We start from the raw sequence: 461,373 nt of genomic DNA on the forward strand, positions 1-461,373 counted from the left end.
CTCGGGCCAGACCGTCGAGGCGTTCTGGAGCTCGATCGAGCACGCGAAGCCGCTGGTCGTGGGGGTCAACTGCTCGCTGGGCGCCGAGGAGATGCGCCCGCACGTCGAGGAACTCTCGCGGATCGCCGACTCCTACGTCGCCTGTCACCCGAACGCCGGCCTCCCGAACGCGTTCGGCGGGTACGACCAGACGCCCGAGGAGACCGCCGGGCTGATCGGCGGCTTCGCCCGCGACGGCCTGGTCAACCTGGTCGGCGGCTGCTGCGGCACCAGCCCGGCCCACATCAAGCAGATCGCCGCCGCGGCGAAGGGCGTCGCCCCGCGCGAGGTCCCCGCGCCGCGCACCCACACCCGGTTCAGCGGGCTCGAGCCGTTCGGCATCAGCGCCGACACCGGGTTCGTGATGATCGGCGAGCGCACCAACGTCACCGGCTCCAAGCGGTTCCGCCGGCTCATCGAGTCCGACGACCACCAGGCCGCCGTCGACGTCGCGCTGGAGCAGGTCCGCGGCGGGGCGAACCTGCTGGACGTCAACATGGACGCCGACCTGCTCGACAGCGAGGAGGCGATGACGACGTTCCTCAACCTCATCGCCACCGAGCCCGAGGTCGCCCGCATCCCGGTGATGGTCGACAGCTCGAAGTGGACCGTGCTCGAAGCCGGTCTGCGCTGCATCCAGGGCAAGGGCGTCGTCAACTCGATCAGCCTGAAGGAGGGCGAGGAGCCGTTCCTCGCCCAGGCCCGGATCATCCGCAACTACGGCGCCGGCGTCGTCGTGATGGCCTTCGACGAGCAGGGCCAGGCCGACACCGCCGACCGCAAGGTCGCCATCTGCGGCCGCGCGTACGACCTGCTCACGCAGAAGGCCGGGTTCGCCGGCGAGGACATCATCTTCGACCCGAACGTGCTGGCCGTCGCCACCGGCATCAGCGAGCACAACGGCTACGCGAAGGCGTTCATCGACGCGCTGCCCCGGATCAAGGAGCGCTGCCCGGGCGTCCACATCAGCGGCGGCATCTCGAACCTGTCGTTCTCCTTCCGCGGCAACGACATCGTCCGCGAGGCGATGCACTCGGCGTTCCTGTTCCACGCCGTCCAGGTCGGCCTGGACATGGGCATCGTCAACGCCGGCCAGCTCGCGGTCTACCAGGACATCCCGCCGGAGCTGCTCGAACTGGTCGAGGACGTGCTCTTCGACCGCCGCGAGGACGCCACCGACCGGCTGGTGACCTTCGCCGAGAACGTCAAGGGCAGCGGCACCAAGCGCGTCGTGGACCTCTCGTGGCGCGAAGGCACGGTCGAGGAGCGGCTGTCGCACGCGCTCGTGCACGGCATCGTCGACTACATCGAGGAAGACACCGAAGAGGCGCGCCAGGTCAAGGCCCGGCCGCTCGAGGTGATCGAAGGCCCGCTGATGGACGGCATGAAGATCGTCGGCGACCTGTTCGGCGCCGGCAAGATGTTCCTGCCGCAGGTGGTCAAGAGCGCGCGCGTGATGAAGCGTTCGGTGGCCTACCTCGAGCCGTTCATGGAGGCCGAGAAGGAAGAGGCCCGGCTGGCCGGCCGTGCCGAGGTGTCCAACGGCCAGGGCAAGGTCGTGCTCGCCACGGTCAAGGGCGACGTCCACGACATCGGCAAGAACATCGTCGGCGTGGTCCTCGGCTGCAACAACTACGAGGTGATCGACCTCGGCGTGATGGTGCCGGCGGCGAAGATCCTCGACATCGCGGTCACCGAGGGCGCCGACGCGGTCGGCCTGTCCGGGCTGATCACGCCGTCGCTCGACGAGATGGTCAACGTCGCCAACGAGATGCAGCGCCGCGGCCTGAAGATGCCGCTGCTGATCGGCGGCGCGACGACGTCCCGCCAGCACACCGCGGTCCGCATCGCGCCCGCCTACGACAACGCGACGGTGCACGTGCTCGACGCGTCGCGCGTGGTCGGCGTGGTGTCCGACCTGCTGGACCCCGACCGCTCGATCGTGCTGGCCGAGAAGAACCGGGCCGACCAGGAGGTGCTGCGCGAGCAGCACGCCAACAAGCAGCGCCGGCCGATGCTCAGCCTCGAGCAGGCCCGCGCGAACCCGGAGAAGGTGTCGTTCGCCGATCTGCCGACGCCGCAGTTCACCGGCGTCCGCGTCGTGGAGCCGAGCATCACCGAGCTGCGCGAGATGATCGACTGGCAGTTCCTGTTCCTGGCCTGGGAGCTCAAGGGCAAGTACCCGGCGATCCTGGACCAGCCGGTCGCCCGCGAGCTGTTCGACGACGCGACCACGCTGCTCGACCAGATCATCGCCGAGGGCAGTTTCCGGGCGAAGGGCGCGTACGCGTACTGGCCGGCGCACACCGAGGGCGACGACATCCTGCTCGACGGCGAGTTCTCGCACATCGGGTTCCCGATGCTGCGGCAGCAGACGTCGAAGCCGATGGACCGCGCGAACCGCTGCCTCGCCGACTACATCGCACCCGAGGGCGACCACCTCGGCGGCTTCGCCGTCGCCATCCACGGGGCCGAAAAGCTCGCGGCCAAGTACGAGGCCGAGCAGGACGACTACCGCGCGATCATGGTCAAGGCGCTGGCCGACCGGCTCGCCGAGGCGTTCGCCGAGTACATCCACCTCAAGGCCCGCCGTGACTGGTTCGAGCCGGACGCCGACCCGAAGCTGGAGGACCTGCACGCGGAGCGCTTCCGCGGCATCCGCCCGGCGCTCGGCTACCCGGCGAGCCCCGACCACAGCCAGAAGCGCGAGCTGTTCGAGCTCCTGGAAGCCGACGAGCTGGGCATGGCCCTGACCGAGTCGTTCGCCATGACGCCGGCGGCGAGCGTGTCCGGGCTGATCTTCGCCCACCCGGACGCGAAGTACTTCACCGTCGGGCGGCTCAACCGCGACCAGATCGAGGACTACGCGCGCCGCAAGGGTGTCGAGGTCGCCGAGGTCGAGCAGTGGCTGCGGCCCAACCTGGCCTACGAGCCCGAGGCGTAGTCCTTCAGCTCGATGCCGGTGGCGAACTTGTCGGTCGCTTTGAGCAGCATGCGGAGCAGGAAGCGGGACTTGAACGTCCAGTCCCGCATCCTGATCCGCAGCCGGGACGGCGGCGCGAGGAACGGGCCCGCGCTGCCGCGCTGCGAGATCCTGGCGTAGCGGCGGAACTGCTCTTCGTAGCGGGCGAAGGCGGCGCGGTGGTCGCCTCCGGCCGCGAGCAGCTCGCCAGCGAGCACGTACGCGCCGACGATCGCGAGGCCGGTCCCGAAGCCGCCGAGGGTGTTGCCGTAGGCGGCGTCGCCGAGCAGCACGACGCGGCCGCGCGAATAGCGGTCGATCGTGACGCGGGCGAGCGAGTCGAGGTAGAACTCGCGAGCCCGCGGCACCTTCGTCAGCAGCTCGGGCACCCGCCAGCCGACGCCGCGGTAGGCGTCGATCAGCAGTTCGCGCTGCCGCTCGGTGTCGATGCGGTCGTAGTCGAGCTCCGGTGAGGCGAAGACGAAGAACGCCGACGCCTTGGGTCCGCCGACCGCGGCCATCCGGCCGGGCTCGTTGTACATCACCGGTTCGCCGTCGCCGATGCCCTCGCCGAGCTCGGCCAGGGCGTAGTAGTGGCCGAGGAACTCGACGTAGTCGCGTTCCGGGCCGAAGGCCAGCCGCCGGACGTTCGAGTGGATGCCGTCCGCGCCGACGACGAGGTCGAAGGTGCGCGGTCCGGCCTTCGCGAAGGTGACGTCGACGCCGTCGGCCGTCTCGGTCAGCGCCGTGATGGTGTCGCCGAACAGGTACTCGCAGCCGGCGGCGGTGTGCTCGTACAGCAGGTCGGCCAGGTCGCCGCGGCGGATCTCGATCTCGCCGCCGGTGAACTCGCCCGGGATCACGGCCCGGGGCTTCCCGGCGGCGTCGACGATGGTCTGGTCCTGCCCGCCGGTCGCGCGCTCGCGGACCTCGTCGAGGATGCCCATCCGCTCCAGCACGGTCCGGTGCGTGGGGCCCTTGAAGTCGACGGCCTGACCGCCGGGCCGCACCGACGGGGCGCGTTCGACGACGGTGACGGTGCAGCCGTAGCGGGCCAGCCAGTACGCGAGGGCCGGACCGGCGATGCTCGCGCCGGAGATCAGGACCTCGAGGTTTTTCAGGGCGTTGTCGTTGAGCGTGTTGTCGTTCGGGGCGTTGTCGGTCATGGCGCAGAGCATCGCGGCGGGGGCTTACCGGTCGCCGGCGAAGTGCTGACGACCACCGTCAGCGCCCGGCGCGTGACTGTCGCGAGTGGACAGCGGGCCGGTCGCGCAGGTGGAAAATCCCCGGCCGCACGCGGGGTTTTCCCGATGGTTTTCGCTTGTTGACCGGGCCAGGCTCCGGGAGGACCATTCTCGCGGGGGAGAGGGGCCGGCAATGCTGGGGATGGAAACGCCGTCGGTGACGACGGAGGTCGGCGAGCTGCTGCGCAGGGGCGAACGCGCGCTCGAAGCGGACGGGGACCTGCGCGCGGGCCGGGAGTGGTTCGACCGCGCCTATCGCGCCGCGGAACAGGAGTGCGACGGTGACGGGATGGCCCGCGCCGCGCTGGGCCTGGCCGGGTTGTGGGTGCACGAACACCGCAGCGCGCCCGCGGCGGCGTTGCTGCAGGCGCGGTTGCGCAGCGCGCGGACCGCCGTCGACCCGGGTTCTTCGCTGGCGTTGCGGCTGAAGGCGCGGCTGGCGGGCGAAGCGGACTACGTGGCGGGGGAGAGCAACGACATCCTGGCCGTACTGGAGGAGATCAAGCGCGCGGGTGACCCGGTCGCCTGGGCCGAGGCCGCGAGCCTGGCCCACCACTGCCTGCTCGGGCCGGACCACGGCGGCCAGCGCCGGGCGCTGGCCCAGGAGCTGATCACCGAAGGCTTCCGGACGTCGCGGCGCAGCGATCTGCTGATGGGCCTGCTGTGGCGGACCGTCGACCTGTTCCTGGACGGCGACCCGCACGCCCAGCGCGGGCTCGCCGACCTGCGGAGCCTGCTGGCCGAGCGGGACCACCTCGCGGTCGGCTTCGTCCTCGACGCGATCGACGTCATGCTCCGCATCCGCGCCGGCCGGTTCGACGAGGCCGAAGAACGGGCCGCCGCCTGTGCCCAGCGCGGTGAGCTGGCCGGCGACGCCGACGCGACCGGCTGGTACACCGCGCAACTCGGTGCCATCCGCTGGTACCAGGGCCGCGTCGCCGAGCTGTTGCCGGTGCTGCGGGAGACGGTGCATTCGCCGACGCTCAGCGCGGTCGACAACGCGCTCGTCGCCGGGCTGGCCGTCGCCGCCGCGTCGGCCGGGGACCAGCGTGAGGCGGCCGGGGCGCTGGCGCGGCTGCGCGGGCGCGATCTGGCCTTGCTGCCGCGGTCGAGCAGCTGGCTGGTGTCGATGTACGGCATCGTCGAGTCGGCGTGCCTGGTCTCGGACGTCGAATCCGCGCTCGCCGCGTACGCGCTGCTGACACCCTTCGCGCGGCTGCCGATGACGGCCAGCCTCGCGGTCGCCTGCTTCGGTTCGGTGCAGCACGCGCTGGGCGTGGCGATGCTGACCGCGGGCGAGCCCGAGCGGGCCGTCACGCACTTCCGGGCGGCGGTGCGCGACAACCTGGCGCTGGCGCACTGGCCGGCTGTCGCGCTCTCGCGGGCCCGGCTCGCGCAGGCGCTGGCGGTGCTGGGCCACGCGGCCGAGGCGTCGGAAGAGCGGGCGGCGGCGACCCGGGAAGCGGCGGACCTCGGCATGGCGTTGCCCGCCGCGCCGGAGCGGCCGGCCGGCCGCGTCACCTGCCGGCGGCAGGGCAAACACTGGCTGTTCGCCCTGGGCGGCCGGTCGGTGCTGGTCGAGCACAGCGTCGGCATGGGCTACCTCGCCACGCTGCTGGACAACCCGGGTTATGAGCTGTCGGCGATCGACCTGGCCGCCGGCCCCGGCGTGACGGCCGCGACGACGTCTTCGCAGCCGGTGCTCGACCCGGCGGCGACCAGCCACTACCGCAAGTGGCTGGCCACCCTGGAAGCCGAGCTCGACGAGCACGAGGCCAACCACGACGACGGCCGCGCCGAGCGGGTGCGGTCCGAGCGCGACTGGCTGGTCGGCGAGCTCTCGGCGGCGGCCGGGCTGGCCGGGCGCGTCCGCGAGTTCACCGGCGTCGAGGAGAAGGCGCGGATCGCCGTCGGCAAGGCGATCCGCCGCGCCCTGACCCGCATCGCGGCGGCGGACGCGGTGATCGGCGACGTCCTGCGCGACGGCGTCCAGACCGGCAACCGCTGCTGCTACCGCCCCTGAAGCGGGCTTTCGCTACTGGACCGCGCCGTTCTGGGTGAGCAGGTTCTCGTACCAGGCGTCGTACGGGTGGTTGGACGCCGGATAGCTCGCCGGCGGTGTCGTCGCTTCGCTCGCCGAGTCGAAGTCCCAGCCGCGCACCAGCTTGCCGGACTGGCGGGCCGCGGTGATGAACGCCGACTCCGTCGCGGGCGCGCCGTAGAACAGCGCGCCGTCCTGCAGCTCGGCGCTGTCGCCCTTCTGGAACTCGTCGAAGGCGACCTGGCGGTAGCGGATCCGGTCACCGGTCACGCCGCTCGTGTCCGCCCGCAGCGTCTGGGCCGGGGTCGGGCCGTCCGCGGCGGTCCGGACCGTCACCGTCCGGCTGCCGCTGGTCGCGGTCGCGATCGGGAACCGGGCGTCGGACGTCTTGGCGTTGCCGGTCCACGCGACCGTCGTGCCGGAGAGCGTGCCGTTCCACGTCCAGTTCTGGCTGTTTCCCTGGCTGCGGTGGATCTCCCGCAGCTGCGTCCCGCCGGGGCTGGTGAACACGACGCCCGGCAGCACGCCGTTGTCGTACTGGTGACTGGCCTGCCAGGTGATCTCGCCGTCCGCGCCCAGCCTGCCGACGCGGTACCAGAGGGTGGTCGCGGTCTGCGACTGGTGGACCTCGACGAGGTCGCCGTTGTCGTTGAGCGCGACGGCCGGGGTCTGGCCGTTGTCGTACTTCCCGTGGCGCAGCCAGGTGATCCGCCCGTCGGCGCCGTACGTGCCGGTCCCGTACCAGAGCCCGCCGCCCCCGGAGTCGTGCACCTCGACGACCTGGCCGCGGCCGTTGAGCGCGACCGCCGGGTGGTAGCCGACGTCGCGTTTGTACTCGGCGCGCGTCCCGGCGTCACCGGAGAGCAGCGGCAGCACGCGGCCGCGTAGCGCGTCCACGGTCGGCTGGCCCGCGGGGTAGTCCTTCGCCTGCAGCAGGCGGCTGCCGAAGACCGACTCCAGCTCCTGGTTCAGCGCGGTCAGGTTGCCCGCCGCGAAGTTCGCGTTGTCGGTCAGGTCGTCCTTCAGGTCGAGCATGACGACGATCGGTGCGGCGGCCGGGTGCGCCGCCGACCAGGTGTTCACCGTGGCCAGCCAGTCGCGCAGGTTGTTCGACGCCGGGTTGCCGCCGCTGTGGTCGACGAGGTTGCCGGGCGAGTCGTGGCCGACACCGTAGTCGTGCGAAGTGGCGTAGCCGTTGTCGTGGACGTCGAGCTCGATGAACCGGACGCCGTGGTCGAGCTGGTAGGCCACCGAGTTCTTGGCGCCGTCGACGTTGCCCGAGTAGCTGTTGTGCGTGGCCCGGAAGACCGAGCCGGTGAACGGCGGGCTCGCGGCCTCGGCGGTCCCGCCGGTCAGGAGCGCGGCGGCCGTCAGTGCGGTGGCGGCCAGGGCGGGCAGACGGGTCATCCTCGGGTCCTCACGTCGGGAACGGGAAGCCGTCCCATCCTGGCGGGCCGGGGTGGGCGTTGTCTCGAACTTCGGGTGGAACTTCGGGCGGAACGTCGTGGAACGGAATGGAACGCCCAGGAGGTGACAGCAGGTTCGGAGAGGGAGGAAACGTCATGACCCAGGCAAACGGACCCCAGTACCCGGAGCCGACCGGGCCGGTGCCGCCGCAGGCCGGGGTGCCCGGCCCGCCGCCGCCCGGCGGTGCGCCCCAGCCCAAGGCGAAGAACCCGAAGCGCCGCCAGAAGATCGTGCTCACCGTCTTCTTGGTCGTGGTCGCCGCGATCCTCGCGCTGGTCTGGGTGGCCACCCGGTCCAACGGCGAGAACGCGCAGGTCGGCAACTGCGTCACCGAGAGCGGCGAGAACTACGTGAAGATCGTCGACTGCGGGGACAGCACCGCGACGCTGAAGGTCGTCGCGCGGGTCGAGGACAAGACCCAGAGCGAGGCGCTGGTCAGCGCGTGCAGCGCCTACCCCGACGCCGACCAGGTGTTCTGGGAGGGCAAGGAGGGCGAGACCGGGGTCGTGCTGTGCCTGGCGAAGACCGGTAAGTAGCGCGATGGCGGCCGGGAGGTTCTCGTTCACCGGTTCCGGCGAACTGCGGGTCTGCAGCGGCGGGCGCACGCTCGCCGCCGCGGGCGACGTGATCGCGATCGGTGACCGGGTCTTCCGGCTGGGCGAGGTCGACCGGGTCGCCTATCACGCGGCGGCCCGGCCGCACCGGGCCAGTTACTCGCTCGGCCTCGCCCGCGGCCCGGTGCGGTGCCGCTTCGGGTTCGACGCGGCGGCCACGGAACTGGACGGCGCGCGCGAGGCCTGGCGGCGGCTGGTCGAACTGGTGGAGTCGGCGGCCTGCACGCGGATCGCGCGGACCCTGGCCGAGGCCATCGCGGCCGGCGGGACGGCCCGCTTCGGGGGCGGCGGGCACCCGCGGATCGACGCCGACGCGGAGGGGCTGCGCGATCACCGGTGGTTCGCGGGGAAGGTGCCGTGGGGGCGGGTGCTCGGCAGTGACCTGCGGGCGGGGCAGGTGCGCGTGTGGACGGGCGGGCCACAGCCCCGGCTCGTCGCCGGGATGGCGGGCTGGAACGCCGTCGTCCTGCCACGGGTCGTCGGGATCATGGTGTGCCGGGAAAAAGAATCACCGGGAAACCATTGATCACGACGTCGGATGAATGATCGGGAAATGCTCACGGAATAGCGGATACGTTGTCCGTTCTGTCGCATTTGCCGGTCCGCTCGGCGATTTATGCGAAATTGCCGCGCGAATCCGGTACTTGGCGGGCCCCGGCGTCGTCATTATCCGGAGAAGAGGTGTGCGCGGACACCGGAAAGCCGTGCCAGGGGTTGGGGAGGCAGCACGCGTGGGCATGGACTGGCCGCTGGTCGGCCGAGAACGGGAGCTGGCGTTCGCACGCCGGGCGCTGGGGGACGCCGAGGTGTGCGGGCTGCTGCTGACCGGGCGGGCCGGCGCCGGGAAGACCCGGCTGGCCAAGGCATTGCTGGCCGAGCTCGAGGCCGGGGGCGCCCGCACGCACTGGGTGCGGGCGATGTCGTCGGCCTCGACGATCCCCTTCGGCGCGTTCGCCCACCTGCTGCCGGGCAGCGCGGACGGCACGGCCGACCGGGCGCACCGGCTCAACCAGGTCGCCGGGCACCTGACTCGCGGCGCGGAAGGCCGCCGGCTGGTGCTCTGCGTCGACGACGCGCACCTGCTCGACGATTTGTCCGCGACCCTGGTGCACCAATTGGCGGCGACGGCGTCGGCATTCGTGATCGTGATCGCGCCGCACGGGGTGAGCGTGCCCGATCCGGTCTTCGCGATGTGGAAGGACCGGGTCGCCGAACGGCTCGACATCGGCGAACTCACCCGCCAGGAAACCCGGGAACTGTTCACCGCGGCGCTGGGCGGGCGGCTCGACGACGGCGCGGAACACCGGCTGTGGCACCTCGCCCTCGGCAACCCGCTGTTCCTGCGCGAGCTCGTGCAGGGCGGCCTGGACAGCGGCTCGCTGTCGGCCGAAGACGGCGTCTGGCGCTGGAGCGGAGCCCTGACGGCCACCCCGCGGCTGGTCGAGCTGATCGAGATCCGCACCGACCGCGTCGACGCCGACGAGCGCCGACTGCTGGAACTGCTGGCCTTCGGCGAATCCCTGGGCAGTGACCCGCTGGTGCGGCTCGGCGCCGGGCGGGTGCTCGCGTCGACCGAGCAGGCCGGCCTGGTCGTGTCCGAACGGACCGGGCGGCGCCTCGACGTCCGCTTGGCGCACCCGCTCTACGCCGAGGTGATCCGGCGGCGGACGTCACCCCTGCGCCAGCGCGACACCTACCGGATCCTCGCGCAGACCCTGGACATGACGGGCGCGCGCCGCGCCGAGGACAAGCCGAGGCTGGTGCGGTGGCGGCTCGCGGCCGGGCTGCCGACCGACCCGCAGCTGGTCCGGGCGGCGGCGGAGACGTTGCTGCGCAAAGACTTCCCGCAGGCGGAACAGCTCGCGAAGGAGGCCGTCCGGCTGGGCGGCGGGTTCGCCGCGAAGTTCCTGCTCGCCCAGGTCCGGATCGCCGGTGGCCGGCACGCCGACGCCGACGTCCTCCTGGCGGAACTGGCCGGCGAGACGGTGTCGGACGTGCAGCACGCCCGCGTCGCCGCGACCCGGGCGCGCAATCTCGCCTTGGGGCTGGGCCGGGCGGAGCAGGCCGAAGCCGTGCTGGACACGGCGGAGACGGCGGTGTCGTCCGGGCTGGACGAGCTGGCGACGGCCCGCGCGGCCCTGCGGGCGGCCGCGGGTGCGGCGGGGGCCGCGCTCGACCTGCTCGGACCGGTGCTGGACCGCAACCGCCGCGGCGACCCGCTCCGGCTCGCGGCACTCGTCGTCGCGGCCGTCGCCCTGGCGGAGAGCGGGCGCGTCGAGGCGTGCCTCGGTGTCGTCGAAGAAGGGCTGGCGATCGCGGCGCGGATCTCCGACGCCGACGCGCCCGGCGCGCGGGCCCGGCTGGAGCACGCGCGGATCGTCGCGCTCTGCGGGGCGGGCCGCGTCGAAGAGGCCGAGGACCTGGCCGGCGACGGCTACCGCGACGCGATCCGCGACCGCTGGGGCCCGGCGCTGGCCGGCGCGTCCGCGTCGCTGGGCACGGTCGCGCTCGCCTACGGCAACCTCCGCGGCGCGATCCGCTGGCTGCGGGAGGCACTCGCGACGGAGGCGCACGACCAGCCGCACGCGTTCCGGCCCGCCGTCGTCGCGGCCCTGGCCCGGGCGACGGCGATGACCGGCCAGGCCGCGGACGCCCCGCAGGCTCCGGGGCCGCTCGGCGCGTGGAGCCGTGCCTGGGGCGCTGCCGCGCGGGGAGAGCTGACGCGGGCCGCCGAGCTCGCTACCTCGGCCGCGGCCTCGGCCCTTTCCGAGGGACGGCTCGCGCTCGCGGCGGAGATGGGACACGACGTCGTCCGCTTCGGCGGCGAGGCACCCTCGCCGGTGGATCCCGGAGGCCGGCTCGCGTCGTTGTACGCCGACCACGCGCGTGCTCGGGACGCCGAGGCACTGGACGAGGTGGCGACCGGCTTCGCCGACGTCGGAGCCCGGCTGCTCGCCGCGGAAGCCGCGGCCGAAGCGGCGCGCGCCCACCGGGCGGAAGGGCGGCTCGGCAGCGCGGGGACGTCGGCGCAGCGGGCCCGGTCGTGGCTGTCGTCCTGTGAGGACGCCGCGACACCGGCGCTGGCGTTGCTGGAGACGCCGTTGGACCTGACGGTCCGCGAGCTGGAGATCGCGCGCCTGGTGGCGACGGGCTTGACGAGCCGCGCGGTCGCCGACCGGCTCGTGGTGTCGGTGCGGACGGTCGACAACGTGCTCCACGGCGTCTACGCGAAGCTGGGTATCTCCGGGCGCCGTGAACTGGCTTCGGTGGTGGGCCGCCCCGAGGTGGGGAGTAGTCCCGCCGACGCCCCATAGGTAGTCCGCCCCGTTCCCGGCCGGGAAGCCGAGTAGGCCGCTACTCATGACCGGCGGCCGGTTCGCCCCAAGACTGGATGACAACGGAGGGGCACGGGCTTCACCGATCCGAATGTCAGGAGTGCACGAGATGACGACTTCGTCGGGCGACGTTTTCCAGAACGAGCAGGGTTCCGGTGGCGGCAACCAGTTCAACGAGCAGGCCTCGGCCGGCGGCTCGGGGAACATCTTCCAGAACGAGCAGGGTTCGGGCGGTTCCGGTGGGGACCAGTTCAACGAGCAGGCGTCGAGTGGTGGCCGTGGGGACATCTTCCAGAACGAGCAGGGCTCGGGTGGCCACGGGGGCGACCAGTTCAACGAGCAGGCCTCGAACGGTGGCCGCGGCGACGTTTTCCAGAACGAGCAGGGCTCGGGCGGGCACGGTGGCAACCAGTTCAACGAGCAGGCCTCCACCGATGGTCGCGGCGGCGACATCTTCCAGAACCAGCAGGGTTCGGGCGGTCACGGTGGCGACCAGTTCAACGAGCAGGCGTCGAGTGGCGGTCGTGGGGACATCTTCCAGAACGAGCAGGGTTCGGGTGGCCACGGGGGCGACCAGTTCAACGAGCAGGCGTCGAGTGGCGGTCGTGGGGATATCTTCCAGAACGAGCAGGGTTCGGGTGGCCACGGGGGCGACCAGTTCAACGAGCAGGCCTCGAACGGTGGCCGTGGGGACATCTTCCAGAACGAGCAAGGCTCCGGGCGCGGCAACCAGTTCAACGAGCAGGCTTCGGCCGGCCACCACAGTGACGTGTTCCAGAACGAGCAGGGCTCGGGCGGGCACGGCGGCGACCAGTTCAACGAGCAGGCCTCCACCGGCGGCGTCGGCGGCGCGATCTTCCAGAACGAGCAGGGTTCCGGTGGCCACGGTGGGAACCAGTTCAACGAGCAGGCCTCCACCGATGTTCGCGGCGGCGACATCTTCCAGAACCAGCAGGGTTCCGGTGGCCACGGTGGCAACCAGTTCAACGAGCAGGCCTCGAACGGTGGCCGCGGCGACATCTTCCAGAACGAGCAGGGTTCCGGCGGGCACGGTGGCAATCAGTTCAACGAGCAGGCCTCCACGGGCGGTCACGGGAGCATCTTCCAGAACGAGCAGGGTTCCGGTGGCCACGGTGGCAACCAGTTCAACGAGCAGGCCTCGACCGGCGGTCACGGGAGCATCTTCCAGAACGAGCAGGGCTCGGGCGGGCACGGTGGCAATCAGTTCAACGAGCAGGCTTCCACGGGCGGTCACGGGAGCATCTTCCAGAACGAGCAGGGTTCCGGTGGCCACGGTGGGAACCAGTTCAACGAGCAGGCTTCCACGGGCGGTCACGGGAGCATCTTCCAGAACGAGCAGGGTTCCGGTGGTCACGGTGGCAATCAGTTCAACGAGCAGGCCTCCACGGGCGGCCGCGGCGATATCTTCCAGAACCAGCAGGGTTCCGGCGGCCACGGTGGCAACCAGTTCAACGAGCAGGCCTCGACCGGCGGCCACGGCAACATCTTCCAGAACGAGCAGGGCTCGGGCGGGCACGGCGGCGACCAGTTCAACGAGCAGGCGGCCACCGAGCACCACAGCCACGAGCAGGAGCACCACCACGCGGCGGAGCACGACCACCACGCCGACCACCACCACGACGTCGACCACCACCACATCTGAGCCCGTCGACAGAACACAGCCAAGACACCGAAGACGCTGAGGAGCGGTCATGCAGGAGCCGAGCGGCGGGGGGCGGATCGCCCTCGACACCCTCGACCTCGCGGTCAAGGGCGCCAAGGCCTACGGGCGGGAAGACCTCGTCCAGCGCCTCACCGACGCCCGGCGCCTGCTGTCCGAGCCCGACATCACCGTCTACGTGGTCGGGGAGTTCAAGCAGGGCAAGAGTTCTCTCATCAACGCCCTGCTCACCGCCAAGATCTGCCCGGTCGACGACGACATCGCGACCGCGGTGCCGACGGTCGTCCGGTTCGCGCCGGAGTCCGGGGCTCTGGCGACCTACGAACCGGCCGATCCGTCGTCGCCGCCGTGGACCGAACAGATCTCGCTCGAAGACCTGCCGTCCCACGTGAGTGAAGCCGGCAACCCCGGCAACCTCCGGAAGCTGCGGTCGGTCACCGCGTCGATCAGCCGCCAGCTGCTCTCCGGCGGGCTGGTGCTGGTCGACACCCCCGGCGTCGGCGGGCTCGGCTCGCTGCACAACGCCGTCACGGTCAGCTCGATCCCGCGGGCGCACGCCGTCCTGTTCCTCTCCGACGCCTCGCAGGAGCTGACCGCCGCCGAGCTGCGGTTCCTCCGGACGGTGAAAGAACTCTGCCCGTCGGTGTTCTTCGTGCTCACCAAAACCGATCTGTACCCGCACTGGCGCCGGATCCTCGAGCTCAACACCGGCCACCTCGACGCCTGCGGCATCACCATCGACACCATCGCGGTGTCCTCGGAGCTGCGCACCGTCGCGGCCCGCTCGGCCGACCAGGAGATGAACGTCGAGTCCGGTTTCCCGCAGCTCGTCAAGCACCTCCAGGGCGTCGTCGGTGACGCCGAACGCTCGGCGCTCAACGCCGTCGGCCTGCACGTCGGGTCCGCCGTCGGCCAGCTGCACGCCGCGCTGCGGTCGCGCCGCACCTCGCTGGCCCACCCCGAGCAGTCCGCCGCGCTCATCGCGGAGCTGACCCGGGTGAACGACCGCGTCGACGCGCTCCGCAGCCAGTCGTCCAGGTGGCAGCAGCTGCTCTTCGACGGTTTCGCCGACATCTCGTCCGATGTGGACTACGACCTGCGCGCCCGCTCACGCGGTGTGCTGCACGAAGCCGAAGAGGCCATCGAAGAGGGCGATCCGGCCAAGAACTGGCCCGAGTTCGAGAAGTGGCTGCGGCAGCGGCTGGCGAACGAGACGCTGGAGAACTACGCGACGTTCGTCAAAGAGGCCCGGATCCTGGCCGGCCGGGTGGCCGAGAACTTCGAGCTCGCCGAGTCGCAGGCCGTGCTGCCGCGCGAGGTGCAGGCGCCGGTCAAGGTGGTCGAGGAGATCGCCATCGACTCGTCGTTCACCGGCGTCAAGACCCGCGGCACCACCGGGATGGCCGCGTTCCAGAAGGCCTACAGCGGGTTCCTGATGTTCTCCATGCTCACGAAGATGGCCGCGCTGGCCATCCCGACGCCGTTCGGCATCGCGGCCGGCCTGCTGATGGGCCGCTCCGGGTTCCTCGACGAGCGCAAGCGGCAGCTGGAGAAACGCCGCACCCTGGCCAAGACCGCCGTCCGCCGGTTCGTCGACGAGTTCAACCTCCAGCTGGGCAAGGACTCCCGCGACGCGATGCGGACCGTCCAGCGGGAACTCCGCGACGCCTACAGCGCGCGCGTCGAAGAACTGCAGCGTTCCCTGACCGAAGCGCTGGCCGCGGCCAAGAAGGCCGTGGTCGAGGACGAGTCGGAGACGGGCGAGCTCAAGCGGCTGGAGGCCGACATCGAAGCCCTCGAAGTTCTCGGCCGGCGCGCCGACGAACTCACCCTGCGCAGTGCCCCCAAGGCAAACGCCGCGCCCCTCCCGGCGGTGACCCGATGACTCCCTTGTACATCCAGGTCCGCGGGCTCGTCGCCCGCGCGTGCGCCGGGTACGCCGGCACCCCCGCCGAGCCGGTGCTGCGGCAGATCGCCGGCCGGCTGGCCGAGCCGCTGCGGGTCGCCATCGCGGGCCGGGTCAAGGCCGGGAAGTCCACGTTGCTCAACGCGCTGGTCGGCCAGGAGCTGGCCGCGACCGACGCGGGGGAGTGCACCCGCGTCGTTACCTGGTACCGCAACGGCCCGACCTACCGGATCATGCTGCACCCGGTCCGCGGGATGCCGCGGCAGCTGCCGTTCGGCCGGCTCAGCGGCACCCTCGGCCTCGAGCTCGGCGTGGCGCCGGACGACGTCGACCGCCTGGTCGTCGACTGGCCGTCCCCGGCGCTGCGGGCGATGACGCTGATCGACACACCCGGGCTGGGTTCGGCGCGGGCGTCGGTCTCCGAGCGCACCGAGGTCGCCCTGGTGCCGGACCGCGACGGGGTCGGCACCGCGGACGCCGTCGTCTACCTGATGCGGCACGTGCACGGCGACGACGTCCGGTTCCTCGAGGCCTTCCACGACGACCCCGCCGAACGCCGCCCGGTCAACACGATCGGCGTGCTGTCCCGGGCCGACGAGGTCGGGCACGCCCGCGGCGACGCGCTGGATTCCGCCGCGAAGGTCGCCGAGCGCTACGCCCGTGACCCGCGCGTCCGCGGGCTCTGCCAGACCGTGGTCCCGGTGGCCGGCCTGCTGGCCAGCTCCGCCGCCTCCCTGAAGGAGGCCGAGTACCGCGCGTTCGGCGTGCTGGCCGCTGCGCCTCGGGACGAGCTGGCGCGGCTGCTGACGTCGGCGGACCGCTTCGCCCGCGCGGAGTCCGCAGTGGACGTCCCGGCGGTGCAGCGCGCGGACCTGCTGAACCGCTACGGCCTGTTCGGTGTCCGGCTGGCCGTCGAGCTGACCGGCGGCGGCCTGGTGACCGGCGCGCGGGCGCTGTCGGGGGAGCTGCTGGCCCGCAGCGGCCTGCACCGCCTCCGATCGCTGCTGACCACCCAGTTCGCCGCGCGGGCCGACGTCCTCAAGGCGCGCTCGGCGCTGCAGGCGATGGAGCTCGTGCTGCGGGCCTACCCGGATCGCACCGGCGGGCTGCTGCACGAATGGGAACGCGTCGTCGCCGGCGCGCACGAGTTCGCCGAGATCCAGCTGATCGACTCGATCCGGCTCGGCGTCGTGCTGTTCACCACGGACGAGGCCCGCGACGCGGAACGGCTGCTCGGCGCGACCGGGGTGGACGTGCCGAGCCGGCTGGGCCTGCCGGCCGACGCCGGCCGCGCGGCGATCCGGCAGGCGCTCGGCGCGCAGCTGCTGAGGTGGCAGCGGCGCGCCGAGCACCCGGCCTCGCCCCGGGACGTCCGCGACGCGGCCCGCGTCCTCGTGCGTACGTGCGAAGGAATGCTGCTCAGCGAAGCCCGGGCGGAGGTCTTGTCGTGAGCGACCATGTGCAGGGGAAAGTCAAGAAAGCGGTCACCGCCGTCGCCGGCGCCACGGTCTCCGAGGTGCTGGGCAACGCGCTCACGCCGGGGTCGCCCAGCGCACCGCCGCCGCCGCAGCAGCAGCCGGAACCGGCCGCGGCCGAGACTCCCCAGGACACCTCGGGTCACGAGTACGTGCCGCACGTGGAGACGACCAGTGTCACCCGCGGCGAGGACGGGTCCGTCGAAGCGCGGACCGGGACGACCTGGCACCCGGAGACCGCCGACGGCACGCCGCTGGCGGACCTGCCGACCGTCGAGGAGTTCGAGCAGATCGACGTCCACGAGGACGCCTTCGGCAACTTCGTCATCGACGCGACGGAACGCTTCGTCGTCCACAACCACGGCCACGACGAGGTCTACGTCGACCACCAGCACCTGGTCGTGCCCGGCGACGGCACCCCCGGCGACACGGACATCGACATCTTCCAGGACGCCGACGTCGTGGTGCACGAGAACCCGGACGGCACGATCAGCGTCGAGCACCGGGGTTCGCTGAGCTTCGAGCTGACGCCGGACGCGCCGGGGCACGGCGACATCGAGGTCTTCCAGGAGGAGACGGTCGTGCTCGACGAGGCCGAGACCGGCCCGCCGGGGATCGAGGTCGGGATCACCGCCGACGAGAAGGCGACCGCCGAAGACCCCTTCGGCGAGCCGGCCGGGCCGACCATCCACCAGACCGAGACGGTCGGCGACCGGGCCCGCGGGACGTCGGTGACCACGTCGGTCACCGCGCCCGCGCCGTCGGTGCCCGGCCCGCCGAGCGCACCGGTCGTCACCTTCAGCCGTCAGCCGTCCACAGTGGACGCACCGGCCGCGGCGCCGGTCGCCGTCGAGACGACGACGCTGGCGACGTCGTCCGCGCTCGCCGACCACCCGGCGGCGAAGCACCTGAGCTTCGCGCCGGAAAAGCCGAGCTTCGCGAACGAGCCCGAGCCGGCGCACCACGACGCCGGGGAAGTGACCGGTTCGCGGCCCGAACCGAAGGAAGAGCACCCGTTCGACCACCCCAAGCCGGAACCGCCCGACGAGCCGCCGCCGGAGCCGCACGACGAGCACGACCAGCACGACCAGCACGACCCGCGTCCGCTGGAGCCACCCGGCCCGCCGGAGCACGAAGAACCGCCGGAAGAGCCGCGGCCGGTCCCGGACACGGCCGAACACGACCACCACTTCGATGATCACCACGCGCACGCGGACGGCGGAGGCTGAAATGGGCTACGGACTGGGTATCGACCTCGGCACGACCTTCACGGCCGCCGCCGTCGACAGTGCCGGCCACGTCGAGATGGTGTCGCTCGGCGACCGCACGGCGGCCATCCCGTCGGTGGTGCTGCTGCGGGCGGACGGCAGCGTGCTGGTCGGGGACGCGGCCAACCGGCGGGCGGCCGTCGAGCCGGACCGGGTGGCGCGGGAGTTCAAGCGGCGCCTCGGCGACCCGACGCCGGTGCTGCTCGGCGGCGCGCCGCACTCGGTGGCGTCGCTGATGGCGCACCTGCTCGGCCACGTCGTGCGGACGGTCGCCGGGCAGCAGGGCGGCCGGCCGGACCGGATCACGCTGACCCACCCGGCGAACTGGGGCCCGTACAAGCGGGAGCTGTTCGAGCAGGTGCCGAAGCTGACCGGGATCGACCGCGTCGGCCTGATCACCGAACCGGAGGCCGCGGCCGCGCACTACGCCGCGCAGGAGCGGCTGGAGGAGGGCGCCGTCGTCGCGGTGTACGACCTCGGCGGCGGCACGTTCGACGCGACCGTGCTGCGCAAGCGCGGCGGCGGGTTCGAGATCCTCGGCTCTCCCGAGGGCATCGAAGGACTCGGTGGCGTCGACTTCGACGAGGCCGTGTTCGGGCACGTCGACCGCGCGCTCGACGGGAAGCTGTCGCAGATCGACCCGGACGACCCCGGCGCGGTCGCCGCGGTGGTGCGGCTGCGCCAGGAGTGCGTGCTGGCCAAGGAAGCCCTGTCCGCGGACACCGAGACGGCCATCCCGGTGCTGCTGCCGTCGGTGCAGACCGAGGTGCGGCTCACGCGCGGCGAGCTCGAGGAGATGATCCGCCCGTCGATCACCGCGACGATCGGTTCGCTGCACCGCGCGCTGCGCTCGGCGAACCTCCGGCCCGCCGACCTCGGCGCGGTGCTGCTGGTCGGCGGCTCGTCGCGGATCCCGCTGGTGTCGCAGCTGGTGTCGGCCGAGCTCGGCCGCCCGACCGCGGTCGACATCCACCCGAAGTACGGCGTCGCGCTCGGCGCCGCGGCGCTGGCTTCCGGCCGGTCCGGGCTGGTGCAGGCGACCCAGGCCCAGCTGCCGGTGCCTCAGGTACCGCAGACGCCGCCGACGGGTGTCGCGGTGCCGCGCACACCGCCGGCGGGAGTGCCGGCGCGTCCCGACGCCCGGCGCGCACCGGCCCCGCGTGAGGAGACGCGCGCGCTGGCCACGCCGGGATTCGGCGCGGGCGCGCCGCCGCCGTCGCTCGGCCGGGGCAAGGCAGACGGGGCGAGCCCGGGACGCCGCGCGTCGCGGCGCGGGGTCGTGATCGGGTTGTGCGCGGTCGCGGTGGTGGCGATCGGCGGCGTCGCGGTGGCGGTCAGCAGCAGTTCCGGCGGTGGCGGCACTTCGGGTGACCCGACGCCGGAGGTGTCGACGAGCGAGGCGCCGACGCTGGTCAGCATCCCGTCGCCGTCCGAGGTGCCGGAAACCACGCACGCGACGGTGGCGGCGCCGCACACGAACCCGCCGGCGACGACGCGCCGCAAGACCCCGCCGCGCACCACGACGCCGACCCGCACCACGACCCCGACGACGACCACCACCCCGACGACCTCGACGAGCGCGAAACCCACACCCTGAGCCGGGGAGTCCGGGAGGAAGGCGCGGGCCGCGCTCCGTCGGGGGAGCGCGGCCCGCGCCTCGCGGTCACGGCCGGCCGCGCGCGGTCCCGTCGCCGGTAGCCTCACGACATGGCTGCTGAGCACGTGATCGTGACGACCACGACCGACTCCGAGGCGGCGGCTCGCGAGCTGGCCGCGCGGGCGATCGAGGCCCGGCTGGGCGCCTGCGCGCAGGTCGTCGGCCCGGTGACCAGCGTCTACCGCTGGGAGGGCAAGGTGCAGACCGATCAGGAGTGGCGCGTCGAGATCAAGACGACCGCCGACCGGGTCGCCGCGCTGACCGAGCGGATCGGGCAGCTGCACAGCTACGACCTGCCCGAGGTGATCGCCACGCCGATCGAGGGCGGCAGCGCGGCGTACCTCGCCTGGCTGACCGCGGAAACGCGTGGCTGAAGCGCCGATCCGCTGATTAGGGTCGGGGAATGGAGCACGAAGATCTCGAGCGGCGTTTCGCGACGCTGACCACCGCCCACCTCGCGGACGCCTGCATCCGCGCCGGGCTGCCCGTGCGCTGCGCCCCGGCGCCGACCCGCGCGGTGGTGCCCGGCAGCAGGCTGCTCGGCCCGGCGGTCCCGGCCCGGCACGTCGGCAGCGTCGACGTCTTCCTGGAGGCGTTCGAGCACGCCGTTCCCGGCGGGGTGCTGGTGGTCGACAACGGCGGCCGCCTCGACGAAAGCTGCGTCGGCGACCTCGTGGTCCTCGAAGCGCGCGCCGCCGGGCTGTCCGGGGTGGTCATCTGGGGCCTGCACCGCGACACCGCCGACATCCGCGAGATCGGCCTGCCCGTGTTCAGCCTCGGCTCGCTCCCGACCGGGCCGCTGAGCCTCGGGCCCCGCGTGGACGGCGGGCTGGCCGAGGCGATCGTCGGCTCGTGGCGGATCGGGCCCTCGGACCTCGTGCTGGGCGACGACGACGGTGTCCTGTTCCTCCCGCGAGACCGCGCGCCGGAGCTGTTCACCCTCGCCGAAGGGATCCGCGACACCGAACGGCGTCAGGCCGACCGGATCCGGGCCGGTGAATCGCTGCGGGACCAGGTCCGGTTCACGGACTTCCTGGCCGCGCGGGAAACGGACCCGGCACTCACCTTCCGCGCGCACCTGCGCGCCGTCGGCGGCGCGATCGAGGAGTGACTCACCGGGCGGCGGCGAGGCTTTCCGCCGGCAGCAAGGCGAACAGCCGGCGGACCGCGCGCGAGTGCTCCGCGTCGATCGTGAGGCGGGCGCCGGCGGCGTCGGCGAGCAGCTGGGCCCGCATGAGCGAGTTCAGCCCGGCGACGGAGAAGAACGTGACGCCGCCGAGGTCGACGACCACCTCGTCGACCGCGCCGTCCACTTGGGACTGCAGGACCTCGTCGAGCCGGCGCGCGGTGCTGAGGTCGATCTCGCCTCTCGCCCGCACGAACACGGTGCGCGGCCGGGGGTGACCGACGTCGATCGACAGCCGGCCGTGGGCGTCCACCCAGGCCGTGGTGAGTTCGTGGCCGGCCGGTCGTGGTTCGGGAACCATCGCGGCACACCTTTCCTCGGGCTGCGGGATCGAGCTGCGGATCACCCGGACGAGGAGCGGGGGACCGGTGCGCAGCCTGCCGACCCCGGCGCGTACGTCCGGCAGCGGCTGACGGCTCAACCGTGAATCCTCATCATACTGCACTCGATCTTCGTGAACCACCGCCGCCAAATTCGGTGGACAGCGCCCGTGCGCACCCGCTGTGATCGGCCGTGCCCGGCGTACTCCGGCCGGGCGTGCCGAAGGGGGGACGTCCTTGGTGGTCACCGGTGATCTCTCCTCGGCCGAAGCGACGATCACGGTCCCCGTGGTCCGCAGCCTCGTCGAGACGCAGTTCCCGCGGTGGGCGGGGCTCGCGATCGAGCCGGCGCCGGCGCAGGGCGTCGACAACGCGACCTACCGCCTGGGGCCGGACATGTCGGTGCGGCTGCCCCGGTTCGCGCGGTGGATCGGGCAGGTGACGCGTGAGCAGGAGTGGTTGCCGCGGCTGGCGCCGCAGCTGCCCTTGCCGGTCCCGGTCCCGCTGGCCGAGGGCGAACCGGGCGCGGGCTACCCGTTCCCGTGGTCGGTCTACCGCTGGCTGCCGGGCGGCCCGGTCGAACCCGGCCGGGTCGAGGGCGTGGCGGCCGCCCTCGCCGGGTTCTTCGCGGCGTTGCACGGCCTGGACGCGACCGGCGGCCCGCCGCCGCAGTGGAGCAACGGCTTCCGCGGCGTCTCGATGACCGACGAGCGCGATTCGGCGATCGCCCCGGCCCGGCTGGCGCCGCGCATCGAGGCCGTGGCCGGCCCGGTCGACCTCGACGCGGTGGCCGCGGTCTGGGAGACCGCCCGTGCGGCACCGCCGTGGGAGGGCCCGCCGGTCTGGATCCACGGGGACCCGGCCCCGGCGAACCTGTTGTCGCGCAACGGCCGCCTCAGCGCGGTCGTCGACTTCGGCACGCTGGCGGTCGGCGACCCGGCCTGCGACCTGATCGCCGCGTGGTCGGTGCTGTCGGCCGAGGGCCGCGCCGAGTACCGCAAGACCCTCGACATCGATGACGCGACGTGGGCCCGCGGGCGCGGCTGGGGCCTGACCGCGGTGCTGCCGTCGCGAGCGGAACTGACCGACCCGGATCCGGCGCGGGTGGCCGCGGCGCGCCGTCGGCTGGACGAGCTGGTGGCCGACCACACGTCGTCCCGCTGAGACACGGCCCCGGGTAGCCGCGGTGCACAGAGGACGGCCGGCAACCGGTCGTCCGATCGCGAACATCGCAGATCACGGGCGGTAACGAAACACACCCCCTGGGCGAGTAACCTCACACGAGGGGGTGGTCGACGAGTGGCCGGGCAACGACACGGCGGGTTCGATCAAGCGGAACTTCCGGAGGCACACCGGATCAGGTGGTGGCTCGCGGCCGTGACGGCGGGTCTCGTCGCGGCCGGTTTCGCGATCGTGCCCTACCTCCCCTTCTTCCAGGAGCTGACCTTCATCCGCGACCCGAAGGTCGCGAGCGTGATCACCTGGACCGTCCTGCAGACGTCGGTGGTCGTCATCTCGGCCGTCCTGACGCTGTACTTCATCGGCAAGGCCCGGCTCGAAGCCGCGGCCTACCGGGCCAACCAGATCGACATCCGCCTCTTCGCCGACGAGCGCCCGGACGCCAGCCACGACCGCGAGATCGACTCCGCCGTCGAACTGACCGCCGCCTTCAAGAGGATCCTGAACGACTCCCGGCTCTACACGCCGACTTCCGTGCCCGGGGTCGGCGGGTCCTACGACTTCATCCAGATCGTCGAGCACGCCGGCGAGTCCGCCGACGGCTGGTGGAAGGCCGCGACCAAACTGATCCGGCTCGCGCAGCCGCCCGCCGCGTTCACCGTCACCGGCACCGTCCGGCCCGGCAACACCACCGGCCGCTACCAGCTGATCCTGGAGCTCGTCCGCTGCCCGCGCTTCGCCGCGAGCCCGCTGGTGATCGAAGACGAGAACTGGCCGCGCGTGCTGCACCGCGCGGCCAACGCCGTCGCCGCGCTCGTCATCCCGCGCAGCGCCTACGTCCGCACGAACATCCACTGGGCCGCCTGGCGCGACGCGAAGATCCCGTACGAACTGTTCGACGCCTACCAGCGTGCCAACCACTTCATCACCTACCGCCGCTACGACGAGGCCCTCGCCGAGTACTACCGCGCGCTCAGCCTCGACCCGTCGAACGTCTACATCAGACTCGAGATCGCCGCGCTGCAGGAGCAGCTCGACCTGCACCTCGACGCGCTCGCCACCTACGACGACGTGATCACCTTGTGCAGCAGGGGGAAACCGGCGCTGGCCCGGTGGTGGATCGGCGAGGACTTCGCCCGCCAGCCGCGCCGCGCCGCCCGCGCCCGCGACGTCGCGCTGCTCATCGCCCGCTACCGGCACGCGCTGGTCCTCGGCCACGGCGACTCGGTGGCCGGCTCGTGGTGGGTCCGCCGGACCACCGCGGGTGTTCCCGGTGACGCCCGGGCGCTGCGCCGCGCGGAACTGCGGGCGGCCCTGGAGCTGCGGTTCCGCCGCTACGTCGAGCTCGACGTCCGGACCCGGCCGTACGCGATCCCGCGGGAGAAGCGCCTGGAGCTGCACCGGCGCGTGATGCGCGTGTCGGTGCCGGAGCTGGTCGTCCAGGACGCGACGCTCGAGCAGCTCGCCGAGTACAACCAGCGCGCTTCCGAGATGCGGTCGTACTTCTGCGCGCTGTCGCAGTACGAGATCGAACGGCTCGTCGAGGACTACCGGAACTTCGGCCGGCGCTGGCGCCGCAGCTGGGAGCAGCTCACCAACCGCGCCCTCGACCTCTCCCTGGTCTGGGCGGTGCTGCGGCGGGCGATGGCGGACGTCGAGCCGATGTCCGGCGCCGTCCCCGAGCCGCGACCGGCCTACCCCGGCAGCCGGGTGAAGCTGGCCGACGTCTGCCCGGACCGCCGCTGGCCACCGGACCCGCAGGCCCTGGACGACACCGTCGAAGCCGCCGGGCCGCGCAAGTCGTGGGAAGAGTGCTACAACGCGGCGAGCGTGTACGCGGTCGCCATGCTCGAAGTCGGCCCGCAGGGCGAGCGCGACCTGCGGGACCGCGCCCGGAACCCCCGCCTGACCGGGGACACCCGGGACGAGGTGGCCCGCCGCGCCGTCCGCGAGCTATACCACGCCGCGACGATCAGCCACAGTGGACGGCTGCCCGAGCGCCGGTCGTGGGTGATGGGGGAGGACCCCGACCTCGCGTCGTTGCGCGGGCACGAGCTGTTCCGCGTCTTCGAGATGGTCACCTTCTCACCGGACCGCGCGGCGCCGCTGCGCCCGCAGCGCGCGCACGTCTGGGAACAGGTCAGCTACGTCCGCCAGCTCGTCTGCGAGATCGCCAGCTGCCGCGCGCACTTCTGGCGGCTGCGGGCCCTGGACCCCGACCCGGTCCGGGACGGCCGGGTGCTCGACCGCTGGCGGTCCACCGACCGCGACGCCTGGCGCCGGCTGGCGGACCTGGCCACCGGGAAGCAGGACTGGTACACGCGTTACCAGGCGATCAGCGCGTTCCGCGAGTGGTCGGCCGACTGCGGCTACCCCGGAGCCATCGCCGGTTTCCCGCTCTACAACGAGGAACGCCTGCACGCCCAGCTGCGCGGCGCGGCGGGCGCGAAGGGACGGACGGGGATGGACCCGAACATCGTCGTCCGCGAGTACGTCCGGTTCTGCGACCTGCGGCTCGACCAGCTCGTGGCCGACATCGCGGAGGTCGAGCACACCCAGGACGACTTCGCGGCCCGCGCGGACCTGTGGGGCGCGCTGTGTTCGTGGTTCGACGACGACATCGCCGACGGCTCGTCGGCCGACGAGCGCCGTGAGCGGTTCCGCAAGCTCGTCAAGCCCTAGCCGCGAAACGCCGGTCCGCAGCGCAGGAAAGCCACCACCGCGGCCACACCGCACCCGGCGGCAACCGACCCTCCCCGGCCTCACGGGTCGGTACACCTGGCCGTCGCACGGGCCGGCGTCCTGGCAGGATGGCGGCATGGAACGTGTACTGGGTATCGGCGGGTACTTCCTGCGAGCCGCGGATCCGGCGGCCCTGAGCGCCTGGTACCGCGACTGCCTGGGCCTCGACGCCGACGAGCACGGCCGGTGGGACCAAGGTGACGGGCCCACGGTGTTCGCGGCCTTCGAGTCCGGCACCGATTACTTCGGGTCCCGCACCCAGCAGACGATGCTCAACTTCCGGGTGCGCGACCTGGACGCGATGCTCGCGCAGCTGCGCGCCCAGGGCGCGGCCGTGGCCGACGAGACGCAGGACATGGCGGGGGTCGGCCGCTTCGGCTGGGTCACCGATCCCGAGGGCAACCGGGTCGAGCTGTGGCAGCCCGCCTGACGACGGGCTTCGCTCAGGACGGCCGCGTGTAGCGGTGCTTCACCCCGACCGGGAAGTACTCGGGGTCGCCCGCCGCGCGTAGTTCCACGTCGGGCAGCTGCCGCTCGGCCGGGACGTAGTGCGCGAACTCGCTGTTGAGCCGCAGCAGCTGCGCGCGTACGGACTCCGCGATCGCGCCCGCGTCCGCCGTCGCGCCCGGCGCCGTTTCGACGGTGATCCGCAACCGCCGGTCGCGGTCCTCGTCCTCGACCGACTCGACGACGAACTTGCCGGTCACCGTGTCGCTGATGCCCGGCTGCTCCAGCCCGACCGTGACGTTCTCCGGGTAGACGTTGGCGCCGAAGAACGACACGGTGAACAGGGACCGGCCGAAGACGTACACGAACGGCAGGTCCGGGCCGGCCGGCGGGGTGAAGCCGTGGCGGGCGCAGTAAGCGAGCAGATCGGCGTGCGGCAGGACCCCGCCGTCGTCGGCGATGTGGTAGCGGATCAGCGGGATCCCGCCGTCCGCGGTGAACACCAGCGTGCCGTCGTGCTCCTCGAAGAACCGGCTCGCCGGGTCGTACTGCACCAGGGTCGGGAGCCGCGCGTCGCCGAAGACTTCGCGCGCCAGCTCGGGCCGGTCCGCGAAGAACCGGCGGATGCCCACCGAGACCGGGGTTTCCGTGCCGAGTACGCCGGCGTCGGCGGTCCCGTACAGCGACGCGATGTCGCGGACCGGGTCGGCCACCCCGGCCCGCTGCGCGACGAGGTCGCGCCACTGCTCGCTGAAGACCTCACCGGCCAGGACGAGCTTGATCGCGTACGCGCGCCAGTCGATGCCTTCGGCGACGCCGGTGTCGACGACGTCCTTGACGAACGGCGGATAACCGAGCAGCACCACCTGCTCGAAGTGCGGCGCCAGTTCGGGCAGCACCCGCAGGATCTCGGCCTTGTTGTTGCCCGGCGCCACGACCGTGATCGGGCAGCCCTTGGCCGCGAGGTGGCGCACGCACGCCGTCGTGAACAGGCCGCCGACCCAGGTGCCGAGCGGGAAGCAGACCACGGCGAGCGTGCCGCGCTCGTCGGCGTGGAAGCCGTCGACCATGACCTGCTCGAACCGGCGGGCCACGTGCAGCTCGTCTTCCAGCGCGCGGGGCCAGATGGTCGGGTGCCCGCTGGATCCGGAGGAGACGGCGATCATGTCGAGGCCGGCGAACGTGCCGTCACGGCACAGCTCGGGCAGCGGGTACTTCCGGTGGTAGCCCGCCTTGTCCACCAGGGGCAGCCGCCGGAAGTCCGCCGGCGTCGTCACCGACTCCGGCGTGATCCCGTGGTCCCGCAGGAACTTCCGGTACGCGGGCACGGTTTCCGCGGTCCGCCGGAACAGGTCGAGGACCTGGTTCGCGGGCGCCGGCCCGGGTGTCCCGAAGAAGGTGTCGAACGCCTGGCGCACGCGGGCCTGCCGACCGTGATCCATGATCGGAGCATAGCCGCCGCGCCGCCTGCCGTGATCGCACCGAAGTGCCATGATGGGCGCGTGAGCACCTCCGCGGAGCAGCACGCCACCGGCGGGCCGTTGACCCTGTACCTGGTCAAGCGGCTGGAACTGGCCATCCGCGCGCTGCTCGACGACGCGCTGAGAGAGCTGGGGCTCACCACGCTGCAGTACACCGCGCTCACCGTGCTGGAGGTGAGCGGCCCGCTGTCCTCGGCGCAGCTCGCGCGCCGGTCGTTCCTGCGGCCGCAGACGATGCACGAAATGGTGCTGGCGCTGGAGAAGCGCGAACTGATCGAGCGGACGCCCAAGGCGGACAACAAGCGTGTCCTGCTGGCCAGCCTCACCGGCACCGGGCGGGCCCTGCTCGCCGACTGCGCGCCCGCGGTGGGGGAGGTCGAGCGGGAACTGCTCGCCGACCTGAGCCCGGGCCAGCGCACGACGTTCCGTGAGGGGTTGCAGCACGGCGTCCTCGCCCTGGGGTCGCTGGCGGAATCCCGGCGACAGGAACCCTGACGGGCCTGCGCCTGACGGAGCGGGCTCGGCCGGTTGGCGGGTTTACCGAGCTTCGCCGACACGAAAGAACTGGGCCGGACGAGTGGAAGCGCCCGGTGGCGCGCAGCTGCCGTGTGGCGGCTCGCCTGGGTGGGTACGTCCAGATCTGCTCCCGCATCTGGAGGTTCGCCGACCGTGACCTGGGCACGCACCGTGGCGCCACCGGGCAACGCCGTACGCCGCGTAGTGGTCGTGGCGCGATGACGGCGTGGTGGCTGTTGTCCTGGCGGGTATCGGGCCACGCCCAGGCGGCTCCGGTGCGGCGCGTGGAGCCGGTTCGCCGGGGTGTGGCCAACTCCGTTTTTGCCGCTGTTTCGCGCCCGGAATCGGTTGTTCCCGGTGGCGCGGGCTCGAATGCGGCGCGTCCGATCGCTTCGGAAACCGTGGACAACCGGGTCAACCACATCTGTGGAAGAGGGACGGACAATGCAACCGAAGGTGTTCGACCTGGGGAAGGTTCGAAGAGACGCGGTGGTCACCGTGCGGCTGGCCGCCATGGCGAACGTCCGGCTCCTGACGGCGGTCAACTTCGAGGCTTACCGGCGCCGGCAGTTCTACCGGATGCACGGCGGGGTGGCGACCGCGCCGATGTTCAAGATCCACATCCCGGCCAACGCGCACTGGTTCCTGGTGCTCGACGTCGAAGGGCTGGAAAGCCTGCCCCTGCACCCGCGGGTGAGCGTCGCGCCCTGAGCGGCCCGCCTCGGGACGCACCGGCACGAGGGCGGCTCGGCGCGGCCCCCGGAGCGGACAGGAACCCGGCCAGACCGGACCGCCCGGGGAGAGCCGTCCGACGGTGACGTCCGGGTGCCCGGCGGCGCGGGCGATCCACGGATCGGCCCACGTCGGCGTACCCGCAGACCGCCTGCCGGCGGCACCGGACCGGTGCGCAGCGTGGTCCGGTCGGCACCCGGCGCAACGGCCCCCGCCGACCATCGGCGGATTTACAACGTTGTACCAACGATGTAAAAGTGTCCCTGCGCTGTTCGTCGCTCCGGTTCGTAAGCCGTAGAAGGGGCCACCGATGTCCTCCCGTGAACGCGATCACCTGACCCGCCGCGACCTCCTGCGGCTCGCCGGCGGGACGGCCGCCGCGGTCGCCGCCGCCCTGTGGCTGCCCGGCACGGCGTCGGCCGCGGGCACCTTCAGCCCGATCCGGCCGCCCGCCACGCCGCTGATCGTCCGCTCGCCGTACCTGTCCACCTGGCAGCCGTCCGACAACCTGCCCGGTACCTGGGCGGGCTTCTGGAACGGGCACACCACCGCGCTGTGCGGCCTCGCCCGCATCGACGGCGTGGCCTACGTCTTCGCCGGCTCGCCCGCCCTGCCGTCCGGGCCCGCGCTGACCCCGATGACGCAGGTGAGCCTGCAGGTCACCGGCACCCGCTCGACCTACGTCCTCGGCGGCGGCGGGGTGAACCTGACCGTCACGTTCTTCTCGCCCGTCGACCCGGCGAACCTGCAACGCCAGTCCGTGCCGTTCGGCTACGTGACCATCCGGGCCACCAGCACCGACGGCCGCGCCCACGCCGTCGACCTGCACTTCGACACCTCGGCCGAGTGGGTGCACGGCAACACCGCGACCCCGGTGACCTGGACGCAGCAGCAGGCCGGCGGCCAGACCCTGCTGAGCTGCGCCCCGGCCGGTCCCGGTGTGCTCCAGGAGAACGGCGAACAGGCCAGCTGGGGCTCCCTGGTGCTCGCGGCGCCGACCGCCGGGACGACGTGGCAGATCGGCCAGGACACCGTCGTGCGCGCCGCCTCGGCCGGGCAAGGCGCCCTGCCCGGTACCAGCGACACCGCGCAGCCGCGCGCGATCAACGACCGCTGGCCGGTGCTGGCGTTCAACAAGAACCTCGGGACGATCGCGGCCGGCGGCACGTCGGCGCCGTTCACGCTCTCGATCGGCCACGTCCGCACGCCGGCGGTGCGGTACCTCGGCGCGGAGCTGAAGCCCTGGTGGACGCACTACTGGGGCAGCTGGCAGGACATGGCCGTGTGGTTCGCGGGCGACTACGCCGCCGCGCTGTCGGCCGCGACCACCATCGACCAGCGCCTGCACGACGACGCCGTGGCCGCGGCCGGCGGCGGGACCGCCGGCGAGCACTACGCCGCGATCTGCGCGCTGGCCCTGCGCCAGGCGTTCGGCGGCACCGAGCTGGTCGACCGCGGCGGCTCGCCGTGGGCGTTCCTCAAGGAGATCTCCTCCAGCGGCAACATGTCCACAGTGGACGTCACCTACCCGGCGTTCCCGGCCTACCTCTACCTGTCCCCGGCCTACCTGCGGCTGATCCTGGAGCCGCTGCTCGACTACCCCGAGCACGGCGGCTGGCCGATGCAGTTCGCCGAGCACGACGTCGGCACCCACTACCCGGACGCGACCGGGCACAACGACGGCAACGAGGAGAGCATGCCGGTCGAGGAGTCGGCCAACATGCTGATCATGGCCGCCGCGCTGATCCAGCGGCTCCCGGCGGCGGAGGCGAGCGCGTTCGCCACCACCCACTACCGGATCCTGCGGCAGTGGGCCGAGTACCTCGTCGGCAACACCCTCGACCCGGGCTTCCAGAACCAGACCGACGACTTCACCGGGTTCATCGCCCACAGCGCCAACCTCGCGCTCAAGGGCATCATCGGCGTCGGCGCGATGGGCGTCATCGCGAGCGTCACCGGCAACACGGCCGACGCCCAGCGGTACCGGTCGGTCTCGCGCAGCTACGTCAGCCAGTGGGTGACGCTCGCGCAGGACACGTCGAACCAGCACCTGAAGCTCGCCTACGATCAGCCCGGCACGTGGAGCCTGAAGTACAACGGCTTCGCCGACCGGGTGCTCGGCCTCGACCTGGTCCCGCTGGGTGTCGCCGCCCAGGAGGCGGCCTGGTACCAGGCCCGCGCGAGTGCCCACGGCGTGCTGCTCGACCCGCGCAACAACTACACCAAGGCCGACTGGGAGCTGTGGACCGCGGCCTGGCTCACCGACCAGCCGAACATCCGGAACACCCTGGTCGAAGGCGTCTACAGCTTCGCGAACACGACACCGCAACGCGTGCCCTTCACCGACTGGTACGTCGTTGCCGACGCGACCCAGCGCGGCTTCCAGGCCCGCCCGGTCGCCGGCGGTTACCTGGCGCTGCTGACCCGGCCCGCCGGGTCCACGACCCTCTGGCGCAAGCTCCAGAACCAGCGGTCGGGCAAGGTCCTCGCGGTGTCGAACATGTCCCTGGCCGACACCGCCGAGGTCACGCAGTGGTCGGACAACGGCAGCGCCGACCACCTGTGGGCGGTGGTCGACAACGGCGACGGCACGGTCCGGATCGTCAACCGCAACAGCGGCAAGATCCTGGCCGTGCACGACCAGAGTCTCGACAACGGCGCGCACGTGCAGCAGTACCAGGACAACGGCACCCCGGACCACAACTGGCGGATCGCCGACGCCGGCGGCGGCTGGTCGAAGATCGTCAACGTCCGCAGCGGCAAGGTCATGGCGGTCGACCAGCAGTCCACGGCCGACGGCGCGCAGGTGACGCAGTGGGACGACAACGGCTCCCCGGACCACCTGTGGCGGTTCGTCTGACACCGTTTGCAAGACTGGCGAGGTGTGCGCCGACTTCACCCGGATCCGCCGGTTCCTCGACGAGCGGGATCCGCCGACCCCGTGCCTCGTCGTCGACACCGACGTCGTCGGGGCCCGGGCGGCGGAGTTCCGCGCGGCGTTCCCCGGCGCGCTGATCCGCTACGCGGTCAAGGCCAACCCGGCCCCGCCGGTGCTCGACGCGCTGGTGGCGGCCGGGATCGGCTTCGACGTCGCCGGGCCCGCCGAGGTCGCGCGGTGCCTCGAGCGCGGCGCCGAGCCGGCCGGCCTCGCCTACGGGAACCCGATCAAGAAACCCCGGGACATCGCCTTCGCCCACGACCGCGGGGTCCGCGAGTTCACCTCGGACGCCGCGACCGACGTCGACCACCTCGGCCGGTACGCGCCGGGCTGCGCGGTGTCGATCCGCGTGGTGCTCGACGCGCCGGACTCGGTGACGCCGTTCGGCCGCAAGTTCGGCTGCGACCCGGCCGAGGCCCTCGACCTGGTGCTGCGCGCCGCCGCGCTGGGGCTGCGGCCCGGGATCGCGTTCCACGTCGGCTCGCAGCAGCCCGCCCTCGGTGCCTGGGAGATCGGGATCGCCACGGCGGCGAAGCTGTTCTCCGAGGCCGCGGCCCAGGGCGTGGGGATGACGCGGCTCAACCTGGGCGGCGGTTTCGCGACGGCCCACCGCACCGGCGTCCCGTCGCTGGCCGCCTACGCCGCGACGATCGAGTCGGCCCTCGGCACACACTTCCCCGACGGCCGGCCGGAGCTGCTGCTCGAACCCGGCCGGGTGCTCGTCGCCGACGCCGGCCTGCTGCGCACCGAGGTCGTCCTGGTCGCGGACCGCGGCGAGCGGCGCTGGGTGTACCTCGACATCGGCCGCTACAACGGCCTCGCCGAGGCCGAGAATGAGGCGATCGCCTACCGGTTCGAGCCGGTCGAGACGCCCGCCGGGCCCGCCGGGCCGGTGGTGCTCGCCGGGCCGACCTGCGACGGCGACGACGTCCTCTACCGGCGGACGCCGTACGAGCTGCCGCTGTCGCTGCGCGCCGGTGACCGCCTCGACCTGCCCGGGACCGGCGCCTACACCGCGTCGTACGCCTCCGTGGAGTTCAACGGGATCGAGCCGCTGCGGACCTACTGCCTGGGGAAGTGGGGAGATGCCTGAAATCGGCCGGTTCTCCGGGTGGCACGTCCTGGCCGAGCTGCACGGCGTCGACCCGGGCCTGCTCGACGACGCCCCGAAGCTGGGGGAGCTGCTCCGCGCCGCGGTGACGGAGGCGGGCGCGACGGTCGTCGACGTCGTCGCCAAGAGCTTCGCGCCGCAGGGCGCCACCGTCATCGCGTTGCTCGCCGAGTCCCACGCGTCCGTGCACACCTACCCCGAACACGGGTCGCTGTTCGCCGACGTGTTCACCTGCGGCGAGCGCGCCGACCCCGAACACGCGGTGCGCCTGCTGGCCAAGTCGCTGGACGCCGCCTCGATCCACCTGACCGTCCTCCGCCGGGGAGAAGCCTGATGACCGCGATCCACGAACCGCTCGGCTCCGGCCTGACCCGCGTCTGGGAGGTCGAAGGCGTCGTGTTCCACGCGCGCACGGCCTACCAGGAGGTGCTGATCGGGCGTACCGCGCAGGGCGTTTCGCTGTTCTGCGACAACGAGCGCCAGAGCACCGAAGCGAGCCAGCTCCTCTACCACGAGGCGCTGATGGTGCCCGCGCTCCTGCTCGCCGACGAGGTGCGCCGGGTGCTCGTGATCGGCTCCAGCGAAGGTGTCGCCTGCGAGCTGGCGCTGGCCGCCGGCGCCGAGGTCGTCGACCACGTCGACATCGACGAGCAGGCCGTCCGCGCCTGCGCCGAGCACCTGCCCTACGGCTACACGACGGCCGCCCTCGCCGACGCCGAACGCGGAGCCGGGCCGGTCCGGCTGTCCTATGAGGACGGCTGGGCGTTCCTGGCCGCCGCGGAAGAGCGTGGTGACACCTACGACGTCGTCGTGATCGACCTGCCGGACGAGAACACCGACCCGGACGCGCAGCACAACCGCTTGTACGGCACGGACTTCCTCAGCCGCTGCGCGCGGCTGCTGGCGCCCGGCGGAGTGGTGACCTGCCAGGCGGGCTGCCCGACGCTGTGGCGCAACGAGACGCTGGTCGCGTCGTGGCGGCGGTTCCGCGAGGTGTTCGGGACCGTGCTGTACTTCGGCTCCGACGAGCACGAGTGGGCCTTCCTGTCCGGGCGGGCGGACCGCGTCGGCGAGCCGGGGGCGCTGGTGGCCCGGCGGTTCGGCGAGCGGGCGAGCACGGCCGTGACACTCGACGCCGAAACGTTGCTCGCGGGCGCGACACCCCCGTATTCGCTCCGGCGGAATACTGGTCCAGTCCAGTAGCGCCATCGATTCTTCGAATAATCAACTATTGCCGGCGAAAGTACGGGAAATCCATTTCCCGTACTTTTCTCGTGGTGTTACTCCGTTCAGTGACCCTCGGGCGGTTTGCGATCGCGCTACGATCCGTTCCGCGAGCGATCATCGTGATCACAAGGCATCGTGGCCCATTTGGAGGAGCGTCATGCTCGGTATGTCGGTCGTCGCCGTAACGATTCTGTCCCTGCTCGCCGCACCCGCCGATTCGTCGGTGAACCCGGTGCCGACCGAAAAGATCACGCTCGACATCAAGACCATCAACGGTTCGGGCTGCCCGGCCGGTACGGCGACCGCGTCGGCGGACGTCGCCTCCGACAACACGTCCTTCTCGGTGCGCTACTCGAACTTCACGGCCAAGGCCGGCGGTGGCGCTCCCGCTCTCGACGCCCGGAAGAACTGCCAGATCAACGTGCTCGTCCATGTGCCGCAAGGATTCACGTACGCGATCGCGGAGGCGGAGTACCGCGGGTTCGCGCACATCGAGAGCGGGGCGAGCGCGCTGGAGCAGGCGAACTACTACTTCGCCGGGACGTCGCCGACCGCGCGGGTGCGCCACACCTTCCCCGGCCCGTTCCACGGCCAGTGGCGCGCGACGGACACCACCGACGTCGCCGCGCTGGTGTTCGCGCCGTGCGGTGAAGACCGCAACCTCAACATCAACGCGGAACTGCGGGCGGACGCCGGAACGTCCTCGGGGGCCAGTTTCATCGAAATGGATTCCGAACACGCGAGCGTCGACACGGTTTACCACTTCGCGTGGAAGAACTGCTGAGCCGGGCGTATTCGGAGTGGCCCGCCCACCGGAACCCCGGGTGCCGGTGAGCGGGCCGTTCGCCCGCTCAGACGTGCGTGACCAGCAAGGTCACCCCCGCCTCACCGCCGCAGTCGACAAAAACGGGCCCGACACCGTTCCCGATCTGTTCGGAAAGCGTGGCCTTGGCCTCGAATTCGTCCGGCCCGGACTTCAGGATCCGGATGTTCTCCAGGACGGGGTGCTCCGGAAAGCCCCCGAGTACGGACTTCAGGCCGGTGCCGCCCCCGCAGTTCCCGGTGATGGTCACCTCTTCGCCGCGCCGGGTGGTCGGGTTCGGGCTCACCTGGACGGTGGCGCGCGCGCCCTTCGGCGGCTGCTGGGCTGTGCTGCTCATGGTTTTCCCCTCCGTGGTGCCGGAATCGGCCGACGCGCCGCCGGCGATCCCGATGCTCGTGGCCGTGATCAGCCCGGCCGCGAGGGCCAGGCCGAGCAGGGTGCGGGTCGGCTTCGTGGTGCCGCGCATGGTGATCTCCTCCCCGGATCCGGTATCGCCGGATCCACCCCGTAAGTCGTGCGGGGAGGGGGCGGAGGTTCTCGGCGCGATGTGGATCACTCGAACGGGTGAATGGCGCGCACGTGAAAGGCCTGGCACTTCCACCGGGAAAGTGCCAGGCCGCAAGGGAAACCGAGGTCAGCTGCCGACCGGTGGTCGTTCGGCTTTCGCGGCGGGCACGAGGGTGCATCGTCGCTCGAACCGCTCCATCAGCACGGTTGCGATCAACAGGGCCACTGGTGTGCTCACCGCGATCCACATGCCTGCTCAGTTACCCAGCCCCGGGTGATCTGAACCCCCCGCCGACAAACCGCCGATCAAAGAGAGCAGCCGCGCGCGGAACGCGTCGTCGTCCCCGAGGCCGCCGAGCAGGGCGGGGTCTTCGCGTTCGGCGCGCACGGCCTGTTCGTGGACGGCGCGCCCGGGCGAGGTCAGCCGCGCGAGGTGGCGGCGGGCGTCGGCCGGGTCCGGTGTGCGCGTGACGAAGCCGGCCTTGGCGAGCCGGTCGAGGGTGCGGCTCATCGTCTGGTCGGTCACCTGGCAGCGCCGGGCCAGGGCTCGCTGGGGGAGCGGCCCCTCGCGCAGGGTGTGCAGCGCGATCAGCCCCGCGTGGGTGAGGCCCAGGCCGTCGAGCACGGCGACCCAGCGCTGCTCGACCAGCCGCGCGGCGACAGCCAGCAGGCGGCCGGTCGGCCACGTGCTCAGGTCCGGTTCGGGGGCTGTGCTCACCGTCACTCCGTGCCGTCGTGCAGAATGTTCAGCCTGCTGAACAATTGGGCGTGTTCGCGCTCGAAAGGACCTTAGCGACCATGAACGAGACCGCTCCACGCCGTCTTCGCTGGCTGATCCCGGCCCTCCTGGTGATCGCCTGGCTCGCGATCGGCGGGTTCGGCGGGCCGTTCGCCGGGAAGCTCAGCGAAGTCGCGAAGAACGACAACGCCGCCTTCCTGCCCGCCTCGGCCGAGGCCACCGAAGTGTCCGGCGAGCAGAAGGCGTTCACCTCGCGCCAGGTGCTGCCCGCCACCGTCGTCGCCGAACGCACGAGCGGCCTGACCGGCGAAGACCGCCGGTTCCTCGAGGCCAAGGCCCAGCAGCTGGGCACCGTCCCCGGTGTCGTCGGGCCGCTGGGGAAGCCCCAGAACGCGCCGCGCGACGACCAGGCCGTGCAGCTGGCCGTGCCGATCCTCGCCGACGGCAACCCCGCCGACGTCGTCAAGGAGGTCCGCGCTCAGCTCACGGGCGCGCCGGACGGCCTGACCGTGCTGGTCACCGGCCCGGCCGGGCAGGTCGCGGACCTGGTCACGGCGTTCGGCGGGATCGACGGCATCCTGCTGCTCGTCGCCGGCGGCGTGGTCGCCTTGATCCTCATCGTCGTCTACCGCAGCCCGCTGCTGCCGTTCCTGGTGCTGCTCTCGGCGGTGTTCGCGCTCGGGCTCGCGAGCCTCGTGGTCTACCTGCTGGCGAAGAACGACGTCCTCGCGCTCAACGGCCAGAGCCAGGGCATCCTCTCGATCCTCGTGTTCGGCGCGGCGACCGACTACGCCCTGCTGACCGTCGCGCGCTTCCGCGAGCAGCTGCGCGACACGCCGAGCCGGTTCGACGCGCTGCGGATCGCGTGGCGCGCCACGCTCGAACCGATCGCCGCGTCGGCGGGCACCGTCGTCCTCGGCGTGCTGTGCCTGCTGTTCAGCGACCTGAACTCCAACAAGGGGCTCGGCCCGGTCGCGGCGATCGGCATCGGCGCCGCGCTGCTGGCGTCGACGACGTTCCTGCCCGCCGTGCTCGCGCTCTGCGGCCGCGGCGCGTTCTGGCCGTTCAAGCCCGCGCTCGGCTCGCCGCACCCGGAGACCGCCGGGATCTGGGGCCGGGTGGCCGGCCTGGTCGGCAAGCGGCCGCGCGCGGTGTGGGTGGTGACGGCGCTCGTGCTCGGCATCGGCGTCGCGTTCCTGCCGCAGCTCAAGGCGTCCGGCACCGCCCAGTCGGACGTCTTCCTCACCCAGGTCGAGTCCGGCACTGGGCAGGACGTCCTCGGCCGGCACTTCCCGGGCGGCCTCGGCGCGCCCGCGATCACCATCGCCGACGCCGGCGCGCTGCCCGCCGTGCTCGCGGCGTCCGAAGTGGACGGTGTGGCGCAGTCGCTGCCGTTGCCCGGCCCCGATGGGAAACCCAAGGTCGTCGGCGGCCGGGTGCAGATCCTGTCCGTGCTGAACGACCCGGCGGACTCCGAAGCCGCGGTCGCGACCGTCGGCCGGCTGCGCGACGCCGTGCACGCGGTACCCGGCGCCGCCGCGAAGGTCGGCGGCCCGACGGCGATCCAGCTCGACACGCAGCAGACGTCGGTGCACGACCGCGAGCTGATCATCCCGATCGTGCTGCTGGTGATCTTCCTCGTGCTGGCCCTGCTGCTGCGCTCCCTGCTCGCGCCGTTGCTGCTGATCGCGACGGTGGTCCTGTCGTTCGCCGCGACGATGGGCGTGTCGGCGCTGGTGTTCAACCACCTCTTCGGCTTCCCGGGGGCGGACCCGGTGGTGCCGTTGTTCGGGTTCGTGTTCCTGGTGGCGCTGGGGATCGACTACAACATCTTCCTGATGACACGCGTCCGCGAGGAGGCACTGGCCCGGGGCACCCGCGCCGGCACCTTACGCGGGTTGTCGCTGACCGGCGGCGTGATCACGTCGGCCGGCGTCGTCCTGGCGGCGACGTTCTCGGCGCTGGCGGTGATCCCGATCCTGTTCCTCGCCCAGATCGCGTTCATCGTCGCGTTCGGCGTCCTGCTGGACACGTTCCTGGTGCGCTCGCTGCTGGTCCCGGCCCTCACCGTGGACGTCGGCCGCCGGATCTGGTGGCCGTCGAAGCTGGCGCGGAAAGCCGATCAGCCGTAGGTAATTCGCTGGCGCGCGTCCCGGTCGGGCGAGGAACATCCCTGCGATGACCGCAGTCGCGCCCCGCCCCGAAGTCCGCACCCCGGCCGGAACCCTGCGCGGCAACAGGGAAGCGGGTCTCGCGGTCTTCCGGGGCATCCCGTTCGCCGAGCCGCCGGTCGGCGCCCTGCGGTTCGCCGCACCACAACCGGTGCGGGCCTGGGACGGGGTACGGGAGGCCGTCTCGTACGGCCCGCCGCCCCCGCAGCCCGGGGCGTTCGGCATGGACGAGCTCGCGAAGGACGCGCCGGGCGAAGACTGGCTCACGGTCAACGTCTGGTCGCCCGAACCCGGTCCCGCCGCCGGGTTGCCGGTCATGGTGTGGATCCAGGGCGGTGCCTACGGGATCGGCACGTCCGGCCTCCCCGAGTACGACGGCGCCCGCCTCGCGCGCGACGGCGGGGTCGTCGTGGTGACCTTCAACTACCGCGTGGGTGTCGAGGGTTTCGCGCAGCTCGACGGGGCGCCGGCCAACCGTGGCCTGCTCGACCAGGTCGCCGCGCTGCGGTGGGTGCACGACACCATTCGCGCCTTCGGCGGCGATCCCGGCCGGGTCACGGTCTTCGGCGAGTCGGCGGGCGGTGGCTCGGTCGCCGCCCTGCTGGCGATGCCGCGGGCGGCCGGGCTCTTCCGGCGGGCCATCGCGCAGAGCGTGCCGGGCACGTTCTTCTCCCCGGAGCTCGCCGCCGACATCGGTGCCGCCTTCGCCGCCGAGCTGGGGCTGCGTCCCACGGTGGCCGACCTGTCCGACGTGGACCCGGCCCTGCTGGCCGCCGCCGGTGACGCGGTCACGGAGGGGATCGGCGGGCGCGCGCACGACTGGGGCCAGGCCGCGCACCGGTCGATCCCGTTCGCGCCCGTCGTCGACGGCGACGTCCTGCCGGGCACGCCGTGGCAGGCTCTCGCCGGCCGGGACGTAGAACTCGTCGTCGGCCACACCCGCGACGAACAGCGGCTGTTCACCGTGATCGAGGGCATCCTCGGCCAGGTGACGCCGGAGCAGGCGGCGACCGCCCTGGAGGTGTTCGCCCCCGGCCCGGACGGTGCGCGCCGGTACCGCGACGGCTTCCCGGACGCGGGCCCGGACGAGCTGTACGAGCTGGTCCACTCGGACTGGCTGTTCCGGATGCCCAGCCTGCACCTCGCCGAGGCGCACGTCGCGGCCGGCGGTCGCGCCCACCTCTACGAGCTGACCTGGCCCGCGCCGGGGATGGGCGGCGCGTTCGGCGCCTGCCACGGCCTCGACGTGCCGCTGGTCTTCGGCAACCTGGACCGGGGCGGGCCCGCCGCGTTGATCGGGCAGGACACCGCCGAAGCGGCGGAGCTCTCGGCCCGGATGCGCGCGGCGTGGACGGCGTTCGCCACCTGCGGCGACCCCGGCTGGCCCGCGTACGACACCGCCCGGCGCCTCACGCAGCTCTTCGACACCACACCGGCGGTCGCCGCCTACCCGGAGGAGGCCTCCCGCCGGATCTGGCAGGACCACAGCTTTCCCGCACTGCCCCTGCTGAACCGCTGAATCGGGTCAGCCGATCGTCACCTTGAAGTCGGGGCAGTCGACCAGCGGCACGTGGTCGCAGTGCGCGGCGTGGCGGAGGCTGTCGCGCATCCGGGTCAGGCGGTCGATCGCGCCGTCGAGTTCGTCCGCCTTCGACGCCATCCGCTCGCGCAGGGCCTCGTCGCTGGGGGTGGCGACCAGGAACCGGGCGATCTCGGCGATCGTGAACCCGGCTCCGCGGGCGCAGGCGACTAGGTCGAGGCGCCGCAGGACGTCGGGGTGGTAGGTGCGCCGCAGGCCGTTGCGGCCGGCCGGCTCGACCAGGCCGCGCTTCTCGTAGAACCGCAGGGCCGACGGCGCCAGCCCGGCGCGTTCGGCGACCTCGGCGATGTCGAGCAGGGCTTCGGTCATCGGGACCTCCCAGGTACTTGACTTGAATCGTAGTTCAAGTCGGAGGCTGTCCCCATGAAGATCCACCACCTCAACTGCGGGTCCGTGCGGCAGATCGAAGCCCCCGGACTCCCGGCCGCCCCGGCCGTCAACCACTGCCTGCTCGTCGAGACCGAGCGCGACGGCCTCGTCCTGGTCGAGACCGGCCTCGGCCTCGACGACGTCCGCGAGCCCGAGACCACCCTGGGCGCCGACTGGGTCGCCATGGCCCAGCCCGCGCTCGCCGAAGACGAGACGGCGATCCGGCAGGTCGCGCGGCTCGGGTTCGACCCGGCCGACGTGCGGCACGTCGTCGTCACCCACCTCGACGTCGACCACTGCGGCGGCCTGCCCGACTTCCCCGGCGCCCGGGTGCACGTGCTCCGCGCGGAGCTCGACGCCGCTATCGCCGAAGCCCCGAGTTTCCGGTACCGGCCCGCGCACTGGGCGCACGGCCCGCAATGGGCGGCCTACGACGTCCCGGCGGGCGACGACTGGTTCGGGTTCGCGTCCGTGCCGCTCACCGGCCTGCCGCCGGAGATCCGGCTGGTGCCGCTCGGCGGGCACACCGCGGGCCACGCCGGGGTCGCCGTGCACGACGGCGCCCGCTGGCTGCTGCACTGCGGCGACGCCTACTACTACCACCGCGAACTCGACGTCACGCCGGAGCCGCACCCCGTCCTCGACGTCGTCCAGATCCGCTCCGAAGTCCACCACGACCTGCGGCTCGGCACACAGGCACGGCTACGGGAACTGGTGCGAGGACACGGCGACGACGTGACGATCTTCAGCGCCCACGACCCGTGGGAGCTGGCCGGGCTGCGGGGCTAGGAGTCGGCGCGAGCGCGGGAGATCGGGGCTTCGCCGGTCAGGTGCGCGAAGGTCCCGGTGAGCGCGAGCAGCCGGTCGAGGGCGGGCCGGCGGTTGTCCAGGTGGAACCGGCGGCCCGCGCCGGTGACGGCGGTGTGCGCCCGCAGCAGCGCCGAGAGGCCGGAAGAGTCGCAGAACGCGATTCCCCCGCAGTCGAGCCGCACGTCCCGGACGTCGGGCGCGCCCGCCAGCCGGTCGGCGATCAGCCGGGACAGCAGCGTGGCCGTCGCGAACTCCAGCTCGCCGACGATCACGACGTGGGCTGTGCCCGGCTCCGGTGACGTCCAAGTGCAGGTCAGCGAGGTACTCATGCGGACAGCTCCGATCCGGCGGCCCGGTCCGCCAAGTGCGTGCGGGCGGTGCCGAGCAGCCCGGTGGCCCGGGGGAAGTCGCGCAGCTCCGCCTCGAGCAGGTCGAGCGCGGGCACCAGCGAGACGGCCGGGACGCCACGTGCGGTGAGGATGTCGGCCGTCCAGGTCAGGAACCCGGTCAGCAGGTCGCTGTCGCCGACGTAGAGGGCGGTCGCGAGGAAGTCGACGATGTGCGCGATGTCCTCGGCCGTGTGCCGGCGCTGCAGGTCGGTGTAGGACCGCATCGCCGGGATCCGCCCCTCCAGCCCGGCGAGCACCGCCTTCACGAGGTTGCCCGAGCTGCGCGTGACCAGGGTGTACTCCTGGTCGGCCAGGTGCGGCAGATCGTCGAACGGCTGGTGCCCGATCTGCGGCCGGGGGAGTGGTTCGGTCAGCCGGTCGGCGGCCGTGCGCGCGTCCGGGGCCCATGCCTCGGCGCCGAGCAGCCGCGCGTACCGGCCGTCCGGCCCGAACGCGGCACCACCGGCGATCACCGGGGTCGCCGCCGCCTGGCACGCCGTGATCGTCGCGTGCGCGGTCGGCAGCCGGGTGGCGATGGAGCTGGACAGGGCGACCGCGTCGGGCCCGGTGCGGTGCAGGTGGGCGACCAGGTGCGGCGCCGGGACCTGCGCGCCCAGGTAGTCGACGTGGAACCCGCGCAGCCGCAAGACCTCGGCGAGCAGCCGGGCGGGCATCGCGTGCCATTCGCCGTCGACGCAGGCGACCGTGACGCGGCCGAGGCGCGGTTCCGGCCGGGGCAGGACGTGACCGAAGGTGGCGATGACGCGATCGTTGATCGCCGTCGCCACGTGCTCCTGCGCGACGCTCAGCCGGTTGGCCGCCCACTCCCGGCCGACCTTCCGCTGCACCGCGCCGATCACGTCGAGCAGCACGCTCTCGGGGTCCAGGCCTTGGTCCAGCGCCCGGACCACGACGTCGCCCGCGGCGTACTCGTCGCCCGTGGTGACGGCTTCCCACAACAGGTCGGCGTGCTCGGCGACCCCGGCGGGACCGGTGCGGGTCGGGACACTCACGCGGTGTACCTCCCGCGGCTGTGCCCGCCGACCGCGGCGAGGTGCTGCCCGCGCGGGGCGGTGATCGCGAGGACCGCCATGTCGTCGTGGTCGCCGCGGCCGATCCACTGCGCGGCCAGCATGTGGATCCGTTCGACGACCGCGTCGGCCGGCATGTTCGCGCACTCGGTGAGCTCCTGCCGGAGCCGGTCTTCCCCGAACCGGGCGTCCCCGAGCGGGCCGCCCTTGGCCTCGACGATGCCGTCGGTGAACAACAGGCAGGTTTCGCCGGGGTTGAGCGTGACGTCGGCGCTCTGCGACTCGATCTCGGGCAGGAAGCCGATCAGGCTGCCGTGGGTTTCGGCTTCCTCGACCCGGCCGTCCGCCCGGACGATCAGGGGCGGCGGGTGCCCGGCGCAGGTGACACACAGCCGGACGGCGTTGCCTTCGCGCTTCGCGGAGGCCAGCACCAGGGTGACGTAGCGGGCGTCGTGGCGGTCGGCGAGCGTGCGGTTCAGCAGGCCGAGCAGCCGGTGGTGATCGCCCGCCATCGGCAGCAGCGCCCGCAGCGTCGTGCGGATCTTGCCGGTCAGAACGGCGGCGTCGAGGCCCTTGCCGCAGACGTCGCCGAGCACGGCCAGCGCCTCTTCGCCCTCGGCCGTACCCGTCGCGTGGACGTCGTAGAAGTCGCCGCCGATCCGCTCGCCGTCGAGCGCCGGGCGGTACCGTCCGGCGAACTCGACCCCGCCGAGCTGCTCGAGATCCGGTGGGAGCAGCTCACGCATCAGCGTGTCGGTGATGGCGGCCTGCAGCGCGAACACCCGCGCCGCGGACATCGCCGCGCCCGCCCGGGCCGCGAAGAGCCGGGCGAAGAGCTCTTCCTGTTCGGTGAACGACTTCAGGTCGCCGCGGCGCAGCAGCACCAGCGCGCCGGCGGGGACACCGTGGCCGGGCAGCGGCGTCACGACGATCGAGCCGACCGGCCCGAACCCGTCCGGCAGCACCCAGTCCGGCGCGTTGTCCGGGGCGAGCCAGCGCGAAGGGACCGGCGGGAAGCCCTGCAGGGCTTCCCCCAGCCCGGGCAGCTCGTCCGGGTCGATCTCCAGCCGTCGGCGGGCCGGCTCGCCGCCGCGAACGCAGCTGACCGCGGGAAAGGTCCCGCTGGTCCTGGGCGCCAGCACCAGCACGGCGTCGGCCAAGTGCTCCGCGGCGAGCCGGGCGGCGACCTCCATGCAGCGTTCCAGGTTGAGCGAGCCGAGCAGCGCGGCGGAGGCTTCGCTGAGGAACGCCGTCCGCTCCTGTTCGCGGGCCAGTGCGTCCCGGGCGGCGCGGAGGTCGGTCTCGTCGATCAGCCACCAGAGCACGGTGCCGTCGTGCGGGACGGGGTGCGCGGCGAAGAACCGCTCGCCGACCGCACCGCGGGCCACCTCGCCGGGGCGCAGCTCGTGCGCCTCGACCAGCCACTGCGCGGTCGTGCCGGTCAGCGGGTGGCCGGGGCCGGCGTCCGGGAAGAGCCGGCGGGCGGCTGCGTTCACGGCCCGGAGGATTCCCGAGCCGTCGGCGACGAGCGCGGCCGTGGGTGCGGCGTCCCAGCCCCGGTCTCCGATGAGCGGAGCCGCGGGGGCGGTGTGGACGCGCTCAGCCATGGGCGCCCGGGTCGGTCGCCAGCTCGGCCCACAGGGTCTTGCCGGCCGGACGGCGGAGCTGGCCCCACGCCGCCGCGCAGCGTTCGACCAGCAGCAGCCCGCGGCCGCCCTGATCGGACGGCGCCCGGCGGCGGGCCGTCTCGGCACTGCCGTCGTCGACCTCGATCCGCACCTTGGCCACGCCGGGCAGCAGGCGCACGTGGTAGGGCGCGTGGCCGTGGCGCAGGGCGTTCGAGGCCAGCTCGTCCACCACCATGACGGCGGTGGTGACCACGCTCGCCGGGAAGCCGCCGAGGACGGACCGCACCCAGCCGCGGACCCTCGCCAGCTCGGAGAGCTCGGCGGAGATGGTGATCTCTTGCCTGGCAAAACGCAGGTTCACGCCCGCCTCCTTCACGGTGCCGGGCCCCGAACGGGTGCCGTCCCCCTCTTCATGCCCGGAACCGGGCTCGCCCACACGGGTGCCGGAGGTCGTCATGCGTCATCACCCCAGGAAGCGCGCGCCGCGGCGACGGTCGGGTGCAGCGGCATGACCTCGCCGAGCCCCAGCAGCTCGATCGGCCGGACGACGGCGGGAACGGTGGTCGCGACGGCGAGCCGGCCGCCCGCGTCGCGCAGCCGGGTGCCCAGCCGCAGCAGGATCTGCAGGCAGCTGGAGTCGCAGTACTCGACCTCGGTCATGTCCAGCACGACCTTCCCCGGGCCGGGGTCCGCCGGCAGCAGGTCCGCGAGTTTCGCCGATACGGCCAGGTCGAACTCGCCGCGCAGGACGTAGACGGTCACATCCCCGGCGGCGTGCTCGGCCAACGACCAGCCTTGCCCCGAAGAGCGCTGCCGGGGCCGCGTCGCGTCGGTGGTCATGGTTGTGCTCCTGGAGGGGACGGGCTTCGTCTGACTGCGGGCTGGCAGCTCAACCCGTCCGGGAAAATCTACCAGCGGCCCCGGGCGCGGGCAGCGCGGTGGGCGTGCCGTCCTTAAAGGACTTCCTTGGTCCGCGCCGGTTCGGGGGCCGGTTCGGGCGGCGTGCTCGCAGGTGAGGGCACGATCGCGACGTTCACGGTGCGGGTCAGCCGTTCGTAGGGTGCACGGTGCTCGTTGTCGAGCAGGACCGCCAGCGGGGTCCACACGAGCACGACGAAGAAGGACGCCGCCAGCGCGAGCGGCAGCAGCAGCTGTTCGGGGTGCTCGCCGAGGTCCCAGCGGTCCAGGTCCAGCAGCATCCAAGTCAGCCACAGGGGGGACAGTAGGACGCCGTTGCGGACCAGCAGCGATATGGGCCCGGCCCGGCGGCCGCTGCGCCGCGCGACCCGCAGCAGCATCGCCCGCTTGCCCGGCGTCGACCCGGTCACCGAGGGCAGGACCACGAACCACACGATCGCGAGGATGACGACCGGCGTGTCGCGGTGGCGCAGGTCCTCGCCGAACAGCGTCAGCAGGCCGAACAGGAACCCCAGCAGCGCGGCGAACCCGAGCAGGTCGGTGGCCAGCGCGAACAGCCGCCGCGTGAAGGTGACCTTCGTGGCGTAGCGGCGGTGGTCGTGGTCCGGCTGCAGCGCGGGCAGCACCCGGCCGAGCGGGCCGGCGATCAGCCAGCCGAGAGCGGCACCGGCGGTGTTCAGGATGAGGTCGTCGACGCTGAACAGGCGGTACGGGCACGGGTAGACGAACCACAGCCCGGTGAGCTGCGTCAGCTCGAACAGGAGGGAGAGGCCGAACCCGGCCAGGATCGTCGGCACGGCGCGCATCCGCTGGGCGTAGCGGAGGAACAGGCCGAGCGGGACCAGCATCGCGACGTTGAGGGCGGTGGTCCAGACGGCGGGGTTGTGCAGGATCGCGCCGGGGCTCCAGTGGCCGCGGGCGCGCTGCGAGACGACTTCGACGAAGTAGAACGGCCGCAGCTGGGGAGAACTGGCGTAGCTGTGTCCCGCGCAGAAGTTCGCGTTGTCGGGCAGCGGCAGGATCGTCTGCGTCGCGATCGCCAGGAGGTAGAACACGAAGGTGTAGAAGACGACCGTCGTCCACCCGCCCGCGCGCCCTCGGCGCCGGTAGCTGACGAACGCCGCCGGCAGCATGACGAGCAGGACGATGAGCGGGAACAGGTAGAGGGCGGTCCGGACGGGGACGAGGTAGGTGGCGACCACGGAGCCGGTGGTACCCAGCCGAGGCGCGGGCGAAGCGTGCTTCGCCCGGACGGCTGGGCAGTCACCGGCGCCCGACTCACTGCGGCGGCGCGTCCTGCTGGCCGCCGCCCTGCTTGTGCAGGAAGTCCTTCACCTTGTCCGAGCCCTGGTCGATCTTGTCGGCGTGCTCGCCGAACCGCCCCTTGGCGGCTTCGGCGGCCTTGTCGATGCCCTGGTCGGCCTTGTCGGGGTTGTTGCCCAGGGCCTCTTTCGCCTTGTCGAAAAGACTCATCGGTAGGACTCCGTTCGGAATAGCGGGGCTTGGGTCTTCACGAGCAAAACACCCGGCCGACCGGCTCGCAACCGAACGGCCGATTTCCTTCCCCTGTAGGGGGTATCAGGGCTCTTTCGTGGGTGAAAGACGGAGATCCGGGTTTGGCCGCGGGGATATCGGGTATTGGCCGATTCCTTTCGGGCCGCCCCTGGCAGGTGCGGGCATCCGGGCCCGGCGTCGGACGCCAACGGGATTTCCGGTCGCCATTTCCCGGACCGAAGCCGCCCGTGACCTCCTCGACGCGGTGAGCGTGACGGCCGACCCGGAAAGTCGCCGCTGTACGAAATGTACGACCGGCGCCGAGCGGCTGATCGTCGGGGAACGGCCGCCTCCGCCCGCCCGTGGCTCGGCGGCGTGAACCGCGCACCGCCCCGAGCCGTATACCGGGTGAGGATCGCCGTCCCCGCCGCACGGGCCCGGCGATCACCCGTGAACTGTGATGTGAGGCCGCGCCATGATGGGAACCACCGGTCTGCCGCGGTCGCGGCGAGCCCGCCGCCGCACCCCGGGCGGAGGTGCGGCGCTGCCCGACTTCGGGCTGCCGCGGGCCGCCCGGCGGCACGCCGTCGCGAGCGTGGTGCTCACCGTCCTGGCCGCGCTGCTGGTGCTGTTCGCGCTCCTCGCGCCGGACGACCTCACCTCGTTCTCGCCGGAAGCCCTGGTCCGGGTTCCGGTGGAAGGCCTGATCATGGCAGCGTTCGTGCTGGTCCTGCCGCCGCGGGCGCGCACGGTGGTCGCGGTGCTGGGCGGCCTGGTGCTGGGCCTGCTCACGATCATGAAGGCGCTCGACACCGGCTTCTACGCGACCCTCGAGAAGCCGTTCGACCCCGTCTACGACTGGAGCTTCTTCACCGCGGGCGTCGAGTTCCTCGCCGGCGAGATCGGCGACGCGGGCGCGTACGCCGTGCTGGCCGGGGCCGTGGTCCTCTCGCTCGCGATCGTCGTCTTCACGGTGCTCGCGATGCTGCGGCTGACCCGGATCGCGGCCGGCCGGCGGACCGGCGCGACGCGGGTGGTCGCCGTGCTCGGCGTGATCTGGATCGTCTGCTCGGTTTTCGGCGTCGAGATCGCGCCGGGCCAGCCGGTCGCGGCCCAGAACGCCGCGGCCCTGGCCTACGACGACCTGCGCCAGGTGAGCACCGACCTGCGGGAACAGCAGCCGTTCAGCGAGCTGGCCGCCGAGGACGCGTTCCGGAACACCTCCGGTGACCAGCTGCTGGCCGGGCTGCGCGGCAAGAACGTGGTGCTCACGTTCGTGGAGAGCTACGGCCGCGTCGCGCTCGACGACCCGGGGTTCGCGCCGAAGATCGGCGCGACGCTCGACGCGGGCACCGCGCAGCTGCGCGCGGCCGGCATCGGCGCGAAGAGCGCGTTCCTCTCGTCCTCGACGTTCGGCGGCGGCAGCTGGCTCGCGCACTCCACCGTCGAGTCCGGCATGTGGATCGACAACCAGCAGCGCTACAACAACCTCCTCGACAGTGATCGGCTGACCCTGGGCGGCGCGTTCCAGAAGGCGGGCTGGAAGACCGTCTGGGACGTGCCCGCGCACACGAAGGACTGGCCGGAGGGGCAGCGCTTCTACCACCCGGACGCCTACTACGACTTCCGGAACATCGGCTACCGGGGCCCGGGGTTCGCCTACGCCACGATGCCGGACCAGTACACGCTCTCCATGCTGCAGCGCAACGAGCTGGCGAAACCGGCCCAAAAGCCGGTGATGGCCGAGGTGGACCTCGTCTCAAGCCACGCGCCGTGGTCGCCGCGGCCCTGGCTGGTCGACTGGAACCAGGTCGGCGACGGCTCGATCTTCGCGCCCCAGCCGGGTGCGGGGGAGGCGCCCGAGTCGGTCTGGAAGGACCCCGCGAAGATCCGCGACGCCTACCGCGACGCCACCGACTACTCGCTCAAGACGCTCATCTCCTTCGTGCAGCGCTACGGCGACGACAACCTGGTGCTGGTGTTCCTCGGCGACCACCAGCCGCCGGTCGTCACCCCGCAGGGCGCGGTCCACGACGTGCCGATCACGATCGTCGCGAAGGACCCGAAGGTGCTGGACCGGATCTCCGGCTGGGGCTGGACGGACGGGCTGCACCCGGCCGCGCAGGCGCCGGTGTGGAAGATGGACTCCTTCCGCGACCGCTTCCTGACCGCGTTCGCCCGCTGACCGTCCGGCCGAGGTTTGTTTCAGCAGCAAGAGAAACGCCCCCGGTCGTCACCCCTCCGCGAGCCGGCCCGGGGCGCGGACTAGCCCGGATGGAGCAGCGTCGTGACTTTCCGCTGCGCGGAGTTCACTTGCCCGATGAATTGCCGGTAATTCTCTCGCAGTTCTAGGCTCGGTTCCGTCGGGGTTCTCCGTGCTGAGGAGTGGTCATGCGAAGGAAATTGGCGGTTCTCGCCGTCGCTGTTTTTTCCCTGTTCGGTCTGACGGTCGGTACCGCGGCCGCGGCCGGCAGTGATTTCGCGCCACCCGGGTGCTTCGGGGAGCGGTACGGCATCCTTTTCGGCCAGGGTGTCTCGGTCAGCTGTTTCCCCGGTGAGGGCTACGGCTACCGGGTGATCGCGCACTGCTCGAACGGCAGCGCGTTCTGGTACGTGGTCGGCGACTTCGTGCCGTACGGCTTCGGCCCGGCGGTCGCGGAATGCACCGGCGCGCTGCTGGTACCGGCCCGGGTGGTCGCCTACCAGGTCGACGAAATCTGATTTCGCGCCTTTTCCGCCCGGTCGCCCTTTCGGGTGGCCGGGCGGACGCGCGTGTTTTTCGGTTCAGGAAACGCGGCGGTCGTCCATCGCGTCGCGATCCCCAGTCGATTCCGAGGCCGGGGGTTTCCGGGGGCACGGTGTGGCCGTTTTCGACGGTCATTTACGTGCGGGTGATCGCCCCGCAGTTGCGGGATGTGCTCGACGTAACGGCCGTTCGGCACCGCCGCGGCGAGGCTCACGTGCGGTTCCATCAGGAAGTGCGGGCAGGCCTCGACGTTGAAGGCTTCGGCCAGGTGGGCCACCTTGAGCCAGGGCGTGATGCCGCCGGCCCGGGCGACGTCGGGCTGCACGATCGAGGCCGCGCCGCGGTGCAGGTGGTCGCGGAACTGCGCGACGAGTAGAGCGACTCTCCGACGGCGATCGGCACGGACGTCGAGGCGGCGAGCCTGGACACGTCGGCAGCGGCTCTTCCAGCCAGAACAGGTCCAGCGGCGGGAACGCGGCGGCCCGCCGCACGGCCTCGGCGGACTATAGGAAATACGATTCCGTCGCGGCGGTGACCGGTCTGTCAGAGAGTGTGAAGGCTTCGATCGCGCCCTCGGGCGGCTCACGCTCCGGGCTGCGGCTTGGAATCCACGCACCGGCTCTCCTCGCTCGGCTCGCGGATTCGGGCTGTGCCCGGGCTCCGTGTTGGCGCTGCGCCGGGCTGCGCCTGGCTCGCCGTCAGAGCGGCGCCTGGGATCCGCGTGCCGGCTAACCGCGCTCAGCTGATTCGGGCTGCGCCTTCGGCTCCGCGCGCCGGGCCTCCGGCTGCGCCGGCACCGCGCCGGGCCTCTGGCTGCGCCCTCGGCTCCGCGCGCGCCTTCGGCTGCGCCGGGCTCGCCGTCCGGGATTCAGGGCTGCGCTCTGCACGCCGGCGCTGTGCCCGGTTCGCGCTGTGCCCCGGATGTCGCAAGGCCGGTGCGCCGCGCCTGGCTCGCCGTCCGAGCGGCGCCCCGGATCCGCCTGCCGGCCGCACCGGGACCGCGCCTCGATCCGCGCGCCAGGCCCGCGGGCTCGGACCGCACCTCGGATCCAGGCCGCGGCGGGGGACTGTCATGCACGTCTGGTGCCCTGCAGTCCCTGGTTTCTGGTTCCCGGCGCCCATGCGTGTTGTACTTGGTTCAGACCTTTTACAACGTTGCAACGGAGGCAGGTACCACGCGGCGCGAACGGCCACCAGCCGGTTCGCGCCTCTCTGGCGCGTGCGGAACATGTTGCAGCGCAACAAAACCATGGCTCCAGTCCGCAGTGGACAGTCGTTCGCCCCTGCGAATTCCGGACAGAAAACCGGACAATTCTGGACCTGCCGCGAACCCGGCCGCACACTCGGCGGACAGTGTGTTTCTTTCCCCCGGCCTCGGAGGAGTTCCCCATGCGTCGAAGAATCGCCCTGGCTCTCGGCGGCGCCGCCGTCCTCACCGCCAGTCTCGCCACCACCGCTCTCGCCCCCGCCGTCGCGCAGGCGTCGCCCGGCCTGATCGCCGCCATGCAACGGGATTTCGGGCTGACCGCCGCCCAAGCCGAAACCCGGCTGGGACAGGAGACGACCGCCTCGCGGGTGCTACCGGACGCGCAGCGCGCCGCCGGTGCGGCCTTCGGCGGGGCCTGGTTCGATCCCGCGCTCGGCAAGCTCGTCGTCGGCGTGACCGACCCGGCCGCGGCCGCCGCCGTCCGGCAGGCGGGCGCCGAGCCGGCGACCGCCGTGATCAGCGCGGCGAAACTGGACGCGGCGAAAGCCGCCATCGACTCGGCGGCCAAGGCGCACCCCGCGCCGGCCGGTGTCAGTGGCTGGCGGACCGACGCGCGCAGCGGCAGTGTCGTCGTCACCCTCCGGCCCGGCGCGCAGGGCGCCGACGTCGACGCTTTTGTCGCGCAGGCCCGGAAAGCCGGCCCCGTCACCGTGACCTCGACGCCGAAGGCCGAGACGTTCGCGGCCGGGACCGTCGGCGGCGACCCGTACTACATCAACGGCAACACCCGCTGCTCGATCGGCTTCTCCGTGAATGGCGGGTTCGTCAGCGCCGGGCACTGCGGCGGCGCCGGCAGCTCGGTCGTCGGCTGGGACGGCTCGGCGATGGGCACGTTCGCCGGTTCTTCCTTCCCCGGCAACGACTATTCGTTCATCCGCACCGGCAACGGCTGGTGGAACGCGCCGGTCGTGCTCGGCTGGGGCACGGTCAGCGACGCGCTCGTGCGCGGCTCCTGGGTCGCGCCCGTCGGCACCTCGGTGTGCCGCTCGGGTTCGACGACGCACTGGCACTGCGGTGTCGTGGAGGGGCTGAACGAAACCGTCAACTACTCCCAGGGCGCCGTCTACCAGGTGACCCGCACCAACGTCTGCGCCGAGCCCGGCGACTCGGGCGGCTCCTTCATCACCGGTGACCAGGCGCAGGGCGTCACCTCCGGTGGCTGGGGCAACTGCAGCTCCGGCGGCGAGACGTGGTTCCAGCCGGTGAACGAGATCCTGCAGACGTTCGGCGTTTCGCTGGTCACGGCCTAGTGCGACCGCGACGCCGGTCGCGGGCACCTAGGCTGGGCCGATGACCTCGCCCCTGCCCGCGATCGGCGTCGTGCGCACCGCCCGGACGGAGCTCGAGCACACCCCCGTCCAGGCCGCCGCGAACCGTGCCGAGGAAGGCACGATCGAACTCGACGCACGCTTCGCCGAGGGACTGGCCGGGCTCGCCGGGTTCGACTACGCGTGGCTGCTCAGCTGGCTGGACCGGCCCGACCGGCCGGGCGGTCTCACGCAGGTGCCGTACCTGCTGCGCCGCGAAGGCCGCCGGATGGGCATCTTCGCCACCCGCGGCCCGCGCCGGCCGAACCCGATCGGGCTCAGCCTCATCCGGCTGCTCGACGTCTCCGGCACCACGATCCGGTTCGCCGGTGTCGATCTCCTCGACGGCACGCCGGTGCTCGACGTGAAGCCGTACGTCACCCGGTTCGACCGGCCGCCCGGCGACCCGGCCTGCGGGTGGTTCGACGCCGTCGACGTGCCCGAAGGCGTCACGCCGGCCCGGCTGGCCGAAGAATCCTAGGCCTTCAGCAGGCTCGCCAGCCAGGCGCCGAGCACCTGCTGGACGTCGGCACGGGTCCGCGCCGGATCGTCCGCGGCGGCGATCATCCGGGCCGCCTCCATCACCGCGCTCAGCACCAGCTGCGCCAGCGCGGGGACCGGCAGCTCGACGATCAGCCCGTCCGCCCGGGCCTGGTCCAGCACGCTGATGATCAGGCCGAGGCCGTACTCCGCCTCGATCTCGCGCCAGACGTCCCAGCCCAGCACGGCGGGCGCGTCGGTGAGGGAGATCCGGCGGACGTCTTCGCGCAGGCAAGCGTCGAGGAACACGCCGAGGCCGAGCGTCATGCCGGTCAGCGGGTCGGCGCCCCGGGCGAACGCGGCGCCGACCTCTTCGGTCAGTTCGCGTTCCAGCTCCTCGACCACCGCGCGGAACAAACCCTGCTTGTCGGCGTAGTGGTGGTACAGCGCGCCGCGGGTGACGCCCGCCGCGCGGGTGATCTCGTCCGCCGGCACGGCCTGGTAGCCGCGGGTGGCGAACAGCTCGCGCGCGGCGGCGACCAGGGCGGCCTTCGTGCCTGTGGAGCGGTCCTGCTGGGTACGTCGCACCCGCCTAATCTGCCATGACGCCCGCGAACTCGATCACGTGCCGCGCCAGCGCGGCGGGCTGGTCCTCCGAGACGAACGTGTAGGAGTCCGCGATCTCGACGAGCTTCGCGTCCGGCAGCAGCGCGGCGAGCCGGTGGGCGAGCGAGATCGGGAACAGCTTGTCCTCGCTCGCCCAGGCGAGCAGCACCGGCCGGTCGAACGTCCGCAGCGCCTCGGCGGCGGCCAAGGTGTGCCTCGGGTGCACGTCACGCAGCAGCTTGCGCAGGTCGCGCCGCACTCCGGCGGACTTCCTCAGCGGCGCGAGGTAGGCCTGCGCGACGTCGTCGGGCAGCGGGCGCTTGACGACCCAGCCGAACAGCATCGGCAGCGGGTACAGCGCGCGGAACCGCAGCAGCTGACCGAGCACGGCCATCGACCCCGGGATCCGTGCGATCGCCGGCAGCGGCTTGAAGATCGGCGGGAAGAAGTACTCGAAGCAGTCGGACGGCGTGAGCACCACCCGCCCGACCCGGTCCGGGCGGCGGCTGAGCATGATCTGCGTCAGCGCGCCGCCGGTGTCGTTCGCGACCAGTGTGACGTCGCGCAGGTCCAGCGCCTCCAGGAAGTCCGCGATGACGTCGGCGGCGCCGGCGGGGGAGAGGTCGGCATCCGCTCGCATCGGGAGGTCGTGCGAGCCCAGCGGCAGATCCGGGGCCACACAACGGAATCCGGCCGCCGCGACGTCCGGCACCACCTTCCGCCACAGCTGCGCGTTCGTCAGCACGCCGTGGACGAACACCACGGGCGCGCCGCTGCCCCGCTCGAAGTACCGCACCTCACCCGCCGGCAGCCGGACCCGGTGCTCCCGACCCAAGGATTCGCTTCTCGTCATGCGAGCTATAGTTACATACATGCACCATGTATGTAAATGACGTCAGCGGCCGTCTGTGTCGACGACCAGCCGGCAGGTGCCGGCCTGGACGCTGGGCTCCGAGAGGGCGGCCGGGCTCAGGTCGGCTTAGCCGACGCCGCTCTCGTCGCGACAGGCGGCCAGTTGTGCGGTGGGGGCCAAGGCGATCGGCCCCAGTCCGCCGTGAAATCCGGGGCGTGGAGCACGGTCAGGCTGCTCGCGCCAAACGCGGTGATGCGCATGGTTACCCTCTCTCGTTTAACTTAGGGCTAAGCAAAATGGCTCAGCGCTGAGTTAACCGAGAGTGAAGGTGGCCGGGTTCGCCCCGATCGTCAAGAATTCACGAGCCGTGCGCCGACCACGGCGGGTCCCGGCGCGGCGCGGCCGGGGTGTTGGCGGATGTTTGGGCGGCCCGTGTCTGCTGCGGGCTTCGTTCGCCGAGTACTCCGGAGGTCTCGATGAGCCCGTTCCGCCCGTCCGCCGGCATCGGCCGCCGCACCCTGCTCAAGGCTGCGGCCGGGACCGGGGTCGCCCTGGCCGGCAGCCTTGCCGCGATGGCGGCGTTCCCCGGGATCGCGGCGGCCTACTCGTGGCCGTCGTCGTTGCGGTCCGGTTCGACCGGCGCGGCCGTGAAGGAACTGCAGATCCGCGTCGCGGGCTGGGCCGCCGACGGCCCGCAGCAGACGTACGTCGCCGTCGACGGTGAATTCGGTCCCGGCACCGAAGCCGCCCTGAAACGGTTCCAGGCCGCGAACCACCTGACGGCCGACGGTGTCGCGGACGCGGACGACTTCGCGGCCCTCAAGGCGCTGGAATCCGCGGACGGCTCGACGTCGCACTTCGAATTCAGCGAATTCACGTCCAATGACGGTACGGATTTCGGTGGTGGCAAGGTCGGTTCGGCGACGGTCAAGGAGAACGTCCGGCGGCTGATGTACAAGCTCGAAGCCCTGCGGACGAAGGGTGGCAACCGGGCGATCACGATCTCGTCGGGCTTTCGCAGCGTCGCGCACAACCAGGCCATCGGTGGCGCGTCGAACAGCATGCACGTCTACGGCACGGCGGCGGACATCTACGTCAGCGGCTTGAGCACACGTCAGGTGTACGTCCTCGCCGAGGCCTGCGGGTTCTCCGGGCTGGAGCGCTACACGCTCTCGGACGCCCACCAGCACGTCGACAGCCGCATCGAGTACGCGTACGGCTCGCAGAGCTGGTGGTGGGAGAGCGGCACCGTGAGTTGAACGCTTGAAGGAAACGCTGTTTGACGCAGTGCTGCGCGGTGATGCCCCGGGCGAGGCTTCGGGGAAAGGTCGGATCCGGGGGCATCACCGCCCGCGGGACAGCTGACACGTTGTCCTGCGGTGGATCAACCCTACGAACCCCGGGGCCGTTCGACCAGAGCCTCGATGCGGTGTCGAAGGTTTGTCGCCCGGTCGGTCGCAAGGCCCACTGAGAGTGGGTCTTTCGGGCTGATCGAGGATCGCTCACGCTCGCTTGACCGTTCGCTGCTTCGCGCCTAGCCTTAAGTTGAAACTTCAACCGATTCGCGCGCGCAGCACGTGCCAGGAGAGCCGATGTCGATCTTTCGCCTGAACCACGCCGTGCTGTACGTCCGGAACGTGGCCGAGAGCGTGGCGTTCTACCGGGACCTCCTGGGGTTCGACTACATCGAGGGCGGCGACGCCCACCGCGGCGCGGCCTTCCTGCGGGCGCCCGGCTCGACCAACGACCACGACCTCGGCCTGTTCGAGCTCGGCGCGCACGCCGAGGACTCCGGCGCCGGGCAGACGTCGGTCGGTCTGTACCACCTCGCGTGGGAGGTCGACACCCTCGGCGACCTGGACCTCATCGCCGGCCGCCTCGAAGCGGCCGGCGCGCTGGTCGGCTCGTCCGACCACGGCACCACGAAGTCGTTGTACGCCAAGGATCCGAGCGGGATCGAGTTCGAGGTCGTCTGGATCATCCCGCGCGAGCTGCTGACCGACGCGGATCGCGACAAGAGCAAGGCCATCGGCCGGCTGGACCTCGCGCGCGAGATGGCGAAGTACGGCCCTGACGTCCGCGGCGGAGTCGGCATCTCGCGCCCGTAGGGGCTCAGGACGCGAGTTCGTCCGCCCGGACATGATCCTGCTCCGGTGCCGAAGTGCGTTGCCGGGTCAGGAGATTGCTCAACGCGAAGCGGCCCGGGCCGATGAACGCGACGGTCAGCAGTGCCCAGCAGAACAGGGTCGCGGCCTCACCGCCGTTCTGGATCGGGAGCAGGCCGGTCGGCAGGTGCACCGTGAAGTAGGCGAACGCCATCGAGCCCGAGCCGAGCACGGCGGCGACCCGGGTACCGAGCCCGACGCAGACCAGCGCGCCGCAGACGAGCTGGATCACCGCGGCCCACCAGCCCGGCCACGCGCCGACGGCGACGGTGGACTTCGCGCCGAAGAGCCCGAACAGCGACTTGGCGCCGTGACAGGCGAACAGGAAGCCGATGACGATGCGGTAGAGCCCGATGACGTGCTCGCGGGCCGGGGCCAAGCGGTGCATGGTTCCTCCGGAGGCGGGGTGCGGGCGGCAGCCGGCCGGCCGGTGCGCGGGGCCGGCCGTGGCGGATGCGGAGCGTTCAGATATACCGGCCGGTCGGGATTCGGCACACCGCCGAAAGTCGGATGGGGATAATTTCCCGGGAAAAACCCGGACTTCTGCCCGAATTGGTCCGCCATACCGCGAGACCACGTTGTCAGGCAAGAGAAAACCTGGAATTCCGGCTATTTGCCCGATCTGGTCCAGACCAGTTAGTGGACTGGTCCACGCCGGGTTTCGGGAATGTTTCGGGTTCTTTTCGGAAATGGCGCGGACTGGTCCTGCCGGATCAGTGCGGCGACCCGTTCGGCGTCCCGGAGACGGCGGTAGCCGGTCCGGTCGCCTCCGGCGGAACTCCGCGCCGGTCGACCGCCGCGTCACGGCCGCGACGCTCGTGACCATCGCTGTGTGCTCGTCGAATCAGCATCACGGCGCGACCGGGCCCTTTGCGCCGTCCCGGGGGAGGACTAGCGTGACGGCCATGGGATCGACGGCGCGATCGCGCCAGCCGGCCGGTGCCCGTGCCTGAGGGCATCGGGATCGAGCTGCGGAACCGGAACGCGAGCGCGTTGGTCTTCGTGACCGGGCGGCTCGACATCACCGGCTACCCCTTCCTGCGTGACGGCCTCCTGAAGATCGCCGCCGATACCCCGCCGGGGCTGATCGCGGACATCGACGGCCTGGTCATGGACCTGCACTCGCCGAGCCTGTTCCCGTTCGTCGCCACCCGGCTCGAGCGCTGGCCGGGCATCCCGTTCTCCCTGGTGACCCGGCAGCCCGCGCACATCGAGGCGTTCGGCTCCTTCGGCCTGGACCGGTTCGTCCCGGTGTACGCCGACGTCGAGGCCGCGGAGGAGGCGTTGCCGCACCCGATCCGCCGCCGCGCGGAGCGGACACTCGCGCGCGGGGAAGCCGGGATCGCGCAGGCGCGCGCGTTCGTCAGTGCGCGGACCGGCGAATGGGGCGTGCCCGCGCTCGAGTACGACGGCACGCTCATCGCGGCGGAGCTCACGGACAACGCTTCCCGGCACACGGCTTCGCTGCCGCGGTTGCGCCTGGAGCTGCGGCGGGACCTGCTGACGATCGCGGTGAGCGACGACGATCCCCGGCCCGCGGTGCTGCTCGACCAGCCCGACCTGCTGGAGCCCGGCCTGGGCCTGCGGATCGTGGCGCAGACCGCCCGGGCGTGGGGGAGCAGCAAGCGGTGGACGGGCGGCAAGGTCGTCTGGGCCGTCCTGGCCACGCCGGAGCGGCGCCGGTCGGGGACCCTCGGTCCCTGATCCCTTCTGGGCAGGCTTCGCGGACGTGATCGGCGTCATACGAACATGTTCGTTCCGAACGTGATCGTAACGAACATGTTCGCTACGGTGGATGTATGGCCGAGAACAGCACATCCGGCTTCGCCGGGAACGTCCGGCGAAGCCGGCGCTGACGCGTCAAGGGATCGTGGCGACGGCGGTCGCCGTCATGCGCGCCGAAGGTGCCGAGCGCGTCACCATGCGCCGGCTGGCCAAGGAGCTCGACACCGGACCCGCCTCGCTCTACGTGTACGTCAAGGACACCGAGGAACTGCACGCCGCGATGCTCGACGAGCTGCTCGCCGAGGTCGACCTCGGCGACGGCGGCACGGGGGAGTGGCGCGACCGGCTCTGGGCGGTGCTGGGCTCCTACCGCTCGGTGCTGTTCGCCCACCCGAGCCTCGCCCGGGTCGCGCTGGTGACCCGGCTGAGCGGGCCGCACTACCTGGCTGTCGTCGAAGCGGTGCTCGCGCTGCTCGACGAAGGCGGGATGCCGCCGGGGCAGGCAGCGTGGGCCGTCGACGTGCTGCTGCTGATCGCCACCGCGACCGCCGTCGAACACGGCAGCCGCCAGGAAAAGCCCGGCGCCGAGCGGGAGCACGACGTGCTCGTCGAGACGCTCGCCGGCCTCTCCGCGCGGACCTATCCGCACATCGCCGCGCTGGGCCCGGATCTCGTGTCCGGACCGGGCCTGTCCCGTGCGCGCTGGGCGTTCGACGTCCTGCTGAACGGCGCGCTGAGCACCACGCGCCCCCGGAACGAGCAGCGATGACGACCACCACCCACGTCACGATCGTCGGGGGCGGACTGGGCGGCCTCACCCTGGCCCGTGTCCTGCACACCCGCGGCATCGCCGCGACCGTCTGCGAACTCGACGCCTCCCCGGCCGCCCGCGACCAGGGCGGCACGTTGGACCTGTGCGAAGAATCGGGGCAGCACGCGCTGGCCGAGGCCGGCTTGACCGAGCGGTTCCACGCGATCGCCCGTGACGAAGGCGAGGCGCTGCGCATCCTGGACAAGCACGGCGTCGTCCGGTTCGAGGAGACCGCCGACGCGAGCGGCGGCACCCGGCCCGAGGTCGACCGCGGCGCGCTCAAACGGATCCTCGTCGAGTCGCTGCCGGACGGAGTTGTCCGCTGGGGCACGAAAGTGACCGCGGTGGCGGCCGGCCGGCTCACCCTGGACACCGGCGAAGTCCTCGAGTCCGACCTGGTCGTCGGCGCGGACGGGCCTGGTCGAAGGTCCGGCCGTTGCTGTCGGACGCCGTCCCGGTCTACTCGGGACTGTCCTTCGTCGAGGCTCATCTGTCCGATGTGGACACCGCGCACCCGGCCGTGGCCGCGCTGGTCGGCGCGGGCTCGATGTTCGCGCCGGCCGACGGGAAAGGCCTGATCGCCCAGCGCAACGGCGGCGGCCGGATCCGCGTCTACGCCGCCCTGCAGGCGCCGGCCGAGACGGTGACCGGGCTGGTCGACCCCACGGACCCGGCCGGGACCCGCGCACGGCTGCTCGAGGTCTTCGCCGACTTCGATGCCGGGCTGCGGGCGCTCATCGCGGACAGCGACGACACCCTGGTGCCCCGGCCGATCCACGCCCTGCCGGTCGGCCACCGGTGGGCGCGCGTGCCGGGGGTGACCCTGCTCGGCGACGCCGCGCACGTGATGTCGCCGTTCGCCGGCGAGGGCGCCAACCTCGCGATGCTCGACGCCGCCGAACTGGCCGTCGCGCTGTCCGGGCACGACGACGTCGAAAGCGCTCTCTCGGCCGACGAGACCGCGCTGTTCCCGCGAGCGGAAGAGGCCGCGCGGGGGTCGGCGGACAACCTCGCCGAGAGCTTCCGGCCGGACGCGCCCGCCGCGATGGTCGACCTGATGCTCTCGCACTGACCTGAACCCCCGCTCCCGAAAGGCGCCACCATGACCGAGAAGATCCTCCGGCCCGGCCCGGAGCTGGAACTGCACCTCACCGACACCGGCGAAGGGGGCCGTCCCGTGCTCGCCTTGCACGGCGGCGCCGGACCGCGCGGCGTCGCGCCGGTCGTCGAGCACTTCGCGCCGGAAAACCGGGTGCTCGCGCCGACCCACCCGGGCTGGGGCGGCACGCCGCGCCCGGAGTGGTTCACCGGCGTCGACAGCCTCGCCGTCACCTACCTCGACCTGCTGGAGGACGAAGACCTCACCGACGTCGTCGTCGTGGCCGGCTCGTTCGGCGGCTGGGTCGCGTCCGAAATGGCCGTGCGCGACCGCGGGCACCGGATCGGCGCGCTCGTCGTGCTCGACGGCATCGGCCCGGAGATCGACGGCCTTCCGGTCCGGATGCCGCGGCCGCAGCCCGGCGCGCCGGGGCCCGCACCCGCCGACCTGGCGACGATGCAGGTCTACACCGGTCCGGGGATGGGCGACCCCAAGCTGCTGCGCCGCCTCGCGCGGGTCCGGATCCCGGCTCTGCTGATCTGGGGCGACGAGGACACGGTCGTCCCGCCGGCGTTCGGCGAGGCCTACGCGGCGGGGTTCGCGGACGCCCGGTTCGAGGTCGTGGCGGGTGCCGGGCATCTGCCCGCGGTGCAGAATCCGGCCGCGACGTTCGAATTGGTCGACGAGTTCCTGGTGAAAGCATGATCGTTCACCTCTAGGGTGGCTCCATGGTGGACGAAGAAACCGTCTCGGAGCGGATCCGGCAGGTCGCCGCCTCGCTGGCCGATCGCGCGGGTGACCTCACCGGCGACCTGGTGCAGCTCTACGCCGCGGAGCTGCCGCAGCTGGTCCACGACGACGAGCGGATGGTCAGCCTGCTGACCGCGAGCGTCTACCAGAACATCGAGACCGGGCTGCAGATCCTCCAGCACAGCATCGACCCGGCCCACGTCGAGGCGCCGGCCGCCGCGCTCGAGTACGCGCGGCGGCTGGCGCAGCGCGGCACGCCGGTCTTCGACCTGATCCGGGCCTACGACGTCGGGCAGGCCGCGATGCTGGACTTCGGGTTCCAGGAGTGCACCCGCCAGGTCGCCGAGGCCGAGCTGCTCGGCGAGATGATGCGCCGGCTGCTGAAGGTCGTCTTCGAGTTCGTCACCCGGGTCACCCGGCAGCTGATCACCGTCTACCAGGACGAACGCGACCGGTGGCTGCTCAATCGGAGCGCGGCGCGGGCGGCCAAGGTGCAGGAGCTGCTGGGGGAGAACCACGGCCCGCTCGACGCCGCGTCCGTCGACGCGGCCGAGGCCGTGATCGGCTACCGGCTGCGCGGCACGCACGCCGGGATGATCCTCTGGCACACCGGAACCGCGGACGACGTGCTGTCGGTGCTGGAGTCGGTCGCGGCCGCGGTGCTCGGCCGCGTCCAGGACCACGGGCGGCCGCTGTTCGTGCCGCGCGACGAGGCGAGCGCGTGGGTGTGGCTGCCGCTCGGCCGCGACGTCACGATCGGCCGCGCCCACCTCGACGAGGTCCTCGCGGCGGCCGAACCCGGCGTCCGGGTGACCGTCGGTGACCCCGCGACCGGCGTCGGCGGCTTCCGCGACACCCACCACCAGGCCCTGCGGGTGCACGCGCTGGCGCTCGCGGCCGGTGAGCACTGCGACCGCGCGCTGACCTTCCGCGAGGTCGGCACGATGGCGCTGCTGACGTCCGACCTCAACGCGGCCCGCCTGTGGATCACGAGCACCCTCGGGCCGCTGGCCGCCGACGACGAGAACTGCGGGCGCCTGCGCGAAACCCTCCACGTCTTCCTCGCCTCCGGCGGCAGCTACACCGCGGCGGCAGCCGAGCTGACGATGCACAAGAACTCCGTGCAGTACCGCGTCCGCAAGGCCCAGGAACTGCTGCCGCGCGAGCTCGGCACGAACCGCCTGGACGTCGAGCTCGCCCTGAGCCTGTGCCACCGGCTCGGCGCCGCGGTGCTCTGAGGCTTTGGTGTCGCAGACCACACCCGCCGAAGATCGTTGGGTCCGGGACACGAAGTCTTCCCGCGGTTTCGAGCCTACCTTTCGATCATGGGTGAAAACGGTGGGATGCTCGCACTGGTGCGGCTACGCCGAGGCGTCGTCGGCGAGAGCAGACGCGTCTGTCACCTGATCCCCGTCCCGGCCCCCGGTGCCGTCCCCGAGTACCTGACGGCCCTGTGCGGCGAGTCGATCTTCCCCGGTGAGGCCGAGGTGCTCGACGGCCTGCGGGGGATGCCGTGCCACGCGTGCCTGATGGCGGACGCGCCGGTGGGCGGCGGCTTCCTGGCGAACGCGGGTTAGCGCCGCCCCGGCGGGTTCTGGATCGATTTCGTGAAAATGCCACTCCGTGCCGTGCGGAAAGTCGATTTCCGCGGCGGGAGTCGGTGAATATCCGACCGGGCGAATAACTTTCCGGCATTGTCGCAGGGAGTAGCCGGCCGGGTGTCCACTGTGGTCGTCAGTGCGACATAGGTCGACGTTCCGGACGCGCCGAGCTGTCGATCACGTGGGAAAACACCACGTCGAGCCCCGGATCGATAGTCCATTCGGACTAACTCTGCGGATTACGTATCCACACGGGACGTCGTGAGCTTTAACCTTGCGTGATTCTTCACCATGAATCGCACTGGGGAGTGAGATGAAGTCGACGTCACCGCTTTGGCTGCCGCGCGCCCAATCACCGTCGGAACGGGCGCTCCTCGAGCGATGACGCAAGCCGGCTGCATCAGACGCTTCGAAGGAATCGCCCGGCAGTCGCCCGACCGGATCGCCGTCGTCGAGCACGACGCGGTGGTGAGCTACGCCCGGCTGGCGGGGCTCGCCGGCGGGCACGCCGCGCGGCTGCTCGACGCGGGCGTCCGGCCCGGCGACCGGGTCGGTCTCGTCACGGGGCACGGCACGCGGGCGATCGCCGCGATCCTGGGCACGCTCGCCGCCGGGTGCGCGTACGTCCCGCTGGACCCGACGTTCCCGCGCGACCGGCTCGAGCACCAGGTCGGCGCCGCCCGTGTGTCGGCCGTGCTGGCCGACGCCGAGCACGTGGAGCTCGCGGAAGCCTTGTGCGACAACGGGTCCGCTCGCGTCGTCCGGACCGGGCCGGAGACCGCGCCGCTGCCGGTCCCCGACCCGGACCCGGACACGACGGCCTACGTGCTGTTCACGTCGGGCTCCACCGGCACGCCCAAGGCCTTCGCGCAGACCCACCGCAACCTGCTGCACGTGGTGGACAACCAGATCGCGAGCCTCGGCGTCACCGCGGCGGACCGGCTGAGCCTGCTGGCCTCCTTCGGCTTCGACGCCGCGATCCCGGACCTGTACCCCGCGCTGCTGACCGGCGCCGCCGTGGTGCCGGTGGACCTGCGCGTCCACGGGGTCGCGCACGCCGCGCGGGAGCTGGCGCGGCACGAGGTGACCGTCTACCACTCGACGCCGACGGTCTACCGCTACCTGCTGGACAGCTTCGACGGCGCGCTGCCGTCGGTGCGGACCGTGCTCCTGGGCGGCGAGCCCGCCACCTACGCCGACGTCCGCCGCGGCCGGTTCGCCGACGGCTGCGTGTTCGTCAACGGCTACGGCGCGACCGAGGTGACCTTCGCCGCGCACCACCGCCTGACCAGCGCCGACGTCGACCCGGACGCCACCGGCCCGCTGCCGATCGGGACCGCGCTCCCAGGTTACGAGCTGACCGTCCTGGACGGTGGTGAGCTGGAGGTCCGGAGCGAGTTCCTGGCCGAGGGCTACCTCGACCGGCCGAGCCCGGCGTTCGGCACGACCGCGGCCGGGCTCCGCACCTACCGCACCGGCGACCTCGGCGAGGTCCTGCCGGACGGGAACCTGGTCTGCCTGGGCCGGCTGGACCGGCAGGTCAAGGTACGCGGCTTCCGCGTCGAGCTGACCGAGATCGAGGCGAAGCTCGCGGAGCACGCCGAGGTGGCCGAAGCGCGGGCCATCGTCCGCGACGGCGAGCTCCTGGCCTACGTCGTCCCTGCTCCGGACGCCGGGCCGGACCCGGTGGCGCTGCGCACCGGGCTCACCGAGGTCCTGCCCGGGTATGCCGTGCCCGCCGCGGTGATCGTCGTGGCGGCGTTCCCGCTGACCGTCACCGGCAAGCTCGACGAAGAAGCACTTCCGGCGCCGCGGCCCTGCGCGCCGGCCGGAATCGCGCCGCTGTCCGAGGCCGAACAGCAGGTCCACGCGATCTGGCACGAAGTACTCGGCCACGCGAACTTCGGCACCTCGGACGCGTTCTTCGACGTCGGCGGGCATTCCCTGCTGCTGGGGCGGGTCCAGCAGCGGCTCGCCGCGGAGTTCGACACGGACGTCCCGCTGCTCGGCCTGCTGGAACACCCCACCGTCGCGGCCCAGGCGGCGTACCTCGACGAGTCCACTTCGGACCGTCCGCGGGGCGCCGAGCCGCCGTCGGACGTGGACGGCAGCGACCTGATCGCCGTCGTCGGCCTGGCTTGCCGCTTCCCGGGCGCCCCGGACGCACCGGCGTTCTGGTGGAACCTGTGCGCCGGGGTCGACGCGATCCACGACCACACCGACGACGAGCTCGCCGCGCTCGGCATCGGGCCCGGCCTGCGCGCCGACCCGGCGCACGTCCGCGCCGGCGGGCGGCTGGACGGCGTCGAGGACTTCGACGCGGAGTTCTTCGGGTTCACCGCCGACGAGGCCGCCCGCACCGACCCGCAGCACCGCCTCTTCCTGGAGACGGCGTGGCGGGCCCTGGAGGACGCGGGCCGCGACCCGGCGCGGGAAACCGGCCCGGTCGGCGTCTTCACCTCCGCCGGGGTGAACCGCTACTTCCTGTTCCACCTGTTCGGGAACCCGGCCGTGACCGGCGACGTCGACCCGGACGACTGGGAGGGCCGGCTGCTCGGCCGCCAGCTCACCGACCACCTGCCCGGCCAGGTCGCCTACCGGCTCGGCCTGACCGGGCCCGCGATCGCCGTCCAAAGCGCCTGCTCCAGCTCGCTCGCCGCGGTCGGGCTCGCGGCGCAGAGCCTCGCCGAATACCGCTGTGACCTGGCGCTCGCCGGGGGCGTGAGCGTCACCTGGCCGCGGTACCGCAGCGGTGGTCTCGCCTCACCGGACGGCCGGTGCCGCGCCTTCGACGTCGCGGCCGAAGGCGCCGGATTCGGCTCCGGTGCCGGGGTCGTCGTGTTGCGGCGGCTGTCCGACGCGCTCGCCGACCACGACCACATCCACGCCGTCCTGCCCGGCTGGGCGATGACCAACGACGGGCCCGACCGCGCCGGGTACGCCGTGCCGGGGCCGGCCGGGCAGGCCGCCGCCGTCGCCGAGGCGCTGGCCGTCGCCGGGGTCGACCCGGCCGAGGTGCGGCTGATCGAGGCCCACGGCAGCGGTACGCCCCTGGGCGACGCGATCGAGGTCGCGGCCCTGAACCGGGTGTACGGCGACCTGCCTCCGGGCACCTGCGCGCTCGGCTCGGTCAAGACGAACATCGGGCACCTCGACGCCGCCGCCGGTGTGGCCGGGCTGATCAAGACCGTGCTGTCCGTCCGCCACGGCGTGATCCCGCCCAACCTGCACTTCACCGCGCCGCACCCGGAGGTCGACCTGGCCGGCGGCCCCTGCTACGTCCCGGTGAAGGCCGCCGACTGGCCGGACGCGGAACGCCGGGTGGCCGGGGTCAGCTCGTTCGGGATGGGCGGCACCAACGTCCACGTCGTCGTCGAAGAGGCCCCGGCCACCGGGCCGCGGGTCACCGCCGACGGTCCGTACGTGCTGCCGGTGTCCGCGCGGGACCCGGAAGCGTTGCGCGAAGCGCTTTCCCGGCTGCGTGACCGGCTCGCCGACGACCCGCCGCCCCTGGCCGACGTCGCCTACACCCTCGCGGTCGGACGCCGGGAGTTCGCGGCCCGTGCCGCCGTGGTCGCGTCGACCGCCGCGGAGGCCGTCGACGCCCTCGACGTCTTGCTGGCCGGCGGCACGGACGTCGCCGGGCCCCCCGGTGCGGCCGGCGAACTGGCCACCCGCTGGGTGCGCGGTGGCGACGTCGACTGGGCCGCGCGGCACGACGGCGCCGAGCCGGGCCGGGTGCCGTTGCCCGGCTACCCCTTCCAGCGCAGCAGATTCTGGATCGACCCGCCGGTCCCGGGTGACCACCTGTGACCAGCACCGGCCCGGCCGCCACCGCGGCCCCGGGCAGCAGACCGACCTGGGGAGTTCACCGTGACCGACACGCTGCCCGTCGCGGGCACGCACGGCCCGCCACTGTCCTATCCGGACACCACCGTGGCCGGACTGGTCCTGGACCAGGCACGCCGGACGCCGGACGCGCTCGCCGTGCGGCAGGGCGCCGAGCGGCTCACCTACGCTGAGCTGGTCGCCGCCGCCTGGGGCGTCGCGGCGCTGCTGCGCGAACGAGGCGCGGGTGTCGAAACCCGGGTCGGCGTGTGCGCCCACCGGCGTCCCGCGCTGATCGCCACCGTCCTCGGTGTCCTGTTGTCCGGCGGCTGTTACGTGCCGCTGGACCCCGGCGGGCCGCGGGCGCGACTGGCCGGGATCGCCGCCGACGCCGAGGTGAAGCTCGTGATCGGCGACGCCGCGGTCGCGGAATTCGGTGCGGTGGACGGGATCGAGGCCCTCGACGTCCCGCCGCCCGGCGAGCCCGGCGTCTGCCCGGCCACCCCGGACAGCACCGCCCACGTGCTCTACACGTCCGGGTCGACCGGGCGGCCGAAAGGCGTGCTCACCACCCACCGCAACGTCGTCGCGTTCGTCACCGGCTTCGCCGCCCGCCTCGGCGTCGGCCCCGGCACCCGCACGCTCGGCATCTCCTCGCTCGGCTTCGACGCGTTCACGATGGACGTCTTCCTGCCCTTGACCCACGGAGGTTCGGTGCAGCTGGCCGGTTCGGCGGACCGGGCCGACCCCGAACGGCTGCGCCGGTTCGTCGTCGAGCACCACGTCGACTGGGGTTTCATCACGCCGACCCTGCTGGCCATGCTGGACCCGGCGGACGTGCCGGACTGGCAGACCGTGGCGTGCGGAGGAGAACCCGTGCCCGCCGAACTCGCCGCCCGATGGCTGCCCGGACGCCGGTTCTTCAGCGCCTACGGCCCGACCGAGACGACTGTCGTCGTGGTCACCGACGAGGTCACCGGTCTGCCGGCCGACCCGCTGCCGCTGGGCACGCCGACGCCGAACCACCGCGCGCACGTCGTCGACGACGACCTGCGGCCGGTCGCGCCGGGTGAGGTCGGCGAGCTGCTGATCGGTGGCCCCGGCGTCGCCGCGGGCTACCTCGGCGGCCCGGAGCAGACCGAGCGGAAATTCGTGGCGGACCCGTTCACGCCGGGGGAGCGGCTCTACCGCACCGGCGACCGGGCGTGGGTGCTTCCCGACGGCCGGCTGGAGTTCGCCGGCCGCGCCGACCGGCAGGTCAAGGTGCGCGGTCAGCGCATCGAGCTGGGCGAGGTCGAGGCGGCCCTGGCCGCGCACCCGGAGGTGGGCGCGGTCGCGGTGGAAGCGGTCCCGGGCCCGGGTGGCACCCGGCTGGTCGCGTTCCTCACGCCGGCATCGGTGCCGCCGAGCGAGGCGGGCGGCGTCGGAGCGAGTGCGGCTCCGGTGCCGCCGGAGGGAGTGGTCGCCGGTTCGGGCGGTGCCCGGGTGAGTGTGGTTTCACTGCCGCCGGGCGTGGACGTCGCCGGTTCGAGCGGTGCCCGAGCGGCTTCGACGCCCTCCGACGAGGGCGCTCCGGGTCCCACGGCCTCGCTGCCGTCCGACGAAGATGTTCAGGCGTACGCGGGCGACCGGCTCACCGAGGCGATGCGGCCGGCCGTCATCCGGCGGCTCGCCGTGCTGCCGGTGAACCCGGTGACCGGCAAGATCGACCGGCCCGCGTTGCGTGCGCTGGCCGAAACCGAAGCCCCGGCCGCCCTCGGCGAACCGGAAACCCCGGTCGCCCGGGCGGTCGCGCGGGTGTGGCGGAAGGTGCTCGGCGCCGGCGCGGGCCCCGACTTCTTCGCCTCCGGTGGTGACTCGATCACGGCGATGCGGCTGGTCGCGGCCTTGCGCGCGGACCTGGCCGCCGACGTCGCCACCGAGGACGTCCTGACCGGGCGGACCCTCGACGGCGTCGCCCGGCGGGTCGCCGCGGCCGTCCCGCTGACCGGGCCGGGCCTGACCACCGGACACGCACCCACCCTGTCGCCGCCGCAACGGCGGCTGTGGTTCCTCGACCAGCTCGCCCCGGACGCGGCGCCGTACAACATCGCGATGGCCTTCCGGCTGTCCGGACGCCTGGACCTCGCCCGGTTGCGCACCGCGTTGCGCGCGGTGGCCGAACGGCACGACGTGCTGCGCTGGCGGATCCGCCCGGTCGACGGCGTCCCGCAGGCCGAATGCCTTCCCGTGGCGGACATTCCGCTGCCGATGACCAGCGTGACCGAGCCGTTCCTCGCCGATCGGCTGGCCGTCGACGCGGCGACCCCGGTGCACCTCGACCGCGAGCCGCCGTGGCGGGTCCGGCTCTACGAACTCGGCCCGGACGAGCACGTGCTCGCCTTCACCCTGCACCACGCCGTGTTCGACGGCTGGTCCCAGGACCTGCTCTGCGCCGACCTCTCCGCGGCCTACGCCGGGGAGTCGCTGCCGCCGACCGCGTCCTATGCGGACTACGCGGCGTGGCGCGCGGACCGCGACAGCCGTCGCGAAGCCGTCGACCTCGCCTGGTGGACCGAACACCTGGCCGGGGCGCCGTCCACAGTGGACCTCCCGCGCGATCGGCCGCGCCCTGCTGTGCAGACCTACCACGGCGCGAGCGTGCACCAGGCGTTCCCGGACGGCGCCGCCGACGCCGTCCGCGATCTCGCCGCACGCACCGGAACCACCCAGGCCGGGGTCCTGCTGGCCGCGTTCGGGCAGCTGCTGCACCGGCTCACCGGTGGCGACGACCACCTCGTCGCCACCGTCGTCGCCGACCGGCAGCTGCCCGAGACCCAGGACGTCGCCGGGTTCTTCGTGGACATCGTGCCGGTGCGGTTGCGCGCCGGCGACGACGCGGACTTCGCCACGCACGCCCGGCGCGGCGGGGCCGAGCTGCTGGCCGCGACCGCGCACCCGGCGGCGTCGATCGAGCAGCTCGTGACCGCCCTCGGCGTCACCCGCGATCCCGCGCGGGCGCCGCTGGTGCAGGTGATGGTGAACGTCCTGAACTTCACCGAGCCGCGCCTGGAGCTGCCCGGCGTGCGGGCCGGCTGGCTGCCGGTCGCCAAGCCGGGGTCGCCGTTCGACCTGACCGTCTACGTCCTCGGCCACGGCGTCGAACTGCTCTACAACCCGGACCTGTTCGACGCCGCCCGGATGACCGCGCTCGCCGCGGACTACGCGGACCTGCTCGCCGGACTGGCCGCGACGCCGGACCGGCCGGTCGGGACGCTCTTGCCCGAAACCCCGCGGCCTTCGGTGCGCACCGCCGCGCCGGGCGCGATGACCCGCGCGCACCCCGCGCCCGCGCCGGTCGTCACCGACGTCGCGGCGCTGGCCGCGACCGAGGCGGTGATCGCGCAGGCCTGGCGGGACGTGCTCGGCGTCGAAAGTGTGGGCGTCACCGACAACTTCTTCGACGTCGGGGGCCACTCGCTCGCCCTGATGCAGGTGCACGCCCAGGTCACCGACCGGCTCGGCCGCCGCATCCCGGTCGTCGAGCTGTTCAGCCACCCCACCGTCCGCGCCCTCGCCGCTCACCTGCAGGCGGCGGCCGGCGCCCAGCCCGACACCGCGCTGGCCCGCGCCGCCGAGCGGGTCGCCGCCCGCCGGGGGCGCACCCCGTCCAGAAGACCCCGCCGCCCGGCCGCCACGAACGGCCACGAACAGGAGCGCCACCAGTGACCCACGACTTCGAAACCGGCCCCGGCGAACCCGGCGCCGAGCCGATCGCGATCGTCGGGATGGCCGCCCGCGTCCCCGGCGCCGGCGACCTCCGCCAGTTCTGGCGCAACCTCGTCGACGGCGTCGAGTCGATCAAGCCCGCCACGCCCGAGGAACTGCTGGCCCGCGGCGCCGACCCGGAAACGCTGGAAGATCCCAGCTGGGTCAACGCCACCACGGTGGTCGACGGCTTCGACGAGTTCGACGCCGAGCTGTTCGGCATGACCAGCCGCGAGGCGGAGATCACCGACCCGCAGCACCGGGTGTTCCTCGAGGCGTGTCACTCGGCGCTGACCGACGGCGGTTACGACCCGGCCCGCTACCGCGGCGCGATCGGCGTCTACGGCGGGTCCGGCCGGACCGGTTACCTGATCGAGAACCTGCTGCGCAACGAGCGGATCATGGCCTCGCAGCACGGCGGCATCGGGATGTCCACGGGCAACCAGCCGAGCTACCTGACGACGTCGGTGTCCTACAAGCTGAACCTGCGCGGCCCGAGCCTGGCGCTGCACACGGCGTGCTCGACGTCGCTGGTCGCCGTGCACCTGGCCTGCGAGGCGCTGCGCAACGGCGAATGCGAGATGGCGCTGGCCGGCGGCGTGAACCTGGAGATGCCGCACGGCATCGGCTACATGGGTGTCGAGGGCTTCACCTCGCCGGACGGGCACGTCCGCGCGTTCGACGCCGAGGCCAACGGCACGGTGTGGAGCAGCGGCGTCGGTGTGGTGCTGGTCAAGCGGCTGGCGCAGGCCATCGAGGACGGCGACCACATCCGCGCGGTGGTGCTCGGCAACGCGATCAACAACGACGGCGCCACCAAGGTCGGCTTCTCGGCGCCGAGCGTCGCCGGGCAGACCGAGGCGATTGCGCAGGCCGTCGGCATGGCCGGGGTCGACCCGCGCACCATCGGTTACGTCGAGGCGCACGGCACCGGCACCGCCCTGGGCGACCCGATCGAGGTCACCTCACTGTCCACTGTGTACGGCCACGGCGTGCCGGATACCGCCTGGTGCGCGATCGGCTCGGTCAAGTCGAACATCGGCCACCTGTCCCAGGCCGCCGGCGTGGTGGCGCTGATCAAGACCGTCCTCGCGATGGAACACGGGCTCATCCCGCCGACCATCAACTACGACGAGCCCAACCCGGGCATCGACTTCCCGGCGAGCCCGTTCTACCCGGCCCGCACGGTGACGAAGTGGGAGGCGGGCGACGCCCCGCGCCGGGCCGGCGTCAGCTCGTTCGGCGTCGGCGGCACCAACGCCCACGTCGTGCTGGAAGAGGCGCCGGTTCCGCAGCGCCGGCACCTGCCACGCCCCGCGCACCTGCTGCGGGTCTCGGCGAACACCGAGGACGCGCTGTCGGCTGCCGTCGAACAGCTCGCGGACCGGCTGGCCGGGGACATCGATCTCGACCTCGCCGACGTCGCGCACACCCTCGCGGCCGGGCGCACCGAGTACGCGCACCGGGCGGCCGTCGTCGCCCGGGACACCGAGGACGCCGTCGACGGCCTTCGCGACGCGCGTCGCCTGGTCACCGCCCGAGCCGGCGAGCTGAAGGTCGCGTTCCTGTTCTCCGGCCAGGGTTCCCAGTACGCGGGGATGGGCGCCGAGCTGTACCGCAGCGAGCCGGTGTTCGCCGCGGCCGTCGACGAGTGCTGCGAGCTGGCCGGGATCGCGGGCCTGAAGGGGCTGATCCTCGAACGCGGCGGCGACGCGAAACTGCGGGAGACGCGGTACACGCAGCCCGCGCTGTTCGTCGTCGAGTACGCCCTGGCGACGCTGTGGCGCAGCTGGGGTGTCCGGCCCGGCGCGATGATCGGCCACTCGATCGGCGAGTACGTCGCCGCGACCGTGGCCGGGGTGTTCACCGTCGCCGACGCGCTGAAGCTGGTCGTCCGGCGCGGTGAGCTGATGCAGTCGATGCCGTCCGGCGCGATGCTGGCGATCCAGCTGGACGAACAGGCCGTGACCCAGCGGCTGCCCGAGGGACTGTCGGTCGCCGGGGTCAACGGGCCGGGGACCTGCGTCGTCGCGGGCCCGGTCGACGTCGTCGCCGACTTCGCCGCGTGGCTCAAGTCCAGCGACGTGCAGTGCCGCGAGCTGGTGACCTCGCACGCGTTCCACTCGCCGATGATGGACCCGATCCTGGCGGAGTTCACCGAAGCCGTCGCCGCGGTGCCGCGCTCGGCGCCGTTGCTGCCGTTCCTGTCCAATCTGACCGGCGGCTGGATCACCGACGCCCAGGCCACCGACCCCGGCTACTGGGCCGCGCACCTGCGCCAGGCCGTCCGCTTCGGCGACTGCGTGCGGACGCTGTTCGCCGGCGGCGAGCGGTGGGCGCTTCTCGAGTGCGGCCCCGGCCACCAGTTGGCCGGGCTCGCCCGCGGCCAGGTGCCGAAGAGCTTGCCCGCGCCGCAGCCGAGCCTGCCCGGCCGCACCGACCGCGAGGGCGACGTCGAGACGCTGTACGCGGCCGCCGGTCTACTGTGGACACACGGCCTGGTTCTGGACGCGGTGACGTCCGGACACCGCGTGCCGCTGCCGGGTTATCCCTACGCGCGCAAGCGGTACTGGGTCGACCCCGACCCGGCGGGCACGGTCACCGAGCCGGTGAAGCCGAGCGGGCCGTTGCCGCTCGAAGAGTGGTTCGCCGTGCCGTCGTGGCGGCAGGCCGGGCCGGAGGTGCGGCGCGAACCGTTCACCTCCTGCCTGGCGTTCGTCGACGACGACGTCCTGCCCGGTCTGCTGCGCGACGCGGGTGTCACGGTCACGGAGGTCCGCCCGGGTGCGCGGTTCGCCGCGGTCGACGGCGGGTTCACCGTCCGGCCGGGGGAGCGCGCCGACTACGACGAGCTGGTCGCCGCGCTCGGCACCCGGCCCGAGCGGGTCGTGCACGCCTGGGCGCTGGGCGGCACCGAGACCGGGATGGCGGCCCAGGACCGTGGCTTCTTCAGCGTGCTCAGCCTGGTCCAGGCGTGGGCCGAGCCGCTGCGGATCGACGTCCTGAGCACCGGTACCGCCGACGTCACCGGCACCGACCTGACCCGCCCCGAACACGCGACGCTCGCCGGGATCGCCCGCGTGCTGCCCCTGGAGCAGCCCGGCACGGTCGTGCGCCGGATCGACGTCGAGGCGCTCTCCGCCGGGGTCGTCGCCGAGTTGTCCGCGCCGGCGGACGCCCACGCCGAGGTCGCGCTGCGCCGCGGCCGCCGCTGGGTCCTGGACCACACGCAGCTCACGCTGCCCGAAGCCGAGACGCCGGTCCTGCGCCCGGAAGGCCGTTACCTGATCACCGGCGGCACGGGCGGGATCGGCATCACCCTCGCCGAGGACTTCGCGCTGCGCGTCCGGGCGAAGCTCATCCTGCTGTCCCGCAACGGCTTGCCGCCGCGCGAGGAATGGGACGCGCACCTCGCCGCGCGGGGTGGCACCGACCGGCTCGGGCGCGCGATGCTCGCCGTCCGGCGGATGGAGGCGGCCGGCGCGGTGGTGCACGTGCTCGCCGCCGACGTCACCGACCCGGCGCGGCTGCGGGAGGTCCGGGAGCTGGCCGAGCGCGAGTTCGGCGGCCTCGACGGCATCGTCCACGCGGCCGGACTGCCCGGCGGCGGCGTCGCCGAGGTCAAGGAGCGGGCGGCCGCCGAGTCGGTGCTCGCCCCGAAGATCGGCGGCACCCTCGCGCTGGCCGAGGCGTTCTCGGACCTGCCGATGGACTTCGTCGCGCTGTGCTCGTCGGTCACCTCAGTTTCGGGGGACTTCGGGCAGGTCGACTACTGCGCCGCCAACAACTTCCTCGACGCCTACGCCCGCGGCGACCACGGCTGGCAGGCCCGGGTCGTCGCGCACGACTGGGGCGGCTGGGACGAGGTCGGCATGGCCGCCGAAGTCGAAGCGCCGTCGCTGATCCGGTCGACGCGTGAGCGCGCCGACGGTCCGGTCGCGCACCCGATCCTGAGCACACGCTCCGCGGGCGGCGTCCACGGGCTCGTCTCGGCGGCCGGGCACTGGCTGCTCGACGAGCACCGGATCGCCGGCGTGCCGGTGGTGCCCGGGACCGGGCACCTGGAGACCGTGCGGGCGGCCGTCGAAGCGGCGCTGCCGAAGCCGGGCGACGGTCATGTCGTCGAACTGCGGGACGTCGCGTTCCTGGAGCCGTTCTCGGTCCCGGAAGGTTCGGTCGCGGAGTACCGCGTCACCTTCGACGGTGACGGGTTCACCGTGACGAGCCGGGTGGCGGGCGTGACCAAGACGCACGTCCGGGGCTCCGCGGGCTGGGTCCCGGCGCCGGAGACGTCCACTGTGGATTTGGGCGCGATCCGCGGCCGGACCGAGGTGCTCGACGACGGCAAGGGCTTCGGCACCGGCCGGACCAGCATGGTCACCTTCGGCCCGCGCTGGGCCGCGCTGCGTACCCACCACCTGGGCGAGCACGAGGAACTGGCGTCGATCGTCGCGCCGGACGCGGCGGCCGGCGACACCGGCTGGGGCCTGCACCCGGCGCTGCTCGACATCGCGACGGCCTTCGGCCGCGGCCGGGGCAGCGGCACCTACCTGCCGATAAGCTACGGCCGGATGGTCGTGCACGGCGTCCTCCCGGCGAGCTTCCACAGCCACCTGCGCTACCGGGATTCCGGCGGTGACCAGGTGATCGCCGCCGACCTGACACTGTGCGCCGACGACGGCCGTGTGGTGGCCGAGATCGAGGACTTCGTGCTGCGCCAGGTCGACGAGAACGCGGTCAGCGGTGGCCTCGCTGCGAAGCCGCCCACTGCAGCGGGGACGTCGGCCGGGATCCGGCCGGTCGACGGCGCCGAGGCGTTCCTGCGGGCCCTGACCCCGGGTCTCGGCGGCCAGGTCGTGATCAGCACCCGCCCGGTGCGGGACCTCTTCGACCGCCGCGTGACCGCCGAGGCGCTGGTGGAGACCGAAGAGACCGTGGAAGCCGCCACGCCGCTGGCGCAGGACGACTACGTCGCCCCGCGCACCGACCTGGAAGCGGAGATCGCCCGGCAGTGGGCCGAAGTCCTCGGCGTCGAGCGCATCGGCGTCCACGACGACTTCTTCGCCCTCGGCGGCAACTCCCTGGTCGCCATCCAGCTCATCGCCCAGGTCCGCAAGACCACCGGCGCCCGGCTGGCGATGAAGACGCTGTTCGAATCCTCCACGGTGGCCACCCTCGTCGAGCGGATCGAGGAGCTGCGGGCCGACGCGGCCCCGGTCCCGGCCGAAGAACCCGCCGCCACCACCATCCCCAAGCTCGAGCGCTGAAGCAGGAGACATGACCGACACGAAGGAATGGACGTTCCCGGCCTCGTTCGGCCAGGAGCGGATCTGGCTGTCGAACCAGCTCGACCCCGCCTCGCCGGTGTACAACCTGCCGTGCCAGGTGCGGCAGGACCTGCCGCTCACCGAGTCCCAGTGGCGCGCGGCGATCGGCGTGGTCGTCGGCCGGCACGAAGCCCTGCGCACCGCGTTCCGGATGGAGGACGGCGCGCTCGTCCAGGTCGTGCACGAGCACGTCCCGATCGAGCCGGAGGTGCACGACCTGCGTGACCTCCCGGCCGCCGATCGCGAACCGCGCGCCGCCGAGCTGGCCCAGGCGATCGCCCGCCGCCCGATCCCCTTGGACGCCGCGCCGCCGTGGCGGGCACAGCTGTGCCGCCTCACCGACACGGACTGGCTGCTCACCTTCGTCGTGCACCACACGGTGTTCGACGCCGGGTCCGTGCCGGTGCTGGGCAGCGAGCTGAACGAAGCCTGCGACGCCGTCGCCGAAGGGCGGCTGCCGAAGCTGCCCGAACTGGCCATCCAGTACCCGGACTACTCGGCGTGGCAGCGTGGCCAGCTGCCGCTGGTGCGCGCCCAGCTGGAGTACTGGCGCGAACGGCTGGCCGGGCTCCCGCCGGTGCACAGCCTGCCCACCGACCGGCCACGCCCGGCGGAGTTCGGGTTCGCCGGCGACCAGGTCGACTTCGACCTGCCCGCAGGCTTGCTCGAGAAGGCCGGCGCGGTCGGCCGGGAGCTGTCGGCGTCACCGTTCATGGTGCTGCTGGCCGGGTACACCGCGCTGCTGTCGCGGCTGTCCGGGCAGGACGACGTCGTCGTCGGGGTGCCGGTCGCCGGGCGCGACCTGCCGGAACTGGCGCCGCTGATCGGGATGTTCGTCAACCAGCTGGCCATCCGCGTCGACCTCGGCGGCGACCCGTCGTTCGGCGACCTGGTCGGCCGGGTCCGCACGGCGGTGCTGGACGCGATCGAGCACGGCCGGGTGCCGTTCCAGCTGGTCGCCGACGCTGTCCGTCCCGAGCGTGACCCGGCGGTGCAGGCGCTCTACCAGATCGGCTTCAACTTCATCCCGGACTCGGGCATCGAGCCGGTCCGCTACGCCACCGCCAAGGACGACGTCGCGATCGACCTGACCGCGGTCGACGGCCGCCTGCTCTACCGCACGGATCTCTTCGACCGGGCCACGGCCGAATCGATGGTGGACCGGTTCTTGGGCCTGCTCGCGGCGGCGGTCGAGAACCCCGCCACGCCGGTGGCGGACCTCCCGCTGCTCTCGGACGCCGAGCGCGCCCAGGTGCTGGAGTGGGGCGAAACGTCCACTTCGGACGCTCCGCTGGTCGTCGCCCGCTTCGAGGAGCAGGTGACGCGGACTCCGGACGCGGTGGCGGTCGACCTCGGCGGCGTGCGGCTCACCTACGCCGAGCTCAACGCGCGGGCCAACCGCGTCGCGCACCGGCTCGGCACCGGTGGTGTGGTCGGCGTGTGCGCGCCGAACTCGGCCGATCTGGTCGTGGGCATCCTGGGGGCGCTCAAGAGCGGCGCCGCCTACGTCCCGCTCGACCCGGCCAACCCGGCGCAGCGGCAAGCCCTGATCCTGGCCGACGCCGGGGCCCGCGTCGTGCTCACCAGCGGCGTCACCCTCGACGCCGAGACCCTGGACTTGAGCGACCCGGCGGTGTGGGCGGAGTCGTCCACGGAGAACCCGCCGGTGCCGGACGGCATCGCCTACGTGATCTACACGTCCGGCTCGACGGGACGTCCCAAGGGAGTGCAGGTCGGGCACCGCGCCCTCGCGACTTACCTGGCCTGGGCGCGCGAGGCGTACCCGAGCCTGAGCGGCCGCGCGTTGCTGCACACGTCGGCGTCGTTCGACCTGACCGTCACGACGCTGCTCGGCCCGCTGACCGCCGGTGGGTCCATTGTGGACTCCGGTCGGCCGGACTTCGTCAAGGCGACGCCGACGCACTTGGCCGTGCTGCCGGAGGAGTCCTATCCCACCGGGGACCTGGTGCTCGGCGGTGAGGCGCTGAGGGGTGAGGTCGTGCGCCCGTTCGCCGCGACCGTCACCAACGAGTACGGCCCGACCGAGGCCACTGTCGGCTGCGTCGCCCACCGGCTCGACGGTCCGGTCGACGGCCCGGTGCCGATCGGCCGTCCGATCCCCGGCACCCGTGTCTACGTCCTCGACGACCGGCTCCGGCCGGTCCCGCCGGGTGTCGCGGGTCAGCTCCACCTGGCCGGCGCGCAGCTCGCCGACGGCTACCTCGGCTTGCCCGAGCTGACCGCGGAACGCTTCCCGGACGGCCCGTTCGGCCGGATGTACACCACCGGCGACCTCGCCCGCTGGCGCCGTGACGGCACCCTCGAGTACCTCGGCCGCACCGACGACCAGGTCAAGCTGCGCGGCTACCGCATCGAGCCCGGCGAGGTCGAAGCCGCGCTCCGGCAACTGCCGGACGTCCGGGACGCGGCCGTCGCCGTCCGCGAGGGCGCCCTCGTCGGGTACGTCGTCGGCACCGCCGAAGGTGCGGCGGAGGCGTTGCGGGCGAGCCTGCCGGAGTACCTGGTGCCCACCCTGTTCGTCACCCTGGACGCCCTGCCGGTCGCGGCCAGCGGCAAGCTCGACCGCGCCGCGCTGCCGGATCCCCAGCTCGGTGCGGAGACGGAGTACGTCGCCCCGAGCACCGCGTCCGAGGAGCTGGTCGCCGAGGTGCTCGGTGAACTCCTGGGCGTGGAGAAGCTCGGCGTGCACGACGACTTCTTCGCCCACGGCGGCAACTCGCTGCTGGCCATCCGCGCGATGGCCCGGATCCGCAAGCAGGTCGGGGTCGAACTTCCGGTCCGCGGCCTGTTCTCGTTCACGACGGTGGCCGGGCTCGCCGCCGAGGTCGAACGGCGGCTGGAAGAAGACCTCGACCAGCTCAGCGACGAAGAGGTCCAGGCCCAGCTGGCCGAAAGCGAGCAGGCGTGACGACGATCGACGAGACCAGCAGCGCCGCCGCGCGCCGGGCCCTGCTGGAACGACGGCTGCGCCGGCGCGCCGAACCGGCCGCGACCATCACCCCGCGCCCGGACGGCGACCCCGTCCCGCTGTCCTACCAGCAGGAACGCGTCTGGTTCATGGAGCAGTTCGCGCCGGGAACCACGTCCTACAACATCCCGATCCCGATCCGCCTCACCGGCCGCCTCGACGTCGTTGCCTTGCAGGCGGCGTTGGACGCCCTTCCGGTGCGGCACGAAGCGCTGCGGATGCGGTTCCCGGCGGGGGAGGACGGGCAGCCGGCCGTTCGCCTCGCCACGGACGTCACCGTGCCGCTGTCCCTGGTGGACGCCTCCGGTGAGGACGTGGCACGAGCGGCGGTCGACGCCGCCGCGGCGGAGCCGTTCGACCTGGTCGACGGCCCGCTGCTGCGCGCCACCCTGGTCCGGATCGGCGACGACGAGCACCTCCTCGCCGTGTGCACGCACCACATCGTCGGCGACGGCTGGTCGGTCGACCTGCTGCTGCGCGACCTCGCCGCCCACTACCACGGCACCGCGGCCGGCCTGCCCGCATTGTCGATCGGCTACGGCGACTTCGCGCACTGGCAACGCCGGACGCTCACCGGCACCGAACTCGACCGGCAGCTGGACCACTGGCAGGAGACCCTCCGCGGCGTCGAACCCCTGGAGCTGCCGACGGACCGGCCGCGCCCGGCGACCCAGACGTTCGACGGCGCCATCCACGAGTTCTTCGTCGAGAAGGACCTCGCCCGGGCGCTCGGCGAGCTGAGCCGCGAACACGGCGTCACGCTCTTCATGACGCTCCTCGCGGCTTACCAGCTGCTGCTGTCGCGGTACTCCGGGCAGGAGGACTTCGCGGTCGGGTCGTCGTCGGCCGGGCGCGGGCTGCCCGAGCTGGAGGGCGTTGTCGGCATGTTCATCAACATGCTGCCGCTGCGCGCCCAGCTGGCCGGCGACCCGAGTTTCACCGAGCTGCTGGACCGCACCCGGCGGCACGTGCTCGACGCGTTCGACCACGCCGACGTCCCCTTCGAACGCTTGGTCAACGCGCTGGGCGTGCCCCGGGACGTCAGCCGTTCGCCGGTGTTCCAGGCGATGTTCGCGCTGCAGAACTACGAGATGGGCCGGATGAACGCGGCGGGCAAGTCCGAAGTGGACTTCCGCTGGCTGCCGATGGACCTGCCCGCCACCCGGTTCGACTTCGAGTTCCACGCCATCGAGATCGAGTCCGGCCTGATCGGCAAGTTCGTCCACAACACGGCGCTGTTCGGCACGGAGACCGTCGCCGGGATGGCCGACCGCCTGGTGACGCTGCTGCGCTCGATCGTCGCCGACCCGACGCGGGCGGTGTCCGAACTGGACCTCCTGGGCGACCAGCGGGACCTGGTGCTGAACCGCTGGAACGACACGGCGGGGGAGATCCCGCCGGGCACGCTTCACGGACTCGTCGAGGCGCAGGTCGCCCGCACACCGGACGCACCCGCGCTGACGTTCCGCGGCGAGTCCCTGTCCTACCGGGAACTGGACGCACGCGCTAACCGCGTCGCGCACCGCCTGCGTGAGCTGGGTGTCGGCCCGGGCACGCTGGTCGGCGTCTTCGCGAACCGGTCGTTCGAGCTGGTCACGGGCCTGCTCGGGGTGCTGAAGGCGGGCGGCGCGTACGTCCCCCTGGATCCGGAGTACCCGGCCGACCGGCTCGCGTTCATGCTGAAAGACGCCGCCGCGCCGGTGGTGCTCACCCAGGCCGCGCTGCGCGACACGCTGCCGCCGGGCGACGCGACCGTCGTCGTCCTCGACGACCTGACCGGACCTGAGTCCACACTGGACACCGCGGCCGGGCCGGACGATCCGGCGTACGTCATCTACACCTCGGGCTCCACCGGGAAGCCGAAGGGCGTACCGAACGGGCACCGCGGCATCGTCAACCGCCTCGATTGGATGCAGCGCGCCTACGGCCTCGACGGCTCGGACGCGGTGCTGCAGAAGACCCCGGCGAGCTTCGACGTCTCGGTGTGGGAGTTCTTCTGGCCGTTGATCACCGGTGCCCGGCTGGTCCTGGCCGAGCCGGGCGGCCACAAGGACGCGGCGTACCTGCGTGACCTGCTGGTTTCCGAGCGCATCACGACTGCGCACTTCGTGCCGTCGATGCTGACGCTGTTCCTCGCGGAACCGGAGATCGACTCGGTGACGTCGTTGCGCCGCGTGGTCTGCAGCGGCGAGGAACTGCCCCTGGTGACGGCCCGGGAGTTCACCACCCGGCTGCCGCACTGCGAACTCCACAACCTCTACGGCCCGACCGAAGCCGCGATCGACGTCACCGCCTGGCACTGCACACCCGAAGCCCTGGCCGAGGTGGCGTCGGTGCCGATCGGCACACCGATCCGCAACCTGCGGATCTACGTCCTGGACCAGCGCGGTAACCCGTGCCCGGTCGGCGTCCCCGGCGAGCTGCACATCGCGGGCGTCGGCCTGGCCCTCGGTTACCACAACCGGCCCGAGCTGACGGCCGAGAAGTTCGTGCCCGATCCGTTCCACGGTGGCCGGATGTACCGCACCGGCGACCTCGCCCACTGGCGGCCGGACGGCACGATCGCCTTCCTCGGCCGCATCGACCACCAGGTCAAGCTCCGCGGCCTGCGCATCGAGCTGGGCGAGATCGAGACGGCGCTGCGCGAGCAGGACGGCGTCCGTGACGCGGTGGTGCTCGTCCGTGAGGACTCGCCGGGGGACAAGCGCCTGGTCGGGTACGTCGTCGGCGACGCGGATGCGGGGGCGCTGCGGACGGCGTTGAAGCTCACCCTGCCGGACTACATGGTCCCGCCGTCGTTCGTCACTCTCGACGAACTTCCGTTGACGCCCAACGGGAAGCTCGACCGCAAGGCGCTGCCCGCACCGGTCGCGAGTCGCGACGCGAGCACGGAGCTCGTCACGCCGTCGACGCCCCTGGAGGTCCTCCTCGCGGACATCTGGCGGGACGTCCTCAAGGTCGACGAACTGGGTGTCGACGACGACTTCTTCGACCTCGGCGGCCACTCGATGCTCGCCACCCAGGTCGTCGCGCGGATCGCGAAAGCCGGGCACCAAGCGGGTGTGATGGACCTGTTCCAGCACCGGACCATCCGCGAGCTGGCGGCGTTCCTCGACGGGGATCGCGACGACTCCGGGCACCTGCTGTACGAGCTGACCAAGCCCCTCAAGCAGCGGACGCTCACCTACGTCTGCTTCCCCTACGGCGGCGGCAGCGCGATCGTCTACCAGCCCCTCGCCGACGCGCTGCCCGCCGGGTATTCGCTGTACTCGGTGGCCATCCCGGGCCACGACGTCGGCCTGACCGAGGAGGCCGTGCCGTTCGACGAACTGGTCGAGCGGCTGGCCGACGAGGTCCTCGAGCGGATCGACGGCCCGCTGGCCATCTACGGTCACTGCGGGGTCGGCAACGCGCTCGCCGTCGGCGTCGCCCGCCGGCTGGAGGAACGCGGCCGCGAGCTGGAAGTCGTCCACATCGGCGCGATCTTCCCGTTCGCGCGGATCAAGGGCGCGGTCGGCACGCTACGCACGAAGCTGGAGAAGCTGCGCAGCAACCGGTACTACGCGGACTGGCTCAAGGGCATGGGCGTCGACACCGAGGAACTCGACCCGGACCAGGCCGACCGGATCATCAGCAACATGCGCGCCGACAGCCGCGCCGCCGAGGAGTACTTCAGCGGCCTGCTCGACGCCCGTGTCGCCAAGCTGCGCGCGCCGATCATCTCGGTCGTCGGCTCGGAGGATCCGGTCACCGACTACTACGCCGAGCGCTACCGCGAATGGGAGTTCCTCACCGACCGCACCGCGCTGGTCGTGCTGGACCAGGCCGGGCACTTCTTCCTCCGCTACCGCGCGGCCGAGCTGGCCGAGATCATCACCCGCGTCCACCCCGCCCTCGACGACCCGGGTGAGCTGCACATCTCGAAGCGGGGCGAGGACGCGGGCTGGGCGGTGCACGACACGCACACAGCCGCTGTGGACGAGAAGCCCGTGGTGCCGCCGAGCATGGCCCGGTTCGTCACGGTCACCATCGGCCAGCTGGTCTCCTCGACCGGCTCGGCGCTGACGTCGTTCGCGGTGCCGATCTGGCTCTACACCCGCACCGGCTCGGTCACCGACCTCGGCCTGCTCTGGGCTCTCGCGCTGATGTGCGGGGTGCTGATCCTGCCGGTGGCCGGCGCCCTGGTCGACCGCGGCGACCGCCGGAAGATCATGATCGCGGCCAGCGCGGTCGCCGGGCTCATCCAGCTCGCGCTCGCGTTGCTGCTGGTCGCGGACAACCTGCAGCTCTGGTTCATCTACGTCCTGATCCCGCTCGGGTCGGTCGCGGGGTCGCTGCAGCGGATCGCCTACCAGTCGTCGGTCGCCCAGCTAGTGCCCAAGCAGTACCTCGGCCACGCGATGGGGCTCGCGCAGCTGTCCAACGGCTTCGCGCAGCTGCTCATGCCGGTGATCGCCGCCGGCCTGCTGGCCGCGATCCAGCTGTCCGGGATCCTGGTCCTCGACATGGTGAGCTACGCCTTCGCCATCGTCAGCCTGCTGTTCGTCCGGTTCCCCGACCTGCTCGGCTGGCGCCCTCGGGAACCGCTGCTGACGGCGATCGCAGGCGGGCTGAAGTACTCGTGGAACCACCGCGGTTTCCGCACCATGCTGCTGTACTTCGCGCTGGCCAACGTCTTCCTGGCGCCCGCGCTGGTGCTCGTCTCGCCGCTGGTGCTCTCGTTCGGCACGGTCACCGACGTCGCCCAGGTCGCGCTGGCCGAGGCGGTCGGAGCCGTGGTCGGCGGCATCGGGATGGCCCTGTGGGGCGGCCCCCGCAAGCGGCGGATGGTCGGCGTGCTCGCGGGCAACGTCGGCATCGCGCTCGGCTGCCTGGTGATGGGCCTGCGGCCGTCGCTGATCGTGGTCGCGGCCGGGGTGTTCCTGCTGGCCGCGGCGATGGCCGTGTCGCAGGGCATCTACGCGACGCTGGTGCAGGTCAAGGTGCCGCAGCGCTACCACGGCCGGGTGTTCGCGATCAACCAGACGATCACCTGGTCCACTCTGCCGATCGGGTTCGCGGTGCTGGCGCCCGTCGCGGTCGGCTGGTTCACGCCGCTGCTGGCTCCGGGCGGCGCCTTGGCCGGATCGGTCGGCTCGGTGCTCGGCACCGGGGAAGGCCGCGGTGTCGGGCTCGTCTACGTCGTCTACGCCCTGATCCTGCTGCTGATCAACATCGGCGGGTTCGCCGTGAAGCTGCTGCGCCGGTTCGACACCGAGGTGCCGGATTCGCTGCCGGACGACCTGGTGGGCGCGCAGGTGCGCGAGCGCAAGCTCGCCGGGAAGGAGGCCGCGTGAGCGTCGTGGTGCTGATCAGGGAGGCACGCGGGCACTGGGTCGGCGAGGTCGCCGCCGCGGTGCACGCGGCCGGCCACCGCGCGGTCCTGTTCGCCCCGCCGGTGGACGCGGCCGAGCGGACGTCGCTCGCCGCGATCGTCGACGAGGTGGTGGCGGTCGACGACGTCTACGACGCCGAAGCCGTCGCCGCGAAGATCCGCGGGATCACCCCGGCACCCGCGGCGGTGATCACCGGCTCCGACGGCGCCATCGAGAGCACCGCCCGGGTCGCCGAGCTGCTCGGCGTGGCGCGCTGCCCGGCGTCGGCGTTCACCCGGGCGGCCAGCAAGTTCGCCGTCCGGGAAGCCCTCGCGGCGGCCGGGCTGCCGGGACCGGGGTTCGCGCTGCTCTCCTCGGCGTCCGATGCCGCCGAGGTCGCCGGGCGCGTGGGACTCCCGGCGATCGTCAAGCCGGTCAACGGCGCGGGCAGCAACCTCGTCCGCACGGTGTCCACAGTGGACGAACTGGCGGCGGCCTACGAGCTGCTGGCGGCCCGGCTGCCCGAGTCCGCCGACCCGCGCTACCACCGCCCGCTGGGAACGCTGGACCCGGCGAAGACGTTCCTCGTCGAAGGCCTGCTGCGCGGCCCGGAGTACGCCGTCGACGTGCTCATCCGCGACGGCGTCCCCGAGCCGGTCGAGATCCTCGACAAACCCCTGATCGACGAGCGCAAGTTCGAGCTGGTCCTGTCCTGCCCGCCCGAGGGGCTCACCGACGAGCGGGCCGCGCTGGTCGGCGAAGCGGCGTCCGCCGCGGTGAAAGCCCTGGGCCTGGACAACACCGTGGCGCACGTCGAGATCATCGACGACGAGCGGCGCGGCCCGACGATCGTCGAGGTCAACGCCGGCCGCCCGGCGGGCTCGATCATGCCGCTGCTGGCCAAGCTGCGGACCGGCATCGACGTCTTCGCCGAACTGACCACGCTGGCCCTCGGCGCGCCGCCACCCGCGCGGGAACCGGCGAAACTGCCGATCCAGCTGGGCATGCTGATCCTCTACGCCACCGGCTCCGGCACGCTGACCGGCATCGGCGGGCTCGACGACATCGCCGCCCTGCCCGAGGTGATCGACGTCGTCACCACCGTCTCGCCCGGCCAGGTACTCACCGACGAGCAGGAGACCTACGCGGTCAACCTGGTCGTCGCCGGGTTCGCCGACCACGACGACCTCGTGTCGCTGCACGCCGAGGCGAGCAAACTGATCCGGCTGGAGGTCTCGTGAAGACCGCGTTCGTCGTCCGCGAGACCCGCGGGCACTGGATCCGGGACGTCGTGGCGGCCGTGCGCCGGGAGGGCTTCCGGGCCGAGCTGGTCACCGAGGCCCTGGACGACGCCGAACGCGCCGAGCTGACGCCGATCGTGGACGGCTTCGTGGTCGTCGACGACGTCCGTGATCCGGAGGCGGTCGCCGACGCGATCCGGGCCCGCGACCCCGAACCCGGGGGAGTGCTCACCGCCGCCGAGGGCATCATCGCGAGCACCGCCCGGGTGGCCGGACTGCTCGGCGTCGCCCGCTGCCCGGCCGACGTCTTCACCGTGACGCACAACAAGTTCGCCGTGCGGCAGGCGCTCGCCGAAGCGGGTCTGCCGGGACCGCGCTGCGCGTTGTTCGCCGACCCGTCGGACGCCGGGAAGATCGCCGCGGAGGTCGGTCTCCCGGCGATCGTCAAACCGGTGAACGGCGCCGCGAGCACCCTCGTCCGCACGGTATCCACAGTGGACGAACTGACCGCGGCCTACGACCTGCTCGCGACCCGGCTCCCGCAGTCACCGGACGCGCGGTACCACCGCACCCTGCCCGGATCGATCGACCCGCTGCGGGTCTTCCTGGTCGAGGGCCTGCTCCAAGGCCCCGAGTACGCGGTGGACGTGCTGATCCGCGACGGCGTCGCGGAGCCGGTCGGGATCGTGGACAAGACGCTGATCGACGACCGCAAGTTCGAGCTGGCGATGGTCTGCCCGCCACTCGACCTGCCCGAAGAGCGTGCGACGGCGATCCGGTCGGCGGTGATCGACGCCGTCCTCGCCCTGGGCCTCGACCACACCTGCGCGCACGTCGAGATCATCGACGACGCGCAGCGCGGCCCGACGATCGTCGAAGTGAACGCCGGCCGCCCGGCCGGGGGCGCGCAGCCCGCCCTGCTCAAGCTGGCCACCGGCATCGACGTCACCGCCGAAGCCGTCTCGCTCGCCCTCGGCACCCCGCCGCCCGCGCGGGGCCGCGGCCTGCCCGTGCCGGTGGGCTACCTGGTCGTCTACGCCGACGGCGCCGGGCGGCTGGTGCGCGTCACCGGGACCGACGACGTCGCCGACCTGCCCGAAGTCCTCGAAGTCGTCACCATCGTCACGCCCGGCCAGGTGCTCACCGGCGACCAGGAGGTCTACGCCGTCAACATCTTCGCCGCCGGGTTCGCCGACGCCGAGGACCTGGCCGCGCTGCACACCGAGGCCACCAAGCTGATCCGCATCGAACTGGAGGAGTCATGACCGCCGATCTCGCGGCGCCGCTGGGGCAGCTCGAAGGCAACGAGCACACCCGCATCGCCGTCCACCAGGTCCCCGACCTCGCGTGGGTCGAGGCGCACCTGCCGGACCTGCAGGCCCACCTGCGCGACCACGGCGCGATCCTGCTGCGCGGCCTGCCGGTCGACCTCGACCTGTTCAACCGGGTCACCGAGACCATCGGCGGCGCGCTGCTCACCTACACGGAGCGCTCGACGCCGCGCTCGGCGGTGGCCGGCAACATCTACACCTCGACGGAGTACCCGCCCGCCGAGTCGATCCCGATGCACAACGAGAACTCCTACTCGGCGCACTGGCCGGCCCGGCTGTTCTTCCTGTGCGACACGGCGGCGGCGACCGGCGGCGCCACGCCGATCGCCGACAGCCGGGCGGTGTTCCGGTTGCTGCCGGAGGACCTGCGTGAACGGTTCGCCGGCGGCGTCACGTACGCGCGGGCGTTCCGCGAAGGCCTCGGGCTCACCTGGCAGGAGGCGTTCCAGACCGACGACCGCGCCGTCGTCGAGGAGTACTGCGCCCGCAACGGCCAGACCCTCGAATGGACCGAGGAGGGCCTGCGCACCCGGCACGTCCGCCCGTCCTTTGTGGACGAACCGGATACCGGCGAGACCGTGTGGTTCAACCAGGCCAACCTCTTCCACGTCTCCAGCCTCGGCGAGGAGGTCAGCGAAGCGCTGCTGGAGCTGTACCCGGAAGCCGACCTGCCGCGCAATGCCTACTTCGCCGACGGCAGCCCGATCCCGGACGCGGACCTGGCGAAGGTCCGCGAGGTCTACGACGAGGTCAGCTACGCCTTCCCGTGGCAGGCCGGCGACGTGATGGTGATCAACAACATGCTGCACGCCCACGGCCGCGAACCGTTCACCGGCAAGCGCCGCATCCTCGTCGCGATGACCGGATGACCGAGGCGTCCGCCCGGCCGGTGGTGGTCCTGCTGGCCCACCCCCGGCCGGGCAGTTTCAACCACGCGCTCGCCGAACGGGTGCGGGCCGCGCTGGCGCAGGCCGGGCGGCCGGTGCGGTTCCACGACCTGTACGCCGAAGGCTTCGACCCGGTGCTCACCGCGGAAGAGGCGTACACCAGCGGCACCCACGCCGAAGATTTCCTCGCCGCCGAGCCGGATCCACTGGTCCGGCGGCACCGCGAGGAGCTGCGTGACGCCGCCGGGCTCGTCGCGATTCACCCGAACTGGTGGGGCAAACCGCCGGCGATCCTCAGCGGCTGGCTCGACCGGATCCCGGTCCCCGGCGTCGCCTACCGGCTCGACGACGCGGGCGGCGCCCCCGAGTCGTTGCTCGCCCTGGAGCACCTGTTCGTCGTCAACACCTCCGACACCCCGGAGGAGCGCGAGCGGACGCTGTTCGGCGACCCGCTCGACGCGATCTGGCGCCGTTGCCTCGCGCCCTACCTCGGCGAGCCGGCCGTGACCCGGCTGGTCCTGCGGGTGGTCGCGGACGCCGGCGCGGACCGCCGCGCGCGGTGGCTGGCCGACGTCGAAGCCGAGGTCACGCGGTTGTTCGGCGGTCGCTGACCGGTTCCGGCCAATTCCGGTGAAGACCTTGAGGCGGTTTCGCGCGGCGTGCGACTCTCGGGCCGTCCGGTAACCGGATTCACCGAGGGAGAACCGTGAGCGAACTCGAGCGCATGGCCGAAGAACGCCGGCTCCGCCGGGAGCACACCCCGGAGGCGCCGGCCGGGCAGCAGTGGGGCACCTGCGTCAGCGTCCAGGCGACCGGCGACCGGCGCCGCCGGTTCGCCCGCGTACTGCTGGCGAGCGGCCTGGTGATCACCGCCTACCTCCCGCTGAACGTCGCCGCGCCCGCCGTCGACGCGCCGGTCCTGGTGCAGACCCGGGCGATCGGCGACAAGGGCGGCGACTCCGTGGCCGTGGTGAACGACCAGAAGCCGCCCGGCGGCGAGATCGTGGCGTCCTGACGGTGGCCGACGTGCGCACCGTCTCGATGATCACCTTGGGCTGCGCGCGCAACGAGGTCGACTCCGACGAGCTGGCCGCGCGCCTGGGCGAATCGGGCTGGCGCCTTGCCGAACCGGGCGCCGAAGCCGACGTCGTCGTGGTGAACACCTGCGGGTTCATCGAAGCCGCGAAGAAGGAGTCCATCGACACCGTCCTGGCCGCGTCCGGCACGGGCGCGAAAGTGGTCGCCGTCGGCTGCATGGCCGAGCGCTACGGCCGTGAACTCGCCGACGCGCTGCCCGAAGCCGCCGCCGTGCTGTCGTTCGACGACTACCCGGAGATCGGCGCCCGCCTCGAAGACGCCTTGACCGGACGCGCGCACCCCGCGCACACCCCGCGGGACCGCCGGATGCTGCTGCCGATCACGCCGGTGCAGCGGCCCGCCGCGGTGACCGCGCCGGTTCCCGGTCACGGCCCGGCCGGCGGCCCGAGGCCGTTGCGGTACCGGCTCGGCGGCGGTCCGGTCGCCCCGCTCAAGCTGGCGTCGGGCTGCGATCGGCGGTGCACGTTCTGCGCCATCCCGAGCTTCCGCGGCGCGTTCGTGTCCCGCCCGCCCGCCGAGATCCTCGCCGAAGCCGAATGGCTGGCCGGCCACGGCGTCCGCGAACTCGTGCTGGTGAGCGAGAACTCGACGTCGTACGGGAAGGACCTGGGCGACCTGCAGGCGCTCGAGAAGCTGCTGCCGCGGCTCACGGCCGTCGTCGACCGGGTGCGAGTGAACTACCTGCAGCCCGCCGAACTGCGCCCGAGCCTGCTCGAGACGATCGCCGGGACACCCGGGGTGGCGCCGTACTTCGACCTGTCGTTCCAGCACGCCAGCGGTGCGGTGCTGCGCCGGATGCGCCGCTTCGGCGACCGGGAACGGTTCCTGCAACTCCTGGAGAAGATCCGCGCGGCGGCCCCGGAAGCGGGGGTGCGGTCGAACTTCATCGCGGGCTTCCCGGGCGAGACCGACGCCGAGTTCGCGGAGGTCAAGCGCTTCCTCGAGGAAGGCAGGCTGGACGTCGCCGGCGTGTTCGGCTATTCGGACGAGGACGGCACGGAAGCCGTCGGGCTGCCCGGCAAAGTGCCTCCGGACGTGCTCGCGCGGCGCGTCGAGGAACTGTCGCTCCTGGCGGAGGAAACCGGCAGCCGGCGCGCGCGGGAGCGGGTCGGCTCGGTCGTGGAGGTGCTGGTCGGGCCGGCCGGGCACGGCTGGGCCGCGCACCAGGGCCCCGAGGTCGACGGCGTCGTCACCTTCACCGGGACGCGGCCCGCGGCGGGCGAACTGGTCCGGGCCGAAGTCACGGGCGCCGACGGTCCGGATCTCGAAGCGCGGCTCCGGCCGGCGTAGGTCAGCCGACGTGGTCGGCGAGCTGGGCGTTGTCGTAGACGGTGACCGTGTCGCAGGCCGGGCTGACCGACGAGGACGAGGCGCCGGTGACGATCAGGGCGATCGGGTAGCTGTCGTACTGCCACACGCAGCTGTAGTGGTCCTTGCCCTGGCTGTCGGTCCACGCGCCGCGGACCGCGGAGCCGATGACCGTGGACGGGTTGTCCTTCAGCGTGAAGTTCTTCCGGTCGGCGCCCGTCGCGGTCCGGGTTTCCCGGAATCAGCCCGGTTCGCCGCGGTCGCGGTGCCGGGCCGAGGTGAGGACCGCCCAGACGACCTTGCCGCCGGACCACCGGTGGCTGCTGCCCCACACCTTCGCCGCGTGGGCGACGATGTAGAGGCCGAGCCCCGGGCTGCGGACGTCCGACCGCTCCAGCAGCACCGCGGGGTGCGGGTCGTCGTCCGCCACGGCCACGGTCAGCAGACCCCGGCGCAGGTCGAGCCGCATCCGCGGGACCGACGACGTGTGCCGGACGGCGTTGTCGGCCAGCTCACCGGCGATCAGGGCGCCGTCGTAGATCAGCTCGGGCACGTCCCACTGCCCGGCCAGTTCGCGGACGAACGACCGGGCCAGCGGCGCCGCGTTGGCCGTGCGGGGCAGGGTCCGGTCCACCCGGTGCCGGACCGGTGTGCTCTGGTGGTGCTCGGCGGTCTCGACGTCCGGGTGCACCGCGACGAAGCGGTCGATCCCGGAGCGGTGGAGCAGCCGCAGGTGCGCGTTCCGGCTGGTGACCAGGGAAAGCGGGATGCCCGGCCAGTCGCCGATGCGCCGCGCGACCAGCGGGAAGACGCTGGCCGGCGCGAGCTCGCCCATCGTGAGGGCGGTGACGTCGGCGACGATCCCCGGCGGCGTGTCCGCCGCGACCTTGAGCAGCCCGTCCCGCAGCGACGCGTACCCGGGGAGGTCCAGCTCCCCGTTGACGGTCACCAGGGCACTGTCGGGCCGGGGTGTCAGGCGCAGCGTCAGTTCCGGAGGCACGAAGTCCTTCAGACCTGCCCCGCGCAACGTTGCCGGGTCGCCACCGCGGAAGGCTCCATGCCGGACCACGCTAGTCGTGATCGCGCGCCGCGGGGTACTCCGTAGTGACGAACTCGCGTTGCGCGCCAGAGGGACCGCGTGGGGTACGACCGGCTCGGCGTTTCTCGTGTCGGGGGCGCGCTCGGCACCGACCTCGCCACAGCGTTGGCGCTGCTGCGCGGCCACGCCCGTCGCACCGGCCGGCGCCTGACCGACGTCGCCCGGGCGGTCGTCACGCGCGCCGAAGACGTGCGGCAGCTCCTCGGCTCCGAGGCCGACCGGGACCGAACTGCCGGCTTGCCCGCGATGCGTTCGGCCCGGTGATGACCGGGACTGTCCACATCGGACCGGAGAGTTGCCGGTTGCCGACGCGGAGTGTGCTCGACTTCGGTCGTCTCGTGCCGGGCCGCGCGTTCGTCAGACCGCGGCGTACCGGATCACCCGGCGCAGCCGGCGGATCGCGCGGAACTGGGCCACCCGCACCGCTTCCGGGCTCGGCATGCCGAGCAGCGCCGCCGTCTCCTCGGCGGAATAGCCGAGCAGCACCCGCAGCGTCACCACCTGGCGGTAGTGCCGCGGCAGCCGGTTCAGCACCCGCCTGACCTGCAGGTGTTCTTCGATCCGCGCGAAGTCGTCGGCCGCGGCCGGGAGACGCCAGGCCGGGTCGGTCGCCGCCTCCGGGTCGGGGAGCGGGGTGAACCGTTCGTGGCTGCGGTGGCGATCCCGGTGCACGTCGGCGGTCTTGTGCGCCGCGATGCCGAACACCCACGAGAGGAACTTGTCGGAGCGGTACCGGTAGCGCGGCAGGGCCACGAGCACCGCGAACAGCACTTCCTGGGTGCAGTCCTCGGCCGTCGTCGTCGCGTTCTCGCGGCCGAGCCGCTTGCGGCAGTAGGCGAGCACGATCGGCCGCAGCAGCCGGAAAAGCCGCTGGATGGCCTCGTGATCACCGCCGATCGCGTCGTGGACGAGCGGGACGTCCGGCGGCGGCGCTGGTCCCACGGTGGTCTCCCGGGTCGGCACCGGGGCGGGAACGCCGCCGGCGCGCTCGGCCATCGGGGTCCGGGACGGCTCGCGTGGTCCCTTTCACCGTAGCGGAAGATCGACCTTCGAGTCCTTTGTGGATGGACGGGACGCCGTCAGCGGAAGCTGTCGAGGGCGAGCTTGGCGGCGGCCGCGATCAGCCGGTCGTCGTACTTCGCGTCCTCCGTCTTCCGGTCCGACATGATCACGAGCACGATCGGCGCCCGCCCGGGCGGCCAGACGACGGCGATGTCGTTGCGCGTCGCGTACGAGCCGGTGCCGGTCTTGTCGGCGACGGCCCAGCCCGCCGGCGCGCCCGCCCGGATCAACGCCCCGCCGGTGGTGTTGGCCCGCATCATGCCGGTCAGCACCGCCCGCTTTTCCGGCGGCAGCGCCGAGCCGAGGGTGAACGCCCGCAGACTGGCGGCCATCGCCCGCGGGGTGCTGGTGTCCCGGATGTCCCCGGGCGCGAGGTCGTTGAGCCCGGGCTCGGTCCGGTCGGCGTGGGTGGTCGTGTCGCCGATCCCGCGCAGCGCGGCGCCGAGCCCGGCCGGTCCGCCGAGCTCGCGGAACAGCAGGTTCGCGGCCGTGTTGTCGCTGTAGCGCAGGGCGGCGTCCATCGCGTCGCGCAGGGAGATGCCGGTGTCGACGTGCTTTTCGGTGATCGGCGAATACTCCTGCAGGTCGGCCCGGGTGTACTTGAGCACCTTGCCGAGCCCGGGCAAGCCGGTGCGCTGGAGCACGGCGCCCGAGGAGAACACCTTGTGCGTCGAGGCGTACCCGAAGCGGTCGTCGGCGTGCCGCGTGACTTCGCGGCCGCTGCCGGTGTCGATCGCGTAGACGCCGAGCCGGGCGTCGAACCGGGTCTCGAGCGGCGCGAAGTCCGGTTGCGCCACGACGGTGGCGGCCGGCTGGGAAGACGACTGGGACGACGGTGTCTGCGCCGGGGGCGCGGCTTCCGGAGCGGCGCAAGCGGTCAGCGTGACGAGCGCCGTCGCGGCGAGCGCGGCCCTCCTGACGTGGGGGAACGACACGGCACTTCCTTTCGGTCTTGATCGGCTCTCGCAGTCTCGCCGCGTCCGCTCATGCTGTCCAAGACGGAAATGAACGGTTCGATGCCACAATCGCATAGAGTGTGGTGGTGGACCTGATCGGCTGCTGCAGGGCGTTCGTGAGCGTGAGCGAGGCCGGAAGCTTCACCGCGGGCGCGGCGGTCGCGCGGATCCCGCAGCCGGTCGCCAGCCGCCGGATCGCCGCGTTGGAACGCCACCTCGGCGAGCGGCTCTTCGACCGGTCGACCCGCCGGGCGACGCTCACCCCGTTCGGCCGCGACATGCTGCCGTCGGCGAAACGCCTCGTGCGGCTGGCCGAGGCGATGGAACACGACGCCCGGCGCGCCCGGCTGCGGCCGATGCGGGTGGCCGTCCCGGACACGTGCGGCGTCCGCGACCTCGCCGAGCTCGCCGCCGAGGCCCGCGTGCTGGAGGTCCACTTGGAGTTCCGCGCGGCGGCGCCGGGGGAACGGGCCGAGCTCGTCCGCACCCAGGAGGTGCGCGCCGCGCTCGTCGCGGTCCCCGCCGAGGAGGGTGCGTGGACCGTGCCGCTGGGCCTGGCCGGTGTGGCGCCGCCGCCGTCGCGGGTCGTGCACCTGGAGACCCTGCGCGTCGGCCGGTCGGGTGGCGCGCGCCGGTGTGTGTGGCTCCAGCCCGAGGACGACGTCCCGCACGTCCGCGACCGGGTCCTGCGGATCCGCGACGCCGTCGGCCTGCAACCCGCCCAAGTCGCCGTGGCCGGGTCGCTGACCTCGGCGGCGGCGGACGTCTTCGGCTCGGCGGACCTGCTGCTGTGCTCCGCCGCGCAGGCCGCCGACCTCGGGCTACAGTGGCGGCCGATCGGGGAGATCGACCTGGCGCGCGGCTTCGACGTCACCGCCGCGCTGGGGGAGGACGCCGACCGGCTGCGCACCGTGTTGTGGGCCCCGGTCGGGCGATGTCTCGGCGCGACCGGGGTTTGAGGGGGCGGGTTGAGCACCGAAACGCTGGTCCGGGAGCTGCGGGCCGAGCTGGCCGACGGCGGGCTCCGCGGCTCGTTCCTGGTCCGCGACCTGGCCTCCGGGCAGGAACTGGGGATCGACCCGGACCGGGTGTTCCCGATCGCGTCGCTGGTCAAGGTCCCGCTCGCGGCGGTGACCCTGGAGCGGATCCGCCGGGGCGAGCTCGACGGCGCGACCCAGGTCGAGATCGAGCCCGCTGGCATCACGACGCCGGGCCCGATCGGGCTGACCCGGTTCCGCCACCCGGCCCGCGTCGCCGTCGACGACCTGGTCTACCTGAGCACCTCCCTGAGCGACGGCGCCGCGGCCGACGTCCTGTTCGAGCTGACCCCGCCGGCCGACGTCACCCGGATGCTGGACGAGTGGGGTGTCCCCGGCATCGCCGTCCGCCACCTGATGCGCGACCTCGTCGACACCCCGGCCGAGCGGTTCGGGTCCGGCGACGTCGACCTGGCCCATTCGCTGGCCATCGGCGCGTCCACGGCCGGCCAGGGCCACCGGCTCGCACAGCTGGACGTCACGCGCGCGAACGCCGCGTCGGCACGGGCGCTGCTCGATCTGCTGCAGGTCCTGTGGACGCCGTCGAAGATCGACCCGGAGGTGGCCGCCGGCGTCCGGGACCTGATGGGACTCAACGTCCTGCGCCACCGCCTGACGCCCGACTTCGCCTCGGACGCCGCGAAGTGGTCGTCGAAGACCGGGACGCTGCTGAACCTGAGGCACGAAGCGGGCGTCGTCGAACACGCCGGAGGCCGCACGTTCGGTGTCGTCGCCCTCACCGAGTCCCGCGTGCCGGCGGTGCTCCAGCCCGAGGCGGAGGTCCTGATGGCCCGGGTCGCCCGGGCGTTGCGGGACCACCTGCGCGCGGCCTGAAAACCGGTTGGGCGCGGCATTTCCGGCGCCTAGGCTCCGCGGGTGACCTTCACGAGACCCGAGCCGCCGTACTACGCCGTGATCGTCAGCAGCAAGCTGGACGCCGGCCACCTCGACGGCTACGCGCCGATGGACCAGCGCATGACCGAACTCGGCCGAGCCCAGCCGGGCTACCTCGGCCGCGAGTCGAAAACCGACGCGGACGGCCGCGAGCTGACGGTCCTGTACTACCGCGACGCCGAGTCGATCGCGGCGTGGAAGCAGCACCCGGAGCACCTCGAGGCGCAACGGCGAGGCCGGGAGCAGTGGTACGCGGACTACCACATCGAGGTCGCCAAGGTGGAGCGCGCGTACGGCTTCAAGCGCTAGCGCCCGGACCGGAACCTCGACCGTTGTGCCGGTTCCGTCGTGAGTGTTGAGGAGGGTTAGAACCGCCCTAACCACTCACGACAAGCCGCGGCAGACCACGTGAGCGGCGGCCGCTGTTTCGGGGCGCCGCACTCGCCGGGCTGAGCTGCTCTGCCCGCCGCGGGCAGGCTGTGCTGGCAGGGTCGCCCGGCAGGTCGAATTGCTCGGCCGGCCGCAGGCCAGGCCGTAGTGGCTGGTGCGGTCGCCGAGCGGCGCCCGCCAGGTCGGAGTCGCGCCGCCCGCGACGGGCAAGTCCGTGTTGGCTGGTGCGGTCGCCGATCGCCGAGCGGCGCAGGCCAGGTCTGCTCGCCGGGGGCAGATCGGGATGGCCCGGGCGCGGGTTGCCGAGCGGCGCAGGCCAGGTCTGCTCGCCGGGAGCAGATCGTGATGGTCGGCGTGGGTTGCTGAGCGGCGCCCGCGAGGTTGGGTTGCGTTGCCCGTGGCGGGCAGGTCCGTGTTGCCGGTCGCCAGTCGCCAGCCGCCGGGTGGCGTAGGGCAGGCCTGCTCGTCGACGTCCAGGCCGTGATGGCCGGCGCGGTCGCCGAGCGGCGCCCGCCAGGTCGCGGTGCTCTGCTCGCGGCCCGCCGTTCCGCGCCGGCCGGCACCGAACGCCCAACCGCGCGTGGCCGAGCCTGCGCGCCGTGGCCGAGCGTGCGCCGTGGCCCACGCGCTCCGGTCAGACCGCCGCTTTCACCCCGAAGTCGACCTCCTCGGTCTTCACCGTGCCCGCCGTCCGCCCCGGCGCCGTCTGGAACTGCCAGTACAGGTTCGTGTGTGCGATGACCTGCCCCGGCGGGGGCGCGCCGTACGCCGAGAGGTCTTCGGTCGTGTGCGCGTCGGCGACCAGGGTCGCGTCGTAGCCGCGGGCGAGCGCGCCGTGCAGGGTGGAGCGGATGCACGCGTCCGTCTGGGCGCCCGCCACCACCAGCCGGCCGATGCCTCGCGCGGCCAGCACGCTCTCGAGGTCGGTGTCCTCGAACGAATCGCCGTAGGCCTTGTGCACCAGCGGTTCCTCGTCGCGGCGGACGAGCTCGGGGATGTACTGCCAGGTTTCGCTGTCGCGCGGCAGCTCGGCGCTGGTGTGCTGCACCCACACGACATCGACGCCCGCCGAGCGCGCTTTGTCCACCAGCGCCCCGATGTTGGCGACGACGGCCTCTCGGTCGTGGGCCTCCCGCATGACGCCGTTCTGCACGTCGACGACGAGCAGCGCGGTCTTCGGACGGTCGGTGAGTGTGGTCATGATCCCTCCCGGTGCGTGGTCGCGCCCACTCTAAGCGGGACCACCGACATTTTCGCGCGCTGCCCGCTCGGTGTGCGAAGTCCGGGGGAGCGGCCACGGTGAGGCCGGCTCGGGTTCCTGCTCCAGGCCGGTCAGCACGGCTCCGATCAGCCGCTCGGCCTGGCGGTCGATCGCGCGCGGGCCGTCGAACCGGACGAGGCCGTCGGCCAGGAGGGTGGCGAGGCCGTGCATCGCCGACCAGACGACGATCTCCGCCCCGGGCCGCGCCGACGCGGGCAAGCCGCCTTCTTCGGCCAGCCGGTCGAGTTCGGCCGCGAAGACGTCGTGCGGGTGCGGCGAAACCGGCTCGCCGGGTTCCGCGCGGTGCGCCGCGAAGATCAGCCCGGCGACCGCGGGGTCCTCGATCGCCCAGCGGACGTAGTCGCGCGCGGCCGCGACGAGCCGGTGCCGCGGGCCACCCCGGGCGCGCGCGGCGGCGCGGGCCATGCGGTCGCCGAGGCGGGCGACCAGCCGGTCCGACAGGGCCCGGACCAGCGCGTCCCGCGACGCGAAGTGGTGGTAGGCCGCACTCGGGCTGACGCCGATCCGCACCGTCGCCTCCCGCAGGCTCCAGCCGTCGGCGCCGCGTTCGCGGACCAGCGCCTCGGCGCCGTCGAGCAGCGCGTCGCGCAGGTCGCCGTGGTGGTACCGCTCACGTGCCATGACGTCGATCTTAACACCGATCAGAATCTGTACTATGTTCAGATCAGGAACTGAACACCGATCAGATAGGAGCCCGGACATGACCGCAGACCTGCCCGATGTGACACAGGCGCCGCCGCCGATCGTGGGCGGCGAGCCGGTCGAGGTGGCCGGCGGCGTCTTCGTCCTGCGCGACAACCGGGTGCCGCTCGTGCCCAACATCGGCTTCGTGGTCGGTGACCGGGCGACGCTGGTCGTCGACACCGGCCTCGGCCGCCGCAACGGCGAATACGTGCTCGCACAAGCGAAGCGGCTCGCGAATGGACGGCCGCTGTACCTGACGACGACGCATTTCCACCCGGAGCACGGCTTCGGCGCGGAGGCGTTCGCCGGCGCGGCGACGATCATCGCCAACCGGAGGCAACGCGACGAACTGGCCGGCAAAGGCGCCGGATACGTCCGGATGTTCAGCGGCCTCGGCGAAGCCATCGCCGCCGAACTGAAGGACGTCACCTTCGTCGATCCGGACGTCGTCTACGAAGGCCGGGCGGAGCTCGACCTCGGCGGTCACCGCGTCGTGCTGCGGGAATGGGGCCCGGCGCACAGCGCGGGCGACCAGACCGTGCTCGTCGACGGCCGCGTGCTGTTCACCGGCGACCTCGCGGAGACCCGGATGTTCCCGATCGCGCCGTACTTCCCGCCGTACGACACCGACTTCGACGGCGCCCGCTGGATCGCCGCGCTGAGCGGGATGGCCGAGCCGGCCCCGGAAGTGGTCGTCCCGGGACACGGCGAAATCGCGGACGTCACGCTGCTCCACGAGATCCGCGGCTACCTGGAGCACGTCCAGGCCGAGGTGACGCGGTTGAAGACCGCCGGCGCGTCCGCGGCGGAGACGGCGGCGAAGCTCGACGAGGACGCGCGGGCCCGGTGGCCGGAGTGGGCCAATCCCGAGTGGATCGGCCTGGCGGCCACCGCGTTCCACGCCGCGGGCTGACCTTCCGGCGAACCGGACCGCGGCTCCGTACGATGTCCACCATGGACTACACGCTGCTGGCCGTCGTCGTGCTGGTCGCGGCCGTCGCCCTGGGGGCCTCGGCCAGCGATCGCCGGATCAACCGCGTCGAGCGCCGCCTCTCGCTGATGGAACAGAAGCTCGACGCCATCGCCGGGCACCTCGGCGTCACCGTGGCGGAGCCGGCGCAGCCGCAGCTCGCGGACCTGCCCGAGGTGCGGAGGTACCTGCAGGAGGGCAAGAAGATCCAGGCGATCAAGGCCTACCGCGAGAGCACCGGCGCGGGCCTCAAGGACGCGAAGGACGCCGTCGAGCGGCTGGCCTAGCCGCCCAGGGCCGGGGCGGCGTGGCGGACGCGCAGGACGTCCGCGATCACCGTGTCGGCCACCAGGCGCTGCTCTTCGTCCAGCGGCTCGCCCGGTGCCGCGATCGCCGAGCCGCCCAACGCCTGCGCGGCCTCCGCGGTGAAGTCCGCCATCGGTGTCGGGCCGCCGCGCAGCAGCAACGCTCCCGCCGACGCCGCGAGTCCGCGCAGACCTTCCGCGGCCGCGTCCAGCGCGGCCTGCTGATCGGGCCCGGGCGCCTTGCTCCCCGGCTCCGGCGCGCGCAGGTCCTGCTGGGCGCGGGCCGCGGCGCGGAACCGGGGAGCCAGGCGCCCGGCCGACTCGCCCCGCAGCACCGCCGCGACGGCGGTGAGCAGCTCACGGGTCGTGTCGACGGCTTCGTCGAACCGCTCGGCCAGCGACGGCTTCCGCACCCCCGGCACGGCGGCGAAGCCGAACAGCAGCGCGATCACGACGGCCAGCACCATCAACAGCACGTACTCCACCAGCAGCGTCCGCGCGTCGAGGTGCTTGGTCGCCGAGTTCATCCCGACGCTCATGAGCACCATGCACCCGTTGAACACCAGCGGCCGGCTCTGCATCAGCGGGAACCCGGCCAGCAGCGCGATCAGCGCGAGCGGCAGCAACGCGCCGGGCGGCAGCAGCCACAGCACCAGCGCCAGCACGACCGCGCCGCCCAGCGCGCCGCCGACCCGCTGCCACGCCTTGCTCAGCGTGTCCCGCCACTCCGGCTGCAGCACCGCGAACGTCGTCATGAGGAACGACACGGTGAGCGGATCGCCCGGCCGGAACCGCGCGACGATCAGGGCGAGCAGCATCCCGAGCGCGCACCGGACCGCGTGCCGCAGCTGAGCGGAACGCCAGGACAGCGCGCCCTCGGCCTCGCGGCGCAACGCCGCCCGCACGGCGGCGCGGGGAACGTCCACAACGGACTCGTCGCGCGTCAGCACGGCGTCGCGGACCGCGTCGACGCCGGACCACAGCTCGTCGACGAGCCGCCGCGTCTCACCGGGAAGGGCGACGCCGGAGCCGGGACGCTCGGCCGCGGGCAGGTCGTCCGGGACGTCCTTGGCGCGGACGGCTTCGGCAAGCCGGCCGAGTTCGGCCTCCGCCGCGTCGAGGATCGTGCGGAGCGCGGCCGACTGGTCCTCGGTGAGCGTCCGCCGCCGGTCGTCGAGGACGGCGGCGGTGGCGCGCGCCCGCATCCCCGCGCCCAGGACTCGGGTCTGCCACTGCCGCGGCCGGTCGGCCAGCCACAGCCGCACTGCGCGTTCGGCGATGTCCTTGCCGCCGCCCGCGAGCGCGTCGGCCAGAGCCTCGCGCGTGGGCTTGCCGGGGTCGCCGATGCCGAGCAGCAGCCGCAGCACGATCGCCACCCCGACGGCGAGCGCGGGCGCGCCGATGATCTGCCCGGCGGTCGCGGTGCCGGTCAGCTGGAAGCCGTAACCGAACACCGACGCCATCCCCAGCCCGAGCCCGACCGTGACGAACCGCGGCCCGAGCGCGGGCAGCAGCGCGGCGGCGAACACGACGACGGTCAGCAGCGCGATCGCGGTGATGTCCGACACCGCGCCCAGCAACCGCGGCCCGGCCACGCCGGCGACCACGACGGGTGCGTAGCCGGCGAGCAGCACGAGGTCGGACCGCAGTGGCCCGCCCGTGGCGGCGATGAAGCAGAACAACGCCGTCAGCCCGGCGAGGATCACCGTGTTCCCGAGGCCGATCGCCACCCCGATACCCGCCGTCGCGCCGATGACGACCACCACGAACCCGAGCATCCCGACGCCTTTGACCAGGCCTTTCACCACATCAGCCCTTCGCCTCGCGTACCGCCGTGATCATCTTGGCGCACCCGGGGCCGAAATGTGGGTTGCACTTGGTTCAAGTCGTCGGAACGGCGTCGTTTCGTCGCTGACGGATCAGCTGCGCCGGGCTCGGTTCCACCTCGGCGACGGCCGCTCGGAGGGCGGCACCCGCGTGCGGTCCGCCGAAACACTGCACCGCGTGCGTGGGCCGACCGTGCCGCTGCGGGCGAGCACGGTTCAACAGGCCGTCGTCCGCCGGGCGCTCGAGCATGGCCTGCAGGGTCAGCGCGGGTACTTCAGCCGCGGCGAAGACGGCGCGGTCACCGGCGTCGACCTCGCGGGACGCCTGGTCACCCGCGTCTGAACGGCAAACCGCCGCACCCCGGGAGCCGGGGTGCGGCGGTCGGAAGAAACGGGTCAGTCCTTGACGCCCTTGACGGCGTCCTTGATCTTCTCGCCGGCCTGCTTCAGGGAGCCCTTGGCCTGCTCGGCCTTGCCCTCGGCCTGCCACTGCTCGTTGCCGGTGGCGTCGCCGACGGCCTCCTTGGCCCGGCCCTTCAGCTCTTCACCCTTGTTCTCGATCTTGTCGTTCACGGGCTGCACCTTTCGTCGGGCGACATTTCCGGATCGGCCTGTCACCACGAGGGCCTCCTTCTCCGGCTACCCGCTGCACGGCGACGTACACCTTTCTCGGTCATCCGGGTGACGTGAGGGCCGTCACGCCACCCGGACGTGCGCCGGGTCCGAACGAGAAAAGAGTGGTTCCCGAGTCCGAGTAGCGTGGACTGGGCAACGCCGAGGAGGCTGTGTGACGACGAACGGGGCCGGACGGCCGACCGCACCCTGCCGGTTCTGCGGCCGGCCGCCGCGACCGCGGGACCACCGCGTGCCCGGCCCGTCCGGCCCGATCTGTGTCGACTGCGTGCAGGCCGGCCTGTGGGTGATCCGGGACGGCGGGGAACGCCCGAACGAAGCCGGCGAAACCCTGGAAGCGGTCAGCTCGCCGCAGGCGCCGGTCTGCGAGTTCTGCAGCCGCCGGGAACGTCGCACGTTCCTCGGCTTCCGCCGCCCCCTGGTCCGCGTGCGCTGCGCGCCCCGCGACGCGGTGATCTGCGGCGACTGCCTCGACCACGCCGGTGACGCGCTGAACCTCGCCCTGCGTCAGTAGCCCGGTCGCGACGTCCCGGTCAGGACCGCGAGCCGGCCGCCGAGCTCCGTGAGGCCGGGATTGCCCGAACCGCGCAGCACGTGGTCTCGGCGGCGTGACACAGGACTGCTGTCCGGCGCGTCGAAGCCGGGCAGGGTCCCCATTCCCGACCCTGACGGGCCGGTGCCGCCGCGGGGAGCAACGGCACCGGCCCGCGGGCTCACGCGGGAGCGGTGAACACGTACGACCCGGCGGGCACGAAGTACGTCCCCGCCGCCGACGGCACCGCCTCGGCCGGCGCGTTCACGGCGCCGGGCTGCGACGTCGGGACCCGGACGGTCGCCGAAGCGCCCGCCGGGACCGTCACCCGCAGGGTGAGTGTGCCGCCGCTGATCGACCAGTCGCTGGCGGCGCCGCCGAACGGCGTCTCGTACGTGGACTTCGCCGACGTCAGGCCACCACCCGGTTGCGGCGCCACGGAGAGCGCCGCGTACCCGGGTGCCGCCGGGGACAGCCCGCCGACCGAGCGGTACAGGAAGTCGCCGACCGAGCCGAGCCCGTAGTGGTTGAACGAGTTCATCCCGGGATCGTTGAACGAACCGTCGGTCTTGATGCCGTCCCAGCGTTCCCAGATCGTCGTCGCGCCGCGGCCGATCATGTAGCCCCAGCCGGGGAACCCGGGCTGCAGCAGCACCTGGTACGCGACGTCGGCGTGCCCGTGGGCGGCCAGCACCGGCAGCAGGTTCTCGACGCCGAGGAAGCCGACGCTGAGGTGACCACCGCTCGCCGCGACCTTCGCCGCGAGCTTGTCCGCCGCGGGCTGCACCCGTGCGGCCGGCAGCAGCCCGAACGCCAGCGCCAGGACGTACCCGGTCTGCGTGTTCGCGCCGACCGTGCCGTCCGCCGCCGAGAACTTGTTCGTGAACGCCGCGGCGATCTGGTCGGCGAGCGTCCCGTACTTCGTGGCTTCCGCGGTGTGCCCGGTGGCCGCCGCCATCCGCGAGACCAGCCGCGACGACCACGCGAAGAACGCCGTCGAGATCAGGTCCTGCGCGGTGTTGTCGTTGACGTTGAGCCAGTCCCCGAACGTCTGGTGGTCGCGGATCAGGTCCGCGCCGGACGTCGAGCGCAGGTACTCGACCCACTTGACCATCGCGGCGAAGTGCTCGTTGATCACGCCGGTGTCGCCGTAGCGCTGCCACAGGGTGTAGGGCACGATGACGCCCGCGTCGCCCCAGCCGGCCGTGCCCGAACCGTCGAGCACACCCGGCGCGACGTCGGTGAACGAACCGTCGGCGTGCTGAGCGTCGGTCAGGTCGTCGCTGAACTTGCCGAGGAAGTTCGCGACGTCCAGGTTGAACGTCGACGTGCCCGCGAAGATCCCGATGTCCCCGGTCCAGCCCAGCCGCTCGTCGCGCTGCGGGCAGTCGCTCGGCACCGACAGCATGTTGGAGCGCTCACCCCAGAGGATGTTGTGCTGCAACTGGTTCACCATCGCATTGGACGAGGTGAACGTGCCGGTCTGCGCGCCGGTCGTCCACATCGCCCGCCCGGTGACCGTGTTCGCGGTCGGCGCGGACGGCAGCCCGGTCAGCTCGACGTACCGGTAGCCGTGCACGGTGAAGCGCGGTTCGTACGTCTCGGCGCCGCCGGTGCCCGCGAGGGTGAACCGGTCGGTCGCCTGCGCGGCCCGGAGGTTGTCGGTGTAGATCGTGCCGTCGGGGTTGAGCACCTCGGCGTGCCGCAGCGTCACCGTGGTCCCCGCCGGTCCGGTCACCGAAAGCCGGTCGACACCGCCGAAGTTCTGGCCCATGTCGGCGACCCACACACCCGGCTTGGGCTGCGTGATGGCGACCGGGTGGAACTCCTGCTGCACGGTGACGCCGTTGTCCACCTGGGACACCAGGTTCGGCTTCGCGTCGGTGCGCACGCCGGCGGCCTGCCACGCGCTGTCGTTGAAGCCGGGCTGGTCCCAGCCGTTGACAGCGAGCCGGGCGTCGTAGTTCTCACCCTGGTAGAGGTCGTCGGCGCGGATCGCGCCGTCGCCGGTCTTCCAGGTGCCGTCGGTGGCGACGGTCGCGGCTGTGCCGTCGGTGAACGTCAGCCGCAGCTGTGCCGAATACCACGGCTTGGTGCCGTAGCGCTGGCTCCCGGCGATACCGAGGCTGCCGGAGTACCAGCCGTTGCCCAGCATCGCGCCGAGCGCGTTCTCACCCTGCCGGATCTGGCCGGTGACGTCGGAAACCCGGTACTGCAGCCGTTTCGTGTAGTCGGTCCAGCCCGGTTCGAGGACCTCGCCGCCGACCTTGGTCCCGTTGAGCCGGGTCTCCTGCAGGCCGAGCGCGGTGGTGAGCAGCCGCGCGCTCGCCACCGGCTTGCTGACCGTGAAGCTCTTGCGCAGCAGGGGAGCGGGTGACGCGACGACGACGTTCGACGCCCACGGCCCGGTGCCGTACGTGGTCAGCGCCCGCGCCGCGGTCCACGCGCTGTCGTCGAACGTGCGCTGCTGCCAGCCGGACGGCCCGGTCTGGTTCGCCTTCCACGTCCCGTCGGTGACGACGGTCGGCCCACCCGTGACAGTCAGCTTGGCGATCATCCCGGCCGGGCTCTGCGTGGTGTTCTCGCTGCTGATCGCGATGACGTTCGCGCCGGTGGTGAGCAGCGAGCCGACGTCGACGACGGCGGCCTGCTTCCACGAGTCGGCGGAGCGCGGGGAGGAACTGACCTGGGTGCCGTTGACCCACACGGTCGCGGTGTCGTCGCCGGTCACGACGAGCGTGGCCTTCGACGGCGCCGCGCTCAGCTGCACGGTCTTGCGGAAGTACCGGGTCGCCGGCGGGATCCCGCCCGCCGGATCGCCTTCGGGGTACCAGACCCAGCTCGCGCCGGCGAGGTCCGGACCGGCGGCCGAGCGCCCGATGAACGCGCCGGTCCACTCGGTGGCCGGGGCGCGCAACGCCGTCTCGAACCGCTGCACCGGGCTCCAGCCGCTCGCGCGGCCCTGGGCGTCCCACACCCGGACGCGCCAGGTGTAGGCCGTCAGCGAGTTCAGCGCGGGACCGCCGTAGGCGACGTCGGCCTGCTGCCCGGACGCGACCTGGCCGCTGTCCCAGACGTCGGATCCGTTGGCGGACACCACGATCTGGTACGCCGACTGCCGCTGCTGCGAGGCCGACGACGTCAGCTTCCAGCCGAACCGCGCCTGCGCCGGGTCGACGCCGATCGGGTTCGCCCGCGTGCCGACCGTCGCGCTCGCGACCGTGAGCGGGGACGCGCCACTGGAATCCGGCGTGGTGACGCCGGCGCCCCACGGCGCGGCGCCGTAGCCGCCGAGATCCGCGGCCGCGGGCCAGGACCCGTCGGCGAAGCCGGGCTGCTCCCAGCCGTCCGGCGCGGTCTGCGCGCTCTTCCAGCCGGCGCCGGTGGTCAGGTCGGTGGTGCCCGACGCGGTCGCGACGTGCAGGCGCCCGAGCAGACCGGCCGGGCCACCGGCGTTGCGGACGGCGACGGCGAGGGTGTTGACGCCGGGGACGAGCGCGGGCCGCAGGTCGACCGGCAGGCCCGTCTTCCAGGAGTCGGTGACGCGGGCCGAGGACGCCAGCGGTTTGCCGTTGAGCCAGACGTCAGCGGTGTCGTCGCCGGTCACGGTGAACCGGGCGTCGCTGACCGCGCCGGAGGCGACGGTGAACGTGGTGCGGAAGTACCGGGTCGCGGCCGGGGCGGACACCCGCGCGTCGCCCTCGGGGTACCAGATCCAGTGCGCTCCGGAGATGTCCGGTGGGGGCGCGGCACCCGCCGGGGGCGCGGCGGCGCCGGAGAGCACCAAGGTCGCGGCGAGGGCGGTGGTGGTGGTCGCGCGCCAGAGCTGGGATCGCGGCATTGCGGCTCCTGGATGACGGGGACGGTGCTGCGGGAGTTTAAACGTTTCAATCCAGTGTGATATGTGACTGTAATCAGAGGATCACGCAACCGCAATACTCCACTGGAGGCAGCGGCGGCCGAAGAGCGCCGGTGGGAGGGGCATTCCTAAATCGTTTTAGGCGACCCGGGAGTGGCCGGCCGCGAATGGGCGCGTTGACGAAACGAGGGATCCGGCGTCATAGTGCTGGCTGGTAACGCTCACATCAATCGGTCCCACCATGGAGGCTTTTGTGTCTCAATGTCGAGACAACAAATGTGTTAGCGCTAACATTCCGGCCCGAAGTCTGCGCACGCTCGCCGTCGTCGCCCTGCTGCTCCTGGCGAGTCTCACGACCGCGTCGACGACCTCGGCGGCTGAGGCTGCCACGTCACTGCCGTGCGACATCTACGGCGCCGCGAACACCCCGTGCGTCGCCGCGCACAGCACCACGCGAGCCCTCTACGCCGCCTACAACGGCCCGCTGTACCAGGTCCAGCGCGCGTCCGACGGCGCGCGGAGCAACGTCGGCGTCCTGGCGGCCGGCGGGTACGCCAACGCGGCGGCCCAGGACTCCTTCTGCGGCGCGACGACCTGCGTCATCACCGAGATCTACGACCAGTCGCCGCGGCACAACGACCTGACGATCGAGGGACCCGGCGGCGCGGGCGGTCAGGACACCGGCGTGCCGGCCGACGCGCTACCGGTCACCGCGGGCGGCCACCAGGTCTACGGCGCCTCGTTCTCCGGCCGGATGGGCTACCGCGACAACACGACGTCCGGTGTCGCTCGCAACGGCCAGCCCGAGGGCATGTACATGATCACCTCCGGCACGCACGTCAACGGTGCCTGCTGCTTCGACTACGGCAACGCCGAGACGAACAACCAGGACACCGGCAACGGCCACATGGACGCGCTCAACTTCGGCACCGAATGCTGGTTCCAGCCCTGCCACGGGGCCGGTCCGTGGGTGCAGGCCGACCTCGAGAACGGGCTCTTCCAGTCCGACTCGGGTGGCAGCAAGAACACCGCGAACACCGGGATCACCAGCCCGTTCGTCACAGCCCTGCTGAAGAACAACGGCCAGAACTTCTTCGCCCTCAAGGACGGCAACGCCCGGTCCGGTGGGCTGCGGACGACCTACTCCGGCCCGGAACCGACGCTCGGCGGGTACGCGCCGATGCACCAGGAGGGCGCGATCGTCCTGGGCACCGGCGGGGACAACAGCAACGGCTCGATCGGCTCGTTCTTCGAAGGCGTGATGACGGCCGGCCTGCCGACCGACGCCGCGGACAACGCGGTCCAGGCGAACGTCGTGTCGGTCGGCTACGGCGGCCCGACCGGCAGCACCGGCACGCTGTCCCCGGCGTCGGAGATCTCGGTGCGGGCCACCACCGCCTGCTGCACCGGCGACTACCTGCGCCACCAGGCGGACAAGGCACTGATCTCACCGGTCGCCTCCGGCAGTTCCGCGCTCGACAAGAGCGACGCGACCTGGATCGTGCGCCGCGGCCTCGCCGACGCGTCGTGCGTGTCGTTCGAGTCGCGGAACTATCCCGGCGACTTCCTGCGGCACTTCAACTTCCAGGTGCTGCGCCAGCCGATGGACGGCAGCGCGGCGTTCCGGTCCGACGCGACGTTCTGCCCGGTCGCCGGGAAGAACGGGCAGGGCACGTCGTTCCGGTCCGCCAACTACCCCGCGAAGTACCTGCGGCACTACAACAACTCCGTCTACATCGCGGACTCCAGCGGTGCGAACGCCTGGGACAGCGCCACTTCCTGGGCCGACGACGTCAGCTGGGCGGTCGCTCAGCCCTGGGCGCCCTGACGCCGTCGCCGGAGCACCACGACCACACCGATGCCCAGGAGGATCAGCACGACCGGCGTGGCCGTGGGCCACCACGGCCACGCCGGGCCGTCGAACACGACGTCGTCGGTGGGCAGCTCCAGGGCTTTCGCCGCCCACCGCGCGGTCGCGACGTCGGTGTCGCGCGCGAGCCCGCTCACCGCGATGTCGTAGGCGAAGCCGGGCCGGTCGTGCACGTACTCGGGTGCCGGCCCGCCCGGCGGCGTCGGCACTCCGCGCGTCGCACCGGGCACGAGGAGCCGGTCCAGATCGGCGTCGGTGACCTTCGCGCGGGGCAGGAAAATCAGCCCGTGCCGGGAGCGGACGGCGCCGCCGTCCGTGCTCACCGCGACGGTCCGCGACGACAGGGACTGGCCCTGGGTGTCGAACACCGACGCCAGCTCGATCTCGCCGGCACCTTCGGGCACCAGCACCCCGATCTCGGCCGGGTTCCAGCGGAAACCGGCGTTGACGATCGCGACCGCGTCCGGCATCGCGGCCGGGGTGGTCACCGGCACGGGCGTGCCGTAGCGCCGCCAGCCGATCGCCTTCGCGGCGTCGGCGGCCACGGCCGGGCCCGCCAGCCGCTCGACCAGGTGCAGCGTCCCGTCGATGCCCGACAGGATACCGGCCGTGGTGACGACGTTCCCGTCGTCGACGTACCGCTTCCCGCGCTGCCAACGCACGGCCGGGTAGTCGTCGGCGTAGGACTCGAGCTTCAGCCAGTGCGCGGTGGCCGGACGGCCGTCGAGCAGACCGGCCGAGGCCAGCACCCCCGCGCCGTTGCAGACGCTCAGCAGCCGCGTGCCGCGAGCGGCTTGCGCACGCAGCCACGTGGTGACCGGTTCGTTCGTGGCCTCACCGGTGTCCGGCATCGCCGGGACGACGACGAGGTCCGGCGTGGCCCCGCCCAGCCGCGCGGCGAGATCGGCGAAACTCAGGTCGGGCACCAGGTCGAGACCGCCGGTCAGCGGCTTCGGCGCCCGGTCCGGGGCGACCGTGTAGACGTTGAACCGGCCGGTGGCGGCGAGGATCTCGTACGGCGCGAGGGTGTCGGAGACGACGGCGCCGGCGTTCCCGACGACGACCACGGCGGTCGGCTTGGCCGGGTCGTGGGGGAGCGGCGGGGTGGCGGGCTCGGCCCGTTGCGGACCGGGGGCGTTGAGGGCGCGGAACGTCGCCAGTGCGGAGACGGTCGCGCCGACTCCGGGGATCAGCAGCACGGCGACCACCGCGGCGAGGACGAACGCGCTGCGGCGCAGAAAGGGTCTCATGTCAGTGCCAGTACTCGGCGCGGCGCCACACCATGACGGCCAGCATCAGCGGGAACATGATCACGTGCCCGGCGATCATCAGGGCGTCCCCGGACAGCACGCCGAGCCAGTACGGCGCCAGCAGCACCACGAACGGCAGGTACATCGCCGCGGACATCTCGGCGATCCGCGGCCAGGAGTGCCGCCGCAGCAGCATCGCGGCGGCCATCGCGACACTCATGTCGGTGGCCATCACGAGCGCGCCGAGGTCGGGGCGGGCCGTCCAGGCGTCCGGCCAGAGCGGGCCGAGCGCGACCATGCCGATGATCATCGCGGCGACCATCTCGACGTAGTGCCCGGTGAACCGGGCGAGTTTGCGGCCGGTGGTCCGGCCGGTTTCGGTGGTGGTCATGGGGTTCCCTCCAGGTTTCTCCTGGACGAGAATCCCGGCCTGCGGGCGTGCTGCCAGGTGCCGGAAGTCATGCCGGGGGTCATGACCCCGTCAGAGGAGCCCCAGGTCCCGGGCGCGCAACGCGGCCTGGGTGCGGTCGCGGGCGCCGAGCTTGCCCAGCACGTTCGTGACGTGGTTCTTCACCGTGCCCTCGGCGAGGAACACCGCGGCGGCGATCTCCCGGTTGCTGCGGCCGTCGGCGACCAGCCGCAGCACTTCCAGCTCCCGCTCCGACAGCGGCACGACCAGCGGCTGCGGCCGGGGAGCGGTCGGCTCGGGCAGCTGCGCGAACCGCGCGACGACCTTCGCCGCGACGGACGGCTGGAGCACCGACTCGCCCCGTGCGGCGGCCAGCACGGCCTCGACCAGCCGCGCCGAGGAGACGTCCTTGAGCAGGTACCCGACCGCGCCCGCGCGCAGGGCCGCGAAGACGTCCTCGTCGTCGTCGAACGTCGTGAGCGCGATGACCTGGACGCCCGGGTGCGCCAAGCGCAGCCGCCGGGTGGCCGCGACGCCGTCGAGGACCGGCATCCGCAGGTCCATCAGGACGACGTCGGGGGTCAGCTCGGCCACCCGCGTCAGCGCTTCGTCGCCGTTGCCCGCTTCGCCGACGACGTCGATGTCGTCGCGGGTGCCCAGCAGGGTCGCGAGGGCCTCGCGGAAGAGGGCCTGGTCGTCGACCAGCAGGACCCGGACCGGGCTCACGCCGGTACCTCCATGCTCAGCGCGCACCCCTGTCCCGGGGCCGATTCGAGCGCCAGCTTCCCACCGAGGCGCGCGGCCCGTTCCCGCAGCCCCAGCAGGCCGAAGCCGGTCGTGGGCGTGCCGTCGGTGCCGGCGCCGTCGTCGCGGACCTCGACGCGGACGGCCGCGTCGGCGTAGTCCACCAGCACCTCGACGCGGCTCGCCCGGGCGTGCTTGCGGACGTTGGTCAGGCCTTCCTGGGCGGCCCGGTAGAGGGCTTCGTTCGCCTCGTCCGGCAGTGGCCGTTCGATCCCGGAGACGGTCAGCGTCGCCGGGACGCCGGTCGCCGACGTCTCCTCGGCGAGCGCCTTCAGCGCTTCCGGCAAGGGCGGCACGGCGCGGGGTTCGCGCAGGGCCCGCACGGACCGCCGTACGTCGGCCAGCGCCGCCTCGGCCTGGTCCTGCGCCTTCGCGAGGACGCCGTCGGCCTTGCCGGGATCGGTCGGCAGGACCGCCCGCGCGGCCTTGACCTGCATCTGGACGACGGTCAGCGCGTGCCCGAGCCCGTCGTGGATGTCCCGGGCGACCCGGTTGCGCTCCTGCGCCGTCGCAAGCCGCTCCGCCTGCGCGGCGTAGTCCCGCAGCTTCGTGTGCGCGTCGGCGAGTTCCCCGCGGGCACGCTTCTCCCGCTGGAGCAGCTCCGTGACGACGGCCGCGAAGACCACGGACACGAGCGTGCCGAGACCTTCCTGCAGCCCGGCGCCCAGCGACATCCCGAGGTGCACGAGCGGCACCACGGCGATCACGACGGCGAGAGCGGGCAGGGGCAGCCTCAGCAGGACACACTGGCTGACCAGCACCACGAGGAAGAGCGTCGCGCCGACACCGGCGTTGATCGTGAAGATCACGAAGGCCAGCGGCAGCTGGACGACGACGTACGCGGCGGCCCAGCCGAGGTGGTCGCGCCGGCGCACCCAGCCGAAGCCGGCGGTGCCGAGCGCGGCGAAGACGGCACCCAGCACAAGCGATGCCACGGGCTCCCCGGACGCGAGGACCCCGAGCACCACGGAGAGGAAGGCGCCGCCGGTCAGCACCGCCAGAGCGCGGTTCACGGTGCCACTCTGCGGGGTCCGGCGGGCCCGGTCAACCGCCCCGCCTCCGGGAAAGCGCTGTCTGTTCGCACGGCGTCTCGGTGACCGGGCCACGTAGGGTGGAGCGGACACCGCAGTCGAGAAACGGGAGTCCGCCATCGATGTCAGTGCTCTGGGGCGTGTCCTTCGACGGAACTCCGCTGTCCGGGGTGGTGGTCGAGTTCCTCAAGACGGCGGGCCGGCTGTCCGCCCGGGGGCACCGCGTCCACCTCGACCTCGGCTACGACATCAAGGCCGACAAGGGCGCGTTCTTCCGGCCCTACCGTGACGAGGCCGCACTGCTGCCGGAATGGGTCGTGCTCGACCGGATCGACGGGGTCGAGCGGGTCCGCGGGTACGACCGGGCGTTCGTCGAGCGGGTGCTCACCGAGGTCGTCCAGCGGGAGGCCGGCGCGGCGCTGCGGCCGGAGATCGACCGGATCGCCGGCGAGCTGGCCGAGCGGATGGTCGAGACGTGGGAACGCCTCGGCGTCACCATGGTGATGGTCGAGAACGGGACCCTGCCGGAGAACCCGACCTACACCGAGGCGCTCTACCGCGCGATCGACCGGTACGGCGCGCGGCACCGGCTCGGCCGGTTCGTGTTCTGGCGCGACCACGACCTGATGTGGCAGAGCGAACCGGGGATCGCCAAGTACGGGCGGTTCCCGTACCGCGAGACGCCGGCGCCGCGGAACTCGCCGCACATCCACTACTTCGCGCTGCACGAACAAGCCCGGGCGCGGACCCTCGAATGGGTGCCGGGCCTGCGTTACCTCGACGTCCTGCCGAACACGTTCCCCATCGACACCGCGAAGATCGACGCGCGCAACGCCGGCTTCAAGCGCGACCACGCGATCCCCGAGGACGTCCCGCTGCTGGCCCGGATCACGCGGATCATCCCGCAGAAGCGCGTCGACCGGGACCTGCACCTGCTGGCGCTGCTACCGGAAGCGTGGCTGTTCGTGGCCGGCGACGTCGAGGAGTCACCCGCGGAGTACGAGAGCCTCACCCGGCTGGCCGAACAGCTCGGGGTGCGCGACCGCGTCGTCTTCGGCGGCTGGCTGACGCCGTACGACACGACCACGCCCGGCCGCTACTCCGTACGCGATCTCCTGGCGCACGCGAGTGTCGTGTCCTTCCTGACCTCCTACGACTACGAGAGCTACGGCAACCCGATCAGCGAGGCGATCGCCTCCGGGACGCCGTACGTGACCAGCGGGTACGAGCTGTATAACGCCGTTTACGGCAGCAAGGGGTTCCGGGCGCCGGTGCTGGACATCCGGGCCCGCGACCTGCCGGACGCGGCGTTCGCCCGCGAGGTGGCCGAACTGATCACCGACGAAGGGAACCGAGCGGAAGTGGTGCGGGCGAACCAGGAACTCGGGCGGGCGCGCTTCGGCACCCAGGTCGTCGACGAACTGGTCGACCGGCTGTACCCGCCGCCGATGGGCGCCGGGACGCGGCTGAGCGTCGTGCTGCCGGTGTACAACGAGGCCGCGAACCTGCGGTCGGTTCTCCGGACGCTGTACGACCAGCGTGGGCTGGACAAGGAAAGCTACGAGGTCGTCCTGGTCGACAACAACTCGACCGACGACACCGTCGCGCTGGCCCGCGAGTTCGCGGCCGGGCACCCGGACCTGGCGGTCCACGTGATCCGCGAACCCGAGCAGGGCGTCTCGTGCGCCCGCCGCGCGGGCATGGACTTCGCCGCCGCCCGTAGCCGGAACCGGCCCCACACCGATCCGGCGCAACGCTTCTACCTCGTGTCCGCCGACGCCGACTGCCGGGTCGACGCGCACTGGCTGGGCGAGCTCCTGGAGGCGATGGAGACGACCAAGGCCGCGATCGGCGTCTGCGACTACTACTACAACGCGGACCACTTCACGCACCGCCCGCGGCTGTGGGACGCGATCCAGCGGACGTTGCGCTGCCGCGCCGTGACGTTCGCGCTGTTCGGCGGCTTCCCCGACGGCAAGGGCTTCGCCGTCGAACGGGACGCCTACGAGCGCGCCGGCGGCATCGAGATCTTCTACCAGCTGCAGGACGGCAAGTTCGTCAACCACCTCTCCGACGACTGGGACTTCGGGATCAAGGTCGCCAGCGGGGGAGACGCCATCACCTACGCGCCGCGCTCGCGCGTCGAGATCAACCCGCGCCGGGTCGACCACGCCATCGACGAGGTCATCACCGGCCGCGCCTACGGCTCCGGCGGCACCATCGTCATGCGCGACATCCGCCCGTCCGCGCCGGTTGCGGAAACCGACCTGACCGAGGCCGAGGCCCTGCAGGCGTGGGAGTTCTCGATCAAGGACTTCACGCCGAAGAACACGATCCTGCCGGTGCTGCTGACCCCGGCCCTGCTGGAGGACGACGCCGTCATCGGGTTCTTCGGCGCGGACCTGGCGGCACGCCTGAGCGAGCGGATCGCCGAGATCCGCGACGAGATGCGCGTCGTCGACTTCACCCCGATCCACGCGTACAAGACGCCGTCGTACCGGCTCTACCTCGAGTTCGCCGACGAGCTGTTCGCGTGCCTGCGCAAGCACGTCGGCGACGACATCGGCTACCCGCCGCCGCTGCCGCCGTGTTTCGCGGACGTCCCGCCGGAGCGGTTCGCGGAGTTCGTCCACTACTACTGCGAGGACCGCGAATCCGGGGAAGCCCACAACTACTTCGGCAACGGAGGGGTGTTCTGATGACGCTGGCCTACGAAGACGCGATCGGCTCACTGCACGGTCTCGACCCCGCGTGGCCGCGGCCCGCGGTGCTCGACGTCCTGGAGGCGCCGGAAAACCGGCACCTGCTCGACTACGTGCAGGAAGACCCGTTCGGCGCGCACGTGTTCCCGGGCAACGTCCCCGGCTACGCGCCGGAGGACTTCCTGCGTGACCTGGACGCGCAACTGGCGTCGAGCGCGCCGATCCACCTGTGGTCCTACATCCCGACGTGCGCCTACCGCTGCCGGTTCTGCCAGTACCCGGTGGTGCTGGTGAAGGGCAAACCCGAGGTCACGTACGAGAAGGCGAAGCACTGGGTCGACCTGAACATCCGTGAGGCCCGGATGTGGCTCGACGCCGTCCCCCACCTGGCGGGCGCGGAGGTCGGCGAGTTCAACGTCTTCGGCGGGACGCCGTCGCTGCTGCCGGAACCGGAGATCCGCCGGTTGCTGGACTTCTACCGGTCCGAGTTCGGGTTCACCGCGGACACGACCATCCGGTTCGAGGGCGACCCCAGCACGTTCACGCCGTCGAAGCTCGAACTGCTGCGGGACCTGGGCTGCACCAAGTTGTCCAGCGGCGTCCAGTCGTTCGACGACCACGTCCTCGAGCTGTGCGGGCGGGAGCACTCGGCGCGGATGTGCGTCGACTTCGTCCGCAACGCCCAGAACCTCGGCTTCGAGTGGGTCAGCATCGACCTGATGTACGGCCTGCTGGACCAGACCCTCGACAGCGTCCGCCGGGACCTCGACGTCGTGCTGGAGAACGAGATCACCGCCGTCGTGTGCACCAAGCTGCACCTGGCGTCCTACAGCGACACCCGCACGGGCGTCACGGGGGAGAAACCCGCCGCGTGGCAGCTGCCGTCCTACCGGGACAAACTGGTGCGCGACGGCCACCGCTGGCCGACGCTCGGGGAGCAGTACCAGATGCGGGAGCTGCTCACCGATGGCCTGCGCGCGGCGAACTACACCGAGCACCCCACGATGTACTTCGCCCGCGACGGCCTCGGGCCGGAGAAGTGGAAGTCCATCATGGTCGACCAGGCCAAGCAGGAGGCCGAGGTCGCGATCGGGCTCGGCGGCAGTTCGAGCTGCCGCGCGTCGGAGGCGATCACCGACGTCAACTCCAAGCGCTACATCGAAACGGTGGAGGCCGGCCGGATCCCCCTGGGTTCGGCGACGCGGTTCACGCCCGAGGCCCAGGAGGCGCGGGCGGTGAAGATGGCGCTGACGACGTTGCAGCCGCTGCGCGACTCGGTGCACGGAGAGCGCTTCCCGGGACGCTCGCTGTTCGCCGAACCCTGGCTCGGGAAGTTCCGCTCCCTGGCCGATCGCGGCCTCGTCCGGCTGGATTCCGAGGCAGGGAAAGTGGAATTGACCCAGACCGGAGAAGTCCTGGTGGAGGCCATCATCACGACCGAGCTCTGAGGACCAAGATCACTCCGACGGGTGACAGAAGTCTCGCGAGGACCGGTACGGGCGTGCAGCATGGGGTCAGCACCGTACGGCCGTACCGAGATCGGAGCCCAGATGAGCCGAACCGTTCCCGGACCCCTGGCGAAGCTGGCCGGGGCGGGCGCGCTGGCGGCGTTCGCGTCGGTGGTCGTCGCGGCGCCGGCCCAGGCCGCTCCCGACTATTCCCACGCCGACACGAACTTCGCGGGCACACAGATCGAAGCGCACGAAGGGATCCACGGAAGCCCGCTCACCTCCCGCGCCGACGTCGCGGACCAGACCCTCGGACACGACGTGAGCGGGCACCAGGGCCCGGTCGACTGGGGCGCCGCGGCCGGCGGCGGCGCGAAGTTCACCTACGTCAAGGCGACCGAGGGCACCGGGTTCGTCAATCCGCAGTACGCCCAGCAGTACGACGGCGCGCACGCCGCGGGCCTCATCCGCGGCGCGTACCACTTCGCCCGCCCGGACGTCTCGAGCGGCGCGGCGCAGGCGGACTACTTCATCGCCAACGGCGGCGGCTGGCGCGGTGACGGCACGACGCTGCCGGGCGCGCTCGACATCGAGTACAACCCGTACGGCGATCCCTGTTACGGCAAGAACCCCGCCGACATGACGGCGTGGATCGCCGATTTCACGCGCACGTACCTCGCGAAGGCCCACCGCAGCGCGCTGATCTACACCAGCACGACCTGGTGGAAGACCTGCACCGGCAACGCGAACGGGTTCGGGAACACGAACCCGCTCTGGCTGGCCCGCTACGGCCCGGAGGTCGGCGAGCTCCCGGCGGGCTGGGACAAGCAGAGCATCTGGCAGTTCGCCCGCGGTGGCGGCCTGCCGGGGGACCAGAACTACTACAACGGCCCGATCGGCCGCGTGCAGGCGCTGGCGAAGGGCCAGGCGGCCCAGGCCGCCTAGCGCGTGTGGTCTAGCGTGACCTGCGGATGACGACGTCCGGCCACGGCGGCTTGCGCAGTACGGCGAGGGTGCCGAGCGTCGCGGCCATCAGGCCGGTCATGGCCCCGATCAGCAGGACGCGGGTCGTGTCCACCGCAGCTTCCCACGTGACCTTGCCATCGTGGATCACGAACACCCCGACCGGGTGACTTACCGGGATCACGGTCGTCCCGTCCGGCGTCTCGTAGGGGTCGCCGAAGACGGTCCCGGCCGGCCTGGCCGCGTCACGCACGGCCCGCAGTTTCGCTGTCATCGGTCCATCGAACCGGAACTCGCGGCGCCGCGCCAGGCCCGGGGCGAACTCCCGTAGGCGCGGGAGAACGCCCGGCTGAAAGCGGCTTCCGAGGCGTAGCCGACGCGGGCCGCGATCCGGCCGATCGGCTCGGCCGTGCCGCGCAGCAGGCGGGCCGCGTGGTCCAGCCGCCGCCGTTGCACGTACGCCCCGGGCGGTTCGCCGACCGACTCGGCGAACCGCGCGGCGAACGCCGAGCGCGAGAGCGACGTGAGCCGGGCCAGCTCGTCGACCGGCCAGTCACGCCCGGGGTCGCGGTGGATCGCGGTGAGCGCGGGCCCGAGCGCCGGGTCCATCGCCGCGGTCAGCCAGCCGGGGTGCGCGTCGTCACCGGATGCCGCCCACGTCCGCAGCGACCGGATGAAGAGCAGGTCGAGCAGCCGCGACACCATCACCCGGGCACCGGGCTCGGGTCGGGTCACCTCGGAGAGGAGCAGATCCCGGCTCAGCGGGAGCCACGCCGCCGTCCGGGAGTCGCCGCGGATCACGATCGCCGCGGGCAGGACCCCGAGCAGGGGTGCGGCGACGACGGTTTCGACCAGGAACTCGCCGGTCACCCAGTCCGCGGCCGGCGCCGGGCGGACGACGTGCGCGTCGCCGCGGGCGACCAGTGCCATGTCGCCGTGGTCCAGCTCGACGGGCGCCTCGCCCTCGACTTCGAGGCGGACCCGCCCCGCTCCGACGAGGTGCAGTGACCGCGTCCCGGCGGGAAAGCGCTCGACGACGTCCGTGTGCCGGCGCACGTCGCCGCCCTGCAGGTGGATCGCCTGCAGGACGTCGGAGAGTGCGTCCTGCTCGCCGTACGTCGGCAGCGGCGGTGAATCGGCAAAGTTTTCCGGTCTCCGGGCCATGGTTCTTGCTCGAACCTCCTCATAGGCTGTGCAGGCAGTATGCGCGAGCGGTGCCGCACGAGCGGAGCCGGCGCGCCCGATCGAGGAGGAATCCCATCATGTCTGCCAAGCCGACGGTGGTGCTGGTCCACGGCTTCTGGGGCGGCGCGGCCCATTGGGCGAAGGTCATCGTGGAGCTGGACAAGCGCGGCTTCGGGGCGCTGCACGCGGTCGAGAACCCGCTGACGTCGCTGGCCGCCGACGCGGCCCGCACGCGGCAGATGGTCCAGCAGGTCGACGGCCCGGTGCTGCTGGTCGGCCACTCGTACGGCGGCGCCGTCATCACCGAGGCCGGCACGCTCCCGAACGTGGCGGGCCTGGTGTACGTCGCGGCGTTCGCGCCCGACGCGGGGGAGAGCCTCGCGACGGTCAGCGAGGGCCACGACGCCCCGGGCGGCGCGAACATCGCGCCGGACTCCGACGGCTACCTGTGGATCGCGCAGGACAAGTTCCACGAGAGCTTCTGCCAGGACCTGCCCGACGACGAGGCCCGCGTCATGGCGGTGACGCAGAAGGCGCCGGTCGGCTCGACGTTCGGCGACCCGGTGACGGACCCGGCGTGGAAGCAGAAGCCGTCCTGGTACCAGGTTTCGGCCCAGGACCGGATGATCGCCCCGGACAACCAGCGCCGCATGGCCGCCCGCATCGGCGCCCGCGAAACGATCGAACTCGAGTCCGGGCACGCGTCGCTGGCGTCCCAGCCCGTCGCGATCGCCGACTTGATCGAGCGCGCCGCCGGCTGACAAGATCGGACAGGACCGCCCCCGCGCTGTTGTCCGCGCGGGGGCGGCTCCTTACTCTCGTTACTGTCACGGTTTTCGTTTCGTCCTTTGTGGACTACGGGGGTGCCTGTGCGCGGCAAGGTGGCGGTTCTGGCTGCGGTTTCGGCCCTGGCCTTCGCGGCGGCGCCGGTCGCCGCGGGAGCCGGGCAGGCGTGGTTCACGTCGTGGGCCCAGTCCCAGGACGGCCGCGCGGACACCCCGTTGAACGGGCAGTCACTCCGGATGATCACCCACCTGAGCGAAGGCGGCGACGCGGTGCGCGTCCGCCTGCAGAACACGTTCGGCACGGGCCCGCTGTCGGTGGGCCACGCGACGGCCGGCGTGAGCGCGGGCGGCGCGGCCGTGACCGCGCCCCGGGACCTCACCTTCGCGGGCGCCCGTGCGGTCACCGTTCCCGCCGGGGGAGAGGTCTGGAGCGACGAGCTGCGCCTGACCACGCGGCCGGACACGAACCTGGCCGTGAGCATGTCGGTACCGGGCTCGGCGGTGGTCGGCCGCCACGGCGCGGCGTTGCGCGACAACTACCTGACCGCTCCCGGTGCCGGGGACCACGCCGGCGACCCCGGCGGCGCGGCGTTCGCCCAGACGGTGGGCTCGACGTACGTGGTGAGCGCGGTGGACGTCCACAACACGGCGGTGAAGGGCACGATCGTCCCGTTCGGCAGTTCGGTGGTGGACGGAATCGGCAGCACGAACTGCGGCCCGGGGTGCACCCAGCTGGGCGCGGACCGCCGCTGGGCGGACGACCTGGCGCGCCGGGTGTCCGGTTCGGGCCTGGCCGTCGCCAACGCCGGCGTCTCGGGCACAACGAGTGCTCCGACCTGCCCCAGCATCCCGCCGGGTGTGGTCGGCCTGGACGCCGCGAGCCGACTGGACCGCGACGTCCTGGCTCTGCACGGCGTCAAGTCGGTGATCTACTACTACGGAACGAACGACCTGGCCTACGGCTGCGACGCGACGGCGGTCCTGGACAGCTACCGAGCGGTCTTCGCCCGCCTGCGCGCGGCGGGGATCGCGGTGTACGTCACCCCGAGCACCCCGCGTCCGGGCTACAGCGACAAGAACAACCTCGACCGGCACGAGATCGCGTTGTTCGTGGAACGCTGGAACAACTGTGGTGGCCTGTGCACGGGAATCCTCGACTTCGACGAGGTCTTGAAGGACCCGCTGAAGCCGAACAGCATCAACCCGGCGTACGACAACGGGGACGGGATCCACGCGAACGCCGCGGGCCAGCAGGCACTGGCGGACTTCATCTCGATCCCGATGCTCACGGCCGGGTCGACTTCCCACACGATGGGGTGACAACGCGCGTCGCAACGGCTTGAGTGTGCCGGTGGCTGCGCAAAGTACGTCGCGTGATGAACAACTCGATGGACGACGCGGGGTGCTGCCTGCTGTCGGTGGCCTGGAACATCGCCCCGCTGCTGGAGCCATCGCCGACATCCCGCCGCTCATCCCTGCGCGCGACGGTCGAGGAGACCTGCCGTGTCACCGGCCTCGGAGCCCGCTCGTGGTCGTTGCACCACGGCACGGGAACGGAAGCGGAGTACCGCCCGTTCCTCCAGCTGGCGGACGTCGCGTACGAGATCGCCACGCTGCTGCTCCTGGTAGGCGACTTCCTGGTCCCGGATCTCGAGCGTGAACACCGCCGCTGGGCGGAAATCGAGGGCTTGATGTCCCGCCTGGAGGAACTGGCGGGCTGGACGTCGTCGTTCCTGGGGTCGCTGACCTTGTCAGGCCACTCCTGACGCGCGTAAGGTCCAGCCTGACAGATTCTCTTCTGGGAGGCTCCATGACAACCGCGATCCTGGCCCACTGTTCGTTCTGCGCCCGCCCGAACACCGAGGTGGAGACCCTGGTGAGCGGCCCCGGAGTCTTCATCTGCGACGGCTGCGTCTCGTTGTGCGCCGCCGTGATCGAGGGCAAGCCGACGTCGATTGCCGCGGTGGCCCCGTGGGACCAGGAGTTGACCCTGGAGGAGGTCCTGTCCCGCCTGGCCCCGGTTGCGTCTTCAGGCGCCCAGGTGCAGCAAAGCCTGACGGCGTGGGTCCGCAAAGCGCGTTCGCTGGGCGGCACGTGGACCCAGATAGGTGCGGCATTAGGAATGACCCGCCAATCGGCATGGGAACGTTTCTCCGGCGACGAGTGACGGAGTTCTGGCCGCCTAATTTATTTGCGTGTCGCGGTAGGCATCCAGGGCGCGGTCGAACTCTTCCGATGTAACCGGGTCGAGAGTGATGGCGAGCGTGAACGTGAGGTTCACGTTTTCGCCCGCGTGCAGGCGTGCTGAAAGACCGTCGAGTTCGGACAGGTACTGCTCCACCAGTGCGCGGACCTGCCGGATGGGCCCGTCCGCGAACCGCGCTTCGACGTTCACGGCGTGACGCAGCGCATCGTTGGCGACGCCGGTTGCGCGAAGATCTGCCGACCAGTCGAGCAGTTCGCCGTAGATGCTGGTCAGCCGCCTGGCGAGATGTTCGATCCGTTCCGGATCACCCTCTTCCCCCGGTTTGCCGAATGCGGCGGTCTGCGCCTCGGGGGAAAGCACGCGTTCCACGTTCGAGATGATCGTGCTGATCGAAGTAAGCTTGGTGCGTAGCAGTGGAAGGCCTTCGCTGTCGTTGATCACCTTACCGTTGTGCGACGCAAACTCGATCACGTGATCCCGGTATTTCTCCTCCAGGGCGGTGATGCCCTGGAGCAGCAGGCCGCCGTAGAGAAGAAATTCCCAGCCCGGCGGGCGTTCGCTCAGCACAGTGGCAATAGCCTCGGTCGTCCGCGGCGCCCGCCCGTCGAACTTCGGCGGTCTGGCCTTGGTCCGATCGCCGAGCTTGCTGAGGATGGCATCCACGATCCCGTCAACCCCGGCGAACTCTGCGTCGATGTACCCGATGGTGGAGTGCAGGCCAGGAAGCTCGGCCTCGTCTATGCGCACCGGAAGGATGTAGGGCGCACTCTGCTGAAACGCCCGGTCCTGTGCGGCCTGTCGTTCGTAGCCGGTCCACTTCTTGCTGACGTAGTGCTGGGAGACGAAGAGAACGGCATAGCGTGCGCGACGCCCGTAGATCGCTTGTAGGAAGTCGACGAGGTTCTCGCCCCACATCTCGGACGTGCTGTCTTCGTCGAAGAAGACCTTGATGTCGTGGTCCTTGAGATGGGTCACGACCGCCCTGACAAGCTCCCGGTCCTCACCGGCGAACGACACGGCGATGTCATAGTCAAAGGTTTCGTCGTTCGTCACCGGTGCTCCCATATCGCGCGAAGCAAGGGATTTTAGTTGACTGGCTCGGCCTGACCGGGAGCGGACGCCCGACCCGCCGGGCTCGACGTGCGGCCTTCGAGGCCCTCGGGCTTCTCAGGCATGAAAAAGGCCACCTCTACCTGCGTAAAGGTGGCCGATCCGGTCGGGCTGACAGGATTCGAACCTGCGACCCCTTGCACTTACTCGCCGGTTCGAGGACCTGCGCAGTCGATCGGATATCGCCGTTGTGCAGGCACGATCTAGGTCGTTGGTCATGATCACTTGTCGTCGCTCGCTGGTGCCATGTGGGCAGAATGTGGGCAGCCCGTCCATCCGCCGCACAGGAAAGATGTGAGTCCTTGACCATGGTCGTTGGTGGTGCTTCACCGGTGTCACACAGGCAGCATATGGGCTGCCGCTGGTGGCCCACACGCTTACCCGTTGTCGAACCGGTGAAATTTGCGGATTTTTTAATAAGTTCCATTAGGAGTTTCAAGCTCATTCTTGATTGCACGCGCAAACTCGACTTGTTCCTTGTTGCATTTATCTAGGTTTGCAATAGTCTCTGCGAGATTGTCGCTTGCGTCTTGCGACTTTATCAAGGCTGTATCAGTTTCACTGACAGACCTGCGGAAGTTTGAAGCTGAGGTTCTAGCATCAATGGACATGATATGCATTTTCAGTGTTGAGTAGAGCTCAGACTTGGCCAGTGCGTCTCTAAGCTCGCCCTCGGCCTCCTTTAGGGCGCTGTAACGTTCCTTCATTTCTGGCTGAACTCCCTTCTTTGCAGCCAATTTCAGAACGGCGACAATGCCGTGTCCGACATAGGTAAATTTCCGCCAATGTACGATTACCTCGGTATATGTAGTTGCGCGAAGTTCAAGCCAGTATCTGTGGTCTTCGCGCTTGATTTCCCGCTCACGGCGAGCCTCTTCGCGCTCGGTTTCACGCTGCCAGCGCGCTTCTTCGCGTTCCAGCTCGCGTTCCCAGCGTCGATCATCGCGACGAGCGGTGATCATCCCGCCTATCAACGCGCCACCTATGGGCCCCATGATTGCGATTATCGCTAGAACCAGTGTTACCCACAAGGGAATCTGAGTTGGCATGCGTCGACGATACCTGACGGCCTGGTGACCGTTGCCTATTTCTGCTAGTGGGTGGCCTTTCGGCATCTCGTCGACCTGGCGTAGCCCGATCATGCCGTGTCAAGGGGGCATTCCGCTTAACCGCCGCCTGCCTGTCCGGCTGCCCCCTTGACACGGCATGATAGCCCTCCGGGAGGTCGTCGAGATGCCGTTTGGCCGCACACGGACGCGACTGCCGCGCTCGACCCGGCCATCTCGGAGACCTGCCCGTCCGGCGAGGACATTCTCTTCTTCTTGAGCTACGGCCCCCGGTGCGGCCGCCGGCCGGTCGCGTGGGTGCCGGAGGCGGGCCCCGCGCGTGCCGGCCGATAGCGGCGCGGCCCCGGAGGGGCCGCCTTGAACAAGAAAAGAAACTCTGAACACAACGTCCGTCGCCGACTACGCGCGAAGGTCGACCGCCGCGATGGCCTTGTCGTCGTGCTGCTTGGCGCGGGGGAGTACGACGGCGTCTGGGTCGACTTCGTCCTCCCAGGACTGGCACTGCTCCAGGATGTCGGCCAGTTGGGCACTGTCCGCTTGAGACACCTTCGGCCAGTCATCGAGACCCAGGTGCGTGATCGTGTCGTAGGCACCATCGGTAGCCAGTACCGCCCATGGAACGCGTTCGACGGCGTACTCGGCTATGACGGCATGGTCGGCCGCGTCCGGGTCGGCTTCCGCAATCCAGTAGCCCCGTGTGGTGTTCCGGCGGGCAGTCTGCTGAGTCTGGAGTTCGCGGAGTAGGGCCTGATGGGTGTCGTCGTAACCGGTTCCCGACGCAAGTCTTTCGCGGTAGGCGCGCCTGGGTTCGAGGTCTAGGTCATCGATACGCGGATCGGTCACGATGCCACCGGGGAGGACTGCGACGCTGTCTCCAAGGGCGAACACGTCGACCTGCTCACCCCGCCGGCGGAGAATCGTCACGGTGCTCGACGGTGAGTCTCCCGGCCGAAGTCCGAGCTTGCTCGTGGTCGCCTCGATCGCGCTGCGCACGGCTGCTCGGAGATCGATGTCCGGGTGTTCGTCCAAGGCCCGGGCAATCCGCTGCCCGAGATCGGCGGCGTAGACGGACGCAGGGACAGGCACCGGTCGGAAGGCTGACGCTCCATCCAGGACGATGACGGCATTGGGCGTGACGAAGATCTTGTCGTCGCTTGCGTCGATGTGGGGGAGCTGCGCGGTGGATACCTGCATGCGACTCACCACCTGAACGGGCCGGCTGCGAGTTCGCTCCCCGTGATCGCGAGTCCGTCGTACGTCGCGCGCACGATGAAAGAGCACTCCCGCTCACGGGTCTCGCTGAACAGTTCGGCGAGGTGGCCAGTCAAGTAGTGCGTGGCGCCCAGTGAGCCGATCCCGTGGATGCCGGCGACGTGCAAGATGGTCCGGCCTCCGATCTGGTGTCGGGCGACGTACGCGATGTCTGCGGACTCGGCCGGGTCGTCGTCAGCGGGGGAGCAGTACCGGTCGCCGGTCTGCTCGTGCTCGATCCACCAACGGCCGGCATCCTTGATCATGCTGAGGACGGGGTCGCGCTCCATGAGATTCGCCGCCACCGGGGCCGACTTCGGTCCGCAGACGACAATGGCATCGCCGTCGGGCAACGCTTCGCGGTCCGGCTCGATCTGGAAGCGGGTCACCGCTAGCGACAGACTCTCGACGAGACGTTCGAGCTGTTCGCCGGTCTGTGCATCTTCGGCAGCGATGAGAGGCCGCTCGCGGTCCGTGGTCTGGTAGCGCCAAGGCACGCCGATCGCGACGGGGCCAACGCCGAAGAATGCGCGCTCGGGTCCGGGGGCGGTTGACCGGATCTGCGTGACTCGGCCCTTCGTGATGCCGAGAGCCGCCGCGATCTCCGTATAGCTCATCCCGCGTAGCCGGTGAGCTTCCTCGATGGCCTCTTTGCGGAGGCGGGCCAGCTCGGTCGCCCGCTGCTGGTACACGACGAGCAGCGCGGATGCCCTTTGCCCGCGACGGATCGGGTCCGGGTCACTGCGGACGCTGTCGAACTCGCTCTCGGCCTCCATGCAGGAAGAGTTTAGACCCCCTTGACACCTGTGGCGAGGGCGGCGTACCTTCGTGTTTAGACCCCCTCAACGATGACTGATAACAGCTTGCTTCTGGTGTTTAGGGGGTCTACACCGGAGGTCTTGACCAGGAGGTTTGGGCATGCAGGACATCCCGTTCGTCAGCTCGGGTTACCGGTTCATGGTCACGGAGGCGCCGATCATGAAGATGCGCGAGGTCAAGGGGGAGATGGTCCCGGCGGTGGACCGCGAGGGGAACCAGGCGTTCGTGGTGATGCTGTTCGCGAAGCCGCGTCAGGTGGAGGGGCGCCGGCCGGGGAAGGGTGAAGAGATCAAGGTGACGCTCGCGGCGGACCCGGGGGAGGGGTTCGAGGAGGGCTCCTACGTCGAGTTGATCGACCCGGTCCTCAACACGTGGCAGACCACCGGGGATGACGGCCGGATCAGCGGCTCGGGTCTGTGGTTCAAGGCCATGGGTCTCAAGCCTGTCGGGGCGGGTGCTGCGCAGCGCGCCGCCTGATCCTGACCTCATGACCGGTGGGTGACCGGTTCGCGCGGCTACCTCCCCGGCTGTCGCGTCTTCACCACCCTGGAGCCCTTCCCAAGTCGGTTGGCTGCCCGTTTTCGAGTCGGGCAAGGGCACTTCTTGTTCTTTGACAAATACAGAGTGGGCCGATCCATGCCTAAATACGCGCTGTTTGTGGTGGCGCGCCTCGATTCCCGGCCGGGCTTGTTCGTCCGGGAGTCCTGGGGTTTCACCACGGATGTTCACGAGTGGAGAGGAGAGGCGAATGGGTGGGATGAACGCGGTTCGGGGTGGGTTGTCGTCGTATGACCCGCACGGCCCGAGGCGGGGTTAGCGATGGCTGATCACGTCTGCTCGGCAAGTTTCTGGCTTTCGCCGACACGGATTGCCACGTGCACCGTGTGCGGCGCTCAGTGGGAGATGTAGGGAGGAAAGGCAGTGTTCACGTACTTGGTGTGGCTCGTGCTGGTCGGGCTGCTGTTGGTCGCGGCCCCGGTGTTCGGGGTGCTTGCGCTGGTCTCGGGGCTGGCGCTGGCGTGGAGGGCCGGACGGTGAGCCGCCCGGTGAAGGTCGGCACGGTGATCCGGATGCTCGCGGCTCGGCTGGAGCGGGAACGGGCCGCCGCGCTCACGGAACCGACCGAGGACATGGGATGGCAGGCCGGTTTCTGCGAGGGCCTGAAGCACGCACAGCACGTGATCCGGAACGGAGACTGACATGCCGGAAATCCAGGCGATCATCACGGCGGCCAACGACGCGTACCGCGCGTTCGTCGCCTCCGAACCTGATCCGGAGATCAAGGTCGCGGTCGGGAACGCGGTGCGCTTCCTGGCAGCGGACCTCACTTCGGCGGCCGGCCTGGTCGCTACGACACGCGAAGGGTAGAGCCGAATGCAGATCGCGGCACTCAACCGGCGGGCGCAGCAGCGTTACGCCACGTTCGTGTCCAACATGGACATGGTCGCCGAAGTCCTCGGCGAGGTCGACAAGCTCATCGACCGCTACGACGACGGCGCGATGACCGAATCCTGGACCATCGCCACGAAGGACGAACTCAAGGCACTGCGCACCAAGGCGTTCGACGAACTGGACCGGATGCGCGTGCTCGGCAAGAAGCACGAGGCCGAGCTGGTCTCGCGGGACTGGAGGTTCTGACATGGCACACCAGGTCGACCGGGTCGTCGATGACCTCGGTTCCACGCTCACCCAGCTCAAGGAGTCGATGCGCGGGATGCCGCTGCACAAGAACGGCTTCAAGGCCGCGCACGACCGCATGGCCCGCGCGATGGGCACGCTCACCACCGAGCTGATCGACGCTCGGACCGCCATCCAGTCCTGATCAACCGCACATGATCCGTTTCGCACGAGACCGGCCCCGCCACCTCCCATCACGGGACGCGGGGCCGGTCTCGTGCTGCACGAGAGGACCACCAACCCATGAACACCCCCAAGTCGTCCCGCAAGATCGGGACCGAAATCAAGGCGCTCAAGTGGCTGCTGCGCCACCCCGGCGCCACCGTAGGACCGGGCGCCATCGTCGGGACCGGGCTCGAGCTCGGCTGGAGCGCCACCGGCGGGATCACGGGTGGAACGGCCGGCGCCCTGCTCTGCTGGTACCGCGCGCACCCGGACACCTTCGACCACTACGCGGCCCCGCGGCTTCGGGCCTGGCGCCGCCGCTGGTCGGCCTACCTCGGGCCGCGCTTCACCCGGGCACTGCGGGCCTGCGACATGTACGTCACCGACCGCAAGACCGGCGAGGACCTGTTCCCGCGCATCACTCGGCTGCGGTCGTTCTCCCCGTCGGTGGACGTCGTCACGCTGGCCCTGGCGCGCGGGCAGGCTCGCCGCTCGATCGAGGAGAACCTCGAACGGCTCGCCGACACGCTGAAGGTGCAGCGGATCGCGTTCGAGCACCCGAAGCCCGGCTACGTCGCGCTGATCATCGAACGGTCCGAGCCGTTCACCGAGACCATCCCGGCCCCGGAGATGCCCGACACGGTGGACGCGGTCGACGTGAACGACATCTACGTCGGCGACACCGAGTACGGCACCGACTGGCGCCTCAAGGTCGCCGGAACGCACGTGTTCGTGGCCGGCGCGACCGGGGCGGGCAAGAACTCGATCGTGATGTCGATGCTGCGAGGCTTGGCGCCGCTGATCCGCGACGGGCTGGTCCGGTTGTGGGTCTGCGACCCGAAGCAACTGGAGTTCCGCAAGTTCGCCGATGGCGGTGTCGCCCACCGCTACGCCGACAACGAGCAGGACTGCGCCGAGCTGGTCGACGACTACGTCAACGATCTCCGCTCCGTGCAGCAGCAGTTCGCCGCGACCGGCACCCGCAAGATCACGATCTCGCGGGAGACGCCGCTCAACCTGCTGATCATCGACGAGATCGGCGCGTTGCTGGCCTACGGCGACGGCTCGATCGCCCGGAACCTGCGCAAGCAGCTCGCCATCGTCGGCTCCCAAGGCCGCGCGACCGGGCACGGGATGACCGCGCTCGTGCAGGAACCGACCAAGGACACGGTCCCGGTCCGGGAGCTGTTTCCCACCCGGATCTGCCTGCGGGTCACCGCACAGTCGCACGTGGACATGGTCCTCGGGGACGGGGCTCGACTGCGGGGCGCGCTGGCGGATGAGATCCCGAACGTCCCGGACACCGCCGGCATCGGCTACGTCGTGCGGCAGCGCACCCGCGTCCCGCAGCGCGTCCGCGCCGCCTACGTCGACGACCGCGAGATCGACGAACTGATCACCTTCATCCGCTCCGGCCGGCCGGTCACCGGACTCTCGGTGGTGGCGTGATGACCGCGATCAACTACCCGGCCGTCGTGCACGCCCCGCACTTCAAGATCCAGAAGTCGACCAACAAAGGCTTGGAGCCGCTGAGCGACCGCCTGTACTCCTCTCGCGAGGATGCCGAGACCTGGGCGTCCGTCCTGCGGGAGCCAGGGGATCTGGTGCTCATCGGTGAGTACAGCGTCGCCTACTACGCCCGCTGCGTCGTGTGCGGCGAGTTCTCCGACCACCAGCGGATGCGCTTCACCGACTGGTCCGACCTCGGGCAGTACCTCACGCAGGAGCCCGGGTGGCGCTGGACCTGCGAACAGCTCGTGTTCTGCCCGAACCACCGACCCGACAAGGAGGAATGACCATGTGGCGTCTCGGATTCTTCGTGTGGCGAGCCTGGATCTACGCCAAGTACGGCGTCCCGGCTGCGCTCACGCTCTGGCTGATCTACCTCGCGCAGGGCTGGTCCCCGCTGTTCTGGATCGTGGCCGTGGTGCTCGGCTGCGTCGGGCTCGGCCTGGTGCTGGGGATCACCGAGTTCCGCAACCGCGAGTTCGGCGACATCGGACGGGAGCGCATCCGATGACGCGGCGCGCCGACCCCGGACAGCTTGGCCTGTTCGGCACCCCCGGCCCCGCGCCGGCACCGACCCCCGGCCGCGCGTGCCCTCCGGCCCGAGGCCGCCGCAAGCCGCTGGGCTCGCCCGGCAACCCGCTGGTCGCCAAGGACGTGCTCGCCGAAGTCCGCGACGGTCGATACGGGCTGCTGGATGACACCGACCGCGTGATGGTCCTCGACGGTGAGGGCCACTGCCGGGCCGCCCAGGACGACGACGTGGTGATGCACCTGGTGTCCATCGGCTACATCGAACGCAGCCCGGCCCGCGAAACGATCTCGTGCCTGCACGGCGTCGTCCGCAAACCCGTCCTGCCGCTGCGGCTCACCCGACGCGGCCGGGACATGCTCCAGCGCTGGTCCAACCTCGCACCCTTCGGAGGCACGCCGTGACCGACACCCACGCGAACATGCGCAAGCTGCACGAGCTGCAGGAGGAGTTCCTCGACACCTGCCGCAAGGGCGAGAACGCCGACGACCACGGCCACACCGCGTTCATGCGGCTGTCCGAACTGGCCGACGAGATCGCCGGCATCCACGAAGAAGAGGCCGCCGAGTTCCGGCGCCTCGCCGGCATCGCGCTCGACTGCGGGATGTTCCCGAAGTCCTAACCGTCCTGAAAGGAGACTCGTCATGTCCACTGCGGACAGTTCGAACAAGACTCGTCGGCTGGTGGACGTCGTCCGGGTCCTGGTCGCCGTGGTCCTCGGGAGCATCGGCGCGGCGGCCGGATTCACCCACACTCACGACTGGGCCGTCCACCACGGACAGGTCGGCTGGATCGCCTGGGCCGACGCCGTGGTGATCGAGGGCATCGTCATCGTGGCCGGGTTCGAGATCCAGCGTGACCACCGTGCCGGCGCAAGCTCCCGCAAGCTCACGTTCCCGCTGGCCGTGTTGGTGGCCGGGTTCGGCGTGCAGATGGCCGCACAGGTCGCGCTCGCCGAACCCACCCCGGCTGGCTGGCTGGTGGCCGCGATGCCGGCACTCGGGTTCCTCGTGGTCGTCAAGCTCCTCATGCGCCGCACCCCAGCCTCCGAGACCCCGGTCACCCCGGAGTCCATTCCGGAACCTGAGCCGGTCACCGTGACCGCTTCACGGACCGACGTTGTCGCGCACCCGGCACCACCCGCCGTGGTCGTTCCGGCCCGGCCTCGGCTCAAGCTCCCGGCCGAGCTGACCAGCCGGATCAACACCGTGGCCGAGACCGCCCGCAGCGAAGGGCGCGAGCTGACCATCGAGGAGATCCGCCGAGTCGTGCGCGTCCCGGAACCGATGGCAGCGCAGATCCTGCACGACCTCACCGCCTGACCCCACCGGAAGGACACACCCGTGACGAAAGCGACGTCCAATCTGGACAGACTCGTCCGCCTGCAGGAGGACTTCGACACCGCGAACAAGTCGGTCATCAACGAGACCGGCGGCCGCAACCGCGAGGCCCTGCTCCGGCTGTCCGAAGTGGCCGGCGAGATGGCCCGCATCCACGAGGAGGAAGCGGCGGAAATGCGGCGCGTGGCCGACGCCGCGTACGACCTGCACATCACCAAGTAGCCCCCTCCGTACACGGCACGCCCGCCCTCGGCGCGGGAGCCCGGCCACCCACCCGGCCCGGCTCTCGCGCCGTTTCTCATGCCCGCCAACCGAAAGGCTCCGACATGCTGACGTTGGAAGACCGCCTCGCCGCCCGCGTGAAGGCCCTGGACTATCACGACTGGCGAGCCAAGGTCCGCGCCGTCAACGGCTGCGCCCGCCCCATCCGCTTGTCCGGGGCGCACCAGCTCCAGGACGCCACCACCGGTGCTGTCCTGCACCACCACGGCGGGGACATCTTCGCGCCGTGCGGCAACCGCCGGTCCGGGGTCTGCCCGGCCTGCTCCGACCGCTACGCTGCCGACGCCTTCCACCTCATCCGGGCCGGGCTTATCGGCGGCGACAAGGGCATCCCCGCCACGGTCGGGGACCGGCCGCGCGCGTTCGTCACCCTCACCGCCCCGTCCTTCGGCCCCGTCCACACCGCCCGCATCACGCGGAATGGGAAGCGTCGGCCGTGCGGGTGCGGGGAGTACCACCACGATGACGACACCCGCATCGGCGCTCCGCTGGACCCGGAGACCTACGACTACGTCGGGTCGGTGATCTGGCAGGCCCACGCCGGCGTGCTGTGGCAGCGCTTCACCACGCGGCTGCGCCGGGAGATCGCCAAACGCGCCGGCCTCAAGGCCCGCGAGTTCACCGAACAGGCCCGGCTCTCCTACGGCAAGGTCGCCGAATACCAGCGGCGCGGGCTCGTGCACTTCCACGCCGTCGTCCGCCTCGACGGCCCCGAGGGCGCGGTGTCACCGGCTCCCCGGTGGGCGCACCCGGATCTGCTGGAAGACGCCGTGTACGCGGCCGCTGGGGCCGTGCTCGTGCCCGCGGCTTACCCGGACGGGACCGAGCTGCCGCTCACCTGGGGCACACAGGTCGACGTCCGTCGCATCGAACCTGCCGCCTCGGCTGAGCTGGAAGACGACAACGGGCAGATCTCCGAAGCCCGGCTCGCCGCCTACATCGCGAAGTACGCCACCAAGGGCACGGGTAAGAGCGAAGCCGCCGACCGGCCGATCCGCTCGCAGCTCGACATCGACCACCTGAAGGTGACCGCGCACCACCGCCGCATCATCCAAACCGCCTGGGACCTCGGGGACCTGCCGGCGTTCGAGGACCTGAAGCTCCGCCGGTGGGCGCACATGCTCGCCTTCCGGGGCCACTTCCTCACCAAGTCGCTGGCGTACTCCACCACGTTCAAGGCCATCCGAGGTGACCGCCGGGCCTTCCGGCTCGCCGAAACCCTCGAACGGCTGGGGCTCGACGACCGCGTCGACTCGATCGCCGTGGTCAACGACTGGGCCTTCGACGGCTCCGGCTACCACGACGACGCGGAACGCGAACTCGCCGCCGGCATCGCCGAACGCATCCGATACGACCGTAAACTCAAGTACAGCAAGGAAAACGACCATGAATGACCGGCTGCTCAGTATTGAAGATCTGTCCTCTTACCTCCAGGTCCCGGTGAACACGCTCTACCAGTGGCGCAAGACCGGCAAAGGCCCGGCAGGTTTCCGCGTCGGCAAGTACGTCCGCTACCGGCCGTCCGACGTCGACACCTGGATCGACGGACAGGCGGCCTGCTGATGGCTCGTGCGTGGGTGTACGACCGACTGAAGAAGGCGGCGCATCGCGAGGCCGTGACGAAAGCGAAGGCGGCTGGGCGACGACCACCGGCCCGCTGGGAGGTCCGCTACTACGACGTGACCGGCAAGCTCCGGTCCGAGACGGCGCCGAACAAGGACAAGGCAGAGGCGCGCCGGACGGAGCTCGAAGACAGCCTTCGTGGTGGGTCCTATGTGGATCCGAAGTCGTCGAAGGTGACCTTTGCCGAGATGGGGGAGAAGTGGCTCGAAAGCCGCCACGACCTGCGCCAGTCGACGTGGTGGAAGTACCGAGGTCTCCTCGACAACCACGTCAACGTCAAATGGGGCGGCCGGCCGCTCAATGCGATCCACCGCGAAGACGTGGCGCTGTGGGTGGCCGACCTGCTGAAGTCGAAGGACAAGGGCGGGAGTGGTCTCGGGCCCTCGCAGGCTCGGCATGCGTACCGCGTGTTTTCGATGGTGCTCGACTGGTGCGTGCCGCGTCGCATCCTGGTCAACCCGGCGCGCGGGGTCAAGCTGCCGGTGCGTCCGGACGCGGAACACGTCTACCTCACTTACGAACAGGTGGAGACGCTCGCTGACTCTGCTGCCGTCCTCCGCACGAAGTATGACCGACCAACGGCGGGCTCCGAGATCAACCGCGCACTCATCTTGCTGCTGGCCTACACCGGCCTTCGGTGGGGTGAGGCGGCATCGCTGCGGGTCGGGCGCTTGGACCTCGCCAAGCGGCGCATCCGGGTCGCCGTGACGTTCTTCGAGGTCGGTGGGGTGCAGCACGAGGGGCCACCGAAGACCGGGAAGAAGAGAACCGTCTCTTTTCCGGCGTCGCTTGTGCCGGTGCTGCGTCCGCTGGTGACCGGCCGGCAGTCCGACGACCTGCTGTTCACGACAGGGCGGGGTCAGTCGCTGCGGGCGAACAACTGGCGCGTCCGGGAGTTCAACGCGGCACTCAAGGCCGCTGACCTCGGTGTCGCCGGGCTCACCCCGCACAAGCTGCGGCACACTGCGGCCTCCCTCGCCATCGCGGCTGGCGCGGACGTGAAGGTCGTTCAGCAGATGCTCGGGCACGCTGACGCGGCCATGACCCTCAACGTGTACGGGCACCTCTTCCCGGACCGCCTCGATGAGGTAGCGGACGTGCTCGACGCTCGACGTACTCAGGCGCTGGCGAGCATGGCGGCGTGATGATCAGCCCCGGGGCATGTGGGCAGAATGTGGGCAGCCCCGGGGCTGAGTCGCGTCCGGAGCTACCTCGGGAATGAAAAAAGCCACGTCCACCTGCGTGAACGTGGCTGATCCGGTCGGGCTGACAGGATTCGAACCTGCGACCCCTTGACCCCCAGTCAAGTGCGCTACCAAACTGCGCCACAGCCCGGACCCGCACTTCTCAGTGCGTGTGAGTACTCTAGCGCGCCCTCGAAACGGCTCTGTAACCAGGGTGCCTTGCCCGCCTGACCTGCGGAAACCCGGGGAAACCCAGCGCGACGGGCCGGGCGGGCAAGGCGCGCGCTCACGCTGGGTTGTTCGCGTGGGTCAGCGTCTGCCACGCCACGAACAACGCGTTCGTGCCCGCCGGGCGCTTGCTCTCCGTCAGGGACTGCGTGTTGGTCATCGCGATGCCCAGGCGGCCGTGGAGGGCGTTGAAGCCCACCTCTGTCACCGGGCCCAGGCCTCGGTTCACGCTTCCGCCGCAGAGCCACGACGGGACCGCTGTGCCCAGCTCGTACTTCGACTGGAAGCCCAGCGCCTGGCGCAGCCGCTCGCCGACGTCCGTTCCGTAGACGTCCTGGCCCTGGATGCGCAGGGTCTCCGCCACGTCCGCGATCGCCGCTATGCCGTAGCCCGTGTGGACGAAGTCGCGGCACGTCTCCTGTGTGAGGCCGTCGACGAAGGTGCTCTGGCCCTGCCAGTAGCCCACGATCTGGTCGCGTGTGGACAGGCCGCTGCCGGGGACCGTCTTCGGCAAGGAGCCGTCAGAAGTCAGGTAGACGTACGCCGCGACGCGGTTGCGGTAGCGGGTTACTGCCTTGTCGTAGTTCGTCTTGTCCTCCAGGAAGACCGAGATGCCTACCGCGGCCTCCATCATGGACAGTTCCCAGTTGCCGTTGCTGTTGCTGCCGTTGATGATTTTGTTCAGGTAGACATTGCGCAGCATCGTGCCGAAACGACCCGAATTCGGCCAGCTCGTGTACGTGTACTTGATGATCTCCGCCGCGCGGGGCCAGGACGAGCCCGCCCAGCCCGTCTGCAGGGGTGCGTTGCTGTTGGTGTGGTTGGTGATCGTCGCCGACCACGCGTCCATCAGGGCTATCGACTTCTGCGCGTAGCGGGCGTCGCCCGAGATGTACCAGATCAGCGCGTCCGTGTACGCCGCGATCGCGTCTTCCCGCTCATCGGTGCAGCCGAGGTTCGGGTCCGAGTACGGGCCGCATTCGACGACCGAACGCGGTTTCGGCGTGCGCGAAAGCGATGCGTACGTACTCGCTTTGGCTTGGTCGTAAGCGGCTTTCCACGGCTGGGCGCCGGCGTTCACCTGCGCTTTCACGAAGTCCAGCTGCGGCCGGCTGACCAGTACGCCGGGGTGCGTGAACGTGGCCGGTGCCGCGGGCGCCGGGGTGGCGATCAGGCCCAGGGCGAGCGGGACGGCGGCAGCGAGCGTGACGGCTTTCCTCCAGCGGGATGCGGACATGGCTCTCCTCGGGACGACGATGTGAGGTGGATCACCAGCGCGCTGTCCCGACAGTTTTATGGTCCAGACCACCGTCAGTCAAGAGCGGGGAATGCCTTTCTTCGTGTCGTGAAGGAAAGAAGTGCCGAAATGTTCAGCCCGCTGAACGGAAGGTGATTTCCGTTCAGCGGGCTGAACAGCCGTTCCGTTAACCGAGACCCGCGCTGACCGCGTTCATCAGCGCCCCGGAGTCACCCGACATCTCCCACGCCATCACGCCGAGCAGGCCGCGCGACTTGAGCCAGGTCGTCTTCGCCGCGATGGACCAGGCGTCGTCGAACGTCCACCACTGGCCGCCGTTGCCCGTGTAGCAGGACGTCGCGACGGCCGCGGTGTCGTGGTAGACGGTGCACCCGGGGACGCTCGCGAGGAGGTTCGAATACCCGCGCGTGCCGGCCTCCTCGGGGAACTGGCCCGGCGCCGCGCCGGTCGCCGACTGCCACTCGCCGTTCTTGCCGCCCGCCGCGACGCCCTGCCAGCCGCGGCCGTAGAACGCCAGGCCGAGCGTCAGCCGCCGTGGATCGACGCCCGCGTTCGTGTACGCGTTGATCGCCGCTTCGGCGCTGAAGTGGAAGTTGTACGGGTCGTCCGCGTCGGCGTACAGGTTGCCCTGGTGGCCGGTGCGGTTCGGCTCCCACGAGTTGTCGCTGCCCGACCCGTGGAAGTCGTACCCCTGCACGTTCGCGACGTCGAGGTAGTCGAACACCTTCGGCAGGTCCCAGCCCGCCGCGACCTTGCCCGGGTCGGCCGGGGTGAACGCGTGCAGCTGGTAGCGCTTGCCGGTGGTCGCGCCGTACGCGTCGAGCTGCGTGCGGAACTCGGCCAGCAGCGCCGTCAGGTTGTTCTTGTCGTTCGGGCTCCAGTGGTTGCCCGGGTGGCCGTCGGCGCTGCCGGGCCACTCCCAGTCGAGGTCGATGCCGTCGAAGATCCCGGCCGCGGTGCCCGGGCCGCCGGCGCCGCCGTAGGTCGCCAGATTGCCCTTGATCCACGTGTCGAGGCACGACGAGACGAACTTCTTGCGCGACGCGTCGGTGGCCGCGACGTCGGAGAAGTACTTCGAGTACGTCCAGCCGCCCAGGGAGACCAGCACCTTCAGGTTCGGGTGCTTCGCCTTGAGCTTCTTGACCTGGTTGAGGTTGCCGCGCAACGCCTCCCAGCCCGTGTCGGCCACGCCGTCGACCGACTGGGCCGCCGCGAACGGACGTGAGTAGTCGGCCTCGGCGTCACCCGCGCCGTCACCCTGGTTCGGGTCCTGCGGGTTCGCCGTGGTGCCCTTCGTGACGCCGGAGAGGCAGGTCAGGTTCACCGGGTCGATGTTCTCGAACGCGTACAGCAGGTGCGTCAGCTTCGCCGCCGCGCCGGTCGTCTCGAGGTTCTTCACGAAGTACTGGCGGCCGTAGATGCCCCACTGCACGAAGTAGCCGACCTTCGCGTAGCCCGAGACGATGTCGCCGGTCTTGGCGGTGACGGCGGCACTCGGCGCCGACACGTTGTCGTAGCCGTCGCGAGCGCGCACGGTGAACGTGTACGAAGTGGACGGTGCCAGGCCGGTCACGACGGCGGCGGTCGTGGTGACCGTCGTCGCCAGGGTCGACCCGCGGTAGACGTCGTAGCTGACGACGCCGGTGTTGTCGGTGGACGCGGTCCACGTGAGCGACACCGAAGTCGCATCCGCCGACGTCGAGCGCGGTCCGCCGGGCGCGGTGGGCGCCTGCGTGTCGTTCGCCGGGTTGTTGGTGGTCACCGGAAGCGCCGCACTGGCCGGTGACGCGGTGCCCTTCGAGTCCTTGGCCTTCACGGTGAACGAGTACGCCGTGTTCGGCGTCAGCCCGCTGATCGTGGCGCTGGTCCCGGTCACCGAGGCGGCCAGGGCCGTGCCCCGGTAGACGTCGTAGCCCGTGACCGGCAGCGAGCCGGCCGTCGACGCGTTCCAGGCCAGGGCGGCCGTGGTCGTCGTCTTCGCGACCAGCCGCAGGTTCGCGGGTGCGGACGGTGGTGTGTCCGGCGACCCGTCGCAGTTGGCGTTGTCGACGCGGCACTGCGTCGGCGTCGCGGCCGCGCTGAGCCGGAACGTCGGGCTGTACGGGTAGGTGGTGCGGCCCGGCGCCAGCGTCGCGATGTAGTAGGCCGGGGTCAGCGTGACCTGGGTGCCGTTCTGCGTCACCGTGGCGTTGTCGCCCGTGCTGGCGGTGACCCCGGCGGGCAGTGTGAAGGTGATCGCCCAGTTGCTCACCGACGCGGTGCCGGAGTTGGTGACGGTGTAGGTGCCGGTCGTGCCGCTCAGGGCGAGCGAGGCGGTCAGTGACCCGGCCGCGGCGGCGGGCGGGGCCAGCGCCGCGACGCCGCCCCCGGCGATCAGGAGGGCGGCGAGCGCGGAGCGTAGTCGTGCGGGAGTGCGTCTCATGGCGGTTCTCCAAGCGACACGGAACAGACGAATGTGGTGGTCTAGACCAAAATCGAATGTAACCCGGTGCTGGGAGATCCGCGCACGCCCGAACGGCGGCAACCGTTGTCCGAACGGACTGTTAACGTCCCGAGAACGTCGCCTTGCCCGGCCCGTCCGCGAGGAACGACTTCACGGCGCCCCGCAGGTCCTCGGTCTCGAACAGCTCGGCCGCGATCGTCGTGATGTGCGCGTTGGCCTCCGGGACGCCGCCCGCGGAGAAGTGGTCCAGGACGCGCTTGGTCGCCGCGTGGGCGCGGGTCGGACCCTCGGCCAGCCGAGCCGTGAACGCCCGGGCCGCGGCGTCGAAACCCTCGTCCGGCAGGACGCGGTTGACGACGTTCCAGCGCTCCATCGTTGCCGCGTCATAGGTGTCGCCGGTCATCACGAACTCCTTGGCGCGCCCCACGCCCGCCCGCGACGCGAGCCGCTGGGTGCCGCCCATGGTCGGCGTCAGGCCGACCACCTTCTCGACCAGCCCGAACTTCGCCCGGGTCGCGGCCAGGATGAGGTCGCAGGCCACCGCGACCTCGAACGCCCAGGTCAGGCACAGGCCGTGCGCGGCGAACACGGTGGGGAAGGGCAGCGCGGCGATCCGGTCCGGCACCGCGAGCATCTCGTCGAACAGCACCTTCGCCTCGGCGGGCGAGCCCTGGGCGTCGAACAGTGAGACGTCCACGCCGCCGCTGACGATCTTGCCCTCGGCGCGGATCAGCAGCGCCCGCGCGGGTGCGTCTTCCAGCGAACTGATGGCCGCGGCGAGATCCGACTGCAGGGACGCCGTGTACAGGTTCAACGGCGGCGCGTCGATGGTCAGGACGGCGAGCCCGCCGTCACGGTCGAGGCGGACCTGCTCAGTCATGCTCACCCTGCTTCTTCGGCTTCTACGATGTCGTCCCAATACTGCTGGGCGTCGGGGCGCCAGTCGACGTGTTTGTGATGGAACAGTTCCCCGGCTTTCGTCCCGCTCCACTTCGCCGGCAGGAGCTCGGCGGGCAGCTGCGGGTCGAGGAACGGGAACCGCCGCCACTCGTGGACGAGCTCGGTCTGCGCCCGCAGCACCGCCCGGCCGCCGGTCGGGTTCAGGCCGGTGAAGCGGTCGATGAAGTCCTCGTAGCGGTCCTTCAGCTCGGTGAGGTCCCAGGAGCGGGCGACCATCGTCTCCTGCTCGCCGACCTCGCCGTAGGTCGAGGTGAACGACATCGCCTGCGCCTCGAGGCCCAGCTCGGTGACGATCTGCTGGGCCTCCCGCTGACGGCTCAGGTCCGGGCTGACCCAGACGCCGGCCACCGGCGAGCCGAAACCCGCCCAGGTCAGCCGGGTGCGCAGCCGGTGGCGCAGGTCGCGCTTGGCCTCGGGCACGGACACGATCAGCATCAGCCACTGCCCGTTCCACGGAGGGGCCTCGAGGCCGAACGCGTAGATCCGGTCGGCGCCCTCGGTCAGCAGGCGGCGGCCCGGTGGCGTCAGCGACCAGCGCACCCGGCGGCCGACGCGCTCGGAGACCACCCAGCCCTCGGCGGCGGAGCGGGCCAGCGCCTGGCGCGCCGACTTCTCCTCGATGTCGAGGATGCCCAGCACCTCGACCAGCATCGACGTCCAGACCGGCTTGTCGCGGGGCAGCGCGTACTCCCCGAGCACGGTCATCAGGAGCGAACGCGCGCTCGCGTGGCTCACCTCGCGACGGCGGCTGACCGTCGGCCGTGGCGCCGACACGCGGCCTTCCCTCGCCTTCGGCCTCCGGCCGAGGGTGACCGGGGAAGCGGGCTCGCCCATTCTGTGTTCACCGACCTCACTGCTGCGGGGTATCGACAACCGAACAGGCTACCCACACTGAGTGATCAAAGCGCCACCGGACACACAGGCGGTCCCATTGACCTTGATCTGACAGTTCACCACGGCCCCGTAGACTCGGCTACCTCATGAGCGCAACTCTCGTCGCGAAGGACCTGGCCGCGGGCCACGGCGATCGCCTCCTCTTCTCCGGTCTGGACCTGGTCGTCGCGCCCGGCGACGTCGTCGGCCTGGTCGGCGTCAACGGCGCCGGCAAGTCGACGCTGCTGCGGACCCTGGCCGGCCTGGCCACCCCGGACGACGGCGAGGTGCGGCTGAACCCGCCGACCGCCACCGTCGGGCACCTGCCGCAGGAACCGGAACGCCGGGAAGGCGAGTCGGTGCGGGCGTTCCTGGCGCGCCGCACCGGCGTCTCCGCGGCGCAGGCGGACCTCGACCGGGCCACCGATGCCCTCACCGCGGGCGAAGACGGCTCGGACGACCAGTACGCGACCGCGCTCGACCGGTGGCTCGCGCTCGGTGGCGCCGACCTCGACGACCGCGCCGGTGAGGTGGCCGCCGACCTCGGCCTGGCCGTCGACCTGGACCAGCTGATGACGTCGCTCTCGGGTGGCCAGGCCGCGCGCGCCGGGCTGGCGTCGCTGCTGCTGAGCCGCTACGACGTCTTCCTGCTCGACGAGCCGACCAACGACCTCGACCTGGACGGCCTCGCCCGGCTGGAGCGGTTCGTCACCGGCCTGCGCTCGGCGACGGTGCTGGTCAGCCACGACCGCGAGTTCCTGGCCCGCACGGTCGACCGCGTCGTCGAGCTGGACCTGGCACAGCAGCAGGTCAACACCTACGGCGGCGGGTACGAGGCGTACCTGGAGGAGCGCGAGGTCGCGCGGCGGCACGCCCGGGAGGACTACGACGAGTTCGCCGGGACGAAGTCCGCGCTCGAGGCCCGCGGCCGGATGCAGCGCGGCTGGATGGAGAAGGGCGTCAAGAACGCCCGCCGCAAGGCACCCGACAACGACAAGATCGGCCGCAAGTTCCGCAGCGAAGCCACCGAGAAGCAGGCGTCGAAGGCGCGCCAGACCGAGCGGATGATCGAGCGCCTCGACGTCGTCGAGGAGCCGCGCAAGGAGTGGGAGCTGCGGATGGAGATCGCCGCGGCCCCGCGGGCGGGCGCCGTGGTCGCGACCCTGCGCGGCGCGGTCGTCCGCCGGGGCGGGTTCACGCTCGGGCCGGTCGACCTGCAGGTGGACTGGGCGGACAAGGTCGCCATCACGGGCGCGAACGGCGCCGGGAAGTCGACGCTGCTGGCGCTGATGCTCGGTCGGCTGTCCCCGGACGACGGCAACGCGGCGCTCGGCTCGGGCGTCGTGGTCGGCGAGGTCGACCAGGCGCGCAAGCTGTTCCTCGACGACGTCCCGCTCGCGGACGCCTTCGCGCGTGAAGTGCCGGAACTGCCCGACGCCGACGTCCGGACGCTGCTGGCGAAGTTCGGACTGAAGGCCGCGCACGTGCTGCGGTCGGCCGCGACGCTGTCGCCGGGGGAGCGCACCCGCGCGGCGCTGGCGCTGCTGCAGGCCCGCGGCGTCAACCTGCTGGTCCTCGACGAGCCGACCAACCACCTGGACCTGCCCGCCATCGAACAGCTCGAGGCGGCACTGGGCCGCTACCCGGGCACGCTGCTGCTGGTGACGCACGACCGCCGGATGCTCGACGCCGTGCACGTCACCCGCCGCTTCGAAGTCGCCGACGGCAAGGTCCGCGAGTTGTGAACCTGCGCGAGGCGACTCGCGACGACGCCGGCTTCCTGGCCGACATGCTCGTCGAGGCGGTGAACTGGTCGCCCGAGTGGAAGCGCAAGAGCCGGCGGCGGGTGCTGCGGGCGCCGAACACCGCGCACTACATCGCCGGGTGGCCGCGGGAAGGTGACCTCGGCGTGGTCGCCGAAGCAGCCGGTGAACCAATCGGCGCGGCTTGGCTGCGGTTCTTTTCGGCGGAGGATCCGGGGTACGGGTTCGTCGCGGCCGACGTCCCGGAGCTGACGATCGGCGTGGTGCCGGCGTGGCGTGGCCGGGGTGTCGGCCGGGCGCTGCTGAGGGGCGTCGAAAGCCGGGCCGCCGAGGCGGGGATCGGACGGATCGGGCTCAGCGTCGAACGGAAGAACTTCGCGCAGCGGCTGTACCTCGCGGAAGGGTACGAGATCGTGGGCGCGGGTTCCGCGGACGCCGACACCATGGTCAAGATCCTCACCTGATCCCGTACGGGCGGCCGATGTAACGGTGCCCAGTACGAAGCCGACCTACCACCCGTTCGGCGAGCGAGCGGATGGGCGGAGACATGGCGGTCGATCGGGGCGGCGTTTCGGACACCGAATCCCTGTGGCATATTTCGGGCAAGCTCGGCCCCCTTTCGATCGGCGTGGGGATCCCTTACCGGCCAGGGCTGATCGCCGACATCATCCGGGCCGAGATCGCGGACCCGCTGACCTTGCTGCTGCAGAAGGTGCTCCACACAACCGACTTCGTCGGCGGTACGCCGTCGTCGGTGCCCCGCCGGGACCGGATGCCCAAAGTGCTGGACGTCGACCAGCTCCGGGCCCGGCTCGGTCCGTCGTCCCGGCCGCCGCGGCACCCGGAACCGGTGCGCGTCACCGGCGTGTTCTCGCCTGCCGTGCTGCTCAACGCCGGCTGGTGGGAACGCGCCGGCGGCGGCTCGGACCCGGTGGGCCGAAACGGCATCCAGCAGTGGACCTACGCGGGGTTCGAGGAGTGGGCGCCGTCGTGGGACTTCACGAGCGAGGACGGGCCGGACCGGTCCCGGTTCTTCCTGGGCCAGCTCGGCCGGGGCGACGGGGCGAACTCGATCCTCGTGGTCGCGGTCGGTGAGAAGGGCCGGGCCATCCGCAGCGGGATCATGCCGATGTTCCGGGAACGCGGGGTCGGCGCGCTCAAGGCCGAGGTCACCGCGCTGCTGTGCCACCGGTCCCACCTGATGACGCGCAACCCGGCTCTGGGCGCCGCGGCCGAGCGGTGGCAGGGCGAGTTCGACTACTGCCTGCTGCTGGACTCCGAGCAGCACCGGCTCGACCCGCTGCGCGAGATCCCGGACTACTACTCCGCCTACGTCTGGCAATGCTGGTGGGCCACCGAGAACGCCCCGGAGGACCAGCCGCCGCGGCTGGGCGACTGCTACCTGCTGTGGGAGCACACGGACCTGACCAACGTAGACGCGATCGGGTACAACCTCGACAGCCTGGCGCACAAGGCCGCGTACGTCGGCGAGCGCCACGGCAAGCTCGAACTGCTGCAGAAGTCCGGTTTCCTCGTGCCCGGGGAACCGGCGCTCGGCTCGCGGGACTTTCAGCGGCTGCTCGGCGCGATCAGCGGAGACAGCCGAGAGTGATCACCTTCCGCGAGCTCACCGGTGCCCCGGACGACCTCTCCGTGCTGGCCGGGTTCCACGGGACTCTTTACGTCAGCCTGTTCCCCGATCCGGACGAACGCGAGTCGCTGGAGAACATGGCCGGTTACCTGCGGCTGAAGGGACACGGCTGGTACGGCGAGAACAACTACCACATCGTCCTCGCCTTCGACGGCGACCTGCTGGCCGGCGCCGTGATCGCCGACTACCTGGCCGAACCCGCCGCGGGGGTGATCGAGTACCTGCTCGTTTCGCCCGACGTGCGCGGCCGCGGCGTCGGCCGGGCCCTGATGGACCACATCGAAGCGGTGCTGGCCGCCGACGCCGCCCGCGGCGGGCGCGAACTCGCCGGCGTGGTGGCCGAAATGAACGATCCCCGGGCGGTGTCGGCACTCGCCGACAACCTCGACCCGGTCGCGCGGGCCCTGATCTGGCACCGGTACGGCTACGCCGGCCTCGACTTCCCCTACCGGCAGCCCGCGCTGTCGCCGGGGCAGGCTCCGGTGACCGGGCTGATCCTGATCGGCAAACCGCTGTCGGCGGCCTGGCGGGACCGCGTCCCGGCCGCCGCGATCACCCTCGTCGTCCGGGAATACCTGCGGCTGGCCATGCGGATCGACCGCCCCGAGGACTCGCCCGAGTACCGGCGCATGGCCGCGCACCTGAGCGCGCGGGACGACGTCGGCCGGCTGCCCCTGGACCGCTACACCGGTCGCGAGGCCGCCCGGCCGCTCGATGTCCACGCGGTGACCGGCCCGGACGACCCGGACTTCGCCCGCACCCTGGCCGCCTACCGGGACGCGTTCCCGCCCGGACCCACCGCCATCGGCGAGGACGGGTTCCGGCACGCGGTCACTGAGCCGGACTACCACCTGTGGGCGTTGCGCGCGGCCCCGACCGACCCGGAGCCGTCGGGGATGGCGTCGTTCCACACGCTGACCGCGGTCGCGCTGCTGGGCTACGTCGCGTTCGCGGCCCCCCTCCGCGGTTCGGGCCGGTTCCCGGCGCTCGTCGCCCGGCTCGAACAGCGGCTGCTCGCCGACCGGCCCGAGATCCGTGGCTGGTACGCCGAAATCGGCCCCGGCACCGACTGCGCCCCGTTCCGCCGCGTCGGCTGCCGCGAACTGGCCGTCGACTACCGGCAGCCCGCCCTCGGGCCGGGCGAGGACGTGCCGTGCCGCCTGTTCTTCAAGCCCCCCGGCCGGATCTACGGCCCGCCGGAGTTGTCCGGGCCGGACTTGCTGACCGACCTCGCCGAGGTGCTGTCGGCCGTGTACGGCGTGGCCGCGCCGCGGGAACACCCGAGCTACCGCCGGATCGCCGGGACGCTGACCGACGGCGTTGTGCCGCTGCGCTAGCCCGTTGTTGCGCCGCCGGTTCCTCGGTCTGCCGCGGCCCTCGTGAGTGTTTAGGGCGGTTAGAACCGCCCTAAACACTCACGACCAGCCGCGGCAGACCGCTCACCGGCGCCTCGCCACGAAGTCGCCGGCAGCGCCACTCGTCTCAGGGCCGGTCGGTGAGGTACCCGCCCATGGTCGTGAAGTAGTCGCCCGCCGCCAACTCGGTGCCGTCCGCGGTGCGGACTCGCTCCACCAGCAGACCGGGGGACCGGCCGCGGCGGGAGGCCGGCCCGGCGACGATCACCACGCCGTCGCCCTCCTTGATGAAGATGCGGCCCGGCGTTCCGCCGTAGTTCCCGCGCGACACCGACGCCTTCGTGATCCGCAGCTCTTCGCCGCGGTGGTAGGCGAACGCGTTCGGGTACGGGTCGGACTGGGCGCGCACCAGGCGCTCGATGTCCTCCACCGGCCACGTCCAGTCGATGAGACTGTCGCGCGCGGCGCGCTTGTGGAAGAAGCTCGCCTTCGAGCGGTCCTGCGGCACCGGCGTGTAGCCGGTCTCGATCAGCTGGATCGCCTCGGCGGTGATCGGCGCGATGAGGTCCACCGTGCGGTGGAACAGGTCCGTCGTCGTGTCGGCCGGGCCGACCGGGATCGCGCGCTGCAGGACGATGTCGCCCGCGTCCAGCTCGCCGTCCATCATGTGGGCGGTGACGCCGACCTCGGGCTCGCCGTTGACCAGTGCCCAGATCAGCGGGGAGAACCCGGCGTAGGACGGCAGCAGCGAGTCGTGGATGTTGAGGGTGCCGTGGCGGGGCAGGTCGAAGATCTCCGGCGGCAGCCACGTGCGCCAGTTGTTCGCCACGATCAGGTCGAGCTCAGCCGTCTTCAGCTCGGCCAGCAGCTCGTCGTCGTCCGGGCGGTTGCGCAGCAGGACGCGGATGCCGTTGGCCTCGGCGAGGTCGGCGACGGAGTCGGCCCAGATCCGCTCGTACGCGTGGTCGCTCTTCGGGTGGGTGACCACGAGCGCGACCTCGTGGCCCGCGTCGATGAGCGCTTGGAGGGTCCGGTGCCCCCAGGTCTGGTAGCCGAACATCGCCACGCGCATTCGAGAATGCCTTTCCGTAGTCGGGGGACGAACATCACCACGAACGTACTAGGCGAGGCTCGCCTAAGTTAGGTTAGGGTTCCCTGAACGTTACCGGAGTGTGCGAGGGAGCGACATGACTGCAGAGGCCGGCGAACAGGTTCCGATCTACGACGTCGTCGGGGTGGGTTTCGGACCTTCGAACCTGGCCCTGGCGATCGCGCTGGCCGAGCACAACGCCGGCTCGGAGGAGCCGGTGACCGCGCACTTCCTGGAGCGCCAGCCCCGCTTCGGCTGGCACCGCGGGATGCTGATCGACACCGCGACGATGCAGGTCTCCTTCCTCAAGGACCTGGTCACCATGCGGAACCCGACCAGCGACTTCAGCTTCCTCAACTACCTGCACGCGTCGGGCCGGCTGGTGGACTTCATCAACCACAAGAACCTGTTCCCGCTGCGGGTCGAGTTCCACGACTACTTCGAGTGGGCGGCCGCGAAGGTCGACGACGTCGTCTCGTACGGCACCGAAGTGGTGTCCGTGAAGCCCGTCTACGACGGCGAAGACGTCGAGTTCTTCGACGTCGGGATCTCCGACGGCACCTCCCTGCGAGCCCGGAACCTGGTCATGGGCACCGGGTTGCGGGCGCAGCTGCCCGAAGGCGTCACCGCGGGCGAGCGGATCTGGCACAACAGCGAGCTGCTCTTCCGCGTCGAACGCCTGCGCGGCACCGAGCCGAAGCGGTTCGTCGTGGTCGGCGCCGGGCAGAGCGCCGCCGAAGTCGCGGCCTTGCTGCACGACGAGTTCCCGCACACCGAGATCTGCGCGGTGTTCGCGCGCTACGGCTACAGCCCGGCCGACGACAGCTCGTTCGCCAACCGGATCTTCGACCCGGAGGCCGTCGACCAGTTCTACGGCGCGGGCGAGCCGGTCAAGGACCGCCTGATGCGCTACCACGGCGCGACGAACTACTCCGCCGTCGACGTCGAGCTGATCGACGAGCTCTACCGCCGCGTCTACCGCGAGAAGGTGCTGGGCGTGGAGCGGCTGCGGCTGTTCAACGTCTCCCGCCCGGTCGAGGTGACCGAGTCCGCCGCGGCCGTCTCGGCGACGGTCGAGTCGCTCACGACGGGCGAGCGCACGGTGCTGGAGGCCGACGCCGTCGTCTACGCGACCGGCTACCGCCCCGCCGACCCGACGCCGCTGCTCGGCGAGCTGGGCCCGCGGTGCGGCCGCGACGAAGAAGGTCGGCTGCGCGTCGAGCGCGACTACCGGATCACGACGGAACCCGCCCTGCGCGGCGGCATCTACCTGCAGGGCGGGACCGAGCACACACACGGCATCACGTCGTCGCTGCTGTCGAACACCGCGGTGCGGGTCGGCGAGATCCTGCAGTCCATTGTGGACCGCCGGGTCGTGCCGGCGCCCGCGGGGGAGTACGCGGTCAGCGCGCGGTGAGCTGCTCGCGGAGGATGTCGCTGTGCCCGGCGTGCCGGGCGAAGTCCTCGATCAGCAGCAGGTAGACGAACCGGAGGTTGACCTCGCCGAGGACGTCGTGCGTCCAGGTGTCGTCGAGTTCGAAGCGGGCCGCGATTTCGCGTGAGCGTGCGCCGGCCCGTTCGAACTCGGCGATCACGTCGTCGAGGGTTTCGCTTTCGGCGACGACGAAACTGGCGTCGCCCGGGGTCGTGGGCCCGTCGCAGTCGGCCTCGTCGAGGCCCAGCAGCAGGAGCTGGAACCAGCGGCGTTCGGCCATCGCGGCGTGCTTGACGAGGCCGATCGGCGTGGTCAGGGACGCGACGAGGCGCGTCCGGACGTCGGTGTCGGACAGGCCGCGCGCGGTGTCGGCGACCGCGCGGCGGGTGCGGTCCATCGTCGCCTCCAGCAGGAGACGTTCGGGACCGGTGGTGATTTCGGGCAGCACGAACATGGCTCTGCTTCCTGGAGGGGAGTGGCCGGACGGTCCTCGGGGACGTGACGTCCGGAACCGAGGAGGGGCCAGAACACGCCGAGGCTAGCGCGCCGGCCGCCGTCCTGTCACCCGGGAATCCCTGAAAGCCGTGAAGGCCTCCTTACCGGCCATAAGAGCCGGGAAGGAGGCCTTCACGGCTTTCAGGAGAGCGGTGCCGGGTGGTGCCGGCTGATCGGGATCACCATCGGCGTGCCGCTGATCGGGTCCGGGGTCACCTGGCAGCGGACGTCGAAGACCTCCTCGACCAGCTCCTCGGTGATCACCTCGACCGGCTTGCCCGCCGCCACGATCCGGCCCGCCTTCATCGCGATCACGTGGTCGGCGTAGCGGCACGCTTGCGGGAGGTCGTGCAGCACCATCACCACCGTCCGGCCCTCGTCGCGGTTGAGGTCGACGACCAGGTCGAGCACGTCGATCTGGTGCGCCAGGTCGAGGTAGGTCGTCGGCTCGTCCAGCAGCAGCACCGGCGTGCCCTGCGCGACGGCCATCGCGATCCACGCGCGCTGGCGCTGCCCGCCGGACAGTTCGTCGACCGGACGGTCGGCGAGGTCGGTCAGCTCGGTCGCCTCGAGCGCGGCCCGCACCGCGCCTTCGTCCGAAGTGGACCACTGCCGCCACCAGCTCTGGTGCGGCGCGCGGCCGCGGCCGACGAGGTCGGCCACCGTCATGCCCTCCGGCGCCACCGGGGACTGCGGGAGGATGCCGAGGCGCTGGGCGACTTCGCGGGTCGGCAGGTCGTGGATCGACCGGCCGTCGAGGTAGACCCCGCCCGCCTTCGGCGTCAGCAGCCGGGCCAGAGTGCGCAGCAGCGTCGACTTCCCGCAGGCGTTGGCGCCGATGATCGCCGTGATCTCACCCGGCGGGATGTCGAGGTCGAGGCCGTCGATGACCACCCGGTCGTCGTAGGCGACCCGGAGCTGCTCCACCCGCAGCGAGGGGGCGTCGGATGTCATGTGTCAGCCTCCGGAACCGGAACGGTTGGCCCTGGCCAGCAGCCAGAGCAGGAGCGGGGCGCCGAGGACGCCGGTGACGATGCCGACCGGCAGCGCCGACGCGGTGATCTCGCGGGCGATGATGTCGCTGCCCAGCACCACGACCGCGCCGGTGAGCGCGGACGCCGTGATCGGCGGCGACGAGAGCCGCGCGAGCCGTTGCGCGATCTGCGGCGCGGTCAGCGCGACGAACGAGATCGGACCCGCCGACGCCGTCGCGAACGCGACCAGCCCGGCGCCGGACAGCAGCAGGCCCAGCCGCACCGGCTGCACCGGCGTGCCGAGCCCGGCCGCCACCTCGTCGCCCAGCAGCAGCGTGCTCATCCACCGCGACAACGCCAGGACCACCGGCAGCAGCACGCACAGCGCGCACAGCAACGGGATGACGTGCTCCCAGCCGCGGTTGGCGAGATTGCCGACCATCCAGCCGATCGCCGCCTGCGCCTCGGTGATCTGCGCCTTGCTGAGCAGGTAGTCGGTCAGGCTGGTGCACATCGCGAAGATCCCGATGCCCACCAGCAGGATCCGGTAGCCGGTGGTGCCGCGCCGCCAGGCGAGCGCGTACACCAGCACCGCAGTGAACAGCCCGCCGAACAGGCCGAGCGTCGTCGTGCCGAGGCCGCCGCCGAAGCCGAACGCGATCCCGGCGACCACGGCGGTGGCCGCGCCCGCGTTGATGCCGATCATGTCCGGGCTGGCCAGCGGGTTGCGCGTGATGGTCTGGAACACCGCGCCGGACGCGCCGAACGCGATCCCGGCCAGCAGTCCGGTGAGCGCCCGGGGCAGCCGCAGTTCCTGGACGATGTAGCCGTTTCCGCTGTCGCTGCCGCCGAAGAGCCCGGACAGGACGTCGGACACGCTCATCGGGACGTCGCCGATCGTCATGCCGACGCAGAACAGCACGAACGTCAGCATGGCGAGGACGAGGCAGACGATCAGCAGCCGGGGCCGGAACCGGCCGGACACCGGCGGTGTCGTGAGCCGGAAGGTGCGTCGCGCCTGGAGCAAGGCCATGTCAGGACTCCACGAGCTTGCGCCGGCGGACGAGGTAGATGAAGAAGGGCGCGCCGAGGAACGCGACGATCACGCCGGCGCGGATCTCGCTGGGCCGCGCCAGGATCCGGCCGAGGATGTCGGCGGCCAGCAGCAGGCTCGGTGCGACCACGGCGGTGTAGGGCAGCAGCCAGCGGTGGTCCGGGCCGATGACGAACCGCACCGCGTGCGGGACGATCAGGCCGAGGAACACGATCGGCCCGGCGACGGCGACGGCCGCGCCGGTCAGCAGGGTGATCGCGAGCGCGCCGCGCAGCCGCAGCGGGCCCAGCTTCCGGCCGAGCGAGATCGCGACGTCGTCACCGAGAGCGAGGCTGTTGAGCGCCGGTCCGCTCGCGATCGCCAGCACCACGCCGATGACGAGGAACGGCAGGACCTGCAGCAGCGCTGAGCTGTCCACCCCGGCGAGCGAGCCCGCCGACCAGAAGCGGTAGCGGTTGAGGGCCACCGGGTCCGACAGCACCATCGCGCTGGTGAACGACGCGAGCAACGCCGTGACGGCGGCCCCGGCGAGGGCGAGTTTGACCGGGCTCGACCCGGCCCGGCCGCGCGTGCCCAGGAAGTAGACGACGGTCGTCGCGGCCAGCGCGCCGGCGAAGGCGAACCAGATGTAGCCGTAGGCGGAGCTGATGCCGAGCACGGTGATCGAGAACACGATGGCGAACGCGGCCCCGGCGCTGACGCCGAGCAGGCCCGGGTCGGCCAGCGGGTTGCGGGTCAGCGCCTGCATCACGCAGCCGGCGAGCCCGAGACCGGCGCCCACCAGCACCGCGAGGAGCGTGCGCGGCATCCGGACACTGTGGATGATCACGGCGTCGGCGGAGCCGTCGTTGTGCCACAGCACCTGCCAGACGGCGCCGAACGAGATCTCCTTCGAACCCAGCCAGACGCTCAGCAGGCACAGCAGGACCAGGACCGCGAGGGCGGCGAGGAAACCGATCGCGCGGCCCGTGTGTGGCGGGCGTCGCGTGAGAGCGATACCTCCGGGGTCTGTTCGCACCGCACCTCCGACTGGTACCAATTTTAGGTAAGGCTAACCGATGGTACAGGAGTGCATCCTCACCCTCGGTTTGTTAGGTTCACCTAAGTTCGCACCCCGTTCGGGGTGCCGTCAGCAGCGGGAGGCTGGTCTACCGGTGAGCAACGGTGACGCTGTGCAGGTCGCGGACCTCGGGTTCTGGCGTGATCGCCTCGCGTCGGCGCCGAAGGAACTGCCGCTGCCGGTCGACCGGCCCCACCCCGCGGAGCCGGCCCCGCCACGGGATCGGCTTACGCGGGAGCTGCCGTTGTCGCTGGGCGACGACGCCGACCTGATCGTGCTGTCGGCCTTCGTCGTCCTGCTGCACCGGTACGCCGGCACGGCCGACGTCGTGCTCGGCATCGGCTCCCTCGTGCCGCTGCGCGTCGACCTGGGCGGCTCACCCGGCTTCGACGACGTCGCCGCGCGCGTGCGGACGGCCCGCGAGGAGGCCTTGGCGCACGAGGTGCCGTTCGACGACCTGGTCCGCGACCTGCAGCCGGAGCGCGGCCGGGGCGGCTCGGTGCTGGTCAACGTCGGCTTCGCCGCCGAGACGACCCTGCCGCTCGACCTGGTGGTCGATCTCGGCGACGGCGTCCTCGAGGCGCGGTACCGCGGTGAGGTGCTCGACGAGTCCACTGTGGACCGGATGCTCGGCCACCTGCACCACCTCCTGGTGGCCGCCCTGGAACGTCCACAGTGGCCGGTCACGCGGCTGGACCTGGTGCCGGAGCCGGAACTGCGCCGGATGCTCGAAGAGTGGAACGACACCGACCTCGAGACGCCGCCGGCGACGCTGCCGGAACTGTTCGCCGCCCGCGTCCGCGAGGCGCCCGGCTCGGTCGCGCTGGTCTTCGAGGACATCGAGATCACCTACGCCGAACTCGACGAACGGGCGAACCGGCTCGCCCACGTCCTGATCGGCCGTGGCGCCGGGCCCGAGCAGGTGGTCGCGCTGGCCGTGCCGCGGTCGGTCGAGATGATTGTGGCGGAACTGGCCGTGCTCAAGGCAGGCGCCGCCTACCTGCCGCTCGACCAGGACTACCCGGCCGAGCGGATCACCTTCATGGTCGCCGACGCCGGTCCGGTGTGCGTCGTGACCACGAGTGAGCTGGCCGACCGGTTCGACGGCGACGTCCTGCTGCTCGACGAGATCTCCCTGGAAGACGCGCCGGCGACCGACCCGGGCGCGGCGATCGCCCCGGCCAACGCGGCCTACGTCATTTACACGTCCGGCTCCACCGGGCGCCCCAAGGGCGTCATCGTGTCCCACGCGGGTGTCGCGAAGCTCGTCGCGACGCAGTCGCAGAGGTTCGGCGTGGGCCCGCAGAGCCGGGTGCTGCAGTTCGCGTCGCCGAGTTTCGACGTCGCGTTCTGGGACCTCTGCCTGGGACTGCTCTCCGGCGGACGGCTGGTGGTCGTCCCGGCCGAACGGCGCGTCCCCGGCCCGGAGCTGGCCGACTACGCGCGCGAGCACGGCGTCGACTTCATGATCCTCCCGCCCGCGCTGCTCGCGGAGTTCCCCGAGGACTGCGACCTGCCGCGCGACAGCGTCCTGCTGGCCGGCACCGAACGCGTGTCGCCGGAGCTGGTGCGACGCTGGGCGCCGGGCCGGCGGATGTTCAACGCCTACGGCCCGACCGAAGCGACCACCAACTCGACGCTCGGGCTCTGCGACCCGGAGAGCACGCCGGCCTCGGCCGTGCCGATCGGCGTCCCGGACCCCGGCACCCGCGCGTACGTGCTCGACGCGTTCCTCGCGCCCGTCCCGGTCGGCGTGGTGGGGGAGCTGTACCTCGCGGGATCCGGCTTGGCGCGTGGCTATCTGGGCCGCGCCGGGCTGACGTCGGAGCGGTTCGTGGCCGACCCGTTCGGTTCCGGCGGGCGGCTCTACCGCACCGGTGACCTGGTGAAGTGGCTGCCGGATGGCCGTCTGGTGTTCCTGGGCCGGGCCGACGACCAGGTCAAGATCCGCGGCTACCGCATCGAACTCGGCGAGATCGAGTCCGTGCTGGCCGAGCACCCGCGCGTCGCCCAGTCCGTCGTCGTCGCGCAGGACGGACACCTATACGCCTACGCCGTGCCGGTCCCGGACCGTGCGGCCGAGCAGGGCCACGTCGCCGAGTGGCACGACGTCCACGAGGAGATGCTCGCCGGCTCCACCGGCATCGAGGAGAACTTCGCCGGCTGGAACTCCAGCTACGACGGCTCCGACCTGCCCCTCGACGAGATGCGCGAGTGGCACGCGGCGACGATCGAGCGCATCCGAGCGCTGCGGCCGAAGCGGGTCCTGGAGATCGGCGTCGGCAGCGGCCTCATCCTCTCCCGGATCGCCCCGGACGCCGAAACCTACTGGGGCGTCGACCTTTCCGAGAGCGCCGTCGAGAACGTGCGGCGCGAGGTCGCCGCGATGCCGGAACTGGCGGGCAAGGTCCACCTCGCCGCACGTCCCGCGCACGACCTCGGCGAACTGCCGGCCGAGCCGTTCGACACGGTGATCGTCAACTCGGTCGCCCAGTACTTCCCGAGCGCGGACTACCTCGCCGAAGTCGTCCGGACCGCCGCCGGGCTCCTCGCCCCGGGTGGCACGATCTTCCTCGGCGACATCCGCAACCTCCGCTCCTTGCGCGCGTTCCGGACGGCCGTCGAGCTGCGGCACGACCGCGGTGACGTCGCCGCCGTGGACCAGGCGATCGCCCGCGAAGGCGAACTCGTCCTCGATCCCGACTTCTTCCCGGCCCTGGCCCGGAGCCTCGACGGCTTCGACGACGTCGACCTGTGGGTCAAGCGCGGCGACGCGCACAACGAGCTGACCCGGCACCGCTACGACGTCGTCCTGCGCAAGGCGCCCCGGCCATCGCCGGTCGAGGAGCAGGTCATCGCGTTCGGCGATCTCGCTGCGGTGGAAGGGTTCCTGACCGCCGAGACGCCGGAGCGGCTGCGCGTCACCGGCGTCCCGGACGCGCGGCTCGCCGGCGAACTCGCCGCGGTTCGCGCCCTCGACGAAGGTGACCCGGCGGCGGTGCGGGTCTTGGACGTGCGTGACGGCGTCGACCCGGAGGACCTGCACCGGCTCGCGGAGCGGGCCGGCTACCGCGTGGCGGTCACCCCCGCTGCGGCCGGGGAGCTGGAGGCCGTCTTCAGCCGGTCGACGCCGGACGCGGCCTACCGGCCGGTGCGGAGCACGGGGGCACCGGCGTCGTACGCCAACAACCCGGCCGCCCGGCGCGAGACCGGCGCGCTGGTGGCGTCGCTGCGGTCGCACGTGCGGGACCGGCTGCCGCAGTACATGGTGCCGACGGCGTTCGTCGTGCTCGACAAGCTGCCGGTGCTGGCCTCGGGCAAGCTCGACCGCAAGGCCCTGCCGGCGCCGGAGCGGTTCACCGCCGGGCCGGGCCGCGCGCCTCGCAACCCCGTCGAGCAGCTGCTGTGCGAGCTGTTCGCGGACGTCCTCGGCGTGCCGCGGGTCGGGCCGGATGACGACTTCTTCGCCCTCGGCGGACACTCCCTGATGGCGACCCGGCTGATCCAGCGCATCCGCGCGGCCGTCGGCGCCGACATCCCGGTGCGCGCGGTATTCGACGCGCCGACCGTGGCCGGCCTCGCCGACCTCCTGTCCGGTGCCGCGTCGGGCACCGAACGGCGGCCGCTCGAACGCGTCGAGGAGCGACCGGAGCGGCTCCCGCTGTCGTTCGCGCAGCAGCGGCTGTGGTTCCTGCACGGCCTCGAAGGCGGCTCGGCGACCTACAACGTCCCGCTTGTCATGCGGTTGTCCGGCGAACTGGACGTCGAGGCGCTGCAGGCTGCCCTGCACGACGTGCTCGGCCGCCACGAGGCCCTGCGGACGGTGTTCCCGGTCGCGGACGACGTGGCCTACCAGCAGGTCCTGCCCACCGTCGAGGTCGAACTGGACGTGCGGACGGTCGCCGAGTCCGCGGTGGACTCCATTGTGGACGCTCTCGTGCGCGAGGTCTTCGAGCTCGGCGCCGGGGTGCCGGTCCGCGCCGAGCTGCTGACGATCGACTCGCGGCGCCACGTCCTGGTGCTCGTCCTCCACCACATCGCCGCCGACGGCTGGTCGCTGTCGCCGCTGTGGCGGGACATCGCCACGGCGTACGGCGCCCGCCGCCAGGGCGAGGCTCCGCAGTGGACGCCGTTGCCGGTCCAGTACGCCGACTACACCCTCTGGCAACGCGAACTCCTCGCCACCGAAGAAGCCGCCCAGCTCGGCTACTGGCGCGCGACCCTCGACGGCCTGCCCGAGCGGATCAGCCTCCCGCTCGACCGGCCGCACCCGGCCGTGTCCGCCTACCGCGGCGGGTTCTTCACCTTCGCCTGGGACGCCGGACTCCAAACCGGACTCGGCGACCTCGCGCGAGCGTGCGGCGCCAGCCCGTTCATGGTCGTCCACGCGGGCCTGACCGCGCTGCTCTCGCGGCTCGGCGGCGGCACCGACATCCCGATCGGCACGCCCATCGCCGGCCGGTCCGACCAGGCCCTCGACGACCTCGTCGGGTTCTTCGTCAACACGCTCGTCCTGCGCGTCGACACCGGCGGCGACCCGACGTTCCGCGACCTCGTCGCGCGGGTCCGGGAGCGCAGCCTCGACGCGTACGCCCATCAAGACGTCCCGTTCGAGCGCCTGGTCGAGGCACTGAACCCGGCACGGTCGCTGGCGCACCACCCGCTGTTCCAGACCATGCTCGCCTGGCAGAACACGCCCGGTTCCGGCGTCGAACTGCCCGGGCTGACGGTGACCGAGCAGCCCGTCGGCACCGGCACCGCGAAGTTCGACCTCTGGTTCTCCCTCACCGAGCACGCCGACGGCATCACCGGCCAGGCCGAGTTCAACGCCGAGGTTTTCGACCGCTCGACCGTGGACGCCATTCTCGCGCGCCTGGAAGTCCTGCTGCGCCAGGTCGTGTCGGCCCCGGACCGCCGGCTCGGATCGCTCGACGTGCTCACCGAGGTCGAGCGGGAAGGACTGGACGCCGTCTGGTCGGGCGCCGTCGAGGACGTCCCCGCGGTCACCGTGCCCGAGCTGTTCGCCGCGCAGGTCGCGCGGACGCCGGACCACCCGGCCCTGGTCTTCGAGGACGACCGGCTCACCTACGCCGAGCTGGACGCGGCGTCGAACCGCCTGGCCCAGGCCCTCGTCGCACGCGGAGCGGGACCCGAGAAGGTGGTCGCGCTCGCACTCCCGCGCTCGACGCACCTGGTCACGGCCATCCTCGCCGTGCTCAAGGCGGGCGCGGCCTACCTGCCGCTCGACCCGGGCTACCCGGCCGAGCGGATCGCGTTCATGCTCGAAGACGCCGAACCCGCGCTGGTGCTGGCCACGACGGAAACCGCGCTCCCCGGCGCACTGCTGCTGGACGAGCCGGTGACGGCGGCCGGGTTCCCGGCCAAGGCCCCGGACGTCGTGCTCCGGCCGGAAAACCCGGCCTACGTCATCTACACCTCCGGCTCGACGGGCCGGCCCAAGGGCGTCGTCGTGCCGCACGCGGGCATCGTCAACCGGCTGCTGTGGATGCAGCACGAATACGGCCTGACCGGCGACGACCGGGTGCTGCAGAAGACGCCGTCCAGCTTCGACGTCTCGGTCTGGGAGTTCCTCTGGCCGCTGCTCACCGGCGCCACCGAGGTCGTGGCCCGGCCCGACGGCCACAAGGACCCGGCCTACCTCGCGCGGCTGATCCGCGAGCACGACGTCACGACCGTCCACTTCGTCCCGTCGATGCTCCAGGTCTTCCTGCAGGAGCCCGCCGCGGCGGAGTGCACGAGCCTGCGCCGGGTCCTGTGCAGTGGTGAGGCGCTGCCGCCCGAGGCCGTCGCGCGGTTCGGTCAGGTCCTGGACGCCGAGCTGCACAACCTCTACGGCCCGACCGAAGCCTCGGTCGACGTGACGTCCTGGCGCACCTCGGCCGACGAGACGACCGTCCCGATCGGACGTCCGGTGTGGAACACCCGCACGTACGTCCTCGACGCGGCACTGCGCCCGGTCCCGCCGGGCACACCCGGTGAGCTGTACCTCGCCGGAGTCCAGCTCGCCCGCGGTTACCTCGGCCGGCCGGGGTTGAGCGCGGAACGGTTCATCGCCGACCCGTACGGCGAGCCGGGTTCCCGGATGTACCGCACCGGTGACGTCGCCCGGTTCCGCGCCGACGGCGTGTGCGAGTTCCTCGGCCGCGGCGACGAGCAGATCAAGATCCGCGGCTTCCGCGTGGAGCCGGGCGAGATCGCCGCGACGCTGGCCGCGCACGACGACGTCGCGCACGCGGTCGTCGTCGCCCGGGAAGATCGCCCCGGGGACGTCCGGCTCGTCGGATACGTCGTGCCCGCCGAGACTCCCGCGTCGGCCACGGACGAGACCGAGCAGGTCGGCGAGTGGCGTGAGCTGTACGACGCGATGTACTCCGGCGCCACCGACGACTTCGAAGGCTGGAACTCCAGCTACACCGGCGAGCCGATTCCCCGCGACGAGATGCGCGAGTGGCGCGACGCCATCGTCACGCGCATCCGCGAGACGCGGCCGCGGCGCGTCCTCGAGCTGGGCGTCGGCACCGGCCTGCTGCTGACCGAGCTGGCCCCGCACTGCGAGTCCTATTGGGGCACGGACTTCTCCGCCGAGGTGATCGCCTCGCTGGGCCGCCGGGTCGCGGCCGATCCGGCGCTCGCGGACCGCGTCGAGCTGCGGACCGGCGACGCCGCCGACGTCGCAGGCCTCCCGGCCGGGTACTTCGACACGATCGTGCTGAACTCGGTCGTCCAGTACTTCCCGAGCGGGACGTACCTCCTCGACGTGCTGCGTAAGGCTGTCGGCCTGCTGGCTCCGGGCGGGACCGTCTTCGTCGGTGACGTCCGCGACCTGCGTCAGGTCCGGGCGTTCCACACCGAGGTTGCCCGGCAGCGCGGGGGAGACGTCGAACAGGCTCTCCTGCGGGAGAAAGAACTTCTCGTCGCACCGGAGTTCTTCGCCGGGCTGGAGGGCGTCACCGCGGACATCCGCGTCAAGCGCGGGCGTGGCGTCAACGAACTCACCCAGTTCCGCTACGACGTCGTCCTCCACACGTCACCGGTCGAGGCACCGGCGGTCAAGACGCTGACGTGGGGCACGGAAGTGTCCTCAGTAGACGACGTCGTGCTCGACGGTGCTGTCCGGATCAACGGCGTGCCGAACGGCCGCGTCACCGACGGCGTCAACCCGCAGGACTGGTACGACCTGGGCGACGCTCACGGCTACACCACGGCCGTCACCTGGTCGGCCGAAGGCGACGGCTCGGTCGACGTCGTGTTCACGACCGGCTCGGTCGCCGGCGCCTTCCGGCCGGGACGCGAACCGCTGCTGTCCTACACCGGCAACCCCGGGCGCTTCCGCCGGATCAGCACAATGTCCGCGGACCTGCGCGCGCTGGCCGCCGAGAACTTGCCGGAGCACATGGTCCCGTCGGCGATCGTCGTGCTCGACGCGCTCCCGGTGACGGCCAACGGCAAGCTCGACCGCCGCGCCCTGCCTTCGCCCGACCCCGTGGCGCCGACGTCGGATCGCGAGCCGCGCACCCCGGTCGAACGGCAGCTGTGCGAGCTGTTCGCCGACGTCCTCGGTCTGCCGCGGGTCGGCCCGGACGACAGCTTCTTCACCCTCGGTGGCCATTCCCTGCTGGCCACCCGGCTCATCGCCCGCATCCGCGCGACCCTGAACGCGGAGCTGGAAGTCCGCTCGGTGTTCGAGACGCCGACGGCGGCGGGCCTGGCCGAGCTGATCTCCGTCGGCAGCGGACCCGCCCGGCCGCCGCTGGTCCCCGTGGAGCGGCCGGCACTGGTCCCGCTGTCGGGCGCCCAGCAGCGGCTGTGGTTCCTGCACCACCTCGAAGGCCCGTCCGCGACCTACAACGTGCCGTTGATCATGCGTCTGGCCGGCGACCTCGACGTCGAGGCGTTGCGGGCCGCACTGTCCGATGTGGTCGCCCGGCACGAAGCCCTGCGGACCCGCTTCCCGCAGCACGACGGCGTCCCGTACCAGGACATCCTCCCGGCCGGCGAAGTCGATCTGCCGGTGCGAGAGGTCGCCGACCTCGACGGCGCCCTGACCGGTCTCGTCCGGGGTTCGTTCGACCTCGAACAGCACGCGCCGATGCGCGCGGAACTACTGCGCCTGGCCGACGGCGAGCACGTGCTGGCCCTCGTGTTCCACCACATCGCCTCCGACGGCTGGTCGATGGCACCGCTGTGGCGCGACATCGCCACCGCCTACACCGCCCGCCGCTCGGGCGAGCGTCCGCAGTGGACGCCGTTGCCGGTGCAGTACGCCGACTACACCCTGTGGCAACAGGATCTGCTCGGCCGCGAGGACGACCCGGACTCCGTCCTCACCGCCCAGCTCGACTACTGGCGCGACACCCTCGACGGCCTGCCCGACCGGATCGAGCTGCCCCTCGACCGGCCGCACCCGATGACCGCGACGTTCCGCGGCGAACTGCACACCTTCACCTGGGACGCCGGTCTCCACGCCGGACTGTCCGCTTTGGCGCGCGAGTGCGGCGCCAGTGTGTTCATGGTCGTGCACGCCGCCCTCGCCGCGCTGCTGACCCGGCTCGGCGCGGGCCCGGACGTCCCGATCGGCTCACCCATCGCCGGCCGCACCGACCAGGCCCTCGACGATCTCGTCGGGTTCTTCGTCAACACCTTGGTGCTGCGCGTCGACACCGGCGGGGAGCCGACGTTCCGCGACCTCGTCGGCCGCGTCCGGGAACGCAACCTCGACGCGTACGCCCACCAGGACGTCCCGTTCGAGCGCTTGGTGGAGGTGCTCAATCCGGCCCGCTCGCTGTCGTACCACCCGCTGTTCCAGGTGATGATCGCCGGGCAGAACAACACCCGCGCCGAGGTCACCCTGCCCGGCCTGACCGTCACCGAGATCCCGGTGACCACCGGGACGTCCAAGTTCGACCTCTCGATCTCGCTCACCGAGCGGGAAGCCGGGATCGCCGGTGTCCTGGAGTTCAACGCGGACGTCTTCGAGCACCCGGGCGCCGACGCCATCCTGCGCCGGCTCGAAGTGCTGCTGCGCGCGGCGCTGGCCGAGCCGGACCGCGCGGTCGGCGCCCTGGACCTCCTGGCGGGCGACGAGCGCGACCTGGTGCTGACCCGCTGGGCGGGCAGCCTCGAACCGGCGGGCACCGAGACGTTCCCCGGGATGTTCGCGCGCCGGGTGGCCGAGGCCCCGGACGCCGTGGCGCTCGTCTTCGAGGACGTCGAGCTGACCTACGCCGAACTCGACGCGCGAGCCAACCAGCTCGCCCACCTGCTGATCGAACGCGGCGCCGGGCTCGAGAAGGTCGTCGCGCTGGCGGTGCCGCGGTCGGTCGAGATGATCGTCGCGGAGCTGGCCGTGCTCAAGGCCGGTGCCGCCTACCTGCCGATCGACGTCGACTACCCGGGCGACCGGATCGCGTTCATGGTCTCCGACGCCGCGCCGGTGTGCGTGGTGACCACCCGCGAGATCGACGGCAAGCTGCCCGCCGACGTCCCGCGCGTGCTCCTGGACGACTTGCCCACGATGTCCACTGTGGACCCGGCCGTGCCGGTCACGCCGGAGAACGCGGCCTACGTCATCTACACGTCCGGCTCATCCGGGCGTCCCAAGGGTGTCGTGCTGCAGCACTCGGGTGTCGCGAAGCTGGTGGCGACCCAGAAGGAGCGGTTCGGGATCGGACCGCACAGCCGGGTTCTGCAGTTCGCGTCGCCGAGCTTCGACGTCGCGTTCTGGGACCTGTGCCTCGGCCTGCTCTCCGGCGGCCGCCTGATCGTCGTCCCGGCCGAGCGCCGGGTCGCCGGGCCCGCGCTGACCGAGTACGCCCATGAGCACGGCGCGGACTTCATGATCCTCCCGCCGGCGTTGCTCGACGCGATGCCGGCGGACTGTGACCTGCCGCGCGACAGCGTCCTGCTCGCGGGCACCGAGCGCGTGTCGCCGGAGCTGGTCCGACGCTGGGCGCCGGGACGGCGGATGTTCAACGCCTACGGCCCGACCGAGGCGACCACCAACTCGACGCTCGGCGAGAGCGACCCGGTCGCACTCGCCGACGCGACGGTCGTGCCCATCGGCATCCCCGACCCCGGGACCCGCACGTACGTCCTCGACGCCGGACTGCGGCCGGTCCCGCCGGGTGTGGTGGGGGAGCTGTACCTCGCCGGCTCGGGCCTGGCCCGTGGCTACCTGGGCCGCGCCGGGCTGACGTCGGAGCGGTTCGTGGCCGACCCGTTCGGTTCCGGCGGGCGGCTCTACCGCACCGGTGACCTGGTGAAGTGGCTGCCGGACGGCCGGCTCGTGTTCCTGGGCCGGGCCGACGACCAGGTCAAGATCCGCGGCTACCGCATCGAACCGGGTGAGATCGAAGCCGTGATCACCGAGCACCCGGCCGTCGCGCAGTCCGTGGTGCTGGCGCAGGACGGGCGGCTCGTCGCCTACGCCGTCCCGGCCGCGAGCCGCGACGAAGAAGCCGAGCTGGACCACGTCGGCGAGTGGCGTGAACTGCACGAGAACGTCTTCGACGACGCCGCGGCCGGGGGTTTCGAAGAGAACTTCACGGGGTGGAACTCCAGCTACGACGGCTCGGAGATCCCCCTCGGCGAGATGCGCGAGTGGCACGCGGCGACGATCGAACGCATCCAGGCGCTGCGGCCGAAGCGCGTGCTCGAGGTCGGCGTCGGGTCCGGCCTGATCCTCTCGCGGATCGCGCCGGACGCCGAGGCGTACTGGGGCGTCGACCTGTCCGAGAAGGCGATCGCCAACCTGCGCCGCGAGCTGGCCGGCCGGCCGGACCTGGCGGGCAAGGTGCACGTCGCGGCCCGGCCGGCGCACGACCTCGGCGAGCTGCCGGACGAGCCGTTCGACACGGTGATCATCAACTCCGTGGCGCAGTACTTCCCCAGCGTCGAGTACCTCGCCGAGGTCATCCGGACCGCCGCCGCGCGCGTCCGGCCCGGCGGCGTGCTCTTCCTGGGCGACATCCGGAACCTGCGCTCGCTGCGGGCGTTCCGCACGGCGACCGAACTTCGGCACGGCCGGCGGACCACCGCCGCGGTCGACCAGGCGATCGCCCGTGACGGCGAACTCGTCCTCGACCCGGACTTCTTCGCGGTTCTTGCTCGGAGCCTGGACGGCTTCGAGGACGTCGACCTGTGGTTCAAGCGCGGCCAGGCACACAACGAGCTGACCCGGCACCGCTACGACGTCGTCCTGCGGAAGGCGCCGAAACCGGCCCCGGTTGACGAGGACGTCGTCACGTTCGAGTCCGTGGCCGAGCTGGAGCGGCTCCTGACCGAGCGCCCCGCGCGGCTGCGCGTCACCGGGGTGCCGAACGCCCGCCTGTCCGGTGAGCTGACCGCCGTCGCCGCGCTGGCTTCGGGGGATGTGGACGCCGCGTTGTCCGCTTTGGACGGTGAGCCGTCCGGAGTGGACCCCGAGACGCTGCAGGCACTGGGTGCGAAGCTGGGCTACCGGGTGTACCCGACCGTCGCCGCGCAGGAAGGTGCGCTGGAGGTCGTGTTCACCACCGGCGACCCGATCCGGATCCACCGCGCCCGACCGGTCCGGGCCGCGCTCGGCACGCTCGGCAACCACCCGGCCGGACAACGCGACACGAGCGCGCTGGTGACGGCGTTGCGGGCGCACGTCCGCGACCGGCTGCCGCAGTACATGGTGCCCTCGGCGTTCGTCGTGCTCGACCGGCTGCCGCTGCTCGCCTCCGGCAAGCTCGACCGCCGCGCCCTCCCGAGCCCGGACAAGCAGGAAGTCACGGCCGGACGCGCCCCGCGCACCCCGGTGGAGGAAGTCCTGTGCGGGCTCTTCGCCGAGGTCCTGGACGCGGCCTCGATCGGCGTCGACGACGACTTCTTCGCCCTCGGCGGGCACTCGCTGATGGCAACCCGTCTCGTCGCCCGGGTGCGCGCGGTGTTCGGCGTCGAGCTGCAGGTGCGGTCGGTGTTCGAGACGCCGACCGTGGCCGGGCTCGCCGCCTTGCTGTCCACCATGGACTCGTCGGTGGCCCGGCCCGCCCTGGTGCGCGCCGACCCGCGGCCGGACGCCCTGCCGTTGTCGTTCGCCCAGCAGCGGCTGTGGTTCCTGCACCGCCTGGAGGGCCCGTCGGCGACGTACAACATGCCGCCCGCGGTCCGGCTCACCGGCGACCTCGACGTCTCGGCGTTGCAGACCGCACTGTCCGATGTGGTCGAACGCCACGAAGCCCTGCGGACCGTGTTCCCGGAGGTCGACGGCGAGGCCCGGCAGCAGGTCCTCGAAGGTGTCACCATCCCGCTGCACACCCGCGAGGTCACCGAAGCCACCCTTGCCGACGCGGTGTCCGAAGTGGCCCGCACCGTGTTCGAGCTGGAATCGGAAGTCCCGCTGCGCGCGGAACTGCTGCGTCTGAGTGCTCGCGAGCACGTCCTGGTGCTGGTGTTCCACCACATCGCCTCGGACGGCTGGTCGACCGCGCCGCTGTGGCGCGACCTCGCCACCGCCTACACCGCCCGCCGCGCCGGCGAGCGTCCCGAGTGGACGCCGTTGCCGGTGCAGTACGCGGACTACACGCTCTGGCAGCGCGACGTCCTCGGCGAGCAGGTGATCGAACCACAGCTGGCCTACTGGCGAGAGGTCCTCGCGGACCTGCCGGAGCGGATCGAGCTGCCGACCGACCGGCCGCACCCGGCGGAAGCCTCCTACCAGGGCGAACAGTTCTCGTTCGGCTGGGACGCCAGCCTCCACAGTGGACTCGTCGAGCTCGCTCGTGCCTGCGGCGCCAGCGTGTTCATGGTCGTGCACGCCGGCCTCACCGCCGTCCTCACGCGACTCGGCGCGGGCACCGACGTCCCGATCGGCACGTCCATCGCCGGCCGCACGGACCAGGCGCTCGACGACCTCGTCGGGTTCTTCGTCAACACCCTGGTGCTGCGCGTCGGCACCGACGGCGACCCGTCGTTCCGCGACCTGGTCGCCCGGGTGCGCGACCGCAGCCTGGACGCCTACGCGCACCAGGACGTCCCGTTCGAACGCCTGGTGGAGGCGCTCAACCCGACCCGTTCGCTGGCGTACGCGCCGCTGTTCCAGACGATGCTCGCTTGGCAGAACAACGCCGTCGCCGACCTCGCCCTGCCCGGCCTGACCGTCGAGGAGGAACCGGTCCGCACCGGCACCGCTCGCGCCGACCTGACGCTTTTTGTCGGCGAGCGGCCCGGCAACCAGACCGGCATCCGCGGTACGGCGGAGTACAACAGCGACGTCTTCGACCGCGCGAGCGTCGAAGCGATCCTGGGGCGGCTCCGCGCGTTGCTGCGCGCGGTCGTCGCCGACCCGGACACCCGGATCGGCTCGATCGACGTGCTCACCGACGCCGAACACGAGCAGCTCGGCCAGGCCGAGATCGACACGCCGCTCCCAGCCGAGACGACGGCCGGGCTGTTCGCCGCCCAGGCCGCCCGGACCCCGGACGCCACGGCACTGATCTTCGGCACGCAACACTTGACCTACGCCGACCTGGACGCCCGGGCGACGGCTTTCGCCTGCGCGCTGCTCTTGCGGGGCGCCGGGCCGGAGCGGGTCGTGGCCGTCGCGCTCCCGCGGTCGGTCGAGCTGGTGACCGCGCTCCTGGCGGTCCTGAAGACCGGCGCCGCCTACCTCCCGCTGGACCTGAATCACCCGGCCGAGCGTGTCGAGCTGATGCTCACCGACGCGGCACCGCACCTGGTTGTCGCGCACGACGGGTTCGGCGACCGGCTGGTGAAGCCGGACGAGATCGCGCCCGAACCGGCCGAGTGGCCGGAGATCAGCCCGGACAACCCGGCGTACGTGATCTTCACGTCCGGCTCGACCGGACGCCCGAAGGCGGTCGCGGGCACCCAGCGGGCCCTGGCCAACCGCCTGCACTGGGGCCGGGATCTCGCCCCGGGCGTGCGCGTGGCGAAGAGCGCATTGACGTTCATCGACGGCTCGACCGAGCTGCTCGGCGGGCTCGTCGCGGGCGACCCGGTGGTCCTCGCCGACGACGTGACGGCCACCGACCCGCACGCCCTCGCCGAACTGGTGCGCAGCAGCGGCGCCCAGGTGCTGACCGTCGTGCCCAGCCTGCTCGACACCTTCGTGGAAGACGTGGAAGACACCGCCGTCGACTCGGTCACGACGTGGATCACCAGTGGCGAACCGCTTTCCGCGGCCCTCGCCGCGAAGGTGGCCCGGCGCTGGGCGTCGGCGAAACTGGTGAACCTGTACGGCTGCTCAGAGGTCGCGGGCGACAGCCTGGCGCAGGTCTGCGGGCCCGTGGCCATCGGACGGCCCGTCGCGAACACCCGCGCGTACGTCCTCGACGCCGCGCTGCGACCGGTGCCGCCGGGCGTGCGCGGCGAGCTGTACCTGGCCGGCGCCGGGCTCGCCCGGGGCTACCTCGGTCGTCCGGCGCTGAGCGCGGAGCGGTTCGTGGCCTCGCCGTTCGAGCCGGGGGAGCGGATGTACCGCACCGGCGACCTGGTCCGGCGACGTCCGGACGGCGCGCTGGAGTTCCTCGGCCGCGCCGATCAGCAGTTCAAGATCCGCGGCTTCCGCGTCGAGCCGGGCGAGGTCGAAGCCGTGCTGACGGCCGACCCGTCAGTCGCTCGCGCGGTCGTCATCGCCCGCGAGAACCGCCTGGTCGCCTACGTCGTGGGCGACCGCCCCGACCCGGTGGCGCTGCGGACGCTGGTCGCCGCGCGGCTGCCGGAGTACCTCGTGCCCTCGGTGATCGTCGTGCTGCCGGAACTGCCGGTGAACGCCCACGGCAAGCTCGACCGCCGCGCGCTTCCGGCACCCGAGGCGCGCGCCACCGGGCGTGCCCCGCGAACCCCGGCGGAGCAGGCGTTGTGCGAGCTGTTCGCCGACGTCCTCGGCGTCGGACCGGTCGGTCCCGACGACGGCTTCTTCACCCTCGGCGGGCACTCGCTGCTGGCGACGCGCCTGGTCAGCCGCATCCGCGCGCTGCTCGGCGTCGAGGTGCCGATCCGCGCGGTGTTCGACGCGCCGACCCCGGCCCGCCTCGCCGAGCTGCTCGATCCCGGCCGCAGCAGCCGTCCGGCGTTGGTGCCGGTTCAGCGGCCGGAGGTCCTGCCGCTGTCGTTCGCCCAGCGGCGGCTGTGGTTCCTCGACCGGCTGGACGGCCTGTCCGCGACCTACAACATCCCGTGGGCGTGGGAACTGACCGGCCCGGTCGACGCCGACGCGCTGCGGACGGCGCTCGGCGACGTCGTGGCCCGTCACGAGATCCTCCGGACGATCCTCGCCGAGGACCACGGCACACCCCACCAGATCGTGCTGAGCCCCGGCGACGAGCGCGCCCGCCCGGTGCTGGTCACCGAGACCGCGACCGACGCGGACCTCGTGGACCGTGTCGCGGAGGCGGCGGGTTACTGCTTCACCCTGGACGCCGAGATCCCGGTGCGGGCCACGCTCGTCTCCGCCGGGCCGGAGCGGCACGTGTTCGTGCTGCTGGTGCACCACATCGCCGGCGACGGCTGGTCGCTCCCGCCGTTGAAGCGGGACCTCGACACCGCGTACGCCGCGCGTCTGCGCGGTGAGCGTCCACAGTGGACGCCGTTGCCGGTGCAGTACGTCGACTACACGCTGTGGCAGCGGGAGATGTTCGGCCACGCCGACGACCCGGACAGCCTGATCGGCCGCCAGGCGGCGTTCTGGCGCGACACCCTGGCCGGCATTCCGGACGAGCTGGCGCTCCCGGCGGACCGGCCCCGCCCGGCACGCTCGACCAACCGCGGCGCGGCGGTGCCGTTCACCGTGCCCGGCGAGGTGCACCGCGGCCTGCGGGACCTCGCCAACGGCAGCGACACCAGCACGTTCATGGTGCTGCAGGCGACGCTCGCCGCGTTGCTGACCCGGCTCGGCGCGGGCACCGACATCCCGCTCGGCACCCCGGTGGCCGGCCGGATGGACCACGCCCTGGAGGATCTGGCCGGGTTCTTCGTCAACACGCTCGTGCTGCGCACCGACACGGGCGGCGACCCGACGTTCCGCCAGCTCCTGGCGCGGGTCCGCGAGGCCGACCTGGCCGCGTACGCCCACCAGGACCTGCCGTTCGAGCACCTTGTCGAGCTGCTCAACCCGGCCCGGTCCCTGGCCCGGCACCCGCTGTTCCAGGTCATGCTCGCCGTTTACCACTCGGGTTCCGAGCCGGAAGAGCTGCTCGGGCTCGACGCGGCCTACCGCGACACCGGGCTGCGGCAGGCGAAGTTCGACCTGTCGTTCGACCTGGTCGAAACGCCTGACGGCATCGAGGGTGACCTCGAGTTCAGCCTCGACCTGTTCGACGAGCCGACCGCCCGGACGCTCACCGAGCGCCTGGTGCGGCTGATGCGCGCGGTCGTCGCCGACCCGGACCGACCGCTGAGCCGCATCGACGTCCTGGAACCTCTTGAGCGGCAACGGATCCTCGGCGAGTGGGGCACCGGCGCGCCGGTGACCACGGCGGCGCCGACCGTCGTCGACCGGCTGGCCGCGCAGGTGGCGGCGACCCCGGACGCGACCGCGCTGAGCGACGCGCACGAGAGCGTCACCTTCCGCGAGTTCGCTGCGCGGACCGACCGGCTGGCTCGCTGGCTGACGTCGCACGGCGCCGGGCCGGAGCAGGTGGTGGCCCTGGTGCTGCCGCGGTCGGCGACGGTCGTCGAGGCGATCTTCGGCGTGTTCAAGTCGGGCGCGGCGTACCTGCCGGTGGACCCGGACCAGCCGGCGGACCGGATCGCGACCGTCCTCGCCGACTCCGGCGCAGCGCTGGTCCTGACCAGCCGTGCGCTCGGGTCTCACGTTCCCGGGGAGCAGGTGTTGTTCGTCGAGGACATTGTGGACAGTGCGGCCCAGCTGATCCCGCCGGCACCGGCGAACCCGGCGTACGTGCTCTACACATCCGGCTCCACAGGTAAGCCCAAGGGCGTCGTCATCCCGCACTCCGGTCTGGTGAACCTGTTCCACAGCCACCGCGAGACGCTCTACCGCCCGGCGGTCGCCGCGGCGGGCGGGCGGCGGCTGCGGGTCGGGCACGCGTGGGCGTTCTTCTTCGACGCGTCCTGGCAGCCGCAGCTGTGGCTGCTGGACGGTCACGAGGTGCACGTCGTCGACGACGACACCCGCCGCGACCCGGACCGGCTGGCCGCGGTGGTGCGCGAGCGCGGGCTCGACTTCCTCGAGCTGACGCCGTCGCACTTCGCGCAGCTGGCCACGGCCGGCGTCGTCGAGGACGGTTCGTGTGCCCTGAGCGTGGTCGGCGTGGGCGGCGAGGCGGTTTCCCAGTCGCTGTGGGAAGAGCTGCGGTCGTTCCCGGGCACCGAGGCGTACAACCTGTACGGCCCGACGGAGGCCACAGTGGACGCTCTGGTCGGCCGGGTCACGGACAGCGAGCGGCCGGTGGTCGGCCGTCCGGTGCACAACGCCCGGGCGTACGTCCTCGACGGCGGGCTCACCCCGGTCCCGGCCGGCGTGCCCGGCGAGCTGTACCTGGCCGGCGCCGGGCTGGCCCGCGGCTACCACGACCGGCCCGCGCTGACCGCGGACCGGTTCGTCGCGGACCCGTTCGGGCCGCCGGGGGCGCGGATGTACCGCACCGGCGACCTGGTGCGCTGGCGGCCGGACGGGCAGCTCGAGTACCTCGGCCGCACCGACGACCAGGTGAAGATCCGCGGCTTCCGGATCGAGCCGGGCGAGATCGAGACGGCTCTCGCACGGCATTCCGGGGTCGACCAGGCGCTCGTGATCGTCCGCGAGGACCGGCCGGGGGACAAGCGGCTGGTCGCGTACACGACACCGGCGTCAGCGGATCCGCGGCGGCTGCGGGAGTTCGTCGCCCGCGCGCTGCCGGAGTACATGGTGCCCGCGGCGATCGTCCCGCTGGACGCGTTCCCCGTGACGCGCAACGGGAAGCTCGACAAGGCGGACCTGCCGGTGCCGGAGCTGGACGCTCGCGGCCGGGCCCCCGAAACGCCGCTGGAGAAGACCCTCTGCGAAGTGTTCGCGGAGGTCCTGGACGTCGACGCCGTGGGCGCCGACGACGACCTGTTCACCCTCGGCGGCCATTCGATGCTGCTCGTGGTCCTGCGCAACCGGATCACCGAGCGGACCGGGACCGAGCTCCCGATCGCCGAGTTCTTCCGTACCCCCACCGCAGCCGGGCTTGCCGCCCTGCTGACCGAAACGCAAGGAAACCGATGCAGCGCACCCTGATGAACGCCAAGATCCACCGCGCCACGGTCACCCAGGCCGACCTGCACTACGTCGGATCCCTGACCATCGACGCCGAGCTGATGGCGGCCGCGGACATCGTCGAGGGCGAGCAGGTCCAGATCGTCGACATCACCAACGGCGCCCGGCTGGAGACCTACGCGATCACCGGCGAACCCGGGACCGGCGTGATCGGGATCAACGGCGCGGCCGCGCACCTGGTGCACCCGGGCGACCTGGTCATCATCATCACCTACGCCCAGGTCGAAGAGGCCGAGCGTGCCGCGCACCGGCCGCGGGTGGTGCACGTCGACGCCGACAACCGGCAGGTCCACCTGGGACACGACCCCGCCGAGCCGGTTCCCGGCGCGCAAGCCCAGCTGTCCGGTCGGAATTGACGCAGGTGGGCGTGGACACAGGTAGGCCACGGCGGTTGCGTTAGACAGGCTCGCCTAAATAAGGTGTGCCTACCCTAAAGTTTTGGCGAGAGGTTCTCATGTCCGTGTTTCAAGGCGGTGCCGGGCTCAGCCGGCGTGGATTCCTGATCGGCACCGGCGGTCTCGCCGCGGCCGCCGCGCTCACCGCGTGCGGCAGCAGTGACGACAAGCCGGCGGCCGCCGCCTCCGGGCCGTGGGAGTTCACCGACGACCGCAACCAGAAGGCGGCGCGCGACCAGCGGCCGTCGCGGGTCGTGGCCTACGCCAGCTCGGCCGCCGCCCTGTGGGACTACGGCGTCCGCCCGATCGGCGTCTTCGGCCCGCAGAAGACCGCCGACGGCGCCAAGGAGATCCAGGCCGGCAACATCGACCTGAACGCCGTCACCTCGATCGGCAACGCGTGGGACGACTTCAGCATGGAGAAGTTCGCCGCGCTGAAACCGGACCTGGTCGTCACCGGGCTCACCGGCACCAAGCCGACCGACCTGTGGGTGCTGAAGGACGACCTCGGCCCCAAGGTCCAGGCGATCGCGCCGATCGTCGCGCTCTCGGAGTACAAGGTCACGCTGCCGAAGGTGATCGAGCGCTACGAGCAGCTCGCCGTCGCCCTCGGCGGTGACGCGAACTCCGACGCGATCAAGAAGGGCAAGGACGACTTCCAGAAGGCGTCCGACGACCTGAAGGCCGCGATCAAGTCCAAGCCCGGCCTGAAGGTGCTCGTGGTGTCCAGCGACAAGGACAACCTCTACGTCTGCAAGCCGGAGTTCTTCGCCGACCTCGCGTACTACCGCGACCTGGGCCTGGACATCATCAACGGCGCCGGCGCGGACGACTACTTCGAGACGCTCAGCTGGGAGCAGGCCGGCAAGTACCCGGCCGACCTGATCCTCAGCGACAGCCGCACCTTCGCGTTGTCGCGCCAGCAGCTGGCCGCGATCCCGACGTGGGCGCAGCTGCCCGCGGTCAAGGCGAACCAGCTCGCCGACTGGTCGACCGAGCCGCGGTTCAACCCGGTGCTCGCGGCCCCGGTCATCCAGAAGCTGGCCGAAGTCGTGAAGGGCGCCCGCACCGACATCACCGCCTGAGGAGGCGCACCATGACCAATCCGTTCGAAGACCCCGAAGGCACGTACCTGGTCCTCGTGAACGCCGAGAACCAGCACAGCCTGTGGCCCGAGTTCGTCGACGTCCCGGCCGGCTGGACGACCGCGTTCGGCCCCGCGGCCCGCCAGGCCTGCCTGGACCACGTGGAAGCGAACTGGACGGACATGCGCCCGAAGTCCCTGGCCGACGCCATGGACGCCTGACCCTTCCCCACCACGACACGCCGGGAGCCGCTGGGCTCCCGGCGTGTCGTCTTCCTGTCAGCGCAGCACGCGGTAGGTCAGGTGCGTGACGGAGCCCGCCGCGCGCACTTCCACCTGCTCGAGGTTCAGCGGCGGGACGCCGTCGAACAGCCGGGTGCCGGCGCCGAGCGTGAACGGCGCGACGTGGATCCGCAGCTCGTCGATCAGGCCCGCGGCGAGGTACTGGTTGACGGTGGTCGCGCCACCGTGGATGGAGATGCTCCCGTCCCCGGCCGCTTCGCGGGCGCGCTCGAACGCGGCGTCGATGCCGTCGGTGACGAAGTGGAAAGTGGTCCCGCCCGCCATCGGCTGTGGATCGCGCGGGTGGTGCGTGAGCACGAAGACCGGGCCGTGGTACGGCGGGTCGTCACCCCACCAGCCCTGCCACGGCCGGTCCCACTCGCCGCGCACCGGGCCGAACATGTTGCGCCCCATGATGAACGCCTTCGCCGTCAGCATCCTGGCGAACTCGGCCGGGTGCGCTTCGGGACCTTCGGAGAACCAGGCGTGCAGCTTGTCGCCCCAGCCGTCGCCGCCGTCGTCGCCGAACGGGCGCTCCTCGGTCTGGTTGAGCCCGGCCGCGAACCCGTCGACCGAGATCGTGAGGTCGCACGTCACCGTGCCGTCCGCTGTGGTCATCGCTCTCTCTTCCGTTGCGTGAACACCAGCATGGGCGAGCGGACGCATGACGTCCAATGCCAAAATGGGACTGGACTCATTGATATCCTTGATGAATGCTCAACCTGGTCCACCTCAGGGTCCTGGCCGCGGTGGCCCGGCACGAGTCGGTCACCGAAGCCGCGCGTGAGCTGCACTATTCGCAGCCATCGGTGAGCCACCACCTGGCCCGGCTGGAGGTGACCACCGGCGTCAAGCTCGTCCAGCGGGTCGGCCGGGGAATCCGGCTGACACCGGAAGGGCGGCTGCTGGCCGACCGGGCCGCTGAGATCGTCGGACGGGTCGAGGCGGCGACCACCGAGCTGGCCGCCCAGGCCGGGCTGCAGGCCGGAAAGGTCCGTCTGGCCGCCAACGCCTCTGCTCTCGGCACGATCGTGCCGGCGGCGGCCGGCTTGCTGGCCCGGGCCCACCCGGGACTCGAGCTGAGCCTGTTCGACCGGCACCCGGTCGAAGCGCGGCAGCTGCTGAGGCACGGCGAGATCGACGTCGCCCTCGTCTTCGGCCACGGCGACGTTCCGGTGCCGGAGGAGGGTTTCCGGCTCCGGCACCTCGCTGACGACACGATCCACCTCGTCAGCCGCCACCCCGGCGACAGTCTCGCGAACCACCGCGACTCCGCCTGGATCGGCGGGTGTGACCAGTGCCGAGCCGAGCTGGACGCCGTGTGCCGCCGGGAGGACTTCACCCCGCTGATCGGCTCGTTCAGCGACGACATGGTCGTCGTGCAGTCCCTGGTCGCCGCCGGGATCGGGGTCGCCATCCTGCCTGGCCTCGCGCTGCGGGCGCACCGCCGGGCGGACGTCCACACGACCGAGCTCACCGGGTTCCGCCGCCGGATCCACGCCGCGACCTACGGCGACCCGCCCGACCCGCCGGCCGTCGCCGCTGTCCTGGACGCGCTGACCGAAGCCGCCGTGACAACCGCCTGACAACCGCCTGACGGGCGTCGTCAGGCGCGCTGGCCGGACCAGGCCGCCCAGAGCTTGGCGTACTGGCCGTCCGCGGCGACCAGCTCGTCGTGGGTGCCCGACTCGACGACCGCGCCCGCGTCCAGGACCACGATCCGGTCGGACGCCGCCGCCTGAGTCAGGCGGTGGGCGACGACCAGCGCGGTACGGCCTTCGAGGGCCGCCGCGGCCGCCGACTCCAGGACGCGGGAGCCCGCGCTGCCCGCCTCCGCCGTGGCCTCGTCGAGGATCGCGATCGGCGGGTCGGCCAGCACCAGGCGGACCAGGGCGAGCTGCTGGGCCTGCGTCACCGTCAGCTGGTGGCCGCCTTCGCCGACGACCGTCGCGAGGCCCTCCGGCAGCGCTTCCGCCCAGGACAGCGCCCCGACCTTGGTCAGCGCGGCCCGCAGGTCGTCGTCGGACGCCGACGGCCGCGCCAGGCGCAGGTCCTCGGCCAGCGGCCCGGCGAAGACGTGGACCTCCTGGCTGATCAGGGCCACTGTGCGGCGCGTGGCCTCCGGGCCCAGCTCGTCCAGGGCGACACCGCCGAGCGTGACCGAGCCGGAGCCCGGCCGGTGGATGCCGGCGATCAGCTTGGCCAGCGTCGTCTTCCCGGCGCCGCTCGCGCCGACCAGCGCCACCCGCTCGCCGGGCGCGACGTCCAGGTCGATCTCCCGCAGCACCGGATGACCGTCCACATAGGAGTATCCGATGTCCGACGTCTTCACCGACGCGTCGACCGGGCGCGCCGGCCGCGCGGGCCGGGCCTCGGGCGGCAGGTCGGCGACGCCGATCAGGCGCGCGAGGCTGGCCGCGGCCGCCTGCGCGTCGTCGACCAGGGCCAGGGCGGTGGTGATCGGCCCGAACAGGCTGTGGAAGTACAGAGCCGCGGCCGTCGCGACGCCGACCGTGACCGCGTCCGCCCCGACCAGCAGGAACCCCATCGCCAGGATCGCCGACAGCCCGACGAACTCGGCGAGGTTGAGCCGCGCGTAGAACCGCGTCACCAGGCGGATCCCGCGCAGCGCCAGCTCGACCGCGCTGTCGGAGCGCTTGCGCACCCGCTCGATGTGCGCGTCGCCCATGCTGAACGCGCGGACCGTCTTCGCGCCGCCGATGGTGTCCAGCAACTGCTGCTGTTGTGCACCGACCGCCTCGCGCTGGCTGGCGTACAACGGCTTCGCGCGCGGCACGTACCAGCGCACGGTCCACAGCTGGATCGGCATGGCGATCAGCGCGGCCAGGAAGAACCGCCAGTCGAGCACGGCCAGCGCGCCGAGGGTGAGCGCCACCGTCAGCACCGAACGGCCCAGCTCGGGCAGCGCTTCCCGGACGCCTTCCGCGACCACCGAGACGTCGTTCGTCACGCGCGCGGTGAGGTCGCCGGACCCGGCGCGCTCCAGCTGTTCGAGCGGCAGCCCGAGGGCCCGCTCGACGAAGCGTTCGCGCAGCTCGGCCAGGATCGTCTCGCCGAGGCGGGACACCATCGACACGCCGAGCGCGGTCGTGACGGCCTGCGCCAGCGCGACGAGCACCAGCGCGACCACCGGCGTCACGATCTCGCTCGCCGGCTGCTTCGACGCGACGAGGTCGACGACCCGGCCGAGCAGGGGAGCGGTGAGCAGGCCGATCGCGGTGGCCACGACCAGGGTGGTGAACGCGGCCGCGGCGCGGCCCTTGGCCCGGCCGAGCAGCTCGCCGACGACGGCGCGGATGCGCGGGCCGTCGGCCACGGGGAGGAGTTCCCGGGTCATGACAGCACCGCCGCCCGGTAGTCGGCCCGGCCGGCCAGCTCGGCATGACTGCCCTGGCAGGCGATGCGCCCGTCGTCGAGCAGCACGACCCGGTCGGTCGCGGCGAGCAGGGCCGGGCTGGTGGTCACGAGGATGGTCGTGCGGCCGCGTCGCAGCTGCGCCAGGCCCGCGGCGATGCGGGCCTCGGTGACGGTGTCGACCGCGGTCGTCGGGTCGTGCAGCACGAGCACGGGCGCGTCGACGGCCAGCGCTCGCGCGAGGGCGACGCGCTGGCGTTGCCCGCCGGACAGTGATCTCCCGCGTTCGCTGACGGCGGTCGCGACGCCGTCGGGCAGCGCGCTGGCCACCTCGTCGACGGCGGCCGCGGACATCGCCTCGGCCACGCGGAGCCCGGGTGCGACGTTCTCGGCGACGGTGCCCGCGAACAGGTCCGCGTCGTGCGCGGCGACCAGCACGACTTCCCGGACCCGGCTCGGGTCCACAGTGGACAGGTCGACCGAGTCGATCGACACCGAGCCGGTGGCCGGGTCGGCGGCGCGGCCGAGGCAGTCGAGCAGGTCGGTCGCGGCGGCCGGGTCGGTGGCGACCACGCCGAGCAGTTCTCCAGGCCGGGCTTCGAAGTCGACGTCGCGCAGCGCGCCCCGGCTCAGCGCGGACAGCCGCACGTGCCCGGGCGCCGGGACCGGCAGCGTCGCGGTGCCTTCGCCGACCGCGGCCGGCGCGTTGAGCACGTCGGCGATCCGCCCGGCCGACGCGCGGCCCTGGGCGAGTTCGCCGTTGACCCACGAGAAGATCGAGAACGGCGTGATCAGGTACTGGGCGAGCCCGACCGCGGCGACCAGGTCGCCGATGGTGATGTCGCCTGCCGCGGCGAGGTTGCCGCCGACCAGCGCGACCAGCGCGATGAAGATGCCGGTGAGCGCGAGCAGCGCGCCGTTGTGCCAGGCCTGGGCGCGGGCCGCCTTGAGTGTCGCCTTCAGCGAGTCCTGGCTGGTCCGGCGGTAGCGGTCGACGGCCGCGCGCTCGGCGCCGACACCCTTGAGCACACGCAGGCCGGCGACGAGGTCCGTCGCGATCCCGGACGCGAACGCGGACCGCTCCTGCTCGGCTTCGCTGCGGCGCTCGAGGGGCTTCCCGATGAGGTGCGCGAGGTAGAGCATCGGCGGCGTGCCGAGCAGGACCAGCAGGCCGAGCGGGATCGACATGGTGAGCAGCACGACGGCGCTGACCAGCAGCCCGGCCAGCCCGGCGACGCCGAAGGGCAGCACGCCGTTGAGCTGGCCGACGCGCTTCGCGTCCGACGTTCCGATGCTCACCAGTTCACCCGCGAGGTTGCCGGCTTCGGCGCCGCCGCCGGGGTGCAGCACCCGGCGGCCGAGGTCGAGGCGCAGTTCGTGGGCGGCGCGTTCGGCGGCGCGCTCGCCGGAGCGGGCACCGAGCCGGTAGCTCGTCGACAGGCCGGCGAAGAGCACGCCCAGCACCGCCAGCCAGAGGAGCAGGGTCCAGACCGAGCCGCCCGCGACGGCCTGGTCGATCACGACGCCGATCACCACCGGGACCAGCGCCTCACCGCCCTGGTGGCATGCGGTCAGCAGCGACGCGAGCGCCACCGACCTGCGTTGCCCGGCGATCGAACGGCGGAGGACTTCCCGTCCGGTCGTGCTCACCCGCGCCTCCCTGTCCTGTCGTGGGATAGGTAAGGCTAGTCTAAGTAAATCACTTGCGGGGAAACGGTCGCGTTCGTCTCAGTTCGCGGCCGCGACGGGGTCGGTGGCCGGTTCGCCGAACCGGGCCAGCGCGAGCGCGGCGGCCACGGCCAGTACGAACCCGGCGATCGCGATCAAAGCAAACCCGGGCCGGGTGCGGTCGCCGAGCGCGAGCACCCCGACCAGTGACGGGAACACCGTCTCGCCGAGCACCATCATCGCGGTCGAGGTCGTGACGCTGCCGCGCTGCAACGCCGTCGCGTAGAACAGCATCGCCATCCCGCCCGCCGCCGCGACGGTGTAGGTCGCCGGGTCGGTGAGCAGGTCGAGCGGCGCGAGGCTGGGGATGATCCGCCCGGCGATCGCGACGACGCCGAAGCACAGCCCGGCGACCAGGCCCAGCGCCGGCGTCCGCACCCGGCGGTTCGCCTTCCCGGCGACGATCCCGGCCCCGGCCAGCACCACGACCGCGCCGATCAGCACCAGCCGGAACCCGAGCCCGACGGGGTCCGAGCCCTCGCTTTCGGCGGCCGCGCCGAGCAGGCCGAGGCCGGCGCACACGACGACGATCGCGCCCCACTCCCGTTTGCCCAGCCGGACGCCGAGGAACCGTGCGGCGACGGCGGTCACGGCGAGGCTGGCGGCGAGCGCGGCCTGCACGACGAACAGCGGCAGCACGTGCAGCGCGACGATCTGCGCGACGAACCCGAGGACGTCCAGCGACAGGCCGACCACGAACTTCCACTGGCCGAGCACGCGGACGAGCAGTTTCGGGTCGACGCCGTCGGCCCCGGTGTCGGTCGCCCGCGCGGCGACCGACTGCATCACCGATGCGACGCCGTACGCGCACGCGGCGCCCAAGGCGCAGAGGAGTCCCCACCACATGTCGCCCACCCTATGACCGCCGCGGCTCGGGGCGCTGTGCGTGGGGTTCGCCGGATCTCATGATCACGAGTCTGGCACGGCCCCCGGAAAATGTCGGACCCTCGCGCTAGGTTGCGGTCATGTCGAACACGAGTTCGAAAACGCGCCGGTCCTGGCCCGCTCGCCTGGCCTGGGACGAACTGCGCCTGCAGCTGGACTTCCTGCAGTTCCTCCGCGCCACGGCGGTGAACAAGGTCGCCGGGCTGACCCGCTTGCAAGCCGCGGCGACACCGCTGCCGACGTCACCGCGGATGAGCGCGCTGGGTGTCCTGAAGCACCTGACAGCGGTCGAGCGCTGGTGGCTGGCCATCGAGGCGGGCGGCGCGGACCTGCCGTCGCTGTGGGCGGGCACCCCGGATCCGAGCTGGGACCTGACCGAGGACGACACACCGGCGTCGGTGGTCGCGGCGTACAAGGCGGAGTGGGGCCGGGTGGAGAAGGCGCTGAGCGGCCTCGGCCCCGACGACCGCACGCGGCGGCGGTCGGAGTTCACGGTGCGGTGGGTACTGGCACACGTCATCCAGGAGACGGCGCGGCACGTGGGACACCTGGACGTCCTGCGCGAACTGGCCGATGGCGAGGTGGGCGAGTGAAAGTCGGGTGACGCGCGGCCTCGAGCGAGGGTGAAGGGGGCGAGTGAAACCCGGGGCGTGGGAGCGGCCGACGAGGGGGAGGTCGGGGGATGAAACCGGCTGATCCGGCGGCGCTGGGCGAGGGTGAAGGGGGCGAGTGGAACCCGGGGCGCGGTAGCGGCCGACGAGGGGGAGGTCGGGGAATGAAACCGGCTGACCCGCCGGCGCTGGGCGATGGTGAAGGGCGAGTGGAACCCGGGGCGCGGGACCGTGCCGAGGAGGGGGTGGGCGAGTGAAAATCGGGTGACACGCGGGTTAGCGTGGGTGAGTGGCCGTCGTCGCGGAGTACCGCCGATTTACCGGCCCCCTGGCCCTTCACCGGTGCCAGTGGGGTTTCGGTGCCACGTCCGCGGTCGGCCGCGCCTGACGGCTCGGCATGATCAGTGCGGCTTGATCCGTGCGGTGTGCTGAGTGGTCACGGTTGATCGCGCTGCTTGAGCGGATCAGTTTGTCCCGTCGCGCCCTTCGGGTGATCGAGGCGAGCTGCGAGCGCGTGGAGGTGTGCCGGCCTCACCGGGTGTCCGGGCCAGGGGGAGCAGCCGCCCCTTGTCGCCCCGCTCATCTCGGAGGTCCCGTCATGCCCACCACTCTCACCCCCGCCCAGCTCGCCCGGGACCTCGCCGTCCGGGATCTGACCGATCCGGCCGCCGGGCCGCACGCGATCCAGCTCGTCGTCGACCGCGCCGTCGACGCGCTTGCCGGAGTGAGCGCCGTCCGGCGGTGGCCGGGCGATCGGGTGGTCACCGTCGCCGACAACTACGACAACCTCGGCTACGCCCCGGCCGACGTCACCCGCGACGCGCGCTACACCCGCTACCTCGACGCGGATCGCATGCTGCGCAGCCACTCCAGCGCGCTGATCCCGGCGGCGTTGCGGGCGTTGGCCGCGAACCCGGCCGGCGACGTCCTGCTCGTCTGCCCGGGTGTCGTCTACCGGCGCGACAGCATCGACCGGCTGCACAGCGGCACGCCGCACCAGCTCGACCTGTGGCGGATCACGCGCCGCCCGATGGGCCGGGCCGACCTCGAAGAACAGGTCGGCGCACTGCTCGGCACGCTCCTCCCGGGCCGCCGGTGGCGGCTGGACGACCGGCGGCATCCGTACACAGTGGACGGTGCGCAGCTCGACGTCGAGCACGACGGCGCCTGGGTGGAGGTCGCCGAATGCGGACTGGCCGCGCCCGCGGTGCTGGCCCGCGCCGGGCTCGGCGACGGCTGGTCGGGGCTCGCCCTCGGACTGGGCCTCGACCGGATGCTGATGCTGCTCAAGGGCATCCCGGACATCCGGCTGCTGCGCTCGGCCGAATCCGCGGTCGCCGCGCAGCTGCTCGACCTCGAGCCGTACCGCCCGGTGTCGCTGCTGCCGCCGGTCCGCCGCGACCTCTCGATCGCCGTCGCGGCGGACGACCTCGCGGAAGACCTCGGCGACCGCGTCCGCGACGCGCTGGGTCCGGACGCGGACGTCGTCGAGTCGGTCGAAATCCTGCGGGCGACGCCGTGCGCGGACCTGCCATCGCAGGCGCTGGCACGCCTGGGTGCCGGCAGAGACCAGAAGAACCTGCTGGTACGGCTGGTACTCCGCCCGATGGGCTCGACGCTTTCGGATGCCGAGGCCAACGTCCTGCGCGACCGCGTTCACGCCGCCCTGCACCGGGGCGGCGTCCACCAGTGGGCCGCGGAGCGACCCCGTAGGGTGGGCCCATGACGGATCGGCTCTACTTCCGGCAGCTCCTGGCCGGCCGCGACTTCGCGGTCGGGGACCCGGTGGCGACGCAGATGGTGAACTTCGCCTACCTGATCGGCGACCGCGAGACCGGCGACGCGGTGATCGTCGACCCGGCCTACGCCGTGCGGGATCTGCTGGACGTGCTCGCGGCGGACGGGATGCGGCTCACCGGGGTGCTCGCCACCCACCACCACCCGGACCACGTCGGCGGCGAGATGATGGGCTTCTCACTGCCCGGGATCGCCGAACTGCTCGCCGTCGAGCAGGTGCCGATCCACGTCAACGGCGCCGAGACCGAGTGGGTGCGGCGGGTCACCGGCGTGTCGGCGACCGACCTGTGCGCGCACGACCACGACGACGTCCTCGAGGTCGGCTCCATCCCGATCCGGCTGCTGCACACGCCCGGGCACACACCGGGCAGCCAGTGCTTCCTCGTCGAGGACAAGCTCGTCTCCGGTGACACGCTGTTCCTCGAAGGCTGCGGTCGCACCGACTTCCCCGGCGGGGACGCCGAGGAGATCTACCGCAGCCTGCAGGCCCTCGCCGGGCTGGCCGGCGACCCGGTCGTCTACCCGGGCCACCAGTACTCGGCCGAAGCGTCGGCCGCGCTTTCGGACGTCAAGCGCACCAACTTCGTCTACCGGCCGCGCTCGCTCGACGAGTGGAAGGTCATGTTCGGCGGCTGATCGCCGTTCCACCCACTGATACGACCGGATTTCACGGACTGGGAGCCGGTGTCCACGGATTGACTTCACCCGTTCGTGGCTCGAAGCTCGGGACCATGCATCACGGCGCACTCCTCGTCGCCCGCCTGCACGTCGACCTCCGACGGCAGGCGAGCGCGGCGTGTCCGCTCGCCTGATTCCGCGCTGAAGCCCGAACACCGAAGTCCCCGGGAGAAATCCGTGTCGATTTCCACCACGGGCGTGCTGGCGCGCGCCGAACCGGCCGTCGAACGGCCACCCCGCAAGATCCGGCGCCGGATCGACCTGCGCCGGTGGATCAGCCCGGTGGTGCTCGTCGCCGTCTGGCAGATCGCCAGCGGCACCGGCCTGCTGCCGCCCGACAAGCTCAGTTCCCCGTGGACGGTCCTGCAGGCCGGCGTGGAAGTGGCGCGCAGCGGCGAACTCGGCGACGCGTTCGTCGTTTCGCTCGGCCGCGTCGGCGCGGGGTTCGCCATCGGCGCGATCGTCGGGGTCGTCCTCGGCATCGTCTCCGGGCTGTCGCGCTGGGGCGAAGCGCTCGTCGACCCGCCGGTGCAGATGCTGCGCACGCTGCCGTTCCTCGGCCTGATCCCGCTGTTCATCCTGTGGTTCGGCATCGGCGAGGAGACGAAGATCGTGCTGGTCGCGCTCGGCGTGGCCTTCCCACTCTACCTGAACGTCCACTCGGGAATCCTCGGCGCGGACCCGAACCTCGTGGAAGCCTCGCGGGCGCTCGGGTTCAGCCGCGCGGAACGGCTCTGGCACGTCGTGCTGCCCGGCGCGCTCCCGCAGGCGCTCGTCGGGCTGCGGCAGTCGCTCGGCCTGGCGTGGCTCGCGCTGATCGTCGGCGAAACCGTCAACGCCGACGCCGGTGTCGGCTACCTCATCAACAACGCGCGGGAGTTCCTGCGCACCGACGTCGTGGTCGTCGGCCTCATCCTCTACGCCCTGCTCGGCCTGGTCACCGACGCGCTGGTCCGGCTGCTGGAACGGAAGGTGCTGCGGTGGCGAACCCGGTAGCGGACGTCGCGAACCTGACCAAGCGGTTCGGTGACCGGACCGTCCTCAATGGACTCGACCTGACCATCGGCCGCGGCGAGTTCGTCGCCCTGCTGGGCCGCAGCGGCTCCGGCAAGTCGACGCTGCTGCGGGTGCTGGCGGGCCTCGATGGTGCCGTCGAAGGGCAGGCCGACGTCCACGGCACCGTCTCGGTCGCCTTCCAGCAGCCGCGGCTGCTGCCGTGGCGGAAGGTCTGGCGCAACGTCGTGCTCGGCCTGCGGCAGGACGGCGTCTCGAAGTCGCGCAACCGCGCGCTGGCCGACAAAGCGCTGGCCGAGGTGCACCTCGGTGAGCACGCCGACGACTGGCCGCTGACCCTCTCCGGTGGCGAGGCCCAGCGCGTGTCGCTGGCCCGTGCCCTGGTGCGCGAGCCGGACCTGCTGCTGCTCGACGAGCCCTTCGGCGCCCTCGACGCGCTCACCCGGATCGCCATGCACCGGCTGGTCGAAGACCTCTGGCGCCGGCACCGGCCGGGGGTGCTGCTGGTGACCCACGACGTCGACGAGGCCCTCCTGCTCGCCGACCGGGTCCTGGTCCTGGACGGCGGCCGCATCGTCGCCGAACACCGGCCGGGCGGCTCCCGGCCACGCAACCCCGCCGACCACATCGACGTCCGCCGCCGCGTGCTGGCGGACCTGGGAGTGACCGAAGATGCGTCTGTATAAGGGAATCGCGGCGATCGCGGCGGCGCTGGCGGTGGCCGGGTGCGGCTCGGCCACCGGTGCGAACCCCGGACCGGCCGCTGTGCCGCCGCCGGTGAGCGCGGCCGACCTGGCGAAGGTGACGCTCAAGGTCGGTGACCAGAAGGGCGGCGTGAAGTCGCTGCTCACCGCCGCGAAAGGGCTCGACAACCTGCCGTACAAGGTCGAGTGGTCGACGTTCACCTCCGGCCCGCCGCTGCTCGAGGCGGCGTCGGCCGGGGCGATCGACATCGGCCGCGTCGGCAACACGCCGCCGATCTTCGCCGCCGCCGCGAAGGCGAAGATCGCCGTCGTGAGCGTCTCGAAGAGCAACGTCGAACGCGAGGCGATCCTGGTCCCGGACGACTCACCGCTGAAGGACGTCGCGTCCCTGAAAGGCAAGACGGTCGGCGTCGCGAAGGGCAGCTCCGCCCACGGTCAGCTGCTGAACACGCTGCACAACGCCGGACTGTCGACCAAGGACATCAAGGTGACGTTCCTGCAGCCGGCCGAGGCCTACGCCGCGTTCACCCAGCACACGATCGACGCGTGGGCGATCTGGGACCCCTACACCGCGCAAGCCCAGATCGAGGCCAAGGCGCGGGTGCTGGCCGACGGCCGGGGCGCCTCCAACGGCCTGAGCTTCCAGACCGCGAGCACCGCGGCGCTGGCCGACCCCGGCAAGAACTCGGCCATCCGGGACTTCGTGGTCCGCGTGGTCAAGGCGCAGAAGTGGGCCGACGCGCACCGTCCGGAGTGGGCGGCGGCGTGGGCCAAGGAGACCGGGCTGAAGCTCGAGGTGGCCCAGAAGGCCGTCGACGCCGGCCGGGACCTGCCGACTCCGCTGGACGACTCGATCGTGCAATCGGAGCAACAGCTCGCGGACGCCTTCACCGACGACAAGACTCTGCCGGGGAAGGTGGACTTCGCCGCGTACGCCGACCGGCGGTTCGGTCCGGACCTGGAGACAGCTAGGAGTATCGGATGAGCATCAGGCTGCACTGGTTCCTGCCCACCAGCGGCGACGGCCGCACGATCGTGGAACGCTTCCACGCCAACCGGTCCGCCGGTCCGGCGGCGCAGCGCGACCCCGATCTCGACTACCTCGCCCAGGTGGCCCGCGCGGCCGAGCGGCAGGGTTTCGAAGGCGTGCTGACGCCGACCGGCACGTGGTGCGAGGACGCCTGGCTCTCCACGGCCGCGCTGATCCGCGAGACGACCAAGCTGAAGTTCCTGGTCGCCTTCCGTCCCGGCGTCATCTCGCCGACGCTCGCCGCGCAGATGGCGGGCACGTTCCAGCGCCTGTCGAACGGCCGGGTGCTGCTGAACATCGTCACCGGCGGCGACGCGGTCGAGCAGCGCCGGTTCGGTGACTGGCACGACCACGACGCCCGGTACGCGCGCACCGACGAGTTCCTGACGATCGTCCGCGGCGTGTGGTCCGGGAAGCCGTTCACCTTCGAAGGTGAGCACCTGAAGGTCGAAGGCGCGACGACACTGGCCGCGCCGGACCCGGTGCCGCCGATCTACTTCGGCGGCTCGTCCCCGGCCGCGCTGCCGGTCGCCGCGAAGCACGCCGACGTCTACCTGACCTGGGGCGAGCCGCCCGCGCAGGTGGCGGAGAAGATCGCCAAGGTGCGCGCGCTGGCGGGTGACCGGGACGTCCGGTTCGGCGTCCGGCTGCACACGATCTCGCGCGACACGTCGGCCGAGGCGTGGGCGGAGGCGCAGAAGCTGCTCGACGCGCTGAGCCCGGAGCAGGTCGCGAAGGCGCAGGCGCAGCTGGCCGCGAGCGAGTCCGTCGGGCAGCAGCGGATGGTCGCGCTGCACGGCGGCCGCACCGACGGTGGTGTCCGCGGCCTGGAGATCCACCCGAACCTGTGGGCCGGCGTCGGCCTGGTCCGCGGCGGCGCGGGCACCGCGCTGGTCGGCAGCCACAGCGAGGTCGCCGACCTGATCGAGGAGTACCACTCGGTCGGCGTCAGCGAGTTCGTGCTGTCCGGCTACCCGCACCTGGAGGAGGCGTACTGGTTCGGCGACGGTGTCCGGCCGGAGCTGGCCCGGCGCGGCCTGCTGGCCGGCGTCCCGGCGCTGCACCGGCCGTCCCACCCCGAACGCAACGTCGCCGCGCTTTAGGCACTACCGGAGCCAGCCCCTAGCTCCAGCTGGTCGAGGCGTAGACGACGATGTTGTCGCGGTAGGAGCGTTTGGCCGCGTCGAAACTGCCGCCGCAGGTGATCAGCCGCAGCGCGCTGCCCGGCGCGGGCCCGTAGACCGCGTCGGTGGGGAAGGCGTTCTTCGGGTAGCGCTGGACGCGGTCCACGACGAACCGCGTCTCCTGGCCGTCGGACCGGGTGACGAACACTTCGTCGCCGCCTTTCAGCTCGCGCAGCCGGAAGAACGGCGCCGGGCCGGCCCGCGAGTCGACGTGCGCGGCGATCACCGCGGGGCCGGGGTCGCCCGGCACCGGGCCGGCGGCGTACCAGCCGACGTCCTCGAACTTCGCGGGCGCCTCGAGCTGGTGGTCGGGGCCGAGCCCGAGCGGGACGAGCGCGGGCGCGTCGACGGCGATCGCCGGGATCTGCAAGTGCACCGGGCGTACTTCGGCCGCCGTCGGCAGCGGCTGCGGCCCGGCCGCGGCCGCCGGGGTGGAGGACGACGTCACCGTCGGCGGCGGGGTGGCCGGGGCCGCCGTCGAGCAGCCCGCGGCCACCAGCACCGCGACGAGCAGTACGCCCAGGTCAGCGCGCACGAGCCGCCCGGCGTCGCCGCAGCACGGGCCACGCCGCGAGCGCGGCCAGGAGTGCCACAGCCGACGCCGCCGGCCAGAACGGCGTGCCGGTCGAGACCGGCGCCGTACCGCCACCGCCGGTCTCGACGCCGAACTTCGGCGGGTCGGGCAGCGAGGCGCCGTCGGAGATCGCGTTCGCCTTGAGCGCCCCGCCGTCCTCGGTGACCAGCAGGGTCGTGGACGTCCCGGCCTTCACGTCGACGTCGGCCGTCGACTTCACCGAGCCGCCGCTCAGCTGCAGCGGCCAGCGTCCCTGCGGGACTTCGACGTAGTTCGACGTCATGCCGTACGCCGCGTCCTTGGCGATCGCCATGCCCTGCGGGCCGTCGACGCTGACCGGCGCGATGGCCGCGGACCCTTCGACGACGCGGACCCGGCCCTGGCCCGGCCCGGGCGGGGTCAGGTCGTCGGTGACGAGCTGGCCGTGCAGCGTGCCGTCCGGGCCGTTCGCGAAGACCAGCAGGGAGTAGGCGTTGCGCTCGGCGACGTCGATGGTGGCCGACAGCGCGGGCGGGGTGGTCGAGGCGGCGTCGGCCGCGCGCATCGAGAGGGTGTACTTGCCGGGGGCGAGCGACGAGTACGGGGTGACCGCGCCGTAGCCGGCCTTGCGGATGACGACCTTCTCGGCCTGCCCGAACGGCGCGAAGTAGATGTCCACGGGCGGCACCTTCGGGGAGAGGTGCCCGACCCGGATCCAGCCGACACCGGGACCCGGCGTGGTCGCGGCGGCCGACGCGGGCAGGGGCGTCAGCGCGCCGGTCAGCAGGGCCGCGGCGATCAGCCCGGCGGGTCTGAGCAGGAGCCTGGTGCGCATGACGGGACCTTTCGGGGGTTCTAGGGAGAGGAGAACGGGACCAGCAGTCCCGAGGGTGCGAACAACGGGTAGGTGACGAGCACACCGTCGCGGGTCCGGGCGACGGATGCGGGGCGGAACAGGTCGCGCTGGCCGGTGTAGAACGCGGCCACGCCGTCCTCGCCGCCGGTGAACTGCACGCGGCGGCGGGGCTGTCCGGCGGATTCTTCGCCGGGTACTTCGGGGAACGCCGTGATCCGCACCGGCTGCAGGGCGGCCAGCGCGGCGATCGTGGCGATCAGCCGGGGGTCGACGCGGCCCGCGCGCAGTACGGCGGCTGCGTCCTGGCTGAGGGCGATCCGGGTGGACGCGGCCAGCGCGGCCCCGGCGTGGGCCCGGGCCGAGTCCTCGGTCGACGCGCCCGGGTCGGCCGGCGGCAGGTCGAGGCGGGAGACCGTCACGCGCTGGTCGCCGGAGCCGAACAACGCGACCGTCCCGGCGTCGGTCAAGGCGCCGTCGAGGGCGGGGTAGCGCTGCCGGAGGCCGGTGGCGTCCCCGGTGAAGACCGCCCACTCGGCGGTCGGGCAGACGGCCGCGCAGGCGGCGGGCGCGGCCATCATGCCGGTGGGCCAGCCCGCGTTCGCGAACTCGGCCCAGGCTGCGTCGTCGACGAGCAGCCGGGCACCGGAAGCGTTGTCCCGCAACCATCCCTGCGCGTCGGTCAGCGGCCCGCTGCGGTCGGGGGACGGCTTCAGCCCGGTGAACCCGTACGCCCAGCCGACGCCGACCACCAGGACGAAGACGGTGCCGGCGACGACGAGCCCGGTCCGGCCGCCGGACCGGGCGTGGTGCGCGGCCCGGCGTTGCCGGGTGAGGACCTGGGCGACCCCGGCCACCAGCAGCGGGGTCACCGGCAGCAGGAGGGCGAGCACCGCCGTGTCGGGCACCCCCGGGACGAGCAGCATCCCGACGAGCAGCAGGCCGGACACGGCGAACGGCCGCAGCGCGGCGACCGCGAGCGCGGCGACGAGCGCGAAGCTCGACAGCACCGCCCACGCCGGGTCCAGGGCCACCCAGTCGGCGACGGTCGGGTGCCCCGCGGCGGCGAGATGGGGCCGCAGCACGGCGGCGGCCGGGCCGAACGCGACGCCCAGCCCGAGGTTGAGCAGCACGGCCACCAGCGCGGCCCGGGTCGGCGACCGGCGCACGAGCAGCCAGCCGGCGGCGGGCAGCAGGAACAGCGCCAGGGGAGAGGTGAGCACGGCCGCCAGCAGGCACACCGCGGCCAGGACGTCGTGGCGGACCTTGGCTTCGGGGGTGGTGATCAGCACGAGCGCGCCCAGTGCCCACACGGCCGCCAGGTGCTCGACGACGACCAGCCGCTGCAGCCCCAGCGCCAGGGGTGACACCGCGACCAGCAGCACCGCCGCGGTGGCGGCCCAGCGCGTCAGGCCGAGGCGGCGGGCCAGGAACCAGAGCAGGATCGTGCCGACGACCGCGGCCACGAGCATCGTCTCGCGGACCGCCGCCAGCGCCGTGGCCGAGCGGCCGAACGCGTCGGAGACCATCGTGTAGGCGGACAGCTGCAGCCCGCCGAACCGGCTGAGCCCGGCGCCACCGGCGTCGGTGAACGGCGTGAGGTGGCCGAGCGCGTAGGCGTGCGCGACGGTCGCCGCTTCGGACGGCAGAGCCGGCGCCGCCGCGGCCAGGTAGAGCACGCGCAGGCCGCCGGCCAGGGCCAGCAACGCGAGCACGATGTCGAGGGACAGCAGGCGGTGCGCGGCCGAGGGGCGCGCGCCGGGCTGCTCGGAGAGGGTCGCGGGGGAGCGGCCCGAGAACGTCGTCCCCCAGCTGTGCTGGGCCATTGGACGGATCGTAGCCGCTGCGGATCACCCGTCCAGCTCGGGAGGGTCACGTCATCCGGACGGCCTAGAGATCGTCTTGATGATCAAAAACCCTTGTGCGGCAGGATTATTTCCGACTGTCCGGAGTGGATCCGGAAAGCGTCCGGGTCAACGCGAGTGCGACCGTGCGGACGGCGGGGGCAACCCGTTCGGTCCGCATCCGGTTGGCCCAGCCCGAAATCGACACGGCCGCCACCGCGACGCCGCGCGCGTCGAGCAGCGGGCTGGCCGCGCACACGACGCCGACCCCCGATTCCTCCCGCTCCAACGCGATCCCGTCTTCGCGGATCCGGGTGAGCTGGCGCCGGAGCAGCCCGGGCGCGGTGATCGTTTTCGGGCTCATCCGGGGTAATCCGGCGTCGATGACCTGACTCACGACGGATTCCGCGGAAAACGCGAGGATCGCCTTGCCGACGCCGGTGGCGTGCGCGGGAAACCGGCCGCCGATGCGCGACGGCAGGGTCGGCGCGTCCGGCCCGCGCAGGACGTCGAGGTAGACGACTTCGGTGCCTTCCAGGATCGCGAGGTGGACGGTGTTGCGCGTCGCCTCGCGCAGATCCGCGAGGTACGGCCGGGCCGCTTCGACGAGTCCTCTGCGGGGTGAAGCCAGTTGGCCGATTTCGAACAGCCGCAGCCCGAGCCGGACGGCGCCGTCTTCGCGCGTCAGCAGGCCGGTCTCGGCGAGGTGGCCGACGAGCCGGTGCACGGTCGTCTTCGCCAGCCCGGTCCGGCGGGCCAGCTCGGACACGCCGAGTGACTCGTCGCCCGGCCGGAAGGCCTCGAGGAGCGCGGCGAGGCGGGCCGCGACGAGACCGTCGCCGCTCGCGCCGTCGTTCCGCCCAGCGGTACGCATGGGTTGAGTGTGCCCGATCTTCGCGGGACTGTCAGCCGGCGGAGGTGAGGCCGGTGGCGTCAGCGGGCCAGGTCGTCGGCGCCGAGCACGAGTTTCACGCAGTGGGCGACGAGCCGCTCGCGCGAGACCTTCAGCGAGCCGTCGAGGTAGGCGATGAAGACGTTGCTCAGCGCGCCCACCAGCCCGACGGCGACCAGCTGCCGTTCGGTTTCGTCGCCGCGGGAGAGCTGTTCGCCGACGACGGCGGCGAACACCGGCAGCAGGTGCAGGCCGCGCCGGGTGAGCGCGGGGTCGGTCAGCGGGGCGAGCAGCAGGATCCGGCCCTTGCGGGGGTCGTCGACGATCAGCTCGACGAACGCGCGCACGGCGTTCTCGGCCCGCAGTGTCGGGTTCGGCGCGTCCCGCACGGCGTCGACGAGGGCTTGGCGCGCCTGTTCACCGACGTGCTCGTAGACCGCCGCGACGAGCTCCTCGCGGTCGGCGAAGCTCTCGTAGAAGTAGCGCTCGGTGAGCTTCGCGTGCCGGCAGACCGCGCGCACGCTGGTGGCGGCCGAGCCTTCGGTGCCCAGCAGCTCGAGGCCCGCGGCGACGAGCTGCTCGCGCCGGAGCGCCTTCCGGTCGTCCAGCGTCGTGCCCGCCCAGGTCCGGCCCGGCATATCCGCTCCTCGGTTGACTACGTGTGTTGTCAGATCCTAGCCTGACAACAGCCGTAGTCAGTTCGAGACTCGACGAGGAGCCGCCGATGCCTAAACGCTTTGAGGGGGTCCGGGTGGCGAAGCCCCCGGCTCGGGGCGGAGCCCCGAATGTCACAGAGCCGCTGGGCCCCGACTCGCTGACCTGGAAGTACTTCGGCGACTGGCGTGGCCTGCTGATCGCGCTGTGGGCCGGGTCGATGCAGAACATGCACCCGGGCCTGGGCGCGGGCGTCGAGCAGCACTCGCGGTTCTTCGAGGAGCGCTGGCAGCGGCTCTTCCGCTCGCTCTACCCGATCGGCGGGGTCGTCTACGACGGCCCGCGCGCGCGGCAAACCGCCCTGGAAGTCCGCGGCTACCACGACCGGATCAAGGGGATCGACGCGCGCGGCCGCCGGTATCACGCGCTCGACCCCGACACCTACTACTGGGCGCACTCGACGTTCTTCGTCAGCACGATCCTCATCGCCGACCACTTCATGGGCGGCATCGGCGAGGCGGAGAAGCGGCGGCTGTTCGACGACCACGTCACCTGGTGGCGGATGTACGACATGAGCATGCGGCCGGTGCCGGAGAGCTGGGAGGACTTCCAGCGCTACTGGAAGCACATGTGCACCGAGGTCCTGGAGGACAACAAGGCCACCCGGGACGTCCTCGACCTCACCGGGATCGCGAAGCCGCCGTTCCTGCCGTGGCTGCCGGACGCGCTCTGGCGGCCGGTGAGCGTGCTGGTCGCGCGCACCTTCGCCTGGCTGACGACCGGGCTGTACGACCGCGAGATCCGCGACCTGCTCGGCCTGCGCTGGTCCGACCGCGACGCGCGCCGCCACCGTCGGGTGGGGAAGCTGATCAACGCCGTGTTCCAGCTCGTCCCGCACGACCGCCGCTACCACCCGCGGGCCCGGGCGGGCTGGCGCCGCGTCCGCGGCGAGGTGGCTCCGGACGCCGCCGTGGTCGAGACTCCACCCAGGAACCTGCCGCCGCTGTCCGAACGCGGCAAACCCGAGCACTACGCGCCGAACATCTAGGAGGATTCGTGAAGCTGGGATTCCACGTCGGGTACTGGGGCAGCGGGCCGACCCCGGGTGCGCTGGAGGCGGTCCTCAAGGCCGAGGAGCTCGGCTTCGACTCGGTGTGGACGGCGGAGGCCTACGGCTCGGACGCGTTCACGCCGCTGGCCTGGTGGGGCTCGTCCACGAGCCGGATCCGGCTCGGCACCAACATCGTCCAGATGGCCGCGCGCACGCCGACCGCGACGGCGATGAGCGCGCTGACCCTGGACCACCTGTCGGGTGGCCGGTTCGTGCTCGGGCTCGGCGCGTCCGGCCCGCAGGTCGTCGAAGGCTGGTACGGCCAGCCGTACCCGAAACCCCTCGCGCGGACCCGGGAGTACGTCGACATCGTGCGGCAGGTGCTGGCCCGCGAGGCGCCGGTGACGCTGGACGGGCAGCACTTCCAGCTCCCGCTGAAGGGCGGGGCCGGGCTGGGCAAGCCGCTCAAGCCGACGGTGCACCCGCTGCGGGCCGACGTCCCCATCCACCTCGCCGCGGAGGGCCCGAAGAACGTCGCGCTCGCCGCCGAGATCTGCGACGGCTGGCTCCCGCTGTTCTTTTCGCCCAAGAGCAACGACTTCTACAAGGCGGCGCTCGAAGAGGGCTTCGCGCGACCGGGCGCGCGGCGCACGCTGGAGACGTTCGAGGTGCCCGCGTCGGTCCCGGTGATCGTCCACGACGACGTCGAGGAGGCGGCGAGCTGGATCAAGCCGTCGCTCGCGCTCTACATCGGCGGCATGGGCGCGAAGAGCGTGAACTTCCACCACGACGTCTTCGCACGGCTGGGCTACGAGGACGTCGCGGACAAGGTCCAGGAGCTGTACCTCGCGGGCCGCAAGGAAGAAGCCGTCGCCGCGATCCCGACGTCGCTCGTCGAGGACACCTCCCTGGTCGGCCCGACGGCGAAGATCCGCGAAGAGCTGAAGGCGTGGGAGGACACCGTGGTCACCCAGCTGCTGCTGCGCGGGGACGCGGCGACCCTGGAGAAGATCGCCGAAGCCCTGGGCTGACCTGCGAATCGACGGCGCCCGGGCGGCTTGACGGCACTTTTGTCGGGTTGCCCGGGTGGCCGGGGTCACGTACGGTCCGCAACTAACGCGAAAGTCGTTCACGTTAGTCGGGAGACCGTATGCGGGTGAGTCGTCGTCACGTCCTGGCCGGAGCCGCCGCCCTGCCCTTCGCCGCCGCCGTGGTCAGACCCGCCGCGGCCGCCGAGACCGCGCTCCGGGTCGGCGTCGGGATCGGCGACGTCACCGGGCCCGCTGCCGAGAACGGCATGATGGGCTACTCCATGCCGCAGCAGCAGACGGCCGGCATCCACCTGCGGACCCGGGCCCGCGCGTACATCGTGGACGACGGGACCAGGCGGATCGTCTTCGTCACCGCCGAACTCGGCGCGTTGTTCCAGTCGGTCCACCAGGGTGTCCTGCGTGAACTCGCACGGAAGTACGGGAACACCTACACCGAGCGGAACGTGCTGCTCAACGCCACCCACACGCACTCGGCGTGCGGCGGCGACTCGCACTACGCCGCCTACGACCTGTCGATCCTCGGGTTCCAGCAGCAGACCTACGACGCCGTCGTCGCCGGGATCGTCGAGGCCGTCGGCCACGCCCACGACAACCTGAAGCCGGGTGAACTCAGTCTCGGCCGCACCGAGCTGACCGAGGCCAGCGCGAACCGCTCGCGCGTCGCCTTCGAGCTCAACCCGGACAAGGGCCACTTCCCGCTCTCGATCGACCCGGCCGTCACCGTGCTGCGGTTCCGCCAAAGCGGCAAGGACGTCGGCGCGATCACCTGGTTCGCCACGCACGGCACGTCGATGAGCAACGGCAACCACCTCATCAGCAGCGACAACAAGGGATACGCCGCCTACACGTGGGAGCACGACCACGCCGGCGTCCGCTACCTCGACGGGCCGCCCGGGTTCGTCGCGGCGTTCGCCCAGACCAACTCCGGCGACATGACGCCGAACCTGAACCTCCAGCCGGGCACGCCCGAGACGGAGTTCCAGAACACCCAGCGCATCGGCGAACTCCAGTTCCAGGCGGCGAAACGCGCGTTCGACGCGGCGAACGAGTCCGTGACCGGCGGCGTCGACCACCGGATGACCTACGTGGACATGTCCGCCGTCGACGTCGACCCGAAGTTCACCCCGGACGGCCGTCCACACCGGACGTGCACCGCGGCCATCGGCGTCTCGATGCTGGCCGGCAGCACCGAAGACGGGCCGGGCCTGCCGCTGCCCGAAGGCGTCAAGAACCCGTTCATCGACTGGCTCGGCGGCATCGACGCGCCGATCCCGCAGGCCCTCGCGGACGCGCAGGCGCCGAAGGTCGTCGCGGTGCCGTTCGGCGCGATGAAGCCGTATCCGTGGGCGCCCGAAGTGCTGCCGCTGCAGATCGTCCGGATCGGGCCGCTGCACCTGGTCGCCGGGCCCGCCGAGTACACGATCGTCGCCGGGCTGCGGATCCGGCAGACCGTCGCCGCGGAACTCGGCGTCCCGCTGGAGAACGTCCTCATGCAGGGCTACTCCAACGCCTACAGCCAATACGTGACGACGCCGGAGGAGTACGACTCACAGCAGTACGAAGGCGCGTCGACCCTCTTCGGCCGCTACACGCTCCCCGCCTACCAGCAGGAGTTCGGCAAGCTCGCCGCCGCGATGAAGGCCGGCGCTCCGGTCCCGCACTGCCCGGTCCCGCGCGACCTGCGCGGTAAGCTGGTCAACTTCCAGCCCGGCGTCGTCTTCGACACCGCGCCGCTGCTGAAGAGCTTCGGCGACATCGTCACCGACGCGAAGAGCAGCTACCGGCGCGGCGAGGAGGTGTCGGTCGCGTTCGTGACCGGCCACCCGAAGAACGACCTGCGCCGCGACGGCACCTTCCTGGAGATCCAGCAGTACCTGGACGGCCGCTGGGTCCGCTACGCCGACGACGGCGACTGGGCCACGAAGTTCCGCTGGACCCGGACGTTCGTGTCCGAGTCACGCGCCGAGGTCACCTGGGACATCCCGGCGAACACGCCGGTCGGGAAGTTCCGCGTCGTCCACTTCGGAGCGTGGAAGCACGGCCTGACCGGCGCCATCGCCCAGCTCAGCGGGACCTCCCGCGCCTTCGTCGTCTCCTGAACCTCCGGAAAGGACCCAGCGTGCGCAGGACCGCCATTCTCGCCGCCGTCGTCACGACCGCACTCGCTCTCCTCACCGCGCCCGCTCACGCCGCGCCCGCGAGCGTGTCCGTCCTGAGCTTCAACCTGTGGCAGCTGCCGTGGATCGCCAACCCGAACACGTCGGACAAACAAGCGCGGGCCGAAGCCGCCGAGCGCGTCATCCGGGCCCGGGCCGCGGACGTCGTCGTGCTCGAAGAGGCCTTCAGCGCCCAGGCCGAAAGCCTGCGCGACCGGCTCGTCGACGCTTATCCGTTCCAGACGCCGCTGGTCGGGCAGTCCTGCTCGACGTCGCCGGGCTGGACGTCGGTGAGCGGCAACTGCTCGAACTCGCCGATCGTCGTCAACGGCGGCGTCACGGTGCTGAGCAGGTACCCGATCACCGAGAAGCACCAGCTCGTCTACCGCAGCTCCTACTCCGGCACCGCCGACTACCTGGCCAACAAGGGCGCGGCGCTGGTCCGGATCTTCGCCCACGGCAAGGCGCTCTGGCTGGCCGGCACGCACCTGCAGGCCGACGAAGCTCCCGACACCCTGCCGAAGGCGCACCAGATCCGGATGGCGCAGCTCGGCGAACTGCGCGACCTCGCCGCCGCACACGCCCCGGCCGCGGACCCGGTGGCCATCGCCGGCGACCTCAACATCGAGTACTGGGCCGGGCAGGGCCGCCGTGACACCCTGGGCCGCTCCCAGTCCGAGCAAGGCGAGGCCGTGCTCGGCGGGACGCTGCGGACGGCCGGCGCGGGGGAGTACAGCTTCGACGCCGTCACCAACCCGGACGCGGCGAAGTCCGTCCCGGCGACCTACCGCGATTCCCTCGACTACGTCGGCTCGCTGCGACGCGCCGAGGTCGGCCCGGTACAGCTGGTGCATTACGACGGTGGCACGATTCCCTCCGACCACTACCCGGTGCTGGCCGAGATCCACTACTGATCGCCTCATCGGATTTCTCTTCGAGGAGGACCATGACGACGCTGTCCGGCCGGACGCGGTTCAGGTATTCGCTCGGCTCGTTCGTCACCGGGTCCTTCGGCACGGTCCCCGGCCTGATCCTGGTCAAGTACCTCACCGACACGATGGCCGTGCCCGCCGCGGCGGCGGGCGTCATCGTGTTCGTCCCGAAGGCCTGGGACGTGCTGTTCAACCCGATCGCCGGGCGGATGTCCGACGCGAACCTGCTGAAGACCGGCAGCCGCCGCCGGTTCCTGCTGATCGGCGGTATCGGCGTCTCGATCCTCTTCGCGCTGATGTTCGCCCACCCGGGCTTCGGTTCGCCGTTGCCGGACGCGCTGTACGTGGCGATCCTGTTCACCGCCTGCGCGACCGCGTACGCGGTGTTCCAGGTGCCGTTCAACGCGCTGCCGGCCGAGCTGACCGAGTCCGCCGACGAGCGGACGAAGCTCACCAGCGTGCGCATCGGCGTCCTGGCCGTGACGATCCTGATCTGCGGTGGCGGCGCCCCGGCGATCACCTCCGGCATCGGCGGGGTCGCCGGCTACCGCGTGATGGCCATCGTGATCGGGCTGATCGTGCTGGCCGCGACGCTGCTGGTGTACTTCGGGCTCAAGGACGCGCCGGTCGGGTCCCTGCGGCCGAACACGGTGAGCTTCAAGGACCTCTCGCGGACCATCGCGCGGTGGCGCCCGTTCCGCTGGCTGCTCGGCACGTACTTCATCCAGGCCCTCGGGATCGGCACGGTCCTGGCGGCCATCCCGTTCTTCGCCCAGCGCATCCTGGGCAGCGAGGGTTACGGCACGGTGATCTTCGTGATCTTCGTCGGCCCGGCGCTGCTGACGATGCCGCTGTGGCCGCGCCTCGGTGCCCGCGTCGGCAAGCTCAACGGCTTCCGCATCGCGACGGCGGCGTTCGCGATCGGCCTGCTGGGCCTGATCCTCGCCCAGTCGCTGCCGCTCGTGATCATCCTCGTGTTCGTCGCGCTCTGCGGCGTCGGCTACGCGGGGATCTCGGTGTTCCCGCTCGCCATCCTGCCGGACCTGATCACCGCCGAGGAGGAACGCACCGGCGAGACCCGCGCGGGGATCGCGGCCGGCGTGTGGACCGCGGGGGAGACGCTCGGCCTCGCACTGGGCGCCGGGCTGTGGAGCGCGATCCTCGCGTTCGGCGGGTACGTGTCGAGCACCGACGCGACGACCGACCAGCCGCACAGCGCGATCGTCGCGATCCTGCTCGGCTCGTCGATCATCCCGGGCGTGCTGATCGCGCTGGCCCTGCCGCTGCTGCGGCGCTCGGTACTGGAGCCGCGTCATGAACCCGCCTGAGGACGTCCTCGCGTCGCTGCGGGAGCTGCGCGCGGGTGACCTCCCGACGCACGGCGGCCGCACGCTGGCCTACGTCTACGACAGCGGTCTGTCCGAAGTGGACTCCCTGGGGGCCGCCGCGCACGCGCTGGCGTCGTCGGCCAACGGCCTCGACCCGACGGCGTTCCCCAGCCTGCTGCGGATGGAGAACGACCTCGTCGCGGCGGCGTCCCGGCTGCTCGGCGACGTCCCGGGGGTCGTCGGCTCGGTGACGTCCGGCGGCACGGAGTCGTGCCTGCTCTCGGTGCTGGCCGCGCGCGACGCGCACCCGGAGATCGCCGCGCCGTCGATCGTCCTGCCGACCACCGCGCACGCGGCGTTCCACAAGGCCGCGCACCTGTTCGGGCTGCGCCGGATCGACGTCCCGGTCGACCCGGTGACGTTCCGCGCGGACCCGGCCGCGATGGCCGCGGCGATCGACGACTCGACGGTCCTGGTGGTGGCGAGCGCGCCGTCGTACGCCCACGGCGTCCTCGACCCGATCCCCGAGATCGCGGCGGCAGCGGCTGCCCGCGGCGTCCGGATGCACGTCGACGCCTGCATCGGCGGCTGGGTGCTGCCGTACTTCGCCCGCCTCGGCGCCGACGTCGCGCCGTTCGACTTCCGCGTCCCCGGGGTCACGAGCATTTCGGTGGACCTGCACAAGTACGCGTACTGCCCGAAGGGGACGTCGGTGCTGCTGCACGCGTCGGCGGAGCTGCGCCGGACGCACTACTTCGCGAGCGCGGGCTGGCCGGGTTACACGATGCTGAACACGACGATCCAGAGCACCCGCTCCGGCGGCCCGCTGGCGGCGGCGTGGGCGGTGGTCCGCCACCTCGGCGAAGACGGCTACCTTCAGCTGGCCGCTTCGACGCGTGAAGCGGTGTCGCGAATCCGGGCCGGGGTTGCCGAAATCGCGGGCTTGCGGATCCTCGGCGATCCGGTGTCGACGCTGATCGCGTTCACCGGCGACGACGGCTTCGACCTGTTCACGGTGGCCGACGAGATGAAGACGCGCGGCTGGTACGTCCAGCCGCAGTTCGCTCATGAGGCGTCCCCGGCGAACCTGCACCTCACGGTCACGGCGGCCAACAACGGCAGCGAGAAGGAGTTCCTCACGGACCTGGCGGCGTCGGTGGACGCGGCCCGCGCGTCGGGCCCGGTGGTGATCGACCCGGCGGTGGCGGAGTTCGTCGCGGCCCTCGACCCGGCAACCCTGACGTCCGACCAGTTCGCGGGCCTCCTGGCCGCGGCCGGCCTAGGCGGCCCTTCCGGCCTCCCGGACCGGATGGCCCCGATCAACGCCCTCCTCGCCACCGCCCCCGCCCCGCTCCGCGAACGCCTCCTGCTGGAGTTCCTGGGCGCCCTCTACACGCCGTGAAAGCCGTGAAGGCCTCCTTCCCGGCCATAAGAGCCGGTAAGGAGGCCTTCACGGCTTTGGGCTACTGGTTGCGGGAGGCCAGGCCGGCGGGGGCCGATTTGACGGCCGCGACGATGGCGTCGGCCAGGGCCAGGGCGTCTTCTTCCGTCAGTTCCAGGGCGACGCGGGCGGACGCGCCCAGGTCCGGGTTGCGGAAGTCGATGTTGACCGTGTGCGCGTACGGCGCGTGGACCGGGTGGTCGACGTAGACCGTGCCCTCGTTCAGGCGGAACCAGCCGCGGGCGCCCTTGCCGCTGCCTTCGAGGGCGAACTTCTCGGTGAGGTAGGTGCACATGGCGGGTCCTCTCAGGCGCTGAGCGTGCGGGCGTAGAAGTCGAGGATGCGTTCCCAGCCGTCCTTCGCGGCTTCCGGCCGGTAGCTCGGGCGGTCGACGGCGAAGAACGCGTGGCCGGCGTCGGCGTACGTGTGGAACTCGTGCTCCTTGCCGAGCTTCTCCAGCTCGGCCGCCAGCACGGCGACCTCGTCCGGGCTCGGGAACTTGTCGTCGGCGCCGAAGATGCCCAGTAGCGGGCAGGACAGCTCCGAAGCCTTGCCCAGCAACGGCTTCATGAACTTCATGGCCTCCGGCGGGTCGTTGACGACGAACGCGCCGTAGCAGTCCACCGCCGCGTCGACGTCGATCGAGCAGCCGACGAGGAACGCCTGCCGCCCGCCGGAGCAGTGCCCGATGACCCCCACCCGACCGTTCGCGTTCTCCAGGGCCTTCAGGTAGTCGGCCGCGCCGGAGACGTCGCCGACGAGGCGGTCGTCCGGGACGCCGCCGGCCGCGCGGACCGTGGCGGCCGCGTCGTCGGGGTCCGCGCCCGGGGCCTCGCGGGCGTAGAGGTTGGGGCAGATCGCGTTGTAGCCCTCGGCGGCGAAGCGGCGCACCATCTCCTTCGTCGATGCGTCGTAGCCGGGCATGTGGTGGATCACCACGACCCCGCCGCGCGTCGCGGCGTCGGTGGGCCTGGCCGCGTAGGCCTCGATCTCGTCGCCGCCGTTCCCGGTGATGGTGACGGTTCCGGCGATGAGTTCGTCGGTCATCGGTTCTCCTTAACTGCATCTGCGGTCGGGTGGAAGTAACGGGCGCCGCGCGACGCCGAGGCGATCGCGGCGACGACGGCCATCACCGCCGCCGCGGTGAACACGATCACGAGGCCGTGGTGGAACGGCCCGGAGATCAGCTGCGGGAAGAAGTCCCCGCCGGTGAGCGTCGCCCGGTCGCCGGGCGCGAGTCCGGCCAGGACGTCCGGGCCGAGCAGGTGCCCCACCGGGTTGCTGCCGAGGAACGCCGCGAAGAGCGTGCTCACCGGCGGCAGCTGGGCGACGCCGTCGGCGACGTTCGCGGCGACGCCGTGGGCCTGCAGGCCGCTGGTGAGCGTCTGCGGCAGCGAGCCGGCGAGGCCGGCGATCATCAGCGAGAAGAACACGCCGATCGACAGCGACGTCCCGGAGTTCTGGAACGTCGCCCGCATGCCGGAGGCGACGCCGCGTTGTTCGGTCGGGACACTGCTCATGATCGCCGAGGTGTTCGGCGCCGAGAACATGCCCTGGCCGATGCCGCTGACCACGAGCAGCGCGGCGAACGCCGGGTACGGGAAGTTCACCGGCAGCGCCAGCAGGCCCAGGAACGCCGCCGCGACCAGCAGCAGGCCGCCGGTGGAGAACAGCCGGGCGCCGAACCGGTCGGACAGGTATCCGGACACCGGGCCGGCCAGGAGGAAGCCGACCGTCAGCGGCAGCATGTAGATGCCCGCCCACAACGGCGTCCGCTCGTAGTCGTAGCCGTGCAGCGGCAACCAGATGCCCTGCAGCCAGATGATGAGCATGAACTGCATGCCGCCGCGTGCCACCGACGTCAGCAACGCGGCGATGTTGCCCGCGGCGAACGCGCGGATCCGGAACAGCCCGAGGTGGAACATCGGCGCGGCGACCCGGGTCTCGATGAGGCCGAACGCCACGAGCAGCAGCACCCCGGCGCCGATGCCGCCCAGCACCAGCGGGTTGCCCCAGCCGGTCGCGGCGCCGCCGTAGGGCTGGATGCCGTACGTGATGGCGGCCAGCAGGAGCGCGGTCCCGGCGGCGAAGGTGATGTTGCCGCCCCAGTCGACCTTCGCGCGCTTCGGCGTGCCGACCTCGCGGAGGCTGCGGATCGACCAGATCGTGCCGAGCAGCCCGAACGGGACGCTCACCCAGAACACCGCGCGCCAGTCGATCTCGGCGAGCAGCCCGCCGACGACCAGGCCGAGGAACTGCCCGGCCAGCGCGGTGATCTGGTTGACACCCAGGGCCATGCCGCGTTGCTCGGTGGGGAAGGCGTCGGTGAGGATGGCCGCGGAGTTGGCCGTCAGCATCGAGCCGCCGACGGCTTGCACCACCCGCCAGCCGATCAGCCACAGCGCGCCGCCGCCGGCGTGGAACGGGTCGAACGACAACGCCACCGAGGCGACGCTGAAGACGACGAAGCCGAGGTTGTACATCTTGACCCGGCCGAACATGTCGCCGAGTCGCCCGAGCGTCACCACCAGCACGGCCTGCACGAGCAGGTAGCCGAGGATCATCCAGAGCAGGTAGCCGATGTTGCCCGGGGCGAGCGGGTCGAGGCCGATGCCGCGGAAGATCGCGGGCAGCGAGATGATCACGATCGAGCCGTCGAGCGCCGACATCAGCACGCCGAGCGTGGTGTTGGAGAGCGCGACCCACTTGTAGCGGTTCGGCGTTCCGGTGCCCGTCACAGGGCGTCCGCCAGCCGCTCGACCAGCGGGATCGCCGCGATCAGCTTGCGCTGCTCGGCCGGGGTGAACCGCTCGGCCAGCGCGGTGGCCATCCGCTCGGTGGTCACCGACCGCCGGTCGGTGAGCAGCTGGACGCCGGCGTCGGTCACCGACATGAGGACCTTGCGGCCGTCGCTGTCGTCCTTGCGGCGCACGACGAGCCCGCGCTCGACCAGCCCGGCGAGCGTCACGCCCATGGCCTGCGGCTTGACCCGTTCGAGGTCGGCGAGGCACCCCGGCGTGGCCGGGCCTTCCCGGTCGAGCCGCGAGAGCACCGAACGTTCGGGCAGGGTCAGTTCGCCGACGACGTACCCCTGGCGCAGCCGCCGGACCAGCCGGCCCAGGGCGACACGCAGGTCGGTGCTCGCCTGGAGCAGCTCCTCGTCCGTCACGTTCGTCAACCTAGACTGATAAACCTGGGTTGATCAACTCGGACCTATCGGGTGAGGTGGGAGCTTTCGCCCGGTCGGCGGGGTCACCCGGTGTTAGCGTCCGAAGTGGACATATGCAGCAGAGCGCATCACCGGAGGAACGCCCGATGACCATCCCGCACGTCGAGCACGCAGGCCACGACCACGTCCACGGCGAAGGCTGCGGCCACGCGGCGGTCCCGCACGGCGACCACGTGGACTACGCGCACGAGGGGCACCTGCACCGCGCGCACGACGGGCACTTCGACGAGTGCGAGATCGCCGGCCACGTCCCGCACGCGGGCCACGACCACACCCACGGCGAAGGCTGCGGCCACGTCGCGGTCCCGCACGGCGAGCACGTCGACTACCTCCACGACGGCCACCGCCACGCGCCGCACGAAGACCACTACGACGACCACTGACGCACCCGCCGCGCCCGTCCCGTCGTGAGTGTTCAGGGCGGTTAGAATCGCCCTAAACACTCACGACAAGCCGCGGCAGACCGGCTCAGTGGCCGTGGAGGGGTTCCCAGTCCGGGAACGGGTCCGGGCCGCTCGCGACGTCACCCAGGCACGCCCGCAGCGCGCCCAGCAGCGCCTCACCCGCCAGGTCGACGCCGATGAACACCAGTTCCTGCCGCGGCTCCTCCGCCGCGCCTTGCGGCTCGAACCGCGCCACCGTCCCGGCCTGGGACCAGAGCCCGGTCACCCCGGGCCGGGACGCCAGCGTGAAGAACCCCTTGGAGCGCAACACCGTCCCGAACTCGCCGGAGTCCAGCCGCCGGGCGACGAAGTCCCACAGCGCCGCCGGGTCGAAGGCCCGGGACGCGCGGAACACGACGCTCGAGATGCCGTACTCCTCGGTCTCCGGCACGTGGTCGCCATTCAGCTCGGCGACCCAGCCCGGCGCCTCCTGTGCGCGCAGGACGTCGTAGCGGCCCGTGCCGAACACCCGCTCCAGCGGCACCTTCCCGAAGCTGCCGGTCACGACGTCGGCCGCCGGGTTGAGCCGCCGGAGCACCGCGACCAGCAGGGCCGCGTCGTCCGGTGAGACGAGGTCGGTCTTGTTCAGCAGCAGCACATCCGCGAACTCGACCTGGTCCATCAGCAGGTCGCTCACCGTCCGCTCGTCCTCCTCGTACTGGTCCAGGCGGCGCTCCACGAGGGAGTCGCCGGCCGCCAGTTCCCGGGCGAAGTTCGCCGCGTCCACCACCGTCACCATGGTGTCCAGGCGGGCGAGGGCGTCCAGGAACGTGAACGTCGCGGCCACCGGCATCGGCTCGGAGATCCCGCTCGACTCGATGAGCACGTGGTCGAACCGGTCGTCCGCGCACAGCGCCGCCACCTCCTCCAGGAGGTCTTCCCGCAGCGTGCAGCAGATGCACCCGTTGGTCAGCTCGACGAGGCGCTCCTGGGAGCGCACGAGCGCGGCGTCGATGTTCACCTCGCTCATGTCGTTGACGATCACCGCGACCCGCAGGCCCTCGCGGTTGGCGAGGATGTGGTTGAGCAACGTCGTCTTGCCCGCTCCCAGGAAGCCCGAGAGCACGGTGACCGGGACGCTCACGAGTGGAAGTGGCGGATCAGCCGGCGGGGGACGAGCTGCGTCTCGCCGTCGACCTTGATCGGCACCAGATCCGGGACCGCGGCCTTCCACTGCGACCGCCGGGCACGGGTGTTGCTGCGCGACTTCCTGCGCTTGGGGACGGCCATCAGCGCGTCCCCCTCTTCCCGTAACGGCGGTGGAACTTCTCGACCTGCCCGGCGCTGTCCATGATCCGCTGGGTGCCGGTCCAGAACGGGTGCGACCACGAGCTGATGTCGACCTGCACCAGCGGGTACGTCCGCCCGTCGGTCCACTCGATCGTGCGGTCCGAGGTGAGGGTGGAGCGGGTCAGGAAGGCGTCGCCGGTGGACGAGTCCTTGAAGACCACGGGGTGGTAGTCGGGGTGGATGCCTGGTTTCACTGGTCTTCCTTTCGGTTCGCCGCGGTCGCGTCGTGCCGCGCCGGGTCGGTTTCGGTGTCTTCGCAGGGTTCTTCGTGCCAGTCGCCGAACGGATCGGGATAGCGCTCCCACGCCTCGGGGCCGGCTCTCAGTTCCTCGTCGGTCAGTAGAGCGCCGCGCAAGGCCGCGTCGATCTCGTCGGGCGTTGTCTGGTCCGTCACCACGACCAGCTCCTGCGCGCGGTCGCCGTGCACGGGGTGCCAGCGCAGGGACGCCAGGGTGCGGCGCTCGGGGGAGACGTCCGTCCACTCCGGACCGTCCGGCGAGGCGAGCCACGGCCCGGCGTGCCCGATGCCGAGCCCGCCGCCGGCCGACTCGATCCAGAACGCGACGTCCGGCTGGCTGGCCACCCAAGCGCGGCCGCGGGTGCGGACGACGCCGTCGAGCAGGACATCGAGCGCGTCGTGCAGCCGCTGCGGGTGGAACGGCCGCTCGGCGGTGAAGGTGACCAGCCCGATGCCGCAATCCGCGTGCAGCGGCGGCTGGCCGCGCAGCAGGGCGCCGTGCATGTCGGTGACCTCGCCGCGCCGCGCGCCGGCCGGCACGGCGTCGAGCACGCTGTGCCCGTCCACCCGGCTCAGCTCGACCCGCGGGATCGACGGCGCGACGCGGTCGAGGACGGCGGACGCCTTGGCCGCGCCCCACGCGTCGGTCGCCGCGCCGGCCAGCACGAGGACGTCGGCGAACTCGACCTGGGAGAGCGCCACCTGGGCGACGGTCCGGTCGTCCTCCGGGCTGGCCTGCAGGTTGCGCTCGGCCAGGGCGTCGTCGCCGGTCGCGTCGGCGAGCCACGTCACGCAGTCGACGACGGTGAGCACAGCCCGCAGGTCGACGTCGTCGTGCACCGGGTGGTCGCCGACCAGGACGTTGCGGATCGCCCAGCTCACCGGCTCGGGCTCCATGGCCTCGTCGAGCCGGACGACGATCCGCCGCACCTGCGGCATCCGGGCGAGGTGCCGCAGCAGCGGGAGCAGGTCCTCGCGCAGGGTGCAGGACACGCAGCCGTGCGCCAGTTCGAGGACGGTCAGCTGGTCGCGCTGCTCGAGGCGCAGGCGGCGGCGGACGACGCCGGAGTGGATGTCGCGCAGGTCGTGGTGGACGACGGCGGTCCCGGGCTCGGCGACGCGCAGCAGCTCGGCGAGCGTGGCGTTCGCGCCCGGGGCGAGGCCGCTGACGAGGACGAGCGGGACGCGGGGATCAGGGGTCACAAGAGCTCCAGGAATACGGGCCGGGTACGGTGCGTAGAGTAGATGAAAACGACAACCACTATCAACTCGGGAGGGTCCGTGTCCGCCGTGTGCCAGGTCACCGGCCGCAAGCCGGGGTACGGCAAGCAGGTCTCGCACTCGCACCGCCGCACGTCCCGGCGCTGGGAACCGAACCTGCAGAGCCGCCGCTACTTCGTGCCCGGCGAGCGCCGCTGGGTGCGGCTGCGCGTCTCCGTCAAGGGGATGAAGACGATCGACAAGCGCGGGATCGAGGCCGTCGTGGCCGAACTGAAGGCGAAAGGGATGAAGTTCTGATGGCGAAGAGCACCGACATCCGGCCGGTCATCAAGCTGCGGTCGACCGCGGGGACCGGCTACACGTACGTCACGAAGAAGAACCGCCGCAACAACCCGGACCGGATGGTCCTGCGCAAGTACGACCCGGTCGCGCGCAAGCACGTCGAGTTCAAGGAAGAGCGCTGATGGCGAAGAAGTCGAAGATCGCGAAGAACGAGCAGCGAAAGGTGATCGCGGCCCGGTACGTCGAACGCCGTCGGGCGCTGAAGGCCGTCATCGCCTCGCCGTCGTCGTCCGCCGAGGACAAGGGAGCGGCGGTCGTCGCGCTGCAGAGGCTGCCGCGCGACGCGAGCCCGACGCGGATCCGCAACCGGGACGCGGCGGACGGCCGCCCGCGCGGGTACCTGCGCAAGTTCGGGCTGTCACGGGTGAAGATGCGCCAGGCCGCGCACCGCGGCGAACTGCCCGGCGTCACGAAGTCGAGCTGGTGAGCCGGATGCCGAAGCCGACCCGGGACCGCCCCGGCAAGCGCAAGGTCAACCTGTTGCACGCCCACCGGATCACGCACGTCGACTGGAAGGACGTCGACCTGCTGCGGAAGTTCATCTCCGACCGCGGCAAGATCCGCGCCCGCCGGGTGACGGGTTTGACGCCGCAGCAACAGAAACAGGTCGCCACGGCGATCAAGAACGCGCGGGAGATGGCCCTGCTGCCCTACCCCGCTTCGGGACGCGCCAGCTGAAAACCAGGTGCGCGCGGCTGGGCGGGCGCGCGATCATGAGCCTGCGAAAGGGGGCGTCGCACCGGATGTCCTGACACCAGGAGGTCCGCACGTGCACGCCCAGCTCACGGTCACGCCCGCCCAGCTGCCCGAAGTCCTGCTCACCGCCGCCGTCGTGCGGCCGGTGTTCCTGTGGGGCGCGCCGGGCATCGGGAAGTCTTCCTTGGTAAGGGAATTCGCGGCGTCGCTCGGCCTCGACTGCGTCTCGCTGCTCGGCACCCAGCTCGCGCCCGAGGACCTGATCGGCGTCCCGCAGATCGTCGACGGCCGCAGCCGGTTCTGCCCGCCGGAGCAGATCGCCCGCGACGAGCCGTACTGCTTGTTCCTGGACGAGCTGAACGCCGCCGCGCCCGACGTCCAGAAGGCGTTCTACTCGCTCATCCTCGACCGCCGGATCGGCTCGTACGAGCTGCCGGCGGGCTCGGTCGTGATCGGCGCCGGCAACCGCGCCACCGACCAGGCCCTCGCGCGCCCGATGGCGTCCGCGCTGGTCAACCGGCTCGTCCACGTGCACCTGCGGGCCTCGCCCGCCGACTGGCTGACCTGGGCGATGAGCCACGACATCCACCCGTCGGTCGTCGAGTACCTGACCCAGCGCCCGGACCACCTGTGGAGCCCGCCGCCGAAGACCGAAGAGCCGTTCTCGACGCCGCGGTCCTGGCACATGCTGTCGGACCTGCTGCACTCGTACGGCGAAGCCGCCGACGACGAGACGATCGCGCTGCTGGCCTACGGCACGCTCACCCCGCAGCACGCCGGCTCGTTCCGCGCGTACCTCAAGGTGGCCCGGCACGCCTTCGACCTCGAAGCCATCGTGAAGGGCGACGCCCGCTGGCCCGGCGAGCCCGGCGACCGGGACCTGCTGTACTTCCTCGCCGAGACGTTCCGCGCGCGGCTGGTCAAGGACCTGCCCGCGGACAAGCGGCACGCGTCGGCCGCCGTGCGCCAGTTCGCGTTCCGCGCGAAGAGCCTGCTCGTCGAGCTGGCCGAGATCTCCCTCGAGATGGCCCAGCTGGTCATCGCCGACGACGAGGCGGGCCACCCGCGGCTGCCGTCGTGGTTCCTCGTCGAGGCCGCCCGCGACCTGCCCCGGCTCGTGGACGCGCGCGCGTGAGCGGCGCGCAGGCCGAGGCCAAGCGCCGCGAACGCCGGGCCAAGGCGATCGACGCCGGCTGGGCCCTGGCCCGCGAGCACACCGTGCTCGACCACCTGACGCGCGGTGCGAGCCTCGACAAGGAGAGCCTGACCGGCGTCGGCGGCTGGGCCGTCGTCAGCGACCACGGGATCATCACAGCCAACCGGGCCCGCGACGCCGAGCCCGCCGAGTGGGCGTGGGTCTTCGCGCACCTGCTGCTGCACCTCGGTCTCGGGCACCTCGACGAAGAGACGCTGACCGACGCCGAGGCCGTCTCGCCCGACCGGGAGATCGACGCGTCGTACGGCGCCGCGTGCTGTGTGGCCGTCCACCGGTTCGCCGAGGCGGTCCACGTCGGCGAACCCATCGTGCTGCTCCCGGAACTCCCGGGTGGCGACGAGTTCTCCTTGACCTGCGCGTGGCGCGAAACCGGCGTCCCCGGGCCGTTCACGGGGCTCGGCACCGGCGGCGCGCGGCCGTGCCTGCGGCTCGGACCACCGCCGAGCCGCTGGCACCTCCGATACAACGGGAAGCCCGAGCCGTGGACCGAGCGGTTCGCCCGCGGGCTGATCGCGTCGGCCACCGACGCGATGGAACGCGCCGCGGACGCGCGCGGGCAGACCCGCCACCGGCGGGCGCTGGGGGAGTGGGACCGCGCGCTGGGCTGGTTCGTCTCGTCGTTCCCGCTGCTCGGCGCGCTGGCCGCGGGCTTCACCCTGGTCGCCGACGCCGAGGTCGTCCGGGCCTGGGACATCGCCGTGGCCGCGGTCGACGCCGAGCACGGCGAGATCTACGTCAACCCGCACGCGGCCCTGACCGCGCCGGAATGGCGGTTCGTGCTGGCGCACGAGATGCTGCACGCCGCGCTGCGCCACGACCGCCGCGCGCTTGGCCGCGACCCGTACCTGTGGAACGTCGCCTGCGACTACGTGATCAACGGCTGGCTGGTCGCGATGGCCGTCGGCGAACTGCCCGAGGGCACGCTGCACGACCCGCAGCTGACCGGCCTGTCGGCGGAATCGGTGTACGACACGCTCACGACCGACCTCCGGCGCGCCCGCAAGCTGCAGACTCTCGGTGGCCGCGAGGCCGGGGACGTCCTGGGCGGCTGGCTGTCCGAGCCCGACGCCGCGCAGCGCCGGTCGTCGCGCCGCGGTGAGCCCCGGCCCATGCCGTGGACGGACCGCGCGCACGGTGTCGACCTCGACGAGTTCTACCGCCGCGGGCTCACCCAGGGGCTGGAATACCACCACAACCAGGGCCGCGGCCTGCTGCCGGCCGGGCTGGAGCAGGAGATCCGGGCCCTCGAGCACCCGCCGCTGCCGTGGGACGCCCAGCTGGCACGCTGGTTCGACGAGCACGTCCGCGTCGAGCTGCCGGTGCGCAGCTACGCCCGGGCGTCACGCCGCCAGACGTCGACGCCGGACATCCCGCGCCCGGGCAAGGTGCGGCCCGAGCAGCTGGACAAGCGCGCCACCTTCGGCGTCGTGCTGGACACGTCCGGCTCGATGAACGCCGAGCTGCTCGGCAAGGCGCTGGGCGCGATCGCCTCCTACGCGATGGCCCGCGACGTCCCGGCCGCGCGGGTGGTGTTCTGCGACGCCGTCGCCTACGACGCCGGGTACCTCGCCGTCGAGGACATCGCCGGCCGCGTCAAGGTGCGCGGCCGCGGTGGCACGATCCTGCAGCCCGGCGTCGACCTGCTCCAGCGCGCGCCGGACTTCCCACCGGACGGGCCGATCCTGATCATCACCGACGCGCGGTGCGACCACGTGCGGCCGCGGCGCGAGCACGCGTACCTGGTGCCCCGCGGCGCGCGGCTGCCGTTCCCCGCGCGAGGGCCGGTGTTCCGGGTTTCGTGAGAGTCTCACCCCATGAGTGACGAGGAGTTCACGCCGGAGATGCTGGCGCTGTGGGCCAAGATCTTCAGGTTCGCGCGCGAGGGCCGGACCGCGGAGCTGGCCGCGTACGTCGACCGGGGAATCCCGGCCAACCTCACCAACGACAGCGGCGACACCCTGGTCATGCTGGCCGCCTACCACGGCCACGCCGACACGGTGACCGCGCTGATCGAACGCGGCGCCGACCCGAACCGTCAGAACGACCGCGGCCAGAGCCCGCTGGCGGGCGCCGTCTTCAAGAACGAGCCGGACGTCGTGCGCGCCCTGCTCGACGGCGGCGCCGAGCCGGGCGCGGGGCAGCCGTCGGCGCTCGACACGGCGAAGATGTTCGGCAACACCGACCTGCTGGCCCTGCTCGAACGGTGACTCTTCGCACGCCTGGCTGGTGCGGCGCCGGTGCCTTAATAAACTCCCGCCCATGGACGACCCGCACTACCTCTCCGGCCTCCAGCTGACCGGCCGCCGCGTCGTGATGTTCGGCGGCGGTTCCGTGGCCCAGCGCCGGCTGCCCCGGCTCATCCGCGCCGGCGCGCGCGTGGAACTGGTGTCCCCGCACACGACGCCGTCGGTGCAGGGCATGGTGGACGCGGGTGAGCTCGTCTGGCACGAACGCCGTTACGAAGAGGGCGACCTCCGCGACGCGTGGTACGCGCTGGCCTGCACCGACGACGCCGAGGTCAACGCGGCGATCTGCGCCGAGGCCGAGCGCGAGCGCGTGTTCTGCGTCCGCGCCGACGAGGGTGAGTCCGGCAGCGCCGTGACCCCGGCGTCCGGCCGTCACGGCGGGCTGCTGTTCGGCGTGCTCTCGGGCGGTGAGCCCCTGCGGTCCGCGGCGGTCCGGGACTCGATCCTGGACGGCCTGCACGCGGGCACGGTCGAAGACGGCCGCCGTCCGCACCCGGACGGCACGCTCCCCGGTGTCGCGCTGGTCGGCGGCGGCCCCGGCGACCCGGAACTGATCACCGTCCGCGGCCGCCGGCTGCTCTCGCGCGCGGACGTCGTGGTCGTCGACCGCCTGGCGCCCCGCGAGCTGCTCGACGAACTCGCGCCCGAGGTGGAGATCGTCGACGCGGCGAAGATCCCGTACGGCCGCGCGGCCAGCCAGGACGTCATCAACAGCACGCTCATCGAGCGGGCCAAGGAGGGCAAGTTCGTCGTCCGCCTCAAGGGCGGCGACCCGTACCTGTTCGGCCGCGGCTTCGAGGAGGTGCTGGCCTGCGCCGAGGCCGGCGTCCCGGTGACGATGGTCCCGGGCATCACGAGCGCGTTCGCGGTCCCTGCGGTGGCGGACGTCCCGGTGACCCACCGCGGCGTCGCGCACGAGGTCGTGGTGGTCTCGGGCCACGTCGCCCCGGGGGACGACCGGTCGCTGGTCGACTGGGACCTGCTGGCGCGGATGCGCGGCACGATCGTGCTGATGATGGGCGTCGAGCGGCTCCCGCAGTTCGCCAAGGCCCTGCTGGACGGCGGCCGCCCGGCCGACACCCCGGTGGCGATCGTCGAAGACGGCACGATGCGCACCCAGCGCGCCCTGCGGTCCACTTTGGACACGGTGGTCACCGACGCGGCGGCTTCGGGAGTCCGGCCGCCCGCGGTGATCGTGATCGGCCCGGTCGCGGGTCTGGCCCAGCCTCAGTCCTCGTAGCAGGTCGCGGCGAAGTCGCGGATCGCGTCCGACAGCCGGGTCGGGTCGAACCTCAGCTCGACCGGGCTGCGGGCCTGGACGAACTCCGCGTCCGGCATGTCGACGGCGAGGGTGTCCGCGTCGCCGAACGGGTGGATCGGGTCACCCTGGTGGCCGATCACCAGCGCGCGGGTCGTGATCTTGCGGCGGACCGACTTCGGCGGCGCGATCCGGCTGAACAGGACTCCGTGCAGCAGGGCCGCCATCGGGGCCGGGCGCTGGGAGAGCGTGTCGGTGACGACGTCGACCCACTGGTTGCCGTGCGGGACCAGGGACGCCGCGAGCGCCACCGCCTGCACCGTCACCGGCAGGAACCGGGCGGCCATCAGCAGCGGGGCGAACGTGACCAGTCCCGCGACGATCGCGTTGTCCAGCACCGGCATCTCGACGATCAGCCCGAGGCACCGCTCGGGCGCCGACACCGCGACCTCCAGGGAGACGTTCGCCCCCAGCGAGGTCCCGCCGATCACGGCGGAGGAGACCTCCAGGTGGTCCAGCAGGGCCAGGGTCTGCTCGGCGAACGACGGCATCGAGTACAGCCACGACTCGGTCGGCCGGTCCGAGTCGCCGTGGCCGAGCAGGTCGAGGGTGACCACCCGGAACCCGGCGCGGGCCAGCCGCCGGGCCAGGGGCGCGTGCATCCGGCGGGTCAGCATGATGCCGTGGGTCAGGACGACGACCTTGTCGCCGCTGCCGAACTCGGTGTACCAGAGGCGGTGCCCCTCGTGGTCGAACGAGCCGGTCAGCTCGATCGGCCGCGACGCTCGCCGCGCGGGCGGGGCCGGGGGCTCCGGCTCGATCAGGGTCGCGCTGCTGGCCGGGCTCATGTCCCACCGTCCTCCCCGTGTCGTGGTCACCTTCCTCCAGGAAAGCATCCCCTGACCACGTTGGCACAGTGGCGGACCGCACGAGATCACAGTTCAATTGACACCGTGCCAATGGCGGGTGGTCGCGGGCATGGGTGAAGATGACCTCATGACCGCTACCGCTGACAATCTGCCCGGCCTCGTCTCCCTCAAGGTCGACATCGAAGGCCACGTCGCCGAAGTGACGCTCCTCGGCCCTTCGAAGGGCAACGCGATGGGCCCGGACTTCTGGCGCGAGCTGCCGCTGGTGATGGGGGCCCTCGACGCGGACCCACAGGTCAGGGCCGTGGTGCTGACCGGCAGCGGGGCGCACTTCTCCTACGGCCTCGACCTGCCGGCGATGATGGGCGGCTGGGCGCCGCTGCTGGCGGGCGACGCGCTCGCCGGCCCGCGCAGCGAGTTCCACACCGAGGTCCGGCGGCTGCAGGCCGCCGTCAGCTCCATCGCCGAATGCCGCAAACCGGTCATCGCGGCCGTCTCCGGCTGGTGCATCGGCGGCGGCGTCGACGTCGTCACCGCGGCGGACATCCGGCTGGCCAGCGCGGACGCCAAGTTCAGCGTCCGCGAGGTGCGCGTCGCCATCGTCGCCGACATCGGCAGCCTCCAGCGGCTCGCCCCGATCATCGGCGAGGGCCACGTCCGCGAGCTCGCGCTGACCGGCAAGGACATCGACGCCGCCCGCGCCGAGAAGATCGGCCTCGTCAACGACGTCTACCCGGACCAGGACGCGCTGCTGAAGGGCGCGCGGGAACTGGCCGGCGAGATCGCTGCGAACCCGCCGCTGGTGGTGCAGGGTACGAAGCAGGTACTGGCGGCGAACACCGAGCGCCAGGTCGCCGACGGCCTCCGGTACGTCGCGGCGTGGAACTCGGCGTTCCTGCCCAGCAAGGACCTCGGCGAGGCGGTGCAGGCCTTCATGGAGCGCCGGAAGCCGGAGTTCACGGGCGAATAGACCAAGGAGGCAGCAGGGTGAGCAACGGCGCTTCGGAAGTCCACCACGCGTTCCGCGTGGCACGGGACTACCTGCAGCAGCACCGCGAGGACTACGACACGGCGTACCGCGACTTCACCTGGCCGGAGTTCGACCACTTCAACTGGGCGATCGACTGGTTCGACGTCATCGCCCACGATCCGGACAACGCCGAGCGGTTCGCGTTGTGGATCGTCGAGGAGGACGGCACCGAGAACCGCTGGACCTACCCGGAGATGTCGGGCCGGTCCAACCAGGTCGCGAACTGGCTGCGCGGCCTCGGCGTGCGCCGCGGCGACCGGCTGATCCTGATGCTGGGCAACCAGGGCGAGCTGTGGGAGACGATCCTCGCCGCGATCAAGCTCGGCGCGGTGATCATCCCGGCGTCCACCCTGCTCGGCCCGGCCGACCTGACCGACCGAGTCGAGCGCGGCGCGGCCAAGCACGTCGTCATCCGCTCGGCCGACACGGAGAAGTTCGCGGACGTCGCCGGCGACTACACCCGGATCGCGGTGGGGGAGCCGGTCGAGGGCTGGCACCCGTACACGACCGCGTTCGCCGAGTCGCCCGAGTTCGCCCCGGACGGCCCCACCAAGGCCGCCGACCCGCTGCTGCTGTACTTCACCTCGGGCACCACGGCGAAGCCGAAACTGGTGCAGCACACCCAGGTCTCGTACCCGGTGGGGCATCTGTCCACGATGTACTGGATCGGCCTGGAGCCGGGCGACGTCCACCTGAACATCTCTTCGCCGGGCTGGGCGAAACACGCGTGGAGCAACGTCTTCGCGCCGTGGAACGCCGAGGCGACCGTGTTCCTCTACAACTACAACCGGTTCGACGCGAACGCGCTGATGGCGCAGATGGACCGCTGCGGCATCACGAGCTTCTGCGCGCCGCCGACGGTCTGGCGGATGCTCATCCAGGCCGATCTGACGGCGCTGAAGACACCGCCGCAGAAGGTCGTCGGCGCGGGGGAGCCGCTGAACCCCGAGGTGATCGACCAGGTCGAGAAGGCCTGGGGCGTCACCATCCGGGACGGCTTCGGCCAGACCGAGAGCAGCGTCCAGATCGCCAACACGCCGGGCCAGGACGTCGTCCCGGGCTCGATGGGCCGGCCGCTGCCCGGGTTCGTCGTGGCGCTGGTCGACCCGGTCAGCGGCGAACGGGCGCCGGAAGGCGAGATCTGCCTCGACCTCGACCACCGCCCGGTGGGCCTGATGACGGGCTACGCCGGCGACGACGAGCGCACCTCGACGGCCTTCGCGAACGGCTTCTACCACACCGGCGACGTCGGTTCGATCGACGAACGCGGGTACATCACCTACGTCGGGCGCACCGACGACGTCTTCAAGGCGTCGGACTACCGGATCTCGCCGTTCGAGCTGGAGAGCGTGCTCATCGAGCACGAGGCGGTCGCCGAAGCGGCGGTCGTCCCGGCCCCCGACCCGATCCGGCTCGCGGTGCCGAAGGCGTACGTCGTGCTGGCCGCCGGCCACGAGCCGACGGCGGACACGGCGAAGGCGATCCTCGCGTACTGCCGTGAGCACCTCGCGCCGTACAAGCGGATCCGGCGGCTCGAGTTCGCCGACCTGCCGAAGACGATCTCGGGCAAGATCCGCCGCGTCGAGCTGCGCGGCCGCGAGAGCGACCCGGCGCGCGGCGCGGGCACGGAGTTCCGCGAAGAGGACTTCCCGGACCTCAAGGGCTGAGCCCGGCGGGCGTCAGCCGCGCGTGCCCTCGATCTGGCGGCCGTCTTCGGTCGAGCAGACCGTCACCGGGTCGTTCGCGCCGCTGCCGCACGTCCACTCGTCCAGCACGACGGGGCCCGGGCCGTCGGCCGAGGCCGCCTCGGCCGGGGACAGCTTCGCGAAGTAGTCCTTCAGCAACGTCGTCGCCGCGGTGCAGTCGACCTTGCCGTGCGCCACGACCGCCGTCTTGGCGCCACCCGATCCGGTGACGTCGCCGCACGGCACGCCCGGCGCCGTGGACGCCGCCGCGGCCGCCTCGGCCGGGACCGCGCTCGAGGCGGACGGCGCCGCGGGCGCCGGGTCGGCGCCGCCGCACCCGGCCAGGACGGCGGTCGCGGCGACGAGCAGCAAGGGGTACGCGAGTGTCTTCATGGGCCCTTCAGAAGCGGACGGAACGGGAGGTCATTCGGACGGGACGACGGCGGCGAACACGGTCTGCTCGCCCTTGGTGCAGGTGGTGCCGCCCTGCGCGGCGGGCGGCCCGGACGTGCACAGCCAGCCGTTCACCGTCTCGTTCACCGCGTCGTTCGAGCCGGCGCCCTGGCGCCCGGCGATCATGCGGTGGAAGTCGGTGACCAGCTGGGTCGCCGCCACGCAGCTGACGCCGCTCGAACCACTGTCGAAGACGTAGAGGGTCAGCCCGCTGGCGGCGGTGATGGTGCCGCACGCACCGGGAACGGTCGGCGGCACGGCGGCCGGCTTCGACGCCGGGCCGGGTACGGACGAGCCGGAGGCGGCGGGCGGCGGAGGCGGCGTCCCGGTCGTCGCGGACGACGGTGCCGCGGACGTCGGGGACGGCGGCGGGGGAGCGGCGGACGGGGCCGGGTCGCCGGAACAGGCGGCGAGCGCGGGCGCGATGAGGCAGGCCGCGAGCAATCGCCGCCACGTCCTCGTGGTGGTCGGGTGGGGCACCGCGATCCTTCCTCCCCGGTCGGGCCGGCCAGGTCGTTCTGGCCCATCCGGGCCGGGGCCCCGTGGATCGGCTCGCCCAGGGGTGTGCCGGAGATTACTCCAGCCGGGTGGCGGGCGTGTCCGGTGGCTCCCGTTTGTGTGTCCACAGTGGACGGTTAACATCCCGTTCACGCTCCGATACACAAGGCTGCCATCAAGAATCGATCGGTCTAATTCCCGCTGCCGCCGTTAACATCCCGGCTCCGGGTGCCGACGATCCGAGTGGAAGCCGGCGAGCTTCCCGTCCCCGATACCCCGCCCCGACCCCGTGAGAGCGATGAACGCCGTCACCAGCACCGAAGAACCGTCCCGCCCGCCGACCGTCCCCAACACCGTCATCTGGTGCTGCGGCCGCCCGTACGTCCTCGAGTCCGGGCCCGGCCGGGCCCGCTGGGTGGGCACCGACGGCCGCGGCCGTCCCGAGGCCCTGAGCAGCGCCGAACTGCAGCGACGCGGCTGGAGCCACCGCCGCGCGTGCTGAGCCCCGAGCTCTAGGGTGGGCTGGTGAGCACAGCCGCCCCAGAACCAGCTCAAGCGAACACCCCGAGCGCCGAGCCGTCGCTGCTGCGACAGGCCTTCAACGTCCCCAACATGCTGTCGCTGCTGCGGCTGGCCGGCGTGCCGGTCTTCCTCTGGCTGCTGCTCGGCCCGGAGGAGGACGGCTGGGCGCTCGCGGTGCTCGTGTTCAGCGCGCTGACCGACTGGCTCGACGGCAAGCTGGCCCGCTGGCTCAACCAGATGTCGCGGCTCGGCGCGCTGCTGGACCCGGCGGCCGACCGGCTCTACATCCTCGCGACGCTCGTCGCGTTCCTGGTCCGCGAGATCATCCCCTGGTGGGTCGTGGTCCCGCTGGTGCTGCGCGAAGCCGTTCTCGGCGTGTGCGTCCTGACGTTGCGCCGCCGCGGCTTCGCGCCGCCGGAGGTCACCTACATCGGCAAGGGCGCGACCTTCGTCCTGATGTACGCCTTCCCGTTCCTGCTGCTCGCGCAGGGCGGCTCGGACGTCGCGGCGGTGTCCCGGCCCATCGGCTACGCCTTCACGATCTGGGGCGGCGTCCTCTACGTCTGGTCCGGTGTCCTCTACGTCGTGCAGGCGCGGACCGCGCTGCGCGGGGCCGCCGGCGACTGAGCGCGACCGTTCCGCCGGGTCGTGCCGAGCTGCTGGGCCGAGTGGGTGTAAGACTTCGCCCAGCAGATTTCGCCAGTGAGGGCATGAAAGGGGACCGGCGGTGTCCGTTCCTGAAGAGCTTCGCTACACCGAGGAACACGAGTGGGTCGCGACCCGCGGCGAGGACACCCTCGTCCGGATCGGCATCACCGAGTACGCGCAGGACCAGCTCGGCGACGTCGTGTTCGTCGACCTGCCCGAGGTCGGCCGCCAGGTGGGCGGGGGCGACGTCTTCGGCGAGGTCGAGTCGACGAAGAGCGTTTCGGAGCTGTTCGCGCCGGTCGACGGCGAGATCGTCGCCGTCAACGACGCGGTCGCCGACTCGCCCGAACTGATCAACAGCGACCCCTACGGCGAGGGCTGGCTGATCGAGATCCGGCTCGACGACCCGTCGGCGCTCGAAGCCCTGCTCGAAGCCGAGGCGTACGACGCGTTGATCAAGGGCTGAACCCCCGGCCGACCTCGGATTCCGGCCGGTCGGGGCCATTCGCTCACGGTTCGGGATCCCGGGGCTCGGAGAAGCGATCAGGCACGGTACGTTGGCGGCTACACGTTCTTGAAGTACTGGCAACACAGCATGTGTGGAGGAGAGCTCAGGTGAGCACGAACGACGGGCCGGGCGGCGTTCCCCCGGAGCAGTCTCCGGAGCGGACCTCTGTCTTCCGGGCCGACTTCCTGGCCGAAGCCGAAGGCCGCGAGTCCGCCCCGGCCGCCGAAGCCCCGGTCCAGGGCGTCGACGCCCTGCCCGCGGGTTCGGCTCTGCTGGTCGTGAAGCGGGGCCCGAACGCGGGCTCGCGCTTCCTGCTCGACCGCGACACCACCAGCGCCGGGCGTCACCCGGACAGCGACATCTTCCTGGACGACGTCACGGTTTCGCGGCGGCACGCCGAGTTCCGGCGTGAAGGCGGGGAGTTCGTCGTCATCGACGTCGGCAGCCTCAACGGCACCTACGTCAACCGCGAGCCGGTCGACCAGGCCGTCCTCGCCGGCGGCGACGAAGTCCAGATCGGGAAGTTCCGCCTGGTCTTCCTGACCGGCCCGGGGCACGGGGGCCAGGGGGCGCAGTGACGGCGGCCGGGCGGCCACAACGGGACGGGTTGAGCATCGGGGCGGTCCTGGCGCAGCTGCGCCACGACTTCCCCGACGTCACCATCTCCAAGATCCGGTTCCTCGAGGCGGAAGGCCTGGTCCAACCGGGCCGGACGCCCTCGGGTTACCGGCAGTTCGCCGCGGCGGACGTGGAGCGGCTCAAGTTCGTCCTGGCCGCCCAGCGGGATCACTACCTCCCGTTGAAGGTCATCAAGGAGCAGCTGGACGCGGCGGACTCGGGTGCCGGGCCCGTCGCGGCCTTGCCGCGCCCGCCGCGCCGGCTGGTGCCGATCGACGCGCCGGCCGACAACGTCGGCCTGCCGGTGGCGGACGACTTCGCCGCCGGCCGGGAGCTGCGCCTGACCCAGGAGGAGCTCCTGGCGCAGGCCGGCATCGACGCGCCCGCCCTGGCCGAACTGCAGCAGTACGGCCTGGTCCGGTCCGGTCCTGCGGGGTTCTTCGACCCGGACGCGGTGCTGGTCGCGCGCACGGTGAAGGCGCTGACCGAATTCGGTATCGAGCCGAGACATCTGCGCGCCTTCCGTGCCGCGGCCGACCGCGAGGTCGGGCTGTTGGAGCAGATCGTGACCCCGGTGTACCGGCATCGTGACCCGGAGGCCAAAGCGCGGGCCGACGAGGTGGTCCGGGAGCTCGCGGCACTGTCGGTGACCCTGCACACGCTCCTCGTGAAGGCCGGAATCCGTGGCGCCACGGGTTGTTGAGCCGTAACGGGGCGGTGAGATCTTCTTTGCGGTCCCATGTCAATGACTGAATGTTCGGCACCTCATGCCGTACCGTGAGAACAACGGTTTGCGGTAGGCGAGCCGAGAGTGTCCGACAGCGAGCACAGCGCACGGATGACGGGTAGCGTCGGGAGTGAACGGCGCAGTGCGGTTCCAGCGCTGAAGCCCGTGTGCACGAGAGGGAGGCGAAGCCCGATGAGCGAAATGCGCGTCGTCGGTGTGCGGGTCGAGCTGCCCGCGAATCAGCCGATCTTGCTGCTGCGGGAAACCGAAGGCGAACGGTACCTGCCGATCTGGATCGGCTCGGTCGAAGCGACCGCCATCGCGTTGGAGCAGCAAGGGGTCCGCCCCGCCCGCCCGCTCACCCATGACCTGCTGAAAGAGGTCATCGGGGCGTTGGGCCGCGAGCTGGAGCAGGTCGTGATCACCGACCTGAAGGAAGGCACGTTCTTCGCCGAACTCGTCTTCGACGGCGACATCCGGGTGTCCGCCCGGCCGAGCGACTCGGTCGCGCTGGCCCTGCGGATCGGCGTCCCCATCCACGCCGTGGACGCGGTGCTGGAAGAGGCCGGCCTGATCATCCCGGACGAGCAGGAGGACGAGGTCGAGAAGTTCCGCGAGTTCCTCGACTCGGTCTCCCCGGAAGACTTCCGCGGAGCGGACACCTAAGCCGCTTCGCGCTTGCCTTGACGCCGACGTCAACGTCTACCGTCGGGGCATGCGGATCGGAGAGCTGGCCAAGCGCACGGGTACGACTACCCGTGCGCTTCGCTTTTACGAGGACCAGGGCCTCCTCGCGGCCCGTCGCGCGGCGAACGGCTACCGCGAGTACGACGAGGACGACCTCCAGCTGGTCACGGAGATCCTGAAGCTGCAGACGGTCGGCCTGTCCCTCGACGAGACGAGGCCCTTCGTCGACTGCCTGCGCAGCGGCCACGAGACCGGCGACTCCTGCCCGAGCTCGATCGAGATGTACCGGCGCAAGCTCGCGGAGGCCGACGCGGTCCTCGCCCGCCTCGGCGCGATCCGCGCCGAACTCGCCGTGAAGCTCGCCGAGGCCCTCGCCCGGCAGGAGCCGGGCCTCGCGCCTGATCCGTGCGTCGTCCCCGAACGTCTCTGAAGGAGCCCTGTCATGTCCGAAATCGCCCCAGAGGTCACTGACGTCACCGATGCGACGTTCGCCGCCGAGGTGCTGGGCGGCGACGTCCCGGTGCTGGTCGAGTTCTGGGCCACCTGGTGCCCGCCGTGCCGGATGATCGCGCCCGTGCTGGCCGAGCTGGCCCGCGAACGCGCCGGTACCCTCGCCGTGCGCAAGATCAACTCGGACGAGAACCCGGAGGCGACCCGCGCGTACCAGGTCATGTCGCTGCCGACGATGATCCTCTTCTCGGGCGGTGAGCCGGTGCTGACCGTCGTGGGGGCGCAGCCGAAGGCCCGGCTCGAGGAACGCCTCGACCGGGCCCTCGACGCTCAGGGAGCGGTCGCCCGGGCGAACGTGTCGGCGACCTCCCGGCCGTAGAGCTCCAGGTCCAGCGACGGGTCGGCCGTGTAGGCCGCCGCCACGCCGTCGATCGCCTGGGCGATCGACATCGCCATCACCTCGGGTGTGAACGCGCCGAACGCGCCCTCGGCCTGGCCCTGCTTGAGCTGGCGGGCCAGGCCGTGCACCCGCATGTCGTCGACCAGGACCTTCGTCATCGCCCAGTTCTCGGCGTCGTCGGCGTTGGCGGCCATCTCCGTCAGCACCCGCACGCAATCCGGGTACGCGCGCAGGAACGCGATCGACGTCTCGATGTGCGCCCGCAGGTAGCCGGCACGGTCGGCCGGGTCCAGGCCGCCGCCGGTGCGTTCCCGGAGGAACGCGTTCTTCGTCTCGACGACCGTGCTCAGCACCGCCTGCATCAGGCCGGCCTTGTTGGTGAAGTGGTACGAGATCATCCGGGTGCTGCTGAGCCCGGCGCGTTCGCGGATCTTGGCGAACGTGGCCTTGCGGTACCCGAGGTCGTTGATGACGCCGATCGTCGCGCCGAGGATCTGCGCGCGGCGCGCGGCCTCGGTCACGCTGAGGCCCAGTTCGGCCATGAGTTCGGTCTTTACTTGCATGAGTAAAAATTAACACGACTGAGTAAAAGCGTCCAGGAGGTTTGAACCACTGCCTCCGGGGTACGGCGAACGGCTCAAACGCTCATCCGACCGTTGAGGCTTGCCGCGCGTCGCGTTGACCGGCCCTGTCCGGGCGCTTACCGTCGAAGGAGGTAAATCGCCACGATGTGATTCACGGTCTGGGGCCGGATCGTGGCGGTTGATCTCCGGTGGGTCCCGCTCTGGGTCCTGTCCGGCTGTCATTCGCCGGCCGCCTGGTCGGGCGAGGGGAGGCTTGCGTGGTCGAGGCTGGTTCCGAGAAGCAGCCTGTTCAGGTCGCGGCTGGTGAGCAGGGTGAACTGTTCCCCGACGACTCGCTGCCTGACGAGCTCGTGGGCTACCGCGGTCCGGCCGCGTGCCAGATCGCCGGGATCACCTACCGTCAGCTCGACTACTGGGCCCGGACGAAGCTGATCGCGCCCAGTATCCGCACCGCGCACGGCTCCGGCTCGCAGCGGCTGTACTCGTTCAAGGACATCCTGGTCCTCAAGGTCGTCAAGCGGCTGCTGGACACCGGGGTCTCATTGCAGAACATCCGGGTCGCGGTCGACCACCTGTCCGTCCGCGGGGTCCGCGACCTCGCGAAGGTCACCCTGTTCTCCGACGGCACCACGGTCTACGAATGCACCTCGCCGGAGGAGATCGTCGATCTGCTCCAGGGCGGCCAGGGCGTGTTCGGCATCGCGGTCAGCGGGGCGATGCAGGAGATCAGCGGCACCATCCACGAGTTCCCGGCCGAACGCGCCGACGGTGGCATCGTCGAGGCGCACGAACCGGACGAGCTCACCCAGCGCCGCAACGCCCGTCGTACCGGGTGATCATCTCCGCGGCAGCCGGAGTAAGGTGATCCGGGCAGTCGACGAAACCGCGCGGGAGAGTCCGGACCACAACCTCGAGTCCGGCGCCGAAGGAGCAAATCCTCCCCGGAACCTCTCAGGCACCCTGGACCGCGCGGTCTAGACGCCTCTGGAAAGCGGGTCGTCAGGACACAGCCTGATGGCCCCGCCGACGGTGCAAGCCCGGCTCAACCTCGGGCGAAACTCTCAGGCGCCCCTTCGGGGTACGGACAGAGTGGGGAGGGTACGGCTTCGGGCTCGCAGGCTCGCCCGTCGCCTACCTGGTGTTTTGTGGGGGTGCAACCCCCACGCCCCGCCCGGCGGGCTCTGCCCCCGGACCCCCCGGCCGTGGTCATGTTCGCAGGAGGCCGTCGTGGAGCCGTCACTCGCCTCTCTGGAACAGGGCATTCCCTTCGCTGACCGGCACATCGGGCCCGGTCCGGACGAACTCCGCCACATCCTCGACGTCATCGGCGTCGCCTCCCTCGACGAACTCGCCGAGCGGGCCGTTCCCGAGTCGCTGCGCGCGTCCGCCGAGCCTCTCGACCTGCCGCCCGCGGCTACCGAAGCCCAGGCGCTCGCCGAACTGCGGGCGCTGGCCGCGCGGAACCGGCCGATGGCCCAGATGATCGGCCTCGGCTACCACGACACCGTGACCCCGCCGGTGATCCGCCGCAACGTGCTCGAGAACCCGGCTTGGTACACCGCCTACACGCCCTACCAGCCGGAAATCTCGCAAGGCCGGCTCGAAGCGCTCCTCAACTTCCAGACGATGATCGCCGACCTGACCGGCCTGCCCGTCGCGAACGCGTCCCTGCTCGACGAGGCCACCGCCGCGGCCGAGGCGATGACGCTCGTCCGCCGTGCCGGCAAATCGGCGTCCCACCGGTTCGTCGTCGACGAGGACACCCTGCCCCAGACCCTCGCCGTGCTCCGGACCCGTGCCGAGCCGCTGGGCATCGAGCTGGTCGTCGAAGACCTGTCCCAGGGCTTGACCGGCCTCGGCCTCGGCGGCGACTTCTTCGGCATCCTGCTGGCCTACCCGGGCGCCTCGGGCGCGGTCCGCGAGTTCGACTTCACCATCGCCGACGCCAAGAAGCACGGCGCGGCGGTGATCGTCGCCGCCGACCCGCTCGCCCTGACGTTGCTGCGGCCGCCCGGCGAGCTGGGCGCCGACGTCGCGATCGGCTCGACGCAGCGGTTCGGCGTCCCGCTGGGCTTCGGCGGGCCGCACGCGGCGTACCTGGCCGTCCGCCGGGGTTTGGAGCGGCAGCTGCCCGGGCGGCTGGTCGGCGTCGCGAAGGACGCCGACGGCGCGCCCGCGTACCGGCTGGCCCTGCAGACCCGCGAGCAGCACATCCGCCGCGAGAAAGCGACGTCGAACATCTGCACCGCGCAGGTCCTGCTGGCCGTGATGGCGTCGATGTACGTGGTCTACCACGGCCCCGACGGGCTGCGCGGGATCGCGCTGCGGGCCCACCGGATGGCGACCGTGCTCGCGGCCGGCCTCTGCGAGGGCGGGGTCGAAGTCGTGCACGGCGAGTTCTTCGACACGATCACCGCGGCGGTGCCGGGCCGCGCGGCCGAGGTCGTCGCCACGGCCCGTGACCTCGGGCTGAACCTGCGGCGGATCGACGACGACCACGTCGGCGTCGCCTGCGACGAGACGACCACACGCGAACGGCTTTCGCTGGTGTGGAAGGCGTTCGGCGTCTCGGTGTCCGATGTGGACGGCCTGGACGAGGACACCGCCGACGCGCTCCCGGCGCCACTGCGGCGCACGAGCGCGTTCCTGGGCCACCCGGTCTTCCACGCCCACCGGTCCGAAACCGCGTTGCTGCGGTACCTGCGGGAACTGTCCGACAAGGACGTCGCGCTCGACCGCAGCATGATCCCGCTCGGCTCGTGCACGATGAAACTCAACGCCACCGCGGAGATGGAACCGGTCACCTGGCCGGAGTTCGCCGGCCTGCACCCGTTCGCGCCGGCCGACGACGCCGCGGGCCTGCTGACGGTCGTCGCGGACCTCGAGGCCTGGCTGGCCCGGATCACCGGCTACGACGCGGTTTCCCTGCAGCCCAACGCCGGCAGCCAGGGTGAGTTCGCCGGCCTGCTGGCCATCCGCGCGTACCACCGCTCGCGCGGCGAGGGGGAGCGCGACGTCTGCCTGATCCCGGCCAGCGCGCACGGGACCAACGCCGCCAGTGCCGTGATGGCCGGCATGCGCGTGGTCGTGGTCCGCTGCGACGACGGCGGCAACATCGACCTCGGGCACCTGAAGTCCACAGTGGACGAGCACCGCGCCGACCTCGCGGCCGTCATGATCACCTACCCGTCGACGCACGGGGTCTACGAGGACACCGTCGGCGAGGTCTGCGCGCTGGTGCACGACGCCGGCGGCCAGGTGTACGTCGACGGCGCCAACCTCAACGCCCTCATCGGCGTGGCGCAGTACGGCCGGTTCGGCGCCGACGTCTCGCACCTCAACCTGCACAAGACGTTCTGCGTCCCGCACGGCGGCGGCGGGCCGGGTGTCGGCCCGATCGGCGTCCGCGCGCACCTCGCGCCATTCCTGCCGAACCACCCGCTGCAGCCCGCCGCGGGACCGGCGACCGGCGTCGGCCCGGTCAGCGCGGCGCCGTGGGGCAGCGCGTCGATCCTGCCGATCTCGTGGGCGTACATCCGGATGATGGGCGCGTCCGGGCTTCGCCGGGCGACGCTCGTCGCGGTGGCCAACGCCAACTACGTCGCGCGGCGGCTCGGCGAGCACTACCCGGTGCTCTACGCCGGCCACGAAGGACTCGTCGCGCACGAGTGCGTCCTCGACCTCCGCCCGCTGACGAAGGCCACCGGCGTCACGGTCGACGACGTCGCCAAGCGGCTGGCGGACTACGGCCTGCACGCGCCGACGATGTCGTTCCCGGTCCCGGGCACGCTCATGGTGGAGCCGACCGAGAGCGAGGACCTGGCCGAGCTGGACCGTTTCTGCGCGGCGATGATCGCGATCCGCGCCGAGATCGACCGGGTCGCGGCGGGGGAGTGGCCTCTGGCGGACTCGCCCCTGCGGCACGCGCCGCACACGGCGCGCTGCGTCACCGGCGAGTGGGACCGGCCCTACAGCCGCGAAACGGCGGTGTTCCCGGCCGGCGTCGGCGCGGCGAAGATCTGGCCGCCGGTGCGTCGCATCGACGGCGCGGCAGGTGACCGGAGCCTCGTCTGTTCCTGCCCGCCGCCGGAGGCGTTCGCCTAGGTCCGGGCTTGCGCCGGCCTCACAGGGGCGGGAGGTAGGTTGGCGCCATGGCGAGTGGTGGTGGTCCGGATCGGACGTCCGTGGTCGTGACCGGGGGCAGCGGCTTCATCGGCCGCGCCGTCGTGCGTGCCTTCCGCGAGCGGGGCGTTCCGGTGACCGTCGTCGACCGGGTGCCGTTCCCGGACGAGCCGGCCGGCGTCCGCGTGGTGACCGGCGAACTCCGCGACGCGGCCGTCCGCGAAGAGGCCGTCACGCCGGAGACCGCGGCCATCGTGCACCTCGCCGCGCTGACTTCCGTGCTGCGCTCGGTCGAACTGCCGGAGCAGACCTTCGCCGACAACGTCCTCGTGACGCAGGAACTGCTGGAACTGGCCCGGCGCCTCGAAGTGCCGGGCTTCGTGCTCGCGTCGACGAACGCGGTGATCGGCAACGTCGGCGGCGCGACCATCACGCCGGACCTGCCGCCGCGGCCGCTGACGCCCTACGGCGCCACCAAAGCGGCGTGCGAAATGCTGCTGTCCGGCTACGCGGGCGCGTACGGCATGACGACGTGTGCCTTGCGGTTCACCAACGTCTACGGACCGGGAATGTCCCACAAGGACAGTTTCGTGCCGCGGATGATGCGCGCGGCGCTGAACGGCACCGGCGTCCGCGTCTACGGCGACGGGCAGCAGCGTCGCGACCTCGTGCACGTCGACGACGTCGTCCACGCGATCACCCTGGCCGTCGACAGCGGCTACTCCGGCACCGCGATCGTCGGCGCCGGCAAGTCGGTTTCGGTGCTGGAAATGGTCGAAGCCGTGCGCGAGGTGACCGGCGCGGAGCTGCCGGTGCAGCACGTCGACGCGCCGGCGGGGGAGATGCCCGCGGTGGTCGTCGACGTCTCGGGCAGCGCGGAGACGATCGGCTACCGGCCGTCGATGTCCCTGACCGACGGGCTCGCCACGGCGTGGAAGTACTTCTCCGGTCTCGAGCGTCCGAACGCGACGGAGTGACCGCGGGCGTGTCCGGTTTCCTCCGCCGCCACTGGCTTCTGCTCCTGCTGCTGGTCCCGGCGATCGTCCTGCGGGTGCTCACCTGGCTCGCCTACCGGCCGGCCCTGCTCTACATCGACTCGTTCCGCTACATCGACAACCTGCACGCACTGCGCGCCGACCAGCTCGACCCGATCGGGTACGACCTGGTGCTGCGCCCGCTGCTGGCGGTCGGCGGCCTGGCGTGGGTCGCGGCCGCGCAGCACGCCGGCGGCCTGCTGATCGCGATCGGCGTCTACGCGCTCGTGCTGCGCCTCGGCGGCCGCCCGTGGGTCGGCGCGCTCGCCGCGGCCCCGGTGCTGCTCGACGCCTACCAGCTGCAGATCGAGCAGAACGTCATGTCCGAGGTCGTCTTCGAGGCGGTGCTGCTCGGGCTGCTCTGGGTGCTGCTCGGCCGCGGCGCCCCCGGCTGGAAGCGTGCCGGGATCGCGGGGCTGCTCGTCGGCTTCGCCGTGCTCGTGCGGCTGATCGGCATCTCGCTGGCCCTGCCGCTGCTGGTCTACCTGGTCGTCGCCGGGGGCGCGTGGCGGTACTGGGCGGGCTGGCGCCGCGCGGGCGCCGGCCTGCTGGGGATCCTCGTCGTGGTCGTGCCCTACTCCGCGCGGCTGCACTCCGAGACCGGCAAGTGGGGCCTGACCGGGCCGTCGGGGAACATGCTCTACGGCCGCACCGCCGCCGTCGCCGACTGCGCGAACCTGCACCTGGCGCCGGAGCTGCAGGTGTTCTGCCCGGCCGAACCGCGCGAGACGCGGCTCGTGGACAACTACACCCACGCCGACCTCGACCCGAACTGGCCCGGCCCGCTGCCGCCCGGCGCGGACAAGGCGGCGCTCGCGCACCGGTTCGCGATCGAGGTGCTCAAGGCCCAGCCCGGCGACGTCGCGGGCGCGGTCCTGGACGACTTCGCCAAGAGCTTCGCCTGGACCCGCGAGCAGGACCCGACCGACGTCCCGCTGGACCGCTGGCAGTTCCAGCTCACCTACCCGCAGTGGGCCGACCGGTCCCTGATCGACCTGGTCACGCTGCAGAACGACGGCGTCGTCGCGAGCGTGGACGAGCCGCTGGCCGCTTTCCTGCGCGACTACCAGCTGAACGGCGGCTACGTCCCGGGCGCGGTGTTCGGCATCGGCGCGCTCCTGGGGCTGCTGACGGTGTTCCGGCGCAAGCGGCCCCTCGACGCGGCCCGCGCGGGCGCGCTGCTGGCGGCGTCGAGCGGGCTGATCCTGCTGTTCGCCTCGGCGGTGTTCCTGTTCTCCTGGCGCTACCAGATCCCGGCACTCGTGCTGCTGCCGGTCGCGGGCGCGCTCGGCTTCACGACGCTCACTTCGGCCAGCCGGAAACGCCTGGGCGCCTTCCCCGACGACGTCGACACGGGCGCGCTCGACGACTTCCGCGGCCGCCACCCCGACCTGCGGATGTCGTCGCTGGTCGTGGTCATCGCCGCCTACAACGAAGCCGGCGGCATCGGCGGGGTGCTCGAGAAGATGCCGGACGAGTGCCTGGGCCTGCCGGTGGACGTGCTCGTCGTCGTCGACGGCGGCACCGACGACACGGCGGCCATCGCCGAGGACCACGGGGCGTACGTCTGCGTCGCGCCGCGCAACCGCGGCCAGGGTGCCGCGCTGCGCCTCGGCTACCACCTCGCGGCGGAGTCCGGCGCCGAGTACATCGTGACCACCGACGCGGACGGCCAGTACGACAACAGCGAGCTCGAGGCCCTGGCCGGTCCGGTCGTCGACGGCACGGCGGACTTCGTCACCGGCTCCCGCCGCCTGGGCCACGAGGAGGCCGACAGCCGCGTCCGCTGGCTCGGCGTCCGGGTGTTCGCGGTGCTGGCGTCGGTGCTGACCCGGCGCCGGATCACGGACACGTCGTTCGGCTTCCGGGCGATGCGCGCCGAGCTGGCGTGCTCGGTCCCGCTCAACGAGCCGCAGTACCAGTCGTCGGAGCTGATGCTCGGCATCACCGCGCGCGGTTCCCGGGTGGTCGAGCTGCCGATGAGCATGCGGCTGCGCAAGGCGGGCAAGAGCAAGAAGGGCGGCAGCGTCGTCTACGGCGCCAACTACGCGAGAGTCATGACGGGGACGTGGTGGCGGGGCTACGTCCTGCGCCGCGGACGGACGTCGCGCGGGGTGAAGACGAGCGCGTAGCCGCTGGTCACGGCGCTGACGTGGGGGCCGGGGCGCGCGCCGCGTCGCGGCCGAACACCAGCTTGTCGAGCAGGGTGAACTTGACGACGAACACCAGCGCGTAGCTGGCCACGTACGCGCCGTCGACCAGCACGACCCACCACACGTGGGGCAGGTTCAGCGGGGTCAGCAGTGAGCCCGCCAGGGTCGTCAGGCCCACCGAGGCGAGGCCGCCGAGGCCGATCACCGCGAGGTAGGGGAGCAGCTCGCGGCGGACGCGGGGGCGACCGGTGCGGCCCCACACCCAGCGGCGGGTGACCACGAAGTTCAGCACCGCGCCGGCGGCCCAGGCGAGCGTGCTGGCCAGCACCGGGACGCCGCCGCCGGCGAGCACGGCGAGCAGGACGACCTGGCTGAGGACCGTGGCGGCGACGGAGGTCACCGCGGCGCGGCCCAGCCGGGCCCAGCCCCGGCGTCGCGTCGGTGTCTCCGCTGTGCGCTGGCGCACATCGCCGGTTACGGTCGTCATGCGCCCATCCTCCCCGCGGGTCGCGCGCGCCGCCGTCCGACCCCCCTATGCATAGGAGATTCACAGCTCATTGCCAGGTGCTCATCAGCACGTGATCGATAGCGTCGGGTTCTTGCAAGCCTCTGCTACTGAGTGGAATCAGCATGCTTGCCGCGTAAACGAGCAGGAAAGGCGGCACAATGCGAGTGCTGGTTCTCGGCGGTGACGGTTATCTGGGCTGGCCCACCGCGTTGCACTTATCGGACAAAGGCCACGAGGTGGCCGTTCTCGACAATATGGCCCGCCGCGGCTACGACGTCGAGCTCGGCGTCGAAAGCCTGGTCCCCATCGAGTCGCTCACGGACCGGATCGCCGCGTGGGAGGAGGTGTCCGGACGGCGCATCACCAGCTACGAAGGTGACCTGCTCGACGCGGACTTCCTCTTCGACGCCGTCCGCGACTTCGCGCCCGACGCCGTCGTCCACTACGCCGAGCAGCGGTCCGCGCCCTATTCGATGATCGACCGCGAACACGCCGTGTACACGCAGCACAACAATGTGGTCGGCAACCTGAACCTGTTGTACGCGATCGCCGAAATCGACCCCTCGATCCACTTGGTCAAACTGGGCACGATGGGCGAATACGGCACGCCGAACGTCGACATCGAAGAAGGCTGGCTCGACCTCGAGCACAACGGCCGCAAGGACCGCGTGCTGTTCCCGAAACGGCCCGGTTCGTTCTACCACCTGACCAAGGTCCACGACTCGCACAACATCGAGTTCACGTGCCGCGCCTGGGGGCTGCGGGCCACGGACCTCAACCAGGGCGTCGTGTACGGCCAGCGGACCCCGCAGACCGCGCTGGACCCGCGCCTGGCCACCCGCTTCGACTACGACGCCGTGTTCGGCACGGTGCTCAACCGGTTCGTCATCCAGGCGGTGCTGGGACAGCCGCTGACGGTGTACGGCAAGGGCGCGCAGACCCGCGGCCTGATCGACATCCGCGACACCGTGGAGTGCATCCGGCTCGCCGTGGAGAACCCGGCCGAGGCGGGCGAGTTCCGCGTGTTCAACCAGATGACCGAGAGCATGTCGGTCGCCGCGATCGCCGACCTCGTCGCCGAGCGGTTCCCCGGCCCGGTGCAGATCGAGCAGCTGGAGAACCCGCGGACCGAGGCCCCGGAGCACTACTACAACGTGAAGCACACCGGCCTGGTCGGCCTCGGCCTGGAGCCGCACCTGCTGTCGGACACGCTCATCGAGTCGATGTTCGACATCGTCGGGGCCAACAAGCACCGCGTGAACATGGACAAGCTGCGCCCGACCGTCCGCTGGCGGGGCGCGCTCAAGAGCTGAGCCGAGCCGAAGGCGGGCTCCTCCTCGCGGGGAGCCCGCCTTTCGCGCGCGTTCAGCCGGGCATCTTGTCGAGGAAGCCGTGGACGTCGGCGATCTTGCCGTCTTCGAGTTCCACGACGTCGAACCCGATCGCGACCGGCTCGGCGCCGGGGGTGCCGAGGTACCACTGGAACCGCGCGAGGTCGTGGTGGGCGTCGGGCTCGGCGGGCAGGCTGAAGGTGAGCCCGCCGAACTGCGCCTGCGCCCCGGCCACGAACCGGTCGATCCCGTCGTGCCCCCGGACGGCGCCGAGCGGGTCGGTGTAGCCGGCGCCGTCGGTGAAGACGTCGGCGATGAGCGCCCGCCGCTTGCCGGAGTCGGTCTCGTTCCACACGGCGATGTACTGCTCCACAATGGTCCGCACGTCGGTCATGGGATGCTCCCTTTTGCTGGGGGACAACGGGTTGTCGTCGTCCGTCGCTGAGATCCACTGTGGCGCCCGGGCGGCGGCGCGTCGATTACGCGCGAGGTAATGCCGCGACGGCCCCGCCTGCGGGCTCCGATCCGACGGCCGGTGGGTTCCGGATCAGATCGCGCCAGCTCGCCGGCGCGGAAGAGACACCAGCCGTCTCGGGCTGTGCCACCGATGCTCGTCCTGCCGGTTGCCCACCGAGCCATTACCCCCGAAGTAATGGCCGCGCGCCGGTGATCGTCGTAGCGTCGCTCCCGTGACGACTTCGGTGCAGGCGGCCGCGCGGCAGCGGCCGGTGGGTGAGCTGCTGCGGGAATGGCGGGATCGGCGGCGGATCAGCCAGCTGGACCTGGCGATCTCCGCCGACATCTCCACCCGCCACCTCAGCTTCGTGGAGACCGGGCGGTCCAAGCCGAGCCGGGACATGGTGCTGCGGCTCGGGGAGCACCTCGACGTCCCGCTGCGGGAGCGCAACCGGCTGCTGCTCGCCGCCGGGTTCGCGCCCGCCTACACCGAGAGCGCGCTGGGGGATCCCGAGATGAGCGCCGTCCGGCAGGCCGTGCGGCAGCTGCTCACCGGGCACGAGCCGTACCCGGCCGCCGTCGTGGACCGGAACTGGAACCTCGTCGACGCCAACGCCGCCACCGGCCTGTTCGTCGGTGGCCTGGCGCCCGAGCTGACGACCAACGTGCTCCGCGCGACGCTGCACCCGCAAGGCATGGCGCCGCACATCCGGAACCTGGGGGAGTGGCGCGCCCACCTGCTCGGCCGGCTGCGGCGCCAGGTCGGCCAGACCGCGGACGCCGGCCTCGCCGACCTGCTGGCCGAGCTGCGCGGGTACCCGTGCGACCAGCCGGTGCCCGAAGTGGAGGTCCCCGGACCGGGTGACATCTTCGTGCCGCTGGTCTTCCGCCACGAAGGCACCGATCTGACGTTCTTCAGCACGGTGTCCACGTTCGGCACCCCGCTGGACGTCACCGTGGCCGAGCTCGTGATCGAGTCGTTCTTCCCGGCCGACCCGGCGACGGCCGCGTACCTGCGCGAGCGGGCCGCCCGGGTGGGATGATGGGGACTCTCGCGCAGCACCCGAAGTGAGGATCACCGGTTGATGGCCGTTCCGCCTTCGCTAGCCCTGTCCGACGGAGTCCGCATCCCCCAGCTGCTGTTCGGTGTCACCGGACTGAGCGCCGCCGAGACCGGCCGCGCCGTCCGCATCGCCCTCGACACCGGCCACCGCGGCATCGACACCGCACCGGGCACCGAGGAGGCCGTGGGCGCGGTGCTCGCGACGTCGGACGTGCCGCGCGAGGACGTGTTCGTGAGCGTCAAGGTGCCCGTGCAGGGCTACGACGCCACCCGCCGAGCGGCCGACCGGGCCCTGGCCGGCCTGCAGGCCGAACGGGTCGACCTGGCCCTGGTGGACGGCACGAACGGAGCGTTCACCGACACCTGGCGCGCGCTGTCCCGGCTGCGCGCCGACGGCCGCGCCCGCGCGATCGGCGTGGCGGGGTTCAGCGCGGCCGAGCTGCGCCGGCTGATCGACGCCACCGGCATCGTCCCCGCGGTGAACCTCGTCGAGCTGCACCCCTGGCTGCAGCAGGTGCCGCTGCGCGAGTTCCACGACGAGCACGGCATCTCGACCGCTGCGTCGAGCCCGGCCGCGAACAGCGCGCTGCTGTCCGACGAGACGGTCACCGCGCTGGCGGCGAAGTACGGCAAGACCCCGGCCCAGATCGTCCTGCGGTGGCACCTGCAGGGCGGCACGGTCGTCGTGGTCGCGTCCGCCACCACGACCCGGACCCGGGAGCACTTCGGCGTGTTCGACTTCGAGCTGGCCGACGACGACGTCGCGTTCGTGGCCGAGCTCGACAACGGCACCCGCGTGGGGCCGGCCTGAGCGTCAGGCCTTGATGCCCGCGGCGGCGAAGTCGGCCTGCTGGGCGGGCTGCTCGAGGTACTCGCGGAACGTCTGGGCCGCGCGCAGCAGGGTGTCGTCGATACCCGGCCCGGTCAGCCCGACGAACGGGTAGTCCGCCGACCGCGCGGTGGCGACCGACTGGGCGGGGGAGCCGATCATCTCGGGCCTCTTGGTGTTCAGCTCGCTGATCCAGTACGTCGACTCGGGCAGCCAGGCGGTGGGAAGGCCGCCGATCGCGTTGAGGTTGGCCCGGCCGACCAGCGCGTCGAGCACCTGCGACGAAGCCTTGGCCTCGATCATCACGTGCACGCATTGACCGTGGACGACGGTGGCGGCCTGGTTCCAGCGGTCGGCCGCGGCGGTCAGCGGCTTCTGCACGCTCGGGGTGACGATCACGCGCATGTGCGACGTGCCGCTGGAGCAGCTGGCGGCCTGGGCCTCGGCGCGGCTGTTGAGCTCGCTGTCGGCCCAGTTCCAGCCGACGATGCCGAGCCCGATCAGGGCGGCGAGCACGAGGCAGGCGATCGGCCAGCCGGCGATCTTGCGGCGCGGGGCCTTCTTGCCGACGATGCGGTGCGAGCCGGTCGCCTCGGCGCCCTTGCCGAGGGTCCGCTGGGTGCCGGTGTCCTCGCTCCGGGCGGCGGTCCGGTGGGAGCCGGTGTCGTCGCTCCGGTGCGGGCCGGTGCTCTCGCTCCGGCCGGGGACGTGGGAAGTCCCCGTCGGCTCGCCGCGGCCGGCGGCGCGGAAGGAGCCGGTGTTCTCGCCCCGGCGCCCGGCGCGGAACGAACCGGTGTTCTCGCCGCGGCGTGCGGCGCGGGTGGTGCCGGTCGGCTCGGGCGCGGCGCTCTCGTCGGTGGCCTGGAACGAACCGGTGTTCCCGCCACGGCCGGCCGCTCGGAAGGTCCCGGATTCTTCGCCGCGGCGGGAGCGGGTCGCTTCGGGCGTCGCGATCTCGTCGGGGGTCGGAAAAGCCCCGGTGTTCTTGCCGCGGCGGGCGGCGCGGAAAGTCCCGGATTCTTCGCCGCGGCGGGGGGCGCCGGTTTCGGGCGCGGCGGCCTCGTCGGGGGTGGGGAAGGTGCCCGTGTTCTTGCCGCGGCGGGCGGCGCGGAAAGTCCCGGATTCTTCGCCCCGGCCGGGGGAGCGGGGCGGCTCGGGGGTTTCGGTGCGGAAGGTGCCGGTGTTCTCGCCGCGGCGGGGAGCGCGCGGGGCACCGGGGGCCTCGGTCCGGCCGGCGCTCCGGAACGCGCCGGAGTCCTCGCTCGGCTTGCGGAACCAGCCGGTGTCCTCGGTGTGGCCGGGAGCGGGGGCAGGGGTGGCGCCGGTGGCCGGGATGACGGTGGTGGTTTCGGTGGGGTCGGCGGTCCGCGAGGACCCCGAGTTACCACGCCGGCCGGGCATCCGGGACGCGCCGGTCGACTCGCCACGGCCGGCGTTCCGCCGCCGCGCGGGGGGCTCGGCCGGGTTCGGACGCTGCGGGACGGCTCCCGGGCCCTCGACGGGGACGCGCTTCGCCCCGGCGTGGTCCAGCGGGTGTGGCACCGGCTCGTCGGGCCGGGCGTGTCGCCCCATCGTCATCCTTTCGGCGTAAAGAGCAGCCCAAGTACGCGCTGCTATGCAATCAAACCGTTATCACCCTAACAGGTGAGCAACGGGCCGGGAATAATCTAACTCACAGTTGTGTCACGCTCGCGGAGGCCGCCCTGCTGGGCTGACCAGGCTATGGCAGTGCGCGATCAGGCGAGCACGCAAGGGGGCCGATCGGCGGGCGAACCCGGCCTGCGCGCGAGCGTACTCGGCCCGTCCCGCGGCCGTCTCGATCCGCACCGGCGGGTAACCGAGGTCCGCGAGGTCGTACGGGCTCGCCCGCATGTCCAGCTCCCGGATCTCGGCCGCGAGCTCGAAACAGTCGGCGACGAGCTCCGCGGGGACGTACGGGTCGAGCTTGTACGCCCATTTGAAGAGGTCCATGTTGGCGTGCAGGCATCCCGGCTGCTCCAGGGTGACCTGCGCCGCCCGGGTCGGCTCCAGCTCGTTGCGGGGCCGCGCCGGCGGGGTGAAGAACCGGAACGCGTCGAAGTGCCCGCAGCGGATGTCCAGCGACTCGACGACGGCGTCGGTGCCCGGGGACCCGAGCCGGAGCGGAACCTGGTCGTGACGCACGGAATCGGCCGGTTCGCGATAGACCATCGCCCACTCGTGCAACCCGAAACAGCTCAGCCGGGGCGCGCGTGAGGCCGTCGCGCTGAGCAGGCCGAGCACGAACTCGGCCGTCCGCGCCTTGCGTTCGGTGAACCCGGCCGGGTCGAGGACGACGCCGTCCGGCGTTTCGACGTACCCCTTCCGGTCGAGGAAACGCCGCGCCGCGGGCCCGGCGAGCGCGACGCCGGGCCCCGGCTGCCAGCGTTCGAGGTGCCCCGGCCGGTGCGAGTAGTAGGTGAACAGGAAGTCCAGCACCGGGTGCTTCTCGCCCCGGGACTTGCGCTCCTGGTGCGGGACCGTCCACCGCCGCACCCGCTCGGCGTGCGCCGCCTCCCGGGCCAGCCAGTCCGGTTCGGCGAGCACGTCGACCTCGGTCATGCGCCCACGTGGGTGCCGTCGCGCACGGTGCCCACGTACTCCTCGACGAGGTCCTCGAGCGCGACGACGCCGACCGCGTTCCCGGTGGTGTCGAGGGCCCGCGCCAGGTGACTGCCCTCCTTGCGCATCGCCGAGAGCGCGACGTCCAGCCGCGCGTCGGCCCGCAGCTCGGTCAGCTGCCGCGTCTTCGACGCCGGCACCATCGTCGCCGGGTCCTCGCCGGCCAGGTCGAGGACGTCCTTCACGTGGATGTAGCCGGTCAGCCGGCCGTCGTCGGTGCACACCGGGAAGCGCGAGAAGCCGGTCGAGGAGACGACCCGCTCGACGTCGCCGAGGGTCGGCGCGCACGGCAGCGTCGTCAGGTCGGCCGTCGGCACCAGCACGTCGGACACCGTCTTCTGGACCGAGGACAGCGTCTGCGTGAGCCGCCGGTGCTCGGACTGGTCGATCAGGCCCTCCCGGCGCGACTCGCTGAGCAGCTCGGCCAGCTCGTCGGACGTGTAGGCCGTCTCCAGTTCGTCCTTCGGCTCGACCTTCACCGCACGCAGCAGCGAGTTCGCGACGAAGTTCAGCAGCCAGATGAACGGGTTCGCGATCTTGACCCAGCCGACGTGCACCGGCACCAGCCAGAGCGCGAGCTTCTCGGGTTCGGCGATGGCGAGGTTCTTCGGCACCATCTCGCCGATCAGCACGTGCAGCACGGTGATGAAGGCCAGCGCGATGGCGAACGAGATCGGGTGCAGCAGGCTCTCGGGCAGGCCGAGCAGGTCGAAGAACGCCGAGAGCCGGTGCGCGACGGCGGGCTCGCCGAGGCGGCCGAGCAGCAGCGAGCAGATGGTGATGCCCAGCTGCGCGCCGGCCAGCATCAGCGACACGTGCTTGCTCGCGTTGATCACGATCTTCGCGCGCGTCTTGCCCTGCTCCAGCAGCGCTTCGAGCCTGTCCCGCCGTGACGAGATCAGCGTGAACTCCGCGCCCACGAAGAAGGCGTTGGTCAGCAGCAGGAGCACCACGAGGAGGATGTTCAGCCAGTCGCTCACGAGGCCACCTCGCTTTCGGCGGTCTTTTCGGCCGGCTCGGCGTCGCGGACCGGGGCCACTTCGACCTCGGCGACGCGGCGCTTGTCCATCGTGGTCACGGTGAGCCGCCAGCCGTCGACCTCGGCGGCGTCACCCTCGGAGGGGATCTTGCCCAGCCGCTCGAGGATGAGCCCGGCGATGGTCTCGTAGTCGCCGTCCGGCATCCGGAACCCGGTGACGTCGGTGACCTCGTCGGGGCGCAGCTGCCCGGACACCAGCCAGCTGTCGGTGCCGACCTGCTGCGACGCGGGGGCCTCGCGGTCGTCGTGCTCGTCGCGGACGTCGCCGATGATCTCCTCGACCACGTCCTCCAACGTCACGAGCCCGGCCGTGCCGCCGTACTCGTCGACGACGATCGCCAGCTGGAACCGCGAGTCGCGCAGGCGGTTGAGCAGGTCGTCACCCGGCAGGGACTCGGGCACGGTCGGCACCGGCCGCATGACCGAGCCGATCGGCACGTTCGCCCGCTCGGCGGCGGGCACCGCAAAGGCCTGCTTCACGTGCACCGCGCCGCGGACGTCGTCGAGGTCGTCGGCGTGCACCGGGAACCGCGAGAACCCGGTGCGGCTCGAGATGGCGATGAGGTCCTCGATGGTGTCGTCCACCTCGAGCGCCTCCAGCTGCACGCGCGGCGTCATCAGCTCCTCCGCGGTGCGCTCGCCGAACCTCAGCGAGCGGTCCAGCAGCTCCGCGGTGGACGTGTCGAGCGTGCCGCTCTCGGCGCTGGAGCGCACGATCGAGCCCAGCTCCTGCGGCGACCGCGCGGACCGCAGCTCTTCCTGCGGCTCGACGCCGAACTTCCGCACCAGGAAGTTGGCGCTGTTGTTCATCAGGGTGATGAGCCAGCGGAACAGCAGCGAGAACCGCGAGTGGTAGCCGGTGACCGCGCGGGCGGTCGGCAGCGGGCGGGCGATCGCCAGGTTCTTCGGCACCATCTCGCCGAGGATCATCGACAGGGAGGTGGCGATGACCAGGGCGAGCACGACCGACGCGCCGGCCGCGAACGCCGTCGGCAGGCCGATGCCGGTGAGCAGCGGCCGGACCAGCTCCCCGATCAGCGGCTCGGCGAGGTAACCGGTGATGAGCGTGGTCAGGGTGATCGCGACCTGGGCGCCGGACAACTGGAACGAGAGCGTCCGGTGGGCCTTCTGCACGGTCAGCGAGCGTCGGTCGCCGACCTGGCGGACGTTGGCGTCGACCGTGCTGCGCTCCAGCGCGGTCAGCGAGAACTCGGCCGCGACGGCGAGCCCGGTGCCGACCGTCAGCAGCACGAAGACGAAGACGCCGAGGACGGCGAAGAGGATTTGGGTCATTCCACACCCGCCGGAACGGCGGTGGGCGAACCTATCGGACAGCCGGGTCGGTCACCCGGCCCGGTACTGTCACCGGGTGACTGCGCTGCGCGCACGAAACGGTCACTCCTAGCAGGAAATCGACGTGTACTGCGATTATGGGGTGAATCTTAACGTGTCCCCGGCATCACGCGCGGGCCCATCGGTGTGTCGGCGCGCTCACCTCGCCCGATGATCGGCGCGGCCGCCGCCCGAGCAGCCCCGGCGAGCCGGGCCGTGGGACCGGCGCCGCGGCCGACCGCGACCGTCGGGTCGAACAGGCCGAGCCCCTGCCGGTCGTCCATCCAGGGGCGCACGATGTCGATCAGCCGTCAGGTCAGCGGCTCGGTGACCGGGCCGGCCAGGCCGAGCGCGGTGGCGAGGTCCCGGCTGTGCACGGCGTCCGGCGCGTCCAGTCGTCGGCGCCGGCGGCATGAACGGCCTCGCCGAACGCCCGGACGGCCTGGCCGTGTGCCTCGAGGAGATCCACGCGGGCCGGGGGAACACGGCGGCTCAGGTGGTTCCGGGTCGGTGTCGCCGCACCGTCTCCTCGACGAGGTCGAGCACCGGCCCGAGGCCGGCGCCGGGCAGGCCCATGGCCAGGTGCGAGACGAGTCCTTCGAGGACGAGTTCGAGGAACGCGGTGAGAACGTCGACGTCGACGTCGTCACGCAGGTTCCCGGCCTCCCGCTGGCGCAGCAGGCGCAATCGGGTGGCGGTGGTCAGCTGTTCGGAGCGCTCGGCCCAGCGGGCGCGGAACTCCGGGTCGGTGCGCAGCCGCCGGGACACTTCGAGGCGGGTGCCGAGCCAGTCGGCGGGGTGCTCGCCGTCGCCGGCCAACAGGTCCCGCATGACCTGGACCAGGCCCTGTTCGGCGACGACGTCGGCCATCCGGATGGCGTCGTCCTCGGCGAGGGCGAGGAAGAGCGACTCCTTGTCGCGGAAGTGGTGGAAGATGGCGCCGCGGGACAGGCCGGTGGCTTCCTCCAGGCGCCGGACTGTGGCACCTTCGTAGCCATAGCGTGCGAAGCACACACGCGAGCCGTCGAGGATCTGGCGCCGTCGTGCGTCGAGGTGATCCTGGCTTACGCGGGGCATCCGACGATCCTGGCACCGCGGACCCGGATCTCGCAATCCGTACGTACGTCTTGTGACCCGGAGTGCCCGGGAACCACCCGAAGGCTCCCTGCGTCGGAAGGTTGCGGCGATTCGCTGACACGGAATGAGACGGTTGGCTAGTCTTTGCACCATCACGGTGGGTGAACTGAGGGGCAGGTGCGGGGCGTGATCATCGGCGAAGCCGGACAGGCGGCGCAGGCGCTGTGGGGTGACGCGTTCGCGAACTCCGCACCGGTGTACGGCGGCGGAGGCCAGGGCGGCCAGTTCAAGATGGACCCGGCCGAACTGAACACGGTGATCGGCCAGTGGGAGGACCTGCTGGACCAGATCGTCGAGGACGGGCAGAAGATCGTGCGGATGACCAGGAACCTGAAGCTGGCACCCGCCAAGGATCCGGTGAGTGCGAGCTACGCGAGTACGACCCTGCTTTCGCTCAGCGCGTTGCAGAACCAGAACGACTCGATGCGCACGTATGCACAAGGCTACGTCAAGAAGCTCAAGGAAGCCCAGTCCAAGACCGTGGCGACCGACCAGGGCATGTCCGACACCTTCAAGTCGAAGACGACATGAAGGTGACTCGTACCGCTCCAGGGCTCGCCGTCGGGGGGATCCTGGTTTCCGCGTGCCTGCTCTTGTCGGCCTGCACGACCACGACCGGTGGCGCAGCCAGTCCGGCACCGTCGGAGTCGGAGTCGTCGGCGCCGCCCACGGCCTCGGCGGATCCCGAGGTGCCCAAGGTTCAGGCGGCACCGCTCGACGTCGGGAAATACGCGACGGACCCGTGCGCTCTCGTCCCGGCGGGTGTGCTCACACCCCTGCGATACACCGATCAAGGCGATTACCTGCCGAAGGGTGATGCCCCGGACACGGCCGCGGGCCCGTCGTGCCGTTGGAAGATCCGCGGTGAAGGCATCGGGCTTCAGGTGATCCTCGAAACCGGCAATCGCGAAAGCGGGCAGGGGGGCCTCGCGGGCCTCTACGCCGCGTACCGGAGTGGCGTGCTGATCAAGTTTTTGGAGCGCGCTCCCGATATCGAGGGCTATCCGACGATCTACGTCGACATCTCGGACCGCCGCGCAAACGGGAACTGCGCGATTGCCGTGGGTGTGGCGGACGACCTGTCGATCGGTGTTTCCGCCGAGGGCTATCAGGGGCAGGACGATTCCTGCGGCGCAGCGACACAGGCCGCGGCCGCGGCGATCAAGGCACTCAAGGGGGCTTGACGAGTGGACGGCAAGCAGATCTACGACAACTTCAAACAAGGTGATACGTCCGGCCTTCACGGCATGGCGTCGGATGTCGACAGCCTTTCGTCGGCGTACATGGAACGCGGCACCACCATCAAGGCGCTCCAGTCGCGCATGATGGAGTCGTGGACCGGCGACGCAGCCGACTCGGCGAACGCCGGAGCGGGTCCGATGGAAAAAGCCTTCTACGACAGCGCGGCACCGCTCGACATGACCAAGGCCTCCGTCGACACGCAGGCCGCGGTCTTCGACAACTCGAACAACGCCGTTGTCGAGATTCCGCCCAAGCCGGACAAGCCCAGCCCGTGGTCTGTGGGGCTCAAGGCCGCCATTCCGATCGCCGGGCCGTTCATGGCGCAGGACGACATCAACGATTACCAAACCGGCATCGCGAAATACAACGCGGCCAACGAAACCAATGTCCGCGTGATGGACCAGTACAGCAGTGCCACCAGCGGCACGAAGGCCGTGTTGCCCACCGAATACGGCATTCTCGAGAGCGACGGCGCCGCGATCTCCGTCAACACGCCGAAGACGCCCACGCGGGTCGGGCTGAACGAGCGGACCGACAAGACCGGCTGGGGCGAGCAGCCGCCGCCGGATTCCGGCCGGAGCAACGGGACCGACGACCACACCTCGACCACGAGCGTCGACACCACGCACACCGGCGGACCCGACAAGCCCGGCGGCACCGGGGGCACCGGGGGCACTGGGGGAACCGGCGGTACGGGTGGCACCGGGGGTACTGGCGGCACCGGCGGCACGGACACCACCCACACGACCGGCACCGGCACGACAGGCACACCCGGCACCAACCTGCCCGGCCGGTTGCCCCAGGGGCAGCAGCCCGGTGACCGCCCCGGCAAGACGCCGCCCGGGACCGGTGGGGTCGACTTCTACCCGACCGGTACCGGCGGAGGCGGCGGGGGTCAGAACTACTCCAACAGCTTCGGCGAACCCGGCGGCTCCGGCACGGGAACCGGTCCTGGCGGGCGCGGTCCCAGCAGTGGCTCCGCGGGTGGACGGCTCCTCGACTCCAGTGGCCGCCCGATCGGTGGCTCCGGCACGGGCAGTGGTGCCGGAAGCGGTGGCACCGGCGGTGGTTCCGGCGCGGCGGGGGAGCGTGGGCTCGGCGGCGGGCGCGGTTCCGGCATGGGCAGTCTCGGCAACGCGGCCGCCGCGGAGGCGGCTGCCGCTCGGGCGGCCGGTGGGCGGTCCGGGCAGATGGGGCCGATGGGTGCCGGCGGGCGGCGTGGCGAGGGTGAGGAAGATGATGAGCACCAGCGGCCGGACTTCCTGATCGAAGCGGACCCGGACGCGATCTTCGGCACCGACCAGCGGACCAGTCCGCCGGTCATCGGCGAGTAGGACGAGTGGGCGGGGTGGACGTGGCAACAGGCCGGGTGGACGTTCCGGTCGAGGCGCTGGCCGCGCTGGCCGAGCGTGAGCAGCTCGGCCAGCTGCACCTCACCCTGCGCCCGGAGCCCCTGTGGCTCTCGGACGAGGAGCGCGACGAGGCCGATCACCGGATCGACGCCGCGCTCGCGGAGGCCGGGCTGATCGACGCGCGCGGGCGGGCGTCGGTCGACTTCCTCGACTGGCTCCCGTTGCTGGTGACGCCGGCGCGGGAGTGTTACGGCTGGGTCGGCACCGGCGGGCACACCTACGGGGTGCTCGCCGCCGCGAAGGGGCTGCAGGCGGTGCTCGCGGTCTCCGACGGCGCGCACGTCGGCGTCCAGGAGATCGACCGGAACCGGCTCGCCGAATCGCTCGTCGAGCAGCTGCCGCCGGTCGGGCCCGGCGGCGGCAACCCGCGCACGGTCCGGGTGGCGGACCTGACCGACGCCGCCCGGCGCGGTCAGGACGCCTACCCGCTGTCCCCGGCGATCGCCGACGTCGTCAGCTTGGTCCAGCGGCCGGTCACCGGCAGCGGCGAGCTCTACGTCGGCCGCCGGGACGAGGTCGGCCGCCACACCTGCCTGCAGCAGCCGCTGCACTACGCCGACACGGACTGGGGCCGCTACCTCAGCTACACCTCCGGCGCGGGCGACGACGAGGTCATCCACATCGGCCCGGCCGGCCCCCGCGAGCTGGCCGACACCCTCACCGAGCTGGCCGGCTCCCTGAACTGAGCCCACTGGGCTGATCCGAAAAGGGAGCGCGCGAAGCCATCGCACGGCGCTAATGTGACAGCGCTGTTGTATTTCGCCGAAGGGACGCGCTGATGGCTGGGCTCTACCCCGAGATCGAACCGTACGACCATGGCCTGCTCGACGTCGGCGACGGGCACGAGATCTACTGGGAGACCTGCGGGAACCCGGACGGCAAGCCCGCGCTGGTCGTGCACGGCGGGCCCGGCTCCGGCTGTTCGACGAACCTCCGCCGCTACTTCGACCCCGAGCGGTACCGGGTCGTGCTCGTCGACCAGCGCGGCTGCGGCCGCAGCACCCCGCACGCCGGGGCCGCGGTCGCCGACCTGTCCGCCAACACCACCGACCACCTGGTGGCCGACTTCGAGCTGCTGCGCACCCGGCTGAACATCGGGAAGTGGCTGCTGTTCGGCGGATCCTGGGGCTCGGTCCTGAGCCTGACCTACGCCCTGCGCCACCCCGGCCGGGTCAGCGAAATGGTCCTGATGGGCCTCGCGACCGACCGCTTCATCGAAATCGAGATGCTCATCCGCGGCCTCGGCGCGTACTTCCCCGAAGGTTTCGCGAAGTTCCGGGACGGCGTGCCGGAAGCCGAACGCGACGGCGACCTCTCCGCCGCCTACAACCGGCTGCTGCTGGACCCGGACCCGGCGGTCCACGGGAAAGCCGCCGCCGGCTGGTGCGCGTGGGAGGACGCGATGCTCCCGGGCGTGCCGCCGCACGACGTCTTCGAGGACCCGGCCTACCGGCTCTGCTTCGCCCGGCTCGTCACGCACTACTTCAGCAACCGGGCGTTCCTGCCCGACGGCGAGATCCTGGCCAACCTCGGCAAGCTCGCGGGCATCCCGGCCGTGCTCGCCCAGGGGATGCTCGACACGAGCAACATCACCGGCACGCCGTGGCTGCTGCACCACGGCTGGCCCGGCAGCGAACTGGTCATGCTCGACAACGTCGGGCACAGCACGCAGGACGTCTCGATGCAGGACGTCCTGGTCGGCGCGACCGACCGGTTCGCGAGCTGAGGGCGGCCGCGCGGCGCCCCGGGTCGAGGCGCCGCGCGGACCCGGCTCACGGGATGAGCAGCGCCGGCTCACCCTCGGGCGCGAGCGCCGCCTCGGCGCGCGCGGCCCGGTTCGTCTCCACCAGCTTCAGCCCGGTGACGCGCAGCGGCAGCCGGTCCATGGTCCAGCCGGCCAGCAGCAGCGCCACCTTGGCCTGCATCTCGGTGCGCAGCCGCAGGAACGAGTCGGCCGGGTCCGCGCCGACCTCGCCCAGCAGCAGCCACCACGCCCAGGCCGCCGCACCGGCGTTGGCCACGAAGTCCGGCACGACGGCGACCCCCCGCGCCGAGAGCGCCGCTTCGGCCTCCGGTGTCGTCGCCGCGTTGGCCGCCTCGACGACGACCTTGGCCTTGACCAGGTTCTCGTTGTCCGGCCGCAGCGCGTAGGAGATCGCCGCCGGCACGAAGATGTCCGCGTCGGCCGAGACGACGGCGTCCCGCGGGAGGACCTTGATGCCGGCCGGCAGCCGCTTGCGGTCCACCTCGCCGAAGCGGTCGCGCAGGTCGAGCAGCGCCGGGATGTCGAGGCCTTCGGGCGCGTAGAGCGTGCCCGCGGCGTCGGCGACCGCGACGACCTTCATGCCCGCTTCGTGCAGGTACCAGGCCGCGCCGCCGCCCATGGTCCCGATGCCCTGGATCGCCACGGTCGTCTCGCGCACGTCCCAGTCCCACGCCGACGCGACGCCGAGGCAGGCCTGCGCCACGCCGTAGCCGCCGACGACGTCGCCGAGCAGCAGCCCGCCCGGCACCGGGGCGTTGAGGCCGGCCTGCACCCGGCGCAGGGTGCGCTCCGGATCGGCCGACCGGCTGATCGCGGCGTGGTACGACTGCTCCAGCCCGAGGTCGGCGAACACGGCGTCGATCAGGTGTTGCGGGACGCCGAGGTCCTCGGCGGTCACCCAGTGGGCGTCCAGCCAGGGCCGGAGGAACGAGCAGAAGCGCGTCAGGACGCCGAAGGCACGCGGGTCCTTCGGGTCGAAGTCGATGCCGCCCTTCGCGCCGCCGACCGGCAGGTTGAAGGTCGCGGTCTTGTTGGCCATGCCCCGGGCCAGGTCCTCGACCTCGCCCATGGTGCAGCCTGCCCGCATCCGGGTGCCGCCGGTGGCGACGCCGGAGACCAGGCTGTGCACGACCAGGTAGCCGTTCGCGCCGGTGACGGGGTCGGTCCACGAAAGTCGCATCAGCGGCTCGGCGTTGCGGGGGGTCATCAGGCCACTCACCTCCAGGGGAAGTCGGGGCGGCCTCGTGACCGCCACCACGAGCGTGCGCCCCGGGTGGCGTTCGCGTCCATTTAACGCTGCTGCACGATCTCGTTTAGGTTTGGTGCATGGAGCTTTCGTTGCATCGGCTGAAGATGCTCCGCGAGCTGCACCGCCGGGGCACCGTCACCGCCGCCGCGGTGGCCCTGCACTACACCGCTTCGGCGGTGTCGCAGCAGCTCGCGCAGCTGGAACGGGACGTCGGGGCCAAGCTGTTCGAACGGCTGGGTCGCCGGGTCCAGCTCACCGAACTGGGCAAACTGCTCACCGAGCACGCCGAGGAGATCCTCGGTTCGGTCGAGCGGGCCACGCTCGCCCTGGAAGAGGCGCAGGAGGCCCGGACGGTCCGGCTGGTCGCCGGGGTCTGGGCGTCGGTCGCCTCCGGCCTGCTCCCGACCGCGCTGACGACGCTGGCCACCGCGCACCCGGGCATCGAGGTCCGCACCCGGGAACTGGCCCCGGAGGACACCGCCGAGGCGGTCCGGGACGGCGTGCTCGACCTGTCCTTCGTCATCGACTACTCCGACGCGCCGATGCCCTGGGACGCCGGCCTCGAGCGGGCCGTCGTGGCCGTCGAACGGCTGCACGCGGCGGTGCCGCGCGGCGCGGTGCCCGCGGGCTCGGCGTCGCTGGACGACCTCGCCGAGCACCCCTGGATCCTGGCCAGCCCGAAGTCGCACTTCGGCCGGGCGATGCGCACCGCGTGCCGCCGCCACGGGTTCGCCCCGAAGATCAACCACGAGGTCGAGGAGCAGTCCACGGCGATGGCCATGGTCGGCGCCGGGCTCGGCATCACCCTCGTGTCCGACCTCGGCCTGCGCCTGCTGCGCCCGCCCGGGATCGACGTCGTCACGCTCACGACGCCGCTGCTCCGGACGGTGTCGATCGCCTACCGGCGCACCGCGTTCCGCCGTCCGGCCCTGCACCTGGTGATCGAGGCCGTCCGGGCCGCGGCCGCGGAACTGGGGCTCGGCACGGAATCCGCTTTGCCCTGATCCGGGGCTTCTTACGGAGTGGTGACCCTGTCCTGAAGGGCAGGATCGACCCTGTTTTTGTCGTACCCCGCGTGTAGCGTCCGAAGGCGGAAGTTCCACCACACGGGACAGGATTGACATGACAGAAGCTGCGGAAGTGTCTGCGGCGCACGAATTCCCCGAGAAGTCGGGTAGTGCGTCGAACCGCACCGCGCGGGTCCTGGCGGACCGCGCGGCCGGCGAGGCGTACGTGGCATCGGTGTGCTTCAAGCACGGACCACCGCGCCTGACCGGCGTCGAGCTGGAGTTCACCGTGCACCACGCCGACGACCCGGCCAGACCGCTCGATCCCGACCTCCTCGCCACGGCCCTGGGCCCGCACACCCCGCGGGCCCTCCGCCCCGACAGCCCCGCTTCGCCGCTCCCGGCAGGTTCACCAGTGAGCCTCGAGCCCGGGGGCCAGGTCGAAATCTCCGCTCATCCCCAGGTCACCCTGCGTGAACTCGACGCAGTCGTCTCGGCCGATCTCCGCCACCTGGGTGAACTCCTCGCCTCCCACGGCCTCCGATTCGGTGAATCCGGCATCGACGCGCACCGCGCGCCGCGCCGGCTCCTGAGCACGCCGCGGTACGCGGCGATGGAGCGCCGGTTCGCGCCGATCGGCCCCGGCGGCCTCACCATGATGTGCAGCACCGCCGGCCTGCAGGTCTGCGTCGACGCCGGGGAGGCGGAGCACCACGCCGCCCGCTGGGCCGCCGCGCACGCCATGGGGCCGCCGTTGCTGGCCCTGTTCGCCAACTCCCGGGTGCACGCCGGGCGGGACACCGGGTTCGCCTCCGCCCGCTGGCTCGCGGTGCACGACACCGAGGCGATCCGGACGCGCACGACCGGCGTCGCGGGCGATCCCGGGCCGGCGTGGGGCGCGCGCCTGATGGACACCCCGCTGATGGCGCTGCCCCGGGCCGAGCGGCCGTGGGACGCACCGGAGGGGCTGACGTTCGCCGACTGGATCGACGGCCGGGGCGCCGCCGCGCTGCTGCCGAGGCCCACGGAGGCGGATCTCGACTACCACCTCACGACCATGTTCACCCCCGTCCGCCCGCAGGGGTACCTGGAGATCCGGTACCTCGACGCGCAACCACCGGGAGAGTGGCTGGCGCCGGCCGCGCTGGTCGCCGCGCTGCTCGCCCGGCCGTCCACAGTGGACAAGGTGCGCGACCTGTCCGCCGGGGTGGCGGACCGGTGGACCACGGCCGCGCGTCGCGGCCTGGCCGACCCGGAGATCGCGGCCGTCGCGGCCGCGCTGGCCGACCTCGGCTGCGCCGAGCTGGGCCACACCGGGCTGACGGCGGAATCCGTAACCGAGATCAGCGAGAGCGTGCAGGGGCGCGCGTACCGATCGAGGAGCGAAGCATGACCACGACGGAGTCGAAGGACCTGGGCGCGGAGGAGCTGCGTGCCCGCGCGGCCGAGGCACTGACCCGGGCCCGGGCGCGCAGTGTCGCGCTGACCGACGCGGTCGACGACGAGGACCTGGTCCGCCAGCACTCCAAGCTGATGTCGCCGCTGGTCTGGGACCTCGCGCACATCGGCAGCCAGGAGGAGCTGTGGCTGGTCCGCGACGTCGGCGGCCGGGAGCCGCTGCGCCCGGACATCGACGACATCTACGACGCTTTCCAGCACTCCCGGGCCGATCGCCCGGCGCTGCCGCTGCTCGGCCCGGCCGAGGCCCGCAGCTACGTCCGCGAAGTGCGCGAAAAGGCGTTCGACGTGCTGGAGCGGGTGCCGCTGGAAGGCCGCCGGCTCACCGAGCAGGCCTTCGCGTTCGGCATGGTGACCCAGCACGAGCAGCAGCACGACGAGACCATGCTGGCCACCCACCAGCTGCGCCAGGGCGACCCGGTGCTGCACGCGCCCGAGCCGCCGCCCGCGCGATCGGGGGAACTGCCCGCCGAGGTCCTCGTGCCCGGCGGCGCGTTCACGATGGGCACGTCGGCCGAGCCGTGGGCGCTGGACAACGAACGCCCGGCGCACGAGATCGCCGTCGACGCGTTCTGGATGGACACCACCCCCGTGACTTCCGGGGCCTACGCGGAATTCCTGGACCACGGCGGTTACGACGACGAGCGCTGGTGGAGCCCGGCGGGCTGGGCCTACCGCACCCAGAACGGCATCACCGCGCCGCGGTTCTGGAAACGCGAGCAGGACGGCTGGTGGCGGACCCGGTTCGGCGTGTACGAGCGGATCACCGCCGGCGAGCCGGTCGTGCACGTCTCGTTCTTCGAGGCCGAGGCGTACGCGGCGTGGGCCGGGCGGCGGCTGCCGACCGAGGCCGAGTGGGAGAAGGCGGCGCGGTTCGACCCGGCGACGGGCCGGTCGCGGCGCTTCCCGTGGGGTGACGAGGAACCGGGCGCCGAGCACGCCAACCTGGGCCAGCGGCACCTGCGCCCGGCGCCGGCGGGGGCGTACCCCGCGGGTGCGTCACCGGCCGGGGTGCACCAGCTGATCGGCGACGTCTGGGAGTGGACGAGCACCGACCTCCACGGTTACCCGGGCTTCGCCGCGTTCCCGTACCAGGAGTACTCGGAGGTGTTCTTCGGGCCGGAGTACAAGGTGCTGCGCGGCGGCTCGTTCGGCACCGACTCGGCGGCGATCCGGGGCACGTTCCGCAACTGGGACTACCCGATCCGGCGGCAGATCTTCGCCGGCTTCCGCACCGCCCGCGACGCGGGCCCGGACGAGGTGGGCTAGGCACCATGTGCAGGCATCTCGCCTACCTCGGCCGGCCCGTTTCGCCCGCCGAGGCGGTTTTTCGCGCGCCGCACTCCCTGCTGGTGCAGTCCTACGCGCCGGCGGACATGCGCGGCGGCGGCACCGTGAACGCCGACGGCTTCGGGCTGGGCTGGTACCTCGGCCCGGGCCACGGCGCCGACGGCGCACTGCCCCTGCGGCACCGCCGCTCGACTCCACTGTGGACGGACGAGGCGCTGCCGCCGCTGGCGGCGGCGGTCACCACCCACGCGTTCGTCGCCGCGGCCCGCAACGGCACCACCGGCATGCCGGTGACCGAGGCGGCCGCGGCACCGTTCACCACGGGCCGGTGGCTGTTCAGCCACAACGGCGTCGTCCGCGGCTTCCCGGACTCACTGGCCGAACTGGCCAAGACCCTGCCGGTCACCGAGCTGCTGACGCTGGAGGCACCGACGGACTCGGTCGTGCTCTGGGTCCTGCTGCGGGCCCGGCTCGCGGCCGGGGAAGACCCGCTGGCGGCGGTGGCCTGGCTGACCGGCGCCGTCGAGGCCGCCGCGCCCGGCTCCCGGCTCAACTTCCTGCTCACCGACGGCGAAACGCTGATCGGCACCGCCTGGACGCACGCGCTGTCCCTGCTGGAGACCCCAGCGGGCGTGCTGCTGGCGTCCGAACCCGTCGACGGCGATCCGCGCTGGACGCCCGTCCCGGACCACCACGCCGTGCGCGCCACCGCGACCGGCGTCGACCTGCTTCCCCTGAACCAGGAGGGCATCATCCGATGACCGAACCCGATCTCGACCACCACCGCTCCGGCGACGCCGTCACCGGAGAACTGCGCGCCGACGTCGTCGCCGGGCTCACCGCCGAGCAGAAGTGGCTGCCGCCCAAGTGGTTCTACGACGCCGAGGGCAGCGAGCTGTTCGAGAAGATCACCCAGCTGCCGGAGTACTACCCGACGCGCAGCGAGCGTGAGGTGCTGGCCGCGCACGCCGGCGACGTCGCGGAGCTGACCGGCGCGCACACCCTCGTCGAGCTCGGGTCCGGGTCGAGCGAGAAGACCCGGCTGCTGCTCGACGCCCTCACCAAGCACGGCACGCTGGCGGCGTTCGTCCCGCTCGACGTCTCCGAGTCGGCGCTCGCCGACGCCGCCCGGTCGATCTCCGCGGACTACCCGGGCCTGGAAGTGCGGGGGGTCGTCGGCGACTTCACCCAGCACCTCGATCTGCTCCCCGGTGACGGGCCGCGGGTGGTCGCCTTCCTCGGCGGCACGATCGGCAACTTCCTGCCCGCCGAGCGCGCGACGTTCCTCCGGTCGGTGCGGGAGGTCCTCGACGAGGGGGAGTGGCTGCTGCTCGGCACGGACCTGGTGAAGGACGCCGAGACGCTGGAGCGGGCCTACGACGACGCCGCCGGCGTCACCGCCGAGTTCGACATGAACGTGCTGCGGGTGCTCAACACCCGGCTCGGCGCGAACTTCGACCTCGACGAGTTCGAGCACGTCTCGCACTGGGACGCCGAGCACGAGTGGGTCGAGATGCGGCTGCGCGCCCGCCGCGAGCTGACCGTCGAGATCCCCGGCGCGGACCTCACCGTCCGGTTCGCCGCGGGGGAGCACATCCGGACGGAGATCTCGGCCAAGTTCCGGCCCGCCGGTGTCGAGGCCGAACTGGCCGCGGCCGGGTTCGCCCTGGACAACTGGTGGACCGACTCCCAGCAGCGGTTCGGGGTGAGCCTGGCAAGATCTGTGCGTGGCTAATCCTCTCCGGGCACTGGCCCGGGCCCTGGGCACGAAGCCGTGGCTGATGCGCTCGGCCGGCTTCGTCGTCTGGGCGGACAAGAAACTGCACCGGGTGTTCGGCGGCCGGGTGAGCCTCGTGGCGCTCGCCGGGCTGCCGTCCCTGCGCCTGACGACGACCGGCCGCAAGAGCGGGCTGCCCCGCAGCACGAACCTGCTGTACTTCCCGCACGGCGACGACTTCGTGCTCACCGGGTCAAACTGGGGCCGGCCGCACGACCCGGCCTGGACGCTCAACCTGCGGGCCGACCCGAAGGCCGAGGTCGCGCTCGCCGGGCGGCCGGTCGCCGTCGTCGCGCGCGAACTCGGCGGCGAGGAGTACGCGGAAATGTGGCGCGAGCTGCTCGAGTTCTGGCCGGGGTACGCGATGGAGCAGGAGGAGGCCGCGCGGCCGTTGCCGGTTTTCGTCCTCAAACGGGTGGCTCGATAGATTCGCACCATCCTTTTGGACGGTGACGGCTTTCACCGGTTTGTGCCAGTCTCTCCCGGGTAACGCGCCGTGACGTCTCGACCGCGCGGCGGGTGCGTGACCTAGGGAGGAACGTCTTGCGGAGATCCACAAGGGGCCGGGTGCGCTCGTTCGCGCTGGTGGGGGCACTCGTGGCGGGGATGGGGCTGGCCGCCGTGGCGGGCACCGCCACCGCCGCGCCGGAGGCGGCCGTCAAGCCCGCCGTCGTCGGCGCGACCGCGCCGGTCGCCTGGGGGACCTGCCCGGCCGCCACCGTCGCCGGGGTGCCCGCGGACCAGGTGAAGTTCTACAGCTGCGCGCGCTACCGCGTGCCGATCGACCACGACAACGCGTCGCTGGGCACGATCGACATCGCCCTGCTCAAGCGCGCCGCCCGCACCCCGGACGCGCGGATCGGCTCGCTGTTCCTCAACCCCGGTGGCCCCGGCGGCTCGGGCCTGCGGATGCCGATCAGCGGCCAGTACTACTTCCAGCCGCCGGTGCTCGACCGCTTCGACCTGATCGGCTTCGACCCGCGCGGGGTCGGGCAGAGCAACCCGCTGCGCTGCTTCACCACGCAGGAGGACGCGGACGAGATCTTCGGCGCCCAGGTCCCGGTGCCGCTGAGCCGCGCCGAGATCTCCGGCACGCTCGCCAGCTACCGCGACTACGGCCAGTTCTGCAAGAACAACGCCGGTTCGCTGCTCAACCACATGTCCACGAAGGACGTCGTGCGGGACGTCGACACGCTGCGCGCGGCGGTCGGCGACCGGAAGCTGACCTACGTCGGCTTCTCCTACGGCACGCTCATCGGCTCGACCTACGCGGCGATGTTCCCGAAGCAGTCCCGCGCGATCGTCATCGACGGCAACGTCGACCCGCAGCTGCGGACCAAGGACGGCGTCGAGTACGACCGCCAGCGGGCGCAGGGCTTCGAGGTCTCGCTCGACGGTTTCCTGAAGAAGTGCGCCGAGGCCGCCGCGAAGTGCGCGTTCAGCTCGGGCACCCCGCGGGCGAAGTTCGACGAGTTGCGCGACTACCTGCGCAAGCAGCCGATCACCGTCCCCGGTGGCGGCTCGGTCGACATCAACGCGTTCACCGGTTCGGTGTCGAGCATCCTGTACTCGCCCTCGGCGTTCCCCGGCCTGGCCGAGGACCTGCAGGCGCTCTACGACACGATCCACCCGGCGGGCGCGCAGGCGCAGACCCTGCAGGCCCGGCAGCTCAAGCTGATCGTGAAGGGCAAGCAGGGCCTGGCGGACCAGAACCCGGACAGCCCGTACACCAGTGACGACTCGTACTTCGCCGTCAACTGCTCCGACAAGCCGTTCAAGATCAAGCAGGACCAGGTGCCGGACATCGCCGCCAAGTGGGAGCGCGAGTCGCGCACCTTCGGCCGCTACCAGGCCTTCGCCGACACGGCGGGCTGCCCGGTGTGGCCGGCGAAGAAGCCGGACGTCTACCGCGGCCCGTGGCAGGCGAAGACCGACGTCCCGGTCGTCGTGGTCAGCAACTACTACGACCCCGCGACGCGGTACAAGTTCGGCCAGCAGATGGCGGCCGAGCTGGGCAACTCCCGGCTGCTGTCGGTCGACGCGTTCGGCCACTGCATCCTCGGGGACGCCCTCGGCGTCGACCAGGCCGTGGCGGCGTACCTGACCGACCTGACGGTGCCGGCGAACGGCCAGGTGTTCCAGCCGAACGTCCAGCCCTTCTGAGTGTGAACCCGGTCCCGTGGCCCCCTGCCGGGCCACGGGACCGGCTACTCTGGCCCAGTTGATCATCACCAGTACGGGAAGCGAGGTGAGCGGCACATGCCAGCGGACAGTCATCGGACGGCCGGGCGCGCGCTCACCGGAGGTTTCCGGCTGGGCTGACGTCCGGCCGCCTTCTGTCCGGCAGTGCGCGCACGCCGGAAAAGAGCCGGATCATGACCATCTTCGAAATGCTGCTGCGCGTGGGCACCGGCGTCGGCCTCGGCGCCGTCATCGGGTTCGAGCGCCAGTTCCGCGCCCGGATGGCCGGGCTGCGCACCAACGCCCTCGTCGCGGTCGGCGCGACGCTGTTCGTGCTGCTGTCCGCGCACGGTTTCGGCGGCCTGTCCGGCAGCGGTGACGCCGACCCGACACGGGTGGCCGCGCAGATCGTCTCCGGCATCGGGTTCCTCGGTGCCGGTGTGATCATGCGCGACGGCCTCAACGTCCGCGGCCTCAACACGGCCGCGACACTGTGGTGCTCGGCCGCCGTGGGATCCCTTGCGGGGTCGGGGTTGTACGCGGTGGCCCTGGCCGGGACGGCGGTCGTGGTCGGGGTGAACGTGGTGCTGCGCCCGCTCGGGCGCGTCGTCGACCGCCGCCCGGACTCGGGTGAGGAAACCCCGGCCCGCTACGAGTTCCAGGCCGTGACCCGCGACGACTCCGAGGCACACGTGCGCGCGTTGCTCGTACAAGCGTTGGCGCGCACGGACTTCCGGCTGCTGTCGGTGCTGAGCACGGACCGCCCGCAGGACCGCACGGTCGAGGTCCGCGCCGAGCTGGCCGCCGATCAGCGCGACGACGCCCAGATGGAGTCCGCGGTGTCCCGGCTGTCGCTGGAGCCCGCGGTCACCAGCGTGCGCTGGGAAGCCGTGCCGGCTTAGCCGAGGAACTCCTCGAGCAGCTCGCCGAACCGGCCGGGCTGCTCGAGGTTCACCATGTGCGCGGCGCCGGGCACCCGGGCCCGGTTCGCGTGCGGCGCCGCACCCTCCACCAGGTCGGCGACGGCGAAGATGTCGGAGGAGTCCAGGTCGCCGGTCACAACGAGCGTGCGGGTGCGGATCTCCGCGACCCGGCCGATCGCACTCAGTTCGATGCCCGGATCGGGGGCGCCGTGGCCCTGGCCGAAGTTGTCGACCAGCATGTCCCGGCACACCCGCCGGACTGCCGGGTCGACCTCGGCGGGTGTGCGGTGCGGGCCGTCGACCCACAACCGCAGGACGCACTCCAGGACCGCGGCGCCGTCGCCCGACCGGGCCGCCGCGCCCGCCTCGGCCAGCAGGCGCAGCACGAACGGGTCCTGGAACTCCATCCCGCTGATCCCCGGCGAGCTGAGGAACAGGCCCGCCGCCCGGTCGGGGTAGGCCAGGGCGAAGTCCAGGAAGACCCGGCTGCCGAGTGAGCAGCCGACCAGCACCGGGCGCTCCACGGCCAAGGCGTCGAGGAGCTGCTTCAAGTCCTCGCGGTGGGAGAAGGGACCCGACGGGTCCGACGAGCCGCCGCTGCCGCGGGCGTCGTAGCGGATCACGCGGTGCGCACCGGCGAAGCGGGTGAACTGCTCCGCCCACATCGCGCGGGTCATCCCGCCCGCGTGCAGGAACACCACCGGCGGGCCTTCGCCGCGCTCCTCGTAGGACAGGTGGCCGTCGGCGAGCTCGATGCGTTCCCCCATGCCCGCCACGGTACCGAAAAGGCCTCCCCGCCGGGACCGGCGAGGAGGCCTTTCGGCAAGCGGGGAACCCTTACGCGTTCGTCATCTTCCGCAACACGTACTGCAGGATGCCGCCGTTGCGGTAGTAGTCCGCCTCACCCGGGGTGTCGATGCGGACGTCCGCCTCGAACTCCACCTTCGTACCGTCCTGCTTGGTCGCCGTGACGTGCACGGTGCGCGGGGTCTCGCCGTCGTTCAGCTTGGTGATGCCCGAGATGTCGAACGTCTCGGTGCCGTCCAGCTTCAGCGACGCCGCCGACTCGCCCTGCGGGAACTGCAGCGGGATGACGCCCATGCCGATCAGGTTCGACCGGTGGATGCGCTCGAACGACTCGGTGATCACCGCGCGCACGCCCAGCAGCGAGGTGCCCTTGGCCGCCCAGTCGCGCGACGAGCCCGAGCCGTACTCCTTGCCGCCCAGCACGACCAGGGGGGTGCCGGCCGCCGCGTAGTTCTGCGCCGCGTCGTAGATGAACGACTGCGGGGCGTCGTCCTGGGTGAAGTCGCGGGTGTAGCCGCCCTGCACGTCGTCCAGCAGCTGGTTGCGCAGCCGGATGTTCGCGAAGGTGCCGCGGATCATCACCTCGTGGTTGCCGCGCCGCGAGCCGTAGGAGTTGAAGTCCTTCTTCTCCACGCCGTGCTCGGTCAGGTACTGCGCGGCCGGTGTCCCCGGCTTGATCGCGCCGGCGGGGGAGATGTGGTCGGTGGTGACCGAGTCGCCCAGCTTCGCCAGCACGCGCGCGCCGGAGATGTCGGTGACCGGCGCCGGCTCGGCCTGCATGCCCTCGAAGTACGGGGGCTTCCGGACGTAGGTGGACTCGGCGTCCCACTCGAAGGTCTTGCCTTCGGGGGTGGGCAGCGCCTTCCAGCGGTCGCCGCCGTCGAAGACGTCGGCGTAGTCCTTGGTGAACATCTCCTGCGTGATCGAGGAGTCGATGGTCTCCTGGATCTCCTGCGGCGTCGGCCAGATGTCCTTCAGGAACACGTCGGTGCCGTCGGTGGCCTGGCCCAGCGGCTGGTTCGCGAAGTCGAAGTCCATCGTCCCGGCCAGCGCGTACGCGATGACCAGCGGCGGCGACGCCAGGTAGTTCATCTTGACGTCGGGGTTGATCCGGCCTTCGAAGTTCCGGTTGCCCGAAAGCACCGAAACCGCGGTGAGGTCGTTCTCCTGGATCGCCGCGGAGATCTCGTCCGAGAGCGGGCCGGAGTTGCCGATGCACGTGGTGCAGCCGTAGCCGACCAGGTGGTAGCCCAGCTTCTCCAGGTACGGCCAGAGGCCGGCCTTGTTGTAGTAGTCGGTGACGACCTGCGAGCCCGGTGCCATCGACGTCTTGACCCACGGCTTCACCGCGAGGCCCTTGTCCACGGCGTTGCGCGCGAGCAGCGCGGCGCCGAGCATGACCGACGGGTTCGAGGTGTTGGTGCACGAGGTGATCGAGGCGATCACCACGGCGCCGTGGTCGAGCACGAACTCGCCGCGGTCGGAGGTCGAGACCTTGACCGGCTTGCTCGGGCGGCCCGAGGCGCCGTTCGCGGCGGAGACGATCACCGGCGCGGCGTCGTCCTCGGCGAACGACAGCGACGGCGCGTCACTGGCCGGGAAGGACTCCTCCGAGGCTTCGTCCATCTTCGTGTGCGGGGTGGTGTCTTCGCCGTCGACGTAGTCGTGCACCGACTTGCGGAACGACGACTTCGCGTCGGTCAGCTCGATGCGGTCCTGCGGGCGCTTCGGGCCGGCGATCGACGGGACGACCGTCGAGAGGTCGAGCTCGATGTACTCGGAGAACTGCGGCTCGTGGGACGGGTCGTGCCAGAGGCCCTGCTCCTTGGCGTAGGCCTCGACCAGGGCGACCTGCTCGGCCGAGCGGCCGGTCAGCTTGAGGTAGCGGACGGTCTCCTCGTCGATCGGGAAGATCGCCGCGGTGGAGCCGAACTCGGGGCTCATGTTGCCGATGGTGGCGCGGTTGGCCAGCGGCACCGCGCTCACGCCGTCGCCGTAGAACTCGACGAACTTGGAGACCACGCCGTGGCGGCGCAGCATCTCGGTGATGGTCAGCACGACGTCGGTCGCGGTGACGCCGGTGGGGATCTCGCCGGTCAGCTTGAAGCCGACGACGCGCGGGATCAGCATCGACACCGGCTGGCCCAGCATGGCGGCCTCGGCCTCGATGCCGCCGACGCCCCAGCCCAGCACGCCCAGGCCGTTGACCATGGTGGTGTGCGAGTCGGTGCCGACGCAGGAGTCGGGGTAGGCCTGCCCGTTACGGGACATCACCGTGCGCGCGAGGTGCTCGATGTTGACCTGGTGCACGATGCCGGTGCCCGGCGGGACGACCTTGAACTCGTCGAAGGCGCCCTGGCCCCAGCGCAGGAACTGGTAGCGCTCGCGGTTGCGCTCGTACTCGATCTCGACGTTGCGCTCGAAGGCGTCGGGGGTGCCGAAGACGTCGATGATCACCGAGTGATCGATGACCAGCTCGGCCGGGGCGAGCGGGTTCACCTTGTCGGGGTCGCCGCCGAGGTCCGTGACCGCTTCGCGCATGGTGGCGAGGTCGACGACGCAGGGGACGCCGGTGAAGTCCTGCATGATCACGCGGGCCGGCGTGAACTGGATCTCGATGGAGGGGTCGGCGTTCGGGTCCCACGAGCCCAGCGCGCGGATGTGGTCGGCGGTGATGTTCGCGCCGTCCTCGGTGCGCAGCAGGTTCTCGAGCAGGATCTTCAGGCTGTACGGCAGGCGCTCGGCGCCCTCGACCTTGTTCAGGCGGAACACCTCGTACGAGGCGTCTCCGACCTTCAGCGTGTCTTTGGCGCCGAAGCTGTCCTTGCTGGCAGGTGCGGTCACGTCTAACTCCAGTGGCATGGACTTCCGCGCCGGTGCGGCGGTCGAGTCCCGGGTCAGTGCGGTCAGTTCGGGTGTCGTGCGGGTCCGCACAGGGGCGGACGGCGAGTCTTGCGCACCCCCACCGTAGGACCGGATTCGGGATGGCACACCTCGCGGTGCCCCAAACAGTACGCGTGTCCTGTTTGGGGTTCAAGACGACACGCGGTGTGGGCTGCGCCATCCGCACAGGGGGTCCCTCAATAAGGGGAATTGGTGCCTACGGTGTGTAAGTTTCCGCTGAGGCTTGTGATAGTGGTGTGACTGCAGTGACGCGCGATGTGCGCAGGTGAGCGGAGGTGGCGGTCATGCTGGGACGGCGTCGGAGCTGGGGGGTGCCCGGCACGCGCCGTGGACTGACCGTGAGCACCCTGGCCTTGGTGATCTTGTTCGGCGCGGGCGGCACGGGCCTCGCGGCGCCCCCGCCGCCGCCGAACCCGAGCGACTCGGAGCTGAACAACAGCAAAGCCCAGGCGAACGCGAAGGCCGGCGAGGTCGGCCGGCTGACCAACCAGCTGGCCCAGGCCGAGCAGAAGCTGTCGCAGCTGCAGGACGACGTCGAGCTCAAGCAGGAAGAGGCCAACAAGGCCCTGGTCGACCTGCAGTCCGCCCAGGACGCCGCGGCGCAGGCCGAGAACGACGCCAAGGCCGCCCGGACCGAGGCGGACGCCGCGGCCGGAGCGATCGAGAAAGCGCGCAACGACCTGAAGTCGTTCGCCGCCGCCAGCTTCCAGCAGGGCAGCACGGTCGGCTCGCTCTCGGCGTACCTGAGCGCCGACAGCCCGAAGGACATGCTGGCCCGCGCGCAGCTGCTCGACGCCGTCGGCGGCGACCGGCTCAACGCCCTCGACCGGCTCCAGCAGGCGCAGACCGACAAGTCGAACAAGGACTCCGCGGCCCGCAAGGCCGCCGAGATCGCCCAGCAGAAGCAGGACGCCGCGCGTCAGGCGAAGGACGGCGCCGACGCCGCCCAGACCGCCGCCGTCAGCGCGCAGGACAACCAGCAGACGCAGAACTCGGCGCTCGAGGCCAACAAGTCGAGCGTCGAGCAGCAGCTCTACACCGCGCAGGCCAAGGTCAACGGCCTGCAGGGGCAGCGCCAGCGCTACCAGGACTGGCTCGCGCAGAAGCAGCGTGAGGACGACGAGCGGGCCCGGCAGGCCGCGCTCGCGTCGTCCGGGGGAGGTGGCGGTGGCCGCCCGCCGGCCGGGTCGCGCCCGTCGGCCCCGGCCGGCGCGTCGATCGAAGCCGTGATCGCCCGGGCGCTGTCCAAGCTCGGCATGCCCTACGCCTGGGGCGGCGGCAACGCGAGCGGGCCGACCCGCGGCATCCGCGACGGCGGTGTCGCCGACCGCTACGGCGACTACAACAAGATCGGCTTCGACTGCTCCGGCCTGATGATCTACGCCTTCGCCGGGGTCCGGTCGCTGTCGCACTACAGCGGCTACCAGTACACGTCCGGACGCCGGGTCCCGCTGTCGCAGATGCGCCGCGGCGACATGCTGTTCTGGGGCGGCGGCGCCGGTATCCACCACGTCGCGCTGTACCTCGGCGGCGGCCAGATGGTCGAGGCGCCGCAGTCCGGGCTCCGCGTCCGGATCGCGCCGGTGCGTTACGGCGGGATCATGCCGTACGCGACCCGTCTGGTCGGCTGAGTCAGGCGTCGCGCTTCAGCTTGCGCCAGCCACCGGCCCGGTTGTTCGCGATGATCTGCCGGAACATCGCGGTGAGCGCGGGCGCGTTGATCGGCTCGCCTTCGCGGAACGCGACGGTCCGGGCGGTCTGGTTGCCGTGCCCGGCGGTGATGATGCCCTCGGGGTCGGGGACGATGCCGCCGTCGTAGACGAAGACGTTGACGTGGTCCTTCGCCGCGAGCAGCGCGCAGACATTGCCCTCCAGCACGAAGTACGGCTGCCGGGTGCGCTTGATCGTCTCGGTCACCTCGGGGTCCGCCGCGTGGACGAGCTCGCGGACCTCCCGGCAGAGCGCCTGCTGCCACTCGGGCAAGCCGTCGATGTAGGCGTCGACGCGCGGTTCGACGGTGTAGGTCATGGGCCGAGTATCGCCGAAACTCGCTCGACCGCGCCGCCGTCCCGCCCCAGGATCACCGGGTGGACGACGAACTCGACGCGCTGCGGCGCTCCCGGATGCGCTGGAACGCGCCCCTTTCCGAAGCCCATGCCGAGCTGCTGCTCGACCGGATGGCTCTCACCGGAACGGTGACCGACCTCGGATGCGGCTGGGGCGAACTGCTGCTGCGGGCCGTCGCCCGGACGCCCGGCCTGCGCGGGGTCGGCGTCGACACCGACAGCACCGGCCTCGAACGCGGGCGGGCGGCGGCCGTGGACCGCGACGTCGAGTTCGTCGAGGCGGATGCCGCGACCTGGGAAACGCCGGCCGAGCGGGCGTTCTGCATCGGCGCGTCGCACGCCTTCGGCCCGTCCCGGGCCGCCCTGGAGCGCCTCGCGACGGTGGTCCCGGCCGGCGGCCGGCTGCTCTACGGTGACGGCTTCTGGGCCGCGCCGCCGAGCCCGGCCGCGGTCGGGATCTTCGGCGACGACGTCCTGACCTTGCCGGATCTGCTCGACGCCGCCGGCACCGCGGGCTGGCGGGTGCTCCACCTGAGCACCGCGGACCAGCTCGAATGGGACGACTTCGAGTCGACGTCCCGGGCCCGGTGGCAGGAGTGGCTGCTGGCCCACCCGGCCGACCCGCGGGCGCCCGAGGTGCGCGCCTGGCTCGACGAGCGGCTGCGGCAGTACGTCGGGGAGTACCGCGGTGTGCTGGGCTTCTCCTACCTCGTGCTGGGCCGCTAGGGTCCCGGGGTGCGGTACGCGGGGATCGTGGTGGCCGGCGGATCGGCCCGCAGACTGTCCGGAGTGGACAAGCCGGCCCTGTCGGTGGGCGGAAAGCCGTTGCTGGCCCGCGCGATCCACGCCCTCGACGGCGCCCAACGGGTGATCGCGGTCGGCCCGCGCCGGCCCGGTTTCGACGTCGTGTGGACCCGCGAGCCCGTGCCGGGCACCGGGCCGGTGGCCGCGGTGGCCGCCGGGCTCGTCTTCGTGCCCGAGGACGTCGAAGCGGTCGCCGTGCTCGCCGCCGACCTGCCCGGTGTCCGCCGGTCCACAGTGGACCGGCTGGTGGCCGCCGTCGGCGGGGCCGATGGCGCCGTCCTGGTCGACGCGGCGGGCGCCCGGCAGTGGCTGCTCGGCGTCTGGCGGGTGCCGGCGCTGCGGGCCGCGCTGCCGGAGCACCCGGAGAACGCGGCCCTGCGCCGGACGCTCGGCGCGCTGGACATCGTGGACGTCCCGGCCGAGCCGGGGGAGGCCGACGACATCGACACCCCCGAGGACCTCGACCGGCACTCCTGATCCGGTGCTTCACAGATGTCACACCGGGCACCGTGTTGGCTACCCTCACGGGCCTTCGCGCCCGTCCGCGTGCCGGACGGACGAACGACCGGGGGACGCAGTACGGTCGCACCGCGTGATCACCGTCGCGGGGCGGCGCACGGACTCAACAAGGAGGCAGAGTGACCGAGCCCGGCTACGCCGAGGGCGGGAACGGCCAGCAGGCCGCTACGCCGGCCCGGGACGCCCAGTTGCTGGAGCGGACCGTGTTCGAGGTCAAGCGGATCATCGTCGGCCAGGACCGCCTGGTCGAACGGATGCTGGTCGGCCTGCTGGCCAAGGGCCACCTGCTGCTCGAAGGCGTGCCCGGCGTCGCGAAGACGCTGGCCGTCGAGACGTTCGCGCGGGTCGTCGGGGGCTCGTTCTCGCGCGTGCAGTTCACCCCGGACCTGGTGCCGGCCGACATCCTCGGCACCCGCATCTACCGCCAGGGCGCCGAGCGCTTCGACGTCGAGCTCGGCCCGGTCGTGGCCAACTTCGTGCTCGCCGACGAGATCAACCGCGCGCCGGCGAAGGTGCAGTCGGCGATGCTCGAGGTGATGGCCGAGCGGCACGTGTCCATCGGCGGGCAGACGTTCCCGATGCCGGACCCCTTCCTCGTGCTCGCCACGCAGAACCCGATCGAGAACGAGGGCGTGTACCCGCTGCCGGAAGCGCAGCGTGACCGGTTCCTGTTCAAGATCCTCGTCGAGTACCCCTCCGCCGAGGAGGAGCGCGAGATCATCTACCGGATGGGCGTCACGCCGCCCACCCCGCACGAGGTGCTCAGCCCGGGCGAGCTCGTCCGCCTGCAGGGCGTCGCCGCGCAGGTCTTCGTGCACCACGCGCTGGTCGACTACGTCGTGCGGCTCGTGCTGACCACCCGCACGCCGAACGACCACGGCCTCGCCGACGTCGCCGGCTGGGTGTCCTACGGCGCCTCGCCGCGCGCCAGCCTCGGCATCATCGCCGCCGCGCGGGCGCTGGCCCTGGTCCGCGGCCGCGACTACGTGCTGCCGCAGGACGTCGTCGACGTCGTGCCGGATGTGCTGCGCCACCGCCTCGTGCTGTCCTACGACGCCCTCGCCGACGGCGTCCCCATCGACCACATCATCACCCGCGTGCTGCAGACCGTGCCGTTGCCGCAGGTCTCGGCCCGGCCGCAGGGCGGGGCCGGCCAGGGCGGCCCGGTCCCGGCGGGCGCGCCGGTCAGGTAACCCGCGATGGCGAAGAACGAGAAGGGCGAGCGCCCTTCGTGGGCCCCGCCGGTCCTGCGCGGCGACCGGCTGGAGGCCGGGCTCCGCACACTGGAGCTCGACGTCCGCCGCCGGCTCGACGGCCTGCTGCAGGGCAACCACCTCGGCCTGGTGCCGGGGCCGGGGTCCGAGCCCGGCGAGGCGCGGCCCTACCAGCCCGGCGACGACGTGCGCCGGATGGACTGGGCCGTCACCGCCCGCACCACGACCCCGCACATCCGCGAGACCGTGGCCGACCGCGAGCTGGAGACCTGGGTGGTCGCCGACCTGTCGGCGAGCCTCGACTTCGGCACGGCGCTGTGCGAGAAGCGCGACCTGGTGGTCTGCGCGGTCGCGGCGGTCGCGCACCTGACCGGGGGCGGCGGCAACCGGATCGGCGCGCTGCTGTCCAACGGCGCCGAGACCACCCGCGTCCCCGCCCGCGGCGGCCTCGCGCACGCCCGCGGCCTGGTCCGCAAGATCGCCGCGGCCCCGCGGGCGCCGGAGGGCACCCGCGGTGACTTCGCCGACGCCCTGGAGGCCCTGCGCCGGCCGCCGCGCCGCCGTGGCCTGGCCGTGGTGATCTCCGACTTCCTGGGCGAGCCGACCTGGGAGCGGCCGCTGCGGGCGCTCGGCGGGCGCCACGAACTGATCGCGATCGAAGTCCTCGACCCGCGCGACATCGACCTGCCCGAGGTGGGGACCGTCGTGCTGGCCGACCCGGAGACAGGGAAACAGCGCGAAGTGCACGCTTCGGCCTTGCTGCGCAAGGAGTTCGGGGCCGCGGCCCACGCCCACCGGCAGACGGTCGCGGCCGGCCTGCGGCGCGCGGGTGCGGCGCACCTGACGCTGCGCACCGACGCCGACTGGATCGCCGACATGGTCCGGTTCGTCGTCGCCCGCAAGCGGCGCTGGTCCGGGGGTGTCGCGTGAGGGAGCGTGCGACCGAACCATTCAGCACCGCGCCTTCGGCGAACGCCGCACCGAGCGTCAGCGAGGTGGGCGCGTGAGCTTGACGGGTTTCACGGCGCCGTGGTGGTTCCTGCTGCTGATCGCCGTGGCCGCGGTCGCCGTCGGGTACGTCCTGGCGCAGCGGGCGCGCCGGAAGCGGACCATGCGGTTCGCGAACCTGGAACTGCTGGAGAAGGTCGCGCCGAAGAGCCAGGGCTGGGTCCGGCACGTGCCGGCGGTGCTGATCGTGCTGTCGCTGCTGCTGCTGACCGTGGCGCTGGCCGGGCCGACCGCCGAGCAGAAGGTGCCGCGCAACCGGGCCACCGTGATGCTGGTGATCGACGTGTCGCTGTCGATGGAGGCCACCGACGTCGCGCCGACGCGGCTGAAGGCGGCCCAGGACGCGGCGACGCAGTTCGCGCAGAACATGACGCCCGGGATCAACCTGGGGCTGATCTCCTTCGCGGGCACGGCGACGGTACTGGTCAACCCGACCACCGACCGCAACGGCGTCATCAAGGCGATCGACAACCTGAAGCTGGCGCAGTCCACGGCCACCGGTGAAGGCATCTTCGCGGCCCTGCAGTCGGTGGAGAGCTTCTCCAGCGTCGTCGGCGGCGCCGACGGACCGCCGCCGGCGCGGATAGTGCTGATGTCGGACGGCAAGCAGACGGTCCCGGAGGACCTGTACGCGGCCCGCGGCGGCTACACGGCGGCGCAGGCGGCGAAGCAGGCGGGCGTGCCGATCTCGTCGATCTCCTTCGGCACCACGCACGGCTCGGTCGACATCGAAGGCAAGGCCCAGCCGGTGAGCGTGGACGACGAGTCGCTGCGCGAGATCGCGCGCCTGTCCGGCGGCGAGTTCTACAAGGCGGCCAGCGCGGAAGAGCTGAAGAAGGTCTACGGCGACCTCGGCGAGCAGATCGGCTACGAGATCAAGGACGCCGACGCGAGCAAGCCGTGGCTGGTCGTCGGAACGCTGATCCTGATGCTGGGCGCCGCGGCGAGCCTGTTCTACGGCCAGCGGCTTCCTTGAGCGAGGGCGGCACTTTCACGTGAAAGTGCCGCCCTTCTTCAGGCGCGGCGGACGCCGTACAGGCTCCCCGCCAGGAGGGTGACGCCGGAGAGCGTGCCGCTGACGAACGGGACCCACGGCAGCGCCGACGTCCCGAGCAGGGCCAGGCCCACCACACCGAGCACCGTCAGGACCGCGCCGACGACGAGGATCGAGCGCGTCTTCCACGCCGAGGCCAATGCCACGAAGTGCAGCCCGACGATCGTGGCGATCCACGCGACGTTCGCCTGCACCGGCGCGTCGAGCAGGCTGAGCACGAAGAACCCGGCGATCAGCAGCACCACTTCGCCGATGACGATCACCCGGTAGCTCGGCCCGAACATCGGCCGGTCGTCCAAGGTCGGGCGGCCGCCCGCGCGGAAGCCGACGACCACCACGGCCGCCAGCGCCAGAACCGCGAGGCCGCGCAGGATCCAGCCGGCCAGGGCGGGGAGCGGGTCACCGGAGTTGACCAGGACGAACACGGTACCGAATGCGGCGCCGATGAGCGCCCCCAGGAATTGCTGTCGCACCGGGCGAACCTACCGGACGCCGATCAGGCCTCCGGAACGGCGAACCCGTTCTGCCGCCAGGCCTCGTAGATCGCGATCGCCGCGGTGTTGGCGAGGTTGAGCGAACGGCTGGTCGGCAGCATCGGCAGCCGCACCCGGTCGGTGACCTCGGGCGCCTGCTGGACGTAGGCGGGCAGGCCCACCGACTCCGGCCCGAACAGCAGGACGTCGCCGGGGGTGTAGGCGACGTCGGTGTGCAGCCGGGTGGCCGACGCGCTGAACGCGTAGACGTTCGCCGGCAGCAGGGCCTGCCACGCCGCGTCGAGGTCCGCGTGCACCCGGACCCGCGCGAGGTCGTGGTAATCGAGCCCGGCGCGCCGCAGTTGCTTGTCCTCGAGGGTGAACCCGAGCGGCTCGACCAGGTGCAGCTCGCAGCCGGTGTTGGCCGCGAGGCGGATCGCGTTGCCCGTGTTGGGCGGGATTTCGGGGTGGTAGAAGAGAACGCGGAACACCGGCTCAGCCCTCGGCCAGGAACTTGGCGTACTGCTCGCGCACGGGCGCCGGCGGCGCGGCCGGGCGGATCGTCGCCGGGTCGATGAAGACGTACCGCAGGGTCGCCTCGCTGATCAGCGCGCCGCCGCGGCGGATCTCGAAGTCGTGGACCATCGACGTCGTCCCGAGGTGCGTGACGAACTGCGCCACGACCAGCTCCTCGTCGTACCGGGCCGGCGCGCGGAACTTCAGGTTCGCCTCCGCGACCACGACGTCCGTGCGGTGGGCGAGGAACTCGTCGTGCGAACCGAACAGGGCCTTCTCCGCCTCGAACGCGCACATGTCCACATAGGCCATGTAGTGGGCGTTGAACACGATGCCCTGGCCGTCACACTCGTGGTAACGCACGCGCAGTGGCATTTCGACGATCGGCCGGCGGGGTTCGGTCACCGGGCCAATCTAGCGAGCGTCCTCAGCCGTGCAGCACGCGGTACGCGGTGGCCGCGCCGGGCTGCAGCGGTACCGGCTGGGTGCCTATCAGCGTGCGGACGTCGAGGAACTGCGTCCCGACGGCTTCCGCGGGCACCAGGTCCGTCGCCCGCTCGACCAGCAGCCGGACCACCGCCGCGGCGACGTCGTCGGGCAGGGCGGGGGAGCAGACCAGCAGGTTCGCGACGCCGATCGTGCCCAGCGCGCCGACACCGCGGTAGGCGCCCTCGGGCACCTGGACCTGGTCGTACACCGGCCCGTACGCGGCACGCAGCGTGGGGACCAGGGCGTCGAGGGGGAGCAGCGCGATCGGCGTCGTGCGGGTGAGGTCCGCGAGCTTCGGGGTCGGCACGCCGCCGGACCACAGCATCGCGTCGACGTGCCGGTCGGCCAGGGCGTGGACGGCGTCGTCGAACAGCAGGTGCCGCGCGTCGACCGCGACACCCGCGTTCGCGAACACACGCTCGCCCAGCTGCGCCGCGCCGGACCCGCCCGCGCCGAGCGACACCGGGCGGCCCGCGAGGTCGGCGAGCCGACGTACCGGGCCGTCCGCGCGCACCACGAGCTGCAGGTAGTTCTCGTAGACGCGGCCGAGCGCGAGCAGCGGCACCTTCCCGGTGAACGGCGCGCCGCCGCCGAGCGCCGTCTGCGCGACGTCGGCCAGCACCAGCCCGAGATCGGCGCGCCCGCTCCGCACGAGGTCGACGTTGGCGACGCTCGCCTCGGTCGGCACGGCGGTGGCGTGCAGCAGCGGTTCGGCGCGGCCGAGTTCGGTCGCCAGCAGCTCGGCGAAGGCGAGGTAGAAGCCGCCGCGCTCGCCGGCGGCGATGGTGAGCGTCCGCTCGGGACCGGCGTAGCCGGACGACGAGCACCCGGCCAGGGCCAGGCCGAGGCCGCCGAGCAGGGCGGTGCGGCGGGTGAGCGTCATGGCACCTCCTCCGCGAGCGGCAGCGTGACGCGCACTTCGAGGCCGTGCGGCTCGGCCTGGCGCAGTGCGAGCACACCGCCGCGGGTGCGCACCTGCTGGTGCGCGATGGCGAGGCCGAGCCCGGTCCCCCGGGGAGCGCCTTCGCCGCCGGCGCGCCAGAACCGTTCCGTCGCCCGTGCACGGTCCTCAGTGGACAGTCCGGGACCGTCGTCGCGGACGACGAGCGTCGCCGTTCCGTCGCCGGATTCCCAGTCGGTGGTGATCTTCGCGCCACGGCCCGCGTAGTGGACGGCGTTGTCCAGCAACACATCCAGGATCTGCGCGAGCTCGCCTTCGGGGCAGCGGACGATCACCGGCTCGTCGTGCCCCGGCGGCGGGACGAGCGCAGCGCCCGCGTCGTCGGCGGCCGGGCGCCAGGCGTCGACGCGCTCGGCGAGCACGGAGGCGAGGTCGCACGGCTCGTCCGCGGCGCCGGCCGCGACCCGGGTCGCGGTGCTCTCGGCCAGGGCGAGCGCGAGCAGGCCGTCCAGCAGCTTCTCGAGGCGCTCGACCTCGGCCACGGTTGCCCGGTAGGTGGCGCCTTCCGCTTGGCCCGCCAGGGAATCGACACGCAGGCGCAGCGCGGCCATCGGGTTCCGCAGCTGGTGCGAGGCGTCGGCGACCAGCCGGTGCTGCTGGTCGGCGGCCTCCAGCACCGCCTCGGACATCCGGTTGACCTCGGCGGCCAGCGACCGCAGCTCCCGCGGCCCGGCCCGTTCCGGGACGTGCGCCCGGTGCCCGGCGGCGACGGCCAGCACGCCCGTCTCCAGCTCGTGCAACGGCCGCACCATCCACCGGGCCAGCAGCACCGCGAGCAGCACGAAGACGACGGCGACCAGCAGCGCGCCGGCGGCGATGGTGCCCCAGCGGGCGGCGACGTCCGCGGCGGCCGCCGTCACCGACGCCCGCAGCACGACGACCCCGGCCACCCGGGTGCCGGTGCCGACCGGGCGCGCGAAGTACGCCGGCTCGGTCGACAGCGGCCCGAGCCGGTCGACGCGCGGGCCGGGCTCGTTGCGCATGGTCGCCTCGACCAGCTCGTGGACGGCGGGGTCGGCGGCGGTCAGCCCGCCCGCCTGGACCAGCGGCAGGCGCCGCGCGTCGACGATGACGACACCTTCGCCGTACAGCTCGGCGTAGCGCGTCGCGTCGGCGGCGAGCGCGGCCGCGTCGCGGGTGTCGACCGCCTGCTGGGCCAGCACGACGAACCGGTCGACGTCGGCCGTGCGGGAGATGACCAGCTCCTGGGTGCGCTGCTCGGCCGTGGACAGCAGCAGCGGCACGGCGAACGCGGCCACCACCGCGAGCGCCAGGGCGACCAGGACCACCAGCAGGCGGGTGCGCATCGCTCAGTCCCGGCCGAGCCGGTAGCCGAAACCGCGGATCGTGGTGAGCAGGCCCGGCCGGTCGAGCTTCGCGCGCAACCCGGTCAGGTGGACGTCGAGCGAGCGCGAGACCGCGAGGTAGGCGTCACCCCAGACCTCGTCCATCAGCTGCTGGCGGCTGACCGCGGTGCCGGGGCGCGTGGCGAGCACCGCCAGGATCTCGAACTCCTTGGTGGTCAGCGCGACGTCGGCGCCGCCGACCCGCACCCGGCGGGCGGCCAGGTCGATCTCGACGTCGTCGACGCGCACGACGTCACCGGCCGGGGCGTCCCGGGCGACCGCGCGCCGCGCGACGGCGTCCATCCGGGCCAGCAGTTCCGCGAGCCGTACGGGTTTGGTCAGGTAGTCGTCCGCGCCGAGGCGCAGGCCGCGCACGACCGACCGCTCGTCACCGCGGGCGGTCAGCACGATCACCGGCACCGGGGAGACGGCGCGGATCTTGCGGAGGACGTCGAGGCCGTCGATGTCGGGCAGTCCCAGGTCGAGCAGGACGAGGTCGGCCTCGCGGTGGCGGTGCAGCGCGTCGGCGCCGCGGCCGACGCTGGTGACCGGATGGCCGCGCGCGTGCAGCGACTCGGCGAGCGCGCCGGCGACCCCGGCGTCGTCTTCGACGAGGAGCACGCGCACGGCCATCCCTTTCTCAGCGCTCGCCCGCGGCCACCGGTTCGGGCCGTTCCTCCAGCTCCGAGCTCTTCGAAGTCTCCCGCATTGTGCCGTAGACGATGAGGGAAACCAGGACGCAGCCCGCGACGTAGAAGAAGAACACCGACTCGTGCCCGGCGCTCTTCAGCGCCTGCGCGATCAGCTCGGCCGTGCCGCCGAAGATCGCGACGGTCAGCGCGTAGGGCAGGCCGACGCCGATGGCCCGGATCTTCGTCGGGAACAGCTCGGCCTTCACGATCGCGTTGATCGACGTGTACCCGGCGACGACCACCAGACCGGCCAGGACGAGGAAGAACGCGCCGACCGGGTTCCGCGTCGAGCCCATGATCGTCATGATCGGGACGGTCAGCAGCGTGCCGGCGATGCCGAAGAACAGCAGCAGCGGCCGGCGGCCGATCCGGTCGGACAGCTTGCCCGCGAGGGGCTGCAGGATCGCGGCCAGGAGGATCGCCGAGAACAGGATGATCGTGACCGTGCGGCGCGGGATGTGGGCGGTGTTCTCGAGGAACTTCTGGCTGTAGGTGGCGAAGGTGTAGAACGCCACCGTGCCGCCGAGGGTGAGGCCGACGACGAGCGCGATCTCCTTGGGGTACTTGGCCAGCGCGCGCAACGTGCCGCGATCCCCGGCCGCCGCGCTGCCCTTCTCCTTGGTGAAGCTTTCGGACTCGTCCATGCCGCGGCGCAGCCACATCACGCTGAGCGCGGCGACCGTGCCGACGCCGAACGCGATCCGCCAGCCCCACGCCGTCAGCTGCTGTTCGGTGAGCAGGGCCTGCAGGATCAGCTGCAGCCCGAGGGCCAGCAGCTGGCCGCCGTAGAGCGTCACGTACTGGAAGCTGGAGTAGAAGCCGCGCTTGCCGGGAGTGGCCACTTCGGACAGGTACGTCGCCGAGGTGGAGTACTCGCCGCCGACCGAGAGGCCCTGGATCAGCCGGGCGACGAGCAGCAGGATCGGCGCGGCGATCCCGATCGTCTGGTAGCCGGGGGTGACGGCGATCAGCAGCGACCCGCCGGCCATGAGCGTCACCGACAGCACGAGCGCGCTGCGCCGCCCGAACCGGTCGGCGAACCGGCCGAGCATCCACCCGCCGAGCGGCCGCATGAGGAACCCGACGGCGAACACCGCGGCGGTCCCGAGGAACGCCGCCGTCGTGTCGCTCGTGGGGAAGAAGGACTTGGCGAAGTAGGTGGTGAACGCCGCGTAGGCGTACCAGTCGTACCACTCGACCAGATTGCCGATCGAGCCGCGCAACACGTTGCCGATAACGCGTTTCTCGTTCACGCCCGCGGCGCCGGTGCCGTTGATCCGGGTTGTCATCGTCGACCTCCTGTGTTGCGACTCACGGTGACCAACCGGGAGTGCGGTAGCAAGGTCGGGGGACGGTTCCTAACACCCGCTTAGGACACATCCGCGCATCGCCCGGGCCGGGCTACCGGCCCAGGACGGGCACCATCCGCGACAACAGGTAGGTGCACGCCCAGCGCGCCTCGGTGCCCTTCGGATCGATCGCACCCTTGGCCAGCTTCGGCGCGAGCTTCCGCGGCTCGGGGATCGTCGTCGGGTCGTCGGCGCCCTGGAGCGCGACCGTCCAGTCGAGCTGGGTCAGCCGCGAGATCTCGCTCGCGACGATCAGCCGGCGCACCTTCGGATCGTTCTCCAGCACCTGCACCACGAGGTCGGCGTTCTCCTGGCCCGGCAGCTTCGCGATCACGCTCACCGAGTTGGTCCGCAGCGTCGCGGTATCGCCCTCGACGGCCCACTTCCGGAACCAGTCGGCGGCTTTCCCGGAGACGACGCTGCCCAAGCTGACGTCGGTCCGGTGCGCCGTCGGCGTGTTCCGCAGGGGACCGGGGTCGCCTCGTTCGACCCCGGCGAGCAGCGCCGCCCGGCTTGCCTTGTCGACGATCAGCAGGTTCGAGTGCGTGATGTCCTTGCGCCACATGTCGACCCCCAGGACGTGCTCGTACGCCTCGATCAGGTCGACCGAAGCCGTGCGCCGACCGGTCTCGACCATGCCGAGCAGCGACTTGGAGAATCGGATCTTCTTCGCCATCTCGGTGAGGGAAAGGCCCGCGGCCTCACGTTCGTCCCGGAGCCGGGAGCCCGGCACGGTCGTCGGGGGTGTGGACACTCTGTGGACCCTTCGCGACTTAATCTCACTCGCTGTGCTAGCGATGTTACAGACATGCCGCACCGCCAGGGAGACGTCGTGTCCGCAGTGATTCACATCGATCCTGATGCGATCCATCCCGTGATCGACGGGCTGTGGCACCGGACGTGGGTGCGCGGCATCCCGGTGCCTGGCGAGCGTTTGTCGATGATGTGCGGTGCCGAGGCTGTGGTGACATTCGCGGCGCTGTCGGAACGCCGGGCACGCGGCGCCCCACACCAGTGCCCGCGCTGCGAGGTCGTCTACCGGCGCGAACGCGGCATCGCGCCGAGCCCGGTCGCACGGCGGTGCTGAAGGCTCGCGCTGTGGTCTGCGTCGCACTGTCGCGGAAAGTGTAAGCAACAACGCACCGGCGGCCGCGACGTCACGCTCCGTCGACCTACCGGCCGGTACCCGCCCGCCGCACTCACGTTCCGCTGGCCGGAGCGCGCGCTTGTCGTGTGGTGTTGCCGACACCCGGCTCCGATGACGGCGGTTACCTGCAGGTATGGCGGGCGCGGCTGCGCGCCCGGAGCGTGCTGCCGATAGCCTCTTGCCGTCACTCGCGCACGGTCGAAAGAGGGAGAAAGCTGTGGGACGGTCGGTCTTGGTCACCGGGGGCAACCGGGGTATCGGTCTGGCGATCGCCCGGGATCTCGCCGAACAGGGCCACCAGGTCGCCGTCACGCACCGTGGGTCCGGCGCTCCCGAAGGGCTCTTCGGGGTGCAGGCGGACGTCACCGACACCGAGCAGGTCGACGCGGCGTTCAAGCTCGTCGAGGAGCACCAGGGCCCGGTCGAGGTGCTCGTGTCGAACGCCGGCCTGACCGACGACACGCTGCTCATGCGGATGAGCGAGGACCAGTTCGAGCGGGTCGTCAACGCCAACCTGACCGGCGCCTACCGGGTCGCCAAGCGTGCCTCGCGCGGCATGCTGCGCGGCAAGTGGGGCCGGTTCGTCTTCATCTCCTCGGTTGTCGGCCTTTCCGGCTCGGCGGGTCAGGCGAACTACGCGGCGAGCAAGGCGGGCCTGGTCGGTTTCGCGCGTTCGCTCGCCCGTGAGCTGGGCTCGCGCAACATCACCTCGAACGTCGTCGCGCCCGGCTTCGTGCACACCGACATGACCGACGAGCTGTCCGAGGACCGCAAGAAGCAGATCCTCGCGCAGGTGCCCTCCGGCCGGTACGCGGAGCCGTCGGAGATCGCCGCCGCCGTGCGCTACCTGGCCTCGGACGAGGCCGGCTACGTCAACGGCGCGGTGCTGCCCGTCGACGGTGGCCTCGGCCTCGGCCACTGAACGTCTTCAAAGAACCCGAACCAAGACCTGGAGGACCTGTGCCCGGACTGCTCGAAGGCAAGCGCCTGCTGATCACCGGCATCATCACCGACGCCTCGCTCGCCTTCCACGCGGCCAAGATCGCGCAGCAGGAGGGGGCGAAGGTGGTCCTGACCGGCTTCGGCCGGATGTCGCTGGTCAAGACCATCGCGAAGCGGCTGCCCGAGCCGGCGCCGGTGATCGAGCTGGACGTCACCAACCAGGAGCACCTGAGCGGCCTCGCGGACAACATCCGGGAGCACGTCGACGGCCTCGACGGCGTGCTGCACTCGATCGGCTTCGCCCCGCAGAGCTGCCTCGGCGCGCCGTTCCTCGACGCGCCGGCCGAAGACGTGAAGGTAGCCGTGGACGTCTCGGCGTACTCGTTCATGTCGCTGTCGAAGGCGTGCCTGCCGCTGCTGGGCCGCGGCTCGTCGATCGTGGGCATGGACTTCGACGCCCGCGTCGCGTGGCCGGTCTACAACTGGATGGGCGTCGCGAAGGCCGCTCTCGAGTCGGTCAACCGGTACCTGGCCAAGGAACTGGGCCCGCAGGGCATCCGCGTCAACCTGGTCAGCGCCGGCCCGATGAAGACCATGGCCGCGAAATCCATCCCGGGCTTCTCGGACCTCGAAGACGGCTGGGGCGACCGCGCGCCGCTCGGCTGGGACAGCTCCGACCCGGACCCGACGGCGAAGAGCGTCTGCGCGCTGCTGTCGGACTGGCTGCCGGCCACCACCGGCTCGATGATCATGGTCGACGGCGGAGTCCACGCCCTCGGCATCTGATCGTGGTCCGTGAAGGCCTCCTTACCGGCTCTTATGGCCGGGAAGGAGGCCTTCACGGCTTTCAGGCCGCGACCGGGGCCGGCCGCCGGTCGTCGGCACGCTGGACGGCGACCGCGACCGTGAGGGCGACGACCGTCGCCGCGCCGAGGGCGATGCCCGTCCACGCGACGCTCGGGAAACCCAGCCCGGCGCCGATCGCGACTCCGCCCAGCCACGGGCCGACCGTGTTGCCGACGTTGAACGCGGCCGTCGTGCTGGCGCCCACCAGCGTCGGGGCGTTTCCGGCCACGGCGTAGGTGCGCACGTTCAGCGCCGGGTTGGCGCCGAACCCGGCGGCCCCGAAGACGAGCACGGCCGCGACGGCGACCACCGCGTCGGTCGTCAGGGCCAGCACGAGCAGGGCGGCCAGCGCCAGCCCGATGCAGCTGTAGAGCGTGGCGAACGGGTGCCGGTCGGCCAGCCGTCCGCCGGCCGTGATGCCGATGAGCGCGCCGACGCCGAACAGCGCCAGGACGCCCGGGACCCACGCCTGGGGCAGGCCGTCCGTCTCGGTCAGCAGGGGAGCGAGGTAGCTGAACGCGGCGAAGATCATGGCCTGGCACAAGGCGATCACGCCGAGCGCGAGCCAGACTCGCCCGCGCCGGTAGAGCCGCAGCTCGGACCGGACGCTCATCCCGCCGCCGGTCGTTTCGGGCACCAGGGCGGCCACGCCGGCCGCCGCGAGCAGGGTCACCGCCGCGACCGCCCAGAACGCCGTCCGCCAGCCCGCGTGCTGCCCGATGAACGTGCCCGCGGGCACGCCGGCGACGTTCGCCACGGTCAGCCCGCCGACCAGTACGGCCATCGCGCGGCCGCGCCGCTCGACCGGCACCAGCGCGATCGTCGTGGCGACACCCACGGCCCAGAAACCCGCGCAGGCGAGCGCGGCGACGACCCGCGTCGCGAACAACAGCGCGTACCCGGTGGCGAGCGCGCCCACGACGTGCGCGCCGAGGAAGACCGCGAGCAGCACCAGCAGCGTCCGGCGGCGGGGGAGCCGCAGGGTGGTGATCGCCAGCAAGGGCGCGCCGATCACCATGCCGATGGCGAACGCGGAGATCAGCAGGCCGGCGTCGGGGATGCTCACGCCGAGGTCGGCGGCCATGCCGGGGAGCAGGCCGGTGATCATGAACTCGGACGTGCCCAGCGCGAACACGCTGAGCCCGAGGACGAAGACGGCCAGGGGCACGGGTCCTCCTAGGTTGTGGATCGATCAGTACAAAATGTGGGCAGGGTTCTGTCGAAAGTGGCCAGGGGTTCAGGCGACGAGAGCGGACAGCGCGAGATCGGCGACGGCGTACATCGCCTCGCGGCTGGTGCCGCGCCGGGACATCACCTTCAGGCCGGTGACGGTGTTGAGGACGAACTGCGCGACGTCGGCCGGGTCCCGGCCGGGCCGCAGGCTGCCGTCGAGCACGCCTTCCCGGGCGCACTCGGTGAGCATCGCCAGGTTCCGCTCGGTGTCGTTGCGCAGGGCGGCGCCGATGCCGTCATCCGGCATGCCGAGCTCGGCGAGGGTGTTCACGACCAGGCAGCCGCGGCGGTCGCGGTCGAGTTCGCTGTCGATGGTCGTGGTGAGGAGTGCGATGAGCCGTTCGGCGGCCGTGCCCGGTCCGTCGAGGAGCGCCTGCCGGGCCGTGAGCTGGCTGTCCGTGTAGTGCGTCAGCGACCGCTCGAACAGCGCTTTCTTGCTGGTGAAGGTGTTGTAGACGCTGCTGCGGCCCAGTCCGGTGGCCTCGCACAGGTCCTGTGTGGACGTCGCCTCGTAGCCGTGTTCCCAGAACGCGTGCATCGCGCTGTCGACGGCGGCGGACTCGTCGAACTCCCGTGGCCTGGCCATGGGATCACCGTACCAGGGTTTTGGACTGGTCGATTCATAACGGGCCCGCGTCAGCGTGCGGGGCGCCACAGCGGCAAGATGACGGAGTGGGATACGACGCGTTGCTGTGGCTTTCGTTCGGCGGTCCGGAAGGGCCGGACGACGTCATGCCGTTCCTCGAGAACGTGACCCGGGGCCGGGGTGTGCCGCGCGAGCGGCTCCTGGAGGTCGCCGAGCACTACCAGCACTTCGGTGGGGTGTCGCCGATCAACAAGCTGAACCGCGACGCCATCGCCGCGGTCGAGAAGCAGCTCGCGGCGGCGGGGGTGGAGCTGCCGGTGCACTTCGGCAACCGCAACTGGTACCCGATGGTCGAAGACACCCTGAACGAGCTGACGGCGGCCGGCGCGCGGCGGATCCTGGTCTTCCCCACGAGCGCCTACGGCGGCTACTCGGCGTGCCGCCAGTACGACGAGGACATCGAACGCGCCCGTGCCGCGGTCGGCGAAAATGCCCCCGAAATGGTGAAACTGCGCCAGTTCTTCGACCACCCGCTGTTCGTCTCGGCGATCGCCGACGGCGTCCGCGCCGCCCACGCGTCACTGGGGAACGTGCCGGGCATCCGCACGGTTTTCACGGCGCACTCGGTGCCCGACAGCGCGGACAAAGCGTCCGGCCCGCCGGCCGAAGGCGGCCGCCGCTACTCGCGCCAGATCGCCGAAGCCGCCCGGCTCGTCGCGGCCGAAGCGGGCGTCGAGACCTACGACGTCGTCTGGCAGTCGCGGTCCGGGCCGCCGCAGGTGCCGTGGCTGGAGCCGGACATCGTCGACCACATCGACGCGCTGCACGCTTCGGGAGTGCCCGGAGTGGTCGTTTCGCCGCTCGGGTTCGTGTCGGATCACCTCGAGGTGATCTGGGACCTGGACAACGAAGCGGCCGAGCGAGCAGCGGAACACGGCATGGCGTTCGCCCGCGCGGCGACCGCGGGCAGCGACCCGCGGTTCGCCGAGCTGGTGGTGGAACTGATCCGCGAGCACACGCACGACGTGGCGCCGCGCAAGCTGTCGCCGTTCCCGGCGGGCGGCTGCACCGTCAACGGCGCCCCGTGCGCGATCGGCTGCTGCGAGCCCGCGAAGCGTCCCGGGCGTTAGTTCTTGCGCCCCACCAGGTGGAAGACGCGGCTGAGCCGGCGGTAAGGATCGCGTCGGCCGGCTTCGAGCTCGACCGCCGCCACGCGTTCGGTGTCGGCCGGGTCCAGCTCGGTTCCGCTGAGGTCGAGCCAGTCGACGAAGTGCCAGACTCCGTACCACTGCAGGGGTTCCACGCCGCGGCTGCGCAGTGACCCGCTGAGTTCGTCGACGGTGTCGGCGCGTGTCGGCAGGCCCAGGACCCCGATCTCGGTCTTGGTGCCGAACGCCGCCAGCGCGTCCTCCCACCGTCGTTCCATGGCCGGGCGCACCGCGGCCGCGTCGGCGTTGCCCGCCATGATCGAGACGAGCCCGCCGGGCGCGACGCACCGGCACAGTTGGTCGAGGACCGGTTCCGGGTCTTCCAGATACCCGAGCACCCCGTGGCACAGGACGGCGTCGAAGCGCTGCCCGCCCACGGCTTCCCCGGCGGCCGCGCCGTCGGCCTCCACGAGCGTCACCGAGTCCGGTAATCGACGCCGGGCCTTGTCCAGCATCGCCGGCGACGGGTCGAGCAGCGTGACGTCGTACCCGGCGCGGGCCAGCGGGAGCGACTGGTGTCCCGCGCCGCCGCCGACGTCGAGCACACGACCCGGCGGGGCCGGCAGGTGTTCCAGCAGTTGGCGGTGCAGCACATAGGTGCGCACCCGCCCCTTCACGGTGGCGTAAGCGCCGTCGGCGAACTGGTCGGCCAGTGCGGCCCAGGTGTCCTCGACCATGGGGCGCACGGTATCAGTTAGTAGTTAGTAACTGGTAACTTAGTCGCCATGGCCACACGCATGAGCGGAACGGAACGGCGGACCCAGGTCCTGGGGATCGCGGCGGGCGAATTCGCGAACCACGGCCTGCACGGCGCCTCGGTCGACGCGATCGCGCACGAGGCCGGCATCACGCAGGCCTACGTGTTCCGGATGTTCGGGACCAAGAAGGCGCTGTTCCTGGAGCTGGTCGGCGCGGCTTTCGACCGGTTCAGCGACGGCATGGCCGAAGCCGCCGAGGGGGCCGAAGGCCTGGACGCGCTGACGCGAATGGGCACGCGCTACCACGAATCCCTCGCCGACCGCACCACGCTGTTGCTGCAGCTCCAGGGTTTGGCCGCGTGCGGCGACAGCGAGGTCCGCGACCTGGTGCGGACGCGGTTCGCCCGCATGTGGGACACGGTCGCCGATCCGACGGGCCTCGACCCGGTGACGGTGAAGTCGTTCCTCGCCTTCGGCATGCTGCTCAACACCGCGGCCGCCCTCGACGTCGACGACGTGGCCGAGCCGTGGGCCGAGGGCGTGCGCACCCGCATCCAGCCGGGTCTGTTCGAGCACATCACGGCCGACACGAACGGCTGAGACGTCAGCCCTCGCGAGCCGTCTGCTCGGCGAAGACCCGCACGGCTTCGTTGGCGGCGGCGCGGCGGGCGATCCGTGTCGTGTCAGGCTGCGGCAGCGTCGCCGGCGCGAATCGCTGGAGGTCAGCTTTCGCGCGCGGTCTGCTCGGCGAAGACCCGCACCGCCTCGTCGGCGGCAGCACATCGGGCGATCGTGCCGCGCCCGGCACCGCCGACGCGAACCGCTGACGGGTCAGCCTTCGCGGGCCGTCTGCTCGGCGAAGACCCGCACGGCTTCGTTCACAGCGGCGCAGCGGGCGATCCGGACGGCGTCCGACAGCGGCCGCAGCGCCTGGGCCCGCAGGTTCGACGCCGACGCGGACAGGGCGCCGCCCGGGTCGTCGGTCTCGGCGATCGCCAGGATCGCCGCGATCTCCTCGGCGCGTTGCAGCACCCGCAGCGCGCGGCCCGGGGTCCCCGCGGGCCAGTCGACGTCCGGGCGGGAACGCAGGTGCGCCGACAGTTCCGCGCGCACTCCCGGCCGGTCGCTGGCGACGTTCAAGGTCTGCAGCGCGCCGGCGCTCGCGCGGATCGCGTCGGTCAGGCCGTGTTCGGCCTCGCCCAGCGCGAGGTACTCCGGCGGGGCGGCCAGCGGGACGAGGGAGAACACCGTCCAGCGCACCAGGCCCTCGGCGACCGGCTCCGGGACGATCCCGAAGCCGAGTTCGGGCAGCACCACCGCGTCACCGGCGCGCAACGCCGCCTCGGTGAACGGCCCGCCGCCCCCGAGGCCCCGGACATCACCCGGGACGGGGAGGACCAGCCGCATGCTTTTCGCTCCCTGCGAACGCAGGGCCATCAGCAGCTGCACCGGGGTGGCGGCCCGGTTGAAGGCCAGCGGGAGCTCGAACGCCTCCGCGGCGGCCGCGTCGGCGGCGACGACGTCGTGCGCCTCACCCCACGCGAGCAGGGCGTCGAGCACATCGTCGGATGCGGCGGCTCCGTTCAGCCACGCGCTGGACCAGACGGCGAAGGTCGCACTGGGTCGGCACACGACGCCCTATTTTACCGGGCCGCTCCGCAACCCGGCAGTGCGCCCACGCTGGAGTCGCTCCACATCGACGGGCCGCCGATCCGGCAGTAGCGTCGAACGGGTGAACGTAGTTCCAGACGCTCTTCCCCGCACCGCCGGGGCCCTGCGCGCGGCCGGCACGTACGAGCCGCGCCCCATCGCGCAAGAGATCCACGACAACCTGCTGACCGCCCTCCGCTCGGGCGAAGACGCCTGGCCGGGCATCGTCGGGTTCTCCCGCACGGTCCTGCCGCAGCTCGAACGCGCGCTGCTGGCTGGCCACGACGTCGTCCTGCTCGGCGAGCGCGGTCAGGGCAAGACCCGCCTGCTGCGCACCCTCTCCGGGCTCCTCGACGAGTGGACGCCCGTCATCGAGGGCTCCGAGCTCGGCGAGCACCCCCTGCAGCCGATCACGCCCGCGTCGATCCGCCGCGCGGCCGAACTCGGCGACGACCTGCCCGTGGCCTGGCGCCACCGCTCCGAGCGCTACACCGAGAAGCTGGCCACGCCGGACACCTCGGTCGGCGACCTGATCGGCGACGTCGACCCGGTGAAGGTCGCCGAAGGCCGCAGCCTGGGCGACCCCGAGACCATCCACTTCGGCCTGGTCCCGCGCGCCCACCGCGGCATCGTCGCCATCAACGAGCTGCCCGACCTCGCCGAGCGCATCCAGGTCGCCCTCCTCAACGTGATGGAGGAGCGCGACATCCAGGTTCGCGGCTACACGCTGCGGCTGCCCCTGGACGTCCTGCTCGTCGCCACCGCGAACCCCGAGGACTACACCAACCGCGGCCGGATCATCACCCCGCTGAAGGACCGCTTCGGCGCCGAGATCCGCACGCACTACCCCCTGGACGTCGAGTCCGAGGTCGCCGTCGTCCGGCAGGAGGCCCACCTCGTCGCCGAGGTCGGCGAACCGCTGCTGGAGGTCATCGCCCGGTTCGTCCGGAACCTCCGCGAATCGCCGGTCATCGACCAGCGGTCGGGTGTTTCGGCGCGGTTCGCCGTCGCGGCGGCCGAGACCGTCGCGGCCGCGGCGTTGCGACGTTCGGCGCTGACCGGCGAAGAGCCCGCCGTGGCCCGGCCGGTCGACCTCGACGCGGTGCCCTCGGTACTGCGCGGCAAGATCGAGTTCGAACCGGGTGAGGAAGGCCGCGAGGTCGAGCACCTCGTGCACCTGCTGCGCCGGGCGATCGCCGAGACCGCCCGCGACCGGTTCGCCGGCCTCGACCTGCGCCCGCTCGCCGACGCGGTCGCCGACGGCCACCTCGTCGCCACCGGTGAGCGGGTCCCGGGCGAAGACGTCCTCAAGGCCCTGCCGGAGCTGCCGGTCCTGCACGAGGTCGCCGCGCGCGCCGGCGTCTCGCCCGACGAACCCGCCGGCCGGATCGCGGCCGCCGTCGAACTCGCCCTCGAATCGCTGTTCCTGGCGCGGCGGCTCGCCAAGGACTCCGACGACACGACCACCGTCTACGGCCGATGACCGCGGTCCCGCTCCCCGACGGCTACTCCTACGGCCCGTTCCACGACGGGCCGGACCCGCTCGCGCCCCCGGCCGACCTGCGCGACGCGCTCGCCGAGATCGGCCGCGACGTGATGGCCGGCTCGTCGCCGCGGGCCGCGCTGGAGGAGCTGCTGCGCCGGGGCACCGACCGCACCGCGGGGCTGGACGAGCTGACCAGGAAACTCTGGCAGCGCCGGTCGCAGATCCAGCGGCGCAACAACCTCGACGGCACCCTGCGGGAGGTCCAGCGCCTCCTGCAGGACGCCCTCGACGCCGAGCGCCGCGACCTGTTCCCCGACCCGGACGACGACGCCCGCTTCCGCGAGGCCCAGCTGGACGCCTTGCCGCCCGGCACGGCCGCGGCCGTCAACGAGCTGTCCGAGTACGACTGGCGCTCCGAGCAGGGCCGGGAGAATTACCAGAAGATCCGTGACCTGCTCGGCCAGGAGCTGATGGAGTCGCGGTTCCAGGGCATGAAGCAGGCGCTGCAGAACGCCGGGCCCGAGGACGTCGAGCGGATCAACGAGATGCTCTCCGACCTCAACGACCTCCTCGCCGCGCACGCCCAGGGCGCCGAAGACATCCAGGAGCGCTTCGACGACTTCATGGGCAAGCACGGCGAGTACTTCCCGGAGAACCCGCGGAACGTCGAAGAGCTGATCGACGCCCTCGCCGCCCGGTCCGCCGCGGCCCAGCGGATGCTCAACTCGATGTCCGCCGAGCAGCGCGCGGAGCTGGCCGAACTGACCCAGCAGGCGTTCGGCGACCCGCGTCTCGCGCAACAGCTGTCCGAGTTGGACGCCCAGCTGCGCGCGGCCCGGCCGGGCGAGGACTGGACGTCGTCGGAACGCTTCCGCGGCAAGAACCCGCTCGGCATGGGCGAAGGCGCCCAGGCGATGGCCGACCTCGCCGAGCTGGACGCGCTGGCCGAGCAGCTGGGCCAGTCGTACCCCGGCGCGAGCCTGGACGACATCGACCTGGAAGCGCTCGAGAGCCAGCTCGGGAAGGACGCCGGCGTGGACGCGCGGCGACTGTCCGAACTGGAGCGTGAGCTGCGCCGCCAGGGCCTGTTCGAACGCGCCGCCGACGGCTCGCTCCGGTTGTCGCCCAAGGCGTTGCGGCGGCTGGGCGAGACGGCGCTGTCCGACATCGTGAACGCGTTGCGCGGCAAGTCCGGCGATCGCGAGACCGAGTCGGCCGGCGCGGCGGGCGAGCCGACCGGCGCGTCGCGGCCGTGGCGGTTCGGGGACATGCAGCCCTGGGACGTGCCGCGGACGATCCGCAACGCCGTGCTGCGCTCGGTGTCGGTGGGGGAGTCTTCGGTCCGGCTGGACGTCGAGGACGTCGAGGTGGTCGAGACCGAGCACCGGTCCCGCGCCGCGGTGGCGCTGCTGGTCGACACATCGTGGTCGATGGTCTCGGAAGGCCGCTGGCTGCCGATGAAGCGCACGGCCCTGGCCCTGCACCAGCTGATCAGCACCCGGTTCCGCAACGACGCGCTGCAGCTGATCACGTTCGGCCGCTACGCGATGCCGGTGGAGCTGCCGGAGCTGGTCGGGCTGGAGGGCGCCTGGGAGCAGGGCACCAACGCCCACCACGCGCTGCTGCTGGCCGGGCAGCACCTGCGGCGCCACCCGGACGCCCAGCCGGTGGTCCTGATGGTCACCGACGGCGAGCCGACCGCGCACCTGGAACCGGACGGCGAGGCGATCTTCGACTACCCGCCGCAGCCGCAGACCCTCCACAAGACACTGTCCGAAGTGGACCGCCTGGCGAAACTGGGCGCGTCCGTGACGGTGTTCCGCCTCGGTGACGACCCGCGGCTGACGGCGTTCGTGGACGTCATCGCCCGCCGCTCGGGCGGGCGCGTGGTGGCCCCGGACCTCGACGGCCTGGGCGCCGCGGTGGTGGGCGACTACCTGCGCACCCGGCGCCGCTGACCCGGCTCCGGCAGGTCCGCGAGATCCTTCGCGGCCTGCCGGGTGTACGGGTGATCCGGCCCCAGCACCCGCCGGTAGTCGGCGGCGACGGCGGTGAGCGTCTCCCGGCCGGCGGGGCCCTGCGCCAGGCCGAGATTGCGCCGGGCGTTGAGCGTGGCCGGGTGGTCCGGGCCGAGGATCCTCGTCCGGTCGCGCACGGTCCGTTCGAACAGCTTCAGCGCTTCCGCGGACCGGCCGTCCGCCAGCAGGGCCCGGGCCAGGAACAGCCGGACCCGGACGGCGCCGAGGTCGTCGCGCTCGGACGCCAGCCGTCGCAGCAGGCGGATCGCCTCGTCGAGACGGCCCGCTTCCTGGTGGGCCACGGCCAGCCACGGCGAATCGGCCGCGTGCAGGGTCACGGCTTCGGCGGCGCGACCCGCCCGGGCGCACGTCCGGGCCAGGTCCTCCCGCGCCTCGGTCGTGGCCGGGTGGTCCGGGCCGTGCGCCTGGAGGTGCTGCCGCAGGTTCTCCTCGAACACCGGTACGGCCACCCCGGCGAGGCCGGCCGAACGGAGCGTCCGGCCGAAGCTGCCGCGGGCGCGCAGCGTGACCCGGTGGCCCGCCCCGAGGACCCGCGTCGCGTGCTCCAGGGTCGCCTCGTGCACTTCCAGCGCGCGGTCGAGCTGCCCGGCTGCCTCGTAAGCGACGCCGAGGGCCTGGCCCGCGGCGAGCGTGGCTTCGGCGTCGGGACCGAGCACCCGGGAGCGGCGCTCGAGGATGCGCTCGGAGAGCGCCACCGCCTCGCCCGGGAGACTCACCGTCCGCAGTGCCCGCGCGGCCCGCTCGGTGCCGGGGTGGCGTGGCTGCAGGTAGGCGTCGTGATCGGCGAGCACTTCCCGGCCGAGGGCGCGTGCCCGTGCGAAGTCGCCGGCCGCGGTCAGCTCGCGCACCGATCGGCGTCGTAGCCGCATGACCCGCGCGAGCCGCGGCGCGGCGTCGGCCGGGAGGAGCGCGCGGAAGTGCGGCCACAGCGCGCCGACGTGCCGGGAGACGCCTCCGTCCGGGTCGTCCAGGGCGGCGCACGCCCGGTCCAGCGCCGGCGCCAGGTGGTCCTCGGCGTGCAACCGGCTCAGCACCGCCCGCCGGGTCAGCTCGTGCATGATCACGACGTCGCCGCCGACGTCGAAGCCGATCAGCGACGCCTCCGCCAGCGCCCCGAGCACGGCGTCCACCGCGACCGGATCCGGCCCGAGCCGGTGCACCAGGTCGCACCGGACCCCCGGCGCGACCAGGGCCAGGAACTCGGCGACGCCGCGGGCCCGGCCGTCGCGGGCCGCGACCACGCGCAGTGCCTCCAGCACGGTGTCCTCGGCACAGCCCGGTTCCCGGTCGGCCAGCGTGGGCGAAGCGTGCGGCAAGCAGTCGACGTAGGCCGCGAAGTCCTTGTGCTGCCGCTTGAGCACGCCTCCGGCCTGGGCGAGCGCGAGCGGCAGGCAGCCCAGCTCGCGGACGAGGCCGAGCGCGGCCCCGGCGTTCCGGCCCGACCGGGCGCGCAGGTACCCGACCGCCTCGGCCTCGTCGAACCCGCCCACCGCGACCGTGCCGCCGAGAACCTCGAAGTCCGGCACGGCCGTCGTGATCAGCACCCGGGCCCGCGCGGGCAGCCAGCGGTTGAGCGCGTCCGGGTCGGTCGCGCCGTCCACCACCACGACCGGCCGGTCCGCGGCCGCCAACCATGCCAAGCCGGTGCGCGCGGTCGCCTCGGCGTCGACGACGACGTCCGCCGCACCGGCCCGCCGGGCCAGTTCGGCGTACGCCGGCACGATGTCCGCCTGATCGGCGATCCAGACCACAGTGGACTCGGCCGCGGCGGCGCGGGCGTACGCGGCGGCGAGCTGGGTCTTCCCGGCCCCGCACGCGCCGAGCAGGACGCAGAACCCGCCGTCGTCGAAGGCCTCGTCGATCTTCGCCAGCAGCCGGCCGCGCCGCACGTACGGTGCCGGCTCGGCCGGAACGGCACCCAGCACGACGCGCCGCCCGGCCCGGGTGGCCCGGGCCGGCCGCAAGCGGGCGGCGAGCGCCGTGACCAGGGCCTTCATCGAGCCAGGTTAACCGCGCGGGCGCCGCGGGGCGGGCTACGGAAGGGTGACGCTTGACCCTGACGTCGCGTGAGGCACCACCGTGGTCTTCGCAAGGGCCACAAGGGCCGCAGAGGAGGGGAAACGATGGGGCATCCCGTGGGCAAGGTCGCCACGCTGGCCGGGGTCACCGTCCGGACGCTGCACCACTACGACGAGATCGGCCTGCTCCGCCCGAGCGGGCGGACGTCGTCGGGGTACCGCAGCTACGACGACGACGATCTCGACCGGCTGCAGCGCATCCTGTTCTACCGGGAGCTCGGGTTTCCCCTCGAGACGATCGCGACCCTCGTCGACGACCCCGGCATCGACGCCGACGCGCACCTGCAACGGCAGCGGCAGCTGCTGGTGGCGCGCATGGGCGAGCTGGGGCGGATGGTCGCGGCCGTCGATCGTGTGATGGAGGCGAGAGCCATGGGCAACGCGTTGACGCCCGAGGAGAAGTTCGAGGTGTTCGGTGGCTTCGAGGCACCGGACGGGTACGCGGAGGAAGCGGCGCAGCGCTGGGGCGACACGCCCGAGTGGCGGGGCGCGGCGGCACCGTCCAAGGAGGACCTGGCCGCCGGCGAAGCGGCGCGGCAGGACTGGGTGGGCCGGCTGAACGCCGTCCTCGACGCCGGGGCCACGGCGGACAGCGCCGAGGCGATGGACCTGGCCGAGGAGCACCGGGCGATGCTGGGCCGCGTGATGGGGGAGTGCTCGTACGAGACGCAGCGGCGGATCGGTGAGCTCTACGTCACCGAACCGGTCCAGCTGGCCTTCCTGGTCCGCGAGGACGAGCAGCGGCCGGGCGCCGGCGTCTTCGTCCGCGACGCCATCACGGCGAACGCGGCTCGCCGGGGCTAGGCGCTGCCGGAGCGAGTCTGCTCGAAGACCGCGAGCGTGACTTGCTCCGGCAGCGCCTGGCACTGCCCCAGGTGGGGGACGTGTCCCACCGGGCGGGAGGGTGCCGGAGCGAACGCTTACAGTCGAGGGTATGCAGACTTGGTCATCGGTCGACGTGCCCCGCATCCCCGGCACCCCCCGCCCGCTGCGGCTCCACGACACGGCCACCGGGCAGGTCCGCCCGACCGCGCCCGGCGCCACCGCCCGGATGTACGTCTGCGGCATCACGCCCTACGACGCGACGCATCTGGGGCACGCCGCGACGTATCTCGCCTTCGACCTGGTGAACCGGATCTGGCGGGACAACGGCCACGACGTCCACTACGTGCAGAACGTGACGGACATCGACGAGCCGCTGCTGGAGCGGGCCGCGCGCGACAAGGACGACTGGGTCGTGCTGGGCATGCGCGAGACGGCGCTGTTCCGCGAGGACATGGTCGCCCTGCGTGTACTGCCGCCCAAGCAGTTCGTCGGCGCGGTGGAGAGCATCCCGGAGATCGTCGAGGTGATCGCGAAACTGCTGGCCAACGGCAGCGCGTACCGGGCCGACGACGCCGAGTTCCCGGATGTCTACTTCGACCACACGGCGACCGGCAAGTTCGGCTACGAGTCCAACTACGACGCCGAGACGATGGCCAGGTTCTTCGCCGAGCGCGGCGGCGACCCCGACCGGGTCGGCAAGCGCCACCCGCTGGACGCGCTGCTGTGGCGGGTCGCCCGCGAGGGCGAGCCGTCGTGGGAGTCCGAGCTCGGCGCGGGCCGGCCGGGCTGGCACATCGAGTGCAGCGCGATCGCCGTCAACCGCCTAGGCCTCGGCTTCGACCTCCAGGGCGGCGGCTCCGACCTGATCTTCCCGCACCACGAGTACAGCGCGGCGCACGCCGAGGCCGTGGCCAAGGACGGCCAGTTCGCCCGCCACTACGTCCACGCCGGCATGATCGGCCTCGACGGCGAGAAGATGTCGAAGTCGCGCGGGAACCTGGTGTTCGTCTCGCGGCTGCGCGCCGACCAGGTCGACCCGGGCGCGATCCGGCTCGCGCTGTTCGCCGGCCACTACCGCGCCGACCGCGCGTGGACGGATTCCCTGCTCGCCGACGCCGAGGCGCGGCTGGCCCGCTGGCGCGAGGCCGTCTCGCTGGGCACCGGCCCGTCCGCCGAGGACACGATCACGCGGCTGCGTGACCACCTCTCCGACGACCTCGACACGCCGAAGGCCCTGGCCGCGATCGACGCGTGGGCGAACGAGGCCCTGCGCCGCGACGGCACCGACCCGACGGCCCCCGGCCTCATCCGCGTCGCGGTCGACGCCCTCCTCGGCATCACTCTCTGAAAGTCCGTGAAGGACTCCTTGAGGGACTCTAAGTCCCTCAAGGAGTCCTTCACGGACTTCTGTTGTATAACGGCCTATACCGCCGCGGGCCGGCCGGCGGCCAGCTCCAGGTGGTCACCGGTCCAGTCCCGGCGCAGCCAGCGGTCGTGGGACGCGATGACGACCGCGCCCGGCGCCGTGTCGAGTGCGGCGAACAGCTCTTCCGCCAGGGTCAGCGAAACGTGGTTCGTCGGCTCGTCCAGCAGGAGGACGTCCGGCGGCTCGGCGAGCAGCACCGCCAGCGCCAGCCGGCGCCGCTGACCCACCGAAAGGGCGCCGACGGGCTGGCCCAGGTCGCGGGACGCCAGCAGGCCGAGGCGGCTCAATGGGGGAGCCTCCTCGCCGAGCGCGTCCCGGTACACCTGGTGCGCGGTCCGCGCGGGGTCCGGGAACACGACGTCCTGCTCCAGCAGCCCGACGCGCACGCCGTGTCCGAAGTGGACCGTCCCGCCCGCGGGCGTCAGCTGTCCCGCGAGGACGGACAGGAGCGTCGACTTCCCGGCGCCGTTCCCACCGGTCACGAGCAGCCGCGCCGAGCCGTCGACGTCCAGCCGGGGCAGCCGGAGCCGGCCCGGGACGTCGAGGTCCCGCAGCGAGATCGCCGGCCCGTCACCCGAAGCGCGGCCGGTCAGCGACGCCCGGAAGCGCAGTGGCGCCGGGGGTTTGCGCACCTGGTCGCGTTCGAGGTGCTCGAGCCGCTGCTCGGCATCGCGCACGCGCCGCGAGATCGTCTTCTGGACGCGGGCGCCCTTGAAGTGGTGGATGAACTTGTCGTTGTCCCGCGGCGCCCGGCCGTAGGCGACGTTCCGCGCGGTGACGGCGACGGTCTCCCGCAGCTGTTTCAGTTCCTCCTGTTCGTCGGCGAAGCGCTGCTCCCAGCGCGCCCGCTCGGCCTTCTTGTGGCCGAGGTAGTCGGTGTAGCTGCCGCCGTAGCGGACCGCGCCGCCGGCTTTGCTGTCGGTCGCGGCGGGGTCGAGGTCGACGATGTCCGTGCACACCGCGTCGAGGAAGACGCGGTCGTGCGAGGACAGCACGACGATCCCGGTCAGCTCCGCGAGGTGGCGTTCCAGGAACTCCATCGCGGCGTCGTCGAGGTGGTTGGTCGGCTCGTCCAGCAGCAGCGTCTCCGGCCGCCGGATCAGCAGCGCCGCCAGCCCGAGCCGTGAGCGCTGCCCGCCGGACATCGTGCCCAGCCGCCGGTCCTGCGCGATCCCGCCGAGGCCCAGCCCGTCGCAGACGAGCTTCGCGCGGCGGTCGGCGTCCCAGAGGTCGTGGGCCTGCGCCCATTCCAGGACCCGGCCGTACTCGTCGAGCACGGCCGGGTCGTCGGGCCGCTCGGTCATCGCCGTGGTCAGCTCGTCGAGCCGGACCGTGGCGGCGCGGATCTCGGCGAGGGCGGCGTCGACGACGTCGGCGAACGTCCCGTCCGGCGAAAAGGGCAGTTCCTGCAGCAGGAACCCGACGTCCGGGCCGCGCAGGACCTCACCGGAGCGGGGCTCTTCGAGGCCGGCGAGCAGCCGCAGCAGCGTGGACTTGCCGGTGCCGTTCTCCCCGACCAGGCCGAGGCGCTGGCCGGCGGACGCGGTCAGCGAGACGCCGTCGAGCACCACGCGGGTGCCGTAGCCGAAGACGACGTCCTTGGCCTGCACCGGAAAAACGAGAGTGGACATGTGCGATCACCGAGCCCGGAGGAAAAGAAGCGGAGATCCCGCCGGGCGTCGTGGCACGCGGGAGCGTCGGCTCGACCGGGTGCCGCCTCGGAAGCGGGATGGGCGCGGTTCAGTTCTTCATAGTGGAGCCAGGTTAACGCAACGACTGTAGAGTTAGTCAACTCGATATGGCCTGGGTCACATCCGGCAGCTGCGTGGTCGAGCGTTCGGCCGCTTCCGTGCCGTCGGTGAGGAACCCGAGCAGGGCGGTGAGCTGACGCCGGTCGAGGCGGGCGAGCCGTTCGCCGACGAAGCGGGCCATCGGCGCGTACAGCTCCGCGAGCTCGGCCATCCGGTCCGGCAGTGGCCGGACGACGAGCCGGCGCCGGTCGGCGGGGTCGGGCGCGCGCTCGGCGAGGCGGTGCAGCTCCATCCGGTCGAGCAGCCGCGTGAACGCGCCCGTGGTGATGCCCAGGAGCCGGGCGAGCTCGGTCGGGGAGTCGCTGACACCGCCGTGGAGCAGGTGCAGGCAGTGCAGTTCGGTGGGGGTGACGGCCATCCGCTCGGCGACCGCGGCGTGGAAGAGCGCGGTCGAGCCCACGAACCGGGGGAGGGCGAGAGCGGCGGCGGTGGCGAGTTCGCGCTGGTCGGGCAACATCCATCCCAGGTTCGGTGACGACGCAGTCACTGCCTTGCGCAGTCGCTGCCCGGCGAACGATAGCGGAGCCGGTTGACAAACCGGCAGGCGGGCCCAAGTATGAAAGAGAACTTTCGAAATGAGTCTTTCAGATAGGTGACCCGATGGGCGAGCTGCCACCGCGCAAGCGGATCGAGGACGTCGAGCTGCTGCGGGCGCTGTCCCACCCGCTGCGGTCGGCGCTGCTGAACCACCTCACCGCCGTCGGCCCGCGCACCGCGAGCGAGTGCGCCGAGGCCGTCGGCTCGACCGCGTCCAACTGCAGCTGGCACCTGCGGCAGCTCGCGCAGTACGGGCTCGTCGAGCGGTCCGACGCCGAAGACGGCCGGGAGCGGCCGTGGCGCGCCCGGCAGGTCGGGCTCGAGATGGGGGAGCTGGCCGACGACCCGGCGCACCGGGCGGCCCAGCTCGGCATGGTCGGCGCGACCCTGAGCCACGAGCAGGAGCTGACCCAGCGGTACCTGGACTCGCTCGACGGCCTCGACCCGGCCTGGCGCGGGGCGTCCGGGCTGATCAGTTACGCGCTGCGCGTGATCCCGGAGGAGCTGACCCGGCTGACCCACGCGATCGACGCGCTGGTCCGGCCCTACGTCGGCGCGATCCGGACGGACGCCCCGGCCGATGCCCGCCCGGTGCACGTCGGGCTGCGGCTGTTCCCGCGCATCGAACACTCGGGGAAGGCGGAGGAATGAAGCAACTGCTGGGGGTACCCGCGTTCGCGCGGTTGTGGGTGGCCGCGTTCTTCGGTGAGACGGCCGAGTGGATGCTGCAGGTCGCCCTGCCGGTCTACGTCTTCCAGCGCACCGGGTCCGCGGCGTCGACGGCGCTGAGCATCGTGCTCGGCCTGCTGCCCGCGGTGCTGCTCAGCCCGGTCGCCGGGGTGGTCGCCGACCGGTGGAACCGGCGCGCCGTGCTGTTCGGCGTCTGCTGCGGCCTCGCCGTCGTCGCGTTGCCGCTGCTGGCCGAGCCGGGGATCGCCGTCGTGTACGCCGTGATGGCCGCCCAGGCGGCGCTCGCGTCGGTGTTCGAGCCGGCGCGCAACGCCCTGGTCCCGGAGCTGGTCGGCGTCGAGGAGGTCACCGGCGCGAACGGGCTGATGAGCGTCAACGGCAGCGTCGCCCGGCTGGCCGGGGGCTGGGCCGGCGGCGCGCTGCTGGGCTTCGGCGGGCTCGCGGACGTCATCGTCGGCTACCTCGCCGTGCTGATCGTCGCCGCGGCGCTGCTGGCGAAGCCGTTCCGCCGGGTGAGCGCGCCCGCGCCGGCCGCGGCCCCCGAACCGGTGGTCCGGGCCTGGCTGGCCGGGCTGCGGGAGCTCACGCACAACCGCCGGTTGTGGCGGACCGGCGTCGCCGTGGTGCTCACCTCGCTGGCCCAGGGCATGTTCCTGGTCCTGTTCGTGGTGTTCGTGCTGCAGGTGCTCCGCGGCAGCGAAGCCGACGCGGGCCTGCTGCGCGGCGTGCAGGCGATCGGCGGGCTGGTGGCGGGCTTCGCCATCGCGACCGTGGCGCGCCGGGTGGCGCCGGTCGCGCTGCTCGGCTGGGGCTCGGTCGTGCTCGGCCTGCTGTCCGCCGTGATCTGGAACCTGGCCTTGGCGACGACCGCGCTGGGCGTTTACGTCGGGCTGTTCGTGCTGGTCGGCGCGCCCGGGGTCGTGCTCGGCGCGGGCGTGCTGTCGGAGATCCAGAGCGCGGCCCCGCCGGAGCGGGCGGGGCGAGTGTTGAGCACGACCTTCGCCGTCATGGCCACGTTCGGCACCGTGGGCGCGCTGCTGGCCGGCGCGCTGGTCGCGACGACCGGGCCCGCGGTGCTGCTGAACGTCCAGGCGGGCGTCTACGTCCTCGCCGGCGTCGTGGTGCTCGTGCGGAAAACCCGCCGAATCGACCGGTTCGGGGCCGTACCCGAAACCGCGGTGGCTACGGTGGAGGGGTGCCGCACCTCTTCGCCACCAGCGACCTCCACGTGACCCACGAGGGCAACGGCCCGATCCTCGACTCCGTCGTGCCCGAGACGCCCGAAGACTGGCTGCTCGTCGCCGGGGACGTCGCCGAGCGGGCCGAAGCCACGATCGCGACGCTGAAGACGTTGCGCGAGCGGTTCGCGAAGGTCGTCTGGGTGCCCGGCAACCACGAGCTGTGGACCACCAAGGGCGACGACTGCCAGTTGCGTGGCCAGGCGCGTTACGAGTACCTCGTCGAGGGGTGCCGCGAGCTCGGCGTCCTCACCCCCGAGGACGAGTTCCCGGTCTGGCGGCACGGTTCCCGGCCGCTGACGATCGCGCCGCTGTTCCTGCTCTACGACTACAGCTGGCGGACCCCGACGGCCGAAGGCAAGTCCCTGGAAGAGGCGCTGAGCCAGGCCCGCGAGGCCGGCGTCGTCTGCACCGACGAGTACTTCCTGCACCCGGACCCCTACCCCAGCCGTCAGGCGTGGTGCGCCGACCGGCTGAAGTCCAGCACCGAGCGGCTCGACGCGATCCCCGGGGACCACGGCACGATCCTGATGTCGCACTGGCCGCTGCACCGGCATCCGACCGCGCCGCTGTACTGGCCGGAGTTCGCCCTGTGGTGCGGCACGACCAAGACCGAGGACTGGCACGTGCGCTACCGCGCCGAGGTCGCCGTCTACGGCCACTTGCACATCCCGCGCACCACCGAGGCCGACGGCGTCCGCTTCGAAGAGGTCTCGCTGGGCTACCCGCGCGAGTGGCGCAAGCGCGCGCGGGGCGCGGTGCCGATGCGCCGCATCCTCTGGCCCTCCTGACTCCGCACTTTCATCGGGAAAGTGTTCCGGAGTTACGATCTCCGCATCCGGGTTCACCCGAATGAGCGAAGCGTTATGACTCGGCGCGTCGGCGCTCCCTGAGCGCGCGGACGCGGCCGCGGCTGGCGCACGCGGGGGAGGGACACCACCGGCGTCGGCCCCCCGGGTCGGCGAACACGCCCCGGCAGTCCTGCTCGGGGCAGACCCGCAGGTCGGCCCGCAGGGGCCCGGTGAGCCAGTCCGCCGCCTGCAGCGCGAGCCTGCTCAACGCATCCGCGGTCGTCGCCGGGGCGCTGCGGTGGAGCCGGTCGAGCGCGGCCAGGTGCACCGGCTCGGCGCGGAAGAACGCCGTCAGCGCGCGCACTTGATCGGCTCGCGGCGCGATCCCGTCGACCGCGCCGAGGGCGAGTTCTCGCACCGCTTCGCGCAACCGGTGCGCCGCCTCGACGTCGGCGTCCGTGACCCGGGCGAGCGGTGTCAGCCCTACCTCGGCGAGCCATTCGGCCAGCCGGTCCCGCGTCGGCATCCGTTCCACCGGGCTCGCCCCGAAGTGACGGCCGCGGGTGGCCATGAGGTCGAGCCAGGGGGCGCCGCTGTCGAAGCGGAAGGCATGGTCGTCGGGCATGCTCGTATTGTAACGGGTCAGCCGTTACAATCGACGTCATGACCGCTGAACCGCAGGTCCGGACGGTGCTGGGCGACATCGATCCGGCCGAACTGGGCGTGACCAACTCGCACGACCACCTCTTCTTCGCCTCGAAGCTGCTGCCGGGCCACGAGCTGGACGATTCGACCGCCGCGACCGAGGAACTGCTGCGGTTCAAGGTCGCCGGCGGCGCGGCGCTGGTGCAGTGGACGCCGTACGGCCTCACGCGCCGGACCCGGGAACTCGCCTGGATGTCGCAGGAGCTCGGCGTGCACGTGGTCGCGGCCACCGGCCTGCACCGGGCCGAGCACTACGCGCCGACGCTGCTCGGGCGGGTGGTCGACGACCTGGTGCAGGTGTTCGTCGCGGACCTGACCGAGGGCACCCAGCCCGCCGACCTCCCGGACGAGCCGCGCACCGGCCCGCGCGCCGGGCTGATCAAGGTCGCCGGCGGGTTCCACACGATCGACGCGCACGCCCGGCTGACCATGACCGCCGCCGCGGTCGCCCACCACGAGACCGGCGCCACCATCGCCGTGCACCTGGAGCTCGGCACCGCGGCGCTCGAGACCGTCCACCTGCTGTGCGAGCAGCTCGACGTCCTGCCCGGCCGGGTGATCCTCGGGCACCTCAACCGCAACCCGGACGTCCGGGTCCAGCGGGAGATCGCCGAGACCGGCGTGTTCCTCGGGTTCGACGGCCCGTCGCGGGCCAACCACGCCACCGACTGGCGGCTCTTCGACGGCCTGGAAGCCCTCGTCGAGGCCGGCCACGGCGGGCAGCTGCTGCTGGGCGGCGACACCACGACGGCCGCGGCCCGGCTGGTCACCGGCGGCGGTCCGGGCGCGCCCTACCTGCTCACGACGCTGGCCCCGCGGCTGACCAGACTGCTCGGCGGCGACGTCGTCACGGCCATGCTGGTGGCGAACCCCGCGCGGGCGTTCGCCACCAGCTGGCCGAACTGACTCAGCGGAGGCCGAAGCCTTCCTGGCCCCCGTTGCCGCCGCGGCCGCGGCGGCGCAGGTAGCGCTCGAACTCGGCGGCGATCTTGTCGCCGCTGACGTCCTGCTCCGCGACCTCGGTCTGCGCGTCGCCGCGCTCCTCCAGCCCGCGGACGTACTCGCTGATCTCTTCGTCCTCGTCGGCCATCTCGCTGACCGTGCGCTGCCACTCCTCGGACTGCTCCGGCAGCGCGCCCAGCGGGATCTCGACGTCGAGGATGTCTTCCAGCTTGTGCAGCAGCGCGAGCGTCGCCTTCGGGGACGGCGGGTGCGAGACGTAGTGCGGCACCGCGGCCCAGATCGAGACGGCCGGGATGCCGGCCTGCACGCAGTAGTCCTGCAGGATGCCGACGATGCCGGTCGGGCCCTGGTAGTTGTTCAGGTCGAGCCCGTAGAGCGACGCGGTGTCCTTGTCGTACGCCGTCCCGGTGACCGGGACAGGACGGGTGTGCGCCGTGTCGGCGAGCAGCGCGCCCAGCGTCACCACGGTCGCGACGTCCAGCTGCTGGATGTGTTCGAGCAGCTCGGCGCAGAAGGCGCGCCAGCGCATGTTCGGCTCGGGGCCCTGCACGAGGACCACGTCGCGGTCGAACCCGTCGGGGCGGCACACCGACAACGTCGTCGTCGGCCAGTCGACGCGGCGGGTGACGCCGTCGACCATGCGGACCGTGGGCCTGCTGACCTGGAAGTCGTAGTAGTCGTCCGGTTCCAGCTCGGCCAGTGGTGTGGCGTCCCAGTTGAGCTGCAGGTGCTCCACGGCGCGGCTGGCCGCGTCACCTGCATCGTTCCAGCCTTCGAAGGCGACCACCATCAAGGGCCGGGAAGGTTCGGGGCGGTCGCCAGGCGGCCGCGGGGTCTCGTCGACGGGCTCACTCACCGGACCAGCCTACGACCCCCGGGCCCAGGCTGTTCAGCACGTCCGGCGGCCTGTCGCCACCGTTTCCCGGCGTCACCCGTCCGGACGGCGCACCGCCGGCCTTCCCCCGGCGGTGTGGCGGGCGCCTCAGCCGCCCCGTTGGCCGTCGAGGAGTTCTCCCGGCTCGGCTACCGTGGAACGCGGGGGCCGCGCCCGGAGCGGAGACCCGGCACTGCACCACCCGACCCTGGAGAGGGATCCACTGTGGACGGTCTCGACGCCGTGTTGTTCGACATGGACGGAACACTGGTCGATTCCGAGAAGCTCTGGGACGTCGCGCTGTACGAGACGGCGGAAGCCCTCGGGGGCAAGCTCTCCGAAGAGAAGCGGATGACGCTCGTCGGCTCCAACATGGACGACACGGCCGCCTGCCTGCTCGAGGTCGCCGGCCGCGAGGTGACGCCGGAAGCGATCATCGAGGCCGGGGTGCTGATCCGCCGCCGCACGGCCGGGCTGTTCGACGACGCGCTGCCGTGGCGCCCCGGCGCCCGCGAGGTGCTGGCCGCCGTCCGCGCGGCGGGCCTGCGCTCGGCCCTGGTCACCTCCACCGAGCGGGACCTGACCGAGCTGGCGCTCAACACCATCGGCCGCGAGTTCTTCGACGTCTCCGTGTGCGGTGACGAGGTCGAGGGGTTCAACAAGCCGCACCCGCGCCCGTACCTCAAGGCCGCCGAACTGCTCGGCGTCGCGCCCGAGCGCTGTGTCGCGGTCGAGGACTCGCCGCCGGGCACCGCGTCGGCGGTCGCCGCCGGCTGCACGGTGCTGGTGGTCCCGAACGACGTCGCGGTCGAGCCGGGGGAGCGGCGCGTCTTCCGCGACACGCTCGTGGGCGTCGACGCGCCCGCGCTGGCGGCCCTGCTGGGCTGAACACCCCCACGTCGCTTTTCCGCTAGCCGCGGCCCGCGGGCTCGGCGATGCTGGGGGCGTGCACGAAGACTTCGAGCGGTGCGTACGGGCCGTGCAGGCGAAGGACGCCCGGTTCGACGGGTGGTTCTTCACGGCGGTCGTGACGACCCGGATCTACTGCCGGCCCAGCTGCCCGGTGGTGCCGCCCAAACCGCGGAACATGACCTTCTACCCGAGCGCCGCGGCCGCCCAGCAGGCCGGATTCCGGGCCTGCAAGCGCTGCCGCCCGGACGCCAGCCCGGGCTCGCCGCTGTGGAACGAGCGCGCGGACCTGGTGGCGCGCGCGATGCGGCTGATCGCCGACGGCGTCGTCGACACCGAAGGTGTCCGCGGCCTCGCCGCCCGCCTCGGCTACAGCGTCCGGCAGGTCGAACGCCAGGTGCTGGCCGAACTCGGCGCCGGGCCGCTGGCCCTGGCCAGGGCCCAGCGCGCGCAGACCGCGCGGACCCTCATCGAGACGACCACGCTGCCGATGACCGAACTGGCCCTGGCGGCCGGGTTCGGCAGCATCCGGACGTTCAACGACACCGTCCGCGAGGTGTTCGCGCTCTCGCCGACCGAGCTGCGCACCCGGGCGAAGAGCAAGCCGAGCACCGCGGCCGGGTCGATCGAGCTGCGGCTGCCCTACCGCAAGCCGCTGTGCCCGGACAACCTGTTCGGGCACCTGGTGGCCACCGGCGTGCCGGGGGTCGAGGAGTGGCGGGACGGCGCCTACCGCCGGACGCTGCGGCTGCCGCACGGCCACGGCGTCGTCGCGCTGCGTCCCGGAGACCCCGCCGCCGGCCACATCGCCTGCCGGTTGACCCTGGCCGATCTGCGTGACCTCCCGGCCGCCACCAGCCGCTGCCGCCGGCTGCTCGACCTCGACGCCGACCCCGAGGCCGTCGACGACCAGCTCGCCACCGACCCGCTGCTGGCCCCGCTGGTCGCGGCCGCGCCGGGCCGCCGCGTCCCGCGCACGGTCGACGGCGCCGAGTTCGCCGTCCGCGCGGTACTCGGCCAGCAGGTGTCGACGGCCGCGGCGCGCACCCACGCCGCCCGGCTCGTCGTCGCGCACGGCACCCCGATCGAGGACCCCGAAGGCGGCTTGACGCACCTGTTCCCGTCGCCCGAGGCCCTGAGCGGCCTGGACCCGGAGACCCTCGCGATGCCGCGCAGCCGCCGTCGCACGCTGCTCGCCCTGGTCGAGGCCTTGACCGACGGCGGCCTGGACCTCGGCGCGGGCAGCGACTGGGCCGGGACGAGGGTCGCGCTGAACGCGTTGCCCGGGTTCGGGCCGTGGACGGTCGAGAGCATCGCGATGCGCTCGCTCGGCGACCCGGACGCGTTCCTGCCCACCGACCTCGGCATCAAGTACGCGGCGGAGACGCTCGGTCTCGGCGGCCCGGCCGCGATCGTCGCCCGGTCGGCGGGGTGGAGCCCGTGGCGCGCCTACGCCACCCAGCACCTGTGGGCCACCGGCGACCACGCCATCAACCGCATGCCCGCCGCCTGACCCACCCACAACAGGAGAATCATGCGTTCCCACACGGTGGTGGACAGCCCGTTCGGTCCGCTCACCCTCGTCGCCCGGGGCGACGCGCTCTGCGGGCTGTACATGGTGCGGCAGCGCCATCGTCCGGACGAGCCGACCTTCGGGGAGCCCGACCCGGGCGCGGCGATCTTCGCCCGCGCCGAGACCGAGCTGAAGGAGTACTTCGCCGGGCAGCGCCGCGAGTTCGAGGTGCCGCTGACCTTCACCGGTACGCCGTTCCAGCAACGGGTCTGGGCGGCGCTGCGGGAGATCCCGTACGGCACGACCATTTCCTACGGCCAGCTGGCCGACCGGCTGGGGCAGCCCACGGCGTCGCGCGCGGTCGGGCTGGCCAACGGCAAGAACCCGATCGGCGTCATCGTGCCGTGTCACCGCGTCGTCGGCGCCGGTGGTTCGCTGACCGGCTACGGCGGCGGCCTCGAGCGGAAGCGCTATCTGCTGGACTTCGAACAGGAGCACGAAGCTCTCTTCTGACCAGCGTTGTTCCCACCCCTCGGGAGCCGGTGTCCACGGAGGTGTGACATCGGCGGCACCGGGACCGGCCCGGGGCGGCGTCACCCCGGCGGGGGTGGAAGGATCTGCAGACCGTGAAGACCTTCGATGAGCTGTTCGCGGAGCTTGCCGAGCGCGCGCGTACCCGTCCCGACGGGTCCGGCACCGTCGCCGCCCTGGACGCCGGAGTGCACGCCCAAGGCAAGAAGGTGCTGGAGGAAGCGGGCGAGGTGTGGATCGCCGCCGAGCACGAGTCCGACGACCGGCTCGCCGAGGAGATCTCCCAGCTGCTGTACCGGCTGCAGGTGCTGATGCTCGGCCGCGGCTTGTCGACCGAGGACGTCTACCGCTACCTGTGACGGTTGCGCGACGAACACTGCCCGCCGATTGAGGAGAGAGCGAAATGCTGCGTGTTGCCGTGCCGAACAAGGGAGCCCTCGCCGCCACGGCGACGGAGATGCTCGGCGAGGCGGGCTACCGGAAGCGGCATGAGCAGCGCGACCTGACGATCCTCGACACGGTCAACGAGGTCGAGTTCTTCTTCCTGCGCCCCAAGGACATCGCGATCTACGTCGGCTCCGGTGATCTCGACCTCGGCATCACCGGCCGCGACCTCGCGCTCGACTCCGGCGCGCCGGTCGAGGAGATCCAGGCCCTCGGTTTCGGCGGCTCGACGTTCCGCTACGCGGCCCCGGCGGGCCAGGACTGGAAGCCGGCCGACCTGCAGGGCAAACGGCTCGCCACGTCGTACCCGCGGCTGGTGCGCGAGGACCTCGCCCGCCACGGCGTCACCGCCGAGGTCATCCGCCTCGACGGCGCGGTCGAGATCTCGATCCAGCTCGGCGTCGCGGACGCGATCGCCGACGTCGTCGAGTCCGGCCGGTCGCTGCGCCAGAACAACCTGGTGGCCTTCGGCGACCCGATCTGCGTGTCGGAAGCCGTGCTGCTGCAGCGCAAGGGCACCGAGCAGAGCAAGGCGAAGAGCCAGCTCGCGGCGCGGCTGCGCGGGGTCGTGTTCGCCCAGCAGTACCTGATGCTGGACTACGACTGCCCGCGGACGCTCGTCGAGCGCGCCATCGCCATCACACCGGGCCTGGAGTCGCCGACGGTGGCCCCGCTCGCCGACGACGACTGGGTGGCGGTGCGCGCGATGGTCTCGCGCAAGGACGTCAACCGGGTCATGGACGAACTGGCCGAGGTGGGCGCGAAGGCGATCCTGGCCTCGGACATCCGTTCCTGCCGCCTCTGAGCTCGTGAGTGTTTAGGGCGGTTCTAACCGCCCTAAACACTCACGACGGGGTCAGCGGGGGCGGTGCGGTTTTTTCGGCAGCAGGTCGTAAAGGCCCTTGCGGACGCCGTTGTCGTTGGCGTTGCGGGCCACCGAGACCTCGGAGATGAAGTCCTCGAAGACGAACTCCTCGTCGGCCGGGATCACCGCGGGCGCCGAGTTCTGCTCCAGGTAGGTGTCGAGCGTGCCCGCGATCTCGCGGAACGACAGCGCCTGCAGGGTTTCCGGGGCGTACGTCGTCACCGGGACGCCGTGGGCGGCGGCCTCGTTCATCACCACGCCCAGCGGCAGGTGCGACAGCATCGGGATGCCGAACTCGTACATCTCCTGCAGCGCCGCGGCCGCGTAGTGCGAGATCGGCCGCCGGTAGAGGCTGGGCACCAGCCCGAACCACGACAGCGGCTGCCGGCCGACGGTCTGCTCGACGTAGCGCACCTGATCCGCCAGCAGCCGCAGCGCGCGGATGCTCGTTTTGTCCGGCTGTACCGGGACCAGTATCCCGTGCGACGCCGCCAGCGCGTTGTTCGTCAGCACGTCGAGTGCCGGCGGGCAGTCGATGATGCAGTGGTCGTAGTTGGCGAACTGGATGACCCGGGCCAGCTGCCAGCCGGGTACGCGGAACGAGTCGAGCCGCCGGATCAGGTCGAACATCCCCGGTGAGGTCGGGATGACGTCGAGCGCGCCGCCGCGGCCGAGGTTGCTGCGCGGATGCGGCACGACGAGGTCTTCGATCGGCCCCTTCCACTTCTTGGCCAGGGCTTTCGCCAGGGTCGGCGCGTCCCCGCGGACCTCGGCCAGGCCGAGCATCTCGGTCGTCGCGTGGCCCTGCGGGTCGAGGTCGACCAGCAGCACCCGCCGGCCGCGCTCGGCCAAGGCCGCCGCGGTGCCGACGCTCAGCGAGGTCTTGCCGACCCCGCCCTTCTGGTTGACCACCGAGGTGATCTGCATGCCGGAGCGCTCCTCATGTCGGTCGTTCCGCGAAGGTTATTGGATGCGGGCCCGTTGTGGTTGGCTATCCGCCCCCGGCCTGTCGCGGACGCACCATCAGCGCCTGCGCGCCCGTGGCCACCGGACCGTCGGCGTCGTGCAGGATGCTCGTCGCCGTGCCGACGCCGTGCTTGCCGACCAGCGTGACGGCGTCGAGGCCGATCCACTCGCCCGCGGGCGGCCGGCGCAGGTGCACGGTGAGCTCGGAGTTGATGAACCACCACTTGCGCGGGTCGAGGTAGTTGGACACGCCGTTGCCGGAGTCGGCGACCGCGAACAGCCGCTGCAGCCCGCTCGGTTCCTCGCCGTCGACCAGCGGGACCCGCTGGCGGGCCCACACCGCTGCCGGGCCGGGCACGTCCATCCCGCCGCGGACGGCGCGCCACTCCAGCGCGTCGAGGTAGCCGCCGTTCCAGCCTTCCGGCCAGGCCGACTCCGTCACGGTGTCCGGCGCCGGCATCAGCGGGCCGCCGTCGGTGCTCACCGCCGCGGTGTCGGACGTCGCGATGCGCCACGCCGACGCGCGCGCCACGACCCGCTCGGTCGTCGCCAGTTCGGCCTGCAGCAGCTCGACCGACCGGCCGGGCCGCTCCACCCGGGCACGCACCAGCAGCTCGGTCACCGGTGCCGGGCCGAGGATCTCGACGGTCACCCGCGCGAGCTCGGCGGGGTGCGGCTGTTCGACGTTTTCGAGCGCTCGGACCAGCAGCGCCGACGGCGGCCCGAAGTGCTGGGAGTCCGGGGACCACGGCCCGGCGGTGTGCGCGGTCGCGGTGAACCGGCCCTCGCCGTGGGGGACGTAGAACGCGTCGGCCATCAGTCGGCCCGGTCCAGCGGCGTCTCTTCGCCCGCGTCGGGCTCCGGCCAGCCGGGGTACACGGGCGGGGTGCCGCCGTATTCGGGGCAGTGCGCCTGGTGGTCGCACCAGTTGCAGAGCTTGCTCTTGTTCGGCCGGAAGTCGCCGGTCTTGCCCGCCTTGAGGATGGCCTGCCAGATGGCTTCCAGGGTCCGCTCGAAGCGGATCAGCTCGGCTTCGTCCGGGGTGTAGGCCAGCGACTGGCCGTCGGTCAGGTACATCAGCTTCAGCTGGCGGGGCACGATCCCGCGCAGCCGCCACAGCACCACGGCGTAGAACTTCATCTGGAACATCGCCTTGGCTTCGCCGATTTCCCGCGGCGCGGCGCCGGTCTTGTAGTCGACGACCCGGATCTCGCCGGTCGGCGCGACGTCGACGCGGTCGATGTAGCCGCGCAGCAGCACCCCCGAGCCGAGCTCGATCTCGACGTGCAGCTCGCACGCCTCCGGTTCGAGCCGCCGCGGGTCTTCGAGCCCGAAGTAGGCGTCCAGGAGCTTTTCGGCCGAGCGCAACCAGTCGGCGTGGTCGTCCGGCTTCGCGGCGTCGAACAGCTCGGTCCACTCCGGACGGTCCTCGGACAGCTCGGTCCACGCCGGGCCCAGCAGTTCGCGGGCCTTCGGCGGCACCCGTTCGCCCGCGGGCAGCGCGAAGAGCCGTTCCAGCACCGAGTGGACGAGCGTGCCGCGCAGCTGGGCCTTGGTCGGGACCTCCGGCAGCCGGTCGACCGCGCGGAACCGGTAGAGCAGCGGGCACTGCTTGAAGTCACTGGCCCGGGACGGCGACAGGGCGGGCCGTCGCCGCACCTGCGTGGCGACGGCGGAGTCCGCGGCTTGCACGGGGACGAGCGGGTCCGTGGTGACGGTGTCGGCGTCGGGCATGGGCAGAGCGTAACGCCGGGGTACGACAGTTCCGGCGACCGCAACGCCCGGCACCGGTACCCAACCGGCGAACACGCGTACCCGGATGGCGAACACGCGTACCCGGACGGACGACACGGCGGCCGGTGATCGTGTCGTCCGTCCGGGGTGACCGGTGACACGGTCCGGTCGCGGGCGGGGCCGGATCACCCGCTCCTGACACCGGGGGCTCTAGGCTCTCCGGCATGGCCGCGACCAGTGAGCAGGGCACCGGGGGCTCCCGGCAGGCCGTCCTCGGCGACGGCGGTGGTCTCGTGCTGTTCCGCGTCGCCGGTGTCCCGGTGCTGCTGGCGCCGTCCTGGTGGATCGGCTCCCTGATCGTCGTCGTCCTGTACGCGCCGCTGGTCGGCCGGCTGCTCCCGGACGTCTCCCCGCTGATGTCGTGGCTGCTGGCCGCGGCGTTCGCGGTGCTGCTGGGATTGTCGGTGCTCGCCCACGAACTCGGCCACTGCCTCGTCGCGTTGAGACTGGGCATCCCGGTGCGGCGGCTGCGCCTGTTCCTCCTCGGCGGCCTGTCCGAGGTCGCCCGCACCCCGAAACGGCCGAGCGACGAAGGCCTGGTGGCCGCGGCCGGCCCGGCGGTGTCGCTGGTGCTGGGCGGGTTCTGCGGGCTGCTGATGTTCGCTGTGCCGCCGGACAGCGCGGTCTGGCTGCTGGTCGCCGAATGCTCCGTGGCGAACCTCGCCGTCGGCGTCTTCAACCTCTTGCCCGGCCTCCCGCTCGACGGCGGGCGCCTGGTCCGCGCCGGCGTCTGGGCGGCCACCGGGATCCGCGCCAAGGGCACCCGCGCCGCGGTGGCCGGCGGCGCGGTCGTGGCGGCGGGCCTGCTCGTGTGGGCCCTGTGGGGCCTCGCGACGGCCAGCCCGGACCGGTGGCTGCGGCTGGGCGTCTGCGTCGTCACGGCGTGGTTCGTGATCCTGGGCGCGCGGTCCGAACTGGCCGCGGAACGCCGTCGCGGCTGGCCCGAAGGCCTGGTGCTGGGCGAGGTGGTCCGGCCCGTGCTGCAGCTGCCGGCGGAGAGCCCGGTGTCGGACGCGCTGGCCGCGTCGGCGGGCCGGGGCGTGGTGCTGGTCCGCGCGGACGGCGTCGCGGCCGGGCTGCTGGACGAAGGCGCGGCGGAGCGGCTGGCGAGCACCTCGCCGCACGCGCCGGCCGAGCTGGCGGCCGAGCCGATCCGGGCCGAGACCGTGCTGCTGGCTTCCGAGCCGGGGGAGGAGATCGTCGAGCGGGTCCGCGAGACCCCGGCGTGGCAGTTCCTCGTGGTGGACGACGAAGGCCGGCCGGCGGGCGTGCTCCGCCGGGACGACCTGCGCGCCGCGCTGAACCGCCGTACCCGCTGAGCTCACGCCCCGGGCGGCCTGCGAAGATCTGTCGTCGGTCAAACGGCAAGAGGCCATTCGGGGTACTGGAGGAAGTGTTGTCGGTCAGCGGACCGTTTCGTGCGGGTGATCGGGTGCAGTTGACCGACTCGAAGGGGCGGCACTACACCCTGACGCTGGCCGACGGCGGTGAGTACCACACGCACCGCGGCGGCCTCGCCCACGACGACCTGATCGGCCGTCCCGAAGGGTCGGTGGTCACGTCGGTGGGCGGCTCGACGTACCTGGCGCTGCGCCCGCTGCTGCCGGACTACGTGCTCTCGATGCCCCGCGGCGCGCAGGTGATCTACCCGAAGGACGCCGCCCAGATCGTCATGTGGGGCGACATCTTCCCGGGCGCGCGGGTCCTCGAGGCGGGCGCCGGTTCCGGCGCGCTGACGTGTTCGCTGCTGCGCGCGGTCGGCTCGACCGGGCAGGTGAGCTCGTACGAGATCCGCGACGACCACGCCGTGCACGCCGAGCACAACGTCGTGAAGTTCTTCGGCGAGAAGCCGGCGAACTGGACGCTCACCGTCGCGGACCTGGCCACGCACGAGGGTGAGGTCGACCGGGTCGTGCTGGACATGCTGGCCCCGTGGGACCAGCTCCCGAACGTCGCCGCGCACCTCGTCCCGGGCGGCGTGCTGACGGTCTACGTCGCGACGGTCACCCAGCTTTCGCGCGTCACGGAGTCGCTGCGCGAGCAGCGGTGCTGGACCGAGCCGGAGTCGTGGGAGACGCTGATGCGCCCGTGGCACGTGGTCGGCCTGGCGGTGCGCCCGGACCACCGCATGGTGGCGCACACGGCGTTCCTGCTGACGGCCCGCCGCCTGGCGGACGGCACGGTGTCGCCGCGCGTGTCCCGGCGGCCGGCCAAGGGCAAGGGCTGAGCGCCTAGCCCGGCACGCACCACTTCCCGCTCTCCTTGTGCAGCGGGAACGGGGTGTCCTTCGTACCGCCCGCGGCTTCGACGTGGACCACCGCCGTCGCCGACTCGCCGCGCAGTTCCGGCGGCTTCCGGAGGCTTGCCTCCACCTCGCCCGCCGCGTCCCACGTCCGCTGCAGCCCGGCGAGGGCCTCGGTGGTCTGCGGGCGGCAGGTCAGCCTGCCGAACGCCGCCGAGTCGTGCCGGGCGATCGCGTCGACGATCGCGTCGGCCAGCACCTTCACCGCCGCGGTGTCGACGGCGTCCGGGGGCGCGGACGCCGTCGTGCGGGCCGGCGGGGGTGGCGTGGCCGAGGGTGGGGGCGTGCTGCCGGACGGCGCCACGAGCAGCAGTCCCAGCACGACACCCACGACCGCGACACCGACCAGGACGAGCCCGGCGGTCAGCGCGCGGTTCACCGCCGGCGCGGCCTCACGAGCCGTCCGCCTTGACGTTGGACAGGCACCAGAGACCGGACTCCTTGGCCGCCGACATCGTGCCGACCTTGGTCGCCGTGCCGTCGGTCGCCGAGTAGCGGACGGTGGACTTGTCGCCGACGTCCTTCGGGTCTTCGGTGAGCTTCACCGTCACCTTGGGGATCTGGCCGGTCGTGCCTTCGTAGACGCTGCGGCAGATGACGTTGCCGAGCGCCTTCTCGTCACCCGCGTTGTAGGCGTCGATCGTCGAGGCGAACAGCTCCTGCGAGCTGGGCTTGCCGCCGGGGGCGGGGCCGCCGACCGGCTTGGTGCTCTTCGTCGACGGGCTGCTCGGCGTGGTGCTCTTCTTCGGGGTGGTCTTCGGCGCCGACGTCGGCGCGGGGGAGCTGCTGCTCGCGGGCGGCGCGGCGGTGTCGCTGTCGTTCCCGTTCAGGGCCAGCACCAGCGCCGTCACGCCACCGCCGACGACGATGACCGCGCCCACCGCGATGCCGATGATGAGCCCGGTTTTCTTCTTCTTGGGCGGCGGAGCGTCACCGAAGCCGCCACCACCGCCGCCGTACGGGTCGTAGCCGCCGAAGTTCTGCTGGTTCGGGTCGTACCCGCCCGGCTGCTGCTGCCCCCACTGGTCCTGCTGCCCGCCGTACTGGGGCTGAGGCCCCGGCTGCGGCGGGTAGCCGCCCTGGCCGTAGGGATCCGGCTGACCGAACTGCTGCGTGCCGCCGTAGCCCGGCTGGGACTGGGGCCCGCTCTGGGGGTATCCGCCCGGCTGCTGACCGTAGGGCCCGGGCTGCTGCCCGTAGCCGCCGGGCTGCTGGCCGTAGCCGCCCGGTTGCTGCGGCGGGTAGGTCATGTGTGATGCCCCCTAGCCTTCCTGCGACGCGATTCGGCCATCCGGTGGCCGCGTCGGCCCGATGCTAGTCACCGCGCGTGCTCGCCGCGCGGTTAGGGCGGAACTGGCCGGAATTGCCCGGCTTCGGCGCGGTTGGGCCGCCCGGACGCGGGGTACTCCTGTCGTGCTTGGTTCGTCCAGCTCCGGAAGACCCCGCTCAGACCCCGTGTCACGGCACACAAATGGCCCCTTGTGCTGCGGGAATGTCCGTGCTGGACGAGGTGAAGAAACCGCGACGCGCCGATCTTGTGATGCGGAAAGGCCTTTTCTTGTCGGTGATCGCCGGTACCGTGGAATGAAAAGCACTCCGAGGAGGTGCCCGATGCATCATGACCTTCCCGGAGGTCGGCGCGAGGAGGCCGACCCTTCAGCAACATCCGGAGCTGGGACGACGGCGGACGAGCAGGCAAGGCAGATCCGCTTTCTCGAAGAGGAAGTGGCGCTGCTGCGCCGCAAACTGACCGACTCGCCGAGGCAGAACCGCGTTCTCGAACAGCGGCTCGCCGAGGCGTCGGAAAGGGTGAGCCAGCTCACCGAGCGGAACACCAAACTGGTCGAAACCCTGCGCGAAGCGCGAGGACAGCTCCTCGCTCTGCGTGAAGAGGTCGATCGGCTGGCCCAGCCACCGTCCGGGTACGGCGTGTTCGTCACGTCGTACGAGGACAACACGGTGGACGTGTTCACGGCCGGCCGGAAGATGCGGGTGTCGGTTTCGCCCGCGGTGGAGATCTCGTCGTTGCGACGCGGCCAGGCGCTGCGTCTCAACGAAGCCCTGACCGTGGTCGAGGGCGGCGACTTCGAGCGCACCGGCGAGGTGTGCGCGTTGCGTGAGGTGCTCGCACCGGACGTCGAGGGCGCCAGCCCTCGTGCGCTCGTGGTCGGGCACGCGGACGAAGAGCGGGTGGTCCTGCTCTCCGATCTGCTGGCGGAGCAGCCGCTGAAGCCCGGCGACTCGCTCCTGGTCGACTCCAAGGCCGGTTACGCGTACGAGCGCGTGCCGAAGGCGGAGGTCGAAGACCTGGTGCTGGAGGAGGTGCCGGACGTCCGCTACGAGGACATCGGCGGCCTCACCCGGCAGATCGAGCAGATCAGGGACGCGGTCGAACTGCCGTTCCTGCACGCCGACCTCTACCAGGAGTACCAGTTGCGCCCGCCGAAGGGCGTCCTGCTCTACGGCCCGCCGGGCTGCGGCAAGACGCTCATCGCCAAGGCGGTCGCGAACTCGCTGGCCAAGAAGGTGGCGGCGGCGCGGGGCGACAACGAGGACGGGAAGTCCTACTTCCTGAACATCAAGGGTCCCGAGCTGCTCAACAAGTTCGTCGGGGAGACCGAGCGGCACATCCGCTTGATCTTCCAGCGGGCGCGGGAGAAGGCCTCCGAGGGCACCCCGGTGATCGTGTTCTTCGACGAGATGGACTCGATCTTCCGGACCCGTGGATCGGGCGTTTCGTCCGACGTGGAGACCACGATCGTCCCGCAGCTGCTCTCCGAGATCGACGGTGTCGAAGGCCTGGAAAACGTCATCGTCATCGGTGCCTCGAACCGTGAGGACATGATCGACCCGGCGATCCTGCGGCCGGGCCGGCTCGACGTCAAGATCAAGATCGAGCGTCCGGACGCCGAAGGCGCGAAGGACATCTTCTCCAAGTACCTGGCCGAAGGCCTGCCGATCCACGCCGACGACCTCGCCGAGTTCGGCGGGGACGCGAAGGCGACGTTCGACGCGATGATCCAGCACACCGTCGAGCGGATGTACGAGGAGAGCGACGAGAACCGGTTCCTCGAGGTGACCTACGCCAACGGGGACAAGGAAGTCCTGTACTTCCGCGACTTCAACTCGGGCGCGATGATCCAGAACATCGTGGACCGGGCGAAGAAGTCGGCGATCAAGTCCGTGCTGGAGACCAACCAGCCCGGCCTGCGCGTGCAGCACCTGCTGGACGCGATCGTCGACGAGTTCGCGGAGAACGAGGACCTGCCGAACACCACCAACCCGGACGACTGGGCCCGGATCTCCGGCAAGAAGGGCGAGCGGATCGTCTACATCCGCACGCTCGTCACCGGCAAGAACCAGGACTCGGGGCGGGCGATCGACACCGCCACGAACACCGGGCAGTACCTGTAGGAGTCGAACATCCGGTGGGGCGGTCGCCGCGGCGGCCGCCCCACCGGCGTGTCCGGGGTCAGTCCCGGACCAGATCCGCTTCGGGTGCCGGCATCGCGGTCTTCCGGCGGACGCGCAGCCGGCCGTGCGCGGCGAGAATGCCGAGCACCACCAGGATCGCGCCGGCGGGCTGGTTCCAGCTCACCGGTTCGTCCAGGACCGACACGCCCAACACCACTCCGACAATCGGTGTGAGGTAGGTCACCGCCGACGCGTTCGCCGCGCCCCACGCCGCGATGATCCGGACGTTCCACACGTAGGCGAGGCCGGTGCCGAAGACGCCGAGAGCGATCATGCTCAGCACGACCGGCGGTGTCGGGTGGATCGGCGTGACCGCGATCGCCGGCGCCAGCAGGCCGAGGATGACCGTCGCCGACGCCGTCTGCCCGAACGCGACGACGACCGGGTCCGCGCCGCGCGGCGAGACGAACCGGCGCATGTAGACGAAGCACGCGCCGTAACACGTGGTGGCGCCGAGGCACGCGAGCTGCGCGGTCAGCTGGTGCGAGACGTCGACGCCGTGCCAGACCCCGACGATCGTGAGCACGCCGAGAAAGCCGAGCAGCAAGCCGAGCACCCGCGGCGGCGTGAACCGCTCGTCGGGCAGGGCCGCCGCGGCCAGCAACATCGTGACCAGGGGTGTCGTCGCGTTGAAGATGCTGGCCAAACCGGACGAAATGTACTGTTCCGCCCACGAGAAAAGCAGAAACGGCACCACGCACAGCAGAACCGACACCACGACGAGGTGGCCCCACAACGCGAGATCGCGGGGGAGGGCCCGGCGGCGGACCAGCAGCACCGCGGCGAGCGCCAACGCGCCCAGCGAGACCCGGGCCAGCGCGACCTGCGCCGGGGAGAGGCCGTCGAGCCCGACCTTGATGAACAGGAAGCTCGCACCCCACACGGCCGCCAGCAGACCGAACCGCGCCGTGACCCCGAAACCCATGTCGCGCAGTCAAGCCGGACGACCACCTCCGGAGCCAGCGGTTTTCCGACCTCGACTTCTGTATAACGCCCTATACCGCCGGGGTAGGATCGGGCCATGGGGGCCGAGCCGAACGAAGAACCGCCGCGGCGGCGCGCGGTTGCGCACGTCGCCCTGCTCGCCTCGGGACCGCCGCTGGCGGCGGACCTGGCCGTCACGGTGCACTTCCACCCGGACCGGCCGGTGGGGGCGGTCCCGTTGCTGCGGCACCTGGCCGACGACGGCCTGTACCGCTCGCAGTTCGAGACCGGCACGAGCAACGGCGGGTTGACCGCGCACCCGGCCGGCGACCGGTGGCGCTGGGAGCACCGGATCTTCGGCGGTGCCTACGACGACGGACCGTCGTCGGAACGGCCCAAGTACGGCGCGTTGAACCACCGCCGCCGCCCGGCCGGCGGCTCGGTCCGGTTCGGCTCGTCCCACTTCCGCCTGAAGCGTGCCGTGCTGCGGCGGACGACCTTCTGCTTCCCGGACAGCTTCAGCGAGCCCGCCGACTTCGGGACGGTCGGCCGCATGTCGCTGGTGGCCCTCGCCGACGCGGCGCCGGCGGACGTCCTCGACGACTACGTCGAGGCCCACGTGCACGGTCCGCTCCGGCTGGACTCCGACGTCGAGGCCTTGGTGCTGGACCCGGCGTTCCGGGGGACCGACGTCGAGGCCGCGGCGGCCGGGCTGCCGTTCCCGACGTCGTGGCACCACGGGTTCCGGCTCCCGGTCGCGATCCTCGCCGAACACGCGGACTACCGCGGTGAGGACGTGGTGCGGGCCGGCAAGGAGATCGCCGAGGACGGGTGGCTCGACGCCCGTGTCATCGGCGACGCCGTCCGGGCCGGCCGGTACGATCCCCAGATCCTCAAGCGCGTCTGGCACTGCACCGCGAGGTTCGGGCTACGCGACGGCGCCGACGGGTAGCAGCGCCTCGGCGAGCTGCCGCCAGTGCGGCAGCGCGGACCGGCCGGGTCCGATCCCGACGACCTGGACGGCGACGTGGTCCGCGCCCGCGTCGAGGTGTTCTTCGAGCCGGGTGGCGATCGTGTCGAGGTCGCCCCAGAACACCAGGTCGTCGACGAGCCGGTCGCTGCCGCGGCCGCCGTCGAGGTCGGCTTCGGTGTACCCGAGCCGCCGGAACTTGGCCACGTTGTACTTCTGCGTCAGGTACGGGCGCAGGTGCGCCCGAGCGATCTCGCGCGCCCGGGCCGGGTCGGTCTCGAAGAGGACGGCGTGCTCGACGCCGAGGAACGGGCCCTCGCCCAGGATCTTCCGTGCTTGCGCCGTGTGCCGCGGTGTCACGTGGTAGGTGTGCGCGCCGGCCGAGCGGTCGCGGGCCAGTCCGAGCATCTTCGGGCCGTACGCGGCCAGGACGCGCCGCATCGGCGCGGCGGGCGCGGGATTGGCGTTCGTGGCCGCGTCCAGGGCGTCGAGGTAGTCGTTCATCGCCCGCAGCGGGCCGGCCGTGCCGGGGCGCCCGGCGCCGATGCCGAGGCCGAGCAGGTGGCGGTCCGGGTAGGCGTCGGCCAGCAGCAGGGCCGCGCCGCGCGTCCACCGCGGCTCACGGGACCAGATCTGGGCGATCCCGTTGATGACGGCCAAGCGCCGGGTGGAGGCGAGCAGGAAACCGGCGTGGGTGAGGGCTTCGCGGCCGTCGCGCTCGGGGATCCAGACCGCCCGCCAGCCGAGGCCTTCCAGCTCCTGCGCGGTGTCGCGGGCCAGGCTCGCCGGCTGGTCCTCGAAGTCGAACGTCCAGATCCCGTAGCGGCCCAGGGGCATGTTGCCGATCGCACTCATGCATCGAAGTATCGCAGAAGTTCGATATGAGTCAACCGTCAGGAACTCGCCGGGGGAGGGGAGGATCAGAGCGAGTGGCCGAGGATCTCGACGATCCGGGCGATCCACTCTTCGTCGCGCCGGTAGTGCGTCCACTTCCCGAGCCGCGTCGCGCGGACCAGCCCGGCGCGCTGCAGCGACGCCATGTAGGCCGAGACCGTCGACTGGGCCAGCCCGGCCTTCGCCTGGATGTGGGTCACGCACACCCCCGCCTCGACCTCCACCGGCCCGCGCTCCTCGCGGAAGTTCTCCACCGGATCCCGCAGCCACCCGAGGATCCGCAGCCGCACCGGGTTCGCGAGCGCCTTGAACACGTCGAGCAGCTGCTCGACCTCCGGAGGCGAACCGGCGTGCGTCGTCATCACCGCGATGGTAGTTCAGATCGCGACACCCCGATGCGACACCGGCGTGTGCTCCCCGGACCTGCGCGTATAACGACCTATACTTCCGGGCTGTGAGCGAAGAATCCGGGCGGCCGCGCCCGCCCATCACCGAAGCCGACGTCATGGCCTGGCTGGAGACAACGGCCGCCACCGTGGAAGCGGGGGAGGTGAGCCCCCAGGAGCTCATCGACATCCTCGGCGAGCTCCGCCGCGCGTCCGCGGCCTGCGCCGACGCCTCCGACTGGGCGCTGCTCGCCGCGCGCGAAGGCGGCGCCAGCCTCCGTCAGATCGCCCCCGTCTTCGGCAAGGGTTACGTCCGGGCCCCGGCCGCCCGGCTCGAGAAGCTCCACCGCCAGGCCCAGACCGCCGGCCAGTGGCTCGCCATCCTCCGGCACAAGCAGAACGGATGAGGACCTCCGCCATGGAACGCGTCGATCGCATCGCACTCGGCCTCGCGGCGCTGGGCCGGCCCGCGTACATCAACCTGGGGCGGGACGGGGCGCTGCCGGCCGTGCGGGACGTCGCGTCGATGCGGGCCGCGACGTTCGCCGTGCTGGACGACGCGTACGCCGCGGGGGTCCGGCGGGTCGACGTCGCCCGGTCCTACGGGCGTGCGGAGGAGTTCCTGGCCGGTTGGCTCGACGAGCGCGGGCACCTCGACGTCGTCGTCTCCAGCAAGTGGGGCTACGCCTACGTCGGCGACTGGCGGCTCGACGCCGACGTGCACGAGGTAAAGGAGCATTCGGCGACGCGGTTCGCCGCGCAATGGGCGGAAACCCTGGCGTTGCTGGGGGACCGGGTGAGCCTCTACCAAGTGCATTCGCTCACTGTGGACAGTCCGCTGTTCACCGACGAGCCGCTGATCGAGGCGCTGGCGGAACTTTCCGCGAACGGCGTCGAGGTCGGGTTCTCGACGTCGGGACCGGCGCAGGCGGACGCGATCGAGCGGGCGTTCGCGCTGGAAGTGGCCGGGCGGCCGGTGTTCTCCGCGGTGCAGTCGACGTGGAACCTGCTGGAGCCGTCGGTGGGCGCCGCGCTGGCGGCGGCGCACGCGGCCGGGAACCGGGTCCTGGTCAAGGAAACCCTGGCCAACGGCCGGCTCGCGGTCGAAGCGCCGCGCGCGGTGCTCGAGGTCGCCGCGGCGCACGGGACCGGTCCGGACGCGGTCGCCGTGGCGGCGGTGCTGGCGAACGGCTGGGCGGACACGGCGGTCATCGGCCCGGCGAGCGGGCCGCAGCTGGCGGCGAACCTGCGCGCCACCACGCTTTCCCTGAGCACGGACGAGGAAGCCGCGCTGGCCGGACTGGCGGAGAATCCGGAGGAGTACTGGCGTCACCGGTCCTCTCTGGGCTGGGACTGACCGGCTGCACTACTCTGCGCAAGCACACACGTACTACGGAAGGGCCGGAGCAGGTGCGTCATCGCCAGGTGGTTGCCTTGGCCGCGGTCGCGTTGGTCGGCCTCACGGGCTGCGACGGCCCCGACCCGAACAACCTCGAGACGTACTACGACGATCCGGCCACGTCGACCGGTCAGGTCGTGCCTCCGCGGGAAGCCCCGGTGCCGGCCGCGAAGGCGGCCCCGGTCACCCAGGCGGCGCCGGACCCCGGGTTGCTCGCGGAGCGGGCACTGCTGTCCGATCAGGACGTCGCCGGCGAGGGGGTGCAGCCGGGTTCGGGTGCGACGTCGGGCTGCCTGTCCGGTGAGGCGTCCGCGACCAGCCGGACAGCGAGCTGGCGGTACCCGAGCGGTTCGGTGCTGCGGCACCGGGTCGCCGCGTACGCCGACGGCTCGGCCGACGACGTCGTGGCGAACGCCGAGTGCACGGGACACCCCGTGGACGTCCCGGCCCAGGCGGGCGTCGAGCGGCAGCGCGCCTGGTGCGACGGCAAGACGTGCACCGTGTTGCTGGCCAAGGGAACGCTCGTGTCCGGGCTGACCGTCTCGGCGAGCACGGAGGCGCGGGCGATCGACGCGGCGAAGCGGCTGCTGCCCGTGATGGCGGCGAAGCTGGCGGCCCCGGCGGCTCAGCCGTAGCGGCGGAACCATTCCCGGACGCCTTCGCGGCCGTCGGGGATGAACGGGAGCGCCGGCGCCGGGTCGTCGATCCAGGCGCGCAGCTCGGCCAGGGGGAGCCAGCGGCCTTCGACGATCTCTTCGGCCTGGTGGTGGATCGGGCCGTCCCAGCGGACCTCGAAGGCGAAGTTGTGGCAGCGGTTGTGGCCGTCGTCGTACACCTTCGTGAACAGCGGAACGGGTTCCACCCCTCGGACGCCGAGTTCTTCGGCCAGTTCGCGGCGGGCGCACCCGGCCGGGGACTCGCCGGCGGCGACGACCCCGCCGGCCCAGCAGTCCCAGGTGGACGGGAACACGTCCTTCGTGGCGGTGCGGAGGTGCACGTAGACCGCGTTTCCGTCACCCGAACGGACCAGCACGACGCCGGCGGCGTGCCACAGGCCCTCGCTGCGGAGGCGGCTCCGCAGCGTCTCGCCGACGACGGAGCCGGCCTGGTCATAGAGGGCAACGAGTTCGTCACTGCCTGGCATGGGTGCATCGTTCCACTAGGCCTACCCCGTAGGGTGGTGGACATGCGGCGGATCATGGGAACCGAAGTCGAGTACGGCATCTCGGTGCCGGGCGACGCGACGGCGAACCCGGTACTCACCTCGACCCAGGTCGTGCTGGCCTACGCGGCCGCGGCCGACATCCCGCGCGCCCGGCGGGCCCGGTGGGACTACGAGGTGGAGTCCCCCTTGCGGGACGCGCGCGGGTTCGACCTGACCGGCCCCGGCGGGCCGGGGCACGACCCGGACGTCGAGGACCTGGGCGCGGCGAACGTCATCCTGACCAACGGGGCGCGGTTGTACGTCGACCACGCGCACCCGGAGTACTCGGCGCCCGAGGTGACCAACGCGCGCGACGCGGTCATCTGGGACAAGGCCGGCGAACGGGTGATGGAGGAGGCGGCGCTCAAGGCGGCGTCCGTGCCGGGACAGCCCCCGCTCCAGCTCTACAAGAACAACGTCGACGGCAAGGGCGCCAGCTACGGCACGCACGAGAACTACCTGTGCGCGCGGTCGACGCCGTTCACCGCGATCATCGCCGGGCTGACGCCGTTCTTCGTGTCGCGGCAGGTCTTCACCGGGTCGGGCCGGGTCGGGATCGGCCAGCAGAGTGAAGAGGCCGGGTTCCAGCTCTCCCAGCGTGCGGACTACATCGAGGTCGAGGTCGGCCTGGAGACCACGCTGAAGCGCGGGATCATCAACACGCGGGACGAGCCGCACGCGGACGCGGACAAGTACCGGCGGCTGCACGTCATCATCGGCGACGCGAACATGTCCGAGTACTCGACCTACCTCAAGGTCGGCACGACGGCGCTGGTGCTGGACCTGATCGAGTCCGGCATCCGGTTCGACGACCTGAAGCTGGACGAGCCGGTCAAGGCCGTGCACCAGATCAGCCACGACCCGACGCTGAAGGCGCAGGTCGCGCTGGCCAACGGCAAGAAGTACACCGGGCTGGACCTGCAGTTCGCCTACCACGAGATCGCGTCGCAGAACCTGGAGCGCACGGGCGCGGACGAGGCCTCGAAGGAGGTCCTGCGGGTCTGGGGCGAGATCCTGGACGCGCTGGCCCGGGACCCGCAGGAGTGCGCGGACCGGCTGGACTGGCCGGCCAAGCTGCGGCTGCTGGAGGGGTACCGCCAGCGGGACAGTCTCGCCTGGGGCGCCCCGCGGCTGCGCCTGGTGGACCTGCAGTACTCGGACGTGCGGCTGGCGAAGGGCCTGTACAACCGGCTGGTCACGCGGGGCTCGATGAAGCGGCTGGTGACCGAGGAAGAGGTGCTGGCCGCGGTGACCACCCCGCCGTCGGACACGCGGGCCTACTTCCGGGGCCGGGCGCTGGAGAAGTACGCGAGCTCGATCGCGGCGGCGTCGTGGGATTCGGTCATCTTCGACGTCGGCAAGGAGTCGCTGGTGCGGATCCCGACGTTGGAGCCGTTGCGGGGGACCAAGGCGCACGTCGGCAAGTTGCTGGACAACGCGGCGACGGCGGAGGAGCTGGTGGAGGCACTCACCGGTTCGGACTAGGCGGTACGCACACGGATCGCGGCGTTGACCCCGAATGTCGGGGCCGCTGGGTAGGCTAGGAAACATCAGCCACACCGGGAGGCGAGATGGCCCAGGAAAAGATCGAAAAGCACGGCGGCGGCGACTCCGACGAGGAGTTCGACGACACCGGCGCGGCGGGTCAGGAACGGCGCGAGAAGCTCGGCGAGGACGTCGACACGATCCTCGACGAGATCGACGACGTGCTGGAGGAGAACGCCGAGGACTTCGTCCGGGCCTACGTCCAGAAGGGTGGCGAGTAGCCGCTCGGGCGTTCGCGCCCTTGCCGACCGTTCAGCCGGCGGCCGGGGGTTCCGCGTGGCGGTGACCGTGGTCCGTGCGGGCCGGGGTCGTCTAGCGCGGGGCCACGGCCGCCAAGGCCCGCACAGATGGGATTTTTGAGCACGTATGGACAACACCAGGGGCATCTCGGGTCCCGCTCTGCCGGGGGCGTACTTCTCGTCGGCGACGTCGTCGTTTTCGGACTTCCTGCGGGTGCAGGCGCCGGAGCTGCTTCCGGAGCGCCGGATGTCCGGTGGTGCGGGCGATCTGGGCGTACCGCACGGGACGACGATCGTCGCCTTGACCTTCGCGAGCGGGGTGCTGATCGCGGGTGACCGGCGGGCGACGTCGGGGAACCTGATCGCGAGCCGCGACATGGAGAAGGTGCACGTCACCGACGAGTATTCGGCGGTGGGCATCGCGGGCACGGCCGGGCTGGCCGTGGAGATGGTGCGGCTCTATGCCGTGGAGCTCGCGCACTACGAGAAGATCGAGGGCGTTTCGCTGTCGCTGGACGGCAAGACGAACAAGCTGGCCGGGATGGTCAAGGCGAACCTCGAGATGGCGATGGCCGGGCTGGCCGCGATCCCGCTCTTCGTCGGTTACGACCTGGAGGCCGAGGACGCCAGGCACGCCGGCCGGATCGTGTCGTACGACGCCGCGGGCGGGCGCTACGAGGAGAACGGCGGCTACGCCGGGATCGGCTCGGGTTCGCTGTTCGCGAAATCCGCGCTGAAGAAGCTGCACGACCCGGACGCCGACGTCGAGAGCGCCACGCGGGTGGCGGTCGAGGCGCTGTACGACGCGGCGGACGACGACACCGCTTCAGGCCTGCCGGACCTGGTGCGCCGGATCTTCCCGTCGGTCGTGACGATCACCGCCGAGCACGGGGCCGTGCAGCTGCCGGAGTCGGAGACCGCCGCGGTGGCGGAGGCCGTGATCGCCGGGCGGATCGAGCGCCAGCAGCGCCGGCTGTCCTGACGCGGGCCGGAGCTGAACCAGTGAACGTTGGAACACCGAAAGACCTGGAGCGCACACCGTGACGATGCCGTTGTATGCCTCTCCCGAGCAGCTGATGCGGGAGCGTTCCGAGCTGGCGCGCAAGGGCATCGCGCGCGGCCGGAGCGTGGTGGTGCTGAAGTACGCGGGCGGCGTGCTGTTCGTGGCGGAGAACCCGTCGGCGACGCTGCACAAGGTGTCCGAGATCTACGACCGGATCGGTTTCGCCGCCGTCGGGCGCTACAGCGAGTTCGAGAACCTGCGGGTCGCCGGGATCCGGCACGCGGACCTCAAGGGCTACCAGTACGACCGGCGTGACGTGAGCGCGCGGGCGCTGGCGAACGCGTACGCGGCCACGCTGGGCAGCATCTTCACCGAGCAGCTGAAGCCGTTCGAGGTCGAGGTCTGCGTGGCGGAGGTCGGCGCGAGCGCGGCGGAGGACCAGCTGTACCGGCTGACCTACGACGGGTCGATCTTCGACGAGCCGCAGTACATCGTGATGGGCGGCCAGAACGAGAAGATCGCGGCGAAGCTGAAGGAGACGTTCGAGGACGGCCTGGACCTGCAGGCGGCGCTCGGCGTGGCGGTGGACGCGTTGCGCACGCCGATCCAGCCGGCCGCGACGGCGTCCACGTCGGCCGGATCGTCGTCGTCCTCTTCGACGTCGGCGGCGGGCACGTCGGCGAACGGCAACACCGAGACCGACCCGCCGATCAAGCTGGAGGTCGCCGTGCTGGACCGCGAGCGCCCGCGGCGCGCGTTCCGCCGCCTCACGGGAACGGCGCTGGACGCGCTGCTGCCGGTGCCGGACCCCCAGGGTGCCGAGCCGGAGAAGCCCGAAGGCGAATAGTCCGTACGAAGGCGGGGCGTGGTCGGTGACCGCGCCCCGTTTTCGCGTCCGCGCTCAGGCCGGCCGGCGGGCGATCGCGAGCAGGTGCGCGCTGGTGTGCACGAGGTGCGGGTCCTGCTCGGCGAGCCGCGCGGCGCGCAAGGCGGCCTCGACGCGGCTGTCGAACGCGGTGAGCCCGGCTGCGTCGAGCGCGGGCCAGGCCGGGCCCTCGACGCCGTGGACCACGGCGTCGGCGAACCCCGCGGTCGTGACTTCGCCGTGGAGTTCGGCGGCCGTGTGCCAGTGGGTCGGCACGAAGCCGACGTGGCCGTCGTAGGCGCCGTTGGTGACGACCTCGTGGATCGGCGTCACCAGGTCGGCGGTGAGGGTGCCCGCGGCGCCCGTTTCGAGCAGGGACAGGTAACGGCTGATCCCCGCGGCCGCGAGCAGGCCGCCCGGGCGCAGGACCCGCCGGGCCTCGGCGAGCGCGCGAGCGCGGTCCTCGGCGTCGACCAGGTGGTAGAGCGGTCCGAGGAGCAGGACCACGTCGTAGGTCTCGTCGGCCACGAGGAGGTGCCGGGCGTCGCCGATCCGGGCCGTGACACCGGGAAGGGCCGCGGCGGTGTCCACGTGGGACGGCACGACGTCGATCAGGTCCACCGGGTGTCCGTCGCCGGCGAGCCACGCGGCGTGCACGCCGGTGCCGCCGCCGACGTCGAGCACCCGGGCTCGGCCGGGGAGGAACCGCCGCAGCAGTTCCCGGGTGCGCAGGTATTCGAGCCTGCCGTGGGGCGTGCGGGCGAGCCGGGAGGTTTCGGCCGGGCCGGTCGTGTAGTGCGTTTCGAGATCCATGAGCCATGCTCGCAAGCCCGGCAACCGGTTTCAGGACGCGGCGGGCGGCTGCCGGAAGGCCTGGTCGGCGAAGGCCAGCAGGTACGGCAGGGTGGCCCGGGCGGTGTGCCACGTGTGGTTGAAGCCGCGTTCGGCGTGGACGACCGCCTCCTGGCCGCGGGCGTGGAGCGCGTCGGCGATGCGGTGGGCCGTGGTGACGTCGGTGGGCGCGCCGGTGCCGACGGCGAGCATCACGGAGATCGGGGCGGGGAACTTCATCGTGGGCAGGTAGCGGCGCGGGGTGTTGGCGGCGATGGCGGCCTGGTCGCCGCCGAGGACCCCGACGGAGTCGTTGAGGTCGTCGTAGGGCAGGGCGATGACCAGGGTGGCGAACTCGTCGACGTGGTGCAGGCCGATGTTGAGCGCGCCGAAGCCGCCGCCGGACATGCCGCCGAGGGCGCGGTGGGCGCGGTCGGCCAGCGTGCGGTAGCGGCTGTCGATCGCCGGGACGACGGTGCGGGCGAGGTAGGTCTCCAGCTGCGGGCCGCCGGGGACGTCGAGGCACTCCCAGTCGGTGCTGGGGACGCCGGCGGTCAGGTCCACGCTGACCACGATCATCGGCGCGATCACGGCGGCCTGCTGCAGGGCCTGGAGGGTGCCGGGGGCGTCGCCGGAGGTCAGCCAGTCGCGCGGGCCGCCGAACGGGTAGCCGTGGATCAGGTAGACGACGGGGTAGCGGCGGGCGGCGTTGGCCGGGTCGCCGTAACCAGGCGGCAGGATGACGTAGTTGCTGCCCGAGGGGACGCCGTGCGCCGGGTCGGGGAGCGGGACGACGTCGATCCTCTGGCCCGCGGTCGCGACGCCGGTCCCGCCGTGCCCCGCCGGTTCGGACTCCGGCGCGCCCTTGTCGTCGTCGAGCAGGCGGCCGGCGAGGTTGACGAGGCCGGGGCCGCGCTGGAGCAGCCGGGCGAGGTCGTCGGAGGTGCGCACGTACCCGACGTAGCTGTTCACCGCCGTGACGGCCGCCAGCAGCAGGAGGACGCCGAACGCGGTGAACCCCCAGCGGCGGCCGCGGCGCCGGTGCGCGAGCAGGAGCACCGCGGCGAGGACGGCGACCGCGGCCGTGGCGAAGGCGAGCCAGATGACCGGCGATTCGAACGGCCCGAGGTCGCGGGCGCGGGCCGTGATGTCGCCCGGCAGTACCGGGTCGACGGCGTTCTGCGGGCTCATCCGCGCCACGCCGGGTGCCACCGCATCGAAACCCCACTCGTCCCCTGGCGGCGGGCGCGAGGGCCCGCATGTCGATCTTGACGCTAGCCAGGGGACGCTGTGGGTTCGTTGAGAGAAAGTAAACGAAGATTAAAGACGGTAGATGGTGAGGGCGCTGGGCCGGGACTTGAAGCGGAACCGGTTGCCGAGCGGGCCGACCTCGCCGTCGGTGGCTACGCGGCGGTGGCCGTCGAGCAGCTCGACGTCGAGCTCGGCCACGTCGAGCTCCTGGTAGACGTGGCTGGCCGCGAGGCTGCGGGTGACCATCGCCAGCAGGAACCGGGCCCGGGAGTACGGCAGGTCGGCGCGCAGGTAGCGGACGTCGAGCAGGCCGGTGTCGAGCGCGGGCCGCCGGCTGGGCGCGAACCCCTTCGGCGCGTAGGTACCGTTGCCCACGAACAGCAGCCAGACCTGGGTGAGCTTGCCGTTGAGCCGGACGGTCAGCGGCTTGGCGTTGCGCAGCGTCCGGGTCAGCGCGATCGCGGCCGAGGGCCACTTCGGGTGCTTTTCCTGCAGCTTCTCGCGCAGCCGGACCATCTCCGGGTAGCCGCCGAGGCTCGCGGTGTTGACGAACCAGCGGTGGGCCGGGCCGTCGGGCCCTTCCACCCCGACCTCGCCGAGGTCGATGCCGACGGCGTTGCCGACCTCGGTGGCCGCGTCGGCGTCGGGCATCGACCGGATGCCGATGTCGCGGGCGAAGTGGTTCAGCGTGCCGGCGGGGATCAGGGCGAGCGGCAGGTCCCGCTCGGCGGCGACCGAGGCGACCGCCGCGACGGTGCCGTCACCACCCGCGACGCCGAGGGCGCGCACCGTGCCGCGGGCGTCGATCTCGGCTTCGAGCTGGGCGCGCAGGTCCCGGTCGGGGTCCGGGTAGAGGATCTCGGCCTTCGGCCAGGCGTAGCGGGCGTCCTCGGTCGGGTCCTGGCCCTGCACCCCGGAACCCGGGTTGACCAGCACGAGCATGTCCTCGCCGTCGACCATCTCCGGCGCGTGGGCGTCGTGGGCCGAGCGGGCCGGGATGTCGTCGTGCAACGGCCACCAGTGCCGGGTCGCCAGGCCCACGCCGGTGCCGATGGCGAGGCCGACGCCGACGTCGGAGGGCCAGTGCACGCCGGTGTGGACGCGCGAGTAGGCGACCGCGATGGCGAGCGGCGCGATGGCGAGCCCGGCGCGCGGGGACTCCATGGCCACCGCCGTCGCGAAGGCCGCCGCGGAGGCCGAGTGGCCGGAGGGGAACGACGACGACGTCGGGCGTTTCCGCAGGCGGCGGTGCATCGGCATCTCTTCCTCGGCCGGGCGGCGGCGGGGGAAGAGGGGCTTGCCGATCAGGTTCGCGGCGGCGCTCGCGCCGGCGATGGCGACCATCCCGCGCAGGGCGCCGCGGCGGGTCGCGCCGGGGCGGACCGCCAGCCCCGCGGCGACGGCCCACCAGAGGCGGGACTTGTTCGCCGACCGGGACAGCGCCATCAGCGCGTCGTCGGCTTTGGTGGCCGGCAAGCGGGCGCTGCGGCGCATCAGGGCGCGGTCGTTGCGGCCGACCCGCCGGAACGCCCGGATGAGCTGGTGTGACAAGAGGTCCGCCTTCCGTGCGACGTCAAGGGTTGTGCTCCAATCGTGCCTGATTCGGGGGCTTTTCACCGTCTGTGGCCTACTGGGGGCGTGTCGACGCCCGAACGGCCCACCGTCGAGGGGGGTCCAGCGCCTACTCTGGTGGGATGCAGCGGCGGATCTTTGGCATCGAGACCGAGTTCGGGGTCACGTGCACCTTCCACGGCCAGCGCAGGCTCTCTCCCGACGAGGTGGCGCGCTACCTCTTCCGGCGGGTCGTCTCGTGGGGCCGTTCTTCGAACGTTTTCCTGTCCAACGGCTCCCGGCTCTACCTCGACGTCGGCTCGCACCCCGAGTACGCGACGGCCGAGTGTGACGACCTGGTCCAGCTGGTCACGCACGACAAGGCCGGCGAGCGGATCCTCGAGGACCTGCTCGTCGACGCCGAGCGGCGGCTGGCGGACGAAGGCATCGGCGGCGACATCTTCCTGTTCAAGAACAACACCGACTCGGCGGGCAACTCCTACGGCTGCCACGAGAACTACCTGGTGACCCGCGCGGGTGAATTCTCCCGGATCGCGGACGTCCTGCTCCCGTTCCTGGTGACCCGCCAGCTCATCTGCGGCGCCGGCAAGGTGCTGCAGACCCCGCGCGGCGCGGTCTACTGCCTCTCCCAGCGGGCCGAGCACATCTGGGAGGGCGTCTCGAGCGCGACGACCCGGTCGCGCCCGATCATCAACACCCGCGACGAGCCGCACGCCGACGCCGAGCGCTACCGGCGCCTGCACGTCATCGTGGGCGACTCGAACATGGCCGAGCCGACGACGATGCTCAAGGTCGGGTCGGCGAACCTGGTGCTCGAGATGATCGAGGCCGGCGTCCAGTTCCGCGACTTCACGCTGGACAACCCGATCCGGGCGATCCGCGAGATCAGCCACGACCTCACCGGCCGCCGCCAGGTGCGCCTGGCCGGCGGGCGCGAGGCCTCGGCGCTCGACATCCAGCGCGAGTACTACGCCCGCGCGGTGCAGCACCTCAAGGAAAACGGCTCCAGCCCGGCCAACGACAAGGTCATCGAGCTGTGGGGCCGGGCGCTGGACGCGGTCGAGCAGCAGGACTTCGGCAAGATCGACACCGAGATCGACTGGGCGATCAAGCACCGGCTGGTCGAGCGCTACCGGCACAAGCACGACCTGGACCTGTCCAGCCCGCGCATCGCCCAGCTCGACCTGGCCTACCACGACATCCGCCGGGGCCGGGGCATCTTCGACCTGCTCCAGCGCAAGGGCCTGGTCCGCCGGATCACCGACGACGGCGAGATCGAGGCCGCCAAGGACACCCCGCCGCAGACGACCCGGGCGAAGCTGCGCGGCGACTTCATCGCCGCCGCCCAGGCCGCCGGGCGCGACTTCACCGTCGACTGGGTGCACCTGAAGCTGAACGACCAGGCCCAGCGCACGGTGCTGTGCAAGGACCCGTTCCGCTCGGTCGACGAGCGCGTCGAACGCCTGATCAGCTCGCTCTAGCCAAGGTCCGTGAAGGCCTCCTTGAGGGACTCAGAGTCCCTCAAGGAGGCCTTCACGGCTTTCCGGGGGTGCGAAGGAGGCGACGAAAGTCGCTGGGCGGGTGCGGCAGGATCTGCCCATGCGTGTCGTGCGTGTGGTGCTTCTCGTCCTCGCCCTGCTGGTCGCCGTCGCGGTGCCGGCGTCCGCCGGCGGGCACCTGCCGAAGTGGGAGCTGAGCGCCACCGGCGTCACCGCCCAGTTCCGCGGCCTGTCCGCGGTCGGCGCCCGCGTCGCCTGGGTCAGCGGTACGCAGGGCACCGTGCTGCGCACCGTCGACGGCGGCCGGAGCTGGAAGTCCGTCGGCCCGCCCGGCACCGGCACCCTCGAGTTCCGCGACATCGAGGCCTTCGACGCCGAGCACGCGGTGATCCTGTCGATCGGCCCCGGCGCGGACTCCCGCGTCTACCGGACCGACGACGCCGGCGCGCACTGGCGCCAGACGTTCCAGAACACCGACGCCGCGGCCTTCTACGACTGCCTCGCCTTCTTCGACCCGTGGCGCGGCCTGGCGATGAGCGACCCGGTGGACGGCAGGTTCCGGATGGAGGCCACCTTCGACGGCGGCCGCAGCTGGCGCCAGGTCCCCGACAGCGGCTTCCCGCCCGCGCTGCCCGGTGAGGCCGGGTTCGCCGCCAGCGGCCAGTGCGTCACCACCTCGGGCCCGTTCGACGCCTGGCTGGCCACCGGCGGCGGCGCCACCGCCCGCGTCCTGCACTCCGGCGACGGCGGCCGCCACTGGACGGCTTCCGGCACGCCGTTGCCGAGCAGCCCGTCGGCCGGCGTGTTCGCCCTCGCCTTCCGCACCCCGTGGCAGGGCGTCGCGATCGGCGGCGACTTCGCCGCGCCGACCGCGCCCGGCCCCGCCGTCGCGCTGTCGAACGACCGCGGCCGCACCTGGCGCACCCCGGAGCAGTACCCCGCCGGGTACCGCTCCGGTCTGGCCTGGCGCGGCGGCACGGTCCTGGCCGTCGGCCCCGGCGGCAGCGACCTCAGCCCCGACGGCGGCCGGCACTGGACTTCGTTCGACGCCGGCAGTTTCGACAGCGTGGACTGCACGCCGCTCGGCAGCTGCTGGGCCAGCGGCGCCGGCGGCAGGGTCGCCCGGCTGGGCTAGAGCACCTGCCCGGTCGGGCGGACCATGATCTCGTTGACGTCCACGTGTGGCGGCTGCTGCAGCGCGTAGAGCACGGCCCGGGCGATGTCGTCCGGCTCCAGTTTCGGCTTCTTGCGCTGCTCGTCGCTGAGGATGTCGGTGTCGGTGATGCCCGGCTGGACCAGCGTGACCCGCACACCGGTGCCGACGGCCTCCTCGCGGATCGCCCCGGCCATCCCGGTCACCGCCCACTTCGTCACCGAGTACAGGCTCGCGTTGCGGATGTAGCGGCCGGCGACCGAGCCTGTGATCAGCAGGTGCCCGGACGTCTCCCGCAGCGCGGGCAGGGCCGCGCGGGCGGTGTAGGCCGCGCCGAGCACGTTGGTGAGGACCATCTCCTCCCACTGGCGCGGGTCGGGATCGTCGTCGCCGAAGAACGACGTCCCGACGCCGATCCCGGCGTTGCCGAACGCCGCGTCGAGCCGGCCGAACCGCCGCACCGTCTCGGTGACGGCGCCGGAGACGCTCGGCCAGTCCGCGACGTCGGCGCCCAGCGCCAGCGCCCGGTCTTCGCCGAGCTCGGCCGCCAGAGGAGCGACGGACTCCGCCTTGCGGGACACGAGCGCGACCTTGAAGCCGGACGCGGCGGCCAGGCGCGCGGTCGCGGCACCCAGCCCGCGGGAGGCGCCGGTGATGAGGAGAACACGATCATCCATGCCTCCAGGCTAGGGAGGATTCACGGCGTCAGCACGAGACGGCCGCGCAGCCCGCCCGCGGCCAGCCGTTCGTGCGCCTTCGCCGCGTCGGACAGGGGCAGCACGTCCGCGACGCGCAGGGGGAGGACACCCTCGGACGCCATCCGGGCCAGCTCGGCCAGCCGGGTGCCGTCGGCGCGGATCCAGACGCCGCGGACCCGGACGCCGCGCAGCGGGATCGGCGCGGCCCCCGCGGCGAACGCGACGAACTCACCGCCGCCGCGGACGGCGTCGAGCGCGTCCAGCCCGAGCAGCGCGGGGTCGAGGACCGCGTCCACGCCGCCGGGCACCACCGCGCGCACCCGATCGCCCAGGGACGGCCCGCGCCGCACGAACTCGTCCGCGCCGAAGGCTCTGACCTGCGCTTCGTCGGAGGATCCGGCCACGGAGACCACGCGCAGCTTCCGGGCGTGGGCCAACGCGACGGCGTAGCCGCCGACCGCACCCGCCGCGCCGGTGACCAGCAGCGTCCCGGTGGTGTCGACGAGGTCCAGGGCCTGGGCCGCGGTCAGGGCGTTGAGCGGCAGCGTCGCCGCCTCGGCGGGGGAGACGCCGGCCGGTGCGGGCGCCACGGCCGACGCGTCGAGCACGATCCACTCCGCGTAGGCGCCGAGCGGGGTCGCGAGCCGGTCGCGCAGCCCGATCACCGCGTCGCCGGCCCGGAAGCCGACGTCTTCGCCGACGGCGTCGACCTCGCCGGCGACGTCCCAGCCCAGGCCGAGCACGTCCCGCGGCGGGACGACGCCGGCCTCGGTGAGCAGCCCGGACCGGGTCGCGGCGTCGACCGGGTTGACCGCGGCCGCCGCCACCCGGATCCGCACCTGACCGGGGCCCGGCGCCGGCACCGGGACCTCGGCGGACTCCAGGACTTCGGGACCGCCGAACCGGCGGACCACCATCGCGCGCATCTTTCGCTCCTTCGCGGGCCGGATCTTCCCCGCGAACCTATGGGGAGCTACTCTCCGATGGGAAGTAAGTACCCGCAGGTTCCCCCCGTACCAGGAGGTTCGCCCGGTGCCCACGCGCACGGCGGAACAGAAGCGGCTGGCCGAAAAGGCCGCCTACGACGCCTACCTCGCGGCCTGCCCGACCCGGAAGCTGCTCGACGAGATCGCCGGCAAGTGGGTCAGCCTCGTCCTGGTGGCGCTCGGTGACGGCCCGATGCGCTACAGCGACCTTTCGCGGCGCATCGCCGGGGTCAGCCAGAAGATGCTCACCCAGACCCTGCGGGTGCTCGAACGCGACGGCCTGCTGCACCGCGAGGTGACCCCGTCGGTGCCCGTCCGCGTCGACTATTCCCTTACGCCGCTGGGGGAAAGCCTCCGTGCGCTGATGTCCGCGTTCAAGGACTGGGCCGAGGCGAACTTCGACGAGGTCAGCACCGCCCGCGCCGGTTACGACGCGCGTACACCGGACCTCACGATCGGGCCGGGCGGCGCGGGCTAGTCTCTACCGGTGTCCACCGCACGCGCCGAACGGCTGGTCAATCTGGTGCTGGCCCTCCTGTCCACCCGGCAGTTCCTCACCGCCGAGCGGATTCGCGGCATCGTGCCCGGATACGGCGACGCGGCCAGCGACGACGCCTACTTCCGGATGTTCGAGCGGGACAAGACCGAGCTGCGCGAGCTCGGCATCCCCCTGGAGACCGGCCGCAACTCCGCCTTCGACGCCATCGAGGGCTACCGCATCGCCCGCCGCGACTACGAGCTCGGCGAGATCGACCTCGCCCCCGACGAAGCCGCCGCGGTCGCGCTGGCGTCCCGGCTGTGGGACTCGCCGGAGCTGACCGGGCAGGCCCAGGGCGCCCTGGTGAAGCTGCGCGCGGCCGGCCTCGAAGTCGACGACCAGGCCCCGACCGTCGTCGAGCCCCGCGTGCGCGCCGAACCGGCGTTCGGGCCGCTGCTCGCGGCGGTCCAGAACGGTCAGGCCGTGCGCTTCGAATACCGCCGCAGCGGCTCGCCGGAGCGCATCATGCGCACCCTCGAACCGTGGGGCGTGGTGTCGTGGAAGGCCCGCTGGTACGTCGTCGGGCACGACCGCGACCGCGGCGCCACCCGCTGCTTCCGCCTCTCCCGCGTCACCGGCCAGGTCCGGCCCGTCGGGAAACCGGGCGCCGTGCAGCGCCCCGAAGGCGTCAACCTGCTGCAGCTGGTGTCGGCCACCAGCGGGGCGTCCGAACCCTCGCCGGTCACCACCGCGCGGCTCTGGGTCGCCGACGGCCGCGCCGCCGGGGTCCGCCGCCGCGGCACCGTCATCGGGCGGTCCAGTGTCGACGGCCAGGAGGGCGACCTCGTCGAGATCGGCCTCTACTTCCCGGAGTCGGCCGCCGACTGGATCACCTCGCAGGGCCCCGACGTCGTCGTGCTGGAGCCCGACGTGCTGGCCAAGACCGTCCAGGACCGGCTGGAAGCCGTCGTCGCCCGGCAGCAGCAGGGGAGTGTCCGATGAGCGGCTCCGGCGACCGGATGCCCCGGCTCCTCGCGCTCGTGCCCTACCTGCTGGCCCGGCCCGGGATCCGCGTCGACGAGGCCGCGCACGACTTCGACGTCACGCCGAAGCAGCTGCGCAAGGACCTCGAGCTGCTCTGGATGTGCGGGCTGCCCGGCTACGGCCCCGGCGACCTGATCGACCTGTCCTTCGAGGGCGACACGATCGTCGTCACCCACGACGCCGGGATGAGCCGCCCGCTGCGGCTCACCGGCGGCGAGGCGACCGCGTTGCTGGTCGCGCTGCGGGCGCTGGGGGAGACCCCGGGCGTGGTCGACGGCGACGCCGTCCGCCGGTCCATCGCCAAGATCGAGTCCGCCGCCGGGCAGGCCCAGCCGGCCGGGGTGGTCGTCGGCGGCGGGGTCCGCGAGGGCAAGAAGACCGCGCGGACCCGCGAGGAGGTCGCCCGGGCGCTGCAGGCCGGGCGGGCGCTGCGGATCCGCTACTACACCGCGTCGAAGGACCAGATCACCGAGCGCACGGTCGACCCGATGCGGCTGCTGATCGTCCAGGCCGTGGGTTACCTGGAGGCCTGGTGCCGCCGCGCCGAGGGCGTGCGGCTGTTCCGGCTGGACCGGATCGACGAGCTGACCGTGCTCGACGAGCCGTCCCGGCCGCCCGCGCACGCCCACCCGACCGACATCTCCGACGGGGTTTTCCGCGAGCGTCCCGATCAGCGGGAGGCCGTCCTGGTCCTCGACCCGGACGCACGCTGGGTAGCCGAGTACTACCCGTGCGAAGAGCTCGACGAGCTCGACGGCGGCCGCCTCCGGATCCGGATGCGCTACGCCGACCAGTCCTGGATGGTGCGCCTGGTGCTGGGCCTGGGCGGGGAAGCGCTGGTCGAGAGCCCGACCGACCTCGCGTCCGACGTCGGCCGCCGGGCCGCCGACGCGGTGGCCCGAGCCCGTCACCTTCCGTCAACCTGCGACCACTAGGCTGGCCGCGTGCCGTACCTGCCCACCATCGTGCTCGCCGCCGCCGGCCTGCTGCTGCTCGTGTTCCTGCTGGTGCGCACCGCGCGGGTCTTGCGTGCTTTCAAGCAGACCGCAAGCATGGTGGCTACGAACACCCAGGACCGGGCCGGACTCGTCCGCGCCCGGTCGGCAGCGTTGCGCGTCGCGTTCGCGCAGCGCCGCCGGAACCCGGAAAACCAGTAACATCCCTACCAGACGCAGATAGGAGGCCACCATGCTGAACGGATTGCAGCCGTGGCATTTGATCATCTTGGTGCTCGTCGTCGTGCTGTTGTTCGGGGCCAAGAGGCTTCCCGACGCGGCCCGGTCCATCGGCAAGTCCATGAAGATCTTCAAGGCCGAGACCAAGGACCTCACCGGCGAGCACAAGGCCGCCGCGGCCGAGGACGCCGAGCCGGTCGAGACGAAGCAGATCCCGGCCACGCCGGTCGTTCCCGCCGCCCCGTCGGCCACCGACCAGCAGGTCGCGGACCTGCAGCGGCAGCTCGACGAGCTGAAGAGGCAGCAGCAGGCGCCGGCCGCCGAGCAGAAGAACGCCAGCTGAGCCAGCCCACCACCGGTCCCTGGTCCACGGAGCGCGTCTAGCCAGGCGCGCTCCGGCGGACACCGACGAGAACGGAAACCCCAGTGGCGGAAGCCGCCTCCGGAAACGGGGAGAAGAGCGGCTCGAAGCGGCGCAAGCGCGGCCGCCGAGCCAACCCCGACGGCACGATGACGCTCATCGAGCACATCTACGAGTTCCGCCGTCGCCTCGGCCTGGCGCTGCTCGCCGTCGTCATCGGCGGGATCCTCGGGTTCATCTGGTTCGGCACGAAGGTCGGCCCGATCCCGTCTCTCGGTGACCTCGTCAAGGACCCGTACTGCGCCATCCCGCCGAGCCGGCGGCTCGACAGCGCGGCGGGGTGCCGGCTGCTGCAGACGGTGCCGTTCGAGGCCTTCATGACCCAGCTGAAGGTCGGCCTCGCGGCGGGCGCGGTGCTGCTCTCCCCGGCCTGGCTCTACCAGATCTGGGCGTTCATCGCCCCGGGCCTGTACACGAAGGAACGCCGCTACGCGCTGACGTTCGTCTCGTTCGCGTCGGTGCTGTTCGCCGCGGGCGCGGTGCTCGCCTACATCCTCTTCCCGCACGCCCTGCAGCTGCTGATGGGCTTCGGCCAGGACGCGTTCGTCACCGCCCTCACCGCGGACAAGTACATCTCGTTCCTGCTGTCGCTGCTGATCATCTTCGGGATCAGTTTCGAGCTGCCGCTGCTGGTGGTCATGCTCAACCGCGTCGGCGTGGTCAAGTACGTCCAGCTGAAGCGGTGGCGCCGCGGCATCGTGTTCGCGCTGTTCGTCTTCGCCGCGTTCGCCACGCCCGGCTCCGACCCGTTCTCGATGCTCGGGCTCGCCGCCGCGCTGACCGTGCTGTTCGAGATCTCCGTGCAGATGGCGCGGTTCCACGACCGCAAGAAGGACAAGCTCCGGTCCGAAGAGGGCTGGGACAAGCTGGCCGACGACGAGGCCGCGCCGTTCGACTACACGCCGAGCAAGGTCGACGACGAGCCGTCCACGCCGACCGCTTCCGGCGGCCGGTCGTCCGGCACCGACGACATCACGTAGTGGGGATCCACGCCGCGCTCGCCGTGCACCCGGCCTCGGGGCACGGCGCCGCCGCCCGGATCGCGGACACGGTCGCCGCACGGCTCCGCACCGCCGTCGACCGCCTCGACGTGCTCGTCGCCAACTCGGTCGAGGAGTCCCGTGAGCTGATGCGGACGTCGCACGACGCGGGTCTCGACGTCCTGATCGTGCTCGGCGGTGACGGCGCGGCCCACCAGGGTGTCCAGTTCTGCGCGAACCACGACGTCGCGCTCGGCCTCGTCCCGGCGGGCACCGGCAACGACTTCGCCCGCGCCCTCGGCGTCCCCGGTGAGGCCCTTCCGGCGGTCGACGCGCTGGTCGCGGCACTGAAGTCCGGCTCGCGCCGGCGCATCGACCTGGGCCGCGCCGGCGACACCTGGTTCGCGACCGTGCTGTGCGCGGGGTTCGACGCGAGCGTCAACGAACGCGCCAACCGGATGCGCTGGCCGTCCGGCCCGCGCCGCTACGACCTGGCGATCCTCGCCGAGCTGGCCGCGTTCCGGTCCCGCCCGGTGGTCGTGGACACCGGCACCGGACGCCTGGAGCTCGACGCGACCCTGGTGGCGATCGGCAACACCCGCTTCTACGGCGGCGGCGTGCCGATCTGCCCGACCGCCGACCCCGAGGACGGCGTCTTCGACGTCACGGTCATCGGCGACGTGACCCGCCGCAGCCTGATCCGCATGCTCCCCGGCCTGCGCACGGGCAACCACGTGACCCACCCGGCGGTCCGCACGCTGCGAGCCCGCTCGGTGACCCTGACGGGCAACACCTGGCCCGCCTACGCCGACGGCGAGCCCCAGGGCACCCTGCCGGTGACGGTCAACTGTGTCCCCGGCGCGCTGACGGTCTTGGCCGCTCAGTGATCCCCTGACGGCGCGCAAGCGCTTAGTAACCCCCGGCCTCGCCGACGAGCTCCCGGAACCGCGCGGGCGCCATCAGCTGCCCCTGCGCCAGGTAGACGCCGCCACAGCGGTGGCAGAACCACCCCTGCTGCCACAGCGCCTGCGCGGCCGGGATCCCGGCCCGGCGCCGCCGGTACTCCCGCACCCGCCGCACGTAGAGCCAGATCAGCGTCCCGGTGGCGCCGAACACGCACACCGACGGCAGCGAAAGCAGCGCGAACCCCAGTACCAGCCCGCCGGTGCCGCCCGGGGGAGGGTCGTCGACCGCGGAGAACGGCAGCCACAGGAAACAGCTCCCGACCATCAGGAGCAGCACCACCCCGGCGACCAGCCCGCCGCTGCGCCGCCGCGGCGGGAACGGATCGAGGGCCCGCGCGACCCCCGTGACGGTCACCCCGGAGACCTCGCTGCTGGTGTAGATCACCCCGTCCCCGGCGGGCACGGCGACCGTCGGGCCCTGGCCGCGGTAGTAGGAGTGCCCGCCGTAGTAGACCGCGGGCACGTGCTGGACCTGGTCCAGCTGCCCGCAGCTCGGACAGGGTGCGGTCATGACGTCCTCCTCATCGCCGGTCCGACGGCCGGGCGAAGGAGTCGGTTCCCCCGAGACGTGGGCCCGGTGATGTGTATAACGACCTATACGTTCGGGGCTGTGTCGGGCCTCCGGCCCGATCAACGACGAACACACCGGCGAGGACAGGGGAGCCCGGAACTACGTCACGCCACGCCGTTGGTCACGCCGCGTGCAAACTGTCGGGGGTGTGTGGAACCCTGACGGAGTGGCCAGTAGCCCTTCTCCTTCCCCGGCCGAGGCCTATGCGGCCTCCGCGCGCCGGGGGAAGCACCCCCAGCTGACCCGCTTCGCGGCGGAGTCCTCCTTCGAGTTCGACGACTTCCAGATCCGCGGGTGCGAGGCCCTCGAGGGCGGCCACGGTGTGCTCGTGTGCGCGCCCACCGGGGCCGGCAAGACGATCGTCGGCGAGTTCGCCGTGCATCTGGCGCTGGCCGAGGGCCGCAAGTGCTTCTACACCACGCCGATCAAGGCGTTGTCGAACCAGAAGTACGGCGACCTGGTGGCCCGGTACGGGGCGGACGCGGTGGGCCTGCTGACGGGGGACACCTCGATCAACGGCAACGCCCAGGTGGTCGTGATGACCACCGAGGTGCTGCGCAACATGCTCTACGCCAAGTCCTCGACGATCACCGACCTCGGGTACGTCGTGATGGACGAGGTGCACTACCTCGCCGACCGGTTCCGGGGCGCGGTGTGGGAAGAGGTGATCCTGCACCTGCCCGAGCACGTCCGCGTGGTCGGGCTGTCGGCGACGGTCAGCAACGCCGAGGAGTTCGGCGAGTGGCTGGTCGAGGTGCGCGGGGACACCGCCGTCGTGGTGGACGAGCACCGGCCGGTGCCGTTGTGGCAGCACATGCTGGTGGGCAACCGCCTCATGGACCTGTTCGCCGGTGAGGACGTCCACGGCCCGGACGCGGAGCTGCGCATCAACCCGACCCTGCTGCGCCGCACCGAGGAGATCGGCCGGCAGTACGCGCCCGCGGGGTTCCACGGGCCGCGTGGCGCCCGGCGGGGCGGACCGCGGATGCCGCGGTTCCGGCCGCCGTCGCGGGTGGACGTCGTGGAGCAGCTGGACCGGGCCGGGCTGCTGCCCGCGATCGTGTTCATCTTCTCCCGGGCCGGCTGTGACGCCGCGGTCACCCAGTGCGTGCGGGCCGGGCTGCGGCTCAACGGGCCCGATGAGGTCGACGAGATCCGCCGGGTCATCGAGGACCGCACGTCCGAGCTGCCCGAGGGCGACCTGGGCGTGCTGGGCTATTGGGAGTGGCGGGAGGCGCTGGAACGCGGCATCGCCGCGCACCACGCCGGGCTGCTGCCGGCGTTCAAGGAGACCGTCGAGGAGCTGTTCGTGCGCGGCCTGGTGAAGGCCGTGTTCGCCACCGAGACCCTCGCGCTCGGCATCAACATGCCCGCCCGAACGGTCGTCCTCGAGCGACTGGTCAAGTACAACGGCGAGGCGCACGTCGACCTGACACCGGGGGAGTACACCCAGCTGACCGGCCGGGCCGGGCGGCGCGGCATCGACGTCGAGGGCCACGCCGTGGTCTCGTGGCAGCCGGGGGTCGACCCGAAGCAGGTCGCCGGGCTGGCCTCGACACGGACCTATCCGCTGCGCTCGTCGTTCCGGCCGGGCTACAACATGGCGGTGAACCTGGTCTCCCAGGTCGGCGCGGGGCAGGCTCGTGACCTGCTGGAGCAGTCGTTCGCGCAGTTCCAGGCCGACCGGTCGGTGGTCGGCCTGGCCCGCCGGATCGAGCGGAACAAGGAAGCCCTCAAGGGGTACACCAACGCGGTGACCGGGGATTTCGCGGAGATGCTCGAGTACGTCGAGCTGCGCGCGAAGATGTCGGCGCGGGAAAAGGCCTTGTCGCGGCAGAACACCACCGTGCGGCGCGCGGACACGGCGGATTCGCTGGAGAAGCTGCGCAAGGGTGACGTCATCGCGGTGCCCGCGGGCCGGCGGGCCGGGCTCGCCGTGGTCGTGGATCCCGGGCTCGACCCGATCCGCGAGCCGCGCCCGGTCGTGGTGACCGAGGACCGGTGGTCCGGGCCGTTGTCGGTGGCGGACTTCCCGGCGCCGGTCGAGGCTTTGGGCCGGATCAAGCTGCCCAAGCACATCGAGCTGCGCTCGCCGAAGACCCGTCGCGACATCGCGACGACGTTGCGCGGTGCCGGGATTTCCTTGCCCGGCAGGCAGAAGCGGCGGTCGGGGGCCAATGAGGACGGTGAGCTGGCGGCGCTGCGGCGGGCGTTGCGGTCGCACCCGTGCCACGGTCTGGCCGAGCGGGAAGCCAACCTGCGCTGGGTGGAGCGGTACCAGCGGCTGGCCGGCGAAACCGAGCAGCTCGAGCGGAAGGTCGCGGCGACCACGCACTCGCTGGCCCGCGCGTTCGACCGGATCCTCGCGCTGCTGGGGGAGCGCGGTTACCTCGGACCTGAGTCCGCCGGTGACGGCGAGGACCGGGTCACCGAGCACGGCCGCCGGCTGACCCGGTTGTACAGCGAGTCGGATCTGCTGGCCGCGGAGTGCATCCGCAACGGCGTGTGGGAGAACCTCGGTCCGGCCGAGCTGGCCGCGGTCGTCTCGACGCTGGTGTTCGAGGCGCGCCGGGACACGGCGGGGGAGCCGCGGTTGCCCGGTGGCGCGGTGCCCGAGGCATGGGAAGAGACCGCGCGGCTGTGGGTGGAGCTGACCGAGGACGAGCGGCGGCACCGGCTCGACCGCACGCGGGAGCCCGACGCCGGGTTCGCGTGGCCGGTCTACCGGTGGGCGCGTGGTGAGTCGCTGGAGAAGGTGCTCACGGCGGCCGAGGCGAACGGCCAGGAGCTGTCGGCGGGGGACTTCGTGCGCTGGTCGCGTCAGGTGATCGACCTGCTCGACCAGATCCGCGACGTGCTGGGCCGGGCGGACCCGGTGGGCGCGACGGCCGCCGAGGCGGTCAAGGCGCTGCGCCGTGGTGTGGTCGCCGCGGGTGCGGCGTGAGCTCGGTGTGAGGCTTGGGCCGGTCGGCGCAGCGGGAGAGCGTGGTCGCGTGTGCTGGGCCCGGACCTGTGGTTGGATCGGCCACGAACCGTGCGTACGCGGCTCGGCGGCGATATCGGGCTGGGCAATGAGATGAACGAAGCAGGCGGAGGCAGACGATGAGCACGCCGTATGGCGGCAACGACCCACAGCAGCCCCAGTACGGGCAGCAGCCGGGCGGCGCGTACCCGCCGAGCGGCCCGCAGGAACAGCCCCAGTGGGGGCAGCAGCAGCCGCAACAGCCGCCGTACGACCCCAACCAGCCGCAGCAGCCGTGGGGTCAGCCGCAGCAGCCCCAGCAACCGCAGCAGTGGGGTCAGCAGCCCGGTGGGTACACCCCGCCGCAGCAGCCGCAGTGGGGCCAGCAGCCGCCGCCCTACGGGCAGCAGCCCGGTGGCGGGTATCCGCAGAGCGGACCGCAGGCGCAGCCCGGGTACGGCCAGCAGCAGCCGGGCGGGCAGTACCCGCAGAGCGGGCCGCAGGCCCAGCCCGGGTACGGGCAGCAACCGCCCGGGGGGCAGGGCCAGTACGACTACGGCCAGCAGCAGTTCCCCGGCGGCGCCGCCGCTCCCGAAGGGGAGAAGCCGGCGAAGTCGAAGAAGGGCCTGCTGATCGGCATCGTGGTGCTGGTCGTGGTGGTCGCGGTGGTCGGCATCCTCGGTTTCGTCGCACCCGGGTTCTTCAAGACGCAGGTCTTCAACAACACCCAGATGCAGACGGACGTGCAGAAGCTGCTCTCCGACACCTACAAGATCGACGGCGTCACCGGCGTCACCTGCCCGGCCGAGCAGAAGGTCGAGGACGGTGCGAAGTTCGAGTGCACCGCCACGATCGGCGGCAAGCCGCAGCAGATCCCGATCACGGTGAAGGGCGACGGCGGCAACTACGAGGTGTCCCCGCCCGCCACCAAGTAGCGTTTGACGTCCGGCCGAGTCCGGTCGCCGCGAATTGCGGTGGCCGGACTCCGTCGTCTCCGGAGATGATCCGGGGATGACCGACTTCGAGATCCGGACGCTGCGCGACGACGAGCACCGCGCCGCGAGCACCCTCTTCCGCGCCACCGTGCACGTGCCGCCGTCCGACGACAAGGACTGGGAACGCGCCGCGCGCGCCTACCAGTCCGGCGGCACGATCGGGGTGTTCGACCCGGACTTCATCGGTACCGCCCGCGCGTTCGACGCCGAGCTGACGGTGCCGGGTGGTGCGCGGCTGCCGATGGCCGGCGTGACGGGTGTCGGTGTCCGCGCCGACCGGACGCGCCGCGGCGTGCTGCGCGCGATGATGGCCACCCAGCTGGCGGACTTCGCCTCGCGCGGCGTGGTGTTCGCGAACCTGCTCGCTTCCGAGGCGCTCATCTACGGCCGGTACGGCTACGGCCTGGCGACGCGCAGCCGGACCTACAGCGTCGACCGGCACCGCGCGCGGCTGCGGCCGGACGCGCCCGCCGCCGGGGAGATCGAGCTGCTGGAGCTGGACGACGCCATCGCGGCCCTGCCGGGCGTCTACGAGCGCATCGAGCACCGGCCCGGGATGATGACCCGCCCGGAGGTGCTGTGGCGGCTCTACGAGAACCACCTCCGCCGCAGCACCGATCCGGTGAAGGCGATCGTGCACCACGGCCCGGACGGGCCCGACGGTTACGCCCTCTACGTCGTCGGCGGGCTGCAGGCCCACCCGTGGACCAAGACCCTGGAAGTGTGGGACATGTTCACCGGCACGCCGGCCGCGCTGGCCGGGTTGTGGCGGTTCCTGCTCGGCATCGACCTGGTGGACCGGATCGTCGCCGAGGAACGGCCGTTGGACGAGCCGGTCGAGCTGATCCTGGCCGATCACCGCCGGGGCAACGTCGATCGCGTCGAGGACGAGCACTGGCTGCGGCTCGTCGACGTCCCGAAGGCGTTGGCCGCCCGTGAGTACGGCCACGCCGCGCCGGTCGTCGTCGAGGTCACCGATCCGTTGCTGCCGGCCAACTCCGGCACCTACCGGATCACGCCGGACGGCGCCGAGCGCACCGGGGGACCGGCCGCGCTCGCGCTTGACGTCACCACGCTCGCGATGCTCTACCTCGGCACCTGGCGCGCCTCGGCGCTCGCCGACGCCGGCCGGATCGAGGTCCGCGACCCGGCCGCCCCCGCGGCCGCCGACGTCCTGTTCAGCACGCGCGTCCAGTCGTGGTGCGGTAGCTTCTTCTGAGTCCGCACCGCCGGGGGTGAGCACCTTGACCAGGCGTTTCCTCGTGGTTCTCGGTTTGTGCTGCGTGCTCGCCGGCACCGCCTGCGACGCGCCGGCCGAGCCGGTCCCGACGCCGGTGCTGCCGACGCGCAGGACGCCGGCGCCTGCGAGTGCGCCCGCGAAGGTGCTCGACCCGGCCGCGGTCGGCGACGGCGTCCGGAAGATCCTCCTCGAGAGCTTCCGCATCGCCGACGTCGACGGCGTGACCTGTCCCGCCGGTCAGCCGGTCGTCATCGGGCGGGCGTTCGCCTGCACGGCCGAGATCGGCGGTACGGCGAAACGGATCCCGATCACCGTGCTCGGTACCGACGGCCGCTACCGCGTGGATCCGCCGGGCTGACCGCCGGCGGAAAAGGGAATGCCGGGAGGCGGGCGTCCCGGCATGATCGGGCCCATGACCGCCTTCGACGTCCGCCCCATCACCGAAGACGAGCGGCGCAGCACGTTCGACCTGCTGGGCCGCGCGCTGCACAGCAACCGCGTCAGCGACGAGGACTGGGCCCGCTACGGGGAGTCATGGCCGGCCGAGCACAAGTTCGCCGCGTTCGACGGCGAGACGCCGATCGGCATCACGAGCTCGTACGACACCGAGATCGCCGTGCCCGGCGGGCGCACGCTCGGCGTCGCCGCGGTCGACGGGGTGGGGGTGCGCGCCGACTGGACCCGCCGCGGTGTGTTCAGCGCGCTGATGACCGCACAGCTGGCCGACGTCGCCGCGCGCGGCCTGCCGCTGGCCGCGCTGCACGCGAGCGAGCCGACCATCTACGGCCGCGCCGGCTACGGCTCCGCGACGCTCGGCAAGACGGCCTGGATCCCGCGGCCCGCCGCGCGCCTGCACGAGCGCGTCCCGGCCGCCGGGAGCGTCCGGATGCTGACGCCGGACGAGGCCGTGAAGGAGATTCCCGGGCTGTATCAGCGGATCGGGCTGCACCGGGCCGGCATGATGGGCCGGCCGGACCTGTGGTGGGCGATCGCGCACGACCGGCTCGTCGGCCCGGACGGCCACCACGTCGTGGCCGTCCACAGTGGACCGGACGGGGACGACGGGTTCGCCGTCTACCTCACCGTCGACCGCCGCACCCTCGAGTCCCCGGACGAAGGCGTCGTGCTGAAGGTCCGCGAGCTGCACGCGGCAGACCCGGTCGCGCGCGCCGCGCTCTGGCGGTTCCTGCTGTCGGTGGACCTGGTCTCCGGGATCCGCGCCCGGTTCCGCCCGGTCGACGAGCCGCTCGCGCCGATGATGGCCGACTACCGCCACGCCCACACCGCCGACGTCGAGGACGACCTGTGGCTGCGCCTGGTCGACGTCGCCACCGCGCTCGACGCGCGCGCCTACCGCGACGTCGCTCCGGTCGTCCTGGCCGTGACCGACCGGAAGCTGCCCGCCAACACGGGCACCTACGAGGTCGGCCCGGCCGGCGCCCGTCGCACCGGCGCCGCCGCGCACCTGACGCTGGACGTCGACACGCTCGCGATGCTGTACCTGGGGGAGTGGAGCGCGTCCGCGCTGGCCGAAGCCGGCCGGATCACGGTCCACGACCCGGCCGCGGCGGCCCGGGCGGACGAGCTGTTCACCACCATCACCGCACCCTGGTGCGGCACGTACTTCTAGGGCCGCGCGCGCGGCCCTAGGAACCCGGCAGGGCCTCGATGAGCCGGTCGACGGACTTGCCGAGGTTCCAGCGCTCGGCCAGTTCGGCGACGCGGTCCGGGTCGGCGGGCTTGGCGGGCACCTTGTCGGAGCGGGACTGCTCCACGGGCGCGTCGACCGCGACCCGGACGACGGTCGGCGCGACCGCCAGGTAGTCGGCGGCGTCGGCCAGCCGCAGCCGCGTCTTCAGCGGGACGCGGGAATCGCTCGCCGCCGAGGCCTTCAGGAGCGCGTCGAGCGAGCCGAACTCGGTGATCAGCTTGGCCGCGGTCTTCTCGCCGATCCCGGCGACACCCGGCAGCCCGTCCGACGGGTCGCCGCGCATCATGGACATGTCCGCGTACGCGGCGCCGGCGGTCTTGCGGGGCACGCTGTAGCGCTCGGCGATCTCGTCGGGGCCGAGCACCTCGGCCTTCGCCCAGCCCTTGCCGACGTAGATGACCGACGCCGGGGTCGGCTCGTCGCGCACGAGCTGGAACAGGTCGCGGTCACCCGTGATGACCTCGACCGCGTCCTTCTTCTCCCGGTGGGCCAGGGCGCCGATGACGTCGTCGGCCTCGTAACCCGCCGCCTCCGCGGTGGCGAACCCGAACGCCTCCAGGACCTCGAGGATGATCGGCACCTGCGGCGTCAGTGTGTCGGGCACCTCTTCGACGTCGGGAGCCTTGCCCTTCGTCTCCTCGGCCACCCGGTGGGCCTTGTAACTGGGCAGCAGATCGGTCCGGAACTTCGGCCGCCAGTCCGCGTCCAGGCAGCACACCAGCCGCGACGGGCGCCGGTCGGTGAGGATCCGCGCGATCGTGTCGGCGAACCCGCGCACGGCGTTCACCTGGGTGCCGTCGGCGGCGCGCATCGAGTCGGGCAGGGCGAAGAACGAGCGGAAGTAGAGGCTCGCGGAGTCGAGCAGCGCAAGGGGTCCGGTCACCCGTACAGCCTGCCACGCGCCGCCGCCGCCGACCGGCATGCCACGCGCCACCCAGCACGGTGGGAGGCGCGGTCATGGTGTGTATAACGACCTATACGTCGGGCCGCTGGTGGAATACCAGCAAGCCGACATCAGCCAAAAGAAGCAGCGACCGGCGCAGGGGAGTAGCAGCCGCCACAGCCCCGGCATGTCGCGGGCCCGGGCGAGTGGATCACCCGGACCGCCCGGCTAGGCTCGCCCCATGTCGCGCCGTTCCCTCCACACGCCCGCCCCCGACGCCGCAGCCCTTCGCGCCCGGCTGGACCGCGCCCGCACCGCCGCGGCCGCCGCGGACACCGACGCCCTGCTGATCGCGCCCGGCTCCGACCTGCGCTACCTGATCGGCCAGGCCGGCGGCTCGTTCGAGCGCCTCACCACCCTCGTCGTCCCGGCCGACGGGACGCCCGCGCTGGTCGTGCCGAAGCTGGAGGCGCCCGGCTACGCCGACGTGCCGACCGACGAGCTCGGGGTCGAACTGCTGACCTGGGTGGACGGCGACGACCCGTACAAGCTCGTCGCGGACCGGCTCGGCAAGACCGGCCGCGTCGCGGTCAGTGACTTCACCCCGGCGCTGCACGTGCTGGCGCTGCGCGCGGCGCTCGGCGAGGCCGAGCAGACCCTGGCCGGCCCGGTCGTGCGTGAGCTGCGGATGCGCAAGGACGCCGCCGAGATCGCATCGCTGCGGGACGCCGGCGCGGCCATCGACCGGGTGCACGCCCGCGTCCACGAGTGGCTGCGGGCCGGGCGCACCGAGGCCGAGGTCGGCGCGGACATCGCCGCGGCGATCGTGGAGGAGGGGCACGTCCAGGCGGACTTCGTGATCGTCGGGTCCGGTCCGAACGGCGCCAGCCCGCACCACGACGTCTCCGGCCGCGTCATCAACAAGGGTGACGTCGTGGTGGTCGACATCGGCGGTCCGCTGCCGGCCGGTTACAACTCCGACTCCACCCGCACCTACTCGGTCGGTACGCCGCGTGACGCCGACGTCGTCGAGACCTACGCCGTGCTGCAGCGTGCCCAGGCCGCCTCGGTCGCCGCGGTGAAGCCGGGTGTCACGGCCGAGCAGGTCGACGCCGCCGCGCGCGACGTCATCACCGAGGCCGGGTTCGGCGAGTACTTCATCCACCGCACCGGTCACGGCATCGGCCTGGACGTGCACGAGGAGCCCTACATCATCGCGGGCAACACGCTGCCGTTGGAGCCGGGCATGGCGTTCAGCGTCGAGCCGGGCATCTACCAGGCGGGCCGGTGGGGCGCCCGGATCGAGGACATCGTGATCGTCACGGCGGACGGCGTCGAGTCCGTCAACAACCAGCCGCACGAACTCGTTGTGCTGGACGCATGACCACCGGTGGCCTGGAGCCGCTCGACCAGTCGATCGTCGAGGAACTCGCGGCCGACGGGCGCCGCAGCTTCACCGATCTGGCCGAGCGGGTCGGCCTCTCGGTGTCGGCGGTGCACCAGCGGGTGCGCCGGCTCGAGCAGCGCGGGGTGATCCTCGGGTACACCGCGCGGCTCGACGGTGAGCAGATCGGGCTGCCGCTGACGGCCCTGATCTCGCTGACGCCCAACGACCCGGGCGCGCCCGACGACTACCCGCAGCGGATCCAGCACATCAAGGAGATCGAGTCCTGCTACTCGGTGGCCGGCGACGAGTCCTACATCCTGCTGGTGCGCGTCCAGTCGCCGCTGGCGCTGGAGGACCTGCTGCGCCGGATCCGGGAGGCCGCGAAGGTGTCGACCCGTACGACGGTCGTGCTCTCTACGCCGTTCGAGGGACGTTCGCCGACGTTCTGACGGTGGCGCGGCGTCCGGTCGCCGGGGGACTGGTACGGTAAAAGGTATGGCAACACGTAAGGTGACTCTTTCGCTGGACAGCGGGGCCTTGGACTTCGCCGAACGCGCGGCGAAAGCACACGGGATCTCGGTCTCGTCCTGGCTGTCAAAGGCGGCCCGGCGCGAGGCGGTACGCACGGGCTACACCCCGCAGAAGCCGGAACCGGCCGTCGCGGAGATCGACGAGGCCGAGCGCACGGCGGCGGAAAAGGATCTGCGTGCGCAGGGGTGAAGTCTGGACGTACCACCCCCCGACCGATCCGGCCCGGCAGCGCACAGTCGTGCTGCTGTCCTCGGACGGGGTGAACGAGTCCGAGCGCCCCTGGCTGCTCGGCACCGAACTGCTCGACCGCGACCCGCAGGACATCCTCGGCGTGGCCGTCGACGCCCGCTACTGGGTGTCCACGCTGAACCTCACGAGGCTCTACCGCCCGTGGTTCGACGAGCGCCTCGCGGAGATCGACCAGGAGGTCCAGGAGCGCATCGACATCGCACTCCGAGCAGCCCTCGATCTTTAAGTGTATAACGCCCTATACCGCGGGGCGATTTTCAAAGACCTTGCGGCCCGGCAGGTGCACACGGAACGACTCAACCCTGCCCAAGAGCAGGGAAGTCGTCAGCGGGCGACGACCTCCGGGGCCGCGTGCAGCTTGCCGTCCGCGCCCGCGAGGCAGGAGGCGTTGCCTTCGCGGGTGGCCATGAACTCCGTGAGGCAGTTGGCGATCGCGGTGTGGCCGGCGGCGTTGGGGTGGAACGACTCCTGCAGCGCGTGGCCCGCCCGGTCGGCCTGGCTGAGGTCGGCGAGCTGGAGTGTCAGGCGGGTGAACCACTCGGTCGCGGGGTTCGCGCCGCCGCTGCACGCTTCGTGCTTGACGCCGGCCTTGGCGAGGTCCAGGAACCGGGCGCCGGTTTGCTGTGCGGCCGTCTTGAGCCCGGAGGAGAGGACGCCGATGCCGGTCTGGGAGATCCAGCGCAGGTCTTCAACCCGGAACGGGCAGCCGTTGAGGCTGCGGAGTTCTTCGGGGACGTCGGGGCCGATCGGGGCGGCGTAGGACTGCAGGATCAGCTGGTAGTCGGCGGGGACGTAACCCGCTTGGGCCAGTACTTTCTGCACGTCGGTGACGGCGGCGGTCACCTTGGGGACCATCGCGTCCACTTTGGACTGCCAGGTTTGCTTGAGCGCGGTGCTGCACGGCGGGCCGCCGGGGTCGAACCAGGCTTTGAAGCAGTCGGTGACCTGGTTGGAGAACTTCGGTTCGTCGTTGGCGCCGACCGCGATCACGACGGCGGCGACGCGGTGGTCCTTGACGAGTGCGGCCAACTGCTGGGCTTGTGAGCCTTCGGTCCACTGCTTGACGCCGCCGAGGGCGACCTGGCCGGCGGGTGCGCCGGAGCAGGCGAGGTTGACGTGGGCGGTGATGCCGGGGACGGCGATCTTTTCGACGAAGGCGTTGGGGGAGCGGTGGCACCAGTCGCCGGCTTGGCCGTTGGTGGTGGGGGTGTATTGGCCGGCGCCTTCGCCGGAGGCGGTGCTGTCGCCCATCGCGACGACGGTGAGGGGGCCGGTGCCGGGTGGGCCTTGGCGGGGTTGTGGTTGTCCGGGTTTGCTTTCGGAGCCGAAGAAGACGAAGAGACCCACCAGGAGGGCCACGCTGACGAGGACCAGCGCCCCCCAGTACCACCGAAGTCGTCGCATCACGGCTGATTCTACGGATCAGGTGATCGGTGCCGGGGTCGGCCACCGTGCGTGACCGGTCACACGGGCGCCCAGGTCCGGGTCAGTCCGGCGAGTGACTTCGTGAGGGCTTCGAGGCTGAGTCCGCGGTCGCGCAGCCAGTGCCGGACTTGTTCGGCCGAGAGGGCGGCCAGCAGGACGTCGGCGGCGATCTCCGGGTCGGGGGCGCCGCCGACTTCGAGGAGGTGGTGGCAGTGCCGCCGCCAGAGGGTGTGGGTGCCGGTGCGGAACCGGGCGCCGGTCGTGGCGGTTTCGGACAGCAGGACGAGGTCGAGCTGCCGGTCGAGGAGTTCGAGGTAGGCCTCGATGAACGCGGCGAGCCGGTCGGTGGGTGGGGCGTCCGGGCCGAGTGGGGGTGGTCCGGTGAGGATGCGTTGCTGCAGTTCGCGTTCGCGTTCGTCGAGCAGGGCCATGGCGAGTCCGGCTTTGTCGCCGAAGCGGCGGTAGAGGGTGCCTTTGCCGACTCCGGCGGCGGTGGCGACGTCGTCCATGGTCACGGCGTCGACGCCGTGTTCGGCGAAGAGGGTTTCGGCGGCGTTGAGTACCCGGATCCGGTTGCGGGCGGCGTCGGCGCGTTCGCGTACGGGCGCGCCGAGTAGCGGCAGTTCGGTCGGCGTTGACGAAGCGGACTCGGGTCCGCTAACGTTCGAAGACATAAGCGGACTCTAGTCCGAATTCTGGTCCGGCGGAAGCCGACACCCCTTCGAGGAGCCTCGTCATGCCCGATCTGCTGCACATTTCCGCCTCTCCTCGTGGGGAAGAGTCCGAATCGCTGCGCTTGGCAGCTACTTTCCTGGACACCTACCGCGCGGTCCATCCGGGCGCCGAGATCGACGAGTGGGACCTGTGGGACGGCTCGCTGCCCGAGTTCGGGCCCGCCGCGGCGGGCGCCAAGATGACGGTCTTCGGTGGCGGTACGCCGCAGGGTGAGCAGGCCGTCGCGTGGCGGGCGGCGCGTGACGCGTTCGCCCGGTTCGATGCCGCCGACCGGATTCTGTTCAGCGTGCCGATGTGGAATTCGGGGGTGCCGTACGTGCTCAAGCAGTTCGTCGACGTCGTGTCCCAGCCGGGCTGGGTGTTCGGGGTCGACGCCGCGACCGGGTACGAGCACCTGCTGGCCGGGCGCGGTAAGCGTGCCGCGGTCGTCTACACGAGCGCGGTGTGGGGGCCGGGGCTCGGGCGGGAGTTCGGGGAGGACTTCCAGGCGCCGTTCTTCACCGGCTGGCTGAACTGGACGGGCATCGAAGACGTGACGGAGATCCGGTTCCACCCGACGCTGACCGGTGACGCGGCGGAGCTGGGCCGGATCGCGCACGAGGCCGCCCGGGACGCGGCGAAGTCGTTCTAGCCGGCTTCGGTGAGGTCCGTGGTGGCGGCGAGCCGGACGGCGACGTCGGTGATCGTGTGCCGGGCCGGGTTGTCGTTGCCGGGCAGCCACACCAGTTCGGTCCGGGCGATGTCGCCCTCCAGGGGCACGAAGGCTACGCCTGTGCGCCGCAGGCTGTGGGACGAGCGGGTCAGCCGGGTGACGCCGACGCCGGCGGCGACGAGCCCCAGTAGTCCTTGCACGGTCGCGGCGCGCTGGACGACGCGGGGGGTGTAGCCGGCGGCGGCGAAGTCGTCGTCGTAGCTGCGGTGCCAGGGTTCCCAGTTGCTGCGTGGGGTCAGGACCCACGGTTCGTCGGCCAGGTCGGCGAGGGTGAGGGTCGCGCGGCCGGCCAGGGGGTGGTCTTCGGGCAGGACGGCGCAGACCTCTTCGGTCATCAGGGTCTGTGAGGTCAGGTCGTCGACCAGGGGTGGCCGGGTGAAGGCGAGGTCGAAGTGGTGTTCGCGCAGGCCGTCGACGAGTTCGGCGATGGCGGCTTCGGCGGTGTGGACCTCGAGGTGGGGGAAGTGTTCGCGGACGGCGCGGACGATGGGCGGCAGCAGGTAGTTCGCGGTGGTGGTGAGGAAGGCGAGCCGGATGGTGCCGATTTCGCCGCGTACGGCCCGGCCGAGGGTCGCGACGGCTTCGTCGGCTCGGGTGAGCACGGCCCGGGCTTCGGGCAGGAACAGGGTGCCGACGGCGGTGAGGCGGGTGCCGCGGGCGTCGCGGTCGAACAGCCGGGCGCCGAGGGTGCGTTCGAGCACGGTGATCTGCTGGGACAGGGACTGCTGGGCGATGTGGAGGCCGGTGGCGGCGCGGGTGAAGCTGGTTTCGTCGGCGACGGCGACGAAGTAGCGCAGCTGCCGCAGCTCGGGGGTCACAGGCTGGGACTGTAGCCGTGTCAGGACATCGGTGTTGGCGCCGCGTGCGTGATCTTCCGCAGGATGGCGGGAGGAAGCGCACTGGGAGGACCACGGAGATGACGAACACGGACGGCCGCGTCTGGCTGATCACCGGCTGCTCTTCCGGCTTCGGCCGGGAGGTTGCGCTGGCCGCTCTCGCCGCCGGCGACCGGGTGCTGGCCACGGCCCGGCGGCCGGAGACCTTGACGGACCTGGAGGAGGCGGGTGGTGACCGGGTCCGGACGGCGGCTCTGGATGTCACCGACGCCGGTCAGGTCGACGCCGCCGTGAAGGCCGCGCTGGAGGCGTTCGGCCGGATCGACGTTGTGGTCAACAACGCCGGCAACGGTTCGGTCGGCGCCGTCGAGGAGCTGACCATGGCCGAGCTGCGTGGCCTGATGGAGGTGATGTTCTTCGGCGCGGTCGAGGTGACCAAGGCGGTGGTGCCGCACCTGCGCGCGCAGGGGAGCGGGACGGTCGTGCAGATCAGTTCGATGGGCGGGCAGCTGTCGATGCCGGGCTTCGGGGCGTACTGCGCGGCGAAGTTCGCGCTGGAAGGGCTTTCGGAGGCTCTCGCGGCGGAGGTGGCGCCGTTCGGGGTGCGGGTGCTGATCGTCGAGCCGGGTGCCTTCCGCACGGAGTTCGGCGGCGGCCGCATGCACCGCTCTCGCACGATCGACGCCTACGCGGTGTCGACGTCGGGTACGCGCGGGGCGGTCGAGGAGATGGACGGCACTCAGCCGGGTGATCCGGTGAAGGCGGCCGCGGCGATCGTGCGCGCGGTGGACCGCGAGGACGCCCCGTTGCGGCTGGCGTTGGGCGCGGACGCCGTGGAGGCGATCCGGGGACACCACGAGTCGCTGGCGGCGGATTTGGCCGCCTGGGAGGACGTCAGCCGTTCGACCGCGCTGGGGTAAGCCGTGAATGGCCCATCGAGGGACTCTGAGTCCCTCGATGGGCCATTCACGGACTTCAGTCGAGCAGGGCGGTGAGGACGCCGTCGAGGAGGCGGACGCGGCGGTCGGCGATGCGGTGGACTTCGTCGTCGTGGGTGGCGACGATGACGGCCGCGCCTTCGGCCGCGCAGCGGCGTAGCAGCTTCAGGACGCGGGGTGTGCTGCCGCCGTCGAGGTGGGCGGTGGGTTCGTCGGTGAGCAGGATCCGGGGGCGGCCGGCGACGGCGCGGGCCAGGGCGACCCGTTGCTGCTGCCCGAAGGACACTTCGAGGGGGTAGCGGTCGCCGAGGTCGCCGATGCCGAGTTCGTCGAGCAGGTCGGTGACGCGGTCCTGGATGACCTGGCGGGACGGGCGCGGGATGTCGGAGCGCAGCCGCAGCGGGAGGGCGACGTTCTCGGCGATGGTGAGCTCGTTGGCCAGGCCGAGGGCTTGGGGCAGGACGGCGCAGGTGTGCCACGGGGGCGCGCCGCTGATGGGTACGCCGTCGAGGAGTACGCAGCCGGAGTCGGGGGAGTCGAACCCGCAGAGCAGGGCCAGTAGCGCGCTCTTGCCCGATCCCGAGCGGCCGGAGACGGTGACGAGCTCGCCGGCGGCGACGCGTAGTTCGAGGCCGCGCAGGACTTCGATGTCGCCGCTGGGGTGGGCGAAGCTGCGGCGCAGGCCGACGGCTTCGAGCATGGACGGGGCGGTTTCGGCGGTCACTGCGGCGGCTCCCGTTGTTCGATGCCTTCGAGGGTGCCCTTGTGCAGGCGGGCGATCCGGGCGCCGAGGTCGATGAGGCGTTCGTCGTGTGAGGCGACCAGGACCGCGAAGTCCTGGTCCACCAGGTACTGCAGGGTGTCCAGGACGAGGTCGGCCGAGGCCTCGTCGAGCTGGGACGTCGGTTCGTCGGCGAGGATGACCGTGGAGCGGGCGGCGAGGACGCAGCCGAAGGCGAGCCGTTGCTGCTGGCCGCCGGAGAGGGCGGAGATCTTCCAGCGGCCGGTGCCGTGCAGGCCGAGCTGGGCGAGGATGTCGTCCGGGCGGCAGTCGGTGCCGGCGGCTTCGGCGGCGGCGCGCAGGTTGTCGGCGACCGAGAGGTAGCCGAGCAGGTTGTCGGACGGGTTCTGGAACACCAGGCCCAGGTGGTGGCGGCGCAGGGCGCGCCGTTCGCGGTGCTTGAGCTTGCGGACGTCGGCGCCCTGGAAGGTCAGGGAGCCGCGGGCGGGCTGTTCGAACAGGCCCAGTACACGCAGGAGTGTGGACTTCCCGGAGCCGGACGGTCCGGCGAGCACGGTCAAGCCGCGGGCGGGGACGTCGATGCTGACGTCGTCGACGCCGGTGACGATCCCGGCGGGGGTCTGGTAGTCGACGCCGATGCCGCGTAACTGGAAGATCGGTTTTTCAGGCACGGATCAGCTCCGCGGTCCGGGCGGTGCGCACCGAGCGCACCGCGATCCAGCCGGCCAGGCCCACCACGAGCACGCCCACGGCCAGCACGGTCAGCACGAAGGGCAGCGGGTCGGGTAGTTCGGAGCGGGGGGCGAGGAAGGTCGCCGGGTCGAACCGCGGTACCGAGAGGCCGGCGACCGAGATCCCGCAGACCACGCCGACGACGATGGCGAGGCCGCTGAGGGCGCCGAGTTCCATCAGGTGGCTGGCGAGCAGGGTACGGGGGCGCATGCCCATCCGCAGCACGAGGGCGCCGGCGAGGGCGTTCTGGCGTCGTCGTACTTCGACGGCCACGAGCAGGGCGAGGATCGCGACCACCCCGAGGACGGCGCCGAGCAGCGCGACGAACGAGAACGTCCACGACACGACGAAGAACGGGAGGCCGTCCAGCGCGGATTCGCGGCTGACGCGGTTGGGGATGTACACCCCGGCCGAGCGCAGGGCGGTGGTGGCGTCGGCCATCGCCGTCTTGGTCAGGACGCTCCACTTGGGGATCGCGTCGAGCTGCGCGTGGCTGAGGGCGGTGCGGGATACGACGTAGCCGGGTGAGGTGCCGATCATCGGGAACACCGGCAGGTCGCCGACGGGCACGGCGGCCGGGAGGGTGCCGGGCAGCTGCGCGGACTGGCCTTCCCGGTGCCCGATCCGGATCACCGGCGTGCCGTGGGCGTCCGGCTGGGTGATCTTCTCGAGCATCGTGTCGAGGTCGTCGGCCGGGACGCGGTCCAGGGCCGCGGCCTTGGTGAACGTCGCGGGGTCGATGACCAGGACGACGCTGCCGGTGCCGGTCAGCTCGCCGACGATCGTGCTGGTGCCGGCGAGTGCGGCGGGCATCGAGACGGTGCCCATGCCGATCGGGCTGTCGGTGTCGAGGCGGGCGTCGCTGCCGACGAAGATCGCCGATTTTGTGTTCAGGGCGTCTTCTTGGCCGTTGGCGATGCCGATGCCGGTGGCGAGGGTGCCGATCGCGAGGGTGCCGATGACGAGCACGCCGGTGACCGGCGCGCGGGCGCCGGCGAGGCGCCGGATCGCCAGTTGCAGGGCCGGGTGGGACCAGAACCGGGCGCGGTGGGAGGCGTGCAGGGCGAGCCACGCCAGCCGGGCGGTCAGCAGCCCGACGGTCAGCACGACGAAGACGGGGTAGGTCAGGGCCAGCGGGTCGACCTGGGGTAATGGATTTCCGAGGCGAGAGCCGGTGCTGTAGCCGGCCAGGCGGGTCCAGCCGAGCCAGGCCATGCCCGCGGTCGTGAGCTCCCACGGGAAGTACGCGAGCAGCCGTACCCGGTTGCCCTTGCGGCGCAGCCGGCCCAGTTCGAACTCGCGGTGGGCCCGCACGGCGACGACGAGGACGAGCAGCGCCACGGAGATCAGCAGCACGGCCGCGGCGACGAAGCCGGCGCGCAGTTCGGCGTCGGAGTCGGGTGCGCCGGGTGGTCCGTAGACGCCGAGCAGGAGGCGGGCGGCGACCGCGCCGGCCGCGCCGCCGAGCAGGATCGGCAGGCCGAGTTCGGCGACGGCGAGCCAGCCCAGGGCGCCGGGGCCGCTGCCGCGGGCGGAGAGGAGCCGCAGCTGGGCGTGGCGGCGCTGGTACCACTGGAGGGCGACGCTGCCGAGGCCGGCGCAGCCGACCAGGACGCTGATCACCGCGAGCGGCAGGATCGAGACGAGCACGTTGTCCTGGGCTTGGCGGGCGATCGTGACCGAGCGTTCGAAGGTGGGGACGTCGGCGGCGACGGTGTTGCCGAGGCCTTGGGCGGTCAGGTCGGCGCGGACGTCGGCGACGAGGTCCTGGGAGCGTTGCAGGAGGTCTTCGGCGCCGCTGAGGGTGGTGGGCGGCGGGACGTAGAACGAGATGTGGAAGTACTGCATGGTCGGCAGGCCGATGGCGTGGACGGCGTTGTCGAAACTCGCGCGGTCGGTGGCGAAGACGATCGAGTCGATGGGGTCGTTGGCCAGCCGGTCCACCACGGCGCCGGTCTGCTGGGAGCACCACCACCGCGGCGGCGGGTCGAGCAGGTCGCGGTAGATGCCGGTGACCGGCGGCAGCGTGGCGCCCTGGATGCTCGGGCGGGCGCCGAGGCCGATGTGCTCGGCGTCGGCGACGACGTTGCCCAGCCACAGGCCGGGGGCGCGGGTGCCCTGTTGCAGGGTCAGGTTGTCGAGCCCGGCTTGGTCGCGGTAGCCGAGGCGGATCTTGTAGTGCGGGTCGCCGTTGAACTGGGTGCCGGGCAGGACGTTCGTGTACTGGCCGACGATCGGGGTGCCGAAGCCGTGTGCGGGGGCGTGCCGCTGGACGGCGGCGGTGACCGCGGGGATGTCCTTGACCGGCATGTTGCCCTTGCCGAAGACCGGGCCGTAGGCGTCGGGGCAGACGATGCCGGTCTGGTAGGTGACGGCCGCGCCGCCGGCCGCGGAGGCCTGCAGGATCGCGGCGGTGCCGAGGAAGCACGCCAGCAGGGACGTCACCGCCGCCACGATCAGGGTCAGAGGGCTGGTGAGCGCGGCCTTCGGTGCCGCACGCCACGGCATGGTCACTCTGAGTTGTTCGATCTTCCCCCACATCACCCGCATGGAGGCGCACGCTACCGGGCCACCCCAGGAACCGGAACGTTTTTGTCGCGATCGTTGCTCACCGGCTGTGGTCGAAGCTGTCGAAAAGGGCGGGTGCAACGAGTACGGCCATCCGGCCGGTTTAATGGTCTAGACCTTGACGGACAGATTGGTCTGATCCAATCCTGGGGACGTTCCCGCCGTGCGACGCCGCAGCACGGCTCCCCGCCCTCCTTGGAGCGCACGTGCGTCGACGCAGACCTTTCTCCCGATTGTCCGTTTCCCTTGCCCTGGCGGCGTTCTCGGCCGGCACGCTGGTCGCCGCGGCCGGCCCCGCCCAGGCCGCCACCCCACTGCCCTCGCACGTCTTCGCCCCCTATTTCGAAGCGTGGACGGGGGAGAGCCCGGCCGCGCTCGCGCAGGCGTCCGGGGCCAAGCACCTGACCATGGCGTTCATCCAGGCCGCGACCAAGGGTCAGTGCACCGTCTACTGGAACGGTGACTCCGGGATGCCGATCTCCAGCGCCACGTTCGGCTCCGACATCACCACCATCCGCTCGCGCGGCGGCGACGTCATCCCGTCCTTCGGGGGGTACACCGCCGACAACACCGGCACCGAGATCGCCGACAGCTGCACCAACGTCGACTCGATCGCCGCGGCCTACGAGTCGGTGATCACCACCTACGACGTCCCGCGCCTCGACATGGACATCGAGGACAACTCGCTCACCAATTCAGCGGGGATCGACCGCCGCAACAAGGCCATCAAGAAGGTCCAGGACTGGGCCGCCGCCTCCGGCCGGCCGTTGCAGATCTCCTACACCCTGCCCACGACCACCCGCGGCCTCGCCGACAGCGGTCTCGCCGTACTGCGCAACGCCGTCACCAACGGCACCCGCGTCGACGTCGTCAACATGATGACCTTCGACTACTACGACAACGCCGCCCACGAGATGGCCACCGACACCCAGACCGCGGCCACCGGCCTGGTCTCCCAGCTCGCGGCGCTCTACCCGGGCAAGACCCAGGCGCAGCTGTGGGCGAGTGTCGGGATCACCGAGATGATCGGCGTCGACGACTTCGGCCCCGCCGAGACGTTCACGACCGCCGACGCGGCCACCGTCTACAACTGGGCCGTGTCCAAGGGTATCAACGAGCTGTCCTTCTGGGCGCTGCAGCGGGACAACGGCGGCTGCCCGGGCGGGGCCGCCGCGGACAACTGCTCCGGCATCAGCCAGTCGCAGTGGTTCTTCAGCCACGCCTTCGCGCCGTTCACCGGCGGCACCACGGTGCCGGGCAACGACTTCTCCGTCTCGGCGAACCCGTCCTCGGCCGCGGTGAACCCGGGCGCCTCGACGTCGGCGACGGTCACCACCGCCGTCACCTCCGGCGCCGCCCAGTCCGTGACGCTCTCGGTCTCCGGCGCGCCCGCCGGCGTCACCGCGTCGGTCAGCCCCGGCTCGGTCACCGCGGGCGGCAGCGCCACGCTCTCGGTCGCCACGACCTCGGCCGCCGTCCCCGGCGTCTACCCGCTGACCGTCACCGGCGCCGGAACGTCGGTCAGCCACAGCGCCACCTTCACCCTCACCGTCAACGGCACCGTCCCGACCGGCTCGGTCGTCAACGGCGGGTTCGAGACCGGCGCGCTGAGCCCGTGGATCGGGGCGGGCGACTCGGTCGTCGCCTCGCCCGCGCACTCGGGCACCAAGGCCCTGCAGGTGGCGGCGACGGCGTCCTCGACCGGTGAGGCCGCGCAGAACATCACCCTCGCCCCGAGCCACGCGTACACGCTCAAGGCGTGGGTGCAGGGCAGCTACGCCTACCTCGGGGTCCGGGGCGGCGCGACCGCCAGCACGTGGACCTCGAGCAGCGGCTGGACGCAGCTGTCGGTGCCCTTCACGACCGGCGCGTCGGGAGCGGTGACGATCTACGTCCACGGCTGGTACGGCCAGGGGTCGGTCTACACCGACGACGTCACCCTCGGCTGAGAAAGCGGCTCCGTCCTCCCCGCACCTGCCCGCGGGGAGGACGGAGCCGTTCGGCCGAACGCCCGCTGGGCAAGGTGGAGGTTGGCGCGGGCGCCTTCGCCGGAAAGACTGGATCTTCCGCTCGCGAGGAGGACAACGCATGCCCCACATCCCGCTCGACCCGGAGCTGCCCGGGATCCGGTCGCTGATGGCCTACCGGCCGGAGACGGCCGTCCCGCTGAACCTCCTGGCCCAGACGCTCCTGCGTGGGCCGAGCAGCCTCACGGTCGGCGAGCGCGAACTGATCGCGACGGTTGTGTCGAACGGCAACGAATGCCGCTTCTGCACCGGCAGCCACGCCGCCACCGCGGCCGAGACCATCGAAGGCGGCCGCGCGGTGGTCGACGCGGCGTGCGCCGGGATCGACGACGCGCCGGTGTCGGAGAAGCTCAAGGCGCTGCTGCGGATCGCGCTGGCCGTGCGGGAGACCGGCCGCAACGTCACCGACGAGCTCGTCGCCGCGGCGCGCGCCCAGGACGCGACCGACCTCGAACTGCACGACACGGTGCTGATCGCGGCCGCGTTCTGCATGTACAACCGCTACGTCGACGGGCTGGCCACGATCGCCCCCGAAGACCCCGCGGCCTACGAGCAGATGGGGAAGGTCCTGGCCGCCGAAGGCTACGGGCGCTGATCAGCCGTGAAGGGCACCCTCAGGGCTGATACAGCCCTGCGGGTGCCCTTCAGGACATCGCTACGCGGGCTGCAGCACGAAGTCGTAGCGCGCCTCGAGCCACGGCCCGTCGCTGTGCCCGCCGTCCGGGGTCGGGCCCGGCTCGCGCGGCTCGAACGTGACGACCAGCTCCTGCTTGGTGCCGAACACGACGTCGCTGTCGAGGTACTCGGCGCCCTCCTGGAACAGGTGCGTGATCAGCGGCTCGTACCCGGCCGCGTTGATCAGGAAGTGCACGTGCGCCGGCCGGTAGTGGCTGATGTCGGTGCCGCCGATCAGCTCGCCGACCGGGCCGTCCATCGGGATCGAGTACCCCTTCGGCGCGATCGTGCGCAGGCAGTACGACCCGTCCGCGCGCGTCAGGTACTTCGCCCGCAGCCGGGCCTCGTCGATGTCGGCGATCTGGGACTCGTACGCGCCTTCCTCGTCCGCCTGCCAGACGTCGAGGACCGCGCCGCCGACGGGTGAGCCGTCCAGCCCGGTGACGGTGCCGGTGATGTAGAGCGGCGCGCCCGGGAGGCCGTCGGACATGTCGCCGCCGAACTCCTTCTCCGGTGAGCCGTCGATGTGGAACGGGCCGAGCACCGTCGCCGGTGTCGCCTTCGCGTCGAAGGCGTGGTTCATCTGCACGACCAGCATGCTCAGGCCCAGCACGTCGGAGGCGAGGATGAACTCCTCGCGCTTCTCGTCGCTGATCTGCCCGGTCTCGGTGAGCCACCGCATCGCGGCCATCCACTCGGTCTCGCTCAACCGCACCTCACGGGCGAACGCGTGCAGGTGCCGCACGAGCGCCGCCATCAGTTCCGCGGTCCGCGGGTCGTGCGCGCTCGCCCAGCGCCGCGCGGCGAGCTCGGTGATGTTGTCCTCGGTGACCAGCTGCATCGGCGTTCCTCTCAGACTTCCGGATCCGGGGCGACGGACCGGTTGTTCAGGTCCACCGACAGGAAGATGTCGTTCGCGACGGGATGGCGCAACTCCTCGGCGAGCTGCCCGATCAACCCGGCCGTGCGGGCCAGCAACGCGAACCCCCGCAACAGCTCCAGCGGCAGGCCCAGGTCGGCGAGCGCCGCACCGCAGACACCGGCACCGTTGAGCGGCAGCGTCTTGCCGAGTACCTGGGGGTGCACCCGGCCGATCGCCGCGAACAGCTCCAGGTGCGGCCCGCGCAGGCCCTCTTCGGCGGCGATCTCGAACAGCCGCGCCGTACGCGGGTCGCCGTCCTTGTGCACGTGGTGCCCGAGTCCGGGGACGAATTTCCGTTGTGCGCGCATGCTTTCGACGGTCTCGAGGGCGAGCGCGTCCCAGCCGGCTTCGTCGGTGGGCCGCGTCTCGGCTTGGGTGAGGACGTCGTGCAGGAACCGGCCGCAGTCCTCGGTGACGCCGAGGAAGCGGGACCCGCCGCCGAGCAGGCCCGCGGCGAGCGCGCCCTGGACCGAGTCGGGCGCCGAGAGGTAGGTCAGCCGGGTGACGATCGCGGTCGGGGTGAAACCGTGATCGGCCAGCGCGGCCAGCACCGCTTCGAAGACCCGCGTCTCGCCTTTCGACGGACGTCGTTGCGTGGCGAGCCAGAACGCCAGCTCGCCGAAGCCGACCTCGCCCATCACGTCCCGGGCGAGGTCCTGGCCGAGCAGGGTGATCTTGTCGCGGCTCGACGCGCCGAGCGCCGTCTCGTACACCGGCTCGTCAGCCATCCTCGTCCTCCCGGGGACTCGTCAGCCACTCCCGCAGCTCGGCGCCGTGCTCGTCCAGCTCCGGCGGCGGCAACCGGTAGGCGGCAGGGGTCGCGGAGAAACGGATGGGGTGGCGGGTGGTCGGCACCGCGCGGTCGCCCTCGCCGACCTCGACGATCGGGTCGAGCCCGAACCGTTCGGCCATCGCGAAACCGCCGTCGATGGTGTTGATCGGCCCGCACGGCACGCCGACCTTCGTCAGTGCCTCGAACCACTCGACCGCGCCGCAGGTCGCGAGCCGCTCGATGAGCAGCGGCCGGAGCTCTTCGCGGTTCTTCGTGCGGTCGGCGTTGCGGGCGAAGCGCGGGTCGTCCGGGACGCCGGGCAGGTCCAGGACTTCGCAGAGCCGGCGGAACTGCCCGTCGTTGGCCGCGGCGACGATCAGGTCGTTGTCCGCCGTGGGCAGCGGCTCGTACGGGAAGACGCTGGGGTGGGCGTTGCCCATCCGGTAGGGCACCACCCCGCCGGCGGCGTAGGCCGAGCTGTGGTTGACCAGCCCGGTCAGCGCCGAGGACAGCAGGTTGACCTCGACGTGCTGGCCTTCCCCGGTCGCGTCGCGGTGGCGCAGCGCGGCGAGGATGCCGATCACGGCGTGGTTGCCGGCCATCACGTCGAACACCGAGATCCCGGCGCGGTACGGCGGGCCGTCCGGGTCGCCGGTGAGGCTCATCAGCCCGGAGATGGCCTGCACCATCAGGTCGTACCCGGGTACGTGCCGGCCCTCGCCCGAGCCGAACCCGCTGATCGACGCGTACACCGACCCCGGGTTGGTGGCCTGGACGCTGGCGTAGTCGAGGCCGTACTTGGCCAGCCCGCCCGGCTTGAAGTTCTCGATCAGCACGTCCGCGCGGGCGGCCAGTTCGCGGGCGACGACGGCGTCGGTCTCCTCGCGCAGGTCCAGGGCGATGGAGCGCTTCCCGCGGTTGATGCCGAGGTAGTAGGTGGAGACGTCGCCGCGCACGGGCGGCATCCACGTGCGGGTCTCGTCACCCTGCGGGCCTTCGACTTTGACGACCTCGGCACCCAGGTCGGCCAGCAGCATCGTGGCGTACGGCCCGGCGAGCACCCGGGAGAAGTCCGCGACCAGCAGCCCGGCCAGCGGACCGGCGGCGCTGTTGTCCACCCGAACCTCCCCTTCGTGTCCGTCAGTCGGACGTATGTCCGCCCAGTTTGGGGGAGTGGCCCGCGGTGGTCAAGACGCCGGGACCGTCACGTGCGGGACGTCGGCCAGCCGGGCGAAGTCGGCGCTGATGTCCCCGGCGGTCTGCAGCAGCAGCGGCAGGTGGTGCTCCAGGAGGCGCTCCACGGACGTCTCGGCGGCGTGGCAGTTGACGTTGACGCCGGCGATCACCCGGCCCGAGCCGTCCCGCAGCGGCGCCGCCACCGAGCGGATGCCCAGCGTGAGCTGCTCGTCGGTGAGCGCCCAGCCGCGGGCGCGGACCTGGCGCAGCTCGGCGTCGCGCTCGGCCCGGTCCGGCTGCCAGCGCGCGACCAGCCCGGAGCGGGTCGGCTCGGCCAGCACCGCGTCCAGCTCGTCGAGGGACAGGGCGGCGAGCTGCACCTTGCCCAGCGACGTCGGCAGGGCCGGGAACCGGGTGCCGATCTGCACGCTGAGCCCGACGATCTTCGGTACCGCCACGCGGGCCACGTAGACGATGTCGGAGCCGTCGAGCTGGGCGATCGAGCAGGACTCGTTCGTGCGCGCGACCAGGCGTTCCAGGTGCGGGCGGGCAACGTCCCACAGGCCCGCCGAGCGGACGTAGGCGACGCCGAGGTCGAGCACCCGCGGGGTCAGGGCGAAGCCGCGGCCGTCGGTGCGGACGTAGCCGAGCTCTTCGAGGGTCAGCAGGATCCGCCGCGCGGTCGGGCGGGCCAGGTTGGTGGCCGTGGCCACCTCGGCCAGCGTCATCGCCTGCTGGTGCGGGCGGAACGCCGTGATCACCTCGAGCCCGCGGGCGAGCGCCTCGATGAAGTCGGGACCGGTTCCCTCGCGTGGCATGCGCGACCTCCCTCTGGTCTGGTCCTCACGGGCAGCGTAGCGGCGGGGATTGACACCGGCGCGGCACTGGGCAAAAGTGACTGCGCCCACCCCATGTCCGTCCAGCGGACGAGTGTACGCAGAAGTGCGTGGAGAACGAGGCAGCGATGACGCAGCCCACCGACGGCCGGCCGGTCCTCCTGCGTGGCGGCACGGTCCTGACCCTCGACGACACCCGCCGGGTCCTGCCCGGCACCGACGTCCTGGTCAGCGGCGACCGGATCGCCGCGATCGGCCCGGCGCTGGAAGCCCCGCCGGGCACGGTCGAGATCGACGCGACGGACGGGATCGTCATGCCGGGCATGATCGACACCCACCGGCACATGTGGCAGACGGCCATGCGCGGGTACGGCGCCGACTGGACGCTCACCCAGTACTTCGTCTGGTACTACCTGGAGTGGGGCAAGATCTTCCGCCCCGAAGACATCCACGCCGGCAATCTGCTCGGCGCGTGGGAAGCCCTCGAAGCGGGCGTCACGACCACCGTGGACTGGTCCCACGGCCTGCGCACGACCCAGCACGCCGACGCCGCGGCCGACGCGCTCGAATCCGTGCCCGGCCGGTTCGTGCTGGCCTACGGCAACATCCAGGACTCCCCGGCCACCTGGACGGGCACGCCGGAGTTCCGCGACTTCGTCTCCCGCCGCACCGGCGGTGACCTGGGCTTCCAGCTCGCCTTCGACGTCACCGGCGACCCGGCGTTCCCGGAGAAGGCGGCGTTCGAGGTGGCGCGCGAGCTGGGGGTGCCGGTGACGACCCACGCGGGCGTCTGGGGCGCGACCGGCGACGACGGCATCCGCCTGATGTACGAGAACGGCTTCATGACGCCGGAGACGACCTACGTCCACGGCGCGTCCCTCTCGGCCGACTCCTACCACCGCATCGCGGCCACCGGCGGCTCCGTGTCGGTGTCCACGGAAAGCGAGCAGAGCGCCGGCCAGGGCTACCCGCCCACCTGGGCCCTGCGCGCGTACGGCATCCCGGTGTCACTGTCGATGGACACGTCGGTCTGGTGGAGCGGCGACCTGTTCTCGGCGATGCGTTCGACCCTGGGCGCGGACCGCTCGCGCGAGCACCTGGAGGCCCACAAACTGGGCGAAACGGTGACGCACGCGGCGTTGCGCGCCGAGCAGGTCGTGGAGTGGGCCACCCGCGGCGGCGCCACGGCCCTGGGCCGCTCGGGTGACCTGGGCAGCCTCGAGGTCGGCAAGAAGGCGGACGTGGTGCTGCTGAAGAACGACGCCTCGCCGGTGTCGTTCCCGCTGCTCAACCCGTACGGCCACGTGGCGTTCCAGGCCCAGCGCGCCGACGTCCACACGGTCCTGGTCGACGGCCGGATCGTGAAGCGCGACGGCCGTCTCGTCGGCGTCGACCTGCCGGCGGTCCGGCGCGAAGTGGAGTCCACAGTGGACTACCTGCGTTCGCAGCTGGGTGAGGAAGCCTGGCGCCAAGGCATGAACCCGGACATCCCGGCGACGAAGGTCCTGGACAACCCGTACACGTACACGAGCTACCAGAGCGACTCCACCCACGGCGGCTGAGGACTACCTCGACCGCGACGCGTACTCCGTCAGCGCCGTGCGGTTCTGCAGGTTCGACTTCGCCATCAGGCTCGCCACGTGCTTCTCCACCGTGCGTGGCGAGATGTGCAGCCGGCGGGCGATGTCCTTGTTGCCCATGTTGTCCGCCAGCAGCTGCAGCACCTCGTACTCGCGGACCGTCACCCCGGCCGAACGCAGGTCGGCCGGGAGGCGGTCGGAGCCTTCGCGGCGCTGGCCCACCGGGGCGCCGATCTTGCGCAGCAGGCCCCGGCACGCGCTCGCCACCGCGGAGATGCCCGCCTGGTGGAAGTACTCCTCGGCCTCTTTGAGCCAGGTCACCGGATCGCCCCAGCCGTCGGCCGCGGCGGACTCGGCGACCATGCGCAGGCCCAGGTGCCGGCTGACCGGGAACAGTGCCGCCGCGTCCACCGCCTGGGCCAGGGCCGCGTCGGCCAGCTCGACCTCGCCCGCGCGGCCGTGCCGGACCGCTTCGCCGAGCAGGACGAACTGGCGGTTCCAGCGCATCCCGCTCACCGCGGCCCGCGGCTCGCCGGGTTCCGGCTCGATCCCGTCGAGGGCCTCGATCAGCAGCCGCAGGCCGTGCTGACCCGCCAGGTGGAAGCGGCTCGGCTGCCGCTCCTCCAGCGCCATCACCTGCGCCAGCTCCCGGCGCGCGCGGTCGGCGTCCTCCTCCAGCAGGGAACAGAACACCTGGGCCAGCCCGACGCTGAGCACCATCTCCTGCGCCGTCCCGCCGCCTTCGGCGCGGAAGTCGTCCAGCGCCAGCTCCATCCGCGGCCGGTCCGCCTGGTGCGCGGCGACCATCGCCCGCGTCATGTGCGTGTACTGCAGCAACGCGACCAGCCGCAGCCGGCCGAGGACGGCGAGGTTCTCCGCCAGGATCCGGTCCGCCTGCGCGAACTCGCCGCGCATCACCGCGTGCACCGCACGGCTCGCGTCGACCGCGCAGGTCAGCGTGATCGCGCCGGTCCGCTGGGCCTCCGCCCGGGCCAGGTCGAACGTCCGGACGTCGCCCTCGGCCAGCATCCGGTGCCCGCCGAGGCGGACCAGCACCTGGGTCCGCAGGTGCGTCAGCTGGTGCCGCTCGGCCAGCCGCCGCGCCAGCTGCAGGTAGCGCTCGGCCTCCGCGAGATCGGTCTCCAGGGCCACCATGCCGAGCACCTGCAACGCCTGGCACGACACGAACGGCACCCCGGCGCGCTCGGCGACCTGCCACGCCTGCTCGGCGAGCTTGCGGGCCCGTTCGGTGTGGGCCGGGCCGGGGACGTCGAGCCACAGGGTCGCTTCGACGGCGTCGACGGCGGCCCGCTGTTCCTCGGCCATCCCGTCGCCCAGCGGGGCGCGGGCCTGCTCGATCTGGTTGAGGCACTCGTCGTGCCGTCCGGCGATGTAGGCCGCCCAGGCCAGCTGGATGTGCAGGTCGACCGCCCGTTCCAGCCGGCCGAGCTCGGCGAAGCGCGCGGAGAACTCGACGGCCCGGTCGAACTGGCCGGTCTGCCCGAGCGCGTGCAGCAACGCCTCCAGCGCGTCCGCCCGGTCCTCGGTGCCCGCCGCCGCCAGCAGCTCGACCGCGCGGGTCAGCATCGTCACCGCCGTGTCGGCGGCCCCGCCGTCACGCGCGCGGCGGCCGGCTTCGGCGAACAGCCTCCCGGCGCCGGGGTGGTCCATCGCGGTCAGCCGCAGCGACGCGGCCAGTGCGCACAGCTCACCGGGCAGGCCCGGGTGCAGCAGTTCGACGGCGTCGGCGGCCTTGCGGGCCAGGTTCGCCTTCGTCGAGGGCACCAGCCGTGACAGCAGCGCTTCGGCCGTGAGGGGATGCCGGAAGGCATACCAGCCGGGCGTGGTCTCGTCGGTGGTGACCAGGTGGGCGGCGACGCTCGCGCTGATGTGGTTGTGCAGCATCCGGTCGTCCATGTCGGTCACCGCCTGCACCACCGACAGCGGGAACCGCCGCCCGAGCACCGCGGCCACCGACAGCAGTGTCTCGCCGTCCGAGCCGAGCGCGTCGACCCGGGCGGCGATGCTGCTGATCAACGCCTCGGGCACCCGGGCCTGGAGCTCGCCGACCACTTGCCAGCCGCCCGGCCCGCCGACGAGCAGGCCGTCGCCGAGCATCCCGTGCAGCAGCTCTTCGACGACGAAGGGGACGCCTTCGCTGTTTTGCCACAGCAGGTTCGCGACAGCGGCCGGCACCGCGTCCGGTTCGGTCTCCAGGCACGCCGCCGCGAACTCGCGGGTGCGGGCGGCGTTCAGCCTGGTCAGCTCGAAGGTGTGACTCGACGACCGTTGCGACGCCGCCGTGGCCAGCCGCAGCGCCTCGCCGGGCTCGTTGCGCAGGGTGCCGATCAGCATCACCTTGCCCGACGCGAGGTTGTCCACCAGGTACTCGACGATGAACAACGTCTCGGCGTCGGCGTTGTGCAGGTCCTCCAGCACGATCAGGCAGCCCTCGGCCCGCCCGGCCACCGACAGCAGCCGGAAGACGGCCTCGGCCAGCACCATCAGCGAGCCGTTGTCGTGCGGGCGGTCGCCGCGGTACCAGTCGGGCACGAGCCGGGCCAGCACCGGCACGAGCGGGTCGAGCTCCGGCGCGGCGGGCGGGTGCCCGCCGCGGAAGTGCGACAACAGGGCCTCGGCGAGCGGGCGGAACGGCACCATCGGCCCGATCGAGCTGGCCCGCCCGCGCAGCACCGGCATCCCGGTCGCCAGTGCCCGCGCGGCGACGTCGGCCGCGAGCCGGGACTTCCCGATCCCGCCTTCGCCGACAAGGAAGAAGGCCCCACCGTGGTCGGTGCGGGCCTTCTCCAGAGCCTGGGACAGTGCGCCGAGCTCCCTGTCCCGCCCGATGAGGCGCGTCGAACGGATGCCCATTGGCGTGACTATAGCCGGAGGGATCGCGTCCGGATGTCCGTCGAAATACCGGCGGGACGGTGTCTCACTATTCGGTGAAACCGCCGGTGACGACCGTGATGTCGAACGTCGTCAACGAATTCATCGATGCCTTCGGGGCCCGGCCGGACAGTGCGTGGTTGCGGGCGCCGGTCCGGGCGGAAGACGGGAGGGTCAAGTCGCCGATCGGGTTGTCGGTGCCGGCGAAGTCGTGCTCGGACATGCGGGTGTCTCCACTCTCGGTAGTACTAGCGGGTACTGGACGGACGAACGGTCAGAGGGCGAAAGTGCCGTTGGTGACGACGGTGGGTTCACCGAGCGTCTCCAATGTGATCCCGGACAACCGGGGCCGCGCCCCGGCCAGCGCCTGGTTGCGCGCGCCGGCGCGGTTCGCGCGCGGGAGCACCAGGGCGCCGACGGTGGCTTCGACGGTCTCGGCGGTGATTTCGGGCATCGTGCGTTTCTCCTCGTGAAGGTGGGGCGGGACGGTCAGCGAGTCGGGGGTTGCAGGAGCAGGGCGGACGGGACGCGCGGGCCGAAGCCCAGGCGCAGCAGGCCGTAGCCGATCCCGGCCAGGCCGGTCAGCAGGCCCGGCGACGGCACGGCGTCGGGGGTGCCGCAGCGCGCGCCGTCCTGCTCGACGGCGGTCAGCAGCTGCCCGGTCCGGCGCTCCACGGCGGCCGCGGCGCCGGCGTGGCCGGTTTCGGCCAGGACGCCGAGAACGTCGGTGATGCCGGTTTCGCCGTGGCACAGGCTCAGGTCGCGCAGCGGGTCCTGGGCGGCCAGGCGCCGTACCTGCTCGTCGAGACCACCGAAGACGGCGGCGTCGTCGGGCTCGCCCGCGTAGGCGAGCACCTGCCCGGCCAGGCCGGAGCACCAGCCGTGCCCGGTCGCCGCGGTCGCGGGCGGCAGGGTCGCCGTCTCCCGCGGGTGCCCGAGCAGGGCCCAGTCGACGCCGGCCGCGCCGTGCGCGAACCCGGGGTCGGCCAGGTCGGGGTCGATCGAACGGCCGGCGAGCTCCGTGGCGTAGGCGTCGGCCAGCAGCGCCGCGCTCGCGAGCCCGGTCTGGGCGGCGACCGAGCGCAGCGCGACCAGGCCGCCGGCGAGACCGGTGGTGAACCGCGGTGACGTCGCCGGTGTCGCGCCCGGCATCACCGCGACGGTCCGGGCGGCCAGGTCCAGCAGGTCGGGCCGGGCGAGCAGGCGCGAAAGCCGGGCCAGCGCGTAGGCGACACCGCCGAGGCCGAGCAGGCCGCCGCAACCGGCCGCCTCCGCGAGCTCCGGATCGGCTTCCAGCTCCGACACCAGCCACGGCAAGCCGGACAGGGCCTTCCCGGCCAGGTCGTGGTAGCGGTCGATGCCGGTCAGTTCGGCCAGCTGGGCCAGGAACAGCGCGACGCCGGTGTAGCCCTCGCCGAGCCCGGCGCCCATCGGCAGCACGGCCCAGTACTTCTCGTCGACCAGTTCCAGCCCGACCCAGTTGACCCGGCCGCCGGCCGAGGAGGCGCGGGCGATGATGGCGTCGGCGATCCCGCACGCGGCCGAGAGCAGGTGCGCGGGTTCGGGGCTCTTGCTCGGCAGGACGCCGTCGGTGACACCGGTGCCGGCGTGGGTCTCCTCGTCCGGCCGGGTGGCCAGCGCGGCGGAGATCAGCCACTCCTGGTCGCGACGGTCGATCGTGGTCATCCCGGCGATCTTCGCCAGCACCGACGCCAGCGGCGTCACGCTCAGCATGCCGGGCAGCCGCAGGCCTTCGGCGTCCCAGAGGTCGGTCGAACCGGGTTCACCGGTGAACATCGGGACGTCGCCGGCCCACAGGTCGGTGAGCTCCGCGGCGACCAGGCCGCGGCGGACGTCATCGGTGCTGTTGTCGTTCAGCAGCGCGAACGCCTCGTCGCGCTCGGCCGCGTCGGCCAGCAGCGACGGGTGCGTCGTCTCGTCCAGCATCCGCGCGTAGAAGCTGGTCGGGCGGACCAGGACGCGGATCTTGTGCGCGGCGCAGCGGTCCAGCAGGGGAGCCAGCTCGGCCGCGCCGTCGGCGATGGCGTCGTACCCGGCGCGGAACCCGGCCAGCAACGCGGCGCCGTGCTCGGCCGGTTCGACGTCGACCCCGCCGAGGGTGGGCCGGTTGACGCCGGCGCCGGGCCCGCCGGGGACGCGGGCCAGCCGCATCCGGTCGGTGCCCGGCTCCAGCCAGTCGACGCGCTCGAGTGCCGGGGTGGTGACACGGCCGCCGCCGAGGCCGGAGATGTCGACCGCGCCGTGCTCGCCGACGATCATCTGCGGCAGCAGCATCGTCCGGTGCACCGAACGGGCCAGCAGCGTCGACGCGGGGTCGGCGTCGGTGTCCTCCGCCGCCAGCACGGGCTGGAACAGCGTCTCGATGTCGATCAGCACCGGCTGGTCGCCGGCGGCGATGATGTTCTCGAAGTGCACGTCGGTGCCGTCGAGGGCGTGCAGCAGAGCCAGCAGCACGCCCTGGCGGCGGTAGAAGCGGTCGACCTCGGTCAGGTCCGCGCACGGCCGGTGCTCGACGAACCGGAGCCAGCCGTACCCGGGTCGCACCAGCACATCGACGGTCTCCAGCTCCAGGCCGGGCACGCGCGGGTTGAGCCAGGCGACGACGTCGGTGAACGCCGCGTGCAGACCCAGCGTCCGCGGCTTGTAGACGACCCGGTCGCCGCCGTCGAAGCGCAGTTCGCGGACCGAGCGGCCGCGCTGGTGCGCGTCGCCGGTGCCGCCGGTGATCTCGACCAGCCGGCCGAGGCCGGCGGTGCCGATGAGCCCGGCCAGCGCGTCACGGTCGGCGGTGTAGCGGCCGAGCAGCTCGGTGGCCGATTCGATCGCGTACAGCCCGGCCTGCGCGGCGAGGCGCGCCAGCACGGGGTAGCGGTGCAGCAGATCCGTGAGCCCGGCGGTGGTGCCGGTCTGGCGGACGAAGTCGGCGAAGCGTTCTTCCGCGGTCTCCCCGGTGAGCCGGCCGGCGCGGCGGGCCCGGCCGAGCTCCAGCACCAGCGTGCGGGCGGCGAGCCTGGCGAGCTGGTGCTCCAGCTGCGCGGCGCAGCCGTCCGCGACCGCCGTGACGTCGACGGCGGGAGCGCCCGCTGCGGCGTCGGTGATCGCGGCGCGGACCGCGCCGACGAACGGGTGGAACACGGACGCGAACGCCGTGCGCCAGGTCGGGCCGGGCGTCGGCGCGGTGGGTGCCGCCGAGGCGAGCGCGGTCTCGGCGAAGTCCACCCACGCGGGGCGGAGGCCGTCGGACCGCCGCTCACGCGGGGTGAGGCCCGCCGCCCACCAAGTGGGCGGAAGCTTCGTCGTCGCCGGGTTCGGCTGCGGGGGAATCACGAGATCGAGCATGCCAGCGGGTGACCCGGGTTACATGGGGGTGCTACGCCCGCATTCCGGCGGCGGATGGGGGCGTCCTGGGGGCTTATGGGGGCACGGCCGGGAAAACCCCTGGTCGCCGCTCCGCTCGCTGGTCCGGACGGACGTGGCGGTTGGGCCGTTCGGCGGGCGGGCGAGATGGGGGTCCGGCCGGGATCCCGGGCCGCCGGGACGGCACGCACCACCCAGGTGGGTCAGCCCGCCCCACCGGGTTCCGCACTCGCGCGCGCGAGTGCGACGCCCGCACGCGAGGCGGTCATGGGGGCGCGCCGCCTCGCCGGAATGCGGGGACGCGGCACCCATGTGCCCGGGGCGCCGGGCGATGACCATTCGTCGTGACAGTTCGTGGCCCGCACCCGCCGCGCCGCGGACGTTCCCCGAACTCAAGGGAGCGAGCGCACGATGACCACCTTCCAGATCGAGCAGCACCCCGACCGGCCCGGTGTGGCCGGGCGGCGGCCGCTCAAATTCGTCCTCTCCAGCGTCCAGTCCGACTCGCACATGTGGAACCTCGTCGCCCTCCAGCTGATCATGGAGGAGATGGGCCACGAGGTGCTCAACCTCGGGGCCTGCGTCACGGTCGAGCGGCTGCTGGCCGCCTGCCGCGACGAACGGCCGGACTGCCTGGTGATCAGCACCATCAACGGCCACGGTCACGTCGACGGCGCCCGGGTGATCTCCGCCCTGCGCGCCGACCCCGAGCTGGCCGCGCTGCCCGCCGTCATCGGCGGCAAGCTCGGCGTCCGCGGCGACGCCAACAGCGAGCTGCAGGCCGAACTGCTGGCGCTGGGCTACGACGCGGTGTTCCACGTCGGTGCCGGCGACTCCGGCCAGGCAATCGAGTCCTTCCGCGAGTTCGTCGCCGCGAACGTCCGGACGTTGCGGTGAGCGCTGCCCGGTCGGTGTTCAGCAGCTTCGTGGCCGAGCACCGCCGCAGCCGGACGCTGCTCGTCCAGCCGCGGATGGGGTTCTCCGACCCGGCCATGATGCGCCGCGGGCTGCACGCGGTCGCCGAGGCCGGGGTGCCGGCCGTCGGCACCGTGACGCTCGACAGCTACACCCGCACCGGGCAGCACGACCTCGCCGCCATGTCGCTCGAATCCGGCGTCCAGCTCAACGGCTACCCGCTGGTCGCGCTCGGCACCGGCGTCACCACCGACCTGCTCGACGGGCTCTTCGGCCCACGGTTCCCGGTCCAGGTCCGGCACGGCTCGGCCCAGCCCGAGGACATCTTCGCCGCGATGCTCGAAGCCGGGCTGGACGCCTCCGAAGGCGGCCCGGTGTCCTACTGCCTGCCCTACAGCAGCGTGCCGCTGCGCACGGCGACGGCGTCCTGGTCCCGGTCGGCGACGCTGCTCGCGGCCCAGGCCGACCGCGGGATCCTCTGCCACCTGGAGAGCTTCGGCGGCTGCATGCTCGGGCAGCTGTGCCCGCCCGGGCTGCTCGTGGCGCTCTCGGTATTGGAGTGCCTGTTCTTCGCCGAACACGGCGTCCGCAGCGTGTCCGCCAGCTACGCCCAGCAGACCAGCCCCGAGCAGGACGCCGAAGCGCTGTGGGCGATGCGGCGGCTGTGCGCCGAAGAACTGGTGGACGTCGACTACCACGTCGTCCTCTACACCTACATGGGCCTGTTCCCGGAAACCCCGGCCGGGGCGCGGGAACTGCTGGCCGAGAGCGTGCGGCTGGCCGTGCGCACCGGCACCGAGCGGCTGATCGTCAAGACCACCGCCGAGGCCCACCGGATCCCGACCGTCGAAGAGAACGTCGACGCGCTGCGGCTGGCCCACGCCACCGCGCTCGACCAGCCCGCGCCCGGTCCGCCGCCGACCGGGGACACCGAGGTCTACCTGCAGGCCCGCCTGCTCGTCGACGAGGTGCGTTCGCTGGCCCCGACGATCGCCGAGGCGCTGCCGGCGGCGTTCGAACGCGGCCTGCTCGACGTCCCGTACTGCCTGCACCCCGACAACGGCAACGAAACCCGGTGCGTGCTCGACGACGAAGGCCGCCTGCAGTGGTGGCACACCGGGCGGATGCCACTGCCCGCCGCGCTCGGCGGCCGCCGCAGCCGCGACCGGGTCAGCGCGACCCGGATGCTCGCCGACCTGTCCTACCACCGGCGGCGGCTCGATCCCGTCCTGCCGGGCCCGAGCACCGAACCCGCCCGCGCCTGAACCACCTCTGCCGACCAGCTGGGAGTGAAATCGCCATGGAGTACACCGATTCCGCCGTGCCGCCGGACCCGCGGACGCACCTGACCTCGGAGACGACCAAGCACGTGCTGCGGCTGCAGCACCGGATGCTCACCGAGGCCCGCGCGTTCCTCGGCGGCCGCGGCTTCGTCGAGCTGCTGCCGCCGGTGATCGGGCCGGTCACCGACCCGGGCGGCCGCGGCGCGAAGCAGGTGGACATCGACTACTACGGCCACCGCTACAAGCTGATGACCAGCGCGATCCTCTACAAGCAGGCCTCACTGCTGGGCTTCGGCAAGATCTTCTACGTCGCCCCGAACGTCCGCCTCGAACCGCTGGAGACGGCCAACACCAGCCGGCACCTCGCCGAGTTCCACCAGCTCGACGTCGAGGTCTCCGGCGCCACCCGCGACGACGTCCTCGACCTGCTGCAGGACCTCGTCACCCACGTGGTGCGCCGGGTCGTCGACGACGCCGGCGACGTGCTGGAGGCCCTCGGCCGCGACTCGGGCGCGTTCACCGACCTGCTCGGCGGCGCGTTCGGCCGGCTGTCGCACACCACCGCCGTCGAGACCCTGCGCGAACTGGGTCACCCGCAGAGCGCGGACGCCGAGATCGACTGGGCGGGCGAGGCGATCCTGTCGGACAAGCACGCCCGGCCGTTCTTCCTCGTCGACTACCCCAAGGGTTCCCGCGGGTTCTACGACCGCGAAGCCACGACGCAGCCCGGGATCCTGCGCAACTTCGACCTGATCGCGCCGGAGGGTTACGGCGAGCTGTGCAGCGGCAGCGAACGCGAGCACGAGTACGGCCGGATCGTCACGCGGATGCGCGAGACGGGGGAGAACCCGGCCAAGTACGCCTGGTACCTCGACCTCGTCCGCGAAGGCATCCCGGCCAGCTCCGGGTTCGGCCTCGGCATCCAGCGGTTCACCCGCTACGTCGCCGGGCTCGACGCGGTGTGGCAGGCGACGGCGTTCCCGAAGCTGCCGGGCGTGGTGTCGCCGTGACCGCGCTGCACGCCGGGGGCTTCCCCGAGGACGACGTCCGGGCGCGGGCCCGGCTGGGTGCGGCGGCGGTCTTCCCACCGGCGGCCGAGTACGGGACGACGCTCTTCGGCGCTGCCTCCGGTGTTTCCGACGATGTCCTGGAGTCGGCGCGGCTGGTGCCGCCGGTGTTCCTGCCGCGGCGGCTGGAGAAGCTGATCGAGCTGGGCCGCGAGCCGCTGTACGGCGACGTCGCCCTCGACACGGTGATCGGCGGGTTCGCTTCGGCGCTGCCGCTGTACCTCTCGGCGTTCGGATCGACGCAGGTCGCGGGGGCCGGTCTCGGCGCGGCGGCGAGTGCGCAGGCCGCGCGGCTCGGCATCCCGATGGTGGTCGGCGAGAACGTCGTCCCGGTCCACGGCCACGGCCGCACGGGTGGGGCCGAGGCGGGCACGCTGCTGGAGCGCCTGCGGGCCTACGGCGACGCGGTCCCGGACGGTCTCGGCGGCGTCGTCGTGCAGCAGAGCACCGAAGACGCCGATGCCGAAGTCTGGAACCTGGTGTATTCGGACCCGTCGGCGGCGCCCCTGCTGGATTCGGGGCGGCTGGCGTTCGAGCTGAAGGTGGGGCAGGGCGCGAAGCCCGGTCTCGGCGGGATGACCCTGGTCGACTCCGCTTCGGCGGATCGGCTCGCCGAGCAGTACACAGTGGACCTCGTTTTGGGTGAGGGTGTGCTGCGCAGCAGCAGCCCCGGGACGTTCACCTCGGAGATCCTGCGTCAGCAGATCCGCTTGATGCGCAACAACTTCCCGCGCGCCGGCGTGTGGGTGAAGCTGCTCCCGGGCCGCGACGTCGCCGCGGCGGCGACGGTCGCCTGGGCGGCCGGCGCGGACGCGGTGACCGTCGACGGCGCCGAAGGCGGCACGGGCTGGGCCCCCACGGCGTTCCTCGGCGTGGGTCTCCCTCTCGCCGAGTGCCTGTCCCGGATCGGCACGCCGGCCGGTTGCCTGCTGACGTCCGGCCGGATGTGGGAAGGCACCCGGGTCGCGAAGGTCCTGGCGCTGGGCGCGCGAGCGGCCGGTCTCGGCCGGGCGGCGCTGCTGGCGGTGGACACCGACCCCCGCGAGGGCCTGGTCCGGTTCGTGGAGGCTTTGACGCTGGAACTGCGGCTGTTGATCAGCGCGCTGGGCCAGTACCGCGCGGACGCGCTGACCCGGGACGACGTGTGGTTCCCGGGCGAGGCGACCCAGGTCCGCGAGCAGGTGCTGTCATGAGCGCCCGGGTTGCGAGTCTGCCGCGGCTTGTCGTGAGTGATAAGTCGGGTTCTAACCCTCCTCAACACTCACGACCGGCTGCCGGGCCTTGCGGCATGGCCGAGCCCCTGACCCGCTCGGTGGCGGGCCTGCCGCAGCTGGTCTGCGCGACCGGACGCGTCGCATCGGGTGGGTTCGCCTTCTCCGCCGGGGGTGTGGCATGACCGCCGAACCGGCGAGCCTGCCGGTTGTCGCCGCGGCCGAACCGCCCACCACGGCCGGACCGGCGAGCGTGCTGCCTGCCGCGGCCGCGGGCGAGTTGCGTGCTGCAGCCGGACCGGCGAGGGTGCTGCCTGCCGCCGCCACGCCGGGAGCCGCTGCGGCCGGGTCGCGCACGGCAGCCGAATCCGGAGCCACCGAGCCTGGTGTCGCGGCAACCCCGCGGCAGTCCCGTGCCGCGTTACCTGCTCCTTTCCTCGGGCTGGTGCTCGCCATGGGGTTGTCCTCCTTCGGGGACGCCGTCTGGCTGATCGCCCTCTCCGTGACCCTCGTCGGGTCCGCCGGGCCCGCGATCGCCGGGCTCGTGCTCGCCCTCGGGTCCCTGCCCAAGGTGCTCACCCTGCTCGTCGGCGGCGCCGTCGCCGACCGGACCGGGCCTCGGCGGGTGCTCATCACCACCGACCTGGTCCGGGCCGGGGCCATGGTCACCGGGGCCGTCTGCGTGCTGTTCGCCGGGCCTTCGCTGCCGCTGCTGACCGGGCTGATCGTCGTCATGGCCGTCGCGAGCGCCTTCTTCATCCCGGCCTCCGACGCGCTGCGGCCCAACCTCCTGCCGCCCGAGCACCTCGTGCGGGGCAACGCCGTCTACCTCGCCGCCGTGCGTGGGGGACAGGCCGCCGGTGGGGCACTCGGGTCGTGGCTGGCCGGGCTCGGCGGGCTCGTCACCGTCGCCGTGGTCAACGGGGTCAGCTTCCTCGTCGCCGCCGTCGCCGCCGGGAACACCAAGACCCTCGCGCCGGCGCAACCCCGCGAACGCGTCCGGGTCAAGCAGCTCCTCAAGGACGTCGGTGAAGGCTGCCGCTACGTCGCCGTCCGCCCCGCGCTGCGCACCGCCATGATCGTCACCGGGCTCCTCGAACTCAGCGGCGCCGGGCCGATCAACCTCGGGCTCGTCCTGCTCGGCGGCCAGAAAGGCGCCGGCTGGCTGCTCACCGCGATGACGCTCGGCGCGTCGCTGGCCTTCGTCGTCTCGGTCAAGTGGCCACCCCGCGAACGCGCCGGGCTGCTGGCGACGTGCGGGCTCGGCGCCCAGGTCGGGTGCCTGGCGCTGCTCGCGACCGGGTCCCTGGCCGTCAGCATCGCCGCGTTCTTCGCACTCGGCCTGGTCGCCGGGCTCACCGCGCTGGTCCTGGTGTCGCTGGCCCAACGCTGGTCCGCGCCGGAGATGCGCGGCCGGGTCATGTCGATCCTCGCGCTGTTCACCCTGGCCGCCACCCCGATCGGCAACCTGCTGATCGGCCTGCTGGTCGAGACGCTCGGCGTCCCGCTCACCATGTTCGCCCACGCCGCGGTCGCGCTCGTCGCGTTCGCCCTGCTCGTCGCCACCCCGGCACTTGGCCGGGCCGCACTCACAGAGGAGAAGAAGTCATGAGCAACCCCTTCGAAGACGAGAACGGCACCTTCCTGGTCCTGGTCAACGACGAGAACCAGCACTCGCTCTGGCCGTCCACTGTGGACGTCCCGGCCGGCTGGCGGACCGTGCACGGCGAGGACACCCGCGCCGCCTGCCTCGAGTACGTCGAGACGCACTGGACCGACCTGCGTCCGGCGAGCCTCGTCGCCTCGATGCGCTGACCCCGTCCCCGCCGGCAGATTCGAACTGGAGCTGATCTACGTGAAGCACGACGCCCGGCAGCTGCTGGCGGCCTGGAACGACACCACCACCGACGTCCCGGAGGCGGGCCGCACGCTCACCCGGCTGCTCAGCGAGCAGGCGGCCCGCACCCCGGACGCGACGGCGCTGGTCTTCGAGGGCGAAACCCTCACCTACCGCGCCCTGCACGAGCGGGCCAACCGGCTCGCGCACCTCCTGATCGGCCGCGGCGTCGGCCCCGGCGTCCTCACCGGCGTCTGCGTCGACCGCTCTTTCGACCTGGTCGTCGCCCTGCTCGGGGTGCTCAAGGCCGGCGGCGCCTACGTCCCGCTCGACCCGGACTACCCGGCCGACCGGCTGGCCTTCATGGTCGCCGACAGCGCCGCTCCCGTCGTCCTGACCCAGAGCTTCCTCGACGACGCCGACCTCGCCGCGTTCCCGGCCACCGAGCCGGAAACCACGACGACCAGCCAGGACCTGGCCTACGCCATCTACACCTCCGGCTCGACCGGCCGCCCCAAGGGCGTCCTGGTGCCGCACGAGGGGATCGTCAACCGGCTCGCCTGGACGCAGGCCGAGTACGGCCTCACCGCCGCCGACCGCGTCCTGCAGAAGACGCCGTCCAGCTTCGACGTCTCGGTCTGGGAGTTCTTCTGGCCGCTGCTGACCGGCGCCACGCTCGTCGTCGCGCGCCCCGGCGGCCACCGTGACCCCGCCTACCTGGCCCAGCTGATCCGCGCCGAGCGGATCACGACGCTGCACTTCGTGCCGTCGATGCTCCAGGCGTTCCTGCTCGACCCGGCCGCGGCCACCTGCACCGGCCTGCGCCGCGTCCTGTGCAGCGGCGAAGCCCTGCCCGCCGAACTGCAGGCCCGGTTCTTCGACACCCTGCCCGGCGTCGAGCTGCACAACCTCTACGGCCCCACCGAAGCCTCCGTCGACGTCACCTCGTGGGCGTGCCGCGCCGACGGCGGCCCGGTCCCGATCGGCCGTCCGGTGTGGAACACGCAGACCTATGTCCTGGACGCGCAGCTGCGACCGGTCGCCCCGGGCAACGCCGGGGAGCTGTACCTCGCGGGGATTCAGCTGGCCCGCGGTTACCACCGCCGGCCCGGCCTGACCGCCGAACGGTTCATCGCGTCGCCGTTCGTGCCGGGGGAGCGGCTGTACCGCACCGGCGACCTCGCCCGCTGGACCGACGACGGCGCCCTGCTCTACCTCGGCCGCACCGACCACCAGGTCAAGATCCGCGGCCTGCGCGTCGAGCTGGGCGAGATCGAGTCCGTGCTCGACCGCCAGCCCGGCGTCGGCGGCTCGTGCGTCCTGGCCCGCGAAGACCGCGAAGGCGACCAGCGCCTCGTCGGGTACGTCGTCCCCGACGGCGTCACCCCGGACATCGAGGCCCTGCGGACCGCCCTGGCCGCGGACCTGCCCGAGTACATGGTGCCCGCCGCGTTCGTCGTGCTCACCGAACTGCCGCTGACCCCCAGCGGCAAGCTCGACCGCAAGGCCCTGCCCGCACCGGACTGGACCGCGTCCCGCACCGGCCGCGCCCCGCGCACCCCGCGGGAAGCCGCGCTGTGCACGCTGTTCTCCGAGATCCTCGGCGTCGACGGCGTCGGCATCGACGACGGCTTCCTCACCCTCGGCGGCCACTCGCTGCTCGCCGCGAAGCTCGTCTCCGGGATCCGCGCGACGCTGGGCGTCGAGGCCGCGATCGGCGACGTCTTCCGCGCGCCGACCCCCGCCGGCCTGGCCGAGCTGCTCGAAGACGCCGCGCCCGCCCGCCTGCCGCTGACCCCGCGCCGGCGTCCCGAGCCGATGCCGCTGTCGTCGGCCCAGCGCCGGTTGTGGTTCCTCGACCAGGCCGACACCTGGAACGCCGGCTACCACGTCCCGCAGGCCGTCCGCCTCGACGGCCCGGTCGACACCGGCGTGCTGCGTCTCGCCGTCGCCGACGTCGTCGCCCGCCACGAAGCCCTCCGCACGGTGTTCGTCAGCCACGGCGACGAGCCCGTGCAGCGGATCCGGCCCGCCGGCGACGTCCCGTGGACGTTCGCGGAGTCCACTGAGGACACGCTCGCCACCGATCTGCGCGCCGCCACCGAAGAGAGCTTCGACCTCGGCCGCGAACTCCCGATCCGCGCCGCCTTGTTCACGCTGACCACGGGCGGGTCGGTGCTGCTGCTGGTCGTGCACCACATCGCCTGCGACGGCTGGTCGATGGCGCCGCTGCTGCGCCAGGTCGGCGAGGCCTACACCGCCCGCACTCGCCACGAAACCCCGGCGTGGGCACCGCTGCCGGTCCAGTACGCGGACTACACGCTGTGGCAACAGGAACTGCCCGTCGACAACGACCTCGCGTACTGGCGTGACACGCTCGCCGGCCTGCCCGAGGAACTGCCGCTGCCCACCGACCGGCCCCGCCCGCCGGTGGCGAGCCACCGCGGTGGTGTCGTCCCGATGGACGTCCCCGCCGAGGTGCGCGCCAAGCTCACCGAGCTGGCCGCCGAGTCCGGCGCGACGCTGTTCATGGTCCTTCAGGCCGCCTTCGCCGCACTGCTGACCCGCCTCGGCGCCGGCGACGACGTCCCGGTCGGCTCACCGGTCGCCGGGCGCGGTGACGCCGCCCTCGACGACCTGGTCGGGTTCTTCGTCAACACCGTCGTGCTGCGCACCGAGACGAGCGGCGACCCGACGTTCCGCGAGCTGCTCGGCCGGGCCCGCGAGACCTGCCTGGCCGCCTTCGAACACGCCGAAGTGCCCTTCGAGCGCGTCGTCGAGGAGCTGAACCCCGCCCGCTCGCTCGGGCGCCACCCGCTGTTCCAGGTCCTGCTGGTGCTGCAGAACAACCTCGCCGCCGAACTGGACCTGCCCGGGGTGCGTGCGACGGGCGAGCGCGTCGACATCGGCTACGCGAAGTTCGACCTGGCTGCGATCTTCGAGGAACGCGACGGCGAACTGACCGGCCTGCTGGAGTACGCGAGCGACCTGTTCGACCGCGACACCGCCGCCACCCTGGCCACCCGGCTGCTGCGCGTCCTGGCCGCCGTCGCCCAGACGCCCGACGTCCGGATCGGCGACCTCGACCTGCTCGACGCCACCGAGACCGCGCAGGCCGTCGCGGGCGGGATGACCCGGCCCGCCGCCGCGAGCGTCACGCTGCACGAGGTCGTCGAAGGCCGCGCTCGCCACACGCCCGACCGCACCGCGCTGCTGTTCGAGGACCAGGTCGTCACCTACGCCGAGCTGGACGCCCGCGCCAACGGCGTCGCCGCGCTCCTGACGGACATCCCGACCGGCCGGATCGTCGCGATCTGCCTCGATCGCGGCCCGGATCTCGTCGCGGCGATCCTCGGCGTGCTCAAGGCGGGCTGCGGCTACACCCTGCTCGACCCGTCGTTCCCCGCCGAACGCCGTCAGCTGCTGGCCGAGCAGGTCGACGCGCCCGTGGTGCTCGACGATCTGTCCACAGTGGTCCCGACCGCGACGGGCCCCGGACTCGCCGTGCCCGTCACCGGCCCGGCCTGCGTCATGTTCACGTCGGGCTCCACCGGCACGCCGAAGGGCGTCATCGCCTCGCACGAAGCCGTCGCCACGACGATCCTCGGCCAGGGTTACGGCGGCGCCGTCTGGCTGCAGACCGCGCCGATCTCCTGGGACGCCTTCGCGTTCGAACTGTTCGGCGCGCTGCTCACCGGCGCCGCCTGCGTGCTGCAGCCCGGCCCGAAGCCCGAGCCCGCGCTCATCGCCGAGCTGGTGGAGCGCCACGGCGTCACCACGATGTTCGCCTCCGCCAGCCTGCTGAACTTCCTGCTCGACGAGTACCCGGCAGTGTTCACGCAGGTCAGCGACGTCTACACCGGCGGCGAGGTCGCCTCGGTCACGCACATCACCAAGGCCCTGACGGCGTTCCCGGACCTCACGGTCACCAACGCCTACGGCCCGGTCGAGAACATGATCTTCGTCAGCGGCCACCGCGTCACGGCGGCCGACCTCACGGGCGCGCCCATCCCGATCGGCGTGCCGCTGCACGGCAAGCGCGCCTACGTCCTGGACGAGCGGCTGCGGCCCGTCGCGCCCGGCGTCGTCGGCGAGCTGTACGCCGCGGGCGCCGGCATCGCCGACGGCTACGTCGGCCGCCCCGACCTCACCGCCGTCCGGTTCATCGCCTCGCCGTTCGCGGCGGGGGAGCGGATGTACCGCACCGGCGACCTCGTCCGCCGCCGCGCCGACGGCGTCCTGGAGTACATCGGCCGCGCCGACGACCAGGTCAAGATCCGCGGGTTCCGCGTCGAGCCGGGGGAGATCCGGACCGCGCTCGGCACCCACCCGGCCGTCACCGGATCCGCCGTCGTCGTCCGCGAGGACCGGCCGGGTCAGAAGCTCCTGGTCGCCTACGTCGTCGGCTCGCCGGCCGACTTCCGCGGGTACCTGGCCGAGCGGCTGCCCGAGCACCTCGTGCCGTCGGCGTTTGTGCTGCTGCCCGCACTTCCCTTGACGCCCAACGGAAAGCTCGACCACCGCGCCCTGCCCGCCCCCGAGCGCACGAGCACGCGCCGCGCGCCGCGCACCCCGCGTGAAGAAGTCCTCTGCGGGCTCTTCGCCGACGTCCTCGGCGTCGAAACCGTCGGGGTCGACGACGGGTTCTTCACCCTCGGCGGCCACTCCCTGCTGGCCGCGCGGCTCGTCGCCCGGATCGGCGCGGTGCTGGGTGTCCGGATCGGTGTCGCGGACGTCTTCCGCGCCCCGACCGTGGCCGCGCTGGCCACGGTGCTCGACACCGCCCGCGCCGCCCGCCCGGCCATCACCACCCGCCCGCGCCCGGAGGTGCTGCCGCTCTCGTCGGCGCAGCGCAGCCTGTGGTTCGTCGAGCAGCTCGACGCCGCCGGCGCCGCCTACAACGTGCCGCGGGCCCTGCGCCTGATCGGCCCGCTCGACGTCCCGGCGCTGCGGGCCGCGTTCGCCGACGTCGTCGAGCGCCACGAGTCGCTGCGGACGGTGTTCCCGGACACCGACGGCGTCCCCCGCCAAGAGATCCGGCCGCTCACCGAGCTGCCCTGGGCCGAGGACGTGGCGGACGTCGACGAGTTCGCCTCGCGTGCGTTCGACCTGGCCGCCGACCTGCCGGTGCGGGCCGCGCTGCTGCGCCACGCCGACGAAGACCACGTCCTGGTCATCGTCACCCACCACATCGCGAGCGACGGCTGGTCCCTCGCCCCGCTGCTGCGCGACCTGTCCACCGCGTACGCGGCGCGCGTTGAAAACCAGGCGCCGACCTGGGCGCCGCTGCCGGTGCAGTACGCGGACTTCGCGCTGTGGCAGCAGGACCTGGCCGACGACTCGGCCGACTACTGGGCCGGTGCCCTCGCCGGCCTGCCCGACGAGATCACCCTGCCCTTCGACCACCCGCGCCCGCCGGTCGCGACCCACCGCGGCGCCGCCCTCCCGGTGACCCTGGACGCGGACCTGCACGCCCGCCTCCTCGACGTCGCCCGCGGCGAGCACGCGACGCTGTTCATGGTGCTGCAGGCCGGGTTCGCCGCGCTGCTGTCCCGCCTCGGCGCCGGCGACGACGTCGCGGTCGGCACCCCCTCGGCCGGACGCCCGGACGCCGCGCTCGACGACCTCGTCGGCTTCTTCGTCAACACCCTCGTCCTGCGCACGGACCTCTCCGGCGACCCGAGCTTCACCGAGCTGGTAAGCCGGGTCCGGGAAGCCGCCCTCAAGGCGTTCGACCACGCCGACGTCCCGTTCGAACGCGTTGTGGAACGCCTCAACCCCGCGCGCTCGACCGCCCGGCACCCGCTGTTCCAGGTGATGCTGGCGCTGCAGAACAACGTCGCGGCCAACCTCGCGCTGCCCGGCACGACCGCGTCGGACGTGCCGGTGGCCACCGCGACGGCGAAGTTCGACCTGACACTCAACCTGGAGGAGAACACCGCCGCGGACGGCGCGCCGGCCGGAATCGGCGGCTACCTGGAATACGCGACCGACCTGGTCGACCCGGGCACCGCGGCCGACCTCGCCGACCGGTTCGTGCGGCTCCTCACGGCCGCCGTCAACGCTCCCGCGGCCCCGCTGTCCACAGTGGACCTGCTCTCCGCCGCGGAAGCCGCCGCCATCAACGAGGCGAACGGCGAGACGGCCCTGCCGCTGCCGGACACGTCGGTGATCGAGCTGTTCGAGGCTCAGGCGGCCCGCACGCCGGACGTGCTCGCGCTGGAGTTCGGGGCCGCGAAGCTGACCTACGGCGAACTGAACGCCCAGGCCAACGGGCTCGCGCACCACCTCGCCGAGCGGGGCGCCGGACCCGAGCGGTACGTCGCCCTGGCCCTGCCGCGGGACGAAAAGCTGATCGTCGCGATGCTCGCCGTCCTCAAGACCGGCGCCGGCTACCTCGCACTCGACCTCGACTACCCGGCCGACCGGCTCGCCGCGATGCTCGAGGACGCCGACCCGGCCCTCGTGCTCGTGAACGAAGCAGGCGCGGTGCCCGGTGACCCGGCGCGGCACGTCCTGTTGGCGGAGGCGGAGATCGGGACGGCGTGCAACCCCGTTCAGACCGCCTCCCCGGACAGCCCGGCGTACGTGATCTTCACGTCCGGCTCGACCGGCCGCCCCAAGGGTGTCGTCGTCCCGCGCCGGCCACTGCTGAACTTCCTGCTGGACATGGTCGATCGCTTCGGCATCACGCACGGCGACCGCCTTCTCGCCGTCACCACCGTCGGGTTCGACATCGCCGGGCTGGAGATCTTCGCGCCCCTGCTGGCCGGGGCGACCGTCGTGCTCGCCGGCCGCGACACCGTCCGCGACACCCGCGCCCTGGCTACCCTCGCCGAGGACGGCGTCACGATCATGCAGGCCACGCCCAGTCTCTGGCACGCCCTGCTGGCCGAACCCGTCGACCTGACCGCCGTGCACGTCCTGGTCGGCGGCGAAGCCCTGCCCGACGACCTCGCCGTCGCGCTGCGGGCGCGGGCCGCGTCGGTCACCAACATGTACGGCCCCACCGAGACCACCATCTGGTCCACCACCGCCCGCGTCGACGAAGGCTCGCCGACCATCGGCACGCCGATCGCCAACACCCAGGTCTACGTGCTGGACCGCGCGTTGCGGCCGGTGCCGCCGGGGGTGCCGGGTGAGCTGTACATCGCCGGTGACGGCGTCGTGCGCGGCTACCTCGGCCGTCCGGACCTGACCGCCGACCGGTTCGTCGCCAACCCCTTCGCCACCGGGGAGCGGATGTACCGCACCGGCGACCTGGTCGCCCGCCGCCGCGACGGCGAGATCCGGTTCCTCGGCCGCGTCGACCACCAGGTCAAGATCCGCGGCTTCCGCATCGAGCTGGGCGAGATCGAGGCCGTGCTGGCCACCCACCCCGAGGTCGCGCTGCGCGCCGTCGTCGTCCGGGAGGACCGGCCCGGTGACAAGCGCCTGGTCGCCTACGTCGTCGGCACCGCCGATGTCGAGACGCTCCGCCGGCACGTCGCGGCCGCCCTGCCCGCGTACATGGTGCCCTCGGCGTTCGTGCTGCTCGACGAGCTGCCGCGGACCCCGAACGGCAAGCTCGACCGCAAGGCCCTGCCCGCGCCGGCCGTGGAGACCAGCACCGGAGCGGCACCGCGGAACGCCCGCGAGCACGCGCTGTGTGCACTGTTCGCCGACGTGCTCGGCGTGCCCGAGGTCGGGATCGACGACGGCTTCTTCGACCTGGGCGGGCATTCGCTGCTGGCCACCCGCCTCGCCGGGCGGATCCGGACGGCGCTCGGCCTCGACGTCACCGTGCGGGCCCTGTTCGCGAACCCGACCGTGGCCGGGCTGAGCGACAGCCTGGGCGACGCGGTCGTGACGCGTCCGGCTGTCACCGCGCGGCCCCGGCCGGAGCGACTGCCGCTGGCGCCGGGTCAGGAGCGGCTCTGGTTCCTCGCCCGCCTCGACGCCGACGACACGGCCTACCACATGCCGATCGCCCTGCGCCTGCGCGGCGACATCGATGCCTCCGCGCTCGCCGCCGCACTGTCCGATGTGGCCGGCCGCCACGAAGCCCTGCGCACGTACTACGCCGAGGACGAGTCCGGGCCGTACCAGGTGATCCTGGATTCCTTCGAGGTCCCGTTCGAGATCGGCACCGGCTCGGTCGCTGACGCCGCGCGCACCCCGTTCGACCTGGCCGCCGCGCCGCCGGTGCGTTCGTGGCTGTTCAGCGAGGGCGACGAGCACATCCTGCTCGTGCTGACCCACCACATCGCCGGGGACGGCTGGTCGATCCCGGTGTTGCTGCGCGACCTGGCCGACGCCTACGCGACCCGGCTCGACGGCCGCGCTCCGGAGTGGGTGCCGCTGCCCGTGCAGTACGCGGACTACACGCTGTGGCAACGAGAACTCGACAGCGACGTCGCGTATTGGACGGACGCCCTGGCCGGTCTGCCCGAGGAACTGGCCCTGCCCTACGACCGCGGCCGGCCCGCCACCGCGGACCACGCCGGCGGGGCCGCGGCCGTCACGATCCCGGCCGAGCTGCACGCGCGGCTCCTGGAGCTGGCGGCCGGGCGGCGCGCGACCCTGTTCATGGTCCTGCAGGCCGCCCTCGCCACGCTGCTGGCGCGCTTCGGCGCCGGCGACGACGTCCCGATCGGCACCCCGGTCGCCGGCCGCACCGACCCGGCGCTGGACGATCTGGTCGGGTTCTTCGTCAACACCCTGGTGCTGCGGACCGACGTGAGAGGCGCGCCGCCGTTCACCGAGCTGCTGGACCGCGTCCGGGAAGCCGACCTGAGCGCGTTCGAGCACGACGACGTCCCGTTCGAGCGCCTGGTCGAGGAGCTGAACCCGGCCCGGTCGGCGGCGCGGCACCCGCTGTTCCAGGTGATGCTGGTGCTGCAGCAGGACAACCCGCCGGTCGCCCTGTCCGGTGTGGACGTCGAGCCGTTCGAGGTGACCCGCTCGGTGGCCAAGTTCGACCTCACCGCCGCGCTGGAGGAACACGGCAACGGCGGGGGGATCACCGGCGCCTTCGAGTACGCGACCGCGTTGTTCGACGCCGCCACCGCCGAGCGGCTGTCCGGCGCGTTCGTCCGGCTGCTGGAGCAGATCGCCGACGCGCCCACGACCTCGGTCGCGGCGTTCGACGTGCTCACGGCCGCCGACCGCGACCTAGTGCTGGCTTCGGGCAACGCCGCCCAGGTGAGCGCCACGCCCGAGGACTGCCTGCACACCATCGTCGAACGACAGGACTCCGACGCCGTCGCGATCCTGTTCGACGGCTCCGCGATGACCTACGGCGAGCTGAACGCCCGCGCCAACCAGGTCGCCCACCACCTCCTCGACGACGGCGTCCAGCGCGGCGAGGTCGTCGGTGTCCTGCTGGACCGCGGCTTCGACTTCGCCGTCACGGTGCTCGGCGTGCTCAAGTCCGGTGCCGCGTACACCTTGCTCGACCCGAGCTACCCGGCCGAGCGCCTGGCCGCCGTCACCGAGCAGGCCCGTGTGACGCGGATCCTGATGACCGCGCCGAGCCACCCGGACACCACCAACCCGGACGTCGAGCTGACCCCGGCCGACCTGGCGTGTGTCATGTTCACCTCCGGCTCGACCGGCGTGCCCAAGGGCGTCGCGACGTCGCACCGCGGGGTCGTCGCCACGATGGGCCAGGACTACGCGACCTTCGACGCCGGCCAGGTGTGGCTCCAGTGCGCCCCGGTCTCGTGGGACGGTTTTGCGCTGCAGCTGTTCGGCGCGCTGCTCTACGGCGGCCGCACGGTCCTGCAGCCCGGCCAGAACCCCGAACCCGAGAAGATCGCCGCGCTGGTCGTCGAGCACGGCGTCACCGTGCTGCACGCCTCGGCGAGCCTGTTCAACTACCTGCTCGACCAAGAACCCCAGGTCTTCGGCGTGCTGCGCCGCGCGATGACCGGCGGCGAGCCGGCGTCCGTCGCCCACGTGACCAAGGCGCTGCGCGAGTACCCGGACGTCGCGCTGATCAACGGCTACGGCCCGGCCGAGAGCATGGGCTACACGACGTTCCACCCGATCACCGCCGCCGACCTCGGCGGCCCGGCCATCCCGATCGGCCGCCCGGTCGCGAGCAAGCGCGCTTACGTTCTTGACACGCACCTCGCCCTGGCCGCCCCGGGCGTCACGGGTGAGCTGTACCTCGCGGGCAACGGTCTCGCCGACGGCTACCGCGGCCTGCCCGGCGCGACGGCCGAGCGGTTCGTGGCCGACCCGTTCAACGCCGGTGAGCGGATGTACCGCACCGGTGACCTGGTCCGCTGGAACGCCGAGGGTGTGCTGGAGTACGTCGGCCGCGCCGACGACCAGGTCAAGGTCCGCGGCTTCCGCGTCGAACCCGGCGAGGTGCAGGCCGTGCTGGCTCGCCACGACGGCGTCGAGCAGGCCGCCGTGATCGTCCGCGACGGCCGGCTCATCGGGTACGTCGTCGGTGACGCCGAACCCGCCGCGCTGCGGGCGTACGTGGGCGAGCGGCTGCCGGACTACCTGGTGCCCTCGGCGATCGTGCCCCTGGCCGAGCTGCCCCGGACGGCCAACGGCAAGCTCGACCGCCGTGCGCTGCCGGCACCGGAGTTCGCGGCGGCGTCGTCCCGGCGCCCGCGGACCGTCACCGAGAACGTCCTCTGTGGACTTTTCGCCGAGGTGCTCGGGCTGGCCGAGGTCGGCGTCGACGACGGGTTCTTCGACCTCGGCGGCCACTCGCTGCTGGCCGCCCGGCTGATCGGCCGCGTCCGCGCCGTGCTCGGCGTCGAGCTGGGCATCCGCGACCTGTTCCGGACCCCGGCCGTCGCGGGCCTCGCCGAAGTGCTCGGGGACGCCGCCCCGGCGCGGCCGCCGGTGACCCGCCGCGAGCGTCCCGAACGGCTGCCGCTGTCGTTCGCGCAGCAACGGCTGTGGTTCGTCGACCAGGCCGAGGAAGCCAACGCCGGCTACGACGTCCCCCGTGCCCTGCGGCTGCGTGGCACCCTCGACGTCGCAGCGCTGCAGGCAGCTTTGGCCGACGTCGTCGAGCGGCACGAAGCCCTGCGCACGGTCTTCCCGTCGCACGAGGGCGAGCCGTGGCAGGAGATCCTGACCGCGCCTTCGGTGCCGTGGACGTTCACGCAGTCCACCGAGGACAAACTGGCGGGGGTGCTCTCGGCGGCCGCGTCGCACGTCTTCGACCTGCGGACGGAGCTGCCGCTGCGGGCCCACCTCGTCGAGATCGCCGCCGACGATCACGTCTTGCTGCTGGTGCTGCACCACATCGCCAGTGACGGCTGGTCGGCCGCGCCGATGCTGCGTGACCTGTCGGCGGCCTACACCGCCCGCGTCACCGGGGAGGCGCCGAAGTGGGCGCCGTTGCCGGTCCAGTACGCGGACTACACGCTCTGGCAGCGCGAAGTCCTCGACGAAACCGAGCTGGCCGGGCAGATCGCCTTCTGGCGCGACGCTCTCGCCGGCGCCCCTGAAGAGGTGGCTCTGCCCGCCGACCGGGTGCGCCCGGCTGTCGCGACCCACCGCGGCGGGGCGGTGGACTTCGCGCTCGGCGCCGACGTCCACGCGGCCCTGGCCGACCTGGCCCGGGGCAGCGGAGCGACGCTGTTCATGGCCCTGCAGGCCGGGTTCGCCGCACTGCTGTCGCGGCTCGGCGCCGGGGACGACGTCCCGCTCGGCGCCGTCGTCGCCGGCCGCGGCGACACCGCGCTCGACGACCTGGCCGGGTTCTTCGTCAACACCCTGGTGCTGCGCACCGACGTCTCCGGGCAGCCGACGTTCCGGCAGCTCCTGGACCGCGTCCGCGACACCGGTCTCGCGGCGATGGCGCACGCCGACGTCCCGTTCGAGCGGGTCGTCGAAGAGCTCAACCCGGCCCGGTCGGCGGCGCGGCACCCGCTGTTCCAGGTGATGCTGGTGCTGCAGAACAACGTCGCCGGCGAACTGCGGCTGCCCGGTCTGTCCGCCGAAGCCGTCGCGGTCCAGCGGGACGTCGCGAAATTCGACCTGACCGCCGGTATCGAGGAGAACCGCGCCGCCGACGGCACGCCGACAGGTCTCACTGGCCAGCTGGAGTACGCGGCCGACCTGTTCGACGCCTCGACGGCGGAGTCGATCGCGACCCGGTTCGCCCGGTTCCTGACCGCCGCCGTGTCCGCTCCGGACGTCCCGGTGACGGCGTTGGACCTGCTCACCGCGGACGAGCGCGCCGGCATCCTGGCCCAGGGCACGACCACGACGACGGCCCCCGCGATGCGGCTGCACGAGCTGGTCGAGCGGCAGGCCGCGTGGACGCCGGACGCGATCGCGCTCGTCTTCGAGGGTTCGTCGTTGACCTACGGCGACCTCGACACCGAAGCCAACCGCCTCGCCCGGCACCTCATCGCCGAGGGCGTCCGCCGCGGTGACGTGGTCGGTGTCCACATCGGACGCGGTCCGCGGCTGGCCGTCGCGCTGCTCGCCGTGCTCAAGGCCGGGGCCGCCTACACCGTGCTGGACACGGACTTCCCGGCCGAACGCCTGGCCGGGGCCCTGCGCCGGACCTCGGCCGCGCTGGTCCTCACCGACGGAGGTGAGCTGCCCGGCCGCCGGATCGATGTCGTGGCCGACGCGGCCGCGATCGCCGTCCGCGACGGCGGTGTCCTCGGCCTGCCCGGCAGCCCGGACGACCTCGCCGTCGTCATGTTCACCTCCGGCTCCACCGGCGTGCCCAAGGCCGTCGCGGCCCCGCACCGGGCCGTCGTCGGCACGCTGACCGGCCAGGACTACGCCGGGTTCGGCCCGGCCGACGTCTGGCTGCAGTGCGCGCCGGTCTCGTGGGACGCCTTCGGCACCCAGCTGCTCGGCCCGCTGATGGCCGGCGGCAAGGTCGTGCTCCAGCCCGGCCAGCGTCCCGACCCGGCGCTGATCGAAGACCTGGTCGTGGCGCACGACGTCACGGTCCTGGACGTCTCGGCGAGCCTGTTCAACTTCCTGCTCGACGAGCACCCGGCGGTGTTCGAGACGGTCCGCCGCGCGATGACCGGCGGTGAAGCGGCGTCACCCGCGCACCTGGCGAAGGTGCTGCGCTCGTACCCGCAGGTCGCCGTGATCAACGGGTACGGCCCGGCTGAGACCATGGGCTTCAGCACTTTCCACGCGGTCACGGCGGTCGACGGCCCGGTTCCGATCGGGCGGCCGCTCACCGGCAAGCACGCCTACGTCCTCGACGCCCACCTTCAGCCGGTACCCGCCGGTGTGGCCGGCGAGCTGTACCTGGCCGGTGTCGGCACCGCCCACGGGTACCTCGGGCAGCCCGGCGCCACCGCCGAGCGGTTCGTCGCGAACCCGTTCGGCGCGGGGGAGCGGCTGTACCGCACCGGCGACCTCGCCCGGTGGAACGCCGACGGCGTGCTGGAGTACGCCGGCCGCGCCGACGACCAGGTCAAGATCCGCGGCTTCCGCGTCGAACCCGGCGAAGTCCAGGCCGTGCTGGCCCGGTTCGAAGGCGTCACGCAGGCCGCGGTCGTGGCTCGCGACGGGCTCCTGGTCGCCTACGTCGTCGGCACCGCCGACCCGGCCGCGGTCGCGGAGTACGCCGCCGCGCAGTTGCCGGACCACCTGGTCCCGTCGGCGATCGTGCCCCTGGAAGAACTGCCCCGCACGGCCAACGGCAAGCTCGACTGCACGGCCCTGCCCGCACCCCGTCTGGTCAGCTCCGGGCACGTCGCGCCCCGGACGTCCACCGAGGTCACGCTGGCCGCGATCTGGGCCGACGTCCTCGGCATCCCCGAACCGGGTGTGGAGGACAACTTCTTCGCCCTCGGCGGACACTCGCTGCTGGCGGCGAAGGTGACCGGCCGGATGCGCACCGAGTTCGGCGTCCGGCTGGGTGTGCGGGCGCTGTTCGAGGCGCCCACGATCGCGTCGCTGGCCCGGCTCGTGCCGGAAGCGTCCACAGTGGACTTCGAGCCGATCCCGGCTCGTGACCGCTCCGCTCGTACGCCGCTGTCGCCGGTGCAGCGTGGCCTCTGGTTCGCCGAACGGCTGGCGCCGGGGTCCGCCGAGTACCTGGTCCCGCTGGCCCTGCGGATCGAGGGTGACCTCGACGTCGAGGCGCTCACCGGCGCGCTGTCGGCGCTGGTGGCGCGACACGAGGTGCTGCGCAGCCGGTTCGTCGAAGTCGATGGCGAGCCCGCGCAGGTCGTCGACGCGGTGCGGCCGATGCCGCTCCCGGTCACCGACGTGACCGACGTCGAGGCGTTCGTCCGGTCTCAGGTGGACATTCCGCTCGACATCGAGCACGGTCCGGTGTTCCGGGCCGCGCTCGGCCGGGTGTCGGCCACCGACCACGTGCTCGTCCTGTGCTTGCACCACATCGTCGCCGACGGCTGGTCCATGAGCGTCCTGGCCGCCGAGCTGCGCGACCACTACGCCGGGATCCGCCCGGCCACGCTGCCGGTGCAGTTCGGCGACGTCGCCGCGTGGCAGGCCGCCGCGTCCGACGAAGCCGGGCTCACCTTCTGGCAGCAGGCCCTCGACGGGATGCCGCACGTCGCGGAGCTGCCCGCCGACCGGCCCCGGCCCCTCGTGCGGGACATCGCCGGCGCCAAGACGCCGGTGCACGTGCCCGCGGAGGTCGTCGGCAAGCTGGCGACACTGGGGGCCGGGCACGGCGCGAGCCTCTTCATGACCGTGCTGGCCGCGTTCGAGGTGCTCATCGGCCGCTACACGGCCATGCGGGACTTCGCGATCGGCACCCCGGTGTCCGGCCGCAGCCACCCGCAGACCGAGCCGCTGGTCGGGCACTTCGTCAACACCGTGCCGCTGCGCGCGGACCTGACCGGCGACCCGGCCTTCACCGAGCTGCTGACCCGCGTCCGCACCGGCACGCTGGCCGCGTTCGACCACGACGACGTCCCCTTCGACCGGATTGTCGAACTGCTGCGCCCGCAGCGCGACCTCACCCGCACCCCGCTGGTGCAGATCGTGTTCGCGCTGCAGAACAACGACGAAGCCGGCTGGGTCCTGCCCGGTCTGGCCGTCGAGCGGCTGGCCGTCGACACCCGGGTCAGCAAGTTCGACCTCGAACTCGCCCTCGCCCAGGACGCCGACGGCGCGCTGACCGGCATCTTCGAGTACCCGACGGCCCTGTTCGACACGACGACGATCGAGCGGCTGGCCGGCCACTTCACGACGCTCCTGGCCCGGATCGCCGACGCTCCGGAAACCCCGGTCGGCGAGCTGGACCTCCTCGGCACGACCGAACGCGAGCACCTGATCAACGGCGTCAACGACACGGTCGTGGCCTACGACGAGGACGTCTGCCTGCACCACCTCATCTCGCAGCAGGCCGCGCAGACGCCGGACGCGGTCGCCGTCGAGTACCTGGACGAGCACATCGACTACGCCGAACTGGAACGCCGCGCCGGCGGCCTCGCCGCCCGGCTGGCGGCGCACGGCGTCGGCCCGGACGTCCCGGTCGGCCTGCGGATGGACCGCTCGATCGACCTGATCGTCGGCCTGGTCGCCATCCTCAAGGCCGGCGGTGCGTTCGTCCCGATCGAGACCGACGCGCCCGAACCGCGCGTGCTCGGCATCCTCGGCGACGCGAACTCGCCGGTCTGCCTGGTGAACGCGGGCGCGAAAACGCCGTCGGACAGCGAGGTCGTCTTCCTCGAAGTGTCCGGTTTGGACGGAGAAGCGCCCGAACTGATCGACACCACCCACCCGGACAACCTGGTGTCGATCTACTACACCTCCGGCTCCACCGGGAAACCCAAGGGCGTCGCCAGCACCCACCGCGGCTGGGTCAACCGGCTGCGCTGGCACCAGGACACCTACCGCCTCCAACCGGGCGAGGGCGTCCTGCAGAAGACAACCCTGGTGTTCGACGACGCGGCCGTGGAATGCCTGTGGCCGCTCATCGTCGGCGGCCGCGTCGCGCTGATCCCGCCCGGCCTGCACCGCGACCCGGCCGCGATCCTGGCCGGCGCCGTCAAGCACCAGGTGTCGAACCTGCAGTTCGTGCCCAGCATGCTGACGCTGTTCCTGGAGCAGCTCACCCCGGCCGACCGCGCGGCCCTCAAGCCGCTGCGCAACGTCATCACCAGCGGCGAGGCGCTCCAGCCGGAACTGCTGAAGCTGTTCTTCGACCGGCTGGGCGAGAACGCGACCCTGCACAACCAGTGGGGCGCCACCGAGGTATCGATCGACTCGACCATGCGCGAATGCCTCCGGTCCGACCTCGACGGCGCGGGCTCGGTGAGTGTCGGCTCGCCGATCGCGAACAACCAGATCCACGTCCTCGACGAGCACTTCCGGCCGGTCCCGGTCGGCGTCCCCGGTGACCTGTTCATCGGCGGTGTCGGCCTGGCGCGGGGTTACCTGGGCAACCCGGGCAAGACGGCGGCCGCGTTCCTGGCCAGCCCGTTCGTGCCCGGCGAGCGGCTCTACCGCACCGGCGACCGCGGCCTGCGCACCCCCGACGGCGCGTTGACCTTCCTCGGCCGGCAAGACTCGCAGGTCAAGATCCGCGGCATCCGCGTCGAGCCCGGCGAGGTCGAGCAGGTGCTCCTGGAACTGCCGGGTGTCCGGGAGGCGGCCGTGACGGTGTGGCAGCCGTCGCCGGGGGACAAGCGCCTCGCCGGGTACGTCACCGCGCAGGCCGGCGTCACGCTCACCGAGGCCGAGGTCCGCGAGCAGCTGCGCGAACGGCTGCCCGTCTACCTCGTGCCGACGGCCCTGAGCGTGCTGCCGGAGTTCCCGACCACCACCAGCGGCAAGATCGACCGCAAGGCGCTGCCCGCGCCGGCCGCGGCCGGCGCGGAGTACCGGGCGCCGGAAGGCCCGGTCGCGGAGCTGGTCGCCGAGGTGCTGCAGAGCGTGCTCGGCGTCGAGCGGGTCGGCGCGGACGACAACTTCTTCGACCTGGGCGGGCACTCCCTGCTGGGCGTGCGGGTGGTCGCCGAGCTGCGCAAGCGGCTCTCGGCCGACATCCCGATCCGGCTGATCTTCGACTCGCCCACGGTCGCGGAACTCGCCGACGCCGTCGCCCGCGCCACCCGGCGCGAGTTCCAGGCCATCCCGAAGCGGCCGGCCGGTCCCGCACCGCTCGCGGGTGTGCAGGTCGGCATGTGGCTGGCCGACCGGATGGCGCCGTCGAGCGCGGAGTACCTGGTGCCCAACGCGGTCCGGCTGCGCGGCATCCTGGACGTCGACGCGCTCGCCGCCGCCCTGACGAAGCTGGTCGAGCGGCACGAGATCCTGCGGACCCGGTTCGTGGAGCTGGACGGCGAGCCCAAGCAGGTCGTCGACCCGGCCGGGCCGGTCCCGCTGCCGGTCACCGACATCGACGAGGTCGAGCCGTTCCTGGTGGCGCGGCCCATCGACCTCGCCACCGGGCCGGTCTTCGCCGCCGCGCTCGGACGGCTGGCCGAGAACGACCACGTGCTGGTGTTGTCGGCGCACCACATCGTGCTCGACGGCTGGTCCGAAGGCATCCTCGCCGAGGAACTGCGCGACCTCTACGCAGGCGTCGACCTGGCGCCGCTGCCGGTGCAGTACGCCGACGTCGCGACCTGGTCCCAGCCGACCGAAGCGGACGTCGAGTTCTGGCGGACGCAGCTTTCCGGGGTCCCGCAGGTCGTGCAGCTGCCCGCCGACCGGTCCCGGCCGGCGGTGCGGGACCCGCGGGGCGCGCGGTACGAGTTCAGCGTCCCGGCGGAGCTGGCCACCCGGCTCGGCGAGCTGGGTGCCGAGGCCCGGGCCAGCCTGTTCATGACGCTGCTGGCCGGATTCCAGGTGCTCGTCTCCCGGCACACGGGCCTCCGTGAGTTCGCGGTCGGCAGCCCGGTCGCCGGCCGCGACCACCCGGACACCGAACGGCTGATCGGCCAGTTCGTCAACACGCTCGCCCTGCGCGCGGACCTGACGGGCTCGCCGGGATTCACCGAGCTCGTGGAGCGCGTTCGTGAGACGGCGTTGAACTCCTTCAGCCACCAGGAAGTCCCGTTCGACCGGGTCGTCGCCGAACTCCGGCCCGAGCGTGACCCCAGCCGCAACCCTCTGGTGCAGCTGATGTTCGCACTGCAGACCGTCTCCGAAGGCGGCTGGGAACTCGGCGACCTCGACTGCGAGCCCCTCGGCATCGAGACGGGCGCGGCCAAGTTCGACCTCGCCATGGTGCTGCGCGAGCAGCCCACCGGCGCGGTCGACGGCGTCCTCGAATACCCCGTCGCGCTGTTCGACGAGGAGACGGTCGCCGCGTTCGCCGAGCGCTACGTCCGGCTGCTGACCGGGTTCGCCGCCGATCCGCAGCGCCCGGTGGACCGCATCGCGATGCTCGACGCGGCCGAGGTCACCCCGCTCGACGGCACCGCCCCCGGCGGGACGTTCGCGGGGCTGGTCGAAGCTCAGGTGCGACGTGATCCGGACGCCCCGGCCGTGCTGGCCGGACCGGACTCGCTGACCTACGGCGAACTGGACAAGGCGGCCAACCGCGTGGCCCGCGTCCTGCGGGCTCGCGGTGCCGCGCCGGAGACGGTGGTCGCGCTGCTGCTGCCGCGTTCGGCCGACCTGGTCGTCGCGCAGCTCGCGGTCGTCAAGACCGGAGCCGCGTTCCTGCCGGTCGACCCGAGCTACCCGGAGGAGCGCATCCGCTACATGCTCGACGACGCCGACCCGGTGCTCACCCTCCGGGAGCTGCCGGAGTCCACAATGGACGACAGCCCGCTGGACGTCGGGGTCGAGGCGGAGAACGCGGCGTACGTGATCTACACGTCGGGCTCCACCGGACGGCCGAAGGGCGTCGTCGTCAGCCACGCCGGCCTCGGCACGCTGGTGGCCAACACCGTCGACGCCTACCAGGTCGGCCCCGGCGACCGGGTCCTGCAGTACGTGTCACCCAGCTTCGACGCCTCGGTCCTCGAACTCTGCGCCTCCCTGATGACCGGAGCCGCGCTGGTCGTCACCCCGCCGGGGCCGCTGCTGGGGGACCAGCTGCGGGACGTCCTCGCCGAAGGGCGCGTCACTCACGCGCTGATCCCGCCCGCGGCACTGGCCACCGTGGAGGATCCGGATCTGCCGGACTTCCGCACGGTCGTGGTCGGCGGCGACGTCTGCCCGCCCGAGCTGGTGGCGAAGTGGGCGCCGGGCCGTCGGATGCTGAACATGTACGGCCCGACCGAAGCCACGGTCGTCTCGACGGTCAGCGAACCCCTGGTGCCGGGACAGCAGGTGACCATCGGCGGTGCGCTCAAGCACACCCAGGCCTACGTGCTGGACGACCGGCTCCAGCCGGTGCCATCGGGGGTGGCGGGCGAGCTGTACGTCGCGAGCCCGGGCCTGGCCCGCGGGTACTTCGGGCGTCCGGGGCTCACCGCGAGCAGGTTCGTCGCCAACCCGGCCGGCGGGCGGATGTACCGCACCGGCGACCTGGTCCGCCGCACCCGCGCCGGGAACCTCGAGTTCCTGGGCCGGACCGACGACCAGGTCAAGATCCGCGGCTTCCGCATCGAACTCGGCGAAGTCGAGGCCGCGCTGCGGGCCCACCCGGCGCTCACCGCGGCGGTCGTGCTCGCCAAGCCGGATCCGGCCGGGCAGAAACGCCTGGTCGCGTACGTCGTCGGCGACGTCACAGCAGCCGATCTGCGCACTGACCTGGCCCAACGGCTGCCGGACCACCTGGTGCCGTCCGCGTTCGTCGTGCTCGACGCGCTGCCGGTCAACGCCAGCGGCAAGCTCGACCGGGCCGCGCTGCCCGAACCGGCCGAGGAGACGGCGGACTACGTCGCCCCCAGCAGTCCCGAGGAGCAGCTGATCGCCGACATCTGGGCCGAGGTGCTCGGCGTGCCCCGCGTCGGGCTCGGCGACGACTTCTTCGCACTGGGCGGGCATTCCGTGCTCGCCGCCAAGGTCCGCATGCGGCTGCAGGCCGCGTTCGGGGTGGACCTGTCCCTGCCCGTGCTCTTCCAGACCACCACGGTCACCGCGCTCGCCGCGGTGGTCCACACCGAGATCGAGGCCGAGCTCGCCGGCATGTCCGAGCAGGAGCTTCTCGACTCCCTCTCCGAGGAGGCCAGCGCATGACCACGTTCGACACCCGCACGGACGCCGGAGGCGACACCGATCGCGCCGCCCGGCTGCGGGCCGCGGTGCTCGCCCGGCGGCTGCGCGGCCGGGCCACGGCACCGGTCCGCACCTTCGGCCGTGCCGACCGCGACGTCCCGCTGCCGCTCTCGGCCGGCCAGCAGCGGCTGTGGTTCCTCGACCGCCTCGACCCGGACAGCGCCGAGTACGCCGTGCCGCTCCTGCTCCGCCTGGACGGCGACCTCGACGTCGACGCCCTGCAGCGCGCCCTCGACGCCCTGGTGGCGCGCCACGAGATCCTGCGCACCACCTACGTCGCCGAGGACAACAAGCCGCGTCAGGTCATCGGCGCCCCGGCCCCGGTCGACCTGCCGGTGGTCGAGGGCGACGTGGACGCCGTACTGGCGGAGTACGTGAGCCGCCCGTTCGACCTCGCCGCCGGCCCGGTGTTCCGGGCGATGCTGGTCCGTGAGACGCCGCGACGGCACGTGCTGGCGCTCAACGTCCACCACATCGCCTGCGACGGCTGGTCCCTGCCGGTCCTGCTCGACGACCTGCGCAAGCTCTACACCGGCGCCGAGCTGCCGCCGATCGAACTGTCCTATGCGGACTTCGCCGTCTGGGAACAGTCCCGGCCGGACGTCCACGAAGTGGCACTGGCCTACTGGAAGGACCGGCTCGCCGGCCTGGAGACCCTCGAGCTGCCCGCGGACCGCCCGCGCCCGGCCACCCGCGACCACCACGGCGCGTCGGTCCGGTTCACCATCCCGGCGCCGGCGGCGGTAGCGGTGATCGACCAGGGCAAGGCGGTCGGTGCGACGCCGTTCATGACGCTGCTCGCCGCCGCGTACGTCGTGCTGGGCCGGCACACCGGCCGTGAGGACATCGCCGTCGGCACCCCCGTCGCCGGCCGTTCGCGGGCCGAGCTGGAGCACATGGTCGGGTTCTTCGTGAACACCGTCGTCGCCCGCGGCGACCTCTCCGGCGACCCGGACTTCGCGACGCTGGCCGAGCGCGTCAAGGTGGCGCGGCTGGCCGACCAGTCCCACGAGGACCTGCCCTTCGAACGCCTCGTCCAGGAGCTGGCCCCGGAACGCGATCTCGCGCACACCCCGGTCGTCCAGGTGATGTTCGCCGTCTACGACGCCTCCGAAGGCGAGGGCGCGCTGGGCGACCTCACGGTGTCCTCCGTGGACCAGGAGTCGAGCACGGCGAAGTTCGACCTGATGATCTCCTTCGTCCGCCAGGCCGACGGCTCCGTGGCCGGCGTGCTGGAGTACGCGACCGCGTTGTTCGACCAGATCCGGATGGCGCGGATGGGCGAGCACTTCGTCCGCCTCTTCACCGAGCTGGCCGCCCGCCCCGCCGCCCGGCTGTCCGAAGTGGACGTCCTCGGCGCCGACGAGCGCACGCTGCTCCTGGACACCTGGAACGCCACCGCCGAGCCCTACCTGCGCGGCACCCTGCACGGCCGGATCGCCGAACAGGCCCTTTCCAACCCGGACGCGATCGCTGTCCGCTGCGGCGCCGTCGAGCTGACCTACGCCGAGCTGGAGACCCGCGCGACCCGGCTGGCCCAGCGCCTGCGCGCCCAGGGTGTCGGCGTCGAAACCCCGGTCGGCGTGCTCTGCGAACGCGGGCCGCTGCTGCTGCCGGTGCTGCTGGCCATCCTCAAGACCGGCGGCCACTACATCCCGCTCGACCCGGCCTACCCGCAGGACCGCAAGGAGTACATGCTCCGCCAGGCCGGCGCCCGCGTGCTCGTCACCACCCGCCGGTACGCCGACGAGAACCTCGGCGACGTCGTCGTCTTCGCGGACGAGGCCGTGGCCGACGACCCGGCGCCGTGGGCCGACCCGGTCGTCGACCCGGAAAACCTCGCCTACGTCATCTACACCTCCGGCTCCACCGGCCGCCCCAAGGGCGTGATGATCAGCCACCGCGGGGTGCTGCACTACCTCGACTGGTGCCGCCAGGCCTACCGCGCCGACGAGGGCGACGGCGCGCCCGTGCACTCCTCGCTCGCCTTCGACCTCACCGTCACCGGGCTGTTCCTGCCGCTGCTGTGCGGCACGACGGTGACGCTGGTGCCGGAGGACGAGCACCCGGTCGCCGGGCTCGCGGACGTGCTGTCCAGCGGCCGGAAGTTCAGCTTCGTCAAGCTCACCCCGGCCCACCTCGAGCCGCTCCGCCGCTGTCTGGAGCCCGGGGCGGCGGCCGCGGCCGCGCACCTGGTCGTCGGCGGTGAGCAGCTCACCGCCGAGGCCGTGGAGTTCTGGCGCGAGAACGCTCCGGACGTGGTGGTGGCCAACGAGTACGGCCACACCGAGACGTCGGTGGCCAACGTGATCAACCTGCTGCCCGCGGCCGAGTGCGTCACCACGCCGATTTCGGTGGGCCGGCCGATCTGGAACACCGAGGTCTACCTGCTCGACGAGCACCTGCGCCCGGTCCCGGTCGGCGTCACCGGCGAGCTGTACGCCGGCGGCGCCGGGGTCGCCCGCGGCTTCGCCGGGAGCCCGGGCCTGACCGCGGCCAAGTACGTGCCCAACCCGTTCGGGCCCGGCCGCCTCTACCGCAGCGGCGACCTGGCCCGGTACCTGCCGGACGGGCAGCTGGAGTTCGTCGGCCGCACCGACCACCAGGTCAAGGTCCGCGGCTACCGGATCGAGCTGGGCGAGATCGAGGCCGCGCTGGTCGGCGGCCCCGGCGTCACCGAGGCGGTCGCGGTGGTCCGCGACGGCGCCCTCGCCGGGTACGTCGCACCGTCCACAGTGGACGTCGAGGAGTTGCGGGCGCATCTGGCCGAGCGGCTGCCGGAATACATGGTTCCGTCGACCCTGACCACTTTGGACACCCTGCCGCTCACTTCGAACGGCAAGATCGACCGCGTCGCCCTGCCCGCACCGGACGCCAAGCCGGTCTCGACGTCCGGCGTCCTGCCGCGCGACGAGCTGGAGATGGCCCTGGCCAAACTCTGGGAAGACCTGCTGGGACGCCGCGTCGGTGTCACCGACGGCTTCTTCGAGGTCGGCGGCCACTCGCTGCTGGCCGTGGTGCTGGTCGACCGGATCAAGGCCGAGCTGGGCGCCACCGTCGGACTGGCCGAGGTGTTCCGCGCGCCGACCGTCCGGGCGCTGGCCGACCACATCCGCGCCGGGGACAGCGGCGGGGGACTGGTCGTCCCGCTCTCGCCGGGACGCGCCGGTGTCGCGCCGCTGTTCCTGCTGCCGCCCACCGCGGGCAGCCCGTTCCCCTACCTGCAGCTGGTCGCCGAGCTGGACCCGGCACTGCCGGTGTTCGGCCTGCAGGCCCCCGGCTTCGCACCCGGCGAAGACCCGGTCCACACCATCGAGGAACTGGCCGCGGCGTTCGTCGCCGACCTCCTGCCGGTCGCCGGGGACCGGCCGATCCGGCTCGCCGGCTGGTCGCAGGGCGGGTCGGTGGCCTTCGAAATGGCCGCGCAGCTGGAAGCCGCGGGCCGCGCGGTCGAGCACCTGTGCGTCATCGACGCGACCGTCCTCGGCGTCGACGACTACGGCAACCCGCTGCCCGACATCGACACCAGCGACCCGCTGGCCTGGTTCGGCGAGGCGATCCTGAAGCTCGAACCCGGGGTGGACACGCTGGACGAGATGCTCGCCGAGGCCCGTGACCGCGGCATGGTCTCGGAAGTCGCGGGCAACGCCGTGGTCGAGCAGATGGCCCGGGTCTACCTGGCCGGCAAGGACGCGGTCGAGGCCTACCGCTGCCGCGCGGTCGTCGACACCGGCATCCACCTGATCACCTCCACCGGCACCCACCCGGTGAAGGGCCGCCCGGAGGTGCGCCCGGAGAGCTGGCGCGCCCGCACGCGCGGCGAGCTCACGGTGACGCCGGTTCCGGGCCACCACTGGGACATGGTCGAACCGCCGCACGTGGCGGAGCTGGCGCGGGCCGTGCTGGCCGGGCTGGCCGGGCTGGCCGTGACCGCCGACGAGTGAAGGAGAACGCCATGACCGAGGACCTCGCGGTCGCCGCACCCGCCCCGGCTACCGTCACCGACCCGCGCGCGGGCAGCTTCCGCGTCGACGCCCACCACGGCGAGATCCTGCAAGGGGTCTTCGTCACCGGCGACAAGCTGCGCCGCGGCCTGGTCACGCTGCCCTGCCCGCTCTACAGCACCCGCGCGACGTTCCTGCCCACCGAGGACGCCGGTACGACCGTGCGGCCCGCGTGGCGCAGCAAGGCCCGCCGCGCCGCCGACCTGACGCTGGCCCGGCTCGGGTACCCGGTGCCGGGCGGGCTGCTCGACATCACCAGCGACATCCCGCTGTGCCGCGGCTTCGGGTCGTCGACGGCGGACGTGACCTCGGCGATCGGCGCGGTGCTCGCCGCGACCGGCCGCCGGCTCGCCCCGGCCGAGGTCGGCGCGCTCGCCGTCGAAGCCGAAACCGCGTCCGACTCCCTGATGTACGGCGGCCGCGCGGTGGTCTTCGCACACCGCGAAGGCGAGCCGATCGAAGACCTCGGCGAGCTGATGCCGCTGGCCGTGCTGGGTTTCGGCACCAGCCCGGGCGGCCGCGGCGTCGACACCCTGGAACTCCCGCCCGCGCGCTACACGTCGTGGGAGATCGAAGCGTTCCGCCCGCTGCGCGGCCTGCTCCGCCGGGCCGTCAACGACGGCGACGCGCGGCTGCTCGGCCGCGTCGCCACCGCCAGCACCCTGCTCAACCAGCGCCACCTGCCCATCCCGGGGCTGGACGACATCCTCGCCGTCGCCCGCGCCGCCGGGGCCGCCGGCGTGCAGGTTGCGCACAGCGGCGACGTCGCCGGCCTGATCTTCGACGCCGCCGACGCCGAAACCCCGGCGCGCCTGGAGTTCGCCGCGACCCGGCTCGATGTCACCGAAACCTGGCAGTTCGAAACCGAGAGGTGAGTCCGATGACCCTTGCCACCCCCGTCAGCCACGCTGTCAGCCGGTCCGTCGTGGAAGCCACCGAGCTGCCCCGGATCATCCGCATCCGGCCCAACTTCCACGTCGCCGCCTTCGGCCTGATGAAGCTGCTGCCCGCCCGGTTCATGCTCGACCGCGCCGAAGAGCGCGGCGACGTAGGCCCCGGCACCACCGTGCTCGAGACGTCCTCGGGCACCTTCGGCCTCGGCCTCGCCATGGTCTGCCGGCTGCGCGGCTACCCGCTCACGATCGTCGGCGACCCGGCGATCGACGCCCCGCTGAAGCGCCGCCTCGAGCACCTCGGCGCCCGCGTCGAGATCTGCCCGAAGCCCAGCCCGGTCGGCGGGTTCCAGCGCGCCCGGCTCGACCGGCTGGAGGAGCTGCGTGCGGAGTACCCGAACCACTGGGTGCCCGGCCAGTACAGCAATCCCGACAACCCGGCGTCCTACGCGCTGGTCGCCGAGCAGCTCGCCGAGACGATCGGCGTGCCGGACTGCCTGGTCGGCGCGGTCGGCTCCGGCGGGTCGACGTCGGGCACCAGCTCGTTCCTGCGGATGCTGGCCCCCGAGCTGAACCTGATCGGCGTCGACACCCAGCGCAGCGCGATCTTCGGCCAGCCCGACGGCCCGCGGGTGCTGCGCGGGCTCGGCAACAGCCTGGTGCCGCCCAACGTCGCGCACGAAAGCTACGACCAGGTGCACTGGATCGGCGCCGCGGAGGCGTTCGCCGCGACCCGCGAGCTGTACGCGCGGCACTGCCTGTTCATGGGCCCGACCAGCGGCGCGTCCTTCAAGGTCGCCGACTGGTGGTCACGGCGGAACCCGGACGCCACGGTCGTCGCGCTGCTGCCCGATGAGGGCTACCGCTACCAGGACACCGTCTACTCCGACGAGTGGCTGCAGGCCCAGGGCCTGGCGCACCCGGGCGCGGCCGAGCCGTACGAAGTCGTCGCGCCGACCGAGCCCGGCGGCTCGTGGACGTGGCTGAACTGGGGCCGGCGCGGCCTGTCGCCCGCCGCGGCGGCGTGATGCGGACCCTGCTGCTCGTCGAAAGCAACACCACCGGCACCGGACGGCTGTTCGCCCGCCGGGCCCGCGAGCTCGGCTACGAGCCGGTGCTGGCGGCGGCCGACCCGGACCGGTACCCGTACGCGGCCGAAGACGGCGTCCGCGTCGTCCAGGTCGACACCGCCGACCCGTGTGCGGTCCTCGCCGCCGACATCGGCGAACCGGCCGGGGTGACGACCAGCTCGGAGTACTTCATCCCGGTCGCGGCGCGGATCGCGGCGAAGCTGGGCCTGCCCGGCCCGGACCCGGACGCCGTCACCGACTGCCGCAACAAGGCCCACCAGCGCGCCACGCTGGCGGCGATGGCACCGAAGTGCACGGTCGTGACGTCGGTGGCCGCGGCGGTCGCGGCGGCCACCGAGTTCCCGGTGGTGCTCAAACCGGCCGAGGGCTCGGGCAGCGTCGGCGTGCTGCGGTGCGAGACACCCGAGTCGGTCGCCTCCCAGGCGGCGGCGCTGCTGTCGGTGACCCACAACGAACGCGGCCTGCCCGTGCCGGCGCAGGTGCTGGTGGAGCCGTACGCGAGCGGGCCGGAGTACTCGGTCGAGCTCTTCGGCGACGTCGTCGTGGCGATCGTCCGCAAGCACCTCGGGCCGGCGCCGTTCTTCGTCGAGGTGGGTCACGACGCCCCGGCCGCGCTGCCGCCCGCGGACGAAACCGCGCTGGCCGACACCGCCCGTGCCGCGGTGAGCGCGCTGGGCCTCGGGTTCGGGGCCGCGCACGTCGAAATCCGGCTCACGCCGGACGGCCCTCGCCTGATGGAGGTCAACCCGCGCCTGGCGGGCGGGATGATCCCGGAGCTGGTCCGCGCGGCGACCGGCGTCGACCTGGTGGCGGCGCAGGTGGCGGCGGTGCTGGGGGCCGAGCCGGGCCTGCGGCCGGACCGGCGGGTGTGTGCCTCGCTGCGGTTCCTCACCGCGTCGTCGGCGTCGGTGGTCGCTGCGGGGGACACCATCGCCGCGGCCGCCGCCGTGCCCGGGGTCGTGGAAGCCCGGCTTTACCGGCCCGGCGGCACCGCCGTCCGGCCGGCCCGGGACTACCGCGACCGGGCCGGGCACGTGCTGGCCGTCGCGGACCGGCCCCGCGCCGGCCGCGCGGCCGCCGTGGCGGGGCTGAACCAGCTGCGCGAAGCCCTGATCCCCCGAGGAGAAACCCGATGACGCTGCGGTTCCTGATCACCACCGTCGCGCAGACCGCCGAAGCCCGCGCCGATCGCGCGGGCGACGAACGGGACCCGGACGGTCCCGCACCCCACCCGGACACCCCGGAAGGAGCACCCCGATGACCATCGCCAAGGGCGACACAGGACGGCTGAGCAGCCCGGTCGCCGCCGCGGCCCGGGAGATCCTCTTCGACCGCGACACCGCCCCCGCGGCGGACCCGGTCGCCGCCGAGCTCGGCCTGATCAGCCAGGTCGACCGCGCCCACGTCGTGATGCTCGCCGAACGCGGCATCGTCGACGCCGGCCGCGCCGCCGAGCTGCTCGCGGGCATCGAAAACCTGCGGGCGCACCGGTTCGCGCCGCTGCACGAGGTCCCCGCGCCGCGCGGCCGGTACCTCGCCTACGAGTCCTACCTGATCGACACCCTCGGCGCCGAGGTCGGCGGGATCCTCCACAGTGGACGGTCCCGCAACGACCTCAACGCCACCGTCGTGCGGCTGCGGCTGCGGGAGCCGCACGAGCGGCTGCTCGCCGAGTCCGACGCCCTCGGCCGCGCCCTGCTGGAGCGCGCGCGGCGCTGGGCCGGCGTCACGATGCCCGCCTACACCCACCACCAGCCCGCGGTCCCGATCACCTACGGGCACTACCTGGCCGGCGTGGCGAGCGCGCTGGTGCGCGACGTCGAAGGGCTGTGGCAGGCCGGGGCGGAGCTCGACCAGAACCCGCTCGGCGCGGGCGCGGTCGGCGGGACGTCGCTGCCGGTCGACCAGCACCGCACCACCGCGCTGCTCGGGTTCGCGGCGCCGCTGGCGAACTCGCTGCACGCCGTCGCGTCGCGGGACCTGGTGCTGCGGCAGCTGTCCGCGGCCACCGTCCTCGGGGTGCTGCTCTGCCGCGTCTCGCACGACCTGCAGGCGTGGACCAGCGCCGAGGCCGGGCTGCTGCGGCTGGCCGACGACGTCGTCGGGTCCAGTTCGATGATGCCGCAGAAGCGCAACCCGTTCCTGCTGGAGCACGTCCAGGGCCGGGCGCTGGCACCGCTCGGCGCGTTCACGGCGTCGGCGAGCGCGATGGCCACCGCGCGGTTCACCAACGCCATCGCCGTCGGCACCGAAGCCGTGGCCCCGGCCTGGTCGGCCCTCGAAGCGGCGACCGACGCCGTGGTCCTGCTGAGGCTGGTCGTCGAGGGGGCCGAGCCGGTGCCCGAGCGGATGTACGACCGCGCCGTCGACGGCCAGACCGCGGCCACCCACCTGGCCGAGCGGCTCGTCGACGCCGGGATGCCGTTCCGGCAGGCCCACCACGAGGTCGGCGCCATCGCCAAGGACGCCCTCGACGCCGGGCTGCCGCTGCACGAAGTCGCCCGGACCCGGCTGGCCGGCCAGCCCGACCACGTCCTCGCGGCGCTCGACCCGGCCGAGGTCGCCCAGCACGCGGCCCACGGTGGCGGCCCGGCGCGGGACTCCGTGCTCGCCGCCGTCACCGAGGCCGAGACGGCGTTCGCCCGCGTCCGCGCCGACGTCGAGGAACGCCGCTGGCGCTGGAGCCAGGCCGAAGTCGGCCTCGACGACGCCGTCCGCTCGCTCATCTACACCCGGAGCGCCTCATGAGCTACACCGTCGTCCGCAACGACGAGGACCAGTACTCGATCTGGCCCGCCGGACGCGACCTGCCGCCGGGCTGGCTGAGCGCCGGCGTCACCGGCCCGCGTGCCGAGTGCCTCGCCCACATCGACGCCGTCTGGACCGACATGCGCCCGCGGAGCCTCCGCGACCGCATGACCACCCGCTGACCTCTAGGAGCCTGTTGTGACGACCTTCGCCGACGACCTCGCGACCCTGCGCCCGGAAGCCGTGCCCGCCCAGGGCACGCACGTCGAACTCCGCAGCGACACCTTCACCCTGCCCACCCCGGCGATGCTCGAGGCGGTCGCCCGCGCTCCGCTCGGCGACGACGTCTACGGCGAGGACCCGACCGTGGACCGCCTCGAGCAGCTCTCGGCCGAGCTGCTCGGCAAGCAGGCGGGCTGCCTGATGCCGAGCGGCACGATGGCCAACCTGACCGCGTTGCTGGCCCACTGCCCGCGCGGCGGCAAGGCGATCGTCGGCCACGAGTCCGACGTCTACGTCTACGAAGCGGGTGGCGCGTCGCTGTGCGGCGGCATCGTCTACGACCCGCTGCCCAACCTCGCCGACGGCACCATCGACCCGGCCGCGATCGCCGAGGCGCTCGCGGTGGACCGCAGCGACCCGCAGATCGCGCCGCCGGCCGTGCTGAGCCTGGAGACGCCGCAGAACCGTTGCGGCGGGCTGCCGTTGCAGCTGGACTACCTGAGCGAGGTGTCGCGGCTGATCCGTTCGCACGGCGTCGCCCTGCACCTCGACGGCGCGCGGCTGTTCAACGCCGCGGTCGCGCTGGGCGTCAGCGCGGCGGAGATCGCCAAGCACGCCGACACCGTGCAGATCTGCCTGTCGAAGGGCCTGTGCGCGCCGATCGGCTCGGTGCTGGTCGGGGACCGCGTGACGATCGCGGCGGCCCGCCGGATGCGCAAGATGCTCGGCGGCGGCATGCGCCAGGCCGGGATGATCGCGGCCTGCGGCATCGTCGCGCTCACCGAGATGACCGAACGCCTGGCTGACGACCACGCCCGCGCGGCACGCCTGGCCCGCGGTCTCTCGCGCGTCCCCGGCGTCCGCCTGGACCCGGGCCCGCCGGTGACGAACATGGTGTTCTTCAAGGTCCGCGACGACCGCTACACGACCCGCACCCTGATCGAGGCGGCCCGCCGCCGCGGTGTCAAGGTGGAGGAGCTGGGGACCGACCGCATCCGCGCGGTCACCCACGCCGGTGTCGACGACGACGCGATCGACCGCGCCGTCACGGTGTTCACCGAGCTGCTGGGGCCGACCGCCGGGCTGCGGTGAAAGCGACGATGCCCGCCGGAAACCCTTGACGGACAGGGGACGGCGGGCATCGTTCGATGGTCCACGGTGGCTGGGCGGCGGTCACCGGGCCGGCGTGACGGTGCCGGTGGTCGGGCGTTCGCTGCGCTTGCGCTGGATCGCTTCCTGCTGACGCTGCAACTTGTCGTGCCAGGCTCCTGAGTCGTTCATGATGATCTCCGGATGGACGCGCGGCGATCCGGCGAGAGCGCCGCGGAAGGTGGGGTGGCGTTGTGTCGCAGAAGTACCCCGACCTGCGGCGGATCAATCGTCTTTGTGCCTTCCACCAGGCAATTAGGCCACCTGGATGAAGGAGGCGCCGGGGCCCGCTAGCGTAGGGCCGTGGCCCAGGTCTTCATCCAGCCGTCCTACGGCACCGCGGACGCGCGGCGGTACGGGGCGGCGTCCCTCGACCAGACCGTGGAGTTCGGCGAGTTCGCCGACCTGCTCGAGCCGCCCGACCTCGCCCGCCTGACCGCACTGCACCCGGGTGGCCGGGCGCGGTTCTGGGGCGCCAAGGACAAGTACGACCGCCGGATGGACACCGTCACCACCGGCGACGTCGTCCTGCTCACCGGCCGCAAGCACGTCCAAGCCGCCGCGGAAGTGGGGCATTGCTTCCGCAACCCCGGGTTCGCGCGGCGCTTGTGGACCCCGGATCCGGGGAAGTGCTTGTTCAGCAACGTCTACAGCCTGCGGCACTACCGCCGCGTCGGGCTGCCGTACGAAGAGATCTGGGCGTTGCCCGGCTTCAGCGCCGGCGACAACTTCATGGGCTTGCGGTTCCTCGACGAGCCGAAGTCGGCCGCGGTGATCGGATTGCTCCGCTCGTAGTGCCGGCCGGCCACCCGCGGATATCGGGTGACCGGCGGCGTCGACGACGATCAGCGAGCGGGTATCGCGGTTGGTTTGCCGGTCGAGGACGTTTCAGCGCAGCAGGAGCCGCCGCGTTTCGGCTACTACGAACTTCGCTTGCCGGGGGTTGAGGCGTGGGTCGCAGGTTGTCGTGTAACGGCGGGCGAGTCCTGCCGCGTCCGGGCCGCCGGGACCGCCGACGCACTCGGTCACCGGTTCGGTGGTGACTTCGAGGTGCAGGCCCGCCGCCGGGACGCCCATCTTGGTCAACGCGCCGACGAAGCCCGTGATCTCGCGAAGGAGGTCCGCGACGCGCCGGGTCTTGCGGCCTTGCGGTCCAGCGAAAGTGTTGCCGTGCATCGGATCGCACACCCAAGCCGGGACGTGCCCGGCGTTGCGCACGACGTCGGCCAGTGCGGGCAGTACCTCGGCCACCCGGTCCGCGCCGAACCGCCCGATCAGCAGGAGCCTTCCCGGCCGGCGATCCGGATCGAGCCGGGCGCAGACCTCGGCGAGCGTCGACGGACTCGTGCCGGCGGACACCTTGACCGCGACCGGGTTGCCGATGCCCGAGAGGTACCGCACGTGGCCGCCGGCCGGATCCGCGGTGCGGTAACCGACCCACGGCAGGTGGGTCCCCGTGTTCAGCCAGCTACCCCCGCGTTCCCGGGTCAGCGCCTCTTCGTACTGCAGGAGCAGCGCCTCGTGCGACGTGAAGACACTCGTGCGCGAGCCGGCTCGGTCCACGGCGTCCGCGCGCAGCAACGACATGGTCGCCGCCGCGTGGTGGTAGGCGCGGAGCAGCCGCCTCGGGTCGGGTGTGCGCGAGAGCCGGTCGGGCGCGACGTCGTTGACGATGTCCCCGCGGTAGCTGGCGATCTCCGTGACGCTGAACCCGCGGACCAGCAGCCGGGTCGTGGTGGACCTCGGCTTCGCGTACTGCCCGGCGATGCGTCCGATGACGACCGCCGGGCTCCGCTTCCCGGTGAGCTCGTCCCCGAGTTCCCGCAGCTGGGCGACCCGGGCCGCCACGTCGGCCGCGCTGACGGCACTGAACCGTTCAGCGCACTCGCCGGCGTGGATGACGAGCGCGTCGCCGGCCGCGGCCTGAGCGATGCCGCGCGCCAACGCGTCGATTTCGCCGGCTGTCACGAGATCGGGCGCGGCGTGGAGCTCGTCGATGATCGCCGGCAGCTCGTGTTCGTCCGGCCAGACAGGCTGCATCCCGGTGGGAGCCGACCGCCACGAGTCCGGCTGCCACTGAGCAGTTTCGTGTGTGATCACGCCGGTCATGCGCCCGGCCTTTCCGCGATCAGGACACGGTTCGCCGCGGGGGCGTCGAAGCTGGTGGTGTCGACGCCGGTGAAGCCGGCTTCGCCGAGCCAGGAGCCGAACTCCGTGGCGGTGTGGTTTCGTCCCATGGTTTCCACCAGCGTGTTCATCCCTTCCAAGGCGGCCTCCGGTGGGCCGGTCCGGTCGTCGGTCACGAAGAGATCGACGATGACGAGGCGGCCGCCCGGCGGCAACGCCGTGTAGCACTTCGCCAGGGTCAGCCGGCAGTCGGTCTCGCTCAGGTCGCGCAGTACCGAAGCCAGGAGGATCGTGTCGTGGCCCGGGGGAAGAGCGAGGTCGGCGGTCAGGTCGCCGGTCACCGTGGACAGCCGGTCGCCGTGCACCGTTTCCTCGGCGGCCGGGGAGAGCGAGCTCAGCAGGGGTGAGTGGTACACGGTCACCCGCAGCCGCTCGTGCCACCGGCAGAGTTCGGCGCCGTAACCCTCACCGCGGCCGCTGATGTCGAGCAGCCGGCGGGTGGTGGACAGGTCGACGACGAGAGCGAGCTTGCGTGCGGTCGCGGCGGCGAGTGACCGCAACCCGATCCGGACACTCTCGACGAACTGCGCGTCTTCCCCGTCGAACAGCGGTCCGCTGCCACCGAGGTCCCAGCTGACGGGCCGGTTTCCGCGCAGCGCGTCCAGGACGCCCATCCAGGCCGGAAAGTTGCGTTGGTCGACGGCCTGCACCACGGAGCCGAGGTAGTTTTCGCTGTCACGCGCGAGGAATTGCCGGGCCACGTCGCTGTTGTGGTAGCGATCGTCCCGCTTCTCGAGCAATCCCAGGCTGGCACAGGCGGTCAGCAGTGCGTCGGCCGGTCGTCGCTGAAGCCCCAACGACTCTTCCAGCGTTTCCACGGTGGCTCCGGTACCGCCGGCGATGTGCGTGAAGAGGTCCAGATCGACCGCCACCGCCAGCGTCTTGGCCGCCCAGAAGCCCCGGATGATCCGGAGCAGCGGCTGCGGGTCGGGCGCGGCGTCCGCGATCTGGTGCATGGAGCCTCCTGGCCTGTCGAACTCGAACCCTGCCAGGACGACCGTGCGGCATGAGCCGTGTCCGGCAAGGCGGATCCGGGGCAGCTTCCCGTGCAGCTCGCGCGGGAGTCCCGGTTCCCTTACGGGCACGGAGTACGGCCGGCCGCCTCGTAGCTTTCACCTGTGACCATTTCGCAGCAGGCACAACCGACGAGCCGGTTGCTCGTCCGCTCGACGGAGACAGACCCGTGCGAGCTGCTCGAACTGTTGCCCGGTCCCGAGCGCACGCTGGCTTGGGTCCGTGGGGACACCGGTTTCGTGGGGTGGGGGGAAGCCGCACGGCTGGAGGTGCGCGGTCCGGCACGGTTCGAAGAGGCCGACTCGTGGTGGCGGAACTTCGTCGCCGGACTCGACATCGACGACGCGGTCGGGGTGCCGGGCAGCGGACCGGTGGCGTTCGTCAGCATGGCTTTCGCCGACCAGCCCGCGAAGTCACTGGTGATCGTCCCCGAAGTCGTGGTCGCCCGGCGCGGCGAGCGGGCCTGGATCACCACGATCGGGCAGCCGCCGCACGGCAACCGGGTGGTGCCGGTGCGCCGGCCGCGCGCCGTGCGCTACGCCGACGGGGACTTCCCCGCGGACGCCTACCGATCGGCCGTTCGCGACGCCGTGGGCCACATCCGCGCCGGGCGGCTGGACAAAGTGGTACTGGCGCATGATGTGCTGGCGGTGGCCGAGGACGCGCTCGACGAGAGGTTCGTGCTCCGGCACCTGGCCGAGCACTACCCCCGGTGCTGGACCTATGCCGTCGACGGCCTCGTCGGGGCCACCCCCGAGCTGCTGATCCGGAAGACCGGGCTCCTCGTCGAATCGCGCGTGCTGGCCGGCACAGCTTGGCCCAGCGGTGACACGACCGGAGACGCGGTCGCGGCGGGGCTCCTGTTGTCGCCGAAGGACCGCCGTGAGCACGCTTTCGCCGCCGAGTCGCTGGTCGAGTCGTTGCGACCGCTCTGCCCCGCGTTGTCCACCGAAGGCCCGCACGTCCTGCGGTTGCCGAACGTCCAGCACCTGGCCACCGACGTGCGCGCCGAGCTCGCGGAACCGACGTGGCTCCTGCGCGTCGTCGAGGCGGTGCACCCCACCGCGGCCGTCGGAGGTGTGCCGCGCGAGGAAGCGACGCAGCTGATCGATCGGCTGGAGGGTATGGACCGCGGCAGGTACAGCGGTCCGGTGGGGTGGCTGGACGCCCGCGGTGACGGCGAGTGCGGTATCGCCTTGCGGTGCGCGCAGTTCGACGGCAGCACGGCCCGGCTCTTCGCCGGGTGCGGGATCGTCGGGACGTCCGATCCGGTGGGGGAGGCACGTGAGGCGAGCGCCAAGATGCGGCCCCTGCGAGATGCCATCGAGGGGGTGGTGACGTGAACTCCGCCCCACGGCCGTCTGCGGCCGCGAAGGCGCGGATCGTCGTCGACGAGCTGATCGCCAACGGGGTGACCCACGCCGTGCTGTGCCCGGGCTCCAGGAGCGCGCCGCTGGCGTTCGCGCTGCACCAGGCCGAGCGGGCGGGCCGGCTGAACCTGCACGTGCGGATCGACGAACGCAGCGCCGGCTTCCTCGCTGTCGGCCTCGCCAAGGCCACCGGCGCGCCCGTGCTCGTCGCGTGCACGTCCGGCACCGCCGTGGCGAACCTGCACCCCGCGGTGCTCGAAGCCGTCCACGGCCGGGTGCCGGTGATCGTCGTGACCGCGGACCGGCCGGCCGAACTGCTCCACGCCGGCGCCAGCCAGACCGTCAAGCAGCAGGGCATCCTCGGGATCGCGACGTTCGAAGTACCCCCCACGCGTCCCGGGCGCGAAGACGCGACCTGGCGATCGCTGATGTGCCGTGCGGCCGCGGTCGCCCGCGAAGCGCAGCCGGTGCACGTGAACGTGCCCTTCGAAGAGCCGCTGGTCCCCGACGACGACTCCTGGCCGGCCTCTTCGCGTCCGGTGTGGACCCGCACGGCCACCTCGACCCCGGTGCTGCGGCGCCCGGCCGGACTGCCCGGCCGGACACTGGTCGTGCTCGGCGACGACCGGCCGGAGCGGCTGGCGGCGGCCGCGTCGCTCGGGTGGCCGGTCGTGGCCGAGCCGATCGCCCCGGGCGGGCTGCGCGGCGGCTCGCTCCTGCTGGCCGGTCCGGTGCCCCCGGCGCTGCGCCCGGACGCGGTGGTCGTCGTCGGCCGGCCCACGCTCGCCCGCAGTGTGCGGCGGCTGCTCACCGAGGTTCCCTTCGTCCACGTGGTCGGCGATCCCGGTGCGTGGGCCGACACCGAGTTCGGCGCCTCCGTGGCGACGACCTGGCTGCCCGAAGGCGCGGTGGACCTCGCATGGAAGGAAGCCTGGCTGCGAGCGGCCCGCTACGCGGGCGGGGCGATCGACGGTTTCCTGGCGGGGGAGCGGTGGCCGACCGGCCTGCACGTCGCGCGGGACCTGGTCGAAGCCCTGCCGCCCGAGGCGGCCTTGTTCGTGGGAGCGTCCAACGCCATCCGCGACGTCGACTTCGCGGCACCGCGCAGGAACGACGTCCGCGTGTACGCGAACCGGGGCGTGGCGGGCATCGACGGCAACACCTCGACGGCGGCGGGTGTGGCGATCGCGCACGGAGCCGCCTACGCGCTGGTGGGCGACGTGACGTTCCTGCACGACCTGAACGGGTTGTCGGTCGGTCACGGAGAACCGGCCCCGAACCTCACCATCGTGGTCCTGAACGACGACGGTGGCGGCATCTTTTCGTTGCTGGAGCAAGGTGCACCCCGGCACGCCGAGAGTTTCGAGCGGATCTTCGGCACGCCGCACGGTGCCGACCTCGCCGGTCTTTGCGCGGGCTACCGGGTCGGCCACGTGGTGGTCGAGAGCGCGGACGCCTTCAATGCGGCTCTCGCGCGGCCGAGCGGCCTCCGGGTCATCGAGGTCAGGGCCGGCCGCGAAGGCCTTCGTGACGTGCACGAGCGACTTCGCGCCGCCGTAGCGGCCGCGCTCGAGCGCCTGGCGGGGGCGCCGGTGTGACCCGCGCGTCACCGGGCCTTCCGGGGCCGTCGCTGTCGTCGGTTCAGCGGCCGGAACCCGCCAGAAGTCGGGCCTTCACGGCCGCCCGGTCGATCTTTCCCGGCCCGCGCAGGGGCAGCTCAGCCGCGTACTGCAGCCGTTTCGGGGTCGACGCCGCGCCCAGCTCGGCCCGCACCGCGGCGCGCAGTTCGTCCGCGTCGCGCGGTTCACCGGCTGGGACGACCAGCGCCACCACCGCCTCGCCCCACTCGGCATCCGGCAGCCCGACGACACACGCGTCACGCACCCCTGGCTGGGTGGTCAGGCAGCGTTCGATCGCGTTGGCGGACACCTTCACCCCACCGGTGTTGATCATGTCGTCGGCGCGGCCGAGCACCTCGACCCGGCCGTCGGCGTGCCGCACCCCACGGTCGGAGGTGGTGAACCAGCCGTCTCGGAACGCCTCCGCCGTCAGGTCCGGCCGACGCCGGTAACCGTGCGCGAGAACATCGCCGGCGATGCGGATGCGGTCCCCGTCGACGTCGACGCGGACGCCGTCGAGGGGGACACCGTCGTAGACGCAGCCGCTGGCCGTTTCGCTCATCCCGTACGCGGGCACGATCGCCACCCCGGCCTCGGCGGCGCGTTCGCGCAGCGCGGCCGAGGTTGCCGCCGCGCCGAGGACGATCGCGTCGAAGGTTCGCGCCGCGGTGAGCCCGGCGCCGCCGTCGTCAAGCAGCCGGACCAGCTGGGTGGGGACGAGTGCGGTGTAGCGGGGGCCGCCCTTCAGCGTCGCTGCCGCGGTGGCGAAGGCGTCCGGCCGGAAGCCGTGGCCGGTCAGGAACGCCGGAGTCGTCGCGGCCAGCAGTGACCGGACCAGCACCTGCAGCCCGCCGATGTAGTGCGCCGGCGTCGCCAGCAGCCACTGCCCCGGCCCGCCGAGGCGGCGGTGAGTGGCCTCAGCGGACGCGATCAGCGCACGCGCCGACAACAGCACACCCTTGGGCGCGCCCGTCGACCCCGACGTGGCGATGATCACGGCGGTGTCGGGTTCGGCGGGCTCGGCGGGTGTCATCGCGTCCCGCAACGCGGGGTCGGTGAAGGGCAGCACGGCGGGGCCGCCGCTCAGCGCGTCCGCGACGGCCTGGCGCAGCGTTGCCAGGGCCTCGGGGGAGCCGTCGAGGTGGAGGGGGCGCAGGTCAGTAGTAATAGGGGACGTCCTTGAAGTCGGGGTCGCGTTTCTGCAGGAACGCGTCACGGCCTTCGACGGCCTCGTCCTGCATGTAGGCCAGGCGGGTGGTCTCGCCGGCGAACAGCTGCTGACCGACCATGCCGTCGTCGGTGAGGTTGAACGCGTACTTCAGCATCCGCTGGGCCGTCGGCGACTTACCGGCGATCGTCCACGCCCAGTCCAAGGCTTCTTTCTCGAGGTCGGCGTGCGGGACCACGGCGTTGACGGCGCCCATCCGGTGCATCTGCTCGGCGGAGTACTCCCGGCCGAGGAAGAAAATCTCCCGGGCGAACTTCTGGCCGACCATCTTCGCCAGGTAGGCCGAGCCGTAACCGCCGTCGAACGAGCCGACGTCGGCGTCGGTCTGCTTGAACTTCGCGTGCTCGGCCGAGGCGAGGGTGAGATCGCACACGACGTGCAGGGAGTGCCCGCCGCCCGCGGCCCAGCCCGGCACGACCGCGATGACCGGTTTCGGCAGGAACCGGATCAGCCGTTGGACCTCGAGGATGTGCAGCCGCCCGGCCCGGGCGGGGTCCACCGTGTCGGAGGTCTCGCCGCTGGCGTACTGATACCCGGAGCGTCCGCGAATACGCTGGTCACCACCGGAGCAGAACGCCCACCCGCCGTCCTTGGGCGACGGGCCGTTGCCGGTGAGCAGGACACAGCCGACGTCGGAGCTGAGCCGGGCGTGGTCGAGCGCCCGGTAGAGCTCGTCGACGGTGTGCGGGCGGAAGGCGTTGCGGACCTGCGGGCGGTCGAACGCGACCCGCACCACACGTTTGCCGCCACGGCTCTCAGCGGAGCGGTGGTAGGTGATGTCGGTGAAGGCGAAACCTTCGACCTCGGTCCACGCGGCCGGATCGAACAGCTCGGAAACCCGGGCGTCGGCCACATCGGGGGGAATGGTCACGGTCGCGGCTCCGATTCACGGTGGACTTTTCGCGAGCTGAGGCGACTTCGACCGTCCCGGTCGGGGGATGCGAGTCCGCTGCGCGATCAAGACCCAGTATGAGCTGATCGGCACCCCGGCAGGCAAGCCTGCCGGCACAACCGCACGAGATGTTCCTTTCGGGGCAGCCGGTACCCGCCTCATGAGGCATGGTGGCCGCCGGTGCCCCGGCTGATCCCGGACCGGCTGCCGATGTGCCTGTCCCACTGCCCTTCCGTGCAGGGTGACGCGTTCTCGCCCCGGCAGACTGGCGGCATCCCGAAGAAACCGGACCCGAGGTGGGCACCATGGACCCCGATTACCTCCCGCTGCTGCACGCCGGTCCGAACGAGACCGAGGACGCGTTGCGGCGCTGGATCGCCGTACTGCTCCAGGCCTACCTCGAAGCCGGGGACCCGGCAGCCGTGCGGGAGCACGTCGCCCGGGTTCAGGCGGGCGAAACCCCAGAGGTGCCGTTCGACGAAAGCGGGGTCGCCCGGTTCGGGGAGCTGCCGGACGCCGAGCTCGCCGGCGGACTCGACGCCTTGGCCGGGCTGGCGGGCGATCCGTCGCAGGTCGCCGAACTGGTTGTGCTGTACGCGTTTCCGGCCTGGGACGGTGATGCCGGCCGGTTCCGCCGGTACGAGCCGGCCACGGGGGTGTGGGAGCAGAGCTGGGACGGCGCGGGGCCCTGGGAACCGTGGGGGATGCCCCGGGCGGAGGACGTGATCGCCGAAGTCACGGCCACCGTCGTGCAGCCCGCGCTCGACGAGCTCGCCGCCGCCGGGGACACGGACGGCTACACGCCGGAGGAGATCGCGGCCACCATGCACCTGGTGCTGGAGCGCGTGCTCCGCGAAACGATCAGTGGTTGACGCACGTCTGGAGCAAGGATGACCCACCAATCCCCACCGGGGCTCTTCGAAAAGATGTACGCGTCCGTAGCGCGCAAAATGCACAAGGCCGGTAAGGCCCTGCAGGACCTGAGGGTGATGCAAGGCCATCAACCTGACGTCGACGTGTCGCAACTGGTCGCCTCGGGGACGATCCCGCTGACCCAGTTCGACTCGGTCGGCTCGAGCAGCACCGGCGAGACCGGCGAAGAGAGCGTGGCGCAGGTCGTCGTGCCCGAGAAGCCCGAGAAGCCCGAGAAGGACGACGAGGCCAAGAAGGACAGGCGCAAGCAGAAGCTGATCGCGGAGTGGGACGAAAAAGCCGAGAAGCTCCGCAACGACAAAGAGCTGGCCACGTCGCGCGCCGGGTTCGACGAAGTGCGCATCAAGAAGATCGCCGACGGGTACCAGGCTCAGGTCGAGAAGGGTGAGGAGGAGCTGAAGAAGGCCATCGCGAACATCGACAGCGGTGACTACCAGCGCAGGAAGCGGGAAGACGCCGAGTCCGCCGCCCGGGCGCGAGCCACGAGGGCCGAACAGGAGCAGTACTGGGCGAGGGTGCGGAAGATCGTCTCGCGGATCGGCGAATCGGGCTGGCTGGCGATCGACGCGAAGCTGGAAAGCACCACTTCGGGCAGTACGGCGCGGGACATGAGCATCAGCTGGCAGTCCTCTGTGGAGGGTCAGATCTCCGCGAAGCTGTCCCCGGACTGGCTCCGGGAGACCCTGGGTCGCTCGGACCTCGCCGGCCTCGACTGGGACGACGAGACGACCGTCGCCTGGCTCTACGCCGGGCTCGACGACGTGATCAGCAAGGACGGGGCCGGCACGGGGGTCCGCAAACCCGCGCGCAACACGCTGTTCTTCAGCGACGACACGAGCGGCCCCGAAGTCCCGGGCGCCGAACGGCTGCAGGAGCGTCTCGCCAAGCAGTCCCGTGGCGAGGCGAAAGCGAACCCGGTCCAGGCGCGCCTCACCGCCGAGCGGATGAAGCGGGAAAAGGGCCTCAAGTGACGGTGACGGCCGCGCTCCCCCCCGAGTGACTTGGAGAGACGTGGAAGCTTTCGTGGTGGGTCACGGCGGCCACTTCGGCACCGACACGTTCGTCCCGGTGGGACGGACGGTGAAGTTCTACGCCGAGTTCGACACCGCCCTGCTCGTGACCGCGAGCCTGCTCGGGCTGGCGAGCGGCGGTGCCACCGCGCGCCGGACGGTCGCGCACGACCCGCGGCGCGGGACCGACGACATCCGGAACTACGTGCTCACCCCTCACGTCGACGACACCGTGGCGCAGCACCTCGCCGCCCGGCCGCGCACCCCCGACGTGGTGGCGTTCTTCGTCGGCACCGGCGAATCGGCGGAGCCGGGCGTGCGGTGGCTGGCGCCGACGGCGGACGGCCTGCCGCTGTGCACCAGCCCGGTGGACTGCCGGGTGGCGTGGCCGAACCACGCCGCCGGGTGCCGCGGCCTGTTCGCCGCGGTGCCGGCGGAGTTCCCGGTCATCCACCTGCTGTGCTGCCGGGTCGACCACCTCACGTCCGGGACACCGCTGACGGTCGCCGTGGGCCACGAGCCGGAGGTCCGCTCGGACCGCGGCCGGCAGCCCGGTGCCGCGTTCCCCGCGGCCGACGGGCGCGTGGTCCCCGCGATCGTCACCAAGGCCCGGGACATCTCGCCCGTCGAGCTGGAGTCGCTGACCCCGCCGACGCAGGCCCAGCTCGTCACCGCCGTGCCCGACCGGCCGCCGGTCTGGGCGGGAATGCACGGTCTCGAGCCGGAGCAGCTGGCCCACGTGCGGGCCGCCGTGGCGTTTCACCCGGGCGAGGAGGCCCCTGCGGAACTCGGTGAGGCCTGGCGGCAGGAGGACTGGCGCAACGCCTTCTGGGCCTACTGCCACGCCGACGGGACGAGCGCGTCCGTCGGCGCCTACCTGCTGGCCTACGATGTCATCTCCGCGTGCCTCGACGATCCGGGCGAGAAGACGGTCCTGTCCGCGGACTGGCCCCGCCTGCTCGACCCGGGCCGCCACCCGAGTGCCGACGTCCCCGCCGACCGCTACGCCCTCCTCGAGGAACTCTCGGGGGAGCTGAGCAGGCTGCTGGTCCTGCGGGACGACACGCACGACGACGTGAGCGCGGTCGCGCGGTCGGTGGCCCCGGAGACGGCCGCGGCGTTCGGCGACCCGGAAGCCGATCCGGAGCTCTGGCTGGCCGCGTTCCGGGCCGGCGCACCGGCTCTGATCCATACCCGGCTGGCGGAACTGGTCGAGGGCCTGCGCGCTGAGGGCGAGCGGCTGGCCGCCGAGCTCGCGCCGTACTACGCGGACTTCGGCGCCCTGATCCACGCCATCGTCGAACGTGACGCCGAGTCGTCGGACGAGTAGCCGGTCCGGAGCGGGAACGCGGCCGTGCGTGGGTTCCCGATCAGGCAGCGCCGCTGCCTGGCCGGATGCCTGTGCGGCCGCGTTCCCGGGAGCGCCGCCGGGACAGGCTGTGCAGACCCGGGCCGCGGACGGCGGCCGGTCGTGACCGAGAGGAAAGCCGGATGCGGATCCGAACCAAGGCGGCCGCGGTCGCCGTGCTGCTGCTCACGGCGGCCTGCACGGCGGAACCGGCGACGCCGCCCGCCCCTTCGCCGGTTTCGCCGGTGCTGCCGGTACCGCCGGTGCCGGCTTTCGCGGCCGACGTCCAGCCGAAGCTCACGGAGGCGATGGCGCGGCTGCAGTTGCCCGGCGCGATCGTCTACGTAGACCTTCCCGGCCGGGGGACCTGGCTGGCGGCGCTGGGCTCGGCGACCACGGACGGCCGCGTCCCGATGAGCGTCGACGACCACGTGCGCGTCGGCAGCGTCACGAAGAGCCTGACCGCCGAAGTCGTGCTGCAGCTGGCCGACCAGGGCAAGCTGGGCCTCGACGACCCGGTGGCGAAGTACCTGCCGCAGGTCCCGGGCGGCGACCGGATCACGCTCCGCTCCCTGCTGGCGATGACCGCGGGACTGTACAACTTCACCGAAGACGACTACTTCAACCGGCTGCAGGACGTGGACCCGGCTCGGGCCTGGAGTGTGGACCAGGCGCTCGCGACGGCGTTCGCCCACCCGCCCTACTTCGCGCCGGGAGCGGGGTTCCACTACTCCAACACGAACTACGAGGTCCTCGGGCTGGTCGCCGAGAAGGTGGGCGGGGCACCGCTGAACTCGCTCTACCGCGACCTCGTGTTCAGCAGGCTGGGCATGACGTCCAGCGTCCTGCCCGCCTACGACGACGGGACGATCCCGCAACCCCACCCGCGCGGCTACATGTACGGCACCAACCTCGAGAACAACGACGCCTACAACGCCGCGATCAGCGGGAACAAGGCCGCGGCGCAGCTGTCGGTGCCGGCCGGCGTCGCGCCCAAGGACGTCACGGACCTGCCGGTCGCCGGGCCGGCCAGCGGCGGCCTGATCTCGACCGTGCGCGACATGGCGATCTGGGCGAAGGCGCTCGGCACCGGGCAGCTGCTCAAGCCGGCCACCCAGACGGCGCGCACCGCCTTCGACCCGGCCGGCAACTACGGCCTGGGCATGGAGAAGGCCGTGGGCGGGCTGATCGGCCACAACGGCGCGGTGCCCGGCTTCCAGACGTTCGTCGGCTACCAGCCCGCGACCGGCGCGAGCGTGGTCGTGGTGGCGAACCTCCTGCTGGCCCCGAACACGTACTTCGGCGCGGCCCTGCCGGCCGACTCCCTCGCCGGCGTCATCCAGCAGACCCTGCTCCCGGCCGGCTGACGGGGAACCACCTCGGCTCCGTCCCGTGTGGACAGTCCTGCCGACCTGCCTCGGTCTTGTCAGCCGAGGGGGTCGGCAGGATTTTTTCGGGTGCTCGCGCGGAAAGGCGGCCCCGGCCGGAGCCGGGACCGCCATGTCAGCCGTCAGCCGTTCGCCGCGGGCAGCCGCAGGGGCAGGGTGCGCACCCGGGTGCCGGTCGCCGCGCGGACGGCGTTGGCGATCGCCCCGGGCATCGTCCCGAGGGTCGGCTCGCCCGCGCCGAACGCCGGCTTGTCGGGGTGGCCGATCAGGATGATCTTGATCTCCCGCGGGATCTCGGTGAACCGGATCACGCGGTAGGCCTTGTCCGGGCGGGTGCTGTTCTCCTGCCACACCGTCGACGTCATCCGGTCTCCGGCGTAGGTGGCCTCTTCGTACAGCGTGCGGCTGACGCCCTGGATCACGTTGCCCTGGATCTGGTTGCGCAGCCCGTCGGGGTTGACGATCAGGCCGCAGTCGTGGGCCACGACGACGCGGTCGACCTTGACCGTGCCGGCCGCGTCCACCTGGACCTCGACCATGGTGGCGACGAAGGCGCCCGTCGTCTCGTACCGCTGGAACGCCACCCCCGCGCCCACGCGCTCGGCCAGCGGGTTCCGGTGCCGGTCGTGCCAGGTCTGCCAGTCACCGCGCAGCGCCTGGCAGACGGCCTGCGCGCGGGCGGCGTCGCTCACCACCGCGTCGGTGTCGCCGGGTTTCGCGGCCAGGGCCTCGATCCGGAGGTCGAGCGGATCGCGCCCGGCCCGCTCGGCCAGCTCGTCGAAGAACGACTCGTTGGCGAAGCTGTTGCTGAAACCGCCCAGCGACCGCAGCGCGCTCGAGCGCGGCAGCGTGTAGACGACCGGCAGCTGGGGGGCCCGCGGGTCCGCCGCGGTGGTGACGAAGCTGCGGACCAGCTTGGCCGGGGTGTGCTGGGGGAAGCGGTAGTTCACCGGGTAGTTGCGGGTCGCCTGGTTCACCTGGGTGGACGGCGGCAGCAGGTCCGGCGCGTTGCCCGTCAGCTTGCCCGCGAGGACGGACCCGGCCGCCGTGCGGACCGGCCTGCTGTTGGCGGACGGCGTGTAGAGCTTGTGCTGCCAGGCGGTGATCTTGCCGTCGGCGACGACGCCGCACAGGTCGTGCGCCTGCGCCGGGGCCGCGGGTTCCCAGCCGAAGTCGTCCTGCCGGGTCCACTGGACCTTGACCGGCTTGACCGTGGCCTGGGAGAGCAGGGCCGCGTCGGCGGCGACGTCGTCCGAGCCGTCGTGGCCGTAGCAGCCCGACGCCTCCACGTAGAGCACCTGCACCACGGCCTCGGCCAGGCCGAGCAGAGCGGCCAGCACGCGGCGGAGCTCGAACACGTTCTGGGAGCTGCACCAGATCGTGGCCTGGATGCCCGTGCCGCGGTCCGGGGCCGCCCGGACGTCGGCGACCGCGCAGGCCGCTCCCATCGGGCCGTGGAGGTAGAACGGGGTGTAGTACTGCTGCCGGTAGCCCCCGTCGAAGACGGTGAGGTCGGTGACCTCGTTGCGCTCCAGGCTCTGCGCGTAGCTGTTGGCCGGGTCCCGCAGGGTCTGCGGCAGCGTCTCCGGCGGCCACAGGGCGGGCCCGGGCGTCCACGGCACGGTGAGCGCGGTGGCCGCGCGGGCGGCGGCCCACTCGCTGCCGGCGACCACGCCGACGAAGTCGCCCTTGCGCACCAGCCGGGCCCCGCTCGGCACGCCGGTGATGACGGCGTCCGCGGCGAGGTGGGCGTTGCGGCCCGGCGGCCGCACGACCCGGCCGTGCTGCATCCCCTTGAGCCGCACGTCGCCCACGTACTCGAAGGTCGCGTCGAGCTTGCCCGGCAGGTCGACGCGCGGCACGCTGGTGCCGACCACGCGGTACTGCTCCGGCGGGACCAGCGGCGCCGCGACGTCGTTGGCGAGCACGGACTGCTCCAGCCCGGCGAGCTTGCCGTAGGTGATCGACTGCTGGGGCCGGGACCGGCGGAAGAACCGGCCGTCGCGCGCTTCGACGTCGTCGATCCCGACGTGGAAGTGGACCGCCGCCCGGCGGCGGAGCTCGGCGAACGCGGTGGCGGCGGCGCGCCGCAGTTCGGGGCCGCCGTTCTGCAGGGTCTTCGAGCCGAAGGTGCCGGCCTGCTCGGCACCGAGGCGGGTGTCGCCCTGCACCCACCGCACGTCGGCGACCGTGAGCCGCAGTTCCTCGGCGACGACCTGGGCCAGCGACGTCCGCACGCCGGTGCCCAGCTCGACCTTGCCGCTGTAGACGGTGATGGCGTCGCCGTCGAGGACGAGCCAGGACGCGCTCGTCGCCGGGGTGTCCGAGACGCGGACCGCGCCCCGGGGAGACGCGCCGGCCGCGGGCGGGGCGGTGGCACCGAGTGCGAAGCCGACGGCGATGACGCCGACCCCGGACAGGAACTGTCGGCGGCTGGGTGCGGTGGTCATCGGACCAGCTCCTCGGCGGCGGACCGGATGGCGGCGACGATGCGGGTGTGGGTCCCGCACCGGCACAGGTAGTTCTGCGGCCCGGTGGCCGAGGCGCCGGAGAGGAACTGCTCGACCTCGTCTTCCGAGGGCACCGCCCGGTTGCCGGCGGCCAGCCGGGCCTCGAGCCAGCCGAGGGCGCCCATGACCATGCCGTTGAGGCAGAACCCGCACTGCCCGGCCTGCAGCGCGACGAACGCCCGCTGCAGCGGGTGCGGGCGGTTGCCGCGCCCCTGCAGGCCGTCGAGCGTGCGGACCTCGGCCTGGTCGGCCACGGCGTGCACCTGGCGCACACACGATCTCGTGATCGCGCCGTCGACCAGCACCGTGCAGGCGCCGCACTGCGCGATGCCGCAGCCGAACTTGGGCCCGCGCACCCCGAGGGTGTCGCGGAGCCAGTACAGCAGCGGCTCGGACTGTTCTTCGGTGCCCGTGCCGGTGGACTGGTAGTCCGCCCGGACCGGGTGCCCGTTGAGCTTGATCTTGCGTTCCGCCATGTCCGCGCACCTCGAGGTCGTCCGGATGAACGGTTGTCAGCCTGGCGGCCGTCGTCGCGGCGGCGGCCGCCGCGACGGGCAGCGTCACGGGCAACAACCGGCGGGCCGTCCCGAGCCCGGCGTTGCCCTCGGGGGAACGGCCGGTCCGACGTCGCCGGACACCGCGCCGGCGGCCGATTGTCGGGCCGATCGGCGGCAGTCACCGGGCCGGTCGGCCCCTACCCTTCCTGAATCAGATTCACGTTCGGGTCGAGGAGGGCGCTATGATCGTTCGTGCCGTGGTCGGAGCCGTGCTGCAGGCGGCGGTGGTGCTGTCGGGCACCGCACCCGCGAACGCGCTGTCGGTCCCGCTCGCCGACTGGATGGGCGCGCTGCCCGGCATCGAGAACACCCCCTTGGCCGAGCTGCCGCTGCCCGGCACGCACGACTCGGCGACGGCGGATCTGAGCGCGGCGTCGGAGTGGTCGGCGGCCGGGCGCGCCGACTTCGGCGACGCCGCGCTCGCCTTCCTCCCCAAGTCCGCCGCCGCGGCGTGGTCCCGGGCCCAGCCGACGTCCGTCGGCCGCCAGCTCGAGGACGGCATCCGGTACCTGGACCTGCGGCTGAGCACCGAGCCCGACGGACACGTCTACCTCGAGCACGGCCTGCGGGGCCGGCCCGTCCGGCAGGTGCTCGACGAGGTGGGCGCGTTCGCCCACAGCCACCCGCGGGAAGTCGTCGTCCTGGGGCTCAACCGCTTCACCGCGTTCACCGACGCGTCCTACGGCGAACTCGAAAGTGCCGTCACGGCCACGGTGGGCGACCGGCTCGTGCCGTCTTCGGTGAGCCCGCGGGCGACCCTGCGGCAGTTGTGGGACCTCGGGCGCAACGTTGTGCTCGTCGACCAGTCCGGCCGGCTGGCGAACCTGGGGGCCCTCGACGCGAGCGCGGTGTACGCGCCGTGGCCGAACACCGCGGACGCCGCCGTCATGCTCGACGCGGCCCGGAAGGACCTGCTCGGCCACGACCACAGCCGGTTCTTCGGCTGGGGGGCGATCCTGACGCCGTCCGCGAGCGCGATCGTCGGCGGCGCCTTCCGCGGGGTCACGTCCCTGGCGGACTTCACCGTGCGGGACGCTCACCCGCCCGCCGCCGCCTGGCTCAGCGGCCTGGCGCCCGGGCGGAACCTGAACATCGTCACCACCGACTGGTACACCGATCCGGTGTGCGGCACGAGCTTTACCCGGCTGGTGCTGTCCCGGGTGGACGGTACCGATCCGCGCACCGCCCCGTGCGACGTCCGGTCCACGGGGTCCGGCACCCGGTGGGACGGCGGCGACTGGAGCGTGCACACCTGGGTCGACCTCACGTGGGACGCGCTCCCGGCGGCGACGGGCTACCAGGTCTCCCTGCGGCCGGCGCCCGGTGGCGGCTGCCAGGTGGGCACCACGGAAACCACGTCGGCCGCCGTCGCGCACCTCGACCGGCAGAACGTCGCCTGGGCGGAGTACCTCTGCGTGGGCAGTCAGTACGACGTGACCGTGCGGGCCATGGTCGCCGGCGGCTGGCAGCCGTGGTCGGCCGCCCGGCGGATCCGCCTCTGAGGTCCTCGCCGAGCCGCCGTCACTCGTCTTCGACGAGCTCGAAGAGCGCGAGCAGCAGGAGCGGGTGGAAGTCCGCGGACACCCCCTGGAGCTCGACGCCGGCGAACGAGACCGAAGTCGTGTCGCCCGCGGCCAGCGCCGACCGGTTGCGGTCGGCGACGACGTTCTCGGGGACGGCGCAGACCAGCTGCACGGAGTGCTCGTCCAGGACGAAGGAGACCCCGCCCCAGTCGCCGTGCGACCCGACCGCGGCGCCGGTCGCGACGTGCTGCGGGGCGAGGTCCAGCGCGTCCTGCCACAGGAGCGTCGCCGACACCTGGTCGACCTCGTTCGCGAGCAGGGTCATCAGCGAGCCGAACGTCGGGAAGCCCGGGATCGCGGTCCACCGGCCGTTGGCGTGGAACGACACCGGCCATTGGTGGGGGTCACCACCGTCCGCGCCGTCTCTGGCCGGCTCGTCGTCCGGCCGGGCGTCCTGCACGGTGTCCCAGTCCGACCAGGGATCGTCCGGGTTCTCGCTGCTGGTCATGCACGTCCTCCCGCCGGTTTTGCCGATGGGTGAACGGTATTCACCCCCGGCGGCCGGGACCGCGCCGAACGCGCAGCCGAAGGGGCAGGGACCACGGGGTTCCCGGACGGGCAGCTTCGGTGCACCGACAGGGGTGCCGTGTGGGCAGCGCCGCCGCGGCGCCGCGGGGGCAGGCTGACTCTTGTCCCCGGCCCACGACCGGCAAGGAGAGCCATGTTCGTCATCCTCGGGCACGGCGAATCGGACGGCGAGTGCTTCATCGAAGAAGGCACCCGCGTCCACCGCTACTCGGCCACCGTCGACCGGCTGCTGGCGGGCGAGCTGCAACTGGTGCTCTACAACGACCTCGGGCGCGGCCCGGACAGCCTGCTCCGGCTCTTCCCGGCGCGGACGATCGAGGAGTGGTCGGCCGACGAGCCGGACCGGATGATCGGCAACACCGCCTTCACGTCGCTCGATTCCGCGGAGCTGGCCGGCCTGGTCGCCATGCGGGACGAACCACCGGCCGCCGCCGACGGCGTCCACGTCGTCGGCTGGGCCGGGAGCCACGTCCTGCCCGGCACGGCGCTCTGCTCGGCTCCCGGCACGTGCGCGCCGCCCCACCACACCTGCCAGGGCGTCTTCGCGTCGCTGAACGGCGAAACCGACCTCCACCTGCTTTCCTGCGACGCCTCGGGTGACGTCGAGGAGTTCGAGGACGAGGGCTCGGACGGCGAGGCCGACGAAGGGCAGTGGCTGCTGCCGTGGGAGACCGTCGACGACGACTTCGCGGACGGCACCGACCTCGGTTCCCTGCTGCAGGAATGGGTCGGCCACTACAAGAACGCCGACCACGCGGCGTGGCAGCAGCTCACCGCCACCACCACCAGTGCGCAGGCGCAACGGTTCCACGCCCTGCTGATGGAGCGGCCGGAGTTCGCGGAGTGGTCCTACCGGCACGCGCTGACCGACCTCGTCACGCGGTCGAGTGCGCTGTCGCCGGGCACGTTGTTCATGTGGGCCACCGACACGGCGGACGCCGTCGGGTACCTCTGGGAGACCGGCAACTTCCCCGAGTACTTCGTCCGCGGTGCGCTCGAGACGCTCCGGGAACCCGGCGGCCGGCAGATCGTGGGGGCCCGGATCCACGATCTCGACGACGAGATCCGGACGTACTGCACGCAGCACAGCGCGGAACTGGGGTACGCGGTCGGCGACCGCTTGTGCCGGACCTGGTCCGCGGACCGGGTGTACGACTGGGCGAAGCACCCCGGGAACGCCTGGCTCGTCGACGCCGTCGCCGCGGACTGCCCCGACCTGGTCGTCAAGGTGCGGGCGGAACTGACCCGGCTCGGCGCCTCGCCGGACGGGTTCCCGCCGGGGCTGCGAAAACTGCTGGCCGGGTGAGGAAAGGCCGCGCTGCCCGCGGCCCTGCGCGTTGGGGCACCGCCCGCCTCCGGCGGCGCCGGAGACTGGTGGACGCCGGACCACGCACGCCGGCGAACGAGCGGAAAGCGGGAACCCATGTCGGAGATGTCGGGCGTCGGCGGAGCTTTCGGCTGGCTCCCCGCCGAAGTCACCACTGAGCAACTGGTCACCCTCAGCTCGGGCCGCGGCCGCAACGTCCCCCGGACCCTCGGGAGCCTGAATCCCACGGACGGGACGGGGGCGATCGTCTACAACCTCTTCGCGCGCTGGGTCGCCGTCAAGTTCTCCGAGCTCGGCTTCGACGTCGACCACGGCTGGGAGGCCTACGAGGACGCCCTCGGCTGGCTGGGGGCAAACCCCCGCTACGAGCGCGGCCGGCCGGCCGTGCCGCACGAGCTCGTGGAGCCGCGCCGCCGGCTGAGCGAGTGGTACGAGGAGAAGTTCCTGGGTGACCTCGCCGACGTGCTGCGGGCGGCCACGAAGGACCGCACGGGGTTCGAGGAGAAGAAGTTCCGCGCGAGCGTCCACCAGCGGGCGTCGGCGCAGGAGCGGTCCCTGCGGGAGATGGCCGCCCGGGTCGACGAAAGCCACCCGGAGCTGACGACCACGATCGGGACGCTGCGGCAGGCCGTCCACGCCTTCGAGCCGGTCGGCGGGTTCGCCGGGAAGGACAAGCTCTTCGAGCTCACGGACCAGGCCTACACGGTCCTGCTCACCGCACGCGCCCGGCTGAAGGCCGCCGCGGCGAAGGAGGATCCCGGCGACGAGGGCGGGGCCTTCGGCGCGCCGGCGAACGCCGTCCTGCGCGAGGCGCGGAACTACGCGCTGCAGTACGAAAACACGGTGGTCGCGCTCAAGAACCTCTTCGACGAGCTCGACAAGTGGATCGCGACCCGGACCGATGCCTACGTCGACAAGAACTTCGACACGCTGTACCCGCAGACCCGGGGGATCGTGCTGACGATCAAGACCGCCGCCACCGGGCTCGGCGTCGTCTCCGGGATCCTCGCCGCCACCGGCGCCGCGCTGCCCGTGGCCACGGCCGTCGGGGTCCTCGCCGGGATCACCGGTGGTGCCGGCTTGGCGCTCGACAAGGTCAACCGCTGGGCGCGGAAGCGATCGGACCGCGGCGACACCGCGACCCGCGTCAGTGCGCTCACGGCGGGCCGCGCCCGGACCGACGAAGAGCTCGCCGTGGCCGCGGCCGGAATCGGGGAAAAGCCGTTGACGGTGGGCAAAGTCGGCGGCACGGTGCTGGAGAAGGGCGCGTCGGTGCTCAACCACGTGGCGCACTCCGGGGCGGTCAGCGCGGCGGGGCACATCGCGTCGGGTGTCGCCCACGCGACGGGCGGGATCACCGCCGTCGTCGGGGTGGGTACCACGATCCTGGACTGGCGCAGTTACGCCGCGGCGCAGGAGCTGAGCCTTCGCCAGGTGGTGTCCTCGGCGCAGGCGCAGCGGGCCGAACAGCTCGTGCGGATGGTCGCCGACGCGGTCCAGGCCCGCAAGAACGGCGTCCGGCTGGCCAACGCCGAGGTGCTCGCGATCGCCCGGAACGGGATCACCTTGAAGGCCGAGAACGGCGTGGAGCTGTTCATCGACGAGAGCGGCGGCTTCCGGCGGCTCGAGACCCTGGACCTGATCCGGACGAAGGTGCGGCGGCACGCGACCCTCGGCACCGGCCGGCTCACCTACATCCTCGACTGGGAACGCTCGGTGTGGCGCGAGCCGGCGGACGACGACCACGTCGCCGAAGTGCAGGTGCCGGCGACCCGGTCGGGCGACGGTGTCGACGTCGACCTGGTCCTCGGGGTCACGTCCGAAGCGGAGCTCACCCCCCGGTCGATCTCCGCGGGCAAGACCGTGTCGCTGCGGAACCTGCGCACGGCGTTCCTCGAGCGGGTCGAGGAGGACCACCTCGAAGGCATCCCCCGGGGCAGCCTCGAATACAGCGTCGTCTCGGCGGCCTGCTACGCCTGGGACACCGACTCCGGCCAGGTCGGCGACCTCCCGCCGGAGGCGAAGCCGATCCGGAAGGGACGCTGGTTCGGCTACCCGCTGGCCGCCGTCGCGTCCACGAGCATCCTCGAGCCGGAAAAGGGAAAGCTCGCCTACATCCGGGGCTGGGCCTGGATGAACGTGAACACGGGGGAGGCCACGGTGCAGTACGCCGAGCCCCCGGTCCTGTTCCCCGACGACCCGCCGGAGCTGACCACCGGTGGTTTCGACGGAGCGGACGCGGTCCCGGCCGGCTTCACCCTTCCTTCGGTGGCCGCCATCTTCGAGGCGCTGCTCGCCGATTTCGACGACCGCCACGGCGGCGGGGTCCGGGCGACCGCCGGTTCCGACGACCTGTTCGTCCTGCGCAGCCGGGAGTCCACCGCGTGCGGCGTCTGGGACGGCGTGGACAAAGCCGCGGTGGACCACTTGCGCGGGGACGAGATCCCGACCTACGACGAGACGTCCGGCACCTGGACGTTGTACTACGCGCTTCCCGTGGTGGGCATCGCCGGTGCCGTGCCCGGCTACGCCCTCGGCTGTTTCACGCTGGACGAGCGGGCCGGGACGTCGGAGTGGAGCCTGGACCCGGACATGCCGGTGGTCCTCGACGCCGGCTTCACGGCCGAGATCCACACCGACCGGCCACTCGACGCGCACGTGATCGAGGAGTACCAGGGTTGAGCACCGCGACGGCGGGAGGCCCGGAGCCCCGGTGGAAGGCCCGGGGGTGGCGCCCCCCGGGCGGCGGACGCGTCCTGGACGCCACGGCCGCGCGCGTCGACCTGCGGCAGGGAGCCGCCCTCTGCTTCGCGGCCCGGTTCCGCGCTTACCTGGGACGGGTGGTCCGGGAGATCGGCGCCGACCCGGAGTCGTGCGCCTTCGAGATCGACGTCCCCGCCGCGGCCTACGTCGCGCTCGACCGCAGGCTGGACCGGTTTCCCGGGTTCGACCTCGCGCTGACCTGGTCGGAGGTGCACGGCTGGGCGGTGGCGCTGGAACACGACACCGGCCTCGACAGCACGGTCCTGGCCTACCTGGGCGGTCCCCGTGTGTTGCCCGCCCCCGAGGTGGTGGCCGCGTTCCTCGACGCCGTCCACACCGATGCCGACGTCGGCCAGCTGCCCCCGCCGAGCTTCCGCGCCGCCGGGCGGCACGGGGAACTGGCGGCACGGCTGCCCCGCGCGGCTTGGCCTCGCCGCGACGCCGGCTCGCCCGCCGGACCGCACCGGGATCCCGCGTGACCGCGCGGCGTGGCCACCGCCCGACCGGAAGGAACCGGAAAGATGCGTGATCTCATCGTCAGCGGCCACGGCTCGTTCGATCCGAAGACGGATCCGCCCCGGGTCAAGCTCGGCGCCGGCCAGCGGCTGAAGGTCTACCAGGAGCCGCTGCACCTGCTCTCGGACGAGAAGGGCCGCGACCTCGAGCAGCTCGTCCCCGCAGCGCTCGAGCACCCGGTGCGGACGTTCGAACCCGGCGAGTGGTGTCCCAACTACACCATCACCCCGCCGTTCGGCCTGGACGTCCACCGGGTCGACCCGGACGACCCGGGCTTCCGCCAGCTCGTGCCCGACCGGAACCGGCTGCTCGCGGAGATCCTCGCCGACGGCGCCAACGCGGGCTGCACCGTCTACTGGGCGGCCTGTCTCGCGGTGCGGCTGAACTCCGTCGGCGGGAACACCGTCGGGGTCAACACCGGCTGGGACGGCACGTCCCGTGACCAGCGTTCGTCGCCCGCGCTGCCGGCCGCCGGGCTCGTGGCGGAGGTCCGGGCGCGGCCCGACCACCACCCGTCCACTGAGGACGGTCGCTACGTGGACCTCCTCGCCCGGCACGCCTACCCCTCCGGCGGCCGGCCGACCGAATCCGTCCTCACCATGCTGGCTTTCCTCGCCGCGGCCGCGAGGCGCGGGCCGGCCGCGCTGATCGACGTGTTCGCCAAGGATCTGAACGAAGAGGACCGACGGGGGTTCCTGCTCAACGACACCTTCCGCTGGTGGCTCGCGGAGAACGGGCTGCGCATCCCCGGTGAGATCACCGATCCGGTGCTGCGGAACCAGGATCCCCGGTTCTGGACCCCCGGGGGCGAGGCGCTCGACGACGCCGCGGTCCTGCCGGTCCTCGCCGCCGGGAACGCCGCGGCGCTCGCCGCGCTCGAGCCGGATCACCCGGTCCAGGCCGTGGTGACACCCAGCGGGCTGCTGCTCGTCGGCGGCGAGCACCCGGCCGCGGTGATCGAGTACGTCACGGCCGATCCGGCGCACGCGTTCGCCGCGGTCAACCGGACCGTCGTCGACGGGCAACCGCACCTCGTGGTCATCGACTGCCCACCGGCTTCGCGCGGTCCCGTCTACCAGGCGCTCGGTGATCTCGGTGAGCCGAGCATCTGGTTCGACGTCCCGCCCGGCGCCGTCGCCGGGCCGGACACCTGGGACTGGGACGACCTGGCGCTGCGCAACCGGTCGGCGCTCGACGACCTGTGGCGGGGCCAGGAGATCCCGTTCCTGGCCGACGACGCCGTGGTGCTGCTCGGACCCGGCGAGTACTTCACCGCCGAGCACATCGCCCGGGTGCGCGCACTGGGCACGGAATACGAGGGCGTCTTGCGGAACAACGTCCTGACCGGGTACGACGTCACCGGCTGCCCGCCGCACTTGCGGGCGGCGTTCGCGCAGAACCTCGAGCTCGCCGGCATCCCGGCAGGCAAGCTCGACTTCGTCGAGTGAACCTGCCGTGTACCCGCCCACCCGGATCCTTCACCGGTCGGCTGCGGCGTCTCCGGCCGACTCCGTGATCGTGAACAGGGTTTCGATGCCGATCTGCTGGAGTACCCGCCGCACCGGTCGCGCCGGGGCGACGACCGCGAACGGCACCCCGGCGACCGCGCAGCCGGCGTGCGCGGCCACCAGGACGCTGACGCCGAGGGCGTCGCATTCGAGCACACCCCGCAGGTCCACCGCCACCGCGGTCGCTCGCTCGTGGACGGTCTCGAGCTGGGCGGCCAGTGCCGGGCAGGTGGCCCAGTCGAGGCGGCCCGCCACCGACACCACCGTGACGGATCCGCTGCTGCGCACCCGTATCTTGAGCCGCTGCGCGGAGGTGGCGGGGGACGGCGGGGCGGGGTTCGGCGCGGGGGTTTCCCGCGGGGTGTCGAGGACGGTCATGACAACGACTGTGCCGAAGCCGGGCCGCCGCGGGCAAGGCGTTCCGGTCCATCGTGGACGATCGGCCGGGGGCCGGGCCCGACCGGCCTGTCCGGCCGGGCCCGCGCCGGCCGATCAGTCGACGCAGGGAATGCCGCCACCATCGACGGTACCGTCCGGCGGGGGCGCGACCGGGGTGTCGGCCGCACCGGTCGCTTCGGCCGGGTTCGCCGGGTGCGGCAGCCGGAAGTCCGCCCCCAGGACCACGAGCACGTGTCCGGCCGCCACCGACCCGGTGGCCCGCACGGGCAACCCGCCGAGCAGCTTCGCGGCCAGCAGGGCGTCGGCCGCGGCCCCCGGCCCGTAGTCCACTTTGGTCCGCTTGCCCCGGGTGTGGCGCGCCGAGCCGTCCCGGAACCCGTGCTGCTTCAGCAGATCCGCGACCGACGCGGCCGGCCCGGTGCGGCCGGACGCGTCGAGCACGTCGGCGACCGACCGGGGGACCGGCGCCGCCGGCTCGAACACCTGCCGGACCGCCGCCCGCACCTTCTCGACGTCGACCTCGTTCACGTCCTGGCCGTCGACCTCGGCGAAACCCTCGACCGGCAGCGTGGAGAACTCGAGGTTCCCGCCGGTGAGGTCGCGGGCCTGCCGGACGAACGCGAGCAGGTCCCAGCCCGCCGACACCACGACGTCCTTGCGCGCGGTTTCGATCAGCGCGCCGAGCTGCCCGAGGTCGGTGAAGGTACCGGCGGTCCGGAGTTTGTGCGTCACCGACGCGAGGAAAGCCTGCTGCCGGTGGGTCCGGTCGAGGTCCCCGTTGGTCAGGCCGTGCCGCTGGCGCACGAACGCCAGCGCGCGGGCCCCGTCGAGGACCTGCCGGCCGGCGGGGAAGTCCGCGCCGGAGTAGCTGTCCCGGACCGGGTGGTTCAGGCACACCTCGACGCCGCCGAGCGCGTCGGCCAGGTCGTAGAACCCGGCGAGGTTGACCTCGGCGAAGCGGTCGATCGGGACGTCGAGGAAGTCGCGCACGGTGCGCAGGGTCGCTCCGCGGCCGGCCTCGCGGCCGCGGGACTCCAGGTCGGCCCGGTCGGTGACGCCTTGGCGCCGGAGCGCCGTCTCCGCGTGGAACTTCGCCAGGCCGTAGGCTTCCTTGATCTTGGCGTGGGTCCGCCCGGGAATGCCGCGGACCGCCACGTAGTCGTCACGCGGGATGGACACCGCGGTCGCGCGCCCGCCGCCCGCGGGCAGGTGCAGCAGGATGAGCGTGTTGGTGTTGTACCCGCCTTCGGTGCCGTCGCCCGCGTGGAGCCGGTCGAGGATCTCCGGCGGCAGCATGGCGCCGTCCTGGTCCTTCCGCGAGTCGAGACCGATCAGCAGGATGTTCAAGGCGCCGCCGGTGGAGCGGGCGCCGCCGGCGAGGGCGTCGGAGGTCTGCACGCCGTCGAGCAGGCGGCCGGCCGTCGTCGCCGCGATCCCGGTGCACACCAGGACCAACGCCGACGCCGTAGCGGCGAACACCTTGCCCGCCGTCAGGAGTGGGTGGCGGCGGCGGCGGGACCGCCGGGTCCGAAACGGTGACTGCTGCTGGTGCACGGGGTTCCCCTTCGGTTTTCGTCTCCCAAGGGGGATGCGCGGCCCGGCCCGCCGGTTGGCCGTCCGGTCCGGTGACCCCGCTCACCAGCGCGAACGGGCCGGCGAACGCAGTCCGGCCGGCCAGGCCGATCGGCTGTGGCTCAGTTCGGGGAGGGGCTCGCCACCCCGGGCGGTTCCTGGGTGGTGAGCGAGGACGTGTTCGCCAGCCAGACGCCCCCGTCGTCGTCGACGATCAGCACGATGCCGGCCTCCTGCGACTGCCGCACCCATTCGAACAGCTGCAGTTCGTCGAAGGTGGTGGTGAACAGGTGCTGGAGCTGGTCCTCCCCGACCCAGCAGTCGGTGCCCTGCACCTTCACCTGCCACCACGTCCGGTCGTCGGCGTCGGTCAGCACACCCAGTTTCTCGCAGTCGGGGATGACCAGCGCGCGGTGCAGGAGGTAGTCCCGGAGGGGATACGCGACGGTGTCGTTGATCCAGCCGATGAAGTCGCCGTCCATGACCATGGTGTCGTCGCAGGTCTCGCAGGCCGGAAGCACGTGCGTCGCGACGCGAACGCCGGTCGCGGTCTCCACGACGAGCAGTTCGCCGAGCCTGCCGATGACGGTGCAGGTCGGCGTCGCTTGGTACAGGTCGAGCAGGCGGATCACCTTCCCGCCGCTGAGCTGCACGCACCGATCGGCGGTAGCCGTTTTCGCGGATACCGGTTCCAGTGTGTCGAGAACCGTTCTGGGCAGGGGAAACGTCGTGTTGTCCTGCCAGATGAGCAACTGGGTGCCGCTGTCGTACCGCGCCCGAGGCAGGCCGACCGGCGGAAGCTGTTCCGGCAAAGGCTTTTCCGGATCCGGCGGGGTCAACTTCGCCATGTCGAAGAAGGCCTTGCGGCCTTTGGCTCGGAGGAAGTACGCGGGTATCCTGTACTTCTTCCGCGCGTCCGCCGCATTGTCCGTTGTCATCAGCATTTCCGGCCTGCCGTCGAGGGCGAACCGCAGGCCCTCGACGGTCACCGTTCTGGTTGCGCTGTCGTAGCTCGCCTCGGGCAGTGTTTCCGCCCACGCGGTCAACGCACTCGGGGGAACGGGCTGGTCGCGCTTCTTTCCGCTCTGCTCGGGCTTCAGGTCGCCGGCGCCCACGAACGTCAACAGCTCGATCGGGCAGAACGCGTCCTCGTCGACGCAGACCACGCACCGCGGTAGTTCACCGGTGACCAGCTTGAATTCGAGCGCGGCTTCGAGCGCGGTTTCCTGCGTGTCACCGGCGTCGAAGGCGTACCAGCCTTCCGCCGGGACCACGCCTCCCACGTGAACCAGGTAGACGTGACGCTCCGCGTAGCCGGCGGGCCGGACCGGGTTCCGCTCGATGTGCGTGAGCTTCTTTTCCTGTCGCCGCAGGGCCACCACGACCGGGTCGGTATCGGACACCTCGAACTCGCGCCGCGAACACTCGCCTGCGGGGACCGAGTACGCGACCCGGCCCTTGTGCTTGAGGGTGCCGAACAGGAAACGGAGATCGGACAGGCCGGTACCGGCCAGCAGTGACTTGAACGACCGGTCCGGGATCCGGTTCGGCTCGGCCTGGTTCACCGTCCACACCGTGACGAGCTTGTCGAGCGGTGCCGACCACTTGTGGTAGTCGTGGACGAACTCGACCGTCTCGTCAGGTCCGGGCCGCGCGTCCGGGAAGTTCGCCTCGGTGTAAGCAAGCAGTTCCCGCACCCGGACCAGGTCCCGTTCCAGCTCCAGCACGTCGGTCTGGTGCTGCCGGGCGGTCTGCTCGGCCCTCTTCTGCGCCGCGTCCAACCTGGTCGGCGCGGACTTCGCCGCGGTTTTCGCCGGCGCTGGAGGTGGCGCCGGCGCAGGGTAGGCGGCGTTCTTCGCGGCCCACAGCTTGTGGTACGCCGTGTCCAGGAGGTCCGCGATCCGAGATCGGTGTTTCCGGTACCAGTCGAGGGCGTTGGTCTGGCTCGTCTTGCTCAGGTCCACGAGGTTGCCGGCACCCGGGTGGAAGTTGTCGGTTCCGCCGTACCAGACGTGCAGATTTTTGAACGCCGGCAGGTTCGGAGTGGCGTGCACCTGGCTGCAGGACGTGCTTTCCAGCGGGGTGCCGAGGATCAGCGTGATGTGGAAGGTCGAAAACGCCGGGCACTGGTAGACGGCCGAGACCGTGGAATGGGGGTTCTGCCTGGTCCAGGTCGAGTTGCCCAGCTTGAGCACGAGGGGCGGGAACGGTCTACCGGGACCACCGGGCGTCGACATGCGGTTCACCTCCTGGGGATGGCCGACTCCAGGGTGCGCGCGCGGCCGGCGACCACGGTTGCCTCGTGGGGCAGTGGCGCGGGCAAGCTCACCCGGTGCCGTGGCTCACCGTGCAGACGAGCACGACGCCGGCGCCGATGAGCGCCAGGCCCGCCGCCAGGCCCAGGGTGATCGGTTCGCCGAAGAACACCCGATTGGCCAGTGCTACCAGGGCGATACCCCCGCCCGACCAGACCGCGTAGACGATCGTGATGGACAGCCCGAGCCGCACGACCTGCGCGTCGAGGAAGAAGGAAAGACCGTAGCCCGCGACGACGCCGACGGCGGGCAGCCAGCGCGTCAGGCCGTCGGAGAGCCGGAGGCAGACCGTCGCGAACACCTCGACCAGCACCGCAAGTCCGAGCAGGAGCCACTTCAGCATGCGAACACCTCGAGCGTCACGGCGTGACCGTGGAATCGGAAAAGGGCAACCACTGGTCGACGACCGGGAACACCAGGTACCACAGGCCGAAGGCGATCAGCACGGCCGTCGCGGCCAGAATGGCCGTCTTCAGGAGTGCACCGCCCGGGAGCGCGCGCCACAGCAACCCGTACACCTCACGCCCCCAGTTCCGCGGGCCTGCCGGGCTGCCGCGCCTTGTCCTGCGTCCGCGCCAGTTCGCCGAACACGATCAGCCGCTGCTTGTTGCTCCACTTCGGATTGCACGTCGTGAGCGTGATGCTCGCGACCTTCGGCGGCGTGCCCGGCGCGTCCGGCACCGGCGCGACCACCGACGTCCGGGTCGGGGCGACCACTTCGCTGCGCGTGACGACGTAGACGAACCACTGCGTCCGCGTTTCCACCACCAGCGCGTCGCCCGCGTGGAGCCGGTCCAGGTTCCAGAAGACGCTCGGCGAGCGGTGCCCGGCCACCGCGAAGTTCCCCACCCCGCCGGGTGACTGGGTGCCGGGGTAGTGCCCGGGTCCCTGGCGCAGCGCCGCCTGGGTGACCCCTTCGACGATCGTCCAGTGTGCGCCGAGCGCCGGTGCGTACAGCCGCGAGAACGGCGCTCCGGAATCCGGCGCCGCCGGTGCGGCGGCCGGTGCGGCCGTCCCGTTCCACAGCTGGTCCAGCTGCTGGTCGGCGTGCTGTTGAGCCGCCTCGTACTCGGCCGACTTGCCCCAGATCTCCCACGCGGCCAGCAGACCCAGCACGACCGCGAAGGTGAGGATCAGCTCGGCCAGTGTCCGGACGGCCGTGCGCAGGACGCGCAGCGGCGCCGGTGGTGGTGGGTACACGCGGGTGCCCGCGGTGGCGACCATCCCGACCTCCTTCCCGCTCCTGATCCGTGGGTCCCACCCTCGGCCGGCCGGGGGTGGATCACCGCTCCCGTTCGGGCAGCTTTTCGGCCCGCGCCGGAAGCCGGGGGCCGTCCCCGCCTTCGCAGCCCGGCCCGATCAGGCAGCCCGGCGTGCCCCCATCGGCGGGCCGAAAGTGAGCGGGGGCGACAGCGGCCGGCTCGTAGCGTGAGCGGTGCTCGCCGTCGCCGACCGGAAAAGAGTGCGCGCATGCGGTTCCCGTCTTCGGTACCGGTCCTCGCCGTCACCGCCCTGCTGCTCATCGGGACGGCGGTGCCCGCGCGCGCCGACGACGCGCCGACCACGGTGGCGGGGCTGCTCACGCACTACCTGGACCTGGGGCACGAGGCCGAAGCGGTCAACGAGCAGCTGCTCGGGGCGCAGGACGACCTGACAGCGGCCCAGCAGGCCGCGCGGACCGCGAGCGCCGCCGCGGCCGCCGCCACCCAGCGGTGGCAGCAGGCGCAGGGCGTGGCCGACGGACGGGCGGCGAGCGAGCAGCGGCTCGTCGCCCTGCTCGCGACGACCCGCGGTGACGACCCGCTGCGTGACCTGCTGCTCACCGGGGACGTCGGTCAGTTCCGGGCCGCGGCGGACGCCGGTCTGCTGGCCGGGTTCACCGACGACTCCGCGTTGCGTGAGGCCGACGCCGAAGCCGCCGGCGCGGCTACGCTCCGGCAGCAGGCCACGACCCGGGAGGCGACCGCCGCGGCCGCCGAGAGCAAGGCTCAGGCCGCCGCGGACGCGGTCCGGACCCGCCGCGACGCGCTGGCCGGGAAGATCTCGGCCGTCCGCGCCGCCCTCGACGCGATCCCCGCCGACCAGAAGTCGCTCCTGCAGACCGACGCCGCCGCGCCCGCGGGCCCGGTCGCCGTGCCGGCGGGGGCGGTGGGCACGATCCTGGCCTTCGCGCTGGCCCAGCTCGGCAAGCCGTACGTCTGGGGGGCGACCGGGCCGGACTCCTACGACTGCTCCGGGCTGGTGCAGACGTCGTACGCGGCGGCGGGTGTGCGCATCCCCCGCGTCTCGGCGGCCCAGGCGACCGTGGGCCGGGTGGTGGGCCGGGCCGAGGTGCGGGCGGGCGACCTGATCTTCTTCTACCGCCCGGTGCAGCACGTCGCACTGGCCCTGGACGGGACCCGGGCCGTGCAGGCGGCGACGTTCGGCCAGCCGGTCAAGATCTCGCCGATCGACGCGATCGGCCCGATCACGGTGATCAGAAGACTGCTTCCCGGAGAGTAGCGGCCCCAGTGACGCCTGTAACGGTGAGTAACGAAATTTGACATAACGATGGCGCATGTCCCACTTTTGAGGTACGAATAGACGAAGTCGACTGGCCGAACGGCGGAATAGAGCCACCTGTTCCGTGACTGTGTGTGCCTGATCGCCGTCATTCCAGGGGGACAGACCGGTGGAGGTTGCCCGTGCGCTTCGACACCACGCCGATGCCGCGGACGCCGATGCCGGGCGACGGCTCGACCCAGCGCGGAGCGCGCTCGTTGACCGTCGAGGACCTGCTCGCCGACCTGCTCCTGCGGGACGCCCGGGTGCTCGCCGGCGGTCGCGGCACCGACCGGCCGGTCGTGGACATGCAGTGGTGGGGCGGCAACGAACTGCCCGAGTGCACCGACCAGATCCTCGTCCACGAGAGCGCCGACGGGCTGCCGCCCTACCTCCTGGAGGCGGGCCTGCGCCGGGCCCGTGACGGTGGGGCGAGCGCCGTTCTGCTGGTCGGGGCCCACAGCCCCCCGATCTCCTCGACGATCCGGCTGGCCGACCGGCTGACGATCCCGCTGATCGCGGTGGAGTCCGAAGAACCCCGGTCGTTCGCGCACGCACTGGCCGTCCTGCTCCGCTCGCCGCAGCTGACCCGGGCGGCGCAGGTCGAGGCGCTCGTGCGCCGGCTGCGATCCCGGCGGCGGACTCCGGACGTCGTGCTGGGCGCGCTGCGCGACGTCGCCGGTCTCGAAGCGACCGTGCTCGCCGGGGACGGGTCGCTCCTGCTCGGCGCGGCCCAGCCGTTGCCCGGCTCCGCCCGCCTCGACCTGGCCGTGCCGCAGCAGCTCCCGGTCACCGGCGGCACCCTGCTGCTGCAGCCCGTGTACGGGCCGGCCGCCCGCGGCACCGTCGCGTGGCTCGCGCTGCGGCTCGAGTCCAGCCGGCCCTACGTCGTCGAGAACGCCGCCGATCTGCTGTCCATCCTCGAACCGGCGATGGCCGCCTGGCTTTCGGAGGAGCGCCTGGCCGCCGAGCAGAACGCCCGCTCCCGTTCCCAGCTGCTCACCGAACTGCTCGAGCGCGGGGAATCCGTCGGCAAGGAGACGGTCCACCAGGCGGTGGCCGCCGGGTGGCGGCTCTACGGCTGGCACACCGGCGTCCACATCGGACTGCGCGGCGGCGGGGACGACGACCGCGACTTGGTGCTCATGCAGTTCGAACGCGTCCGCCGGGTGCTCACGGCGGCCGGCATCGAGGGCACCCTCGTCGAACGCCCGGACGGCTGGTCGGCCTGGGTGACCTCGTTCGGCCAGCCGTCCGTGCTGCAGCAGCGCGAATTCGGCGAACGGGTGCGCAAGGCGCTCGACGCGATGCCCGCGCAGTGGGAGATCTTCGCCGGGATCGGGCGGCCGCACGTCGGCATCGTCGGCATCGCCGCCACCCTGAGCGACGCCCGGGACGCCGCCACGCTGGCGCGCACCGACCGGTCCAGCCGACGGGTGAAACACGTGGAAGACCTCGGCGTGTCGCGGATCCTGTTGTCGTGGCAAGGTTCGGAGGACCTGCGCGCCTACGCCAACTCCGTACTGGCGCCGCTGCGCCGGGTGCAGTCCGGGCAGCTGCTCGAGACTCTCCGGTCCTACCTGGACAACCGGTCCTCCATCGGGCTGACCGCCGACGCCATGAGCCTGCACCGCAACACGATCACCACCCGGCTCAGACGCATCCGCGACGTGCTGGGAGTCGACCTCGACGACCCCGACGAGCGCCTGGCGCTGTCCATGGCCTGCCGCATCGTCGAGGCCGACTAGATGTCGTAGATCGCGTCGTCCGCGCCGACGGCCTGGTGGACCCGGTAGTGGAACAGGCCCCTGATGTCACCCGGGGGCAGCCGCGCGAGTTCCTCGTCGGAGTAGTTCCGTTCTCCGCCGCGGGTCCACTGCGACTTCGTCAGGAACTCCTCGCACCAGGACCCCGCATCTCCGTCGACCACGCAGTCGATGATCTGTTCGCCGGGACCGAACAGCGCGACGAAGGCGTCGAGGATCTCGTCGGAGGCGTACCCGCCGTCGGCGGGCGCCAGACTGAGGTGCGCGCCCGTGGAGAACTCGGCCCCGTCCTTCCGGGTCGTCGTCACCACGACGGTGAGGCAGCTGCTGACCGGGGTGAAGGTGATCTCATGCGGCCGCTGGGCTCGCCCGACCTGGCCCTCGGCGAGCACTTTGCTCCCGAGGTCGGTGTCCGCCGGGTTTGCCGGAGCCGGATCGGCCGGAACCTCCGCGTCCGGGGGCCGCGCCTCCTCCAGCGCGACGAGCAGCTCGTACAGCTCGGTGGTCAGGCCCTGGAGGCGTTCGACGTCACTGACAGCGCTCTCGTAGTCCTCGACGAGGTGGTGGTAGCCGTTGCGGGCCGTCGCCACCTCCCGCTCCAGCTCCGCTCGCAGCTCGGCGTTCCGGCCGGCCGTCATCGCCTTCTCGGCCCGGTCGTGCTCCGCCTTGGCCCGCTCGATCCGCGGGAGGTTCTGGCGGGCGTCGTCCACCCGGGAGTTCACGACCTCGACGACCTTGTCGATGAGCCGCGTCAAGCGGCCCCGGGCGTCGTCGTACCAGTACTCCGCCACTTCGGCGATGCTGTGCCCGGCGAAGGCGTCCCGGAGGTCGCCGTACAGGCCCATGATGAGCGCCGACCCCGATTCGCGGGGTCTGACGGCGGTTTCGTCGCGGGTGAAGGTGCTCTCCCACCAACCCGGGAACTGGATTTCTCGCGGCGCGGTCATGGTTCCTCCTTCAGGGTAGGGACACCGTCACGCCGAGCACCGACAGCGACAGCAGGGGCGGCGGTGTGCTCGGGGTTTCCGCCGGTGCCGCCGGCGGGCTCGTGGGTGCCGCGGTGGTCTCCGCGGGCGGGGTGGCGGCCGGGGGCGCGACCGTGCTCACCGGCGCGGTCGTCGCCGGTGCACCCGGGCCGGTGGCGGGCACCGTGACGCCGGGCTCCGGGGTACCCGAGTCCGGGACGAACGCGCCCGGGCCGCTGACGGTGCCGGCCGGTGGGGGTGCCGGGACCGCGGCGGCACCGGCCGGTCCGGCACCGGGACCGGCTGTCGCCGGGGCGCCGGGCACCGGCGGCACCGGACCGCCGGTGGTCGTGACGTACCCCGACCCGTATGACTTCGCCAGCGCCAGCACGGTGTCCGCGTAGTCGTCGGAGTGGTTGTACCGCAGCACCGCGGTGCGCAGCTGCGCGTCGTCCCGCAGGTCGCCCGGGCCGCTGCACAGGTACAGACCCGCGGCCAGCGCGGCGTCGAAGATGTTGTCCGGGTCGGAACGGCCGTCGAGGTTGCCGTCCGCCTTCAGCGACCGCCAGGTCCCGGGCAGGAACTGCATGGGCCCGACCGCGCGGTCGTAGCCCGGGTCGCCGTCGAGCGCGCCGCGGTCGGTGTCGCGCACCAGCGCGAACGGGCTGCCGGTCAGCTGCGGCCCGCGGATCGGGATCGTGGTCTCGCCGTCCGCGCGCAACGCCGACCCGCCGAACCGGCCGTGGTTGGTCTCCACCCGCCCGATCGCGGCCAGCACGGTCCAGCTCAGCCCGCAGCCGGGGTCGGCCGTCGCGAGCAGCGCGGCACCGCGCTGGTAGGCCTGCAGCGCCGTGGCCGGGATCCCGGCCACGGCCAGGGCCGGCACCACCGGCTGGTCGGAACCGCCGGGCAGCGCCGCGATCGGCGGCACGACCGGGATCGCGTTCTGCAGCGGCAGTACCGGCACCACCGGCAGCGCGGGCGTCCCGGCCGGCGCGGGCGCGGGTTCGTCCTGCGCGGCCGTCGAAAGCACGGTGTCGCCGGCGGAGCCGAGGGCCAGGGACGCGACCAGCGCGGCGATCGACACCGACACGCCGGCGAGCGCGAGCGGGCGCCGGTAGCCGAACCGGGTCTCCCGCTGCGGCACCACCGGTTCCCGGGTGATGTACCGCCGGACCGGCGTGCTCATTCCGCCTCCCGCGTCCGGTCGTCCCCCGGCCGGACGCGTTCCCGCACGCGCACCTGCGACCAGCGCGAGTCCGGCGCGGTCCGCACCGAGCGCCAGTGCCCGGCGACCGTCCGGTCGCGGGCCCGCTCGTCGTGCGCGCCGGCCTCCAGCTGCAGCTGCTCGACCTTCGCCGGGATGTCGGTGAGCATCGGGGGCAGCAGCGGCGCGGTCACGTCCAGCAGGAGGTGGGCGCCGCCGGGCCCGGTGCCGAGCTCGCCCGGGTGCGCCGCCGCCGGCCCGGTGATCTCCAGGGTCACCGGGAACCCGGTCGCGGCCAGCCGTTCGCCGGCGACGTCGCCGGGCAGCACGTCGTGGATCGCGCACGCGGCGAGGACGGTGTCGAGTGCCGCGTGCTCGGCCTCCGGTGTGGCCGCTCGCGCGGAGATCACGTACCGCATCCGGTAGCGCCGCAGCGGGGGCTGCCGGCCGACGACCTGCCCACGGGCGTCCCGGACCTCGCTCCACTCGGCGGCGCCGCGGCCGTCGGCCGCCTCGGCGATGCCGTGCAGGACCAGGTGCAGCACCGCGTGCTCGCCCGGCGGCTCGGCGCCCGGCCGGCCGAGGCTCACGACCGTCTCGTCGTCCAGGTAGCGCCGCAGCAGCGCGCTCACGGCGTCGTCCACGTCTCGGATCACCGCTCCAGCGTGCGGCCCGGGCGGCCCGTCGCCGGTGAGCGGTCGCGCACCGGCGGGTGCACCGACGCTGCCCGGACGGGCACCCGTCGTGGTCGAGGTGCTCAGGCGACGCCGCAGAGGCGCCGGGTGTCCGGCCCACGAGCACCGCTGGGTGCCCGATGGGGCACGGATGCGGTGTGCGTGCCCGAAAGCGCACCGCCCGAGTGCCCTTCCGCCTTCGCCGCGAGCCACCCCGGGTGGTCTGCCCGCGGCGCGATACTGCGGTTCTCCGGACCGCTGGGAGCGCGACGATGACGAAGCCGAAACCCGCCACCGACCTCGATCTCACGTTCCTGCCGCCCGATTTTCAGCTCGGCTTCGTGGTGCACGAGAGCCGCCCGAGCAGCCTGAAGGAGCTGCTGGGCAAGGACCGGCGGTGGCGCCGGCTGTTCACGCTCTGGCTGTCGGAGGTGAGCGGCGAAGCCGGGACCGGCGCGGCGCGGGCGTTCGAGGACCTGATCAAGACCCACGAGCGCACCGCGAAGTACCCGGCCTTGACCAAGGCGAACGAACGCCAGTGGAACGACCTGATCGGCCGGTTCCGCGAGTTCTGCCAGCGGATTCGCGACCACCTCGCGGCCCTCGCCGAGCAGGTCGAGCGGGAGCGGTACGCGGTGCCCGCCGGCACGCTCTCCGGCGGCTTTTCCTGGCTGCCACCGGACATGCGGGTGCGGTTCGTCGTCGAGGAGAGCCGGCCGAAGAACCTGCGCGAGCTGATGAAGAACGACAACCCCGACTGGCGGAACCTCTTCGCGGCGTGGCTCGCCGGCCAGGACCGCGACAGCGCGGACTCGTTCAAGGCCCTGCGCAAGTGGTTCCGGGACCACGGCCGGAGTTACACAGCGCTGGCGAAGGAGCTGGGCAAGGCCGACGAAGCGGCCTGGAACGGCGCGTTCCCGGCGTTCCTGGACACGTGCGCGAAACTGCGGGAGAAGATCGGCGCCCAGGTGAAAGCCACCAAGAAGGCGGACGTCGGGGCCGAGGCCGAACGGCGGCTCGTGGGGGCGAGCACCGCCCGGCGCGTCGCGCGGTTCGGCCCGGACGACGTCAAGGGGCTGATCGCGGTCGAAGCGAGGATGCTGGCCGCCACCGCCGGGATCAAGCCCGTCTTCGCCGCGACCTATTCCGCCTACGCCGAAGCCGAAGGCTGGAAGTCCCGCGACGAGGCCAAAGCACTCCTCGAAGCCGCGTACACCGCGCTCATGTCGTGCGAGGGCGAACTGCGCCGCACGACCGGGGTGCTGCGGGGTCTCGACCCGAAACGGGTGCGGGACCGGGACACCCGGAACGACCCCGCGCCCCTGATCGGCCCCGCGCAGTACGAGGAACTCGGGACGGCCTGGCGGAACTACCTCGCCGCGCTGGAGAACCTCGGCGACGCCACCGTGCGGGCCGCGAGGCTGTGCGACGCGTGGGCGCGCAAGAGCACCGCGGGAAAGCTCAAGGAAGACTTCGCTTCGGCCTTCCCGGTGGTCAACGGCTGCCTGCTCGGTGCCGAAACCCTCGTCTGGACCCTGCGGATGTGCGTGGTGTCCGCCGGGCTCGCCGGCGTGGCCGCGTTCCCGCTCGCGCCGGAGGTCACCGCACTGGTCAGCTCCGCGATCAGCGCGGCGCACACGATCGTCGCCGAGCTGATCCGGGGTCTGGTGGCCTACTCGGCGGCCGGCGACCGCGAGACGGTCGAGCGGCACCTCGGCGCCGAATACGTCGCGAAGCTGAAGGAACTCGACGCCAAGGAGGCCGCGGAAGCGGCAGCCGAGGACGACGCGCCGGGCACCGGGTCCGCCGTCGCCGGCGGCGTGGCGGCGGGCCTGCCCGGCCTCCTGGACGTCGGCGCGCGGTCCGCGATGAAGGTGCTCAGGGACGACACCGCGAAGATGAAGGTCGTCACCGCGATGCCGGTGGTCGGCGAGGTGATCCAGGGGCTCGGACTGGTCGTGAAGTGGGGCGAGCAGCTGAACCCGAAGGAGCTGCGCGTCACCGAGCCGCAGCGGCGGCAACGGCTGCTCGAAGCGCTCAAGCACGCGTGGTCCGAGCTCGACGCGATCGGCGAGAACCCGGACCGCGAAGTGACGGTGCACGGCTACGACGCCGGCCACGACGCGTTCTACGTCGACCTGAACGGCGAACGCGGCTGGGTCTGGAACGGCCGGTTCACCCCGGACGACCGCACCAGGGCCGCCGGATTCGTCGTCAAGGCGTTCGAGCGGGAAAGCGAGCTGTTCCAGATCGACGAGTACTTCGTGACGGCACTCGGCCCACAGGGCCAGGCCCTTCCGATGACCGCGCCCGTGCTCACCGAGCAGTTCCTGGGCGACGAAGACGGGTACTTCTACTTCCGGACCCACGTCCGCGCGACCGTCGACGGCCACTTCCTGCTCGGAGAAGCGCGGATCGCCGTCACGGCGGAAGGCCGGGCCCGGATCTCCGACGGCCCGCACCCGCTCGCCGGCGCCGAGGACCGGCTCGGCCCGCTCACCGTGCTCCTCTGGCAGTGCCGGTCCCTCGAACCCCTGCCGGACGAGGTCCCGGTGGACTTCTGGCGCGACCTCGTGGACAACGGGCTCCAGGAGTGGGCCGAGGAGCACCTGGACCGGACGCAGGTGCCCGACGAGCCCCTCTACTTCGGGCACGCCCACAGCCGGGGCGACGGGCTGCTGTGGCGGATCCACACCCACGACGACTCGTTCGAATTCGGGGTCCCGTACCCCCTTGACGCGGCCTGAGCCCGGCCGCGGGCCGCGCCGTGTCCCCGACCGGGACACGGCGCGGTCGCTCCGGCCGGTTGCCCGAACGGGTAAACCCCTCTGCCCGGTCCGCGTGGCCGAGCGAGCACCTTGATCGGCTTCGCGGATGTGAAGCTCAGCCAGCGGCAGCAAGTCAGCCCAGGGAGGCCCAATGCCCAGCTATCTCGCACCCGGCGTGTACATGGAGGAAGTCGCGTCCGGCTCGAGGCCCATCGAGGGGGTCGGCACCGCGGTGTGCGCGTTCGTCGGGTTCGCCGAGAAGGGACCGCTCAACGAACCGACCCTGGTGACGAACTGGAGCCAGTTCACCCAGGTCTTCGGGGACTTCGTGACCGGTTCGTACCTCGCCCCGGCCGTCTACGGTTACTTCCTCAACGGCGGTGGCGTCGCCTACGTCGTCCGCGTCGGTCCCGACGGGGAGGCCAAGCCCGTCGCCGCGCGGGCCGAGGTGCCGGCGATCGGCGGTGACGGCAAGCGCGCCTTCACCGTCCGCGCCATCGAAGCCGGTGCCGAAGGCGAGCAGCTGTCGGTGGAGATCGGCGAGGCCAGCGAGAACACCGACGACAACTTCCGGCTGGTCGTCAAGCGCGCCGGTGAGGTCGTCGAGACCTTCGACAACGTGTCCATGAAGCGCGGCAGCAACAACGTCGCCACCGCGGTCAAGCAGCGGTCCAAGCTGATCGCCGTCGAGGAGGCCAAGTCCGCCGGCGCCGTCGCGCTGCCGCAGAAGAACGAACTGGTCCCGCTCGCCGGGGTCGTCGCCGAGCAGAGCCAGGACGTCGGGGCCCAGGACTACGTCGGGAACGCGGCCGACCGCACCGGTTTCGCCGGGCTCGAGGCCATCGACGAGATCACCATGCTGTGCGTGCCCGACCTCATGGCCAGCCACCAGCAGGGCGCGATCGATTCCGACGGTGTCAAGGCCGTGCAGCTGGCCATGATCGCCCACTGCGAGCTGATGGCCGACCGCGTCGCCATCCTCGACACCCCGGCCGGGCTCGGCGCCCAGCAGGTCAAGAACTGGCGCACCGAGATCACCGGCTACGACAGCAAGTTCGCGGCGATGTACTGGCCGTGGGTCAAGGTCATGGACCCGGTCGGCGGGCGGCCGGTGCACGTGCCGCCCAGCGGGCACGTCGCCGGGATCTGGGCGCGCAACGACGCCACCCGCGGCGTCCACAAGGCACCGGCCAACGAGATCGTCCGCGGCGCCATCTCGCTGGAACTGGCGATCACCAAGGGGGAGCACGACCTGCTCAACCCGGTCGCGGTGAACTGCCTGCGGTCCTTCCCCGGACAGGGCATCCGCGTCTGGGGAGCGCGGACGCTCTCGAGCGATCCGGAATGGCGCTACCTGAACGTGCGCCGGTTGTTCAACTTCGTCGAAGAGTCGATCCTGCAGGGCACGAACTGGGTGGTGTTCGAACCGAACGACCCCAAGCTCTGGGACTCGGTCAAGCGCACGATCACGATGTTCCTGCGCGGCGTGTGGCGGGACGGCGCCTTGTTCGGGCGGACCCCGAACGAGTCGTTCTTCGTCAAGTGCGACGAAGAGAACAACCCCGCCGAATCCCGGGACCAGGGCATCCTGACGGTCGAGATCGGCATCGCGCCGGTCAAGCCGGCCGAGTTCGTGGTCTTCCGCATCTCGCAGTTCTCCGACGGATCGTCACTCGAGGAATGAGGTCAGCATGACAGCAGGGCTCGGACCGCAGCAGTCGCAGGACGCCCTCACCGCGGCGCGGTTCTCCATCACCATCGACGGCTACGAGGTCGCCTCGTTCTCGGAGCTCTCGGGCATCACCACCGAAGTCGAACCCGTCGACTACATGTCCTCTTCGGACCGGGAGATCAGCTTCAAGAAGCTGCCCGGCAAAGCGAAGCCGCCGACGGTCGTGCTCAAGCGGGGCAAGACCATGGGCATGGAACTGTGGTCGTGGCACCAGGCGGTGCTGATGGGCAACATCGCCGCCGCGCGCAAGAGCTGCTCGCTGGTGATGTACAACTTCGACGGCAAACCGGTGGCCCGGTACTACCTCGAGAACGCGTGGCCGTCCAAGCTGGAGGTCGGCGCTCTGCGCGCCGGCAGCAGCGAAGTGCTGATGGAGACGGTCACCATCGTCTGCGAGCACCTCCAGCGGGTGTCGCCGTGAGCACCGCGGCGATGCCCCGCCCGGACCACGACACCGGGTCCCTGCGCACCGAGTACCCGTTCACGTTGCCCCGCGGGTACGTCGACGAAGCGGGTCACGTCCACCGCGAAGGCGTGATGCGCCTGGCCACCGCGCGCGACGAGCTGGCCCCGCAGAACGACCCCCGCGTCCGGCAGAACCCCGCCTACCTCACGGTGCTGCTGCTCGAGCGCACGGTGACCGGGCTGGGGTCGGTGACGGCGGTCGACTCGTTCGTCATCGAGAGCCTGTTCGCCTCCGACCTGGCGTTCCTCCAGGACCTCTACCGGCGGGTGAACCAGGAGGGGCACACCGCGGTCGAGGTCGGCTGCCCGTCATGCGGGCACGCCTTCGCCGTCGACGTGGCGGGTGATGCCCCGGGGGGATCGTGACGTACGCGGCCGACCGCCTCTGGGAGGAGGTCGCGTACGTCGCTTACTACTTCCACTGGCCGCTCGACACGATCCTCGACCTCGAACACGCGCACCGCCTGACGGTGATCGGCGAGATCTCGAAGATCCACGACGTCATCAACGCCGGATGACCGGCCTCGATCCCCGAGGAAGCACCCATGCCCTGGCCGTTCCGGCGCCGGACCCCCGGACCCGTGGTCCCGGAGTCACCGCCCGCACCCCGTTCGCCGGCACCCGCCGCGCCCCGGCCGTCCTGGGCCGCCGTCGCGACGTTGCGCCCGACCATCCCGCTCATCGCACCGCTGGTCGGGACCCGGCTGCGGGTGCCGCCCGAGATCGCCACCACCCGGGCGCTGCTCGTGCGCAAGCACGCCGTCGAGCACGACGTCCCGGTGGCGCGCGGCCTGGTCCACGGCCTGGCCACCGCCCGGGCCGTGGCGGATCCGGGGACCGGCGGCCCGCCGGCGTCCCCGCACCCGGCCCACCGGCCCGCGCCCGCCGCGCCCCGGCTGACCCACCCCGTCCTGACGCGGGCGACCGACACCTACGTCGGACAGGCGCGGGAGCCGGACGAGCCGTTCCGCGCCCCGGCGTGGCTGCGGGCCACCCCGCCGCCGCCGGAGGAAACCGGGTCCGGCGGCCCCCTCCCGGCGTTCCTCACCCACCCGGCGCCGCCCGAGCCCGACCCGCGGCCCCGGCGCCGCAACCTCGGCCAGAGCAGGCGGGTCGGGCTCGGCCAGCCCGCGCTGAGCCACCCGCAGCCGGGCGAGCCCGGGAGCGCGGCCGCGGCGGACTCCGACGACGAACCGGAGGACGACGGGGACCGGGCGCCGGAGGTCCCGCCCGAGCCGCCACCGCCACCGCGACCCCGGCCGCCCCGGCCCGAGCCGGTCGTCGCCCCGCCGCCGGAACCGGCCGCGGCCCGCCGTGACCCGGCCACGGCGCCGGCGCGGCCCGCCTACCGGGTCCTCGGCCACCCCGCCACCGCGCGGCTGCCCGAACGGCCGGAGCAGCTGGCCGCCGACCTGCCCGGCCCGGCCGGGCCGGCGAGCGTGCCCGGGGACATCGCCGACCACTTCCGGCGCCGGTTCGGCACCGACGTGACCCAGGTGCCCGTGCACCGCGGGCCCGAGGTGTCGCACCGCGCCTCGGCGTTGAACGCGCGGGCGTTCACCGCTCGCGGCGAGGTCTACCTGCCCGCCGAAGCCGGGCCGATCGAGGGGCGGCAGGCCCGGTCGCTGCTCGCGCACGAGCTGACCCACGTGGTGCAGCAGCGCACGACGACCACCGTCGCGCCCGAGCACAGCGCCGACGGCCGGAACCTGGAGAACCAGGCCCGGGAGACCGAACGCGACTTCGGCGGCGACGTCCGGATGGTGCACCCGGCCGCACCGCCGCGCCCGCTCGCCGCGGAACCGGCGGACGTCCTCGACCCCGAGGCCTACGCCGAGCGGATCGCCGAGGAGCTCGTCCGGCGCGGTGTCGCCCACCGGGACGGCACGGCACTGGTCTTCGGCGACGTCGTGCCCGACGCGGTCCTGGCCGACTCCGTGCAGCGGGCCGCGGTCGACGAAGACGAAACCCGGGCGGAGCTCAAGGACCTGTTCCGCGACATCAACGTCCGGCGCAACGAGCAGGTCTTCGAGCCCGAGGAGCAGGCCCGGGCCCTGGCGCACTTCCTGGCGTCCAACGAGGACCTCGTCCCGCTCCGGTGGGAGAACGCCAGCGAAACCGAGCTCCGGTACGAGCTCGGTGAGCTCGCCAAGCAGTACAACCTCCTCAACCCGCGCGCCGTCCTGTCCCACGACAGCGTCGAGAAACTCGCCGCCTACCTCTGGGAGACCAAGCAGGCCACCGTGTTCGGCGACCCGGCGTCGGCGGACGGCGAGGAGGTGTTCGGCAAGGACCGTGAGCTGGAGTCCTACGGTCAGTGGGGCCGGGAGGTCGGGCTGAGTCTGGCCGAGACCTGGGGCGGCATGCTCGGGTTCCGGTTCGACCGGGAGACCGAACGCGAAATCCTCGGCCTGGACCCGGAAGCCGACGAGAAGTCCGCGCGACCGGCGAAGGCCGAGGAGGAGTCCGGGGCCGGTTCGTCGTCCGCGGGGGCGGGTGCCGCACGGCGGCGGGCGGCCGCCGGCCCGGCGGACGCGTCCGCCGGGAGCGCGAAGCCGGTGGGCCTGCCCCGGTTCAGCCTCACCGGAACACCGGACGACGACGCCGAGCCGGCCGGGGCCACCGAGACCACGGGCCCCGCCGCGCCCACCTCGGGCACAGCGAAGGCCGGCAAGCCGTCGCTCGGTCTGGGCGGCGCGCTCGACGCCGGTGGCGCGAGCGCGAGCAAGAAGCTGCCCGCGATGGCCAGTTCGTCGTCGGCGAGCCGGCTCGCCGCGGAAAAGGAAGAAGCCGAAGAGGCCGAGCAGGAACGCGAAGAGCGCAAACTCCGGGACTCCGGCCAGTGGGGCCGCGAGGTCGGGCTCGACCTGGCCGAAACCTGGGGCGGCATGCTCGGGTTCCGGTTCGACCGCAAGACCGAGCGGGAAATCCTCGAACTCCCACCCGAGCCGGAAAAGCCGGCCGAGGAGAAGGCCGCGGACGACGAGCACGACGACTCGTACCTGTTCGGCGGCCGCCGGGGGGACGGCCCGGTCGTGCGCACGGGGATCGGCCGGACGCTGACCGACTCGGGGCGACCGCAGATCGACCCCGCGGACATCGACTCGGCCGAACTGGTCGAGCAGATCTACCGCTTCGTGAAGCAGAAGCTGAATTCCGACGTCCTGGTCGACCGCGAGCGGCACGGGTATCTGCGGGACATCCGATTCTGAGAGAGCAGCTAGGAGAAGGCGATGGCGATCAAGGGTGACGACAAGCAGCTGCTCGCGATGGCGAACCGGTTCAAGGTGGTGATCGACCAGGGGGCCTACGACCTGGGCTCCTGGTCGAAGGTCACCGGCCTGGACGTCACCTGGGACGTCGCCGAGTACCGCGCCGGCGACTCGTGGAACCACCGCTGGTACTACCCGGGCAACACGAAGTACCAGACGATCAAGCTGGAACGGGCCGCGTGCAAGGACACCAACGTGGTGAAGAAGTGGCTGAACGAGGGCGCGACCAAGCCCAAGTTCTACACCGGCACCCTGAAGCTCTACGACGCCAACAACGACGCGGTCACCGAGTGGGAGCTGCGCAACGTCGTCCCGGCCAAGTGGAGCATCGCCGGGTTCGAGGCCGGCTCGAGCAAGGTCGCGCTGGAGACGCTCGAACTGCAGCACCTCGGCTTCCTCGACGACGAGCAGAAGGCGGTCTGAGCCGTGGCTTCCGACCTGTTCATGCCACCGGGGCGGGGCGCCGGCGCGGCTCGCGGCAAGGGACCGTCGCTCGGGATGACGATGCGCTTCGGCGTGGTCACCCAGGACGCCGCCCAGAAGATCGACCTCGGTTTCTGGCGCAGCTGCAAGGGGATCGCGGTCGACTTCGAGACCGAGAACGTGGTCGACGGCGGGCACTACGAGACCCAGGCGTACCTGCCGAACGGGCTGAAGTACCAGACGGTCCGGCTCGAACGCGTGATGACGCCCGACGGCTCGAAGGCCGTCCAGGGGTGGTTGCGGGACATGGTCGACAACTGGGTCAACGGCGACGGTTCCTACCGGGGCGGTTCGGCGACCATCACCCTGTTCGACGCGTCGAACCAGGAAGTTCTGAAGTGGACCCTCCAGAACGTGTTCCCGAAGTCGTGGAAGGGACCGGACCTGGACGCGAAGTCGAGCGAGTTCGCGATCGAGGCCCTGGAGCTCGTCCACGAAGGTTTCCTGCACAGCGAAGGGTGATCCGATGGCCGAAGGATTCGACGACCTCGGGGCCGGCCAGGCCAAGGCGATGCTGACCAGCCTCGACGTGATGATGCCCGGCATCGTCGTGTTCGACTTCAACCCCACCAAGATCCAGCTGCAACGCCGGGTCGACCTGAAGACCCGGGGGATGGTGGGCCCGCGCACGACCAAACCGCGCGGCGCTACCGGCAGCCAGTTCAAGAAGAGCGAGGCCAGCACCATCACCGTCGGCGACATCACCTTCACCGGGATGGACACCAAGGCGCGGTGCGACACCCTGCTCGGCTGGGCCAGCCCGGGCGGCAGCCAGGTGGGCGCCACGCTCGGTGGTGCGGCCAACGTCGCCCGGCGCACCGGGAAGAGCTCGCTCAAGGGCGCGCGGAACAAGCCGGCGCGCAACGTCAAGAAGCTCGGCCTGATCAGCCAGGACCTCGCCACCCGGCTGCCGATGCTGGCGTTCTCCTGGGGCCCGCCGACCGCCGCGTTCCTCTACACCGTGATGCTGCAGAGCGTCACCGTGTCCTACACCAGGTTCACCGACCTGGGGATCCCGATCCGCGCCAAGGTGTCCCTGGACCTGAAGGAGCAGCCGAACTTCATCGACTCCTACCCGACCAACCCCACTTCCGGCGGCCCGCCCGGGCGCAGCGGGCACATGGTGACCGCGGGGGAGACCCTGCAGCAGATCGCCACCGAGCGCTACGGCAGCCCCGGCACCTGGCGGGAGCTCGCGGAGAGCAACGGCATCGACGACCCGCTGCGGGTCCGGCCCGGCCGGGTGCTCTACCTGCCCCACCCCGGCGAACGGAGGTGACCCGGAGATGACGCTGCCCGCCGCCGCATCCTCGCTCCTCCCCGACGCCGGACGGCTCGAAGAGCTGTCCCTGACCGTGCTGGCCCGGATCACCGTCGACGGTGCCGACTGGCCGGACACCGCCGAACCCCCGGTCCGCGTGGTCGTCGACACCCATCAGCACCTGCCCGACATGTTCGAGATCACCCTGCTCGACGACACCGACGGCGGTACCGCGCTCGACGACGCCGGCCTGGTGATCGGCGCGACCGTCGAGATCGGCGACGGCGCGCAGGACGTCGTGCTGATCACCGGCGAGGTCACCGCGCTCGAGGCCCGCTGCGACGAGTCCATCATGTACACGATCGCGCGGGGCTACGAGAAGACGCACCGGCTGCAGCGGGCCAAGCACAGCCACGTCTTCAGCAACGTCTCCGACTCGGGGATCGCGCGGACCCTCGCGGAGGCCGCGGGGCTCGAGATCGGGACCATCGAGCACACCGGCGTCACCCACGAGCACCTCGCCCAGACCGACCAGACCGACTGGGAGTTCCTCCAGCAGCGGGCCCGCGAGATCGGCCACGAGGTGCTGATCGCCGACGGGAAGTTCCACTTCCGCAAGGCCGTCGCCACGGCCGGTCCGGCCTCCGGCGTCACCTCGGCGCTGGCCGCGATCGCCACGGGGACCAAGGAGGTCACCGTGACCTTCAAGGAGGACCTGCTGTCCTTCGCCCCGCGGGTCTCCGCGGCCAACCTCCCGTCGACGGTCGAGGTGCGCGTCTGGGACCCGGACACGACGAAGACCGTGGTGGGGGCGGCGAAACTCACTTCCGTGACGGCGGATCTGGACCAGGGGCCCGCCGAGCTGGCCGAGAAGTTCACCACGACGCCCAACCCGCTGACCCGGCCGAGGTCGGGTCAGCCGGGCCTGGCGGCCAAGCGCCAGGCGCTGCTCGCCGCCGACAGCGGTGGAGAGAACACGTTCGCCGTCGTCGACCGGCCCGTCGCCCGGGGCGCCGACGCCCAGCGCTCGGTGGACCGGATGGCCGCCGGTCTCGCCGAGCAGATCGCGAGCACGTTCGCCGAGGCCACCGGGACCGTCGCCGGCAACCCGGAGGTCCAGGCGGGGACCCGGCTGACCGTCAAGGGTGTGCCGGCCCAGTTCGCCGGGGTGTGGACGATCACCAACGCCCGGCACGTGTTCGACCTCGAGGACGGCGGGTACCACACGCACTTCGTGGTCAGCGGCCGGCAGGACCGCTCGACGCTGGGCCTGGTCGCCGGGGCCGGCGGCGGCACCGGCGCCGGCCGGATCCCCGGGGTGGTCTGCGGGATCGTCAGCGACATCGACGACCCCGAAGCACGCGGCCGCGTGAAGGTGTCGCTGCCCTGGCTGTCGGCGACGTTCGTCACCGACTGGGCGCGGACCACGCAGTTCGGCCTCGGCGGCCGCGGCGGCGCGGTGTTCCTGCCCGAGGTGAACGACGAGGTGCTGGTCGCGTTCGAGTTCGGCGACCCCCGCCGGCCCTACGTGCTGGGCGGCCTCCACAACACCTCGACCCGGTTCGCCGAGGCGCGGGCCTTCCTCGGCGACGCCGGGTCGGTGCGGTCGGTGGTGGAGCGGGGGATCTACACCTCGACCGGGTCCCAGCTGGTGTTCCAGGACGGCCTGCCGCCCTCGGCCGCGGGCCCGGCGCCGTTGAAGGCGGCCGAGAAGTCCCGCGTGGTGCTCGGCGGGCTCGGCGAGAAGCTCGCCCTGGTCATCGACAACGTCGCCGGCTCGGTCGACCTGACCTGCGCGCCCGATCCGGCCACGCACAAGACGGCCCAGGGCACGCTGACCATCAGCTGCGGGCCCGGCGGCGAGCTGGTCCTCAAGACCGGGGACGGCCCGATCCGGATCGACGCGGGCCAGGGGGACGTGTCGGTCGCCGGTGGGCAGCTGAAGTTCGACGCCACCGGCGGGGTCAGCATCACCAGCGGCGCCACGGTGCGGATCAACGGCCGCCAGATCGAGCTCAACTGAAAGGAGGTGCCCGTGACCGAGCCCGTGGTGGACCAGTTCATCGGCCGCGGCTGGGCGTTCCCGCTCGGCGTCGGCCCCACCGGCGGCATCGCGATGGCCGAGGGGCACGCCGAACTCGTCCAGGCGATGCAGCTGATCCTCTCGACCTACCCCGGCGAACGCCCGATGCGGCCCGAGTTCGGCTGCCCGCTGCGGGACTTCGTCTTCGGCAACGTCGACGTCGATCTCGCGAGCGGCCTGGTCGAGGTCGTGCGGTATGCGTTGCGCCGCTGGGAACCCCGCGTCGAGGTGGAGGACGTGAGCGTCCGCCCGGACCCGGACAACGGGTCGCTGGTGTACATCGACATCCAGTACACCCCGAAGGCGACGAACGACCAGCGCAACCTGGTCTTCCCCTTCTACACCATCCCCGACGACGGCGGCGAGTACTGAGGAGGACCCATGGCGCTTCCGGTGCCCAACCTGGACGATCGCCGGTTCCAGGATCTCGTCGACGACGCCAAGCGGATGGTGATGCGCCGCGCTCCGGAGTGGACGGACCACAACGTGTCCGACCCCGGCGTCACGCTGATCGAGACGTTCGCGTTCATGGTCGACCAGCTGCTGTTCCGGGTGAACCGCGTGCCCGACCGGCTCTACCTCAAGTTCCTGGAGATGATCGGCCTGCGGCTGCTGCCCCCGGTGCCCGCGCGCGCCCCGCTGACCTTCTGGCTCTCGGCGCCCACCGCGAACCCGGTCGTCATCGGCAGCGGGACCCGCGCCGGGACCCCGCGGGCGGAGAACGAGGAGTCCATCCAGTTCGCGACCGTCGCCGAAGCGGTCATCGTCCCGTGTTCGGTGGCCCACGTGCTGACGCACCCGGCCGGCGGCGAAACCACCGGCCACACCGACTCCCTCAAGCGCGGCACCGGGTTCGGCGCGTTCGGGGACCCGCCGGACATCGGCGACGCCCTGCTGGTGGGCCTGAGCGAGGCGGTGCCGGGCTGCGCGGTGCAGCTCGACGTCGGGTGCCGGGTGGAAGGCATCGGCGTCGACCCGGAGAACCCGCCGCTGGTCTGGGAGTCCTGGGACGGTACCGAGTGGACGGCGTGCGAGCTGAGCCGCGACGAGACCGGCGGCCTGAACCGCCCCGGCGCCATCGTCCTCCACGTGCCGCCGGGCCACGAAGCCGCGATCCTCGGCGGCGAACGCGCCGGCTGGCTGCGGGCCCGGCTCGTGGAGCCGGTCCCCGGCAGCGCGCGCTACAGCGCGTCGCCGATCATCGAGGGGCTCGGCGCCTGCACCGTCGGCGCGACGACGTCGGGCGTGCACGCCGAGGTGGTCGAGGCGGAGCTGCTCGGTGAGTCCGAAGGTGTTGCGGGGCAGCAGTTCACCGCGCGGAGCAGGCCGGTGCTCGAACCCCTCGAAGGCGCCATGGTGCAGGTCAGCACCGACGACGGCTGGCAGGACTGGGACCGCGTCGAGCACTTCGCCGACAGCGGGCCCGAAGACCGGCACTTCGTGCTCGACGCCGTCAACGGCATCGTCGAGTTCGGTCCCGCGGTCCGCACCCCGGGCGGCGAGCTGCAGCAGCACGGCGCCGTGCCCGAGCAGTACGCGATGGTGCGGCTGCGCCAGTACCTCACCGGCGGCGGTACCCGCGGCAACGTCGGGAAGGGCGCGATCAGCACCCTGCACACGTCGATCCCGTTCGTCACCCGCGTGGAGAACCGCCGGGCCGCCCAAGGCGGGGTGGAGGGGGAGACCCTCGAGCAGGCTCGGCTGCGTGGGCCGATCATGCTCCGCACCCGCAACCGCGCGGTGACCGCCGAGGACTACGAGGTCCTGACCCGGGACGCGGCGCCGGAGATCGCCCGCGTCCGCTGCGTCCCGGTGGGCGAGCAGGAAACCACCAACACGGTGAAGGTCCTGGTCGTCCCCGCCGCGGCGCAGCGGGACGGCCGGATCACCTTCGAGGAGCTGCTGCCGCAGGAGTCGAGCCTGCGCGCGATCAGCAGCCGGCTGGACACCGCGCGTGTGATCGGCACGCGCATCCGGATCGAGCCACCGCTCTACCGCGGCGTGACGGTGGTGGCCACGGTGGCCGCCCGCCACGGCATCGACGTCGACCGGGTGCACGACGAGGCGTTGACCGCGCTGTACGGGTTCTTCAACCCGCTGAGCGGCGGCCCGGACGGGCGCGGCTGGCCCTTCGGCCGCGCGGTGCACGAGGGCGAGGTCTACGGCGTGCTCCAGCGCATCCGGGGGGTGGAAATGGTGGAGCAGGTCCGCCTGTTCGGCGCCAACCCGCTGACCGGCGAACGCGGAGGCGCGACCAGCCGGCTCGAACTGGAGGCGACCAGCCTCGTCTTCTCCTACGAACACCAGGTCAGAGTGGAGCAGAACTGATGCGCGGCACGGTACCCGGGATCCCGAACCCCCATCCGCTCGGAAGCTTCCTGCCGGCGGTGTACCAGGAGGACGAGTTCGCGATGGCCTTCACCGGAGGCCTCGACGAGGTACTCGCGCCGGTGCTGTCCGTGCTGGACTGCCTGCACGCCTACATCGATCCGATGGTGGCGCCGGCCGACTTCGTCGAGTGGCTGGCGATGTGGGTCGGGGTGGACCCGGAGGAGAACTGGCCCGCCGTGCGGCGGCGGTCGGTCATCGCTTCGGCCGTGTCGCTGCATTCCAGCCGCGGCACGGTGTCCGGTCTGCGCGACCACCTGGAGATCGTCACCGGCGGGCGCGTCGAGATCGAAGACACCGGGGGTGTCACGTGGTCGCGGGTGCCGACCGGGGCCATCCCCGCACCGCGCACCCACCTGCGCGTCGAGGTCGCCGTCGGCCGGCCGTCCAGCGCCCTGCGGCGCTCGCTGGACGACGTCATCTCCGCCGCGAAACCCGCCCACGTCCCGCACACGCTGGAGGTGACCCAGGATGATCGTCTGTCGTAAGTGTGGTTTCAAGAACGTCGATTCCGACTCCTTCTGCGGTTCGTGCGGGACCTTCCTCGAATGGACCGGCGAGAAGGTCGAGCGGAAGGTCGACGCCGAGGTGCTCGCGGCCGCCGAGGAGGAGGCCGGCAAGCCGAAGCAGGGGCTGATGTCGAAGATCCAGTCGGTCCTCTACCTCGACGTCGGCGAGCGCGACGCGGTGGAGCGGCCGGCCAAGCCGGGGCTCGGCGGCGGCCTGGGCGGCGCCGGCGGCCGTCCCGGTGCGCCGGGTGCGGCCGCTGGGGGAGCCGCCGGCCTGCCGAAGCCGCCCGGCCTGGGCGGCCCGCCGAAACCACCCGGCCTCGGCGGGCTGCCCCAGCTGCCCGGTCTCGGGGGACCACCGAAACCACCCGGGCTCGGCGGGCTGCCCAAGCCGCCGGGGCTGGCTGGCCTGCCCAAGCCGCCGGGTCTGGGTGGCCTGCCCAAGCCGCCGGGTCTGGGTGGCCTGCCGAAGCTGCCGTCCCTCGACGACGAGGACGACGACGATGGTCCGCCGCGGCTCGGTGGCTTGCCGAGGCCGCCGGGGCTGGGTGGCCTGCCGAAATTGCCGTCCCTCGACGACGACGATGAGGACGATGGGCCGCCGCGCCTTGGCGGGTTGCCGAAGCCGCCGAGCTTGGGTGGTTTGCCGAAACTGCCATCCCTCGACGACGACGAGGATGACGAGCCGCCGCGCCTTGGCGGTTTGCCGAAGCTGCCTCCTCTCGACGACGCAAGCGAGGACGACGAGGACGACGACGAGGACGACGAGGACAGCGAAGACGAGGACGCCGGTTTCGGGACCGCGGCCCTGCCCCGGCCCCCGGTCCTGAGCGGGCTGTCGAAGCCGTTCGGCCCGCCGCCGGTGCGGCGGCCGCCCGTGGCGTCGGCCGCGGCGCTCGTCGCTCCGCTGCCTCCGGGCGACGACGGCGACCCGGACGAGTCCCCGGTGCTCGTGGCCGCGACCGCGACGGCCCAGCCGGCCGGGACCCAACCCGGGGCCGTCGCGCCGCAGGAGAAGGTCAAGCAGGCCGCGGTGATCACCAAGACCAAGCCGACGCGCCGGCTCGAGCCCGGCGACCTGGTCTGCGGCGAGTGCGGCGAAGGCAACGTGCGGACGCGGAAGTTCTGCAGCCGGTGCGGCACCTCACTGGTCACCGCGGAGGTGGCGAAGAAGCGCTGGTGGCACGCCCTGCGCTACCGGCGGTCGAACCGCGTGCTGAAAGCGGGGGAGCGGCCGGGCCGCGACGGCGTCAAGAAGAAGCGCGGGTTCTCGCTGGTCGGCGTCATCAAGGTCGTGCGGGTGCCGGTCGCGATCGTCATGGTCCTGCTCGGCCTCCTCTACGGCCTGGTGCTGCCGTTCCGGCAGGCGGTCGACAGCCGCGCCGACGCCGCCAAGCAGTCGCTCGTCGGCCTGTTCACCGCGCAGTACGACCCGGTCCGCCCGGTCCAGGTGATCGCCACCAGCGAGGTCGCCGGGCACGAGGGGATCGACGCCACCGACGGCTTCACCAACACGTACTGGGCCGCGGCCACCACGATCCCCGACCCGACGCTGGAGGTGACCTTCGACCACCCGGTCGACCTCGCCAAGGCGATCATCCGCAACGGCTCCCCGGACAACTTCCAGGCCCAGGACCGGGTCCGGGTGCTGCACGTGGTGTATTCCACCGGGAAGACCGAGGACATCACCCTCACCGACCAGCCGGACGAGCAGAACGTGTCGTTCAAGAACGGCCAGGGGATCACCGGAGCGGAAATCCACCTGCAGACGCCCTACCGGGCGATCCGCGGCACCGAGGTCCGGTTGTCGGAAATCGAGTTCTTCGTCGAACAGTGAACGTCCGACCGACCATCCGACCGAGTACCGGACGGGATCGGCGCGCGCCGATCGGGCAGTGGTCCTGCCCGATCAGGTAGCTCCCGACCCACCGGGACCGGTGCGCGGTTCTGAAAGGCTTTGCGCATGGGAGCCACTACATCGCTGCCCGACGAACAGGTGTCGGTCGCCCCGGGCGACAGCGTCACCTGTGACATCGAGGTGCACAACGACGGCCAGGTGGTGGACCGGTTCCTCCTCGACGTCGTCGGCGACGCCACCGACTGGGTCACGGTCAGTCCCGCCTCGGTGAGCGTGTTCCCCGGCGAGAGCGAAGCGGCCACCATCACGTTCTCGCCGCCGAAGTCCTCGGACGTCCTCGCCGGCGAGGTGCCGTTCGCGGTGCGGGTGATGTCCTCGGAGGACACCGAAGGGTCGACGGTGCACGAGGGCACCGTCCTCGTCGAGGAGTACACCGAGATCGAGGTCGAGCTGGTGCCCCGGACGGCCCGCGGCGCGCGGACCGGCCGGCAGCAGCTGGTGATCGACAACAAGGGCAACCACGACGTGCCCGCCGAGGTGCGGATCGTGGACCCGGAAGACCAGCTGGCCGGCCGGACGCCGACCCCGGCGGTCCGCACCGCACCCGGCACCGCGACGGTGGTGCTGCTGAAACTGCGGCCGCACAAGCGGTTCCTGCGCGGGGCGACCAAGACCCTGCCCTACCAGGTCGACGTACTTCCGCAGGGCGCGGACCCGATCACCGTGGACAGCGCGCTCGTGCAGGACGCGATGATCCCGAAGTGGCTGATTCCCTTGGTGGCCTTGCTGGTCACGGCCGCCGTCGTGCTCACCGTCCTGTGGTTCACGCTCTTCAAGCCCGTCCTCGCCTCCACCGCCCGCACCGCCGCGGCCGAGCAGAACGCGGCACTGTCGTCCCAGGTGTCGGAAGCGGCGGCCAAGGCGAGCCAGGCGGAACAGGCGGCGCACGCCGACGAAGCCGGCCCCAGCAGCTCCGCGGCCCCGAGCGCCACCCTGATCGCGCCCACGACGACCCCGGCGGCGACCCAGCAGCAACAGTCGAACCCGGCCCAGGTGAACACCGTGCCGAGCGCGGCCGCGAACACCGCGCCCGCCCCGGTGGGGGCCACGACGGCCGCCGCGCCCGCCCAGGCGTCCACCGACTTCCGCATCCAGGCGTCCGCACCGCCCGCCGCGGTCGGCGCGTACACGATCGCGACCTACTTCGACCCGGCGAGGCGCACGGTGAACGTGCGGGACCTCGTCCTGGAGAACCCGTCGGGCGACGTCGGGCTGCTGCAGATCCGGCGCGGGAACGCGGTTCTGTTCAGCTTCGGCCTGCAGAACTTCCGGGACATGGACTACCACTTCGTGCAGCCGATCGTGTTCCCGTCGGGCACGCCGGTGGTGATCGCGGTCAGCTGCCAGAACACCGGGAAGCTCTGCACCCCGGCGGTCTACTTCTCCGGTACCGCCGGGTAGAGCGCGCGCGACCGGGGAGGAGACGACGATGGTCACCTGGTACGAAAAAGGGGACGTGCGGCTGATCCGGTCGGCGCCGCTGTCGCTCGAGACGTTCGACGAGCTCGTGTTCGCGGCGGGCACCCAGTGGGAGCGGATCTTCGCCGGCTGGTGCGAGTACCACCGCGTCACGAACAGCGTGACCGACGCGAGCCTGCTGCTCTACGCGGTCAGCGATTTCGCGGACGTGGTCGACCTGCTGACCAGGGTGTACGAGGTCATCCCGCCACCGTGGGAGGAGGCGATGTTCCCGGTGGCGACGGCGCGGCAGCTGAGCCACCCGCTGAAGGACCGGCTGCGGGGCGCGCTGCTCGAGGTCGACCAGGTGCGCCCCCTCGACCCGGGCGTGCTGGCCGCCCTCTGGGAGGAGCTGGGCGCCCGGGGCGACGACGACCTCGACGACGCAAAGCGGGAACTCGAGGCCCAGCTGGAGGAGTACGGCGGGTTCGGCGCGCTGGCGTGGCTGCTGCTCGTCGAGCAGGACCTGTTCGGCGACTGGGTACTGGCGCTCCACCAGGCGGCGGAGGAGTACCTGCGGCAGATCAAGACCGCGTTCATCGGGGAGTGCGCGGAGCTGGCTAGGTTCGCCACGGACTCCTCGCGGCCGGAGGGGGATCCGGTCCGGCAGAAGGTGGAGATCCGGCTGATGGCCGAGGGCCGCAGCTGGTCGTTCGGCGGCAGCTGGGCCGAGACCATCCAGCCGATCGCCGCCGCGGGTTTTCCGGAGCCCACCCCGGAAGAGCGCGAGCTGCAGGTCCGCCGGGCGCTGGAGCGGGGGAAGTCGAACCGCACGCTCCTGTCCCGGCCCCACGTCGAGCTGGCGGCGACCACCGTGTCGGCCGACGAGGTGAAGTTCGTCCTCGCGGCGGCGGTCGGGAAACAGGACGCCACGACGCTCAACAAACCGGTGCTGCAGTCGATTTCGGCCCCCGGCGGGGAATGCCTCTACGTCCAGTTCGGGAAGGTCGTGCTGATGTCGGGGGAGCCCCGCGATCTCCTGCCGATCTGGTGCCTGGTGCAGTCGGCTTCGGTCGTGGCCGACGCGGTCCCGGCCGGGCTCTCCCTGGGGCGCATCACCCGGCGCGCGGCCAAGCGCGGCCGCTGGCTGGACCGCGGCGGCTACTGGGAGGTCACGCGGATGCTCGGCAGCTACGAAAAGGACCTGGCCGCGGCGTTCCGCGCCATCGGCCAGCACGACACGATCGAGTTCGTCTGAGCCGTACGCGCGGGGCTGCACCGCGGTTCGGGCCCTTTCGCCGGAGGGGCGCGAAGAGCCGCCCGTGGGTGTCACGACCGGCCCAGGCCGGCCAGCACCACGTCGGCCGTCTCCGGGCGGCCGCCCTTGACCTGCACGAAGAACTGTCCGCTCCGGTCGCTGCGGGACACCACGGCTTCGTCGATCCGGTACCCCGCGGGACCGCACCCGGACCAGCGGACGACCGTGCCTCGCAGACCGGGGTGGTCCACCGGTGCGGTTTCCCGGTGGGCACAGCGGTCGTGGCGGCGGGTCAGCAGCCACCGGGTGGCGTCGGCCCCGGGCACCCGCCCGGCGAACAGGCCCGGCGCGGCCGAATCCGGGTCCTGCCGGCCGGCCAGGTCCGGGGCGGCTTCCACCGCCGGCGCCCACCCGCCCGGCAGCCCGGCCCGGCCGGGGTCCCAGCCCGACGTCCGCACCTGGGCGCTCCACCCGGCCGGGCTGGGCACGACCACCTGCCCGGCCGGGTCCGACACCTCGGTGTACCCGGACGGCGTCGGCGCGTCGGCGCGCAGCGGGACCACGACGACGGCCGCGATCGCCGCGGCCGCGGCGATCCGGCGGGCCGTCCAGGTGGCCGCCGCCGGTCGCGAGAGCGCCGCGCGTAACGCGTGCGCGAACTCCGCGGAGCCGGCGAACCGGTGCCGGGGATCGGTGCGCATCGCCCGGGCCACCGCGTCCGCGGCCGACCGGGCGATCCCCGGTAGTACAGCGGCCATCGGCACCACCCGGCCGGGTGGTGCCGGATCGGTGCCGGTGAACAGCCGGTAGGCCAGAGCACCCAGGCTGTACACATCGGACCGGACGTCCAGGCTCGCACCGGGCTCGCTCTGTTCCGGGGACATGTAGCCCGGTGACCCGGCCACGATCGTCAGGCCGGAGGCCCGGCTCAACGTCTTGGCCAGGCCGAGGTCCGCCACCACCGCTTCGGCGGGCTCGCCCGGGCGGAAGAGGATGTTGCCGGGCTTGAGGTCGCGGTGCAGCACACCGGCTTCGTGCAGCGCCGTCACGCCGGCGCAGATCTGGGTGATGAGATCCGCGGTCGTCGCCGGGTCCTGCGGTTCCCGGCCGATCCGGTCCTCCAGGGTGCCCGCGGCCAGTTCCATCACGAGGAACGGGCGGCCGTCGTCGAACTCGCCCGAGTCGAGCACGCGCACGACGTGCCGGGAGTCGATCCGCCCGAGGATCGCCGCCTCGTCGACGAACCGGGCCCGCACATCCGAGCGCCAGGCCCAGTTCTCCGCCAGCACCTTGACCGCGACGTCGTGGTCCAGCACGTCGTCGTGGACCTGCCACACGGACGCGAAAGCGCCGGTACCGATGAGCCGCGGCGCCCGGAACCGGCGAAGACCCAGGGCGTACCCCGAACTCCCGGGAACCATCGGCACCTCCTCGTCGGCGCCACACTAACCAGGCCGATCGGCCACCCCGGTCGGGGCGGGGGCCCGCTCACCAGGCCGGTTGTGACGCCGGACACCAATCGTGCTTGTGCCCCAACGGATGCCGCCGCCACGGGATCCAACCGGGTGGCACGACACCCTCCGGTGCCCGCTCCTGCCCGATCGGGCAGGAGAACTGCGTCAACGGTTGCCCTGTCCCGGCCGGGACGGGCCGGGCGAGCACGGGAGGCTGCGAAGCGTGCCCCGTCATCCACGCGTGCCCGGCCGCACAACGGTCGCCTGCGGGCTGGTCGCCGTGCTCGTGACGGCGGTCGTGCTCGCCGCTCCCGCCGACGCCGTGCCGAACGGCGTCACCGCCCGGAGTTCGACCGGTGGCAGCCAGCCGCAGCAGTGGAACGGGACGAGCTCGGCCCCGGCGATCAGCGCGGACGGCCGGTACACGGTCCAGCTGACGACGGCCAACGTCGACCCGGTGGACACCTCTCCGCCGACCCAGGCGGACGTCTACGCGACCGACCGGGTCACCGGCGCCGCCCGGCTGATCGGCGTGGCCCACACCACCCCGCTGGGCACCTTCCCGCCGGCCGGGCAGAGCGGGCAGTCGGCGTTCCTGGCGAACAGCGCCGAGCCGTCGGTCAGCGCCGACGGGCGGTACGTCGCGCTGGCCACCGCCGACGCCGCGGTCAACGTCGACCAGGCCATCCCGGCGGGCGGTACCAACTCGTACGTGTGCGACCGCGACATGAACGCCGACGGCGTCTTCGACGACACCGTCGCGCCACCGGCGCCGGCCACGCAGAACCCGGTGCGCGAGACCTACTGCACCTACGTCGGCGACGGCACCCACCCGTCGGCGCACCCGTTCCTCTCCGCCGACGGCAGTTCGGTGGCCTGGGTCGACACCACGACCGACACGGTGTCGGTCACCCGGCTGACCAAGGACGCCCAGGGCCGGCTCCAGCCGCCGTCCGCCGCCGACGTGATCGCCGTCCCGCCGGCCGCGGCGCAGCACCAGAACACCACGCACCCCGTGCTCGACCGGCACGCCGACTACCTCGTCTACGCGACGGTCGTGTCCGTGACCCAGCCCGTCGTCACGACGGTCCCGGAAGTCATCGGCTACGACTTCGCCGCGGGCCGTTCGGACCGGCTCGACCTGACGCCGTCCGGCGCGACCTACGGCGACCCGGCGACCGGGCCCACCGTCACGCTGACCGCGCCGGCGGTGTCGGGCGACGGCGGCCGGGTCGCGTTCCAGTACCAGCCCTCGCCCGCCGCCGACCCGCAGGTGGTCGTCCTCGACCGCGATCCCGACTCCGACGGCGCACGGGCCCCGGGGGCGCCCGGCGAACCCTTCACGTCCACTGTGGTCTCCCGGCGGACCGACGGCGCGGCCGGGGACGGGGCGAACCCGGCGCTGAGCACCGACGGCCGCTACGTCGCGTTCGTCACGGCCGCCACCGGGATGCACGACGGCGCCGACACCGCGGGCGTCACCTGCCTCACCGGCCCGCAGGCGCTGATGGTGTGCCAGGTCGTCGCGCGCGACGTCACGGCCGACCTGGCGCGCGAGGCCGCGGCCACCCCGCGCCTGCCCGCCGGCCTGGTCTCGGCCACGACGACGTCGTGCTCCGGCGCCGACGGCTGCGGCGGCAACCGGTCCAGCACCACCCCGGCCGTGTCCGCGGACGGCTCGGTGGTCGCGTTCGCGTCGGCGGCGACCGACCTCGTCGCCGCCGACACCAACAACAGCACCGACGTCTTCCAGCACCGGTTCACGCCGCAGTTCGCCTCGGCCGGGACCTCCTTCCCGACGACCCCACCCGGGCAGAGCTCCAGCGCGACCCTCGACGTCGGCCGGTCCGGCTTCGGCCCGCTCCCGGTCGGCCCGGTCGCCGTCACCGGACCGGCCGCGGCGGACTTCGCCGTCGGCGCGGGGCAGACGTGCACGGGCAGCACCCTGTACGAGGGCGACGAGTGCGCGCTCACCGTGACCTTCACACCGACAGCGACCGGGACCCGGTCCGCGTCCCTGGTCGTGCCGTCCGCCGACGGCCAGGCGAGCACGACGATTCCCCTGGTCGGGCTGGGCGGTGCGGCACCTCCGCCCGGGCCGGGGCGGATCGAGGTGACGTCGGGGACGACCGACTTCGGGGCCGGCCGGCTGCTCACCACGAGCGCGCCGAGACCGGTCGTGCTGATCAACCGCGGTGGCGCCCCGCTGGTGGTGACCGCCGTGGCGCTGCCTCCCGCGGCCCCGGGGGCGGACGCCTTCCCGGAGGACTACGCGATCGGCGCCGACGGGTGCACCGGCTCGACCCTCGTCACCTTCGCCACGTGCACCGTGGAGTTCACGCACACCCCGCGGGCCGGGGGCGTGCGCCCGGCCACGGCCGAGATCACCGACAGCACTGGTGCCACCACCGAGGTCCTGCTCACCGGGTCCGGCGTGGTGCCCTCGCTCACGGTCACGCCGGCGGTCAGCAAGCCCGGCCGGGTGGTCACGGTCACCGCGGCCGGCCTGCCCGTGTCGACCGCGATGACCCTCACCGGGCTGGGGCCGCCCGTGCCGGTCACGACCGACGCGCAGGGCGGGTTCGCCGTCGCGTACCTGCTGCTCCCGCACAGCGCGAGCGGTCCGCTCGAGCTGATCGCCCAGGACCTCGCCGGCACGGTGGCCGCGCGGGCCGGCGTGCTGATCCAGCAGCGGTCGTCCGCACCGCCGAACTTCACCGGCTGAGCCCGTCCCGGTTCCCGCGAGTGAGCGCCACCTCGTGCTCGTCGAGGCGGCGCTCGTGGAGTCGGTCCGCAGGTACCACGCACGGCGGTGGAGCACGCCGACGCCGTCCGGCGGCACCACGGGTTCGGGGCGGACCGGTGCATCGGCGAACGCGGCTCGGCGACCTGCGCCGCGCGAGTGAGCGGTGCTCCGTGCTCGTCGAGGAGTGCCGGCTGCTGCACGCGCTCGGCCGCCGCCACGACCGGGCTCTCGGGGCCCGGAACGCCGGGCTTGAGCGCTACCTCGACACTCGGTCCCGTCCGCCCAGGTCGCGGCCCGGCACCGGGTCGTGCACATCCTGTGGGAAGTCGCCGAAGACTTCCCCGGCGTTTCGGGCGTGGGTGCCGCGCGCTGTGCCGGATCTTCGAGAGCCGGGCCGACCGTGAGATAGGCCGATGCCCTGCCCGGACGGCTTGCACGGCGCTGTGCCTGTTCGGGCCGCTGCGGCCGGTGTCCGCCGCGTTACGCTGGAAACGCTTTCCGCTCGGTCCGAAATGGACGCCGCTGCGCGCCGCGTCCGGTGCGCGAAGGCACGGACGCCCGCGGCGGTGACGGCCCCGGAGGAGGAAGCTCATGACCAGCGACGGGGGCGGTTTCCCCGGTCCGGTGCGCGCCGGCTGCCCGATCGGGCAGCGCGCCTGCCCGCCCGGTTGCCCGGACGGGCGTAACCCCGCCGCGGCACCGGCGCATGCTGGGCCGATGGAAGCCACGGCGACCGCTGAGCGCGCGCACGAAGTCCTTGCTGCCCCACCGCTTCCGGCGGAACCCGGCCGTGTGCCGCGCGACCGCGTGCACGCGCCGCTGGCGTTCACGCGCTGGGCGGACTGGGCCCATGGTACGGCGGATCCGCGGGAGCTGCTGGCGGAATACCGGCGGGGGAGCGAGGTCTGGCTGCGCGTCGCGACGGCCGGCGGGGACGAGCGGGCGGCGCTGAACCGGATGAGCGGGACGCTGATGGAGCTTCGGATCGCCGTGCTGGAGGGCGCCGGCCGGCTCGATCACCTGAGGTGCCGGGTGGTCCCGGCGCTGCGGGACCTGGGCGCGTTGTGGCTCGACGAAGGGCGGGCCGCGCTGGCGTCGCTGATCGCTGTACCGGACGGGCGAGCCCTGCCGTCCGTGCCGGTGGACCAGGCCGCGTTCGTCGCGCTCGGCCACACGTGCCGGGCGCTGCGGCGGGCCGGGGGCTACACCCGGTTCGCGGTGACCGCCGAACTCGCCGTCAGCCAGTACATCCTCATCGCCGGCGAGTGGAACGCCCTGACCCGCGCGACCCCGGTCCGCGCGGCCACCGGGGAAACCGCCGTCCTCGACGTGCTGGCGCGGCTGGCCGAGGTCGTCGTGGCCCTGCTCACCAGCACCGGCCGGGAGCTGGCGCTGTTCGACGAGCTGCTGGGGAAGTGGCTGGCGGACTACGCGCAGCTGCTCGCCGCGATCGAGGCAGCCGCGGAGGTCCTCGGCGACCTCCTGGGTTCGCGGCGGGTGCTGGACGCGGTGGCCGGACCCTTCGCCCCGCCCGCGAGCACGGCCTACATCCAGCCTTCCCGCATCGCGTAGGCGACGGCGTGCGAGCGGTTGCGCAGGTGGAAGCGGTTCGTGATGTCGTGCAGGATGTTCTTGATCGTGCGCTCGGAGTAGCTGAGCAGATCGGCGATCTCCTTGGTGTCGAGGCCGTCGGCGACCAGCCGGAGCACGGCGACCTCGCGTTCGCCCAGCCCGGCCGGGAACGCGGTGTGCGTCGTCCCGTCCCGCTGGGCGCGCGCGACGTGGGAGAGGAAGCGGTTGAGCAGGTCGGGCGGCAGGTCCGGCTCGCCGATCGACGCGCGCTGGATGGCGTGCACCATCTTCGGCGCGGACACCTCGGACCGCCAGACGAGCACGGTGACCCCGAGCTCGATCGCCTCCAGCATCTCCTCGTCCGCGAGCGCGCGGATGACCAGGACCACTCTCCGGCACCCTTCGGTCCGCAGGCTTCTCAGCACCTGGAGCAGTTCTTCGTCGAGGGTGTCGCCGATGACGACGGCGACCCCGTCCTCGGGCTCGGTGAAGTCGGTGAGGAGCTGGATCTCCACCTCGTAGCGCAAGGTGGCCGACACGCCCATCCGGGACATCGAATCGGTTCCGCGGACGACAACGGGGATGCGGTTCATGTTGACTCCAGAAGCTCCAGTGCCTGACCGGTGCGGCGGTGCCGACTGGTGGTGGACCGGGACCCGGTCTCGCGGCGAATGCTAATTCCCGTGCTGCCGGGTGGCACTGTGCAAACCCGTCATCGCCGAGGATCGTCGTGTGCAGAGTCAGCACCCGGTTGCCCGTCCGCTCAGACGAAGACCTGCACGGTCGCGCTGCCCGAACCCTCCAGCCAGACCTCGTACTTGCACCGTCCGATCGGGACCCGGCACTGCTCGTCCGCCCAGCCGAAGGCCGAGAAAGCGATGTACTTGCGCTCGTCCCCGTTTTCCGGCAGCAGGACCGACGCGGTGTTGTTGAACGGTTCCTTGTCGTCGGTGTAGGCGACCTTCGCCCAGCACCGCAGGGAGGAGGTGAACACTTTGGGCGTGAAGCAGAACACGACGCAGTCCTCGTCGAACGGGACCTCGCCGAGGTGGATCTCCGGCGCGACAATGGTGAAGCCCACGTCGTACTCGGTGGTTTTGCGCCATTCGTAGTGGATGTCCAGCGTCATGGTGGTGCCCCCGTCCCGCCGGTGGTCAGTTCGTCCCGCATCTTCGCTCGGGCGTCGCCCCCGCGTACTGCGCGATCGGGCACCCACCACGCGAACCGGGCCGCTGCCCGGCCGGATTCCTCTTCGGGTGAGGGCCGGACCGCCGGCGCGCGGACGATCGGCAGCATGGCCGAGGAGAGACCACCGTTCCCGCCGCTGCTCGCCGGCCGGTGGGTGCCGTCCCTGCACGACGACGACATCGCCGCCCTGGTCGGAGCCTACGAACGGGGCCGCGGCGAACTGGCCGCGCGTCCTCCCGGGTCCGCATCGGACACCGCCGGCCGGGACGCCACGGCCGAATCGATGCTCGGCACGCTCGCCGTCCTGCACGGGCTGGCCTCGGTGACGTTCGAGCAGCTGTGCCGGGTCACCGTGCTGCTCGGTCCGGCGGTGCACGAGTTCGGGGCCTGGCCCCGCCCACCCGACGGGGAGGGCGGACGGGCCCGCGCGGTGCGGTCGATCACCGTCGTCGGCGGGGAAGCCCGGTTGCGATCGAAGCTCGCCGAGCACGCCACCGGGTTCCTCGTGCGCGCCGGCGGCGAAGTGCGAGTGCCGCGGCCGGGCCCCCGGGCCCGGATCCGCCGACGACGGCTGGACGAGCTCGACCTGGCCCTCGGGGAAACGCTCGGTATCGGACTGGCGACGTTCCTCGTGACGACCACCGGCTGGGCCGAGCGGTACGCGTCGATCATCGACGAGATCAACGCCTGCTACGTGGCCGTTCGCGCTCACGCCCGTGAACGGCCCGGCGACGTCGTGGCCGGGCCGGCCACCGGGTGAGCGGTGTCGGCCGTGCGCTCCTCCCGCAGCAGGGTGCGCATGATGACGCGGGCGTCGTGGATGCGGGAACGCACGGTGCTCACCGGGACGTTCAGGTAGCGGGCGATCTCGCGGTACTCCAGTCCGCAGAAGTCCCGCAGCACCAGGGCCTGGGCGAGGTTGCGGGTCCGTCGCTCGAGCTGGTCGAGCGCGTCGAGCAGGTCGACCCGGGAACCCGCGGTCAGGCTCGTCCGGCGCGGGTCCGGCACCTGGTCGTGGCGATCGAGCGGGGCCTGCTCGGCCGCGCGGCGCTGCAGGGCCCGGTACTTCTGGCGGCAGCTGTTGGCCATCACCGCGTGCACCCACGTCCGGAAGGAACTGCGCCCTTCGAAGCTGCCGATGCGCTTGGCGACGATCAGCAGCACGTCCTGGGCCGCTTCTTCGGCGTCTTCGACGTGGGAGAGGAACCGGCTGCACCCGCGCAGCACGTCCGGCCACACCTCGCGCAGCAGCTGGTCCAGCGCTGCCGGATCACCACCACGCGCCCGCTCGGCCAGCAGCGTCGTGGTGTCGGCGGGTACGGCCATCGTTCCACTCCTCGCCCGGTCGGCAGATCCCGGCGGATGTTAACCGCTCGCACCGACGTCCAGTGGACGTACATGCCTCGCGTGCGGCCGGTGTGAAAGTTCCCACGCGGCACCAACTTTCCGCCGTCGGCGTCCTGCGGAGCAGTGGGCGTGAGCGAGGCCACACGCACGGTCACCGCCCCAACGTTTTCCCGCGGCCCCCCATCAGTCCAGTGCCGGTTCCGCTCACCTCGACGCACTGGAAAGGCCTGATCTCTTGGTATCGCTCGACGCGCCACCGCCCGATCGCCGCTGCACCGTCTGCGGGAACCTGCCCGAGGCCGCGAGTCCGTCGCCGCTCGGCTGGGTGGCCTGGTGCTGGTCGCCGGAGGTGGGGTTTCACCTGTTCGGGGAGTCTGGACGGCCGCTCGCGGTGGTGGCCACCGGGACAGCCGAGGCGCGGCCGAGCCAGCTGCTGCCGAGCCAGGCCTTCGAGCTCGGCCTCTGGTACGGACCGCCCCACGACGACCGGCCGACGTCCGAGTTCCTGGGCGCGGTGGTGCAGTTCCTCGACCAGTGGCGGGGCGACCTCTACCTGGTGGCGTTGTTCGGCTACGAGGCCCAGGGCCTGGCCGGGCTCGACCACGCGCCGGAGGCCCGCCGCGTCGTGCTCGGCGAGGCGACCCGGTTCGTGGTGTCGACGGTCGACGTCGGCGGCTGGCGCGAGCCGCTGCTGGCGGCCAGTACCGCGGCGTGCGACACCCTCCGGCCCGGCCGCGACCGGGACGCCACCCCGGTCGGGACCGAGCCGCCCGCCTTGCCGTCGGCCGCGGGGGACACACCGCTGTCCCTGACGGCGCGGGCGTTGTTCGCCCACCTGTGCGCGGCCGAGGTCGGTCCCCGGGCGTTGTGCCGAGCCGCGCACCTGCTGGTGCTGGCCGGCGCGAGCACCGCGGTGATCGGCACCTGGCTGCTCTACACCGCGCGGGTGGCGCGGCTGCAGCTGGACGCGGTCGGGGCCCGGTCGTGAAGCGGCGGCGCGCGTTCGCTCGGCGGGCGTTCCCCGTGTGCGTGACGGCGGACGCGGTGGCCGCGTTCACCGGGTCGGCCGGACCGCGGCGGCTGACCAAGTCCCTGCTCGTCCCGGCTCTGGCGGCGGCCGCACCGCCGCCGGATGCCGGGCTTGCCGTCGGTCTGGCGTGCTCCTGGATAGGAGACCTCGCGTTGCTCGGGAGCACCGACCGGCACTTCCGGGCCGGGGTGGCGGCGTTCGCCGTGGCGCACGCCGGCTACGCCGCGTCCTTCGCCGCCCGGGCCGGCCGGCCGCCGCTGCGCCGCGCGGTGCCGATCACCGCCGCCGGGGTGGGTGGAGCGTGGTTCTTCGGCCGGGCGGCGGGTGCGCTGGCCGGTCCGGTCCGGGGGTACGCGCTGGCCATCGCGGCCATGGCGGTCACCGCGGCCGGCCTGCGCGGGCCCGGTGCGGGGCGGGCGGCCACCGGAGCCGGGGTGTTCATGCTGTCGGACGCGCTGATCGGCCTGCGCCGGTTCGTCCTGCCCCCGGCATGGTCCCGGCCGGCGGATCTGGCGGTGATGCTCACCTACGGCGTCGCCCAGTGGCTCATCCACACCCCGGCGTCAGCCCCGGCCCGGCGCGGGCCCGAGCCCCAGCGCGGCCGGCATGACCCGGGTGCGGGCCTCGGCTGAGTGCCACCGCCGGTCGCCGTGTAGCCGCCGAGCAGGACGAAGTGCCGCCCGCCCAACGGCCGGGCGAGTTCCGGCGACCGGCCCGCGAGCGGCAGCAGCCCGTGGGACGCCGGCACGGCGAACCGGATCACCGCGATCGGGACCAGGCCACGGGCCCGGGCGACCGTGCCGAGGAACCGCCGTGATCTCGGCGGGGGCGAAGGCCGTCTTCGCTCGCAGGTCCCGGATCACCTTCTGGCGCACCGGGGAACCGTCCGCCGGCGGCGCATTGTCTCGACGCTCCACTTCGGACCTCCTTGTCCGGCCGGAGATCGAATTCCCCCGCGTGCGCCACGTCATGCATCCCGGCCCGGCCGGGTGAAAGCGTGCCCGTCCGGGCACGCAGCCTGCGGTTTCCGGCGCGTAGCGTGGCAGACCCGTCTGTCCGGAGGTGACTCGGCCATGGGAGATTTCCTGCTGCGCACCGGTGATCTGCTGCAGATCACGATGGTGGCGCCGACCGTCGTCCCGGCGGTCGCGAAGCCGATCGCGCTGCGCGGTTCGAGCACGGCGGTCACCGCGATCGGCAAGCTCGCCTGCCTGCGGGGCGACGAGCTGCCCGACGAGCTCAAGGTGCCGGTGCCCTACACCGAGCCCCCGTTCCTCGTCCCGGGCACGGGTACGTTCTCGATCCTGCTGCCCCCGAGCCACTTCACCCTGCTCGCCCGGAACGGGCTCGTGCTGCTGCTCAAGGGCGGGCCGTTCCCGGTGGTCTTCAAGGTGGCGACGCCCGCCACCAACCCGGTCCCGGTCCCGGGCGTCCCCAAGACGGACACGAAGCCGCTCAAGCAGGGCACCGGGCAGTTCCTCACCACGAACGCGACGGTGCGGATCGGCTGAGCCCCGCTGCCCCGGCTGCCCCAACGCGCAGCCGCCGCTGCCCGGGCGGGTGCCTCGCCGAAGACCGCCGCGAGCGGCCGCGAACGTACGTTGTGGACGATCCGTGCGGATCACCATGCGGGAGTTCGCCGCAGGTTCCCCGAGGAGGTCGTGTTGGCCGAGCACAAGAGCGTGACAGGCACCCGAAGATTCCGGTTGCGGACAGCGGGGGGCAAGTCGGTCGTGTTGTTCGGCGTGCTGGCGGTCGCCTACGCCGTGTGCACGGTGGGAACCCCGGCTCCCCGGCAGCAGGTGGTGCCGGTGGCACACACCATCCGCACCTGCGACAGCGGCGCGCCCGCCCCGTCGGAGTCGTACAAGGTGCTGGAACGCGACAAGGCGATCCAGTTCGTCGTCGTCGGAGCCAACGGCTCGCAGAACACCGGCAACCTCGGGGACAACGAAGCGAACGGCGGAGGGTACGGAGCGACGGTCACCGCCACGCTGGCGCTGCCGGCCAACACCCAGCTGGTCTTCATCAAGGCCAACGGGATGGCGGGCTGCCACCGGGGTGGCTCCGGCGTCGACGGTTCCGGCTACGGCGGGGGAAGCAGCGCCGTGGTCGACAAGGACACCGGAGAAGTCCTGATCGAGGCCGGTGGCGGCGGGGGAGCGGGACTCTTCAACGGCTTCTCCTACGGCGGGCGGGGTGGTAACGCGGGGGGACCGAACGGTGGTCAGAGCGGCAGCGTCGGGGGCAGCAATCCCGGACCCGCCGGCAGCGGCGGCGGCATGTGCACCGCCGGCTCGCAGGGGAACGGATCCGACGCCGAGCGCGTGAACGCCAACATCCCCGGTGGTGGCGGCGGCGGTGGGTGCGCCGGCGGCTCCGCCGGCGGATACTCTCCGGTGGCCAGTGGCGGTAGCGGCGGTGGCGGCGCTTCTTCCTACGTGGCACTCGAATTTGGCTCGACGAGCCCGGCCTTCCAGGCCACGGGCAGCAATTCCAGCACCGTGACCTACAGCCGGACGGCCGCGAGCGTCACCCTCACCGCGACCGGCCCGGAGGCCGCGCCCAAGGCGCAGGACAAGATCAGCTACACGGTCACGGCGCAGAACATCGGCGAAACGACCCCCGGGGCGATCGACTTCGACCTCCCGCAGGGATGGGTGGCGACGGGCTGCACGAAGATCAGCGGCACCACCACGGCGCCGGCCACGCTGCCCACCGACCTGGGACCGCCGGACACCTACGGTGGATCGGACGGCGAAACGCTCCAGTGCACCTACACCAGGGCGATCACCCAGACCGAGATCGACAGCCACGCGTTCGTCGGCGGTCGGATCACCGCCCGGGTGACCACCAAGGTGCCCGACCCGATCACCGTGGCGATTCCGAGCAACCAGACCTCCACGGAAATCGTCCCGGCTCCGGCCCTGACCCTGGACCCCGTGACGGTGTCGGCCACACCCAGCGGCGGGTTCGTCGCCGGGAGCACCGTGAACTTCACCCTCACCGCGACCAACTCGGGCAACACCAGCCTGACCAAGGTCGTCAACACCGTGAAGGTGCCCGTCGCCAAGCCGGTCGCCGGTGGGCCGGCCGAGGTGCCGCTCACCTGTCCGGCGGCGGCCACGAACGCCGCTCCGGGCGCGAAAGTGACCTGCACGACCGGCAACTACACGGTCACCCCGGACGACGTCAAAGCCGGCTCGATCACCGCGACGGCCAGCGCCGCGGCCGCCGAGGCGTCGGCCACGCCGCAGCTCGTGCCGATCACCCTGGCGCAGAACAAGAGCTTCCTCGCCACCCTGACGCACGTCGGCCCCACCGACGCGCAACCGGACCAGAAGGTCGACGCCGGTGACACCATCACCTTCACCGCCAGGCTGACCAACAACGGCACGGCCCCGCTCCGGGACGCGTCCATCTCGGTGGCGGCCCTGCCCGGCTGCGTCAAGTCCACCACGACCCTGGACACCGGCGCGTCCGTGGAGTGCGTCGCCACCTACACGGTCACCCAGTCCGACATGAACCTCGGTTCCGTCCGGTTCACCGCGACCGGCCAGGCCAGTGACGCCGGCGGAACCGGGCTGCAGCAGCAGAACCCGGACGACCAGGTGGCGCTCACCGGTGCCGCCGGTCTCACGGCCGCGCTGTCGGCGGTGAGCAGCACACCGACCACCCGCAAACCCGCGGACGGCGACGTCATCCACTACTCGGTGCTGGTCACCAACACGGGCACGGTCAGCCTTTCCCAGCTGACCACAAAGGACACGCAGGCCCCCGCCCCGGCCGCGGAGATCACCTTCACCTGCGAGCAGACCGCTCTCGATCCGGCGGCCACCAGCACGTGCACGGCCGACTACACGATCACCACCGACGACATCAGCGAGGGGAAGGTCGCGAACACGATCGTCGTGAGCGGCAAACCGCCGACCGGCAACGCGGTCAGCGGGACCGACACGAAGACCGTCGACCTCGAACAGTCGGCGCAGCTGT

The 461,373-nt window shown here is 72.2% G+C and carries 396 protein-coding genes, 1 tRNA gene, 2 pseudogenes and 1 riboswitch (2 of these 400 running past the window's edge); of the genes and pseudogenes, 250 read left to right on the forward strand and 149 right to left on the reverse strand.

Translation table 11 applies throughout. The features are described 5' to 3' along the window. Positions 1 to 2,983 carry the 3' portion of a methionine synthase gene (gene metH / locus OG494_RS10900; RefSeq protein WP_328454514.1) on the forward strand. It extends 659 nt beyond the left edge of the window, so only the last 2,983 of its 3,642 coding nucleotides appear in the window; its start codon lies off the left edge, out of view; the stop codon is at positions 2,981 to 2,983. On the opposite strand, the gene OG494_RS10905 is transcribed toward metH, so the two are convergent. Next, positions 2,965 to 4,122 carry an FAD-dependent monooxygenase gene (locus OG494_RS10905; protein WP_328458919.1) on the reverse strand — a complete coding sequence of 386 codons (1,158 nt, stop codon included), beginning with the start codon at positions 4,120 to 4,122 and terminating at the stop codon, positions 2,965 to 2,967. The two genes, metH and OG494_RS10905, sit on opposite strands and share 19 nt — an antisense overlap. A gap of 256 nt (positions 4,123 to 4,378) precedes the next feature. Between OG494_RS10905 and OG494_RS10910 the strand changes: the two genes are divergently transcribed. Further along, positions 4,379 to 6,268, forward strand: a complete 1,890-nt coding sequence (locus OG494_RS10910) for a hypothetical protein (protein WP_328454516.1) — start codon at positions 4,379 to 4,381, stop codon at positions 6,266 to 6,268. A gap of 12 nt (positions 6,269 to 6,280) precedes the next feature. On the opposite strand, the gene OG494_RS10915 is transcribed toward OG494_RS10910, so the two are convergent. Then, positions 6,281 to 7,693 carry a hypothetical protein gene (locus tag OG494_RS10915; protein ID WP_328454518.1) on the reverse strand — a complete coding sequence of 471 codons (1,413 nt, stop codon included), beginning with the start codon at positions 7,691 to 7,693 and terminating at the stop codon, positions 6,281 to 6,283. Between the two features lie 155 nt (positions 7,694 to 7,848). Here OG494_RS10915 and OG494_RS10920 point away from each other — a divergent pair, with 155 nt between their 5' ends. From OG494_RS10920 to OG494_RS10930, 3 genes are all read left to right on the forward strand, one after another. After that, entirely contained in the window at positions 7,849 to 8,289 is a 441-nt protein-coding gene (locus OG494_RS10920; protein ID WP_328454520.1) for an LppU/SCO3897 family protein, read from the forward strand. Between the two features lie 4 nt (positions 8,290 to 8,293). Beyond that, a complete protein-coding gene (locus tag OG494_RS10925) occupies positions 8,294 to 8,893 on the forward strand; it encodes a hypothetical protein (protein WP_328454522.1) in 600 nt (199 codons plus the stop codon). Between the two features lie 211 nt (positions 8,894 to 9,104). Further along, positions 9,105 to 11,681, forward strand: a complete 2,577-nt coding sequence (locus tag OG494_RS10930) for an AAA family ATPase (protein WP_328458920.1) — start codon at positions 9,105 to 9,107, stop codon at positions 11,679 to 11,681. 115 nt (positions 11,682 to 11,796) lie between these two features. Here OG494_RS10930 and OG494_RS10935 read toward each other — a convergent pair whose 3' ends face one another. Beyond that, on the reverse strand, positions 11,797 to 13,353 hold the full coding sequence (locus OG494_RS10935) for a hypothetical protein (RefSeq protein WP_328454524.1): 1,557 nt from the start codon (positions 13,351 to 13,353) through the stop codon (positions 11,797 to 11,799). A 61-nt stretch (positions 13,354 to 13,414) separates the two neighbouring features. Between OG494_RS10935 and OG494_RS10940 the strand changes: the two genes are divergently transcribed. From OG494_RS10940 to OG494_RS10965, 6 genes are all read left to right on the forward strand, one after another. Next, a complete protein-coding gene (locus OG494_RS10940) occupies positions 13,415 to 15,268 on the forward strand; it encodes a dynamin family protein (RefSeq protein WP_328454526.1) in 1,854 nt (617 codons plus the stop codon). Continuing rightward, positions 15,265 to 16,740: a dynamin family protein gene (locus tag OG494_RS10945; RefSeq protein ID WP_328454528.1), complete on the forward strand. Its 1,476-nt coding sequence runs from the start codon at positions 15,265 to 15,267 to the stop codon at positions 16,738 to 16,740. The genes OG494_RS10940 and OG494_RS10945 overlap by 4 nt, the downstream gene beginning before the upstream one ends. Further along, positions 16,737 to 17,993, forward strand: coding sequence for a hypothetical protein (locus OG494_RS10950; RefSeq protein ID WP_328454529.1), 1,257 nt, complete (start codon positions 16,737 to 16,739; stop codon positions 17,991 to 17,993). The genes OG494_RS10945 and OG494_RS10950 overlap by 4 nt, the downstream gene beginning before the upstream one ends. Before the next feature lies 1 nt (position 17,994). Next, positions 17,995 to 19,629 (forward strand): Hsp70 family protein, encoded by a 1,635-nt coding sequence (locus OG494_RS10955; protein ID WP_328454531.1) that lies wholly within the window; start codon positions 17,995 to 17,997, stop codon positions 19,627 to 19,629. Positions 19,630 to 19,739: 110 nt separating this feature from the next. Beyond that, positions 19,740 to 20,063 carry a divalent-cation tolerance protein CutA gene (gene cutA / locus OG494_RS10960; RefSeq protein WP_328454533.1) on the forward strand — a complete coding sequence of 108 codons (324 nt, stop codon included), beginning with the start codon at positions 19,740 to 19,742 and terminating at the stop codon, positions 20,061 to 20,063. A gap of 29 nt (positions 20,064 to 20,092) precedes the next feature. After that, positions 20,093 to 20,800 (forward strand): RraA family protein, encoded by a 708-nt coding sequence (locus tag OG494_RS10965; RefSeq protein WP_328454535.1) that lies wholly within the window; start codon positions 20,093 to 20,095, stop codon positions 20,798 to 20,800. Position 20,801: 1 nt separating this feature from the next. On the opposite strand, the gene OG494_RS10970 is transcribed toward OG494_RS10965, so the two are convergent. Next, positions 20,802 to 21,296, reverse strand: coding sequence for an STAS domain-containing protein (locus OG494_RS10970; protein ID WP_328454537.1), 495 nt, complete (start codon positions 21,294 to 21,296; stop codon positions 20,802 to 20,804). 139 nt (positions 21,297 to 21,435) lie between these two features. Between OG494_RS10970 and OG494_RS10975 the strand changes: the two genes are divergently transcribed. The 3 genes from OG494_RS10975 (at position 21,436) to OG494_RS10985 (ending at position 25,546) form a co-directional block, all read left to right on the forward strand. Continuing rightward, the gene (locus OG494_RS10975) at positions 21,436 to 22,359 is read left to right on the forward strand and encodes an aminoglycoside phosphotransferase family protein (RefSeq protein WP_328458921.1); all 924 of its coding nucleotides are present in this window, start codon (positions 21,436 to 21,438) and stop codon (positions 22,357 to 22,359) included. Positions 22,360 to 22,572: 213 nt separating this feature from the next. Then, a complete protein-coding gene (locus tag OG494_RS10980; RefSeq protein WP_328454539.1) occupies positions 22,573 to 25,056 on the forward strand; it encodes a hypothetical protein in 2,484 nt (827 codons plus the stop codon). Positions 25,057 to 25,192: 136 nt separating this feature from the next. Next, positions 25,193 to 25,546: a VOC family protein gene (locus OG494_RS10985; RefSeq protein WP_328454541.1), complete on the forward strand. Its 354-nt coding sequence runs from the start codon at positions 25,193 to 25,195 to the stop codon at positions 25,544 to 25,546. Between the two features lie 13 nt (positions 25,547 to 25,559). Here the strand turns inward: OG494_RS10985 and OG494_RS10990 are convergent, their stop codons facing one another. Beyond that, entirely contained in the window at positions 25,560 to 27,005 is a 1,446-nt protein-coding gene (locus OG494_RS10990; RefSeq protein ID WP_328454543.1) for a phenylacetate--CoA ligase family protein, read from the reverse strand. A gap of 60 nt (positions 27,006 to 27,065) precedes the next feature. Here OG494_RS10990 and OG494_RS10995 point away from each other — a divergent pair, with 60 nt between their 5' ends. The 7 genes from OG494_RS10995 to OG494_RS11025 all read left to right on the forward strand — a co-directional run bounded on the left by OG494_RS10995 (position 27,066) and on the right by OG494_RS11025 (position 34,352). Continuing rightward, positions 27,066 to 27,539, forward strand: a complete 474-nt coding sequence (locus OG494_RS10995) for a MarR family winged helix-turn-helix transcriptional regulator (protein WP_328454545.1) — start codon at positions 27,066 to 27,068, stop codon at positions 27,537 to 27,539. Between the two features lie 465 nt (positions 27,540 to 28,004). After that, positions 28,005 to 28,271: a DUF1883 domain-containing protein gene (locus OG494_RS11000; RefSeq protein WP_328454547.1), complete on the forward strand. Its 267-nt coding sequence runs from the start codon at positions 28,005 to 28,007 to the stop codon at positions 28,269 to 28,271. Between the two features lie 331 nt (positions 28,272 to 28,602). Continuing rightward, positions 28,603 to 31,152, forward strand: coding sequence for a glutaminase domain-containing protein (locus OG494_RS11005; protein WP_328454549.1), 2,550 nt, complete (start codon positions 28,603 to 28,605; stop codon positions 31,150 to 31,152). Positions 31,153 to 31,174: 22 nt separating this feature from the next. Continuing rightward, positions 31,175 to 32,323, forward strand: coding sequence for a type III PLP-dependent enzyme (locus OG494_RS11010; protein ID WP_328454551.1), 1,149 nt, complete (start codon positions 31,175 to 31,177; stop codon positions 32,321 to 32,323). After that, positions 32,316 to 32,675, forward strand: a complete 360-nt coding sequence (gene speD, locus OG494_RS11015) for an adenosylmethionine decarboxylase (RefSeq protein ID WP_328454553.1) — start codon at positions 32,316 to 32,318, stop codon at positions 32,673 to 32,675. The genes OG494_RS11010 and speD overlap by 8 nt, the downstream gene beginning before the upstream one ends. After that, positions 32,675 to 33,544, forward strand: coding sequence for a spermidine synthase (locus tag OG494_RS11020; RefSeq protein WP_328454554.1), 870 nt, complete (start codon positions 32,675 to 32,677; stop codon positions 33,542 to 33,544). The genes speD and OG494_RS11020 overlap by 1 nt, the downstream gene beginning before the upstream one ends. Positions 33,545 to 33,725: 181 nt before the next feature. Then, complete coding sequence (locus tag OG494_RS11025; RefSeq protein WP_328454555.1) at positions 33,726 to 34,352, forward strand: DUF4360 domain-containing protein; 627 nt, start codon at positions 33,726 to 33,728, stop codon at positions 34,350 to 34,352. Between the two features lie 67 nt (positions 34,353 to 34,419). Here the strand turns inward: OG494_RS11025 and OG494_RS11030 are convergent, their stop codons facing one another. Next, complete coding sequence (locus OG494_RS11030) at positions 34,420 to 34,857, reverse strand: hypothetical protein (RefSeq protein WP_328454556.1); 438 nt, start codon at positions 34,855 to 34,857, stop codon at positions 34,420 to 34,422. 297 nt (positions 34,858 to 35,154) lie between these two features. Continuing rightward, positions 35,155 to 35,622: a MarR family winged helix-turn-helix transcriptional regulator gene (locus OG494_RS11035; protein WP_328454557.1), complete on the reverse strand. Its 468-nt coding sequence runs from the start codon at positions 35,620 to 35,622 to the stop codon at positions 35,155 to 35,157. Positions 35,623 to 35,696: 74 nt separating this feature from the next. Between OG494_RS11035 and OG494_RS11040 the strand changes: the two genes are divergently transcribed. After that, positions 35,697 to 37,769, forward strand: coding sequence for an MMPL family transporter (locus OG494_RS11040; protein ID WP_328454558.1), 2,073 nt, complete (start codon positions 35,697 to 35,699; stop codon positions 37,767 to 37,769). Positions 37,770 to 37,815: 46 nt separating this feature from the next. Further along, entirely contained in the window at positions 37,816 to 39,327 is a 1,512-nt protein-coding gene (locus OG494_RS11045; RefSeq protein WP_328454560.1) for a carboxylesterase/lipase family protein, read from the forward strand. Positions 39,328 to 39,333: 6 nt separating this feature from the next. Here OG494_RS11045 and OG494_RS11050 read toward each other — a convergent pair whose 3' ends face one another. Then, the gene (locus OG494_RS11050; RefSeq protein WP_328454561.1) at positions 39,334 to 39,717 is read right to left on the reverse strand and encodes a MerR family transcriptional regulator; all 384 of its coding nucleotides are present in this window, start codon (positions 39,715 to 39,717) and stop codon (positions 39,334 to 39,336) included. A 54-nt stretch (positions 39,718 to 39,771) separates the two neighbouring features. On the opposite strand from OG494_RS11050, the gene OG494_RS11055 reads away from it, so the two are divergent. After that, positions 39,772 to 40,566, forward strand: coding sequence for an MBL fold metallo-hydrolase (locus OG494_RS11055; protein ID WP_328454562.1), 795 nt, complete (start codon positions 39,772 to 39,774; stop codon positions 40,564 to 40,566). Here OG494_RS11055 and OG494_RS11060 read toward each other — a convergent pair. The 7 genes from OG494_RS11060 to OG494_RS11090 form a co-directional block, all read right to left on the reverse strand. Next, positions 40,563 to 40,916 (reverse strand): STAS domain-containing protein, encoded by a 354-nt coding sequence (locus OG494_RS11060; RefSeq protein WP_328454564.1) that lies wholly within the window; start codon positions 40,914 to 40,916, stop codon positions 40,563 to 40,565. The two genes, OG494_RS11055 and OG494_RS11060, sit on opposite strands and share 4 nt — an antisense overlap. After that, positions 40,913 to 41,989 carry a cobalamin B12-binding domain-containing protein gene (locus tag OG494_RS11065; protein WP_328454566.1) on the reverse strand — a complete coding sequence of 359 codons (1,077 nt, stop codon included), beginning with the start codon at positions 41,987 to 41,989 and terminating at the stop codon, positions 40,913 to 40,915. The genes OG494_RS11060 and OG494_RS11065 overlap by 4 nt, the downstream gene beginning before the upstream one ends. Next, positions 41,986 to 43,614 (reverse strand): PP2C family protein-serine/threonine phosphatase, encoded by a 1,629-nt coding sequence (locus OG494_RS11070; protein ID WP_328454568.1) that lies wholly within the window; start codon positions 43,612 to 43,614, stop codon positions 41,986 to 41,988. The genes OG494_RS11065 and OG494_RS11070 overlap by 4 nt, the downstream gene beginning before the upstream one ends. Then, on the reverse strand, positions 43,607 to 43,996 hold the full coding sequence (locus tag OG494_RS11075; protein ID WP_328454570.1) for an ATP-binding protein: 390 nt from the start codon (positions 43,994 to 43,996) through the stop codon (positions 43,607 to 43,609). Before OG494_RS11075 ends, OG494_RS11070 begins: the two co-directional genes overlap by 8 nt. Positions 43,997 to 44,088: 92 nt before the next feature. After that, entirely contained in the window at positions 44,089 to 44,475 is a 387-nt protein-coding gene (locus OG494_RS11080; protein WP_328454572.1) for an STAS domain-containing protein, read from the reverse strand. 113 nt (positions 44,476 to 44,588) lie between these two features. Then, positions 44,589 to 45,755 carry a VanZ family protein gene (locus OG494_RS11085; protein ID WP_328454574.1) on the reverse strand — a complete coding sequence of 389 codons (1,167 nt, stop codon included), beginning with the start codon at positions 45,753 to 45,755 and terminating at the stop codon, positions 44,589 to 44,591. Positions 45,756 to 45,831: 76 nt separating this feature from the next. Beyond that, positions 45,832 to 46,026 carry an antitoxin gene (locus OG494_RS11090; RefSeq protein WP_328454576.1) on the reverse strand — a complete coding sequence of 65 codons (195 nt, stop codon included), beginning with the start codon at positions 46,024 to 46,026 and terminating at the stop codon, positions 45,832 to 45,834. A 496-nt stretch (positions 46,027 to 46,522) separates the two neighbouring features. Between OG494_RS11090 and OG494_RS11095 the strand changes: the two genes are divergently transcribed. Then, positions 46,523 to 48,232, forward strand: coding sequence for a sulfatase (locus OG494_RS11095; RefSeq protein ID WP_328454578.1), 1,710 nt, complete (start codon positions 46,523 to 46,525; stop codon positions 48,230 to 48,232). 206 nt (positions 48,233 to 48,438) lie between these two features. Next, complete coding sequence (locus OG494_RS11100) at positions 48,439 to 48,768, forward strand: hypothetical protein (RefSeq protein WP_328454580.1); 330 nt, start codon at positions 48,439 to 48,441, stop codon at positions 48,766 to 48,768. On the opposite strand, the gene OG494_RS48355 is transcribed toward OG494_RS11100, so the two are convergent. Further along, positions 48,747 to 49,409 carry an enolase C-terminal domain-like protein gene (locus OG494_RS48355; protein ID WP_442874400.1) on the reverse strand — a complete coding sequence of 221 codons (663 nt, stop codon included), beginning with the start codon at positions 49,407 to 49,409 and terminating at the stop codon, positions 48,747 to 48,749. The genes OG494_RS11100 and OG494_RS48355 overlap by 22 nt on opposite strands. Before the next feature lie 773 nt (positions 49,410 to 50,182). Between OG494_RS48355 and OG494_RS11110 the strand changes: the two genes are divergently transcribed. Beyond that, positions 50,183 to 51,310 (forward strand): S1 family peptidase, encoded by a 1,128-nt coding sequence (locus OG494_RS11110; protein ID WP_328454584.1) that lies wholly within the window; start codon positions 50,183 to 50,185, stop codon positions 51,308 to 51,310. A gap of 40 nt (positions 51,311 to 51,350) precedes the next feature. Then, positions 51,351 to 51,848, forward strand: coding sequence for a tRNA (N6-threonylcarbamoyladenosine(37)-N6)-methyltransferase TrmO (tsaA, locus tag OG494_RS11115; protein WP_328454586.1), 498 nt, complete (start codon positions 51,351 to 51,353; stop codon positions 51,846 to 51,848). On the opposite strand, the gene OG494_RS11120 is transcribed toward tsaA, so the two are convergent. Both OG494_RS11120 and OG494_RS11125 read right to left on the reverse strand, forming a co-directional pair. Next, positions 51,845 to 52,435 (reverse strand): TetR/AcrR family transcriptional regulator, encoded by a 591-nt coding sequence (locus OG494_RS11120; RefSeq protein WP_328454588.1) that lies wholly within the window; start codon positions 52,433 to 52,435, stop codon positions 51,845 to 51,847. The two genes, tsaA and OG494_RS11120, sit on opposite strands and share 4 nt — an antisense overlap. Before the next feature lie 4 nt (positions 52,436 to 52,439). Further along, complete coding sequence (locus OG494_RS11125) at positions 52,440 to 53,306, reverse strand: alpha/beta fold hydrolase (RefSeq protein WP_328454590.1); 867 nt, start codon at positions 53,304 to 53,306, stop codon at positions 52,440 to 52,442. Between the two features lie 476 nt (positions 53,307 to 53,782). Here OG494_RS11125 and OG494_RS11130 point away from each other — a divergent pair, with 476 nt between their 5' ends. Together OG494_RS11130 and OG494_RS11135 are read left to right on the forward strand one after the other, a co-directional pair. Further along, a complete protein-coding gene (locus tag OG494_RS11130; RefSeq protein ID WP_328454592.1) occupies positions 53,783 to 54,565 on the forward strand; it encodes a D-Ala-D-Ala carboxypeptidase family metallohydrolase in 783 nt (260 codons plus the stop codon). A gap of 333 nt (positions 54,566 to 54,898) precedes the next feature. Next, positions 54,899 to 55,414 (forward strand): VOC family protein, encoded by a 516-nt coding sequence (locus tag OG494_RS11135; protein WP_328454597.1) that lies wholly within the window; start codon positions 54,899 to 54,901, stop codon positions 55,412 to 55,414. A gap of 4 nt (positions 55,415 to 55,418) precedes the next feature. Here the strand turns inward: OG494_RS11135 and OG494_RS11140 are convergent, their stop codons facing one another. Beyond that, positions 55,419 to 55,859 carry a DoxX family protein gene (locus OG494_RS11140; protein WP_328454599.1) on the reverse strand — a complete coding sequence of 147 codons (441 nt, stop codon included), beginning with the start codon at positions 55,857 to 55,859 and terminating at the stop codon, positions 55,419 to 55,421. Between the two features lie 557 nt (positions 55,860 to 56,416). On the opposite strand from OG494_RS11140, the gene OG494_RS11145 reads away from it, so the two are divergent. The 17 genes and pseudogenes from OG494_RS11145 to rimO all read left to right on the forward strand — a co-directional run bounded on the left by OG494_RS11145 (position 56,417) and on the right by rimO (position 88,549). Beyond that, the gene (locus tag OG494_RS11145) at positions 56,417 to 57,175 is read left to right on the forward strand and encodes an ATP-binding protein (RefSeq protein ID WP_328454601.1); all 759 of its coding nucleotides are present in this window, start codon (positions 56,417 to 56,419) and stop codon (positions 57,173 to 57,175) included. A gap of 91 nt (positions 57,176 to 57,266) precedes the next feature. After that, a complete protein-coding gene (locus OG494_RS11150; protein WP_328454603.1) occupies positions 57,267 to 57,965 on the forward strand; it encodes a TetR/AcrR family transcriptional regulator in 699 nt (232 codons plus the stop codon). Next, positions 57,962 to 59,079: pseudogene (locus OG494_RS11155) on the forward strand (FAD-dependent oxidoreductase). The gene OG494_RS11150 and the pseudogene OG494_RS11155 overlap by 4 nt, the downstream one beginning before the upstream one ends. A gap of 30 nt (positions 59,080 to 59,109) precedes the next feature. Beyond that, a complete protein-coding gene (locus OG494_RS11160) occupies positions 59,110 to 59,811 on the forward strand; it encodes an alpha/beta fold hydrolase (RefSeq protein WP_328454605.1) in 702 nt (233 codons plus the stop codon). A 23-nt stretch (positions 59,812 to 59,834) separates the two neighbouring features. Continuing rightward, positions 59,835 to 61,094 (forward strand): PucR family transcriptional regulator, encoded by a 1,260-nt coding sequence (locus OG494_RS11165; protein WP_328454607.1) that lies wholly within the window; start codon positions 59,835 to 59,837, stop codon positions 61,092 to 61,094. A gap of 87 nt (positions 61,095 to 61,181) precedes the next feature. Next, positions 61,182 to 61,433, forward strand: a complete 252-nt coding sequence (locus tag OG494_RS11170; protein ID WP_328454609.1) for a hypothetical protein — start codon at positions 61,182 to 61,184, stop codon at positions 61,431 to 61,433. A gap of 405 nt (positions 61,434 to 61,838) precedes the next feature. Continuing rightward, positions 61,839 to 65,270 carry an AMP-binding protein gene (locus OG494_RS11175; RefSeq protein ID WP_328454611.1) on the forward strand — a complete coding sequence of 1,144 codons (3,432 nt, stop codon included), beginning with the start codon at positions 61,839 to 61,841 and terminating at the stop codon, positions 65,268 to 65,270. 60 nt (positions 65,271 to 65,330) lie between these two features. Next, positions 65,331 to 68,993 carry an amino acid adenylation domain-containing protein gene (locus tag OG494_RS11180; protein ID WP_328454613.1) on the forward strand — a complete coding sequence of 1,221 codons (3,663 nt, stop codon included), beginning with the start codon at positions 65,331 to 65,333 and terminating at the stop codon, positions 68,991 to 68,993. Next, positions 68,990 to 74,299, forward strand: coding sequence for a type I polyketide synthase (locus OG494_RS11185; protein ID WP_328454615.1), 5,310 nt, complete (start codon positions 68,990 to 68,992; stop codon positions 74,297 to 74,299). Before OG494_RS11180 ends, OG494_RS11185 begins: the two co-directional genes overlap by 4 nt. A 10-nt stretch (positions 74,300 to 74,309) precedes the next feature. Next, a complete protein-coding gene (locus OG494_RS11190) occupies positions 74,310 to 77,288 on the forward strand; it encodes a non-ribosomal peptide synthetase (protein ID WP_328454617.1) in 2,979 nt (992 codons plus the stop codon). Next, positions 77,285 to 82,684 (forward strand): non-ribosomal peptide synthetase/MFS transporter, encoded by a 5,400-nt coding sequence (locus OG494_RS11195; protein WP_328454619.1) that lies wholly within the window; start codon positions 77,285 to 77,287, stop codon positions 82,682 to 82,684. The genes OG494_RS11190 and OG494_RS11195 overlap by 4 nt, the downstream gene beginning before the upstream one ends. Then, on the forward strand, positions 82,681 to 83,943 hold the full coding sequence (locus tag OG494_RS11200; protein WP_328454621.1) for an ATP-grasp domain-containing protein: 1,263 nt from the start codon (positions 82,681 to 82,683) through the stop codon (positions 83,941 to 83,943). Before OG494_RS11195 ends, OG494_RS11200 begins: the two co-directional genes overlap by 4 nt. Further along, on the forward strand, positions 83,940 to 85,208 hold the full coding sequence (locus OG494_RS11205; protein WP_328454623.1) for an ATP-grasp domain-containing protein: 1,269 nt from the start codon (positions 83,940 to 83,942) through the stop codon (positions 85,206 to 85,208). The genes OG494_RS11200 and OG494_RS11205 overlap by 4 nt, the downstream gene beginning before the upstream one ends. Further along, on the forward strand, positions 85,205 to 86,143 hold the full coding sequence (locus OG494_RS11210; protein WP_328454625.1) for a TauD/TfdA family dioxygenase: 939 nt from the start codon (positions 85,205 to 85,207) through the stop codon (positions 86,141 to 86,143). Before OG494_RS11205 ends, OG494_RS11210 begins: the two co-directional genes overlap by 4 nt. Then, positions 86,140 to 86,772, forward strand: coding sequence for an NAD(P)H-dependent oxidoreductase (locus tag OG494_RS11215; protein ID WP_328454627.1), 633 nt, complete (start codon positions 86,140 to 86,142; stop codon positions 86,770 to 86,772). The genes OG494_RS11210 and OG494_RS11215 overlap by 4 nt, the downstream gene beginning before the upstream one ends. Before the next feature lie 95 nt (positions 86,773 to 86,867). Further along, entirely contained in the window at positions 86,868 to 87,176 is a 309-nt protein-coding gene (locus OG494_RS11220) for a hypothetical protein (protein WP_328454629.1), read from the forward strand. A gap of 26 nt (positions 87,177 to 87,202) precedes the next feature. Beyond that, positions 87,203 to 88,549, forward strand: a complete 1,347-nt coding sequence (gene rimO / locus OG494_RS11225) for a 30S ribosomal protein S12 methylthiotransferase RimO (RefSeq protein ID WP_328458922.1) — start codon at positions 87,203 to 87,205, stop codon at positions 88,547 to 88,549. Between the two features lies 1 nt (position 88,550). Here rimO and OG494_RS11230 read toward each other — a convergent pair whose 3' ends face one another. Together OG494_RS11230 and OG494_RS11235 are read right to left on the reverse strand one after the other, a co-directional pair. Next, entirely contained in the window at positions 88,551 to 88,676 is a 126-nt protein-coding gene (locus OG494_RS11230) for a hypothetical protein (protein ID WP_328454631.1), read from the reverse strand. Positions 88,677 to 88,808: 132 nt separating this feature from the next. Continuing rightward, positions 88,809 to 89,516: an ATP-binding protein gene (locus OG494_RS11235; protein ID WP_328454633.1), complete on the reverse strand. Its 708-nt coding sequence runs from the start codon at positions 89,514 to 89,516 to the stop codon at positions 88,809 to 88,811. A gap of 189 nt (positions 89,517 to 89,705) precedes the next feature. Here OG494_RS11235 and OG494_RS11240 point away from each other — a divergent pair, with 189 nt between their 5' ends. Further along, positions 89,706 to 89,930 (forward strand): hypothetical protein, encoded by a 225-nt coding sequence (locus tag OG494_RS11240; protein WP_328454635.1) that lies wholly within the window; start codon positions 89,706 to 89,708, stop codon positions 89,928 to 89,930. A 93-nt stretch (positions 89,931 to 90,023) separates the two neighbouring features. Here OG494_RS11240 and OG494_RS11245 read toward each other — a convergent pair whose 3' ends face one another. Beyond that, on the reverse strand, positions 90,024 to 90,608 hold the full coding sequence (locus OG494_RS11245; protein WP_328454636.1) for a sigma-70 family RNA polymerase sigma factor: 585 nt from the start codon (positions 90,606 to 90,608) through the stop codon (positions 90,024 to 90,026). 137 nt (positions 90,609 to 90,745) lie between these two features. Beyond that, on the reverse strand, positions 90,746 to 91,609 hold the full coding sequence (gene bla / locus OG494_RS11250; RefSeq protein WP_442874474.1) for a class A beta-lactamase: 864 nt from the start codon (positions 91,607 to 91,609) through the stop codon (positions 90,746 to 90,748). Positions 91,610 to 91,764: 155 nt separating this feature from the next. On the opposite strand from bla, the gene OG494_RS11255 reads away from it, so the two are divergent. The 3 genes from OG494_RS11255 to OG494_RS11265 are packed head-to-tail and all read left to right on the forward strand — an operon-like array spanning position 91,765 to position 93,924. Further along, a complete protein-coding gene (locus OG494_RS11255; RefSeq protein WP_328454639.1) occupies positions 91,765 to 92,643 on the forward strand; it encodes a LysR family transcriptional regulator in 879 nt (292 codons plus the stop codon). A 9-nt stretch (positions 92,644 to 92,652) separates the two neighbouring features. Beyond that, the gene (locus OG494_RS11260) at positions 92,653 to 93,555 is read left to right on the forward strand and encodes a serine hydrolase (protein ID WP_328454641.1); all 903 of its coding nucleotides are present in this window, start codon (positions 92,653 to 92,655) and stop codon (positions 93,553 to 93,555) included. Between the two features lie 42 nt (positions 93,556 to 93,597). After that, entirely contained in the window at positions 93,598 to 93,924 is a 327-nt protein-coding gene (locus tag OG494_RS11265) for an antibiotic biosynthesis monooxygenase family protein (protein WP_328454643.1), read from the forward strand. 715 nt (positions 93,925 to 94,639) lie between these two features. Here OG494_RS11265 and OG494_RS11270 read toward each other — a convergent pair. Then, on the reverse strand, positions 94,640 to 95,206 hold the full coding sequence (locus OG494_RS11270; protein WP_328454645.1) for a cysteine hydrolase family protein: 567 nt from the start codon (positions 95,204 to 95,206) through the stop codon (positions 94,640 to 94,642). Positions 95,207 to 95,236: 30 nt separating this feature from the next. Further along, positions 95,237 to 95,908: a TetR/AcrR family transcriptional regulator gene (locus OG494_RS11275; protein ID WP_328454647.1), complete on the reverse strand. Its 672-nt coding sequence runs from the start codon at positions 95,906 to 95,908 to the stop codon at positions 95,237 to 95,239. A gap of 79 nt (positions 95,909 to 95,987) precedes the next feature. Here OG494_RS11275 and OG494_RS11280 point away from each other — a divergent pair, with 79 nt between their 5' ends. Beyond that, complete coding sequence (locus tag OG494_RS11280) at positions 95,988 to 96,884, forward strand: MBL fold metallo-hydrolase (RefSeq protein ID WP_328454649.1); 897 nt, start codon at positions 95,988 to 95,990, stop codon at positions 96,882 to 96,884. 41 nt (positions 96,885 to 96,925) lie between these two features. After that, on the forward strand, positions 96,926 to 97,228 hold the full coding sequence (locus tag OG494_RS11285) for a ribosomal protein L7/L12 (RefSeq protein WP_328454650.1): 303 nt from the start codon (positions 96,926 to 96,928) through the stop codon (positions 97,226 to 97,228). Here OG494_RS11285 and OG494_RS11290 read toward each other — a convergent pair. Beyond that, positions 97,225 to 99,051: an FUSC family protein gene (locus OG494_RS11290; RefSeq protein ID WP_328454652.1), complete on the reverse strand. Its 1,827-nt coding sequence runs from the start codon at positions 99,049 to 99,051 to the stop codon at positions 97,225 to 97,227. The two genes, OG494_RS11285 and OG494_RS11290, sit on opposite strands and share 4 nt — an antisense overlap. Positions 99,052 to 99,250: 199 nt before the next feature. Between OG494_RS11290 and OG494_RS11295 the strand changes: the two genes are divergently transcribed. After that, on the forward strand, positions 99,251 to 99,415 hold the full coding sequence (locus OG494_RS11295) for a hypothetical protein (RefSeq protein ID WP_328454654.1): 165 nt from the start codon (positions 99,251 to 99,253) through the stop codon (positions 99,413 to 99,415). 53 nt (positions 99,416 to 99,468) lie between these two features. Here the strand turns inward: OG494_RS11295 and OG494_RS11300 are convergent, their stop codons facing one another. Then, entirely contained in the window at positions 99,469 to 99,645 is a 177-nt protein-coding gene (locus tag OG494_RS11300) for a CsbD family protein (RefSeq protein WP_328454656.1), read from the reverse strand. Between the two features lie 214 nt (positions 99,646 to 99,859). Here OG494_RS11300 and OG494_RS11305 point away from each other — a divergent pair, with 214 nt between their 5' ends. Further along, complete coding sequence (locus tag OG494_RS11305) at positions 99,860 to 100,219, forward strand: hypothetical protein (protein ID WP_328454658.1); 360 nt, start codon at positions 99,860 to 99,862, stop codon at positions 100,217 to 100,219. On the opposite strand, the gene OG494_RS11310 is transcribed toward OG494_RS11305, so the two are convergent. Then, positions 100,213 to 100,362: a hypothetical protein gene (locus OG494_RS11310; RefSeq protein WP_328454660.1), complete on the reverse strand. Its 150-nt coding sequence runs from the start codon at positions 100,360 to 100,362 to the stop codon at positions 100,213 to 100,215. The two genes, OG494_RS11305 and OG494_RS11310, sit on opposite strands and share 7 nt — an antisense overlap. Positions 100,363 to 100,418: 56 nt before the next feature. After that, positions 100,419 to 104,078 (reverse strand): family 78 glycoside hydrolase catalytic domain, encoded by a 3,660-nt coding sequence (locus OG494_RS11315; RefSeq protein ID WP_328454662.1) that lies wholly within the window; start codon positions 104,076 to 104,078, stop codon positions 100,419 to 100,421. Between the two features lie 352 nt (positions 104,079 to 104,430). Here OG494_RS11315 and OG494_RS11320 point away from each other — a divergent pair, with 352 nt between their 5' ends. Further along, a complete protein-coding gene (locus OG494_RS11320) occupies positions 104,431 to 105,924 on the forward strand; it encodes an alpha-L-arabinofuranosidase B (RefSeq protein ID WP_442874475.1) in 1,494 nt (497 codons plus the stop codon). Here the strand turns inward: OG494_RS11320 and OG494_RS11325 are convergent. The 4 genes from OG494_RS11325 to OG494_RS11340 all read right to left on the reverse strand — a co-directional run bounded on the left by OG494_RS11325 (position 105,906) and on the right by OG494_RS11340 (position 109,442). Then, positions 105,906 to 107,216: a DJ-1/PfpI family protein gene (locus OG494_RS11325; protein ID WP_328454666.1), complete on the reverse strand. Its 1,311-nt coding sequence runs from the start codon at positions 107,214 to 107,216 to the stop codon at positions 105,906 to 105,908. The two genes, OG494_RS11320 and OG494_RS11325, sit on opposite strands and share 19 nt — an antisense overlap. Position 107,217: 1 nt before the next feature. Further along, positions 107,218 to 107,607, reverse strand: coding sequence for a hypothetical protein (locus OG494_RS11330; protein ID WP_328454668.1), 390 nt, complete (start codon positions 107,605 to 107,607; stop codon positions 107,218 to 107,220). A 90-nt stretch (positions 107,608 to 107,697) separates the two neighbouring features. Then, positions 107,698 to 108,351 (reverse strand): response regulator transcription factor, encoded by a 654-nt coding sequence (locus OG494_RS11335; protein ID WP_328454670.1) that lies wholly within the window; start codon positions 108,349 to 108,351, stop codon positions 107,698 to 107,700. Next, a complete protein-coding gene (locus OG494_RS11340; protein WP_328454672.1) occupies positions 108,348 to 109,442 on the reverse strand; it encodes a sensor histidine kinase in 1,095 nt (364 codons plus the stop codon). The genes OG494_RS11335 and OG494_RS11340 overlap by 4 nt, the downstream gene beginning before the upstream one ends. A 140-nt stretch (positions 109,443 to 109,582) precedes the next feature. Between OG494_RS11340 and OG494_RS11345 the strand changes: the two genes are divergently transcribed. From OG494_RS11345 to OG494_RS11355, 3 genes are all read left to right on the forward strand, one after another. Then, complete coding sequence (locus OG494_RS11345) at positions 109,583 to 112,159, forward strand: glycosyltransferase (RefSeq protein ID WP_328454674.1); 2,577 nt, start codon at positions 109,583 to 109,585, stop codon at positions 112,157 to 112,159. After that, positions 112,159 to 113,610, forward strand: coding sequence for a radical SAM protein (locus OG494_RS11350; RefSeq protein WP_328454676.1), 1,452 nt, complete (start codon positions 112,159 to 112,161; stop codon positions 113,608 to 113,610). Before OG494_RS11345 ends, OG494_RS11350 begins: the two co-directional genes overlap by 1 nt. 102 nt (positions 113,611 to 113,712) lie before the next feature. After that, positions 113,713 to 114,555 carry a lysozyme gene (locus OG494_RS11355; RefSeq protein ID WP_328454678.1) on the forward strand — a complete coding sequence of 281 codons (843 nt, stop codon included), beginning with the start codon at positions 113,713 to 113,715 and terminating at the stop codon, positions 114,553 to 114,555. Positions 114,556 to 114,565: 10 nt separating this feature from the next. Here OG494_RS11355 and OG494_RS11360 read toward each other — a convergent pair whose 3' ends face one another. Together OG494_RS11360 and OG494_RS11365 are read right to left on the reverse strand one after the other, a co-directional pair. Further along, positions 114,566 to 114,847, reverse strand: coding sequence for a hypothetical protein (locus tag OG494_RS11360; protein WP_328454680.1), 282 nt, complete (start codon positions 114,845 to 114,847; stop codon positions 114,566 to 114,568). Continuing rightward, positions 114,844 to 115,737, reverse strand: a complete 894-nt coding sequence (locus tag OG494_RS11365) for an AraC family transcriptional regulator (protein ID WP_328454682.1) — start codon at positions 115,735 to 115,737, stop codon at positions 114,844 to 114,846. The genes OG494_RS11360 and OG494_RS11365 overlap by 4 nt, the downstream gene beginning before the upstream one ends. A 98-nt stretch (positions 115,738 to 115,835) precedes the next feature. Here OG494_RS11365 and OG494_RS11370 point away from each other — a divergent pair, with 98 nt between their 5' ends. The 4 genes from OG494_RS11370 to OG494_RS11385 all read left to right on the forward strand — a co-directional run bounded on the left by OG494_RS11370 (position 115,836) and on the right by OG494_RS11385 (position 118,710). Further along, on the forward strand, positions 115,836 to 116,519 hold the full coding sequence (locus OG494_RS11370) for an alpha/beta hydrolase (RefSeq protein WP_328454684.1): 684 nt from the start codon (positions 115,836 to 115,838) through the stop codon (positions 116,517 to 116,519). 102 nt (positions 116,520 to 116,621) lie between these two features. Beyond that, on the forward strand, positions 116,622 to 117,863 hold the full coding sequence (locus OG494_RS11375; protein WP_328454686.1) for a GDSL-type esterase/lipase family protein: 1,242 nt from the start codon (positions 116,622 to 116,624) through the stop codon (positions 117,861 to 117,863). Between the two features lie 56 nt (positions 117,864 to 117,919). Further along, positions 117,920 to 118,309 carry a hypothetical protein gene (locus tag OG494_RS11380; RefSeq protein WP_328458923.1) on the forward strand — a complete coding sequence of 130 codons (390 nt, stop codon included), beginning with the start codon at positions 117,920 to 117,922 and terminating at the stop codon, positions 118,307 to 118,309. Between the two features lie 44 nt (positions 118,310 to 118,353). Beyond that, a complete protein-coding gene (locus OG494_RS11385) occupies positions 118,354 to 118,710 on the forward strand; it encodes a ClpX C4-type zinc finger protein (RefSeq protein WP_328454688.1) in 357 nt (118 codons plus the stop codon). A gap of 15 nt (positions 118,711 to 118,725) precedes the next feature. Here OG494_RS11385 and OG494_RS11390 read toward each other — a convergent pair whose 3' ends face one another. The 4 genes from OG494_RS11390 to OG494_RS11405 form a co-directional block, all read right to left on the reverse strand. After that, complete coding sequence (locus OG494_RS11390) at positions 118,726 to 119,802, reverse strand: toll/interleukin-1 receptor domain-containing protein (protein ID WP_328454690.1); 1,077 nt, start codon at positions 119,800 to 119,802, stop codon at positions 118,726 to 118,728. Between the two features lie 470 nt (positions 119,803 to 120,272). Next, positions 120,273 to 120,908: a hypothetical protein gene (locus tag OG494_RS11395; RefSeq protein ID WP_328454693.1), complete on the reverse strand. Its 636-nt coding sequence runs from the start codon at positions 120,906 to 120,908 to the stop codon at positions 120,273 to 120,275. Positions 120,909 to 121,325: 417 nt separating this feature from the next. Beyond that, positions 121,326 to 122,120 carry a hypothetical protein gene (locus OG494_RS11400; RefSeq protein WP_328454695.1) on the reverse strand — a complete coding sequence of 265 codons (795 nt, stop codon included), beginning with the start codon at positions 122,118 to 122,120 and terminating at the stop codon, positions 121,326 to 121,328. A 5-nt stretch (positions 122,121 to 122,125) separates the two neighbouring features. Next, on the reverse strand, positions 122,126 to 122,953 hold the full coding sequence (locus OG494_RS11405; protein WP_328454697.1) for a hypothetical protein: 828 nt from the start codon (positions 122,951 to 122,953) through the stop codon (positions 122,126 to 122,128). A gap of 142 nt (positions 122,954 to 123,095) precedes the next feature. Between OG494_RS11405 and OG494_RS11410 the strand changes: the two genes are divergently transcribed. From OG494_RS11410 to OG494_RS11480, 15 genes are all read left to right on the forward strand, one after another. Then, positions 123,096 to 123,473: a hypothetical protein gene (locus tag OG494_RS11410; RefSeq protein ID WP_328454699.1), complete on the forward strand. Its 378-nt coding sequence runs from the start codon at positions 123,096 to 123,098 to the stop codon at positions 123,471 to 123,473. 569 nt (positions 123,474 to 124,042) lie between these two features. Continuing rightward, entirely contained in the window at positions 124,043 to 124,195 is a 153-nt protein-coding gene (locus tag OG494_RS11415) for a hypothetical protein (RefSeq protein ID WP_247023094.1), read from the forward strand. Between the two features lies 1 nt (position 124,196). Continuing rightward, the gene (locus tag OG494_RS11420; RefSeq protein WP_328454703.1) at positions 124,197 to 124,364 is read left to right on the forward strand and encodes a hypothetical protein; all 168 of its coding nucleotides are present in this window, start codon (positions 124,197 to 124,199) and stop codon (positions 124,362 to 124,364) included. A 6-nt stretch (positions 124,365 to 124,370) separates the two neighbouring features. Further along, the gene (locus tag OG494_RS11425) at positions 124,371 to 124,634 is read left to right on the forward strand and encodes a hypothetical protein (protein WP_328454705.1); all 264 of its coding nucleotides are present in this window, start codon (positions 124,371 to 124,373) and stop codon (positions 124,632 to 124,634) included. A gap of 1 nt (position 124,635) precedes the next feature. Further along, positions 124,636 to 124,818 carry a hypothetical protein gene (locus OG494_RS11430; protein WP_328454707.1) on the forward strand — a complete coding sequence of 61 codons (183 nt, stop codon included), beginning with the start codon at positions 124,636 to 124,638 and terminating at the stop codon, positions 124,816 to 124,818. A gap of 98 nt (positions 124,819 to 124,916) precedes the next feature. After that, a complete protein-coding gene (locus OG494_RS11435) occupies positions 124,917 to 126,287 on the forward strand; it encodes an FtsK/SpoIIIE domain-containing protein (protein WP_328454709.1) in 1,371 nt (456 codons plus the stop codon). Then, the gene (locus tag OG494_RS11440; protein WP_328454711.1) at positions 126,287 to 126,634 is read left to right on the forward strand and encodes a hypothetical protein; all 348 of its coding nucleotides are present in this window, start codon (positions 126,287 to 126,289) and stop codon (positions 126,632 to 126,634) included. The genes OG494_RS11435 and OG494_RS11440 overlap by 1 nt, the downstream gene beginning before the upstream one ends. 2 nt (positions 126,635 to 126,636) lie before the next feature. Continuing rightward, positions 126,637 to 126,858: a hypothetical protein gene (locus OG494_RS11445; RefSeq protein ID WP_328454713.1), complete on the forward strand. Its 222-nt coding sequence runs from the start codon at positions 126,637 to 126,639 to the stop codon at positions 126,856 to 126,858. Beyond that, positions 126,855 to 127,280: a hypothetical protein gene (locus OG494_RS11450; protein ID WP_328454715.1), complete on the forward strand. Its 426-nt coding sequence runs from the start codon at positions 126,855 to 126,857 to the stop codon at positions 127,278 to 127,280. Before OG494_RS11445 ends, OG494_RS11450 begins: the two co-directional genes overlap by 4 nt. Beyond that, entirely contained in the window at positions 127,277 to 127,498 is a 222-nt protein-coding gene (locus tag OG494_RS11455; protein WP_328454717.1) for a hypothetical protein, read from the forward strand. Before OG494_RS11450 ends, OG494_RS11455 begins: the two co-directional genes overlap by 4 nt. Before the next feature lie 22 nt (positions 127,499 to 127,520). Next, positions 127,521 to 128,198, forward strand: a complete 678-nt coding sequence (locus OG494_RS11460; RefSeq protein ID WP_328454719.1) for a DUF2637 domain-containing protein — start codon at positions 127,521 to 127,523, stop codon at positions 128,196 to 128,198. A gap of 21 nt (positions 128,199 to 128,219) precedes the next feature. Next, on the forward strand, positions 128,220 to 128,438 hold the full coding sequence (locus OG494_RS11465) for a hypothetical protein (RefSeq protein WP_328454720.1): 219 nt from the start codon (positions 128,220 to 128,222) through the stop codon (positions 128,436 to 128,438). 104 nt (positions 128,439 to 128,542) lie between these two features. Beyond that, positions 128,543 to 129,892 (forward strand): replication initiator, encoded by a 1,350-nt coding sequence (locus tag OG494_RS11470; RefSeq protein WP_328454722.1) that lies wholly within the window; start codon positions 128,543 to 128,545, stop codon positions 129,890 to 129,892. Further along, positions 129,885 to 130,061, forward strand: coding sequence for a helix-turn-helix transcriptional regulator (locus OG494_RS11475; RefSeq protein WP_247052035.1), 177 nt, complete (start codon positions 129,885 to 129,887; stop codon positions 130,059 to 130,061). Before OG494_RS11470 ends, OG494_RS11475 begins: the two co-directional genes overlap by 8 nt. Positions 130,062 to 130,075: 14 nt before the next feature. Next, positions 130,076 to 131,266 (forward strand): tyrosine-type recombinase/integrase, encoded by a 1,191-nt coding sequence (locus OG494_RS11480; protein WP_328454725.1) that lies wholly within the window; start codon positions 130,076 to 130,078, stop codon positions 131,264 to 131,266. A 116-nt stretch (positions 131,267 to 131,382) separates the two neighbouring features. Here the strand turns inward: OG494_RS11480 and OG494_RS11485 are convergent. The 5 genes from OG494_RS11485 to OG494_RS11505 form a co-directional block, all read right to left on the reverse strand. Continuing rightward, positions 131,383 to 131,456: transfer RNA gene (locus OG494_RS11485), tRNA-Pro, on the reverse strand. A gap of 135 nt (positions 131,457 to 131,591) precedes the next feature. Next, complete coding sequence (locus tag OG494_RS11490) at positions 131,592 to 132,770, reverse strand: alginate lyase family protein (protein ID WP_328454727.1); 1,179 nt, start codon at positions 132,768 to 132,770, stop codon at positions 131,592 to 131,594. Positions 132,771 to 132,957: 187 nt separating this feature from the next. Then, positions 132,958 to 135,213 carry a glycosyl hydrolase family 18 protein gene (locus OG494_RS11495; RefSeq protein ID WP_328454729.1) on the reverse strand — a complete coding sequence of 752 codons (2,256 nt, stop codon included), beginning with the start codon at positions 135,211 to 135,213 and terminating at the stop codon, positions 132,958 to 132,960. Between the two features lie 121 nt (positions 135,214 to 135,334). Next, positions 135,335 to 136,114, reverse strand: coding sequence for an enoyl-CoA hydratase/isomerase family protein (locus OG494_RS11500; protein WP_328454730.1), 780 nt, complete (start codon positions 136,112 to 136,114; stop codon positions 135,335 to 135,337). 2 nt (positions 136,115 to 136,116) lie between these two features. Next, a complete protein-coding gene (locus tag OG494_RS11505; protein WP_328454732.1) occupies positions 136,117 to 137,028 on the reverse strand; it encodes a PaaX family transcriptional regulator in 912 nt (303 codons plus the stop codon). 146 nt (positions 137,029 to 137,174) lie between these two features. On the opposite strand from OG494_RS11505, the gene OG494_RS11510 reads away from it, so the two are divergent. The 4 genes from OG494_RS11510 to OG494_RS11525 all read left to right on the forward strand — a co-directional run bounded on the left by OG494_RS11510 (position 137,175) and on the right by OG494_RS11525 (position 141,818). Beyond that, the gene (locus OG494_RS11510; protein WP_328454734.1) at positions 137,175 to 138,812 is read left to right on the forward strand and encodes an ABC-F family ATP-binding cassette domain-containing protein; all 1,638 of its coding nucleotides are present in this window, start codon (positions 137,175 to 137,177) and stop codon (positions 138,810 to 138,812) included. Further along, positions 138,809 to 139,294 carry a GNAT family N-acetyltransferase gene (locus tag OG494_RS11515; protein ID WP_328454736.1) on the forward strand — a complete coding sequence of 162 codons (486 nt, stop codon included), beginning with the start codon at positions 138,809 to 138,811 and terminating at the stop codon, positions 139,292 to 139,294. Before OG494_RS11510 ends, OG494_RS11515 begins: the two co-directional genes overlap by 4 nt. 83 nt (positions 139,295 to 139,377) lie before the next feature. Further along, positions 139,378 to 140,442: a hypothetical protein gene (locus OG494_RS11520; RefSeq protein WP_328454738.1), complete on the forward strand. Its 1,065-nt coding sequence runs from the start codon at positions 139,378 to 139,380 to the stop codon at positions 140,440 to 140,442. Beyond that, on the forward strand, positions 140,439 to 141,818 hold the full coding sequence (locus OG494_RS11525; RefSeq protein WP_328454740.1) for a GNAT family N-acetyltransferase: 1,380 nt from the start codon (positions 140,439 to 140,441) through the stop codon (positions 141,816 to 141,818). The genes OG494_RS11520 and OG494_RS11525 overlap by 4 nt, the downstream gene beginning before the upstream one ends. 145 nt (positions 141,819 to 141,963) lie before the next feature. Here the strand turns inward: OG494_RS11525 and OG494_RS11530 are convergent, their stop codons facing one another. Then, a complete protein-coding gene (locus OG494_RS11530) occupies positions 141,964 to 142,908 on the reverse strand; it encodes a methionyl-tRNA formyltransferase (protein WP_328454741.1) in 945 nt (314 codons plus the stop codon). Between the two features lie 115 nt (positions 142,909 to 143,023). Between OG494_RS11530 and OG494_RS11535 the strand changes: the two genes are divergently transcribed. Next, positions 143,024 to 144,343 (forward strand): lysine N(6)-hydroxylase/L-ornithine N(5)-oxygenase family protein, encoded by a 1,320-nt coding sequence (locus OG494_RS11535; RefSeq protein WP_328454743.1) that lies wholly within the window; start codon positions 143,024 to 143,026, stop codon positions 144,341 to 144,343. Here the strand turns inward: OG494_RS11535 and OG494_RS11540 are convergent. From OG494_RS11540 to OG494_RS11555, 4 genes are all read right to left on the reverse strand, one after another. Then, complete coding sequence (locus OG494_RS11540) at positions 144,330 to 144,815, reverse strand: DinB family protein (protein WP_328454745.1); 486 nt, start codon at positions 144,813 to 144,815, stop codon at positions 144,330 to 144,332. The genes OG494_RS11535 and OG494_RS11540 overlap by 14 nt on opposite strands. A gap of 182 nt (positions 144,816 to 144,997) precedes the next feature. Further along, positions 144,998 to 145,810 (reverse strand): ABC transporter ATP-binding protein, encoded by an 813-nt coding sequence (locus OG494_RS11545; protein ID WP_328454746.1) that lies wholly within the window; start codon positions 145,808 to 145,810, stop codon positions 144,998 to 145,000. 3 nt (positions 145,811 to 145,813) lie between these two features. After that, entirely contained in the window at positions 145,814 to 146,863 is a 1,050-nt protein-coding gene (locus OG494_RS11550) for a FecCD family ABC transporter permease (protein WP_328454748.1), read from the reverse strand. A 1-nt stretch (position 146,864) separates the two neighbouring features. Continuing rightward, complete coding sequence (locus tag OG494_RS11555) at positions 146,865 to 147,902, reverse strand: FecCD family ABC transporter permease (RefSeq protein WP_328454750.1); 1,038 nt, start codon at positions 147,900 to 147,902, stop codon at positions 146,865 to 146,867. Positions 147,903 to 148,038: 136 nt separating this feature from the next. Here OG494_RS11555 and OG494_RS11560 point away from each other — a divergent pair, with 136 nt between their 5' ends. From OG494_RS11560 to OG494_RS11575, 4 genes are all read left to right on the forward strand, one after another. Next, positions 148,039 to 166,176, forward strand: coding sequence for an amino acid adenylation domain-containing protein (locus OG494_RS11560; protein ID WP_442874401.1), 18,138 nt, complete (start codon positions 148,039 to 148,041; stop codon positions 166,174 to 166,176). After that, positions 166,161 to 166,571, forward strand: a complete 411-nt coding sequence (panD, locus tag OG494_RS11565) for an aspartate 1-decarboxylase (protein ID WP_328454754.1) — start codon at positions 166,161 to 166,163, stop codon at positions 166,569 to 166,571. The genes OG494_RS11560 and panD overlap by 16 nt, the downstream gene beginning before the upstream one ends. A gap of 98 nt (positions 166,572 to 166,669) precedes the next feature. Then, entirely contained in the window at positions 166,670 to 167,695 is a 1,026-nt protein-coding gene (locus OG494_RS11570) for an ABC transporter substrate-binding protein (protein WP_328454756.1), read from the forward strand. 11 nt (positions 167,696 to 167,706) lie between these two features. After that, positions 167,707 to 167,916, forward strand: a complete 210-nt coding sequence (locus OG494_RS11575) for an MbtH family protein (RefSeq protein ID WP_328454758.1) — start codon at positions 167,707 to 167,709, stop codon at positions 167,914 to 167,916. 57 nt (positions 167,917 to 167,973) lie between these two features. Here the strand turns inward: OG494_RS11575 and OG494_RS11580 are convergent, their stop codons facing one another. Then, positions 167,974 to 168,594, reverse strand: coding sequence for a dihydrofolate reductase family protein (locus tag OG494_RS11580; RefSeq protein WP_328454760.1), 621 nt, complete (start codon positions 168,592 to 168,594; stop codon positions 167,974 to 167,976). A gap of 95 nt (positions 168,595 to 168,689) precedes the next feature. Between OG494_RS11580 and OG494_RS11585 the strand changes: the two genes are divergently transcribed. After that, positions 168,690 to 169,562: a LysR family transcriptional regulator gene (locus OG494_RS11585; protein ID WP_328454762.1), complete on the forward strand. Its 873-nt coding sequence runs from the start codon at positions 168,690 to 168,692 to the stop codon at positions 169,560 to 169,562. A gap of 20 nt (positions 169,563 to 169,582) precedes the next feature. Here the strand turns inward: OG494_RS11585 and OG494_RS11590 are convergent, their stop codons facing one another. From OG494_RS11590 to OG494_RS11600, 3 genes are all read right to left on the reverse strand, one after another. Next, a complete protein-coding gene (locus OG494_RS11590) occupies positions 169,583 to 171,334 on the reverse strand; it encodes an ABC transporter ATP-binding protein (RefSeq protein ID WP_328454764.1) in 1,752 nt (583 codons plus the stop codon). Beyond that, entirely contained in the window at positions 171,331 to 173,001 is a 1,671-nt protein-coding gene (locus OG494_RS11595) for an ABC transporter ATP-binding protein (protein ID WP_328454766.1), read from the reverse strand. The genes OG494_RS11590 and OG494_RS11595 overlap by 4 nt, the downstream gene beginning before the upstream one ends. Before the next feature lie 78 nt (positions 173,002 to 173,079). Beyond that, on the reverse strand, positions 173,080 to 173,925 hold the full coding sequence (locus OG494_RS11600) for a hypothetical protein (protein WP_328454768.1): 846 nt from the start codon (positions 173,923 to 173,925) through the stop codon (positions 173,080 to 173,082). Positions 173,926 to 174,044: 119 nt separating this feature from the next. Between OG494_RS11600 and OG494_RS11605 the strand changes: the two genes are divergently transcribed. From OG494_RS11605 to OG494_RS11635, 7 genes are all read left to right on the forward strand, one after another. Continuing rightward, the gene (locus tag OG494_RS11605; protein ID WP_328454770.1) at positions 174,045 to 174,557 is read left to right on the forward strand and encodes a DinB family protein; all 513 of its coding nucleotides are present in this window, start codon (positions 174,045 to 174,047) and stop codon (positions 174,555 to 174,557) included. A gap of 616 nt (positions 174,558 to 175,173) precedes the next feature. Beyond that, entirely contained in the window at positions 175,174 to 176,301 is a 1,128-nt protein-coding gene (srmL, locus tag OG494_RS11610; RefSeq protein WP_328454772.1) for a PheS-related mystery ligase SrmL, read from the forward strand. Beyond that, on the forward strand, positions 176,298 to 177,008 hold the full coding sequence (locus OG494_RS11615) for an MBL fold metallo-hydrolase (protein ID WP_328454774.1): 711 nt from the start codon (positions 176,298 to 176,300) through the stop codon (positions 177,006 to 177,008). Before srmL ends, OG494_RS11615 begins: the two co-directional genes overlap by 4 nt. Before the next feature lie 219 nt (positions 177,009 to 177,227). Continuing rightward, positions 177,228 to 178,046, forward strand: coding sequence for an ABC transporter permease (locus OG494_RS11620; RefSeq protein WP_328454776.1), 819 nt, complete (start codon positions 177,228 to 177,230; stop codon positions 178,044 to 178,046). Continuing rightward, positions 178,031 to 178,750: an ABC transporter ATP-binding protein gene (locus OG494_RS11625; protein WP_328454778.1), complete on the forward strand. Its 720-nt coding sequence runs from the start codon at positions 178,031 to 178,033 to the stop codon at positions 178,748 to 178,750. Before OG494_RS11620 ends, OG494_RS11625 begins: the two co-directional genes overlap by 16 nt. After that, positions 178,737 to 179,753 (forward strand): ABC transporter substrate-binding protein, encoded by a 1,017-nt coding sequence (locus OG494_RS11630; RefSeq protein WP_328454779.1) that lies wholly within the window; start codon positions 178,737 to 178,739, stop codon positions 179,751 to 179,753. Before OG494_RS11625 ends, OG494_RS11630 begins: the two co-directional genes overlap by 14 nt. Further along, positions 179,750 to 180,901, forward strand: a complete 1,152-nt coding sequence (locus tag OG494_RS11635) for an LLM class flavin-dependent oxidoreductase (RefSeq protein ID WP_328454781.1) — start codon at positions 179,750 to 179,752, stop codon at positions 180,899 to 180,901. Before OG494_RS11630 ends, OG494_RS11635 begins: the two co-directional genes overlap by 4 nt. Before the next feature lie 19 nt (positions 180,902 to 180,920). Here the strand turns inward: OG494_RS11635 and OG494_RS11640 are convergent, their stop codons facing one another. From OG494_RS11640 to OG494_RS11660, 5 genes are all read right to left on the reverse strand, one after another. Beyond that, the gene (locus OG494_RS11640; RefSeq protein ID WP_328454783.1) at positions 180,921 to 181,517 is read right to left on the reverse strand and encodes a class F sortase; all 597 of its coding nucleotides are present in this window, start codon (positions 181,515 to 181,517) and stop codon (positions 180,921 to 180,923) included. Next, a complete protein-coding gene (locus OG494_RS11645) occupies positions 181,507 to 182,370 on the reverse strand; it encodes a DUF4397 domain-containing protein (protein WP_328454785.1) in 864 nt (287 codons plus the stop codon). Before OG494_RS11645 ends, OG494_RS11640 begins: the two co-directional genes overlap by 11 nt. Before the next feature lie 20 nt (positions 182,371 to 182,390). Further along, positions 182,391 to 184,214, reverse strand: a complete 1,824-nt coding sequence (locus OG494_RS11650; RefSeq protein ID WP_328454787.1) for a glycosyl transferase — start codon at positions 184,212 to 184,214, stop codon at positions 182,391 to 182,393. 106 nt (positions 184,215 to 184,320) lie between these two features. Next, positions 184,321 to 185,106, reverse strand: coding sequence for an IclR family transcriptional regulator (locus OG494_RS11655; RefSeq protein WP_328454789.1), 786 nt, complete (start codon positions 185,104 to 185,106; stop codon positions 184,321 to 184,323). Between the two features lie 59 nt (positions 185,107 to 185,165). Continuing rightward, entirely contained in the window at positions 185,166 to 185,762 is a 597-nt protein-coding gene (locus tag OG494_RS11660) for a TetR/AcrR family transcriptional regulator (RefSeq protein WP_328454791.1), read from the reverse strand. A gap of 86 nt (positions 185,763 to 185,848) precedes the next feature. On the opposite strand from OG494_RS11660, the gene OG494_RS11665 reads away from it, so the two are divergent. From OG494_RS11665 to OG494_RS11690, 6 genes are all read left to right on the forward strand, one after another. Next, on the forward strand, positions 185,849 to 186,826 hold the full coding sequence (locus tag OG494_RS11665; protein WP_328454793.1) for an oxygenase MpaB family protein: 978 nt from the start codon (positions 185,849 to 185,851) through the stop codon (positions 186,824 to 186,826). Between the two features lie 8 nt (positions 186,827 to 186,834). After that, positions 186,835 to 187,860, forward strand: coding sequence for an LLM class F420-dependent oxidoreductase (locus tag OG494_RS11670; protein ID WP_328454795.1), 1,026 nt, complete (start codon positions 186,835 to 186,837; stop codon positions 187,858 to 187,860). Between the two features lie 119 nt (positions 187,861 to 187,979). Further along, entirely contained in the window at positions 187,980 to 189,980 is a 2,001-nt protein-coding gene (locus tag OG494_RS11675) for a neutral/alkaline ceramidase (RefSeq protein ID WP_328454797.1), read from the forward strand. Positions 189,981 to 190,000: 20 nt separating this feature from the next. After that, positions 190,001 to 190,951 carry a sphingomyelin phosphodiesterase gene (locus OG494_RS11680; RefSeq protein ID WP_328454799.1) on the forward strand — a complete coding sequence of 317 codons (951 nt, stop codon included), beginning with the start codon at positions 190,001 to 190,003 and terminating at the stop codon, positions 190,949 to 190,951. A gap of 32 nt (positions 190,952 to 190,983) precedes the next feature. After that, a complete protein-coding gene (locus tag OG494_RS11685) occupies positions 190,984 to 192,297 on the forward strand; it encodes an MFS transporter (protein ID WP_328454801.1) in 1,314 nt (437 codons plus the stop codon). Then, entirely contained in the window at positions 192,284 to 193,699 is a 1,416-nt protein-coding gene (locus OG494_RS11690; protein ID WP_328454803.1) for a pyridoxal phosphate-dependent decarboxylase family protein, read from the forward strand. Before OG494_RS11685 ends, OG494_RS11690 begins: the two co-directional genes overlap by 14 nt. A 61-nt stretch (positions 193,700 to 193,760) precedes the next feature. Here the strand turns inward: OG494_RS11690 and OG494_RS11695 are convergent, their stop codons facing one another. From OG494_RS11695 to OG494_RS11710, 4 genes are read right to left on the reverse strand one after another with little or no spacing between them, the layout of a single operon-like run. Beyond that, positions 193,761 to 194,033, reverse strand: coding sequence for a DUF6295 family protein (locus tag OG494_RS11695; RefSeq protein WP_326949793.1), 273 nt, complete (start codon positions 194,031 to 194,033; stop codon positions 193,761 to 193,763). A gap of 11 nt (positions 194,034 to 194,044) precedes the next feature. Further along, positions 194,045 to 194,785, reverse strand: a complete 741-nt coding sequence (locus tag OG494_RS11700) for a dienelactone hydrolase family protein (protein ID WP_328454813.1) — start codon at positions 194,783 to 194,785, stop codon at positions 194,045 to 194,047. Then, positions 194,782 to 196,476 carry an MFS transporter gene (locus OG494_RS11705; protein ID WP_328454815.1) on the reverse strand — a complete coding sequence of 565 codons (1,695 nt, stop codon included), beginning with the start codon at positions 196,474 to 196,476 and terminating at the stop codon, positions 194,782 to 194,784. The genes OG494_RS11700 and OG494_RS11705 overlap by 4 nt, the downstream gene beginning before the upstream one ends. Further along, positions 196,473 to 196,907: a MarR family winged helix-turn-helix transcriptional regulator gene (locus OG494_RS11710; RefSeq protein WP_328454817.1), complete on the reverse strand. Its 435-nt coding sequence runs from the start codon at positions 196,905 to 196,907 to the stop codon at positions 196,473 to 196,475. Before OG494_RS11710 ends, OG494_RS11705 begins: the two co-directional genes overlap by 4 nt. 146 nt (positions 196,908 to 197,053) lie before the next feature. Between OG494_RS11710 and OG494_RS11715 the strand changes: the two genes are divergently transcribed. Next, positions 197,054 to 197,350, forward strand: coding sequence for a hypothetical protein (locus OG494_RS11715; protein ID WP_328454818.1), 297 nt, complete (start codon positions 197,054 to 197,056; stop codon positions 197,348 to 197,350). 85 nt (positions 197,351 to 197,435) lie between these two features. Here the strand turns inward: OG494_RS11715 and OG494_RS11720 are convergent, their stop codons facing one another. The 4 genes from OG494_RS11720 to mrf are packed head-to-tail and all read right to left on the reverse strand — an operon-like array spanning position 197,436 to position 200,141. Next, complete coding sequence (locus OG494_RS11720; protein WP_328454820.1) at positions 197,436 to 198,494, reverse strand: GTP-binding protein; 1,059 nt, start codon at positions 198,492 to 198,494, stop codon at positions 197,436 to 197,438. After that, entirely contained in the window at positions 198,491 to 198,640 is a 150-nt protein-coding gene (rpmF, locus tag OG494_RS11725; protein WP_328454822.1) for a 50S ribosomal protein L32, read from the reverse strand. Before rpmF ends, OG494_RS11720 begins: the two co-directional genes overlap by 4 nt. Then, positions 198,640 to 198,894: a type B 50S ribosomal protein L31 gene (locus tag OG494_RS11730; RefSeq protein ID WP_328454824.1), complete on the reverse strand. Its 255-nt coding sequence runs from the start codon at positions 198,892 to 198,894 to the stop codon at positions 198,640 to 198,642. The genes rpmF and OG494_RS11730 overlap by 1 nt, the downstream gene beginning before the upstream one ends. Then, a complete protein-coding gene (mrf, locus tag OG494_RS11735; RefSeq protein WP_328454826.1) occupies positions 198,891 to 200,141 on the reverse strand; it encodes a ribosome hibernation factor-recruiting GTPase MRF in 1,251 nt (416 codons plus the stop codon). The genes OG494_RS11730 and mrf overlap by 4 nt, the downstream gene beginning before the upstream one ends. 78 nt (positions 200,142 to 200,219) lie before the next feature. Between mrf and rpmB the strand changes: the two genes are divergently transcribed. The 8 genes from rpmB (at position 200,220) to cobA (ending at position 205,899) form a co-directional block, all read left to right on the forward strand. Then, a complete protein-coding gene (rpmB, locus tag OG494_RS11740; RefSeq protein WP_328454828.1) occupies positions 200,220 to 200,456 on the forward strand; it encodes a 50S ribosomal protein L28 in 237 nt (78 codons plus the stop codon). After that, entirely contained in the window at positions 200,456 to 200,623 is a 168-nt protein-coding gene (rpmG, locus tag OG494_RS11745) for a 50S ribosomal protein L33 (RefSeq protein WP_009078884.1), read from the forward strand. Before rpmB ends, rpmG begins: the two co-directional genes overlap by 1 nt. Next, entirely contained in the window at positions 200,623 to 200,928 is a 306-nt protein-coding gene (gene rpsN, locus OG494_RS11750; protein WP_328454837.1) for a 30S ribosomal protein S14, read from the forward strand. The genes rpmG and rpsN overlap by 1 nt, the downstream gene beginning before the upstream one ends. Next, complete coding sequence (gene rpsR / locus OG494_RS11755; RefSeq protein WP_328454839.1) at positions 200,925 to 201,179, forward strand: 30S ribosomal protein S18; 255 nt, start codon at positions 200,925 to 200,927, stop codon at positions 201,177 to 201,179. Before rpsN ends, rpsR begins: the two co-directional genes overlap by 4 nt. A 91-nt stretch (positions 201,180 to 201,270) precedes the next feature. Beyond that, complete coding sequence (locus tag OG494_RS11760) at positions 201,271 to 202,332, forward strand: ATP-binding protein (RefSeq protein WP_328454841.1); 1,062 nt, start codon at positions 201,271 to 201,273, stop codon at positions 202,330 to 202,332. Then, complete coding sequence (locus OG494_RS11765) at positions 202,329 to 204,215, forward strand: vWA domain-containing protein (RefSeq protein WP_328454843.1); 1,887 nt, start codon at positions 202,329 to 202,331, stop codon at positions 204,213 to 204,215. Before OG494_RS11760 ends, OG494_RS11765 begins: the two co-directional genes overlap by 4 nt. Before the next feature lie 12 nt (positions 204,216 to 204,227). Then, positions 204,228 to 204,620 carry an ankyrin repeat domain-containing protein gene (locus OG494_RS11770; RefSeq protein WP_328454845.1) on the forward strand — a complete coding sequence of 131 codons (393 nt, stop codon included), beginning with the start codon at positions 204,228 to 204,230 and terminating at the stop codon, positions 204,618 to 204,620. Positions 204,621 to 204,672: 52 nt separating this feature from the next. Further along, entirely contained in the window at positions 204,673 to 205,899 is a 1,227-nt protein-coding gene (cobA, locus tag OG494_RS11775; RefSeq protein WP_328454847.1) for a uroporphyrinogen-III C-methyltransferase, read from the forward strand. Here cobA and OG494_RS11780 read toward each other — a convergent pair. After that, a complete protein-coding gene (locus OG494_RS11780; protein ID WP_328454849.1) occupies positions 205,887 to 206,765 on the reverse strand; it encodes an alpha/beta fold hydrolase in 879 nt (292 codons plus the stop codon). The two genes, cobA and OG494_RS11780, sit on opposite strands and share 13 nt — an antisense overlap. Positions 206,766 to 206,913: 148 nt before the next feature. On the opposite strand from OG494_RS11780, the gene OG494_RS11785 reads away from it, so the two are divergent. Next, entirely contained in the window at positions 206,914 to 207,756 is an 843-nt protein-coding gene (locus OG494_RS11785) for a crotonase/enoyl-CoA hydratase family protein (protein ID WP_328454851.1), read from the forward strand. Positions 207,757 to 207,773: 17 nt separating this feature from the next. Continuing rightward, positions 207,774 to 209,483 (forward strand): AMP-binding protein, encoded by a 1,710-nt coding sequence (locus tag OG494_RS11790; protein ID WP_328454853.1) that lies wholly within the window; start codon positions 207,774 to 207,776, stop codon positions 209,481 to 209,483. A gap of 12 nt (positions 209,484 to 209,495) precedes the next feature. Here OG494_RS11790 and OG494_RS11795 read toward each other — a convergent pair whose 3' ends face one another. Continuing rightward, the gene (locus OG494_RS11795; protein WP_328454855.1) at positions 209,496 to 209,894 is read right to left on the reverse strand and encodes a hypothetical protein; all 399 of its coding nucleotides are present in this window, start codon (positions 209,892 to 209,894) and stop codon (positions 209,496 to 209,498) included. A gap of 30 nt (positions 209,895 to 209,924) precedes the next feature. After that, a complete protein-coding gene (locus OG494_RS11800) occupies positions 209,925 to 210,434 on the reverse strand; it encodes a hypothetical protein (protein WP_328454857.1) in 510 nt (169 codons plus the stop codon). Between the two features lie 316 nt (positions 210,435 to 210,750). On the opposite strand from OG494_RS11800, the gene OG494_RS11805 reads away from it, so the two are divergent. The 8 genes from OG494_RS11805 (at position 210,751) to trxA (ending at position 214,991) form a co-directional block, all read left to right on the forward strand. Continuing rightward, on the forward strand, positions 210,751 to 210,954 hold the full coding sequence (locus tag OG494_RS11805) for a hypothetical protein (protein ID WP_328454859.1): 204 nt from the start codon (positions 210,751 to 210,753) through the stop codon (positions 210,952 to 210,954). Positions 210,955 to 210,977: 23 nt separating this feature from the next. Next, the gene (locus OG494_RS11810) at positions 210,978 to 211,601 is read left to right on the forward strand and encodes a CDP-alcohol phosphatidyltransferase family protein (protein WP_328454861.1); all 624 of its coding nucleotides are present in this window, start codon (positions 210,978 to 210,980) and stop codon (positions 211,599 to 211,601) included. Between the two features lie 100 nt (positions 211,602 to 211,701). Then, on the forward strand, positions 211,702 to 212,088 hold the full coding sequence (gene gcvH, locus OG494_RS11815; RefSeq protein ID WP_328454863.1) for a glycine cleavage system protein GcvH: 387 nt from the start codon (positions 211,702 to 211,704) through the stop codon (positions 212,086 to 212,088). 149 nt (positions 212,089 to 212,237) lie between these two features. Beyond that, a complete protein-coding gene (gene garA / locus OG494_RS11820; protein WP_328454865.1) occupies positions 212,238 to 212,708 on the forward strand; it encodes a glycogen accumulation regulator GarA in 471 nt (156 codons plus the stop codon). Further along, positions 212,705 to 213,451, forward strand: a complete 747-nt coding sequence (ftsR, locus tag OG494_RS11825) for a transcriptional regulator FtsR (RefSeq protein ID WP_328454867.1) — start codon at positions 212,705 to 212,707, stop codon at positions 213,449 to 213,451. The genes garA and ftsR overlap by 4 nt, the downstream gene beginning before the upstream one ends. A 216-nt stretch (positions 213,452 to 213,667) precedes the next feature. Beyond that, positions 213,668 to 214,141: a bifunctional nuclease family protein gene (locus OG494_RS11830; protein ID WP_009078856.1), complete on the forward strand. Its 474-nt coding sequence runs from the start codon at positions 213,668 to 213,670 to the stop codon at positions 214,139 to 214,141. Positions 214,142 to 214,190: 49 nt separating this feature from the next. Further along, positions 214,191 to 214,592, forward strand: coding sequence for a MerR family transcriptional regulator (locus OG494_RS11835; RefSeq protein WP_328454879.1), 402 nt, complete (start codon positions 214,191 to 214,193; stop codon positions 214,590 to 214,592). A 12-nt stretch (positions 214,593 to 214,604) separates the two neighbouring features. Further along, positions 214,605 to 214,991, forward strand: a complete 387-nt coding sequence (gene trxA / locus OG494_RS11840; RefSeq protein ID WP_328454881.1) for a thioredoxin — start codon at positions 214,605 to 214,607, stop codon at positions 214,989 to 214,991. Here the strand turns inward: trxA and OG494_RS11845 are convergent. Then, positions 214,943 to 215,575 carry a TetR/AcrR family transcriptional regulator gene (locus OG494_RS11845; protein ID WP_328454883.1) on the reverse strand — a complete coding sequence of 211 codons (633 nt, stop codon included), beginning with the start codon at positions 215,573 to 215,575 and terminating at the stop codon, positions 214,943 to 214,945. The two genes, trxA and OG494_RS11845, sit on opposite strands and share 49 nt — an antisense overlap. A gap of 278 nt (positions 215,576 to 215,853) precedes the next feature. Between OG494_RS11845 and OG494_RS11850 the strand changes: the two genes are divergently transcribed. From OG494_RS11850 to OG494_RS11865, 4 genes are all read left to right on the forward strand, one after another. After that, positions 215,854 to 216,432 (forward strand): MerR family transcriptional regulator, encoded by a 579-nt coding sequence (locus OG494_RS11850; RefSeq protein ID WP_328454885.1) that lies wholly within the window; start codon positions 215,854 to 215,856, stop codon positions 216,430 to 216,432. A 42-nt stretch (positions 216,433 to 216,474) separates the two neighbouring features. Further along, positions 216,475 to 216,574, forward strand: a riboswitch (glycine riboswitch). 249 nt (positions 216,575 to 216,823) lie between these two features. Next, positions 216,824 to 219,700, forward strand: coding sequence for an aminomethyl-transferring glycine dehydrogenase (gene gcvP / locus OG494_RS11855; protein ID WP_328454887.1), 2,877 nt, complete (start codon positions 216,824 to 216,826; stop codon positions 219,698 to 219,700). A gap of 47 nt (positions 219,701 to 219,747) precedes the next feature. After that, on the forward strand, positions 219,748 to 220,695 hold the full coding sequence (locus tag OG494_RS11860; RefSeq protein WP_328454889.1) for an NAD-dependent epimerase/dehydratase family protein: 948 nt from the start codon (positions 219,748 to 219,750) through the stop codon (positions 220,693 to 220,695). A gap of 8 nt (positions 220,696 to 220,703) precedes the next feature. Then, a complete protein-coding gene (locus OG494_RS11865; RefSeq protein WP_328454891.1) occupies positions 220,704 to 222,884 on the forward strand; it encodes a glycosyltransferase family 2 protein in 2,181 nt (726 codons plus the stop codon). Between the two features lie 7 nt (positions 222,885 to 222,891). Here OG494_RS11865 and OG494_RS11870 read toward each other — a convergent pair whose 3' ends face one another. Further along, the gene (locus OG494_RS11870) at positions 222,892 to 223,392 is read right to left on the reverse strand and encodes a GtrA family protein (protein ID WP_328454893.1); all 501 of its coding nucleotides are present in this window, start codon (positions 223,390 to 223,392) and stop codon (positions 222,892 to 222,894) included. A gap of 179 nt (positions 223,393 to 223,571) precedes the next feature. On the opposite strand from OG494_RS11870, the gene OG494_RS11875 reads away from it, so the two are divergent. Next, positions 223,572 to 224,726, forward strand: a complete 1,155-nt coding sequence (locus OG494_RS11875) for an NAD-dependent epimerase/dehydratase family protein (RefSeq protein ID WP_328454895.1) — start codon at positions 223,572 to 223,574, stop codon at positions 224,724 to 224,726. A gap of 52 nt (positions 224,727 to 224,778) precedes the next feature. Here the strand turns inward: OG494_RS11875 and OG494_RS11880 are convergent, their stop codons facing one another. Next, on the reverse strand, positions 224,779 to 225,138 hold the full coding sequence (locus OG494_RS11880) for a nuclear transport factor 2 family protein (RefSeq protein ID WP_328454897.1): 360 nt from the start codon (positions 225,136 to 225,138) through the stop codon (positions 224,779 to 224,781). 295 nt (positions 225,139 to 225,433) lie between these two features. On the opposite strand from OG494_RS11880, the gene OG494_RS11885 reads away from it, so the two are divergent. Together OG494_RS11885 and OG494_RS11890 are read left to right on the forward strand one after the other, a co-directional pair. After that, positions 225,434 to 226,243 carry a helix-turn-helix domain-containing protein gene (locus tag OG494_RS11885; protein ID WP_328454899.1) on the forward strand — a complete coding sequence of 270 codons (810 nt, stop codon included), beginning with the start codon at positions 225,434 to 225,436 and terminating at the stop codon, positions 226,241 to 226,243. Positions 226,244 to 226,285: 42 nt separating this feature from the next. After that, positions 226,286 to 227,074: an aldo/keto reductase gene (locus OG494_RS11890; RefSeq protein ID WP_328454901.1), complete on the forward strand. Its 789-nt coding sequence runs from the start codon at positions 226,286 to 226,288 to the stop codon at positions 227,072 to 227,074. Between the two features lie 3 nt (positions 227,075 to 227,077). On the opposite strand, the gene OG494_RS11895 is transcribed toward OG494_RS11890, so the two are convergent. The 6 genes from OG494_RS11895 to OG494_RS11920 form a co-directional block, all read right to left on the reverse strand. Beyond that, positions 227,078 to 228,664: a hypothetical protein gene (locus OG494_RS11895; RefSeq protein ID WP_328454903.1), complete on the reverse strand. Its 1,587-nt coding sequence runs from the start codon at positions 228,662 to 228,664 to the stop codon at positions 227,078 to 227,080. Between the two features lie 111 nt (positions 228,665 to 228,775). Then, complete coding sequence (locus OG494_RS11900) at positions 228,776 to 229,672, reverse strand: 3-methyladenine DNA glycosylase (RefSeq protein ID WP_328454905.1); 897 nt, start codon at positions 229,670 to 229,672, stop codon at positions 228,776 to 228,778. Beyond that, positions 229,669 to 230,712, reverse strand: a complete 1,044-nt coding sequence (locus OG494_RS11905; protein WP_328454907.1) for a hemolysin family protein — start codon at positions 230,710 to 230,712, stop codon at positions 229,669 to 229,671. The genes OG494_RS11900 and OG494_RS11905 overlap by 4 nt, the downstream gene beginning before the upstream one ends. Continuing rightward, complete coding sequence (locus OG494_RS11910) at positions 230,709 to 232,064, reverse strand: hemolysin family protein (protein WP_328454909.1); 1,356 nt, start codon at positions 232,062 to 232,064, stop codon at positions 230,709 to 230,711. The genes OG494_RS11905 and OG494_RS11910 overlap by 4 nt, the downstream gene beginning before the upstream one ends. A 149-nt stretch (positions 232,065 to 232,213) precedes the next feature. Beyond that, on the reverse strand, positions 232,214 to 232,387 hold the full coding sequence (locus OG494_RS11915) for a hypothetical protein (protein WP_328454911.1): 174 nt from the start codon (positions 232,385 to 232,387) through the stop codon (positions 232,214 to 232,216). 208 nt (positions 232,388 to 232,595) lie between these two features. Continuing rightward, a complete protein-coding gene (locus OG494_RS11920; protein WP_247051955.1) occupies positions 232,596 to 233,180 on the reverse strand; it encodes a TetR/AcrR family transcriptional regulator in 585 nt (194 codons plus the stop codon). Positions 233,181 to 233,366: 186 nt separating this feature from the next. On the opposite strand from OG494_RS11920, the gene OG494_RS11925 reads away from it, so the two are divergent. From OG494_RS11925 to pip, 5 genes are all read left to right on the forward strand, one after another. Beyond that, the gene (locus tag OG494_RS11925; protein ID WP_328454914.1) at positions 233,367 to 233,771 is read left to right on the forward strand and encodes a hypothetical protein; all 405 of its coding nucleotides are present in this window, start codon (positions 233,367 to 233,369) and stop codon (positions 233,769 to 233,771) included. Next, positions 233,768 to 234,424 carry a DUF3558 domain-containing protein gene (locus tag OG494_RS11930; protein WP_328454916.1) on the forward strand — a complete coding sequence of 219 codons (657 nt, stop codon included), beginning with the start codon at positions 233,768 to 233,770 and terminating at the stop codon, positions 234,422 to 234,424. Before OG494_RS11925 ends, OG494_RS11930 begins: the two co-directional genes overlap by 4 nt. A 3-nt stretch (positions 234,425 to 234,427) precedes the next feature. After that, positions 234,428 to 235,816, forward strand: a complete 1,389-nt coding sequence (locus tag OG494_RS11935; RefSeq protein ID WP_328454918.1) for a hypothetical protein — start codon at positions 234,428 to 234,430, stop codon at positions 235,814 to 235,816. A gap of 35 nt (positions 235,817 to 235,851) precedes the next feature. Then, on the forward strand, positions 235,852 to 236,580 hold the full coding sequence (locus OG494_RS11940; protein WP_328458924.1) for an ESX secretion-associated protein EspG: 729 nt from the start codon (positions 235,852 to 235,854) through the stop codon (positions 236,578 to 236,580). 92 nt (positions 236,581 to 236,672) lie between these two features. Further along, positions 236,673 to 237,620, forward strand: coding sequence for a prolyl aminopeptidase (gene pip / locus OG494_RS11945; RefSeq protein ID WP_328454920.1), 948 nt, complete (start codon positions 236,673 to 236,675; stop codon positions 237,618 to 237,620). A gap of 46 nt (positions 237,621 to 237,666) precedes the next feature. On the opposite strand, the gene OG494_RS11950 is transcribed toward pip, so the two are convergent. After that, positions 237,667 to 238,866 carry a Glu/Leu/Phe/Val dehydrogenase dimerization domain-containing protein gene (locus tag OG494_RS11950; RefSeq protein WP_328454922.1) on the reverse strand — a complete coding sequence of 400 codons (1,200 nt, stop codon included), beginning with the start codon at positions 238,864 to 238,866 and terminating at the stop codon, positions 237,667 to 237,669. Positions 238,867 to 238,985: 119 nt separating this feature from the next. Here OG494_RS11950 and OG494_RS11955 point away from each other — a divergent pair, with 119 nt between their 5' ends. The 8 genes from OG494_RS11955 (at position 238,986) to OG494_RS11990 (ending at position 247,523) form a co-directional block, all read left to right on the forward strand. Beyond that, complete coding sequence (locus OG494_RS11955; RefSeq protein WP_328454923.1) at positions 238,986 to 239,912, forward strand: LysR family transcriptional regulator; 927 nt, start codon at positions 238,986 to 238,988, stop codon at positions 239,910 to 239,912. A 136-nt stretch (positions 239,913 to 240,048) separates the two neighbouring features. Then, entirely contained in the window at positions 240,049 to 241,308 is a 1,260-nt protein-coding gene (locus tag OG494_RS11960; protein WP_328458925.1) for a glutamate-cysteine ligase family protein, read from the forward strand. After that, positions 241,305 to 242,642, forward strand: coding sequence for an ergothioneine biosynthesis protein EgtB (gene egtB, locus OG494_RS11965; RefSeq protein ID WP_328454925.1), 1,338 nt, complete (start codon positions 241,305 to 241,307; stop codon positions 242,640 to 242,642). The genes OG494_RS11960 and egtB overlap by 4 nt, the downstream gene beginning before the upstream one ends. A gap of 5 nt (positions 242,643 to 242,647) precedes the next feature. After that, positions 242,648 to 243,424, forward strand: a complete 777-nt coding sequence (gene egtC / locus OG494_RS11970) for an ergothioneine biosynthesis protein EgtC (RefSeq protein ID WP_328454927.1) — start codon at positions 242,648 to 242,650, stop codon at positions 243,422 to 243,424. After that, on the forward strand, positions 243,421 to 244,398 hold the full coding sequence (egtD, locus tag OG494_RS11975; protein WP_328454929.1) for an L-histidine N(alpha)-methyltransferase: 978 nt from the start codon (positions 243,421 to 243,423) through the stop codon (positions 244,396 to 244,398). Before egtC ends, egtD begins: the two co-directional genes overlap by 4 nt. Positions 244,399 to 244,444: 46 nt before the next feature. Then, positions 244,445 to 244,867, forward strand: a complete 423-nt coding sequence (locus OG494_RS11980; RefSeq protein ID WP_328458926.1) for a nitroreductase family deazaflavin-dependent oxidoreductase — start codon at positions 244,445 to 244,447, stop codon at positions 244,865 to 244,867. Positions 244,868 to 245,007: 140 nt separating this feature from the next. Further along, positions 245,008 to 246,603 carry an alpha/beta hydrolase gene (locus OG494_RS11985; protein WP_328454931.1) on the forward strand — a complete coding sequence of 532 codons (1,596 nt, stop codon included), beginning with the start codon at positions 245,008 to 245,010 and terminating at the stop codon, positions 246,601 to 246,603. A 212-nt stretch (positions 246,604 to 246,815) separates the two neighbouring features. Continuing rightward, positions 246,816 to 247,523 carry an MgtC/SapB family protein gene (locus tag OG494_RS11990; protein ID WP_328454933.1) on the forward strand — a complete coding sequence of 236 codons (708 nt, stop codon included), beginning with the start codon at positions 246,816 to 246,818 and terminating at the stop codon, positions 247,521 to 247,523. On the opposite strand, the gene OG494_RS11995 is transcribed toward OG494_RS11990, so the two are convergent. Next, positions 247,520 to 248,311, reverse strand: a complete 792-nt coding sequence (locus OG494_RS11995; protein ID WP_328454935.1) for an alpha/beta fold hydrolase — start codon at positions 248,309 to 248,311, stop codon at positions 247,520 to 247,522. The genes OG494_RS11990 and OG494_RS11995 overlap by 4 nt on opposite strands. 70 nt (positions 248,312 to 248,381) lie before the next feature. After that, positions 248,382 to 251,195 (reverse strand): aconitate hydratase, encoded by a 2,814-nt coding sequence (locus OG494_RS12000; RefSeq protein ID WP_328454937.1) that lies wholly within the window; start codon positions 251,193 to 251,195, stop codon positions 248,382 to 248,384. A gap of 344 nt (positions 251,196 to 251,539) precedes the next feature. On the opposite strand from OG494_RS12000, the gene OG494_RS12005 reads away from it, so the two are divergent. After that, positions 251,540 to 252,886: an NlpC/P60 family protein gene (locus tag OG494_RS12005; RefSeq protein WP_328454939.1), complete on the forward strand. Its 1,347-nt coding sequence runs from the start codon at positions 251,540 to 251,542 to the stop codon at positions 252,884 to 252,886. A gap of 1 nt (position 252,887) precedes the next feature. Here OG494_RS12005 and OG494_RS12010 read toward each other — a convergent pair whose 3' ends face one another. Continuing rightward, the gene (locus tag OG494_RS12010) at positions 252,888 to 253,283 is read right to left on the reverse strand and encodes a DUF1801 domain-containing protein (RefSeq protein WP_328454940.1); all 396 of its coding nucleotides are present in this window, start codon (positions 253,281 to 253,283) and stop codon (positions 252,888 to 252,890) included. A 59-nt stretch (positions 253,284 to 253,342) separates the two neighbouring features. Between OG494_RS12010 and OG494_RS12015 the strand changes: the two genes are divergently transcribed. From OG494_RS12015 to OG494_RS12035, 5 genes are all read left to right on the forward strand, one after another. After that, complete coding sequence (locus tag OG494_RS12015; RefSeq protein ID WP_328454942.1) at positions 253,343 to 254,047, forward strand: SAM-dependent methyltransferase; 705 nt, start codon at positions 253,343 to 253,345, stop codon at positions 254,045 to 254,047. 9 nt (positions 254,048 to 254,056) lie between these two features. Further along, positions 254,057 to 254,602, forward strand: a complete 546-nt coding sequence (gene mobA / locus OG494_RS12020) for a molybdenum cofactor guanylyltransferase (protein ID WP_328454944.1) — start codon at positions 254,057 to 254,059, stop codon at positions 254,600 to 254,602. A 161-nt stretch (positions 254,603 to 254,763) separates the two neighbouring features. Then, entirely contained in the window at positions 254,764 to 255,837 is a 1,074-nt protein-coding gene (locus OG494_RS12025) for an AAA family ATPase (RefSeq protein ID WP_328454947.1), read from the forward strand. A gap of 6 nt (positions 255,838 to 255,843) precedes the next feature. After that, a complete protein-coding gene (locus OG494_RS12030) occupies positions 255,844 to 256,788 on the forward strand; it encodes a DUF58 domain-containing protein (RefSeq protein WP_328454949.1) in 945 nt (314 codons plus the stop codon). A 73-nt stretch (positions 256,789 to 256,861) separates the two neighbouring features. Then, the gene (locus OG494_RS12035; protein WP_247051936.1) at positions 256,862 to 257,842 is read left to right on the forward strand and encodes a VWA domain-containing protein; all 981 of its coding nucleotides are present in this window, start codon (positions 256,862 to 256,864) and stop codon (positions 257,840 to 257,842) included. A 38-nt stretch (positions 257,843 to 257,880) separates the two neighbouring features. Here the strand turns inward: OG494_RS12035 and OG494_RS12040 are convergent, their stop codons facing one another. From OG494_RS12040 to OG494_RS12075, 8 genes are all read right to left on the reverse strand, one after another. Then, on the reverse strand, positions 257,881 to 258,393 hold the full coding sequence (locus OG494_RS12040) for a hypothetical protein (RefSeq protein ID WP_328454951.1): 513 nt from the start codon (positions 258,391 to 258,393) through the stop codon (positions 257,881 to 257,883). 23 nt (positions 258,394 to 258,416) lie between these two features. After that, positions 258,417 to 258,884: a tRNA (cytidine(34)-2'-O)-methyltransferase gene (locus OG494_RS12045; RefSeq protein ID WP_328454953.1), complete on the reverse strand. Its 468-nt coding sequence runs from the start codon at positions 258,882 to 258,884 to the stop codon at positions 258,417 to 258,419. A gap of 4 nt (positions 258,885 to 258,888) precedes the next feature. After that, positions 258,889 to 259,314 carry an acyl-CoA thioesterase gene (locus OG494_RS12050; RefSeq protein WP_328454955.1) on the reverse strand — a complete coding sequence of 142 codons (426 nt, stop codon included), beginning with the start codon at positions 259,312 to 259,314 and terminating at the stop codon, positions 258,889 to 258,891. Positions 259,315 to 259,336: 22 nt separating this feature from the next. Next, positions 259,337 to 260,281: a TAXI family TRAP transporter solute-binding subunit gene (locus OG494_RS12055; RefSeq protein WP_328454957.1), complete on the reverse strand. Its 945-nt coding sequence runs from the start codon at positions 260,279 to 260,281 to the stop codon at positions 259,337 to 259,339. After that, entirely contained in the window at positions 260,278 to 261,666 is a 1,389-nt protein-coding gene (locus OG494_RS12060; RefSeq protein ID WP_328454959.1) for a sensor histidine kinase, read from the reverse strand. The genes OG494_RS12055 and OG494_RS12060 overlap by 4 nt, the downstream gene beginning before the upstream one ends. A gap of 3 nt (positions 261,667 to 261,669) precedes the next feature. Next, the gene (locus OG494_RS12065) at positions 261,670 to 262,338 is read right to left on the reverse strand and encodes a response regulator transcription factor (protein ID WP_328454961.1); all 669 of its coding nucleotides are present in this window, start codon (positions 262,336 to 262,338) and stop codon (positions 261,670 to 261,672) included. Between the two features lie 7 nt (positions 262,339 to 262,345). After that, positions 262,346 to 263,686, reverse strand: coding sequence for an MFS transporter (locus OG494_RS12070; protein WP_328454963.1), 1,341 nt, complete (start codon positions 263,684 to 263,686; stop codon positions 262,346 to 262,348). A gap of 112 nt (positions 263,687 to 263,798) precedes the next feature. Next, positions 263,799 to 264,500, reverse strand: coding sequence for a helix-turn-helix domain-containing protein (locus tag OG494_RS12075; protein WP_328454964.1), 702 nt, complete (start codon positions 264,498 to 264,500; stop codon positions 263,799 to 263,801). Positions 264,501 to 264,578: 78 nt separating this feature from the next. Here OG494_RS12075 and OG494_RS12080 point away from each other — a divergent pair, with 78 nt between their 5' ends. The 3 genes from OG494_RS12080 to fabI all read left to right on the forward strand — a co-directional run bounded on the left by OG494_RS12080 (position 264,579) and on the right by fabI (position 266,621). Further along, positions 264,579 to 264,833 (forward strand): hypothetical protein, encoded by a 255-nt coding sequence (locus OG494_RS12080; protein WP_328454965.1) that lies wholly within the window; start codon positions 264,579 to 264,581, stop codon positions 264,831 to 264,833. Between the two features lie 277 nt (positions 264,834 to 265,110). Beyond that, positions 265,111 to 265,815, forward strand: a complete 705-nt coding sequence (locus OG494_RS12085) for a beta-ketoacyl-ACP reductase (protein WP_328454967.1) — start codon at positions 265,111 to 265,113, stop codon at positions 265,813 to 265,815. Between the two features lie 38 nt (positions 265,816 to 265,853). Continuing rightward, positions 265,854 to 266,621: an enoyl-ACP reductase FabI gene (gene fabI, locus OG494_RS12090; protein WP_328454969.1), complete on the forward strand. Its 768-nt coding sequence runs from the start codon at positions 265,854 to 265,856 to the stop codon at positions 266,619 to 266,621. A gap of 61 nt (positions 266,622 to 266,682) precedes the next feature. Here the strand turns inward: fabI and OG494_RS12095 are convergent, their stop codons facing one another. Further along, positions 266,683 to 267,849, reverse strand: coding sequence for a Cmx/CmrA family chloramphenicol efflux MFS transporter (locus tag OG494_RS12095; RefSeq protein ID WP_328454971.1), 1,167 nt, complete (start codon positions 267,847 to 267,849; stop codon positions 266,683 to 266,685). Between the two features lie 69 nt (positions 267,850 to 267,918). After that, on the reverse strand, positions 267,919 to 268,500 hold the full coding sequence (locus OG494_RS12100) for a TetR/AcrR family transcriptional regulator (RefSeq protein ID WP_328454973.1): 582 nt from the start codon (positions 268,498 to 268,500) through the stop codon (positions 267,919 to 267,921). An 86-nt stretch (positions 268,501 to 268,586) separates the two neighbouring features. On the opposite strand from OG494_RS12100, the gene OG494_RS12105 reads away from it, so the two are divergent. Further along, entirely contained in the window at positions 268,587 to 269,630 is a 1,044-nt protein-coding gene (locus tag OG494_RS12105; protein WP_328454975.1) for a ferrochelatase, read from the forward strand. Here OG494_RS12105 and OG494_RS12110 read toward each other — a convergent pair. After that, on the reverse strand, positions 269,627 to 270,385 hold the full coding sequence (locus tag OG494_RS12110; protein ID WP_328454977.1) for a class I SAM-dependent methyltransferase: 759 nt from the start codon (positions 270,383 to 270,385) through the stop codon (positions 269,627 to 269,629). The two genes, OG494_RS12105 and OG494_RS12110, sit on opposite strands and share 4 nt — an antisense overlap. Positions 270,386 to 270,433: 48 nt before the next feature. Between OG494_RS12110 and OG494_RS12115 the strand changes: the two genes are divergently transcribed. After that, complete coding sequence (locus OG494_RS12115; RefSeq protein WP_328454979.1) at positions 270,434 to 271,006, forward strand: TetR/AcrR family transcriptional regulator; 573 nt, start codon at positions 270,434 to 270,436, stop codon at positions 271,004 to 271,006. 231 nt (positions 271,007 to 271,237) lie between these two features. Here OG494_RS12115 and OG494_RS12120 read toward each other — a convergent pair whose 3' ends face one another. Then, positions 271,238 to 272,038 (reverse strand): hypothetical protein, encoded by an 801-nt coding sequence (locus tag OG494_RS12120; protein ID WP_328454981.1) that lies wholly within the window; start codon positions 272,036 to 272,038, stop codon positions 271,238 to 271,240. A gap of 100 nt (positions 272,039 to 272,138) precedes the next feature. On the opposite strand from OG494_RS12120, the gene OG494_RS12125 reads away from it, so the two are divergent. After that, positions 272,139 to 273,539 (forward strand): ATP-binding protein, encoded by a 1,401-nt coding sequence (locus tag OG494_RS12125; RefSeq protein WP_328454983.1) that lies wholly within the window; start codon positions 272,139 to 272,141, stop codon positions 273,537 to 273,539. Further along, positions 273,536 to 275,500, forward strand: a complete 1,965-nt coding sequence (locus OG494_RS12130; RefSeq protein WP_328454984.1) for a vWA domain-containing protein — start codon at positions 273,536 to 273,538, stop codon at positions 275,498 to 275,500. The genes OG494_RS12125 and OG494_RS12130 overlap by 4 nt, the downstream gene beginning before the upstream one ends. Here OG494_RS12130 and OG494_RS12135 read toward each other — a convergent pair. Then, positions 275,476 to 277,578, reverse strand: a complete 2,103-nt coding sequence (locus OG494_RS12135; protein ID WP_328454985.1) for a tetratricopeptide repeat protein — start codon at positions 277,576 to 277,578, stop codon at positions 275,476 to 275,478. The genes OG494_RS12130 and OG494_RS12135 overlap by 25 nt on opposite strands. Before the next feature lie 126 nt (positions 277,579 to 277,704). Here OG494_RS12135 and OG494_RS12140 point away from each other — a divergent pair, with 126 nt between their 5' ends. Then, positions 277,705 to 278,463 carry a MerR family transcriptional regulator gene (locus OG494_RS12140; RefSeq protein WP_328454986.1) on the forward strand — a complete coding sequence of 253 codons (759 nt, stop codon included), beginning with the start codon at positions 277,705 to 277,707 and terminating at the stop codon, positions 278,461 to 278,463. A 130-nt stretch (positions 278,464 to 278,593) separates the two neighbouring features. Beyond that, positions 278,594 to 279,832: a cysteine--1-D-myo-inosityl 2-amino-2-deoxy-alpha-D-glucopyranoside ligase gene (gene mshC, locus OG494_RS12145; RefSeq protein WP_328454988.1), complete on the forward strand. Its 1,239-nt coding sequence runs from the start codon at positions 278,594 to 278,596 to the stop codon at positions 279,830 to 279,832. A gap of 74 nt (positions 279,833 to 279,906) precedes the next feature. On the opposite strand, the gene OG494_RS12150 is transcribed toward mshC, so the two are convergent. Together OG494_RS12150 and OG494_RS12155 are read right to left on the reverse strand one after the other, a co-directional pair. Beyond that, complete coding sequence (locus tag OG494_RS12150) at positions 279,907 to 281,541, reverse strand: ABC-F family ATP-binding cassette domain-containing protein (RefSeq protein ID WP_328454990.1); 1,635 nt, start codon at positions 281,539 to 281,541, stop codon at positions 279,907 to 279,909. Positions 281,542 to 281,698: 157 nt separating this feature from the next. Beyond that, positions 281,699 to 282,175: a MarR family winged helix-turn-helix transcriptional regulator gene (locus OG494_RS12155; RefSeq protein ID WP_328458927.1), complete on the reverse strand. Its 477-nt coding sequence runs from the start codon at positions 282,173 to 282,175 to the stop codon at positions 281,699 to 281,701. Between the two features lie 146 nt (positions 282,176 to 282,321). On the opposite strand from OG494_RS12155, the gene OG494_RS12160 reads away from it, so the two are divergent. From OG494_RS12160 to OG494_RS12170, 3 genes are read left to right on the forward strand one after another with little or no spacing between them, the layout of a single operon-like run. Next, positions 282,322 to 282,909, forward strand: a complete 588-nt coding sequence (locus tag OG494_RS12160; protein WP_328454992.1) for an ArsR/SmtB family transcription factor — start codon at positions 282,322 to 282,324, stop codon at positions 282,907 to 282,909. Next, the gene (locus OG494_RS12165) at positions 282,906 to 284,180 is read left to right on the forward strand and encodes an MFS transporter (RefSeq protein WP_328454994.1); all 1,275 of its coding nucleotides are present in this window, start codon (positions 282,906 to 282,908) and stop codon (positions 284,178 to 284,180) included. Before OG494_RS12160 ends, OG494_RS12165 begins: the two co-directional genes overlap by 4 nt. Then, positions 284,144 to 284,977 (forward strand): metallophosphoesterase family protein, encoded by an 834-nt coding sequence (locus OG494_RS12170; RefSeq protein ID WP_328454996.1) that lies wholly within the window; start codon positions 284,144 to 284,146, stop codon positions 284,975 to 284,977. The genes OG494_RS12165 and OG494_RS12170 overlap by 37 nt, the downstream gene beginning before the upstream one ends. A gap of 73 nt (positions 284,978 to 285,050) precedes the next feature. Here the strand turns inward: OG494_RS12170 and OG494_RS12175 are convergent, their stop codons facing one another. After that, the gene (locus OG494_RS12175; RefSeq protein ID WP_328454998.1) at positions 285,051 to 285,602 is read right to left on the reverse strand and encodes a CGNR zinc finger domain-containing protein; all 552 of its coding nucleotides are present in this window, start codon (positions 285,600 to 285,602) and stop codon (positions 285,051 to 285,053) included. Between the two features lie 38 nt (positions 285,603 to 285,640). On the opposite strand from OG494_RS12175, the gene OG494_RS12180 reads away from it, so the two are divergent. Next, positions 285,641 to 286,588: a phosphotriesterase family protein gene (locus OG494_RS12180; protein WP_328455000.1), complete on the forward strand. Its 948-nt coding sequence runs from the start codon at positions 285,641 to 285,643 to the stop codon at positions 286,586 to 286,588. 1 nt (position 286,589) lies between these two features. Here the strand turns inward: OG494_RS12180 and OG494_RS12185 are convergent, their stop codons facing one another. Continuing rightward, a complete protein-coding gene (locus OG494_RS12185) occupies positions 286,590 to 287,501 on the reverse strand; it encodes a PAC2 family protein (protein WP_247051910.1) in 912 nt (303 codons plus the stop codon). A gap of 273 nt (positions 287,502 to 287,774) precedes the next feature. Between OG494_RS12185 and OG494_RS12190 the strand changes: the two genes are divergently transcribed. The 5 genes from OG494_RS12190 to hisG all read left to right on the forward strand — a co-directional run bounded on the left by OG494_RS12190 (position 287,775) and on the right by hisG (position 291,721). Then, entirely contained in the window at positions 287,775 to 288,407 is a 633-nt protein-coding gene (locus tag OG494_RS12190) for an HAD family hydrolase (RefSeq protein ID WP_442874476.1), read from the forward strand. A gap of 58 nt (positions 288,408 to 288,465) precedes the next feature. Further along, on the forward strand, positions 288,466 to 289,941 hold the full coding sequence (locus OG494_RS12195; RefSeq protein ID WP_328455005.1) for an AlkA N-terminal domain-containing protein: 1,476 nt from the start codon (positions 288,466 to 288,468) through the stop codon (positions 289,939 to 289,941). A 21-nt stretch (positions 289,942 to 289,962) separates the two neighbouring features. Beyond that, positions 289,963 to 290,454 (forward strand): methylated-DNA--[protein]-cysteine S-methyltransferase, encoded by a 492-nt coding sequence (locus OG494_RS12200; protein WP_328455007.1) that lies wholly within the window; start codon positions 289,963 to 289,965, stop codon positions 290,452 to 290,454. Positions 290,455 to 290,567: 113 nt separating this feature from the next. Then, the gene (locus OG494_RS12205) at positions 290,568 to 290,831 is read left to right on the forward strand and encodes a phosphoribosyl-ATP diphosphatase (protein WP_247051907.1); all 264 of its coding nucleotides are present in this window, start codon (positions 290,568 to 290,570) and stop codon (positions 290,829 to 290,831) included. 44 nt (positions 290,832 to 290,875) lie between these two features. After that, positions 290,876 to 291,721, forward strand: a complete 846-nt coding sequence (gene hisG, locus OG494_RS12210; protein ID WP_326949716.1) for an ATP phosphoribosyltransferase — start codon at positions 290,876 to 290,878, stop codon at positions 291,719 to 291,721. Between the two features lie 51 nt (positions 291,722 to 291,772). On the opposite strand, the gene OG494_RS12215 is transcribed toward hisG, so the two are convergent. The 3 genes from OG494_RS12215 to OG494_RS12225 form a co-directional block, all read right to left on the reverse strand. Further along, a complete protein-coding gene (locus tag OG494_RS12215) occupies positions 291,773 to 292,708 on the reverse strand; it encodes a ParA family protein (RefSeq protein ID WP_328455011.1) in 936 nt (311 codons plus the stop codon). Between the two features lie 64 nt (positions 292,709 to 292,772). Continuing rightward, positions 292,773 to 293,564, reverse strand: coding sequence for a thioesterase family protein (locus OG494_RS12220; RefSeq protein WP_328455013.1), 792 nt, complete (start codon positions 293,562 to 293,564; stop codon positions 292,773 to 292,775). Then, entirely contained in the window at positions 293,564 to 294,481 is a 918-nt protein-coding gene (locus OG494_RS12225; RefSeq protein ID WP_328455015.1) for a RecB family exonuclease, read from the reverse strand. Before OG494_RS12225 ends, OG494_RS12220 begins: the two co-directional genes overlap by 1 nt. 224 nt (positions 294,482 to 294,705) lie before the next feature. Between OG494_RS12225 and OG494_RS12230 the strand changes: the two genes are divergently transcribed. Then, the gene (locus OG494_RS12230) at positions 294,706 to 295,860 is read left to right on the forward strand and encodes a M50 family metallopeptidase (protein WP_328455017.1); all 1,155 of its coding nucleotides are present in this window, start codon (positions 294,706 to 294,708) and stop codon (positions 295,858 to 295,860) included. Positions 295,861 to 295,937: 77 nt separating this feature from the next. Further along, positions 295,938 to 296,768, forward strand: coding sequence for a tRNA (adenine-N1)-methyltransferase (locus OG494_RS12235; protein ID WP_328455019.1), 831 nt, complete (start codon positions 295,938 to 295,940; stop codon positions 296,766 to 296,768). A gap of 4 nt (positions 296,769 to 296,772) precedes the next feature. Here the strand turns inward: OG494_RS12235 and OG494_RS12240 are convergent, their stop codons facing one another. Continuing rightward, entirely contained in the window at positions 296,773 to 297,222 is a 450-nt protein-coding gene (locus OG494_RS12240) for a hypothetical protein (protein ID WP_328455021.1), read from the reverse strand. Positions 297,223 to 297,235: 13 nt separating this feature from the next. Further along, positions 297,236 to 298,093, reverse strand: a complete 858-nt coding sequence (locus tag OG494_RS12245; RefSeq protein WP_328455023.1) for a hypothetical protein — start codon at positions 298,091 to 298,093, stop codon at positions 297,236 to 297,238. 361 nt (positions 298,094 to 298,454) lie between these two features. Between OG494_RS12245 and arc the strand changes: the two genes are divergently transcribed. Next, positions 298,455 to 300,257, forward strand: coding sequence for a proteasome ATPase (gene arc, locus OG494_RS12250; protein WP_328455025.1), 1,803 nt, complete (start codon positions 298,455 to 298,457; stop codon positions 300,255 to 300,257). 58 nt (positions 300,258 to 300,315) lie between these two features. Here arc and OG494_RS12255 read toward each other — a convergent pair whose 3' ends face one another. Next, the gene (locus OG494_RS12255; RefSeq protein WP_328455027.1) at positions 300,316 to 301,242 is read right to left on the reverse strand and encodes a DMT family transporter; all 927 of its coding nucleotides are present in this window, start codon (positions 301,240 to 301,242) and stop codon (positions 300,316 to 300,318) included. 96 nt (positions 301,243 to 301,338) lie between these two features. Between OG494_RS12255 and OG494_RS12260 the strand changes: the two genes are divergently transcribed. After that, positions 301,339 to 302,193 (forward strand): DUF3626 domain-containing protein, encoded by an 855-nt coding sequence (locus OG494_RS12260; RefSeq protein ID WP_328455028.1) that lies wholly within the window; start codon positions 301,339 to 301,341, stop codon positions 302,191 to 302,193. Here the strand turns inward: OG494_RS12260 and OG494_RS12265 are convergent. After that, positions 302,170 to 303,066: a TIGR03620 family F420-dependent LLM class oxidoreductase gene (locus OG494_RS12265; RefSeq protein WP_328455030.1), complete on the reverse strand. Its 897-nt coding sequence runs from the start codon at positions 303,064 to 303,066 to the stop codon at positions 302,170 to 302,172. The two genes, OG494_RS12260 and OG494_RS12265, sit on opposite strands and share 24 nt — an antisense overlap. 65 nt (positions 303,067 to 303,131) lie before the next feature. Next, on the reverse strand, positions 303,132 to 303,467 hold the full coding sequence (locus OG494_RS12270) for an ArsR/SmtB family transcription factor (RefSeq protein ID WP_328455032.1): 336 nt from the start codon (positions 303,465 to 303,467) through the stop codon (positions 303,132 to 303,134). A 92-nt stretch (positions 303,468 to 303,559) separates the two neighbouring features. Here OG494_RS12270 and OG494_RS12275 point away from each other — a divergent pair, with 92 nt between their 5' ends. The 3 genes from OG494_RS12275 to OG494_RS12285 all read left to right on the forward strand — a co-directional run bounded on the left by OG494_RS12275 (position 303,560) and on the right by OG494_RS12285 (position 305,525). After that, on the forward strand, positions 303,560 to 303,898 hold the full coding sequence (locus OG494_RS12275; RefSeq protein WP_328455034.1) for a hypothetical protein: 339 nt from the start codon (positions 303,560 to 303,562) through the stop codon (positions 303,896 to 303,898). Next, positions 303,895 to 304,848: an aldo/keto reductase gene (locus OG494_RS12280; RefSeq protein ID WP_328455036.1), complete on the forward strand. Its 954-nt coding sequence runs from the start codon at positions 303,895 to 303,897 to the stop codon at positions 304,846 to 304,848. Before OG494_RS12275 ends, OG494_RS12280 begins: the two co-directional genes overlap by 4 nt. Positions 304,849 to 304,916: 68 nt before the next feature. Then, on the forward strand, positions 304,917 to 305,525 hold the full coding sequence (locus OG494_RS12285; RefSeq protein WP_328455038.1) for a hypothetical protein: 609 nt from the start codon (positions 304,917 to 304,919) through the stop codon (positions 305,523 to 305,525). Here the strand turns inward: OG494_RS12285 and OG494_RS12290 are convergent. Further along, complete coding sequence (locus OG494_RS12290; protein ID WP_328455040.1) at positions 305,516 to 306,034, reverse strand: NUDIX domain-containing protein; 519 nt, start codon at positions 306,032 to 306,034, stop codon at positions 305,516 to 305,518. The genes OG494_RS12285 and OG494_RS12290 overlap by 10 nt on opposite strands. A gap of 42 nt (positions 306,035 to 306,076) precedes the next feature. Between OG494_RS12290 and dop the strand changes: the two genes are divergently transcribed. From dop to prcA, 4 genes are all read left to right on the forward strand, one after another. Next, positions 306,077 to 307,579: a depupylase/deamidase Dop gene (gene dop / locus OG494_RS12295; protein ID WP_328455042.1), complete on the forward strand. Its 1,503-nt coding sequence runs from the start codon at positions 306,077 to 306,079 to the stop codon at positions 307,577 to 307,579. Between the two features lie 86 nt (positions 307,580 to 307,665). Beyond that, positions 307,666 to 307,860, forward strand: a complete 195-nt coding sequence (locus OG494_RS12300) for a ubiquitin-like protein Pup (protein WP_013226725.1) — start codon at positions 307,666 to 307,668, stop codon at positions 307,858 to 307,860. Between the two features lie 145 nt (positions 307,861 to 308,005). After that, a complete protein-coding gene (gene prcB, locus OG494_RS12305) occupies positions 308,006 to 308,860 on the forward strand; it encodes a proteasome subunit beta (RefSeq protein ID WP_328455062.1) in 855 nt (284 codons plus the stop codon). A 58-nt stretch (positions 308,861 to 308,918) separates the two neighbouring features. Next, positions 308,919 to 309,728: a proteasome subunit alpha gene (gene prcA, locus OG494_RS12310; RefSeq protein ID WP_328455064.1), complete on the forward strand. Its 810-nt coding sequence runs from the start codon at positions 308,919 to 308,921 to the stop codon at positions 309,726 to 309,728. A 54-nt stretch (positions 309,729 to 309,782) separates the two neighbouring features. On the opposite strand, the gene OG494_RS12315 is transcribed toward prcA, so the two are convergent. The 3 genes from OG494_RS12315 to OG494_RS12325 all read right to left on the reverse strand — a co-directional run bounded on the left by OG494_RS12315 (position 309,783) and on the right by OG494_RS12325 (position 313,379). After that, on the reverse strand, positions 309,783 to 310,559 hold the full coding sequence (locus OG494_RS12315) for a class I SAM-dependent methyltransferase (RefSeq protein ID WP_328455067.1): 777 nt from the start codon (positions 310,557 to 310,559) through the stop codon (positions 309,783 to 309,785). 30 nt (positions 310,560 to 310,589) lie between these two features. Then, positions 310,590 to 311,768: an alpha/beta hydrolase gene (locus OG494_RS12320; protein ID WP_328455069.1), complete on the reverse strand. Its 1,179-nt coding sequence runs from the start codon at positions 311,766 to 311,768 to the stop codon at positions 310,590 to 310,592. A gap of 129 nt (positions 311,769 to 311,897) precedes the next feature. After that, positions 311,898 to 313,379: a bifunctional phosphatase PAP2/diacylglycerol kinase family protein gene (locus OG494_RS12325; protein WP_328455071.1), complete on the reverse strand. Its 1,482-nt coding sequence runs from the start codon at positions 313,377 to 313,379 to the stop codon at positions 311,898 to 311,900. Between the two features lie 143 nt (positions 313,380 to 313,522). Between OG494_RS12325 and pafA the strand changes: the two genes are divergently transcribed. After that, on the forward strand, positions 313,523 to 314,881 hold the full coding sequence (pafA, locus tag OG494_RS12330) for a Pup--protein ligase (protein WP_328455074.1): 1,359 nt from the start codon (positions 313,523 to 313,525) through the stop codon (positions 314,879 to 314,881). Between the two features lie 127 nt (positions 314,882 to 315,008). Beyond that, a complete protein-coding gene (locus tag OG494_RS12335) occupies positions 315,009 to 316,034 on the forward strand; it encodes a WD40/YVTN/BNR-like repeat-containing protein (protein WP_328458928.1) in 1,026 nt (341 codons plus the stop codon). Here the strand turns inward: OG494_RS12335 and OG494_RS12340 are convergent. Both OG494_RS12340 and OG494_RS12345 read right to left on the reverse strand, forming a co-directional pair. Next, entirely contained in the window at positions 316,031 to 316,729 is a 699-nt protein-coding gene (locus tag OG494_RS12340; protein ID WP_328455076.1) for an SDR family oxidoreductase, read from the reverse strand. The two genes, OG494_RS12335 and OG494_RS12340, sit on opposite strands and share 4 nt — an antisense overlap. Positions 316,730 to 316,749: 20 nt before the next feature. Further along, positions 316,750 to 317,676 (reverse strand): NADP-dependent oxidoreductase, encoded by a 927-nt coding sequence (locus OG494_RS12345; protein ID WP_328455078.1) that lies wholly within the window; start codon positions 317,674 to 317,676, stop codon positions 316,750 to 316,752. Between the two features lie 106 nt (positions 317,677 to 317,782). Between OG494_RS12345 and OG494_RS12350 the strand changes: the two genes are divergently transcribed. From OG494_RS12350 to OG494_RS12380, 7 genes are all read left to right on the forward strand, one after another. Then, a complete protein-coding gene (locus tag OG494_RS12350; protein WP_328455080.1) occupies positions 317,783 to 318,214 on the forward strand; it encodes a winged helix-turn-helix transcriptional regulator in 432 nt (143 codons plus the stop codon). Between the two features lie 9 nt (positions 318,215 to 318,223). Then, positions 318,224 to 319,216 carry a helix-turn-helix transcriptional regulator gene (locus OG494_RS12355; protein ID WP_328455082.1) on the forward strand — a complete coding sequence of 331 codons (993 nt, stop codon included), beginning with the start codon at positions 318,224 to 318,226 and terminating at the stop codon, positions 319,214 to 319,216. Beyond that, positions 319,213 to 320,193, forward strand: a complete 981-nt coding sequence (locus tag OG494_RS12360) for a helix-turn-helix transcriptional regulator (protein ID WP_328455084.1) — start codon at positions 319,213 to 319,215, stop codon at positions 320,191 to 320,193. Before OG494_RS12355 ends, OG494_RS12360 begins: the two co-directional genes overlap by 4 nt. A gap of 9 nt (positions 320,194 to 320,202) precedes the next feature. After that, positions 320,203 to 320,415 (forward strand): bacteriophage holin, encoded by a 213-nt coding sequence (locus tag OG494_RS12365; protein ID WP_328455086.1) that lies wholly within the window; start codon positions 320,203 to 320,205, stop codon positions 320,413 to 320,415. A 31-nt stretch (positions 320,416 to 320,446) separates the two neighbouring features. Then, entirely contained in the window at positions 320,447 to 320,776 is a 330-nt protein-coding gene (gene tatA / locus OG494_RS12370; RefSeq protein WP_328455088.1) for a Sec-independent protein translocase subunit TatA, read from the forward strand. Positions 320,777 to 320,859: 83 nt separating this feature from the next. Beyond that, positions 320,860 to 321,834, forward strand: coding sequence for a twin-arginine translocase subunit TatC (tatC, locus tag OG494_RS12375; protein ID WP_328455090.1), 975 nt, complete (start codon positions 320,860 to 320,862; stop codon positions 321,832 to 321,834). Further along, the gene (locus OG494_RS12380) at positions 321,834 to 322,721 is read left to right on the forward strand and encodes a diacylglycerol/lipid kinase family protein (RefSeq protein WP_328455092.1); all 888 of its coding nucleotides are present in this window, start codon (positions 321,834 to 321,836) and stop codon (positions 322,719 to 322,721) included. The genes tatC and OG494_RS12380 overlap by 1 nt, the downstream gene beginning before the upstream one ends. Positions 322,722 to 322,743: 22 nt before the next feature. On the opposite strand, the gene OG494_RS12385 is transcribed toward OG494_RS12380, so the two are convergent. Further along, positions 322,744 to 323,310 carry a hypothetical protein gene (locus OG494_RS12385; RefSeq protein ID WP_328455094.1) on the reverse strand — a complete coding sequence of 189 codons (567 nt, stop codon included), beginning with the start codon at positions 323,308 to 323,310 and terminating at the stop codon, positions 322,744 to 322,746. Positions 323,311 to 323,536: 226 nt separating this feature from the next. On the opposite strand from OG494_RS12385, the gene OG494_RS12390 reads away from it, so the two are divergent. The 5 genes from OG494_RS12390 to OG494_RS12410 all read left to right on the forward strand — a co-directional run bounded on the left by OG494_RS12390 (position 323,537) and on the right by OG494_RS12410 (position 330,197). Beyond that, complete coding sequence (locus OG494_RS12390) at positions 323,537 to 326,314, forward strand: DEAD/DEAH box helicase (RefSeq protein ID WP_328455096.1); 2,778 nt, start codon at positions 323,537 to 323,539, stop codon at positions 326,312 to 326,314. A 158-nt stretch (positions 326,315 to 326,472) separates the two neighbouring features. Beyond that, complete coding sequence (locus OG494_RS12395; protein WP_328455098.1) at positions 326,473 to 327,267, forward strand: DUF4333 domain-containing protein; 795 nt, start codon at positions 326,473 to 326,475, stop codon at positions 327,265 to 327,267. Positions 327,268 to 327,343: 76 nt separating this feature from the next. Beyond that, complete coding sequence (locus OG494_RS12400; protein ID WP_328455100.1) at positions 327,344 to 328,546, forward strand: GNAT family N-acetyltransferase; 1,203 nt, start codon at positions 327,344 to 327,346, stop codon at positions 328,544 to 328,546. A gap of 25 nt (positions 328,547 to 328,571) precedes the next feature. Beyond that, on the forward strand, positions 328,572 to 328,925 hold the full coding sequence (locus tag OG494_RS12405) for a DUF4333 domain-containing protein (RefSeq protein ID WP_328455102.1): 354 nt from the start codon (positions 328,572 to 328,574) through the stop codon (positions 328,923 to 328,925). Positions 328,926 to 328,979: 54 nt separating this feature from the next. Next, entirely contained in the window at positions 328,980 to 330,197 is a 1,218-nt protein-coding gene (locus OG494_RS12410) for a GNAT family N-acetyltransferase (RefSeq protein WP_328455104.1), read from the forward strand. A 16-nt stretch (positions 330,198 to 330,213) separates the two neighbouring features. Here the strand turns inward: OG494_RS12410 and OG494_RS12415 are convergent, their stop codons facing one another. Beyond that, entirely contained in the window at positions 330,214 to 331,161 is a 948-nt protein-coding gene (locus OG494_RS12415; protein WP_328455106.1) for a 5'-3' exonuclease, read from the reverse strand. 241 nt (positions 331,162 to 331,402) lie between these two features. On the opposite strand from OG494_RS12415, the gene OG494_RS12420 reads away from it, so the two are divergent. From OG494_RS12420 to OG494_RS12435, 4 genes are read left to right on the forward strand one after another with little or no spacing between them, the layout of a single operon-like run. Next, on the forward strand, positions 331,403 to 332,545 hold the full coding sequence (locus OG494_RS12420) for a M24 family metallopeptidase (RefSeq protein WP_328455108.1): 1,143 nt from the start codon (positions 331,403 to 331,405) through the stop codon (positions 332,543 to 332,545). Then, positions 332,542 to 332,997, forward strand: a complete 456-nt coding sequence (locus OG494_RS12425; protein WP_247051868.1) for an Lrp/AsnC family transcriptional regulator — start codon at positions 332,542 to 332,544, stop codon at positions 332,995 to 332,997. The genes OG494_RS12420 and OG494_RS12425 overlap by 4 nt, the downstream gene beginning before the upstream one ends. A 46-nt stretch (positions 332,998 to 333,043) precedes the next feature. Continuing rightward, complete coding sequence (locus OG494_RS12430) at positions 333,044 to 333,268, forward strand: hypothetical protein (RefSeq protein WP_328455111.1); 225 nt, start codon at positions 333,044 to 333,046, stop codon at positions 333,266 to 333,268. Then, positions 333,255 to 333,554 carry a hypothetical protein gene (locus tag OG494_RS12435; protein WP_328455113.1) on the forward strand — a complete coding sequence of 100 codons (300 nt, stop codon included), beginning with the start codon at positions 333,255 to 333,257 and terminating at the stop codon, positions 333,552 to 333,554. The genes OG494_RS12430 and OG494_RS12435 overlap by 14 nt, the downstream gene beginning before the upstream one ends. A gap of 98 nt (positions 333,555 to 333,652) precedes the next feature. Here OG494_RS12435 and OG494_RS12440 read toward each other — a convergent pair whose 3' ends face one another. Beyond that, positions 333,653 to 334,732, reverse strand: coding sequence for a GDSL-type esterase/lipase family protein (locus OG494_RS12440; protein ID WP_328455115.1), 1,080 nt, complete (start codon positions 334,730 to 334,732; stop codon positions 333,653 to 333,655). 59 nt (positions 334,733 to 334,791) lie between these two features. Then, on the reverse strand, positions 334,792 to 335,427 hold the full coding sequence (locus tag OG494_RS12445; RefSeq protein ID WP_328455117.1) for a TetR/AcrR family transcriptional regulator: 636 nt from the start codon (positions 335,425 to 335,427) through the stop codon (positions 334,792 to 334,794). Between the two features lie 62 nt (positions 335,428 to 335,489). Here OG494_RS12445 and OG494_RS12450 point away from each other — a divergent pair, with 62 nt between their 5' ends. Beyond that, positions 335,490 to 336,119, forward strand: a complete 630-nt coding sequence (locus OG494_RS12450) for an FMN-dependent NADH-azoreductase (protein WP_328455120.1) — start codon at positions 335,490 to 335,492, stop codon at positions 336,117 to 336,119. On the opposite strand, the gene OG494_RS12455 is transcribed toward OG494_RS12450, so the two are convergent. Then, positions 336,116 to 337,018: a LysR family transcriptional regulator gene (locus OG494_RS12455; RefSeq protein WP_328455121.1), complete on the reverse strand. Its 903-nt coding sequence runs from the start codon at positions 337,016 to 337,018 to the stop codon at positions 336,116 to 336,118. The genes OG494_RS12450 and OG494_RS12455 overlap by 4 nt on opposite strands. Before the next feature lie 98 nt (positions 337,019 to 337,116). Here OG494_RS12455 and OG494_RS12460 point away from each other — a divergent pair, with 98 nt between their 5' ends. Next, positions 337,117 to 337,956 carry an oxidoreductase gene (locus tag OG494_RS12460; RefSeq protein ID WP_328455122.1) on the forward strand — a complete coding sequence of 280 codons (840 nt, stop codon included), beginning with the start codon at positions 337,117 to 337,119 and terminating at the stop codon, positions 337,954 to 337,956. Between the two features lie 55 nt (positions 337,957 to 338,011). Here the strand turns inward: OG494_RS12460 and OG494_RS12465 are convergent, their stop codons facing one another. The 3 genes from OG494_RS12465 to OG494_RS12475 are packed head-to-tail and all read right to left on the reverse strand — an operon-like array spanning position 338,012 to position 341,956. After that, positions 338,012 to 338,674: an ABC transporter ATP-binding protein gene (locus OG494_RS12465; protein WP_247064298.1), complete on the reverse strand. Its 663-nt coding sequence runs from the start codon at positions 338,672 to 338,674 to the stop codon at positions 338,012 to 338,014. A gap of 20 nt (positions 338,675 to 338,694) precedes the next feature. Then, the gene (locus tag OG494_RS12470; protein ID WP_328455123.1) at positions 338,695 to 339,387 is read right to left on the reverse strand and encodes an ABC transporter ATP-binding protein; all 693 of its coding nucleotides are present in this window, start codon (positions 339,385 to 339,387) and stop codon (positions 338,695 to 338,697) included. Next, complete coding sequence (locus OG494_RS12475; protein ID WP_328458929.1) at positions 339,380 to 341,956, reverse strand: FtsX-like permease family protein; 2,577 nt, start codon at positions 341,954 to 341,956, stop codon at positions 339,380 to 339,382. Before OG494_RS12475 ends, OG494_RS12470 begins: the two co-directional genes overlap by 8 nt. Before the next feature lie 293 nt (positions 341,957 to 342,249). Between OG494_RS12475 and OG494_RS12480 the strand changes: the two genes are divergently transcribed. Together OG494_RS12480 and OG494_RS12485 are read left to right on the forward strand one after the other, a co-directional pair. Then, complete coding sequence (locus OG494_RS12480) at positions 342,250 to 343,965, forward strand: glycosyl hydrolase family 18 protein (RefSeq protein ID WP_328455124.1); 1,716 nt, start codon at positions 342,250 to 342,252, stop codon at positions 343,963 to 343,965. Positions 343,966 to 344,104: 139 nt separating this feature from the next. After that, complete coding sequence (locus OG494_RS12485) at positions 344,105 to 344,638, forward strand: carboxymuconolactone decarboxylase family protein (RefSeq protein WP_247051857.1); 534 nt, start codon at positions 344,105 to 344,107, stop codon at positions 344,636 to 344,638. 60 nt (positions 344,639 to 344,698) lie between these two features. Here OG494_RS12485 and OG494_RS12490 read toward each other — a convergent pair whose 3' ends face one another. The 4 genes from OG494_RS12490 to OG494_RS12505 all read right to left on the reverse strand — a co-directional run bounded on the left by OG494_RS12490 (position 344,699) and on the right by OG494_RS12505 (position 348,406). Continuing rightward, complete coding sequence (locus OG494_RS12490; protein WP_328455125.1) at positions 344,699 to 345,559, reverse strand: dioxygenase family protein; 861 nt, start codon at positions 345,557 to 345,559, stop codon at positions 344,699 to 344,701. Between the two features lie 11 nt (positions 345,560 to 345,570). Then, positions 345,571 to 346,368: a citryl-CoA lyase gene (locus OG494_RS12495; protein ID WP_328455126.1), complete on the reverse strand. Its 798-nt coding sequence runs from the start codon at positions 346,366 to 346,368 to the stop codon at positions 345,571 to 345,573. After that, a complete protein-coding gene (locus tag OG494_RS12500; protein ID WP_328455127.1) occupies positions 346,361 to 347,530 on the reverse strand; it encodes a CaiB/BaiF CoA transferase family protein in 1,170 nt (389 codons plus the stop codon). The genes OG494_RS12495 and OG494_RS12500 overlap by 8 nt, the downstream gene beginning before the upstream one ends. Before the next feature lie 69 nt (positions 347,531 to 347,599). Continuing rightward, entirely contained in the window at positions 347,600 to 348,406 is an 807-nt protein-coding gene (locus OG494_RS12505; RefSeq protein ID WP_328455129.1) for an IclR family transcriptional regulator domain-containing protein, read from the reverse strand. A 146-nt stretch (positions 348,407 to 348,552) separates the two neighbouring features. On the opposite strand from OG494_RS12505, the gene OG494_RS12510 reads away from it, so the two are divergent. Beyond that, positions 348,553 to 349,986: an amidohydrolase family protein gene (locus OG494_RS12510; protein WP_328455131.1), complete on the forward strand. Its 1,434-nt coding sequence runs from the start codon at positions 348,553 to 348,555 to the stop codon at positions 349,984 to 349,986. Positions 349,987 to 349,989: 3 nt separating this feature from the next. Here OG494_RS12510 and OG494_RS12515 read toward each other — a convergent pair whose 3' ends face one another. From OG494_RS12515 to OG494_RS12530, 4 genes are all read right to left on the reverse strand, one after another. Next, complete coding sequence (locus OG494_RS12515) at positions 349,990 to 352,878, reverse strand: helix-turn-helix transcriptional regulator (RefSeq protein ID WP_328455133.1); 2,889 nt, start codon at positions 352,876 to 352,878, stop codon at positions 349,990 to 349,992. A gap of 67 nt (positions 352,879 to 352,945) precedes the next feature. Next, positions 352,946 to 353,119, reverse strand: coding sequence for a hypothetical protein (locus OG494_RS12520; RefSeq protein WP_328455135.1), 174 nt, complete (start codon positions 353,117 to 353,119; stop codon positions 352,946 to 352,948). Between the two features lie 51 nt (positions 353,120 to 353,170). Further along, a complete protein-coding gene (locus OG494_RS12525) occupies positions 353,171 to 353,350 on the reverse strand; it encodes a hypothetical protein (protein WP_247051849.1) in 180 nt (59 codons plus the stop codon). Positions 353,351 to 353,385: 35 nt separating this feature from the next. Next, complete coding sequence (locus OG494_RS12530) at positions 353,386 to 356,256, reverse strand: type 2 lanthipeptide synthetase LanM family protein (protein WP_328455137.1); 2,871 nt, start codon at positions 356,254 to 356,256, stop codon at positions 353,386 to 353,388. 429 nt (positions 356,257 to 356,685) lie between these two features. Between OG494_RS12530 and OG494_RS12535 the strand changes: the two genes are divergently transcribed. The 16 genes and pseudogenes from OG494_RS12535 to OG494_RS12610 all read left to right on the forward strand — a co-directional run bounded on the left by OG494_RS12535 (position 356,686) and on the right by OG494_RS12610 (position 393,583). Next, a complete protein-coding gene (locus tag OG494_RS12535; protein WP_328455139.1) occupies positions 356,686 to 357,171 on the forward strand; it encodes a cobalamin B12-binding domain-containing protein in 486 nt (161 codons plus the stop codon). Then, the gene (locus OG494_RS12540) at positions 357,168 to 358,454 is read left to right on the forward strand and encodes a methylaspartate mutase (RefSeq protein WP_328455141.1); all 1,287 of its coding nucleotides are present in this window, start codon (positions 357,168 to 357,170) and stop codon (positions 358,452 to 358,454) included. Before OG494_RS12535 ends, OG494_RS12540 begins: the two co-directional genes overlap by 4 nt. A 35-nt stretch (positions 358,455 to 358,489) precedes the next feature. After that, on the forward strand, positions 358,490 to 359,482 hold the full coding sequence (locus OG494_RS12545) for an asparagine synthetase A (RefSeq protein ID WP_328455142.1): 993 nt from the start codon (positions 358,490 to 358,492) through the stop codon (positions 359,480 to 359,482). After that, complete coding sequence (locus tag OG494_RS12550; protein WP_328455144.1) at positions 359,479 to 360,732, forward strand: glutamate synthase-related protein; 1,254 nt, start codon at positions 359,479 to 359,481, stop codon at positions 360,730 to 360,732. The genes OG494_RS12545 and OG494_RS12550 overlap by 4 nt, the downstream gene beginning before the upstream one ends. Positions 360,733 to 360,931: 199 nt before the next feature. Next, positions 360,932 to 362,362, forward strand: coding sequence for an MFS transporter (locus tag OG494_RS12555; protein ID WP_328455146.1), 1,431 nt, complete (start codon positions 360,932 to 360,934; stop codon positions 362,360 to 362,362). Beyond that, entirely contained in the window at positions 362,359 to 362,565 is a 207-nt protein-coding gene (locus OG494_RS12560) for an MbtH family protein (RefSeq protein ID WP_323328229.1), read from the forward strand. The genes OG494_RS12555 and OG494_RS12560 overlap by 4 nt, the downstream gene beginning before the upstream one ends. 40 nt (positions 362,566 to 362,605) lie before the next feature. Further along, a pseudogene (locus tag OG494_RS12565) lies at positions 362,606 to 382,642 on the forward strand (non-ribosomal peptide synthase/polyketide synthase); the annotation flags it as partial. Beyond that, positions 382,639 to 386,625 (forward strand): non-ribosomal peptide synthetase, encoded by a 3,987-nt coding sequence (locus OG494_RS12570; RefSeq protein ID WP_328455151.1) that lies wholly within the window; start codon positions 382,639 to 382,641, stop codon positions 386,623 to 386,625. The pseudogene OG494_RS12565 and the gene OG494_RS12570, both read left to right, overlap by 4 nt. 11 nt (positions 386,626 to 386,636) lie before the next feature. Then, positions 386,637 to 387,560, forward strand: coding sequence for a GHMP family kinase ATP-binding protein (locus OG494_RS12575; RefSeq protein ID WP_328455152.1), 924 nt, complete (start codon positions 386,637 to 386,639; stop codon positions 387,558 to 387,560). Positions 387,561 to 387,565: 5 nt separating this feature from the next. Then, complete coding sequence (locus tag OG494_RS12580) at positions 387,566 to 388,606, forward strand: pyridoxal-phosphate dependent enzyme (protein ID WP_328455154.1); 1,041 nt, start codon at positions 387,566 to 387,568, stop codon at positions 388,604 to 388,606. Beyond that, entirely contained in the window at positions 388,558 to 389,805 is a 1,248-nt protein-coding gene (locus tag OG494_RS12585) for an ATP-grasp domain-containing protein (RefSeq protein WP_328455156.1), read from the forward strand. The genes OG494_RS12580 and OG494_RS12585 overlap by 49 nt, the downstream gene beginning before the upstream one ends. Then, positions 389,802 to 389,930, forward strand: a complete 129-nt coding sequence (locus OG494_RS12590) for a hypothetical protein (RefSeq protein ID WP_328455158.1) — start codon at positions 389,802 to 389,804, stop codon at positions 389,928 to 389,930. The genes OG494_RS12585 and OG494_RS12590 overlap by 4 nt, the downstream gene beginning before the upstream one ends. Beyond that, positions 389,927 to 391,417 (forward strand): argininosuccinate lyase, encoded by a 1,491-nt coding sequence (locus OG494_RS12595; protein WP_328455160.1) that lies wholly within the window; start codon positions 389,927 to 389,929, stop codon positions 391,415 to 391,417. Before OG494_RS12590 ends, OG494_RS12595 begins: the two co-directional genes overlap by 4 nt. Continuing rightward, on the forward strand, positions 391,414 to 391,599 hold the full coding sequence (locus OG494_RS12600) for an MbtH family protein (RefSeq protein ID WP_328455162.1): 186 nt from the start codon (positions 391,414 to 391,416) through the stop codon (positions 391,597 to 391,599). Before OG494_RS12595 ends, OG494_RS12600 begins: the two co-directional genes overlap by 4 nt. 16 nt (positions 391,600 to 391,615) lie before the next feature. Continuing rightward, positions 391,616 to 392,731, forward strand: a complete 1,116-nt coding sequence (locus OG494_RS12605; protein WP_328455164.1) for a GntG family PLP-dependent aldolase — start codon at positions 391,616 to 391,618, stop codon at positions 392,729 to 392,731. Between the two features lie 360 nt (positions 392,732 to 393,091). After that, the gene (locus OG494_RS12610; protein WP_328455166.1) at positions 393,092 to 393,583 is read left to right on the forward strand and encodes a hypothetical protein; all 492 of its coding nucleotides are present in this window, start codon (positions 393,092 to 393,094) and stop codon (positions 393,581 to 393,583) included. Positions 393,584 to 393,676: 93 nt separating this feature from the next. Here the strand turns inward: OG494_RS12610 and OG494_RS12615 are convergent, their stop codons facing one another. Next, entirely contained in the window at positions 393,677 to 394,897 is a 1,221-nt protein-coding gene (locus tag OG494_RS12615; protein ID WP_328455167.1) for a 3-deoxy-7-phosphoheptulonate synthase, read from the reverse strand. Continuing rightward, entirely contained in the window at positions 394,894 to 395,931 is a 1,038-nt protein-coding gene (locus OG494_RS12620; RefSeq protein ID WP_328455168.1) for a methyltransferase, read from the reverse strand. Before OG494_RS12620 ends, OG494_RS12615 begins: the two co-directional genes overlap by 4 nt. A 162-nt stretch (positions 395,932 to 396,093) precedes the next feature. Here OG494_RS12620 and OG494_RS12625 point away from each other — a divergent pair, with 162 nt between their 5' ends. Both OG494_RS12625 and menD read left to right on the forward strand, forming a co-directional pair. Beyond that, positions 396,094 to 397,332 carry an isochorismate synthase gene (locus OG494_RS12625; protein WP_328455170.1) on the forward strand — a complete coding sequence of 413 codons (1,239 nt, stop codon included), beginning with the start codon at positions 396,094 to 396,096 and terminating at the stop codon, positions 397,330 to 397,332. Beyond that, positions 397,329 to 398,957 (forward strand): 2-succinyl-5-enolpyruvyl-6-hydroxy-3-cyclohexene-1-carboxylic-acid synthase, encoded by a 1,629-nt coding sequence (gene menD / locus OG494_RS12630; RefSeq protein WP_328455172.1) that lies wholly within the window; start codon positions 397,329 to 397,331, stop codon positions 398,955 to 398,957. Before OG494_RS12625 ends, menD begins: the two co-directional genes overlap by 4 nt. Before the next feature lie 43 nt (positions 398,958 to 399,000). Here menD and menE read toward each other — a convergent pair whose 3' ends face one another. Together menE and OG494_RS12640 are read right to left on the reverse strand one after the other, a co-directional pair. Further along, positions 399,001 to 400,134, reverse strand: a complete 1,134-nt coding sequence (menE, locus tag OG494_RS12635; RefSeq protein WP_328458930.1) for an o-succinylbenzoate--CoA ligase — start codon at positions 400,132 to 400,134, stop codon at positions 399,001 to 399,003. Between the two features lies 1 nt (position 400,135). Then, positions 400,136 to 401,059 carry a 1,4-dihydroxy-2-naphthoyl-CoA synthase gene (locus tag OG494_RS12640; RefSeq protein ID WP_328458931.1) on the reverse strand — a complete coding sequence of 308 codons (924 nt, stop codon included), beginning with the start codon at positions 401,057 to 401,059 and terminating at the stop codon, positions 400,136 to 400,138. 344 nt (positions 401,060 to 401,403) lie between these two features. On the opposite strand from OG494_RS12640, the gene OG494_RS12645 reads away from it, so the two are divergent. The 4 genes from OG494_RS12645 to OG494_RS12660 all read left to right on the forward strand — a co-directional run bounded on the left by OG494_RS12645 (position 401,404) and on the right by OG494_RS12660 (position 405,756). Then, a complete protein-coding gene (locus OG494_RS12645) occupies positions 401,404 to 401,970 on the forward strand; it encodes a hypothetical protein (RefSeq protein WP_328455174.1) in 567 nt (188 codons plus the stop codon). 144 nt (positions 401,971 to 402,114) lie between these two features. Next, positions 402,115 to 403,002, forward strand: coding sequence for a hypothetical protein (locus OG494_RS12650; protein WP_328455176.1), 888 nt, complete (start codon positions 402,115 to 402,117; stop codon positions 403,000 to 403,002). 40 nt (positions 403,003 to 403,042) lie between these two features. Beyond that, positions 403,043 to 404,371, forward strand: a complete 1,329-nt coding sequence (locus OG494_RS12655) for a putative adhesin (RefSeq protein WP_328455178.1) — start codon at positions 403,043 to 403,045, stop codon at positions 404,369 to 404,371. A 161-nt stretch (positions 404,372 to 404,532) separates the two neighbouring features. Continuing rightward, positions 404,533 to 405,756: a serine hydrolase domain-containing protein gene (locus OG494_RS12660; protein WP_328455180.1), complete on the forward strand. Its 1,224-nt coding sequence runs from the start codon at positions 404,533 to 404,535 to the stop codon at positions 405,754 to 405,756. Positions 405,757 to 405,899: 143 nt separating this feature from the next. Here OG494_RS12660 and OG494_RS12665 read toward each other — a convergent pair whose 3' ends face one another. Together OG494_RS12665 and OG494_RS12670 are read right to left on the reverse strand one after the other, a co-directional pair. Continuing rightward, positions 405,900 to 408,227, reverse strand: a complete 2,328-nt coding sequence (locus OG494_RS12665) for a xanthine dehydrogenase family protein molybdopterin-binding subunit (protein WP_328455182.1) — start codon at positions 408,225 to 408,227, stop codon at positions 405,900 to 405,902. Continuing rightward, positions 408,224 to 408,763 (reverse strand): (2Fe-2S)-binding protein, encoded by a 540-nt coding sequence (locus tag OG494_RS12670; protein ID WP_328455183.1) that lies wholly within the window; start codon positions 408,761 to 408,763, stop codon positions 408,224 to 408,226. The genes OG494_RS12665 and OG494_RS12670 overlap by 4 nt, the downstream gene beginning before the upstream one ends. Before the next feature lie 263 nt (positions 408,764 to 409,026). Between OG494_RS12670 and OG494_RS12675 the strand changes: the two genes are divergently transcribed. Next, on the forward strand, positions 409,027 to 410,346 hold the full coding sequence (locus OG494_RS12675) for a hypothetical protein (protein WP_328455185.1): 1,320 nt from the start codon (positions 409,027 to 409,029) through the stop codon (positions 410,344 to 410,346). 19 nt (positions 410,347 to 410,365) lie between these two features. Here the strand turns inward: OG494_RS12675 and OG494_RS12680 are convergent, their stop codons facing one another. Beyond that, positions 410,366 to 410,875, reverse strand: coding sequence for a hypothetical protein (locus OG494_RS12680; protein ID WP_328455187.1), 510 nt, complete (start codon positions 410,873 to 410,875; stop codon positions 410,366 to 410,368). Between the two features lie 213 nt (positions 410,876 to 411,088). Between OG494_RS12680 and OG494_RS12685 the strand changes: the two genes are divergently transcribed. From OG494_RS12685 to OG494_RS12700, 4 genes are all read left to right on the forward strand, one after another. Continuing rightward, a complete protein-coding gene (locus OG494_RS12685; RefSeq protein ID WP_328455189.1) occupies positions 411,089 to 412,261 on the forward strand; it encodes a hypothetical protein in 1,173 nt (390 codons plus the stop codon). A gap of 117 nt (positions 412,262 to 412,378) precedes the next feature. Next, positions 412,379 to 414,964, forward strand: a complete 2,586-nt coding sequence (locus OG494_RS12690; protein ID WP_328455191.1) for a hypothetical protein — start codon at positions 412,379 to 412,381, stop codon at positions 414,962 to 414,964. Then, positions 414,961 to 415,524, forward strand: a complete 564-nt coding sequence (locus tag OG494_RS12695; protein ID WP_328455193.1) for a DUF6292 family protein — start codon at positions 414,961 to 414,963, stop codon at positions 415,522 to 415,524. The genes OG494_RS12690 and OG494_RS12695 overlap by 4 nt, the downstream gene beginning before the upstream one ends. 42 nt (positions 415,525 to 415,566) lie before the next feature. After that, the gene (locus OG494_RS12700; protein WP_328455195.1) at positions 415,567 to 417,009 is read left to right on the forward strand and encodes a putative adhesin; all 1,443 of its coding nucleotides are present in this window, start codon (positions 415,567 to 415,569) and stop codon (positions 417,007 to 417,009) included. A gap of 30 nt (positions 417,010 to 417,039) precedes the next feature. Here OG494_RS12700 and OG494_RS12705 read toward each other — a convergent pair whose 3' ends face one another. From OG494_RS12705 to OG494_RS12730, 6 genes are all read right to left on the reverse strand, one after another. Then, complete coding sequence (locus tag OG494_RS12705; protein ID WP_328455197.1) at positions 417,040 to 417,447, reverse strand: STAS domain-containing protein; 408 nt, start codon at positions 417,445 to 417,447, stop codon at positions 417,040 to 417,042. A gap of 114 nt (positions 417,448 to 417,561) precedes the next feature. Beyond that, positions 417,562 to 418,947: an LCP family protein gene (locus OG494_RS12710; RefSeq protein WP_328455199.1), complete on the reverse strand. Its 1,386-nt coding sequence runs from the start codon at positions 418,945 to 418,947 to the stop codon at positions 417,562 to 417,564. A gap of 215 nt (positions 418,948 to 419,162) precedes the next feature. After that, positions 419,163 to 421,277: a hypothetical protein gene (locus tag OG494_RS12715; protein WP_328455201.1), complete on the reverse strand. Its 2,115-nt coding sequence runs from the start codon at positions 421,275 to 421,277 to the stop codon at positions 419,163 to 419,165. Positions 421,278 to 421,365: 88 nt separating this feature from the next. After that, positions 421,366 to 421,698: a DMT family transporter gene (locus tag OG494_RS12720; protein ID WP_328455203.1), complete on the reverse strand. Its 333-nt coding sequence runs from the start codon at positions 421,696 to 421,698 to the stop codon at positions 421,366 to 421,368. Positions 421,699 to 421,714: 16 nt separating this feature from the next. After that, a complete protein-coding gene (locus tag OG494_RS12725) occupies positions 421,715 to 421,864 on the reverse strand; it encodes a hypothetical protein (protein WP_328455205.1) in 150 nt (49 codons plus the stop codon). Positions 421,865 to 421,874: 10 nt separating this feature from the next. After that, positions 421,875 to 422,579: a class E sortase gene (locus OG494_RS12730; protein WP_328455207.1), complete on the reverse strand. Its 705-nt coding sequence runs from the start codon at positions 422,577 to 422,579 to the stop codon at positions 421,875 to 421,877. 246 nt (positions 422,580 to 422,825) lie between these two features. Between OG494_RS12730 and OG494_RS12735 the strand changes: the two genes are divergently transcribed. Together OG494_RS12735 and OG494_RS12740 are read left to right on the forward strand one after the other, a co-directional pair. Further along, entirely contained in the window at positions 422,826 to 423,857 is a 1,032-nt protein-coding gene (locus tag OG494_RS12735) for a C40 family peptidase (RefSeq protein WP_328455209.1), read from the forward strand. Between the two features lie 182 nt (positions 423,858 to 424,039). Beyond that, positions 424,040 to 425,644: a PucR family transcriptional regulator gene (locus OG494_RS12740; protein ID WP_328455211.1), complete on the forward strand. Its 1,605-nt coding sequence runs from the start codon at positions 424,040 to 424,042 to the stop codon at positions 425,642 to 425,644. Here the strand turns inward: OG494_RS12740 and OG494_RS12745 are convergent. Genes OG494_RS12745 through OG494_RS12755 form a run of 3 tightly spaced genes read right to left on the reverse strand, consistent with a single transcriptional unit; the run spans position 425,641 to position 428,490 of the window. Further along, positions 425,641 to 426,609: a hypothetical protein gene (locus tag OG494_RS12745; RefSeq protein ID WP_328455213.1), complete on the reverse strand. Its 969-nt coding sequence runs from the start codon at positions 426,607 to 426,609 to the stop codon at positions 425,641 to 425,643. The genes OG494_RS12740 and OG494_RS12745 overlap by 4 nt on opposite strands. 10 nt (positions 426,610 to 426,619) lie before the next feature. Further along, positions 426,620 to 427,816: a lytic transglycosylase domain-containing protein gene (locus OG494_RS12750; RefSeq protein ID WP_328455215.1), complete on the reverse strand. Its 1,197-nt coding sequence runs from the start codon at positions 427,814 to 427,816 to the stop codon at positions 426,620 to 426,622. After that, positions 427,813 to 428,490, reverse strand: a complete 678-nt coding sequence (locus OG494_RS12755; protein WP_328455217.1) for a Pvc16 family protein — start codon at positions 428,488 to 428,490, stop codon at positions 427,813 to 427,815. The genes OG494_RS12750 and OG494_RS12755 overlap by 4 nt, the downstream gene beginning before the upstream one ends. Positions 428,491 to 428,780: 290 nt before the next feature. On the opposite strand from OG494_RS12755, the gene OG494_RS12760 reads away from it, so the two are divergent. From OG494_RS12760 to OG494_RS12835, 16 genes are all read left to right on the forward strand, one after another. Beyond that, positions 428,781 to 431,255, forward strand: coding sequence for a hypothetical protein (locus tag OG494_RS12760; RefSeq protein WP_328455219.1), 2,475 nt, complete (start codon positions 428,781 to 428,783; stop codon positions 431,253 to 431,255). 172 nt (positions 431,256 to 431,427) lie between these two features. Next, complete coding sequence (locus tag OG494_RS12765; protein ID WP_328455221.1) at positions 431,428 to 432,960, forward strand: phage tail sheath family protein; 1,533 nt, start codon at positions 431,428 to 431,430, stop codon at positions 432,958 to 432,960. Between the two features lie 7 nt (positions 432,961 to 432,967). After that, positions 432,968 to 433,429: a phage tail protein gene (locus tag OG494_RS12770; protein ID WP_328455223.1), complete on the forward strand. Its 462-nt coding sequence runs from the start codon at positions 432,968 to 432,970 to the stop codon at positions 433,427 to 433,429. Positions 433,430 to 433,440: 11 nt separating this feature from the next. Next, complete coding sequence (locus tag OG494_RS12775) at positions 433,441 to 433,839, forward strand: phage tail assembly protein (RefSeq protein ID WP_328458932.1); 399 nt, start codon at positions 433,441 to 433,443, stop codon at positions 433,837 to 433,839. Continuing rightward, positions 433,836 to 433,991 (forward strand): DUF6760 family protein, encoded by a 156-nt coding sequence (locus tag OG494_RS12780; RefSeq protein WP_328455225.1) that lies wholly within the window; start codon positions 433,836 to 433,838, stop codon positions 433,989 to 433,991. The genes OG494_RS12775 and OG494_RS12780 overlap by 4 nt, the downstream gene beginning before the upstream one ends. Positions 433,992 to 434,018: 27 nt before the next feature. After that, entirely contained in the window at positions 434,019 to 436,685 is a 2,667-nt protein-coding gene (locus OG494_RS12785) for an eCIS core domain-containing protein (RefSeq protein WP_328455227.1), read from the forward strand. A 21-nt stretch (positions 436,686 to 436,706) separates the two neighbouring features. After that, a complete protein-coding gene (locus OG494_RS12790) occupies positions 436,707 to 437,168 on the forward strand; it encodes a phage tail protein (protein ID WP_328455229.1) in 462 nt (153 codons plus the stop codon). Between the two features lie 3 nt (positions 437,169 to 437,171). Beyond that, positions 437,172 to 437,690 (forward strand): phage tail protein, encoded by a 519-nt coding sequence (locus tag OG494_RS12795; RefSeq protein WP_328455231.1) that lies wholly within the window; start codon positions 437,172 to 437,174, stop codon positions 437,688 to 437,690. 4 nt (positions 437,691 to 437,694) lie between these two features. Beyond that, entirely contained in the window at positions 437,695 to 438,507 is an 813-nt protein-coding gene (locus OG494_RS12800) for a LysM peptidoglycan-binding domain-containing protein (protein WP_328455233.1), read from the forward strand. A gap of 7 nt (positions 438,508 to 438,514) precedes the next feature. Beyond that, on the forward strand, positions 438,515 to 440,512 hold the full coding sequence (locus OG494_RS12805; protein ID WP_328455235.1) for a phage baseplate assembly protein V: 1,998 nt from the start codon (positions 438,515 to 438,517) through the stop codon (positions 440,510 to 440,512). A gap of 12 nt (positions 440,513 to 440,524) precedes the next feature. Beyond that, positions 440,525 to 440,944 carry a GPW/gp25 family protein gene (locus tag OG494_RS12810; RefSeq protein WP_328455237.1) on the forward strand — a complete coding sequence of 140 codons (420 nt, stop codon included), beginning with the start codon at positions 440,525 to 440,527 and terminating at the stop codon, positions 440,942 to 440,944. Positions 440,945 to 440,953: 9 nt separating this feature from the next. After that, the gene (locus OG494_RS12815) at positions 440,954 to 442,900 is read left to right on the forward strand and encodes a putative baseplate assembly protein (protein ID WP_328455239.1); all 1,947 of its coding nucleotides are present in this window, start codon (positions 440,954 to 440,956) and stop codon (positions 442,898 to 442,900) included. Next, positions 442,900 to 443,448, forward strand: a complete 549-nt coding sequence (locus OG494_RS12820; RefSeq protein WP_328455241.1) for a phage tail protein I — start codon at positions 442,900 to 442,902, stop codon at positions 443,446 to 443,448. The genes OG494_RS12815 and OG494_RS12820 overlap by 1 nt, the downstream gene beginning before the upstream one ends. Next, a complete protein-coding gene (locus OG494_RS12825) occupies positions 443,432 to 445,306 on the forward strand; it encodes an NADase-type glycan-binding domain-containing protein (RefSeq protein ID WP_328455243.1) in 1,875 nt (624 codons plus the stop codon). The genes OG494_RS12820 and OG494_RS12825 overlap by 17 nt, the downstream gene beginning before the upstream one ends. 126 nt (positions 445,307 to 445,432) lie before the next feature. After that, complete coding sequence (locus OG494_RS12830) at positions 445,433 to 446,788, forward strand: COG1470 family protein (RefSeq protein ID WP_328455245.1); 1,356 nt, start codon at positions 445,433 to 445,435, stop codon at positions 446,786 to 446,788. Between the two features lie 28 nt (positions 446,789 to 446,816). Next, positions 446,817 to 448,043, forward strand: coding sequence for a hypothetical protein (locus tag OG494_RS12835; protein WP_328455247.1), 1,227 nt, complete (start codon positions 446,817 to 446,819; stop codon positions 448,041 to 448,043). A gap of 71 nt (positions 448,044 to 448,114) precedes the next feature. Here the strand turns inward: OG494_RS12835 and OG494_RS12840 are convergent, their stop codons facing one another. Next, positions 448,115 to 449,464: a serine/threonine-protein kinase gene (locus OG494_RS12840; RefSeq protein WP_328455249.1), complete on the reverse strand. Its 1,350-nt coding sequence runs from the start codon at positions 449,462 to 449,464 to the stop codon at positions 448,115 to 448,117. Between the two features lie 256 nt (positions 449,465 to 449,720). On the opposite strand from OG494_RS12840, the gene OG494_RS12845 reads away from it, so the two are divergent. Both OG494_RS12845 and OG494_RS12850 read left to right on the forward strand, forming a co-directional pair. Continuing rightward, positions 449,721 to 452,222: a choice-of-anchor D domain-containing protein gene (locus OG494_RS12845; RefSeq protein WP_328455251.1), complete on the forward strand. Its 2,502-nt coding sequence runs from the start codon at positions 449,721 to 449,723 to the stop codon at positions 452,220 to 452,222. A 612-nt stretch (positions 452,223 to 452,834) separates the two neighbouring features. Further along, the gene (locus OG494_RS12850; protein ID WP_328455253.1) at positions 452,835 to 453,815 is read left to right on the forward strand and encodes a hypothetical protein; all 981 of its coding nucleotides are present in this window, start codon (positions 452,835 to 452,837) and stop codon (positions 453,813 to 453,815) included. Here the strand turns inward: OG494_RS12850 and OG494_RS12855 are convergent. Beyond that, positions 453,788 to 454,408 carry a helix-turn-helix transcriptional regulator gene (locus tag OG494_RS12855; protein WP_328455255.1) on the reverse strand — a complete coding sequence of 207 codons (621 nt, stop codon included), beginning with the start codon at positions 454,406 to 454,408 and terminating at the stop codon, positions 453,788 to 453,790. The two genes, OG494_RS12850 and OG494_RS12855, sit on opposite strands and share 28 nt — an antisense overlap. Before the next feature lie 170 nt (positions 454,409 to 454,578). Beyond that, positions 454,579 to 454,944, reverse strand: a complete 366-nt coding sequence (locus tag OG494_RS12860) for a hypothetical protein (protein ID WP_328455256.1) — start codon at positions 454,942 to 454,944, stop codon at positions 454,579 to 454,581. Positions 454,945 to 455,109: 165 nt separating this feature from the next. On the opposite strand from OG494_RS12860, the gene OG494_RS12865 reads away from it, so the two are divergent. Continuing rightward, a complete protein-coding gene (locus OG494_RS12865; RefSeq protein WP_328455258.1) occupies positions 455,110 to 455,763 on the forward strand; it encodes a hypothetical protein in 654 nt (217 codons plus the stop codon). Here the strand turns inward: OG494_RS12865 and OG494_RS12870 are convergent. After that, a complete protein-coding gene (locus tag OG494_RS12870; RefSeq protein WP_328455260.1) occupies positions 455,712 to 456,329 on the reverse strand; it encodes an RNA polymerase sigma factor in 618 nt (205 codons plus the stop codon). The genes OG494_RS12865 and OG494_RS12870 overlap by 52 nt on opposite strands. Positions 456,330 to 456,744: 415 nt before the next feature. Between OG494_RS12870 and OG494_RS12875 the strand changes: the two genes are divergently transcribed. From OG494_RS12875 to OG494_RS12890, 4 genes are all read left to right on the forward strand, one after another. Then, on the forward strand, positions 456,745 to 457,338 hold the full coding sequence (locus tag OG494_RS12875) for a hypothetical protein (protein ID WP_328455262.1): 594 nt from the start codon (positions 456,745 to 456,747) through the stop codon (positions 457,336 to 457,338). Positions 457,339 to 457,379: 41 nt separating this feature from the next. Further along, positions 457,380 to 458,012 (forward strand): lysoplasmalogenase, encoded by a 633-nt coding sequence (locus OG494_RS12880; protein WP_328455264.1) that lies wholly within the window; start codon positions 457,380 to 457,382, stop codon positions 458,010 to 458,012. Positions 458,013 to 458,453: 441 nt separating this feature from the next. Then, positions 458,454 to 458,891, forward strand: a complete 438-nt coding sequence (locus OG494_RS12885; RefSeq protein WP_328455266.1) for a hypothetical protein — start codon at positions 458,454 to 458,456, stop codon at positions 458,889 to 458,891. Between the two features lie 195 nt (positions 458,892 to 459,086). Continuing rightward, positions 459,087 to 461,373: the 5' portion of a DUF7507 domain-containing protein gene (locus tag OG494_RS12890; RefSeq protein WP_328455268.1), read on the forward strand. It continues 638 nt past the right edge of the window; only the first 2,287 of its 2,925 coding nucleotides appear in the window; it begins with the start codon at positions 459,087 to 459,089; the stop codon falls past the right edge of the window.

This window comes from Amycolatopsis sp. NBC_00438, assembly GCF_036026695.1.
In the GTDB taxonomy this organism is placed as follows: Bacteria; Actinomycetota; Actinomycetes; order Mycobacteriales; family Pseudonocardiaceae; genus Amycolatopsis.

What these genes read in the sequence shown, in the direction of transcription:
- OG494_RS10915 (WP_328454518.1), bottom strand. Translation starts at nt 7,693, where the DNA reads ATGACCCGTCTGCCCGCCCTGGCCGCCACCGCACTGACGGCCGCCGCG.
- OG494_RS12220 (WP_328455013.1), bottom strand. Translation starts at nt 293,564, where the DNA reads ATGGCCGACGCGTTCTACGTCCCCCACGGCGAGGGCCGGTTCACCGCG.
- OG494_RS12595 (WP_328455160.1), top strand. Translation starts at nt 389,927, where the DNA reads ATGACCATCGCCAAGGGCGACACAGGACGGCTGAGCAGCCCGGTCGCC.
- OG494_RS12715 (WP_328455201.1), bottom strand. Translation starts at nt 421,277, where the DNA reads ATGTCGACGCCCGGTGGTCCCGGTAGACCGTTCCCGCCCCTCGTGCTC.
- OG494_RS12745 (WP_328455213.1), bottom strand. Translation starts at nt 426,609, where the DNA reads ATGACCGCGCCGCGAGAAATCCAGTTCCCGGGTTGGTGGGAGAGCACC.
- OG494_RS11835 (WP_328454879.1), top strand. Translation starts at nt 214,191, where the DNA reads ATGCGGATCGGAGAGCTGGCCAAGCGCACGGGTACGACTACCCGTGCG.
- OG494_RS12490 (WP_328455125.1), bottom strand. Translation starts at nt 345,559, where the DNA reads ATGCAGCTGGTCACCGAGGACAACATCACCGAGCTCGCCGCGCGGCGC.
- OG494_RS12705 (WP_328455197.1), bottom strand. Translation starts at nt 417,447, where the DNA reads ATGACCGTCCTCGACACCCCGCGGGAAACCCCCGCGCCGAACCCCGCC.
- OG494_RS11910 (WP_328454909.1), bottom strand. Translation starts at nt 232,064, where the DNA reads ATGACCCAAATCCTCTTCGCCGTCCTCGGCGTCTTCGTCTTCGTGCTG.
- OG494_RS11930 (WP_328454916.1), top strand. Translation starts at nt 233,768, where the DNA reads ATGAAGGTGACTCGTACCGCTCCAGGGCTCGCCGTCGGGGGGATCCTG.
- OG494_RS11025 (WP_328454555.1), top strand. Translation starts at nt 33,726, where the DNA reads ATGCTCGGTATGTCGGTCGTCGCCGTAACGATTCTGTCCCTGCTCGCC.
- OG494_RS12230 (WP_328455017.1), top strand. Translation starts at nt 294,706, where the DNA reads ATGGCCGCGACCAGTGAGCAGGGCACCGGGGGCTCCCGGCAGGCCGTC.
- rimO (WP_328458922.1), top strand. Translation starts at nt 87,203, where the DNA reads ATGATCACCTTGGGCTGCGCGCGCAACGAGGTCGACTCCGACGAGCTG.
- OG494_RS12130 (WP_328454984.1), top strand. Translation starts at nt 273,536, where the DNA reads ATGACCGCGGTCCCGCTCCCCGACGGCTACTCCTACGGCCCGTTCCAC.
- OG494_RS12785 (WP_328455227.1), top strand. Translation starts at nt 434,019, where the DNA reads ATGCCCTGGCCGTTCCGGCGCCGGACCCCCGGACCCGTGGTCCCGGAG.
- OG494_RS12575 (WP_328455152.1), top strand. Translation starts at nt 386,637, where the DNA reads ATGACCGAGGACCTCGCGGTCGCCGCACCCGCCCCGGCTACCGTCACC.
- OG494_RS11915 (WP_328454911.1), bottom strand. Translation starts at nt 232,387, where the DNA reads ATGGACGACCGGCAGGGGCTCGGCCTGTTCGACCCGACGGTCGCGGTC.
- OG494_RS12700 (WP_328455195.1), top strand. Translation starts at nt 415,567, where the DNA reads ATGCGTGATCTCATCGTCAGCGGCCACGGCTCGTTCGATCCGAAGACG.
- egtD (WP_328454929.1), top strand. Translation starts at nt 243,421, where the DNA reads ATGACCGAACCCGATCTCGACCACCACCGCTCCGGCGACGCCGTCACC.
- OG494_RS12340 (WP_328455076.1), bottom strand. Translation starts at nt 316,729, where the DNA reads ATGGATGATCGTGTTCTCCTCATCACCGGCGCCTCCCGCGGGCTGGGT.
- OG494_RS11880 (WP_328454897.1), bottom strand. Translation starts at nt 225,138, where the DNA reads ATGACCGACGTGCGGACCATTGTGGAGCAGTACATCGCCGTGTGGAAC.
- OG494_RS12410 (WP_328455104.1), top strand. Translation starts at nt 328,980, where the DNA reads ATGACCGCCTTCGACGTCCGCCCCATCACCGAAGACGAGCGGCGCAGC.
- OG494_RS11160 (WP_328454605.1), top strand. Translation starts at nt 59,110, where the DNA reads ATGACCGAGAAGATCCTCCGGCCCGGCCCGGAGCTGGAACTGCACCTC.
- OG494_RS11570 (WP_328454756.1), top strand. Translation starts at nt 166,670, where the DNA reads ATGTCCGTGTTTCAAGGCGGTGCCGGGCTCAGCCGGCGTGGATTCCTG.
- OG494_RS11150 (WP_328454603.1), top strand. Translation starts at nt 57,267, where the DNA reads ATGTATGGCCGAGAACAGCACATCCGGCTTCGCCGGGAACGTCCGGCG.
- OG494_RS11000 (WP_328454547.1), top strand. Translation starts at nt 28,005, where the DNA reads ATGCAACCGAAGGTGTTCGACCTGGGGAAGGTTCGAAGAGACGCGGTG.
- OG494_RS12445 (WP_328455117.1), bottom strand. Translation starts at nt 335,427, where the DNA reads ATGTCTTCGAACGTTAGCGGACCCGAGTCCGCTTCGTCAACGCCGACC.
- cutA (WP_328454533.1), top strand. Translation starts at nt 19,740, where the DNA reads ATGGCTGCTGAGCACGTGATCGTGACGACCACGACCGACTCCGAGGCG.
- OG494_RS12555 (WP_328455146.1), top strand. Translation starts at nt 360,932, where the DNA reads ATGACCGCCGAACCGGCGAGCCTGCCGGTTGTCGCCGCGGCCGAACCG.
- OG494_RS12590 (WP_328455158.1), top strand. Translation starts at nt 389,802, where the DNA reads ATGACGCTGCGGTTCCTGATCACCACCGTCGCGCAGACCGCCGAAGCC.
- OG494_RS11460 (WP_328454719.1), top strand. Translation starts at nt 127,521, where the DNA reads ATGTCCACTGCGGACAGTTCGAACAAGACTCGTCGGCTGGTGGACGTC.
- OG494_RS11655 (WP_328454789.1), bottom strand. Translation starts at nt 185,106, where the DNA reads ATGCGTACCGCTGGGCGGAACGACGGCGCGAGCGGCGACGGTCTCGTC.
- OG494_RS11275 (WP_328454647.1), bottom strand. Translation starts at nt 95,908, where the DNA reads ATGGCACGTGAGCGGTACCACCACGGCGACCTGCGCGACGCGCTGCTC.
- OG494_RS12885 (WP_328455266.1), top strand. Translation starts at nt 458,454, where the DNA reads ATGGGAGATTTCCTGCTGCGCACCGGTGATCTGCTGCAGATCACGATG.
- OG494_RS11470 (WP_328454722.1), top strand. Translation starts at nt 128,543, where the DNA reads ATGCTGACGTTGGAAGACCGCCTCGCCGCCCGCGTGAAGGCCCTGGAC.
- OG494_RS12825 (WP_328455243.1), top strand. Translation starts at nt 443,432, where the DNA reads ATGATCGTCTGTCGTAAGTGTGGTTTCAAGAACGTCGATTCCGACTCC.
- OG494_RS12010 (WP_328454940.1), bottom strand. Translation starts at nt 253,283, where the DNA reads ATGACCTACACCGTCGAACCGCGCGTCGACGCCTACATCGACGGCTTG.
- OG494_RS12420 (WP_328455108.1), top strand. Translation starts at nt 331,403, where the DNA reads ATGTCGCGCCGTTCCCTCCACACGCCCGCCCCCGACGCCGCAGCCCTT.
- OG494_RS11440 (WP_328454711.1), top strand. Translation starts at nt 126,287, where the DNA reads ATGACCGCGATCAACTACCCGGCCGTCGTGCACGCCCCGCACTTCAAG.
- OG494_RS11005 (WP_328454549.1), top strand. Translation starts at nt 28,603, where the DNA reads ATGTCCTCCCGTGAACGCGATCACCTGACCCGCCGCGACCTCCTGCGG.
- OG494_RS12110 (WP_328454977.1), bottom strand. Translation starts at nt 270,385, where the DNA reads ATGGTCGAGGACACCTGGGCCGCACTGGCCGACCAGTTCGCCGACGGC.
- OG494_RS11360 (WP_328454680.1), bottom strand. Translation starts at nt 114,847, where the DNA reads ATGACAGCGAAACTGCGGGCCGTGCGTGACGCGGCCAGGCCGGCCGGG.
- OG494_RS12850 (WP_328455253.1), top strand. Translation starts at nt 452,835, where the DNA reads ATGACCAGCGACGGGGGCGGTTTCCCCGGTCCGGTGCGCGCCGGCTGC.
- egtC (WP_328454927.1), top strand. Translation starts at nt 242,648, where the DNA reads ATGTGCAGGCATCTCGCCTACCTCGGCCGGCCCGTTTCGCCCGCCGAG.
- OG494_RS12660 (WP_328455180.1), top strand. Translation starts at nt 404,533, where the DNA reads ATGCGGATCCGAACCAAGGCGGCCGCGGTCGCCGTGCTGCTGCTCACG.
- OG494_RS11475 (WP_247052035.1), top strand. Translation starts at nt 129,885, where the DNA reads ATGAATGACCGGCTGCTCAGTATTGAAGATCTGTCCTCTTACCTCCAG.
- pafA (WP_328455074.1), top strand. Translation starts at nt 313,523, where the DNA reads ATGCAGCGGCGGATCTTTGGCATCGAGACCGAGTTCGGGGTCACGTGC.
- OG494_RS11045 (WP_328454560.1), top strand. Translation starts at nt 37,816, where the DNA reads ATGACCGCAGTCGCGCCCCGCCCCGAAGTCCGCACCCCGGCCGGAACC.
- OG494_RS12030 (WP_328454949.1), top strand. Translation starts at nt 255,844, where the DNA reads ATGGCGAAGAACGAGAAGGGCGAGCGCCCTTCGTGGGCCCCGCCGGTC.
- OG494_RS11285 (WP_328454650.1), top strand. Translation starts at nt 96,926, where the DNA reads ATGGACTACACGCTGCTGGCCGTCGTCGTGCTGGTCGCGGCCGTCGCC.
- OG494_RS11215 (WP_328454627.1), top strand. Translation starts at nt 86,140, where the DNA reads ATGACCGAGGCGTCCGCCCGGCCGGTGGTGGTCCTGCTGGCCCACCCC.
- OG494_RS11140 (WP_328454599.1), bottom strand. Translation starts at nt 55,859, where the DNA reads ATGCACCGCTTGGCCCCGGCCCGCGAGCACGTCATCGGGCTCTACCGC.
- speD (WP_328454553.1), top strand. Translation starts at nt 32,316, where the DNA reads ATGCCTGAAATCGGCCGGTTCTCCGGGTGGCACGTCCTGGCCGAGCTG.
- OG494_RS11410 (WP_328454699.1), top strand. Translation starts at nt 123,096, where the DNA reads ATGCAGGACATCCCGTTCGTCAGCTCGGGTTACCGGTTCATGGTCACG.
- OG494_RS12760 (WP_328455219.1), top strand. Translation starts at nt 428,781, where the DNA reads ATGACGAAGCCGAAACCCGCCACCGACCTCGATCTCACGTTCCTGCCG.
- prcB (WP_328455062.1), top strand. Translation starts at nt 308,006, where the DNA reads ATGGACAACACCAGGGGCATCTCGGGTCCCGCTCTGCCGGGGGCGTAC.
- OG494_RS11445 (WP_328454713.1), top strand. Translation starts at nt 126,637, where the DNA reads ATGTGGCGTCTCGGATTCTTCGTGTGGCGAGCCTGGATCTACGCCAAG.
- OG494_RS12730 (WP_328455207.1), bottom strand. Translation starts at nt 422,579, where the DNA reads ATGGTCGCCACCGCGGGCACCCGCGTGTACCCACCACCACCGGCGCCG.
- rpsN (WP_328454837.1), top strand. Translation starts at nt 200,623, where the DNA reads ATGGCGAAGAAGTCGAAGATCGCGAAGAACGAGCAGCGAAAGGTGATC.
- OG494_RS11055 (WP_328454562.1), top strand. Translation starts at nt 39,772, where the DNA reads ATGAAGATCCACCACCTCAACTGCGGGTCCGTGCGGCAGATCGAAGCC.
- OG494_RS11950 (WP_328454922.1), bottom strand. Translation starts at nt 238,866, where the DNA reads ATGACCCCCCGCAACGCCGAGCCGCTGATGCGACTTTCGTGGACCGAC.
- OG494_RS12055 (WP_328454957.1), bottom strand. Translation starts at nt 260,281, where the DNA reads ATGACGCTCACCCGCCGCACCGCCCTGCTCGGCGGCCTCGGCCTGGCC.
- OG494_RS12560 (WP_323328229.1), top strand. Translation starts at nt 362,359, where the DNA reads ATGAGCAACCCCTTCGAAGACGAGAACGGCACCTTCCTGGTCCTGGTC.
- OG494_RS12190 (WP_442874476.1), top strand. Translation starts at nt 287,775, where the DNA reads ATGGACGGAACACTGGTCGATTCCGAGAAGCTCTGGGACGTCGCGCTG.
- OG494_RS12070 (WP_328454963.1), bottom strand. Translation starts at nt 263,686, where the DNA reads ATGACAACCCGGATCAACGGCACCGGCGCCGCGGGCGTGAACGAGAAA.
- OG494_RS12865 (WP_328455258.1), top strand. Translation starts at nt 455,110, where the DNA reads ATGGCCGAGGAGAGACCACCGTTCCCGCCGCTGCTCGCCGGCCGGTGG.
- OG494_RS11635 (WP_328454781.1), top strand. Translation starts at nt 179,750, where the DNA reads ATGAGCATCAGGCTGCACTGGTTCCTGCCCACCAGCGGCGACGGCCGC.
- OG494_RS11190 (WP_328454617.1), top strand. Translation starts at nt 74,310, where the DNA reads ATGACCGACACGAAGGAATGGACGTTCCCGGCCTCGTTCGGCCAGGAG.
- OG494_RS11100 (WP_328454580.1), top strand. Translation starts at nt 48,439, where the DNA reads ATGCGAAGGAAATTGGCGGTTCTCGCCGTCGCTGTTTTTTCCCTGTTC.
- OG494_RS11280 (WP_328454649.1), top strand. Translation starts at nt 95,988, where the DNA reads ATGACCGCAGACCTGCCCGATGTGACACAGGCGCCGCCGCCGATCGTG.
- OG494_RS12510 (WP_328455131.1), top strand. Translation starts at nt 348,553, where the DNA reads ATGACGCAGCCCACCGACGGCCGGCCGGTCCTCCTGCGTGGCGGCACG.
- OG494_RS11830 (WP_009078856.1), top strand. Translation starts at nt 213,668, where the DNA reads ATGAGCGAAATGCGCGTCGTCGGTGTGCGGGTCGAGCTGCCCGCGAAT.
- OG494_RS11030 (WP_328454556.1), bottom strand. Translation starts at nt 34,857, where the DNA reads ATGCGCGGCACCACGAAGCCGACCCGCACCCTGCTCGGCCTGGCCCTC.
- OG494_RS12135 (WP_328454985.1), bottom strand. Translation starts at nt 277,578, where the DNA reads ATGAAGGCCCTGGTCACGGCGCTCGCCGCCCGCTTGCGGCCGGCCCGG.
- OG494_RS11545 (WP_328454746.1), bottom strand. Translation starts at nt 145,810, where the DNA reads ATGACATCCGACGCCCCCTCGCTGCGGGTGGAGCAGCTCCGGGTCGCC.
- OG494_RS12775 (WP_328458932.1), top strand. Translation starts at nt 433,441, where the DNA reads ATGCCCCGCCCGGACCACGACACCGGGTCCCTGCGCACCGAGTACCCG.
- OG494_RS12665 (WP_328455182.1), bottom strand. Translation starts at nt 408,227, where the DNA reads ATGACCACCGCACCCAGCCGCCGACAGTTCCTGTCCGGGGTCGGCGTC.
- OG494_RS11665 (WP_328454793.1), top strand. Translation starts at nt 185,849, where the DNA reads ATGCCTAAACGCTTTGAGGGGGTCCGGGTGGCGAAGCCCCCGGCTCGG.
- OG494_RS12425 (WP_247051868.1), top strand. Translation starts at nt 332,542, where the DNA reads ATGACCACCGGTGGCCTGGAGCCGCTCGACCAGTCGATCGTCGAGGAA.
- OG494_RS12815 (WP_328455239.1), top strand. Translation starts at nt 440,954, where the DNA reads ATGGCGCTTCCGGTGCCCAACCTGGACGATCGCCGGTTCCAGGATCTC.
- OG494_RS11420 (WP_328454703.1), top strand. Translation starts at nt 124,197, where the DNA reads ATGCCGGAAATCCAGGCGATCATCACGGCGGCCAACGACGCGTACCGC.
- OG494_RS10945 (WP_328454528.1), top strand. Translation starts at nt 15,265, where the DNA reads ATGACTCCCTTGTACATCCAGGTCCGCGGGCTCGTCGCCCGCGCGTGC.
- OG494_RS12505 (WP_328455129.1), bottom strand. Translation starts at nt 348,406, where the DNA reads ATGCCACGCGAGGGAACCGGTCCCGACTTCATCGAGGCGCTCGCCCGC.
- OG494_RS12790 (WP_328455229.1), top strand. Translation starts at nt 436,707, where the DNA reads ATGGCGATCAAGGGTGACGACAAGCAGCTGCTCGCGATGGCGAACCGG.
- OG494_RS11345 (WP_328454674.1), top strand. Translation starts at nt 109,583, where the DNA reads ATGTCAGTGCTCTGGGGCGTGTCCTTCGACGGAACTCCGCTGTCCGGG.
- cobA (WP_328454847.1), top strand. Translation starts at nt 204,673, where the DNA reads ATGGACGACCCGCACTACCTCTCCGGCCTCCAGCTGACCGGCCGCCGC.
- OG494_RS12320 (WP_328455069.1), bottom strand. Translation starts at nt 311,768, where the DNA reads ATGAGCCCGCAGAACGCCGTCGACCCGGTACTGCCGGGCGACATCACG.
- OG494_RS11520 (WP_328454738.1), top strand. Translation starts at nt 139,378, where the DNA reads ATGGCGGTCGATCGGGGCGGCGTTTCGGACACCGAATCCCTGTGGCAT.
- OG494_RS11090 (WP_328454576.1), bottom strand. Translation starts at nt 46,026, where the DNA reads ATGAGTCTTTTCGACAAGGCGAAAGAGGCCCTGGGCAACAACCCCGAC.
- OG494_RS12475 (WP_328458929.1), bottom strand. Translation starts at nt 341,956, where the DNA reads ATGCCGTGGCGTGCGGCACCGAAGGCCGCGCTCACCAGCCCTCTGACC.
- OG494_RS11685 (WP_328454801.1), top strand. Translation starts at nt 190,984, where the DNA reads ATGACGACGCTGTCCGGCCGGACGCGGTTCAGGTATTCGCTCGGCTCG.
- OG494_RS11980 (WP_328458926.1), top strand. Translation starts at nt 244,445, where the DNA reads ATGCGCTCGGCCGGCTTCGTCGTCTGGGCGGACAAGAAACTGCACCGG.
- OG494_RS12160 (WP_328454992.1), top strand. Translation starts at nt 282,322, where the DNA reads ATGGGCGAGCTGCCACCGCGCAAGCGGATCGAGGACGTCGAGCTGCTG.
- OG494_RS10920 (WP_328454520.1), top strand. Translation starts at nt 7,849, where the DNA reads ATGACCCAGGCAAACGGACCCCAGTACCCGGAGCCGACCGGGCCGGTG.
- OG494_RS12060 (WP_328454959.1), bottom strand. Translation starts at nt 261,666, where the DNA reads ATGCGCACCCGCCTGCTGGTGGTCCTGGTCGCCCTGGCGCTCGCGGTG.
- OG494_RS11435 (WP_328454709.1), top strand. Translation starts at nt 124,917, where the DNA reads ATGAACACCCCCAAGTCGTCCCGCAAGATCGGGACCGAAATCAAGGCG.
- OG494_RS12545 (WP_328455142.1), top strand. Translation starts at nt 358,490, where the DNA reads ATGGAGTACACCGATTCCGCCGTGCCGCCGGACCCGCGGACGCACCTG.
- OG494_RS12260 (WP_328455028.1), top strand. Translation starts at nt 301,339, where the DNA reads ATGGGGGCCGAGCCGAACGAAGAACCGCCGCGGCGGCGCGCGGTTGCG.
- OG494_RS11660 (WP_328454791.1), bottom strand. Translation starts at nt 185,762, where the DNA reads ATGCCGGGCCGGACCTGGGCGGGCACGACGCTGGACGACCGGAAGGCG.
- OG494_RS12065 (WP_328454961.1), bottom strand. Translation starts at nt 262,338, where the DNA reads ATGGCCGTGCGCGTGCTCCTCGTCGAAGACGACGCCGGGGTCGCCGGC.
- OG494_RS12680 (WP_328455187.1), bottom strand. Translation starts at nt 410,875, where the DNA reads ATGACCAGCAGCGAGAACCCGGACGATCCCTGGTCGGACTGGGACACC.
- OG494_RS12720 (WP_328455203.1), bottom strand. Translation starts at nt 421,698, where the DNA reads ATGCTGAAGTGGCTCCTGCTCGGACTTGCGGTGCTGGTCGAGGTGTTC.
- OG494_RS11395 (WP_328454693.1), bottom strand. Translation starts at nt 120,908, where the DNA reads ATGCCAACTCAGATTCCCTTGTGGGTAACACTGGTTCTAGCGATAATC.
- OG494_RS12245 (WP_328455023.1), bottom strand. Translation starts at nt 298,093, where the DNA reads ATGACCTACCCGCCGCAGCAACCGGGCGGCTACGGCCAGCAGCCCGGC.
- OG494_RS12685 (WP_328455189.1), top strand. Translation starts at nt 411,089, where the DNA reads ATGTTCGTCATCCTCGGGCACGGCGAATCGGACGGCGAGTGCTTCATC.
- OG494_RS11875 (WP_328454895.1), top strand. Translation starts at nt 223,572, where the DNA reads ATGCGAGTGCTGGTTCTCGGCGGTGACGGTTATCTGGGCTGGCCCACC.
- OG494_RS12280 (WP_328455036.1), top strand. Translation starts at nt 303,895, where the DNA reads ATGAGGACCTCCGCCATGGAACGCGTCGATCGCATCGCACTCGGCCTC.
- OG494_RS12765 (WP_328455221.1), top strand. Translation starts at nt 431,428, where the DNA reads ATGCCCAGCTATCTCGCACCCGGCGTGTACATGGAGGAAGTCGCGTCC.
- OG494_RS12005 (WP_328454939.1), top strand. Translation starts at nt 251,540, where the DNA reads ATGCTGGGACGGCGTCGGAGCTGGGGGGTGCCCGGCACGCGCCGTGGA.
- OG494_RS12750 (WP_328455215.1), bottom strand. Translation starts at nt 427,816, where the DNA reads ATGAGCACGCCGGTCCGGCGGTACATCACCCGGGAACCGGTGGTGCCG.
- OG494_RS12520 (WP_328455135.1), bottom strand. Translation starts at nt 353,119, where the DNA reads ATGTCCGAGCACGACTTCGCCGGCACCGACAACCCGATCGGCGACTTG.
- OG494_RS11315 (WP_328454662.1), bottom strand. Translation starts at nt 104,078, where the DNA reads ATGCCGCGATCCCAGCTCTGGCGCGCGACCACCACCACCGCCCTCGCC.
- OG494_RS11130 (WP_328454592.1), top strand. Translation starts at nt 53,783, where the DNA reads ATGAGCCCGTTCCGCCCGTCCGCCGGCATCGGCCGCCGCACCCTGCTC.
- OG494_RS12615 (WP_328455167.1), bottom strand. Translation starts at nt 394,897, where the DNA reads ATGACCGGCGTGATCACACACGAAACTGCTCAGTGGCAGCCGGACTCG.
- OG494_RS12800 (WP_328455233.1), top strand. Translation starts at nt 437,695, where the DNA reads ATGGCCGAAGGATTCGACGACCTCGGGGCCGGCCAGGCCAAGGCGATG.
- OG494_RS12645 (WP_328455174.1), top strand. Translation starts at nt 401,404, where the DNA reads ATGGACCCCGATTACCTCCCGCTGCTGCACGCCGGTCCGAACGAGACC.
- OG494_RS11070 (WP_328454568.1), bottom strand. Translation starts at nt 43,614, where the DNA reads ATGGCTGAGCGCGTCCACACCGCCCCCGCGGCTCCGCTCATCGGAGAC.
- OG494_RS12345 (WP_328455078.1), bottom strand. Translation starts at nt 317,676, where the DNA reads ATGCGCGCGATGGTGGTCCGCCGGTTCGGCGGTCCCGAAGTCCTGGAG.
- OG494_RS11700 (WP_328454813.1), bottom strand. Translation starts at nt 194,785, where the DNA reads ATGACCGACGAACTCATCGCCGGAACCGTCACCATCACCGGGAACGGC.
- OG494_RS12620 (WP_328455168.1), bottom strand. Translation starts at nt 395,931, where the DNA reads ATGCACCAGATCGCGGACGCCGCGCCCGACCCGCAGCCGCTGCTCCGG.
- OG494_RS11770 (WP_328454845.1), top strand. Translation starts at nt 204,228, where the DNA reads ATGAGTGACGAGGAGTTCACGCCGGAGATGCTGGCGCTGTGGGCCAAG.
- OG494_RS12830 (WP_328455245.1), top strand. Translation starts at nt 445,433, where the DNA reads ATGGGAGCCACTACATCGCTGCCCGACGAACAGGTGTCGGTCGCCCCG.
- OG494_RS10965 (WP_328454535.1), top strand. Translation starts at nt 20,093, where the DNA reads ATGGAGCACGAAGATCTCGAGCGGCGTTTCGCGACGCTGACCACCGCC.
- OG494_RS12150 (WP_328454990.1), bottom strand. Translation starts at nt 281,541, where the DNA reads ATGTCCACTCTCGTTTTTCCGGTGCAGGCCAAGGACGTCGTCTTCGGC.
- OG494_RS12430 (WP_328455111.1), top strand. Translation starts at nt 333,044, where the DNA reads ATGGCAACACGTAAGGTGACTCTTTCGCTGGACAGCGGGGCCTTGGAC.
- OG494_RS12600 (WP_328455162.1), top strand. Translation starts at nt 391,414, where the DNA reads ATGAGCTACACCGTCGTCCGCAACGACGAGGACCAGTACTCGATCTGG.
- OG494_RS11795 (WP_328454855.1), bottom strand. Translation starts at nt 209,894, where the DNA reads ATGAAGACACTCGCGTACCCCTTGCTGCTCGTCGCCGCGACCGCCGTC.
- OG494_RS10930 (WP_328458920.1), top strand. Translation starts at nt 9,105, where the DNA reads ATGGACTGGCCGCTGGTCGGCCGAGAACGGGAGCTGGCGTTCGCACGC.
- OG494_RS10940 (WP_328454526.1), top strand. Translation starts at nt 13,415, where the DNA reads ATGCAGGAGCCGAGCGGCGGGGGGCGGATCGCCCTCGACACCCTCGAC.
- OG494_RS12735 (WP_328455209.1), top strand. Translation starts at nt 422,826, where the DNA reads ATGCGGTTCCCGTCTTCGGTACCGGTCCTCGCCGTCACCGCCCTGCTG.
- OG494_RS11495 (WP_328454729.1), bottom strand. Translation starts at nt 135,213, where the DNA reads ATGAGACGCACTCCCGCACGACTACGCTCCGCGCTCGCCGCCCTCCTG.
- OG494_RS12385 (WP_328455094.1), bottom strand. Translation starts at nt 323,310, where the DNA reads ATGACCGCACCCTGTCCGAGCTGCGGGCAGCTGGACCAGGTCCAGCAC.
- OG494_RS11715 (WP_328454818.1), top strand. Translation starts at nt 197,054, where the DNA reads ATGACCATCCCGCACGTCGAGCACGCAGGCCACGACCACGTCCACGGC.
- OG494_RS11530 (WP_328454741.1), bottom strand. Translation starts at nt 142,908, where the DNA reads ATGCGCGTGGCGATGTTCGGCTACCAGACCTGGGGGCACCGGACCCTC.
- OG494_RS12675 (WP_328455185.1), top strand. Translation starts at nt 409,027, where the DNA reads ATGATCGTTCGTGCCGTGGTCGGAGCCGTGCTGCAGGCGGCGGTGGTG.
- OG494_RS11175 (WP_328454611.1), top strand. Translation starts at nt 61,839, where the DNA reads ATGACGCAAGCCGGCTGCATCAGACGCTTCGAAGGAATCGCCCGGCAG.
- OG494_RS12460 (WP_328455122.1), top strand. Translation starts at nt 337,117, where the DNA reads ATGACGAACACGGACGGCCGCGTCTGGCTGATCACCGGCTGCTCTTCC.
- OG494_RS11170 (WP_328454609.1), top strand. Translation starts at nt 61,182, where the DNA reads ATGGGTGAAAACGGTGGGATGCTCGCACTGGTGCGGCTACGCCGAGGC.
- OG494_RS11600 (WP_328454768.1), bottom strand. Translation starts at nt 173,925, where the DNA reads ATGTGGTGGGGACTCCTCTGCGCCTTGGGCGCCGCGTGCGCGTACGGC.
- OG494_RS11080 (WP_328454572.1), bottom strand. Translation starts at nt 44,475, where the DNA reads ATGACCACCGACGCGACGCGGCCCCGGCAGCGCTCTTCGGGGCAAGGC.
- OG494_RS12580 (WP_328455154.1), top strand. Translation starts at nt 387,566, where the DNA reads ATGACCCTTGCCACCCCCGTCAGCCACGCTGTCAGCCGGTCCGTCGTG.
- OG494_RS11550 (WP_328454748.1), bottom strand. Translation starts at nt 146,863, where the DNA reads ATGGCCTTGCTCCAGGCGCGACGCACCTTCCGGCTCACGACACCGCCG.
- OG494_RS11330 (WP_328454668.1), bottom strand. Translation starts at nt 107,607, where the DNA reads ATGACCACCACCGAAACCGGCCGGACCACCGGCCGCAAACTCGCCCGG.
- OG494_RS12515 (WP_328455133.1), bottom strand. Translation starts at nt 352,878, where the DNA reads ATGGGCATCCGTTCGACGCGCCTCATCGGGCGGGACAGGGAGCTCGGC.
- OG494_RS11890 (WP_328454901.1), top strand. Translation starts at nt 226,286, where the DNA reads ATGGCCGTTCCGCCTTCGCTAGCCCTGTCCGACGGAGTCCGCATCCCC.
- OG494_RS11695 (WP_326949793.1), bottom strand. Translation starts at nt 194,033, where the DNA reads ATGTGCACCTACCTCACCGAGAAGTTCGCCCTCGAAGGCAGCGGCAAG.
- OG494_RS11095 (WP_328454578.1), top strand. Translation starts at nt 46,523, where the DNA reads ATGATGGGAACCACCGGTCTGCCGCGGTCGCGGCGAGCCCGCCGCCGC.
- arc (WP_328455025.1), top strand. Translation starts at nt 298,455, where the DNA reads ATGCATCATGACCTTCCCGGAGGTCGGCGCGAGGAGGCCGACCCTTCA.
- OG494_RS11050 (WP_328454561.1), bottom strand. Translation starts at nt 39,717, where the DNA reads ATGACCGAAGCCCTGCTCGACATCGCCGAGGTCGCCGAACGCGCCGGG.
- OG494_RS11125 (WP_328454590.1), bottom strand. Translation starts at nt 53,306, where the DNA reads ATGACGAGAAGCGAATCCTTGGGTCGGGAGCACCGGGTCCGGCTGCCG.
- OG494_RS11355 (WP_328454678.1), top strand. Translation starts at nt 113,713, where the DNA reads ATGAGCCGAACCGTTCCCGGACCCCTGGCGAAGCTGGCCGGGGCGGGC.
- OG494_RS11845 (WP_328454883.1), bottom strand. Translation starts at nt 215,575, where the DNA reads ATGCAAGTAAAGACCGAACTCATGGCCGAACTGGGCCTCAGCGTGACC.
- OG494_RS11805 (WP_328454859.1), top strand. Translation starts at nt 210,751, where the DNA reads ATGAACGCCGTCACCAGCACCGAAGAACCGTCCCGCCCGCCGACCGTC.
- OG494_RS12165 (WP_328454994.1), top strand. Translation starts at nt 282,906, where the DNA reads ATGAAGCAACTGCTGGGGGTACCCGCGTTCGCGCGGTTGTGGGTGGCC.
- OG494_RS12855 (WP_328455255.1), bottom strand. Translation starts at nt 454,408, where the DNA reads ATGAACCGCATCCCCGTTGTCGTCCGCGGAACCGATTCGATGTCCCGG.
- OG494_RS11605 (WP_328454770.1), top strand. Translation starts at nt 174,045, where the DNA reads ATGTCGAACACGAGTTCGAAAACGCGCCGGTCCTGGCCCGCTCGCCTG.
- OG494_RS12525 (WP_247051849.1), bottom strand. Translation starts at nt 353,350, where the DNA reads ATGCCCGAAATCACCGCCGAGACCGTCGAAGCCACCGTCGGCGCCCTG.
- OG494_RS12215 (WP_328455011.1), bottom strand. Translation starts at nt 292,708, where the DNA reads ATGCAGATCACCTCGGTGGTCAACCAGAAGGGCGGGGTCGGCAAGACC.
- OG494_RS11540 (WP_328454745.1), bottom strand. Translation starts at nt 144,815, where the DNA reads ATGTTCGTGCTGCCCGAAATCACCACCGGTCCCGAACGTCTCCTGCTG.
- OG494_RS11450 (WP_328454715.1), top strand. Translation starts at nt 126,855, where the DNA reads ATGACGCGGCGCGCCGACCCCGGACAGCTTGGCCTGTTCGGCACCCCC.
- trxA (WP_328454881.1), top strand. Translation starts at nt 214,605, where the DNA reads ATGTCCGAAATCGCCCCAGAGGTCACTGACGTCACCGATGCGACGTTC.
- OG494_RS12820 (WP_328455241.1), top strand. Translation starts at nt 442,900, where the DNA reads ATGCGCGGCACGGTACCCGGGATCCCGAACCCCCATCCGCTCGGAAGC.
- OG494_RS11110 (WP_328454584.1), top strand. Translation starts at nt 50,183, where the DNA reads ATGCGTCGAAGAATCGCCCTGGCTCTCGGCGGCGCCGCCGTCCTCACC.
- OG494_RS11365 (WP_328454682.1), bottom strand. Translation starts at nt 115,737, where the DNA reads ATGGCCCGGAGACCGGAAAACTTTGCCGATTCACCGCCGCTGCCGACG.
- OG494_RS12495 (WP_328455126.1), bottom strand. Translation starts at nt 346,368, where the DNA reads ATGGCTGACGAGCCGGTGTACGAGACGGCGCTCGGCGCGTCGAGCCGC.
- OG494_RS11500 (WP_328454730.1), bottom strand. Translation starts at nt 136,114, where the DNA reads ATGACTGAGCAGGTCCGCCTCGACCGTGACGGCGGGCTCGCCGTCCTG.
- OG494_RS11510 (WP_328454734.1), top strand. Translation starts at nt 137,175, where the DNA reads ATGAGCGCAACTCTCGTCGCGAAGGACCTGGCCGCGGGCCACGGCGAT.
- OG494_RS11870 (WP_328454893.1), bottom strand. Translation starts at nt 223,392, where the DNA reads ATGACGACCGTAACCGGCGATGTGCGCCAGCGCACAGCGGAGACACCG.
- OG494_RS11675 (WP_328454797.1), top strand. Translation starts at nt 187,980, where the DNA reads ATGCGGGTGAGTCGTCGTCACGTCCTGGCCGGAGCCGCCGCCCTGCCC.
- OG494_RS11310 (WP_328454660.1), bottom strand. Translation starts at nt 100,362, where the DNA reads ATGGGGACCCTGCCCGGCTTCGACGCGCCGGACAGCAGTCCTGTGTCA.
- OG494_RS12115 (WP_328454979.1), top strand. Translation starts at nt 270,434, where the DNA reads ATGGCCACACGCATGAGCGGAACGGAACGGCGGACCCAGGTCCTGGGG.
- hisG (WP_326949716.1), top strand. Translation starts at nt 290,876, where the DNA reads ATGCTGCGTGTTGCCGTGCCGAACAAGGGAGCCCTCGCCGCCACGGCG.
- OG494_RS11780 (WP_328454849.1), bottom strand. Translation starts at nt 206,765, where the DNA reads ATGAGCCCGGCCAGCAGCGCGACCCTGATCGAGCCGGAGCCCCCGGCC.
- OG494_RS12180 (WP_328455000.1), top strand. Translation starts at nt 285,641, where the DNA reads ATGACCGCTGAACCGCAGGTCCGGACGGTGCTGGGCGACATCGATCCG.
- OG494_RS11210 (WP_328454625.1), top strand. Translation starts at nt 85,205, where the DNA reads ATGACCGCCGATCTCGCGGCGCCGCTGGGGCAGCTCGAAGGCAACGAG.
- OG494_RS12140 (WP_328454986.1), top strand. Translation starts at nt 277,705, where the DNA reads ATGGGGCATCCCGTGGGCAAGGTCGCCACGCTGGCCGGGGTCACCGTC.
- pip (WP_328454920.1), top strand. Translation starts at nt 236,673, where the DNA reads ATGGCTGGGCTCTACCCCGAGATCGAACCGTACGACCATGGCCTGCTC.
- OG494_RS11370 (WP_328454684.1), top strand. Translation starts at nt 115,836, where the DNA reads ATGTCTGCCAAGCCGACGGTGGTGCTGGTCCACGGCTTCTGGGGCGGC.
- OG494_RS11425 (WP_328454705.1), top strand. Translation starts at nt 124,371, where the DNA reads ATGCAGATCGCGGCACTCAACCGGCGGGCGCAGCAGCGTTACGCCACG.
- OG494_RS12485 (WP_247051857.1), top strand. Translation starts at nt 344,105, where the DNA reads ATGCCCCACATCCCGCTCGACCCGGAGCTGCCCGGGATCCGGTCGCTG.
- OG494_RS12400 (WP_328455100.1), top strand. Translation starts at nt 327,344, where the DNA reads ATGACCGACTTCGAGATCCGGACGCTGCGCGACGACGAGCACCGCGCC.
- OG494_RS11900 (WP_328454905.1), bottom strand. Translation starts at nt 229,672, where the DNA reads ATGACCGAGGTCGACGTGCTCGCCGAACCGGACTGGCTGGCCCGGGAG.
- OG494_RS12300 (WP_013226725.1), top strand. Translation starts at nt 307,666, where the DNA reads ATGGCCCAGGAAAAGATCGAAAAGCACGGCGGCGGCGACTCCGACGAG.
- OG494_RS12450 (WP_328455120.1), top strand. Translation starts at nt 335,490, where the DNA reads ATGCCCGATCTGCTGCACATTTCCGCCTCTCCTCGTGGGGAAGAGTCC.
- OG494_RS11580 (WP_328454760.1), bottom strand. Translation starts at nt 168,594, where the DNA reads ATGACCACAGCGGACGGCACGGTGACGTGCGACCTCACGATCTCGGTC.
- panD (WP_328454754.1), top strand. Translation starts at nt 166,161, where the DNA reads ATGCAGCGCACCCTGATGAACGCCAAGATCCACCGCGCCACGGTCACC.
- OG494_RS12770 (WP_328455223.1), top strand. Translation starts at nt 432,968, where the DNA reads ATGACAGCAGGGCTCGGACCGCAGCAGTCGCAGGACGCCCTCACCGCG.
- OG494_RS12360 (WP_328455084.1), top strand. Translation starts at nt 319,213, where the DNA reads ATGAGCGGCTCCGGCGACCGGATGCCCCGGCTCCTCGCGCTCGTGCCC.
- OG494_RS11860 (WP_328454889.1), top strand. Translation starts at nt 219,748, where the DNA reads ATGGCGAGTGGTGGTGGTCCGGATCGGACGTCCGTGGTCGTGACCGGG.
- OG494_RS11040 (WP_328454558.1), top strand. Translation starts at nt 35,697, where the DNA reads ATGAACGAGACCGCTCCACGCCGTCTTCGCTGGCTGATCCCGGCCCTC.
- OG494_RS11380 (WP_328458923.1), top strand. Translation starts at nt 117,920, where the DNA reads ATGAACAACTCGATGGACGACGCGGGGTGCTGCCTGCTGTCGGTGGCC.
- OG494_RS10990 (WP_328454543.1), bottom strand. Translation starts at nt 27,005, where the DNA reads ATGGATCACGGTCGGCAGGCCCGCGTGCGCCAGGCGTTCGACACCTTC.
- OG494_RS11645 (WP_328454785.1), bottom strand. Translation starts at nt 182,370, where the DNA reads ATGCGCACCAGGCTCCTGCTCAGACCCGCCGGGCTGATCGCCGCGGCC.
- OG494_RS11575 (WP_328454758.1), top strand. Translation starts at nt 167,707, where the DNA reads ATGACCAATCCGTTCGAAGACCCCGAAGGCACGTACCTGGTCCTCGTG.
- OG494_RS12670 (WP_328455183.1), bottom strand. Translation starts at nt 408,763, where the DNA reads ATGGCGGAACGCAAGATCAAGCTCAACGGGCACCCGGTCCGGGCGGAC.
- OG494_RS11990 (WP_328454933.1), top strand. Translation starts at nt 246,816, where the DNA reads ATGACCATCTTCGAAATGCTGCTGCGCGTGGGCACCGGCGTCGGCCTC.
- OG494_RS12395 (WP_328455098.1), top strand. Translation starts at nt 326,473, where the DNA reads ATGAGCACGCCGTATGGCGGCAACGACCCACAGCAGCCCCAGTACGGG.
- OG494_RS11690 (WP_328454803.1), top strand. Translation starts at nt 192,284, where the DNA reads ATGAACCCGCCTGAGGACGTCCTCGCGTCGCTGCGGGAGCTGCGCGCG.
- OG494_RS12805 (WP_328455235.1), top strand. Translation starts at nt 438,515, where the DNA reads ATGACGCTGCCCGCCGCCGCATCCTCGCTCCTCCCCGACGCCGGACGG.
- OG494_RS11535 (WP_328454743.1), top strand. Translation starts at nt 143,024, where the DNA reads ATGACTGCAGAGGCCGGCGAACAGGTTCCGATCTACGACGTCGTCGGG.
- OG494_RS10910 (WP_328454516.1), top strand. Translation starts at nt 4,379, where the DNA reads ATGCTGGGGATGGAAACGCCGTCGGTGACGACGGAGGTCGGCGAGCTG.
- OG494_RS12315 (WP_328455067.1), bottom strand. Translation starts at nt 310,559, where the DNA reads ATGGATCTCGAAACGCACTACACGACCGGCCCGGCCGAAACCTCCCGG.
- rpmG (WP_009078884.1), top strand. Translation starts at nt 200,456, where the DNA reads ATGGCGAAGAGCACCGACATCCGGCCGGTCATCAAGCTGCGGTCGACC.
- OG494_RS11615 (WP_328454774.1), top strand. Translation starts at nt 176,298, where the DNA reads ATGACGGATCGGCTCTACTTCCGGCAGCTCCTGGCCGGCCGCGACTTC.
- OG494_RS12870 (WP_328455260.1), bottom strand. Translation starts at nt 456,329, where the DNA reads ATGGCCGTACCCGCCGACACCACGACGCTGCTGGCCGAGCGGGCGCGT.
- OG494_RS11955 (WP_328454923.1), top strand. Translation starts at nt 238,986, where the DNA reads ATGGAGCTTTCGTTGCATCGGCTGAAGATGCTCCGCGAGCTGCACCGC.
- OG494_RS11785 (WP_328454851.1), top strand. Translation starts at nt 206,914, where the DNA reads ATGACCGCTACCGCTGACAATCTGCCCGGCCTCGTCTCCCTCAAGGTC.
- OG494_RS12100 (WP_328454973.1), bottom strand. Translation starts at nt 268,500, where the DNA reads ATGGCCAGGCCACGGGAGTTCGACGAGTCCGCCGCCGTCGACAGCGCG.
- OG494_RS12835 (WP_328455247.1), top strand. Translation starts at nt 446,817, where the DNA reads ATGGTCACCTGGTACGAAAAAGGGGACGTGCGGCTGATCCGGTCGGCG.
- OG494_RS11165 (WP_328454607.1), top strand. Translation starts at nt 59,835, where the DNA reads ATGGTGGACGAAGAAACCGTCTCGGAGCGGATCCGGCAGGTCGCCGCC.
- OG494_RS12290 (WP_328455040.1), bottom strand. Translation starts at nt 306,034, where the DNA reads ATGCCAGGCAGTGACGAACTCGTTGCCCTCTATGACCAGGCCGGCTCC.
- OG494_RS11405 (WP_328454697.1), bottom strand. Translation starts at nt 122,953, where the DNA reads ATGGAGGCCGAGAGCGAGTTCGACAGCGTCCGCAGTGACCCGGACCCG.
- OG494_RS11020 (WP_328454554.1), top strand. Translation starts at nt 32,675, where the DNA reads ATGACCGCGATCCACGAACCGCTCGGCTCCGGCCTGACCCGCGTCTGG.
- rpmF (WP_328454822.1), bottom strand. Translation starts at nt 198,640, where the DNA reads ATGGCCGTCCCCAAGCGCAGGAAGTCGCGCAGCAACACCCGTGCCCGG.
- OG494_RS11385 (WP_328454688.1), top strand. Translation starts at nt 118,354, where the DNA reads ATGACAACCGCGATCCTGGCCCACTGTTCGTTCTGCGCCCGCCCGAAC.
- OG494_RS12440 (WP_328455115.1), bottom strand. Translation starts at nt 334,732, where the DNA reads ATGCGACGACTTCGGTGGTACTGGGGGGCGCTGGTCCTCGTCAGCGTG.
- OG494_RS12465 (WP_247064298.1), bottom strand. Translation starts at nt 338,674, where the DNA reads ATGCTCGAAGCCGTCGGCCTGCGCCGCAGCTTCGCCCACCCCAGCGGC.
- tsaA (WP_328454586.1), top strand. Translation starts at nt 51,351, where the DNA reads ATGACCTCGCCCCTGCCCGCGATCGGCGTCGTGCGCACCGCCCGGACG.
- dop (WP_328455042.1), top strand. Translation starts at nt 306,077, where the DNA reads ATGCGGCGGATCATGGGAACCGAAGTCGAGTACGGCATCTCGGTGCCG.
- OG494_RS11400 (WP_328454695.1), bottom strand. Translation starts at nt 122,120, where the DNA reads ATGCAGGTATCCACCGCGCAGCTCCCCCACATCGACGCAAGCGACGAC.
- OG494_RS11650 (WP_328454787.1), bottom strand. Translation starts at nt 184,214, where the DNA reads ATGGCCCAGCACAGCTGGGGGACGACGTTCTCGGGCCGCTCCCCCGCG.
- OG494_RS12570 (WP_328455151.1), top strand. Translation starts at nt 382,639, where the DNA reads ATGACCACGTTCGACACCCGCACGGACGCCGGAGGCGACACCGATCGC.
- OG494_RS11505 (WP_328454732.1), bottom strand. Translation starts at nt 137,028, where the DNA reads ATGGGCGAGCCCGCTTCCCCGGTCACCCTCGGCCGGAGGCCGAAGGCG.
- OG494_RS12225 (WP_328455015.1), bottom strand. Translation starts at nt 294,481, where the DNA reads ATGCCCGACGCCGACACCGTCACCACGGACCCGCTCGTCCCCGTGCAA.
- OG494_RS11590 (WP_328454764.1), bottom strand. Translation starts at nt 171,334, where the DNA reads ATGACCCGGGAACTCCTCCCCGTGGCCGACGGCCCGCGCATCCGCGCC.
- OG494_RS12840 (WP_328455249.1), bottom strand. Translation starts at nt 449,464, where the DNA reads ATGGTTCCCGGGAGTTCGGGGTACGCCCTGGGTCTTCGCCGGTTCCGG.
- OG494_RS11135 (WP_328454597.1), top strand. Translation starts at nt 54,899, where the DNA reads ATGTCGATCTTTCGCCTGAACCACGCCGTGCTGTACGTCCGGAACGTG.
- OG494_RS11630 (WP_328454779.1), top strand. Translation starts at nt 178,737, where the DNA reads ATGCGTCTGTATAAGGGAATCGCGGCGATCGCGGCGGCGCTGGCGGTG.
- OG494_RS12535 (WP_328455139.1), top strand. Translation starts at nt 356,686, where the DNA reads ATGACCACCTTCCAGATCGAGCAGCACCCCGACCGGCCCGGTGTGGCC.
- OG494_RS11585 (WP_328454762.1), top strand. Translation starts at nt 168,690, where the DNA reads ATGCTCAACCTGGTCCACCTCAGGGTCCTGGCCGCGGTGGCCCGGCAC.
- egtB (WP_328454925.1), top strand. Translation starts at nt 241,305, where the DNA reads ATGACCACGACGGAGTCGAAGGACCTGGGCGCGGAGGAGCTGCGTGCC.
- OG494_RS11350 (WP_328454676.1), top strand. Translation starts at nt 112,159, where the DNA reads ATGACGCTGGCCTACGAAGACGCGATCGGCTCACTGCACGGTCTCGAC.
- OG494_RS12690 (WP_328455191.1), top strand. Translation starts at nt 412,379, where the DNA reads ATGTCGGAGATGTCGGGCGTCGGCGGAGCTTTCGGCTGGCTCCCCGCC.
- OG494_RS11325 (WP_328454666.1), bottom strand. Translation starts at nt 107,216, where the DNA reads ATGAGACCCTTTCTGCGCCGCAGCGCGTTCGTCCTCGCCGCGGTGGTC.
- srmL (WP_328454772.1), top strand. Translation starts at nt 175,174, where the DNA reads ATGCCCACCACTCTCACCCCCGCCCAGCTCGCCCGGGACCTCGCCGTC.
- tatA (WP_328455088.1), top strand. Translation starts at nt 320,447, where the DNA reads ATGCTGAACGGATTGCAGCCGTGGCATTTGATCATCTTGGTGCTCGTC.
- OG494_RS11490 (WP_328454727.1), bottom strand. Translation starts at nt 132,770, where the DNA reads ATGTCCGCATCCCGCTGGAGGAAAGCCGTCACGCTCGCTGCCGCCGTC.
- OG494_RS11430 (WP_328454707.1), top strand. Translation starts at nt 124,636, where the DNA reads ATGGCACACCAGGTCGACCGGGTCGTCGATGACCTCGGTTCCACGCTC.
- OG494_RS12860 (WP_328455256.1), bottom strand. Translation starts at nt 454,944, where the DNA reads ATGACGCTGGACATCCACTACGAATGGCGCAAAACCACCGAGTACGAC.
- OG494_RS10955 (WP_328454531.1), top strand. Translation starts at nt 17,995, where the DNA reads ATGGGCTACGGACTGGGTATCGACCTCGGCACGACCTTCACGGCCGCC.
- OG494_RS12175 (WP_328454998.1), bottom strand. Translation starts at nt 285,602, where the DNA reads ATGCCCGACGACCATGCCTTCCGCTTCGACAGCGGCGCCCCCTGGCTC.
- OG494_RS11920 (WP_247051955.1), bottom strand. Translation starts at nt 233,180, where the DNA reads ATGCCCCGCGTAAGCCAGGATCACCTCGACGCACGACGGCGCCAGATC.
- OG494_RS12200 (WP_328455007.1), top strand. Translation starts at nt 289,963, where the DNA reads ATGCGTTCCCACACGGTGGTGGACAGCCCGTTCGGTCCGCTCACCCTC.
- OG494_RS11895 (WP_328454903.1), bottom strand. Translation starts at nt 228,664, where the DNA reads ATGGGGCGACACGCCCGGCCCGACGAGCCGGTGCCACACCCGCTGGAC.
- OG494_RS10925 (WP_328454522.1), top strand. Translation starts at nt 8,294, where the DNA reads ATGGCGGCCGGGAGGTTCTCGTTCACCGGTTCCGGCGAACTGCGGGTC.
- OG494_RS11060 (WP_328454564.1), bottom strand. Translation starts at nt 40,916, where the DNA reads ATGAGTACCTCGCTGACCTGCACTTGGACGTCACCGGAGCCGGGCACA.
- OG494_RS11995 (WP_328454935.1), bottom strand. Translation starts at nt 248,311, where the DNA reads ATGGGGGAACGCATCGAGCTCGCCGACGGCCACCTGTCCTACGAGGAG.
- OG494_RS12530 (WP_328455137.1), bottom strand. Translation starts at nt 356,256, where the DNA reads ATGCTCGATCTCGTGATTCCCCCGCAGCCGAACCCGGCGACGACGAAG.
- OG494_RS12265 (WP_328455030.1), bottom strand. Translation starts at nt 303,066, where the DNA reads ATGAGTGCGATCGGCAACATGCCCCTGGGCCGCTACGGGATCTGGACG.
- OG494_RS10985 (WP_328454541.1), top strand. Translation starts at nt 25,193, where the DNA reads ATGGAACGTGTACTGGGTATCGGCGGGTACTTCCTGCGAGCCGCGGAT.
- mshC (WP_328454988.1), top strand. Translation starts at nt 278,594, where the DNA reads ATGCAGACTTGGTCATCGGTCGACGTGCCCCGCATCCCCGGCACCCCC.
- OG494_RS12270 (WP_328455032.1), bottom strand. Translation starts at nt 303,467, where the DNA reads ATGACGACGCACGCCGGTTCGCCTCCGGAGGTCGAGCAGCTGCTCGAC.
- OG494_RS11270 (WP_328454645.1), bottom strand. Translation starts at nt 95,206, where the DNA reads ATGACCACACTCACCGACCGTCCGAAGACCGCGCTGCTCGTCGTCGAC.
- OG494_RS12255 (WP_328455027.1), bottom strand. Translation starts at nt 301,242, where the DNA reads ATGGGTTTCGGGGTCACGGCGCGGTTCGGTCTGCTGGCGGCCGTGTGG.